This is a genomic window from Burkholderia sp. LA-2-3-30-S1-D2, from assembly GCF_001523915.2.
GTDB classification, from domain to species: domain Bacteria; phylum Pseudomonadota; class Gammaproteobacteria; order Burkholderiales; family Burkholderiaceae; genus Burkholderia; species Burkholderia diffusa.
In genome coordinates this window covers 461,374-917,711 of record NZ_CP013384.1, presented here as the reverse complement: position 1 = coordinate 917,711, position 456,338 = coordinate 461,374, and the positions used below count along the sequence as shown (strand labels likewise).

Annotated in this window: 422 protein-coding genes, 3 tRNA genes, 1 other RNA gene, 3 pseudogenes and 2 riboswitches (1 of these 431 running past the window's edge); of the genes and pseudogenes, 194 read left to right on the top strand and 235 right to left on the bottom strand. The window is 67.2% G+C overall.

Features of this window, described 5'->3' with window-relative positions; translation table 11 throughout:
• The first annotated feature begins 13 nt into the window (after window positions 1-13).
• Together panC and panD are read left to right on the top strand one after the other, a co-directional pair.
• The gene (gene panC / locus WS66_RS16920; protein WP_059603768.1) at window positions 14-853 is read left to right on the top strand and encodes a pantoate--beta-alanine ligase; all 840 of its coding nucleotides are present in this window, start codon (window positions 14-16) and stop codon (window positions 851-853) included.
• Window positions 854-894: 41 nt separating this feature from the next.
• Window positions 895-1,281 (top strand): aspartate 1-decarboxylase, encoded by a 387-nt coding sequence (gene panD, locus WS66_RS16915; RefSeq protein WP_006484038.1) that lies wholly within the window; start codon window positions 895-897, stop codon window positions 1,279-1,281.
• 155 nt (window positions 1,282-1,436) lie between these two features.
• On the opposite strand, the gene WS66_RS16910 is transcribed toward panD, so the two are convergent.
• The 4 genes from WS66_RS16910 to WS66_RS16900 form a co-directional block, all read right to left on the bottom strand.
• The gene (locus WS66_RS16910) at window positions 1,437-2,096 is read right to left on the bottom strand and encodes a ParA family protein (RefSeq protein ID WP_059603772.1); all 660 of its coding nucleotides are present in this window, start codon (window positions 2,094-2,096) and stop codon (window positions 1,437-1,439) included.
• Between the two features lie 127 nt (window positions 2,097-2,223).
• Window positions 2,224-2,637 (bottom strand): DoxX family protein, encoded by a 414-nt coding sequence (locus WS66_RS16905; RefSeq protein ID WP_059604000.1) that lies wholly within the window; start codon window positions 2,635-2,637, stop codon window positions 2,224-2,226.
• 163 nt (window positions 2,638-2,800) lie between these two features.
• Window positions 2,801-2,941 carry a hypothetical protein gene (locus tag WS66_RS34095; RefSeq protein WP_170296487.1) on the bottom strand — a complete coding sequence of 47 codons (141 nt, stop codon included), beginning with the start codon at window positions 2,939-2,941 and terminating at the stop codon, window positions 2,801-2,803.
• Between the two features lie 81 nt (window positions 2,942-3,022).
• A complete protein-coding gene (locus WS66_RS16900; RefSeq protein ID WP_059603775.1) occupies window positions 3,023-4,528 on the bottom strand; it encodes a cobyric acid synthase in 1,506 nt (501 codons plus the stop codon).
• A 75-nt stretch (window positions 4,529-4,603) separates the two neighbouring features.
• Here WS66_RS16900 and cobU point away from each other — a divergent pair, with 75 nt between their 5' ends.
• From cobU to WS66_RS16880, 4 genes are read left to right on the top strand one after another with little or no spacing between them, the layout of a single operon-like run.
• Window positions 4,604-5,164: a bifunctional adenosylcobinamide kinase/adenosylcobinamide-phosphate guanylyltransferase gene (cobU, locus tag WS66_RS16895; protein WP_059604003.1), complete on the top strand. Its 561-nt coding sequence runs from the start codon at window positions 4,604-4,606 to the stop codon at window positions 5,162-5,164.
• Window positions 5,158-6,102, top strand: coding sequence for an adenosylcobinamide-phosphate synthase CbiB (cbiB, locus tag WS66_RS16890; RefSeq protein WP_059603777.1), 945 nt, complete (start codon window positions 5,158-5,160; stop codon window positions 6,100-6,102). Before cobU ends, cbiB begins: the two co-directional genes overlap by 7 nt.
• On the top strand, window positions 6,095-7,114 hold the full coding sequence (cobD, locus tag WS66_RS16885) for a threonine-phosphate decarboxylase CobD (protein ID WP_059603779.1): 1,020 nt from the start codon (window positions 6,095-6,097) through the stop codon (window positions 7,112-7,114). The genes cbiB and cobD overlap by 8 nt, the downstream gene beginning before the upstream one ends.
• Window positions 7,111-8,028 carry a cobalamin-binding protein gene (locus WS66_RS16880; protein WP_059603782.1) on the top strand — a complete coding sequence of 306 codons (918 nt, stop codon included), beginning with the start codon at window positions 7,111-7,113 and terminating at the stop codon, window positions 8,026-8,028. Before cobD ends, WS66_RS16880 begins: the two co-directional genes overlap by 4 nt.
• Window positions 8,029-8,075: 47 nt before the next feature.
• Here the strand turns inward: WS66_RS16880 and cobC are convergent, their stop codons facing one another.
• From cobC to WS66_RS16855, 5 genes are read right to left on the bottom strand one after another with little or no spacing between them, the layout of a single operon-like run.
• Window positions 8,076-8,660: an alpha-ribazole phosphatase gene (gene cobC / locus WS66_RS16875; protein ID WP_059603785.1), complete on the bottom strand. Its 585-nt coding sequence runs from the start codon at window positions 8,658-8,660 to the stop codon at window positions 8,076-8,078.
• Complete coding sequence (locus WS66_RS16870; protein ID WP_059603788.1) at window positions 8,645-9,421, bottom strand: adenosylcobinamide-GDP ribazoletransferase; 777 nt, start codon at window positions 9,419-9,421, stop codon at window positions 8,645-8,647. The genes cobC and WS66_RS16870 overlap by 16 nt, the downstream gene beginning before the upstream one ends.
• Entirely contained in the window at window positions 9,411-10,466 is a 1,056-nt protein-coding gene (gene cobT, locus WS66_RS16865) for a nicotinate-nucleotide--dimethylbenzimidazole phosphoribosyltransferase (protein WP_059603791.1), read from the bottom strand. Before cobT ends, WS66_RS16870 begins: the two co-directional genes overlap by 11 nt.
• 52 nt (window positions 10,467-10,518) lie before the next feature.
• A complete protein-coding gene (locus tag WS66_RS16860; protein ID WP_059603794.1) occupies window positions 10,519-11,331 on the bottom strand; it encodes an ABC transporter ATP-binding protein in 813 nt (270 codons plus the stop codon).
• Window positions 11,328-12,326 (bottom strand): FecCD family ABC transporter permease, encoded by a 999-nt coding sequence (locus WS66_RS16855; protein WP_059604006.1) that lies wholly within the window; start codon window positions 12,324-12,326, stop codon window positions 11,328-11,330. The genes WS66_RS16860 and WS66_RS16855 overlap by 4 nt, the downstream gene beginning before the upstream one ends.
• 696 nt (window positions 12,327-13,022) lie before the next feature.
• Window positions 13,023-13,275: riboswitch (cobalamin riboswitch) on the bottom strand.
• A 165-nt stretch (window positions 13,276-13,440) separates the two neighbouring features.
• On the opposite strand from WS66_RS16855, the gene WS66_RS16850 reads away from it, so the two are divergent.
• The 5 genes from WS66_RS16850 (at window position 13,441) to WS66_RS16830 (ending at window position 15,844) form a co-directional block, all read left to right on the top strand.
• A complete protein-coding gene (locus tag WS66_RS16850; RefSeq protein WP_059603797.1) occupies window positions 13,441-13,791 on the top strand; it encodes a hypothetical protein in 351 nt (116 codons plus the stop codon).
• A complete protein-coding gene (locus tag WS66_RS16845; RefSeq protein ID WP_011885730.1) occupies window positions 13,788-14,102 on the top strand; it encodes a cell division protein ZapA in 315 nt (104 codons plus the stop codon). Before WS66_RS16850 ends, WS66_RS16845 begins: the two co-directional genes overlap by 4 nt.
• 80 nt (window positions 14,103-14,182) lie before the next feature.
• Window positions 14,183-14,364, top strand: a non-coding RNA gene (ssrS, locus tag WS66_RS16840) — 6S RNA.
• 69 nt (window positions 14,365-14,433) lie between these two features.
• Window positions 14,434-14,895: an EVE domain-containing protein gene (locus WS66_RS16835; protein WP_059603800.1), complete on the top strand. Its 462-nt coding sequence runs from the start codon at window positions 14,434-14,436 to the stop codon at window positions 14,893-14,895.
• 208 nt (window positions 14,896-15,103) lie between these two features.
• Window positions 15,104-15,844 (top strand): SIMPL domain-containing protein, encoded by a 741-nt coding sequence (locus WS66_RS16830; protein WP_059603803.1) that lies wholly within the window; start codon window positions 15,104-15,106, stop codon window positions 15,842-15,844.
• A gap of 174 nt (window positions 15,845-16,018) precedes the next feature.
• Here WS66_RS16830 and lgt read toward each other — a convergent pair whose 3' ends face one another.
• Window positions 16,019-16,909, bottom strand: a complete 891-nt coding sequence (lgt, locus tag WS66_RS16825; RefSeq protein WP_059603806.1) for a prolipoprotein diacylglyceryl transferase — start codon at window positions 16,907-16,909, stop codon at window positions 16,019-16,021.
• 89 nt (window positions 16,910-16,998) lie between these two features.
• Complete coding sequence (locus tag WS66_RS16820; RefSeq protein ID WP_059603809.1) at window positions 16,999-17,916, bottom strand: LysR substrate-binding domain-containing protein; 918 nt, start codon at window positions 17,914-17,916, stop codon at window positions 16,999-17,001.
• 135 nt (window positions 17,917-18,051) lie between these two features.
• Between WS66_RS16820 and ilvD the strand changes: the two genes are divergently transcribed.
• Together ilvD and WS66_RS16810 are read left to right on the top strand one after the other, a co-directional pair.
• Window positions 18,052-19,725 carry a dihydroxy-acid dehydratase gene (gene ilvD / locus WS66_RS16815; RefSeq protein WP_059603812.1) on the top strand — a complete coding sequence of 558 codons (1,674 nt, stop codon included), beginning with the start codon at window positions 18,052-18,054 and terminating at the stop codon, window positions 19,723-19,725.
• A gap of 125 nt (window positions 19,726-19,850) precedes the next feature.
• A complete protein-coding gene (locus tag WS66_RS16810; protein WP_059603815.1) occupies window positions 19,851-20,180 on the top strand; it encodes a c-type cytochrome in 330 nt (109 codons plus the stop codon).
• 143 nt (window positions 20,181-20,323) lie between these two features.
• Here the strand turns inward: WS66_RS16810 and WS66_RS16805 are convergent, their stop codons facing one another.
• Genes WS66_RS16805 through WS66_RS16795 form a run of 3 tightly spaced genes read right to left on the bottom strand, consistent with a single transcriptional unit; the run spans window position 20,324 to window position 23,001 of the window.
• Window positions 20,324-21,013, bottom strand: a complete 690-nt coding sequence (locus WS66_RS16805; protein ID WP_059603818.1) for a DUF2486 family protein — start codon at window positions 21,011-21,013, stop codon at window positions 20,324-20,326.
• Between the two features lie 25 nt (window positions 21,014-21,038).
• A complete protein-coding gene (locus WS66_RS16800; RefSeq protein WP_059603821.1) occupies window positions 21,039-21,455 on the bottom strand; it encodes a DNA polymerase III subunit chi in 417 nt (138 codons plus the stop codon).
• Between the two features lie 34 nt (window positions 21,456-21,489).
• Entirely contained in the window at window positions 21,490-23,001 is a 1,512-nt protein-coding gene (locus tag WS66_RS16795) for a leucyl aminopeptidase (protein ID WP_059603825.1), read from the bottom strand.
• A gap of 122 nt (window positions 23,002-23,123) precedes the next feature.
• On the opposite strand from WS66_RS16795, the gene lptF reads away from it, so the two are divergent.
• Genes lptF through WS66_RS16780 form a run of 3 tightly spaced genes read left to right on the top strand, consistent with a single transcriptional unit; the run spans window position 23,124 to window position 25,776 of the window.
• Window positions 23,124-24,215, top strand: coding sequence for an LPS export ABC transporter permease LptF (gene lptF / locus WS66_RS16790; protein ID WP_059603829.1), 1,092 nt, complete (start codon window positions 23,124-23,126; stop codon window positions 24,213-24,215).
• A gap of 3 nt (window positions 24,216-24,218) precedes the next feature.
• Window positions 24,219-25,367: an LPS export ABC transporter permease LptG gene (gene lptG, locus WS66_RS16785; RefSeq protein WP_059603833.1), complete on the top strand. Its 1,149-nt coding sequence runs from the start codon at window positions 24,219-24,221 to the stop codon at window positions 25,365-25,367.
• 25 nt (window positions 25,368-25,392) lie between these two features.
• Window positions 25,393-25,776, top strand: coding sequence for a sirohydrochlorin chelatase (locus WS66_RS16780; RefSeq protein WP_059603835.1), 384 nt, complete (start codon window positions 25,393-25,395; stop codon window positions 25,774-25,776).
• 79 nt (window positions 25,777-25,855) lie between these two features.
• On the opposite strand, the gene cobA is transcribed toward WS66_RS16780, so the two are convergent.
• The 6 genes from cobA to WS66_RS16750 form a co-directional block, all read right to left on the bottom strand.
• Window positions 25,856-26,605: a uroporphyrinogen-III C-methyltransferase gene (cobA, locus tag WS66_RS16775; protein WP_059603840.1), complete on the bottom strand. Its 750-nt coding sequence runs from the start codon at window positions 26,603-26,605 to the stop codon at window positions 25,856-25,858.
• A gap of 75 nt (window positions 26,606-26,680) precedes the next feature.
• On the bottom strand, window positions 26,681-27,997 hold the full coding sequence (locus WS66_RS16770; protein ID WP_059603843.1) for a sulfate adenylyltransferase subunit 1: 1,317 nt from the start codon (window positions 27,995-27,997) through the stop codon (window positions 26,681-26,683).
• A gap of 22 nt (window positions 27,998-28,019) precedes the next feature.
• Window positions 28,020-28,982: a sulfate adenylyltransferase subunit CysD gene (gene cysD, locus WS66_RS16765; RefSeq protein ID WP_059603846.1), complete on the bottom strand. Its 963-nt coding sequence runs from the start codon at window positions 28,980-28,982 to the stop codon at window positions 28,020-28,022.
• A gap of 75 nt (window positions 28,983-29,057) precedes the next feature.
• Window positions 29,058-29,801, bottom strand: a complete 744-nt coding sequence (locus WS66_RS16760) for a phosphoadenylyl-sulfate reductase (protein ID WP_059603849.1) — start codon at window positions 29,799-29,801, stop codon at window positions 29,058-29,060.
• Window positions 29,798-30,340 carry a DUF934 domain-containing protein gene (locus WS66_RS16755; RefSeq protein ID WP_059603852.1) on the bottom strand — a complete coding sequence of 181 codons (543 nt, stop codon included), beginning with the start codon at window positions 30,338-30,340 and terminating at the stop codon, window positions 29,798-29,800. The genes WS66_RS16760 and WS66_RS16755 overlap by 4 nt, the downstream gene beginning before the upstream one ends.
• A gap of 25 nt (window positions 30,341-30,365) precedes the next feature.
• Window positions 30,366-32,045 (bottom strand): nitrite/sulfite reductase, encoded by a 1,680-nt coding sequence (locus WS66_RS16750; RefSeq protein ID WP_059603855.1) that lies wholly within the window; start codon window positions 32,043-32,045, stop codon window positions 30,366-30,368.
• A gap of 214 nt (window positions 32,046-32,259) precedes the next feature.
• Between WS66_RS16750 and WS66_RS16745 the strand changes: the two genes are divergently transcribed.
• From WS66_RS16745 to WS66_RS16725, 4 genes are all read left to right on the top strand, one after another.
• Window positions 32,260-33,201, top strand: a complete 942-nt coding sequence (locus WS66_RS16745; RefSeq protein WP_009689198.1) for a CysB family HTH-type transcriptional regulator — start codon at window positions 32,260-32,262, stop codon at window positions 33,199-33,201.
• Between the two features lie 64 nt (window positions 33,202-33,265).
• Entirely contained in the window at window positions 33,266-34,423 is a 1,158-nt protein-coding gene (locus tag WS66_RS16740; protein WP_059603858.1) for an ABC transporter substrate-binding protein, read from the top strand.
• Window positions 34,424-34,515: 92 nt separating this feature from the next.
• Window positions 34,516-34,600, top strand: a tRNA-Leu gene (locus tag WS66_RS16735).
• Between the two features lie 172 nt (window positions 34,601-34,772).
• Window positions 34,773-35,987, top strand: coding sequence for a tyrosine-type recombinase/integrase (locus WS66_RS16725; RefSeq protein ID WP_059603861.1), 1,215 nt, complete (start codon window positions 34,773-34,775; stop codon window positions 35,985-35,987).
• Window positions 35,988-36,595: 608 nt separating this feature from the next.
• On the opposite strand, the gene WS66_RS16720 is transcribed toward WS66_RS16725, so the two are convergent.
• From WS66_RS16720 to WS66_RS16665, 11 genes are all read right to left on the bottom strand, one after another.
• Entirely contained in the window at window positions 36,596-39,457 is a 2,862-nt protein-coding gene (locus WS66_RS16720) for a DUF927 domain-containing protein (RefSeq protein WP_059603864.1), read from the bottom strand.
• 127 nt (window positions 39,458-39,584) lie between these two features.
• The gene (locus tag WS66_RS16715) at window positions 39,585-39,911 is read right to left on the bottom strand and encodes a hypothetical protein (RefSeq protein WP_059603868.1); all 327 of its coding nucleotides are present in this window, start codon (window positions 39,909-39,911) and stop codon (window positions 39,585-39,587) included.
• Window positions 39,912-39,921: 10 nt separating this feature from the next.
• Entirely contained in the window at window positions 39,922-40,269 is a 348-nt protein-coding gene (locus tag WS66_RS16710; RefSeq protein ID WP_059603871.1) for a hypothetical protein, read from the bottom strand.
• Window positions 40,262-40,474 (bottom strand): hypothetical protein, encoded by a 213-nt coding sequence (locus tag WS66_RS16705; protein ID WP_059603875.1) that lies wholly within the window; start codon window positions 40,472-40,474, stop codon window positions 40,262-40,264. Before WS66_RS16705 ends, WS66_RS16710 begins: the two co-directional genes overlap by 8 nt.
• Window positions 40,467-40,769: a hypothetical protein gene (locus WS66_RS16700; protein ID WP_059603878.1), complete on the bottom strand. Its 303-nt coding sequence runs from the start codon at window positions 40,767-40,769 to the stop codon at window positions 40,467-40,469. The genes WS66_RS16705 and WS66_RS16700 overlap by 8 nt, the downstream gene beginning before the upstream one ends.
• A complete protein-coding gene (locus WS66_RS34090; RefSeq protein WP_017432173.1) occupies window positions 40,762-40,938 on the bottom strand; it encodes a hypothetical protein in 177 nt (58 codons plus the stop codon). The genes WS66_RS16700 and WS66_RS34090 overlap by 8 nt, the downstream gene beginning before the upstream one ends.
• Window positions 40,939-41,265: 327 nt before the next feature.
• Window positions 41,266-41,790, bottom strand: coding sequence for a hypothetical protein (locus WS66_RS16685; protein ID WP_059603881.1), 525 nt, complete (start codon window positions 41,788-41,790; stop codon window positions 41,266-41,268).
• Complete coding sequence (locus WS66_RS34425; protein WP_236872971.1) at window positions 41,787-42,098, bottom strand: helix-turn-helix transcriptional regulator; 312 nt, start codon at window positions 42,096-42,098, stop codon at window positions 41,787-41,789. Before WS66_RS34425 ends, WS66_RS16685 begins: the two co-directional genes overlap by 4 nt.
• Window positions 42,099-42,615: 517 nt before the next feature.
• Entirely contained in the window at window positions 42,616-43,533 is a 918-nt protein-coding gene (locus WS66_RS16675) for a hypothetical protein (RefSeq protein WP_159086555.1), read from the bottom strand.
• Window positions 43,534-43,741: 208 nt separating this feature from the next.
• Window positions 43,742-44,308 carry a hypothetical protein gene (locus WS66_RS16670; protein WP_059603887.1) on the bottom strand — a complete coding sequence of 189 codons (567 nt, stop codon included), beginning with the start codon at window positions 44,306-44,308 and terminating at the stop codon, window positions 43,742-43,744.
• On the bottom strand, window positions 44,308-45,339 hold the full coding sequence (locus WS66_RS16665; protein WP_059603890.1) for a PIN domain-containing protein: 1,032 nt from the start codon (window positions 45,337-45,339) through the stop codon (window positions 44,308-44,310). The genes WS66_RS16670 and WS66_RS16665 overlap by 1 nt, the downstream gene beginning before the upstream one ends.
• 397 nt (window positions 45,340-45,736) lie before the next feature.
• On the opposite strand from WS66_RS16665, the gene WS66_RS33705 reads away from it, so the two are divergent.
• On the top strand, window positions 45,737-47,254 hold the full coding sequence (locus WS66_RS33705) for a HEPN domain-containing protein (RefSeq protein ID WP_159086554.1): 1,518 nt from the start codon (window positions 45,737-45,739) through the stop codon (window positions 47,252-47,254).
• 372 nt (window positions 47,255-47,626) lie between these two features.
• On the opposite strand, the gene WS66_RS16655 is transcribed toward WS66_RS33705, so the two are convergent.
• Complete coding sequence (locus WS66_RS16655; RefSeq protein WP_059603897.1) at window positions 47,627-49,072, bottom strand: IS1182 family transposase; 1,446 nt, start codon at window positions 49,070-49,072, stop codon at window positions 47,627-47,629.
• Window positions 49,073-49,339: 267 nt separating this feature from the next.
• Between WS66_RS16655 and WS66_RS16650 the strand changes: the two genes are divergently transcribed.
• Entirely contained in the window at window positions 49,340-49,915 is a 576-nt protein-coding gene (locus WS66_RS16650; protein WP_059603900.1) for a recombinase family protein, read from the top strand.
• Between the two features lie 271 nt (window positions 49,916-50,186).
• Here the strand turns inward: WS66_RS16650 and WS66_RS16645 are convergent, their stop codons facing one another.
• Complete coding sequence (locus WS66_RS16645; protein WP_082728980.1) at window positions 50,187-55,364, bottom strand: phosphorylase family protein; 5,178 nt, start codon at window positions 55,362-55,364, stop codon at window positions 50,187-50,189.
• 1,715 nt (window positions 55,365-57,079) lie between these two features.
• Between WS66_RS16645 and WS66_RS34085 the strand changes: the two genes are divergently transcribed.
• Window positions 57,080-57,250: a hypothetical protein gene (locus WS66_RS34085; protein WP_179955272.1), complete on the top strand. Its 171-nt coding sequence runs from the start codon at window positions 57,080-57,082 to the stop codon at window positions 57,248-57,250.
• A gap of 250 nt (window positions 57,251-57,500) precedes the next feature.
• On the opposite strand, the gene WS66_RS16635 is transcribed toward WS66_RS34085, so the two are convergent.
• Window positions 57,501-58,430 carry a LysR family transcriptional regulator gene (locus tag WS66_RS16635; RefSeq protein WP_059603910.1) on the bottom strand — a complete coding sequence of 310 codons (930 nt, stop codon included), beginning with the start codon at window positions 58,428-58,430 and terminating at the stop codon, window positions 57,501-57,503.
• Window positions 58,431-58,609: 179 nt separating this feature from the next.
• Window positions 58,610-59,383 (bottom strand): SDR family oxidoreductase, encoded by a 774-nt coding sequence (locus WS66_RS16630; RefSeq protein ID WP_059603913.1) that lies wholly within the window; start codon window positions 59,381-59,383, stop codon window positions 58,610-58,612.
• A gap of 192 nt (window positions 59,384-59,575) precedes the next feature.
• Here WS66_RS16630 and WS66_RS16625 point away from each other — a divergent pair, with 192 nt between their 5' ends.
• Together WS66_RS16625 and WS66_RS16620 are read left to right on the top strand one after the other, a co-directional pair.
• Complete coding sequence (locus WS66_RS16625; RefSeq protein WP_059603916.1) at window positions 59,576-60,292, top strand: pseudouridine synthase; 717 nt, start codon at window positions 59,576-59,578, stop codon at window positions 60,290-60,292.
• A 105-nt stretch (window positions 60,293-60,397) separates the two neighbouring features.
• Window positions 60,398-60,586, top strand: coding sequence for a hypothetical protein (locus WS66_RS16620; RefSeq protein WP_059603919.1), 189 nt, complete (start codon window positions 60,398-60,400; stop codon window positions 60,584-60,586).
• On the opposite strand, the gene WS66_RS16615 is transcribed toward WS66_RS16620, so the two are convergent.
• The gene (locus WS66_RS16615) at window positions 60,569-61,606 is read right to left on the bottom strand and encodes an NAD-dependent epimerase/dehydratase family protein (RefSeq protein ID WP_059603922.1); all 1,038 of its coding nucleotides are present in this window, start codon (window positions 61,604-61,606) and stop codon (window positions 60,569-60,571) included. The two genes, WS66_RS16620 and WS66_RS16615, sit on opposite strands and share 18 nt — an antisense overlap.
• A gap of 105 nt (window positions 61,607-61,711) precedes the next feature.
• On the opposite strand from WS66_RS16615, the gene WS66_RS16610 reads away from it, so the two are divergent.
• The 3 genes from WS66_RS16610 to WS66_RS16600 all read left to right on the top strand — a co-directional run bounded on the left by WS66_RS16610 (window position 61,712) and on the right by WS66_RS16600 (window position 64,691).
• The gene (locus WS66_RS16610; protein ID WP_059603925.1) at window positions 61,712-62,743 is read left to right on the top strand and encodes a CDP-6-deoxy-delta-3,4-glucoseen reductase; all 1,032 of its coding nucleotides are present in this window, start codon (window positions 61,712-61,714) and stop codon (window positions 62,741-62,743) included.
• Window positions 62,744-63,037: 294 nt separating this feature from the next.
• Complete coding sequence (locus WS66_RS16605; protein WP_059603928.1) at window positions 63,038-64,222, top strand: acetylornithine transaminase; 1,185 nt, start codon at window positions 63,038-63,040, stop codon at window positions 64,220-64,222.
• A gap of 13 nt (window positions 64,223-64,235) precedes the next feature.
• Window positions 64,236-64,691: a GNAT family acetyltransferase gene (locus WS66_RS16600; RefSeq protein WP_059603932.1), complete on the top strand. Its 456-nt coding sequence runs from the start codon at window positions 64,236-64,238 to the stop codon at window positions 64,689-64,691.
• A gap of 18 nt (window positions 64,692-64,709) precedes the next feature.
• On the opposite strand, the gene WS66_RS16595 is transcribed toward WS66_RS16600, so the two are convergent.
• From WS66_RS16595 to WS66_RS16560, 8 genes and pseudogenes are all read right to left on the bottom strand, one after another.
• The gene (locus WS66_RS16595) at window positions 64,710-65,381 is read right to left on the bottom strand and encodes a DUF2278 family protein (protein ID WP_059603934.1); all 672 of its coding nucleotides are present in this window, start codon (window positions 65,379-65,381) and stop codon (window positions 64,710-64,712) included.
• Between the two features lie 291 nt (window positions 65,382-65,672).
• Entirely contained in the window at window positions 65,673-66,389 is a 717-nt protein-coding gene (locus tag WS66_RS16590) for an ABC transporter ATP-binding protein (RefSeq protein ID WP_059603937.1), read from the bottom strand.
• A complete protein-coding gene (locus WS66_RS16585; RefSeq protein ID WP_011352945.1) occupies window positions 66,389-67,165 on the bottom strand; it encodes an ABC transporter ATP-binding protein in 777 nt (258 codons plus the stop codon). Before WS66_RS16585 ends, WS66_RS16590 begins: the two co-directional genes overlap by 1 nt.
• A 24-nt stretch (window positions 67,166-67,189) precedes the next feature.
• Window positions 67,190-68,359 (bottom strand): ABC transporter permease subunit, encoded by a 1,170-nt coding sequence (locus WS66_RS16580; RefSeq protein WP_059603940.1) that lies wholly within the window; start codon window positions 68,357-68,359, stop codon window positions 67,190-67,192.
• Between the two features lie 19 nt (window positions 68,360-68,378).
• Entirely contained in the window at window positions 68,379-69,329 is a 951-nt protein-coding gene (locus WS66_RS16575; RefSeq protein ID WP_059603945.1) for a branched-chain amino acid ABC transporter permease, read from the bottom strand.
• 210 nt (window positions 69,330-69,539) lie between these two features.
• Window positions 69,540-70,378 (bottom strand): annotated as a pseudogene (locus WS66_RS16570) (branched-chain amino acid ABC transporter).
• 270 nt (window positions 70,379-70,648) lie between these two features.
• Entirely contained in the window at window positions 70,649-71,629 is a 981-nt protein-coding gene (gene ispH / locus WS66_RS16565; RefSeq protein ID WP_059603948.1) for a 4-hydroxy-3-methylbut-2-enyl diphosphate reductase, read from the bottom strand.
• Window positions 71,630-71,631: 2 nt separating this feature from the next.
• Window positions 71,632-72,087 (bottom strand): FKBP-type peptidyl-prolyl cis-trans isomerase, encoded by a 456-nt coding sequence (locus WS66_RS16560; RefSeq protein WP_059468284.1) that lies wholly within the window; start codon window positions 72,085-72,087, stop codon window positions 71,632-71,634.
• A gap of 135 nt (window positions 72,088-72,222) precedes the next feature.
• On the opposite strand from WS66_RS16560, the gene radC reads away from it, so the two are divergent.
• The 4 genes from radC (at window position 72,223) to nadB (ending at window position 75,426) form a co-directional block, all read left to right on the top strand.
• Complete coding sequence (gene radC, locus WS66_RS16550) at window positions 72,223-73,002, top strand: RadC family protein (protein ID WP_059603951.1); 780 nt, start codon at window positions 72,223-72,225, stop codon at window positions 73,000-73,002.
• A 238-nt stretch (window positions 73,003-73,240) separates the two neighbouring features.
• The gene (rpmB, locus tag WS66_RS16545; protein ID WP_004186391.1) at window positions 73,241-73,474 is read left to right on the top strand and encodes a 50S ribosomal protein L28; all 234 of its coding nucleotides are present in this window, start codon (window positions 73,241-73,243) and stop codon (window positions 73,472-73,474) included.
• A gap of 17 nt (window positions 73,475-73,491) precedes the next feature.
• On the top strand, window positions 73,492-73,659 hold the full coding sequence (rpmG, locus tag WS66_RS16540; protein ID WP_006478046.1) for a 50S ribosomal protein L33: 168 nt from the start codon (window positions 73,492-73,494) through the stop codon (window positions 73,657-73,659).
• Window positions 73,660-73,839: 180 nt separating this feature from the next.
• Complete coding sequence (gene nadB, locus WS66_RS16535) at window positions 73,840-75,426, top strand: L-aspartate oxidase (RefSeq protein WP_059603954.1); 1,587 nt, start codon at window positions 73,840-73,842, stop codon at window positions 75,424-75,426.
• Between the two features lie 91 nt (window positions 75,427-75,517).
• On the opposite strand, the gene nadC is transcribed toward nadB, so the two are convergent.
• From nadC to purN, 6 genes are all read right to left on the bottom strand, one after another.
• Entirely contained in the window at window positions 75,518-76,399 is an 882-nt protein-coding gene (gene nadC / locus WS66_RS16530) for a carboxylating nicotinate-nucleotide diphosphorylase (protein WP_059603955.1), read from the bottom strand.
• Window positions 76,396-77,532 (bottom strand): quinolinate synthase NadA, encoded by a 1,137-nt coding sequence (gene nadA, locus WS66_RS16525; RefSeq protein ID WP_059511738.1) that lies wholly within the window; start codon window positions 77,530-77,532, stop codon window positions 76,396-76,398. Before nadA ends, nadC begins: the two co-directional genes overlap by 4 nt.
• Window positions 77,533-77,790: 258 nt before the next feature.
• A complete protein-coding gene (locus WS66_RS16520) occupies window positions 77,791-78,987 on the bottom strand; it encodes a DesA family fatty acid desaturase (RefSeq protein WP_059603957.1) in 1,197 nt (398 codons plus the stop codon).
• Window positions 78,988-79,197: 210 nt separating this feature from the next.
• Window positions 79,198-80,577, bottom strand: a complete 1,380-nt coding sequence (locus WS66_RS16515) for a mechanosensitive ion channel family protein (RefSeq protein ID WP_059603959.1) — start codon at window positions 80,575-80,577, stop codon at window positions 79,198-79,200.
• A 15-nt stretch (window positions 80,578-80,592) separates the two neighbouring features.
• Window positions 80,593-81,855, bottom strand: a complete 1,263-nt coding sequence (locus tag WS66_RS16510) for an RsmB/NOP family class I SAM-dependent RNA methyltransferase (protein WP_059603963.1) — start codon at window positions 81,853-81,855, stop codon at window positions 80,593-80,595.
• Entirely contained in the window at window positions 81,852-82,514 is a 663-nt protein-coding gene (gene purN, locus WS66_RS16505; protein WP_059603964.1) for a phosphoribosylglycinamide formyltransferase, read from the bottom strand. Before purN ends, WS66_RS16510 begins: the two co-directional genes overlap by 4 nt.
• 123 nt (window positions 82,515-82,637) lie before the next feature.
• On the opposite strand from purN, the gene WS66_RS16500 reads away from it, so the two are divergent.
• The 5 genes from WS66_RS16500 to dut all read left to right on the top strand — a co-directional run bounded on the left by WS66_RS16500 (window position 82,638) and on the right by dut (window position 88,854).
• Window positions 82,638-83,630: a bifunctional riboflavin kinase/FAD synthetase gene (locus tag WS66_RS16500; RefSeq protein ID WP_059603965.1), complete on the top strand. Its 993-nt coding sequence runs from the start codon at window positions 82,638-82,640 to the stop codon at window positions 83,628-83,630.
• Window positions 83,631-83,732: 102 nt separating this feature from the next.
• A complete protein-coding gene (gene ileS, locus WS66_RS16495; RefSeq protein ID WP_059603966.1) occupies window positions 83,733-86,570 on the top strand; it encodes an isoleucine--tRNA ligase in 2,838 nt (945 codons plus the stop codon).
• A gap of 2 nt (window positions 86,571-86,572) precedes the next feature.
• The gene (lspA, locus tag WS66_RS16490) at window positions 86,573-87,073 is read left to right on the top strand and encodes a signal peptidase II (protein WP_059603968.1); all 501 of its coding nucleotides are present in this window, start codon (window positions 86,573-86,575) and stop codon (window positions 87,071-87,073) included.
• Window positions 87,074-87,140: 67 nt separating this feature from the next.
• Window positions 87,141-88,352, top strand: coding sequence for a bifunctional phosphopantothenoylcysteine decarboxylase/phosphopantothenate--cysteine ligase CoaBC (coaBC, locus tag WS66_RS16485; protein WP_059603971.1), 1,212 nt, complete (start codon window positions 87,141-87,143; stop codon window positions 88,350-88,352).
• 55 nt (window positions 88,353-88,407) lie between these two features.
• Complete coding sequence (dut, locus tag WS66_RS16480) at window positions 88,408-88,854, top strand: dUTP diphosphatase (RefSeq protein WP_057926079.1); 447 nt, start codon at window positions 88,408-88,410, stop codon at window positions 88,852-88,854.
• A 54-nt stretch (window positions 88,855-88,908) separates the two neighbouring features.
• Here the strand turns inward: dut and WS66_RS16475 are convergent, their stop codons facing one another.
• The 4 genes from WS66_RS16475 to clpS all read right to left on the bottom strand — a co-directional run bounded on the left by WS66_RS16475 (window position 88,909) and on the right by clpS (window position 93,931).
• Window positions 88,909-89,679: a COG4705 family protein gene (locus WS66_RS16475; protein WP_059603974.1), complete on the bottom strand. Its 771-nt coding sequence runs from the start codon at window positions 89,677-89,679 to the stop codon at window positions 88,909-88,911.
• Between the two features lie 157 nt (window positions 89,680-89,836).
• Entirely contained in the window at window positions 89,837-91,216 is a 1,380-nt protein-coding gene (locus WS66_RS16470) for an amino acid permease (RefSeq protein WP_059604009.1), read from the bottom strand.
• A 103-nt stretch (window positions 91,217-91,319) separates the two neighbouring features.
• A complete protein-coding gene (gene clpA, locus WS66_RS16465; protein WP_059527738.1) occupies window positions 91,320-93,620 on the bottom strand; it encodes an ATP-dependent Clp protease ATP-binding subunit ClpA in 2,301 nt (766 codons plus the stop codon).
• Window positions 93,617-93,931 (bottom strand): ATP-dependent Clp protease adapter ClpS, encoded by a 315-nt coding sequence (gene clpS, locus WS66_RS16460; RefSeq protein WP_006398529.1) that lies wholly within the window; start codon window positions 93,929-93,931, stop codon window positions 93,617-93,619. The genes clpA and clpS overlap by 4 nt, the downstream gene beginning before the upstream one ends.
• A gap of 547 nt (window positions 93,932-94,478) precedes the next feature.
• Here clpS and WS66_RS16450 point away from each other — a divergent pair.
• Window positions 94,479-94,682 (top strand): cold-shock protein, encoded by a 204-nt coding sequence (locus WS66_RS16450; protein ID WP_004196460.1) that lies wholly within the window; start codon window positions 94,479-94,481, stop codon window positions 94,680-94,682.
• Window positions 94,683-94,861: 179 nt separating this feature from the next.
• Here WS66_RS16450 and WS66_RS16445 read toward each other — a convergent pair whose 3' ends face one another.
• Entirely contained in the window at window positions 94,862-96,460 is a 1,599-nt protein-coding gene (locus WS66_RS16445; RefSeq protein WP_059604012.1) for a multicopper oxidase family protein, read from the bottom strand.
• Between the two features lie 697 nt (window positions 96,461-97,157).
• Here WS66_RS16445 and WS66_RS16440 point away from each other — a divergent pair.
• A complete protein-coding gene (locus WS66_RS16440) occupies window positions 97,158-97,382 on the top strand; it encodes a hypothetical protein (protein ID WP_006490888.1) in 225 nt (74 codons plus the stop codon).
• Between the two features lie 117 nt (window positions 97,383-97,499).
• Here WS66_RS16440 and WS66_RS16435 read toward each other — a convergent pair whose 3' ends face one another.
• Both WS66_RS16435 and icd read right to left on the bottom strand, forming a co-directional pair.
• Window positions 97,500-99,728 (bottom strand): NADP-dependent isocitrate dehydrogenase, encoded by a 2,229-nt coding sequence (locus tag WS66_RS16435; protein WP_059603977.1) that lies wholly within the window; start codon window positions 99,726-99,728, stop codon window positions 97,500-97,502.
• Window positions 99,729-100,008: 280 nt separating this feature from the next.
• Window positions 100,009-101,265: an NADP-dependent isocitrate dehydrogenase gene (icd, locus tag WS66_RS16430; RefSeq protein WP_059603980.1), complete on the bottom strand. Its 1,257-nt coding sequence runs from the start codon at window positions 101,263-101,265 to the stop codon at window positions 100,009-100,011.
• A gap of 274 nt (window positions 101,266-101,539) precedes the next feature.
• On the opposite strand from icd, the gene WS66_RS16420 reads away from it, so the two are divergent.
• The 5 genes from WS66_RS16420 to WS66_RS16400 all read left to right on the top strand — a co-directional run bounded on the left by WS66_RS16420 (window position 101,540) and on the right by WS66_RS16400 (window position 106,802).
• Window positions 101,540-102,118, top strand: a complete 579-nt coding sequence (locus WS66_RS16420; RefSeq protein ID WP_059527744.1) for a pseudouridine synthase — start codon at window positions 101,540-101,542, stop codon at window positions 102,116-102,118.
• A gap of 281 nt (window positions 102,119-102,399) precedes the next feature.
• Window positions 102,400-102,612 carry a hypothetical protein gene (locus WS66_RS16415; RefSeq protein ID WP_072465376.1) on the top strand — a complete coding sequence of 71 codons (213 nt, stop codon included), beginning with the start codon at window positions 102,400-102,402 and terminating at the stop codon, window positions 102,610-102,612.
• Window positions 102,613-102,768: 156 nt separating this feature from the next.
• Entirely contained in the window at window positions 102,769-103,269 is a 501-nt protein-coding gene (locus WS66_RS16410) for a DUF192 domain-containing protein (protein ID WP_059465624.1), read from the top strand.
• Window positions 103,270-103,496: 227 nt separating this feature from the next.
• The gene (gene fusA, locus WS66_RS16405; RefSeq protein ID WP_059603982.1) at window positions 103,497-105,608 is read left to right on the top strand and encodes an elongation factor G; all 2,112 of its coding nucleotides are present in this window, start codon (window positions 103,497-103,499) and stop codon (window positions 105,606-105,608) included.
• 183 nt (window positions 105,609-105,791) lie between these two features.
• On the top strand, window positions 105,792-106,802 hold the full coding sequence (locus WS66_RS16400) for a HoxN/HupN/NixA family nickel/cobalt transporter (protein ID WP_059603987.1): 1,011 nt from the start codon (window positions 105,792-105,794) through the stop codon (window positions 106,800-106,802).
• 686 nt (window positions 106,803-107,488) lie between these two features.
• Here WS66_RS16400 and WS66_RS34880 read toward each other — a convergent pair.
• Both WS66_RS34880 and WS66_RS16380 read right to left on the bottom strand, forming a co-directional pair.
• Window positions 107,489-108,538: a hypothetical protein gene (locus tag WS66_RS34880; protein WP_179955258.1), complete on the bottom strand. Its 1,050-nt coding sequence runs from the start codon at window positions 108,536-108,538 to the stop codon at window positions 107,489-107,491.
• Between the two features lie 35 nt (window positions 108,539-108,573).
• Window positions 108,574-109,419: an aldo/keto reductase gene (locus WS66_RS16380; protein ID WP_059608012.1), complete on the bottom strand. Its 846-nt coding sequence runs from the start codon at window positions 109,417-109,419 to the stop codon at window positions 108,574-108,576.
• A gap of 168 nt (window positions 109,420-109,587) precedes the next feature.
• On the opposite strand from WS66_RS16380, the gene WS66_RS16375 reads away from it, so the two are divergent.
• On the top strand, window positions 109,588-110,334 hold the full coding sequence (locus WS66_RS16375) for a GntR family transcriptional regulator (protein WP_059528318.1): 747 nt from the start codon (window positions 109,588-109,590) through the stop codon (window positions 110,332-110,334).
• A gap of 21 nt (window positions 110,335-110,355) precedes the next feature.
• Here WS66_RS16375 and WS66_RS16370 read toward each other — a convergent pair whose 3' ends face one another.
• The gene (locus WS66_RS16370; RefSeq protein ID WP_059608011.1) at window positions 110,356-111,747 is read right to left on the bottom strand and encodes a CoA transferase; all 1,392 of its coding nucleotides are present in this window, start codon (window positions 111,745-111,747) and stop codon (window positions 110,356-110,358) included.
• A gap of 139 nt (window positions 111,748-111,886) precedes the next feature.
• Here WS66_RS16370 and WS66_RS16365 point away from each other — a divergent pair, with 139 nt between their 5' ends.
• Entirely contained in the window at window positions 111,887-113,119 is a 1,233-nt protein-coding gene (locus WS66_RS16365) for a citrate/2-methylcitrate synthase (protein ID WP_059608010.1), read from the top strand.
• On the opposite strand, the gene WS66_RS16360 is transcribed toward WS66_RS16365, so the two are convergent.
• Window positions 113,092-113,415, bottom strand: a complete 324-nt coding sequence (locus tag WS66_RS16360) for a DUF2917 domain-containing protein (RefSeq protein WP_059608009.1) — start codon at window positions 113,413-113,415, stop codon at window positions 113,092-113,094. The two genes, WS66_RS16365 and WS66_RS16360, sit on opposite strands and share 28 nt — an antisense overlap.
• Before the next feature lie 200 nt (window positions 113,416-113,615).
• Here WS66_RS16360 and mdtD point away from each other — a divergent pair, with 200 nt between their 5' ends.
• Window positions 113,616-115,055 carry a multidrug transporter subunit MdtD gene (mdtD, locus tag WS66_RS16350; protein WP_059608008.1) on the top strand — a complete coding sequence of 480 codons (1,440 nt, stop codon included), beginning with the start codon at window positions 113,616-113,618 and terminating at the stop codon, window positions 115,053-115,055.
• Between the two features lie 183 nt (window positions 115,056-115,238).
• On the top strand, window positions 115,239-116,513 hold the full coding sequence (locus tag WS66_RS16345) for an EAL domain-containing protein (protein WP_059608007.1): 1,275 nt from the start codon (window positions 115,239-115,241) through the stop codon (window positions 116,511-116,513).
• Between the two features lie 15 nt (window positions 116,514-116,528).
• Here the strand turns inward: WS66_RS16345 and WS66_RS16340 are convergent, their stop codons facing one another.
• The 3 genes from WS66_RS16340 to WS66_RS16330 form a co-directional block, all read right to left on the bottom strand.
• On the bottom strand, window positions 116,529-117,143 hold the full coding sequence (locus WS66_RS16340) for a methyltransferase domain-containing protein (protein ID WP_059608006.1): 615 nt from the start codon (window positions 117,141-117,143) through the stop codon (window positions 116,529-116,531).
• 83 nt (window positions 117,144-117,226) lie between these two features.
• Window positions 117,227-118,282, bottom strand: a complete 1,056-nt coding sequence (locus WS66_RS16335) for a 2-dehydropantoate 2-reductase (RefSeq protein ID WP_059608005.1) — start codon at window positions 118,280-118,282, stop codon at window positions 117,227-117,229.
• Window positions 118,275-118,799 carry an Mpo1 family 2-hydroxy fatty acid dioxygenase gene (locus WS66_RS16330; RefSeq protein WP_059608004.1) on the bottom strand — a complete coding sequence of 175 codons (525 nt, stop codon included), beginning with the start codon at window positions 118,797-118,799 and terminating at the stop codon, window positions 118,275-118,277. The genes WS66_RS16335 and WS66_RS16330 overlap by 8 nt, the downstream gene beginning before the upstream one ends.
• Window positions 118,800-118,880: 81 nt before the next feature.
• Between WS66_RS16330 and WS66_RS16325 the strand changes: the two genes are divergently transcribed.
• Complete coding sequence (locus WS66_RS16325; protein ID WP_059608003.1) at window positions 118,881-119,588, top strand: Crp/Fnr family transcriptional regulator; 708 nt, start codon at window positions 118,881-118,883, stop codon at window positions 119,586-119,588.
• A 100-nt stretch (window positions 119,589-119,688) separates the two neighbouring features.
• Entirely contained in the window at window positions 119,689-120,900 is a 1,212-nt protein-coding gene (chrA, locus tag WS66_RS16320; RefSeq protein ID WP_059608002.1) for a chromate efflux transporter, read from the top strand.
• Window positions 120,901-121,010: 110 nt separating this feature from the next.
• On the opposite strand, the gene sodB is transcribed toward chrA, so the two are convergent.
• From sodB to WS66_RS33965, 3 genes are all read right to left on the bottom strand, one after another.
• Window positions 121,011-121,589, bottom strand: coding sequence for a superoxide dismutase [Fe] (gene sodB, locus WS66_RS16315; RefSeq protein ID WP_044848579.1), 579 nt, complete (start codon window positions 121,587-121,589; stop codon window positions 121,011-121,013).
• 240 nt (window positions 121,590-121,829) lie between these two features.
• Window positions 121,830-123,212, bottom strand: a complete 1,383-nt coding sequence (xseA, locus tag WS66_RS16310; protein ID WP_059608001.1) for an exodeoxyribonuclease VII large subunit — start codon at window positions 123,210-123,212, stop codon at window positions 121,830-121,832.
• Window positions 123,136-123,378: a hypothetical protein gene (locus WS66_RS33965; RefSeq protein ID WP_162499694.1), complete on the bottom strand. Its 243-nt coding sequence runs from the start codon at window positions 123,376-123,378 to the stop codon at window positions 123,136-123,138. The genes xseA and WS66_RS33965 overlap by 77 nt, the downstream gene beginning before the upstream one ends.
• 284 nt (window positions 123,379-123,662) lie before the next feature.
• Between WS66_RS33965 and lpxK the strand changes: the two genes are divergently transcribed.
• The 5 genes from lpxK (at window position 123,663) to WS66_RS16285 (ending at window position 127,624) form a co-directional block, all read left to right on the top strand.
• Window positions 123,663-124,691, top strand: coding sequence for a tetraacyldisaccharide 4'-kinase (lpxK, locus tag WS66_RS16305; protein WP_059608000.1), 1,029 nt, complete (start codon window positions 123,663-123,665; stop codon window positions 124,689-124,691).
• Window positions 124,672-124,875, top strand: coding sequence for a Trm112 family protein (locus WS66_RS16300; RefSeq protein WP_006750935.1), 204 nt, complete (start codon window positions 124,672-124,674; stop codon window positions 124,873-124,875). Before lpxK ends, WS66_RS16300 begins: the two co-directional genes overlap by 20 nt.
• A gap of 118 nt (window positions 124,876-124,993) precedes the next feature.
• Complete coding sequence (gene kdsB / locus WS66_RS16295) at window positions 124,994-125,785, top strand: 3-deoxy-manno-octulosonate cytidylyltransferase (protein ID WP_059527793.1); 792 nt, start codon at window positions 124,994-124,996, stop codon at window positions 125,783-125,785.
• A gap of 208 nt (window positions 125,786-125,993) precedes the next feature.
• Window positions 125,994-126,656: an adenylate kinase gene (gene adk / locus WS66_RS16290; protein ID WP_059607999.1), complete on the top strand. Its 663-nt coding sequence runs from the start codon at window positions 125,994-125,996 to the stop codon at window positions 126,654-126,656.
• 209 nt (window positions 126,657-126,865) lie between these two features.
• Window positions 126,866-127,624, top strand: coding sequence for a 3-hydroxyacyl-CoA dehydrogenase (locus WS66_RS16285; protein ID WP_059607998.1), 759 nt, complete (start codon window positions 126,866-126,868; stop codon window positions 127,622-127,624).
• Between the two features lie 77 nt (window positions 127,625-127,701).
• Here the strand turns inward: WS66_RS16285 and WS66_RS16280 are convergent, their stop codons facing one another.
• Together WS66_RS16280 and murJ are read right to left on the bottom strand one after the other, a co-directional pair.
• Complete coding sequence (locus WS66_RS16280; protein ID WP_059608018.1) at window positions 127,702-128,544, bottom strand: SirB1 family protein; 843 nt, start codon at window positions 128,542-128,544, stop codon at window positions 127,702-127,704.
• An 8-nt stretch (window positions 128,545-128,552) separates the two neighbouring features.
• Window positions 128,553-130,148, bottom strand: coding sequence for a murein biosynthesis integral membrane protein MurJ (gene murJ, locus WS66_RS16275; protein ID WP_442859300.1), 1,596 nt, complete (start codon window positions 130,146-130,148; stop codon window positions 128,553-128,555).
• A gap of 259 nt (window positions 130,149-130,407) precedes the next feature.
• On the opposite strand from murJ, the gene rpsT reads away from it, so the two are divergent.
• Window positions 130,408-130,680: a 30S ribosomal protein S20 gene (rpsT, locus tag WS66_RS16270; RefSeq protein ID WP_006482211.1), complete on the top strand. Its 273-nt coding sequence runs from the start codon at window positions 130,408-130,410 to the stop codon at window positions 130,678-130,680.
• A gap of 149 nt (window positions 130,681-130,829) precedes the next feature.
• Here rpsT and WS66_RS16265 read toward each other — a convergent pair whose 3' ends face one another.
• Window positions 130,830-131,150 (bottom strand): DUF3579 domain-containing protein, encoded by a 321-nt coding sequence (locus WS66_RS16265; protein ID WP_006762342.1) that lies wholly within the window; start codon window positions 131,148-131,150, stop codon window positions 130,830-130,832.
• 413 nt (window positions 131,151-131,563) lie between these two features.
• On the opposite strand from WS66_RS16265, the gene argF reads away from it, so the two are divergent.
• Window positions 131,564-132,493: an ornithine carbamoyltransferase gene (gene argF, locus WS66_RS16255; RefSeq protein ID WP_059607996.1), complete on the top strand. Its 930-nt coding sequence runs from the start codon at window positions 131,564-131,566 to the stop codon at window positions 132,491-132,493.
• Window positions 132,494-132,623: 130 nt separating this feature from the next.
• Here argF and murB read toward each other — a convergent pair whose 3' ends face one another.
• Window positions 132,624-133,673: a UDP-N-acetylmuramate dehydrogenase gene (gene murB, locus WS66_RS16250; protein WP_059607995.1), complete on the bottom strand. Its 1,050-nt coding sequence runs from the start codon at window positions 133,671-133,673 to the stop codon at window positions 132,624-132,626.
• 136 nt (window positions 133,674-133,809) lie between these two features.
• Between murB and WS66_RS16245 the strand changes: the two genes are divergently transcribed.
• Window positions 133,810-134,295, top strand: a complete 486-nt coding sequence (locus WS66_RS16245) for a YajQ family cyclic di-GMP-binding protein (RefSeq protein ID WP_006762345.1) — start codon at window positions 133,810-133,812, stop codon at window positions 134,293-134,295.
• Between the two features lie 94 nt (window positions 134,296-134,389).
• On the opposite strand, the gene plsY is transcribed toward WS66_RS16245, so the two are convergent.
• Together plsY and ybaK are read right to left on the bottom strand one after the other, a co-directional pair.
• A complete protein-coding gene (gene plsY, locus WS66_RS16240; protein WP_059607994.1) occupies window positions 134,390-135,028 on the bottom strand; it encodes a glycerol-3-phosphate 1-O-acyltransferase PlsY in 639 nt (212 codons plus the stop codon).
• A gap of 182 nt (window positions 135,029-135,210) precedes the next feature.
• Window positions 135,211-135,702, bottom strand: coding sequence for a Cys-tRNA(Pro) deacylase (ybaK, locus tag WS66_RS16235; protein ID WP_059607993.1), 492 nt, complete (start codon window positions 135,700-135,702; stop codon window positions 135,211-135,213).
• A gap of 295 nt (window positions 135,703-135,997) precedes the next feature.
• Between ybaK and WS66_RS16230 the strand changes: the two genes are divergently transcribed.
• A complete protein-coding gene (locus WS66_RS16230; protein WP_059607992.1) occupies window positions 135,998-137,560 on the top strand; it encodes a class I adenylate-forming enzyme family protein in 1,563 nt (520 codons plus the stop codon).
• 46 nt (window positions 137,561-137,606) lie between these two features.
• Here WS66_RS16230 and xerD read toward each other — a convergent pair whose 3' ends face one another.
• The 3 genes from xerD to queG form a co-directional block, all read right to left on the bottom strand.
• Window positions 137,607-138,569, bottom strand: a complete 963-nt coding sequence (gene xerD / locus WS66_RS16225) for a site-specific tyrosine recombinase XerD (protein WP_059607991.1) — start codon at window positions 138,567-138,569, stop codon at window positions 137,607-137,609.
• Window positions 138,569-139,036, bottom strand: coding sequence for a methylated-DNA--[protein]-cysteine S-methyltransferase (locus WS66_RS16220; protein WP_059608017.1), 468 nt, complete (start codon window positions 139,034-139,036; stop codon window positions 138,569-138,571). The genes xerD and WS66_RS16220 overlap by 1 nt, the downstream gene beginning before the upstream one ends.
• 63 nt (window positions 139,037-139,099) lie before the next feature.
• Window positions 139,100-140,335, bottom strand: coding sequence for a tRNA epoxyqueuosine(34) reductase QueG (gene queG, locus WS66_RS16215; RefSeq protein ID WP_059607990.1), 1,236 nt, complete (start codon window positions 140,333-140,335; stop codon window positions 139,100-139,102).
• 17 nt (window positions 140,336-140,352) lie between these two features.
• On the opposite strand from queG, the gene tsaE reads away from it, so the two are divergent.
• On the top strand, window positions 140,353-140,904 hold the full coding sequence (tsaE, locus tag WS66_RS16210; protein ID WP_059607989.1) for a tRNA (adenosine(37)-N6)-threonylcarbamoyltransferase complex ATPase subunit type 1 TsaE: 552 nt from the start codon (window positions 140,353-140,355) through the stop codon (window positions 140,902-140,904).
• Window positions 140,886-142,412: an N-acetylmuramoyl-L-alanine amidase gene (locus WS66_RS16205; protein WP_059607988.1), complete on the top strand. Its 1,527-nt coding sequence runs from the start codon at window positions 140,886-140,888 to the stop codon at window positions 142,410-142,412. The genes tsaE and WS66_RS16205 overlap by 19 nt, the downstream gene beginning before the upstream one ends.
• Before the next feature lie 45 nt (window positions 142,413-142,457).
• Here WS66_RS16205 and WS66_RS16200 read toward each other — a convergent pair whose 3' ends face one another.
• Window positions 142,458-143,336, bottom strand: a complete 879-nt coding sequence (locus WS66_RS16200; RefSeq protein WP_174906360.1) for an EamA family transporter — start codon at window positions 143,334-143,336, stop codon at window positions 142,458-142,460.
• A gap of 248 nt (window positions 143,337-143,584) precedes the next feature.
• Between WS66_RS16200 and WS66_RS16195 the strand changes: the two genes are divergently transcribed.
• On the top strand, window positions 143,585-144,466 hold the full coding sequence (locus WS66_RS16195) for a pirin family protein (RefSeq protein WP_059607986.1): 882 nt from the start codon (window positions 143,585-143,587) through the stop codon (window positions 144,464-144,466).
• 52 nt (window positions 144,467-144,518) lie between these two features.
• Window positions 144,519-145,367 (top strand): thioredoxin, encoded by an 849-nt coding sequence (gene trxA / locus WS66_RS16190; protein ID WP_059607985.1) that lies wholly within the window; start codon window positions 144,519-144,521, stop codon window positions 145,365-145,367.
• A gap of 102 nt (window positions 145,368-145,469) precedes the next feature.
• Here the strand turns inward: trxA and tcdA are convergent, their stop codons facing one another.
• A complete protein-coding gene (gene tcdA, locus WS66_RS16185) occupies window positions 145,470-146,327 on the bottom strand; it encodes a tRNA cyclic N6-threonylcarbamoyladenosine(37) synthase TcdA (RefSeq protein WP_059607984.1) in 858 nt (285 codons plus the stop codon).
• Between the two features lie 128 nt (window positions 146,328-146,455).
• Between tcdA and pdxH the strand changes: the two genes are divergently transcribed.
• From pdxH to WS66_RS16170, 3 genes are all read left to right on the top strand, one after another.
• Window positions 146,456-147,100, top strand: a complete 645-nt coding sequence (gene pdxH / locus WS66_RS16180; RefSeq protein WP_059607983.1) for a pyridoxamine 5'-phosphate oxidase — start codon at window positions 146,456-146,458, stop codon at window positions 147,098-147,100.
• Window positions 147,101-147,230: 130 nt separating this feature from the next.
• Window positions 147,231-148,451, top strand: coding sequence for an SAM-dependent methyltransferase (locus WS66_RS16175; RefSeq protein ID WP_059607982.1), 1,221 nt, complete (start codon window positions 147,231-147,233; stop codon window positions 148,449-148,451).
• A 23-nt stretch (window positions 148,452-148,474) separates the two neighbouring features.
• Window positions 148,475-149,794 (top strand): DUF72 domain-containing protein, encoded by a 1,320-nt coding sequence (locus tag WS66_RS16170; RefSeq protein ID WP_059607981.1) that lies wholly within the window; start codon window positions 148,475-148,477, stop codon window positions 149,792-149,794.
• A gap of 40 nt (window positions 149,795-149,834) precedes the next feature.
• Here WS66_RS16170 and msrA read toward each other — a convergent pair whose 3' ends face one another.
• Window positions 149,835-150,395: a peptide-methionine (S)-S-oxide reductase MsrA gene (gene msrA / locus WS66_RS16165; RefSeq protein WP_059607980.1), complete on the bottom strand. Its 561-nt coding sequence runs from the start codon at window positions 150,393-150,395 to the stop codon at window positions 149,835-149,837.
• 545 nt (window positions 150,396-150,940) lie between these two features.
• Here msrA and WS66_RS16160 point away from each other — a divergent pair.
• From WS66_RS16160 to WS66_RS16150, 3 genes are all read left to right on the top strand, one after another.
• Window positions 150,941-152,347, top strand: a complete 1,407-nt coding sequence (locus WS66_RS16160; RefSeq protein ID WP_059607979.1) for a selenium-binding protein SBP56-related protein — start codon at window positions 150,941-150,943, stop codon at window positions 152,345-152,347.
• Complete coding sequence (locus WS66_RS16155; RefSeq protein WP_059607978.1) at window positions 152,344-153,009, top strand: hypothetical protein; 666 nt, start codon at window positions 152,344-152,346, stop codon at window positions 153,007-153,009. Before WS66_RS16160 ends, WS66_RS16155 begins: the two co-directional genes overlap by 4 nt.
• Before the next feature lie 274 nt (window positions 153,010-153,283).
• Window positions 153,284-153,793, top strand: a complete 510-nt coding sequence (locus WS66_RS16150) for a flavin reductase family protein (RefSeq protein WP_059608016.1) — start codon at window positions 153,284-153,286, stop codon at window positions 153,791-153,793.
• On the opposite strand, the gene WS66_RS16145 is transcribed toward WS66_RS16150, so the two are convergent.
• Window positions 153,780-154,280 carry an Lrp/AsnC family transcriptional regulator gene (locus tag WS66_RS16145; protein WP_059607977.1) on the bottom strand — a complete coding sequence of 167 codons (501 nt, stop codon included), beginning with the start codon at window positions 154,278-154,280 and terminating at the stop codon, window positions 153,780-153,782. The genes WS66_RS16150 and WS66_RS16145 overlap by 14 nt on opposite strands.
• 130 nt (window positions 154,281-154,410) lie before the next feature.
• Here WS66_RS16145 and kynB point away from each other — a divergent pair, with 130 nt between their 5' ends.
• The 3 genes from kynB (at window position 154,411) to kynA (ending at window position 157,367) form a co-directional block, all read left to right on the top strand.
• A complete protein-coding gene (gene kynB / locus WS66_RS16140; RefSeq protein ID WP_059607976.1) occupies window positions 154,411-155,052 on the top strand; it encodes an arylformamidase in 642 nt (213 codons plus the stop codon).
• A 40-nt stretch (window positions 155,053-155,092) separates the two neighbouring features.
• Window positions 155,093-156,346, top strand: coding sequence for a kynureninase (kynU, locus tag WS66_RS16135; protein ID WP_059607975.1), 1,254 nt, complete (start codon window positions 155,093-155,095; stop codon window positions 156,344-156,346).
• Between the two features lie 94 nt (window positions 156,347-156,440).
• Complete coding sequence (gene kynA, locus WS66_RS16130) at window positions 156,441-157,367, top strand: tryptophan 2,3-dioxygenase (protein ID WP_059607974.1); 927 nt, start codon at window positions 156,441-156,443, stop codon at window positions 157,365-157,367.
• Between the two features lie 27 nt (window positions 157,368-157,394).
• Here kynA and WS66_RS16125 read toward each other — a convergent pair whose 3' ends face one another.
• The 4 genes from WS66_RS16125 to mdlC all read right to left on the bottom strand — a co-directional run bounded on the left by WS66_RS16125 (window position 157,395) and on the right by mdlC (window position 163,110).
• Window positions 157,395-158,792 carry an MFS transporter gene (locus WS66_RS16125; protein WP_059608015.1) on the bottom strand — a complete coding sequence of 466 codons (1,398 nt, stop codon included), beginning with the start codon at window positions 158,790-158,792 and terminating at the stop codon, window positions 157,395-157,397.
• Between the two features lie 262 nt (window positions 158,793-159,054).
• A complete protein-coding gene (locus tag WS66_RS16120) occupies window positions 159,055-159,999 on the bottom strand; it encodes a ketopantoate reductase family protein (protein ID WP_059607973.1) in 945 nt (314 codons plus the stop codon).
• A gap of 13 nt (window positions 160,000-160,012) precedes the next feature.
• Window positions 160,013-161,464, bottom strand: a complete 1,452-nt coding sequence (locus WS66_RS16115; RefSeq protein ID WP_059607972.1) for an aldehyde dehydrogenase family protein — start codon at window positions 161,462-161,464, stop codon at window positions 160,013-160,015.
• A gap of 29 nt (window positions 161,465-161,493) precedes the next feature.
• Complete coding sequence (gene mdlC / locus WS66_RS16110) at window positions 161,494-163,110, bottom strand: benzoylformate decarboxylase (RefSeq protein WP_059607971.1); 1,617 nt, start codon at window positions 163,108-163,110, stop codon at window positions 161,494-161,496.
• A gap of 99 nt (window positions 163,111-163,209) precedes the next feature.
• Here mdlC and WS66_RS16105 point away from each other — a divergent pair, with 99 nt between their 5' ends.
• The 4 genes from WS66_RS16105 to WS66_RS16090 all read left to right on the top strand — a co-directional run bounded on the left by WS66_RS16105 (window position 163,210) and on the right by WS66_RS16090 (window position 168,317).
• Window positions 163,210-164,121, top strand: coding sequence for a LysR family transcriptional regulator (locus WS66_RS16105; RefSeq protein ID WP_059607970.1), 912 nt, complete (start codon window positions 163,210-163,212; stop codon window positions 164,119-164,121).
• 158 nt (window positions 164,122-164,279) lie between these two features.
• On the top strand, window positions 164,280-165,674 hold the full coding sequence (gene dalD, locus WS66_RS16100; protein WP_059607969.1) for a D-arabinitol 4-dehydrogenase: 1,395 nt from the start codon (window positions 164,280-164,282) through the stop codon (window positions 165,672-165,674).
• A 101-nt stretch (window positions 165,675-165,775) separates the two neighbouring features.
• A complete protein-coding gene (gene xylB, locus WS66_RS16095; RefSeq protein ID WP_059607968.1) occupies window positions 165,776-167,257 on the top strand; it encodes a xylulokinase in 1,482 nt (493 codons plus the stop codon).
• A 103-nt stretch (window positions 167,258-167,360) separates the two neighbouring features.
• Window positions 167,361-168,317: a sugar-binding transcriptional regulator gene (locus WS66_RS16090; protein ID WP_059607967.1), complete on the top strand. Its 957-nt coding sequence runs from the start codon at window positions 167,361-167,363 to the stop codon at window positions 168,315-168,317.
• Window positions 168,318-168,333: 16 nt separating this feature from the next.
• Here the strand turns inward: WS66_RS16090 and WS66_RS16085 are convergent, their stop codons facing one another.
• Both WS66_RS16085 and WS66_RS16080 read right to left on the bottom strand, forming a co-directional pair.
• Window positions 168,334-169,551 (bottom strand): MFS transporter, encoded by a 1,218-nt coding sequence (locus WS66_RS16085; protein ID WP_059607966.1) that lies wholly within the window; start codon window positions 169,549-169,551, stop codon window positions 168,334-168,336.
• Entirely contained in the window at window positions 169,548-170,744 is a 1,197-nt protein-coding gene (locus WS66_RS16080; RefSeq protein ID WP_059607965.1) for a serine hydrolase domain-containing protein, read from the bottom strand. The genes WS66_RS16085 and WS66_RS16080 overlap by 4 nt, the downstream gene beginning before the upstream one ends.
• Before the next feature lie 114 nt (window positions 170,745-170,858).
• Between WS66_RS16080 and WS66_RS16075 the strand changes: the two genes are divergently transcribed.
• The gene (locus tag WS66_RS16075) at window positions 170,859-171,743 is read left to right on the top strand and encodes a LysR family transcriptional regulator (protein WP_059607964.1); all 885 of its coding nucleotides are present in this window, start codon (window positions 170,859-170,861) and stop codon (window positions 171,741-171,743) included.
• A gap of 13 nt (window positions 171,744-171,756) precedes the next feature.
• Here WS66_RS16075 and WS66_RS16070 read toward each other — a convergent pair whose 3' ends face one another.
• The 8 genes from WS66_RS16070 to WS66_RS16035 all read right to left on the bottom strand — a co-directional run bounded on the left by WS66_RS16070 (window position 171,757) and on the right by WS66_RS16035 (window position 180,109).
• Complete coding sequence (locus WS66_RS16070) at window positions 171,757-172,866, bottom strand: ABC transporter ATP-binding protein (RefSeq protein ID WP_059607963.1); 1,110 nt, start codon at window positions 172,864-172,866, stop codon at window positions 171,757-171,759.
• A 59-nt stretch (window positions 172,867-172,925) separates the two neighbouring features.
• The gene (locus tag WS66_RS16065; RefSeq protein ID WP_059607962.1) at window positions 172,926-173,654 is read right to left on the bottom strand and encodes an HAD family hydrolase; all 729 of its coding nucleotides are present in this window, start codon (window positions 173,652-173,654) and stop codon (window positions 172,926-172,928) included.
• Window positions 173,651-174,502 carry a carbohydrate ABC transporter permease gene (locus WS66_RS16060; protein WP_059607961.1) on the bottom strand — a complete coding sequence of 284 codons (852 nt, stop codon included), beginning with the start codon at window positions 174,500-174,502 and terminating at the stop codon, window positions 173,651-173,653. Before WS66_RS16060 ends, WS66_RS16065 begins: the two co-directional genes overlap by 4 nt.
• The gene (locus WS66_RS16055) at window positions 174,499-175,446 is read right to left on the bottom strand and encodes a carbohydrate ABC transporter permease (RefSeq protein WP_059607960.1); all 948 of its coding nucleotides are present in this window, start codon (window positions 175,444-175,446) and stop codon (window positions 174,499-174,501) included. The genes WS66_RS16060 and WS66_RS16055 overlap by 4 nt, the downstream gene beginning before the upstream one ends.
• A 102-nt stretch (window positions 175,447-175,548) precedes the next feature.
• The gene (locus tag WS66_RS16050; protein WP_059607959.1) at window positions 175,549-176,874 is read right to left on the bottom strand and encodes an ABC transporter substrate-binding protein; all 1,326 of its coding nucleotides are present in this window, start codon (window positions 176,872-176,874) and stop codon (window positions 175,549-175,551) included.
• A gap of 89 nt (window positions 176,875-176,963) precedes the next feature.
• Window positions 176,964-178,316, bottom strand: a complete 1,353-nt coding sequence (locus tag WS66_RS16045; RefSeq protein WP_059607958.1) for a D-tagatose-bisphosphate aldolase, class II, non-catalytic subunit — start codon at window positions 178,314-178,316, stop codon at window positions 176,964-176,966.
• The gene (locus WS66_RS16040) at window positions 178,304-179,260 is read right to left on the bottom strand and encodes a sugar kinase (protein ID WP_059608014.1); all 957 of its coding nucleotides are present in this window, start codon (window positions 179,258-179,260) and stop codon (window positions 178,304-178,306) included. The genes WS66_RS16045 and WS66_RS16040 overlap by 13 nt, the downstream gene beginning before the upstream one ends.
• 72 nt (window positions 179,261-179,332) lie before the next feature.
• A complete protein-coding gene (locus WS66_RS16035) occupies window positions 179,333-180,109 on the bottom strand; it encodes an L-iditol 2-dehydrogenase (RefSeq protein WP_059607957.1) in 777 nt (258 codons plus the stop codon).
• Here WS66_RS16035 and WS66_RS33700 point away from each other — a divergent pair.
• The 5 genes and pseudogenes from WS66_RS33700 to WS66_RS16015 all read left to right on the top strand — a co-directional run bounded on the left by WS66_RS33700 (window position 180,093) and on the right by WS66_RS16015 (window position 183,550).
• A complete protein-coding gene (locus WS66_RS33700; protein ID WP_159086553.1) occupies window positions 180,093-180,329 on the top strand; it encodes a hypothetical protein in 237 nt (78 codons plus the stop codon). The two genes, WS66_RS16035 and WS66_RS33700, sit on opposite strands and share 17 nt — an antisense overlap.
• A 108-nt stretch (window positions 180,330-180,437) precedes the next feature.
• Window positions 180,438-180,899 carry a Fur family transcriptional regulator gene (locus WS66_RS16030; protein WP_059607956.1) on the top strand — a complete coding sequence of 154 codons (462 nt, stop codon included), beginning with the start codon at window positions 180,438-180,440 and terminating at the stop codon, window positions 180,897-180,899.
• A 48-nt stretch (window positions 180,900-180,947) separates the two neighbouring features.
• Window positions 180,948-181,871 carry a metal ABC transporter solute-binding protein, Zn/Mn family gene (locus tag WS66_RS16025; RefSeq protein WP_059607955.1) on the top strand — a complete coding sequence of 308 codons (924 nt, stop codon included), beginning with the start codon at window positions 180,948-180,950 and terminating at the stop codon, window positions 181,869-181,871.
• A gap of 13 nt (window positions 181,872-181,884) precedes the next feature.
• Window positions 181,885-182,400 (top strand): annotated as a pseudogene (locus WS66_RS34875) (ATP-binding cassette domain-containing protein); the annotation flags it as partial.
• Between the two features lie 367 nt (window positions 182,401-182,767).
• Window positions 182,768-183,550 carry a metal ABC transporter permease gene (locus WS66_RS16015; protein ID WP_059607953.1) on the top strand — a complete coding sequence of 261 codons (783 nt, stop codon included), beginning with the start codon at window positions 182,768-182,770 and terminating at the stop codon, window positions 183,548-183,550.
• 110 nt (window positions 183,551-183,660) lie between these two features.
• Here the strand turns inward: WS66_RS16015 and fghA are convergent, their stop codons facing one another.
• Complete coding sequence (fghA, locus tag WS66_RS16010) at window positions 183,661-184,509, bottom strand: S-formylglutathione hydrolase (protein ID WP_059607952.1); 849 nt, start codon at window positions 184,507-184,509, stop codon at window positions 183,661-183,663.
• A 247-nt stretch (window positions 184,510-184,756) separates the two neighbouring features.
• Window positions 184,757-186,193 carry a xylulokinase gene (locus WS66_RS16000; protein ID WP_059607950.1) on the bottom strand — a complete coding sequence of 479 codons (1,437 nt, stop codon included), beginning with the start codon at window positions 186,191-186,193 and terminating at the stop codon, window positions 184,757-184,759.
• Window positions 186,194-186,643: 450 nt separating this feature from the next.
• Here WS66_RS16000 and WS66_RS15995 point away from each other — a divergent pair, with 450 nt between their 5' ends.
• Window positions 186,644-188,020 (top strand): nucleobase:cation symporter-2 family protein, encoded by a 1,377-nt coding sequence (locus WS66_RS15995; protein ID WP_059607949.1) that lies wholly within the window; start codon window positions 186,644-186,646, stop codon window positions 188,018-188,020.
• A 264-nt stretch (window positions 188,021-188,284) separates the two neighbouring features.
• Here the strand turns inward: WS66_RS15995 and WS66_RS15990 are convergent, their stop codons facing one another.
• The 3 genes from WS66_RS15990 to WS66_RS15980 are packed head-to-tail and all read right to left on the bottom strand — an operon-like array spanning window position 188,285 to window position 194,301.
• Window positions 188,285-189,808, bottom strand: a complete 1,524-nt coding sequence (locus WS66_RS15990) for an efflux transporter outer membrane subunit (protein ID WP_059607948.1) — start codon at window positions 189,806-189,808, stop codon at window positions 188,285-188,287.
• A complete protein-coding gene (bpeB, locus tag WS66_RS15985) occupies window positions 189,808-193,008 on the bottom strand; it encodes an efflux RND transporter permease BpeB (protein ID WP_059607947.1) in 3,201 nt (1,066 codons plus the stop codon). Before bpeB ends, WS66_RS15990 begins: the two co-directional genes overlap by 1 nt.
• A gap of 15 nt (window positions 193,009-193,023) precedes the next feature.
• Window positions 193,024-194,301: an efflux RND transporter periplasmic adaptor subunit gene (locus WS66_RS15980; RefSeq protein WP_059607946.1), complete on the bottom strand. Its 1,278-nt coding sequence runs from the start codon at window positions 194,299-194,301 to the stop codon at window positions 193,024-193,026.
• Between the two features lie 398 nt (window positions 194,302-194,699).
• Between WS66_RS15980 and WS66_RS15975 the strand changes: the two genes are divergently transcribed.
• Window positions 194,700-195,341, top strand: a complete 642-nt coding sequence (locus tag WS66_RS15975; RefSeq protein ID WP_059607945.1) for a TetR family transcriptional regulator — start codon at window positions 194,700-194,702, stop codon at window positions 195,339-195,341.
• A gap of 118 nt (window positions 195,342-195,459) precedes the next feature.
• On the opposite strand, the gene WS66_RS15970 is transcribed toward WS66_RS15975, so the two are convergent.
• A complete protein-coding gene (locus tag WS66_RS15970) occupies window positions 195,460-196,113 on the bottom strand; it encodes a cysteine hydrolase family protein (RefSeq protein WP_059608013.1) in 654 nt (217 codons plus the stop codon).
• 152 nt (window positions 196,114-196,265) lie between these two features.
• On the opposite strand from WS66_RS15970, the gene WS66_RS15965 reads away from it, so the two are divergent.
• On the top strand, window positions 196,266-197,267 hold the full coding sequence (locus WS66_RS15965) for a helix-turn-helix domain-containing protein (RefSeq protein WP_059607944.1): 1,002 nt from the start codon (window positions 196,266-196,268) through the stop codon (window positions 197,265-197,267).
• A 53-nt stretch (window positions 197,268-197,320) separates the two neighbouring features.
• On the opposite strand, the gene WS66_RS15960 is transcribed toward WS66_RS15965, so the two are convergent.
• From WS66_RS15960 to WS66_RS15935, 6 genes are all read right to left on the bottom strand, one after another.
• Window positions 197,321-198,031 carry a CoxG family protein gene (locus WS66_RS15960; protein WP_059607943.1) on the bottom strand — a complete coding sequence of 237 codons (711 nt, stop codon included), beginning with the start codon at window positions 198,029-198,031 and terminating at the stop codon, window positions 197,321-197,323.
• Window positions 198,032-198,059: 28 nt separating this feature from the next.
• The gene (locus WS66_RS15955) at window positions 198,060-198,419 is read right to left on the bottom strand and encodes a DUF427 domain-containing protein (RefSeq protein WP_059607942.1); all 360 of its coding nucleotides are present in this window, start codon (window positions 198,417-198,419) and stop codon (window positions 198,060-198,062) included.
• 137 nt (window positions 198,420-198,556) lie between these two features.
• The gene (locus tag WS66_RS15950; protein WP_059607941.1) at window positions 198,557-198,994 is read right to left on the bottom strand and encodes a carboxypeptidase-like regulatory domain-containing protein; all 438 of its coding nucleotides are present in this window, start codon (window positions 198,992-198,994) and stop codon (window positions 198,557-198,559) included.
• Window positions 198,995-199,087: 93 nt separating this feature from the next.
• On the bottom strand, window positions 199,088-200,572 hold the full coding sequence (locus WS66_RS15945; protein ID WP_059607940.1) for a DegQ family serine endoprotease: 1,485 nt from the start codon (window positions 200,570-200,572) through the stop codon (window positions 199,088-199,090).
• A 100-nt stretch (window positions 200,573-200,672) separates the two neighbouring features.
• Entirely contained in the window at window positions 200,673-202,019 is a 1,347-nt protein-coding gene (locus tag WS66_RS15940; protein ID WP_059607939.1) for an ATP-binding protein, read from the bottom strand.
• Between the two features lie 3 nt (window positions 202,020-202,022).
• Window positions 202,023-202,685 (bottom strand): response regulator, encoded by a 663-nt coding sequence (locus WS66_RS15935; RefSeq protein WP_059506787.1) that lies wholly within the window; start codon window positions 202,683-202,685, stop codon window positions 202,023-202,025.
• Between the two features lie 183 nt (window positions 202,686-202,868).
• Between WS66_RS15935 and dacB the strand changes: the two genes are divergently transcribed.
• The 3 genes from dacB (at window position 202,869) to WS66_RS15920 (ending at window position 206,907) form a co-directional block, all read left to right on the top strand.
• The gene (gene dacB, locus WS66_RS15930; RefSeq protein ID WP_059607938.1) at window positions 202,869-204,401 is read left to right on the top strand and encodes a D-alanyl-D-alanine carboxypeptidase/D-alanyl-D-alanine endopeptidase; all 1,533 of its coding nucleotides are present in this window, start codon (window positions 202,869-202,871) and stop codon (window positions 204,399-204,401) included.
• A gap of 354 nt (window positions 204,402-204,755) precedes the next feature.
• Window positions 204,756-205,670 (top strand): sterol desaturase family protein, encoded by a 915-nt coding sequence (locus tag WS66_RS15925; RefSeq protein ID WP_059607937.1) that lies wholly within the window; start codon window positions 204,756-204,758, stop codon window positions 205,668-205,670.
• A gap of 94 nt (window positions 205,671-205,764) precedes the next feature.
• Window positions 205,765-206,907 carry an SGNH/GDSL hydrolase family protein gene (locus WS66_RS15920; RefSeq protein ID WP_059607936.1) on the top strand — a complete coding sequence of 381 codons (1,143 nt, stop codon included), beginning with the start codon at window positions 205,765-205,767 and terminating at the stop codon, window positions 206,905-206,907.
• Window positions 206,908-206,994: 87 nt separating this feature from the next.
• On the opposite strand, the gene WS66_RS15915 is transcribed toward WS66_RS15920, so the two are convergent.
• From WS66_RS15915 to pyk, 6 genes are all read right to left on the bottom strand, one after another.
• Complete coding sequence (locus WS66_RS15915) at window positions 206,995-208,023, bottom strand: L-threonylcarbamoyladenylate synthase (RefSeq protein ID WP_059607935.1); 1,029 nt, start codon at window positions 208,021-208,023, stop codon at window positions 206,995-206,997.
• Between the two features lie 11 nt (window positions 208,024-208,034).
• Entirely contained in the window at window positions 208,035-209,231 is a 1,197-nt protein-coding gene (locus WS66_RS15910) for a 5-(carboxyamino)imidazole ribonucleotide synthase (RefSeq protein ID WP_059607934.1), read from the bottom strand.
• Window positions 209,232-209,319: 88 nt separating this feature from the next.
• Window positions 209,320-209,841 carry a 5-(carboxyamino)imidazole ribonucleotide mutase gene (gene purE / locus WS66_RS15905; protein ID WP_012364611.1) on the bottom strand — a complete coding sequence of 174 codons (522 nt, stop codon included), beginning with the start codon at window positions 209,839-209,841 and terminating at the stop codon, window positions 209,320-209,322.
• 17 nt (window positions 209,842-209,858) lie between these two features.
• On the bottom strand, window positions 209,859-210,749 hold the full coding sequence (locus WS66_RS15900) for a phosphoribosylaminoimidazolesuccinocarboxamide synthase (RefSeq protein WP_059607933.1): 891 nt from the start codon (window positions 210,747-210,749) through the stop codon (window positions 209,859-209,861).
• 219 nt (window positions 210,750-210,968) lie between these two features.
• Window positions 210,969-212,033 carry a class II fructose-bisphosphate aldolase gene (gene fba, locus WS66_RS15895; protein ID WP_014896168.1) on the bottom strand — a complete coding sequence of 355 codons (1,065 nt, stop codon included), beginning with the start codon at window positions 212,031-212,033 and terminating at the stop codon, window positions 210,969-210,971.
• Window positions 212,034-212,352: 319 nt separating this feature from the next.
• Entirely contained in the window at window positions 212,353-213,789 is a 1,437-nt protein-coding gene (gene pyk, locus WS66_RS15890; RefSeq protein ID WP_059607932.1) for a pyruvate kinase, read from the bottom strand.
• On the opposite strand from pyk, the gene WS66_RS34675 reads away from it, so the two are divergent.
• Window positions 213,788-213,916, top strand: coding sequence for a hypothetical protein (locus tag WS66_RS34675; protein WP_256097633.1), 129 nt, complete (start codon window positions 213,788-213,790; stop codon window positions 213,914-213,916). The two genes, pyk and WS66_RS34675, sit on opposite strands and share 2 nt — an antisense overlap.
• A 157-nt stretch (window positions 213,917-214,073) precedes the next feature.
• Here the strand turns inward: WS66_RS34675 and WS66_RS15885 are convergent, their stop codons facing one another.
• The 3 genes from WS66_RS15885 to WS66_RS15875 form a co-directional block, all read right to left on the bottom strand.
• Window positions 214,074-215,270 (bottom strand): phosphoglycerate kinase, encoded by a 1,197-nt coding sequence (locus WS66_RS15885; RefSeq protein ID WP_006481732.1) that lies wholly within the window; start codon window positions 215,268-215,270, stop codon window positions 214,074-214,076.
• A gap of 280 nt (window positions 215,271-215,550) precedes the next feature.
• Window positions 215,551-215,874, bottom strand: a complete 324-nt coding sequence (locus WS66_RS15880; protein ID WP_014896165.1) for an AzlD domain-containing protein — start codon at window positions 215,872-215,874, stop codon at window positions 215,551-215,553.
• Window positions 215,871-216,626 (bottom strand): AzlC family ABC transporter permease, encoded by a 756-nt coding sequence (locus tag WS66_RS15875; protein WP_059607931.1) that lies wholly within the window; start codon window positions 216,624-216,626, stop codon window positions 215,871-215,873. The genes WS66_RS15880 and WS66_RS15875 overlap by 4 nt, the downstream gene beginning before the upstream one ends.
• 205 nt (window positions 216,627-216,831) lie before the next feature.
• Here WS66_RS15875 and WS66_RS15870 point away from each other — a divergent pair, with 205 nt between their 5' ends.
• The 6 genes from WS66_RS15870 to WS66_RS15845 all read left to right on the top strand — a co-directional run bounded on the left by WS66_RS15870 (window position 216,832) and on the right by WS66_RS15845 (window position 221,421).
• Window positions 216,832-217,755, top strand: a complete 924-nt coding sequence (locus tag WS66_RS15870) for a branched-chain amino acid transaminase (protein WP_059447778.1) — start codon at window positions 216,832-216,834, stop codon at window positions 217,753-217,755.
• A gap of 50 nt (window positions 217,756-217,805) precedes the next feature.
• Window positions 217,806-218,000: a zinc-finger domain-containing protein gene (locus WS66_RS15865; protein ID WP_006749970.1), complete on the top strand. Its 195-nt coding sequence runs from the start codon at window positions 217,806-217,808 to the stop codon at window positions 217,998-218,000.
• Between the two features lie 140 nt (window positions 218,001-218,140).
• Window positions 218,141-219,178, top strand: coding sequence for a lipopolysaccharide heptosyltransferase II (waaF, locus tag WS66_RS15860; RefSeq protein WP_059607930.1), 1,038 nt, complete (start codon window positions 218,141-218,143; stop codon window positions 219,176-219,178).
• Window positions 219,179-219,293: 115 nt separating this feature from the next.
• The gene (locus tag WS66_RS15855; RefSeq protein WP_006749968.1) at window positions 219,294-219,740 is read left to right on the top strand and encodes a nuclear transport factor 2 family protein; all 447 of its coding nucleotides are present in this window, start codon (window positions 219,294-219,296) and stop codon (window positions 219,738-219,740) included.
• Between the two features lie 33 nt (window positions 219,741-219,773).
• Complete coding sequence (locus tag WS66_RS15850; RefSeq protein WP_059607929.1) at window positions 219,774-220,811, top strand: hydrolase; 1,038 nt, start codon at window positions 219,774-219,776, stop codon at window positions 220,809-220,811.
• On the top strand, window positions 220,804-221,421 hold the full coding sequence (locus tag WS66_RS15845; RefSeq protein ID WP_059607928.1) for a DUF2946 family protein: 618 nt from the start codon (window positions 220,804-220,806) through the stop codon (window positions 221,419-221,421). Before WS66_RS15850 ends, WS66_RS15845 begins: the two co-directional genes overlap by 8 nt.
• A 30-nt stretch (window positions 221,422-221,451) precedes the next feature.
• Here the strand turns inward: WS66_RS15845 and WS66_RS15840 are convergent, their stop codons facing one another.
• The gene (locus tag WS66_RS15840; RefSeq protein ID WP_059607927.1) at window positions 221,452-223,146 is read right to left on the bottom strand and encodes a M48 family metalloprotease; all 1,695 of its coding nucleotides are present in this window, start codon (window positions 223,144-223,146) and stop codon (window positions 221,452-221,454) included.
• A 241-nt stretch (window positions 223,147-223,387) separates the two neighbouring features.
• On the opposite strand from WS66_RS15840, the gene moaC reads away from it, so the two are divergent.
• The 6 genes and pseudogenes from moaC (at window position 223,388) to WS66_RS15810 (ending at window position 231,386) form a co-directional block, all read left to right on the top strand.
• A complete protein-coding gene (moaC, locus tag WS66_RS15835; protein WP_011657821.1) occupies window positions 223,388-223,876 on the top strand; it encodes a cyclic pyranopterin monophosphate synthase MoaC in 489 nt (162 codons plus the stop codon).
• A 115-nt stretch (window positions 223,877-223,991) separates the two neighbouring features.
• Window positions 223,992-226,678: pseudogene (locus tag WS66_RS15830) on the top strand (type VI secretion system Vgr family protein).
• The gene (locus WS66_RS15825) at window positions 226,671-227,537 is read left to right on the top strand and encodes a hypothetical protein (RefSeq protein ID WP_059607926.1); all 867 of its coding nucleotides are present in this window, start codon (window positions 226,671-226,673) and stop codon (window positions 227,535-227,537) included. Before WS66_RS15830 ends, WS66_RS15825 begins: the two are co-directional and overlap by 8 nt.
• Window positions 227,538-227,616: 79 nt before the next feature.
• On the top strand, window positions 227,617-228,768 hold the full coding sequence (locus tag WS66_RS15820) for a hypothetical protein (protein WP_059607925.1): 1,152 nt from the start codon (window positions 227,617-227,619) through the stop codon (window positions 228,766-228,768).
• 100 nt (window positions 228,769-228,868) lie between these two features.
• Window positions 228,869-230,146, top strand: a complete 1,278-nt coding sequence (locus tag WS66_RS15815; protein ID WP_059607924.1) for a WD40/YVTN/BNR-like repeat-containing protein — start codon at window positions 228,869-228,871, stop codon at window positions 230,144-230,146.
• 31 nt (window positions 230,147-230,177) lie between these two features.
• Window positions 230,178-231,386, top strand: coding sequence for a hypothetical protein (locus WS66_RS15810; protein WP_059607923.1), 1,209 nt, complete (start codon window positions 230,178-230,180; stop codon window positions 231,384-231,386).
• Window positions 231,387-231,461: 75 nt separating this feature from the next.
• Here WS66_RS15810 and WS66_RS15805 read toward each other — a convergent pair whose 3' ends face one another.
• From WS66_RS15805 to recA, 10 genes are all read right to left on the bottom strand, one after another.
• Window positions 231,462-231,812, bottom strand: a complete 351-nt coding sequence (locus tag WS66_RS15805; protein WP_006749941.1) for a TonB family protein — start codon at window positions 231,810-231,812, stop codon at window positions 231,462-231,464.
• A gap of 415 nt (window positions 231,813-232,227) precedes the next feature.
• The gene (locus WS66_RS15800; RefSeq protein WP_059607922.1) at window positions 232,228-234,006 is read right to left on the bottom strand and encodes a PglL family O-oligosaccharyltransferase; all 1,779 of its coding nucleotides are present in this window, start codon (window positions 234,004-234,006) and stop codon (window positions 232,228-232,230) included.
• A gap of 156 nt (window positions 234,007-234,162) precedes the next feature.
• Window positions 234,163-234,759, bottom strand: a complete 597-nt coding sequence (locus WS66_RS15795; protein WP_059607921.1) for a pilin — start codon at window positions 234,757-234,759, stop codon at window positions 234,163-234,165.
• A gap of 97 nt (window positions 234,760-234,856) precedes the next feature.
• The gene (locus WS66_RS15790; RefSeq protein WP_059607920.1) at window positions 234,857-235,558 is read right to left on the bottom strand and encodes a TerC family protein; all 702 of its coding nucleotides are present in this window, start codon (window positions 235,556-235,558) and stop codon (window positions 234,857-234,859) included.
• 137 nt (window positions 235,559-235,695) lie between these two features.
• A complete protein-coding gene (locus tag WS66_RS15785) occupies window positions 235,696-237,018 on the bottom strand; it encodes an IS4 family transposase (RefSeq protein WP_108064747.1) in 1,323 nt (440 codons plus the stop codon).
• A 133-nt stretch (window positions 237,019-237,151) separates the two neighbouring features.
• Window positions 237,152-238,033, bottom strand: coding sequence for a succinate--CoA ligase subunit alpha (gene sucD / locus WS66_RS15780; protein WP_010090788.1), 882 nt, complete (start codon window positions 238,031-238,033; stop codon window positions 237,152-237,154).
• A gap of 64 nt (window positions 238,034-238,097) precedes the next feature.
• Window positions 238,098-239,264 (bottom strand): ADP-forming succinate--CoA ligase subunit beta, encoded by a 1,167-nt coding sequence (gene sucC / locus WS66_RS15775; protein WP_059528034.1) that lies wholly within the window; start codon window positions 239,262-239,264, stop codon window positions 238,098-238,100.
• A 68-nt stretch (window positions 239,265-239,332) separates the two neighbouring features.
• Complete coding sequence (locus WS66_RS15770; RefSeq protein WP_059528036.1) at window positions 239,333-239,941, bottom strand: DUF2889 domain-containing protein; 609 nt, start codon at window positions 239,939-239,941, stop codon at window positions 239,333-239,335.
• Between the two features lie 146 nt (window positions 239,942-240,087).
• On the bottom strand, window positions 240,088-240,957 hold the full coding sequence (gene recX, locus WS66_RS15765; RefSeq protein WP_059607553.1) for a recombination regulator RecX: 870 nt from the start codon (window positions 240,955-240,957) through the stop codon (window positions 240,088-240,090).
• Window positions 240,957-242,030 (bottom strand): recombinase RecA, encoded by a 1,074-nt coding sequence (gene recA / locus WS66_RS15760; RefSeq protein ID WP_059607555.1) that lies wholly within the window; start codon window positions 242,028-242,030, stop codon window positions 240,957-240,959. The genes recX and recA overlap by 1 nt, the downstream gene beginning before the upstream one ends.
• Before the next feature lie 190 nt (window positions 242,031-242,220).
• Here recA and WS66_RS15755 point away from each other — a divergent pair, with 190 nt between their 5' ends.
• From WS66_RS15755 to WS66_RS15740, 4 genes are all read left to right on the top strand, one after another.
• The gene (locus tag WS66_RS15755; protein ID WP_059607556.1) at window positions 242,221-242,949 is read left to right on the top strand and encodes a response regulator transcription factor; all 729 of its coding nucleotides are present in this window, start codon (window positions 242,221-242,223) and stop codon (window positions 242,947-242,949) included.
• 17 nt (window positions 242,950-242,966) lie between these two features.
• Entirely contained in the window at window positions 242,967-244,520 is a 1,554-nt protein-coding gene (locus WS66_RS15750) for a sensor histidine kinase (protein WP_059607557.1), read from the top strand.
• A gap of 222 nt (window positions 244,521-244,742) precedes the next feature.
• Window positions 244,743-246,401, top strand: a complete 1,659-nt coding sequence (locus WS66_RS15745; protein ID WP_059607559.1) for an MFS transporter — start codon at window positions 244,743-244,745, stop codon at window positions 246,399-246,401.
• 126 nt (window positions 246,402-246,527) lie between these two features.
• Window positions 246,528-246,604 (top strand) — tRNA-Met (locus WS66_RS15740).
• 109 nt (window positions 246,605-246,713) lie between these two features.
• Here WS66_RS15740 and WS66_RS15735 read toward each other — a convergent pair.
• Together WS66_RS15735 and WS66_RS15730 are read right to left on the bottom strand one after the other, a co-directional pair.
• Window positions 246,714-247,685 carry a LysR family transcriptional regulator gene (locus WS66_RS15735; protein WP_059607561.1) on the bottom strand — a complete coding sequence of 324 codons (972 nt, stop codon included), beginning with the start codon at window positions 247,683-247,685 and terminating at the stop codon, window positions 246,714-246,716.
• Window positions 247,686-247,909: 224 nt separating this feature from the next.
• Complete coding sequence (locus tag WS66_RS15730; RefSeq protein ID WP_059607563.1) at window positions 247,910-248,878, bottom strand: GlxA family transcriptional regulator; 969 nt, start codon at window positions 248,876-248,878, stop codon at window positions 247,910-247,912.
• A 116-nt stretch (window positions 248,879-248,994) separates the two neighbouring features.
• On the opposite strand from WS66_RS15730, the gene WS66_RS15725 reads away from it, so the two are divergent.
• Both WS66_RS15725 and WS66_RS15720 read left to right on the top strand, forming a co-directional pair.
• Window positions 248,995-249,678, top strand: a complete 684-nt coding sequence (locus tag WS66_RS15725; RefSeq protein WP_059607566.1) for a DJ-1/PfpI family protein — start codon at window positions 248,995-248,997, stop codon at window positions 249,676-249,678.
• 91 nt (window positions 249,679-249,769) lie between these two features.
• Window positions 249,770-250,081 (top strand): cupin, encoded by a 312-nt coding sequence (locus tag WS66_RS15720; protein WP_059607568.1) that lies wholly within the window; start codon window positions 249,770-249,772, stop codon window positions 250,079-250,081.
• Between the two features lie 9 nt (window positions 250,082-250,090).
• Here the strand turns inward: WS66_RS15720 and WS66_RS15715 are convergent, their stop codons facing one another.
• A complete protein-coding gene (locus WS66_RS15715; RefSeq protein ID WP_059607570.1) occupies window positions 250,091-250,375 on the bottom strand; it encodes a PAAR domain-containing protein in 285 nt (94 codons plus the stop codon).
• Between the two features lie 192 nt (window positions 250,376-250,567).
• Here WS66_RS15715 and WS66_RS15710 point away from each other — a divergent pair, with 192 nt between their 5' ends.
• Window positions 250,568-250,750, top strand: coding sequence for a hypothetical protein (locus WS66_RS15710; RefSeq protein ID WP_059607573.1), 183 nt, complete (start codon window positions 250,568-250,570; stop codon window positions 250,748-250,750).
• An 8-nt stretch (window positions 250,751-250,758) separates the two neighbouring features.
• Here the strand turns inward: WS66_RS15710 and WS66_RS15705 are convergent, their stop codons facing one another.
• Complete coding sequence (locus WS66_RS15705; protein WP_059607575.1) at window positions 250,759-251,151, bottom strand: MAPEG family protein; 393 nt, start codon at window positions 251,149-251,151, stop codon at window positions 250,759-250,761.
• Between the two features lie 395 nt (window positions 251,152-251,546).
• Between WS66_RS15705 and WS66_RS15700 the strand changes: the two genes are divergently transcribed.
• Together WS66_RS15700 and WS66_RS15695 are read left to right on the top strand one after the other, a co-directional pair.
• Window positions 251,547-254,636, top strand: coding sequence for a biosynthetic peptidoglycan transglycosylase (locus WS66_RS15700; RefSeq protein ID WP_059607577.1), 3,090 nt, complete (start codon window positions 251,547-251,549; stop codon window positions 254,634-254,636).
• 139 nt (window positions 254,637-254,775) lie between these two features.
• A complete protein-coding gene (locus WS66_RS15695; RefSeq protein ID WP_059607579.1) occupies window positions 254,776-255,021 on the top strand; it encodes a DUF1272 domain-containing protein in 246 nt (81 codons plus the stop codon).
• A 21-nt stretch (window positions 255,022-255,042) separates the two neighbouring features.
• On the opposite strand, the gene WS66_RS15690 is transcribed toward WS66_RS15695, so the two are convergent.
• Window positions 255,043-255,726 (bottom strand): FadR/GntR family transcriptional regulator, encoded by a 684-nt coding sequence (locus tag WS66_RS15690; protein ID WP_059607581.1) that lies wholly within the window; start codon window positions 255,724-255,726, stop codon window positions 255,043-255,045.
• A gap of 156 nt (window positions 255,727-255,882) precedes the next feature.
• Between WS66_RS15690 and dgoD the strand changes: the two genes are divergently transcribed.
• Window positions 255,883-257,031: a galactonate dehydratase gene (gene dgoD, locus WS66_RS15685; protein ID WP_040144789.1), complete on the top strand. Its 1,149-nt coding sequence runs from the start codon at window positions 255,883-255,885 to the stop codon at window positions 257,029-257,031.
• 139 nt (window positions 257,032-257,170) lie between these two features.
• Here dgoD and WS66_RS15680 read toward each other — a convergent pair whose 3' ends face one another.
• Complete coding sequence (locus WS66_RS15680; RefSeq protein ID WP_059607583.1) at window positions 257,171-258,103, bottom strand: CopD family protein; 933 nt, start codon at window positions 258,101-258,103, stop codon at window positions 257,171-257,173.
• 376 nt (window positions 258,104-258,479) lie between these two features.
• Here WS66_RS15680 and WS66_RS15675 point away from each other — a divergent pair, with 376 nt between their 5' ends.
• The 3 genes from WS66_RS15675 to WS66_RS15665 all read left to right on the top strand — a co-directional run bounded on the left by WS66_RS15675 (window position 258,480) and on the right by WS66_RS15665 (window position 262,132).
• Window positions 258,480-259,244 (top strand): c-type cytochrome, encoded by a 765-nt coding sequence (locus WS66_RS15675; protein WP_059607585.1) that lies wholly within the window; start codon window positions 258,480-258,482, stop codon window positions 259,242-259,244.
• Between the two features lie 19 nt (window positions 259,245-259,263).
• Entirely contained in the window at window positions 259,264-260,562 is a 1,299-nt protein-coding gene (locus WS66_RS15670) for a c-type cytochrome (RefSeq protein ID WP_059607587.1), read from the top strand.
• A 127-nt stretch (window positions 260,563-260,689) separates the two neighbouring features.
• Window positions 260,690-262,132: a DEAD/DEAH box helicase gene (locus tag WS66_RS15665; protein ID WP_059607589.1), complete on the top strand. Its 1,443-nt coding sequence runs from the start codon at window positions 260,690-260,692 to the stop codon at window positions 262,130-262,132.
• Here the strand turns inward: WS66_RS15665 and WS66_RS15660 are convergent.
• The 3 genes from WS66_RS15660 to WS66_RS15650 form a co-directional block, all read right to left on the bottom strand.
• Window positions 262,126-262,635, bottom strand: coding sequence for a hypothetical protein (locus WS66_RS15660; RefSeq protein ID WP_059607591.1), 510 nt, complete (start codon window positions 262,633-262,635; stop codon window positions 262,126-262,128). The genes WS66_RS15665 and WS66_RS15660 overlap by 7 nt on opposite strands.
• 71 nt (window positions 262,636-262,706) lie before the next feature.
• Window positions 262,707-263,534, bottom strand: coding sequence for a ferritin-like domain-containing protein (locus WS66_RS15655; protein ID WP_059607742.1), 828 nt, complete (start codon window positions 263,532-263,534; stop codon window positions 262,707-262,709).
• A 313-nt stretch (window positions 263,535-263,847) separates the two neighbouring features.
• Window positions 263,848-265,488 (bottom strand): gamma-glutamyltransferase family protein, encoded by a 1,641-nt coding sequence (locus tag WS66_RS15650; protein WP_059607593.1) that lies wholly within the window; start codon window positions 265,486-265,488, stop codon window positions 263,848-263,850.
• 221 nt (window positions 265,489-265,709) lie between these two features.
• Between WS66_RS15650 and WS66_RS15645 the strand changes: the two genes are divergently transcribed.
• Together WS66_RS15645 and WS66_RS15635 are read left to right on the top strand one after the other, a co-directional pair.
• The gene (locus WS66_RS15645; RefSeq protein ID WP_040141834.1) at window positions 265,710-266,489 is read left to right on the top strand and encodes a DeoR/GlpR family DNA-binding transcription regulator; all 780 of its coding nucleotides are present in this window, start codon (window positions 265,710-265,712) and stop codon (window positions 266,487-266,489) included.
• 302 nt (window positions 266,490-266,791) lie between these two features.
• Window positions 266,792-266,989 carry a hypothetical protein gene (locus WS66_RS15635; RefSeq protein ID WP_059607743.1) on the top strand — a complete coding sequence of 66 codons (198 nt, stop codon included), beginning with the start codon at window positions 266,792-266,794 and terminating at the stop codon, window positions 266,987-266,989.
• Window positions 266,990-267,078: 89 nt separating this feature from the next.
• Here the strand turns inward: WS66_RS15635 and WS66_RS15630 are convergent, their stop codons facing one another.
• Window positions 267,079-267,447, bottom strand: coding sequence for a hypothetical protein (locus tag WS66_RS15630; protein ID WP_059607595.1), 369 nt, complete (start codon window positions 267,445-267,447; stop codon window positions 267,079-267,081).
• 162 nt (window positions 267,448-267,609) lie between these two features.
• On the opposite strand from WS66_RS15630, the gene glpD reads away from it, so the two are divergent.
• The 4 genes from glpD (at window position 267,610) to WS66_RS15610 (ending at window position 272,496) form a co-directional block, all read left to right on the top strand.
• Window positions 267,610-269,133: a glycerol-3-phosphate dehydrogenase gene (gene glpD, locus WS66_RS15625; RefSeq protein WP_059607596.1), complete on the top strand. Its 1,524-nt coding sequence runs from the start codon at window positions 267,610-267,612 to the stop codon at window positions 269,131-269,133.
• 105 nt (window positions 269,134-269,238) lie between these two features.
• Window positions 269,239-270,741, top strand: coding sequence for a glycerol kinase GlpK (gene glpK, locus WS66_RS15620; protein WP_059607599.1), 1,503 nt, complete (start codon window positions 269,239-269,241; stop codon window positions 270,739-270,741).
• A 90-nt stretch (window positions 270,742-270,831) separates the two neighbouring features.
• Entirely contained in the window at window positions 270,832-271,548 is a 717-nt protein-coding gene (locus WS66_RS15615) for an MIP/aquaporin family protein (protein ID WP_059607602.1), read from the top strand.
• Between the two features lie 261 nt (window positions 271,549-271,809).
• A complete protein-coding gene (locus WS66_RS15610; protein ID WP_059607745.1) occupies window positions 271,810-272,496 on the top strand; it encodes an HAD family hydrolase in 687 nt (228 codons plus the stop codon).
• A 90-nt stretch (window positions 272,497-272,586) separates the two neighbouring features.
• On the opposite strand, the gene ribB is transcribed toward WS66_RS15610, so the two are convergent.
• The 3 genes from ribB to WS66_RS15595 form a co-directional block, all read right to left on the bottom strand.
• Complete coding sequence (ribB, locus tag WS66_RS15605) at window positions 272,587-273,297, bottom strand: 3,4-dihydroxy-2-butanone-4-phosphate synthase (protein ID WP_059607604.1); 711 nt, start codon at window positions 273,295-273,297, stop codon at window positions 272,587-272,589.
• Between the two features lie 118 nt (window positions 273,298-273,415).
• Window positions 273,416-273,564: riboswitch (FMN riboswitch) on the bottom strand.
• A gap of 184 nt (window positions 273,565-273,748) precedes the next feature.
• Complete coding sequence (locus WS66_RS15600; protein ID WP_059607606.1) at window positions 273,749-274,432, bottom strand: helix-turn-helix domain-containing protein; 684 nt, start codon at window positions 274,430-274,432, stop codon at window positions 273,749-273,751.
• A 212-nt stretch (window positions 274,433-274,644) separates the two neighbouring features.
• Window positions 274,645-275,820: an MFS transporter gene (locus WS66_RS15595; RefSeq protein WP_059607608.1), complete on the bottom strand. Its 1,176-nt coding sequence runs from the start codon at window positions 275,818-275,820 to the stop codon at window positions 274,645-274,647.
• A gap of 147 nt (window positions 275,821-275,967) precedes the next feature.
• On the opposite strand from WS66_RS15595, the gene WS66_RS15590 reads away from it, so the two are divergent.
• From WS66_RS15590 to lnt, 8 genes are all read left to right on the top strand, one after another.
• The gene (locus tag WS66_RS15590) at window positions 275,968-276,900 is read left to right on the top strand and encodes a LysR family transcriptional regulator (RefSeq protein WP_059607610.1); all 933 of its coding nucleotides are present in this window, start codon (window positions 275,968-275,970) and stop codon (window positions 276,898-276,900) included.
• Window positions 276,901-277,157: 257 nt separating this feature from the next.
• Window positions 277,158-278,531: a tRNA (N6-isopentenyl adenosine(37)-C2)-methylthiotransferase MiaB gene (miaB, locus tag WS66_RS15585; protein ID WP_059607612.1), complete on the top strand. Its 1,374-nt coding sequence runs from the start codon at window positions 277,158-277,160 to the stop codon at window positions 278,529-278,531.
• A 38-nt stretch (window positions 278,532-278,569) separates the two neighbouring features.
• Complete coding sequence (locus WS66_RS15580; protein WP_059607614.1) at window positions 278,570-279,616, top strand: PhoH family protein; 1,047 nt, start codon at window positions 278,570-278,572, stop codon at window positions 279,614-279,616.
• A gap of 149 nt (window positions 279,617-279,765) precedes the next feature.
• Window positions 279,766-280,551: an rRNA maturation RNase YbeY gene (gene ybeY / locus WS66_RS15575; RefSeq protein WP_059607616.1), complete on the top strand. Its 786-nt coding sequence runs from the start codon at window positions 279,766-279,768 to the stop codon at window positions 280,549-280,551.
• Window positions 280,552-280,564: 13 nt separating this feature from the next.
• Window positions 280,565-281,197 carry a gamma-glutamylcyclotransferase gene (locus tag WS66_RS15570; protein WP_059607618.1) on the top strand — a complete coding sequence of 211 codons (633 nt, stop codon included), beginning with the start codon at window positions 280,565-280,567 and terminating at the stop codon, window positions 281,195-281,197.
• Between the two features lie 53 nt (window positions 281,198-281,250).
• Window positions 281,251-281,400, top strand: a complete 150-nt coding sequence (locus WS66_RS34075) for a hypothetical protein (RefSeq protein ID WP_170296422.1) — start codon at window positions 281,251-281,253, stop codon at window positions 281,398-281,400.
• A gap of 287 nt (window positions 281,401-281,687) precedes the next feature.
• Complete coding sequence (locus tag WS66_RS15560) at window positions 281,688-282,575, top strand: HlyC/CorC family transporter (RefSeq protein ID WP_059607622.1); 888 nt, start codon at window positions 281,688-281,690, stop codon at window positions 282,573-282,575.
• Between the two features lie 52 nt (window positions 282,576-282,627).
• Window positions 282,628-284,325, top strand: coding sequence for an apolipoprotein N-acyltransferase (gene lnt / locus WS66_RS15555; protein ID WP_059607624.1), 1,698 nt, complete (start codon window positions 282,628-282,630; stop codon window positions 284,323-284,325).
• A gap of 37 nt (window positions 284,326-284,362) precedes the next feature.
• Here the strand turns inward: lnt and WS66_RS15550 are convergent, their stop codons facing one another.
• Window positions 284,363-286,000 (bottom strand): hypothetical protein, encoded by a 1,638-nt coding sequence (locus tag WS66_RS15550; RefSeq protein WP_059607626.1) that lies wholly within the window; start codon window positions 285,998-286,000, stop codon window positions 284,363-284,365.
• Between the two features lie 345 nt (window positions 286,001-286,345).
• Between WS66_RS15550 and glyQ the strand changes: the two genes are divergently transcribed.
• From glyQ to WS66_RS15525, 5 genes are read left to right on the top strand one after another with little or no spacing between them, the layout of a single operon-like run.
• Window positions 286,346-287,350 (top strand): glycine--tRNA ligase subunit alpha, encoded by a 1,005-nt coding sequence (glyQ, locus tag WS66_RS15545; RefSeq protein WP_082729061.1) that lies wholly within the window; start codon window positions 286,346-286,348, stop codon window positions 287,348-287,350.
• A 22-nt stretch (window positions 287,351-287,372) separates the two neighbouring features.
• Complete coding sequence (gene glyS, locus WS66_RS15540; protein ID WP_059607628.1) at window positions 287,373-289,472, top strand: glycine--tRNA ligase subunit beta; 2,100 nt, start codon at window positions 287,373-287,375, stop codon at window positions 289,470-289,472.
• A 10-nt stretch (window positions 289,473-289,482) separates the two neighbouring features.
• A complete protein-coding gene (gmhB, locus tag WS66_RS15535; protein WP_059528142.1) occupies window positions 289,483-290,046 on the top strand; it encodes a D-glycero-beta-D-manno-heptose 1,7-bisphosphate 7-phosphatase in 564 nt (187 codons plus the stop codon).
• Window positions 290,047-290,089: 43 nt separating this feature from the next.
• Entirely contained in the window at window positions 290,090-290,854 is a 765-nt protein-coding gene (locus WS66_RS15530) for a lysophospholipid acyltransferase family protein (RefSeq protein ID WP_059607630.1), read from the top strand.
• 46 nt (window positions 290,855-290,900) lie between these two features.
• Complete coding sequence (locus tag WS66_RS15525; RefSeq protein WP_059607747.1) at window positions 290,901-291,809, top strand: M48 family metallopeptidase; 909 nt, start codon at window positions 290,901-290,903, stop codon at window positions 291,807-291,809.
• Between the two features lie 108 nt (window positions 291,810-291,917).
• Here the strand turns inward: WS66_RS15525 and gloA are convergent, their stop codons facing one another.
• On the bottom strand, window positions 291,918-292,307 hold the full coding sequence (gene gloA, locus WS66_RS15520) for a lactoylglutathione lyase (RefSeq protein WP_011657880.1): 390 nt from the start codon (window positions 292,305-292,307) through the stop codon (window positions 291,918-291,920).
• Window positions 292,308-292,673: 366 nt separating this feature from the next.
• Here gloA and WS66_RS15515 point away from each other — a divergent pair, with 366 nt between their 5' ends.
• Window positions 292,674-293,609, top strand: coding sequence for a DMT family transporter (locus tag WS66_RS15515; RefSeq protein WP_059607631.1), 936 nt, complete (start codon window positions 292,674-292,676; stop codon window positions 293,607-293,609).
• 122 nt (window positions 293,610-293,731) lie between these two features.
• Here the strand turns inward: WS66_RS15515 and rsmA are convergent, their stop codons facing one another.
• The 4 genes from rsmA to WS66_RS15495 are packed head-to-tail and all read right to left on the bottom strand — an operon-like array spanning window position 293,732 to window position 299,389.
• Window positions 293,732-294,562, bottom strand: a complete 831-nt coding sequence (gene rsmA, locus WS66_RS15510; RefSeq protein ID WP_059607632.1) for a 16S rRNA (adenine(1518)-N(6)/adenine(1519)-N(6))-dimethyltransferase RsmA — start codon at window positions 294,560-294,562, stop codon at window positions 293,732-293,734.
• A 55-nt stretch (window positions 294,563-294,617) separates the two neighbouring features.
• Complete coding sequence (pdxA, locus tag WS66_RS15505; protein ID WP_059607634.1) at window positions 294,618-295,607, bottom strand: 4-hydroxythreonine-4-phosphate dehydrogenase PdxA; 990 nt, start codon at window positions 295,605-295,607, stop codon at window positions 294,618-294,620.
• A gap of 11 nt (window positions 295,608-295,618) precedes the next feature.
• On the bottom strand, window positions 295,619-296,977 hold the full coding sequence (locus WS66_RS15500) for a peptidylprolyl isomerase (protein ID WP_059607636.1): 1,359 nt from the start codon (window positions 296,975-296,977) through the stop codon (window positions 295,619-295,621).
• 51 nt (window positions 296,978-297,028) lie between these two features.
• Window positions 297,029-299,389, bottom strand: a complete 2,361-nt coding sequence (locus WS66_RS15495; RefSeq protein WP_059607638.1) for an LPS-assembly protein LptD — start codon at window positions 299,387-299,389, stop codon at window positions 297,029-297,031.
• Window positions 299,390-299,612: 223 nt separating this feature from the next.
• Between WS66_RS15495 and WS66_RS15490 the strand changes: the two genes are divergently transcribed.
• Window positions 299,613-300,662, top strand: coding sequence for an aminoglycoside phosphotransferase family protein (locus tag WS66_RS15490; protein WP_059607640.1), 1,050 nt, complete (start codon window positions 299,613-299,615; stop codon window positions 300,660-300,662).
• 22 nt (window positions 300,663-300,684) lie between these two features.
• On the top strand, window positions 300,685-301,407 hold the full coding sequence (gene murU, locus WS66_RS15485; protein ID WP_059607642.1) for an N-acetylmuramate alpha-1-phosphate uridylyltransferase MurU: 723 nt from the start codon (window positions 300,685-300,687) through the stop codon (window positions 301,405-301,407).
• Window positions 301,408-301,609: 202 nt separating this feature from the next.
• Here murU and WS66_RS15480 read toward each other — a convergent pair whose 3' ends face one another.
• Window positions 301,610-303,481 (bottom strand): ABCB family ABC transporter ATP-binding protein/permease, encoded by a 1,872-nt coding sequence (locus WS66_RS15480; RefSeq protein WP_059607644.1) that lies wholly within the window; start codon window positions 303,479-303,481, stop codon window positions 301,610-301,612.
• A gap of 175 nt (window positions 303,482-303,656) precedes the next feature.
• On the opposite strand from WS66_RS15480, the gene WS66_RS15470 reads away from it, so the two are divergent.
• The gene (locus WS66_RS15470; RefSeq protein WP_059607646.1) at window positions 303,657-304,052 is read left to right on the top strand and encodes an acyl-CoA thioesterase; all 396 of its coding nucleotides are present in this window, start codon (window positions 303,657-303,659) and stop codon (window positions 304,050-304,052) included.
• 46 nt (window positions 304,053-304,098) lie between these two features.
• Here the strand turns inward: WS66_RS15470 and WS66_RS15465 are convergent, their stop codons facing one another.
• On the bottom strand, window positions 304,099-304,581 hold the full coding sequence (locus WS66_RS15465; RefSeq protein ID WP_059528173.1) for a nitrate reductase associated protein: 483 nt from the start codon (window positions 304,579-304,581) through the stop codon (window positions 304,099-304,101).
• A 113-nt stretch (window positions 304,582-304,694) separates the two neighbouring features.
• Here WS66_RS15465 and fdhD point away from each other — a divergent pair, with 113 nt between their 5' ends.
• Window positions 304,695-305,525 (top strand): formate dehydrogenase accessory sulfurtransferase FdhD, encoded by an 831-nt coding sequence (gene fdhD, locus WS66_RS15460; RefSeq protein WP_108064683.1) that lies wholly within the window; start codon window positions 304,695-304,697, stop codon window positions 305,523-305,525.
• A gap of 18 nt (window positions 305,526-305,543) precedes the next feature.
• Here the strand turns inward: fdhD and WS66_RS15455 are convergent, their stop codons facing one another.
• The 18 genes from WS66_RS15455 to WS66_RS15370 form a co-directional block, all read right to left on the bottom strand.
• Entirely contained in the window at window positions 305,544-306,311 is a 768-nt protein-coding gene (locus WS66_RS15455) for an enoyl-CoA hydratase (RefSeq protein ID WP_059607648.1), read from the bottom strand.
• Between the two features lie 91 nt (window positions 306,312-306,402).
• Window positions 306,403-307,602 (bottom strand): acetyl-CoA C-acyltransferase, encoded by a 1,200-nt coding sequence (locus tag WS66_RS15450; RefSeq protein WP_059607650.1) that lies wholly within the window; start codon window positions 307,600-307,602, stop codon window positions 306,403-306,405.
• Between the two features lie 26 nt (window positions 307,603-307,628).
• The gene (locus tag WS66_RS15445) at window positions 307,629-310,064 is read right to left on the bottom strand and encodes a 3-hydroxyacyl-CoA dehydrogenase/enoyl-CoA hydratase family protein (protein WP_059607652.1); all 2,436 of its coding nucleotides are present in this window, start codon (window positions 310,062-310,064) and stop codon (window positions 307,629-307,631) included.
• A gap of 113 nt (window positions 310,065-310,177) precedes the next feature.
• Window positions 310,178-311,965, bottom strand: coding sequence for an acyl-CoA dehydrogenase C-terminal domain-containing protein (locus WS66_RS15440; RefSeq protein ID WP_059607654.1), 1,788 nt, complete (start codon window positions 311,963-311,965; stop codon window positions 310,178-310,180).
• Window positions 311,966-312,023: 58 nt separating this feature from the next.
• On the bottom strand, window positions 312,024-312,623 hold the full coding sequence (locus WS66_RS15435) for a TetR/AcrR family transcriptional regulator (RefSeq protein WP_006751498.1): 600 nt from the start codon (window positions 312,621-312,623) through the stop codon (window positions 312,024-312,026).
• 199 nt (window positions 312,624-312,822) lie between these two features.
• Window positions 312,823-314,097 carry a cardiolipin synthase ClsB gene (gene clsB / locus WS66_RS15430; RefSeq protein WP_059607656.1) on the bottom strand — a complete coding sequence of 425 codons (1,275 nt, stop codon included), beginning with the start codon at window positions 314,095-314,097 and terminating at the stop codon, window positions 312,823-312,825.
• Window positions 314,094-314,588, bottom strand: coding sequence for a dihydroneopterin triphosphate diphosphatase (gene nudB, locus WS66_RS15425; protein WP_059607751.1), 495 nt, complete (start codon window positions 314,586-314,588; stop codon window positions 314,094-314,096). Before nudB ends, clsB begins: the two co-directional genes overlap by 4 nt.
• Window positions 314,589-314,744: 156 nt before the next feature.
• Window positions 314,745-316,547, bottom strand: coding sequence for an aspartate--tRNA ligase (aspS, locus tag WS66_RS15420; RefSeq protein WP_059607657.1), 1,803 nt, complete (start codon window positions 316,545-316,547; stop codon window positions 314,745-314,747).
• Window positions 316,548-316,614: 67 nt separating this feature from the next.
• Complete coding sequence (locus tag WS66_RS15415) at window positions 316,615-317,265, bottom strand: DUF502 domain-containing protein (protein WP_059607659.1); 651 nt, start codon at window positions 317,263-317,265, stop codon at window positions 316,615-316,617.
• A gap of 61 nt (window positions 317,266-317,326) precedes the next feature.
• Window positions 317,327-317,668 carry an FmdB family zinc ribbon protein gene (locus tag WS66_RS15410; RefSeq protein ID WP_059607660.1) on the bottom strand — a complete coding sequence of 114 codons (342 nt, stop codon included), beginning with the start codon at window positions 317,666-317,668 and terminating at the stop codon, window positions 317,327-317,329.
• A gap of 95 nt (window positions 317,669-317,763) precedes the next feature.
• Window positions 317,764-318,390, bottom strand: coding sequence for an SAM-dependent methyltransferase (locus WS66_RS15405; protein ID WP_059607753.1), 627 nt, complete (start codon window positions 318,388-318,390; stop codon window positions 317,764-317,766).
• Window positions 318,391-318,407: 17 nt separating this feature from the next.
• Complete coding sequence (gene ubiB, locus WS66_RS15400) at window positions 318,408-319,985, bottom strand: ubiquinone biosynthesis regulatory protein kinase UbiB (protein WP_059607662.1); 1,578 nt, start codon at window positions 319,983-319,985, stop codon at window positions 318,408-318,410.
• A gap of 12 nt (window positions 319,986-319,997) precedes the next feature.
• Complete coding sequence (locus WS66_RS15395) at window positions 319,998-320,624, bottom strand: ubiquinone biosynthesis accessory factor UbiJ (RefSeq protein WP_059607665.1); 627 nt, start codon at window positions 320,622-320,624, stop codon at window positions 319,998-320,000.
• Window positions 320,625-320,788: 164 nt separating this feature from the next.
• On the bottom strand, window positions 320,789-321,823 hold the full coding sequence (locus WS66_RS15390) for a Tim44 domain-containing protein (protein ID WP_059607667.1): 1,035 nt from the start codon (window positions 321,821-321,823) through the stop codon (window positions 320,789-320,791).
• Window positions 321,824-321,864: 41 nt separating this feature from the next.
• The gene (gene ubiE, locus WS66_RS15385; RefSeq protein WP_059607669.1) at window positions 321,865-322,596 is read right to left on the bottom strand and encodes a bifunctional demethylmenaquinone methyltransferase/2-methoxy-6-polyprenyl-1,4-benzoquinol methylase UbiE; all 732 of its coding nucleotides are present in this window, start codon (window positions 322,594-322,596) and stop codon (window positions 321,865-321,867) included.
• Between the two features lie 52 nt (window positions 322,597-322,648).
• Window positions 322,649-323,062 (bottom strand): gamma-butyrobetaine hydroxylase-like domain-containing protein, encoded by a 414-nt coding sequence (locus WS66_RS15380; protein WP_011886002.1) that lies wholly within the window; start codon window positions 323,060-323,062, stop codon window positions 322,649-322,651.
• A complete protein-coding gene (locus WS66_RS15375) occupies window positions 323,059-323,502 on the bottom strand; it encodes an HIT family protein (protein WP_059607671.1) in 444 nt (147 codons plus the stop codon). The genes WS66_RS15380 and WS66_RS15375 overlap by 4 nt, the downstream gene beginning before the upstream one ends.
• 87 nt (window positions 323,503-323,589) lie before the next feature.
• Complete coding sequence (locus WS66_RS15370) at window positions 323,590-327,615, bottom strand: DUF3683 domain-containing protein (RefSeq protein ID WP_059607673.1); 4,026 nt, start codon at window positions 327,613-327,615, stop codon at window positions 323,590-323,592.
• Window positions 327,616-328,190: 575 nt separating this feature from the next.
• On the opposite strand from WS66_RS15370, the gene ilvA reads away from it, so the two are divergent.
• Both ilvA and queF read left to right on the top strand, forming a co-directional pair.
• Complete coding sequence (gene ilvA, locus WS66_RS15360; RefSeq protein ID WP_059607674.1) at window positions 328,191-329,714, top strand: threonine ammonia-lyase, biosynthetic; 1,524 nt, start codon at window positions 328,191-328,193, stop codon at window positions 329,712-329,714.
• Between the two features lie 12 nt (window positions 329,715-329,726).
• On the top strand, window positions 329,727-330,551 hold the full coding sequence (gene queF, locus WS66_RS15355; protein ID WP_059607677.1) for an NADPH-dependent 7-cyano-7-deazaguanine reductase QueF: 825 nt from the start codon (window positions 329,727-329,729) through the stop codon (window positions 330,549-330,551).
• A gap of 84 nt (window positions 330,552-330,635) precedes the next feature.
• Here the strand turns inward: queF and WS66_RS15350 are convergent, their stop codons facing one another.
• The 3 genes from WS66_RS15350 to WS66_RS15340 all read right to left on the bottom strand — a co-directional run bounded on the left by WS66_RS15350 (window position 330,636) and on the right by WS66_RS15340 (window position 333,566).
• Window positions 330,636-331,022 (bottom strand): RidA family protein, encoded by a 387-nt coding sequence (locus tag WS66_RS15350; RefSeq protein ID WP_006751946.1) that lies wholly within the window; start codon window positions 331,020-331,022, stop codon window positions 330,636-330,638.
• A 124-nt stretch (window positions 331,023-331,146) separates the two neighbouring features.
• Window positions 331,147-332,628: an N-acyl-D-amino-acid deacylase family protein gene (locus WS66_RS15345; RefSeq protein WP_059607679.1), complete on the bottom strand. Its 1,482-nt coding sequence runs from the start codon at window positions 332,626-332,628 to the stop codon at window positions 331,147-331,149.
• 2 nt (window positions 332,629-332,630) lie between these two features.
• Window positions 332,631-333,566, bottom strand: coding sequence for a MurR/RpiR family transcriptional regulator (locus WS66_RS15340; RefSeq protein WP_059607681.1), 936 nt, complete (start codon window positions 333,564-333,566; stop codon window positions 332,631-332,633).
• Between the two features lie 119 nt (window positions 333,567-333,685).
• On the opposite strand from WS66_RS15340, the gene WS66_RS15335 reads away from it, so the two are divergent.
• On the top strand, window positions 333,686-334,966 hold the full coding sequence (locus tag WS66_RS15335) for an amino acid deaminase (RefSeq protein WP_059607683.1): 1,281 nt from the start codon (window positions 333,686-333,688) through the stop codon (window positions 334,964-334,966).
• Window positions 334,967-335,129: 163 nt separating this feature from the next.
• Window positions 335,130-335,711, top strand: a complete 582-nt coding sequence (locus WS66_RS15330; RefSeq protein ID WP_059607685.1) for a DJ-1/PfpI family protein — start codon at window positions 335,130-335,132, stop codon at window positions 335,709-335,711.
• A 120-nt stretch (window positions 335,712-335,831) separates the two neighbouring features.
• Here the strand turns inward: WS66_RS15330 and WS66_RS15325 are convergent, their stop codons facing one another.
• Window positions 335,832-336,278, bottom strand: coding sequence for a MarR family winged helix-turn-helix transcriptional regulator (locus tag WS66_RS15325; RefSeq protein ID WP_059607688.1), 447 nt, complete (start codon window positions 336,276-336,278; stop codon window positions 335,832-335,834).
• 34 nt (window positions 336,279-336,312) lie between these two features.
• On the bottom strand, window positions 336,313-337,908 hold the full coding sequence (locus tag WS66_RS15320) for an MDR family MFS transporter (RefSeq protein WP_059607690.1): 1,596 nt from the start codon (window positions 337,906-337,908) through the stop codon (window positions 336,313-336,315).
• 107 nt (window positions 337,909-338,015) lie between these two features.
• On the opposite strand from WS66_RS15320, the gene WS66_RS15315 reads away from it, so the two are divergent.
• Complete coding sequence (locus tag WS66_RS15315) at window positions 338,016-338,858, top strand: EcsC family protein (RefSeq protein WP_059607692.1); 843 nt, start codon at window positions 338,016-338,018, stop codon at window positions 338,856-338,858.
• Here the strand turns inward: WS66_RS15315 and WS66_RS15310 are convergent.
• The 5 genes from WS66_RS15310 to WS66_RS15290 form a co-directional block, all read right to left on the bottom strand.
• Window positions 338,828-339,790 carry an alpha/beta hydrolase gene (locus tag WS66_RS15310; protein WP_059607694.1) on the bottom strand — a complete coding sequence of 321 codons (963 nt, stop codon included), beginning with the start codon at window positions 339,788-339,790 and terminating at the stop codon, window positions 338,828-338,830. The genes WS66_RS15315 and WS66_RS15310 overlap by 31 nt on opposite strands.
• Before the next feature lie 90 nt (window positions 339,791-339,880).
• Window positions 339,881-340,315 (bottom strand): CHRD domain-containing protein, encoded by a 435-nt coding sequence (locus WS66_RS15305; RefSeq protein WP_059607696.1) that lies wholly within the window; start codon window positions 340,313-340,315, stop codon window positions 339,881-339,883.
• A gap of 358 nt (window positions 340,316-340,673) precedes the next feature.
• Window positions 340,674-341,447, bottom strand: a complete 774-nt coding sequence (locus WS66_RS15300; protein ID WP_059607698.1) for a class II aldolase/adducin family protein — start codon at window positions 341,445-341,447, stop codon at window positions 340,674-340,676.
• Window positions 341,448-341,696: 249 nt separating this feature from the next.
• Window positions 341,697-343,322 (bottom strand): phospholipase D family protein, encoded by a 1,626-nt coding sequence (locus WS66_RS15295; protein WP_059607699.1) that lies wholly within the window; start codon window positions 343,320-343,322, stop codon window positions 341,697-341,699.
• 226 nt (window positions 343,323-343,548) lie between these two features.
• Window positions 343,549-344,265 carry a FadR/GntR family transcriptional regulator gene (locus tag WS66_RS15290; RefSeq protein WP_059607701.1) on the bottom strand — a complete coding sequence of 239 codons (717 nt, stop codon included), beginning with the start codon at window positions 344,263-344,265 and terminating at the stop codon, window positions 343,549-343,551.
• A 133-nt stretch (window positions 344,266-344,398) separates the two neighbouring features.
• Between WS66_RS15290 and WS66_RS15285 the strand changes: the two genes are divergently transcribed.
• From WS66_RS15285 to WS66_RS15270, 4 genes are read left to right on the top strand one after another with little or no spacing between them, the layout of a single operon-like run.
• Entirely contained in the window at window positions 344,399-345,199 is an 801-nt protein-coding gene (locus WS66_RS15285; RefSeq protein ID WP_059607703.1) for a (Fe-S)-binding protein, read from the top strand.
• Window positions 345,196-345,909: a LutC/YkgG family protein gene (locus WS66_RS15280; RefSeq protein WP_059607705.1), complete on the top strand. Its 714-nt coding sequence runs from the start codon at window positions 345,196-345,198 to the stop codon at window positions 345,907-345,909. The genes WS66_RS15285 and WS66_RS15280 overlap by 4 nt, the downstream gene beginning before the upstream one ends.
• Window positions 345,906-347,351 (top strand): LutB/LldF family L-lactate oxidation iron-sulfur protein, encoded by a 1,446-nt coding sequence (locus WS66_RS15275; RefSeq protein ID WP_059607707.1) that lies wholly within the window; start codon window positions 345,906-345,908, stop codon window positions 347,349-347,351. The genes WS66_RS15280 and WS66_RS15275 overlap by 4 nt, the downstream gene beginning before the upstream one ends.
• A gap of 51 nt (window positions 347,352-347,402) precedes the next feature.
• Complete coding sequence (locus tag WS66_RS15270) at window positions 347,403-349,112, top strand: lactate permease LctP family transporter (RefSeq protein ID WP_059607709.1); 1,710 nt, start codon at window positions 347,403-347,405, stop codon at window positions 349,110-349,112.
• Window positions 349,113-349,225: 113 nt separating this feature from the next.
• On the opposite strand, the gene WS66_RS15265 is transcribed toward WS66_RS15270, so the two are convergent.
• The 5 genes from WS66_RS15265 to WS66_RS15245 all read right to left on the bottom strand — a co-directional run bounded on the left by WS66_RS15265 (window position 349,226) and on the right by WS66_RS15245 (window position 353,558).
• Complete coding sequence (locus WS66_RS15265) at window positions 349,226-349,987, bottom strand: M48 family metalloprotease (protein ID WP_059607712.1); 762 nt, start codon at window positions 349,985-349,987, stop codon at window positions 349,226-349,228.
• Between the two features lie 150 nt (window positions 349,988-350,137).
• Window positions 350,138-350,944, bottom strand: a complete 807-nt coding sequence (locus tag WS66_RS15260; RefSeq protein WP_059607714.1) for a glycosyltransferase family 2 protein — start codon at window positions 350,942-350,944, stop codon at window positions 350,138-350,140.
• 110 nt (window positions 350,945-351,054) lie between these two features.
• Window positions 351,055-352,344 (bottom strand): chorismate transformation enzyme, FkbO/Hyg5 family, encoded by a 1,290-nt coding sequence (locus tag WS66_RS15255; protein WP_059607716.1) that lies wholly within the window; start codon window positions 352,342-352,344, stop codon window positions 351,055-351,057.
• Window positions 352,345-352,441: 97 nt separating this feature from the next.
• Complete coding sequence (gene fabG, locus WS66_RS15250) at window positions 352,442-353,158, bottom strand: 3-oxoacyl-ACP reductase FabG (protein ID WP_059607718.1); 717 nt, start codon at window positions 353,156-353,158, stop codon at window positions 352,442-352,444.
• Between the two features lie 115 nt (window positions 353,159-353,273).
• Window positions 353,274-353,558 (bottom strand): phosphopantetheine-binding protein, encoded by a 285-nt coding sequence (locus WS66_RS15245; protein WP_082722004.1) that lies wholly within the window; start codon window positions 353,556-353,558, stop codon window positions 353,274-353,276.
• Window positions 353,559-354,122: 564 nt separating this feature from the next.
• Here WS66_RS15245 and WS66_RS15240 point away from each other — a divergent pair.
• The 10 genes from WS66_RS15240 to WS66_RS15195 all read left to right on the top strand — a co-directional run bounded on the left by WS66_RS15240 (window position 354,123) and on the right by WS66_RS15195 (window position 364,505).
• Entirely contained in the window at window positions 354,123-354,767 is a 645-nt protein-coding gene (locus tag WS66_RS15240; RefSeq protein WP_059607755.1) for a hypothetical protein, read from the top strand.
• A 65-nt stretch (window positions 354,768-354,832) separates the two neighbouring features.
• Complete coding sequence (locus WS66_RS15235) at window positions 354,833-356,593, top strand: AMP-binding protein (protein WP_059607720.1); 1,761 nt, start codon at window positions 354,833-354,835, stop codon at window positions 356,591-356,593.
• Window positions 356,590-357,564 carry an LpxL/LpxP family acyltransferase gene (locus WS66_RS15230; protein ID WP_059607722.1) on the top strand — a complete coding sequence of 325 codons (975 nt, stop codon included), beginning with the start codon at window positions 356,590-356,592 and terminating at the stop codon, window positions 357,562-357,564. Before WS66_RS15235 ends, WS66_RS15230 begins: the two co-directional genes overlap by 4 nt.
• Window positions 357,561-358,205: a LolA-related protein gene (locus WS66_RS15225; RefSeq protein ID WP_059607724.1), complete on the top strand. Its 645-nt coding sequence runs from the start codon at window positions 357,561-357,563 to the stop codon at window positions 358,203-358,205. The genes WS66_RS15230 and WS66_RS15225 overlap by 4 nt, the downstream gene beginning before the upstream one ends.
• Window positions 358,205-360,685 carry an MMPL family transporter gene (locus WS66_RS15220; protein WP_059607726.1) on the top strand — a complete coding sequence of 827 codons (2,481 nt, stop codon included), beginning with the start codon at window positions 358,205-358,207 and terminating at the stop codon, window positions 360,683-360,685. The genes WS66_RS15225 and WS66_RS15220 overlap by 1 nt, the downstream gene beginning before the upstream one ends.
• Window positions 360,682-361,566, top strand: coding sequence for a polysaccharide deacetylase family protein (locus WS66_RS15215; RefSeq protein WP_059607728.1), 885 nt, complete (start codon window positions 360,682-360,684; stop codon window positions 361,564-361,566). Before WS66_RS15220 ends, WS66_RS15215 begins: the two co-directional genes overlap by 4 nt.
• A gap of 63 nt (window positions 361,567-361,629) precedes the next feature.
• A complete protein-coding gene (locus WS66_RS15210) occupies window positions 361,630-362,853 on the top strand; it encodes a beta-ketoacyl-[acyl-carrier-protein] synthase family protein (protein ID WP_059607730.1) in 1,224 nt (407 codons plus the stop codon).
• Window positions 362,850-363,668 carry a beta-ketoacyl synthase chain length factor gene (locus WS66_RS15205; protein WP_059607732.1) on the top strand — a complete coding sequence of 273 codons (819 nt, stop codon included), beginning with the start codon at window positions 362,850-362,852 and terminating at the stop codon, window positions 363,666-363,668. The genes WS66_RS15210 and WS66_RS15205 overlap by 4 nt, the downstream gene beginning before the upstream one ends.
• On the top strand, window positions 363,665-364,189 hold the full coding sequence (locus WS66_RS15200) for a hotdog family protein (RefSeq protein ID WP_059607734.1): 525 nt from the start codon (window positions 363,665-363,667) through the stop codon (window positions 364,187-364,189). The genes WS66_RS15205 and WS66_RS15200 overlap by 4 nt, the downstream gene beginning before the upstream one ends.
• A 22-nt stretch (window positions 364,190-364,211) precedes the next feature.
• On the top strand, window positions 364,212-364,505 hold the full coding sequence (locus WS66_RS15195; RefSeq protein ID WP_059607735.1) for a hypothetical protein: 294 nt from the start codon (window positions 364,212-364,214) through the stop codon (window positions 364,503-364,505).
• 80 nt (window positions 364,506-364,585) lie between these two features.
• Here the strand turns inward: WS66_RS15195 and WS66_RS15190 are convergent, their stop codons facing one another.
• From WS66_RS15190 to WS66_RS15150, 9 genes are all read right to left on the bottom strand, one after another.
• On the bottom strand, window positions 364,586-364,786 hold the full coding sequence (locus WS66_RS15190) for a hypothetical protein (protein ID WP_059607737.1): 201 nt from the start codon (window positions 364,784-364,786) through the stop codon (window positions 364,586-364,588).
• 113 nt (window positions 364,787-364,899) lie between these two features.
• The gene (gene phbB, locus WS66_RS15185) at window positions 364,900-365,643 is read right to left on the bottom strand and encodes an acetoacetyl-CoA reductase (RefSeq protein WP_059607740.1); all 744 of its coding nucleotides are present in this window, start codon (window positions 365,641-365,643) and stop codon (window positions 364,900-364,902) included.
• A gap of 214 nt (window positions 365,644-365,857) precedes the next feature.
• Window positions 365,858-367,039, bottom strand: a complete 1,182-nt coding sequence (locus tag WS66_RS15180; protein WP_108064745.1) for an acetyl-CoA C-acetyltransferase — start codon at window positions 367,037-367,039, stop codon at window positions 365,858-365,860.
• 256 nt (window positions 367,040-367,295) lie between these two features.
• Window positions 367,296-367,877, bottom strand: coding sequence for a TIGR01841 family phasin (phaP, locus tag WS66_RS15175; RefSeq protein ID WP_059603023.1), 582 nt, complete (start codon window positions 367,875-367,877; stop codon window positions 367,296-367,298).
• Window positions 367,878-368,338: 461 nt separating this feature from the next.
• The gene (locus WS66_RS15170) at window positions 368,339-369,103 is read right to left on the bottom strand and encodes a ParA family protein (RefSeq protein ID WP_059603020.1); all 765 of its coding nucleotides are present in this window, start codon (window positions 369,101-369,103) and stop codon (window positions 368,339-368,341) included.
• 71 nt (window positions 369,104-369,174) lie between these two features.
• Window positions 369,175-369,798: a DNA-3-methyladenine glycosylase gene (locus WS66_RS15165; RefSeq protein ID WP_059603017.1), complete on the bottom strand. Its 624-nt coding sequence runs from the start codon at window positions 369,796-369,798 to the stop codon at window positions 369,175-369,177.
• Window positions 369,785-370,336: a G/U mismatch-specific DNA glycosylase gene (gene mug, locus WS66_RS15160; RefSeq protein ID WP_059603015.1), complete on the bottom strand. Its 552-nt coding sequence runs from the start codon at window positions 370,334-370,336 to the stop codon at window positions 369,785-369,787. Before mug ends, WS66_RS15165 begins: the two co-directional genes overlap by 14 nt.
• A 113-nt stretch (window positions 370,337-370,449) precedes the next feature.
• Window positions 370,450-371,001, bottom strand: a complete 552-nt coding sequence (locus tag WS66_RS15155) for a single-stranded DNA-binding protein (protein ID WP_059603013.1) — start codon at window positions 370,999-371,001, stop codon at window positions 370,450-370,452.
• Between the two features lie 103 nt (window positions 371,002-371,104).
• On the bottom strand, window positions 371,105-372,292 hold the full coding sequence (locus WS66_RS15150; protein WP_108064682.1) for an MFS transporter: 1,188 nt from the start codon (window positions 372,290-372,292) through the stop codon (window positions 371,105-371,107).
• Between the two features lie 267 nt (window positions 372,293-372,559).
• Here WS66_RS15150 and uvrA point away from each other — a divergent pair, with 267 nt between their 5' ends.
• Both uvrA and WS66_RS15135 read left to right on the top strand, forming a co-directional pair.
• Entirely contained in the window at window positions 372,560-375,445 is a 2,886-nt protein-coding gene (gene uvrA, locus WS66_RS15140; RefSeq protein ID WP_059598825.1) for an excinuclease ABC subunit UvrA, read from the top strand.
• Between the two features lie 255 nt (window positions 375,446-375,700).
• Window positions 375,701-376,783: an AI-2E family transporter gene (locus WS66_RS15135; RefSeq protein ID WP_059598826.1), complete on the top strand. Its 1,083-nt coding sequence runs from the start codon at window positions 375,701-375,703 to the stop codon at window positions 376,781-376,783.
• A 119-nt stretch (window positions 376,784-376,902) separates the two neighbouring features.
• Here WS66_RS15135 and purU read toward each other — a convergent pair whose 3' ends face one another.
• From purU to WS66_RS15110, 5 genes are all read right to left on the bottom strand, one after another.
• Window positions 376,903-377,787, bottom strand: a complete 885-nt coding sequence (purU, locus tag WS66_RS15130; protein ID WP_059598827.1) for a formyltetrahydrofolate deformylase — start codon at window positions 377,785-377,787, stop codon at window positions 376,903-376,905.
• 76 nt (window positions 377,788-377,863) lie between these two features.
• Window positions 377,864-378,721 (bottom strand): NUDIX hydrolase, encoded by an 858-nt coding sequence (locus WS66_RS15125; RefSeq protein WP_059598828.1) that lies wholly within the window; start codon window positions 378,719-378,721, stop codon window positions 377,864-377,866.
• A gap of 5 nt (window positions 378,722-378,726) precedes the next feature.
• The gene (locus WS66_RS15120; protein ID WP_059598829.1) at window positions 378,727-379,341 is read right to left on the bottom strand and encodes a LysE family translocator; all 615 of its coding nucleotides are present in this window, start codon (window positions 379,339-379,341) and stop codon (window positions 378,727-378,729) included.
• Between the two features lie 34 nt (window positions 379,342-379,375).
• Window positions 379,376-379,942, bottom strand: a complete 567-nt coding sequence (locus WS66_RS15115) for an adenine phosphoribosyltransferase (RefSeq protein ID WP_059526281.1) — start codon at window positions 379,940-379,942, stop codon at window positions 379,376-379,378.
• Window positions 379,943-380,020: 78 nt separating this feature from the next.
• On the bottom strand, window positions 380,021-382,027 hold the full coding sequence (locus WS66_RS15110) for a monovalent cation:proton antiporter family protein (protein WP_059598853.1): 2,007 nt from the start codon (window positions 382,025-382,027) through the stop codon (window positions 380,021-380,023).
• A gap of 125 nt (window positions 382,028-382,152) precedes the next feature.
• On the opposite strand from WS66_RS15110, the gene kdsD reads away from it, so the two are divergent.
• The 11 genes from kdsD to WS66_RS15055 all read left to right on the top strand — a co-directional run bounded on the left by kdsD (window position 382,153) and on the right by WS66_RS15055 (window position 391,352).
• The gene (gene kdsD / locus WS66_RS15105; RefSeq protein ID WP_059598830.1) at window positions 382,153-383,136 is read left to right on the top strand and encodes an arabinose 5-phosphate isomerase KdsD; all 984 of its coding nucleotides are present in this window, start codon (window positions 382,153-382,155) and stop codon (window positions 383,134-383,136) included.
• Window positions 383,136-383,672 carry a KdsC family phosphatase gene (locus WS66_RS15100; protein ID WP_059598831.1) on the top strand — a complete coding sequence of 179 codons (537 nt, stop codon included), beginning with the start codon at window positions 383,136-383,138 and terminating at the stop codon, window positions 383,670-383,672. The genes kdsD and WS66_RS15100 overlap by 1 nt, the downstream gene beginning before the upstream one ends.
• A 3-nt stretch (window positions 383,673-383,675) precedes the next feature.
• A complete protein-coding gene (gene lptC / locus WS66_RS15095) occupies window positions 383,676-384,290 on the top strand; it encodes an LPS export ABC transporter periplasmic protein LptC (protein WP_059451451.1) in 615 nt (204 codons plus the stop codon).
• 20 nt (window positions 384,291-384,310) lie between these two features.
• A complete protein-coding gene (gene lptA / locus WS66_RS15090; RefSeq protein ID WP_059464489.1) occupies window positions 384,311-384,976 on the top strand; it encodes a lipopolysaccharide transport periplasmic protein LptA in 666 nt (221 codons plus the stop codon).
• Window positions 384,973-385,749, top strand: a complete 777-nt coding sequence (gene lptB / locus WS66_RS15085; protein WP_059598832.1) for an LPS export ABC transporter ATP-binding protein — start codon at window positions 384,973-384,975, stop codon at window positions 385,747-385,749. The genes lptA and lptB overlap by 4 nt, the downstream gene beginning before the upstream one ends.
• A gap of 134 nt (window positions 385,750-385,883) precedes the next feature.
• Window positions 385,884-387,389, top strand: coding sequence for an RNA polymerase factor sigma-54 (locus tag WS66_RS15080; protein WP_059598833.1), 1,506 nt, complete (start codon window positions 385,884-385,886; stop codon window positions 387,387-387,389).
• Between the two features lie 159 nt (window positions 387,390-387,548).
• Window positions 387,549-387,908: a ribosome hibernation-promoting factor, HPF/YfiA family gene (gene hpf / locus WS66_RS15075; protein WP_006477786.1), complete on the top strand. Its 360-nt coding sequence runs from the start codon at window positions 387,549-387,551 to the stop codon at window positions 387,906-387,908.
• Window positions 387,909-388,077: 169 nt separating this feature from the next.
• Window positions 388,078-388,617 carry a PTS sugar transporter subunit IIA gene (locus tag WS66_RS15070; protein ID WP_059598834.1) on the top strand — a complete coding sequence of 180 codons (540 nt, stop codon included), beginning with the start codon at window positions 388,078-388,080 and terminating at the stop codon, window positions 388,615-388,617.
• 119 nt (window positions 388,618-388,736) lie between these two features.
• Window positions 388,737-389,705 (top strand): HPr(Ser) kinase/phosphatase, encoded by a 969-nt coding sequence (hprK, locus tag WS66_RS15065; RefSeq protein WP_010090664.1) that lies wholly within the window; start codon window positions 388,737-388,739, stop codon window positions 389,703-389,705.
• Window positions 389,706-389,781: 76 nt separating this feature from the next.
• Complete coding sequence (rapZ, locus tag WS66_RS15060; protein ID WP_059526093.1) at window positions 389,782-390,690, top strand: RNase adapter RapZ; 909 nt, start codon at window positions 389,782-389,784, stop codon at window positions 390,688-390,690.
• A gap of 26 nt (window positions 390,691-390,716) precedes the next feature.
• On the top strand, window positions 390,717-391,352 hold the full coding sequence (locus WS66_RS15055; protein WP_059598835.1) for an LON peptidase substrate-binding domain-containing protein: 636 nt from the start codon (window positions 390,717-390,719) through the stop codon (window positions 391,350-391,352).
• 112 nt (window positions 391,353-391,464) lie between these two features.
• On the opposite strand, the gene mutY is transcribed toward WS66_RS15055, so the two are convergent.
• Both mutY and mutM read right to left on the bottom strand, forming a co-directional pair.
• A complete protein-coding gene (gene mutY, locus WS66_RS15050; RefSeq protein ID WP_059598836.1) occupies window positions 391,465-392,571 on the bottom strand; it encodes an A/G-specific adenine glycosylase in 1,107 nt (368 codons plus the stop codon).
• A gap of 37 nt (window positions 392,572-392,608) precedes the next feature.
• Window positions 392,609-393,436, bottom strand: a complete 828-nt coding sequence (gene mutM, locus WS66_RS15045; RefSeq protein WP_059598837.1) for a bifunctional DNA-formamidopyrimidine glycosylase/DNA-(apurinic or apyrimidinic site) lyase — start codon at window positions 393,434-393,436, stop codon at window positions 392,609-392,611.
• Window positions 393,437-393,522: 86 nt separating this feature from the next.
• Between mutM and WS66_RS15040 the strand changes: the two genes are divergently transcribed.
• The 8 genes from WS66_RS15040 to hisC all read left to right on the top strand — a co-directional run bounded on the left by WS66_RS15040 (window position 393,523) and on the right by hisC (window position 400,692).
• On the top strand, window positions 393,523-395,346 hold the full coding sequence (locus tag WS66_RS15040; RefSeq protein WP_059598838.1) for a tetratricopeptide repeat protein: 1,824 nt from the start codon (window positions 393,523-393,525) through the stop codon (window positions 395,344-395,346).
• Window positions 395,346-395,957, top strand: a complete 612-nt coding sequence (lolB, locus tag WS66_RS15035; RefSeq protein WP_059598839.1) for a lipoprotein insertase outer membrane protein LolB — start codon at window positions 395,346-395,348, stop codon at window positions 395,955-395,957. Before WS66_RS15040 ends, lolB begins: the two co-directional genes overlap by 1 nt.
• A 27-nt stretch (window positions 395,958-395,984) precedes the next feature.
• Entirely contained in the window at window positions 395,985-396,866 is an 882-nt protein-coding gene (gene ispE / locus WS66_RS15030; RefSeq protein ID WP_059598840.1) for a 4-(cytidine 5'-diphospho)-2-C-methyl-D-erythritol kinase, read from the top strand.
• A 53-nt stretch (window positions 396,867-396,919) separates the two neighbouring features.
• Window positions 396,920-396,996: transfer RNA gene (locus tag WS66_RS15025), tRNA-Gln, on the top strand.
• A gap of 44 nt (window positions 396,997-397,040) precedes the next feature.
• Complete coding sequence (locus WS66_RS15020; protein ID WP_006483739.1) at window positions 397,041-398,003, top strand: ribose-phosphate pyrophosphokinase; 963 nt, start codon at window positions 397,041-397,043, stop codon at window positions 398,001-398,003.
• A 162-nt stretch (window positions 398,004-398,165) separates the two neighbouring features.
• Entirely contained in the window at window positions 398,166-398,774 is a 609-nt protein-coding gene (locus WS66_RS15015; protein ID WP_059598854.1) for a 50S ribosomal protein L25/general stress protein Ctc, read from the top strand.
• A gap of 120 nt (window positions 398,775-398,894) precedes the next feature.
• Window positions 398,895-399,494, top strand: coding sequence for an aminoacyl-tRNA hydrolase (gene pth / locus WS66_RS15010; protein ID WP_059451462.1), 600 nt, complete (start codon window positions 398,895-398,897; stop codon window positions 399,492-399,494).
• A gap of 130 nt (window positions 399,495-399,624) precedes the next feature.
• On the top strand, window positions 399,625-400,692 hold the full coding sequence (gene hisC, locus WS66_RS15005) for a histidinol-phosphate transaminase (RefSeq protein WP_059598841.1): 1,068 nt from the start codon (window positions 399,625-399,627) through the stop codon (window positions 400,690-400,692).
• 81 nt (window positions 400,693-400,773) lie between these two features.
• On the opposite strand, the gene WS66_RS15000 is transcribed toward hisC, so the two are convergent.
• The 3 genes from WS66_RS15000 to rsmD form a co-directional block, all read right to left on the bottom strand.
• Window positions 400,774-401,040 carry a YfhL family 4Fe-4S dicluster ferredoxin gene (locus tag WS66_RS15000; protein ID WP_059598842.1) on the bottom strand — a complete coding sequence of 89 codons (267 nt, stop codon included), beginning with the start codon at window positions 401,038-401,040 and terminating at the stop codon, window positions 400,774-400,776.
• A gap of 59 nt (window positions 401,041-401,099) precedes the next feature.
• Window positions 401,100-401,597 (bottom strand): pantetheine-phosphate adenylyltransferase, encoded by a 498-nt coding sequence (gene coaD, locus WS66_RS14995; RefSeq protein WP_006398238.1) that lies wholly within the window; start codon window positions 401,595-401,597, stop codon window positions 401,100-401,102.
• A 111-nt stretch (window positions 401,598-401,708) separates the two neighbouring features.
• Window positions 401,709-402,323 carry a 16S rRNA (guanine(966)-N(2))-methyltransferase RsmD gene (gene rsmD / locus WS66_RS14990; protein ID WP_059598843.1) on the bottom strand — a complete coding sequence of 205 codons (615 nt, stop codon included), beginning with the start codon at window positions 402,321-402,323 and terminating at the stop codon, window positions 401,709-401,711.
• Window positions 402,324-402,525: 202 nt separating this feature from the next.
• Between rsmD and ftsY the strand changes: the two genes are divergently transcribed.
• Window positions 402,526-403,671: a signal recognition particle-docking protein FtsY gene (ftsY, locus tag WS66_RS14985; protein WP_059598844.1), complete on the top strand. Its 1,146-nt coding sequence runs from the start codon at window positions 402,526-402,528 to the stop codon at window positions 403,669-403,671.
• Window positions 403,672-403,765: 94 nt separating this feature from the next.
• Here the strand turns inward: ftsY and maiA are convergent, their stop codons facing one another.
• The gene (gene maiA, locus WS66_RS14980) at window positions 403,766-404,410 is read right to left on the bottom strand and encodes a maleylacetoacetate isomerase (RefSeq protein WP_059598845.1); all 645 of its coding nucleotides are present in this window, start codon (window positions 404,408-404,410) and stop codon (window positions 403,766-403,768) included.
• A 181-nt stretch (window positions 404,411-404,591) separates the two neighbouring features.
• On the opposite strand from maiA, the gene ybiB reads away from it, so the two are divergent.
• Both ybiB and leuA read left to right on the top strand, forming a co-directional pair.
• Window positions 404,592-405,584, top strand: a complete 993-nt coding sequence (ybiB, locus tag WS66_RS14975) for a DNA-binding protein YbiB (protein ID WP_059598846.1) — start codon at window positions 404,592-404,594, stop codon at window positions 405,582-405,584.
• Window positions 405,585-405,978: 394 nt separating this feature from the next.
• Window positions 405,979-407,625, top strand: a complete 1,647-nt coding sequence (gene leuA, locus WS66_RS14970) for a 2-isopropylmalate synthase (protein WP_059598847.1) — start codon at window positions 405,979-405,981, stop codon at window positions 407,623-407,625.
• 145 nt (window positions 407,626-407,770) lie between these two features.
• On the opposite strand, the gene WS66_RS14965 is transcribed toward leuA, so the two are convergent.
• Window positions 407,771-408,154, bottom strand: a complete 384-nt coding sequence (locus WS66_RS14965; RefSeq protein WP_059464474.1) for a nuclear transport factor 2 family protein — start codon at window positions 408,152-408,154, stop codon at window positions 407,771-407,773.
• 45 nt (window positions 408,155-408,199) lie between these two features.
• Window positions 408,200-408,769: an acyloxyacyl hydrolase gene (locus WS66_RS14960; RefSeq protein WP_059598848.1), complete on the bottom strand. Its 570-nt coding sequence runs from the start codon at window positions 408,767-408,769 to the stop codon at window positions 408,200-408,202.
• A gap of 361 nt (window positions 408,770-409,130) precedes the next feature.
• Here WS66_RS14960 and rpoH point away from each other — a divergent pair, with 361 nt between their 5' ends.
• The 5 genes from rpoH to cydX all read left to right on the top strand — a co-directional run bounded on the left by rpoH (window position 409,131) and on the right by cydX (window position 413,587).
• Window positions 409,131-410,066, top strand: coding sequence for an RNA polymerase sigma factor RpoH (rpoH, locus tag WS66_RS14955; RefSeq protein ID WP_059541288.1), 936 nt, complete (start codon window positions 409,131-409,133; stop codon window positions 410,064-410,066).
• Between the two features lie 327 nt (window positions 410,067-410,393).
• Window positions 410,394-410,675: a cytochrome oxidase putative small subunit CydP gene (gene cydP / locus WS66_RS14950; RefSeq protein WP_059598849.1), complete on the top strand. Its 282-nt coding sequence runs from the start codon at window positions 410,394-410,396 to the stop codon at window positions 410,673-410,675.
• Window positions 410,662-412,242 (top strand): cytochrome ubiquinol oxidase subunit I, encoded by a 1,581-nt coding sequence (locus tag WS66_RS14945; protein WP_059598850.1) that lies wholly within the window; start codon window positions 410,662-410,664, stop codon window positions 412,240-412,242. The genes cydP and WS66_RS14945 overlap by 14 nt, the downstream gene beginning before the upstream one ends.
• Window positions 412,243-412,273: 31 nt before the next feature.
• Window positions 412,274-413,410 carry a cytochrome d ubiquinol oxidase subunit II gene (cydB, locus tag WS66_RS14940; protein ID WP_059598851.1) on the top strand — a complete coding sequence of 379 codons (1,137 nt, stop codon included), beginning with the start codon at window positions 412,274-412,276 and terminating at the stop codon, window positions 413,408-413,410.
• Window positions 413,411-413,464: 54 nt separating this feature from the next.
• Entirely contained in the window at window positions 413,465-413,587 is a 123-nt protein-coding gene (gene cydX, locus WS66_RS14935) for a cytochrome bd-I oxidase subunit CydX (protein ID WP_059598852.1), read from the top strand.
• Window positions 413,588-413,694: 107 nt separating this feature from the next.
• On the opposite strand, the gene WS66_RS33695 is transcribed toward cydX, so the two are convergent.
• Both WS66_RS33695 and WS66_RS14930 read right to left on the bottom strand, forming a co-directional pair.
• Window positions 413,695-413,946: a hypothetical protein gene (locus WS66_RS33695; protein WP_159086552.1), complete on the bottom strand. Its 252-nt coding sequence runs from the start codon at window positions 413,944-413,946 to the stop codon at window positions 413,695-413,697.
• A gap of 77 nt (window positions 413,947-414,023) precedes the next feature.
• Window positions 414,024-415,144 (bottom strand): IS3-like element IS407 family transposase gene (locus tag WS66_RS14930; RefSeq protein WP_108064606.1). Its coding sequence is split into 2 segments (ribosomal slippage): window positions 414,024-414,886 and window positions 414,886-415,144, totalling 1,122 coding nucleotides; the frame shifts between segments, so codons are not numbered across the junction.
• A 236-nt stretch (window positions 415,145-415,380) separates the two neighbouring features.
• On the opposite strand from WS66_RS14930, the gene WS66_RS14925 reads away from it, so the two are divergent.
• Window positions 415,381-417,867 (top strand): family 20 glycosylhydrolase, encoded by a 2,487-nt coding sequence (locus tag WS66_RS14925; RefSeq protein ID WP_059599889.1) that lies wholly within the window; start codon window positions 415,381-415,383, stop codon window positions 417,865-417,867.
• Window positions 417,868-418,057: 190 nt separating this feature from the next.
• On the opposite strand, the gene nagE is transcribed toward WS66_RS14925, so the two are convergent.
• From nagE to WS66_RS14870, 11 genes are all read right to left on the bottom strand, one after another.
• Window positions 418,058-419,818, bottom strand: a complete 1,761-nt coding sequence (gene nagE, locus WS66_RS14920; RefSeq protein ID WP_059599888.1) for an N-acetylglucosamine-specific PTS transporter subunit IIBC — start codon at window positions 419,816-419,818, stop codon at window positions 418,058-418,060.
• Between the two features lie 86 nt (window positions 419,819-419,904).
• The gene (ptsP, locus tag WS66_RS14915; protein ID WP_059599887.1) at window positions 419,905-422,487 is read right to left on the bottom strand and encodes a phosphoenolpyruvate--protein phosphotransferase; all 2,583 of its coding nucleotides are present in this window, start codon (window positions 422,485-422,487) and stop codon (window positions 419,905-419,907) included.
• A 15-nt stretch (window positions 422,488-422,502) separates the two neighbouring features.
• Window positions 422,503-423,510 (bottom strand): SIS domain-containing protein, encoded by a 1,008-nt coding sequence (locus WS66_RS14910; protein ID WP_059599886.1) that lies wholly within the window; start codon window positions 423,508-423,510, stop codon window positions 422,503-422,505.
• Window positions 423,503-424,606, bottom strand: coding sequence for an N-acetylglucosamine-6-phosphate deacetylase (gene nagA, locus WS66_RS14905; RefSeq protein WP_059599885.1), 1,104 nt, complete (start codon window positions 424,604-424,606; stop codon window positions 423,503-423,505). The genes WS66_RS14910 and nagA overlap by 8 nt, the downstream gene beginning before the upstream one ends.
• A gap of 102 nt (window positions 424,607-424,708) precedes the next feature.
• Window positions 424,709-425,443, bottom strand: a complete 735-nt coding sequence (locus WS66_RS14900; RefSeq protein WP_059599884.1) for a GntR family transcriptional regulator — start codon at window positions 425,441-425,443, stop codon at window positions 424,709-424,711.
• A 320-nt stretch (window positions 425,444-425,763) separates the two neighbouring features.
• Window positions 425,764-428,982 (bottom strand): error-prone DNA polymerase, encoded by a 3,219-nt coding sequence (locus WS66_RS14895; RefSeq protein ID WP_059599883.1) that lies wholly within the window; start codon window positions 428,980-428,982, stop codon window positions 425,764-425,766.
• A 6-nt stretch (window positions 428,983-428,988) separates the two neighbouring features.
• Window positions 428,989-430,476, bottom strand: coding sequence for a Y-family DNA polymerase (locus WS66_RS14890; RefSeq protein ID WP_059599882.1), 1,488 nt, complete (start codon window positions 430,474-430,476; stop codon window positions 428,989-428,991).
• Window positions 430,409-431,116, bottom strand: coding sequence for a translesion DNA synthesis-associated protein ImuA (gene imuA, locus WS66_RS14885; RefSeq protein WP_059599881.1), 708 nt, complete (start codon window positions 431,114-431,116; stop codon window positions 430,409-430,411). The genes WS66_RS14890 and imuA overlap by 68 nt, the downstream gene beginning before the upstream one ends.
• Window positions 431,117-431,412: 296 nt before the next feature.
• Window positions 431,413-432,207 carry an ABC transporter ATP-binding protein gene (locus WS66_RS14880; protein WP_059599880.1) on the bottom strand — a complete coding sequence of 265 codons (795 nt, stop codon included), beginning with the start codon at window positions 432,205-432,207 and terminating at the stop codon, window positions 431,413-431,415.
• Between the two features lies 1 nt (window position 432,208).
• The gene (locus WS66_RS14875) at window positions 432,209-433,105 is read right to left on the bottom strand and encodes an ABC transporter permease (protein WP_059599879.1); all 897 of its coding nucleotides are present in this window, start codon (window positions 433,103-433,105) and stop codon (window positions 432,209-432,211) included.
• A gap of 139 nt (window positions 433,106-433,244) precedes the next feature.
• Window positions 433,245-434,210, bottom strand: coding sequence for an ABC transporter substrate-binding protein (locus WS66_RS14870; protein ID WP_059464458.1), 966 nt, complete (start codon window positions 434,208-434,210; stop codon window positions 433,245-433,247).
• A gap of 346 nt (window positions 434,211-434,556) precedes the next feature.
• Between WS66_RS14870 and WS66_RS14865 the strand changes: the two genes are divergently transcribed.
• On the top strand, window positions 434,557-434,865 hold the full coding sequence (locus WS66_RS14865) for a VF_A0006 family four-cysteine protein (RefSeq protein WP_059599878.1): 309 nt from the start codon (window positions 434,557-434,559) through the stop codon (window positions 434,863-434,865).
• Window positions 434,866-434,974: 109 nt separating this feature from the next.
• Here WS66_RS14865 and WS66_RS14860 read toward each other — a convergent pair whose 3' ends face one another.
• On the bottom strand, window positions 434,975-435,790 hold the full coding sequence (locus WS66_RS14860; protein WP_059599877.1) for a MetQ/NlpA family ABC transporter substrate-binding protein: 816 nt from the start codon (window positions 435,788-435,790) through the stop codon (window positions 434,975-434,977).
• A gap of 196 nt (window positions 435,791-435,986) precedes the next feature.
• Entirely contained in the window at window positions 435,987-437,555 is a 1,569-nt protein-coding gene (locus WS66_RS14855) for a methyl-accepting chemotaxis protein (RefSeq protein ID WP_059599876.1), read from the bottom strand.
• Between the two features lie 200 nt (window positions 437,556-437,755).
• Here WS66_RS14855 and WS66_RS14850 point away from each other — a divergent pair, with 200 nt between their 5' ends.
• Complete coding sequence (locus WS66_RS14850; RefSeq protein ID WP_044848209.1) at window positions 437,756-438,046, top strand: YciI family protein; 291 nt, start codon at window positions 437,756-437,758, stop codon at window positions 438,044-438,046.
• Window positions 438,047-438,197: 151 nt separating this feature from the next.
• Here the strand turns inward: WS66_RS14850 and WS66_RS14845 are convergent, their stop codons facing one another.
• The 5 genes from WS66_RS14845 to WS66_RS14825 are packed head-to-tail and all read right to left on the bottom strand — an operon-like array spanning window position 438,198 to window position 442,280.
• On the bottom strand, window positions 438,198-438,815 hold the full coding sequence (locus tag WS66_RS14845; RefSeq protein WP_059599875.1) for an SCO family protein: 618 nt from the start codon (window positions 438,813-438,815) through the stop codon (window positions 438,198-438,200).
• Between the two features lie 18 nt (window positions 438,816-438,833).
• A complete protein-coding gene (gene cyoE / locus WS66_RS14840) occupies window positions 438,834-439,736 on the bottom strand; it encodes a heme o synthase (RefSeq protein ID WP_006477738.1) in 903 nt (300 codons plus the stop codon).
• Window positions 439,737-439,744: 8 nt separating this feature from the next.
• Entirely contained in the window at window positions 439,745-440,857 is a 1,113-nt protein-coding gene (locus WS66_RS14835) for a COX15/CtaA family protein (RefSeq protein WP_059599874.1), read from the bottom strand.
• Between the two features lie 25 nt (window positions 440,858-440,882).
• A complete protein-coding gene (locus tag WS66_RS14830; protein WP_059599873.1) occupies window positions 440,883-441,509 on the bottom strand; it encodes an SCO family protein in 627 nt (208 codons plus the stop codon).
• Window positions 441,510-441,569: 60 nt separating this feature from the next.
• Complete coding sequence (locus WS66_RS14825) at window positions 441,570-442,280, bottom strand: SURF1 family protein (protein ID WP_059599899.1); 711 nt, start codon at window positions 442,278-442,280, stop codon at window positions 441,570-441,572.
• A gap of 84 nt (window positions 442,281-442,364) precedes the next feature.
• On the opposite strand from WS66_RS14825, the gene WS66_RS14820 reads away from it, so the two are divergent.
• Window positions 442,365-442,574, top strand: coding sequence for a twin transmembrane helix small protein (locus WS66_RS14820; RefSeq protein WP_059599872.1), 210 nt, complete (start codon window positions 442,365-442,367; stop codon window positions 442,572-442,574).
• 195 nt (window positions 442,575-442,769) lie between these two features.
• Here WS66_RS14820 and WS66_RS14815 read toward each other — a convergent pair whose 3' ends face one another.
• The 8 genes from WS66_RS14815 to WS66_RS14785 all read right to left on the bottom strand — a co-directional run bounded on the left by WS66_RS14815 (window position 442,770) and on the right by WS66_RS14785 (window position 449,826).
• Window positions 442,770-443,627, bottom strand: a complete 858-nt coding sequence (locus WS66_RS14815; protein WP_059599871.1) for a cytochrome c oxidase subunit 3 — start codon at window positions 443,625-443,627, stop codon at window positions 442,770-442,772.
• 139 nt (window positions 443,628-443,766) lie between these two features.
• Complete coding sequence (locus WS66_RS14810; protein WP_059599870.1) at window positions 443,767-443,967, bottom strand: DUF2970 domain-containing protein; 201 nt, start codon at window positions 443,965-443,967, stop codon at window positions 443,767-443,769.
• Between the two features lie 16 nt (window positions 443,968-443,983).
• Window positions 443,984-444,592: a cytochrome c oxidase assembly protein gene (locus tag WS66_RS14805; protein ID WP_059511915.1), complete on the bottom strand. Its 609-nt coding sequence runs from the start codon at window positions 444,590-444,592 to the stop codon at window positions 443,984-443,986.
• A gap of 35 nt (window positions 444,593-444,627) precedes the next feature.
• Entirely contained in the window at window positions 444,628-444,768 is a 141-nt protein-coding gene (locus WS66_RS34070; RefSeq protein WP_006760728.1) for a cytochrome oxidase small assembly protein, read from the bottom strand.
• 80 nt (window positions 444,769-444,848) lie between these two features.
• On the bottom strand, window positions 444,849-446,456 hold the full coding sequence (gene ctaD, locus WS66_RS14800) for a cytochrome c oxidase subunit I (protein ID WP_059599869.1): 1,608 nt from the start codon (window positions 446,454-446,456) through the stop codon (window positions 444,849-444,851).
• 43 nt (window positions 446,457-446,499) lie between these two features.
• Window positions 446,500-448,083, bottom strand: coding sequence for a cytochrome c oxidase subunit II (gene coxB, locus WS66_RS14795; protein ID WP_059599868.1), 1,584 nt, complete (start codon window positions 448,081-448,083; stop codon window positions 446,500-446,502).
• Between the two features lie 57 nt (window positions 448,084-448,140).
• On the bottom strand, window positions 448,141-448,665 hold the full coding sequence (locus WS66_RS14790; protein WP_059599867.1) for a DUF2244 domain-containing protein: 525 nt from the start codon (window positions 448,663-448,665) through the stop codon (window positions 448,141-448,143).
• A gap of 195 nt (window positions 448,666-448,860) precedes the next feature.
• Window positions 448,861-449,826: a methyltransferase domain-containing protein gene (locus WS66_RS14785; RefSeq protein WP_059599866.1), complete on the bottom strand. Its 966-nt coding sequence runs from the start codon at window positions 449,824-449,826 to the stop codon at window positions 448,861-448,863.
• A gap of 84 nt (window positions 449,827-449,910) precedes the next feature.
• Between WS66_RS14785 and WS66_RS14780 the strand changes: the two genes are divergently transcribed.
• Both WS66_RS14780 and trmL read left to right on the top strand, forming a co-directional pair.
• Window positions 449,911-450,723, top strand: a complete 813-nt coding sequence (locus WS66_RS14780; protein WP_059599865.1) for an amidophosphoribosyltransferase — start codon at window positions 449,911-449,913, stop codon at window positions 450,721-450,723.
• A gap of 107 nt (window positions 450,724-450,830) precedes the next feature.
• Complete coding sequence (gene trmL, locus WS66_RS14775; protein ID WP_059599864.1) at window positions 450,831-451,301, top strand: tRNA (uridine(34)/cytosine(34)/5-carboxymethylaminomethyluridine(34)-2'-O)-methyltransferase TrmL; 471 nt, start codon at window positions 450,831-450,833, stop codon at window positions 451,299-451,301.
• Between the two features lie 60 nt (window positions 451,302-451,361).
• Here the strand turns inward: trmL and WS66_RS14770 are convergent, their stop codons facing one another.
• From WS66_RS14770 to WS66_RS14750, 5 genes are all read right to left on the bottom strand, one after another.
• A complete protein-coding gene (locus WS66_RS14770) occupies window positions 451,362-451,886 on the bottom strand; it encodes an O-acetyl-ADP-ribose deacetylase (RefSeq protein ID WP_059599863.1) in 525 nt (174 codons plus the stop codon).
• A 105-nt stretch (window positions 451,887-451,991) separates the two neighbouring features.
• Complete coding sequence (locus WS66_RS14765) at window positions 451,992-452,990, bottom strand: NAD(P)H-dependent glycerol-3-phosphate dehydrogenase (protein ID WP_059599862.1); 999 nt, start codon at window positions 452,988-452,990, stop codon at window positions 451,992-451,994.
• A gap of 26 nt (window positions 452,991-453,016) precedes the next feature.
• Window positions 453,017-453,496 carry a protein-export chaperone SecB gene (gene secB, locus WS66_RS14760; RefSeq protein ID WP_011658008.1) on the bottom strand — a complete coding sequence of 160 codons (480 nt, stop codon included), beginning with the start codon at window positions 453,494-453,496 and terminating at the stop codon, window positions 453,017-453,019.
• Between the two features lie 107 nt (window positions 453,497-453,603).
• Window positions 453,604-453,864: a glutaredoxin 3 gene (gene grxC / locus WS66_RS14755; protein WP_012364773.1), complete on the bottom strand. Its 261-nt coding sequence runs from the start codon at window positions 453,862-453,864 to the stop codon at window positions 453,604-453,606.
• Window positions 453,861-454,283 (bottom strand): rhodanese-like domain-containing protein, encoded by a 423-nt coding sequence (locus WS66_RS14750; protein ID WP_059599861.1) that lies wholly within the window; start codon window positions 454,281-454,283, stop codon window positions 453,861-453,863. Before WS66_RS14750 ends, grxC begins: the two co-directional genes overlap by 4 nt.
• Window positions 454,284-454,417: 134 nt before the next feature.
• Between WS66_RS14750 and gpmA the strand changes: the two genes are divergently transcribed.
• On the top strand, window positions 454,418-455,164 hold the full coding sequence (gene gpmA / locus WS66_RS14745; protein ID WP_059599860.1) for a 2,3-diphosphoglycerate-dependent phosphoglycerate mutase: 747 nt from the start codon (window positions 454,418-454,420) through the stop codon (window positions 455,162-455,164).
• A gap of 250 nt (window positions 455,165-455,414) precedes the next feature.
• A protein-coding gene (locus WS66_RS14740) for a S41 family peptidase (RefSeq protein ID WP_059599859.1) crosses the window boundary here: on the top strand, window positions 455,415-456,338 show its 5' portion. The gene runs 618 nt beyond the window's last position; 924 of the gene's 1,542 nt are visible here — the first part of the coding sequence; it begins with the start codon at window positions 455,415-455,417; its stop codon lies off the right edge, out of view.

Below are 456,338 nucleotides of genomic sequence, written 5' to 3'. Positions count from 1 at the left end.
CCGCTACCCGATCATGAAAGTCATCAGCTCGATCCAGGAACTGCGCGACCAGTTGCGCGGACAGAACCGCACGGCGTTCGTGCCGACGATGGGCAACCTGCACGACGGTCACCTGTCGCTGATGCGCCTCGCGCGCCAGCACGGCGACCCGGTCGTGGCGAGCATCTTCGTCAACCGGCTGCAGTTCGGCCCGAACGAGGATTTCGACAAATATCCGCGCACGCTCCAGGACGACATCGAGAAGCTGCAGAAGGAAAACGTCTACGTGCTGTTCGCGCCGACCGAGCGCGACATGTATCCGGAGCCGCAGGAGTACCGCGTGCTGCCGCCCGACGATCTCGGCGGGATTCTCGAGGGCGAGTTTCGCCCGGGCTTCTTTGCCGGCGTGTGCACGGTCGTCACGAAGCTGATGTCGTGCGTGCAGCCGCGCGTCGCCGTGTTCGGCAAGAAGGACTACCAGCAGCTGATGATCGTGCGCCGGATGTGCCAGCAGCTTGCGCTGCCGGTCGACATCGTCGCGGCCGAGACCGTGCGTGACGAGGACGGCCTCGCGCTGTCGTCGCGCAACCGCTACCTGACGACCGACGAGCGCAAGGAAGCGCCCGAACTCGCGAAGACGCTGCAGCGCGTGCGCGACAGCGTGCTCGGCGGCGAACGCGACCTCGGCAGGCTCGAGCAGACCGCGCGCGCGCACCTGGCCGAGCGCGGCTGGGCGCCCGACTACATCTCGATCCGCCGCCGCGCGAACCTGATCGCGCCGAGCGCCGCCGAACTCGAAGCCGGCGAGCCGCTCGTCGTGCTCGCGGCCGCGAAACTCGGCGCGACGCGCCTGATCGACAACCTGGAAATCTGACGGGCCGCCCGCCCTCGCCTCTCACGCATCACGGAGATACCATGCAGCGCCATATGCTCAAATCGAAGATCCACCGCGCGGCCGTCACGCACTGCGAGCTGCATTACGAAGGCTCGTGCGCGATCGACGAAGACCTGCTCGAAGCGGCGGGCCTCATCGAAAACGAACGGATCGACATCTGGAACATCAACAACGGCGAGCGCTTCTCGACGTACGCGATCAAGGGCGAGCGCGGCAGCGGGATGATTTCGCTGAACGGCTCGGCCGCTCGCCGCGCGCAACTCGGCGACCTCGTGATCATCGCGGCGTTCGCGATGGTCGATGAAGCCGAGCTGCAGGCCGGCTGGAAGCCGAAGCTCGTGTTCATCGACGAAGGCAACAAGATCAAGGGCCACCGCGATCACGTGCCGACGCAGAACTGGACCTGATCCACGCCGCGGCCGGCGTGTCGCGACGCGCCGGATCGCTGCCGCGCAGTCGCATATGCAGGAAGAGGAAGGGCCTGATCCGTCACGATGCCGGATCAGGCCCTTCTTCATTCATCCTGCCGCATCTGGCCTCGCCGGTATTCGGCCATCGGCGATCAAGACGCCTTGGCGACCTTCTCCGCTTTCGGCGCGCGACGCTCGGCCCATTCGACGATCGGCCGCCACTGTTCGAGATCCTTCTCGACGCGGCTTTTCGCGACGTCCCACAGCGTCAGGCCGTGCGCGGCGATCTGCACGTAGTTCTGCGTGTCGCGCACGTAGCCGAGCACCGGCAGCCCGAGCCCTTCGACGAAACGGTGCAATTGGTCGGACGAGCGCGTGCGCGCGTCCACCCGCATCCCGACGATCCCGACCTCGACGCTGCCCTTGCGCACGGCCTTTTCGCCGGCGAGGCGCTCCAGAAACTGCTGGGTCGCGAGAATATCGAACATCGACGGCTGCAACGGCACGATCACCTTGTCGGCGAGCTGCAGCGCGACGTTGAGCCGGTTGCCGTGCAGGCCGGCCGGCGTGTCGATCACCGCATATTCGAGGCCGCGCGGCGGCTTCGACGGCGCGTCCGGATCGAGACTCCACGCCTCGATCGCCGGCAGGCCGGCCGGCCGCAGGTCGAGCCACGCATGCGCGGACTGCTGCCGATCCAGATCGGCGAGCGCGACCCATGCGCCCTGCGCCGCGAAATAGCCGGCAAGATTGGTGGACAGCGTGCTTTTCCCCACGCCGCCCTTCGGATTTGCCACCACGATGACCGTCATGAATTCCCCCGAAAAAGCCGCGCGGCACCTGCCGCCTGGCAGGCGCCGCTCGATTGCGGATACAGGGAGCGATGATATCGGCAAACGGGGTGTCACCGGAACGGGTTGCGCCGATGCGCGCCCCCTTTCAAGCGGTTCGCGCCGCGGCGCGCGGTGCGCCGAGCGCGAATGCGCCGCCGCCCAGCAGCGCCTGCACGGCCAGCGTGACGGCCCAGAACGCCGGATATTCCCAGCCGCCGTTCGGCGACGCGAAGCTCCAGCCGTTGGGCAGATGCGCGGACACCGCGCCGAGCATGAACGGCAGCAGCACCAGCGCGGCGATACGCACGCGGAAGCCCGCGAGCAGCGCAAGGCCGCCGGCCAGTTCGACGAACGTCGTCACATACGCGAGCCAGCCCGGCAGGCCGATCGACGCGAAGAACTGCGCGGTGCCGGGCAGCGTGAAGACGAACACCTTCTGCGCGACGTGCGCGAGGTACAGCACACCGAGTGCGACGCGCAGCAGCGTCGCGCCGAGATCGTTCAGGCGATGCGGGGTCATGGCGAATTCCTTCATGAGTGGATGAGAATGGATCGCACTCTATTCGAATCAATTCGGCCAATAAACACGCGATACGGCTTTAACTGATTCCCCGCAGGAACGAATGGCGGCGTAAAAAGGGGCATGACCGATCATGCCCCGCCGCCCGTACTGGCTATGAACGTCAGCCGCCGCTTTTGCCTTGCGCGGCGTCACCCGAACCGGCCGGGCCGCCGCCCGGCGCGTACGAGTCGCACGCATGCGCCACCGCCGACGCGCCCAGCAGCGCCGCGAGCAGCATGCCCAACCACCATCGAGCCTTCATCGTCGCGCTCCTTCGGCGGACCTCCGCCCATCTGAGTTGTACACGCTCCGCCGCAAAATGCCAGGCCAGGCACGCCCTGCGTCAGCGAAACTCCGCGTACAGCGCGCGCAGGTCGAGATGCTCGGCGAACGAATCGGCCAGCCGCTCCAGCGACGCCTCGCGCAGCGCCGGGTAGTCGATGCGCGCCGCCCCGTCGAGCCCCGCCCACGCGAGGAGTGCCGCACACGCGTCGGGCGCGTCGAACAGCCCGTGCACGTAGGTCGCGAGGATCTGCCCGTCGGCCGACCGTGCGCCGTCCGTGCGCACGCCGCCCGGTGCGTCGCCCGCCGCCAGTTCCAGCGCGGGCGACGCGAGCGCAGGGCCGCGCGTGTCGCCCATATGGATCTCATAGCCGTGCACGGCGGCCGCGCCGGGCAGCGCGAGATGCCCGGTCACGTTCTTCAGCGTCTTGTCCGGCTGCAGCGTCGTGTCGAAGTCGAGCAGCCCGAGCCCCGGCATGCTGCCGGGCGCGCCTTCGAGGCCGAGCGGATCGTCCAGTGTGCGGCCGAGCATCTGCATGCCGCCGCAGATGCCGATCACCTTGCCGCCATAGCGCAGGTGCCGGCGGATCAGCGCGTCCCAGCCCGCGTCGCGCAACCACGCGAGATCGCGCTGCACGCTTTTCGAGCCGGGCAGGATCAGCAGGTCGGCATCGGGCACCGGGCCGCTCTTCCAGTACGTGAACTCGACCTGCGGATGCGCGCGCAGCGGATCGAAATCGGTATGGTTGCTGATCCGCGGCAGCGCGGGCACCACCACGCGCAGCACGCCGGCGTCGCCGCGCAAGGCGGCGGCGCTGCGCGCCTGCGATGGCAGCATGTCTTCCGCGTCGAGCATCAACCCGTGCAGGTACGGGAGCACGCCGAACACCGGCTTGCCCGTCTGCGCGCGCAGCCAGTCGAGGCCCGGTTCGAGCAGCTTGATGTCGCCGCGAAAGCGGTTGATCACGAAGCCGCGCACGCGCGCGCGCTCGCTGTCCGACAGGCACGCGAGCGTGCCGACCAGGTGCGCGAACACGCCGCCGCGGTCGATGTCGGCCACCAGCACGACCGGGCAGTCCACGCGTTCGGCGAAGCCCATGTTCGCGATATCGCCTTCGCGCAGGTTGATTTCGGCCGGGCTGCCCGCGCCTTCGACGAGCACCGTGTCGTAGCCGGCACGCAGCCGCGCGTACGACTCGAGCACCGCATCGAACGCAACCGGCTTGTAGTCATGGTACGCACGCGCATCGAGGTTCATGCGCGCCTTGCCGTGGATGATCACCTGCGCGCCGCGATCGCTCGTCGGCTTCAGCAGCACCGGGTTGAAATCGGTATGTGGCAAGACACCCGCGGCAAGTGCCTGCAACGCCTGCGCGCGGCCGATCTCGCCGCCATCGGCCGTCACCGCGCTGTTCAGCGCCATGTTCTGCGGCTTGAACGGCGCGACGCGCGCGCCCGCGCGACGCGCGAGGCGGCACAGGCCCGCGACGAGCGTGCTCTTGCCCGCGTCGGACGTCGTGCCCTGGATCATCAACGTGCCGCGCGGCTGCGGTTCGGGTGCGTTCATCGTATGCAAGGTCGTGGCGAAGCGAAGGCCGCATTATCGCCCGCGCCGCCACGCGTGCGCCGTTACAATCACGCGATGATTCCGCACGACCTCACCTTCGTCCTCGGCGGCGCGCGCTCGGGCAAGAGCGCGCACGCCGAGCGGCTCGCCGCCGACAGCGGCCGCCCCGTCACCTATATCGCGACCGCGGCCGCGACGGCCGCCGATGCCGAATTCGAACGGCGCATCGCGCATCACCGCGCGCGCCGGCCGGCCGACTGGGGCTTCGCCGACGCGCCCGTCGACCTCGCCGGCACGCTCGCGCGGCTCGACGATCCGCGCGCGTGCCTGCTCGTCGACTGTCTGACGCTTTGGCTCACGAACCTGCTGTGCCCGCTCGACGGCGAACCGCTCGACGATGCGCAGTATGCGGCGCAGGTCGAGCGGCTCGAGCACGCGTTGTGCGGGGCGCGCGCGAAGGTGATTGTCGTCAGCAACGAAATCGGGCTCGGCGTCGTGCCGCTCGGGTCGGTTACGCGCCGCTACGTCGACGAACTCGGGCGCCTGAACCAGCGCATCGCCGCGCTCGCGACGCGCGTGACGCTGCTGGTCGCCGGGCTGCCGCTCGAACTCAAGGCCGGAGCGCCGTCATGCTGATGCTGTCGCTGCCGGTCGTCGCGATGCTCGCGGTCGCGGCCGCGATCGTCGATCGCATCGTCGGCGAACCGGCCGGCTGGCATCCGCTCGTCGCGTTCGGCCGGCTCGCCGCGCGTATCGAAGGCGCGCTGAACACGGGCCGGCGCGGCCGCATGGTCGGCGTCGCCGCATGGCTCGCGGCGGTGGTGCCGCCGGTGGCCGTCGCCGCGTGGCTCGCGGCCGTGCTGCCCTGGCCGCTCGCGGCCGCGCTGCACGTCGCGCTGCTGTGGTTCGCGCTCGGCGCGAAAAGCCTCGCCGACCATGTCGCACCGATCGCCGCCGCGCTGCTGCGGCACGACCTCGACGCCGCGCGCGCGCTGACCGCACGCATCGTCTCGCGCGACACGAGCGAAGCCGACGAAGGCGCACTATCGCGCGCGGCCGTCGAATCGGCGCTCGAGAACGGCAACGACGCGATCTTCGGCGCACTCTTCTGGTTCGTCGTCGCGGGCGGCCCCGGCGCGCTGCTGTTCCGGCTCGCGAACACGCTCGACGCGATGTGGGGCTACCGCACACCGCGCTTCCTGACGTTCGGCTGGGCCGCCGCGCGCCTCGACGACGCGCTCAACTGGGTTCCCGCACGCCTCACCGCCGCGAGCTACGCGCTGCTCGGCGACACGGCCGCCGCGTGGCGCTGCTGGCGCACGCAGGCGCGCCACTGGGACAGCCCGAACGCAGGCCCCGTGATGGCTGCCGGCGCCGGCAGCCTGAACGTGCAGCTCGGCGGCCCGGCCGTCTATCATGGCGAAATCGAAGACCGTCCCGCGCTCGGCACCGGCGCGCCGGCGACGGCCGTGCACGTCGTCGCCGCGCTGTCGCTCGTCACGCGCACGCTCGCGCTGTGGCTCGCGCTGCTCGTCGCGAGCGGCGCACTCATTCTCGCTACCCATCATGTCTGACGCACGCATCCCGCACGGCGGCAACCTGCACGAAGCCGTGCGCCGCCACGGCACTCCATACGACGCCTGGCTCGACCTGTCGACCGGCATCAATCCGGTCGGCTATCCGGTGCCGCCGGTCCCGGCCGACGCATGGCGCCGGCTGCCCGACGACGGCGATACGCTCGCCGCATGCGCGGCCGGCTACTACGGCGCACCCGATGCCGCGCACGTGCTGCCGGTCGCCGGCAGCCAGGCCGCGATCCGCGCGTTGCCCGCGCTGCTGCCGACTGGCGACGCCGGCGTCGCTGCGCTCGCGTACGGCGAATACGCACCTGCATTCGCGCGCCACGGCCATCGCGTCGTCCCGCTCGACATCGACGCGGACGTGCTGCCCGCAACGCTACGCCACGCCATCGTCGGGAATCCGAATAATCCGACCGCCGAATGCGTTCCGGCCGAACGGTTGCTCGGCTGGCATGCTCAGCTGTCGGCACGCGGCGGCACGTTGATCGTCGACGAGGCATTCGCGGATACGGGCGCCACGCCATCGCTCGCGCAGTTCACCGATCGTCCGGACCTCGTCGTGCTGCGCTCGGTCGGCAAGTTCTTCGGACTCGCCGGCATTCGAGCCGGCTTCGTGCTCGCCTGTCCCGAGCGGGTCGCCGCGCTGCGCGACATGCTCGGCGCATGGACCGTGAGCGGCCCCGCGCGTCACGCGGTCGCCGCCGCGTTCGCCGATCGCGCATGGCAGGCCGCCGCGCGCGCGCGGCTCGCGGCCGACGGCCAGCGCCTCGCCGCGCTGCTGCGCACGCACGGCTTCGCGGTGCACGCGACGCCGCTGTTCAGCTGGACCGACGATCCGCGCGCGGCCGCGCTGCACGCGGCGCTCGCCGCACACGGGATCTGGACGCGGTACTTTGCACGACCGTCGAGCGTGCGCGTCGGCTTGCCGGGCAGCGAAGCCGAATGGCGGCGCGTCGCCGACGCACTCTCGCAGTGCGTCCCGACGGTGTCCCAGGCATCCGCATGAACGCCTGCCTGTTCCGCCGGTTGCCGGCCCTCGCGTCGCTGGTCGCGCTCGCGCACGCGCCCTTCGCTCACGCGGACGTGACGACCCGCGACGATGCCGGTAATACGGTCGCGCTGCCCGCGCCGGCGCAACGCGTGATCAGCCTCGCGCCGCATGCGACCGAGCTGGTCTACGCGGCCGGCGGCGGTACGAAACTGGTCGGCACGGTCACGTACAGCGACTACCCGCCCGCCGCGCAGGCCGTGCCGCGTGTCGGCGACAACAAGGCGCTCGACCTCGAACGAATCGCCGCGCTGAAGCCCGACCTGATCGTCGTCTGGCGACACGGCAACGCCGAACGGCAAACCGACGCGCTGCGTGCACTGCACATTCCGCTGTTCTTCAGTGAACCGAAACATCTCGACGACGTGGCCACGTCGCTGCGCCGGCTCGGCACGCTGCTCGGCACGGAACCGGTCGCCGACGCGGCCGCGGCATCGTTCTCGCATGATATCGCCGCGCTGCGCGCGCGTTACGCGGCGCGCCCGCCCGTCACGATGTTCTTCCAGGTTTGGGATCGCCCGTTGACGACGCTCAACGGCGCGCATCTGTTCAACGAAGTCATCACGCTGTGCGGTGGTCGCAACGTGTTCGCGGCGCTGAAGCCGCTCGCGCCGACCGTCACCGACGAGGCCGTGCTTGCGGCGAATCCGGAAGCGATCGTGACGACGAGTGCCGGCGCGACACGTTCGGACGCACCGCTGCCGAGCCTCGCGCGCTGGCGTGCGTGGCCCGCGCTGACGGCCGTGGCGCGCAACAACCTGTTCGCGATCGACGGCGATTTGCTGACCCGGCCGTCGCCGCGCATCGCGCAAGGCGCGGCCGCGCTGTGCGAGGATCTCGACGCCGCACGGGCGCGGCGGCCGGCGCGCTGACGTCGGGCCTCGATGCCCTTGCGCGCGTCAGACGAGCAAGCGCTAGCCTATTCGTCCCAGTGGACGACTTCCCATGTGCGCGCAGCATCCTCCGTCCGCAACCAGACGACGCCGCCCGTCGGCACCGGTCGCGACAGCAGCGTATCGAGCGGCACGCGCAACGCATGCGACGCGAATGCGCGAATCACGCCCGCATGCGTGAGCGCCCATTGCGGCGCGTCGGTCCGCGCGACCGCGTCCGCGATCCGTGCGACGCGCGCGGCGAACCGTGCGACGCTTTCGCCGCCATGCGCGCAGGCATGCATCAGGTCGGCCGCCCATGCATCGAGCGCCGCGCGGTCGATATCGTCCCAGCGCCGCAGCTCCCACGCGCCGAAGTCCATTTCCTGCCAGCCGGCATCGCGCCGCAGCGGCACGTCGAACGTCTGTGCGAGCCGCTCGGCGACCGACGTGCACCGTGTCAGCGGGCTCGTCCATACCTGCTCGGGCAACGGCGCCCCGAGCGCCGCCAGACGCTCGCGCACGGCCCGCGCCCCCGCCTCGGCCGAGGCGGCGAGCGGCACGTCGCTGCGTCCGTAGCAAACGCCCGGTTCGACATCGACGGCCGGATGGCGAATCAGTACGAGATCCATCCGAGCACCACGAGATAAATCGCCAGCTCGCTCAACTGCTGCGCGAAGCCGAGGCAGTCGCCCGTATAACCGCCGATCCGCTTCACGAAATAGCGGGCCGCCCATGCGCGCACGAGCACGAGCGAGACGAGAGCCGCGAGACCCGCGCGCCAGTCCGGCCAGAACAGCCACGGCAGCCCGAATGCGGCCGCGATCCAGGCCGCGCGCGCGCCCATGCGTTGCGCGACCGGTTTCGCCTTGCCTTCCGGCCGGACATAGTCGAGCGACATCAGCAGGCTCACGGCCCCCGCGCGGCTCGCCGCATGCGCGGCGATCATCGTCCACGCGGCGCGCAGCGGCGGCATGGCCGCGAGCGCCTGCCATTTCAGGCCTAGCGCGATCACGAGCGCGACCGCGCCGAACGTGCCGATGCGCGAATCGTGCATGATGCGCAGCACGTCGTCTCGCGCGTAGCCGCCGCCGAACGCATCGCAGCTGTCGGCCAGGCCATCCTCGTGGAACGCGCCGGTCGCGAGCAGCGTCGCGGCCATCGACAGGCCGACCGCGATCGACGCGGGCAACACGCGCAGTGTCGCGAGATAAACGAGCGCGCCCCACGCGCCGACGCACGCGCCGACCAACGGAAAGTAACGTGCGGCCTGATCGAGATCGCCGGCTGCGTAGCCGATCGCGCGCGGCACCGGCACGCGCGTGAAATAGCCGAGCGCGACAAAGAAATAGCGCAGTTCGGCGCGTACACCGCTCGCGCGCTCAGGCGTCACGATTGTCTACGCCGGCGGATTCGAAGCTCGCCATCTCGGTGAGGAACGCGACCGCCGCGCGCACCAGCGGCAGCGCGAGCGCGGCGCCCGTGCCTTCGCCGAGGCGCAGGTCGAGCGCGAGCAGCGGCTTCGCGCCGAAATGCTCGAGCATGCGCCGGTGCCCGGCCTCGTGCGACGCGTGCGAGAACACGCAGTAGTCGCGCACGCCGGGCGCGATGCGCTCGGCGACCAGCAGCGCGGCCGTCGCGATGAAGCCGTCGACGAGGATCGTCATCCGCTCGCTCGCGGCCGCGAGATACGCGCCCGTCATCATCGCGATCTCGAAACCGCCGAACGTCGCGAGCACATCGAGCGGCGCGATCGCGTGCGAATGCCGGACGAGCGCGCGGCCGAGCACCGCGCGCTTGTGCGCGAGCCCCTGGTCGTCGAGGCCCGTGCCGCGCCCGACGCACGCGTCGATCGGCACATCGAGCAGACGGCTCATCAGGCACGCGGCCGACGACGTGTTCGCGATCCCCATTTCGCCGAAGCCGATCACGTTCGTGCCTAGCGAGGCGTGCAGGCGCACGCGCGCCGCACCGGCGGCGAGCGCCGTCTTCGCTTCGTCGGGCGTCATCGCCGGTTCAACCGCGAAGTTGCGCGTGCCGCGCGCGACGGGCAGCGACACGAGCCGGTCGGACACCGGCAGCGGCGACGCGACGCCCGCATCGACGATCTCGAGCACGCTCTGCGCGACGCCCGAGAACGCATTGATCGCCGCGCCGCCGCCCAGGAAGTTCGCGACCATCTGCGCGGTGACCGCCTGCGGATACGGGCTCACGCCCTCGGCCGCGATCCCGTGGTCGCCGGCGAACACGATCGTCACCGGACGCTGTACGTGCGGCTTCTCGGTGCGCTGGATCAGGCCGATCTGCAGCGCGAGAGCCTCGAGCTGGCCGAGGCTGCCGGGCGGCTTGGTCTTGTGATCGATCACATGCTGCAGGCGCTTTCGCAGCGTGTCGTCGAGCGGCGCGATTGCGGGCGGGAAGTCGGTCGGATTCGTCATCGGAAGGTTGCCTTGTTGGCGCGGCCGGTGCCGCGCATCGAAAGAATGAAGTTCATCGTCGCTCGGGCCACGCAGGCAGCAGCGCGTCGCGGCCGTTCTCGCGGATCAGCACGAGCGGGTAGCCGAACGCGTCGCTCGCGCGCGCCGGCGTCAGGACATCGTGCACGGGGCCCGCCCACGCATGGCCGCGACCGTCGAGCAACAGCGCGTGCGTCGCGAAACGCCGCGCGAGATTCAGGTCGTGGCATGAGAACAGTACCGTGCGCGGGCCCCCGTCGAGCCATGCGCTCAGCGCGGTCAGGCCGTCGATCTGGTGATGCAGGTCAAGATGGGCGAGCGGTTCGTCGAGCAGCATCAGCGGCGCGTCCTGGCACAGCGTCGCGGCCAGCGCGACGCGCTGCCGCTCGCCGCCCGACAGCGACAGCACGTCGCGCGACGCGAGTGCGGTCAGCCCGAACGTCGCGAGCGCGTCGCGCGCGGCCGCGCGGTCGCCGTCGCGCTCCCATCCCCAGCCGCCGAGATACGGGAAGCGGTTGAGCAGCACCGTGTCGAATACCGTCGCGCTGAACGCATCGTGCAATTGCTGCGGCATCAGCGCGCGGCGCCGTGCGAGCTGTTCGGGCGGCCATGCGGCGAGCGGCCGGCCGTCGATCTCGACGTGGCCGCCGGCCGGTCGCTGCAGGCCCGCGAGTGTCGCGAGCAGCGTCGTCTTGCCCGCGCCGTTCGGCCCCGCGACGCACCAGATCTCGCCGGAACGGAACGCCTGCGTGAAGCCGTCGAGCAGCGTCCGTTCGCCGGCCTTCAGCGTGAGATCGATCGCTGCGTAGGTCATGTCGCCGGCAGTGTGCGGTGCGGCGTGCGTCATCGCATCGGTCTCCTCAGCAACATCCACAGGAACACCGGCACGCCGATCAACGCGGTCATCACGCCGACCGGCAATTGCGCGGGTGCGATCGCCGTGCGCGCGAGCAGGTCGGCAGCCATCACGCCGCCGCCGCCCGCGAGCATCGCGGCGGGCAGCAGCATGCGCTGGTCGTTTCCGAATGCGAGCCGCAACGCATGCGGCACGACGAGGCCGACGAAGCCGATCGTGCCGGCCGTCGTCACCGCGGCCGCGGCGGCCAGCGACGCGACGAGGTAGATCCGCACGCGAACTCGCTCGACCGGCACACCGAGCGCGAGTGCGGTCGCGTCGCCGCGCAGCAGCACGTTGAGCTGCGGCGCGGCCGGCAGCGCGACGCATGCGGCCACCAGCAGCGCGCCCCATGCGAACCACGGCGCCGTCACGCCGTTCAGGTCGCCCGTCAGCCAGAAGATGATGCCGCGCAGTCGCGCATCGGGCGCGAGCGACAGCAGCAGCGTGACGAGCGCGCCCCACCCGGCCGCGATCACGACACCCGTGAGCAGCAGCCGCGGCGACGCATCGCGCGAGTCGCCGCGCCACAGCTCGCGGCGAGCAAGCCCGAGCACGAGCGCGACGGAAACGAGCGCGCCGGCGAACGCGGACGCATCGACGAGCCACCACGCGCCGCCCGCGATCATCGTGACGAGCGCGAAGCCGGCCGCGCCGCCGGACACGCCGAGCACATACGGCTCTGCGAGCGGATTGCGCAGCAGCACCTGCAGCAGCGCACCGGCCAGCGCAAGCAGCGCGCCGCACGCGAACCCCGCGAGCGCACGCGGCAGCCGGAGCGTGCGCACGATGTCGGCGAACAGTGCGTCGCCGCCGTGCGGCACGAGCGACGCGAGCGCCTGCCACGGTGACATCGGCACGCTGCCGATCGACAGCGATGCGACGAACAGCAACGCGACCACGGCCGCGAGCGCTAGCCAGATCGCGGTGGCACGCGCGGCGCTCATGCGCCGCACGGCATCGCGCACGACGCGCGATGCTTCCGCTGACCATCGTTGCCGGCCGGGCGCGGCAGCCGCGTCGCGCTATGGCGTGTTGCAGGCTTACGCAAGCTCGTCATCCTCGTCGAACAGGTTGTTGATGCGTGCACGGACGACCAGCGACCCGGTGATGTCATCGCGCGCGCGGCTCGGATGCCATGCCCATGTGCGGCAAAGCGAGTGACGTACGGCCGGGGGCGCACTAGAGCGCGCACCACGATCGGTACCCCGATTCCCGCGTTTGGCCGATCGCGTCCCGCAAGCGTTCGGCCAGCCGAACGTCGGTCGCACCGGCGTGACACGGCCACGATCCATCGAGCCGCACCTGCGTGCGGCCGACATTCTGCGCAATATAGTGGAAGCCGCCGCATCGGGTCGATCGGCATCGCGATTGCGTCGCCGTCAGGCATATTCGGCGCGGCGACCGCGACTTCCGGCGGCGACGGCGCGGCGGCGCGCGGCGCGACAGGTGCCGGCATCGCAACGGCCTGCGTCGCCGCCGATCCGGGCGAACCAGCCGCCGCCGCAGTGTGCGCGACGGCGAGATGCGGCGCGCCGCGGCGTGCGCCGGAGGCCGTGCGGACGATTGGGGTCAGCATCGAAGACAAGTCCCGTGAAGCACTGCGCGCCCCGCGTCCCCGCAGGCCGCGCGTCATGAAGCCGTACAGGCTCCCCGCCTCGGCCGGTATCCGGGCTGGCGGCGTACCGGCTCGCCTTCCCGCGCGTATCACGCGCAGTGGCCCGCGCCCGCGTGCGACCTGCACGCGAAACGCGCCCGAGCCGGCCTGCGTCGTCCGACGCGGCCGCTTACCGTTGCGGGGGCAGCGCAGGTTGGCGATCTCCATGCGGAGCACGCGCCCTGCTTCCCGTTTAACCGCGCGACACGCGCGCGAGCACCGAGGCGGCGCCAGTTTAGGAGCGGGTCGCGCAAGCGTCAAGAAAACGGCCGGACGTATGCCGGGAGCACGCCGGAGCCGCGTATTCGCGGCAAGAAGCCGGGGTGTTACGACTGGAAACGTTACAGATGTCGGAATGCGCGTTATTCCGCGCTAAAATGCTGGGTCTTTAGAGGACGCAGCAAATGCTCAACGAACTCGAAACCTTATCTCAAAATATTGGCCGTCTGATCTCGCTGAACAAGCGCTATCACGCGGAACGGCTCGCGCTCGAGGAGCAAGTCGCGCAAATGCGCGCGGAAGCGGACACGGTCCGCGCGGAACTCGCGCAACTGCGCGACGAACGCAATGCGCTCGCGGCCGAGCGCGACACGCTGTCGGCAAAGATCGACGACGCTCAGGTCAAACTGAACGCGATTCTCGAAAAGCTGCCGCGCACGAAGAACGCAGAGCAAGCCGACAACCAGCTCGACCTGCTGGATGCGCAGGCGCGCACGGATGGCGACGACGCGGCCAGCCACGGAGAACATGCATGAGCACCAAGCAGATCGAAGTCTCGATTCTCGGCCAGCCCTATCGGCTCGCCTGTTCGGCCGAGACCGAAGCGGCGCTGCTCGAGGCCGTCGCACGCGTCGACGCTGAAATGTCGAAGATCCGCGCGAACAGTTCGGTGCGCGGCACCGACCGTATCGCGGTGATGGCGGCACTGTCGCTCGCATCCGAATTGCTGCGACTGCAAACGAGCGTGCGTCACGGTGAAGCATTTCCGGCGGAAGAAATCCGTCGTACAATGCATCAGATGAACGAACAGCTCGGCGCGGTGCTCGCACAGCACGAGACGCAGTAACGTTTGATCGATGCGTCGATTCCCCTTGATCTCGGCGATCAACGGTGGTCAAATTGGCGCAACGAAACACAGTTCAGTCAGCTTCCCTGCCTGGTTCGCCAAGGTCATATATTCCTTGAACCAATGCCATGTGCACGGTTGCGGAAATTTGTAGCACGGGCGCGCGCGTCACTCTGTCTGATGTACCCGAAGTGCTGCTAACTGCGACCAATTCTGAACCCCAGGTTCAGGATGCCGGCCTAGCGGCCAAGGCGGGGGCCTATCCAACGGCATCGGGGATCCCCGATGCCGTTTCCTTTTGTAGCAGCCCTTTCTGCGTCGATTACGATCCATGCAATACTGGCTGATGAAGTCCGAACCGGACGAAGCAAGCATCGACGATCTCGCGCACGCACCGCAGCACTCGCTGCCATGGACCGGCGTGCGCAACTATCAGGCGCGCAATTTCATGCGCGACACGATGAAGATCGGCGACGGCGTGCTGTTCTATCACTCGAGCTGCCCTGAGCCGGGCATCGCGGGCCTCGCCGAAGTCTCGTCGACGCCCTACCCCGACCCCACCCAGTTCGATCCGAAAAGCCCGTATTACGATCCGAAGTCGACGCAGGAAGCACCGCGCTGGCTGCTCGTCGACGTGCGCTTCGTGAAGAAGTCGCCGCTCGTGCCGCTCGCCGCATTGCGCGAGCATGACGAACTCGCCGACATGCGCGTGCTCGCACGCGGCAATCGGCTGTCGATCACGCCCGTCACGCGCGCCGAGTGGCGCTTCATCACCGAAAGGCTGATGAAGTAGGCACACGCAGTCGCGGCACGCACAACAAACACACGGCAAAGGTCAAATCCCGTCAAGACGCGCCGCCGCCACGGAACTCGCGACGCGTTCGTGCGGCCTAAGCAACCGCTGTCGCCCGATCGGGACGACGGCCGTTTTTTCGTCGCGCGGTACGCCCGCGTCGCGCACGCGTGACCCGCATGCGCGCCCTCGCACAAGGAGTCCAACAATGACCAAGAAATCCGCACTCGCGCTGTCGCTCGCCCTCGCCGCCGCCGTGCCCGTCGCGCTGACGCTCGCGTCACCAGCCGCGCACGCGCAGACCGCGAACCCGCACTTTCCGGAACCGGCGGGCGTACTGTCGCTGTCGTCGCAGGCCAGCGCCGACGTGCCGCAGGACATCATCCACATCACGCTGTTCTACGAACAGCAGGCGAAGGACCCGGGCAGCCTGACGTCCGCGCTCAACCAGCGGGCCGACGCGGCGCTCGCGCAGGCGAAGGGCGTATCGGGCGTCACCGCGCACACCGGTGCGTTCTCCGTGTATCCGAGCACCGATCGCGACGGCAAGATCTCCGCATGGCGCGGCCGTACCGAAGTCGTGCTCGAATCGCGCGATTTCGCGGCGGCGTCCAAGCTCGCGGGCCAGCTGTCGAACCAGATGCAGGTCGCGAACGTCGAGTTCTCGCTGTCGCCCGAAGCACAGCGCACGGCCGAGCAGAAGCTCACGACCGAAGCGATCAAGTCGTTCCGCGCGCGCGCGGACGAAGCCGCGAAGGCCTTCGGCTACAACAGCTACTCGATCCGCGACGTGAACGTCGGCGGCAGCCGCAACGTGCAGCCGTACCCGCGCATGCTGGCGATGGCCGCGGCACCGACGGACAGCGCGAAGATGAGCGCGCCGATCTCGGTCGAAGGCGGCAAGGCGACCGTATCGGTCACGGTCAACGGCTCGGTGCAGATGAAGTAACGCAAGTCGCGCAACGCACGGCAGATGCGAAAACGCCGGCCTTCGGGCCGGCGTTTTTCGTTCGAGAGCCTGCGATCGATGCGCACGCCGATCGTGCGCATCCGCATCGCATCACGCATCACGCGTCATGCGTCACACAGCCCGCGCGTGACGCAACCGCATGACGCGGCAACATCACGCCGCCACGCTCGCCGCGCGGCGACGGTACGCCCACACCAGCAGCGCGATGCCCGCGAGAATCATCGGCAGCGACAGCCACTGCCCCATCGACAGGCCGAGGGCAAGCAGGCCGAGGAAGTCGTCCGGTTCACGCGCGAATTCAACCGTGAAGCGCGCGAGCCCGTAGCCGATCAGGAATAGCGCGGATATCGCGCCCATCGGCCGCGGCTTGCGCGAGAAGAAGAAGAGCACGAAGAACAGCGCAATGCCTTCGAGTGCGATTTCGTAGAGCTGCGAAGGATGGCGCGGCAACATCTGGTACTGCATGAACACGTCGGCGAGATGCCACTTCTCGACGAGCGCCGGATGCCTCGGCAGCCACGCCGCGTCGTCACGCATCGCACCCGGGAACAGCATCGCCCACGGCGCGCTCGGATCGGTCACGCGGCCCCACAGCTCGCCGTTGATGAAGTTGCCGAGCCGCCCGGCCGCGAGCCCCGTCGGCACCATCGGCGCGACGAAATCGGTGACCTGCAGCCAGTGACGCTTGCGCTGCCACGCGAACAGGGCCATCGCGAGCGTCACGCCGAGGAAGCCGCCGTGGAAGGACATTCCGCCTTCCCACACCTTGAACACGTCGAGTGGATGCGAGAAGTAGAAGTCGGCCTTGTAGAACAGCACGTAGCCGAGCCGGCCACCGAGCACGGTGCCGAGCACGCCGTAGAACATCATGTCGTCGATGTCCTTGGCGGTCCAGCCCTGCGCGGCGACGTACGGCAGCTTCAGGCGGATCCGGCCGACGACGATCGCCGCGATGAAGCCGACGAGATACATGAGGCCGTACCAGCGCACGGCCAGCGGCCCGAGATGGATCGCTACGGGGTCGAAATTCGGGTGAATGATCATGGGTTAGCGATGAAGTTTTCGAATGCGGTACGGCGCTCGCACAGGCGCCGCACCGCGCATTGGACGGCGCTGGCGCGCCATCGTTCGCATCATGCGGCAAGACCGTGCGCGCGCACGACGTCGATGAAGCCGGCGAGCACCGGGCTGACATCGCCCGTGCGCCACACGAGGCCAGTCTCGACGACCGGTGCGTCGCCGGCGAGCGGCCGATAGACCACGCCGGTGCGCCGCAGGTTACGCAACGACTGCGGCACCAGTGCGACGCCCATGCCGGCCGATACGAGGCTGACGATCGTCTGCATCTGGATTGCCTCCTGGCCGATGCGCGGGGTTTCCCCCGCCGCGCCGTAGCAGCCCGTAATGATGTCATAAAAGCCGGGCGCCAAACGACGCGGGAAGATGACGAGCGGCAGCGCGGACAGCTCGGCCAGATGCACGGGTTCGTCTTCGGGCACGCCGGGGGCCCCGGCCGCCGGCATCGCGACCACCAGCGGCTCGCGCACGACCGGCAGGTACGACAGCCCCGCCGCGTGGCGCGGCGGCACCGGCGGAATCACGAGCCCCGCGTCGATGCGGCCGGCGACGAGTTCGTCGATCTGCACGTCGCTCGTCGCTTCAGCGAGCTGCAGCCGCACGTGCGGATAGCGCGCGCCGAACGCGCGCAGCAGCGACGGCAGCAGCCCGTAATCGGCGGTCGACACGAACGCGAGCGACAACGAACCGGCTTCGCCGCGCGCGAGACGCCTCGCGAGCGGCGGCAGCGCGTCAGCCGACGCGAGCAGCCGGCGGACGTCGGGCAGCAGCGCCGCGCCGACCGCCGTCAGCGCGACCGAGCGCTTGGTACGCGCGAACAGCGCGACGCCGAGCGCCTCCTCCAGCGCCCGGATCGCCTGCGACAGCGGCGGCTGCGTCATCGACAGGCGCTCGGCCGCGCGGCCGAAATGGCGCTCGTCGGCAACGGTCACGAAATAGCGCCACTGGCGCAGATCGGGCGTCGGGTCGGCCATGTCTCACTCATTCGCAAAACGACTTAATAATCGACAAATAATATATTGGACATTCCAAACTGGAAACTCCATTCTTGATTGATCCGAACCGGCGCGCCGTTCGCGGGAGTCGCCAATACAACGATGGAGTCCCCCATGCCGTACAACCGTCGCTCGAAGCACATCACGCAAGGCGTGGCCCGTTCGCCGAATCGCTCGATGTATTACGCCCTCGGCTACCAGAAGGACGATTTCGACAAGCCGATGATCGGCATCGCGAACGGCCACTCGACGATCACGCCGTGCAACTCGGGCCTGCAGCGGCTGTCGGACGCGGCCGTCGCGGCCGTGAAGGCGGCCGATGCGAACCCGCAGATCTTCGGCACGCCGACGATCTCGGACGGCATGTCGATGGGCACCGAGGGCATGAAGTATTCGCTCGTGTCGCGCGAAGTGATCGCCGACTGCATCGAGACCTGCGTGCAGGGCCAGTGGATGGACGGCGTGGTGGTGGTCGGCGGCTGCGACAAGAACATGCCGGGCGGGATGATCGCGCTCGCGCGCCTGAACGTGCCGGGCATCTACGTGTACGGCGGCACGATCCGGCCCGGCCACTGGAAGGGCCGCGACCTGACGATCGTGTCGTCGTTCGAGGCGGTCGGCGAGTTCACCGCGGGCCGGATGTCGCAGGAAGATTTCGAGGGTGTCGAGCAGAACGCGTGTCCGACGTCGGGGTCGTGCGGCGGGATGTACACCGCGAACACGATGAGCTCGTCGTTCGAGGCGCTCGGCATGTCGCTGATGTATTCGTCGACGATGGCGAACCCCGATCAGGAGAAGGTCGACTCGGCCGCCGAATCGGCACGCGTGCTGGTCGAGGCCGTGAAGCGCGACCTGAAGCCGCGCGACATCATCACGAAGGCGTCGATCGAGAACGCGGTGTCGCTGATCATGGCGACCGGCGGCTCGACCAACGCGGTGCTGCACTATCTGGCGATCGCGCACGCGGCCGAGATCGACTGGACGATCGACGACTTCGAGCGCATCCGCAAGCGCGTGCCGGTGATCTGCGACCTGAAGCCGTCGGGCCAGTACGTGGCGACCGACCTGCACCAGGCCGGCGGCATCCCGCAGGTGCTGCGGATCCTGCTCGATGCGGGGTTGCTGCACGGCGACTGCATGACGATCACCGGCCGCACGATCGCCGAGGAGCTGAAGGACGTGCCGGGCGTACCGCGCGCGGACCAGAAGGTGATCTTCCCGATCGACCGCGCGCTATACAAGGAAGGGCATCTCGCGATCCTGAAGGGCAACCTCGCGCAAGACGGTGCGGTCGCGAAGATCACCGGCCTGAAGAACCCGGTGATCACGGGCCCGGCGCGCGTGTTCGACGACGAGCAAAGCGCGATGGACGCGATCCTCGGCGACCGGATCCGCGCAGGCGACGTGCTGGTGCTGCGCTATCTCGGTCCACAGGGCGGCCCCGGCATGCCGGAAATGCTCGCGCCGACGTCGGCGATCATCGGCAAGGGGCTCGGCGAATCGGTCGGCTTCATCACCGACGGCCGCTTCTCGGGCGGCACCTGGGGGATGGTGGTCGGGCACGTCGCGCCCGAGGCCTTCGTCGGCGGCACGATCGCGCTCGTGCAGGAAGGCGACTCGATCACGATCGATGCGCACCGGCTCGTGCTGCAGCTGAACGTCGACGACGCCGAGCTCGCGCGCCGGCGCGCCGCGTGGAAGCAGCCGGCGCCGCGCTATACGCGCGGCGTGCTCGCCAAGTACGCGGCCCTCGCCCGCCCGGCGAACAAGGGTGCCGTCACCGGCTGATGCGGCACGCAGGTCATGCGACCCCATTGCAGACGGACGCCGGGGAAACGCGCAAAACGCGCATTCCCTTTGCTTTTATAATGCGCGGACCGTGAAGCCGGCCGTTCCCGCCGGCGGAGAACCGCATGAAACAGACGATATCGCGCGCGCTGCTCGTGGCGCTGCTGACCGGCGGCGCGGCGGCGGCACACGCCGACCAGGCCAGCGACGGACTGGTGCTCGCGCAGCGCAAGAACTGCATGGCCTGCCATGCGGTCGGCAAGCCGTTGATGGGCCCGTCGTTCCACGACATCGCGGGCAAGTACGCGGCACGCGCCGACGCCGTCGATTACCTCGCGCAATCAATCGTGAAGGGCAGCGTCGGGGTGTGGGGCGGCGTGCCGATGCCCGCCAATACGCAGCTGACGAGCGTCGAGGCGCACACGCTCGCGCAGTGGGTGCTGTCGCTCCACTGAGTTGGATGACCGGGCGCGTGCACGCGCGCCGCGCCTGGCACCCGGCACGATTCCATGCCTCTCGTTGCAACCGGATCGGCGATCGTCAGCGACGACGATCGGAGCCGCGCCCGCGGCGCCAGCGCACGACACTCGCCGTGCGCTCAGCCTGAACGCCCCGTCCGGCGGCGAGCGATCTCTTCGTCGACCGCGTCGCGAACCCATTCCATCACTTCGGTTTCGAGCGCCAGCGCCACTTCGCGCGTGATCTGGCCGACCAGCCAGGCCGTATGGTCGTGCAGCGCGTCGCGGCAGCGTGCCTCGATGGCCTCGCGCCCTTCCCCGGTCAGATAATTCGTCAGCCGATTGCGCAGACGCTCGGCGATATGGTGCGCGTCCTCCGGTGTCAGCGCGGCGGCCGCACGCGACTCCGGGAGCGCTGCGCGAGCAGGATGATCGGTGGCCAGCCCGTCGGCAGCCGGTGCGCCCGCGTGGGACGGCATCGCTTCACCGGGCTCGCGCGGCGTCGCGGCAACGCCGGCCTGCTGCCCCTCGTCATCGGCCAGCGCGGAGCGCAACGGCGCCTGCGCCGCAGCCGATTCCTCGGCGACGACGTGTCCGGCGGCACCGGGTTGCGCCGGCGCATCGCTGTCGCCCGGCAGTTCGACGGTCGGGACGTCCGGCGTCGGCACCGGCTCGACCACGACGAATTCGGGGTCGGTTCCCGTGCGCTCCGGCGCGGCGGCATCGTCGCGCGGCGGCACATCGGTCGCGGGCGAACGCGCCGGCACCGGCTTGCCCGGCACCAGCACGTCGGTCAGCGTCGGGATCGAAGAGGATTCGGCTTGTGTCACGGGGACGCTCCGTCGACGGTTTCGGCTAGCTGCCTTGCTTGTAGTTGTTCAGCGCGTATCCGCGATCGCGGTAGAAGCGGTAGCGGTCGCGGCCCGCGGCCAGTTCGTCCGGCGCATTGCCGACCACCTCGAGCAGGCGTTCGAAGCGCGCGAACTGCGCGGGCACGGCCGCGCCGAGGTTCAGCAGCACGTGGTGATGCGGCGCCTGGTCGAGATCAGCGGTCAGCACGATCGGCGTGCCGGCCGCATGCGCGCTGTCGACGCCGCAGTGCGGAATGAAATCGAGCGGCGAGAACGTCCAGAGCTGCTCGTCGAGCGCGCGCAGGCGCGCGGGTTCCGCGAGCACGACGACCGGCTGCCCGGCCTGGTAGGCCTTGCGCAGCAGCCGGCACGCGTACGCGAGCGAATCGCCGACGTTCGAATGGAAATCGATTCGCGTCATTGCCCGCGCACCCGCATCGTCGTGAGACCTGCCATCACTGGCCGGCGCGGTCGATCAGGAACTGCGCGAGCAGCGGCACCGGACGGCCGGTCGCACCCTTCGCCGCGCCGCCCTTCCACGCCGTGCCGGCGATGTCCAGGTGCGCCCAAGGATAGCTGTCGGTGAAGCGCGACAGGAAGCACGCCGCAGTCACGGCGCCGGCCGGACGCCCGCCGATGTTCGCGATGTCCGCGAAATTCGACTTCAGCTGATCCTGGTATTCGTCGTCGAGCGGCATGCGCCACGCCGGGTCGTTCGCTTCGCGCGAGGCGTCGAGCAGCTCGCCCGCGAGTGCATCGTCCTTCGAGAACAGGCCGCTGTTGTGCCCGCCGAGCGCGATCACGCAAGCGCCCGTCAGCGTCGCCACGTCGATCACCGCCGCGGGCTTGAAGCGTTCCGCATAAGTGAGCGCGTCGCACAGGATCAGGCGGCCCTCGGCGTCGGTGTTGAGCACCTCGATCGTCAGCCCCTTCATGCTGGTGACGATGTCGCCCGGCTTCGTCGCGTTGCCGCCCGGCATGTTCTCGCAGGTCGGCACGATCGCGACGACGTTGATCTTCAGGCCCATTTCGGCGACTGCACGCATCGTGCCGAGCACCGAGCCCGCGCCGCACATGTCGTACTTCATCTCGTCCATGCCCTCGCCCGGCTTCAGCGAGATGCCGCCCGTGTCGAACGTGATGCCCTTGCCGACCAGCACGACCGGCGCGGCCTTCGCGGCGGCGCCCTGGTAATGCAGCACGATGAACTGCGGCGGCTCGACCGACGCGCGCGCGACCGACAGGAACGAGCCCATCTTGAGCGCCTGGATCTGCTTCAGGCCGAGCACCTCGACCTTCAGACCCCAATCCTTCGCGATCTTCTTCGCGGTATCGCCGAGATAGGTCGGCGTGCACACGTTGCCGGGCAGGTTGCCGAGGTCGCGCGTGAGGTCCATCCCGTTCGCCAGCGCGACGGCCTGCTTGGCTGCCAGCTTCGCGACCTTTTCATCGGCCGGATTGACGCTGAACACGACGCGCTTGAGCGCATGCGACGCCGGTTCCGGCTTGCTCTTCATCTGCGTGAAGCGGTAGGTCTCGTTGCGCAGCGCGAGAATCGCCGCACGCACGCCCCAGTCGGAGCCGCGCTCGTCGACCGGCAGTTGCGCGAGCGTGAACGTGACCTGCACGACCTTGGTCGCCAGCAGCGCGCGCCATGCGGCCGTCGCCGCGTCGTTGTAGGCTTTCTGATTGAAAGCATCCTGCTTGCCGAGGCCGACGAGCAGCACGCGCGACGCACCGATGCCCGATACCTCGTGCAGGAACAGCGTCTTGCCGCGCTTGCCGTCCATGTCGCCGGCCTTCACCACGCGCGAGATCAGCCCCTTGGTGGCCGTGTCGATGTCGAGCGCCGCGCCCGAGAGAGTCTGCGCCTCGAAGATGCCGAGCACGATGCAGTCGGACTTCCCGGTCAGGAACCCCTTGGCCTCGCCTTTGCTCCAATCACAGCCTTTTATGCTAAAGTCCATCGCGCTTGTCCTCGGATAAAATCTGGGCTAAGGATGAAAGCCGCAATTATCCGCTATTTTTCCCGTGGCGGCGCGAGCGCTCCACCACGCGTGCGCAGCCTCCCGCCCTCTTCTCATCAAGAATGATCTTCGAACGCTCCCTCCAGCGCGAGCTTGCGTATACGGCTGGCGCCGTGTTCATGGTGCTGCTCACGATCATGCTCACGACGATGATGATCCGCATCGTCGGCTATGCCGCGTCCGGCGAAATCGATCCGCGCGACGTGCTCGTGCTGATCGGCCTGACCGTGATCGGCTATCTCGCCGTGATGCTCGTCGTCACGCTGTTCGTGTCGATCCTGTTCGTGCTGACCCGGTGGTACCGGGACTCCGAAATGGTCGTCTGGCTCGCGTCGGGCGTGAGCCTCACGCGCCTGATCAAGCCGATCGGCGTGTTCGCCACGCCGATCGTCCTGCTGATCGCGTTCTTCGCGTTCGTCGGCTGGCCGTGGTCGAACCAGCAGAGCAAGATGATCAAGGCGCGCTTCCAGCAGCGCGACGAGATCTCGCTACTCGCGCCAGGCCAGTTCCGCGAATCGGCGTCGAACCATCGCGTGTTCTTCATCGAGAAGATGTCGCCGGACCAGAGCAAGGTGCAGAACGTGTTCGTCACGTCGACCGAGAACGGCAAGGTCAACGTCGTGGTATCGCACACGGGCCACACGGAAACGAAGGACGGCGATCGCTTCGTCGTACTGGAGGACGGCCGCCGCTACGACGGCACACCCGGCCAGCCGAACTTCAAGATCATGGAGTTCCAGCGCTACGGCGTGAAGATCACGAGCACGCCGGTCACCAACGTACCGACCACCAACAGCACGCCGACGCCCGACCTGCTGCGCAACCCGACGCGCGACAACCTCGCGGAATTCGCGTGGCGCGCGGGGCTGCCGCTGATCGCGATCAACCTGATGGTGCTCGGCATTCCGCTGTCGTACCAGAACCCGCGCCGCAGCCGCACGATCAACCTCGTGATGGCCGTGCTGATCTACCTCACGTACTCGAACCTGCTGAACGTCGTGCAGTCGCAGATCGAGCAGGGCAAGATGTCGTTCGGCGTCGGCCTCGTCGGGCTGCACCTGGTCGTCGCGGCGATCGTCGCGTTCATCTTCTGGTTGCGCGTGCGCAATCGTCCGCTGTTTACACGCGCGCTGTTCGGCCGCTCGGGAGCATGATCGATGCGGCTCTATGAAAAATACTTCGCGCGGCAGATCTACGTCACGTTCGTCTTCATCCTGTTCGCGTTCTCGGGCCTGTTCTTCTTCTTCGACCTGATCAGCGAACTGAACTCGGTCGGGCACGGCAACTACAAGTTCGGCTACGCGGTGCTGCGCGTCGCGCTGCAGACCCCGTCGCGCTTCTACGAGATCATTCCGGTCGCCGCGCTGATCAGCGCGATCTACGTGTTCGCGCAAATGGCGGCGAACTCGGAATTCACGATCTTTCGCGTGTCGGGCCTCGCGACCAACCAGGCGCTGCGCTCGCTGCTGAAGATCGGCATTCCGCTCGTGATCATCACCTACCTGATCGGCGAATTCGTCGGCCCGTACGCCGACCAGCTGTCCGAACGCGTGCGACTGCAGGCGCTCGGTGCGTCGGTGTCGTCGAACTTCCAGTCGGGCGTGTGGGTGAAGGACACGCTCGCGGCCCGCGAGAACGGCGAGCAGGTCACGCGCTTCGTCAACGTCGGCAGCCTGTCGCCCGATTCGACGATCAGCAACGTGCGCATCTACGAATTCGACTCGAAATTCCAGCTGCAGAACGTGCGGATCGCGCAGACCGGCCGCTACGAGCCGCCCGGCCACTGGCTGCTCAAGGGCGTGACGGAAACCGAACTGACGCCGATCAAGCCGATCAGCGGCGAACCGGCCGACGCGCTGAACCCCGTATACCGGTCGCAGCAGGTGATGCTGCCCGAATACCGGCTGCGCTCGGACCTGACGCCGCAGATCCTGTCGGTGCTGCTCGTGTCGCCGGAACGGATGTCGCTCATCAACCTGTTCCGCTACATCCAGCACTTGCGCGAAAACCAGCAGGACACGCAGCGCTACGACATCGCACTGTGGCGCAAGCTGCTCTACCCGTTCGCGGTGTTCGTGATGCTCGTGCTGTCGCTGCCGTTCGCGTACCTGCATACGCGAGCCGGCGTGGTCGGCGTGAAGGTGTTCGGCGGCATCATGCTCGGCATGAGCTTCCAGCTGCTCAACACACTGTTCTCGCACATCGGCACGCTGAACACGTGGCCCGCGCCGCTGACCGCGGCGACACCGGGCCTCATCTATCTCGCGCTCGGCCTGTTCGCGCTCAAGTGGGTCGACCGGCACTGAGCGCCGTCACGACGGAGGCTTCGACATGAGTTCGCACGGTATCGTCCTGTTCGGCCACGGCGCACGCGATCCGCGCTGGGCCGAGCCGTTCGAGCGGCTCGCCGCACGGCTGCGCGCGGCCGGCTCCCCTGCCCCGCACGTGTCGCTCGCGTTTCTCGAACTGATGACGCCGTCGCTCGATACGGCCGTTGCCGCGCAGGTCGCGGCCGGCTGCACGCGCATCACCGTGGTGCCCGTGTTCTTCGGCCAGGGCGGCCATGTGCGCCGCGACCTGCCGCAGCTCGTCGACGCGTGCCGTGCCGCGCATCCGGGCATCGAGATCCATTGCGCGACGGCCGTCGGGGAAGACGACGGCGTGCTCGATGCGATCGCACGCTACTGCATCGACCAGCTCGGCCGCGACGCATAAGCGAATCGTCGGCCCAAACAAAAAAGCGCTGGCTTCCGAAGCCAGCGCTTTTTTTGTGCCTGCAAACCACGCGTTCGACTCAAGCGGCGTCCTGCAGCGCATCGCCCTCTTTCACGCGCCGCACGCGTTCGGCGAACGCATCGCCGATCATCAGCAGGCTCGGTTCCGCAGGGTCGAGCCACGCCTGCGCGTCGCCCGCCGCCATCTGCGCAAGCGTGAGCGTCAGCGTGCGCTCGCGCACGGTGCTGCAGGCCTCGACGATCGCCACCGGCGTCGCGGGCGCACGGCCCGCGTCGATCAGTTCGCGGGCGATGCCCGGCGCGCTGTCGCGGCCCATGTAGTAGACGATCGAATCGGCGCGCGCGGCCTCGCGAATCTCGTCGCTGCCCGGTGCGCGGCTGTGCGTCGCGAACGCGACGCTGCGCGACACGCCGCGCAACGTCAGCGAGCGCTTCAGCGTCGCCGCGCCGGCCAGCGCCGCGGTGATGCCCGGCACGACCTCGTAATCGATGCCGGCCGCCTCGAGCGCGCGCATTTCTTCTTCGGCGCGACCGAACAGCATCGGATCGCCGCCCTTCAGGCGGACGACGCACGCATGCTCGCGCGCCGCGTCGACGATCTGCTTGTTGATGAAGTGCTGCGCCGTCGAACGCTGCCCGCAGCGCTTGCCGACCGCGATTTTCCGCGCGTTCGGCGCATGGTCGAGCATCGCCGGCTCGACGAGCGCGTCGTGCAGCACGACGTCGGCTTGCTCGAGCAGCCGCGCGCCGCGCACCGTGATGAGGTCCGCAGCGCCCGGCCCTGCTCCGATCAGATACACCTTGCCCATGTTTGTCGCTTCGCTTGTCCTGCTCGTGGACGGCAACCGGCGCGCGCCGCCCGCACGGGCGGCGCTCAACGCCGGTTATGCCGAGAACGCCCGGATCATGCCGGCGGCGACCGTATGATGCGTCGCCTCGTCGATCAGCACGAACGCGCCCGTGCCCGGGTGCGCGTCGTACGTGTCGCACACGATCGGCTTCTGCAGCGTCAGCGCCACGCGGCCGATGTCGTTCATCTTCAGTTCCTGGCGGTCGGTCGCGTGCGACAGCGTATGCACGTCGAGCACTTCCTTGACCGCGCCGATCTTCGCGAACACCGTGCTCGTGGTCTGCTTCAGCAGATACTTGCGGTGCGGCGACAGCGGCGTCTCGTCGAACCAGCACAGGTCCGCCTCGAGCTTCTTCGCCGGCGCGACCGTCTCGGCGGTCGTGACGAACATGTCGCCGCGCGACACGTCGACGTCCTGTTCAAGGCGAATCGTCACCGTCTGGCCCGCGAACGCGTGCGCAACCGACGCGGTGCCGCCCGGCACCGGCGCGACGATCTCCGCGATCGTCGCGGTGCGGTTCGACGGCAGCACGACGATTTCGTCGCCGACCTTCACCTCGCCCGACTCGATCCGGCCCATGTAGCCGCGGAAATCGTCGGCCGAGCTGCCGTCCTGGCGTGCGACCCACTGCACCGGGAAGCGCAGCGCGTCATGGGCCTGCGTCTCGACCGGCAGCGATTCGAGCACGTCGAGCAGCGGCTCGCCCGCATACCACGGCATGCGCTCGCTCGCGCCGACGATGTTGTCGCCCTTCAGCGCCGACACCGGCACGAAACGCACGTCTTTCAGGCCGAGCTGCTTCGCGAGCGCAACGTACGCATCGCGGATCTCGTTGAAGCGCGCTTCGCTGTAGTCGACGAGGTCCATCTTGTTGATCGCGACGATCACGTGCTGCAGCGCGAGCAGCTTCACGATCGCGCTGTGGCGCTTCGTTTGCGGCAGCAGCTCCGCAACGCCGTTCTCGACCGTCACGCGCGTCGCGTCGACCAGGATGATCGCCGCATGCGCGGTCGATGCGCCCGTCACCATGTTGCGCGTGTACTGCTCGTGGCCCGGCGTGTCGGCGATGATGAACTTGCGCTTCGCGGTCGCGAAGTAGCGGTATGCGACGTCGATCGTGATGCCCTGCTCGCGCTCGGCTTCGAGCCCGTCCGTCAGCAGCGCGAGGTCGATCTCGTCACCGACCGTGCGCTTGTTCTTCGCGCGCGACAGCGCGGACAGCTGGTCGGACAGCACGGCCTTGCTGTCGTACAGCAGGCGGCCGATCAGCGTGCTCTTGCCATCGTCGACGCTGCCCGCGGTGATGAAGCGCAACACGCCGAGGTCTTCGGTGTTCTCGATGATGCTCATGATGTGAATGTCCTCGTGTGCTTCAGAAATAACCTTGCTTCTTGCGCTGTTCCATCGCGGCTTCGGATGCCTGGTCGTCCATCCGGGTCGCGCCGCGTTCGGTGATCTCGGTCACCGCCGTCTCGGCGATGATCTTCTCGACGTCGTCCGCATCGCTCTCGACCGGGCACGTGCAGCTGATGTCGCCGACCGTGCGGAAGCGCACCTGCGCCAGTTCGCTCGTCTCGCCGTCACGCATCGGCGTGAGCGGCGTGACCGGCACGAGCAGACCGTTGCGGCGCACGATCTCGCGCTGGTGCGCGTAGTAGATCGACGGCAGTTCGAGGTTCTCGCGCGCGATGTATTGCCACACGTCGAGCTCGGTCCAGTTCGAGATCGGGAACACGCGCAGGTGCTCGCCCTTGTGCAGGCGTGCGTTGAACAGGCTCCACAGTTCCGGGCGCTGCGCCTTCGGATCCCACTGGCCGAATTCGTCGCGGAACGAGAAGATCCGCTCCTTCGCGCGCGCCTTCTCTTCGTCGCGGCGCGCACCGCCGATCAGCGCCGTATAGCCGTGCTGCTCGATCGTCTCGAGCAGCGTGACGGCCTGCGCGGCGTTGCGCGAATCGGTTTCGCGGCGCAGCACGACCGTGCCGCGCCGGATCGAATCCTCGACGTGACCGACCACCAGCTCGGCGCCCAGCTCTTGCGCACGGCGGTCGCGGAAGTCGATCACTTCCTCGTAGTTGTGGCCCGTGTCGATGTGCACGAGCGGGAACGGCAGCGTCGTCTTGCGGTTCGCGCCGAGGCCGAACGCCTTCAGCGCGAGGTGCAGCACGACGACCGAGTCCTTGCCGCCCGAGAACAACAGCGCCGGCTTGCTGCATTCGGCAACGAGTTCGCGCAGGATGTGGATCGACTCGGCTTCGAGCCAGTCGAGGTGGCCCATGCGGTCGTCGGCACCGGTGGGCGGGGCAAAGGCGGATTGCTCGAGCGTCGTGCTCATGATTTCAGTCCTTCTCTTCTGGGTTCGTGCCGCCCGCTGTCGCAGGCGGCGCAATATTCGGTTTCTTGTCGGCTTTCAGTGCGCGGCGCCGGCTTCGGCATTCGCGGGAATCGGCGTGATCGTGATGTGCAGCCCGCATTCCTTCGTGTCGCGCGACTCCCACCACCAGCGGCCCGCCCGGCTGTCCTCGCCGGGGCGGATCGCGCGCGTACACGGCTCGCAGCCGATGCTCGGGTAACCGCGCGCATGCAGCGGGTTGACCGGCACGTCGAACGCCTTCAGGTACGCCCATACGTCGGCTTCCGTCCAGTCGGCGAGCGGGTTGTACTTCGCGATCCCGCGCGCTTCGTCCTGCTCTTCCTCGTGCAGCTCGGCACGCGTGACCGACTGCTCGCGGCGCTGGCCCGTGACCCATGCGCCGACGTCGGCCAGCGCGCGGTTCAGCGGCTCGACCTTGCGGATGTGGCAGCACGACTTGCGCAGCTCGACGCTTTCGTACAACGCGTTCAGGCCGTGCTCGGCGACGTACTGGTCGACCGCGTCCTGGCGCGGGTGAAACTGCTCGATCTCGTAGCCGTAGCGCTCGCGCACGCGGTCGATCATGCCCACGGTTTCCGCGTGCAGGCGGCCGGTGTTCAGCGAGAAGATGCCGATCGACACCCCCTTCGACAGGATCGCGTGCGTGAGCAGCATGTCTTCCGCGGCGAGGCTGCTCGCGAACTTCACCTTCTCGTGGCGCGCGCCGATCTGCGCAAGCAGTGCGTCGAGGCGCTCGACCTTCGCGGCGAGTTCCGGCGTCAGTGCGGTCGCGGTGCTCATGCGCTCACCTTGGCGTCGGCCGCGGCGGCGCGGCGGCGGAACAGCGGTGCCGGCTCGTCGAACGCGCCCTGGTAACGCTGCGTGAATTCCGTGAACGCATTCAGCGCGTCGCGGATGTCCTTGTCGGCACGCACCGCGAATGCGTCGAAGCCGCAACGCGACATGTACAGCAACTGGTCACGCAGCACGTCACCGATCGCGCGCAGCTCGCCGGTCCAGCCGTGGCGCTCGCGCAGCAGGCGCGCGATGCTGTAGCCGCGGCCGTCCGCGAAGCGCGGGAAATCGACGGCGATCAGCGAGATCGCACCGAAGTCGGCCACGAGATCGGCCGGCTCGCTGTCCGGCGCGAGCCACACGCCGAGTTCGTCCTTCGTCTTCGCGGCGACGAGCGCCGCGCGCTCGGCCTGCCACAGGGCGAACGGCACCAGCACCTTGCCGGCCGGCAACGCGTCGACCGCGGGCAGCGCACCGTCTTCCGCCGCGCGCACGACCTGCCATGCGTCGTCGATCACTGCGCGGTTCTTGATAATCGAAGCCATCTGCAAATTCCTTCTAGCCGGTTGGTTACGCGTTCACTGCCTGGCGCGCTGCATACACGCGCTCCTTGAACGGTGCGATGCCGATGCGGTCGTACGTGTCGATGAAGCGCTCGCCGTCGATGCGTGCCTCGACGAACGTGTCGATCAGCTTCGCGATCACGTCCGGCACTTCCTCCGCGGAGAACGACGGCCCGATCACGCGGCCGAGGCGCGCGCCGTTGCGGCCCGTGCCCTGCTCGCCGCCAAGCGACACCTGGTACCACTCGGCACCGTCCTTGTCGACGCCGAGGATGCCGATGTTGCCGACGTGGTGGTGACCACACGAGTTCATGCAACCGGAAATGTTCAGCGACAGGTCGCCGAGGTCGTACACGTAGTCCAGATCGTCGAAACGTTGCTGGATCGCCAGCGCGATCGGGATCGACTTCGCGTTCGCGAGCGAGCAGAAATCGCCGCCCGGGCACGCGATGATGTCGGTCAGCAGGCCGACGTTCGGCGTCGCGAAACCGGCCGCCTTCGCCTTTTCCCACAGCGCGAACAGGTCGCGCTTCTTCACGTTGGCGAGGATCAGGTTCTGCTCGTGCGACACGCGCAGTTCGCCGAACGAGTACGCGTCGGCCCAGTCGGCCACCAGCTCCATCTGCGCGTCGGTCGCGTCGCCCGGGGCCACGCGGTGATCCTTCAGCGACAGCGTGACGGCGGCATAGCCCGGCACCTTGTGCGGCGCGACGTTGCGCTCGACCCAGCGCGCGAACGCCTTGTTCTCGAGCAGGTGCTGTTCGAACGACGCGTCGGTGTCGGCGAGTTTCTCGTAGACGGGAGGCTTGAAGTATTGCGACACGCGGTCGAGTTCGGCCTGCGTGAGCGTCGACGGGCCGTCCTTCAGGTGCTGCCACTCTTCCTCGACCTGCTGCGCGAACTTCGCGGGCGACAGCGCCTTCACGAGGATCTTGATACGCGCCTTGTACAGGTTGTCACGGCGACCGTAGCGGTTGTATACGCGCAGCACGGCTTCGCAGTAGGTCAGCAGGTGCTGCCACGGCAAGTCTTCCTTGATCACCGCGCCGACGATCGGCGTGCGGCCGAGACCGCCGCCCGCGAGGATGCTCGCGACCACTTCGCCCTGTGCGTTCTTCTTCAGGTACACGCCGAGGTCGTGGATCTGCACGGCCGCGCGATCGTCCTTCGAACCGGACACCGCGATCTTGAACTTGCGCGGCAGCCATGCGAATTCGGGATGGAACGTCGACCACTGGCGCAGGATTTCCGACCACGGACGCGGATCGATCTCCTCGTCCTGAGCGACGCCGGCGAACTGGTCGGCCGTGATGTTACGGATGCAGTTGCCCGACGTCTGGATCGCGTGCATCTGCACCGACGCGAGCTTCGCGAGGATCTCGGGCGTTTCCTCGAGCTGGACCCAGTTGAACTGGATGTTCGAGCGGGTCGAGAAGTGGCCGTAACCGCGGTCGTGTTCGCGGGCGATGCGCGCCAGCATGCGGAGTTGCTCGCTGCGCAGGTTGCCGTACGGAATCGCGATGCGGTGCATGTACGCGTGGCGCTGCATGTACAGGCCGTTCTGCAGGCGCAGCGGACGGAACTCGTCTTCGCTCAACTCGCCCGACAGGCGGCGGCGCACCTGATCGCGGTACTGCGCGACTCGCTCGTCGACGATCGTCTGGTCGTACTGGTCGTACTGATACATTCGGGGACCCCAGGGTTTTCGTGGTGACCGCGCGACGTCCTAGCCACGTCGCGCCCGAATCTCCGTTCCGCCGTCACCGCCACCACCCGCTGCCGGGTGGATTGCTAATGACGAAAACAGATATCCATATTTGAAAAACTCCGGTGAATCGTAATAAACTCGCCTTATATTTCAAACGACTAAAAAATTCTGTTGATATGCGGAAGGGTTATAAATGAACCTGCACCAATTTCGCTTCGTGCGCGAGGCCGTCCGGCAGAATTTCAACCTCACCGAGGCCGCCAAGGCGCTCTACACGTCGCAACCGGGGGTATCGAAGGCGATCATCGAGCTCGAGGACGAGCTGGGCGTGGAGATCTTCACGCGGCACGGCAAGCGCGTGCGCTCGCTCACCGAGCCGGGCAGGATCATCCTCGCGTCGGTCGAGCGGATTCTTCAGGAGGTTGAAAGCCTCAAAAGGGTCGGGAAGGATTATGCGGCACAGGATCAGGGCAACCTGACCATCGCGGCGACCCACACGCAGGCCCGCTACTCGCTGCCCGCCGCGATCGCCGAATTCAAGAAGCGCTTCCCGAAGGTGCACCTGTCGATCCTGCAGGGCAGCCCGACGCAGGTGGCCGAGATGGTGATCCACGACCAGGCCGATCTCGCGATCGCGACCGAGGCGATCGCCGACTACAAGGAACTCGTGTCGCTGCCCTGCTTCCAGTGGCACCACGCGGCCGTCGTGCCGGCCGACCATCCGCTGCTGGAGCGCAAGCCGGTCACGCTGGACGATCTGGCGCAGTATCCGCTGATTACGTACGACGACGCGTTCGCGGGCCGCAAGAAGATCAATCACGCTTTCGCGCTGCGCGGGCTGTCGCCGGACATCGTGCTCGAGGCGATCGACGCCGACGTGATCAAGACCTACGTCGAACTCGGCCTCGGCGTCGGGATCATGGCCGACATCGCGTTCAATCCCGAGCGCGACCGCAACCTGCGGCTGATCCCGGTCGGCCACCTGTTCGGCAGCAACGTGACGCGCGTCGCGCTCAAGCAGGGCGCCTACCTGCGCAGCTATGTGTATACGCTCGTCGAGCTGCTGTCGCCGACGCTGAACCGCAAGCTGATCGAACAGGCGCTCAAGGGCGAATCCGAATCGTACGAACTCTGAGCGGCGTGTATAACCACGGGGGCGCATATCGCGCCCCTTTTTGCTGTCCGACGGAGAATCCCGCATGACGCTTCCCGCCCTGTTGCGCCGCGCCGCCGGCGCCGCCCTCGTGCTCGCCTGCGCGGCCGCGCATGCCGACCTGAAGGTCGGCGTCGACCTGTCGTCGACCGGCCCGGCCGCCGCGATCGGCATCACCAGCAAGAACGCGATCCTGATGTGGCCCAAGACGATCGCCGGGCAGCCGCTGCAGGTGACGGTGCTCGACGACGCGTCCGACCCGGGCGCCGCCGTGCGCAACATCCGCAAGCTGGTCGACGAGGATCAAGTCGACGTCGTGGTCGGGCCGAACATCACGCCGGCTGCGCTCGCGGCGCTCGACGCGGTGGCGGCCGCGCAGACGCCGATGATCACGCTGGTCGGCTCCGGCGCGATCGTCGAGCCGCAGGAAGGCGCGCGGACCTGGGCATTCAAGATGGCGCAGAGCGATAGCGCGATGGCCGACGTGATGACGCGCTACATGGCCAACCACGGCGTGAAGACGGTCGGCTTCATTGGCTTCGCGGACAGCTACGGCGACAGCTGGCTGAATGAATTCACACGCTTCGCCGAAGTCCGCAAGATCCGCGTGATCGCGACGGAGCGCTTCAACCGCACCGACGCAAGCGTCACCGGCCAGGCGCTGAAGCTGATCGCGGCGAAGCCGGACGCGATCCTGATCGCGGGCTCGGGCACGCCGGCCGTGCTGCCGCAGCGCACGCTGATCGAGCGCGGCTACAAGGGCGCGATCTACCAGACGCACGGGATCGCGACGCCGGAATTCATCAAGCTCGGCGGCAAGGACGTCGACGGGACGCTGTTTCCGACCCAGCCGGTCGTCGTCGCGCGCACGCTGCCGGCAGACCATCCGGCCCGCAGGGCCGCGCTCGCGTTCGTCGATGCATATGAAGCGAAATACGGCGCCGGCACCGTCACGCAGTTCGCTGGCGACGCGGCGGGCGTGTACCCGCGCCTCGTCGACGCAGTCGGCCGCGCGCTCAAGGCCGCGCAGCCCGGCACACCGGCCTTCCGCGCGGCGCTGCGGCGCGAGCTCGAACGCGCGCACGAGCTCGTCGTGCCGAACGGCGTCGTCAACACCAGCAACAAGGATCATGTGGGGCTCGACCAACGCGCGAGCGTGATGGGGATCGTGAAGCACGGCCAGTTCGTCTATCTGAGCCAGTAACACGGCGGCGGCCGGAAAGCTTGCCCGGTGCCCCGTTTTCCGCCATAATTTGCGTTTCGCCGCGCACAATCGCATGCGCGGCCAGGATCAAAGCCCAGGTGGTGAAATTGGTAGACGCAGGGGACTCAAAATCCCCCGCCGCAAGGCGTGCCGGTTCGATTCCGGCCCTGGGCACCATGACATAGTTCCGGGAAGTTTCCGGAAGTCCCAAAACCCGCGACAGCACAAGGCTTCGCGGGTTTTTTCATTCCGGCAAAGTGCCGTGTCGTGCGTAGACAGCCGGGGGCAAGCGGGGGCAACATTGGGGGCAACACACCCGAAATTGCCTTACCCGTCAGGAGTTGCCCCCGTGCCATTAACCGATACAGCCATCCGGAACGCCAAGCCTGCCGACAAGCCCGTGCGCCTGTTCGACGGAGGCGGCCTCTATCTAGAAATCGCCCCGAGCGGGGGCAAGTGGTGGCGCCTCAAATACCGGTTTGGGGGCAAGGAAAAGCGCTACTCGCTCGGCGTCTACCCGGACGTTACATTGGCGACCGCACGGAAGAAGCGCGACGAAGCCCGTGAAAAGCTCGCTGCCGGCATCGATCCGGGTGAAGCGAAGAAGGCCGAAAAGAGAGCCAGCCTGCTCGCGGCCGCCCATTCGTTTGAGGTTGTCGCTCGCGGCTGGATGGACGAGCGCAAGACGACTGTAGAGCCAGCGCAGCATGACAAGACGCTCGCCCGCATGGAGAACGATGTTTTCCCATGGCTCGGCAAGCGCCCTATCGCTGAAATCGACGCTCCGGAGATACTGGTCGTGCTGAAGCGCGTAGACGGGCGTGGAGCCAGATTTACCGCCCATCGCATCCGCAGCGAGATTAGCCGGGTATTCCGCTACGGCATCAAAGAGGGGCACTGCAAGGCCGATCCGGCCCGCGATCTGGTAGATGCAATCCCGCCCGCGCAGACAACACACTTTGCCTCAATCACTGAGCCGGAGAAAGTGGGCGAGATGCTTCGCGCGTTCGACGGCTTCACAGGCACGTTCCCGGTTCTCTGCGCGCTCAAGCTAGCCCCCATGCTGTTCGTTAGGCCGGGCGAGTTGCGGAAGGCAGAATGGGCGCAATTCGACCTCGACAAAGGCGAATGGCGCTATTTCGTCAACAAAACGAAAACGGATCACCTTGTTCCGCTGGCCGCGCAGGCTGTCACGATTTTGCGCGAGCTTCACGCCCTGACTGGCGAAGGCGTCTACGTGTTCCCCGGTGCTCGCGACCGAAATCGGCCGATGAGCGAGGCCGCTATCAATGCAGCCCTTCGTCGGCTCGGCTACGACACTCGCACCGAGATTACCGGTCACGGCTTCCGGGCAATGGCACGGACGATCCTGCATGAAGAGTTGGAGGAAAAGCCCGAAGTGATCGAGCACCAACTAGCGCATACGGTCCCTGACAGCCTTGGGCGGGCGTACAACCGAACAAAGTTCATCAAGGCACGACGTTCGATGATGCAACAGTGGGCGGACTACCTCGACAAGCTCAAAGCCGGGGCGGAAATCATCCCGATCGCGGCGGCAAGATAGACCCATGCTGCGACGTGTATGACCCCCTTGCCGCGCACCTCCCACCGATTTTTCAGAGTTGGCACTGCACTACGGGCTCCCTGCATTTCCGTATGAATATGACCCCCCTTGGCGTGTCGGGGATAGAGAAAAGACACGGGTGTGAGCCCCCGCATATTGACTCCGCTACAGGGTCCCTTGCTCGCCCTCGACACTTGCGGCCAACGTAACAATGCCCGATTGGTGTGCATCGCGGACACCCCCCTCGAAAACACGGTTTCGACGCCCTTCGAATCCCGGAGAGCCGCGCCCCGTATAGCTTCGCGGTCGACGCAGACGGTCGACGCCTGTCCGCTCAGTGCAAAACGAGTTGGAGATTTGGAGATAAACGCCTGAATCGGTCGCAAAGCCTTATGGGGTAAGGCTCCGCGTGTCTCCAAACGATTTGGAGAACGCTGGAGATACTGGAGATAAACCGGGCTGGATTGTTACGGCTACGGCAAGATTCGCGGCAGCCGCCCGCCCGGTTCCATCTGGAGCGGATCGCTCAAAGTAACTTTGACGCACGGGCAAAAAATGCCGCGCAAAGGAATGCCCGCCACCGCCCTCCCGGACGGCGGCGGCGTCTTTCACAGTTCAAGCGTGAAGATGGACGGTAGCACGCGGTAGACCATGAATTTCCCGTGGCCGGGGATGTACTCCTGCCGGTACGGATAGCCGTCACTACGCGGCATCAGCACACCCCGCTTCATCAGTGCCTTGGCGACGATCTTGTGATCGAAGCCGGCGCACACGTCCTTGCGGAACACGGCCGCTTCGATCAGGTACTCCGTCTCGACGCTTTCGGCATCGTCGGCGCTCATCTTGCCGCCGAACTCGGCGTAATACTCGCGATCGGAGGCGATGGGCGTGCGGCGCTCGTCGCGCTTCACATGCTGCTTGAAGCCCGCTCGATGCGGCACGTTCGGCCGATGGTCGTCCTGCGCACGGTTCATCCACACGAAACGGTTGTCGCCGTGTGCGGCGAGGAAATGCTGTACCTGCCGCACAGCTTCGGCCTCGTCTGAATTGCCCGTGCCGCCGCGCAGTTCGAGCCAGCCCTCGAAGCAGCGACGCGCGGCCTCGACCGCTTCGCCTTGCGGCCAGCCGGTCAGCCCGTGCGCCGTCGCCAGCTCGCCGGCCACCGCAACGAGGCAGAACCGCTTAGCGACGCGCGCGACCTGCGAATGCGAACCGTCCGGCACCCATTGCCCGACCAGCTCATCGACGCGCATGCGCAGATGCTCGGCCAGCTCGCCGGCCTGAGACGACGCCCACTCGATGAACGCGGGGCCTGCCGTGCCGTAGTGCATGCCGGCGTGCCGTTCTAGGTGCTCGATCAGCGCGGCCGGCGTCGGGAAGCCGTGCAGCTTCTCGACGACGCCCATTTCGCCGACCTCGGCCGGGATCGCGGGCAAGCGCACCTCGATACCGCCTTTCATGGGCTTGTTGCCCTCGGCCATCAGCGCGGACACGCTCTTTTCGCCGTTCGACAGGAACAGCAGCCGCCACGTGAGAACCGGCTTTGCCGAGCCGCTACGCGACGCGCGGGCCTTGCCCGACTCGTTCGCAAGCATGTAGATCACATCGCCGACCAAGCGCGGCTCGACCTGTCCGATTTCATCGAGGATCAGCAGCGCGTCGCTATGCTGCGTGGCGACGGCTTCGAGTGCGTTGTCGGTCGCCTTCCAACTCCGCACGTAGTCCGGCGAGCCGAACACGGACGCGGCGATGACGCCGCCCGTCGACTTGCCCTTGGACGTCGTGCCGAGCAGGTGAAAGCCGCCCGACTGAAGCCCGGAGAAGTGCAGCAACGGACCAGCGAAGGCGGTAGCGACGCAGAACAGCAGCCGGCTATTGCCTACGCAGTAGGCCGCGACCTCGCGTCGCCAGTCCTCCAGCGTGCCGCGCTCCTTGAACTGGCTCTGGATCGGCGTATCGGCCTGATAGATCAGCGCCTCTTTACCGGTGCCAATCACGCGATCGGGCAGCACGAACGCGCCGTGATGCCAGCCGACGCGCGGCACGCAGCGCACGCGCTCGTCCGGCTGCGCCATCTGGACATAGTTGGCGATCTGCGTGCGGGCGATCTGCGTCACGCCGAGCTTCACGCCCATATCGAGCAGCATGCGCCGCAGCTCCGTACCGTCGCCGGCAAAGAGGCCGGCCGGCACCGCCCATCGTTTCAGGATGCCGTCGCGATCGGTGAATTCGAGCAGGTAGCCCCACTCGCTGTTCATCTCGTTTCGCGTCTCCGCAATCACGTCTATCCGCGTGCTGACCCAATGCGGCGGCAGCGGATCGCCCTGATTGTTGAAGCCGTGAAACCACACGCCCTTGTCGTCGACGACGAACCGCGACTTGCCGTCCTGCGCACGGGCCGTTTTCGGGCGCTTGGCGGGCTTCGCGGCGGGCAGTGCTGCCTTCGCCTTGCCGGCATCCGCCGAGCCGGCCGGCGCGAGCGCAGCACGCACGGCGGCGGCCACCGCATCCAGGCCGAGGTGCGCAGCCAGGTCGTTGAAGTCGGTCCCGGCCGCTGGGCGGTTCGGACCGAAGTCGGGCACGGCGACGATGCCGGCGACGGCCTCGGCCGCCGCGCGGGCCTTTGTCACGCCCGGATTGCCCTTCGTCGTGTGGTCGTCATCCGCACACACGACGATGCGGGCGTCCGGATACTGGCCGCGTAGCGCCGTCGCCACGGCGTGCAGGTTGCCGGCGTCGAACGCGACGGCGGCCGGATAGCCGGTCGCGGCCGCGAGCGTCGCGCACGTGGCGTAACCCTCGCCAATCAGTAGCGTGGACGGCGCGGAAGACAGCGGACCGCCGATCAACGAGAAGCAGCCCGCCTTGCGGCCGTTCGGCAGATAGCGTTTCTGGCCGTCCGTCAGGACGAACTCCAGCGTCCACAGCTTGCCGTCCGCGTCGCGCGCCGGGATGACGAGGGCGCCGTCGCATGCGGCCGTACCGATGCACAAGCCGCCGCGATAGACGCGCAGCGCGTCGACCGGGATGCGCTTGCGAACGAGATACGGGTGATCGGCCGGCGCAGGCTCGGCCGCCGACCAGATGGATTCAGCGAGCGCCGACGCGGTTTGCTGCTTCTCGGTCAGTTCGGCCAGCTCGGCCGCTTCACGGGCCGCGCGCTCGGCTTTCTGCCGCTCGCGCTCCGCTGGATCGACCGGCTTGGCTCGATGCGCACGCGGATCGAAGCCGCCAAGCTTGGCGAGGTGAAACAGCGTGTTGATGGTGATCTTGCCGCCCTTGAACGACTTCCACACATCGCGCGCGTCCTTGCCGTTGTAGTTCTGCGCGCCTTGGCTCCATTCGTTCCAGAGAGCGAAGCCCTCCTCGTCAAACTCGGCCTTGAGCGCCATCCCCACCTGACTCCACGTATCGCGGTCGTCGGGCGGAACATAGCCGAGCGCGACTCTCGCCCGCTCGAATTCGGACATGGGTGCGTTACTCATAGGTTCCCACTTGACGCGCGTCGGTCGGCTTCCGATTAGTAGTCCATATCGGGCAAGCAGCTACCCGACGCGCGAAGAATTGAATGATGCGACGATGCCTAGCGGCGGAGCGTTAGCCGGCCGCGCGAGGCACCGACAGAACCGCACCGCCGGCCGTGACGTCGTTGCTGTAGACGTAGCGGCCGAGCCGCGACTCGCCGAGTGCGTCGTTCGCCGCCTCCAGCGCCGCGCCGATCGACGGCAGGGATGCGCGGAACAGGCTCAGCACAAGCCAGTAGTCGTCATCCGACATGGCCTTGTCGGTCGCCCAATGCAGGCTGTCCAGCAGCTCCATCGCATCGCTGATCCGCGTGCCGATGCGGTTGCGGTCAGGCCGGTTCACCTCGGCCACGAAGTGCGACGCGAGCGGTTGCACGGCGTTCTTGTTCGTCTTTGCCATGGCCGCTCCGTCAGTGCGTCGTGCGCGGTTCGCGCGTGACGAGGCCGAGCGCCGCGAACAGGTGCTGTTGCACGCGCCCCATCAGGCCGGCCGCGAACGCTTGGCGGCTGATCGTCACGCGGTGCGCGTCGACGTCGCCCGCGTCCTGCATGGCGGCTTCGATACCGCGTGCGAACGCAGCGGCCTGATGTGCCGCGTAGTCGTGCAGACGCACGTCGCCCTTCAGATCGAGCCATGCGTCGGCGCAGATCGCGCCAAGGTCGACGGCGAATTGCAGCTCGATCGGAGCGCCGGTATCGAGCGGCGGCGCATTGTCGAATCCGTCGACAACCGCGGTTCGGATGCGTTGATCAATCATGGCACACCTCCGGCTGCGCAGCGCGGCGCATTTCGGCCGAATACCGGCTCGCGACGCTTTGCCCCATGTCGACAAGCGCTCGCTCGTAGGTGCCCTCCGCAAGATGCGAACGGACAGCATCGAACAGCGCTTCGAGGTGGGCGAACTGATGGGCCGCACACATGGCGATCATTGTGACTTCGTTCGGCAGGCGGAATTCAGACATGGCGCACCTCCAGAATCGACGCGAGGAGTTGCCCGACATCGATCGGGCAATCCAGCTTCGCTTCGCCGCGAATCGGCGTGAGGTTCCAGTCGTGGACGGCTGCATGCGTGAACTCGCCGAATCGGCGGTCGTAGACGCTGCGCCCCGTGACAGGGCCGCCCAAGATCCGCACGCGCCAATCGTGATCGGGCGTCGGACGAGCCGATGCCACCTCAACAAGCATGCCGATGCGTGAACGTGCATCGCATTGCGTGACGATCGCCAGATCGCCAATCTTGCAGCGCAGCTCAGCCATGACGCACCTCCGCACGGACAAGCGCTGCGATTGCGGCAAGTGCCGCGCCGGTCGCGTCGAGCGCGTCTTGATACGTGCTGGCGGTTGCTGCGTCGCGCAGTGCTGCGCGGACGATGGATTGAATGAGGTGGGATTGCTGCCCGGTACGGGCGTGCGTGGACTGGCGCATTGAATGCGACCTCCTTGGACGGGTTGACGAACCCGGCCCCATCGCCAAATGGGGTGGCCGGGCACAAGGCAGGGTTGGCGAACCGGCGTCCAAGGGAACCGGCGTGCGCGAACGCACCCCCACCAAGGCCCGACCATAGAAGGCGCAAGGTGTACGGACGTAAAAAAACCGCGCGAAGGCGGTTGTCCGCCTTGGAGCATCTCCGGTCGCCAAACCGGGTCACTGTTGTCTCAGCGACGCGCACAGAATACCGCGCGATGCTGGCCGGCGCAAATCGCGACGCCCCTCGCCGTGTATTGCCTAGTGCAAAGCGACTTTGGGGGAGCATCAGGCGGTCTCCCCCTTGAGCACGGCAGTCGCCAGCTTTAGCTGTTCGATATCCAGTCGCGAGCTGCCCTGCGCCAGTGATTGGCCGAGCGCGACGCCCCGCAGCAGGGCGCTAGCTTCCAAGCGGCGCGTCCCGTCCGTGCACTGCGCATCGATGTCGTTGTAAAGCGCACGATAGGCTTTCCGCAGCTGTCGGTACTGTCGACGACGATAGTTCGCCGAATCCTGTTCAGCAGCGGCGATCGCCTGGACGAACTTCTCGCAGGCGGTGCCAAGTTGCTTTGTCGTCAGACGCGGGGCTTCGAGCGCGAGCGTCGAGGCAAGCGTGACGGCGATCGCTACGAGCTTCCCGGCGTCGTCGCCACGGTTCCAGAAGCAGCCCTCGATGTCATCGAGGATTCCTGCGAGCTTGCGGAGTCGGGCGTCGCGGCAACGCACGAACGCGGCGTCGCGGGCCGTGACGGCCGCGCCCATCGCCCGACCATACGGGCCGCCGCGATCGATCATAAGGGAGGGCGCGCTCATGCCTGCCCCCGTGTGGACTGACGGGATTCGAGCCACTGCTGGACGTCGGTCGCGCGCCAGCCGACGCTCCTGGCCCCTAACTGGACCGGTGCTGGAAACTTGCCTTCGCGAATCCAGCGATACAGCGTTGTTTTCTTGACGCCGACGCAATCCAGCACACCAATAAGTCGAAGAATCTTAAGAGCCATTTTCTGTTCAGAAATGGCCTGTTCCGCAAGAAGGAGGAAAGCGGCGGCAATAAACCGCGCCGTACTATCAAAGTACGGGCGCAATGAAGCTTGCGAAAGACGCACAAAGTAACTTTGCAAAGTTACTTTGCACGGCGCGCCGCGCGCGGTATCATTCGTCCTAACAAGAGCTATGCGTTTCCTAGGCGCGGTGGCTCTTGTCGTTCCTCCAGTTATGGAACAGGCAGCCAAGCCAAAAAATCGCCGGTGGGATGTGTTGGTAGCACACCCCCGGCACCCTCTCGTCAGCGCGACGAAATATGCTCAACGATTGAGCATTCCCCGCCTTTTTCCTTGCATCGCCCACAGATTCCTAGAGCCGTGTTCGATTAGGTGCCAACAAGTACCGCAATTATATCGAAAGGTCTGCCCCCATAAAAGACTTGTCTCGGATTATCTAAGGCCGCAATACGTGGCGTCACTGTTCGGCTACTTCCAGCCGATTACCACCACGCTAGCGCAGACATTCAAACGTCGGCACCACATTGGAAGCTATCCGCGAAAGCGTGATCGAATTCATTCGCCTAGTGGCGCAAGGCCAGTCGCGCCGCTTCCATCTTAGCTCCGTATTTGTCGGATCGATGGGACTTGATAAGGCCTATCCTGCAACCTCCCGTTTTTGTGCTGCGCTGCGATAGGCGTGGGACAAGCGAAGCGTTGCCTGGTCCTGAATAATGAAACAGGCGTCTTCAATACCGACCAACCTGACAACGTTGATAGCTCGCCAGTTTTGCGATGGCGAGACGCTGTGCGGGAAGAATTCATAGAAACGACGGCGAACGTCCACTTCCAAGTTGCGCAGTTCTGCGTGCAACGCCCAATACCATCCATAGATCTCAATCGGCACGCCGGTCGCCGTGACACCGACCGTGGGTAGAACGGTGCGGCCATTAACCTGAATGGCGAAATTTGCATGATTTGATCGAAGGTTTTTGACTTGCTGCGGCGTGAATGCCTCGCCAGTGATTGACTGCGTCGAGAAGTGAAGTTCGGGCCAGTTCCGGTCCACCACCTCTAACAATCGTGGATTGTCAAAGAGGTCTGGTTCGTGATGGGAAACAATGTCTATTAAATAGGCCGTCTTTTCCTTGATGCGCAGTAACAATAGCTCGGACGAGCCTCGATTGCGGGCGACAAAGCCGCGCTTGTCGAGCGTATCAATGGTGTTGAGGTGCAAATGGTGAATACCCCAAGTCAACAGAAGCATGTCCTGAAATTCAGCACGAACCGCTGACGTTGAAAGATAAGGACGGACGCTTTGACCGTTCCGCAGTCGCGACACTATTTCGCCAAGAGCCTTGCTGTGCGTCCTGTACTTCGGATTCTGTCGAATCTCGTCCGAAAGACGCACTTCGTAAAGCACTGGTGGAATAATACGTTCCGCGCGCGTGTACAGAGCGGCGAATCGGTCCAACGCAGTTTCGCGCGGCTTCGGCTTATACCCTATGCCGGCTAGAAGCTGAATGGCTCGTGAGTCCGCGTCAGCGACGAAATCCATCGCTACAAGTAATGGCATGCGGGGTCCATTCCAGTGGGAGTCACAGGATTGTAACCGCCTAGCTAGCGCTTTCATTCCGACCCGCTACACCGATCACCCGGGTGGGTTGTTTTGTTGTTGTCATCGGAGCGCAGCAGCGGTTCGATCCGTTCTCCTCGTAGCATCCACCCTCGCAGCACCCACGCGCGCCGCTTTTGGCGCATTCAGGCGCGCACCGCCTACACCGTCACGGTTCGAATTTCATCGTCGCCTGCGCAGCCGCGCCGGCCACGTTGAGCAACTGCGCGCGATAGTCCGCAGCGTATGCTTTCATGTCCCCAGGGTATCGGGTGTTCGGATGATCGGTCGCCCACGTTGGGTACAGGAAGTTGCCGTAGTAGTAATACGAGGCCTCGAGCGCGGAATCGAAGGAGGGATAATGCGTCGGCTGGGCATCGAGGTCGTGATGTGCAGCCAGTTGATCCCGATAGTCCTTCATCGCCGAGTGATACTCCTCCCACTCCGTGGCACTCTTCCCTACCGCTGCAAGCAGGCCATCACGAAACTCGCCATGCCGATCGTCGGGCACGAGCTTGGTCCAATGTGTGTCATCTGATCGATTGCCGAAGATCTTGCACCACTCGATCAGGCCATAGTCGAGCGACGCGCCTTGCATTACTCGCCAAAGATCCACATGCGTATTGGGTAGCAACTCGTAGAGCACCCGTTGGAGTAGAACAAGCCGGACGGATGACCAGACGATCTGAATGTGCATTTCAACTGGATGCGGTTTCTGCATAATCGCCTCCCTCATCAGGTATCCAGCATGTCCCACTCGTCGCCGAGAATCCATCGGAGTGCGGACAACTTGCCGTTGATCATTCCCCACTCAAAGTCGGTCCACGGGCCGAGGTTTTCTATGCCAACCTCATCTTCGGTTCGCTTGGCTGCGGCGAGCGCGCCGGCCCACACGCTATCCAGTATCTGGTCTGGGCGGTAGGGGCTTCTGCTGTACTGTTCCTCGGGCACAACCTTGACCTTTCCTTCTTCAATTTCGACGCGGCTGTTCCAGCGCCGGTTGTACCAGACCTGACGGAACAGCAGACGCTCGGCGTCGAGGATTTCAGATAGCCGTCGAGCGTCCTGCGAATAGTTAAACTCGAAGTCGTGGTCGCCAAGCATATCCGGGCTGTAGTCCTTCAGGAACTCGGCCATCGACGTCCAGTAGGCAGATCGCGGTGCTTCGAACAGGTGCGCAAGGTCCAAGTGCGGTCGCCGGAAGTCGCCTTCCGGGTCGCTGAAATCCTTGGTGTTGTGAGTGACAAATGCAGACGGCGTTTCGGCAGTCGCCGTCGAAGCTACTTCGGTATAGATCTCCACAAGGATGGCGTCACCAACGCTATTTTTCGATCGATGGTAGGGAGCCTGCTTCGCGAGTGCGCGTTCGGTGACACGCTGTTTCACAGCGTCACTGGTAGCGAGAGCTGGTACCCCGTTAAGCAGCGTGTTGATGCGCTCGATCGATTCGCCAACCGCATCACCATCGACCCAAATCCGGTGATCGACCTCGTTTAGTCCAGCGAGCAGATCAGCTTTGCGAGCATCCTCACCGAAGCGATTGACTGCTTGCCTGACCATCCGGAAGTGGGATTGGAGCCCGCGCCTCGCATCCTCGATGATGCGGCCCTTGTTACGGTCGAACTCGTCTAGTACCTGCTGTGGGACGACTAGTTCGACCTCCCCGCTGTTGACTAGATCTTCAAGCGCGCCAATGACGGGCTGCTCACGAAAGTCTTTCGCGAGGTCCAGCCAAACGCAAGTGTCAACGAAAAGCCGGATTGCCATGCCGTTTCCCTGTAGTGAGAATTCGAGAATTCTAAGGGACGTCCAGCGTCATGTAGACGCGCCTGCGTCGAAATCTCCGTGCTGGTTGCCCGAGTTTACCAGCGGGCCGCACGGGACCGCTGAAGTTCACCGTTCGGCCAGTTGCCGGAGAACACGACCGGCAGCTGCCGGCCGAGGCTGTGTAAAAACGTGTACCGCGGCCGGCCAACCGAGAAGGCGACCCGCCAGAATGCTCGGCACCGGTTTCGTGGCGCTTCGGAAGGGATAAAGCGACACCCGAAAACCGAGGAATTTCGCGTTTTGACACACCCTCGGCCACAATCGGCCGCTCGACAACCACATGTGAATCAGCAACAATCGATTCCAGTTATCTACAATCGAATTTTGATATTCCCATATGCAAACACATGAACAATACAACGGTGTTTTCCTTTCAAGCGACGGTCAATTCACCGGGCTCCTGAATATTTCAGGGGCGGAGAGCATCCTTAAAATCGTAGGGAAAAAAAGCTTTTTTGGACACCCTGGAACCGAATGCGCCGACATTCACGGCCTTCTAAATGATGGGAAAAAAGTATCGCTTTTGGATTGTGTGCTTCATGGCAAAACACAGTACCGCTCCGATGAAAATACACAATTCGAAGACATTTTTTTCCCAAACTATGTCGTCGTCGGGGAACAGTTTATTCGTTCTGGTGAACCGGCCATCAAGGCGATTCGATATCATTTCGAGAATGTCAGTTGCCTCCTAAGCCAACATGAGACCTTTCAGTCATTAATGCCAGATGCGAATGAAGTGCATCGAATTCTGGAGGCGGACCACAATCGACAAGAAAAGATCGCTGAAGAGTATGGTTGGCCGAAGCGCCCCTTCAAACCTCAAATCGGCGAGCATCCACACCTGCTGTATTTTAGCGGCTTATGGGAAATCATGGCTTGTGAGTCGAAGATAGGGAAAGTCTCATTGACGAACCGTACTTCCCACAACATTGGAAGTGCGAGGGGGATCGGCATTAGCAACCAGGTCACCGCTAATATTGAATTCTCGGAACCCAAGACGCTGAGCGCCGCAATTCGTAGTCTTTACACTCTACACGGTTTGTTTGAACTGAGTCTTGGACAGCGCCAGCGCTATCATTGGATTGAATTGGAGCTGATTCATCGCTCAAAGGCGTCCGATCACGATATACCTCAGATCGCAAGGCTCTACTGGAGCCTGTGTAACGAACGCGTTGAGAGCGACTCAAAAATGAGGCTGGGCGATGTTCTATTGGCCGCGGATCGACGCCCCGAAGAATTCGCCAAGGTAGTGACAGGCTGGATGAATAGTTCTGAGGCCATGGGGGATCCAAGGGAACGGTTTGCGACCGCATTCTTCGGAAGCTATGACATCAACCGCATAGTCGGCGCTGCTAACATGTTTGATTTGCTACCCGAGAGTCATGCACCTAAAGTGAAGGAAGCTGATGCGGTACTGAAGGAGGCGACAATGCAATGCCGCAATATATTCAAAGACCTACCGGATAGTTTTTCCAAACAGTCAGTACTCTCTGCGTTGGGCCGCATTGGTAAGGCCAGTCTGCGCGACAAGGTATATCATCGTGCCGACAAAGTGATCGCGGCAGCTGCCGGCAAGTTCCCGGAATTACATCTGCCATGTAATCATGCTGTTTTGTCACGAAATCACTATGTGCACGGCAGTAAAGGTACATTTGACTACCAAGAGCATTTCACGGAATTCGCGTTTATAACCGACACACTGGAATTCATTTTCGCCGTCTCAGACTTACTTGATCTCGGTTGGGATTTTAAGGGATGGATGGATGAAGGCTTGTCCATGATGCATCCGTTTGGATCCTATGTTGTTAACTATCCGCAAAACATTAGCCGTTTGAAATCTCTCGTTGGCAAGTAAATCTTATAACGACTTTATTCGAATGGCGCACACAAGATAATCTGTGACGCAATAGTCACGCCATCTTAGAGCCGCCCTCCAGTTGGGGTCATGCCTGCATGGTCGAATAGACAATCAGTTAAGCTTTTGCAACGAATAGAAGGTGAGAGAAAAAGGAAGCGCTGCTTCGACTTTTATGTTCAAGAACGGCTGCTTTCGGGGAACCCGTAGGTCTGCTCCGGGTCGAGGCTGTGTGGAAACCCGTAACTCAGCGTCGGCGGGCGCAGATCCCGTGCCGCATTTTCGCAGCCTTCAGGTGAACGAGGAATGTCGCCATAGCTTCAGTGCCGAGTTGCTGTCGTCCCTCGGCATGTAAGCGCACCCTGGAGTGCTTCACGCACCCACCAGCCGCATCGCCTTCATGGTTTTCGAGAACCCGAGTATCGCTATGACGCGTTTGAGGTTGTATGCCAGCACATGCAAACTCATTTCGGTGCTCACGTTGGCAAACCGGCGAGTCAGAAAGTGCGTGTAGCCCATCCAGTGTTTGAACGTCCCGAACACATGCTCAACTGTCCGCCTTCGCACCGTCATCGCATTCGGCATTCGGTCCAGTCTTCGCTGCGCAGCTTCCAGCACTGATTCGTGCTCCCAGCGCGTGATCCGCCGGTAATTGCTTGGCGTGCATTGTGGTTTTATGGCGCAGCCGATACAGGCGCTACTCCAGTAACGACGAAGATACATGCCATGTTCCAGACCAGTAAAGCGGTAGATCGCACGTTGCCCGGCCGGGCATAGATATTCGTCATCCCGGGCAATATAAATAAAGTCGGCCCGATCGAAGCGACCATCAGCCTTCGCGCTGGATGTCGTGACCTTGGGCAGAATGGCGGCAATGCCTGCGTCCTCGCAAGCCTTTATCTGTGGGCCACTGTAATACCCTCGATCAGCGATAGCCTTCAATTTGGTTCTACCCATGGCATCCCGAGCAGCTTGCGCCATTTGACTTAGCTGCGCGCGGTCACTACCCGCGTTCGTAACTTCATGCGCAACGATAAGATGGTGCTTGGCATCTACGGCGATCTGCACGTTGTAGCCGACCATCCCAGAACCACGGCCACTGGTCGCCATGGAACGTGCATCAGGATCCGTCAGCGAGATCTGTCCGTCGGGCAGCGTCTTCAACTCCTCTTTGATCTGCTCAAGGTGACGCATTTGCCCCTGCAATTGCGCAATCTTCTCTTTGAGTCGAGTCGTTTTGGCTTCCACCTCGGGCGGCTGCGTTCGATCGGCCGTTTCTAATGCGCTCAGGTAACGGTGGATGCTTTCCTCGATCTGCTGCTGCCGCTTATCGATCTTGCCCGTCGTAAAGTTTCGGTCGCGTGTATTGGAGGCCTTGAACTTACTTCCATCGATGGCGACAATGGTCTGGGAGAACAGCTTGAGATCGCGGCACAACACGACAAACCGACTACAGACGTTGCGAATACCTGCGCCGTTGTTGCGTCGAAAGTCAGCTATCGTTTTGAAGTCTGGCACCAGGCGGCCAGTCAGCCACATCAACTCGATATTGCGCTGACATTCGCGCTCCAGGCGTCGGCTTGATTGAATCCGGTTTAGGTAGCCGTAGATGTATATTTTCAGCAGCACTGCCGGATGGTAGGAGGGGCGGCCTGTCGCCGAAGGCGTAACACTGGTGAATCCAAGTGTGTGCAGATCAAGCTCTTCGACAAAGGCCTCGACGATCCTGACCGGGTTATCCTCGGCAACGAAATCGTCCAGGCATTCGGGCAATAGCGCTACCTGCTTGCGGTCATCGCCTTCAACGAATCGCTTCATGGGCAACCTATCCTGAATGCGTTGATTCAGTCTAGGCGATCAACGCGTTTTCACACAGCCTCGGTCGGTTGTTGTCGTTCGAATTTTGGCACCTTCCTGTCTGTCCCAGCGACCGAGCAGAAGGCAATCGGCCTCCCATCAAATGCGCCTGTCCAAAACCGATCCCTTTCGGACAGGGAGTTTTAATCTGTCCGAAAATAAGGGTTGAAGTGTTTTGGACAGTAGCTTATATTCGAACATCCATTTCGTACGGATTGAGTGCCCGATATGTCCCGAACCTTTGCCTACGCCCGCGTCAGTACGTCGGACCAGACCACCACGAACCAGTTACGAGAGATCGTGGCGGCCGGCTTCTCGGTCGACAAGCGCCGCGTTGTGTCGGAAAGCATTTCGGGGAGCGTAAGCGCCAGTCAGCGGCCGGGGTTTGCGCAGTTGCTCGTCAAGATGGAAGAAGGCGACGTGTTGATCGTGACGAAGCTCGACCGGCTCGGCCGCAATGCGATGGACGTACGGGCCACGGTCGAGGGATTGGCCGAACGCGGTATCCGGGTTCATTGTCTCGCCCTGGGCGGCGTCGATCTTACGAGCGCGGCCGGCCGGATGACGATGCAGGTGTTGAACGCGGTGGCCGAGTTCGAGCGGGATCTGTTGATTGAGCGCACGCACGCTGGTATCGCTCGCGCGAAGGCGGAAGGCAAAGCGATGGGGCGGCCGTCCGCCCTGTCGGACGAGCAGCGGGCGGACGTGCTGCGCGAGTTGGACGCGGGGGCGAGCGTGGCCGCTCTTGCTCGGCGATTCGGTACGAGCCGCCAGACGATCATGCGGGTACGCGACGCAGTCTAAGCGGCGCACGCCGTTCAACTCACGTGTATAAGGCTGGACTAGACCAAACAGGCAGCGTCAGATCGTCTGGCCCAGTTCGGCCACAACCTGCCGTTCAGCAAGCATAGAGACGCGCCCTTGGAGCGGCTGCTTCGCTTCCCGAAGCGGACGACGGGCGGACTACGTCCACAATTCGGCTAAAGCGCTCATTCGCACAGCGACCTGAGATCGCGGGAACGGCTGCTTTGGGGAAGGCTGAACCGCGTGTTGCGAGTAGCCGAGCAACGGGGCACTAGGATGTTCCTCGACGTTGACCAAGAGGTCTGTGTTTCCGCACAAGTCGCCGCCGTGCCGCTGCCTGACGCGAGCCGAAACGCCCATCAATTTCGGCTAGAGTCTCCCGTGCGCCATATGCATCGATTTCGACCATCGCTTCGAAGAGCACGACTCCGGACTGACGCGAGGAACCACCAAGCCGATGAAGTGTAATTGCGAGGTCGGCAAGTTGCGGAGCGGCCGTGGCCGTTCCAGTTCGCATGTCGGCAAGTTCGCTTCTCCAAGCATCCACGAGCTTCTGAGCGATGATGGCGATAAGCCCCGCCTCATTCGGGAGTAATGCTTGGAGACGCTCCACCACGAAGTGAGAGGGTGCAGCCGACATATCCACGCTGGGGTCTGCTAAGGCACGTAGCAATTCGAGAGTTGACGGTTCGGCCGCAAGTTCGTCGATCACCCGAAAGATATCCATCACCGCAGCCACTACGCCTTTACTTGCCCCCCTTAGCAAGTTGACTAAGATTTGACACGCACGTGACCGTAACCGCTCTTCAGACCACATATTGACAGCGGCGTACGCCAGGCCGATCCTCGTTTCGTCAGAACCGGAGGCGATGATCTCATCCCGCGCTTGTGCCCAGCCATCCTTCGCGCTCACGGTGGCGACCAAGCCAACAAGTTCACCGTACGCCCGTTGCAAGAACGCTCGGTTCGAGGTTCTCCAACCGCTGATGAGGCCAAACACAAGCTGGTCGTCCCAACGTTGAGCATGGGCGAGAAAGACTACCGCTTCATGGGTTGTTAGGATCTCAGGGAAGCGATCAAAAAGCTTGCGAAGAAAATTCGACACGACCTGAGGCGTCGAACCACCGGCATTGGCAAACCTATAGAGGAGGGCCTTCCAAACGTCCGGATTGCGTTCACGCGAAACGTGATTGTCGAGGATCGCGAAATAACGATCTCGACCGGCCTCCTTCCTCTTTAGAAGGACCGACGCAAGCGCTGAGAGTACATTGAAGTTACCGCCTGGAAGGGCCGAGGCGCCGCCAAGTCCCCAAAGGATACTTCCTCCTTTAAGCTCATCCTCCTTCAATTTCGAGGGAACTTCTGTTTTCTCGTCCTCGGTCGCTTCATCTAGCGTGGCAGGAGTTCGGCCAAGCCATTCGACTAGGATATCGACTACCTCGTCGCTGACGTCGGACCTGCTCGCAATCTTTTCGATTGAACGCGCTGCCGAAGCCACAAATTCGTCAGCCTTAAATCCACGAGCATGCAGATCGAGGAGAGCCCCGATTACACAATCGTCGTTCAGCGCATCCTCAGCGATCGCATCAAGCGCATAACCGGCGGCACGCTCTTGCTGCCGCGGGGCGAATTGTTCCATGAGACGAATCGCTCGCTCGGGATCAGTTCGAGCAAATTCAGCGAACGCGCGGGACAATTGGATATTGCCGCCCCGCAGCCAATGCGAGGGATGACTCCAGTCCGAGCTGTCTGGAATCTCGCGAAAGATTTTGAGGATGTCGCGATCTTTGGCCTTGGACATCGAAGCGGCATCCATGGGCGATCCAATAAACCCGCCCTCAACATTGCCCACCGAGCGGTCAAAGCGATCTCCCAGCGCGCGCTGTTCGGTACGCACCAATTCTTGGTTCTCAGGCGCGAGGCGTTCGACGCCTACGGCTTGAAGAAGGTCCTTTTTGGTTGCTCGAACCACATCTCCGAATAGCTTGCGCTGCTCAGGTTCTTGTAGGTGATCTGGTACTTGGGGACGGTAGCCGAGCACTACCGCCTCAAAGCGCCTGACGTCCTCGTCCGACCAATGCGGTGCAGAGGTTCGCACGAGATCGATCGTGGTACGCCGAAGGCCGTGGCGATCGCCTAACTGAAAACGACGCTGATCGAAAAAAAGCCATTCGAGAGCCTTGGACGCCAACCGATCCGCGGCGACTTCGTATCCGCCAGCGATTAGCTGTTGGACAGCGAGCATCTCAAGACCCGAGTTCTCCTCTGCCCACTTCAAAAATTCTTCCGGCGACTTCTCTGCCAAATCCTCGATGGCGATTTGAAGGGCGCTCATCACCGGCTTTTCCCGAGACGTTGTTCGAGCCTCGGAAGGGGACGTTTCAAGCTCGAGCACATATCTTCCAGGGAACACATACCCGCCGTCATTGCCCCCGCTGTGGGCGAGAATTTCCGAAAAGACTGCGATGTACCAAGGCCAAAGATACTGGAGGAACGCACTCGGAGCAGCTTCTGCGAGCGATGGGAGATCGTTCCACTCCATAGCGTCGAGCAAGCCCTCAAAATCCTTCGTGCGACGATGGCCAACATACCACGCGAGCTGCTCGCCCTGCGTGCCATCCGAAGGAAACAGCGGTGGCTCTGGCTTGCCTTTTGCCTCTGCAAGAACAAAATCGAGCTTAGTTCGAACCAAGCGCAATGCGACGTCAGGCTGCTCCACTGCAAGAGTTACCGCAATATGGTTCACGTGCCATATCGCGATAGGGCTACGCTTGAGAACAGTCGTCGCAATCGCCTCCACTGCATCGGTCCAAAAAGCGCATCCGCTTACGGCCATCCACGAATAGCTGTCTCGGTCCGGATGAGGTAGCCAACCCTCCTGGATGAGCCGAGCGACGCGTTCGCCATCGGTCTTCCAATTTAGCGCGAGTATCCGACACGCTTGATCCGCTTCGATGTCCGGACCTGACATTGCGTTTCGAATGGCCGTCGACGCAAAATGAGCAAACCATCCTGAACTACTTCCAATCGCTTTGAGCCCAAACATCCGGAGCTCGCGCGAATTCAACACCTCGGCCAAACATGTTTTCTCGAATTCAAGCGGCTGCCCTACTTGACCAAGAAATTCGATCAGAAGGAGGCGGAGATGCCGCCGAAGGTCGTTCGTCTTCCAAATCTCAAGAAACTCGCGCTCATAGGAGCTGACCTCCGCCTCGCGGAGATAATTCAGGGCAGACCAGACCTTTGCTCGGACGAACAACGAGTCTTGGCGTTCCAAAACGTACTTCGAGAGCAGCCCCGCATCCCTGACGAAGGTCCTGGCAAGGACGTAATCGAAGACCGTCTGGTGGCTAAAAGCAACGCTGAGATTGTTTTCCGACCGAACAACGAACCCTAGTGCTTCTAAACGCCTGAGGGCATTCAAACGGTCGTCGAAACGCGAGGCCGCGAGCCAGAGAGCTTCCTCCTCTGCCATCTGTCCGGCGAGGTCTGACGCGAGAGCGACGAGGCTCTCACTATCGTCAGCTGACGAAATCCGGTCCTGCCAGAGCTGCTCGAGCATCGCCTGGTAAGTGCCGAATGGCTCAGTTCGCCCGGAACTCACAAGGGCGATGAAAGTCTTTAACGCCTGCGGAATACGGACGACGTCTCGCGCCTTCCCAGGCCAATCGTCAGGATCGATACCAAACTCAGCTAGCTGTTCCTTCACCTGGTGCCAAGGTGGAAGAGCCAGCATCACGGCTTCAGCTTCTATCGCACGTAACCGCACATCGTGGTTGAATTCAAAGGTACGTGCAGAAAGCAGAAGATGAACATTGGGTACGTCACCTATGCGTCGGACCAAGTTGAGTAGGACGTTCAATCGGCCACTTCGGAGGTCCAGTTGGTTTGCAAGTGCGTCCAGTTGGTCAATGACAACATAGACTGGCTGTAGCGCCGCAAGTTGGAGGACGAGATCGCTTGGCGGAGCCGGTAACTGCAGCTCGCGCTGAAGGTCACCTTCGGTTCGGACCTCTGTCGAAAGGAAGTCCGCCTTCATCGCGAACACGGTGCACCCTTGATCTAGTAGATCAGAAGCGATCTTCGAAAGAAGGGCGGACTTACCCGAGCCCGGTTCCCCGAGAAGTACCGTTGAACTTGTGTCAAGCTGAAAGCGAGCTTCGATATTTTCGCGCTCGGGCCTATCCATCCACCGGCCGTTCGGAAGCGTCTTTTCCCACATAAGCAGATCAACGGAAGCGGTAGCCAAGGCTTCCTTGGCTTTCTCCGCTTGGCCGACCAATTCCAACGACACTGCGCCAAGGAGCGTTACGCCGCTTTCCGACGCGGCTTCCCGAAGCTTCGTCAGATTCAGACTTGCGATATCACTCTCGCGGACACTCATCACGAGCCGAACGGACCCGACGTCGATACGGAGCAGTGTAAGCTTGTCGTCTCCAATTGCCTGTTTGAGACGCTCGACGACGCTCTCAACCTTCTCATCGGACCATTCGTCCTTCGAGCCTTCAAAATTGAACACGAACCCAACGCGACGCTCCCCTGCGGACGGAGCCTCAGCGGCCTGCGCGACCACCGAGTTCTTTGTTTCGTTATCCAGCACGGAACCGCCCGACGTCGGCACATTGCTTCGAAACGAAAGAATGCTGAACGCGAACGCCGCCGCATGCGCAGCCGCGATCGGTTGATGCAACTTGTCCTTCGCGTGATCCTTTCCGGCGCACATATCCGAAATGCCGCGGACGATGATAGCCGGCGCGTTCTCATGATGCGCCGCGTTCATTACGCCCCAACCTTCCATCTCGACAGCGCCAGCGTCGTTAAAGTGGGCGCGAAGCCAAGCGTAGCGGGCCGACTTTTCACCAGCAACAACTTCTTCGCCTGAAACGATGCCTTTAATGAAGGCTTCTGGTGGAAAAACACACGGATAATTTGCCTTGTGTGGAAGCTCCATCTTTGCCGGCGCACGGATTAGATCTATCCACTCCCCCCCGTAAATGAGTGCCTGAGCAGCTGTCAGAAGCTCTCGTGCAGGGGGCATTCCGTGGGGCCTGCCTAGCGTTTCCGTGTCGCTTACCTTCGCGGAGTGGCCGTTGTATACGTAGTCGCCAATAACAACACTGCCGATCAGAATATCTTCCTTTAGAGATCCGGCCACGCCTACAAACATGTGTGCGTGGAATCTTCCGAACTCCTGAGATGCTTTGCTCACGACAAGGCCTGCGTCGCTATTCCCTTGGGACGTGATGGCATGGACAACAAGCCAATCCCCGGCGGGATCGGAAAAGCGGCCATATTCGTAGAACGTCCCTTTCTCGCCGATCAATCGTTCCGGTTCAGTAAGGTGAGCTTGCACTGCACGGCTTTCGCAAACGACAGTCGTGAGAATAAGCGCACGCCGAGGATGGGCGCGGAATTCTTCCTTCACGTCGGCTGGAGTACGATAGGCCATATGCTTACGAATTTAATTTACTTGAACGCCGTGTCCCGACTGCCGCCTCTGAACCGGCGCAGGATTTCCCCCGCACGGATTTTCCAGGCAACCACGGTTGGTTCTCGCCAATGTGGCCTTCACGGGACTCTCAAAGTCGACTATGTTAGTCCTTTTTCGTGGCCGATTTGCGATTTCGGCGTTGCTCGACTAGTCCTCGATGGTAGCGGCGCGCAGTATGGGACTATACGCCTGCGCGGCGACGCCATCTTCCATTGATGGCGAAAAACGGCGGTTCAACACGCCTGCGAGTGAGCGATCGTTTAAGCTCGCGGAGCCGATTGCTCTGGGCCAAATTGCCGAAGTTCGCCTCGGCTGAATCGTTGCACCCTAGCAGCCGGCGCGGATGACTGACTCCCTCTGTTAGTTGCCTTTTGATGCTCAACCGCGCGACCGGCGGGTACGGGTCGATCACGGCCCTTGATGGAGTGACGGCGAAGCAATGTCTGACCTGATCTGACGCTGACTGAGAGATCAGGCCTTGACTTACGCAACTCACGACCTACTAGAGCCCTGCTCGCTGGGTGGTGGAGCGAGCAGCTTAAAGGCGCGAGGCGGCGCATGCACGGTTCCAGGTTGGATATCGGTCCGCATTGCCCAAATGGCAGCACTCAAAAGTGCGTCATGCCTCTCGTCGCTTCGCTCAGTGTTGCGGTAGGAGATCTCGCGCTGAAACGCTTGGACAGCATCCAAGACAGTCGGAGATGCGACCAATGTCAAAGCATTCACCGCGTCGGCGTAGCGCTCCTGCGCAGCGGGTGTTGATCGGCTTGAGACAATCGCAGACAGCGCCGCAATGTATTCCTAGTACCGATCTATCTTCACTTGCCGCCAATCGGATGCGTGTTCGCGCTTTTGAGCAAGTGTCGACGTAATTACCACGCCAACCAAGGCGAATAAGCCGGATGCGAACGCGGCAAGCATTGCCGATAGCACTGCGGCGTTTGTCATGGCCAGTCCCCGAAGCACCAATCTTGTCGCGATTATGCCGCTCTTGCTCGTGCCAATCGCCGACGCGACGCGGCGGTTGCAAAGTAACTTTCTAGCATGACGGCGGCCCGGGGGAGATGGGGGCGCGGGGCGTTCTTTGCGCGCAGCGTTCCAGAAGGCGGGGCAACTCTCAACGTCGTCATGCGAACGCCACAGCTCAGCAGCCTGTCTCCAACTTTATCTCCAAGAAATTGTGTACTTTGGAGATAGACTTGGAGATAACCACATCCTTACCAGACAAGGCTTACAGGTCGATACAACCGACTATCTCCAAATCTCCAAATATTTTTGCTTCCGGAGGCACAGCAACGTTCCGCACGGCCGTGCCCTTCGACTGATCGAGCGTACGCCGATACACCTGTTGGAACCGTCTGAACAACCTCGCCCGAACGGCACACGCAGCAGAACGATATGAATTCTGCGGCTGCCAGAAGCGCGGGGGGCAACTCTGGGGGCAACTCAGCAACGCTCCACAAGCAACACCCTTACACCACGTGCCTCACATAGAATTATTTCATTCCGGCCCTGGCACCAGTATTTCGCAGCGTCATGCGCTGCACCTGTCGAAACCCGCGCAAGCTCACCGCTTCGCGGGTTTTTTGTTTTTTCCCGCGCGCATCGCACACTGCAACGCGCGCCCTCCCTCGGCAGTCCAAGTATCAGGACACGCAAGCACGGAGGCCCCCATGTCCACGCGCGTCCTCTTTTCGAGCCGGATTGCCCGAGGCATGCTCGTCGCGCTGCTGTCGATCATGCTGGGCGGATGCGACCTGCTCCGCCAGCCACCCGTGCCCGAATGGCCCGGGCCGCATGCGCCCTACCCGTTCCCGGACAACATTCCCCACCGCACCGAGTGACCGGCTCGACCGACCTCGCCCCCACGCGCGCGCCGCGCGTTCAGCCCTGCTCGCAGAACCGCGGGTCGCGCATGCGGGTCGGCGCGAAGCCGCGCAACGCCGGGCGAGCACGCGGTAGCCGCGCGCGGCCAGCGTTTCGACCACGGCTTCCCAGCCGACCGGGCTGAAGGCGCGCGCCGGCCGCAATACCGCAATACCTGTCGAATGCCGCCGTCGATCGCAGTCGGCGCGGGCGGGCGCGGCGCCCTTTTCAGTCGCCGGTCGCGGTCGCGCCCTTGTCGTTCAACGCATCCGCCATCAACTCCGCGAACCATTCGATGAACGCGTTGAGCCGTCTCGACCGGTGCCGGCGATGCGGATAGACGGCCGACACGTCCATCGGCGCGGCCCGATGGCCGGGCATCACCTCGACCAATGCCCCGCTGTCGAGCAGATGCACGACGTCGAAGCGCGGAATCTGGATCAGCCCCATCCCGGCAATGCAGCTCGCGATATAGGTTTCGGCGTTGTTGACCGTCACGCGGCTCGGCAGCGCCAGTGTGTGGTGGCCGCCGTCCGCGCAGTATTCCCAGCGGAGCTCGCGGCCGGTCGTCGGTGACGCATAGCCGATCGCCCAGTGCCCGTGCGCGAGCGCATCGGGGTGCTCGGGCACGCCGCATTCGCGCAGGTAGTCGGGGCTCGCGCAGTTGATCAGCGCGAACTGCCCGAGCGGCCGCACGACGAGGCTGCTGTCCGCGAGCCGCCCGACCCGGATTGCGCAGTCGACGCCCTCCTGCACGAGATCGATCGAGCGGTCCGTCGAGCCGAGCGACAGTTGCAGCTTCGGGTAGCGGCGAAACAGCGACGGCAGCGCGGGCGCGATCACGCGGCGCGCGATCCGGCTCGGCACATCGACGTTCAGCCGCCCGATCACGTCGCGATCGCGGCGCCGGAACAGCCGGTCGAGCTCGTCGGCTTCCGCGAGCAGGCGTCGGCCGCGCTCCAGCAGCAGCGCGCCGTCGGCTGTCAGCTGCACCTGCCGCGTCGTACGGTGCAACAAGCGCGTGCCGAGCGCGGCCTCGAGCTGCTGGACAGCGGCCGACACCGTTGCGCGCGGCACGTCGAGCGCATGCGCAGCCTTGATGAAGCTGCCCATCTCGGCAACCTGAAGGAAGATTCTGACCTGGTCCAGCTTGTCCATCGGCGGGCGGAAAACGTGGGTTCGGACGACCGTCACCGGCAAGCGCCGCGCGTCGCGGCCGATCCCGGCGACACAGAAAGGACGGGCGCGCGGCCTTGTGCCCGCGCGCCCGCCCATTGTCCATGCAAACGGGCCATTGCGGATCGCCGCGCGCACGCGACGACCGCCGGCACGGCCCGTTACTTGGTCGTATAGCCGCCGTTGATCAGGATCGTCTGGCCGGTGATCCACCAGCCGTCGGTCACGAGATGGCGGATGAACGGCACGACGTCCTCGATATCGGTGAGGCCCGTCTTGCTGAACGGCGACAGCGCAGCCGCCGTCTTGTGATACGCGACCGCATCGGCGCCTTCGGCCGGGTAGAAGAACGGCGTGTCCATCGGGCCCGGCCCGACCGCCGTCACCGAGATGCCGCGCGCGCCGTATTCTTTCGACGCCGCGCGCGTGAAGTGCTCGACGGGTGCCTTCGATCCTTCGTAGGCCGCGTAGAACGGCGTGAAAGCGCCGAGCAGCGACGTCACGAGCGTGACGAGCTTGCCGTGATCCTCGAGATGCCGCCCCGCTTCCTTGATGAAGAAGAATGCGGACTTGCTGTTTACCGCGAACATCTCGTCGTATTCGGCCTCGGAGATTTCGGTGATCGGCTTCTTCAGCACCTTGCCGACGGTATTGATCGCGATGTCGATCTTGCCGAAGCGCTGCTTCGCGTCGCCGAACAGCTTCTCGACCGCGGCGGCCGTCGTCAGGTCGGCCTGGAACGTCGCGGCTTGCGCGCCGGCCGCGCGCACGGCGGCGGCCGTCTCTTCGGCCTGCGCCTGCGACGCCGCGCTGTTGTAGTGAATCGCCACCGCCTTCGCGCCGTGGCCGGCCAGATCCCGGGCGATCAAGCCGCCGAGATTCTTGGCGCCACCGGCGATCAGGACGACCTTGTCTGCGAGCGTGTGAGTAGCCACGGTTGACTCCTTTTTGCGTTGAATGAAGCTAGGAGTGTAGGCACGCGCGACGTGCCGGTCAGCCGGGCACGGCTGGATGGATTATCCAGAAAAACGATCCAATCAGGCATCCGGAATGGTGGGCTGCCCCACCGACAGGGGCGGCGAAATTCGTGCCGACGCCGGCGCGCCGCTTGATAGAATGCGCGCGCTATGGATCTCGAAAGCATTCTCTACACGCAGGGCTTCGGCTCGCGCCGCCAGTGCTGCGGACTGATCGAAACGGGCCGCGTCACCGTCGCGGGCGCGAGCGCGACCGACCCCGACGCGTCGTTCGACACCGACGGCCTCGTATTCACGGTCGACGATACCGCCTGGCCGTTCCACGCCCGCGCGTATATCGCGCTCAACAAGCCGGCCGGCTACGAGTGCTCGCGCGAGCCGCAACACCATGCGAGCGTGTTCAGCCTGCTGCCCGCGCCGCTCGTCGCACGCGGCGTGCAGTGCGTCGGCCGCCTCGACCAGGACACGACGGGCCTGCTGCTGCTGTCCGACGACGGCCAGTTCGTACACGCGTACACGTCGCCGAAGCGCAAGGTGCCGAAGACCTACGTCGCGACCGTGCGCCACCCGCTCGACGACGCCCAACTGGACGCGCTGCGCGCCGGCGTGCAGCTCCACGGCGAGCCGAAGCCGATCGCGGCGGTCGCCGCCGACGCGCGCGACACGCACGCGCTCGCGCTGACCGTCCTCGAAGGCAAATATCATCAAGTGAAACGCATGGTCGCCGCGGCCAGCAATCGCGTCGAGGCGCTGCACCGCGAAAGCATCGGCGGCTTCACGCTGCCGGACGACCTGGCGCCCGGCGCGTGGCGCTGGCTCGGGGAAGACGACCTTTCAGCACTGCGCCATTCCGTCAAAACCCTGTAAGGGAAAATCCGCACGACCGTTCGGTGTCCGGCCGCGTCGCGGCCGCACGATCCCCCGCTATACTGAAATCACAAGCTGTACGAGCAGCGATGCAGGGGAGACATCATGAACATCAACCATTCTTTCGAACTGTCGTACGTGACGATCGCGTTCGCGATCGTGGGTGCCATCGTGATCGGCGGGCTGCTGGCCACGATGCACATGAGGCACAAGTATCATCCGAACCTGATCGGCGCGCTGATCGGTGCGTTGCTGTGCTTCCTGCTGATCGAGGCGTTACCGGCGCTGACCTGACGCGCCGCGTGGCGCGACCGTTTGAAGGAATTCGTCTACGGTCGGATAGCGCAACGTCACGCACAATTCGGCTTTGAGCCGCGCATTGGACAGGCGCCGCGACTCGCGCATGAACGACAGGAGCGTCGGCTCGAGCCGATGCTCGGCGTCCGCGCGACTGATCCGCGGCGGCAGCGGCAGGCCGAACGCCTGCGCGACCCGGTCGAAATACTCTCCCATCCGCAGTTCGCTGTCGTCCGACGCGTGCACGGCGCGCGCCGGCTTGCCGCGCACGGCGGCGCGCCGCAGGATCGCCGCGAGATCGTCCGCGTGGATATGGTTCGTGTAGACGTCGTCGGCCGCGTCGAGCGCCGGTGTGCCGCGCTCGAGCCGCGCGAGCGGCAGCCGGTTCGCCGCATAGATGCCGGGAATGCGCACGATGCGCGCGGACAGCACGCCGCGCACCGTCGCCGCCCGCAACTGACGCTCGGCCGACACGCGCCGGAACGCGCGCGGATTCGCGGGGCGCAGCGGCTGCGTTTCGTCGATTCGCGCCCCGCCGCAATCGCCGTATACGCCCGTCGTGCTGGCGTAGACGAGCGTCGGCGCGCGAAGGGCGTCGGGTACAATACGCGCTGCCCGCACCGGCGTGCCGGCCTGTCGGGTCGCGGCACGCAGCGTGCGGAGCCGGCCGACGGACGACACCGGCGGTGCGGATGGCCGCCGTGCAGGGACGGACAATGCGGCGATCAGCGCGCGGGTGCGGCGATCGTCGCGGCCGTCGGATTGCGGCGGCGCGAGATGCAGGATCGTGCGGGCGAGCCCCGCGAGACGTCCGAGCGTCGCCCGGCGATCGAGGTCGCCGACGATCGGCGTCGCGCCTGCCGCGCGCAATTCGTCGCAGCGGCCCGGATGGCTCGTCAGCGCGACAATGCGCAGGTTGCGGCGCGCGTCGCGCCATTGCGCGACGCAGCGCAGGCCGACGTCGCCGCAGCCGACGATCAGTACGCGCGGCCGGCGCAGGATTCGAGTCGCGATCATGTTGGTTGCGAAATCAGTAGCCACCGTTGCGCGGCGCGCAACGGGTTTGCATTGTAGCTGCCGTGCCGACACGCACGGTCCCCACATTTTGTTCTATTTGGTTCTATGGCATTCAACGTTACTCTCAAGCAAAGCGGCCGGCAGTTCCAGGTCGAGTCGGACGAAACCGTGCTGGCGGCGGCGCTGCGCCAGAACGTCCATCTGCCGTACGGATGCAAGAACGGCGCGTGCGGCTCCTGCAAGGGCCAGATCGTGTCGGGCCAGATCGAACAGGGCCCGCACGCCGCGTCGGCACTGTCCAACGACGAACGCACGCGCGGCCTCGCACTGCTCTGCTGTTCGAAGGCGCAATGCGACCTCGAGATCGACGTGCGCGAAATCGCCGGCGTCGACGGCGTGCAGGTGAAGAAGCTGCCGTGCCGGATCGCGGCGCTCGAGCGCCGCGCCGACGACGTGATGATCGTGAAGCTGCAGTTGCCCGCCAACGAGCGCCTGCAATACCTCGCGGGCCAGTACGTCGAGTTCATCCTGAAGGACGGCTCGCGCCGCAGCTACTCGATGGCGAATGCGCCGCACGAGGAAGGCCCGATCGAGCTGCACATCCGCCACATGCCGGGCGGCAAGTTCACCGACCACGTGTTCGGCGCGATGAAGGAGCGCGACATCCTGCGCTTCGAAGGCCCGCTCGGCACGTTCTTCCTGCGCGAGGATTCCGACAAGCCGATCGTGCTGCTCGCGTCCGGCACCGGCTTCGCGCCGATCAAGGCGATCATCGAGCACGTCAGGCATTCGGGCATCACGCGCCCGATGACGCTCTATTGGGGCGCACGCCGCAAGAAGGACATCTACCTCGGCGAGCTCGCCGAGCAATGGGCGCGCGAGATCCCGAACTTCAAGTACGTGCCGGTGCTGTCCGAGCCGGACGACGCCGATCAGTGGACCGGCCGCACCGGCTTCGTCCACCGCGCGGTGATCGATGACCTGCCCGATCTGTCGGGCCACCAGGTGTACGCATGCGGCGCGCCGGTGATGGTCGAATCCGCGCAGCGCGACTTCACCCAGCACCACGCGCTGCCGGCCGACGAGTTCTACGCGGACTCGTTCACGAGCGCCGCCGATCTCGCGCATCCGGTCTGAGCACCGGGCGCGCCCGCGTCCCCTCCTGCGCGCCGCCGTGACACATTCGTGGCATCGCGGCGGTTTACAGTGGGGCGCGGGATGCCTTATGCTTGCGCACATGAACCGCTTCCTGTCCGCTCTCCGACGTCGCCGCTCGCCGCTCCGCCCGGATGCCGCCGGCTCGTCACGGACTCGCGCGTAACCCTCCTCCGCTTCACCGGTTACGCACAAGCTGTTCGACCTACCAGCCACGGCCTCCCGTGGCTTTTTTATTGCCCGTTTCCTTTTCAACGTCCGCTGGAGTCTGCTGTCATGCCCCTGAACGATTACCCGATCGACTCGCTGATGTACATCACGAACCGCCCCGACATCGTGTTTACGCACGGCAAGGGTTCGTGGCTCTACGATCACACGGGCAAGCGCTATCTGGACTTCATTCAGGGCTGGGCCGTCAACAGCCTCGGCCACTGCAACGACGGCATCGTCGAAGCGCTGAAGACGCAGGCGGAGAAGCTGCTGAACCCGTCGCCCGCGTTCTACAACGAGCCGATGGCGAAGCTCGCGGGGCTGCTGACGCAGCACAGCGTGTTCGACAAGGTGTTCTTCACGAACAGCGGCGCGGAAGCCAACGAAGGCGCGATCAAGCTCGCGCGCAAGTGGGGCCGCAAGTTCAAGAACGGCGCGTACGAGATCATCACGTTCGACCACAGCTTCCACGGCCGCACGCTCGCGACGATGTCGGCCAGCGGCAAGCCGGGCTGGGACACGATCTACGCACCGCAGGTGCCGGGATTCCCGAAGGCCGAGCTGAACGACATCAACTCGGTCGAGAAGCTGATCACCGACAAGACCGTCGCGGTGATGCTCGAGCCGATTCAGGGCGAAGGCGGCGTGATTCCGGCGACGCGTGAATTCATGCAGGCGCTGCGCGCGCTGACGAAGCAGCACGACCTGCTGCTGATCGTCGACGAAGTGCAGAGCGGCTGCGGCCGCGCGGGCACGCTGTTCGCGTACGAGCTGTCCGGCATCGAGCCGGACATCATGACGCTCGCGAAGGGCATCGGCGGCGGCGCACCGCTCGGCGCGCTGCTGTCGAAGGCCGACGTCGCGGTGTTCGAGGCCGGCGACCAGGGCGGCACCTACAACGGCAACCCGCTGATGACGGCGGTCGGCTATTCGGTGATCTCGCAGCTCGTCGCGCCCGGTTTCCTCGAAGGCGTGCGCGCGCGCAGCGAATACCTGAAGCGCAAGCTGCTCGAGCTGTCGGAGGAGCGCGGTTTCGAAGGCGAACGCGGCGAAGGCCTGCTGCGCGCGCTGCTGCTCGGCAAGGACATCGGCCCGCAGATCGTCGAGAAGGCGCGCGACATGCAGCCCGATGGCCTGCTGCTGAACGCGGCGCGCCCGAACCTGCTGCGCTTCATGCCCGCGCTGAACGTCACGACCGAGGAAATCGACCAGATGATGGCGATGCTGCGGTCGATCCTCGACACGCTCTGAGGAGACCGCCGCGATGGATGCCGCCGCCGAGGCTGTTGCTATCCGCCCGTTCGAACGCGCCGACACCGGTGCCGTGCTCGCGGTTTGGCGCGACGCGTTCCCGCACTACGACGAAGCCGACGCGCCGCCGCACCGCGATCCGCTGCGATCGATCGAGCTGAAGCTCGCGACGCAGCCGGAACTGTTCTTCGTCGCGACCAGCGGCGCGCGGATCGTCGGCACGCTGATGGCGGGTTTCGACGGTCATCGCGGCTGGCTGTACTCGTTCGGCGTGTCGAACGATGCTCGGCGACTCGGCATCGGCCGCGCGCTGATCGCGCATGCGGAACGCGCGCTCGCCGCGCGCGGCTGCCTCAAGATCAATCTGCAGGTACTGCCTGGCAACGACGATGCGTGCCGCTTCTATGCGGCGCTCGGCTATCGCGTCGAGGAACGCATCTCGTTCGGCAAGACGCTGCCGGCCGCCTGACGCCGCCAGCAGCCCCCATCAGCGCGTGATCGGCCCCGCGTCCGGCAGCGGATTGCCGAGCGCGTCGGTCGGCACGGCCTGCTGCTCGAACGCCGCGAAATACGCGGCCCATTGCGTCTCGCTCACGCGCACGATCAGTGCGCCGTCCTGCCACACGTCGTTGTGATCGTTGTGGTCGTCGCCCGCGCGGTGCAGGTAGTTCGAGCCCGTCGAACCCTGGTTCATGTGCGTGTCGTGGATGCCGTTGCCTTCCGAATACGTGCGGCCGAACACGACGACGTCGAGCCCCTGCGACTGCGCGGCGTTGACGAGCCGCAGCAGAGACGGGATCGGCTCCGCGTTCTCGGTGCCGTCCATCACGGCGCTGGCGCGCCATGCCCCGGTCTCGTTCAGGATGTCGCTGCGCAGATAGTCGAGCGCCGGCAGCGCGGTTTGCCCGGTGAGATCGTTGTAGCCTTCGGCCGCGGCCGCGAGCGTCGCCGTGACCGGATGATGGAAATCGTAGACGAGCTTGTAGTTCAGCAGGTCGTCCGAGTCGTTGGTGCCGACGTTGATCGCGACGTCCCAGTCGCCGGTCGGCAATGCGAGCGTCAGGTGGATGTGATACTGGATCTCGCCGCCGTGCGGCGAGCCCTTCAGCTGCGCCACCGACGTCACCTTCGCCTTCACGAAACCGTAGTCCAGACTCATGCGTGCTCTCCGTGTCCCGATGGATCGCCCATGCTACGCAGCCCGCGTGTCGGTTTGCGGACGGCCGGTTGCGGACGGCCGGTCGCGGACGGCCGGTCGCGGACGGCCTGCTACCGAGTCGCGCACCGCATGGGCGGCGTCACCGCCGAATAAATGGAGTCGCCTCCGCACGCACAGTTCGTCGCCGGGCGCGCCGCACGAAAAAAAAAGCTGTCACGGCATCCCGTGACAGCCTTTCGAAAGCCCTTGTGCGGCGCGCCGGCATCCGCCGCCGCGCCACACCGGGCCCGCTCATTCACCCAGATACGCGGCCCGCACCTTCGGATCGTCGAGCATCTGCTTCGCATCGCCTTCCATCGTGACCACACCCGAGTCCATCACATAACCGCGGTCGGCCGCCTGCAGCGCGAGGCGTGCGTTCTGCTCGACCAGCAGCACCGTGATGCCCTCCTTCGAGATCTCGCGAACCACTTCGAAGATCTTCTCGACCATGATCGGCGACAGCCCCATCGACGGCTCGTCGAGCAGCAGCAGCTTCGGCTTGCTCAGGATCGCGCGCGACATCGCCAGCATCTGCTGCTCGCCGCCCGACAGCGTGCCCGCGAGCTGCGTCGCACGCTCCTTGAGACGCGGGAAGAAGCCGAACATCCGGTCGACGTCCTTCTTGATCTGCTCCTTGTCGTTGCGCAGGTACGCGCCCATCTGCATGTTCTCGATGATCGACATCCGCGCGAAGATCCCGCGGCCTTCCGGCACCATCGCGAGCCCGCGTTTGAGCAGCTCGTGCGACGGCACGCCCTTGATCGACTTGCCGTCGTACTCGATGTCACCCGCCGAATACGGCTTGAGACCCGTGATCGCCTTCATCGTCGTGGTCTTGCCGGCACCGTTCGCGCCAATCAGCGTCACGAGTTCGCCCTGGCGGACTTCCATGTCAACGCCCTTGACGGCCTGGATGCCGCCGTAGTTGACCTGCAAGCCCTTGATTTTCAACATTGCCGCTGCCATCAGTGCACCCCTGCGCCGAGATATGCCTCAATCACCTTCGGATTCTTCTGCACGTCCTGCGGCAGACCCTCGGCGATCACCTTGCCGTAATCGAGCACCGTCATCCGGTTGCACAGCCCCATCACGAGCTTCACGTCGTGCTCGATCAGGAGAATCGTGCGGCCGTCCGAGCGGATCTTGTCGAGCAGGCGCGTGAGTTCGACCTTCTCGGTCGCGTTCATCCCGGCCGCCGGCTCGTCGAGCGCGAGCAGCTTCGGGTCGGTCGCCAGCGCGCGTGCGATTTCCAGCCGGCGCTGGTGGCCGTACGACAGGTTGCGCGACGTGTAGTCCGCGTACTGCAGCACGCCCACGTACTCGAGCAGCTCGATCGCGCGCTCCTTGATCTCACGCTCTTCCTGGCGTTCCGCCGGCGTCTGGAACACCGCGCCGAGCAGCCCGTGCTTGGTCCGCACGTGGCGGCCCACCATCACGTTCTCGAGCGCGGTCATCCCGCCGAACAGTCGAATGTTCTGGAACGTGCGCGCGATGCCCGTCTTCGCGACCTGGTGCACCGCGGTCGGTTTGTATTCCGTGCCGTCGAGCTTGAACTCGCCGGAGTCCGGCGTGTAAAGGCCCGTGATCACGTTGAAGAACGTCGTCTTGCCGGCGCCGTTAGGGCCGATCAGGCCGTAGATCTCGCCTTCCTTGATCTCGAGGCCGACGTCGGACAGTGCCTGCAAGCCGCCGAAGCGCTTGTTCACGCCTTTGACGGACAGTCGGATTTGCTTGTCGCTCATGTGTGATATCCCCTTGTCCGTTGGTTAAGCGCGCACCGGCTTCTTGCTGTTGCGCTTCGCCAGTTTCGCGATCTTGTCCTCATGCTTCGGTGCCGGCCACAGGCCTTCCGAGCGGTACAGCATGATGATGACCATCGCGAGGCCGTACAGCGCCTGACGGATCACTTCGGTATCGACGATGTCGTGACCGAAGATCGCATGCTGCAGCGGGCTCATCGTCGAGCGCAGGAATTCCGGGAAGATCGCGAGCAGCACCGCGCCCAGGATCACGCCCGGGATGTGGCCCATGCCGCCGAGCACCACGCAGGCGAGCACGACGATCGATTCCCAGAACGTGAACGACTCGGGCGACACGAAGCCCTGGAACGCGCCGAACATCGAGCCCGACAGGCCGCCGAACGACGCGCCCATCGCGAACGCGAGCAGCTTCACGTTACGGGTGTTGATGCCCATCGCCTTCGCCGCGATTTCGTCCTCGCGGATCGCGGCCCAAGCGCGGCCGATACGCGAGTGCTGCAGGCGCGTACACACCCAGATCACCAGCAGCGAGCACAGCACGAACAGGTAGTAGTACATGTACACGGACGGCAGCTGGAAGCCGAACAGCGAGTGCGTCTGCGACAGGTTGAAGCCGCCGATGTGCACCGGATCGATGCCCGTGATCCCCTTCGGGCCGTTGGTGATGTTCACCGGACGGTCGAGGTTGTTCATGAAGATCCGGACGATTTCACCGAAGCCGAGCGTGACGATCGCCAGGTAGTCGCCGCGCAGGCGCAGCGTCGGCGCGCCGAGCAGGATCCCGAAGGTCGCCGCCAGCGCCATCGCGATCGGCACGATGATCAGGAACGGGATGTGCAGGCCGTTCGGCGCGATCGCCGCGATCCACTCGAACTGCGAGGTCAGGTGCGGCGAGCTCAGCAGTGCCGCCGTATACGCGCCCACCGCGTAGAACGCGATGTAGCCGAGGTCGAGCAGGCCGGCGAAGCCGACCACCACGTTCAGCCCCAGCGCGAGCATCACGTACAGCATCGCGAAGTCGAGCACGCGGACCCAGTAATTGCCGCCTGCCGAGCCGATGATGATCGGCGCCGCGATCACGAAGGCCGCGGTCAGGATGCCGATGATGACGGTCTTGGCCGTGTTGCGTTCTTCGACGAGCGACGTCGAGGATTCGATCGGTTGAATGGATGTCATGTTGTTTGCTCCCCTTCCGTTACGCGCGGTCCGCGACACGTTCGCCCAGCAGGCCCGACGGACGGAACACCAGCACGATGATCAGCACGACGAATGCGAACACGTCCTGGTAGTTACTGCCGAATACGCCGCCCGTGAGGTCGCCGATGTAGCCCGCGCCGAGCTGCTCGATCAGGCCGAGCACCACGCCGCCGACCATCGCGCCGCCGAGGTTGCCGATCCCGCCGAGCACCGCCGCCGTGAACGCCTTCATGCCGGGGATGAAGCCCATGTAGAAGTGCACGTTGCCGTATTCGGACGCGATCATCACGCCGGCCAGCGCGGCGAGCGCGGAGCCGATCATGAACGTCGCCGAGATCACGAAGTTCGGGTTCACGCCCATCAGGCTCGCGGTGTTCGGGCTTTCGGCGATCGCACGCATCGCGCGGCCGAGCTTGGTCTTGTGCACGAGCAGCAGGAGACCTGCCATCACGATGAACGCCACCGCGATGATCACGATTTCAGTCACCGAGATCACGGCGCCGGGCGTCGTGTCGGTCGCCTTGATCACGTTGATCGGATCGGTCGGCAGCAATTGCGGGAACGGCAGCGGGTTGCGCGACCAGATGATCATCGCGGCCGTCTGCAGCAGGATCGACACGCCGATCGCGGTGATCAGCGGGGCGAGACGCGGCGCGCGGCGCAGCGGCCGGTACGCGACACGCTCGATCGTGTAGCCCACGCATGCGCAGACGACCGCGGCGATGCCAAGGCCGATCGTCAGCGTCGCGACGTTGCCGAGTCCAGGGAAGTGGTTCTGCAGCACGGTGATCGCCGACAGGGCGACCATCGCGCCGATCATCAGCACGTCGCCGTGCGCGAAGTTGATGATGCCGAGAATGCCGTACACCATCGTGTAGCCCAACGCGATGATGGCGTAGACACTGCCGAGCACCAGCCCGTTGAGGATCTGCTGGATGAAAATATCCATTTAAAGCTCCTTGGCCCATGCTGCCGGAGGACGTTGCGCCCCGCGGGTAAGCGAGGAATCGCGCCTTCTCGGCGACACTGCGGGTACTAGTCGATACCGGTAAGGGTGGATCGTCCCGGCGCGCGCCGCCCGGCCTGTACGGCCGGACCTGCCGCCGGAGCGGATACAGAACGGCACCGCACTGTTTCGGTGCCATCATGAGTCCCGTCGCTAAATCGTCACGACATCGAGGACGGTGTACTTGGCCTCCTTGAAGTCGTAAGGCACGTGCCGCAACGGCCGGTGTCCGGTTTCCCGAACGCCATGCCTTTTTCCGTCCGGGCCGGGACGAACCCTGCATCCGGACAGATCAGGTTGCGCGCCGCGTCGCCCGCGGGCTCGACCACCTTGGCGACGCACATGCCGTTGTCGCCAAGGGTTTGCGCTCCGATGCCGGACGCCGTCGCCTGCGCTGCAAGCGGGCCGTCCGCCGCCACCCCCGCGGCGCCCGAACCGGCATCGCGAAGGTGGCGCCCGACTCTCGTCAGGACTGCGTCGGAATCCGTGAAACGAAGCAGACCGCCCGCCGCGACGCGATGGGTCGCGGCGACACGCTGTTTCGTCGAATCGAAATGAAAGGGGGCCCGTGACATTTGCACGTCGCCTGCGTTGCCCCGAAACCCGGGCGTCCGTCGTTCGACGCGCCCTGCCGTTGCCGCATCGCGGTCCGCGGCTCGTTGTCGGACAATCTGCAGGCCCGTCGCCCGGTCGATGGCGGCGGCGCCGGCGCGTGCTGCCTGCCGTACCGAATGCATGCCGATCTTCGAGCCCTGCGCGTTGATTTCCTCGATCGCCAAACGTGCCCCGTAGTCCTTGTCACTGTCCGATTGCGCAATGCGGCACACCAACGGCACCGCACGACCGGTTCCGGCAGCGCGCACGTCGCTGGCTGCCAGTGCTGCGCGTGCCGCAGCGTCCCTGCCCGCCTCGTCGTCGCTCTTTTTGCTGCAGCCGGCAGTCATTGCAACCGGTGCGGCGACGGACATGGCGTAAGCCAACTTCACATGCATCGAGTAGGTCTCCCGCGCCTTGCCAAAACCCGATTTCAAAGCCATTCCGGCCTGAAAACGGGCGCATTGTAACTCCATTTATAGGACGCCAATAATCCTGATTCGATGGGGTTTTCCTGCATTGCAACCAATTTTGAGAGGCGGTTCGGCGCGGCGATAGCAACCGGGTTGCACCATTGATGTGAATAATGGTTGCGATCTCGTTTTCGCAACGCAAAAAAAAGCGCGCCAAACGGCGCGCTTCGGGGTATCGCGGGTGCGATGCGGCAATCAGGCGGCAGGCGGCAGGTTCAGCCCGCGCGGCAGCGGAAACGACACGTTTTCCTCGATGCCTTCGAGTGCGCGGACGTTGCGCACACCCAGCTCGCGCAGCCGCGCGATCACGGCCTGGGCGAGCACTTCCGGCGCCGATGCCCCGGCCGTCACGCCGATGCGGCGCTTGCCGGCGACCCATGCCGGATCGATCTGGTCCGGTGCGTCGACCATGTACGCGGCCACGCCACGCTTCTCGGCCACTTCACGCAGCCGGCTCGAATTCGAGCTGTTCGGGCTGCCGACGACGATCACGACGTCGCACTGCGGCGCCATGAACTTCACCGCATCCTGGCGGTTCTGCGTCGCGTAGCAGATGTCCTGTTTCTTCGGTTCGCGAATCTTCGGATACTTCGCCTTCAGCGCGCCGATGATCTCGGCGGCGTCGTCGACGGACAGTGTCGTCTGCGTGACGAGTGCGATGCGCTCGGGATCGGCGAGCTCGAGCTTCTGCACGTCCTCGACGCTTTCGACGAGATGCATGCCGCGCTCGACCTGCCCCATCGTGCCCTCGACTTCCGGGTGGCCCTTGTGGCCGATCATCACGATGTCGACACCGTCCTGGCGCATCTTCGCCACTTCGACGTGCACCTTCGTGACGAGCGGGCACGTTGCGTCGTAAATGCGCAACCCGCGCACGTCCGCCTCGTCGCGCACGGCCTTCGACACGCCGTGCGCGCTGAAGATCACGGTGTTGCCGGCCGGCACTTCCTCGAGTTCCTCGACGAAGATCGCGCCTTTCTTCTTCAGATCCTCGACCACGTACTTGTTGTGGACGATCTCGTGACGGACGTAGATCGGCGCACCGTGCATCGCGATCGCGCGCTCGACGATCTCGATCGCACGATCGACGCCCGCGCAGAAGCCCCGCGGCTGGGCCAGCAGGATTTCGGCATCGGCGGCGACGGTCTGCCCGGACAGCGTATCGGTGGTGCTCATGATTACAGGATTCCGATGATTTTCACTTCGAACGTGAGCGCTTGGCCCGCGAGCGGATGATTGAAGTCGAACAGCGCCGAGGTTTCGCTGACTTCCTTCAGCACCCCTGCATAGCGGCCGCCGTCCGGCGCGTTGAACTCGATCAGGTCGCCCGGCGTGAAATCGTCGCCGACCATCCCGTTCTCGCGCAGCGTCGACAGCGTCACGCGCTGGAGCATGTCGGGATTGCGGGGACCGAACCCCTGCTCGGGCGTTAGCTGATAAGTCGAATGGTCGCCCACCCTGAGCCCGATCAGAATCTGTTCCAGCGAGGGCGCCAGTTGCCCCGCGCCGAGCAGCAGCGTGGCGGGCTTGTCGGAGAAGGTGTTGACGATGTCGGCGCCGTCGGCCAACGCAAGCCGGTAATGCAGCGTGACATGGGAACCGGGCTTCACTTCGGATAGGTCGATGATGCTCATGAATGACTCGTGTTCGTCGGCGCCCGAACTGGCCGAAAGGCCCGGCGCAAAGCCAATATTGTAAGTCACCTGAGCGCGCAAGGCTGAAAGTGCGACGACATCGCGCCCGCGCACGCCGCCAATGGAGTCTGGATCATGCCGTCACCCTGTCTCGCCGCCCCGGCGACCGAATGTCGCGACATCGCCGATGCGCCCGTCGCTCCGGCCCGCCGCATCGACGCAGCCACGCCGCCGCGCACGCGCCGCCCGCGAAACTGGAAACCCCATCTGCCGCGCGAGCGTTTGCTGGAACGCGGGCCGGCCGCGCTGACCGACGCGGAGCTGATCGCGCTGCTGCTCGGCACGGGCGGCGGCGGCCACGACGTGTTCGCCAGCGCCCGCGCGCTGCTCGCACGTTTCGGCGACTCGCTGCGCAACATGCTCGACGCGGAGCCCGGCGCGTTCGCCATGCACCCCGGCATCGGCCCCGCTCGCTCGGCGGTACTGATCGCGGTGACCGAGATCGTTCAGCGCGCGCTGGCCGAGAAAGCCCGCGAGCGGATGCAGATCGGCTCGCCAGGCGCGGTCGAGGACTATCTGCGGCTCAGGATCGGCACGCGTCCGCACGAAGTATTCATCACGCTGTACCTGGACGCCCGTCATGGCCTCATCGACGTTGAAGAGAGCGCCCGCGGCTCGCTGACGCGGATGGTCGTCTATCCGCGCGAGATCGTGCGGCGCGCGCTCATGCTGAATGCCGCTGCGCTGATCATCGCGCACAATCACCCGTCCGGCGCGGTGCAGCCCAGCGCGGAAGATCGTCGCCTGACGCGCATGCTGCACGAAGCGCTCACGCTCGTCGACGCGAAGCTGCTCGATCACGTCGTCGTCGGCACCGACGATACATTTTCGTTCGCACGCGCCGGTTGGCTGTAGACTGTGGCCCGGCGACCCGCCCCGGGGTCTCCGCAACGACGAAGCGAAATTGGGTTTGATTTTTCTGAACTTTTTCTGCTAGAATCGTCGTCTGTCTTTTTTCCAACCAGTTCTAGCCATCGAAGGGCCTTGTCTGTAAAGGCTTCGGCGTTCTGAGTGCAGCCATGGATCACGTGGCGGTACGATGGAACCTTCATCGGCGATCGAACCCCGAATTTAGCGTATTAGGAGTGCTCTCATGGCACGCGTATGCCAAGTAACTGGGAAAGCGCCGATGAGCGGCAACAACGTTTCCCACGCCAACAACAAGACGAAGCGCCGCTTCCTCCCGAACCTGCAAAACCGCCGGTTCTGGGTGGAGAGCGAAAACCGCTGGGTGCGCCTGCGCGTTTCGAACGCCGGCCTGCGCCTGATCGACAAGAACGGCATCGATTCCGTGCTCGCTGACCTGCGCGCACGCGGCGAAGCCTAAGCCCAAGGAGCACAATCATGGCAAAAGGCGCACGCGACAAGATCAAGCTGGAGTCGACCGCTGGTACGGGTCACTTCTACACGACCACGAAGAACAAGCGCAACATGCCGGAAAAGATGGCGATCAAGAAGTTCGATCCCGTCGTCCGCAAGCATGTGGAATACAAAGAAACCAAGATCAAGTAATCTCCGGTTTCTGCCAGCCTGACGGCGACCAAAAAGCCCCGCACATGCGGGGCTTTTTGTTTTGCGCGCACGCGTGGGGTTTTGCGCGCACGCGCGAGCCCGACGCGGTATGCTCTCCTCTTTCCCCGGCCACGGCCGGCGGAACGCACAAGAGCTAAAGCGTAACGATGGAGATGCAGCATGAAATTCGACGTGGCGATCGTCGGCAGCGGCCTGGCAGGGCTGTCGGTCGCACTCAACCTGGCCAGCACGCGACGTGTCGCGCTGATCGCTAAACGTTCGATGATGGAGGGGGCAAGCGATCACGCGCAAGGCGGCATTGCGGCCGTCCTCGATTCGGCGGACAGCATCGAGAACCACGTCGACGACACGCTGGTCGCCGGCGGCGGGCTGTGCGACGAAGGCGCGACGCGCTACATCGTCGAGCACGGCCGCGAAGCGATCGAATGGCTGATTTCGCAGGGCGTGCCGTTCACGAAGGACGATGCGGCCGAACTCGGTTTCCATCTGACGCGCGAAGGCGGCCATAGCCACCGCCGAATCATCCACGCGGCCGACGCAACCGGCCATGCGGTGCTCGCGACGCTGTCCGACCGCGCGCGCCAGCATCCGAACATCACGTTCTTCGAAAACCACCATGCGATCGACCTGATCACGTCGGACCGGCTCGGGCTGCCCGGCCGCCGCTGTCACGGGCTGTATGCGCTCGACGTCGACAACGATCGCACGATCACGATCGAGGCGCCGCACACGGTACTCGCGACCGGCGGCGCCGGCAAGGTCTACCTGTACACGACGAACCCCGACACCGCGACCGGCGACGGCATCGCGATGGCGTGGCGCGCGGGCTGCCGCGTGTCGAACATGGAATTCATCCAGTTCCACCCGACCTGCCTGTTCCATCCGTACGCGAAATCGTTCCTGATTTCGGAAGCCGTGCGCGGCGAAGGCGGCCTGCTGAAACTGCCGGATGGCACGCGCTTCATGCCCGCGCACGATCCGCGCGCGGAACTCGCGCCGCGCGACATCGTCGCGCGCGCGATCGACTTCGAGATCAAGAAGCGCGGGATCGACTGCGTGTATCTCGACATCAGCCATCAGCCCGAAGCATTCCTGCGCGAACACTTCCCGACGATCCACGCGCGCTGCCTCGAATTCGGCATCGACATCGCGAAGCAGCCGATTCCGGTCGTGCCGGCCGCGCACTACACGTGCGGCGGCGTCGTCACCGACCTCGCGGGACGCACCGATCTCGCGGGCCTGTATGCGGTCGGCGAGACGTCGTACACAGGGCTGCACGGCGCGAACCGGCTCGCGAGCAATTCGCTGCTCGAATGCCTTGTGATCGGCCGCGCGGCGGCCGAGGCGATCGAGGCCGCCGGCTTCGACGCCGAAACGCCGGGCACGCTGCCCGCATGGGACGAAAGCCGCGTGTCGGATGCGGACGAGGAAGTCGTCGTCGCGCACAACTGGGACGAACTGCGCCGGCTGATGTGGAACTACGTCGGCATCGTACGCACCGACAAGCGTCTCGAGCGTGCGAAGCATCGTTTGTCGCTGCTGCGCGACGAGATCCACGAGTACTACGCAAACTTTCGCGTGACGCGCGACCTGCTCGAACTGCGCAATCTCGTCGACGTCGCGACACTGATCGTGAAGAGCGCGTACTCGCGCCGCGAAAGCCGCGGGCTGCACTACAGCCGCGACTGGCCGCACACGCTGCCGAAGGCGCTGCCGAGCGTGCTCACGCCCCGCTCGCGCCGCTGAGCGGCAGGCCCTTCCCGGCTTGAGGCCCACAAAAAAGCCGCTGGCGTTTGCGCGCCAGCGGCTTTTTTTCGTCAGACGGACTATCGCGCGGTCAGTCGACGATCCGCATCGAATAGTCGGTCGCGCGCACGTCCTTCGTCAGCGCGCCGATCGAGATGCGGTCGACGCCCGTCTCCGCGAACGTGCGCACCGTGTCGAAATTGACACCGCCCGACACTTCGAGCACGGCCTTGCCGGTCGCGACACGCACCGCTTCGCGCATCATGTCGAGCGTGAAGTTGTCGAGCAGCACCGATTGCGCGCCGTGCGCAAGCGCCGTGTCGAGCTGCGCGAGCGTCTCGACCTCGACCTGCACCGGCACGCCTGAATCAAGGGCGAACGCCGCATCGAGCGCTTCGCCGACGCCGCCGGCTGCCGCAATGTGGTTTTCCTTGATCAGGATGCCGTCGTACAGCGCGAGACGCTGGTTCTCGCCGCCACCGACCCGCACCGCGTACTTCTGCGCGAGCCGCAGGCCCGGCAGCGTCTTGCGCGTATCGAGAATCTTCGCGCGCGTGCCTTCGACGCGATCGACGTAACGACGCGTTGCGGTCGCGACGCCCGACAGCAGTTGCAGGAAGTTCAGCCCGTTGCGCTCGGCCGTCAACAGCGCGCGCGCCGGTCCTTCGAGTTCGCAGACCGTCGAATCCGGCGTCATCCGGTCGCCTTCGCGATACCGCCACTGCACGACGATCGACGGATCGATGCGCGAGATGACGGCCTCAAACCACGGCACGCCACACAACACCGCTTCCTCACGCACGATGATGCGCGCACGGCGCCGCTCCCCGGCCGGCACGAGTCGCCCGGTCTGGTCACCGGTGCCGACGTCTTCGGCGATCGCATCGGCGACGTTGCGTGCGATCGCTTCGTCGAATGCCGCGCCGTATTGTGCGCGCACGGCTTCGAACAGTGGAGAAACTGCGCCGATCATGCAGCCCCCACGTTCGCGAACAGTTGCTGATCGCGCTGCAGATCGCCGCTCGCCTGCACGCGCTTCTTGTGCGCCGCTGCGAAATCGAGCATCCGGTCGATCGGCAGTCGCGCGCGCGCGCCGATCGCGGGATCGACGAAGATCTCGTTGTGACCGCGCTCGAGCACGTCGGCGAGGTTCGCGAGGCCGTTCATCGCCATCCACGGGCAATGGGCGCAGCTCTTGCAGGTCGCGCTGTTGCCGGCCGTCGGCGCGGCGATGAAGGTCTTGCCGGGCGCCGCGAGCTGCATTTTGTGCAGGATGCCGAGGTCGGTCGCGACGATGAAGTGCGTCGCGTCGAACTTCACGGCTGCGTCGATCAGTTGCGTCGTCGAGCCGACGACGTCCGCCTGCGCGACGACGTTTTCCGGCGACTCGGGATGCACGAGCACCTTCGCGTCCGGATACTCGGCGCGCAGCAGGTCGAGCTCGATGCCCTTGAATTCGTCGTGGACGAGGCACGAACCTTGCCACAACAGCATGTCCGCGCCGGTTTTCTTCTGGATGTAGCTGCCGAGATGGCGATCGGGTGCCCAGATGATCTTCTCGCCCCGTGCGTGCAGATCAGCGACGATCTCGAGGCCGATCGACGACGTGACCATCCAGTCGGCGCGCGCCTTCACGGCGGCGCTGGTGTTTGCGTAGACGACGACGGTGCGATCGGGATGCGCATCGCAGAACGCGGAGAATTCGTCGACCGGGCAACCGAGATCGAGCGAGCAGGTCGCGTCGAGATCGGGCATCAGTACGCGTTTCCCGGGGCTCAGGATCTTGGCGGTTTCGCCCATGAAGCGCACGCCGGCGACGACGAGCGTCTGTGCGTCGTGGTCGCGGCCGAAGCGGGCCATTTCAAGCGAATCGGCGACGCAGCCGCCGGTTTCGTCGGCCAGTTCCTGCAGCTCGGCATCCACGTAGTAGTGAGCGACGAGCACGGCCTTTTCACGTGCGAGCAGCGCCTTGATGCGCGCCTTCAGGGCGGCGCGTTCTTCGGCCGACGGTGCATCGGGCACCTTGGCCCACGCTTGCCCGACGCCACAGACGGTTCCTGCCGAGACCGGCCGGTCGTACTCGACGGATTTGATCGTCGATTGCATCTCCATATCTCCTGTCGGCCCGAGTTAGTGCTTTAGCACTTACTCGGGCCCCATGCTTCGCGGTCGGCCCGAGTCAGCGTTTCAGCGCGCACTCCAGCCCCATCCTCTACGCTATCACCCGGGGCACCACGTCGCCGTGCCCCCAAGCCTCATACGAATTCCGGCGCTTCCGGTCGCCCTTCGAAAACCAGCCGCCCAAATGAAAAAACCCCGCCAACGCGGGGTTTGTGACGTCCTGAGATTCTAATCGATTTCGAATCAGGCGTAGCGACGCAGGCGCGTCGCGAATTCCTGCAGCGCCTTGATGCCGCTTTGTTCCGCGCGATGGCACCAATCCTGCAATTGCGCGAGCAGCTGTTCGCGCGAGGCGGTCGAACGATCCCAGATCGCGGCCAGATCCTGGCGCAGCTGGAAGTACGTATGCAGCTTCTGGCTGCTCGCGAAAATCTCCGGCAGCAGCTTCTTCTGCGGCTCGTCGAGGCCGTCGGCATCCTTGTGGAACCACTTGCGCGCGCCGCGCATCAGCTGGTACTTCTCGCTCGAACCGAGTTCCTTCAGGTGCGCGAGCTCCTGGCGGTACGCACGCTTCACGGCCTTGCCGTAGCGCGCCATCACTTCGTAGCGGTTCGACAGCACGGCCTGCAGCGTTTCCTGGTCGAGCACCGTCTTCGGCTTGTTCAGACGCGGGGTCGGGGCGACCTTCTTCACCTTCGCGAGACCGAATGCCGACATGATGCGGATATACATCCAGCCGATATCGAACTCGTACCACTTGTTCGACAGCTTCGCCGACGTCGCGAACGTGTGGTGGTTGTTGTGCAGTTCTTCGCCGCCGATCACGATGCCCCACGGGAACAGGTTCGTGCTCGCGTCGGCCGAGTTGAAGTTGCGGTAGCCCCAGAAGTGGCCGAACCCGTTCACGACACCCGCGGCCCAGAACGGAATCCAGACCATCTGCACGGCCCACACGGTCAGGCCGAGCACGCCGAACAGCGCGACGTCGATCACCATCATCAGGCTCACGCCAAGGATCGGGTATTTCGAGTACAGATTGCGCTCGATCCAGTCATTCGGCGTGCCGTGGCTGAACTTGCGCATCGTTTCTTCGTTCTTCGCCTCCGCGCGATACAGCTCGGCGCCTTCGAGGAACACCTTCCAGATGCCACGCGTCTGCGGGCTGTGCGGATCTTCCTCGGTTTCGCATTTCGCATGGTGCTTGCGATGGATCGCGGCCCACTGGCCCGTCAGCATGCCCGTCGTCATCCACAGCCAGACACGGAAGAAGTGGCTCGCGATCGGGTGCAGCTCCAGCGCGCGGTGCGCCTGGCAGCGGTGCAGGTAGACCGTCACGCCAATGATCGTGACGTGCGTGACGGCGAGCGCGAACAGCGCGACCTGCCACCACGAAAAGCGCAGGAGCCCGTGGGAAAGAAAATCGAGCAGGGAATTCAACAAGGCAGTTACCTGTGGTGAGAGCGACGCCGGCGCAGGCCGACGTCATAAAAATGAAAGCATACCGCGTGTAGACCGGAATTTTACTTCAACCGTTCCAAGTCTTTGTAAAAAATGAATATTTTCTTGTCTTGACGCAACGCGGACAGTCCATCGGCGGACCGGGAAAGCCCCGCGCTCCGGTTCTGACCGCCCGATTTGCCTGATTCGCGCCTAGGCAGCCGACGCCTGCCCGTCCCCCGCGCCGTTGACCGCCGCCGCGGACACGCCCTCGGCCACCATGCCGGTCGCGGCAAACCCGTCGGGCAGGCCGACCACGCGCACTTCGCGCTGCGGAAACGGAATCGAGATTCCGTGCTCGCCGAAAAGCCGCCAGATGTTGCGGTTCACGGACGAACGCACGCCCGACGTGCCTTTCGCCGAATCCTCGATCCAGAAACCGAGCTCCAGATCGATCCCGTCCGCGCCGAAGCTGACCAGGTACGCGGTCGGCGCCGGCTCCGCGAGCACGCGCGGCACGCCGTTTGCGGCTTCCGCGAGCACCGAGAGCGCCTGCTCGACGTCGCTGGTATAGGCGACCTGCACGGCGACCTTCGCATAGCCGCGCGTCAGGTACGACGACTGGTTCTGCACGACGTCGGTGATCAGTTTCTCGTTCGGGATCAGCGTCTCGTTGCCGTCGAGGCCGCGCACGACCGTATAACGCGTGCGAATCTGCGTGACGACGCCCTGCAGCCCGCCGACGCTGATCGCGTCGCCGAGCCGCAACGAGCGGTCGAGCAGGATGATGAAGCCCGACACGTAATTGCTGGCGATCTTCTGCAGCCCGAAGCCGAGGCCGACGCCCACCGCACCGCCGAACACGCCGAGCACCGTCACGTCGATGCCGACGAGCGACAGCCCGATCAGGATCGCCGCGAACACGAGCAGCGCGCGGCCGACCCGTGACAGCACGACCTTCAGGTTCGCGTCGAGCGTGGCGGCGCGCGCGAGACGCTCCTCGAACACGGAGCCGAGCCACATCGCGACCATCAGCGTCACGCACACCCACAGCGCGCCGGATATCACCGACAGCAGCGTCAGGTGCGCATTCGCGACGCGGAACTGCACACTGTCGAGCCACGCGATCACGTCGCGCTGGATCCCCAGCACCGTGAGCACCATCGCCGCCCACACGATCACCGACACGATCTTCTCGACGATCGACAGCCACGCATGCGTGTGGCCGTCACGGGCAAACACGCGCCGCGCGAAGAAGAACAGTACGTAGATCAACCCGATGCCGAACAGCGGCACGAGCGCGAGCGACAGCAGCGACGTCGACATGAACGGGTCGAACCCAAGCTGCGCGGCCAGCACGAACAGGCCGCCGAACAGCGGGAACAGCGCGCGCTTCAGGCTTTGCGCACCGGCACCCGGCGTCCGGCCGGCCGCGCGCCGGCGCGCGTCGATGCGGCCGTGCACGAAGCGCGCGGCGACCCACGCGAAACACAGCGCGCCGACGAGGATCGCTGCCTGCCAGATCATCACGGGCTGGTTGAAGTCGCGGATCACCGACGCGAGCCGGTGCGACAGCAGGCGGTTCTGCATCATCCGCGGGTCCTGCCGTTACTGCGCGCGCCGTTCGAGCACCGCGGCGAAGAAGCCGTCGGTCGCATGGCGGTGCGGCCACAGCGACAGGTAGTCGCCGGTCTCGAGCGCGATGCGCTGGTCGGCCAGCACCTTCTGCGCGGGCACCAGCACGAAGTCCGGATGATCGGCCAGGAACTGCTCGACGATCGCTTCGTTCTCCGCGTCGAGCACGCTGCAGGTCGCATATACGAGCCGGCCGCCCTTCTTCACGAGACGCGCGGCGCTCGCGAGGATCGACGCCTGCTTCGGCGTGAGTTCCTCGATCGACGTGCGCGTCTGGCGCCACTTGAGGTCGGGGTTGCGGCGCAGCGTGCCGAGACCGCTGCACGGCGCGTCGACCAGCACGCGGTCGATCTTGCCGGCGAGCCGCTTGATCTTCGCGTCGTGCTCGCTGTCGATCAGCACCGGATTCACGTTCGACAGCCCGCTGCGCGCGAGGCGCGGCTTCAGCTTCGTGAGGCGCTTTTCCGACACGTCGAACGCATACAGGCGCCCGGTCGAGCGCATCATCGCGCCGAGCGCGAGCGTCTTGCCGCCGGCGCCCGCGCAGAAATCGACGACCATCTCGCCGCGTCGCGGCGCGACCAGCGAGCACAGCAGCTGGCTGCCCTCGTCCTGCACCTCGATCTGACCTTCCTCGAACAGCTTCAGGCGCGTGAGCGCCGGCTTGCCGACGACGCGCACGCCGTGCGGCGCAAACGGCGTCTCGCCCGCGTCGATGCCGTTCGCGCGCAGCGCGTCGATCACCTGCTCGCGCGTCGCCTTCTGCGCGTTGGCGCGCAGGTCCAGCGGCGCCGGGTAGTTCAGCGCAGCGGCGAGCTGCGCGAGTTCCTCGGCATCGAAACGGGCCGACAGCGCCTGGTAGATCCAGTCCGGCAGGTTCGTGCGCACGCGCACCGGCAGGCTCGCCGGATCGATCTTCGACACGTGCTCGAGCCACGCGGCCTCGGTGTCGGACACGAACGGCTTCAGCGCATTGCGGCCGAGCGTCTGCATCAGGCCGAGCAGCGTCAGGCGCCGCGCGGGGCTGCCCGTGCCACTCTCGGCCAGGTGCGAAAACTCCATCTTCCGGCGCAGCACCGCGAACACCGCCTCGGCGATCACGCCGCGCTCGGCGTGGCCGAGCTTCGGGTGCGCGCGGAAGAACCGGCTCGTGGTCGCGTCGGCCGGGCCGGTGAACTTCAGCACCTCGGCCAGCAAGGTCTCGGTCTGGCCAATCAGGAATCCGTGCAGCTTCATACGCCCTCGCTCGTTTCGGTATGCGGTTGATCCGCGAAAATCCAGCGCGCCTCATCCGGCGGCACCACTGCCCGGCCGTTCTCGAGGCGCAGGCGCCCCTCGACGAACCAGCGCACGGCACGCGGATACAGCACGTGCTCGACCGTCAGCACGCGCTGCGCGAGCGCGGCCGCGTCGTCGCCCGCGCGCACGGGCACCGCGCCCTGCGCGACGATCGCGCCGCTGTCGAGCTCGGGAATCACGAAATGCACGCTCGCGCCATGCAGCGCGACGCCGGCATCCAGCGCCTGCTGGTGCGTGTGGATGCCCTTGAAGCTCGGCAGCAACGACGGATGGATGTTCAGCAGCCGGCCCTCGTATCGTCTGACGAAATCAGGCGTGAGGATGCGCATGAAGCCGGCGAGCACGACGAGATCGGGCGCGAAACGGTCGATCTCGGCGGCGAGCGCCGCGTCGAAGCTGTCGCGGCCGTCGAACGAGCGATGGTCGACCACCGCGGTCGCCACCCCGTGCGACGCGGCAAAAGCCAGGCCGGCCGCGTCGGGCCGGTTGGCGATCACGGCAGCGACCTCGGCCGGCCAGCGTTCCTGCGCGCACGCGCGGACGATGGCCTCCATGTTGCTGCCGCGACCGGAAATCAGGATCACGAGTTTTTTCATCCGCGAATTTTACCATTCGCCCCCGCGTTTCCCCCCTTCTCGGCCGCCGGGCCGCCCGAACGTTTATAATCTTCTGCTTTGCGGCATCCCACCGCCCATTCCCCGACCGCTGCATCCGCTATCGTGAAAGTCTTCCGCGGCCTGCCCAACGCCGAGAGCCGTGCCCCGTGCGCGCTGACGATCGGCAACTTCGACGGTGTCCATCGCGGCCACCAGGCCCTGCTCGCGCGCGTGCGCGCGGCAGCGGACGCGCGCGGCCTGCCCGTGTGCGTGATGACGTTCGAGCCGCACCCGCGCGAATTCTTCAATCCGGCCGGCGCGCCGCCGCGCATCGCGATGCTGCGCGACAAGCTCGAGGCGCTGCGCGATCACGGTGTCGACCGCGTCGTCGTCGAGCACTTCAACCACACCTTCGCGAGCCAGTCGCCGCAGGCGTTCGTCGAACGCACGCTGGTGAACGGGCTGCACACGCGCTGGATGATGGTCGGCGACGATTTCTGCTACGGCGCGAAGCGCGCGGGCACCTTCGACACGCTGAAGGCGGCCGGCGAACAGTACGGCTTCGAGGTCGAGCAGATGGGCACGGTCGCCGGCAGCGACGGCACGCGCATCTCGAGCTCGGGCGTGCGCGCCGCGCTCGCCGCGGGCGATCTCGGCGCGGCTGCGCAGGCGCTGGGCCACGGCTATGCGATCAGCGGCCACGTCGCGCACGGGCTGAAGCTCGGCCGCGACCTCGGTTTCCCGACGCTGAACCTGCCGATCGCGCACAAGCGGCCGGCGCTCGCGGGCATCTTCGTCGTGCAGGTGCACGGCCTCGGTCCCGACCCGCTGCCGGGCGTCGCGAGCCTCGGGCTGCGCCCGACCGTCGACGATTCCGGCCGCGTGCTGCTCGAAGTCCACCTGCTCGACTGGCACGGCGACGCGTACGGCAAGCTGATCCGCGTTGAATTCCTGAAGAAGCTGCGTGACGAGGCGAAGTACGACGATCTCGAGGCGCTGTCGCGCGCGATCGCACTGGACGTCGCGAACGCGCGCGCGTACTTCATCGAGCGCGACCGTGCGCCGGGCAGCCGCGCGACCGGCTTCTCGACGTCGGCAACCGACCGAATTAGCTGATCCGGACGGCGGCGCCTGGCGCCGCACCCTCGCGCCGCCCACTCGCGCGCATCCCCGATTCACGACGCCCGAGCGTCCCCCGATTTAGATAGCGATCCCATCATGAGCAACAAGAAAGCCGATTCGAAACCGCAGGCCAAGTATCCGGTCAACCTGCTCGACACGCCGTTCCCGATGCGCGGCGACCTGCCCAAGCGCGAGCCGCAGTGGGTCAAGGAATGGGAAGAGCGCGGCATCTACGAGAAAATCCGCGCGGCCAGCCAGGGCCGGCCGAAGTTCATCCTGCACGACGGCCCCCCGTATGCGAACGGCGACATCCACCTCGGTCACGCGGTCAACAAGATCCTGAAGGACATCGTCGTCAAGTCCCGCAACATGGCCGGCTTCGACGCACCGTACGTGCCGGGCTGGGATTGTCACGGGATGCCGATCGAAATCCAGATCGAAAAGCAGTTCGGCAAGTCGCTGCCGGCGGCCGAAGTGATGAGCAAGGCGCGCGCGTACGCGACCGAGCAGATCGAGAAGCAGAAGGTCGGCTTCAAGCGCCTCGGCGTGCTCGGCGACTGGGCGAATCCGTACAAGACGATGAACTTCGTCAACGAGGCGGAAGAGATCCGCGCGCTCGGCAAGATCATCGAGAAGGGCTATGTGTATCGCGGGCTGAAGCCGGTGAACTGGTGCTTCGACTGCGGCTCGGCACTCGCCGAGGCGGAGGTCGAGTACAAGGACCGCACCGACCCGACGATCGACGTGATGTTCGCATTCGCGGAACCGGAAAAGACCGCGCAGGCGTTCGGCCTGCCGGCGCTGCCGCGCGCCGAGGGCGGCATCGTGATCTGGACCACCACGCCGTGGACGATCCCCGCCAACCAGGCGCTGAACCTCCATCCGGAAATCGTCTATGCGCTGGTCGACACCGAGCGCGGGCTGCTGATCATCGCGCAAGAACGCGTCGAAGCCTGCATGACCGAGTTCAAGCTGACCGGCCGCGTCGTCGCGACCACCCCCGGCGTGAAGCTCGCGAACCTGCGCTTCCACCACCCGCTCGCATCGGCCCACCCCGGCTACAAGCGCACCGCGCCCGTCTACCTCGGCGACTACGTGACGACCGATACGGGTACCGGCGTCGTGCACTCGTCGCCCGCGTACGGCATCGAGGACTTCCAGTCGTGCAAGGCGCACGGGATGACCGACTCGGACATCATCAACCCGGTGATGGGCGACGGCCGCTACATCGAATCGCTGCCGCTGTTCGGCGGCCTGTCGATCTGGGACGCGAACCCGAAGATCGTCGATGCGCTGAACGCGGCCGGCTCGCTGCTGCGCAGCGAGAAGTACACGCACAGCTACATGCACTGCTGGCGCCACAAGACGCCGATCATCTACCGCGCGACATCGCAGTGGTTCGCCGGCATGGACGTCACCCCGCGCGACGACGGCAAGACGCTGCGCGAAACCGCGCTCGAGGGCATCGAGGCGACCGCGTTCTACCCGTCGTGGGGCAAGCAGCGCCTGTTCAGCATGATCGCGAACCGTCCCGACTGGACACTGTCGCGCCAGCGCCAGTGGGGCGTGCCGATGGCGTTCTTCGTGCACAAGGAAACCGGCGAGCTGCACCCGCGCACGCTGGAGCTGCTCGAGGAAGTCGCGAAACGTGTCGAGCAGTCGGGCATCGAGGCGTGGCAGACGCTCGACCCGCGCGAGCTGATCGGCGACGACGCGAACCTGTACGAAAAGAACCGCGACACGCTCGACGTGTGGTTCGATTCGGGCACGACGCACTGGCACGTGCTGCGCGGCTCGCACAAGGATCAGCTGCAGTTCCCGGCCGACCTGTACCTCGAAGGCTCCGACCAGCACCGCGGCTGGTTCCACTCGTCGCTGCTGACCGCGTCGATGATCGACGGCCGCGCGCCGTACAAGGGCCTGCTCACGCACGGCTTCACGGTCGACGGCGAAGGCCGCAAGATGAGCAAGTCGCTCGGCAACGGCATCGACCCGCATGAGGTCGCGAACCGTCTCGGCGCGGAAATCATCCGCCTGTGGATCGCGTCGACCGACTATTCGGGCGAGCTCGCGATCTCCGAGGAAATCCTGAAGCGCGTGACGGAAGGCTATCGCCGCATCCGCAACACGCTGCGCTTCCTGCTCGCGAACCTGTCGGACTTCGACTATGCGCAGCACGCGGTGCCGGTCGACGAATGGCTCGAGATCGACCGCTACGCGGTCGCGTTCTCCGCGCAACTGCAGACGGAACTGCTCGGCCACTACGAGAAGTACGAGTTCCACCCGGTCGTCGCGAAGCTGCAGACGTACTGCTCGGAAGACCTCGGCGGCTTCTACCTCGACGTGCTGAAGGACCGCCTGTACACGAGCGCGGCCGATTCGCGCGCACGCCGCTCCGCGCAGACCGCGCTGTACCACCTCACGCACGGCCTGCTGCGCGTGCTCGCGCCGTTCCTGTCGTTCACGGCGGAAGAAGCGTGGAAGGTGTTCCAGCCGGCCAGCGACACCGTATTCACGGAAACCTACTACGCGTATCCGGAAGTTGCCGGCGCGGCCGCGCTGATCGAGAAGTGGGCGCTGCTGCGCGACGTACGCGGCAACGTGACGAAGGCGCTCGAGGAGGCACGCACCGCGAACCGCATCGGTTCGTCGCTGCAGGCGGAAGTGGCCGTGCATGCGAGCGGCGCGCGCTACGACGCACTCGCGAGCCTCGGCGAAGACCTGAAGTTCGTGCTGATCACGTCGGCGGCAACGGTCGTGAAGGTCGACGACGAAGCGCAGGAAAGCGTCGACGTTGCGGCGTCGAAGTACCAGAAGTGCGAACGCTGCTGGCACTATCGCGAGGACGTCGGCGCGCACGCCGATCATCCGACGCTGTGCGGCCGCTGCTTCTCGAACCTGTTTGAAAACGGCGAAACCCGGAGCGCTGCTTGAATATGGCGAAGACTGTGTCGAAACCGGCCAGCGGCGCGCTCGCGCCCTGGCTCGGCATTTCGCTGATCGTGATCCTGTTCGATCAGCTGTCGAAGATCGCGATCCTGAAAACGTTCGCGTACGGCGCGCAGCATGCGCTAACGTCGTTCTTCAACCTCGTGCTGGTGTACAACCGCGGCGCCGCGTTCGGCTTCCTGTCGACCGCGAGCGGCTGGCAGCGCTGGGCGTTCACCGCGCTCGGCATCGGCGCCACGCTCGTGATCTGCTTCCTGCTGCGCCGTCACGGCCAGCAGCGGCTGTTCAGCCTGTCGCTCGCGCTGATCCTCGGCGGCGCGCTCGGCAACGTGATCGACCGGCTGATCTACGGCCACGTGATCGACTTTCTCGATTTCCACGTCGGCGCCTGGCACTTCCCGGCGTTCAACCTCGCCGATTCCGCAATCACGATCGGTGCGGTGCTGCTGATCTACGACGAACTGCGTCGCGTGCGCGGCTCGCGCTGAGCGCGCATACTCGGTGTCGACGGCCGGCTTCGCGCCGGCCGTTCCGTTTGACCCTTGGAGGCCTGAGTTGGCACACGCAGAACTCGCAGGAAAACACCTCGTTCTCGGCCTGACGGGCGGCATCGCCTGCTACAAGATCGCCGAGCTCACCCGGCTGCTGACGAAGGCAGGCGCGACCGTGCAGGTCGCGATGACCGAAGCCGCGACGCAGTTCATCACGCCCGTCACGATGCAGGCGCTGTCCGGCCGGCCCGTCTACACGAGCCAGTGGGACGCACGCATCGACAACAACATGGCGCACATCGACCTGTCGCGCGAAGCCGACGCGATCGTGATCGCGCCCGCGTCGACGGATTTCCTCGCGAAGCTCGCGCACGGGTTCGCGGACGACCTGCTGTCGACGCTGTGCGTCGCGCGCGACTGCCCGCTGCTCGTCGTGCCCGCGATGAACCGCCAGATGTGGCAGAACCCGGCCACGCAGCGCAACGTCGCGCAGCTGCGCGCCGACGGCGTGTCGGTGCTCGGCCCCGATTCGGGCGCCCAGGCCTGCGGCGAAGTCGGCGACGGCCGCATGCTCGAACCCGAGGCGATTTACGAAGCGATCGTCGCGCACTTCGCGCCGAAGGTGCTCGCGCACCGGCGCGTGCTGATCACGGCCGGCCCGACGTTCGAGCCGCTCGATCCGGTGCGCGGCCTCACGAACCGCTCGAGCGGCAAGATGGGCTTCGCGCTCGCGCGCGCCGCGCAGCAGGCCGGCGCCGATGTGCATCTCGTCGCGGGGCCGGTCGCGCTCGACACGCCGTGGGGGGTGACCCGCCAGGACGTGCAGACGGCACAGCAGATGTACGAAGCAGTGATGCAAACGGTGTCCGACGCCGACATCTTCATCGCGGTGGCCGCAGTCGCCGACTGGCGCGTCGATCATCCGGCAGAGCACAAGATGAAGAAGACGGCCGACCGCAAGATGCCGGCGCTCGCGTTCGTCGAGAACCCGGACATCCTCGCGTCGGTCGCGGCGCTGCCCGATCCGCCGTATTGCGTCGGGTTCGCGGCCGAAAGCGGCGACCTCGACGTGCACGGCGACGAGAAGCGCAAGCGCAAGAACGTGCCGCTCCTGGTCGGCAATCTCGGCCCGCTGACGTTCGGCCGCGACGACAACGAAGTCGTGCTGTTCGAGGCGGCCGGCCTTACGCGCCTGCCGCGCGCACCGAAGGACGAACTCGCGCACGTGCTCGTCGCGGAAATCGCGAAGCGCCTGCCGGACAACCGCCTGATCTGATCACCCGCGCGGCGGCCCGCACCGCCGCGCCCTTCCCGACCGATTCGACGACCGCATGAAACTCGATCTGAAGATTCTCGACGCGCGCATGCGCGATTACCTGCCCGCCTACGCCACCACCGGCAGCGCGGGCCTCGACCTGCGCGCGTGTCTCGACGCACCCGTCACGCTGCAGCCGGGCGAAACGACGCTCGTGCCGACCGGCCTCGCGATTCACCTCGCGGATCCCGGCTACGCGGCGCTGATCCTGCCGCGCTCGGGCCTCGGCCACAAGCACGGTATCGTGCTCGGCAACCTCGTCGGCCTGATCGATTCCGACTACCAGGGCCAGTTGATGGTCTCGACGTGGAATCGCGGCCAGACCGAATTCGTGCTGAACCCGTTCGAGCGGCTCGCGCAGCTCGTGATCGTGCCGGTCGTGCAGGCGCAGTTCAACATCGTCGACGACTTCGCGCAAAGCGATCGCGGCGAAGGCGGCTTCGGCAGCACCGGCCGACACTGAACGACACCACGCAAAAAAGGGGCCTCGCGGCCCCTTTCCTTTTTCCGTTACCGCTCACCGATCGGCCGTCTGCGCGACCCGTGCGGGCACAAGCTCGCGTCGCCGCGCCTGCGCGATGCTTGCATAGATCACCATCGCGACGAGCACGCCGAGCAGCACCGCCGACGATCCGACCGTACCGAGCGCGAGTCCGCCCTTGGCAACCGGTTTCGTCAACAGGTCGCCTACCGTGGCCCCAAACGGCCGCGTGAGTACGAATGCGGCCCAGAACAGCAGCACGCCTGAAATGCGCGTGAAATAGTGGGCCAGAACGATCAGCGTGAGCAGCCCGCCGATCAGCAGCGCGCCGCCGCCGAAGCCGAGGCCCGAACTGTCCGCGAGAAAATCGCCGAGCGCCGTGCCGAGCGTGTTCGAGAACAGGATCGCGATCCAGTACAGCAGTTCGACCTTGCGCGTGCGGATCAGATCGACCGACAGCGATTCGCCGCTCAGGCGCCACACCGCGAAGATTGCCAGCAGGATCGCGACGAGAATCGACGAGCCGGCCGCATAGCCGAGGCCGAGTGTCCGATCCATGAAATCGGACATCGTCGTGCCGGCGGTGCTCGTCGCGACGATCACGGCCCAGTAGATCGCCGGGCGATACTGCGTCGTTCTGAGCTGTGCGCCCAGCGTCGCGAGAAAGAAACCGAACAGCAGGATCGAGCTCACCGCATAGCCGACGTTCAGCGTCATCGACAGCAAGTCGCCGCCGGTCTCGCCAAGCGTCGTCGCGCAGATCTTCATGATCCAGAACGCGAGCGTGATTTCAGGAAGTTTGTTCATTCGAACCCCTTTTTGCAGGAAAGCGGCGAGCCGGCGCGTGCCGGCCCGCGTTGCAGACAGGATCGAATGCTAGTCTCCGCCGGCTTAACGAAACCTTAGCGAACGCGAAGAACGGTATGGCCGGCGAGCGCGGCCGTGGGCGGCCGCGCGGGCACCGTCAGCGTGCGTGTTCGTGCCGGTAGTGCAGCGCATACGCGAGCGTCAGCAGCACGACGAACACGACGCCGACCACCATCGTCATCCGGAATTCGCGCGTGAACGCGGTCGTCAGCAGGATCGCGCCGACGAGCCCGGCGCCGAGCAGGCTGCCGAACGGGTGCCCCCACATCCGGAACGGGAGCGTCGGGCCGCGATATTGCGCGCGAAAACGCAGGTGCGTGACGAAGATCATCAGCCACGTGAACAGCGCGCCGAACATCGCGATCGCCATCATCACGGTAAACGCGGTATCCGGCGACAGCGCGACCAGCACGGCCGCGACCACGACGCCGCTGGTCGAGATCCACAGCGCCGCACGCGGCACGCCGTTGTTGCCGAGCCGGCCGAACACGGCCGGCGCGAGCCGCGCGCGCGACAGGCTGAACATCATCCGCGTCGTCACGTAGAGCTGGCTGTTCATCGCCGACAGCGCCGCGATCAGCAGCACGAAGTTGATTACGCCGGCCGCATACGGCACGTGCGTCGCGGCCATCACCTTCACGAACGGGCTCTCGTCGGTGCCGGCCTGCGTCCATGGCACGATCGCGAGCATCAGCGCGAGCGTGAGCAGGTAGAACAGCACGAGGCGGAATACCGTCGAGCGGAACGCGCGCGTGACCGCGTGCTGCGGATCGCGCGCCTCGCCGGCCGCGATCGCGACCGCCTCGATGCTCATGTAGCTGAAGATCGCGACGATCACCGCGACCCAGGTGCCCCACGGCCCCTTCGGCATGAAGCCGCCGTGCGCGGTGTAGTTCGCGAAGCCGATGCCCGATGCGGTCGGCGCCGACCACACGAAATAAGCGCCGAGCACGATGAACACGACGATCGCCGCGATCTTCAGCAGCGAGAACGCATATTCGACCGAGCCGTACAGCGTGACGCTCGCGAGATTCACCGCGATCAGCAGCGCGGAGAAGCCGATCACCCAGTACCAGCCGGGCACGGCCGGGAACCAGTACTTCATGAAGACGGCGATCGCGCTGATTTCGGTGCCGATCGCGAACACGACCGCGAACCAGTACGCATAGCGCACGAGAAAGCCCGCGAGCGGGCCGACGTAGTGCTCGGCGTACGCGCCGAACGAGCCGGCCGTCGGATGCGCGACCGTCATTTCCGCGAGCGCGCCCATCAACAGCAGCGCGATCAGCGCGCCGATCGCGTACGAAACCAGCACGCTCGGGCCCGCGAGCCCGATCGCGAACCCGCTGCCGAGGAACAGCCCCGTGCCGATCGCGCCGCCGATCGCGATCATCGCCATCTGCCCCGACGTCAGCGCATGGCGCAACCCTTGTTCGCGCGCGACGATGTTGTCGAACGACCGTTGTTGTTGTGTCACCGCGTTACCACTCCCCTGCACCACCATCGCGCCGTCGGCGCCAGATAAAACGAAACGGCGCGGAAAACTTCCCGCGCCGTTCGCATGAACAACGAATTATCGCTTACTCGACTTCGACCGTCTCTTCGTTCGGCTTGTGCGGCGGATTCGCCAGCTTGTCGAACGACAGCTGCACCTTGTCGTTTTCGTCGACGTCGACCGTCACGTGACCGCCATTGACGAGCTTGCCGAACAGCAGTTCATCGGCCAGCGCACGACGGATCGTGTCCTGGATCAGCCGCTGCATCGGCCGCGCGCCCATCAGCGGGTCGAAGCCGTGCTTCGCGAGATGCTTGCGCAACGCATCGGTGAAGAGCGCGTCGACCTTCTTCTCGTGCAGCTGCTCCTCGAGCTGGATCAGGAACTTGTCGACCACGCGCATGATGATTTCCTCATCGAGCGAGCGGAAGCTGATGATCGCATCCAGCCGGTTGCGGAACTCCGGCGTGAACAGGCGCTTGATGTCGGTCATCTCGTCGCCCGTTTCACGGCGCGTCGTGAAGCCGATCGTCGCCTTCTGCATCGACTCGGCGCCCGCGTTCGTCGTCATGATGATGATGACGTTGCGGAAATCCGCCTTGCGGCCGTTGTTGTCCGTCAGCGTGCCGTGGTCCATCACCTGCAGCAGCACGTTGAAGATGTCCGGATGCGCCTTCTCGATCTCGTCGAGCAGCAGCACGCAGTGCGGCTTCTTCGTGACGGCTTCGGTCAACAGGCCACCCTGGTCGAACCCGACGTAGCCCGGCGGCGCGCCGATCAGGCGGCTCACCGCGTGACGCTCCATGTATTCCGACATGTCGAAGCGGATCAGCTCGATGCCGAGCGTGAACGCAAGCTGGCGCGCCACTTCGGTCTTGCCGACGCCCGTCGGGCCGGAGAACAGGAACGCGCCGATCGGCTTGTCCATCTTGCCGAGACCGGCTCGCGCCATCTTGATCGACGCCGCGAGCGCGTCGATCGCCGGATCCTGGCCGAACACGACGCTCTTCAGGTCGCGATCGAGCGTCTGCAGCTTGCTGCGATCGTCCTGCGACACGCTCTGCGCCGGCACGCGCGCGATCTTCGAGATGATTTCCTCGATCTCGCTCTTGCCAATCGTCTTCTTCTGCTTCGACTTCGGCAGGATGCGCTGCGCGGCGCCCGCTTCGTCGATCACGTCGATCGCCTTGTCCGGCAGGTGACGGTCGGTGATGAAGCGTGCCGACAGCTCGGCCGCGGCCGACAGTGCACCCGACGAATACTTGACGCCGTGATGCTCCTCGAAGCGCGACTTCAGCCCGCGCAGGATCGCGACCGTCTGCTCGACGGTCGGCTCCGTCACGTCGACCTTCTGGAAGCGCCGCGACAGCGCCGCATCCTTTTCGAAGATGCCGCGATATTCGGTGAACGTGGTCGCGCCGATGCACTTGAGCGTGCCCGACGACAGCGCAGGCTTCAGCAGGTTCGATGCGTCGAGCGTGCCGCCCGAAGCGGCGCCCGCGCCGATCAGCGTGTGAATTTCGTCGATGAACAGGATCGCGTGCGGCCGTTCCTTCAGCTCCTTCAGCACCGTCTTCAGACGCTGCTCGAAGTCGCCGCGATACTTGGTGCCCGCGAGCAGTGCGCCCATGTCGAGCGAATACACCTGCGCGTTCGCGAGGATGTCCGGCACTTCACCGCGCGTGATGCGGTAAGCGAGCCCTTCGGCGATCGCGGTCTTGCCGACGCCGGCTTCGCCGACGAGCAGCGGATTGTTCTTGCGGCGACGGCACAGCACCTGCACGACGCGCTCGACCTCCGGCTCGCGGCCGATCAGCGGATCGATGCGGCCGTCCTTCGCCATCTGGTTCAGGTTCTGCGTGAACTGCGCGAGCGGGGTTTCCTTCTGCGCGTTCGCGTCTTCGCTTTCCGCGTTCGCGTCGGCCGACTTCGCGGCTTCGCCGCCGTTCGTCTTCGCGATGCCGTGCGAAATGAAGTTCACGACGTCCAGGCGCGTGACGCCCTGCTGCTGCAGGTAATAGACGGCGTGCGAGTCCTTCTCGCCGAAGATCGCGACCAGCACGTTCGCGCCGGTGACTTCCTTCTTGCCATTCGACGTCGACTGGACGTGCATGATCGCGCGCTGGATCACGCGCTGGAAACCGAGCGTCGGCTGGGTATCGACATCGTCGGTGCCCGGGACGGTAGGTGTGTTGTCGTGGATGAAATTGCGCAGGTTCTGACGCAAGTCCTCGATGTTGGCCGCACACGCGCGCAACACCTCGGCTGCCGTCGGATTATCCAGCAGGGCCAGCAACAGATGCTCGACCGTAATGAACTCATGGCGCGCCTGGCGTGCTTCCATGAACGCCATGTGCAGGCTGACTTCCAATTCCTGGGCAATCATGCTTCCTCCATCACGCACTGCAGCGGATGCCCGGCCTGCCGCGCATGGGTAACGACTTGCTCAACCTTGGTCGACGCGATGTCCCGCGTATAGACCCCACATACCCCTCGCCCTTCACGATGGACCTTCAGCATGATCTGCGTGGCCGTCTCGCGATCCTTCTTGAAATACTCCTGTACGACCATCACGACGAACTCCATCGGCGTGAAGTCGTCGTTCAGCAGCACCACCTTGTACATCGAAGGCGGCTTGAGCTTCTGCTGCTTGCGTTCCAGGACGGTGCTGTCCTGCTTGTCCGGGATAATCGCCATACACCCATTCTAAACAACTCGGACAGGCCCGCAATCCTGCCATTACCCGACCGACCGGCCGGCGCCCTCCCTGGTTCCCGACGACTCGCGATCGTCTTCGCACCATACGAAAGCCGGCTGCGGTGCCGGCTTTCACGCGTGGCGCGGAACACGAACCGTCAGGGGGAAACCGCACCGGACGTCGCATCCGCATCCAGTATCCCACAAGCCGGGACGACTCGATCGCGTGTCACTCGAGCCTGGTATATGAGCCGATTATGCGACTTTTCAAGTCCGCGCGCTCGGCGGCATGCTGCAAAGCAAAGCCGGAAAAACCCTGAAAATGGGTTCTTTACAACGGCCCTCTAACCGTCTAAAAATTCCGCTTGACACTCAAATAAAGAGCGCCAACAATCAAGCTGGCACTTTTTTCAACTCGTCGGTTGGCGAAATGAAAGAGGCCGAAGGTGAGCTTGTGAGGGGGGAACGGCTGTATTTTCCGGTCGTTTAGCTTTTCGAGCGTGCTCGTGGTAAGTAGCAGCGACTGTGTGACAGGGGAAGTAGGAAAATGGCAACTGGTATCGTTAAGTGGTTCAACGACGCGAAGGGCTTCGGTTTCATCACTCCCGACGAGGGCGGTGAAGATCTGTTTGCGCACTTCTCGGCCATCAACATGCAGGGCTTCAAGACCCTGAAGGAAGGCCAGAAGGTGAGCTTCGAGGTCGTTCAAGGGCCGAAGGGCAAGCAAGCGTCGAACATCCAGGCCGCGTAAAGGCACCGGATATCAGACGAAGAAACCCGGCATTGCGCCGGGTTTCTTTTTTTTCAGACCAGCCACGCGTTAATTCGATTGGCAGGCCTTTTCGTTCAATCCCGATAATTGAACATGCATTGTCTTGTTTCACGCGCAAATCGAATGCCGACATACGCGTGAAACATATTCAATACTCGTTACACGACCTTCAGCGTGCCCATCATGCCGAGATCCTCGTGTTCGAGAATATGGCAGTGAAACATACGCTCGCCGGGCATGTCCTGCATGACGAGTATCGTCACGGTCTCGCCGCTGCGCACGTTCAGGGTGTCGCGCCACGCGCGGAACGGTTCGGTCGTGCGCGTGCCGCCCGATGCGCGCTCGATCACCTGGAATTGCGTGCCGTGCAAATGGAACGGGTGATCCATGTCGGTGGCGTTGCGAATCGCCCAGCGTTCGACGTCGCCTCGGCGGCTCGTCAGCGTCGCACGGTGCGGCGCGTAGGTCGCGCCGTTGATCGTGAAGCGCATCCCGGCCGGACGACCATGCGCCGTGCTGTTCATCATCGCGTCCATGTCCATCTCTTCGCCGAACGCGACTTCCTTGTGCGCGACCGGTTCGCCGAGGGCGGGCACCGCGCGCAGCGTGGCCGGCAGCGCACGGGCGGCGGCCGGTGCGAACGTGACGTCGGCGAGCGGCAGCGCCGGATCGGGCGGCAGGCTGCCATGGCCGCCGTCGTGCGACATCGCCATCTTGCGGCGGTCGTATTCGGCCGCCTGCAGCACCGCGCGTGACGCGCGATCGCCGGCGCGCACCAGCAGTTCCGCGCGCTCGCCCGGCGCGAGCAGCAGCGACGTCACGCGGCGCGGCGCATCGAACAGCCCGCCGTCGGTGCCGACCTGCTCGAACGCGCGACCGTCGTCGAACGCAATGCGCAGATAGCGCGCGCTGCACGCGTTCCACACGCGCCAGCGCTCGTCGCCCGAGACGTCGATCCGCGGCCGGCGCGCACCGTTGACCAGCACGAACTGGCCTTCGCGGCCGTTCATCCAGTCCATCCTGTCGTTCGGCGGGATCGTGCCGTCGCGCGCGAGTTTCAGGTCGGACACAAACAGGTTGCGCTCGGGCCAGCCGGCGAGCGGATCGTCGGCGGCACGCACGACGAACGGGCCGGCCAGCCCGCGGAACACCTGCTCGGCGGTCATCATGTGCGGATGCGGGTGATACCAGTATGTGCCGGCGCTCCCCTTCGGCAGCGTGAAGCGATACACGCGCGACGCGCCCGGCGCGACGGGATCGGACGGGTTGCCGTCCTGGTCGGGCGGCACCGGCAGGCCGTGCCAGTGGATCGTCGACGGCTGCGGCAGCTTGTTCACGAAGCGGATTTCGACCGTGTCGCCCTCGCGCACGTCGATCAGCGAGCCGACCACCGGCCCTTGCGTGCCCGCGCCGAACTGCCAGAACGTCGTCGGACGCGCACCGTGCAGCATCGGACGCGCGACCGGCTGGGCGACCAGCGTCGCGCGGAACGTGCCCGGCTCGCGGCTTTCGTTCGCAAGCGTGCGCAGCGACGCGAGCGGCGCGCCGGCCGGCAGCGCATCGGCCGCCGCGAGCGCAGCCGGCGCCGGTTTCGCATGCTGCGCGTGGTCTGCCGTCCCTGACATGCCCGGCATGTCGTCCATCTGATCCATGCCTGCCATGCCCGTATGACCGGCATGCTGCGCCCAGGCGGTGCGCGCAAACAGCGATGCCGCCGCGACGCCGATGGCGTGCGACAGGAAGGTTCTCCGTATCATCAATCGCTCCTCGTTATTCATGCTGCGTCGCGCCGCCGTCGCGACACTCGCGCCGGCGGGCACGGAGAAGCGCTCGTGCGCGACGCGAATCCTGATGCCCGCGTCATCATAACCGCAGCCCCCGGCTGAGGCACGGCAGCAGCGGACGAGCGTCGATACGACACAGGGCGGCCGGTCGGACGAACAGGCCGGCTTGCGATCATCGAGCGTTTTCGAGCGTCGCCGGGTGCTGCGGCACCTCGCCGCATTCATCGCAATTGGAGCCGACCGCCGGCCTTCGCCGACCGCTTTCGCCACGCCCGGTCGAGACAGTTCGCCCCTGCCGCTCATCCCGCGATCGGCATGCCGCGCGCCACCCACGCATGAACCCGCCAATTTTTCACGATGCGGAACAAGTCACTGCGTTATAAAAATTCGTGGTGCATGGCACAAATTCGCTGTTTCGCGATGCCAAAAACCGTTCCACAATCCAAAATGAACGCAATAAGCCACTGTTTTTGCGAGAGATTTTTTGTTTCGAGAAGGCGCTCTACGCGCACCATCGGGCGCCGCCCCGGACGTAGACTTTGTTCCATGCACTGACGCTTCGCCACGACGGTCGATATGGACCCCGGCGCAAGCAGCCAGTCGGGCCACAGCCGGACGAGCCGGCGGGCGGCACAACAGAATCGCTTGTGATCAGAAAGGGAGAACGGAAATGAAGGGATTTCGCTTTGGTTCAGCGCTCGGGTCGTTCTATATCCTGCCGGGTAACGGCGGCTGGGAAGCGACGTTCGGCAACGCCCTGCTCGGCGCGTTCTCGTGCCCGGAAGTGGCGGCCGACCACATCTCCCGCGGCGACTGCGAGCAACTGTCCGAACTGGATACGGCCACGCTCGAAGTGCCGCACGAAATCGCCGAGTGGGAAATCGTTCACGTCTGAATGGCACGCCGGCAACGAAAAACGCCCCGGGTGACCGGGGCGTTTTCGTGTTCGGCGGAACGGCGAGCCGCATCGGCCGCTGCCGTTGCCGTGGCGCGCGCGGGAGCGCGGCCTGCGTCAGGCGACTGCGTCGACGATGCCGTTCAGCGTTGCGCTCGGGCGCATCGCCCGGCTCGTCAGCTCGACGTTCGGACGGTAGTAGCCGCCGATCGCCTGCGCGGTGCCCTGCGCGGCCGACAGTTCTTCCAGGATGCGCGCTTCGCTGTCGGACAGCGACTTCGCGACGCCTTCGAACTGCGCCTTCAGCGCGGCATCCTCGGTCTGCTCGGCCAGCGCCTGCGCCCAGTAAAGGCACAGATAGAAGTGGCTGCCGCGGTTGTCGAGGCCGCCGACCTTGCGCGCCGGCGATTTGTTCTCGTCCAGGAACTTGCCGGTCGCCTGGTCGAGCGTCTTCGCGAGCACGAGCGCCTTCGGGTTCTGGTACGCGTTGCCGAGGTGTTCGAGCGACGCGGCCAGCGCGAGGAATTCGCCGAGCGAATCCCAGCGCAGGAAGCCTTCCTCGACGAACTGCTGCACGTGCTTCGGTGCCGAGCCGCCCGCGCCCGTTTCGAACATCCCGCCGCCGGCCATCAACGGCACGATGGACAGCATCTTCGCGCTGGTGCCGAGTTCCATGATCGGGAACAGGTCGGTCAGGTAGTCGCGCAGCACGTTGCCCGTGACCGAGATCGTGTCCTTGCCCGCGCGGATGCGCTCGAGCGAGAAACGCGTCGCGTCTTCCGGCGTCATGATGCGGATGTCGAGGCCGTTCGTGTCGTGATCCTTCAGGTAGCGTTCGACCTTCGCGATGATCTGCGCGTCGTGCGCACGTGCCGGATCGAGCCAGAATACGGCCGGCACGCCGGTCGCGCGGGCGCGGTTCACCGCGAGCTTGACCCAGTCCTGCACCGGAGCGTCCTTCGTCTGGCACATGCGCCAGATGTCGCCCGACTCGACCGCGTGCTCGAGCAGCACGTTGCCGGCTTCGTCCGTGACGCGCACGACGCCGTCGGCCGGGATCTGGAACGTCTTGTCATGCGAACCGTATTCCTCGGCCGCCTGCGCCATCAGGCCGACGTTCGGCACGCTGCCCATCGTGACCGGGTCGAATGCGCCGTGCTGCTTGCAGTCCTCGATCACGGCCTGATAGACACCCGCGTAGCAGCGGTCCGGAATCACGGCCTTCGCGTCGTACAGTTCGCCGTCCGGGCCCCACATGCAGCCCGACTCGCGGATCATCGCCGGCATCGATGCATCGACGATCACGTCGCTCGGCACGTGCAGGTTCGTGATGCCCTTGTCCGAGTTGACCATCGCGAGGCGCGGACGCACTGCGTATTCGGCCTTGACGTCGGCTTCGATCGCTTCGCGCGTGTCGGCCGGCAGGTCCTTCAGGCGCGCGTACAGGTCGCCGATGCCGTTGTTCGGGTTGAAGCCGACCTGCGCCAGCACCTCCGCGTGCTTCGCGAGCACGTCGCGGTAGAACACCGACACGAAGTGACCGAACAGGACCGGGTCCGAGACCTTCATCATGGTCGCCTTCAGGTGCACCGAAAACAGCACGTCCTGCGCCTTCGCGTCGGCGATCTGCGCTTCGATGAAGCTGCGCAGCGCCTTGCGGCTCATCACCGATGCATCGATGACTTCACCGGCCTTCACGACCGTCTTTTCCTTCAGCACCTTCTTCACGCCGTCGGCCGTCGTGAGTTCGATCTTCACGCTGCCGGCATCGGCGATCAGCGCCGACTTCTCGCTGCCGTAGAAGTCGCCTTCGCTCATGTGCGCGACGTGCGCCTTCGACGTGGCCTTCCATGCGCCCATCTTGTGCGGGTGCTTGCGTGCGTAGTTCTTGACCGACAGCGGCGCGCGACGGTCGGAGTTGCCTTCGCGCAGCACCGGGTTCACCGCGCTGCCCTTGATCTTGTCGTAGCGGGCCTTGACGGCCTTCTCTTCGTCGGTCGACGGCTCTTCCGGGTACGCCGGCAGCTTGTAGCCCTGCGCCTGCAGTTCGGCGATCGCGGCCTTGAGCTGCGGCACCGATGCGCTGATGTTCGGCAGCTTGATGATGTTCGCTTCCGGCTTCAGCGTGAGCTGGCCCAGTTCGGCCAGATCGTCGGAACCCTTCTGCTCCGGCGGCAGGACGTCGGCGAATGCCGCGATGATGCGACCGGCGAGCGAGATGTCGCGCGTTTCGACGGCGACGCCCGACGAGCGCGTGAAGGCCTTGACGATCGGCAGCAGCGAATAGGTCGCGAGCGCCGGCGCTTCGTCGGTGAGGGTGTAGATGATCTTGGGCGAAGTGGACATGGTCGATGCGTTGCTACGTGAAAATTTGGGACTGAGGGGCGCCGACGGTAATCGGCGGGGAGCGACCGGGTCGATCGCGAAAGGGGCGTGCCGGCTAGCCGGGCGGTGGTGTTGCGAGGGCCGTCATGTTCTACCTTGCAGGGCATGCGGGCCGCATCGCGGTGCCGCGGCCCGCATGCCGGACCGCCCTGCCAACAAACCTGCCGTTCATGAAACGCCCCGGCGCCGGCAGTAGGCGCCGGGGCTGCCGGCGGTCCGCCGGCCTGCCCCGGAAGGGGACTTACATGTTCTCGATCAGCACTTCGCCGAAGCCGGAGCACGACACCTGCGTCGCGCCTTCCATCAGGCGCGCGAAGTCGTACGTGACGCGCTTCTGCAGGATCGACTTCTCCATCGCGGCGATGATCGTGTCGGCCGCTTCCGTCCAGCCGAGGTGGCGCAGCATCATTTCCGCCGACAGGATCTCGGAACCGGGGTTCACGTAATCCTTGCCCGCGTACTTCGGCGCCGTGCCGTGGGTCGCCTCGAACATCGCGACCGAATCAGACAGGTTCGCGCCCGGCGCGATCCCGATGCCGCCGACCTGAGCGGCCAGCGCGTCGGAGATGTAGTCGCCGTTCAGGTTCAGCGTCGCGATCACGTCGTATTCGGCCGGACGCAGCAGGATCTGCTGCAGGAACGCGTCGGCGATCGAATCCTTGATGACGATCTCGTTGCCCGTCTTCGGATTCTTCACGCGCATCCACGGGCCGCCGTCGATCAGCTCGCCGCCGAACTCCTTCTGCGCGAGCGCATAGCCGGCGTCACGGAACAAGCCTTCCGTGAACTTCATGATGTTGCCCTTGTGCACCAGCGTGACCGACTTGCGATCGTTGTCGATCGCATACTGGATCGCCTTGCGCACGAGACGCTCGGTGCCTTCGGTCGACACGGGCTTGACGCCGATCCCCGAGGTTTCCGGGAAGCGGATCTTCTTCACGCCCATTTCTTCCTGCAGGAACTTGATGACCTTCTTCGCCTGCTCGGAGCCCGCGGCCCATTCGATGCCCGCGTAGATGTCTTCCGAGTTCTCGCGGAAGATCACCATGTCGATCTTTTGCGGCTCGCGCACCGGCGACGGCACGCCCTTGAAATACTGGACCGGGCGCAGGCACACGTAGAGGTCGAGTTCCTGGCGCAGCGCGACGTTCAGCGAACGGATGCCGCCGCCGACCGGGGTCGTCAGCGGCCCCTTGATCGACACCACGTATTCCTTCAGCACCTGCAGCGTTTCGTCCGGCAGCCACACGTCCGGACCGTACACCTTCGTCGCCTTCTCGCCCGCGAAGATCTCCATCCAGTGGATCTTGCGCTTGCTCTTGTAGGCATGCGCGATCGCCGCATTGACGACCTTGATCATCACCGGCGTGATATCGAAGCCCGTACCGTCGCCTTCGATATAGGGAATGATCGGCTGATCGGAAACATTGAGCGAGAAGTCCTTGTTGACGGTGATCTTGTCACCGCCCTCCGGAACCTTGATGTGCTGATACGGCATGATCGACTCCAGTGACGTGGCTGAGCAGGTGATGCTGGTCGAAACTGCGCGCGCGGCGAGGTGGCCCTGCCACCCTCGTGACGGCAACAGCGAGCGCTATTCTAGCGCCCCAACCGGGGCCGGCGGCACGAAGCGCGACGCTGCGTATCAAGTCTTCCCTTATGTCTTATATAAGACAGAGGACTTGCCGTTCCGTATTATGCATTAAGATTCCGCCATTTGCCATAGACCGCCCGTCCCGCTTCCGCCGCGGCACGCCGGGCGGACGCCCGCCATGACCCTGATCGCCCTCAACAAGCCGTTCGGCACGATTTGCCAGTTCTCCGCGCACGAGACGCGGCCGTCGCTCGGCGACTGGGTAAAAGCACCCGGCGTCTACCCGGCCGGCCGGCTCGACGCGGACAGCGAGGGCCTGCTGCTGCTCACCGACGACGGCGCGCTGCAGGCGCGCATCGCCGAACCACGCCACAAGCTCGTCAAGCGTTACTGGGCGCAGGTCGACGGTGCGCCGGGCCCGGCCGACCTGAAGGCGCTCGCGCGCGGCGTCGATCTCGGCGACTACGTGACGCGCCCGTGCCGCGCCGAATTCATCGAACCGCCGGACACGCTGTGGCCGCGCAATCCGCCGATCCGCTATCGCGCCGCGATCCCGACCACGTGGATCGAACTTGCGATCACCGAAGGCAAGAATCGGCAGGTGCGGCGGATGACTGCCGCTATCGGCTTCCCGACGTTGCGTCTCGTGCGCGTCGGCATCGGCGCGCTCGACATATTCGCGCTCGGCATTGCACCGGGCGAAACAATCGCGCTCCCACCGCGTGCCCCGTGGGACGGTTTCGCACGCGCCGAATGACACATTCCGGACGCGCGAATTTTTCGTCATCTTTTTCGTCAACCGCCTGCGAAGATCGCGCGTTAAACCACGCAGATGCCAACCTTAGCTATCCGGCATTGGCAGCCGAACCCGTGTTTGCGTCACGAAAGCGACGTTTTTATCGAATACGATTCGGCGCCCGCAGCGCAATGAGAAATTTCTCGAAGCGTCTGTCAACCGAAAGGTGGATGGCACCGTTAGACGACATGACTCCTATTGCCGGGTCATTTGGTTAATTAACTAAAGCTGAGGAACACAACATGAACAAACTGATCGCCGCTCTGGTCGCTGGCCTCTTCGCAACGGCTGCTTTCGCACAAGCTTCGGCTCCGGAAGCTGCTTCGGCTGCTGCCCCGGCAGCTGCTTCGGCACCGGCAAAGCACGCTGCCAAGAAGCACCACGCAAAGAAGAAGCACCACGCAGCTAAGAAGGCAGCTAGCGAAGCCGAAGCACCGGCAGCTGCTTCGAACTAAGCAAGCTGTAATAACGCAGTCAAGAACACGCAGTCTTGCCGTTCTTACGGCGTTGAAAGGCAGATCACCGCGAGGCGATCTGCCTTTTTCTTTTTTGTGCCCGCCGGCGCGCTTCGCGTACCATGCGGGTCTCGTTTTCCCGATAGGAGCCCTGCTGTGCGATTCTCCCTGCGCTCGTCGCTCGGCCGCCTTGCGCGCGCCGCCGTGTTTCCCGCCGCGCTCGCCGTCCTCGCGCTCGGCATGCAGACCGCCCACGCGCAGATGCCGCCCGGCGCCAAGCAGCCGAGCGAGTTCCCGCGCGCGAAGCTGCGCGCCGGCATGTACGTGATCGACGCGGCCGTCGCCGCGAACGACGCCGACCGCGAACAGGGGCTGATGTACCGGTCGCAGCTCGCACCGAACGAAGGCATGCTGTTCGTGTTCAACGAGAACGCCGTGCACTGCTTCTGGATGAAGAACACGCTGATCCCGCTGTCGATCGCGTTCATCCGCGCGGACGGCACGATCACCGACATCGACGAAATGAAGGCCGAGACGACCGACAACCACTGCCCGCGCAACAACGGCGTCTATGCGCTCGAAATGAGCAAGGGCTGGTTCGCGGCGAAGGGCATCAAGCCGGGCATGAAGCTCGAAGGCCTGCCCAAGGCCCAGTAACGGCCATTGCCGCGGCGCCGCCGCACGTCGACCGAAGCCGGCCGCCCATCATTCGTTGTTGGGCGCCGGTTTTTTTTCGCCGGCCGCTGGCGACGCGCGCCTTGATTCGGCCAATGCTGCCCGCATCTGCAAAAGCCTCGGACAAGCGCTATGCTTTAAATCTCGCTTGTTTCAGCCCGGGCCGGTGCAGCCGGCCCGCTTACGATCCGAACCACCAGGAGGTTCACGTGCCCCGCAAAACCCCCATCGAGCGCTATCGCAATATCGGGATCAGCGCTCACATCGATGCCGGCAAGACCACGACGACCGAGCGCATCCTGTTTTACACCGGCGTGAGCCACAAGATCGGCGAAGTGCACGACGGCGCGGCCACGATGGACTGGATGGAGCAGGAGCAGGAACGCGGCATCACGATCACGTCGGCCGCGACCACGGCCTTCTGGAAGGGCATGGCCGGCAACTATCCGGAGCACCGGATCAACATCATCGACACCCCCGGGCACGTCGACTTCACGATCGAGGTCGAGCGCTCGATGCGCGTGCTCGACGGTGCGTGCATGGTCTACGACTCGGTCGGCGGCGTGCAGCCGCAATCCGAAACCGTGTGGCGCCAGGCGAACAAGTACAAGGTGCCGCGCATCGCGTTCGTCAACAAGATGGACCGCGTCGGCGCGGACTTCTTCCGCGTGCAGCGCCAGATCGGCGAGCGCCTGAAGGGCGTCGCCGTGCCGATCCAGATTCCGATCGGCGCGGAAGATCATTTCCAGGGTGTCGTCGATCTCGTGAAGATGAAGGCGATCGTATGGGACGACGAAAGCCAGGGCGTGAAGTTCACGTACGAGGAGATCCCGGCGAATCTCGTCGAGCTCGCGCACGAATGGCGCGAGAAGATGGTCGAAGCCGCCGCGGAAGCCAGCGAGGAACTGCTCGAGAAGTACCTGCACGACCATAAATCGCTGACCGAGGATGAGATCAAGGCCGCGCTGCGCCAGCGCACGATCGCGAACGAGATCGTGCCGATGCTGTGCGGCAGCGCGTTCAAGAACAAGGGCGTGCAGGCGATGCTCGATGCGGTGATCGACTACCTGCCGTCGCCGGTCGACGTGCCCGCGATCCTCGGTCACGACTTCCACGATCCCGAGAAGCCGGCGGAACGTCACCCGAGCGACGACGAGCCGTTCTCGTCGCTCGCGTTCAAGATCATGACCGACCCGTTCGTCGGCCAGTTGATCTTCTTCCGTGTGTATTCGGGCGTCGTCGAATCGGGCGACACGGTGCTGAACGCGACGAAGGACAAGAAGGAGCGGCTCGGCCGGATCCTGCAGATGCACGCGAACGAGCGCAAGGAAATCAAGGAAGTGCGCGCGGGCGACATCGCGGCGGCGGTCGGCCTGAAGGAAGCGACGACGGGCGACACGCTGTGCGATCCGGCCAAGCCGATCATCCTCGAGAAGATGGAATTCCCGGAGCCGGTGATCTCGCAGGCCGTCGAGCCGAAGACGAAGGCCGACCAGGAAAAGATGGGCCTCGCGCTGAACCGTCTCGCGCAGGAAGATCCGTCGTTCCGCGTGCAGACCGACGAGGAATCCGGCCAGACGATCATCTCGGGGATGGGTGAGCTGCACCTCGAAATCCTGGTCGACCGGATGAAGCGCGAGTTCGGCGTCGAGGCGACGGTCGGCAAGCCGCAGGTCGCGTATCGCGAAACGGTGCGCACGACGGCTTCCGATGTCGAAGGCAAGTTCGTCAAGCAGTCGGGCGGGCGCGGCCAGTACGGGCATGCGGTGATCACGCTGGAGCCGAACCCCGGCAAGGGCTACGAGTTCCTCGACGAGATCAAGGGCGGCGTGATTCCGCGCGAATTCATCCCGGCCGTGGACAAGGGCATCATCGAAACGCTCAAGAGCGGCGTGCTCGCGGGCTACCCGGTCGTCGACGTGAAGGTGCACCTGACGTTCGGCTCGTACCACGACGTCGACTCGAACGAAAACGCGTTCCGGATGGCCGGTTCGATGGCGTTCAAGGAAGCGATGCGTCGCGCGAAGCCGGTGCTGCTCGAGCCGATGATGGCGGTCGAGGTCGAGACGCCGGAGGATTTCATGGGCAACGTGATGGGCGACCTGTCGAGCCGGCGCGGCATCGTGCAGGGGATGGAGGACATCGCGGGCGGCGGCGGCAAGCTGGTGCGCGCCGAAGTGCCGCTCGCCGAGATGTTCGGCTATTCGACGTCGCTGCGCTCGGCGACGCAAGGTCGTGCGACGTACACGATGGAGTTCAAGCATTACGCTGAAACGCCGGCGAACGTGTCGGAAGGCGTGATCAACGCGAAAGTGAAGTAAGCGCGGGGTGCGCGCCCAGCTGCGCGCAGACCTCAGGCCCGTCCGGTTCCGGACGGGCTTTTTTTCATCCGTCCAGCGCAGCACGGCGGATGGCCGACGCCCCGACGCCGCTTTTGATCGGCACGCCAGGCCATTTTTGCGCATGCCACAATACATCGCGATTCGTCCGATGGAACCACCCCGATGCCGCCCACCCCTGCCCTGCGCCGCCTGTTGATGCTGTATGCCGGCCTGATCGCCGCGAACGTCGCCGTCTGGCTGTGGGCGCTCGCGGTGCTGCACGACCGTCCGCTGCTGCTCGGCACCGCGGCGATCGCGTACGGGCTCGGGCTGCGTCATGCGGTCGACGCCGATCACATCGCCGCGATCGACGTCGCGACGCGCAAGCTGATGCAGGACGGCCAGCGTCCGGTGACGGTCGGCCTGTTCTTCTCGCTCGGCCACTCGACGATCGTGGTCGTCGCGACGCTCGGCATCGCGCTGAGCGCGTTCGCGCTGCGCGACCGCTTCGACGCATTCCGCGAAATCGGAGGCACGATCGGCACGGCGGTATCAGCAACCTTCCTGCTCGTGCTCGCGTGCATGAACCTCGTGATCCTGCGCGACGTGTGGCGGCGCTATCGCGGCGCGCCGGACGCGGCTCACGGTGCCGCGCACGCGCATCGCGCGGGCGGCCTCGTGTCGCGGCTGCTGCGCCCGCTGTTCCGGTTCGTGTCGAAAAGCTGGCACATGTATCCGGTCGGCGTGCTGTTCGGCCTGGGTTTCGATACTGCAACAGAAATCGCGTTGCTCGCGATCACTGCCGCGCAGGCAAGCCACGCGCTACCGATCCATTCGGTCATGCTGTTTCCCGCGCTGTTCGCGGCCGGCATGACGCTGATCGACTCTACCGATAACGTGCTGATGATTCATGCGTACGGCTGGGCGATGGACGACCCGCGGCGCAAGCTGCTCTATAACGCGAGCATCACGCTGCTCTCGGCGGCCGTCGCACTGGCGGTCGGCGGGATCGAGGCCGCAGGCCTGCTCGCCGACAAGCTGTCGCTGACGGGCCCGGTCCGCGAGGCGCTCGACGCACTTGGCGCGCGCTTCGGCGCGATCGGTTACGGCATCGTCGCGCTGTTTCTCGTCGCCTGGATCGCGTCGATCCTTTGCCATCGCTGGCCGCGTGCTGCCGACACGACGGCGCGATAGGCGTAGTCAGACGTTTCATTTCGGAAACAAAACGCTCACGACGGCGTATCACACGCTGTCGCGCGATACGTGCGCGCCTCGCGCCACGGGCACGGCCGGTCGGTGGCACGAATCTCGCAGTTAGGGATTCGCACGGCGGGCCCGCGTGCCGATTCGTGTTCCCGGCTGGCTTCTGACGCCGGTCCGACACGCATCGGCCGCCGATACGACAATGCATCGTTGCTGGTCCCCTGCATCACACGTTGATGGTCGCGCGTGACGAGGCATCGCGCGCATCGGGGAGATCAATAATGAGCAGAACGAATCAACTGTCCCGTACGGCGGGATGGTGCTATCGCACGACCCTGCTGGCCGCAGCCGCGTTTGCATGCTGCTGTTCTTACGCGATTGCCCAGGATTCGATGCCCGACGTCGCGTCCGACCCGACCGCCAGCGCAGACCCCGTCATGATGCTCGCCGACGACACGGCGTCCTGTGCCGCCAGTCCGGCTGCTTGCGCGGTCCACATATATGCCGGCCGAGGCGCTGTGGGCAGCGGCGCCGGAAGCACCTCTGGCGGTAGCAGCCCAGGTAGCAGCGGCAATGGTGGAAGCGGTGGAAGCGGCACCGTCGGGCCTGCTGGCGTCGGTGGATCGACCGGGGCGACATCCGGTGGTACGAGCGGAACAGGTCGTAGCGGCGGTGCATCAGGCAACGAGGGTACCGGTGGTGGTACTTCGGGTGGCGGCACCTCGGGTGGCGGTACCTCGGGTGGCGGTACCTCGGGTGGCGGTACCTCGGGTGGCGGTACCTCGGGTGGTCATGGTGGCCACGGCGGCGGTGGCAACGGCGGTGGCAACGGCGGCGGCAACGGCGGCGGTAACGGCGGCGGTAACGGCGGCGGTAACGGCGGCGGTAACGGCGGCGGTAACGGCGGCGGTAACGGCGGCGGCAACGGCGGTCACGGTAATGGTAACGGTGGCGGCAACGGCGGTGGCAATGGCGGTGGCAATGGCGGCGGCAACGGCGGCGGCAACGGCGGTCACGGTAACGGTGGCGGCAACGGCGGTGGCAATGGCGGTCACGGTAACGGTGGCGGCAACGGCGGTGGCAACGGCGGTGGCAATGGCGGTGGCAATGGCGGCGGCAATGGCGGCGGCAATGGCGGTGGCAATGGCGGCGGCAACGGCGGCGGCAACGGCGGCGGCAACGGCGGCGGCAACGGCGGCGGCAACGGCGGCGGCAACGGCGGCGGCAACGGCGGCGGCAACGGCGGCGGCAACGGCGGTCACGGTAACGGCGGTCACGGTAACGGCGGTGGCAATGGCGGTCACGGTAACGGCGGTGGCAATGGCGGTCACGGTAACGGCGGTGGCAATGGCGGCGGCGGCGGCGGCGGCGGCAACGGCGGTCACGGTAACGGCGGTCACGGTAACGGCGGTGGCAATGGCGGTGGCAATGGCGGTCACGGTAACGGCGGTGGCAATGGCGGCGGCAACGGCGGCGGCGGCGGCAACGGCAACGGCGGTCACGGTAACGGCGGTGGCAATGGCGGCGGCAATGGCGGCGGTAACGGCGGCGGTAACGGCGGCGGTGGCAACGGCGGCAGCGGTGGCAACGGTGGCCACGGCAATGGCGGCGGCAACGGCAATGGCAACGGGAGTGGTGGCGCCGGCAACGGCGGTGCCAACGGTGTCGGCAACGGTGTCGGCAACGGAAACGGCAATGGCGGCAACGGTGGATCGGCCGGTGGCCATGGCCACTGACCGATGCATCGCCTGACCCGGCAAGGTCAGAGCATTTCGAGCGCGCGCTTGCTGCGCGGCGGACGGAAGTAGCCGTCGAGTTGCGCGCGCTCGTCATCGCTCAACTCGAGATCGAGCGCCGCGCGATTGTCGCGGACGTGTTCGATCCGCGACGCCTTCGGGATCGCGAACACACCCGGCCGAGAGAGCACCCAGGCAAGCGCGACGCGCATCACCGATACACCGCGTTGCCGCGCGATCTCGTCGAGCGGCGAACGCTTCGGCAGCCGCCCGTGATCGACCGGGCTGTAGGCCATCGCCGGCATCCGGTGCTTGGCGAGCCATGGCAGCAGGTCGAATTCCGGGCCGCGCCGCGCGATGTTGTAGAGGATCTGGTTGGTCGCGCACGCGCTGCCGCCCGCCTCGTCGACGAGTTCCGCCATGTCGGCCGTGTCGAAGTTGCTGACACCCCAATGGCGGATCTTGCCCGCGCGCCGCAGCGCCTCGAATCCCTCGACCGTCTCCTCGAGCGGCACCGAACCACGCCAGTGCAGCAGGTACAGGTCGAGACGGTCGGTACGCAAACGCTTGAGGCTCGCGTCGCACGCGGCGACGACGCCACGCCTGCTCGCATGATGCGGATACACCTTGCTGACAAGGAACACGCCGTCGCGCAGTCCGGTCAGCGCCTCGCCGACGAGCGCCTCGGTCGCGCCGTCCCCGTACATCTCGGCGGTGTCGACCAGCGTCATCCCGAGCGCGATACCCTCACGCAATGCGGCGATCTCGTCCGCGCGACGCGCGGGCCGCTCGCCCATTTCCCAAGTGCCCAGGCCGAGCTTCGGAATCGTCTCGCCGTCCGGCAGGACGACCGTGGCGATCGTGTCTGTCATGCGCTCCTCGCTGCGGATTGGTGGCCGCGCACCCGCGGCCGTAGCATCGAATACGACGCATCAGTGTAGTCAATCGGCGCGGCGTCCACCTGCTGCACGGCAAAAACCGGATATAACGGCGCCGCATGATGACTTAGAATGGCCGGCAATCTGATCGATACCCATTCCATGAAGGCACCCACGGACGACCGCTGGCAAGACCTGCGCCCCGACCCCGAGAACGATACGCCGCTCTACCTGCAGCTCGCCCGCAAGCTCGGCGACGCGATCCACGACAATCGCTGGGCGGCCGGCGAGGCGCTGCCGTCCGAACGCGTGCTGTCCGAAGCGCTCGGCGTGTCGCGCATCACCGCGCGCAAGGCGATCGCGCTGCTCGTCGAGCAGGGCTTGATCCGCCGCACGCAAGGCGCCGGCAACTTCATCCAGCCGCGCTACGAGGATCCGCTGTCGCGGCTGTCGAGCTTCAGCGAGATGCTCGAGCGCCGTGGCTTCAAGCCGAGCTCGCAGTGGCTCGAACGCGAGATTCAGCCGGCGAACCGGGACGAAGTCATCCAGCTCGGCCTGTCGCCGGCCGCATCGGTTACACGGCTGAAACGCCTGCGCCTCGCCGACGGCATCGTGATGGCCGTCGAGAACTCGACGTTCCCCGCCACGCTGATTCCCGATCCGCAGGCGATCGGCGGTTCGCTGTACAGCTATCTCGAAGCACGCGGCACGCCCATCGTGCGCGCGCTGCAGCATTTCCGCGCGGTCAACGCGACCGACGAGATCGCGCAGCAGATGGGCATCGCGCCGCACGACGCGCTGCTGCTGATCACGCGAATCGGCTATACGGCCGACCAGCGCGCGATCGAGCTCACCGATACCTACTGCCGCAACGACTACTACGACTTCGTCGTCGAGCTGCGCAAGTAATGCGCACGGTGCCGCCGGCGCTCATTGCCAGCGCGCTTCGTCCGTGCCGAGCGGCACGGGCGGCCGCGTGAATCGCGGCGAGGTCGTCGACAGACGTTCGGCCGGACGCACGGCATCGATCATGCCGAACGGCGAAGCGGTCCGGTCGATCCGGTCGCGCACGTCGTCGAACGTGAAATCCGGCGCATGCAGGCCGTCCGGCACCGTGCCGAACGATTGCAGCCAGCGTCCCGTCTGCGCGAGCGACAGCCGCACGTGCCAGCTCCCCCCTTCCGTTGCACGGCGCGCGAGCGCGATCATCGCGCCGAACGCCGCGAGATAACCGGTCGCATGATCGAGCGCCTGGCACGGCAGATGACGCGGGCCGTCCGCGTGCGCGGCATGCTGCTCGCGCCAGGCGATACCGCTCGCCGACTGCACGAGGCTGTCAAAGCCGCGCCGCATCGACCACGGCCCCGCATGCCCGTATGCGGACACCGACACGCACACGATGCCGGGCCGCAATTCCGCCAGCGCCTGCGGCGAGAACCCGCGCGCCGCGAGCGCGCCGGGGCGATAGGCCTGCAGGAATACATCGGCGTCGCGTGCAAGCTCGCGCAGCGTGGCAACGCCGGCCGCCTCGCACAGGTCGATCCACGTCGAGCGCTTGCCGCGCCCGTTGTCGATCACGAGCGATGCGATGTTCGGCAGGTGCGGACCGTTGACGAGCAGCGTCTGTGCACCGTGCGATGCCAGCGTGCGGCCCGCGACCGGCCCCGCGATGATGCGCGTGAGATCGAGCACGCGCACGCCCGCGAGCGGCTGGTCGGGCTCGCCGCGGCCGATCGCCTCGACGGGCGCGTCGCCGATCCGCTCGATCTCGAACAACGGCAGCGACGCGAGTGCGCATGCCTGGTCGTGCGACGCCCATTCGTCAGGGGTTCTGATCAATGCCGCGCACAGGCCGGCCTCGGCCAGCGCGGTATCCAGCGCCGCGCCGTCCCACGTGCGGATCGCCGCCGCAACGTCGTCACGCTGCGGGCCGCAGCCGAGCACGTCGAGAATCCCGTGCAGGTGATGCGGAAAGTTCGCATGCAGCTGGATCCAGCGTCCGTCGCGCGTGTCGTAGAAACCCGTTACCGGATGGCGCGGCTCGGGCGGCAGACCGTCGTCCACGCGCAGGTAGCGTTCGCTGCGAAATGCGACGAGCGCGTCGCGCATCGACACGTCGACGCGCTGCGCCACGCCCGTGCGCAGCCGGTGGCATTCCGCCGCCGCGAGCCCGGCTGCCGCGATCGTCGCCGCGGCGAGCGTGCCGACGTGGAACGTCGACGGCAGCGTGGGGTCCTGCCCCGTCACGGCCGCGCGGGCCAGCGCGCCGGGTTCGCCGCGTGCAAGTTGCCACAAGCGGGACAATGCGAGTTCGGGTGTCATGGTGAAAGCGAGCCGTTGAGGAGACGGATTCGAGTCTAGAATTCGCGACGGGCGCGATCAATCTTGATTGCGCGAATCAATACATAACGAATAGTTGTAGCCGGGCCGCGCTACATGCGCCCCGACAGGAGCGATCGGCATGACGTCCCTCAGCGCGCCGGAAGCCGCCGGCATCCTTGGTGTCAGCGTGAGCACCCTTTACGCGTATGTGAGCCGCGGCCTGCTGCGCTCGCTGCCGGACGGCGCGAGCAAGCGCCGCCGCTACGACGCGGACGAGGTGCGCCTGCTCGCGCGCCGCCGCGCCGATGCAAAACGCGCGGGCGGCGTCGCCGAACGCTCGCTCGACTGGGGCGTGCCCGTGCTCGAATCACGGATCACGCAGATCGCCGGCGGCCGCCTGCACTATCGCGGCGCCGATGCGATCGCGCTCGCGAACGACGCGACACTCGAGGAAACGGCCGCACGACTGTGGGATTGTCCGCCCGCGCGGCTCGGCGCGGCATCGCTTGCGTCGACCGGTTTCGACGCCACGCAGTGGGACGACTGGGCTCGCCGCTGGGCACATCTCGCGCCGCTCGAGCGCACGCTGGTGCTGCTCCCCGCCGCAGCCGCCTCGCTGCCGCGCCTGTGGGCGCAAGGGCGCGACGCGCAGCTCGACTCGGCCACGCTGCTGCTGCGCGTGACGACGGCCGCGCTGGCCGGCATCGCGCCGAGCGACGCGCCCGTGCATCGGCAGCTCGCCGCAGCATGGCGGCTCCGGCGACGCGACGAAGCCGACCTGCTGCGCCGCGCCCTCGTGCTGTGCGCCGATCATGAACTGAACCCGTCGACCTTTGCGGTGCGCTGCATCGCGTCGACCGGCACCCACCTGTTCGGTGCGATCGCGGGCGGGCTCGCAGCGCTGTCGGGCCCGCGCCACGGCGGCGAGACGTTCCGCGCGGGCGCGCTGCTCGACGAAGCGGCGCGTGCCGCCGACCTCGACCGCTACCTCGCGCTGCGCGTCGCGCACGACGAACGGGCAGACGGTGCGCGCACCGCGCTGTCCGGTTTCGCGCACCCGCTCTATCCCGACGGCGATCCGCGCGCCCGCGCGTTGCTCGACGCGCTGCACGCGATGCTGCCCGACCGGACGCCGCTACGCATGGCCCGTGGGCTCGCCGCGCGCGTCGAGGCGGCGACCGGCCTGCGACCGGCGATCGATTTCGCGCTCGCGGTGCTGGAACGCTCGCTTGCGCTACCCGAGGGCGCCGCGTTCACGCTGTTCGCGGCCGGCCGCACCGCGGGCTGGATCGCACACGCGCTCGAACAATATGCGGACGGCAAGCTGATCCGGCCCCGCGCGCGCTACGTCGGCAGCGACGCGGCTGCCTGACCACGGCCGCCGCGCCATGCGGCGAACCGTCGCCACGCGATCGGCGCGGCCTGCAGGTCCGGCGCCGCCTTCGGGCCGAACGCGAACACCGCACCGCCCGCCGCCGCGCTGATCCATACGCGCATACCGGGCAGCAGCGCCAGCGTCTCGCCGGCGCGCAGCCAGTGATCGTCGGGCCGGCCCTCGATCGTCACCCACAGGTCGCCGTCCGCGACCTGCAGCGCGGTGCGATCGACGATGCGCCACCGCCCGGCCGGCTCGTCGCCGTCCATCTCGTAGAGTCGCAGTTCTCGCATGGCCGCCTCCGGGTCGCGTGGGTTCGAGGACACCAGTATTTCGGACAGCGTCGCCCCCCGGACAGATACGCCCGCAGACACTTTCGGCTGAACTGTACCGGTCGGCTGACGGACGGGCGTCCGGCGCACCCGCGCCGATCCTGCGCGCCACGGCGGCTTTGCCTACAATGGCGGCTGTCCCGCGCCACTGGTCCGCCCCCATGTTCCAACGCCCGCCCGCCGCCGCTCCCGGCGAAAAGAACCTCACCGTGATGCTCTGGCTCGTTGCGACGGGCTTCTTCATGCAGACGCTCGATGCGACGATCGTCAACACGGCGCTGCCGTCGATGGCCGCGAGCCTCGGCGAATCGCCGTTGCGGATGCAGTCGGTCGTGATCGCATACTCGCTGACGATGGCGGTGATGATCCCCGTCTCGGGCTGGCTCGCCGACACGTTCGGCACGCGGCGCGTGTTCTTCAGCGCAATCCTGGTGTTCTCGCTCGGTTCGTTGCTGTGCGCGAACGCGCATACGCTGTCGCAGCTCGTCGTGTTCCGCGTCGTGCAGGGGGTGGGCGGCGCGATGCTGTTGCCGGTCGGGCGGCTCGCCGTGCTGCGCACGTTCCCGGCCGAGCGCTACCTGGCCGCGCTGTCGTTCGTCGCGGTCCCCGGGCTGATCGGTCCGCTGATCGGGCCGACGCTTGGCGGCTGGCTCGTGAAGATCGCGTCGTGGCACTGGATCTTCCTGATCAACGTGCCGGTCGGCATCGCCGGCTGCGTCGCGACCTTCTACTCGATGCCCGACTCGCGCAACCCGGCCGTCGGCCGCTTCGACCTGAAGGGCTATCTGCTGCTGACGATCGGGATGGTCGCGATCTCGCTGTCGCTCGACGGGCTCGCCGATCTCGGCATGCAGCACGCGGCCGTGCTCGTGCTGCTGATCCTGAGCCTTGCGTGCTTCGTCGCGTACGGGCTGTACGCGGTGCGCGCGCCGCAGCCGATCTTCTCGCTCGAACTGTTCAAGATCCACACGTTCAGCGTGGGCCTGCTCGGCAACCTGTTCGCGCGGATCGGCAGCGGCGCGATGCCGTACCTGATTCCGCTGCTGCTGCAGGTGAGTCTCGGTTATTCGGCATTCGAGGCCGGGCTGATGATGTTGCCGGTCGCGGCGGCCGGGATGTTCTCGAAGCGGATCATCACGCGTCTGATCACGCAGCACGGCTACCGCAAGGTACTGCTCGCGAACACGATCATGGTCGGCGTGATGATGGCAAGCTTCGCGCTGATGCGCGACTCGGTGCCCGTCTGGGTGAAGGTCATCCATCTCGCGCTGTTCGGCGGGTTCAACTCGATGCAGTTCACCGCGATGAACACGCTGACGCTGAAGGACCTCGGCACCGGCGGCGCGAGCAGCGGCAACAGCCTGTTCTCGCTCGTGCAGATGCTGTCGATGAGCCTCGGCGTCACGGTCGCGGGCGCGCTGCTGGCCACCTTCACCGGGATGCTGCGCACGGTGACGCCGAGCAACACGCTGCCCGCGTTCCATGCGACCTTCGTCTGCGTCGGGATCATCACGGCCGCGTCCGCATGGATCTTCGCGCAGCTCGCGCCCGAGATCCGCGGCCGCGCGCAGCACAAGACCGATCCGTCCGAGCGCGCGTGACGCACCGCGCGCGCCGTGCCGGGAAACCCCACGACGGCGCGCCGCGCACCATATCGGTGCAACATGGCTGCGCCGTGCGGCACCCGGCGACCGCGACGGGGCGTGGCACGGGGCCCGATGCCGTGCATGCTTCTTGCTGGCCTATTCTCTAGGTAAACTGGCAGTCTTCCTTCGGCCGACATCATGAGCATGATCGACATCGATCCACCCGGCTTTCAGCCGCCCCGCCCCGTCGCCGGCGACGACGGGAAGCGGCGCACCGTGCTGTACGGTGCGTACACCGTGTTTAGCGTGTTCCAGCCCGTTTTCTCGGTGTCGCACCGCCGCGCGATCGGTTACCACGCGTCGCTGCGCGCGCACGACGAGGACAGCCGCCAGGTCGCGTCGCACGAGGTGTTCACACAGGCGGCGCGGCGCGGCGACCTGCTCGAGCTCGGCCGGCTCGCCGAATCGCTGCATCTCGGCAACTTCCACGCGTTCGACAGTCACGACGAATGGCTCTTCCTGAGCCTGCACCCGGCAGCGCTGATGGACACCGTCTACGGCGACGCGCTGCTCGCGAACCTGAAGGCGCTCGGCCTGCCGCCGCATCGCGTGGTGCTCGAAGTGCCCGAGCAGGCAGGCGGCGAGACGCCGCGCTATGCGGCGATCGTCGACGGCCTGCGCAAGGCCGGCTTCCTGATCGCGCTCGGCGGCTTCGGTGCGAAACATTCGAACATCGACCGCGTGTGGCACCTGCATCCCGACATTGTCACGCTCGACCGCGGGATCCTCGCGCAGGCGAGCGAACACTCGCATCTCGAGCGCGTGCTGCCGGGGCTCGTGTCGCTGCTGCACGAATCCGGCCAGCTCGTGCTGATGGGCGGGCTCTCGACCGAGCGCGACGCGCTGATCGCGCTCGAATGTGACGTCGATTTCGTGCAAGGGCAATACTTCGCGGGGCCGAGCGTCGACCCCGTGCAACCGCAGGCCGCCGCCGGCTGCATGGATACGCTGTCGGCCGCGTTGCGGCTGCGCGTCGCGCAACGCGAGCGCACGCAGGCCGAACGCCTCGCGCCTTATGTCGCCGCGCTGGAGGAAGCGAGCCAGAAGCTCGTCGCGGGCGAACCGCTGATCGACGCCGCCGGCGCCGTGCTCGGGTTGCCGGAAACCGCGCGCTGCTTCCTGCTCGATGCATCGGGCCGCCAGATCGGCGACAACGTGCTCGCGCGCGGCAGCGTGTCGCAGCGGGCCAAACGCTTCCGGCCGCTGCTGCATTCGGAAGGCGCGAGCTGGGAGCGTCGCCCCTACTTCATCCATGCGATGCGCGCGCCGGGCCGCGTGCATCTGACGCCGCCGTACCTGTCGATCAACGAAGCGCACCTGTGCGTGACCGCATCGATCGCCGCGCCGGCCGCGACCGGCATGCAGGTGCTGTGCGTCGACATCAACTGGGAAGCGGCGCTCAACCGCGACTGAGTTCGCGCGCCGCGCTCATGCGGCGCCATCGACGTCGTCGTCCCGGCGCGCGATCAGCCGATGCACGCGCTTGCCGGATGACGCGCTGACCACCTCGTGCTCGTCGATCACGTGCATGCCGGGGCCGAGCGCCGCATGCATGCGCGCCGAATCGAGCGGTGTGTACAAGCGGCCGCGCTCGTCGCGCAACGCGCCGTTGCCGGCCACCCGCCAGCTCAGGTACAACGTGCCGCCTGGCATCAGCAGTGCAGCCAGCCGCGCGGCCGCCGCAGCGGCATCCGCCTGCTCGAGATGCATGACGACCGTCTCGCACAACACGTTTCGAAACGCGCCGGACGGCACGCCCGCGAGCGCCGGCAGCGCAGCCAGTTCGAACGTCAGCGACGGATGACGCAAGCGAGCCTCGGCGAGCAGCGCCGCGCTCGCATCGTAGCCGCGCACGTCGAATCCTTGCGACGCGAGCCACGCAGTGTCGCGCCCCGCGCCGCATCCGACGTCGGCGGTCGGCCCCGGCGAGAAATACTGCTCGAGCAGCGCATACATGTCGTCGGGGGCGGCCTGGTCGAGCCAGTCCTGCGCGTATTGCGCGGCATGGGCTTCGTAGGCGTCGAGAGTCGGGCGATCCACCATGGCGATTGCTCCGCATACGCGTCCTGTCGTGCGACGCACTCCGCATCTTAGCCGTTGCGCATCGCGCGTGGTGTAGCGCGGGGTTATGCCGCCCTCATGTCGCCCGCGCGATGCGCGTGCGCGGTCAGCTCGGCCCACAGCGCATCGCCGCGCCAGGCGGGCCGCGATGCCGAGGTTTCGGCGTCGTGAACGAGCGCGCACAGCTGCGCGTTGACCGGCGCCTGCGCACCGAAGCGCGCGGCCAGCCGGACGATCTCGCCGTTGATCCACTCGACTTCGGTCGCACGGCGCATGGCGAGATCGTCGGACATCGACGAACGCGCGAGCGGATCGATCGCGAGCATCCGGCCGCCCAGCGCGCGAAACACGGGATCGGGCGAGTCGAGCACGGCGGGAATCCAGGCAGCCGGCAACGGCGTGAGCCGCGCGGGCCGGATCGCGGCGCGCGCCAGCACGTGCAGCGCTTCGCGTTGCGCCAGCGCGACGCAGCGTCGATACGCGCGTTGCGAGAGTTCGTCGCGCAACGGCAGGTTCGCGAGCGCATTGACCGCGTTGTTCAGGTTCAGCAGCAGCTTCGCCCACTGCACGGCACGCATGTCGCGGTGCAGCGCGAGCGGTAGCCCGGCACGGGCGAACGCGCCGGCGAATGGCTGCAGCGCGGGTGACGCGTCGGCCGCGAGCACGCCGGCCGAGCCCTGGTGAAACGCGCCGTGCCCGCGTTCGATCACGTTGAACGGCACCATGCCGGCCAGCACGGTCGCTTGCGGCAGCGCATCGCGCAACACGTCGGCGTTGTAGAGACCGTTCTGGAAACTGACGACGATCGTGCCGGGCCGCAGCACGTCGGCCAGTTGCGCCGCAGTGTCCTGCGTCGCGGCCGACTTCACCGCGACAAGCACGAGCCGCGCGGCGGCCGCGGCGGCCGGATCGGTCGAGAATGCGACCTCGGACGGCGCGAGCGTCGCGCGATGGCCGCGCCGGTCTGTCAGGGTCAGCCCGTTTGCGCGAATCGCGTCGCCGATCCGTGCGCGGCCGACGAGCGTGACGGGCGTCCCCGCCGCCGCGAGCCGGCCGCCGAGATAGCAGCCGACCGCGCCCGCGCCGAACACGCAGACCGGCGCGGCCGACGTGTCAGACATGCGAGTGCACGCCGCCGTGGACCGGGCCCGCGCGCCGCTCGACTTCACGGCGCACGTCGCCGCGCAGGCCCACGAAGAACGCGACTTCGGCGACGACGAACAGCGGTCCGACCATCAGGCCGACCAGGTCGTCGACGAACGCGGGCTTGCGCCCTTCGAACCAGTGTCCGACGAACTGCACGATCCAGCCGACCACGAACGCGCCGACGCCGATCCCGAGCCACTGCGCGGTCGGCAGCAACGCGAGCGTCTGCGCAGCCCACAGGCCGAGTGCAAACAGCGCGGTCATCGCCAACCCGAAGCGCAGGTCGAGACGCAGGTAGAACGCCGCGAACGCCACGGCGAGCAGCAGCGCCGGCGACAGCGCGACGCCCGCCAGCACGCCGATCGCCGGCCGCGACAGCAGCACCTCGACCGCGAACACGATCATCGGAATGCCGACCAGATGCGTCGCAATGTTGCGCACGTCGCGATGGTAGGCCGCATACTGGGAAAGGTGATCCTCGAGCGTCTTCATGGTGTCTCCTGAACGATCATCGAGCGCTATGATGCGCGTCACGCCCGACAACCTCTGTCAGCTATCCGACATCGCGTGCCCATGCCCTCGCCGCTCGCCCCGTACCTGCCGCAGATCGAAGCGCACCCGTGGTTCGCCGCGCTGCCGCCCGCGTTGCGCGAGGCGCTGCTCGCCCGCGCCGCGTTGCGGCACCTGCCTGCCGGCCAGGCGCTGTTCCGCCGCGGCGACCCGCCGTGCGGGTTGTATGCGGTGCTGGCCGGTTCCCTCACCATAGGCGCGGTCGATCCGCAGGGCAAGGAAGCGCTGCTGACGGTCGCCGACCCCGTCACGTGGTTCGGCGAGATCGCGCTGTTCGACGGCCAACCGCGCACGCACGATGCGATCGCGCTCGACGACACGCTGCTGCTGCACGTCCCGCAGGCCGCGCTCGTGGCGATGCTAGACGCGACACCGCAATACTGGCGGCAATTCGCGCTGTTGATGGCGCAAAAGCTCCGGCTGAGCTTCCTGACCGTCGAATCGATGAGCGTGATGCCGGCCGCGCAGCGGCTTGCCGCGCGACTGCTGATGATCGCCGACGGCTACGGCGGGATCAGCGCCGGCCGCACGCGCATCCGGATGTCGCAGGAAAAGCTCGCGGCAATGCTCTCGCTCACGCGGCAGACCACCAACCAGCTGCTGAAGGCGCTGCAGGCCGACGGCATCGTGCGGCTGCATGTCGGCGAAATCGAACTCGTCGACGTCGACGCGCTGCGCCGCGCGAGCGGCCTGCCCGGCGGTACGCCGTGACGGCGCCCTGACGCCGCCGCGAAATCGTCGCAACGCCGCATTCCCGCCGTCATAGCATTGCGCTATCGTGGCGGCTCGTTCGCCCTCCCCGCATCCGCTCTTGAACACGTCCACCGTCACTACCCCGTCCCGTCATGCGTGGCCCGTATTCGTCGCATTCCTGCGGCTCGGCCTCACGTCGTTCGGCGGCCCCGTCGCGCATCTCGGCTACTTCCGTGACGCGTTCGTCACGCGACGCGGCTGGCTGACCGAGCGCGCCTATGCGGATCTCGTCGGCCTGTGCCAGTTCCTGCCGGGGCCGGCGAGCAGCCAGGTCGGGATGGCGATCGGTCTGTCGCGCGCGGGCTATGCGGGGATGTTCGCCGCATGGCTCGGCTTCACGCTGCCGTCCGCGCTGCTGATGATGCTGTTCGCGCTCGGCGTCCACGCGACGGGCATGCCGGTCGCGGCAGGCGCCCTGCACGGGTTGCGCATCGTGTCGGTCGCGGTGATCGCGCAGGCGGTGTGGGGCATGGCGCGCACGCTTTGCCCGGATGCGCGCCGCGTCACGCTGATGGCGATCGCGACCTGCATCGCGCTGCTCGTCCCGGCCGCGTGGCTGCAGGTGGTCGTGATCGTCGCGGCAGGCGCCGCCGGTCTCATGCTGCTGCCGCAGCCCGAGCGCGGCGCCCACGAGCCGTTGCCGCTGCACGTGTCGCGCCGCGCGGGGCTGCTGTGGCTGGTACTGTTCGCCGCGCTGATCGTCGTGTTGCCGGTCGCGGCAAGCGCGCTCCACTCGAACACACTCGCCGTCGTCGATGCATTCTTCCGCACCGGCGCGCTGGTGTTCGGCGGCGGCCACGTGGTGCTGCCGCTGCTGCAAGCGGCCGTCGTCGCGCCGGGCTGGGTCGGCGACTCGGCATTCCTGGCCGGCTATGGTGTCGCGCAGGCCGTACCGGGGCCGCTCTTCACGTTCTCGGCCTTCCTCGGTGCGTTGCTGCGCGACGCGCCGAACGGCTGGCTCGGCGGGACGATCGCGCTGGTGTCGATCTTCGCGCCGTCGTTCCTGCTTGTCGCGGGCACTGCCCCGTTCTGGGAACGCCTGCGTCGCAGCACGCGTATGCAGGCCGCGCTCGCGGGCGTGAACGCGGCGGTCGTCGGGCTGCTGCTTGCCGCGCTCTATCATCCGGTGTGGAGCGACACGATCGTGTCGCCGCGCGACTTCGCTGCCGCGCTCGTCGCGTTCGTCGCGCTCGTGTTCTGGCGCGTGCCGCCGTGGGCCGTCGTGATCGTGAGCGCGGCGCTCGGCTGGTTGTCGGGGATGATCGTCTGATCGGGGGAATGCTGCGCGTCGATTCATGCCCGATCAAAACAAAAAAGCCCTCGTGACGAGGGCTTTTTTTGGGGGATGCCGCGCGCCGCAGAGGCGCGGGATGCCCGGACTTACGCGAAGTTCTTCGCTGCGAAGTCCCAGTTCACGATGTTCCAGAACGCTTCAACGAACTTCGGACGTGCGTTGCGGTAGTCGATGTAGTACGCGTGCTCCCACACGTCGATCGTCAGCAGCGGCTTGTCGGCCGTCGTCAGCGGCGTGGCGGCGTTGCTCGTCGAGACGATGTCGAGCGAACCGTCGGCCTTCTTCACGAGCCATGCCCAGCCCGAACCGAACGTGCCGACCGCGGCCTTCGTGAACGCTTCCTTGAATGCGTCGTACGAACCCCACTTCGCATTGATCGCGTCGCCGAGCGCGCCCGACGGTGCGCCGCCGCCGTTCGGCGACAGGCTGTTCCAGAAGAACGTGTGGTTCCAGATTTGCGCGGCGTTGTTGAAGATGCCGCCCGACGACTTCTTCACGATCTCTTCCAGCGACAGGTTTTCGAATTCCGTGCCCGGGATCAGATTGTTCAGGTTCGTCACATATGCCTGGTGATGCTTGCCGTAGTGGTACTCGATCGTCTCTTTCGAGATGGTCGGCGCGAGTGCGTCTTCAGCGTACGGGAGCGGCGGGAGCGTATGAGCCATGGCGATTCCTTCGTTGAGTATGTAGGGAGGCTGTGTTGAATGCTGCCGAGCGTCCGATTGTAGGCGAGTCCGAATATCCCCGCAAACTCACGGGCATTTATCCGCGGTATGCAGAAAATCGCCGCTGGCGCTTCATCCGGCAGGACGAGACGGCGATGCGCAGCATCCGTTCCCGCGCCCGGCGTTCGATACACCCGGAACGCCGGGCGCGCGACCTTCGTTTCGCTTACGCCGTCATCGTCAGATCGTGTCGGTCAGCCGCGGCTGCACGTCGGCGAGCGACACGTCAGCCGAGCCTTCCGCGAGATGCACGGTGAGTCGGCGCTGCGGCTTCAGCGCGCTCGGCGCCCGCACCGCGCGGCCGGTCTGCGCGTCGATCAGCGCCGCATAGCCGCGCTCGAGCGTGCGCTGCGGGCTCAGCACCTCGAGCCGCGCCGCGCAGGCCGACACGCGCGCGGTATCGCGCTCGTGTCGGCGCTGCATCGCCACCGCCAGACGTTGCGACAGTCCGGCGAGGGCCTGACGCGCCTGCGCCGGGTCGGGCCGCGCGCGCTGCCAGCGCAACTGCGCGAGCGCGAAACGCGCACGCGCGTCGCGCACCGGCCGCGACGCCGCCGATGCAAGCCGCACCGCCAGCTGTTCGACGTGGGTACGTTGCCGCTGCAGCCGTTCGGCCGGGCTGACGAGCCGGCGCGCGAGCCAGTCGAGCTGCTGCGCACGCTGCTCGAGCCCGCGCTCCAGGCTGCGCGCGAGCGCGCGCTGCCGGTCGGCAACCTCGCGCAACAGCAACGCGCGCTGCGGACTCGCGAGCTCGGCCGCGCCGGTCGGCGTCGGCGCGCGCAGGTCGGCCGCGAAGTCCGCGATCGTGAAATCGGTTTCGTGGCCGACGCCGCTGACGACCGGCAGTTCGCTCGCCGCGATCGCACGTGCAAGCGCTTCGTCGTTGAACGACCACAGATCCTCGATCGACCCGCCGCCGCGGCACACGAGCAGCACGTCGACCTCGCGCCGCGCGTTCGCGGTCTGCACGGCCGCGACGAGCTTTTCGGCGGAACCGGCCCCCTGCACGGGCGCCGGATAGACGATCACCGGAATGTGCGGCGCGCGGCGCGCGAGCGTGGTCAGCACGTCGCGCAGCGCGGCGGCCTGCAGCGACGTGACGATGCCGATCGCGCGCGGGTGCGCCGGCAGTGGCCGCTTGCGCTCGGCTGCGAACAGCCCTTCGGCCTCGAGCTGCGCCTTCAGCCGCAGGAATGCCTCGTAAAGACGCCCCTGGCCCGTGCGCCGCACGGCTTCGACGTTGAGCTGCACTTCGCCGCGCGGCTCGTACATCGTGACGACCGCGCGCACCTCGATCCGGTCGCCTTCGCGCGGCGTGAATTCCGCGTACTGCGCTCGACCGCGAAACATCACGCAGCGCATCTGCGCCTGCTGGTCCTTGATCGAGAAATACCAGTGGCCGCTGGCGGCGCGCGTGAAATTCGACACTTCGCCCGAGATCCACAGCAGCGGGAACGAGCGCTCGAGCATCGTCGAAATCGCGCGATTAAGCGCCGAAACGGGAATCACTTCGTCGCCGCCGCGAGTCGCGCCGGGAGCAGAAAAAGGAGAGTCGGAAAGCATGGGCGGTCGGATGAATGCTGGCGGCGACACGATAGTCCGACACGCGCGCGACGTCCAGCACCGCCCGCCCGCAATGCAACACGCCGAAGGTGTCCACACTCTGGTAATCGTCCGCCAAAAACACTTGAAAACCTCGGAAAAAACCAGACAATTCCGCATAACGCATTGATTTTTATATATTTTTAAACCTTGCAGTTTGATTCGACGCCGATTCGATGTCCATCCGACGGGCGTTTGACGCGAACGGGCGGGGAGTTTTTCACAGAGTTATCCACAACCCGCTCCGATCCGCACCCATCGGATGCGTCGCCCGGCCGCGCTTGCCGCGCCCGCGTGCGGCGCGCTAGAGTGCCGCCTTCCGAAGACCTTGCGGCATGCGCCGCCCAACGGAGAATCCGTCTTGATGAATCCGTCCCACGCCGCGGCGCACGACGCGCCGCGTCCGGCCCGATGAGCGCGCCCGGCGGCCCGCTCGCGCGGCTCGAAGCACGCCTCACGCGCGAATGGCAGCGACGCGGCGCCCTCGCCTGGGCGCTCACGCCGTTCGCCTGCGTGTTCGGCCTGTGCGCGGCGCTGCGCCGCACGGCCTACGCGCAGGGCTGGAAGCAACCGGTCGACGTCGGCGTGCCCGTCGTCGTGGTCGGCAACGTGACCGTCGGCGGCACCGGCAAGACGCCGACCGTGATCGCGCTCGTCGACGCGCTGCGCGCGGCCGGGTTCACGCCGGGCGTCGTGTCGCGCGGCTACGGCGCGAACGTGAAGGCACCCATCGCGGTCACGCCCGCATCGCGCGCGAGCGCGGCCGGCGACGAACCGCTCCTGATCGCGCGCCGCACCGGCGCGCCCGTGTGGGTATGCCCCGACCGCGTCGCGGCCGCGCAGGCGCTGCGCGCCGCGCACCCGAACGTCGACGTGATCGTCAGCGACGACGGCCTCCAGCACTACCGTCTCGCACGGACGGTCGAGCTCGTCGTGTTCGACCACCGCCTCGGCGGCAACGGCTTTCTGCTGCCGGCCGGGCCGCTGCGCGAGCCGCTGTCGCGCCACCGCGACGCGACGCTCGTCAACGATCCGTACAGCGGCGCGCTGCCGCCGTGGCCCGACACCTATGCGCTCGCGCTCACGCCGGGCGCCGCGTGGCACCTCGACCAGCCGGCGCTGCGCCGTCCGCTGTCGCAGTTCGCGAACGAGCGCGTGCTCGCCGCGGCCGGCATCGGCGCGCCGGAACGCTTCTTCGCGACGCTGCGCGCGGCCGGCCTCGCGCCGGCGACGCGTGCGCTGCCCGACCACTACGCGTTCCCCGACAATCCGTTCGTCGACGACGCGGTCGATGCGATCCTGATCACCGAGAAGGATGCAGTAAAATTGGGCGCTTCCTGGCGCGACGCTCGGCTGTGGGTCGTCCCCGTCGAAGCCGCGCTCGATCCTCGCCTCATTGCCCTCGTTGTGGAGAAACTCCGTGGACGCTCGCCTGCTTGAAATCCTTGTGTGCCCTATCTGCAAAGGCCCGCTCCACTATGACCGCGCCGCGCAGGAGCTGATCTGCAACGCGGACAAGCTCGCCTACCCGATCCGCGACGGCATCCCCGTGATGCTCGTCGACGAAGCACGCCAGACCGTCGAAGGCACGCCGGTCGACCCCGCCGGCCCGGCCGGCAGCTGACGCCGCACCGCTACGCCGGCGCCTGGCCGCGGTTCGCTGCGGCCGCGTGCCGGCCCCTGCCCCGGGCGGCCTGCCTTCGACGCGCCGCCCGCCCCGCCCTCCTCACCGCCCAGCCCCGATGACTCATCCGCAGCCCTTCATCGCCGTCATTCCTGCCCGGCTCGCGTCGACGCGCCTGCCGAACAAGCCGCTCGCCGATCTCGGCGGCAAGCCGATGGTCGTGCGCGTCGCCGAGCGCGCGCGCGAAGCGGGCGCGCAGCAGGTGCTCGTCGCGTCCGATGCACAGAGCGTGCTCGACGCGGCCCGCGAGCACGGTTTCGAAGCCGTGCTGACGCGTGCCGATCATCCGTCCGGCACCGACCGGCTCGCGGAAGTCGCCGCGACGTTCGGGTGGAGCGACGACACCGTCGTCGTCAACGTGCAGGGCGACGAACCGCTGATCGACCCGGCGCTCGTGCGCGACGTAGCGTCGCACCTCGCCGCGCATCCGGACTGCGCGATCGCGACCGCGGCGCACCCGATCCACGCCGCCGCCGATGTGTTCAACCCGAACATCGTGAAGGTCGCGCTCGACGCGCGCAACGTCGCGATGTACTTCTCGCGCGCGCCGATTCCGTGGAGCCGCGATGCGTACCAGCCGCACTGGCCCGACGTCGCGGCCATGCCGGCGCCGGCCTTTCCGGTCCATCGTCACATCGGCCTGTACGCGTATCGTGCGCGTTTTCTGCGCACCTATCCGTCGCTCGCGCAGGCGCCGATCGAGCAGGCCGAGCAGCTCGAACAGCTGCGCGCGATGTGGCACGGCGAGCGCATCGCAGTGCTGATCACCGAGCATGCGCCCGAAGCCGGCATCGACACGCCGGCCGATCTCGCACGCGTGCAGGCCCTTTTTCGGCCGGGTTCAAAATAACCCGTGGCATAATCAGGCGATTGTGCGAGCCGTCCGCGACCCGCGCGTCCTCGCTTGACCCCGCCACGGCCCGCCCCGGCAGCCGCGCGTCGCTTTTCGCCGACGCGCCGCATCAGACCGGTCCGCCGCGCGCAAGGCAAGCCCCGCGTACGTTGTCGCCGACGCTTTTGCGTCTCGCCACACGAATCTACATACTGGAGATATCACCATGCGTTTGATCCTGTTGGGCGCGCCCGGCGCGGGAAAGGGCACCCAGGCAAACTTCATCAAGGAAAAGTTCGGCATCCCGCAAATCTCGACGGGTGACATGCTGCGCGCGGCCGTCAAGGCCGGCACGCCGCTCGGCATCGAGGCGAAGCGCTTCATGGACGAAGGCAAGCTCGTGACGGACGACCTGATCATCGGTCTCGTGAAGGAGCGCCTGAAGGAAGCCGATTGCGCGAACGGCTATCTGTTCGATGGCTTCCCGCGCACGATCGCGCAGGCTGACGCAATGAAGGAAGCCGGCGTCGCGATCGATTACGTGCTCGAAATCGACGTCCCGTTCTCGGAGATCGTCGAGCGCATGAGCGGCCGCCGCACGCACCCGGCGTCGGGCCGCACGTACCACGTCAAGTTCAACCCGCCGAAGGTCGAGGGTGTGGACGACGTGACGGGCGAACCGCTGATCCAGCGCGACGACGACAAGGAAGAAACCGTCAAGAAGCGTCTCGAAGTGTACGAAGCGCAGACCAAGCCGCTGATCAAGTATTACGGCGACTGGGCGCAGCGCGGCGAGGAAAACGGCCTGAAAGCCCCGCAGTATCGCAAGATCTCGGGCCTCGGCAGCGTCGATGAAATCCGCGAGCGTGCGTTCGACGCACTGAAGTAAGCACCGCGTCGTGCACCGCAAGCCGCCCTTCCGGGCGGCTTTTTTTCGTCTGCCGCGACCGTTTCGTCTGACCTGGATTCGCACGACCGTGCCGCACTGGCCGGCGTGCGACGGCGCCCCGTACAATCGATCGAACGCGTGCGCCGCGTGGACCGGCGCACCGCCTTTCCTCCGATCGACCGGCATCGGACCCAACCAAGGAGACAGTGATGGAGATTCGCGGCAACGTCTTTCTGATCACGGGCGGCGCATCGGGCCTCGGCGCCGCGACGGCCCGCATGCTCGCGCAGGCCGGCGGCAAGGTCGTGCTCGCCGACCTGAACGAGGCGGCCGGCACGGCGCTCGCGAGCGAGCTGGGCGGCGTGTTCGTGCGCTGCGACGTGTCGAGCGAGGCCGATGCGCAGGCGGCCGTCGACACCGCGACGCGCGCGGGCACGCTGCGCGGCCTCGTGAACTGCGCGGGCATCGCGCCCGCCGCGAAGACCGTCGGCAAGGACGGCGCGCATCCGCTCGACGTATTCGCGAAAGCGATCAACGTGAACCTGGTCGGCACCTTCAACATGATCCGGCTCGCGGCCGCTGCGATGGCTGCGACCGCGCCGAACGACGGCGGCGAGCGCGGCGTGATCGTCAGCACCGCGTCGGTCGCCGCCTACGACGGCCAGATCGGCCAGGCCGCATACGCGGCGTCGAAGGCCGGCGTCGCGGGCATGACGCTGCCGATCGCACGCGATCTGTCGCGCCACGGCATCCGCGTGATGACGATCGCGCCCGGGCTGTTCGAGACGCCGATGCTGCTCGGCATGCCGAAGGACGTGCAGGACGCGCTCGGCGCGATGGTGCCGTTCCCGCCGCGGCTCGGCAAACCGGACGAGTACGCGATGCTGGTGCGCCAGATCGTCGAGAATCCGATGCTCAACGGCGAAGTGATCCGCCTCGACGGCGCGATCCGGATGCAGCCGAAGTAAGGGCCACGCAATTGCAAATGAAAAACGCCCGCGATGCGGGCGTTTTTACGTTCGGGGCTCCGGGGAGACGTGACGGCTCAGTCCTCGCCGTCGCGCTGCATCCGCTGCCGCAACTCGGTCACCTGCGATTCGACGACGGTCGCGTCGTCCGCATCGGGCCGCTCGCCGAGATACTGCTCGAGATCCTCGAGCGCTGGGCGCAGATAGTCGAGCCGCGCATAGGCGAAGCCGCGGTCGCGCACCTCGTCGAGTTGTTCCGGCAGCAGGATCACGAGCCGCTGCTGCACGGCAAGCAGCCGCTGCCAGCGTTCCGTCTGCAGGTAGATCGTCTTCAGGTTGCGCAGCATCCGCGCGATGATCTCGCGGCTCGTGGCCGGCTGCAGCAGCGCGCGCAACGCGCTGTCGACCGCGCCCGCAGCACGCGCGACGTACGGCTCGAGCATCTCGACCATTTCGGCTTCGGACAGCGAATGGCCGTTGGTCGGATCGATGATCAGGTCGCCATCCGGCAGCGTCACGCGCAGCAGGAAGTGGCCGGGGAACGACACGCCGCGCGCCGGCACGCCGATCTGCTCGGCGAGCTCCAGGTACAGCACCGACAGCGAGATCGGGATCCCGCGCCGCCGTTTGAGCACGGCGTTCAGGTGGCTGTTATCGGGGTCGTAGTAATCGTTGTGATTGCACGCGAAGCCGAGCTCGCGGAAGAAGAAGTCGTTCAGCGCGGCGACGCGGCCCTTCAGGTCCGCATCGTCGGCGAGCCGCCGGCGCAGCCGCGCCGCCAGCATGTCGAGTTCGGCCAGCGTGCCCTGCAGGTCGAGGTCGGGATACGCGTCCTGCGCCAGCGACAGCGCGGCTTCCGTGACGGGCAGACTGTCGTCGTCCGCCACGAGCGTGCTGAAGTAGTCGAGGACGCGGGTCATTGCGGTCGTCACTTGGCGCGCCTTCTGAAGTAAGCGTATTTGAAGCCCATCACCCACAACATACCGAAATATAGTGCAGCGAACAGCACGAGGCACGCCGCCATCAGCGCGATGCGATCGAGCGGCTGCGCGCGCATGCCGGTCCAGTCGAAGCTGATCGCGCACCAGTGCATCAGGCCCGCGAGCACGAGCGCCGCGCCGATCAGTTGCACGAAGAAGCGCAGCCAGCCCGGCGACGGCTGGTAGATGCCGCGCTTGCGCAGCCCGAGGAACAGCAGCAGCGAGTTCAGGCATGCGCCGACGCCGATGCTCAGCGTGAGGCCCGCAGCGCCGATCAGCGGCACGAACACGTAGTTCGAGATCTGCGTGACGATCAGCACGCCGATCGCGATCTTCACGGGCGTCTTGATGTCCTGCTTCGCGTAGAAGCCCGGCGCGAGGATCTTGATCAGGATGATGCCGACGAGGCCGATCCCGTAGGTCGCGAGCGCGCGTGCGACCATCGTGACCGTGTGCGCGTCGAACTTGCCGTAGTTGAACAGCGTCGCGGTGAGCGGCGTCGCGAAGAAGAACAGTGCGAGCGCGCTCGGCGCCGCGAGCAGGAACGTGACGCGCAGCCCCCAGTCGAGCAACGCCGAATATTCGGTCGAATCGGCGTCGACGTGCGCCTTCGACAGGCTCGGCAGCAGGATCGTGCCGAGCGCGACGCCGAGCAGCGCGGTCGGGAATTCCATCAGGCGGTCGGCGTAGTTGATCCACGACACGGCACCCTGCCCGAGCCGCGACGCGATGTTGGTGTTGATGATCAGCGACAGTTGCGCGACCGACACCGCGAACGTCGCGGGCACCATCTTCGCGAGCACGCGCTTCACGCCGGGATGACGCAGCGCGCGCACCGGATTGAGGCCGATCAGCGGCACCATGTCGATCTTCTTCAGCCCCGGCAGCTGCACGATGAACTGCAGCACGCCGCCCACGATGACGGCCCATGCGAGCGCATAGACCGGCACCTTCAGGTGCGGCGCGACGAACACGGCCGCGGCGATGAACGCGACGTTGAGCAGCACCGGCGCGAACGCCGGCAGCGAGAAGCTTTTGTAGGTATTCAGCACGCCGGATGCGAGCGTCGTCAGCGAGATGAACACGATGTACGGGAACATGATCCGCGTCATCGTGACCGCGAGCGGGAACGCCTGCCCGTCGGTACGCAGGCCGGACGCGACCGCGAACACGACCCACGACGCGCCGGCGATCCCGAGGACCGACAGCACGGCGAGCGCCCAGGCGAGCACGGTCGACATCGCGTCGACGAGCGCCTTGGTCGCATCGTGCCCCTGCTGGTTCTTGAATTCGGCCAGGATCGGCACGAACGCCTGCGAGAACGCGCCTTCGGCGGACAGGCGGCGCAGCAGGTTCGGGATGCGGAAAGCGACGTAGAATGCGTCGGTGTATTGACTGGCGCCGAACGCACGGGCGATCAGCGTCTCGCGGGCCAGTCCGGTCACGCGCGACAGCAGCGTGAAGCCGCTGACCGTCAGCAGGGCTCGGAATAGATTCATGGGGCGCTTATTATACGGACGTTGCGTGCCCCGGCACGGACGGATGCCGAAAAGGGCCCATGTCGCCGGCGCCCCCGTCCGTCCGACGTCACGTTGACCTTGCCACGCGCTTGATTTTGTTGCTATAATCGCCGGTTTCTGAGCCTGTTACATGCACGGCGCCTGTCGTTTTCATGTCTCGGCCTCGGTTAAAATCACCGTTTTTTATGCGCCCCTGGGCAATCGCTCTCAGGGGACGGATCGAAAAGCAGCGCTTGGCCGTCAGGCTCCAAGCTCTGGAAACAGGACAGGATAAGGAACCGTCATGGCTAACTCCGCACAAGCACGCAAGCGCGCCCGCCAAGCCGCGAAGGCAAATTCGCACAACTCGGCGCTGCGCTCGAAATTCCGTACCGCGATCAAGTCGGTTCGCAAGGCTGTTGAAGCCGGCGACCAGGCAAAGGCTGCCGAGCTGTTCAAGGCTGCCGTGAAGACGATCGACACGATCGCCGACAAGAAGATCGTTCACAAGAACAAGGCCGCTCGCAGCAAGAGCCGCCTCGCCGCAGCCGTCAAGGGCCTGCAGGCAGCAGCGTAAATCCGGCGCGCCCGCTCTCGCGGGCGTTCCTGTTTCCTGCGATCACGAAAAAGCCCGCCTAGGCGGGCTTTTTTGTTGCGCGTCGCCTGCGCATCGCGCCGGGCGACCGTCAGGCGCGGGCGCGGGATGCCCCCCCTCGCCCGCCGAATTCACTTCTTCTCGTTGTAGTCCGGCAACTCGCACGCCTCGGTGACGACGAGGTTGTTGTCCTTCGCGAAGTTCAGCACGAAATCGAACGCCATCGGCTCGATGTCGCGCAGCCGGGAATCGAGGATCACGCATTTCAGGTCGCCGAGCATCGTCGGGCGCACGTACAGCGAATATTTCAGGCGCGCGTTCGGCCCGCTCGCACCCGGCCCGAAACAGGCCATCACGCCGGCCAGACGCTCCGACCAGTCGCTCGGGCGAAACTTTTTCCCGTCTTTCGTGATGCCCTGGATGAAGAATTCGGTCGGAGGGGTTTCAGCCATGTGGTTACCCAAGTGACGGCCCGGCGATGTCCAGGCGACGGCGCCTGGATACGCGAACACAAAGCTGGAGTGGACGACGACAGACGCGCTCCGATATCCCGAAAACAGGCCGTCGCTGCGTGCCGCCGACGCGCCGCACCGGATTTGTGCAGCGCATGGCTTGTGTCCGGCAGAGCGCGAAGAGCCTTGCCTGCCGGGCTGGAGAAAACTTTTGAATTATACCGCAGCGCGACATCGCGCGTCGTCTCGCGCCCCCTCTTCCGGCATCCTCCAGTGTGCGCCGCGATCGCGCCCCGGTATTCGGCGCGGCTCGTCAAAGCACAGAAAATCCTTTATGCTGCTTTGAGTTATCCACACCCGACGGCGGCACCGTCCGGCTCCGCTGCCGGTTCAGACCCGCCGTATTTCGTTTCATGACCGCCAAAACCATTCGTCACTACCTGCAGTTCAAGGATTTCTCGCTGGAAGACTACGAGTACGTGCTCGAACGCACGGGTATCCTGAAGCGCAAGTTCAAGAACTACGAGACCTATCACCCGCTGCACGACCGCACGCTCGCGATGATCTTCGAGAAGAGCTCGACGCGCACGCGCCTGTCGTTCGAAGCCGGCATCTTCCAGCTCGGCGGCCACGCGGTGTTCATGAGCACGCGCGACACGCAGCTCGGCCGCGGCGAGCCGGTCGAGGATTCCGCGCAGGTCATCTCGCGGATGGTCGACATCATCATGATCCGCACGTTCGAGCAGGAGGTCATCAAGCGCTTCGCGGAGAACTCCCGCGTGCCGGTGATCAACGGCCTGACCAACGAATACCACCCGTGCCAGGTGCTCGCCGACATCTTCACGTACTACGAGCACCGCGGCCCGATCGCCGGCAAGACGGTCGCGTGGGTCGGCGACGCGAACAACATGCTCTATACGTGGATCGAAGCCGCGCAGATCCTCGGCTTCAAGCTGCGCCTGTCGACGCCGCCGGGCTATGCGCTCGACATGAAGCTCGTGTCGCCGGACAGCGCGCCGTTCTACGAGGTGTTCGACGATCCGAACGAAGCGTGCAAGGGTGCCGATCTCGTGACGACCGACGTGTGGACGAGCATGGGCTTCGAAGCCGAGAACGAAGCGCGCAAGCAGGCATTTGCCGACTGGTGCGTCGACGAGGAAATGATGGGCCATGCGAACGCGGACGCGCTCTTCATGCACTGCCTGCCCGCGCACCGCGGCGAGGAAGTGACGGCCGGCGTGATCGACGGCCCGCAGAGCGTCGTGTGGGACGAGGCGGAAAACCGCCTGCACGTGCAGAAGGCGCTGATGGAGTTCCTGCTGCTCGGTCGGCTCAAGCACTGATCGCAGCACCCCGCAGCGCCCGAGCGCCGCCGGCATCCGGCGGCATGCAAAAAAAGCGCCGATCGTCGATCGGCGCTTTTTTGTTTGTACGCGGCGGAAGCGAATGAAATGCGCGGTACGAAAGACCGCGTTACAGGCACACCGGCTCGGGTTCGAGCTCGACACCGAACCGCTCGCGCACGTCGTCCTGGATCGCGCGCGCCAGCGCGAGGACCTCGACACCCGTCGCGCCGCCGCGATTCACCAGCACGAGCGCCTGCCGGTCGTGCACGGCCGCCGCCCCCAGCGCGCGCCCTTTCCAGCCGCAGCGGTCGATCAGCCAGCCGGCCGCGAGCTTCACCTGCCCGTCCGGCTGCGGATACGACACCACGTCCGGCACGCGCGCGCGCAGCGCGTCGAACTGCGCGGCGTCGATCACCGGATTCTTGAAGAAACTGCCCGCGTTGCCGAGCACGAGCGGATCGGGCAGCTTCGCGCGGCGGATCGCGACGACTGCATCGAACACGTCGCGCGGCGTTGCCGCGTCCGGCGCGATGCCGCGCGCATCGAGCTCGCGCGTGACGTCCGCGTAGCCGAGCCGCGGCGTCCAGCGCTTGGGCAGCCGGAACGTCACCGATACGATCGCGAACCGGCCGCGCCCTTCCCGCTTGAAGAAGCTGTCGCGATAGCCGAACGCGCAGCGCGCGGCGTCGAAGCGCTCGCTGCGCCCCGTCGCGAGCTCGACGGCGACCAGCGAGTCGAAACAGGTCTTCATCTCGAGGCCGTACGCGCCGATGTTCTGGATCGGCGCGGCGCCGACGGTGCCCGGAATCAGCGCAAGGTTCTCCATGCCCGGCATCCCGTGCTCGAGCGTCCACGCGACGAACGCGTGCCAGGTCTCGCCGCCGCCGGCCTCGACGTACCACGCGTCGTCGTCCTCGCGCAGGACGCGGCGGCCGGCGATCTCGTCGAGCAGCACGACGCCGTCGAAATCGCGCGTGAACACGACGTTGCTGCCGCCGCCGAGCACGAGCTGCGGCAGCGACGCGACGCGCTGGTCTCGGTGCAGCGCCTCGAACTGCGCCGCCTGCGTGATGCGCGCGGCAAAGCGCGCCTTCGCGGCGATGCCGAACGTATTGTGCGCGGCAAGCGGATGGTCGGGAAGCAGCGACAGGGCGGAATCGTCAGGAGGCATCGGCATTCGCGGTCACGTCCGCCGGGCGGCCTTACGGCCGGCCTTGGGCAAACGGAAGGGCATCGGTAAAATGGCAAACAGTCCGCAATTATAGCGAGTGCCCGCGCGCGAGCCGGGCGCACGCATCTCAAGGGAGAATGCCATGCCATCGTTCGACGTCGTTTCCGAAGCGAACATGATCGAAGTGAAGAACGCCATCGAGCAGTCGAACAAGGAAATTTCGACGCGCTTCGACTTCAAGGGCTCCGACGCGCGCGTCGAGCAGAAGGAGCGCGAGCTGACGCTGTTCGCCGACGACGATTTCAAGCTCGGCCAGGTCAAGGACGTGCTGATCAACAAGCTCGCGAAGCGCAACGTCGATGTGCGCTTCCTCGACTATGGCAAGGTCGAGAAGATCGGTGGCGACAAGGTCAAGCAGATCGTCACCGTGAAGAAGGGCGTGACGGGCGACCTCGCGAAGAAGATCGTCAGGCTCGTGAAAGACAGCAAGATCAAGGTACAGGCGAGCATTCAGGGCGACGCGGTGCGCGTGGCCGGCACGAAGCGCGACGACCTGCAGAGCGTGATCGCGATGCTGCGCAAGGACGTGACCGACACCCCGCTCGACTTCAACAACTTCCGCGACTGATCGACGCCATCGACCGCAGCGTCGCCGGTCACGCCGCGCCGCCGGGCCCCGCATGCCGGGCGCCCCTGCGGGCGGCGGCAGTCACCCCCCTTCCTCAGGCCTTCCCGCCGTCCTGCGCGCCGCCGTCGGACGCGGCCTTCTTCTTGTCGCCGATCCGGCTTTCCTGCCCCGCCAGCAGCTTCGAGATGTTGCCGCGGTGACGCCACACGAGCAGCACGCTCATCGCGAGCACGGCCCACGCGACCGGGTTGTGGCCGGTGCCGAACAGGAACACGTCGAACACCGGTGCGAACACGGCCGCCACCAGCGCCGCGAGCGACGAATAGCGGAAGAAGAACGCGACGATCAGCCAGGTCAGCGCGGTCGCCAGGCCGAGCACCGGATGCACGGCGAGCAGCACGCCGGCCGCGGTCGCCACGCCCTTGCCGCCCTGGAAGCGGAAGAACACCGGATACAGGTGGCCGAGGAACACGGCGATCGCGACCCACGCAACGGCGACGTCAGGCAACCCGAAGTGCCGCGCGAGCCAGACGGCGAGCCAGCCCTTGAATGCGTCGCCGACGAGTGTCAGGATCGCGGCCTTCTTGTTGCCGCTGCGCAGCACGTTGGTCGCGCCGGGATTCTTCGACCCGTACGAACGGGGATCGGCCAGGCCCATCGCGGCGCTGACGACGACGGCGAACGACACCGAACCGATCAGGTAGGCAACAAGTGCGGCGAGCAGGATCTGCATGCGGAGAACTCTTCTTTCAACGTATCGGTGAATTGGCGGCCGGACGCGGCATGCCGGCCGGTTGCGGCGGGCGCCGTCGCGGCGAACCGCCGGGAGGCCGTTTCGGCCGGTCGTGCGGTCCGACCGGCCGAAACGGCGCCCATTCTACCGAACGAGCACGGCCTGCCACGAAGGTGAAACCCTCAGTCGACGCTTGCGCACTGCACGGGCGTCGCGCCGAGCAGCGTCGTGAGCACCGCCGGCGCGAGGCTGACGAGATAACCGCGACGGCCGCCGTTCAGGTAGATCGTCGGCAATTCGAGGATGGTCGACTCGACGTACACGGGCATCGTCTTGCGCGTGCCGAACGGCGACGTGCCGCCGACCAGATAGCCGGAATGGCGGTTCGCGACGTCGGGCTTGCACGGCTCGACGCGCTTCGCGCCGATCTGCCGCGCGAGGTTCTTGGTCGACACCGTGCGGTCGCCGTGCATCAGCACGATCAGCGGCTTCGCGTGCTCGTCCTCCATCACCAGCGTCTTCACGACGCAGTGCTCGTCGACGCCGAGCTGGCGCGCCGACTCGCCGGTGCCACCATGCTCGACGTAATCGTACGGATGCTCGCCGAAGGCGACGCCGTGGCGGCGCAGCAGCTGGGTCGCGGGTGTCTCGGACACGTGTCTGGATTTGCTCATGGCGGCATTTTAATGGCGAACGACCGGCGGGCGGGCGTCAACCCACGATCGCCCTGTCTCGTCTTCGCGGCTGCGTGCCGCGCACCGGCGGTATACTCGCGGCCCTTTTGCACCGGTATCCGTGGCGAGCACCCGTCGCCGCGGCGCACCTGTCCGTCAGTCAGTCCGCCCGTCATCATTGCGGACATCGCGAAGCGCTATTGCCCGATTGACCGATTGTGGCGCGCCCGCCGTCATGGCACGATCGTTCGCAAAACTGGCCGCGCCGCCGCCCGGCCCTTCTTCTGGAGACGCCATGTCCTCGCCTGTCCGTTCATCCGCGCCGCTCGACGTCCCGGCGTTGCTCGCCGCCTTGCCCGACCGCATCGCCGACGTGCCCGCCCGCTGGGCCGCGCAAGCGCCCGCGCATCCGGCGCTGATCGAGGACGCGCGCCGCCTGTCGTACGGCGAGCTGTCGCGAGCGGTCGATGCGGCCGCCGAGCGGCTCGCGCGCCTTGGCGTGCACGGCGGCGATCGCGTGATGATCGTCGCGGAAAACAGCGTCGCGCAGATCGTGCTGCTGTTCGCGGCCGCGCGCGTCGACGCATGGGCGCTCGTGTCGAACGCCCGGCTGTCGGCCGGCGAACTCGATGCGATCGCCGCGCACGCGCGGCCGAAGCTGATCGCATTCGCGACCGAGGCGTCGCCCGATGCGCGCGCACACGCGGCACGCCACGACGCGACGCCGGCCGACACGCTGCCGGTCGACATCGGCGCGTGGTCGTACCGCGTCGACACGCGCGCGCCCGACGAACCGGTGGTGGCCGATGGCGCCGCGCAATGCGCGGCGCTGATCTACACGACCGGCACGACGGGTGCGCCGAAAGGCGTGATGCTGTCGCACCGCAACCTGCTGTTCATCGCGGCGACGTCGAGCGCGCTGCGCCGCGTGTCGCCGGACGACGTCGTCTATACGGTGCTGCCGGTGTCGCACGTGTACGGGCTCGCGTCGGTCTGCCTCGGCAGCCTGTACGCGGGGGCGACGCTGCGGCTTGCACCGCGCTTCTCGCCGGAGGCCGTGCGCATCGCGCTCGCCGACGAAGGCGTGACGATCTTCCAGGGTGTACCCGCGATGCACGCGAAGCTCCTCGAGCACCTGCACACGCACGCGCACGCGTGGCACGCGCCGCGGCTGCGTTTCGCGTATTCGGGCGGCTCGCCGCTCGACGCCAACCTGAAGGCGCGCGTCGAGCGCATGTACGGCGTGCCGCTGCACAACGGCTACGGAATGACCGAGAGCAGCCCGACGATCACGCAGACGCCGCTCGACGCGCCGCGTGCCGACTGCTCGGTCGGCGTGCCGATCCCGGGCGTCGAGATGCGGATCGTCGCGCCGGACGGCACGGACGTGCCGCAGGGTGAAGTGGGTGAAATCCGCGTGCGCGGGCCGAACGTGATGCTCGGCTACTACCGCAACGCGGAGGCCACGCGCGCGGCCGTGTCTCCGGACGGCTGGCTGAGCACCGGCGATCTCGCGCGCCAGGAAGCCGACGGCTCGGTGACGATCGCGGGCCGCAGCAAGGAGCTGATCATCCGCTCGGGCTTCAACGTCTATCCGGTCGAAGTCGAACAGGTGCTGACCGCGCACCCGGACGTCGTGCAGGCAGCCGTCGTCGGCCGCGCGGTCGAGGGCAACGAGGAAGTGCTCGCGTTCGTCGAGCTGGTGCCGGGCGCGACCGCGACCGAGGACGCGCTGCAGGCATGGTGCGCACAACGGCTCGCGCCTTACAAGCGGCCCGCGCGCATCCGCGTGCTCGATGCGCTGCCCGCCGCATCGACGGGCAAGGTGCTGAAGCACAAGCTGCGCGAACTCGCGTGACGCGCGGGTGCGGGCCGCATCCCGCATGTGGCCGACGCGCGCCGCGCTAGCCGCGCGGGTGGTGCTGCGCGTGCAGCGTCTTCAGCCGCTCGCGCGCGACGTGCGTGTAGATCTGCGTGGTCGAGATGTCGCTGTGGCCGAGCAGCAGCTGCACGACGCGCAGGTCGGCGCCGTGGTTCAGCAGATGCGTCGCGAACGCGTGCCGCAGCGTATGCGGCGACAGGTGCGCGCGAACGTCGGCCTGCTGCGCGTGGCGCTTGATGATGTTCCAGAACTGCTGGCGCGTCATCCCGTCGCCGCGTCCGGTCACGAACAGCGCGTCGGCCGCGCGCGCGCCGAGCAGCACGGGCCGCGCGTCGCGCAGGTAACGCTCGATCCAGCCGTGCGCAACCTCGCCGAACGGCACGAGCCGTTCCTTCGAGCCCTTGCCCATCACGCACACGACACCCTCGTTGAGCCCGACCTCGACGGTCTTGAGCATGACGAGTTCGCTCACGCGCAGGCCGCTCGCGTACATCAGCTCCAGCATCGTGCGATCGCGCAGGCCGAGCGGCGTGCCGATATCGGGCGCGCCGAGCAGCGCTTCGACCTGCGCCTCGGACAGCGTCGATGGAAACCGTGCGGCCTGTTTCGCCGACGTGATGCGCAGCGTCGGGTCCGCGCTCGCGCGATGCTCGCGCACGGCCCAGCCGTAATAGCGACGGAACACCGACAACCGCCGGTTCGACGATGTCGCCTTGCCGTCGCTGCGCGCGGCGATGTAGCCGGTCACCATCGCTTCGTCGACCGAGTCGAGCGACGCGTCGTGCGTCGCGGCCAGCCATTGCGAAAACAGCGTCAGATCCCGCCGGTACGCATCGAGCGTGTTGCGCGCGAGCCCGTGCTCGAGCCACAGCGCGTCGCAGAACACGTCGATCGACGCGCGGCTCGCGAGCAGCGCGGGCGATGCCGCGGCCTCGTCGCTGTCGGCGCCGGGCGCGGGGTCGGGAGAAAGCAAGGGTTCACTCATCAGTACGGCACGCCTTCGTGCGCCAGCAGCCAGCGCTTCACTTTCTGGTAATAGCCATTGTCGTCGTGGTTCGCGAAGCCGCCGAGGCCGCCTGCCGCCACGACGCGATGACACGGAATCACGAGCGGGAAATAGTTCGCGCCGCACGCCTGGCCGACCGCGCGTGGCGCACTGCCGATCCGCTTCGCGACCTGCCCGTAGGTCAGCACCGCGCCCGGCGGAATGTCGCTGATCACGTTCCACACGCGATGCTGGAAGGCACTGCCGACGTCGGCGAGCGGCAGGTCGAAACGCGCCGACGCGCGCTCGAAATAACGTTCGATCTGCTCGACCGCACGTTTCGCGAGTGGCGAGTCCGGATCGACCGATCTGACCGACTCGGGCAGATAGACGATCTCGCGCACCACCGCGGCATCGGTGCGAATGCCGACCTTGCCGAACGGTGCGTCGATGACTGCGTTGAACATGAGCTTCTCCTCACCGGTGAAACGCGCGGCGCCGCCGCGCGCCGCCGACACTTTACGCCGCCTTCATGCGGCACGCAGCGCCCATTCGACATGCTCGCGCACGACCGGCGACGGATCGTCGGCCCGTGCACGCAACGCGGCGACGATCGCGTCGCGCGCATCGGGCGTGAGCCGGTCGGCCGGCGCGCGCAGCGCATTGCCGAGCCCGACCGCGAGATTGCGCAGCCAGCTTTCGTAACCGATGCGCCGGATCGCGCTCCCCTGCATCCGCGTGTCGAACGATTCCGCATCCCAGCCGAACAGCTCGACGAGCGTCGCGCGGTCGAGACCGTGCCGCACGTCGAAATCGGCGACGGGCGCGGCCTGCGCGAACTTGTTCCACGGGCACACGAGCTGGCAGTCGTCGCAGCCGTATACGCGGTTGCCGATCATCGGCCTCAGCGGCTCCGGAATGCTGCCTTTCAGTTCGATCGTCAGGTAGGAAATGCAACGGCGCGCGTCGACACGATACGGTTCGACGATCGCGCCGGTCGGGCACGCGCCGATGCAGCGCGTGCAACTGCCGCAGTGCGCGCCGGGTGTCTCGGGCGCGACGTCGGGCGCGGTTTGCGCGTCGGTCGGCAGCGGAACGTCGACATAGATCTCGCCGAGGAAGAACAGCGAACCCGCGTCGCGCTGCAGCAGCAGCGTGTGCTTGCCGCGCCAGCCGACGCCGGCCTTCTGCGCGAGCTCGACCTCGAGTACCGGCGCCGAATCGGTGAACACGCGGTAGCCGAACGCGCCGATCTCCTGCTCGATGCGCTCCGCGAGCGTCTGCAGCCGGTTGCGCAGCACCTTGTGATAGTCGCGGCCGCGTGCATAGATGGACACGACGGCCGCCTGCGGATCGTCGAGACGCGCACGCTCGCGTGCGCGCCAGTCGTGCGGCACGAGCGCGCCAGATGACGCATCGGGCGCGTCGGCGGCAAGCGTTTCGGCCGGCAGATAGGCGAGCCGCGCGGAGATCACGCGTCGCGTACCGGCCACAAGTTCGGCCGGCCGCGCGCGTTTCATCCCGTGTTTCGCCATATAATCCATTTCGCCGTGGTACCCGGCTTCCAGCCAGGCGGCGAGGCCTGCTTCGGCATCCGAGAGATCGGTATCGCTGATGCCGATCGCCCCGAAACCCAATTCGCGCCCCCACGCCCTGATGCGAGCGGCGAGCGCTGTCAACGTCGCATCATCGAGCGCGCACGGTGCCGCGCCTTCGGCATGTGTCGAAGGCCTGTCGGATGCGGCGAGTTCCGGTAATCGGTTCATCGCACTATTTTACGAGAATGCCAGCCACGTCCCATACGCCTCATGCCGACACGCTGCCCGTCCCGCTCGCGGAGCGCGTGATCGCACTCGCCGACGAAGCGGCGACCGAGGCCTTCGGCACCCGCTTCGCGCACGCGCTCGACGCGGCACGCAGCGAACTTGCCCATGCACACGCATTCGACGGGCTGCAAATCCAGCTGATCGGCGACCTCGGCGCGGGCAAAACGACCCTCGTGCGCGCGATCCTGCGCGGCCTCGGCCACCCGGGGCGCGTGCGCAGCCCGACCTACACGCTCGTCGAACCTTACGCATTCGCACGCGACGATGGGGAACTTGAGGTCTATCACTTCGATCTGTATCGATTCAACGATCCGGCCGAATGGTCCGACGCCGGCTTTCGCGAGTATTTCAATTCCAGCGCGATTTGCCTCGTCGAATGGCCACAACAGGCGGGCACCCTGCTCGGCGTGCCCGATCTGGTTTTCTCGCTCGACGTGGATGGCGACGGCCGCGCCCTCACCGTCCGGGCGTTCAGCGCTTCAGGAAAGGCATGTCTCGAAAGATGTTGATCAAACCGTTCCGCTCGATCGAATCGGCGGCCACCGCGACGCACAACTGGCGGCGCCGCCAGATCCTGCGCGCGGGTGCGTCGACGCTCGTGCTCGGTCTCGTCGCGCCGCGGCTCGCGCACGCATCGTCGGTGCTCGGCGTGCGCGTGTGGCCCGCGCGCGATTACACGCGCGTCACGATCGAATCCGACCAGCCGCTGCAGAATAGCCAACAACTGCTGCAGGGTCCCGACCGGCTCGTCGTCGACCTGAACGGGCTCGATCTCGACCAGGCGCTGCGCGACCTCGTGTCGAAGATCGCGCCGAACGATCCGCAGATCCAGTCGGTGCGCGTCGGCCAGTATCAGCCGCACGTCGTGCGGATGGTGTTCGACCTGAAAGGTTCGGTGAAGCCGCAGGTGTTCACGCTGCCGCCGGTCGGCACCTACAAGTACCGGCTCGTGTTCGACCTGTATCCGGCCGTCGCGCCCGATCCGCTGACCGACCTGATCGCGCAGACGGAGCGCAAGGAGCAAGCGCTCAACGATACGGCGCGCGCGCAGCAGATGCAGCCGCCGAGCGCGCTGAACGGGCCGGCGACGCCGCCCGTCGCGGGCAACGACAACAGCGACGCGTTCTTCCAGCGCTTCGCGCAGAACACGCCCGCCAAGCCGCGCACACCACCGGCCGCCGCGACACCTTCCTCGCCCGCGAAGCCGGCCATCAAGCCGCCGCCCGTCATCGCACGCCGCGACGACAGCGAAGACGACGGTGACACCTACAAGTTCACCGCGCCGAAATCGGGCAAGGGCGGCACCGTGCGCCTGCTGACGGTCGCGATCGATCCGGGCCACGGCGGCGAGGATCCGGGCGCGATCGGCGGCGGCGGCACGTACGAGAAACACATCGCGCTCGACATCGCGAAGAAGCTGCGCGCGAAGATCGACGGCGCGCCGAACATGCGCGCGATGATGACGCGCGACGCCGACTTCTTCGTGCCGCTGAACGTGCGCGTGCAGAAGGCGCGCCGCGTCGGCGCCGACCTGTTCGTGTCGATCCACGCGGATGCGTTCACGACGCCGTCCGCGCGCGGCTCGTCGGTGTTCGCGCTGTCCGACCACGGCGCGTCGAGCGCAGCGGCACGCTGGCTCGCGAACAAGGAGAACTCGTCCGACCTGATCGGCGGCATCAACATCAAGACACAGGACGCGGCCGTCAGCCGCGCGCTGTTCGACATGTCGACGACCGCGCAGATCCGCGATTCGCTGCGCTACGGCAATTACGTGCTGAAGGAAGTCGGCGGCATCAACAAGCTGCACAAGGGCTCGGTCGAGCAGGCCGGGTTCGCGGTGCTGAAGGCGCCCGACATTCCGTCGATCCTCGTCGAGACCGCGTTCATCAGCAACCCTGACGAAGAACGCAGGCTCAACGACGACAGCTATCGCGACGAGATGGCCGACGCGATCTTCCGCGGCATCAAACGCTACTTCGCCGCGAATCCGCCGCTCGCGAAGAACCGGATGGCCTGACCCGGCCGCCTTCCCCGCCGCCGGCACGCGCTGCGTGCCGGCGCGTCACGACGCCGCGAAGCGGCGCACCAGCTTTGCGCCGAACACGTTCACCGCGAGCCCGCCCATCACGAGCGCGGCGCCGATCAGTTGCGCGTGCGTCAGATGCTCGTCGAGCAGCAGCGCCGACGACGCCAGCCCGACGATCGGCACCAGCAGCGAGAACTGCGCGACCTGCGCGGCCGGATAGCGCGACATCAGGCGGCTCCACAAGCCGTAGCCGACGAGCGTCGCGACGAACGCGAGATAGACGACCGCGAAGATCGACGCGCCGTCGAGCCCGGCCAGCGCGGCCCCGATCCGCTGCGGCCCCTCGAACCAGAGCGACAGCAGGAAGAACGGCACGGGCGGCACGAGGCTCGCCCACACGACGAGCGACACCAGATTGGCCTTGCCGACTTTCTTCGTGACGATATTGCCGAACGCCCACATCGCGGCCGAGCAGATGGTCAGCAGGAAGCCCGCGAGCGTCATCGCGCGGCCGCCCTGCGCCGCGATCACGACGAGCCCGCCCGCGGCGATCGCGAGCCCGATCAGGTTCTGCACACGCAGCCGCTCGCCGAGGAACAGCATCGCGAACACGAGCGTGAAGAATGCCTGCGACTGCAGCACGAGCGACGCGAGGCCGGCCGGCATACCGACGTACATGCCGGTAAACAGGAACACGAACTGGCCGAGCTGGATCGTCGCGCCATACAGGATCAGCATCCGCCACGGAATCTGCGGCCGGCGCACGAAGAACACCGCGGGCACCGCCGCGAGCGTGAAGCGCAGCGCGCCGAGCAGCATCGGCGGCATGCCGTGCAGGCCGACCTTGATCACGACGAAGTTCACGCCCCATGCCACGATCACGACCAGCGCGAGCAGCAAGTCCTTCGTGGCCATCATCGGCGTCTCCTCAATTGTCGGATGGTTTCCTGAAGCCGACCAGTCTACCGAATTTCGCCGTGCGGCCCGATACCCGCGCGGCGCGCATGGAATCGGCGACGGGCACAACGACATGGCGCTCGCACGACTCGTGCCCGCACGTCCGCATCACGCGGGAATCATTTCGCACGCGCCCCCGACACGCGCGTCGCCGCCGCGCCGCCAGTACAATGACCGGCATTCCAGCCGTTGCCCACGAGGCCGCCATGACCGATTCGATCAAAGCCCTGCTCAAGCCGCACATCCGCGACATCGGCAACCTGCAGGTGCGCCGTACGCTGCCCGCGCTCGCCGCGCGCCTCGTCGGTCCGTTCATCTTCTTCGATCACATGGGGCCCGCGACGCTGCCGGCCGGCACCGGGCTCGACGTGCGCCCGCACCCGCACATCGGGCTCGCCACCGTCACCTACCTGTTCGACGGCGCGATCCTGCACCGCGACAGCCTCGGCTCGCTGCAGGAGATCGTGCCGGGCGACGTGAACTGGATGACGGCCGGTCGCGGCATCGTCCATTCGGAGCGCACGCCCGACGCTCAGCGCGCGAGCGGCCACACGGTGCACGGGATCCAGACCTGGGTCGCGCTGCCCGTCGCCCACGAGACCACCGAGCCGTCGTTCGAGCACCATGCGGCCGACACGCTGCCCAAGCGCGACGAGAACGGCGTGTCGCTGACGGTAATCGCCGGCGACGCGTTCGGCCTGCGCTCGCCCGTCAAAACGTTCTCGCGCACACTGTACGTGGCCGCCGAATTCGCGGCCGGCGGCCGCCTCGAACTCGACGCGTCGCACGAGGAGCGCGCGGTCTACGTGGTCGACGGCGACCTCTCGATTGACGGCACGCAGGTGCCGGCCGAACAGATGGCCGTGCTCGCGCCCGGCGCCACTGTCACGCTCGCGAGCGGCAGCGGCGCGCGCGCGATGCTGCTGGGCGGCGAGAAGATCGACGGCGAGCGCTTCATCGAATGGAACTTCGTCGCCAGCAGCCGCGACGCGATCGAGCGCGCGAAACGGGCGTGGACGAACCAGGAAATGGGCAAGGTGCCAGGCGAAACCGAGTGGATTCCGCTGCCCGAATCGAAACCGCGTTGAAAAAGGGGCACGCTGCCCCCATCCTGACGACATTCGAACGGAAGAGAACGACATGGACACCACGCTTGCCACTTTCGAGAAAGACGTCATCGAGGCGTCGCTGGACACGCCCGTGCTGGTCGACTTCTGGGCGCCGTGGTGCGGCCCCTGCAAGACGCTCGGTCCGTTGCTCGAAAAGCTCGAAGCCGACTACGAAGGCCGCTGGAAGCTCGTGAAGGTGAACGTCGACGAAAACCAGGAACTCGCCGCGCACTTCCAGACGCGCAGCATCCCGCACGTGATCGCGTTCGCCGACGGGCGTCCCGTCGACCAGTTCATCGGCGTGCTGCCGGAAGGCCAGTTGCGCGCGTTCCTCGACCGGCTGCTGCCGGCGCCCGACGAAGCCGAACGCCGCGCCGCGCAATATGCGATCGCCGAATCGCGCTACGACGATGCGCTCACCCACCTCGAAGCGGCGCTCGCGCTGAACCCCGGCTTCGACGACGCACGGCTCGACCTGATCGAACTGCTGCTCGCGAACAACCAGGTGGACACCGCGCGCGCCGAGGCCGAGCGCCTGTCGCCGCAGACGGTACAAAGCGCCGATCCGCGCTATCAGGCGATCAAGACCCGTTTCGATGCGCTCGACGCGACGGCCGACCTGCCGCCGACCGACGCGCTCGAAGCACGCATCGCGGCGAACCCCGCCGATCTCGAGGCACGCTTCGACCTCGCGCAGAGCCTGATCGCGCGACGCGCATACGAAGGTGCGCTCGAGCAGTTGCTGGAAATCGTGTTGCGCGACCGCGCGTATGGCGACGACCTCGGCCGCCGCACGATGATCTCGGTGTTCGAGCTGGCGGGCGATCGCCCCGAACTCGTCGCCGCATGGCGGCGAAAGCTGAGCATGGCGCTCAACTGACGAACGACCGGCCGGGCCGCGATGGCCTGGCCGAATCGCGTTGCCGCGCGCGGCAGGTCTGCCGCGCCGCGACATTGCCTTGCGCGTCGACCGGTTCCCCGATCAGCCCGCGGCCCGCGCCGCGATCGCGCGCAGCGCATGCGCGGCGGCCGCGAAGCCGAAGCTCGCGGTCACGCATACGCTCGAACCGAACCCCGCGCAGTTGAGCCCCGCGACATGCGCGGCGGCGGACGGCTCCGCGCCGTCCTCGATGTCGCACGCGGCCGCTTCCGGATAGATCAGCGGCTCGTCCGAATACACGGCGCTGACCTTGAAGCGCGCCTTCGGCCCGCGTGGAAAGCCGTGCTGCTTGCGCAGCTGCGCGCGCACCTTCGACAACAGCGGATCCTGGATCGTCAGCGCGAGATCGTCGATGCGGATGCGTGTCGGGTCGAGCTGCCCGCCCGCGCCGCCGACCGTGACGAGCGGCTGCCCTTTTGCGATGCACCACGCGATCAGCGCGACCTTCGTGCGCACGCTGTCGATCGCGTCGACCACGTAGTCGAAGCCGCCGCCGAGCACTGCGTCGAAGTTGTCGGGTTCCGCGAAATCCTCGATCCGGTTCACACGGCAAGCGGGATCGATCAGCGCGATCCGCTCGGCCATCGCGTCGACCTTCGGTTTGCCGTAATTGCCGTCGAGCGCGTGGATCTGCCTGTTCGTATTGCTTTCCGCGACGTTGTCGAGATCGATCAGCGTCAGCGTGCCGATCGCGCTGCGTGCGAGCGCCTCGGCCGTCCACGACCCGACGCCGCCGATGCCGATCACGGCGACGTGCGCGCGTTCGAACGCCGCGAGCGCGGGGGCGCCGTACAGGCGCGCGATGCCGCCGAAGCGGCGCTCGCGATCCACGTCAAGCTGGATTGTCGGGCTCGGGGTAAGATCAGAAGAACTGTGCGGGGCAGTGTCGGCAGCGGGCATGGCAGCAAGGAAAACGTAAGTCGTGCAGCCCTCTATTTTGCCTGAACTCCCCGCCGGCACGCGCCCCTGTGCACGCACGATTCTCGCGCGTTCGCTATACTGGCCCCAGATTGAAGCGTTTGCATAACATGACGACTCTCGCCGATCTCCGCATCAATTACTCGCGTGCTTCGCTCGACGAAGCCGACGCCGCCCCGAACCCCTTCGCCCAGTTCGATCGCTGGTTCAAGGAGGCGCTCGCCGCCAAGCTCCCCGAGCCCAACACGATGACGCTCGCCACCGTCGGCGACGACGGCCGGCCGTCGGCCCGAATCGTGCTGATCAAGGGTGTCGACGAACGCGGGTTCGTCTTCTTTACCAATTACGAAAGCCGCAAGGGCCGCGATCTCGCCGCCAATCCGCACGCGGCGCTGCTGTTCTACTGGATCGAGCTGGAGCGCCAGGTGCGCATCGAAGGCCGGATCGAGAAAACCAGCGCCGACGAAAGCGACCGCTATTTCGCGTCGCGCCCGCTCGGCTCGCGCATCGGCGCGTGGGCGTCCGATCAGAGCGCCGTGATCGACAGCCGCGCGACGCTCGAAGCGCGTGAAAAGGCCGTGACCGAACGCTACGGCGAGAACCCGCCGCGCCCGCCGCACTGGGGCGGTTACCGCGTCGTGCCCGACGCGATCGAGTTCTGGCAGGGCCGCCCGTCGCGGCTGCACGACCGCCTGCTCTATACGCGCGACGACGCGGCAGGGTCGGGCTGGACGATCTCGCGCCTGTCGCCGTAAGCGCGTCTGCCGTGGTGCCGGCGCGCGCCGGCCGTGTCTCGTGTTGCATCCGGGCGCCCGCCTCGCAAGGGGCGTGCGCCGGTCAAGATACTTGGCTGTATTCGATTCAACGAACAAACGGAGAATCCAAATGTTCTGGGAAAAGAAGCTGGCACAGTGGGCGGACGAAGTACGGGCGAAAGCGAACATACCGGCGCGACTCGTGCTGTGGAACGGCGATCAACTCGATTTCGGCACCTTCAGCGCGCCGCAGGTCACGCTCAAGGTCAACAGCGCGTCGGCATTGCCGCTTCTGCTCGAACCGAGCCTCGACAATCTCGGCGAGGCGTACGTGAAGGGCAAGATCGACATCGAGGGCAGGCTGTCGGACATCATCAACATCAGCTACTCGCTCGCGCGCAGCACGGTCACCAGTGCGAGCAAGCTCGCGCGCGTGAAGCGCTACTTCAATCACACGAAAAACACCGACAAGAAGGCGATCCAGTATCACTACGACGTCTCGAACGCGTTCTACCGGCTGTGGCTGGACGAAAACATGGTGTATTCGTGCGCGTACTTCGAGAACGGCGACGAGGATCTCGCGACCGCACAGATCAAGAAGATCGACCATATCCTGACCAAGATCCGGCTCGAGCCCGGCCAGCGCCTGCTCGACATCGGTTGCGGCTGGGGTGCGCTCGTGCTGCGCGCCGCGCAGAAGTTCGGCGCGACGTGCCTGGGCGTGACGCTGTCGCAGAACCAGTTCGATCTCGCGACCGCGCGCGTGAAAGCCGCCGGGCTCGAGGACAAGATCGAGATCCGCCTGCAGGACTACCGCGAGATCGAGGGACAGTTCGACCGCATCACGAGCGTCGGGATGTTCGAGCACGTCGGCCGCAAGAACCTGCCCCTCTATTTCTCGCGCGTGCGCGACCTGCTGACCGACGACGGCATCGCGATGAACCACGGGATCACGTCGACCGACGCGGAAAGCGGCGAAACGGCGCTCGGCGGCGGCGAATTCATCGACCGCTATGTGTTCCCGGACGGCGAGCTGCCGCACATCAGCCTCGCGCTCGAAGCGGCGCAGCGCGGCGGGCTCGAGGCGATTGACGTCGAAAGCCTGCGGCGGCACTATGCGCGCACGCTCGAAATCTGGACCGAGAACTTCGAGGCGAAGGCGGAAGAGGCGCGCACGCTCGTCGACGACGAAAAATTCCGCATCTGGCGCGTGTATCTCGCCGGTTGCGCGTATGCGTTCGAGCACGACGACGTGTCGATCTTTCAGATCGTGTGCCGCAAGGCCGGACGCAGCGCGAAAACGCTGCCGTGGTCGAGGCGCTACATGTACGAACACACGCTGCCGCGCTAGGCGGCACTTCACGCTGGGCATGCATGGGTGACGGCAGGACGCGGCGCAGCACGCCGCCGCAACGACAGCAGCGCGACGAAGCGGACGGGGCGCACGCCGAGGGGCAGTTCGACCTGTTCGGCGCGTCGCCCGACGACGCGCGCACGGCCGCGCCCCCGAACGACGACAACCCTGCGGGCGCCGGCCAACGCGCGACGCCGGACGAACACGACGCTGCGCGACCGGCAAAGTCACCCGCGCGCACCGGCCGCGCATCGCCCGGCGCTGGCGCCGACCAGGAACCGGAACCGTCCCCTGCTTCCGGCCTGCTTTGGGACGAACCGTCGCCGCCGACCGCGCCGCCGAAGAAGGCCCGGCGTCGGCGCGGCGTGCCGCCAGCACCGGTTTCCGCGGAAGTCGCCGACGCGGCGGCCGCGCTGCCGCCGAACGTGCGCCTCGGCACATCGTCGTGGTATTTCCCCGGCTGGGACGGCATCGTCTACGACGGCGATTTCGCGCAGACGAAGCTGTCTCGCGAGGGGCTCGAGGCGTACGGCGCGCATCCGCTGCTGAAGAGCGTGAGCCTTGACCGGTCGTTCTACGGGCCGCTGTCGGTGGCCGACTACCTGCGCTACGCACAACAGGTGCCGGACGATTTCCGCTTCGTCGTGAAGGCGCCGGCGTCCGTCACGGATGCGGTCGTGCGCGGCCGGCGCGGCGAGCCGTCGGGCCCGAACCCGACCTTTCTCGACGCGCAGCTCGCCACTCGCGAATTCGTGCAACCGTGCCTCGAAGGGCTCGGCAGGAAGGCCGGCGTGCTGGTGTTCCAGTTTTCTCCGATGCCCGATCAACTGCTCGCCGAACCGGCCGCACTGATCGACCGGCTGTCGGCATTCTTCGCGGCGCTGCCGACGCTGCCGCCGGACGCCGACGGCACGCGCTACGCGATCGAGATCCGCGACGCGAGCCTGCTCACGCCGCGCTTCATCCGCGCGCTCGCGACGCTCGGCGTGCGCTACTGCGTCGGCCTGCATGCGCGGATGCCCGACCCGCTGCGCCAGGCAGCCGCGCTCGCGCTGCTCGACGGCGATGCGCCGGGCCCGCTGATCGTGCGCTGGAGCCTGCATGGCGGCTTCAAGTACGAACAGGCAAAAGCGAAATACGAGCCGTTCGACAAGCTCGTCGACGAAGATCCGGCCACACGCTCGGCGCTCGCCGAACTGGCCGCGCGCTACGCGCTGGCCGGACAGCCCGTGATCATCACGATCAACAACAAGGCGGAAGGCTCCGCGCCGCTGTCGTGCCTCGCGCTCGCGCGCGAGATCGCCGCAGCGTGCACGCAGTGGCGCAGCGAGGCGGCGTAAGCATCGCTGCGCGGGCGCCGCTTGCGCATCGGCGAACCGGTTACGCGCCGCGCAGCGACTTCAGCCGGTGCGAGAACTTCTGGCGGAATTTCGCGAGCTTCGGCCCGATCACGACCGAGCAGTAGCCCTGCCCCGGATTGCGCGCGTAATAGTTCTGGTGATAGTCCTCGGCCGGCCAGTAGTTGCCGTCGAGCGGCACGACCTGCGTGACGATCGGCTGCCCGAACACCTGCTCGCGCTCCAGTTCGCGGATCACGTCGAGCGCGACGTCGCGCTGCGCGTCCGAATGCGTGAACACGACCGAACGGTATTGCGTGCCGACGTCGTTGCCCTGCCGGTTCAGCTGGGTCGGATCGTGCGTCGCGAAGAAGATCTCGAGGATCTCGCGATAACCGATGCGCGCCGGATCGAACGTCACGTTCACGACCTCCGCGTGACCGGTATCGCCGTCGCATACGTCGCGATAGCCGGGATTGCGCGTGTGGCCGCCTGCATAGCCCGACTGGACGGCCGTCACGCCGTCGACGTCGAGAAACACGGCCTCCGTGCACCAGAAGCACCCGCCGCCTAGAGTCGCGGTTTCAAGCATCTCGTTCACCATGAAATCATTACCTCGTTGATGACAACGGCCGGCACGCGGGCACGCGGCGGCGTCGCCGGTCCGTATCGCCGCGGCCCGGTTGCCCGGCGCGCAGCGGCAGCGTCCAAGTATCTCACTCGTGCGCAAATCCGGCAGAACCGCATGCGTGCCGCGCACCACCGGCCGCGCGTTTCTCGTCTACACTTAGGCACGCCTCGCCGCAACGGCACACCGTCCGGCTGCGCGCAGCGTCCGATGCATGCCCGTCCTGATGCCAACATCATCTGCCGGAACATCGATATGCACGCCTCAGCAGAAAGCGCCCGCATTGCGGGCCCGACCGCCGTCGCTTTCACCGCACCCTCGCGCCGCCGTGCGCCCGTTGCGCCGCATGCGCGGCGATCCGGCGCACCGCGTTTCCCTGCTTTCCCGACCTGATGCACCGCGCTGCGCGTCCTCCATCGCGCGGCCGCCGGAGCATTTCCGTCACGCAACCTGTTCGACCCGCACGTTCGCAGCGAACGTCCGTGCACCCGTGATCCGATACGACCGAGAGAGGCACCACGATGAGCATGCGGCCTGACCCGACATTTCACGCTTCGCCGGAACTTGCGATGCAGGCGCCGGCGGAGGAATTTGCCTATACGTTGTTGCTGAGCCCCGATTTTTCCAGACCCGACGCGCTCGCCGTGATCGACGTGAAACCCGGCTCGGCGACCTACGGCAAGATCGTGCACACGGTGACGATGCCGAACACCGGAGACGAATTCCACCACTTCGGCTGGAATGCGTGTTCGTCGTCGCTGTCGCCGCTGACCGGCCACGCATTTCTCGAACGCCGCTTCCTGATCATCCCGGGTCTGCGTTCGTCGCGGATCTACGTGATCGACACGAAGCCGCACCCGACTCAGGCGCGCATCCACAAGATCATCGAGCCCGACGAGGTGTTCGCCAAGACCGGCTATTCGCGACCGCATACGGTTCATTGCGGCCCCGAAGGCATCTACGTGAGCACGCTCGGCGGCGCGGGCAAGGACGGCACCGACGGCGCGCCCGGCATCTTCATCATGGACTGCGAGACCTTCGACGTGCTCGGCCGCTGGGAGATCGACCGCAGCTCGCAGGACAAGCATTACGACTTCTGGTGGAACCTGCCGCGCGACTACATGGTGTCGAGCGAATGGGCGCTGCCGCCGCAATTCGAGAACGGCATCGTGCCGGAGGACTTGCTCGCGAACAAGTACGGGCACCGGCTGCATTTCTGGGACCTGCGCGCGCGGCGCAACGTGCAGACGATCGATCTCGGCGCGCAGCACCAGATGGCGCTCGAGGTGCGGCCCGCGCACGATCCGGTGCGCGAATACGGGTTCGTCGGCGTCGTGGTCGACACGACCAATCTCGAAGGCTCGATCTGGACCTGGTGGCGCGAAGGCGGCCAGTTCCATGTGAAGAAGACCGCGACGATTCCGCCCGAGCCGGCCGCGGCCGACGAACTGCCGCCGCTGCTCCAGGGTTTCGGCGCGGTGCCCCCGCTCGTGACCGACATCGACCTGTCGCTCGACGACCGCTTTCTGTACGTGTCGTGCTGGGGCACCGGCGAGATGCGCCAGTACGACGTGTCGGATCCGCATCATCCGGTGCTCGCGGGGTCGGTGCGTATCGGCGGGATCGTGCGCCGCGCGCCGCACACGAACGGCCGCGCGTTCGCCGGCGGCCCGCAGATGGTGGAAATCAGCCGCGACGGCCGGCGCGTGTACTGGACCAACTCGCTTTACTCGACGTGGGACGACCAGTTCTATCCGGACGGCGTGCCGGCCGCGCAGGTGCTCGCGCATGCGGGGCCGGACGGCGGGCTGACGCTCGCCGACGACTACTGGGTCGACTTCCCCGACGGCTATCGCGCGCACCAGATCCGGCTCGAAGGCGGCGACTGCTCGACCGACTCGTTCTGCTATCCGTCGGTCAAGCGTTGAGCGCCGGCCTCTCCGCGCCGCTCGCGCTGTGGGCGGCCGTGCTCGCGAGCGGCGTCTATCACGGGCTCAATCCGGCAATGGGCTGGCCGCTCGCGGTGTCGAACGCGCTGATGACGCGCCGCGGCGGCGCGCTCGTCGCGGCGCTCGGCTATCTCGCGCTCGGCCATGCGCTCGCGGTATTCATGGTGATGCTGCCGTTCGGGCTGCTTGCCGCGCTGCTTGCGTGGCAGTCGGCGATCCGGATCGGCGCGAGCGCGCTCGTGATCGGCTTCGGCGTGGTGCTGCTGATCCGGCGGCGGCATCCGCGTGCGCTCGCGCGGATACCGCCCGCGCGGCTCGGACTATGGTCGTTCGCGGTTGCGCTCGCGCACGGCGCGGGGCTGATGCTGGTGCCGATCTACCTCGGGCTCTGCGGGTTCGACCGGGACGCCGGCCATCGCGCGGCGGCCACGCTCGTCGATGCGCATCTCGGGATGGCACTCGTCGTCGCGGCCGCGCACGCAGCCGCGATGTTCGGCGCGGGCGGCGCGCTCGCGTGGCTCGTGTACCGCTATCTCGGGCTGAAGTTCGTCGCGCGGAGCTGGTTCAATCTCGATGCGGTGTGGGCGTCCAGCCTGATCCTGACGGGCGCGCTGTCGCTCAGGCTGGCGGCGGCGCGATAGCGCCCGGCTCGCGGAGCGGCCTCGGACGGCGCGCAACGAAAGGCGCGAGAACGACCGTTCCAGCACGACGCCGGCGCCGCGCGACAGTGTTCGCTACCTCACGCTAGCCCCGCGATGCGCCGTCCGCACGGGTCCGGCGGTCGCGATTCCGCTAAAATCGGGCCATGCGCACCACTTCCCAATCGACCGCCCTGGCCTCATCGCCTTTCGTCCGCCGCGCCCGTTGCAGCCGCCGTGCGCCGCGCCCGTCCGTTTCGTTCCGGATGGCCGCCCGATGAACCACGCCACCCCGCCGGATTTCGACTCGGCCGCCTTTCGCCAGGCGCTCGGGCAGTTCGCGACCGGCGTCACGGTCATCACGACGCGTGCGCCGTCCGGGCAGCTGATCGGCATCACCGCGAGCTCGTTCAACTCGGTGTCGCTCGATCCGCCGCTCGTGCTGTGGAGCCTCGCGCACAAATCGGCGTCGACCCCGGTGTTCCGCAACAACAGCCATTACGTGGTGAACGTGCTCGCGGCGTCGCAGCTCGACCTGTGCAAGCGCTTCTCGACCTACAAGGGCGACCGCTTCGAAGGGATCGCGCACGCGGCCGGCAACTCGGGCATGCCGGTGCTCGACGGCGCGCTCGCGTGGTTCGAATGCCACAACCGCAGCCGCTACGACGAAGGCGACCATGTGATCTTCGTCGGCGAAGTGGAACGCTGCGGCGTGCGTGCCGCATCGGATGCCACGGCGCCGCTCGTGTTCCACGGCGGCGGCTTCCACGGCCTCACACCGCTTTGATCGACCCCATGCGCGCCAGCCCGACCGGCGCGCCCGCTTCGTCCTTCAGCGTCTGCAGCACGATGTTCGAACGGATGTCCATCACGCCCGGCGCCTTGTAGAGCCGGTTCAGCACGAAATCCGAATAGTGCTTGAGGTTGTGCGCGAGCACCCGGAGCAGATAGTGGCTCTCGCCCGTCACGACGAACGCGCCGACCACCTCCGGCCATTCGCGCAGCGCTTCCGCGAAGCGCTCGTGCCATTGATTCTCTTCGTTGCGCATCGACACCTGCACGAACGCCTCGAGCTCGAAGCCGAGCTTCTCGCGACTCAGGCACGCGCGATAGTGCTCGATCACGCCCTGCTCCTCGAGCAGGCGCATCCGGCGCAGACAGGCGGACGGCGAAAGCGAGATCCGTTCCGCCAGGTCGAGATTGCTGATTCTGCCCTCCTCCTGCAGTACCGCCAGAATCCGGCAGTCGGTGGCATCAAGCGTGATCGCGTGCATTTTTGGTCCCCGTTTTCCATCTGATTCGAATTATCTGCCAATCCGGCGGATTGTCCATGTTTATTTCGCAAGCACTTTCTGCGAGCGTCCGCCTATCATTCGAAGCATCGATTCACCGATTCGTCATGCCATGGACACACTCTGGGACATCTCGCCGCCCGTCGGCCCCTCCACCCCCGTATGGCCGGGCGACACGGCGGTTTCCGTCGAACGCGTCTGGCGGATGGAGGCCGGCTCGCCGGTCAACGTAGCGCGCCTGACGCTGTCGCCGCACACGGGCGCGCACTGCGACGCGCCGCTCCACTATGACGCCGACGGCGCGCCGATCGGCGCGGTGCCGCTCGACACCTATCTCGGTCCGTGCCGCGTGATCCACTGCATCGGCGCCTCGCCGGTCGTGCGCCCGGCCGACATCGAGGCCGCGCTGGACGGCGTGCCACCGCGCGTGCTGCTGCGCACCTATGCGCGTGCCAGCGTCGAACAATGGGATAGCGGCTTCTGCGCGGTCGCGCCCGAAACCGTCGACCTGCTCGCCGCGCGCGGCGTGAAGCTGATCGGCATCGACACGCCGTCGCTCGACCCGCAGGAATCGAAGACCATGGATGCGCATCACCGCGTGCGCGCGCACCGGATGGCGATCCTCGAAGGGATCGTGCTCGACGACGTGCCGCCCGGCGACTACGAACTGATCGCGCTGCCGCTGAAGTTCGCGACGCTCGACGCGAGCCCCGTGCGTGCGGTGCTGCGTGCGCTGCCCGGCCGATCCTCCTGATTCACCGAACCACTGACCCGAGAACCACTGACCCGACATCATGATCAAGACCCGTGAAGACGCGCTCGCCCTCGACCGCGACGACCCGCTCGCCCTGCTGCGCGACCAGTTCGCGCTGCCCGACGGCGTGATCTATCTCGACGGCAACTCGCTCGGCGCGCAGCCGCGCGCGTCGGCCGCCCGCGCGCAACAGGTGATCGGCGCCGAATGGGGCGAAGGTCTGATCCGCAGCTGGAACACCGCCGGCTGGTTCGCGCTGCCGCGCCGCCTCGGCGACAAGCTCGCGACGCTGATCGGCGGCGCCCCCGGCGAGACCGTCGTGACCGACACCATCTCGATCAACCTGTTCAAGCTGCTGTCGGCGATGCTGCGCCATCAGGCCGAGCGCGCGCCGGAACGCCGCGTGATCGTGTCGGAGCGCTCGAACTTCCCGACCGACCTGTACATCGCGCAAGGGCTGATCGAACAGCTCGGCGGCGGCTATGAGCTGCGCCTGATCGACGATCCGGCGGACCTGCCCGACGCGCTCGGCGCGGACACGGCCGTCGCGATGATCACGCACGTGAACTACCGCACCGGCTACATGCACGACATGCCGGCCGTCACGCAGCTCGCGCACGACGCGGGCGCGCTGATGCTGTGGGATCTCGCGCATTCGGCCGGCGCGGTGCCGGTCGACCTGAACGGCGCGCATGCGGACGGCGCGGTCGGCTGCACGTACAAGTACCTGAACGGCGGCCCCGGTTCGCCGGCGTTCGTGTGGGTGCCACACCGTCATCACGCGCACTTCTCGCAGCCGCTGTCGGGCTGGTGGGGCCACCGCGCGCCGTTCGCGATGCAGCCGGGCTTCGCGCCCGATCCGGGCATCGCGCGCTTCCTGTGCGGCACGCAGCCGATCGTGTCGATGTCGATGGTCGAATGCGGGCTCGACGTGTTCCTGCAGACCGACATGCACGCGATCCGCCGCAAGTCGCTCGCGCTGACCGATGCGTTCATCGCACTCGTCGAGGCACGCTGTGCGGGCCTGTCGCTGAAGCTCGTCACGCCGCGCGCGCATCACCAGCGCGGCTCGCAGGCGAGCTTCGAGCACCCGCACGGCTACGAGGTGATGCAGGCGCTGATCGCGCGCGGCGTGATCGGCGACTACCGCGAGCCGTACGTGCTGCGCTTCGGCTTCACGCCGCTCTATACGCGCTTCGTCGACGTGTGGGATGCCGTCGAGACGCTGCGCGACATCCTGGCCACCGATGCGTGGAAGGCACCCGAGTTCGCCGAGCGCGGCGCGGTGACCTGATCGGCTTTTTGCCCGGCGCGCACCGCGGTTCCATGCGGATTGCGCGCCGCGCCCCCGTCATTCAATTCTGGAGAGAGTCGTGAATTCTGGTCATATGCAGCCACCCGGCGACGATGCGCCGGCGGGCTGCCCGTTCTCGGGCGCGCGCACGGCCCAACCGGCACACGAAGCACCGCACGTGCCGGGCGATGCCTCGGGCGATGCCGGCTGGCACAACGCGCAGCTCGATTTCTCGAAGTCGATGAGCTACGGCGACTACCTGTCGCTGAATTCGATCCTCGACGCGCAGCATCCGCTGTCGCCCGATCACAACGAGATGCTGTTCATCATCCAGCATCAGACGAGCGAGCTGTGGATGAAGCTCGCGCTGTTCGAATTGCGCGGCGCGCTCGACGCGGTGCGTGGCGACGCGCTGCCGCCCGCATTCAAGATGCTCGCGCGCGTGTCGCGCATTCTCGAGCAACTCGTGCAGGCGTGGAACGTGCTGTCGACGATGACGCCGTCCGAGTATTCGGCGATGCGGCCGTACCTCGGCCAGTCGTCGGGCTTCCAGTCGTATCAGTACCGGCAGCTCGAATTCCTGCTCGGCAACAAGAACGTGCAGATGCTGCAGCCGCATGCGCACCGGCCCGACATCCTCGAACAGGTGCGCGCGACGCTTGAGGCGCCGTCGTTCTATGACGAGGTCGTGCGCCTGCTCGCGCGGCGCGGTTTCCCGATCGCACCCGAGCGGCTCGAGCGCGACTGGACGCAGCCGATGCGGCACGACGAGACCGTCGAGGCTGCGTGGCTCGAAGTCTACCGTCACCCGCAGCAGCACTGGGAGCTCTACGAGATGGCCGAGGAACTCGTCGATCTCGAGGACGCGTTCCGCCAGTGGCGCTTCCGTCACGTGACGACCGTCGAGCGCATCATCGGCTTCAAGCAGGGCACCGGCGGCACGAGCGGCGCGCCGTACCTGCGCAAGATGCTCGACGTCGTGCTGTTCCCCGAGCTCTGGCACGTACGCACCACGCTGTAACGTACGCGTGCGTCATGCGCCCGCGCGTCACGACGACGTGCGGGCCAGTTCCTCCCCTTCGCGCGGCAACGCGCGTTCGCGCGTGAGCCGCGGAATGTGCCGCCGCATCGCGAGCAGCGCGACGCACACCACACTCATCGCGGCGGCCAGCATCGTCAGGTACGCCGTCGCACCGCCCGCGGTGATGACTATCGCGCCCGCGAACGCGCTGAGGATCGCGCCAAGCCGGCCGAATGCGAGCGCGCTCGCGGTGCCGGTCGCGCGAACCGCCGTCGGGTAGATGTACGCGCACAGCGCATACATCGTCGACTGCACCGCGTTGACGAACAGCCCGTGCAGACCGAGCCCGACGATCAGCCAGCCCGTGTGGCGCCCCGCATCGACCCCCATCAGCCACACCGCGCTCGCCGCGCCGCCGATGCTGCAGAGCGCGAGCGGCCAGCGCGAACCCGCATGCGTGATCGCCCATGCGCACAGCAGCGCGCCGATCACGCCGCCAAGGTTGTACGCGGTGAGCCCGGAGCCCGCGACCGACACGCTCAGCCCGCTCGCGGCCAGCATCGTCGGCAGCCAGCTGAACGCCGCATACACGGCGAGCAGGCACATGAAGAACGCGCACCACAGCGCGATCGTGTCGCGCGCCTGGCCGGTGGCGAACAGCGCGCCGAACCCGCCTCGTGCGCCGGGCGCGCGTGCATCGCGCAGATCGGTGAACGTGGCGTCGGGCGCGACCGGCCGCTGCATGCGCGCGAGCAGCGCGCCGAGTTCCGGCCAGCGCGCGGGGCGGCGTGCCAGGAAGCGCGGCGATTCGGGCAACGCACGCACGAGCACGAAGCCGAGCACGAGCGGCAGCGCGCCGCCGGCGAAGAACAGCCCGCGCCAGCCATAGCGCGGCAGCACCTCGTGCGCGAACAGCCCGGCCAGCATGCCGCCGAGCGGCACGCAGACGATCGTCGCCGTCACCATCATCGTGCGGCGCCGCGCAGGCGTGTATTCGGCCGTCATCGTCGTGGCCGTCGGCAGCGCGCCGCCGATCCCGAGCCCCGCGCAGAAGCGCAACATCGCGATCGTCGCGACATCCGGCGCGAAGCCGATCGCGCAGGTCGCGATGCCGAACAGGAACACGCTGCCGATCACGGCCTGGCGGCGCCCGAAACGGTCCGCGACGAAGCCCGCGCACGCGCTGCCGATGCCCATCCCGATCAGCCCGGCGGCCACCGCCGGCGCGAACGCGCCGCGCGTGATCCCCCATTCGCGGATCAGTACCGGAATCGCGAAACCGATCAACTGCCCGTCGAAGCCGTCGAGCACGATCGCAAGCGCGGCGAGCAGCACCACGCAACGCTGCATCGTCGTGAACGGTCCGTCGTCAAGCGTCGCGCCGATGTCGACCGGGGGCGGTTCCAATCCGTCGCGCATGCTCATGCGACCTCCCGTGCGCCACGCGTCGGCGGCAAGGTGCGCGCACGGCGCGCGGCAAGGCAACGGCATTCGATGACTTTCATGGCGTCTCCAGTTGCCCGGGCTGGCGCTTGCGCGTGCCCGGATCTCGTGCTGCAGGGTCAGTCGGCGTCCGTGCATCGGCGCCGCCCCCGCGTCTTGTCCAATCCAACCCGATCCGGCGACATCGGCTGCATGCGGCGCGGCCGTATCGTCGTGCGGCGCAAGCCCGCCGCCGGCGTGATGCTCAGTCGCGCCGCGCGTCGATCAGCCTGACGAGTGCGAGCAGCGTATCGGTATGCGGCACCGCGATACCCGTCTCGCGCGCGGCCGCGACGATCTTGCCGCTGATCGCGTCGATCTCGGTGCGGCGGCCCGCGAGCACGTCCTGCAGCATCGACGGTCGATGGCCGCGATGCGCGTGGATCGCATGCTCGACGTTGCGCGCGATGCGTTCGCCGTCCACCGCGATGCCTTTCGCGCGCGCGACGGCGGCCGTCTCCGCCGCGATCGCGAGCGCGAGCCGTGGGCCGTCAGGTTCACGTCCGAGCTGGTCGACCGTGCAGCCCGTCGCCGCACACAGCGTGTTGAGCGCCGCGTTGAACGCGACCTTCTCCCAGATCGCGGCCCACACGTCGGCGTCGAGCGAACACGCGAGCCCGGCACGCGACAGCGCGTCGGCCACAGCCGCCGCGAACGGGCGCGCCGCACCGTCGGCCGTCATCATGCGGATCGCGCCGGCACCGTGCGAGCGGACGTGTCCGGCGCCGGCGAAGTCGGCCGGCCACGTCGTGACGCCGACCAGAATCCGTTCGAGCGGCACGAACGCGTTCAGCGTCTCGACATTGCCGAGGCCGTTCTGCAGCGTCAGCACGTACGTACGTGAGGTCAGCAATGCGCGCACGCCTTCGAGCGCCGCACGCGTGTGCAGCGATTTCGTGAAAACGATCAGCAGATCGAACGGTATGTCGGGCGATGCACTTGCCTGCGCATTCGCCGTTTCTGGCCGGACGGCCTGCAGCGCGCGGATGTGGCGTTCGCCGCGATCGTCGTCGATGCGCAGCCCGTCGCGACGGATCGCATCGAGATGCGCATCGTTCACGTCGATCAGCGTGACGGCCTCGCCGTGCTCCGCCAGCAGCGCCCCGAACAGCGAGCCCATCGCACCGGCACCGAGAATCGCAATCTTCATCGTCTGCGGCCTCTTAGAATGGATACTGGCGCGGCGCGGTCTGCACGGTCATCCAGCGCAGGTCCGTGAACGCGGCGATGCCGGCCTTGCCGCCGAAGTGGCCGAAGCCGCTGTCCTTCACGCCGCCGAACGGCATTTGCGCCTCGTCGTGCACGGTCGGGCCGTTCACGTGGCAGATGCCCGATTCGATGCGCGCCGCGACCCGCATCGCGCGGGCGACGTCGCGGCTGAACACGGCCGAAGCCAGCCCGAACGCGTTGTCGTTCGCGCAGCGGACCGCGGCCGCCTCGCCGTCGACCCGGACGATGCCCTTCACCGGCCCGAACGACTCCTCCGCGTAGATCCGCATCGCGGGCGTCACGTGATCGAGCAGCGTCGCCGGGAACAGCGTGCTGTCCGACTTGCCGCCGCACAGCAGCGTCGCGCCGTGCGCGAGCGCGTCGTCGATCAGCGCGTTGCAGCGCTCGACGGCCTTCATGTCGATCAGCGAACCGAGCACGACCGGCCCTTGGCGCGGATCGCCGAGCGGCAGCGACGCGGCCTTGGCGGCGAGCTTCGCGACGAATGCGTCGGCGATCGACGCATCGACGACGATCCGCTCGGTCGACATGCAGATCTGTCCGGAATTCGCGAATGCGCCGAATGCGGCCGCCGCGACCGCCGCATCGAGATCCGCATCGTCGAGCACGACGAACGGCGCCTTGCCGCCGAGTTCGAGCACCGACGGTTTCAGATGACGCGCGCACACTTCGGCGACGATTCGCCCGACGCGCGTCGAGCCGGTGAAATTCACGCGGCGCACGGCCGGATGTGCGATCAGCGCATCGACGACGGCACCCGCGTCTTCAGGCGCGTTCGTCACGAAGTTGACGACGCCCGGCGGCAGCCCGGCCTCCTGCAGCGCCTCGACGATCAGCCCGTGCGTGACGGGGCACAGCTCGGAGCCCTTCAGCACGACCGTGTTGCCGCAAGCGAGCGGCAGCGCGAGCGCACGCGCTGCGAGGATCACCGGCGCGTTCCACGGTGCGATGCCGAGCACCACGCCGGCCGGCTGTCGCACGCCCATCGCCAGCGAGCCGGGCACGTCGGACGGGATCAGCTCGCCGCCGGTCTGCGTGGTCAGCGACGCGGCCTCGACGAGCCCGCTCGCGGCGAGGTGCACGTTGAAGCCTGCCCACAGCGCCGACGCGCCGGTTTCGGCCGCCATCGCGGCGACGAACTGCTCGTGCTTCGCCTCGAGCGCGGCGGCAGCCTTCAGCAGCAGCGCGCGGCGCGCGCCGGGGCCGAGCGCGGCCCATTCAGGAAACGCGCGAGCGGCCGCGTCGGCCGCCGCGCGGGCATCGTCGACCGTGCCCGCGGGCGCGACCGACGCGACTTCGCCGTCGAGCGGGTTACGGCGCACGAAGGTCGCGCCGCTGGACGACTGGCGGCGTTCGCCGCCGATCAGCATCGATACGGTTTGCATGGATTCTCCGGAAGGACGCGCAACGCGCGTCAGGCAACTTCGACGTCGACGACGACCGGCGTATCGGCCCGCAGCGCGTCGGTCAGCGTTTCGTGCAGGCGAGCGGCATCGGCGACGCGGATGCCGCGGCACCCCATCCCTTGCGCGAGCGCGACGAAATCCAGGTCGGGCAGATCGGTGCCCTGCACCGGATCGTCAGGACCGAAGCCGAACACCGGCGCGAAATCCTGCAGCGCCGCATAGCGCCGATTATTCAGGATCACGAACGTGATCGGCAGCTTCAGCTGCGCGGCGCTCCACAATGCCTGGATCGAATAGAGGCTCGACCCGTCGCCGATCAGCCCGATCACGCGCCGTCCCGGCCGCGCGAGCGCGACGCCAACCGCGGCCGGCATCCCGTAACCGAGCCCGCCGCTATCCATCGTGTAGAACGTGCCGCTGCGCGTGAACGGCAGGTGCGCCTGCATCACCGGCCGCGCGCTCGGCGCTTCCTCGACGACGATGTCGTGCGCGTCGCGCACGTCGTCGAGCGTCTGCAGCGCGAATGCCACCGACATCCGTTCGCCGGCGGCCGGCGCTTCGGCGCGCGGGCGCATCGGCCGCGGCGCGGGCATCGGCCGCTCGCGCGGCGCCGGCCGGGCCAGCAGATCGCGTGCCGCGAGCCGCAGGTTGCCGACGACCGCGTCGCCCGACGGCGTCCATGCGGCGATGCCGGGATCGTCGACGAGCTGCACGAGCTTGGCGCCGGGCGGCACGTGCGGGCCGCAGCCCTCGATGTGATAGGTGAACGCGGGCGCGCCGAACGCGAACACGAGGTCGTGCCCGTCGAGCCGCGCGACGATCTTCTCGCGGATCGCGGGCAGGAAGCCGGCGAACAGCGGATGATCCTCGGGAAAGCTGCAGCGCCCCGACATCGGCGCGACGTACACGCTGACCCGGTGCCGCTCGGCGAGCCGCACGACGTCGTCCCACGCACCGGCCCGATCGACGGCCGCGCCGACCACCAGCGCGGGACGCCGCGCGGCATCGAGCGCGTCGCCGAGCCGCGCGAGCGCATCGGGATCGGGCCGCACGACGCTGCTCACGTCACGGCGCGGCAGCAGCTCGGCCGGTTGGTCCCAGTCGTCGACCGGGATCGACACGAACACCGGCCCGCGCGGCTCCTGCATCGCGATCCGGTACGCCCGCGCGATCGCGGCCGGCACGTCCTGCGCACGCGCGGGCTCGATGCTCCATTTCACGTACGGCTTCGGCAGCTCGGCGGCCTGCGTCGCGCCGAGAAACGGATCGAACGGCAGGATCGCGCGTGCCTGCTGGCCTGCCGTGACGATCAGCGGCGTGCGGTTCCTGAACGCGGTGAACAGGTTGCCCATCGCGTTGCCGACGCCGGCCGCCGAATGCAGGTTGACGACCGCCGCGTTGCCTGTGGCCTGCGCATGACCGTCCGCCATTCCGACCACGACGGCCTCCTGCAGGCCGAGCACGTAGCGGAAATCGGCGGGGAAATCGCGGAACATCGGCAGCTCGGTCGAGCCAGGATTGCCGAACACGCAATCGATGCCGAACTGGCGAAACAGGTCGATGACGGCATCGCGGACGGTGATCGGGGCGGACGGTGTGGCGGAATGGGACGGGGTGCCGGACATGCTCGGGCGTCTCCTCGGTGGCTTGGCGGTTTCCACAGTATCGAAGCGCGAGCCATTCACGGATACTGTATTTTTTGCGAAAAGCCATTACGGTTCGGCATGACTTTCGATCTCCGGCAATTGCGGGCATTCACGACCATCGTCGCGTGCGGCAGCCTCGGCCGCGCGGCCGACGCGCTGCACGTGACCCAGCCGGCGCTGAGCCGGATCCTGAAGCGGCTCGAGGACCAGGTCGGCGCGCCCCTGTTCGAGCGCCATTCGAAAGGCGTGCAGCTGACGGCGTTCGGCGAGGCGCTGCTGCCGCACGCGACGCTGCTGCAGCACGAGGCCGAGCATGCGCGCGAGGAGCTCGACGCGATGCGCGGCTTCGCGAAGGGCACGATCAAGGTCGGCGCGGTGGGCAGCATCGCGAGCCTCGTGCTGCCGGTCGCGGTCGGCCGCGTGCTCGACCGCTGGCCGAACCTGCGTGTCGAGATTCTCGAAGGCGTGTGGGATCGGCTCGCGGAAGGGCTGAACAAGCATGAGATCGATCTCGCGCTGTCCGCGCACGGGCCCGACACCGACGAGATCGTCGCGATTCCGGAGTGCCGCTGGGAAGATCGCAGCCATATCGTTGCGGCGCCGCACCATCCGCTGCGCGCGCTCGGTCGCGCGCCGACGCTCGCCGACACGCTGCACGCGCGCTGGGCGATTCCGCCGCGCGGCACCGCGCCGTTCGACCACATGCGCGCGACCTTCGACGCGCACGGGCTTGCCCTTCCCGACATCGCGGTCGAGACACGCTCGGTCACGACGCTGAAGAGCCTCGTCGCGCATGCGGGCTTCCTGAGCTGGATGGCCGAACCGATGTACGGCGCGGAACAGCGCGCCGGCACGATCGACACGCTGCCGGTGCGCGAGGTCGTCGCGGTGCGCACGCTCACCGCATTCCGGCGCCGCCACGGGATCCTGCCGGGGCCGGCCGGCAAGCTGCTCGACGAACTCGTCGCGCTCACACGCGAAGGCCGCTGATACCGCTCCCCCTTTCGCGCCGCGCGCGCCGCCGCAGCGCACCATCGAAATGCCGTGTCCCGCCTTGACTTTCGCTCGCCCGAATACGATCATTCGCTCACACAAAGAGCAAATGATCGTATTCAACAGGAAAGACTGGCACGAACAGGAGACACCGGATGAGCGAATCGTCCTCCGCCCGCGCGCCCGTGCTGCTGCACATTGGCGCGGGCTCTTTCCACCGCGCGCACCAGGCGTGGTATCTGCATCGCGTGAACGCGGCCGTGCCGGCCGACGAACGCTGGTCGCTGACCGTCGGCAACATCCGCGACGACATGCGCGCGACGATGGACGCGCTCGCCGCGCAGCACGGCGAATACACGCTCGAGACCGTCACGCCGCAGGGCGAGCGCGCATACGAGACGGTCCGCGCGATCTCGCGCGTGCTGCCGTGGTCGATCGACCTCGCCGCGCTGATCGACGCCGGCGCCGACCCGGCATGCCGGATCGTGTCGTTCACCGTGACCGAAGGCGGCTACTACCTCGACGAACACAACCGGCTCGACCTCGCGAACGCCGATCTGGCGGCCGACCTGCAGGGCGCGCGCACGACGCTGTACGGCGCGCTCGCGGCGCTGCTTGCCGAGCGCGTGAAGCGCGGCGCGGGCCCGCTCACGCTGCAGAGCTGCGACAACCTGCGCAACAACGGCGCGCGCTTTCGTGCGGGCATGCGCGAATTCCTCGAACGGCGCGGCGAGGACGGCCTGCTCGCGTGGTTCGATGCGCACGTCGCGACGCCGAGCGCGATGGTCGACCGCATCACGCCGCGCCCGACCGCCGACGTGCGCGAGCGCGTGCGCGCGGCCACCGGCGTCGACGACGCATGCCCGGTGATGGGCGAATCGTTCATCCAGTGGGTGATCGAGGACCGCTTCGCGGCCGGCCGGCCGCGCTGGGAGCTGGCCGGCGCGGAGCTGGTGGACGACGTGCACCCGTACGAGGAAGCGAAGATCCGCATCCTTAACGCGACGCACAGTTGCATCGCGTGGGCCGGCACGCTCGCGGGCTACACGTACATCCACGAGGGCACGCACGACGCGGCGATCCGCCGGTTCGCGCACGACTACGTGACGCAGGACGTGATCCCGTGTCTCAGCCCGAGCCCGCTCGATCTCGAACGCTACCGCGACGTCGTGCTCGAACGCTTCGGCAACCCGTACGTGCTCGACACGAACCAGCGCGTCGCGGCCGACGGCTTCTCGAAGATTCCCGGCTTCATCGCGCCGACGTTCGTCGAATCGCTCGCACGCGGCGCGGCGCCGGTCGCCACCGCCGTGTTGCCGGCGCTGTTCCTGCGCTTTCTCGAACGCTGGGCGCGAGGCTTGCTGCCGTATGCGTACCAGGACGGCGTGATGGACGACGGCGCCGCGCGCGCGATCGTCGAAGCCGACGACCCGGTCGTCGCGCTGTGCGCAAGCCGCGCGCTGTGGGGCTCGCTCGCCGGCAACGCGGCGCTGTTCGAAGCGCTGCGCGCCGGGCTCGCCCGCGTCGACGCATGGCTCGCGCAGCGCTGAAGCGGGACGGCCCGCGGCCGCGCATCCGGGCGAACCTGCGTTGGCAGGTGCGCATGCGTGCGGCTAAAGTAGCGGCTCCCCACTGACGGAACGTATCGCTCATGTATCTCGGCATCGACCTCGGCACTTCGGAAGTGAAGGTGCTGCTGCTTGCCCCGGACGGTACGGTGGTCGGCACCGCGGGCACGCCGTTCAGCGTGTCGCGGCCGCACCCGCGCTGGGCGGAACAGCATCCGGAGGACTGGTGGCGAGGCACGCTCGCCGCGCTCGCGGCGCTGCGCGAACGGCATCCGCAGGCATTCGCGCAGGTGCGCGGGATCGGCCTGTCGGGCCAGATGCACGGCGCGGTGCTGCTCGGCCGCGACGACCGCGTGCTGCGCCCTGCGATCCTGTGGAACGACATGCGCAGCGCCGACGAATGCGCGCTGCTCACCGAACGCGCCCCCGATCTGCATGCACTGGCCGGCAACCTGGCGATGCCCGGCTTCACCGCGCCGAAACTGCTGTGGGTCGCGAAGCACGAGCCCGACGTGTTCGCGGCGACCGCGTGCGTGCTGATGCCGAAGGACTACCTGCGTTTCCGTCTGACCGGCGCGAAGGTGTCCGACCCGTCCGACGCGGCCGGCACGCTGTGGCTCGACGTCGCGCGCCGCGACTGGTCCGACACGCTGCTCGCCGCGTGCGACATGACGCGCGGGCAGATGCCGCGCATCGTGGAAGGCAACGCGCCGTCCGGCACGCTGCGCGCGGATCTCGCGCGCGAGCTTGGGCTGTCGGAGGCCGTCGTGGTGGCAGGCGGCGGCGGCGACAACGCGACCAGCGCGCTCGGCATCGGCGCGATCCACGCGGGCGACGGCTTCGTGTCGCTCGGCACGTCGGGCGTGCTGAGCGTGGTCGGCGACCGCTTCATGCCGAACTCCGCATCGGCCGTGCATGCGTTCTGCCACGCGATTCCCGATCGCTGGCAGCTGATGAGCGTCGTGCTGTCGGCCGCGAGCTGCCTGCGCTGGGTCTGCAAGCTGACGGGCACGGACGAGCCGGCGCTGCTCGCCGAAATCGAGGCGCTCGACGCGGACGCGCTCGCGACGGCGCCGCTGTTCCTGCCCTACCTGTCCGGCGAACGCACGCCGCACAACGATCCTTATGCGCAGGGCGTATTCTTCGGGATGACGCATGCAACCGAACGCGCGCACCTCGGTTACGCGGTGCTCGAAGGCGTGACGCTCGGCCTCGCGGACGGCCTCGACGCGCTGCATGCGGCAGGCGTCGAAACCGACCGTCTGTCGCTGATCGGCGGCGGCGCGCGCAGCGCGTTCTGGGCGCAGCTGATCGCCGATGCACTGAACGTACGCACGTGCCAGCATGGTGGCGGTGAAACCGGTGCGGCGCTCGGCGCCGCACGCCTGGGCTGGCTCGCCGTCGGCGGCGATCCGCATGCCGTGCTGACCAAGCCGCCGGTGCGCGCCGAATACGCGCCCGATGCCGGCCGTCATACGCTGCTGCGCGAGCGCCTCGACTCGTTCCGCGCGCTGTATCGCCACGTGCGCCCGCTTTACGAACCGTCGCGCGCGCGGCTCGCGTAAGCGGCGACGCGCAGCGGCCGTCGGCCGCTCACCCGGCATGCGTTACAGTGGATGCCCGTTGCGCCGCCCGACGGCCGGCCCAGATCCGAACCGAACCGCTATCGTGTCCAAGTCCTCAGAAAAACTCGATCTCGCCACGCGTGCCGCGTGGCTCTACTACGTCGCGGGCGACACGCAGAACGAAATCGCCGAGAAGCTGCAGGTGTCGCGCCCGGTCGCGCAGCGCCTCGTCGCGTTCGCGGTCGAGAAGAATCTGATCCGCGTGCGCGTCGATCATCAGCTCGCCGACTGTCTCGACCTCGGCGCGCAGCTGTCGAAGCGCTACGGGCTCGCGATGTGCGAAGTCGTGCCCGTCGATGCCGACGCGCCGGAAGCGATCGACCGCAAGCTCGCGGTCGCCGGCGCGCAGGTGATGGAGCGCTACCTGAACGAGACGCGACCGATGGTGATCGCCGTCAGCAGCGGCCGGACGCTGAAGGCCGTGGTCGCGCAGATCGCGCAGATCGAGCGGCCGCAGCACCGGCTCGTGTCGATGGTCGGCGCGATCGCGGCCGACGGTTCGTCGAACCGCTACGACGTCGCGCAGTACATTTCCGAAAAAACCGGCGGCAAGCACTTCCTGCTGCCAGCACCGCTGTTCGCCGACAGCGACGCCGAGCGGGCGCAATGGTGCAATCACCGGCTGTACCGGATCGTCGACGCGCTGTCGGCGCAGGCCGACGTCGCGTTCGTCGGAATCGGCAACATCGGCCCGCACTGCCCGCTCTACGAGGACGGCTTCATCACCGAACAGGAACGCGACGAGATGACCGCGCGCGGCGCGGTGGCCGAACTGCTCGGCGTGCCGATCGATGCGCAGGGCAAGCTGGTCGACGTGTCGACCAGCGCGCGCGTCACGAGCGTCGCGCTCGACACGCCGCCGAAGCGCCCGACGATCGCGTTCGCCGGCGGCCCGAAGAAGCGCGACGCCGTGATCGCCGCGTTGCGTGGCGGCTGGCTGTCGGGGCTCGTCACCGACGAGACCTGCGCGCGCGCCGCGCTCGACGCGAAGGCGGACTGACGCCGCGGTCGAACGTTCAGGCCGCGCGCGGCGCCGGAAACGCATGCCGGCGCGCGCGCCACGCCCCGATCCACGCGGCCGCCAGCAGCGCAACGAGCACCCACGGAATCGCGCCGGCGCCCGCTGCGCCGAGCAGCATCCCGCCCGCGATGCCGCCACCCGCGATCGCGAGATTCCACACCGTCACGAGCATCGATTGCACGACGTCGGCCGACTCCCCGGCCGCATTCGCGGCAGCGGTCTGGAACAGCGTCGGCGCGCCGCCGAACGCGAGCCCCCACAGCGACACGCCCGCATAGACGATCGCCATCCCCGATCCGGCGCCGAGCATCGCCGCCGCGAGCGCGAACAGCGCGATGCTGGCGAGCGTAAGACGCCGTTGCGCGGCGCCGATCCATGCGCCCGTCAGCGCGATGCCGACCAGCGACGCGATGCCGAACACCAGCAGCACCACATCGACCTGCGCACCCATGCGCACACCCGCGAGAAACGGCGCGACGTACGTGTACAGCATGTTGTGCGCGAGGACGTACGCGAACATCACGGTCAGCACCGGCCGCACGCCTGGCAGCGTCATCACGCCGAGCACCGGTTCGCGCGCGCCGGCCCGCTGCCCCGGGTAATCGGGCACGCGCAAGCGGATCCAGCCGATCAGCGCGAGCGCCGCGAGCGTGATCGACGCGAACGCGACGCGCCAGCCGAGCGCCGCGCCCAGCGCGGTGCCGGCCGGAATGCCGATCGACATCGCCACCGGCGCGCCGAGCATTGCGACCGCGATCGCACGGCCGCGCAGCGACGCGTCGACCATCCGGCTCGCGTAACCGGCCAGCAACGCCCACAGCAGCCCGGCCGACATGCCCGCGACGAAGCGCGCGGCGAGCGTGAGCGCGTAGTACGGTGACGCGGCGGTCAGCGCATTCGACACGACGAAGCCGGCCAGCGCCGCGAGCAGCAGGCGGCGCCGGCGCATCGCGCGCGTCGCGGCGACGAGCGGAATCGCCGCGACGATCGAGCCGAGCGCATAGACGGTCACCAGTTGGCCGATCAGCGCGTCGGGCACGCGCAGGTCGACGCTCATCATCGGTAACAGGCCGGCCGGCAACGCCTCGGTGAGGATCGTGATGAAGGCGGCTGTCGCGAGTGCCAGCAGGTTCGCGACCGGCAGGCGCTCGCGCACCTGCGCCGGCCCGACGGAACCCTCACCGTCAATCTCGATCGACGTGCAGTCGCTCATGACGCGCTCCCGGTATCGACGCCGTAGACCGCATCGCGCACGTCGGTCACGGTCTGGCCGTGCATGCCCTCGTACAGCGTGTTGGTCAGCGCGACGACCGTCAGGCCGGCCGCGCGGTCGACGAACCATGCATGTCCGTATGCGCCGCCCCAGCGCCAGGTGCCGACCGATTCAGGCGACCGCGCGGCCGCCGGATCGCGCAGCACCGAAAAGCCGAGCCCGAAGCTGAAACCCGGCGCATCCTGCAATTCGCGCGCGCCCGGCTGGATACGCGTCATCTCGTCGATCCACTCGGGTTCGAGCCAGCCGTCGCAGCCGGTGCGCAGCGCGTCGAGCAGCGTCACGCAATCGCGCGCGGTGCCGACCATCCCCGCGCCGCCCGACGGCCACGCGTCACGATCGAACACGCGGGCCGGTTCGAAGCGGATGCCGATCGTGCCGTCGTACACCGGCACGAGATCGATATCGGCCATCCGGCGCGGGGTGCCCGGCATGCTCACGTAAGGTGTCGCGACGCGCGCGAAGTCGTGCGCGACGAACGCGGTGTCGGTCATCCCGAGCGGCACCGTGACGAGCGCGGCTACCGCATCGGCGAGCGGCCGGCTGTCGACCGCCTCGATCAGCGCGCCGACCACGTCGGTCGCGAGCGAATAGCCCCACGATGTGCCGGGGGCGAACTGCAGCGGCACGCTTGCGATGCGCCGCACGTTCTCGGCGAGCGAAATGCCCACGCGGTCCATCCCGTCTGACACGCCGGCACGTGCATATGGGCCGTCGCCGTCAGCTTCGAGGAAGCGGTAACCGAGGCCGGCCGTATGCGACAGCAGATGACGCAACGTGATCGCAGCGGGTGCACCGTCGGGCAGCGCCGGGCGGAATTCGGGCAACCAGCGCGCGACGGGTTCGTCGAGCGCGATGCGCCCCGCCGCGACCAGCCGCATCGCGGCAGCCGTCACGACCGGCTTCGTGACCGACGCGAGCCGGAACAGCGCGTCTTCCCGCATCGGCGTACCGGCTTCGCGATCGGCAAGCCCGGCGGCGCGCGCATAGCGCAGCTCGCCGTCGCGCGCGACCAGCACGACCGCGCCAACGATGCGCTCGTCGGCGAGCGCGCGATCGAGCGCGGCGTCGAGCCGGCGGCGCAGCGCGGCGTCCGGTTCGGCACGGGAAACGGTGACAGGCAGGGATGACATGGCTTGACCTCTCAACAATGAACGAACGTTCATCGTAGGGAGCCGACGCAATAAGAAAAACCGGGTTAGAGTTCCGGACAATCCGGACGCTGGCGTCCGCAATCGGAAACTTGCATGGAAAATCTCGGCGGGTTCGTCGTGTTCGTTCAGGTCGCCGAAACGCGCAGTTTCGTCGCGGCCGGCCGCGCGCTCGGGCTGTCGGCGTCGGCGGTGGGCAAGCGCATCGCGCGGCTCGAGGCGCGCCTGAACGTGCGGCTATTTCATCGCAGCACGCGCAGCGTCACGCTGACGGCCGAAGGCACGCGCTTTCTCGCGCGCTGCAGGCGCGTGATCGCCGAGATAGACGCAGCCGAACGGGAACTGATGCACAGCGCCGAAGCGCCGCGCGGGCGTTTGCGCGTGAGCCTGCCGACGATCGGCACGCTGCTGCTGCCGGTGCTCGCGGATTTCATCGCCGCGTATCCGGAAATCGAACTCGATATCGATTTCAGCGACCGGCTCGTCGACGTCGTCGAGGAAGGTTTCGACGCGGTGCTGCGCACCGGCCGGCCGTCGGATTCGCGGTTGTCGTCGCGGCTGCTCGGCCATTTCCGCCAGCACCTCGTCGCGTCGCCCGACTATCTCGACCGGCACGGCACGCCGCGCACGCCGGCCGATCTCGCGCGGCACCGTTGCCTGCATTACCGCTTCCCAAGCAGCGGCAAGCTCGAAACCTGGCCGCTGCGCATGCCGCGCTCGGGCACGCCGCCGGACGTGCCGGTATCGATGGTCAGCAACAACGCGGAAACGCGCCTGTGCTTCGCGCTGCGCGGGCTCGGCATCGCGTGCCTGCCCGAATTCTTCGTGCGCGGCGCACTCGACGACGGCGCGCTGCGCGCGGTGCTCGACGAACACGTCGCGAGCCGCACGCCGTTCTACGCGCTGTGGCCGTCAGGCCGCCATCCGACGCCGAAGCTGCGCGCATTCGTCGATTACATGGCCGCGCACCTGCACCTCTGACCGAAGTCGACCGTCACGCCGCCTTCGCGTGCGCGCTCAGCCGGCGCAACGCCTGCCCGTGCTCGTCGAACAGATGGCAGTGCTCGGCCTGCGCGTGCACGTGCAGCGCCTCGCCGGTGCGATACGTGTCGAGCGGCGGAATCCGCGCGATCAGGCCGTCGGGCGCGACCGCCGACTCCGCATACAGATACGCGGCATCGCCGAGCGACTCGACGGCCATCGTCCGCGCGGCAACGCCCGCGGCCGCCGTGTCCACCAGAAGGTGCTCGGGCCGCACGCCGACCGTCACTGCCGCACCGCGCTGCAACCCGGCCGCCTCGACCGCGACGCGCTGCGTCTCGCCGCTGTCGAAACGCACGAGCACGCCAGTCGCATCGACCGACTCGACGGTGCCCTTCAGGAAGTTCATCTTCGGCGAGCCGATGAAGCCTGCGACGAACAGGTTCGCCGGCGCGTGGTACAGCGCGTTCGGCGTGCCGACCTGCTGCACCGCGCCGCCCGACAGCACGACGATCTTGTCGGCGAGCGTCATCGCCTCGACCTGGTCGTGCGTCACGTAGATCATCGTCGTCTTCAGCTCGTCGTGCAGCCGCGCGAATTCCAGCCGCATCTTCACGCGCAGCGCCGCGTCGAGGTTCGACAACGGCTCGTCGAACAGGAACACCTTCGGCTTGCGCGTGATCGCGCGGCCGATCGCGACGCGCTGTCGCTGGCCGCCCGACAGCTGCTTCGGCTTGCGGTCGAGCAGGTGATCGATGTGCAGGATCTTCGCGGCCTGCTTCACCGCCTGGTCGATCTCGGGCTTCTTCGCGCCGGCGAGCTTCAGGCCGAACGCCATGTTGTCGTACAGCGTCATGTGCGGGTACAGCGCATACGACTGGAACACCATCGCGATGCCGCGCTTCGCGCTCGGCACGTCGTTGACCTTCGCGCCGTCGATCAGCAGATCGCCGCTCGAGATGTCCTCGAGGCCGGCGATCATCCGCATCAGCGTGGATTTGCCGCAGCCGCTCGGCCCGACGAACACGACGAATTCGCCATCGGCGATGTCGAGGTTCACGTTGCGCAGCACTTCGGTGTCGTCGTAGCGCTTCGCGATGTTGCGCAGGAGCACGCTTGCCATGATCTGTCTCCGTTCGTTCGTGATGCGCCGCGTTAGACGCGGCGCGCAATCTTGCCAGGTTAGTTCGGCAGCACGGCACCCGTCGCCTGCCAGCGCGCGACGTAGCCGGGCAGCTCGTGCATGTCGTCGAATACGTGACGCGCGCCGATCCCGCGCAGGGCGTCGATCTGCGCGGCCGACGCATGCCCGCCGCCGATGAAGCCGAGCACGGTCATGCCGGCCGCGGCGGCCGCGGTGATGCCGGTCACGCTGTCCTCGACGACGAGGCATTGCGCGGGCACCGCGCCGAGCGCGTGTGCGGCCGCGAGATACACGTCGGGCGCGGGCTTCGGCCTGGCGACGGCGTCCGCGCAGAACAGCCGGTCGCCGAAGAAGCGCGCGAGGCCGGTGCGGGTGAGCGCCGCCTCGACGTATGCGCGGTAGCTGTTGCTCGCGCATGCCGTCGTCAGACCGATCGCGGCGAGTGCCGCATCGATGCCGTCGACCATCGGCGCGTTGACGGCCGCCGCCTCGACCGCGCGGCGGATCGCGTCGACGTCGCCCGCCGTCAGCATGCGGCCGACCGCCTCGCTCGCGCCGGCCAGCACGCGCTCGATGCGCAGCCCGAGCAGCGGCATCACCGCCGGCCGCGCGTCGACGCCCGGCCAGCGCGCGTCCAGCTCGCGCACGATCACGTCGGCGGCGACGGCCTCGCTGTCGATCAGCACGCCGTCGCAATCGCAGATCAGCACGTTCATCCCGTGGCCGACCCCGCCTTTTCCGCCCATGCCTTCGCCGGCCGCGCTCATTTGACCGCCCCGAACGTGAGCCCGCGCACGAGCTGCTTCTGCGACAGCCAGCCGACGATCAGGATCGGCGCGACGGCCAGCAACGAAGCTGCGGACAGCTTCGCCCAGAACAGCCCCTCCGGACTCGAATACGACGCGATGAACACGGTCAGCGGCGCGGCGTTCGAGCTCGACAGGTTGATGCTCCAGAACGCCTCGTTCCACGACAGGATCACGAGCAGGAGCGAGGTGGACGCGAGACCCGGCAGCGCCATCGGCATCAGCAGGTAGACGATCTCCTGCCACGTCGACGCGCCGTCGATGCGCCCCGCTTCGAGGATGTCCTTGGGGATTTCGTTGAAGTACGTGAAGGTCATCCACACCGCGATCGGCAGGTTGATCAGCGTGTAGACGATCACCAGGCCCGACACGGTATCGAGCAGCCCCGCGTTCTTCCACAGCAGGTAGATCGGCACGAGCACGCCGACCGACGGCATCATCTTCGTCGACAGCATCCACATCAGCACCTTCTGCGTGCGGTGGTTCGGAAAGAACGCCATCGCGTAGGCCGCCGGCACCGCGAACAGCAGCGAGATCACCGTGACACCCGCCGAAATCAGCACCGAATTCCACGCGAACGCGAAGTAGTTGCTGCGCGCGAACACCTCGCGGAAGCTGTCGAGCGTCGGCACGAAGAACAACGTCGACGCGTACGCCTGCTGCTCGGTCTTGAATGCGGTGATCGCCATCCAGAAGATCGGGAAGAACAGCAGCAGCGCGAGCAGCCACGCGAGCGTGCCGGGCAGCGCGCGCCGAACGCGGTCGAACGGGGCCGGCGCGCGCCGGCCTTCGAAGGTCAGGTCGCTCATTTCTCGTACTCTCCCTTCAGGTTGCGCGCGAGCATCCGCACCAGGAAGAACGACACGACGTTCGCAACCACGACGGCGATGATCCCGCCCGCGGATGCGAGGCCGACGTCGAACTGCTGCAGGCCAAGCGCATAGATCAGGTACGACAGGTTGGTCGTCGCGTTGCCGGGGCCGCCGCCCGTCGTCGTGTAGATCTCCGCGAAGATCGACAGCAGGAAGATCGTCTCCATCATCACGACCACGGCGATCGCGCGCTTCAGGTGCGGCAGCGTGATGTAGAAGAACATCGCGATCGGGCCCGCGCCGTCGATGCGCGCGGCTTCCTTCTGCTCCTGGTCGAGCGACTGGATCGCGGTGAACAGGATCAGGAACGCGAACGGCAGCCACTGCCAGGCGACGATGATGATCACGGCGGTGAGCGGGTAGTCGGCGAACCAGTCGATCGGCGTCATCCCGAACGCACGCATCGCGTTCGCGACGAGCCCGTACACCGGATGAAGGATCATGTTCTTCCAGATCAGCGCGGCGACCGTTGGCATCACGAAGAACGGCGCGATCACGAGCAGGCGCGCCACGCCCTGCCCGTAGAACTTGCGGTCGAACAGCACGGCCATCAGCACGCCGCCGACCACGGTGATCGCGAGCACAGCGCCGATCAGCACGAGCGTGTGCCAGATCGCGGGCAGGAACGACGGATCGGTCGCGAGGAAGCGGTAGTTGTCGAACCCGGCGAAGCCCTTCACGTCCGGGTTCAGCAGGTTGTAGCGCGAGAACGAATACCAGATCGTCATCGCGAGCGGGATCGACATCCACAGCAGCAGCACCGCGACGGACGGTGACACCAGCCAGCTGGCGCCGCCGCGCGCGCGGCGCGGCGCGCCGGGCGGCGACGACGCATCGCCGACCGACGGCGCGTGGCTCAGGGGAAGACGCAAATGACGCATGATCGGAGTCCCTCCGGTTGAGGTGCGGGCGCGAATGGCCGCCCGCCCTGTCTGCTTCGGCGACGTGCACCGTGCGCGGCAGCGCGCACGGCGGGGGCCGCGTTACTTCTTGTAGCCGGCCTGGCGCACCGCGCGATCGGCGGCGGCCTGCCCGGCGGCGAGCGCCTGGTCGACCGTCATCTGGCCGGCCACCGCACCCGCGATCGCCTGCCCGACCACCGTGCCGAACGACTGGAATTCAGGAATCCCGACGTACTGCACGCCCGTGTATGGCACCTTCTTCAGCGACGGATCGTTCGGGTCGGCCGTCTCGATCGCCTTCAGCACGAAGTCCGAGAACGGTGCGGCGGCCTTGTACTCGGGGCGCTGGTAGGTCGACGCGCGCGTACCCGGCGGCACCGACGCCCAGCCTTCGTCCTTGCCGACCATCTCGATGTACTGCTTCGACGTCGCCCACGCGATGAACTTGCGCGCGGCACCTTGCTGCTTCGACGTCTTCGGCACGGCCAGTGCCCACGCCCACAGCCAGTGCGAGCCCTTCGGCGTGGCGGCGACCGGTGCAGCCGCGAAGCCGACCTTGTCGGCGACCTGCGACTGCTGTTTGTTATAGAGCATCCCGGCCGCGACCGTCGCGTCGATCCACATCGCGCACTTGCCCGATGCGGTCAGGGTCAGGTTCTCGTTGAAGCCGTTCGAGCTCGCTCCCGGCGGGCCGTCCTTCTTCAGCAGGTTCACGTAGAAATTGATCGCCCTCTTCCATTCCGGCGACGTCAGCTGCGCGTTCCAGTTCTCGTCGAACCAGCGCCCGCCGAACGTGTTCACGACCGTCGACACGTATGCCATGTTCTCGCCCCACCCGGCCTTGCCGCGCAGGCAGATGCCGTAGGTGCCCTTCGACTTGTCGGTGAGCTTGTCCGCGAATTCGGCGATCTGGTCGTAGGTCGGCTGGTCGGGCATCTTCAGCCCCTTCGCCGCGAACAGGTCCTTGCGGTAGAACGTCATCGAGCTTTCGACGTAGAACGGCAGCGCATACAGCTGGCCGTTGTACGACAGGCTGTCGCGCGCGGTCTTCACGATGTCGTTCAGGTCGTAGTCGGCGGGTAGCCCGGTCATCGGCGCGAGCCAGCCGCGCTTGCCCCACTGCGGCGTTTCATACGTGCCGATCGCCATCACGTCGAACTGGCCGCTGCCGGTCGTGATGTCGGTGGTCGCGCGCTGGCGCAGCACGTTTTCCTCGAGGATCACCCAGTTCAGCTTGATGTCCGGGTTCGCCTTCTCGAACGCCGGCGACAGCTTCTTCAACTCGATCATGTCCGGGTTGTTCAGCGTCGCGATCGTCAGCGTGCCGGCCGACGCCGCGCACGCAGCCGTCGCGAGCGCGGCTCCGGCGAAGCAGCGTGCGGCGGCATCGAGCATCTTTCGTTGCATGGCATGTCTCCTGTGATTGTTCGAACTGTCGTCGGTGTTGCGTATTGCGTGTTGCTTGTTTCGTGTTGCCGTGTTTCCTTCGCGACCCGTCACGACGGCCGCTGCATCCCGCACGCGCGCGCATAGTGCGCGATCACGTCGCGTATCCGGTGGCGCACCCATGCGCGCGGCTCTCTCGCGAGGCCGCCCGCGCGGCAAGCCGCGTACACGTCCGGCAGCCACTGCGCGACGAGCGTCTCGGGCACGGGCTGCCGCGCAAGGTTGTCGAACAACTGCTCGACCGCCGCCGCGACGGCCGGCTGCAGCCAGTAGTAGCGGATCCGGTCGCTGTAGCTGAACTGGCGCGCGAGCCGCTGCTCGGTTTCGTCGCCGCGGTAATACGGCGCCCAGTGCTCGGGTTGCGCGCGCATCGCGGCGTCGACCACGTCGCGCAACCGCGAGCGCTGCGCGACGTCGACGATCAGCGCGTCCTCGATGAAGGTGAGCGCGAACAGCGCCTCGCGCAACGCGAAGGTCAGCGCGGGCCCAACCTTCAGCACCGCGAAGTGGTCGCGCACGAGCGCGGCGAGTGCGCCTTCGGTTTGGTAGTCGGTCGAATGCGCTTCGAACACGAGGCGCGGCGTGCGCAGGATGCTCGCACCAAGCGACGCGGCCTTCGCGCTGTCGTAGTCGAGCACGTGGCGATCGTCGAAATCGACGCCCGGCTGCGCGACAATCGCGACCACGCGCGTCCATGCGTCGTCGAGCCCCGCCGCCGCGAATGCGGCGCGATGCGCGTCCAGCGTCGCGGCGATGCTGTCGCTGCGCGTGACCGCGATCCGCGCGATCCCATCGCCGCCCGTGTCGCCGGCCACTTCGCCGCCCGGCGTCGGCACCTCGGTGCCGATCACGTAGACGGGCGCAAGGCCGGCGCGCGCCGCCGCGTCTTCGGCCGCGCGGCACAGCTCGGCCGCGCGGGCGGCAATCGTCCGGTCGTCGAGCCGCTCCGGATCGTCCGCGCACGCCATGCTCGCGTCCAGGTGGATCTTCTCGAACCCGGCTTCGACATACGCGGCGACCATCGCGGCCGCTTCGCGCATCGCATCGGCCGCGCGACGGTGCCGCCACGGGTTCGGGCCCAGATGGTCGCCGCCGAGCACGAGCGCCGACGGCGCGAGCCCGCAGCGCTGCGCGATCGCATCGACGTCGCGCCGGAAATCGGCGGGCGTCATGCCCGTGTAGCCGCCGAGATGGTTCACCTGGTTGCAGGTCGCCTCGATCAGAAGCGGCGAGCCGTCCGCACGCGCGGCCTCGCACGCGGCCTCCAGCACGAGCCGGTGCGCGCTGCAGATCGAATAGATGCCGCGCTGCGCATCCGCGCGGTTCGCATCGAAGATCATCCGCAGCACGGCGTCGGCGTGCGCGTTGCGCGGGCGCTCGGCGACGGGGGTCAGGCCGGACATGCGATACCTCGTTCGGTCAGGAAGCGGTCGATTTCAGTCGCGCTGCTGTTGCCCTCCATCGGGCCGCGCCGCGTGACCGCGATCGCGCCGGCCGCGTTCGCGCGGCGCAGCGCGACGTCGATCGGCAGGCCGGCGACGAGGCTCGCGACCAACGTACCGCCGAAGCAGTCGCCGGCACCGGTCGGATCGAGTTCGTCGACCGGCCAGGCCGGCACGTCCACACGGCTCGCACGGTCGAACGCGGCGCTGCCGGCCGCGCCACGCTTGAGCACGACGCGCTCGAGCAGCGGATGCGTCGCGAGCAGCCCGGCGATCGCGCGCTCGGCCGGCTGCGGCCCGCAGAAGAACGGCAGGTCGGCCTCGCTCGGCAGAAACAGATGGCAAGCGGCGAGCATCGTGTCGAGCGCCGCGCGCATCGGACGGAAGCTCAGCATCTCGGGCCGCATGTTCGGGTCGAACGACACCTTCGCGCCGACGCGCGCCGCTTCGATCACGCCGCGCTGGACGGCCGCGATCGCCGATTCGCTCGTCAGCGACGAGCCCATCACATGGAAGTAGCGGCAACCGTCGAACATCGCGGTGTCGACGTCGGATGCGTCGACGCACGCGGCCGCGCTGGTCGACAGGCTGAACACGAAGCTGCGCGAACCGTCGTCGCGATACGCGACGAACGCGGTGCCGGTCGGACGCGCGACACGACGAATGCGCGCAACGTCGACGCCGTCGCGCTCGAGCCGCGCGACGATCGCGTCGCCGAATGCGTCGCGGCCGACGCAGCCCGCATACGCGACGCGCGCGCCGAGCCGCGCGGCCTGGTCGGCGAAGATCGCCGCCGCACCGCTCGGAAACGGGCCCGCAAACAGGCCCGGCGTGTCGAAACCCTGGCCACGCTCGGCGGCGACGAATTCGGCCAGCAGTTCGCCGGCGACGACGATCTCGGCCATCATGCGTGCCCTCGTGCGGCGGCGGCCGCACGCGGCGCGGACGCCCGGGTTGCGCGTGCGAGCGGCGTCATGTCAGCTCATCCAGTTGCCGCCGTCGACGTTCAGCGTCTGGGCGGTGATGTAGTCGGCGTCGGCCGACGCGAGGAACAGCGCGGCGCCCGTCAGGTCGCCCGGCACGCCCATCCGGCCGAGCGGCACGGCTTCGCCAACGAGCCGCTTCTTCTCGCCGAGCGGCCGGTTCTCATAGCGCGCGAACAGCGCATCGACCTGCTCCCACATCGGCGTGTCGACCACGCCCGGCGCGATGCCGTTCACGTTGATCCGGTGCGGCGCGAGCGCGAGCGCGGCCGACTGCGTGTAGCTGATCACCGCGGCCTTGGTCGCGCAGTAGTGCGAAACGAGCGCCTCGCCGCGACGCCCGGCCTGCGACGACATGTTGACGATCTTGCCGCCGCGCCCCTGCTCGACCATCCGCTGCGCGACGGCCTGCATCAGGAAGAACAGCCCTTTCACGTTGACCGCGAACAGCCGGTCGAACACGTCCCAGGATTCGTCGAGGATCGGGCGCATGTCGAACAGCGCCGCGTTGTTGAACAGGATGTCGACGCCGCCGAACCGCTCGACGGCGGTGGCGACGATCCGCGCGATATCGTCGCGTCGCGTGACGTCCGCGGTGACGGCCACCGCGCGGCCGGGGTTCGCCTCGATCAGCCGTGCGAGCGAACCGCCCGCGGGCTTCACGTCGACCAGCACGCAGCGCGCGCCCTCGTCCAGATAGCGTTGCGCGACCGCTTCGCCGATGCCGCTGGCCGCACCCGTCAGGATCGCGACCTTGTCTTCCAGTCTCACTGGTTGTCTCCGGTTCGTTCTGCTGTACGAAGGCCGCGAGGTGAGCGAACGCTCGCCGACCGATCAATTGCTCTCTTGTTGGTCGAATGATCGGATACGCGATTCACGCTGTCAAGGCGACACGGCGGCTTTCGATGATGCGCTGCGGCACGACCGCGCCGAGCGGCGCGCGGAGAACCGTGCCCGGCAAGGCGCGGCGCGCTGGGTGCGGCGCGGCTGAAACGGCGATGAAGGGGACACAGCCGGTGCGCGGGGCAGAATTCGGGCTGCACGATGAGAAGATACGTTATATCATCGCGATACTTCGTCTCATTGCCAGCTCCACGCCATGGCCACCTCATCGCACATCGACGCCCGGCTGTCCCGGGCCGACGCATTCGCCGCCGAGCACGGGCTCGCGTGGACGCCGCTGCGCCGCCAGGTCTACGAACGCGTGCTGGCCGCGCAGCGCCCGATCGGCGCGTACGACCTGCTCGCCGAGCTCGAGCCGCAGCGCGGCCGCGTGCCGCCGACGACCGTCTATCGCGCGCTGGATTTCCTCGTCGAGCACGGCTTCATCCACCGGATCGAATCGAAGAACGCGTTCTTCGCGTGCTGCGAGATCGGCGTGCCGCACGAAGGCCAGTTCCTGATCTGCGACTCGTGCGGCGAGACCGTCGAGATTCCGGGCAGCGACCTCGCGAAACAGCTGTCCGCGAGCGCGCCCGCGCACGGGTTCGAAGTCCACCACCAGGTCGTCGAGCTGAACGGCCTGTGCGGGCACTGCAAGGGCAAGCCCGCGCAACGCTGACACCGCACACGCGCGGCGCACGCGCCGCCCCTTCCAACGAGGAGTTTCATGTCCATTGCCCTGAAGCGCGCGCCGCGGCGTGCCCTGCCGCTTGCTCGTCTGTTCGCCGCCGCGGCCGCCGCGGCCGCTGCGCTGTCGATCGCCTCACCCGCCTTCGCGCAGGCCGCGACCGTCAATGTGGTCGCCGCCGAGAATTTCTATGGCGACGTCGCATCGCAGATCGGCGGCCGCCATGTCGCGGTGACCAGCATCCTCAGCAATCCCGACCAGGATCCGCACCTGTTCGAAGCGAGCCCGAAGACCGCACGCGCGCTGCAGCACGCGCAGGTCGTGATCTACAACGGCGCGGACTACGATCCGTGGATGGGCAAACTGCTCGGCGCATCGAAGCAGGCGAAGCGCGCGACGATCGTCGTGGCGGATCTCGTCGGCAAGAAGGCCGGCGACAACCCGCACCTGTGGTACGACCCGGCGACCATGCCGGCCGCCGCGCGCGCGATCGCGGCCGAGCTCGGCCGTGCCGATCCGGCGAACAAGGCCGACTACGACGCGAACCTGCAGAAGTTCGTCGCGTCGCTGAAGCCCGTCGACGACAAGGTCGCCGCGCTGCGCGCGCAATACAAGGGCGTGCCGGTGACGGCCACCGAGCCTGTGTTCGGCTACATGTCCGACGCGATCGGCCTCGACATGCGCAACCAGCGCTTCCAGCTTGCGACGATGAACGACACCGAAGCCAGCGCGCAGGACGTCGCCGCGTTCGAGAACGACCTGCGCAAGAAACAGGTGCGCGTGCTGATCTACAACAGCCAGGCCGAAGCGCCGATGACCAAGCGCCTGCTGAAGATCGCGCGCGACAGCGGTGTGCCGGGCGTGAGCGTCACCGAGACGCAGCCGGCCGGCAAGACCTTCCAGCAATGGATGGCCGGCCAGCTCGACGCGCTCGCGGCCGCGCTTTCCGCCAGCAAGAAGTGACCCAGTCAACACCATGACCGACACTCCCCACGCACTCGCACTCGATCGCGTCACGCTCGAACTGGGCGGACGCACGATCCTTCGCGACGTGAGTTTCTCGATCGAGCCCGGCGAATTCGTCGGCGTGCTCGGGCCGAACGGCGCGGGCAAGACGACGCTGATGCGCGCGGTGCTCGGTCTCGTGCCCGTCACGGGCGGCACGCTGTCGGTCGGCGGCGTGCCGGTCGCGCGCGGCAACGCGTCGATCGGCTACATGCCGCAGATCAGAAGCGGCCTCGCGAATCGCCGGATGCGCGGCTACGACTTCGTCGCGATGGCCGCCGACGGCCACCGCTGGGGGCTGCCGCACACGAACGCCGCGACGCGGCGCGACGTCGACCGCGTGCTCGACCTCGTCGGCGGCCAGACGCTCGCGCGCCGGCCGCTGTCGGAGCTGTCGGGCGGCGAGCGGCAGCGCCTGCTGCTCGCGCAATGCCTGCTCGGCAATCCGCAGCTGCTGCTGCTCGACGAACCGCTGATCAGCCTCGACCCGAACCACCAGCGCGGCGTCGTCGAACTCGTGCGCAACGTGCAGCGCGAGCTCGGCATCACCGTGCTGTTCTCCGCGCACGAACTGAATCCGCTGCTGAACGCGCTCGACCGCGTGCTGTATCTCGGCAACGGCGTCGCGGCGCTCGGCACCGTCGACGAGGTCATCACCAGGCCGGTGCTGTCGCGGCTCTACGGCTCGCCGATCGACGTGATGCGCGTGAACGGCAAGATCTTCGTGATGTCGGGCGACGTCGAGATCGAGAAGCACGACCACGAACACGAGGACGACGACGGCCACTCGCACGGCGGTGGCGGCGGACACGGCCACCACCACCACGGACACGCTCATCCCGGGCATTCGCACGATGTTTGAATACGACTTCATGATCAACGCGTTCGCCGCGTCGGGAATCGTCGCGGTGCTCGCGGGCATCGTCGGCTACTTCCTGGTGCTGCGCGGACAAACCTTCGCCGGCCATGCGCTGTCGCACGTCGGCTTTACCGGCGCGACGGGCGCGGTGCTGCTCGGCATCTCGCCGATCTGGGGGATGGTCGGCTTCACGCTCGCGGCCGGGATCGGCATGGGCGCGCTCGGCGAAAAACTCGCGGGCCGCGACGTCGCGATCGGCGTGATCCTGTCCGGCGCGCTCGGCTTCGGTTTGTTGTTCCTGCACTTCTATACGTCGTTCGCGACGCAGGTCACCGCATTGCTGTTCGGCAACGTGCTCGCGGTCAGCCGCGACACGCTCGCGGTGCTGGCCGGCATCGGCGCGGTGAGCCTCGTCGCGCTCGCGCTGATCGCGCGGCCGCTGCTGTTCGCGTCGCTGCAGCCTGAGCTGGCCGAAGCCAAAGGCGTGTCGCTGCGCACGGTGTCGGTGCTGTTCCTCGCGGTGTGCGCGCTCGCGGTGGCGGCGGCAACGCAGATCGTCGGCGTGCTGCTCGTGTTCACGCTGCTGGTCGGGCCGGCCGCGGCCGCGCAAAACGTGTCGACGCGGCTGTCGACCGGCGTGCTGCTCGCCGCGCTGTTCGCGCTGTTCGAAGCGTGGGCCGGGATCGCGCTCGCGTATCACACCGACTGGCCGACGAGCTTCTGGATCACCGCGCTGTCCGCGCTCGTGTATGGCGCGAGCCTGTTGCGGCGCCACTGATCGTCGAGCGACGAAAACCAAAACGCCGGCGTAGCCGAAAGGCCGCCGGCGTTTTTGCATGCGCGCGCGACGTGCGGCGCGCACCGCGGGTCACGCGTGCCGCGCCCCGCTCACAGTACGAGCACGCGTGCGTGATGCGCGATGTGATCGGCGATGAACGTCGAGATGAAGTAGTAACCGTGGTCGTAGCCTGCATGGCGGCGCAGCGTCAGCGGCTGGCCGGCCTTCGCGCACGCGGCTTCGAATACGTCCGGGCTCAGCTGGTTCGCGAGGAATTGATCGGCGAGGCCCTGGTCGACGAGGATGCCGTCCGCGAACTTCGGCGCATCCGCGCGCATGACGAGTTCGCTCGCGTCGTGCTGCTTCCACGCGTCGCGATCGTCGCCGAGGTAGCCCGAGAACGCCTTCTCGCCCCACGGGCAACGCGTCGGCGCGGCAATCGGCGCGAACGCCGACACCGATCGGTACAGGTCGGGGTGACGCAGCGCGAGCGTCAGCGCGCCGTGCCCGCCCATCGAGTGGCCGAAGATACCGAGCCGCGCGCCGTCGATCGGCAACTCGGCGGCGACAAGCTCGCGCAACTCGCCCGTCACGTACGATTCCATCCGGTAATGCGTCGACCACGGAGCTTGCGTCGCGTCGACATAGAAACCCGCGCCGACGCCGAAATCCCATGCATCGGTCTCGCCCGGCACGCCCGCGCCGCGCGGGCTCGTATCGGGCATCACGAGCGCGAGGCCGTGCTGCGCCGCGTACTGCTGCGCGCCGCCCTTGATCGCAAACGTCTCCTCGGTGCACGTGAGCCCCGCGAGATAGAACAGCGCCGGCACGCGACCGTGCGCGGCCTGCGGCGGCAGGTACACCGAGAACTTCATCGGCAGGCCGATCGCCTTCGAATCGTGGCGATAGAAGCGTTGCTCGCCACCGTGGCAAGCATGCGAAGTAACGAGTTCGAGCATGGAGTTCCCTTCCGTTCAATACAGCACGATCGGGCGAATCGATTCGCCCGTCTTCATCGGGTCGGCGCCGCCGGGGAGCGTCTCGAGCGGCAGCGCGTGTGTGATCAGGTCGAGCCGTGCCGCGCGACACGGCGATACCGGAGTGTGCCCGTCATGATCCCCGATCCCGCCGCCCGTCGCGTGCGGGAAACAGCCGCCGGCTTGCCGCGACGCGTCACCGCTGTCGCGACAGGACAAGTGCCCGAGTTTAGACGCCGGTCGTGAACCACGCATCCGTTCGCGCATACAGATCGACGAAACGCGCATGGCGTGCGGCCAGCGCGCGATCGTCGTGCGGTGCGGCGACTGGCGACGCGGTCGGCGCCAGCGTGTGCAGCGCATCTTCGCGCCAGTGTCCGATCGCGACGCCCGCGAGCAGCGCGGCGCCGCGCGTCGCGGCGTTCGGGCAATCGACCGCGTCGAGCGACGCGCCGAGCGCATCCGCGAGCAACTGACGCCAGCGCGGATCGACCGAGCCACCACCGGCGAGGCGCAGCGTCGTCACCGGATCGACCCGGTTCGCATCGCGAATCGCATCGAGCCCCGCGCGCAACGCGAATGCGACGCCCTCGAACGCGGCGCGCATCATTGCGCCGCGCGTGTCGCCGAGCCCGAGACCGAGCCAGCCGCCGCGCGCGTCGGGATTCATCCACGGCGAACGCTCGCCCGTCAGGTACGGCAGGAAGCAGAGCCGCTCCGATGCCGGCCCGGCGAACGCGTCGTCGTACGCATCCGGCCAGCCCGGATAGCCGAGCCAGCCGCGCACGGCTTCGAGCGCGAGCCCGACGTTCTGCATCGCGGCCATCGTGTAATAGCCGCCGCCCGCCGCCGTGCGATAACGATGCAGCCCGCGCCGTGCGGGCGGCAACCTGTCCGCGAGCACGACGATCTGGCCACCGCTGCCGGTGGTCAGCAGCGCGTCGCCGGCCGCGACGAGCCCGCTGCCGAGCGCCGCGCACGCGGTATCGGCCGCCCCCGTCGCGAGCGGCACGCCGGCCGGCAGCCCGAGTGCCGCCGCCGCCTTCGCATCGAGCACGCCGCAGCGCGCACCCGACGCCCGGTCGGGTGCGAACCGGTCGACGGGCAAGCCCAGCGCGTCGATCAGCGCCGTATCCCACGCGCCGTCCGGCGTCGCGAGCGCCGTCGCGCATGCATCGCTCGGATCGGCCGCGACCTCGCCGCCCAGCGCGACGCGCAGCCAGTCCTTCGGCTGCACGGCCCAGCGTGCATCCCGCAACGCGTGCGGTTCGTGTGCGGCCAGCCAGCGCAACAGGGGGCCCGCCATGCCGGGCGCGACGGGATTCGGCGCGTCCGGCCAGTCGGCCGCGTCCGCTTCGCGCACCGCGCGCGTGTCGGGCCACAACAGCGCGGGCCGCACCGGCTGCCCGGCCGCGTCGATCAGCACGACGCCATGCATCTGGCCGGAGAAGCCGATCGCCGCGACCTGCGCGCGCTCACCGGCCGGCAGCCGCGCAGCGGCGCGCACGAGCGCCTGCCACCACACGTCGGGGGCAATTTCGGTCCAGCCTGGCTGCGGCGACGACAACGCATAGGGTTGGCTCGCAACCGCGCGCTCGACGCCATCGGCATCGAGCGTGACGAGTTTGACGGAGCCGGTACCGAGGTCGATTCCGAGCAGGCGCATGACGGGTTGGCGTATTCGAGTGAACGGATATCGATGATAGCGGGATCGCGACATGCGGCCCGAATTGCTCGGCGCTTTTGACACCCTGGCGACGTGAAAAACGCAGCCGCGCACCATCGGTTTCACCCGGCCACGCGTTACGCGCCAGAACGGCCGCCAGCGGGTTAACCCGGCGCGATTTTCCACCGGTCGTTTTTTCCACTATGCCACGGTCGCGATACACACCATAAAGCCGCCGATATTTGACATGGCGGCATGCACTATTTTGAAGGGCTATAAAACCGGGGAACCTCACTCCAGCGGCAGTTTCCCGATGATCGACACCCTGTTTCATGCCGAAATGGCATATCGAACCAGCAAAGAACGGAATAGAACCCAGTGCTCTTGTTGCGACGTTCCATTCCGCATAACTTCGTATCACCCCGAAAACAAGATCATGGAGTGAGACAGATGCAATCGAACACGGTCCATCCGTGCGATGAGGTGCTGCCGACCGGCAAGCTTGTAACGCTTGGTCTGCAGCACGTCCTCGTCATGTACGCCGGCGCCGTAGCCGTGCCGCTTATCGTCGGCGGCGCGCTGAAGCTGCCGAAAGACCAGATCGCGTTCCTGATCAGCGCCGATCTATTTTCGTGCGGTATCGCCACGCTGATCCAGACGCTCGGCCTGTGGATCTTCGGGATCCGCCTGCCCGTCATCATGGGCTGCACGTTCGCGGCCGTCGGCCCGATGATCGCGATCGGCACCAACCCCGGCCTCGGCATTCTCGACATCTTCGGCTCGACCATTGCCGCCGGCATCATCGGCATCGTGCTCGCGCCGATGATCGGCAAGCTGTTGCGATTCTTTCCGCCGGTCGTCGTCGGCACCGTGATCGCGGTGATCGGGCTGTCGCTGATGGAAGTCGGGATCAACTGGGCAGCGGGCGGCGTCGGCAACCCCGAATACGGCAGCCCCGTCTACCTCGGCCTGTCGCTGCTCGTGCTCACGCTGATCCTGCTGATCAACAAGTTCGGCCGCGGCTTCATCGCGAACATCTCGGTGCTGCTCGGCATCGTCGCCGGCTTCGTGATCGCGTTCGCGATCGGTCGCGTGAATACCGACGGCGTCGCGCACGCACCGTGGGTTGGTTTCGTGATGCCGTTCCACTTCGGCCTGCCGCACTTCGACCCGCTGTCGATCGCGACGATGGTCACGGTGATGTTCGTCACGTTCATCGAATCGACCGGCATGTTCCTCGCGGTCGGCGACATGGTCGATCGCCCGGTCAACCAGGAGCGCCTCGTGCGCGGCCTGCGCGTCGACGGCCTCGGCACGCTGATCGGCGGCATCTTCAACTCGTTTCCGCATACGTCGTTCTCGCAGAACGTCGGCCTGATCGGCGTGACGGGCGTGAAGAGCCGGTTCGTCTGCGCGACGGGCGGCGTGATCCTGGTGCTGCTCGGCCTGTTCCCGAAGATGGCGCAGGTCGTCGCATCGGTGCCGCCGTTCGTGCTCGGCGGCGCGGGTATCGTGATGTTCGGGATGGTGGCCGCGAACGGCATCAAGGTTCTGTCGAAGGTCGACTTCGTAGACAACTCGCACAACCTGTTCATCGTCGCCGTCAGCGTCGGGATGGGCCTCGTGCCGGTCGTGTCGCCGCACTTCTTCTCGAAGCTGCCGCCCGCGCTCGCACCGATCCTGCACAGCGGCATCCTGCTCGCGTCCGCCACTGCCGTGATCCTGAACATCGTGTTCAACGGCGTGAAGGCAGAGAAGGACGCACGTTGCGAGATTCGCCGCGCAGGGCACGACTTCGACGGACGCCCGGCCGACGTGCATCACTGATCGATCCGCCCCGGATGCGCCGGAGCATGGCGCGATACGGTAGAGGAAAAGCGCCACGGCTTGCCGTGGCGTTTTGCTTTGTGGCGAGTGGTTGGGCGGCGATAGCGGTGGTGCCGGCGGTGCCGGTGATGACGATCCGCGGTCGCCGCAAACCAAACTGGCCGCAAAAAAACGCCACGGACTTTCGTCCGTGGCGTTGTCGTATCCCGGGAACCGCGACCTCGGCGAACCGGAGCGGTCGCCCGCCCCTGCCCGCCTTCGTGCTTACCCGTTCGTCGCCGCTGCCGACGCAGGCGCCGGTGCGGCCGCCTTGTCGTAGTCGACCGTTTCGTCCGGTGCGCGCGGCGTCTCGCCGGCGCGCTGGATCCAGCCGCCGCCCAATGCGCGGTAAAGCGTGACCAGGTTCGTCCAGCGTGCCAGACGCGCGCTGATCAGCGACTGCTGCGCCGAGTACAGGTCGGTCTGCGCAGTCAGCACCGACAGGTAGCTGTCGACACCATTCTTGTAGCGCAGGTCCGACAGGTCGAAGCGACGCTGCTGCGCGTGCTCGTTTCGCTCGAGCGCGGCGATCTGCTGATCGTACGTGCCGCGTGCAGCCAGCCCGTCCGACACTTCGCGGAACGCCGACTGGATCGCCTTCTCGTAGTTGGCGATCTCGATACGCTTCTGCACGTTCGCGAGGTTCAGGTTCGCGATGTTCTGCCCGCCCTCGAAGATCGGCATCGTGATCTGCGGCGCGAACGACCACGCCGCCGTGCCGGCCTTGAACAGGCCACCGAGCGTCGGGCTGCCGGTGCCGAACGCGCCCGTCAGCGAGATACGCGGGAAGAACGCCGCGCGTGCCGCGCCGATGTTCGCGTTCGCGGCCAGGAGCGTCTGCTCGGCCTGCATCACGTCAGGACGACGCGTCAGCAGGTCGGACGGCAGACCGGCCGGCACGTCCGTCAGCAGGTTCTGCGCATCGAGTGGCATGCCCGCCGGCAGATCGTCCGGCAGCGGCTCGCCGATCAGCAGCACCAGCGCGTTCAGCGCCTGCGCACGCGCACGCGCCTGCGCCTGCTGGTTCGCGAGCGCCGTCTCGACGACCGTCTGCGCCTGACGCAGCTCGAGCTCGGAGCCCGTGCCGTTGTCGAACTGCAGCTTCGTCAGGTCGTACGACGCCTGTGCCGTCTTCAGCGTGTTCTCCGTGACCTGCAGCAGGTCATCGGTGGACAGCAGCGTCAGGTACTGGTCCGCGACCTGCGACACGAGCGAGATCTCGGCAGCCTGCCGCGCATACGACGTCGACAGGTACTGCGCGAGCGCCTGGTCCTTCAGGCTCTGCACGCGGCCGAACAGGTCGAGTTCCCACGACGCCGAAACGCCGACGTTGTAGGCGCGCGAGATATACGGCGCACCCGTCTGCGACAGGCCCTGCGGCACGCGCTGGATGCTGCCCGTGCCCGTGCCGTCGAGCGTCGGGAACAGGCCCGCGCGCGTAATCTGGTACTGCGCGCGCGCCGCCTCGATGTTCAGCACCGACACGCGCAGGTCGCGGTTGTTCTTCAGCGCGATCTCGATCAGCCGCTGCAGGCGCGGATCGACGAAGAATTCGCGCCAGCCGATGGCGGTCGCCGCCTGGCCGTTCGCGCTGCGCGCGCCGGCAGCGCCCGGCTGCGTCGCATAGACGCCGCCGGCCGGGTACGCCTGTGCGACGGGCGCGTCGGGCCGCTTGTAATGCGGCGCCATCGTGCAGCCCGTGGCAAAGAGCGCGACCGCGATTGCAGTCAAAGCGTGTTTTTGCATCATCACTGTCCCTTGTTGCCTTCGTCGCCGTTGCCCGGCTTCTCTTCGTGGTGCGAGTGCTCCTGAGCGAGGCGCAGCGCCTGATCGACGTCTTCCTTCTCGCCGCTGAAGATCGCGCGGATCTTCACGAAGAACATCGGGATCATGAAGATCGCGAGGAACGTCGCCGTGATCATCCCGCCGATCACGCCCGTGCCGATCGCGTGCTGACTCGCCGAACCCGCGCCGTTGCTGATCGCGAGCGGCATCACGCCGAGAATGAACGCGAGCGACGTCATCAGGATCGGACGCAGCCGCAGGCGCGCTGCTTCCAGCGCGGCCTCGATCGGCCCCATCTTCTCCGTCATCTGCAGTTCGCGCGCGAATTCCACGATCAGGATCGCGTTCTTCGCGGACAAGCCCACGGTGGTCAGCAGGCCGACCTGGAAGAACACGTCGTTCTCGAGGCCGCGCATCGTCGCCGCGAGCAGTGCCCCGATCACGCCGAGCGGCACCACCATGATCACCGAGAACGGGATCGACCAGCTTTCATACAGCGCCGCGAGACACAGGAACACGACGAGGATCGAGATTGCGTACAGAATCGGCGCCTGCGAACCCGACTGGATTTCCTGGAACGACAGACCGGTCCACGAATAGCCGATACCGACCGGCAGCTTCTTCGCGAGCCCTTCCATCGCGGCCATCGCCTGGCCGGTCGACTTGCCCGGCGCGGCCTGACCCTGGATTTCCATCGCCGACACGCCGTTGTAGCGCTCGAGCTTCGGCGAACCGTACGTCCAGTGACCGGTCGCGAACGCGCTGAACGGCACCATCCCGCCCGACCCGTTGCGCACGTACCAGATGTTCATGTCCTCCGGCGTCATCCGGAACGGCGCGTCGGCCTGCACGTACACCTTCTTGATCCGGCCGTCGGTGTCGAGGAAGTTGTTCACGTACTTCGACGCCCACGCGATCGAGAACGTCTGGTCGATCGCATCCGCCGTCACGCCGAGCGCATTCGCCTTCTCGCGGTCGATGTCGACCTTGTACTGCGGCGTGTCGTTCAGACCGTTCGGGCGCACGCCCTGCAGCGTCGGATCCTTCGAGGCCATCCCGAGCAGCTGGTTACGCGCGGCCATCAGCGCGTCGTGGCCAAGACCGGCGTTGTCCGTCAGCTCGAAGTCGAAACCCGCGGCCGTGCCGAGTTCGGGAATCGACGGCGGGTTGAACGGGATCACGATCGCGTCCTTGTAGCCCGCGTAGCGCCCGAACATCCGGCCGATCAGCGCCTGCACCTTCTGGTTCGCATGCTGACGCTGCGAGTAGTCCTTCAGTCGCACGAACACGAGACCCGAGTTCTGGCCGCGACCCGCGAAGCTGAAGCCGTTGACCGTGAACGCCGATTCGACGATTTCCTTCTCGTCCTTCAGCAGGTAGTCGGAAATGTTCGCGAGCGTCTTCGCGGTCGTTTCCTGCGTCGAGCCCGACGGCGTCTGCACGATCACGAACATCAGGCCCTGGTCTTCATCCGGCAGGAACGACTTCGGCAGGCGCACGAACAGCAGGCCGACCGCGACGATCACGACCAGGTAGATGATGAGCCAGCGGCCCGAACGCTTGATCACGTGGTGCACGCCGACGTGGTACTTGTCGCGGCTGTTGTTGAACGTGCGGTTGAACCAGCCGAAGAAGCCCTTCTTCTCTTCGTGATGCCCTTGCGGGATCGGCTTCAGGATCGTCGCGCACAGTGCGGGCGTCAGAATCAACGCGACCAGCACCGACAGCACCATCGCCGACACGATCGTCAGCGAGAACTGACGATAGATCGCGCCGACCGAACCGCCGGAGAACGCGACCGGCACGAACACCGCCGACAGCACCAGCGCCACGCCGACGAGTGCGCCGGTGATCTGGCCCATCGCCTTGCGGGTCGCCTCCTTCGGTGACAGGCCCTCTTCCGCCATCACGCGCTCGACGTTCTCGACCACCACGATTGCATCGTCCACCAGCAGGCCGATCGCGAGCACGAGGCCGAACATCGACAGCGTGTTGATCGAGAAGCCCACGAGCGACATGATCGCGAACGTGCCGAGCAGCACCACCGGCACCGCAATCGTCGGGATGATCGTCGCCCGCAGGTTCTGCAGGAACAGATACATCACGAGGAACACGAGCACGATACCTTCGAGCAGCGTCTTGACCACTTCCTCGATCGACAGCTTCACGAACGGCGTCGTGTCGTACGGATACTTCACGACGAGGCCGTGCGGGAAGAACGGTGCGAGCTCGTCGATCTTCGCGCGCACGGCCTTCGCGGTCGCGAGCGCGTTCGCGTTGGTCGCGAGCTGGATACCGAGTGCCGCGGTCGGCTGACCGTTGTACTTCGTGTCGAAGTTGTAGTTTTCGCCGCCGAGATCGATCTTCGAGACGTCCTTCAGGCGAACCTGCGAGCCGTCCTGGTTGACCTTCAGCAGGATGTTGCCGAACTGCTCGGGCGTCTGCAGCAGCGTCGATTCGGTGATCGTCGCCTGCAGCATGGTGCCCGGCTTGGCCGGCGTGCCGCCGATCTGGCCGCCCGCGATCTGCACGTTCTGCGCGGTGATCGCCGAGCTCACGTCGACCGGCGTGAGGCCGTAGTTCGTCAGGCGGGTCGGGTCGAGCCAGATCCGCATCGCGTACTGCGAGCCGAACAGCGTGACGGTGCCGACGCCGTTCAGCCGGCTGATCGGATCCTTCACGTGCGACGCCACGAAGTTCGCGAGGTCGTACTTGTTCATGCTGCCGTCTTCGGAGTTGAAGGCGAGCACCAGCAGGAAGCTGCTGCTCGACTTCGTCACCGACAGGCCGAGCTGCTGCACGACCTGGGGCAGAACCGGCGTCGCGAGCGACAGCTTGTTCTGCACCTGGACCTGCGCGATGTCGGCGTTGGTGCCCGGCGCGAACGTCAGCGTGATCGTCGCGTTGCCCGAGTCGTCACTGGTCGACGACATGTACAGGAAGTTGTCGAGACCGCTCATCTGCTGCTCGATCACCTGCGTCACCGTGTCTTCCACCGTCTTCGCGGAAGCGCCCGGGTAGTTCGCGGTGATCTGGATCGATGGCGGCGCGATCGTCGGATACTGCGAGATCGGCAGCGTGAAGATCGCCGCGACCCCGGCCAGCATCAGGATGATGGCGATCACCCACGCGAAGATCGGGCGATCGATAAAAAACTTTGCCATGAAACAGGCTCCCTGTTATTGCGCGCTCGAAGCAGCGGCGGCACTCGCCGGCGCGGCGCCCGATGCGGCGGCACCGGACGCGGCGGCGGCGCCGGAACCGGCGGCAGCCGGCGCGGCGGTGGCAGCGGCGACACCCGATGCGGCACCGGCCGCCGGGGCGAGTTGTGCCGCCACCGACTTCACGGTCGCGCCCGGACGCACCTTCTCGCCGCCCTGCACGATCACGTGGTCGCCCGCCTGCAGACCGCCTTCGACGATCCAGTCCTGGCCGCGCATGCCCGACGTCTTCAGCGTACGCGGCTCGACCTTGTTGCTCGCGTTCACCACCATCGCGATCGCCTGGCCCTTCTGGTCATGCGTGACGCCGATCTGCGGCACCAGGAACGCGTTCTCGTTCACGCCTTCCTCGATACGCGCACGCACGAACATCCCCGGCAGCAGCACGCGGCCCGGGTTCGGGAAGACCGCGCGGATCGTCACCGAGCCGGTTGCCTGGTCGACCGTCACGTCGGAAAACTGCAGCTTGCCGACTTCCGAATACGTCTTGCCGTCCTCGAGGATCAGCGACACCTTCGCCGCGCCCGGGCCACTCGTCTTCAGGCGGCCGCTCTGCACGTCCTGGCGCAGCTTCAGGCCCTCGAGGCTCGATTGCGTGAGGTCCACGTACACGGGGTCGAGTTGCTGCACCGTCGACATCAGCGTCGCCTGGCTCGCCTGCACGTAGGCGCCCGGCGTCACTTGCGAAATGCCGACGCGGCCCGTGATCGGCGAGACCACGTCCGTGTAGCCGAGGTTGATCTGTGCGGTATCGACCGCCGCCTTGCCGGCCGCGACGTCCGCCGCGGCCTGCCCCTGGGTGGCCACCGCGTTGTCGTAGTCCTGCTTGCTGACCGCGTTCGCGGCCACGAGCACCTTGTAGCGCGCAACCAGCGCGTTCTGCGTGACGAGGTTCGCCTGCGCCTTCGCGAGCGTCGCCTTCGCGCTGTTCAATGCCGCGATGTACGGCGCCGGATCGATCTTGTACAGACGCTGGCCAGCCTTGACGTCGGTGCCTTCGGTGAACTCACGACGCAGCACGATGCCGTCGACCCGCGCGCGGACCTGCGCGACGAGGAATGCGCTGGTACGGCCCGGCAGTTCGCTGAAGACCGGCACGGCTTGCGGCTGGACGGTGACGACGCCGACTTCCGGCGTTTGCTGCGGCGGTGCCGATTCTTTTTTTCCGCATGCAGCCAGAAAAACCGCGGCTGCCGCGACAGTGATCAAGCGGTATGGAACCCGTTCGACGCGCATGGAGCGACCTCTGTGTATAACCAATGGAATAAGTGCAGCACCCGACGGGAGCGCAACACGGATGCGCCTCGCGGCGCAGATCGAACACCTGAATTACTGGACTACTGGATACAGCAAGTCGGCACGAGACCTCCATGCCGACGAGATGCCGCGAACTGCGGACTGGTACTTTGGCGGGAATCAGCAGAGTGGGATATTAACTGATTGCCACTTTGGTCATTCGATCGTAGGGTGGTATTGTATATACATTCACGAATGTATGTAAAAAGCCCGCTCGCCCGTCGCCAACCGCTAGGTCTTACGAATTATTACCAGTCGCAAGCATAGCCCGTCCGCACAGCGACGACGAGGGTTGCCGACCCTATATTCACCTACGATCGATCCATTCAGGCCTGCACATGGTCAGACGCACCAAGGAGGAGGCGCTCGAGACGCGCAACCGCATTCTCGACGCCGCCGAACACGTGTTCTTCGAGAAGGGCGTGTCGCACACGTCGCTCGCCGACATCGCCCAGCACGCCGGCGTGACGCGCGGCGCGATCTACTGGCATTTCGCGAACAAGAGTGAGCTGTTCGACGCGATGTTCGACCGCGTGTTCCTGCCGATCGACGAGCTCAAGCGGATGCCGCTCGACGCGCCCGGCGGCAATCCGCTGGAGAAAATCCGCAAGATCCTGATCTGGTGCCTGCTCGGTGTACAGCGCGACTCGCAGTTGCGGCGCGTGTTCAGCATCCTGTTCATGAAGTGCGAGTACGTCGCGGACATGGAGCCGCTGCTGCAGCGCAACCGTGCGGGGATGAGCGAGGCGCTGCACGCGATCGATGCCGATCTCGCGGGCGCCGTGCGGCTCAAGCTGCTGCCCGAGCGGCTCGACACATGGCGCGCGACGCTGATGCTGCACACGCTCGTCAGCGGTTTCGTGCGTGACATGCTGATGCTGCCCGACGAGATCGATGCCGAGCAGCATGCGGAACAGCTCGTCGACGGCTGCTTCGACATGATGCGTTACAGCCCGGCGATGCTGAAGACGAGCGACTGACCGACGGCCCCTCCGCCGGCGCGCCGCAGGCCGTGTCATCGCGACCGGCCGGTCGATCCGGCCACGCGCAGACGGCGGCGCCGCTCCGCCCGGTCGCCCCCTGCCCTCCCCGATTCGCTCAGGCGGCCTTCGCGCGTTGCGCGCGGGCCCGCCGGTTCGACGCGGCCACCGAATCGCGCGCCGGCATCGCCGCGCCGCCGAGCCCCGCGATCCACTCATCGGTCGACATCACGGCCGCGAAATTCGACTGAAACACCACCGTGTACGCGCGGTGAATCTCTTCGGCACTCGCCGCACCCGCGCCATTCACGTACGGCAACGCGCCGGTCGCGTCCGCCAGATACTCGACGACGAGCCCCGCGTGCGCCGCGTGATAGACGGTCGACGCATTGCAGTTGTGCGTCATGTAGCCGGCGACCGCGAGCGTGTCGATGCCGTGCGTGTCGAGCCATGCGGCGAGATCGGTGCCGGCGAACGAACTGGCCCGCGCCTTCACGATCAGGTGCGCATACGGCCGGTCGGCGACGACCGGATGCAGCGCGACGCCGTCCGTGCCCGGCGCGAAGATCGGCGCACCCGCCGGCGCGACGTGCTGGACGACGATCACGGGCACCCCGGCCGCGTGCGCGGCGTCGATCGCACGGCCGATGTTCGCCAGCGATGCGTCGACGGGCGGATATTCGATCGGCAGGTTGCCCGTTACGTATTCGTTCTGGACATCGATCACGATCAGCGCGCGGCGGGAAGCGGAAGGCAATATGGCATTCGACATGGCAGGCTCCGGTTTCGGCAGCGCCGCCCCGCTCCGGAACGGGGCGGCCAGCAGCGCGATGCGATGCATTGTCGGATCGCATCGCGCAGACGGACAGTGGCCCGATAGCCATTCTTCGATAGAATCGGGCCATCGCCATTCCGGAGCCCGTCATGCGCGCCGCCGCGTCGTCCGTTGCCCCTGCCCCGACCGTCGTCGCCGTGATCGCGTACGACGGCATCAGCCCGTTCCACCTGTCGGTGCCGTCCGTCGTGTTCGGCAAGGAACGCGATGCGGCCGCGATGCCCGCGTTCGAGTTTCGCGTGTGCTCGGCCGAGCGCGGCCCGCTGTCGACGACGGGCGGCTTCACGATCACCGCACCGTACGGGCTCGATGCGCTCGACGACGCGGACATCGTCATCGTGCCGGCATGGCGCGATCCCGACGAAGCACCGCCTGACGTGCTGGTCGATGCAGTGCGCGCGTCCGCCGCGCGCGGCGCGCAGGTCGTCGGCCTGTGCCTCGGCGCGTACGTGCTCGCCGCGGCCGGGCTGCTCGACGGACGCCCGGCCACGACGCACTGGGCGTGGGCCGACGACTTCGCGCAGCGCTTTCCGCGGGTGAAGCTCGACCCCGACGTGCTGTACGTCGACGACGGCAACCTGATGACGTCGGCCGGCACGGCCGCGGGGCTCGACTGCTGCCTGCACGTCGTGCGGCGGCGCTTCGGCTCGGACGCCGCGAACCGGATCGCGCGCCGCCTCGTGATCCCGCCGCACCGCCAGGGCGGGCAGGCGCAATACGTGCCGCAGCCGGTTGCCGCGCACCCGCGCGATGCGCGGCTCGCGGGCCTGCTCGACTGGGTGCGCGCGCATCTGGACATCGCGCACAGTGTGGATTCGCTCGCCGAACGCGTGCTGATGAGCCGGCGCACGTTCACGCGCCACTTCCGCCAGGCGACGGGCACGACCGTCACCGCGTGGCTGCAGGCCGAGCGGCTCACGCGCGCGCAGCATCTGCTGGAAACCACGGGACAATCGATCGACGCGATCGCACAGGCGGCCGGCTACGGCTCGAGCGTATCGCTGCGCCAGCATTTCGCGGGCTCGCTCGGCACGTCGCCATCGGCCTATCGGAGGGAATTTCGCGGCGCCGGGCCCGATGCGCGGCGCTAATGGCCGCCGCGCCGCCGGCGTCCGGCCGGGTAACGCGGTGGCACGCCGGCCGCTCAGACGCCGTTGATCCAGCGCGCCGCATACAGCAGCAGCGCGACGAACACGACGATCGCCGCCCACGCCCAGACGGGCAGCGGGCCGGATTCGCGATGATGCACGGCGCTCGCGACGCGGCCGCTCAGCGCGCCGCCGAGATGAGGCGGCAGCGGACGCTTCGCCGCGGCCATCAGCGACGCGGGCCGCAGGAATACATGCTGGCGACGCTGCGGGCGCGAACGCGCGCGGTTCGGCACGAGACCGTGCTTCGCCTGCACGACCGCGCAGAATTCGCGGAAGAAATCGTCGGTCCACGCGAACAGCGCATTCTCGATCTGCCGCGCCGGCAGTTCGGCAAGCGGGCCGCTCGCCGTCGCCCACACCACGTATTCGATGCGTGTCGCGGCCGCGTCGTCATCGTCCGGCCGCAGCACCAGCTCGACCTGCCCGCGCACCGCGCCGAGGCCGTCGGCCCGCGCCTTGAAGTTGAGCACGCGGCGCGGCTGGCCTTCCGCGTCGCCCTGCTCGCTCGCCAGATGCGCACGCACGTCGTAGCGGGCACGCAGCGGGCCGAGCGGCACCGTGATGGTCAGCGCGAACTCGCCGTGCGCGTGCTTCACGAACGATTCGCAATAGTCGAAGCTCGCCCGCAGCAACGCGAGATCCTCGAGTGCCTCCCGCACGACGGTCGGCGCGAGCGGTACGCGCAACGTGTCGTTCAGTTCCATGATGCCTCCCCGATGAACACGCGCCGCATCAGGACGTCTCGATGAGACTGTCGACCCGAGCGACATCGAAGGCGACGTAGTGCGCAAGCGCGGACGCGGTCTCCCCCGGTTCCTCGTAACTCCATGCGGCGTTCTCGATCACGCCGTCTTCCGTCTGCAGGTTGAAATACACGGCACGGCCCCTCAGCGGACAATCCGTCGTGACGCTCGACATCACGAGCCTGTGCATGTTGACGTCGCCGCGCGGCAGGTAATGGATGTCCGGCAGGCCCGTTTCGCGCACGGTCAGCGCGCCGTGTGAATCGGCATACGTGATGCCGCGATGGATCACGCGCACGCGATGGCGGTTCGGTACGATTTCCAGGCGAGGGTCGGTAGCATCGGACATCGTTTCTCCTCCGGACGGCGGCCCCGGCGGGCAAGCCGGGCGCAGGAAACGAAAAGCCACGGCACAGGTGCCGTGGCTCTCATTATGGGCGAAACCGCCTCCGATTGCGCGGCCTGACCGCGCCCGCGCGCGATGCGCTACTGCGCACTCCACTGGAACGCGGCCTTCGCCCCGCCCTTCGCACCGACCGTGACCGCGCGCGATTCGTCGCTGCCCTGGTACGACGCATGCACGGTGTAGCGCCCAGGCGGCAGCTTGACGAGCATGTACGGCCCGCGCGCGTCCGTCGTCAGCAGCTCGGTGCCCTTGCTGTCGACGATCCGCACATGGACGTCGGCCAGGTATTCGCCGCCCTTGCCGGTGAAGCGCAGTGCGAGCGGCCACGCCGCCTCGTTCTGCTCGAATGCCGTCGATTGATCCTTGCCGATGCCGCCTGACACGTAGCTGACATCGCCCTGCTGGCTCGCCGCGGGCAAGCCGTCCGATTGTGCGTACGCGCCGGACGCGGCGACGGCGCAGCCGGCGGCCAGCGCCGCGGCGGCGGCAAATCGGGACACGTTGCGTAGATATTGCATGGCTCCCTCCTTTCGGGTCGGAACACAGCACCACGGGTCGAACGCCGGCGGCGCCCGCCAAGGCCGGCGCGGCCGGCCCGCAGCGGCCGCCGGTCAGCTCAGGTCGACCGGCACGAAGATCTGTGCATTATCGCGCTGGATCAGGAGAGCAAGACTGTTGCCCGCTCCCTTGACCGCGTCGCGCAACTGCTCGGGGCTCGTGACCGGGCGGCCGTTCACCGCGAGGATCACGTCGCCGGGCTGGATGCCCGCGCTGGCTGCCGGGCCGCCGGCCTGCTGCACGATCAGCCCGTGCGACAAGTTGGTTGCGCTGCGCTCCTGCGGCGTGAGCGGACGCACCGCGACGCCGAGGCGCCCCTGCTCGACGGGGCCGCCGTCGTTCGAGGCCAGCTTCGCGTCGGTCATCGCGCCGAGCGTCACGCTGATCGACTTCCTCGACTTGTCGCGCCACACCTGCAGATCGGCCTTCGAGCCCGGCTTCAGGTTCGCGATCTGCGCGGGCAGCGACGTGGAGTCGGCGACCGGCGAGCCGTTGACCGCGAGGATCACGTCGCCCGGCTGCAAGCCCGCCTTCGCGGCCGGGCCGTTCGGGTCGACCGAACTGACGAGCGCGCCGTCCGGCTTCTGCAATCCGAACGAGCTCGCGAGCGTCTGGTTCAGCCCCTGCACGGCGACCCCGAGGCGGCCGCGGCTCACGCGCCCCGTCTTCACGAGCTCGTCCTTGACCTTGATCGCCTCGTTGATCGGAATCGCGAACGACAGGCCCTGGAAGCCGCCCGTCTGCGAGTAGATCATCGAGTTGATGCCGATCACCTCGCCCTGCAGGTTGAACAGCGGGCCGCCCGAGTTGCCGGGGTTCACCGGCACGTCGGTCTGGATGAACGGCGTGTAGTTCTCGTCGGGCAGCGAGCGCGATTTCGCGCTGATGATGCCGGACGTGACCGTGTTGTCGAAGCCGTACGGCGAACCGATCGCGACGACCCACTGGCCGACCTTGCTCTGCGCCGGGTCGCCGATCTTCACGGTCGGCAGGCCGCTCGCGTCGATCTTCAGCACCGCGACGTCGGATTGCTTGTCGGCGCCGACGACCTTCGCCTTGTACTCGCGCTTGTCGGTCAGCTTGACCGTGACGACGTTCGCGCCGTCGATCACGTGCGCGTTGGTGAGGATGTATCCGTCCGCGCTGACGATGAATCCCGAACCGAGGCTCGCGCTCGGCTGGTCGTCCGGCTGCGTGTCGCCGCCCATGCCCGGCACCTGGCCGTAGAAGTGCTTGAAGAACTGGTAGAACGGATCGCTCGGATCGATCGGCAGCTGCGGCTGTGGCACACGCCGCGACACCTGCTTCACGACGTGCTTCGCGCTGATGTTCACGACGGCCGGGCCGTAAGTTTCGACCAGCCCGGAGAAATCGGGAATGCCGGTCTTCGCCGCGGCCTCGGCCGGCATGAGCGCGGCGGCCTGCGCGGGCGTGATGATCTGCGGATCGGCGCGGCGGGTGCCTGCGACATAGCCGGCAGATAGGGCAGTCGCCACGGCGACCGCGACGGCGCCGCGCGCAAGGAATCGGGTGTTCATCGTAGGACCTCCTCGTTGTTAGGACGCAGCGTAACGACCCTGACTTAAAGGAGGCTTAATCGACCTTAAACGGGGCTTAGGCCGCCACCCGCGCGGTTCGTCATACGGATTCGGACGCCTGCGGCGCCTGCGCCGGCATCTCGGCGTCTCGGAACACGACGCTCACGAGCAGGCCGCCCGCGGCCGCGTCGCCGAGCGTCACCGTCGCGCCCTGCTGCGCCGCGACGCGCTTGACGATCGCCAGCCCGAGCCCGCTGCCCGACACGTCGGCGCGCGCCCGCGCGGAGCTGTCCCGGTAGAAGCGGTCGAACACGCGCTCGCGCTCGTCCGCCGGGATGCCGGGGCCGCTGTCGCCGATCTGCACGCATACGCGGCCGGCCGCGTCGCGGGTCAGCGACACGTCGATGCGGCCGCCGTCCGGCGTGTACTTCACCGCGTTGTCGAGCAGGTTGCCGAACATCACGCGCAGCGCGCCGACATCCGCGACGACGGTCGCCGCGCAGCTCTCCTCGAAGCCGAGATCGATGCTGTGCCGTTGCGCGAGCGGTGCATGCGCGGCCACGCATTCGACGAGCAGCGCCTGCAGGTCGACCGGCTCGCGCATCGTGGCGCCGTCCGGTTCGGCACGTGCCAGCGCGAGCAACTGCTCGGCGAGGCGCGTCGCGCGCGTGACGCCATCCTGCAGATCGGCGACCGCCTCGCGGCGCGACGTATCGTCCTTCGCGCGCGCGACGAGCTGCGCCTGGATCTGCACGGCCGCGAGTGGCGTGCGCAGTTCGTGCGCGGCATCGGCGACGAAGGCCTTCTGCGTATCGAGCGCCGCCGACAGCCGCGCAAGCAGCCCGTTCAGCGCACGCACGAGCGGCTGCACCTCGAGCGGCAGGCGCGCATCGGGTAGCGGATCGAGCGCTTCGGGCCGGCGCGTCTCGACCGCGCGCGTCACGCGGCCGAGCGGCGCGAGCCCGCGCCCGACGATCACCCAGACCGCCGCGCCGAGGAACGGCAGCAGCACGATCAGCGGCCACAGCGTGCGCAGCGCCACGTTCGCCGCGAGCCGATTGCGCACCGACAGCGGCTGCGCGAGCTGCACGACGTTGTCGCCGACGATCGCGCCGTACACGCGCCATTCGCCGCGATCGGTGCGCTCGGTCGAGAAGCCGAGCTCCGCGCGCGGCGCGATCGGCGCACGTGGATGCGAGAAGTACATCAGCACGCCGTTGCGGTTCCAGATCTGGATCACGATGCCTTCGTCGCCGTTGGTGCGCGAACCGAACACCTGCGAGAACGGCTCGGACGGCAGCGCCGCGGCGATTTCCTGCAGCTGGTAGTCGAACAATTCGTTCGCCTCGGCGAGCGCCTGCCGGTAGATGAGCCAGCCCGCGGCGCCCACACCCGCGACGACGATCGCGAGCAGCCAGATCAGCAATTGATGACGAATCGACCTCACGCGTCAGCTTTCCTTGACGACCATGTAGCCGAGCCCGCGCACGTTGCGGATCAGGTCCGAGCCGAGCTTCTTGCGCAGCGCGTGGATGTAGACCTCGACCGTGTTGCTGCCGATCTCCTCGCCCCAGCCGTACATCTTTTCCTCGAGCTGACTCTTCGACAGCACCGCACCGGGCCGCGCGAGCAGCGCCTCGAGCAGCGCGAACTCGCGCGCGGACAGCGCGACGGGCGCGCCGTCGAGCGTCACCTGGTGCGCCGCGGGATCGAGCGTCAGCGCGCCGTGACGGATCAGCGACTCGCTGCGCCCTGCCTGGCGGCGGATCAGCGCGCGCATCCGCGCGCCCAGTTCGTCGAGGTCGAACGGCTTGACGAGGTAGTCGTCGGCGCCCGCGTCGAGCCCCTTCACGCGATCGGCCACCGCATCGCGCGCGGTGACGATCAGCACCGGCAGCGACAGCCCGCGCGCGCGCAGCGTGCGCAGCACGTCGATGCCGTCGCGCTTCGGCAGGCCGAGGTCGAGCAGCAGCAGGTCGTACGTCTCGCCGCCGAGCGCCGTGAGCGCGGCGTCGCCGTCCTGTACCCAGTCGACTGCGAAGCCGTCGGCGCGCAACGCCTTGCGTACGCCCTCGGCAATCATTCGATCGTCTTCAACAAGCAGAATCCGCATCGGAGCTTGAACCCATCGGGCGAGTGAAACATGGCGACCATTGTAGCGCCGCGAATCGCGTGCGCCCCGTGCAATGCAACAGAAAGGCGGATCGCCGGGAGCGTGTCCGCACTTGTCTCTACAATGTGCGCTCCAGCGCCGCGCGCGCTCTGCCCGAATCCCGTGCTTTTCCCGTATTCGCCCATGCCGATTTCCGATCTTTCCGCCCGGTTCGCCCCCCGCGCCCGCCCCTTCCTGCGCGCGGCCGCCGTCGTCGCCACCTGCACGGCCCTTGCGTTCGCACCGTCCGCGCAGGCCCGCAAGAAGTCCCACAAGGAGGCGCGCAAGACCACCGTCGTGTCGCCCGCCGCGCGGGCGGCCGGCCTGCCGGCGTCCGTGCTCGTCGCGCTGCAGCGCGCGAAGGTGCCGGCCTCGGCGATGAGCGTTGTGGTCGAGCGCGTCGGCGATCCCGAGCCGCTGATCGCATGGAATGCGAACCGGCCGATGATGCCGGCGTCGACGATGAAGCTCGTCACGACCTTCTCGGGCCTGTCGATCCTCGGCCCCGACTACCGCTGGCGCACCACCGCGTACGCGGACGGCCCGGTCGATCCGGACGGTACGCTGCAGGGCAACCTGTACATCAAGGGCACCGGCGATCCGAAGCTCGTACCGGAGGAACTGATCGACCTCGTCGACAAGATCCGCAAGGCCGGCATCAAGCGCGTGGCCGGCGGCCTCGTGCTCGACAAGAGCTATTTCGCCGCGTCGACGCGCGACCTGCCGTCGTTCGACGACGACGCCAGCGCACCGTACAACGTCGGCCCCGATCCGCTGCTGTACGCGTTCAAGGCCGTGTCGTTCACGGTCACGCCGGGCGACGACGGCAAGGTCGCCGTCGACGTGCTGCCACCGCTCGCGAACCTGTCGATCGACAACCAGCTGGTCGAAGGCAACGGGTCGTGCGGTGCGGCGGCGGCCGCCGCGCGTCCGACGCTGTCGGCAGGCGGCGGGATCATGACCGCGTCGTTCGCCGGCGACTATCCGCTGCGCTGCGGCGCGCACACGACCAACCTCGCGATCCTCGATCACACGACGTTCTTCGCGCGCGGCTTCCTCGCGCTGTGGCAGCAGGACGGCGGCACGATCGCGGGCCCCGTCAGCGAAGGCAAGGTGCCGACCACCGCGCGCCCGCTCGCCGTCCATCACAGCCCCGTGCTCGGCAGCATCGTCTACGACATCAACAAGTTCAGCAACAACGTGATGGCGCGCAACCTGTTCCTGACGATCGGCGCGGTCGCCGGCAAGCCGCCCGCGAGCCCCGAGCAGTCAAGCCGCGCGATTCACGCGTTCCTGCAGAAGAGCGGAATCGCGATGCCCGACCTCGAGCTCGAGAACGGCTCGGGCCTCTCGCGCGAGGAGCACGTCAGCGCGCAGTCGCTCGCTGCGCTGCTGCAGGCCGCGAACGCGAGCCCCGTCGCACAGGCGTTCATCGATTCGCTGCCGATCGCCGGCATCGACGGCACGATGAAGAACCGCCTGACCAACGCCGGCGTGCTCGGCAACGCGCACATCAAGACCGGCACGCTGCGCGACGTGCGCGCGATCGCGGGCTACGTCGCGGGCGCCGACGGCCAGAGCTACATCGTCGTCAGTTTCATCAACGACGATCACGCGGAAGCCGCGCGCGCCGCGCACGACACGCTGCTCGAATGGATCTACGCGGGCGCGCACTGACGACGCACTCGCCGCGGCGCGGCGCACGCATGCCCCGCTGTCGGCTTCCGTTGATCGCGGGGAGACACCGTGCATCGGGCCCCCGCCCTCGGGGGTTTCGCCCTTGTGCGGTTTGAAACGGCCTCGGCCGCCGGCGCGCTGCGCACGGCCCGCCGGATGTGCCCGCAAAACGGGGCCGCACCGCGAGGCCCCGTTCCGCATGACTTCCGTAGAAACCCTGTCCTCAGAGGGAACCCTCTACGCTGCCCCCTCGCCTAGCGCGTGGCGATTGCGTAGGCTGTTGGCCTGACCGATATCTACAACGGGCCGTACGCCCGGCCTCACGGCTTGCAGGGGAAAGGAGGAGACACGTCCATGCGATTCGACGTCGAATTGCTTCTGCTCGCGCTGGCGCCCGTCTTCCTGCTCTGCATCGCGTGGGAAGCCTGGCACCTCGCCCGCACGCGTGCGCAGGACCATGTCTATGCGTGGCGCGACACGCTGTGCAACGCGGCGCTCGCACTGATGCACCAGGGCGCCGACAAGCTCGCGTGGCTGTTCGTGATCCCCGTTTATGCGTACTGCTACGCACATTTCCGGCTGTTCACGTGGCACGACGGCTGGCTGTCGTTCGCGGTGCTGTTCGTCGGCCAGGACTTCCTCTACTACGTGTTCCATCGCGCGAGCCATCGCGTACGCTGGCTGTGGGCCGCGCACGTCGTGCATCACTCGTCCGAGCGGATGAATTTCTCGACCGCGTTCCGGCAGAGCCTGATGTATCCCGTCGCAGGCATGTGGGCGTTCTGGCTGCCGCTCGCGTTCGTCGGCTTTCCGCCGCAGCAGATCGTCGGCATCGTGCTGATCAACCTCGCGTTCCAGTTCTTCGTGCACACGCAGGCGATCGGCAAGCTCGGCTGGCTCGAATACGTGCTCAACACGCCGTCGATCCATCGCGCGCACCATGCACGCAACCCCCGCTACATCGACCGCAATTACGCAGGTGTGCTCGTGATCTGGGACCGCCTGTTCGGCAGCTACGTCGAGGAGTCGCCCGACGATCCGCCGCAATACGGGATCGTCGAGCCGCTCGGCTCGAACAACCCGCTCGTCGCGACGTTTCACGAGTGGGTGTCGATGGCGGCCGACGCGTTGCGCGTCCACGGATGGCGCAACAAGCTGCGCGCGATTTTCGGCCCGCCCGAATGGGCGAGCGCTTATCATGCGCAGATTGCCGAGGCCGCAAACCACGATCCGCGCACAGTGCCGCTTGCGGCCGTGCGCGACCAATAACCGTTTCAGCCAACGGCCGCCGCGCAGCCCGGATCCGAGCAGGCGCGCGGCAGATGAGAAACACATCGGGCCATATCTACGAGGAGATCGAACGATGCAGTCACAACAACAATTCCCGTCGCGCAACCGTCAACGCCTGCTGCGCACCGTGCAGGTCGCGATCGCGGGCGCCGCGCTCGCCCTGCTCGCCGCGTGCGGCGGCGGTGACGACAACAACAGCAGCGCGTCGAACACGCCGCCGTCCGGCGTGAAGATGCAGGTCGTGTCGTTCGGCGACAGCCTGTCGGACGCCGGCACCTACTCGCAGATCAAGCTCGGCTTCGGCGGCGGCCGCTTCACGACCAACCCCGGCCAGGTGTGGACGCAGGACGTCGCGCAGTATTACGGCGACACGCTGCAGCCCGCGAACCAGGGCGGCTTCGGCATTCCGCTGCAGGCCACGGGCGGCCTCGGCTACGCGCAGGGCGGCTCGCGCGTGACGCTGCAACCGGGTCTCGGCCACGCGGACTCGAGCGTGCCGAACGCCGACTACGCACAGGCCACGACGACGCCGATCGCCGACCAGGTCAAGCAATACCTGACGCAGCACGGCAGCTTCAACGCGGGCCAGATCGTGCTGGTCAACGGCGGCGCCAACGACATCTTCTATCAGGCACAGGTCGCGCAGGCGCAAGGCAACACGCCGGCCGCGCAGCTCGCGGCCGCGCAGGCGATCGGCCTCGCCGCGCAGCAGCTCGGCGGCATCGTCCAGCAGATCGTCGCGGCGGGCGCGTCGCACGTGTTCGTCGCGACGGTGCCGGACATCGGCGGCACGCCGCTCGCGCTGCAGGGCGGCGCGCAGACGCAGGCCGCATTCACGCAACTGTCGGGGCTGTTCAACCAGACGCTGGTCGGCACGCTCGCCGCGCTGAAGGTCGACACGACGAAGTACGCCGTGGTCGACGCGTTCAAGTGGCAGGACGGCATCGCGGCCAACTACCAGGCGAACGGCTTCAGCGTGTCGAACACCGACACCGCATGCAACCTGAAGGCGATGGTCGCGGCGGCGACCCAGTACGGCGTCGCGGACGCAACCGCCTTCGGCTCGTCGCTGTTCTGCTCGCCGCAGACCTACACGACCGCCAACGCGGACCAGACTTACATGTTCGCCGACTTGGTCCACCCGACGACGCGCTTGCACGCGCTGTTCGCGCAGTACGTCGAGCAGCAGATCGCGGCCTCGGGCGTCGGCAAGTAAGCCGAGCGCCACGCGCACAAACGAAAACGCCCGACCGGTTCGCCGGTCGGGCGTTTTTCATTTCACGAGCGGATGCGAACGGCTGCGTCAGTCGCGCGCTTCGAACGCGGCGGCCGCACGACCGAGGCGATCGTTGACCGCGATCCATTCGACGGTCTCGGGCAGTTTCTCGACGAGGATACGTGCGACCTGCGCGCGGTCGAGCGCGCGCAGCATGCCGTACAGGTCGCGCGCATACGCCTGCGGATCTTCCGGCGCCGCGACGAAATGCACGCCGTCGGCGTGCGCCCAGCGTCCCGCGCGCGACGCGCGCGCGACGAGCGCGACACGTTCGCCGTCGGTCTGCGCGGCCGCGAGCAGCAGCTCGAGTGCATCGAACGGCAGCAGCGCGAGCGGCGTGCGCGGCGCGTAATGCGCCTTCAGCGTGCCCGACGCGCGCGGCGCGGTCGCGTCGCTGCCGTCGGGCAGGCGCGGCGCGCGGCCGAGCACGTCGGCAATCTGCTGCGGCGTCACGTGGCCCGGGCGCAGCAGCGCCGGGAAGCCGCGCGACAGGTCGAGGATCGTCGATTCGATGCCGACTTCCGACGGGCCGCCATCGAGTACGTGCACGGTGTCGCCGAATTCGTCGCGCACGTGTTGAGCGGTGGTCGGGCTCACGTGGCCGAAGCGGTTCGCGGACGGTGCGGCGACGCCGCCGTGGCCGCCGCGCCGCGCGCTGAACGCGGCCAGCAGCGCCTGCGCGACCGGATGCGACGGACAGCGCAGGCCGACCGAATCCTGGCCGCCGCTCACGGCGTCCGGAATGCGCGCATGGCGCTTCAGGATCAGCGTCAGCGGGCCCGGCCAGAATGCATCGATCAGCGCCTGCGCATCGGCCGGCAGGTTTTCGGCCCAGTAACCGGGATCGCCGCCGGGCGGCAGGTGCACGATCACCGGATGGTTCGCCGGGCGCCCCTTCGCCGCGTAGATGCGCGCGACGGCCTCGGGATTCGCCGCGTCGCCGCCGAGCCCGTACACGGTTTCGGTCGGGAATGCGACGAGTTGCCCCGCGTCGAGCAGCGCGGCAGCCGCGTCGATCTGCGCGGGCGTCACGGAGGTCGGGAGATCGATGGACATCGGCTGGCGCCTCAGTCGAGCGGCACGCGCAGCAGCTGCGCGCACGCGGTGGCGGCAGCGACGGCTTCGTCGCGCGTCTCGGCCGTGAAGTTCACGTGGCCCATCTTGCGCCCGACGCGCGCTTCTTCCTTGCCGTACAGGTGCAGGTGCGCGGCCGGCATGGCGGCGACCGTGTCCCACGGCGGCGTGACGGCGTCGGCTGCGGCACCGTTCGGGAACCACACGTCGCCGAGGATGTTCAGCATCGCGGCCGGCGAATGCTGGCGCGGGTTGCCGAGCGGCATGCGCGTCATCGCGCGCACCTGCTGCTCGAACTGGCTCGTTGCGCACGCATCGACCGTGTAGTGGCCGGAGTTGTGCGGGCGTGGCGCCATTTCGTTCGCGACGAACGAGCCGTCTTCCAGCACGAAGAATTCGACGCAGAGCACGCCGACGTAGCCGAGCGTATCGGCGATCCGGACGGCTGCCTGCTGCGCCTCCTCGACGCGTGCGGCATCGGCGGCCGGGGCCGGCACGACGGTCAGCGCGAGGATGCCGTTGTGATGCACGTTCTGCGCGAGCGGGAATGCGGCCGAGCGGCCGTCCGCGCCGCGCGCGATCAGCGCGGACACTTCGTATTTCAGCGGCAGGCGCTTTTCGAGCACGCACGGCACGCCGCCGAGCGACGCATGCGCGTCGCGCGCTTCCCGCGCGGTGCTCACGCGCACCTGGCCCTTGCCGTCGTAACCGAGACGCGCCGTCTTCAGGATGCCCGGCAGCACCGCGTCGAGCGCGGCATCGTCGAGTGCGGCGAGCGCCGCCGCCGATTCGATCACGACGTGCGGTGCGACCGGCACGCCCGACGCCTCGATGAAACGCTTCTCCGCGATCCGGTCCTGCGCGACCGCGACGCAGCGGCCGGCCGGCGCAACGAACGTCGTGCGCGCGAGGAAATCGAGGCTCGCGGCCGGCACGTTCTCGAATTCCGTCGACACGGCCGCGCACAGCGCGGCCAGTTCGGCGAGCGCCGCTTCGTCGTCGTAGGCCGCGCGCAGGTGACGGTCGGCGACCGCGCCGGCGGGGCTCGTCGGATCGGGATCGAGCACGGCGACGCGATAGCCCATCGACTGGGCGGCAAAGCAGAACATGCGGCCGAGCTGGCCACCGCCGACCATGCCCAGCCACGCGCCGGGCAGGATCGGGGAAACGGAATCAGGAGTTGCGGTCATGTCAGTGTTCGGTCGCGGCGGGCGCCGCCCGCCGCAGTGATGAGGATCAGGCGGCCGCGGGAACGGCAGTGCGGCCGCCGGTGCGCCGTCATGCGAGCGGCGGCAGCACCATCGCGTGCGCGGCTTCGTTCTGTCGCACGCGGAACGCGGCGAGCCGGTTCGCGTAGTCGACCGACGTGCCGGACAGGATCGACACCGCGAACAGAGCGGCATTCGCAGCGCCGGCCTCGCCGATCGCGAACGTCGCGACCGGCACGCCCTTCGGCATCTGCACGATCGAGTGCAGCGAATCGACGCCCTTCAGGTACTTGCTCGCGACCGGTACGCCGAGCACCGGCACCGTGGTTTTCGCGGCCAGCATGCCGGGCAGGTGCGCGGCACCGCCGGCGCCCGCGATGATCGCGCGCAGTCCGCGCTCGCGCGCCTTCTCCGCATAGTCGAACATCTCGTCGGGCATCCGGTGCGCGGACACGACCTTCGCTTCGTACGGCACGCCGAATTCCTGCAGGATCGCGACCGCATTCTTCATCACGTCCCAGTCGGAACTCGAACCCATCAGCACGCCGACGAGCGGCGCGCTGTGCGTGTGGGCAGTCTGGACTTCACTCATTTCGTGCGTTCCTTCCTTCAGGCGAGCGGCTGGCCCGTGATGCGCTCGAGCGCTTCCTGGTACTTCGCGGCCGTCTTCTCGACGACGTCGGCCGGCAGTGCCGGTGCCGGCGCGGTCTTGCCCCACGGCTGCGCCTCGAGCCAGTCGCGCACGAACTGCTTGTCGAACGACGGCGGGTTGGTGCCGACCTGGTACTGGTCGGCCGGCCAGAAGCGCGACGAATCGGCCGTCAGCACCTCGTCCATCAGGTACAGCTTGCCGTGATTGTCGAGGCCGAATTCGAACTTCGTGTCGGCGATGATGATGCCGCGCGTCGCCGCGTAATCGGCCGCTTCCTTGTACAGGCGGATCGAGATGTCGCGGATCGTCGCGGCCAGCTCGGTGCCGATGCGGCGCTCGGTTTCCTCGAACGTGATGTTCTCGTCGTGCTCGCCCATCTCGGCCTTCGCGGCCGGCGTGAAGATCGGCTCGGGCAGCTTCTGCGCGTTCTGCAGGCCTTCCGGCAGCTTCACGCCGCACACGGCGCCCGACGCCTGGTATTCCTTCCAGCCGCTGCCCGCCAGGTAGCCGCGCACGACCGCTTCGATCATGATCGGCTCGAGGCGCTTGACGACCACGCCGCGCCCCTTGACCTGCTCGACCTCGTCCGCCGAGACGACCGCTTCCGGCGCGTCGCCCGTCAGGTGGTTCGGCACGATGTGCGCGAGCTTGTCGAACCAGAAGTTCGCCATCTGGTTCAACACGCGACCCTTGTTCGGAATCGGCTCCCCCATGATCACGTCGAATGCCGACAGGCGATCCGTCGTGACGATCAGGAGCTTGTCGTTGCCGACCGCGTAGTTATCGCGGACCTTGCCGCGACCGAGGAGCGGCAGCGAGCGGAGCGTGGATTCGTAAAGGGTAGACATCGTCTTTTCGCAGATAAGGAGCCAAACAAAAAGGGAAACGCCGTTCCCCGCGGCAGGCGGGAACGGCGGTCTTGCAATGCGTCGGCGAACCGGCGGGCGACAGCGCCCGGGCGGTTGCCGGCCGGCCCTCGTTCGGCCGGACGGAGCGGCTGCGGGGCCGGATCAAATCCGGCCGGACAGCCTTGCCTCAGCCTTTCGGCGCGGCAATCGTACTACATCTCAGCGCACGACCTGCGCGAGCGCGCCGGACTTGTACTGCTCGGCGATCTTGTCGAGCGACACCGGCTTGATCTTCGCGGCCTGGCCTTCGCAGCCGAACGCGAGGTAGCGGTCGACACACACCTGCTTCGCCGCTTCACGCGCGGGCTTCAGGTAGTCGCGCGGATCGAACTTGCCCGGGTTCTCGAACAGGTAGCGGCGGATCGCGCCGGTGATCGCGAGACGCAGGTCGGTGTCGATGTTGATCTTGCGCACGCCGTGCTTGATGCCTTCCTGGATTTCCTCGACCGGCACGCCGTAGGTTTCCTTCATGTCGCCGCCGAATTCGCGGATCTCGGCCAGCAGTTCCTGCGGCACCGACGACGAACCGTGCATCACCAGATGCGTGTTCGGGATGCGTGCGTGAATTTCCTTGATGCGCTGGATCGACAGGATGTCGCCCGTCGGCTTCTTCGAGAACTTGTACGCGCCGTGCGACGTGCCGATCGCGATCGCGAGCGCGTCGCACTGCGTGAGCTTCACGAAGTCGGCGGCCTGCTCCGGATCGGTCAGCAGTTGCTCGCGGGTCATCGTGCCTTCCGCGCCATGGCCGTCTTCCTTGTCGCCCTTCATCGTCTCGAGCGAGCCGAGCACGCCGAGTTCGGCTTCGACCGTCACGCCGATCGAGTGCGCCATCTCGACGACCTTGCGCGACACGTCGACGTTGTATTCGTACGAGGCGACCGTCTTGCCGTCGGCTTCGAGCGAACCGTCCATCATCACGCTGGTGAAGCCGCTGCGGATCGCGCCCATGCACACGGCCGGCGACTGGCCGTGGTCCTGGTGCATCACGACCGGGATGTGCGGGTACGACTCGACCGCTGCTTCGATCAGGTGGCGCAGGAACGGCTCGCCCGCGTACTTACGCGCGCCGGCCGATGCCTGCATGATCACGGGCGCGCCGACCTGATCCGCCGCCGCCATGATCGCCTGGACCTGCTCCAGGTTGTTCACGTTGAAGGCCGGCAGGCCGTAACCGTGCTCTGCCGCGTGGTCCAGCAATTGACGCATTGATACGAGAGGCATTGTGGAACTCCTTGGAATGAAAACCGGTGCGCCCTGACGCCGGCGCGGCGCTCGCCCCCGTCGAAACCAGGGCGGCACGGCGCGGCTGAGCGTCGAATAGCCGCATTTTATCGCGAAGCGCCTCCGATTCCGACCGGCCGGTGGCGCGTACTCGCAATTTGTTACCTTCGCACGGCACAATCCGGGCAAAAAACAGAAAAAAAGCCGCGCGGGGCATCGGACCCCGCGCGGCTTTCGTCAAAAAATGGTGCCCGATCGGCTCGGGCGGGAGGTGGACCGGCCAACGGACCGAACAGACCGGCCCGATGCATGCCGGCGCTCAATAGTGCTCGCCGACCCGCACGATCTTCAGCGTGTTGGTGCCGCCCGCCTGCCCCATCGGCTCGCCGACGGTCAGCACGACCATGTCGCCGTGCTGCACGTAGCCCTGCTTGACGACGAGCTCCAGCGCCGCCTGCAGCGCCGAATCGCGATCGCTGTTGAAGTCGACGTGCAGCGGCGTCACGTTGCGGTACAGCGCCATCGTGCGCTCGCTGCCGACGCGCGGCGTCAGCGCGAAGATCGGCACGTGCGTGTAGTGGCGCGACATCCACAGCGCGGTCGCGCCCGATTCGGTCAGCGCGATGATCGCCTTCGCGCCCAGGTGATACGCGGTGAACAGCGCGCCCATCGCGATCGACTGGTCGATCCGCGTGAACGTGCGGTCGAGGAAATCCTTGTCCAGCTCGACGTGTTCCGACTTTTCCGCCTCGACGCACACGGCCGCCATCGTCTCGATCGTGACGACCGGGTACTTGCCGGCGGCCGTCTCGGCCGACAGCATCACCGCGTCGGTGCCGTCGAGCACCGCGTTCGCGACGTCCGACACTTCCGCGCGGGTCGGCACCGGCGCGTGGATCATCGACTCCATCATTTGCGTCGCGGTGATCACGAGCTTGTTCGACTCGCGCGCCATCCGGATCATCCGCTTCTGCAGCGCCGGCACGGCCGCGTTGCCGACTTCCACCGCGAGGTCGCCGCGCGCGACCATGATGCCGTCGGACGCGTCGAGAATGCTCTGCAGCGCCGGAATCGCCTCCGCGCGCTCGATCTTAGCGATCATCTTCGGCTTGATGCCGTACGGCGCGCCCGCGATGTTCGCGAGCTGGCGCGCCATTTCCATGTCGGTGGCGTTCTTCGGGAACGACACCGCGACCAGATCCGCGCCGAGCGACATCGCCGTGCGGATGTCCTCCATGTCCTTCGCGGTCAGCGCGGGCGCCGACAGGCCGCCGCCCTGGCGGTTGATCCCCTTGTTGTTCGACAGCTCGCCGCCCACCTTGACGATCGTGTGGATCTCTTCGCCGAGCACGCGCTCGACGGTCAGCACGATCAGGCCGTCGTTCAGCAGCAGCAGGTCGCCCGGCTTCAGGTCGCGCGGCAGTTCCTTGTAGTCGAGGCCGACGCGCTCGTCGTTGCCGAGTTCACAGCCCGCGTCGAGGATGAAGGCCTGGCCCGGCACGAGGGTCGTCTTGCCGTTCTCGAACTTGCCGACGCGGATCTTCGGACCCTGGAGGTCGGCCATGATCGCGATCTCGCGGCCGACCTTGCGGGCGGCCTCGCGCACCATCTCGGCGCGCTGGCGGTGATCGTCGGCCGTGCCGTGCGAAAAGTTGAGCCGCACGACGTCGAGGCCCGCCTGCATCATCTGCAGCAGAATCTCCGGCGAACTGGAAGCCGGGCCGATCGTGGCGACTATCTTGGTGGCGCGCTGCATGAAACTCCTCATCTGGATCAAGGTGGATGCGCTGGGTGAAACGCTGCGAGAGCCGGAATCGGCGGGCCCAGCGGCGGCCGTTCCGGGGGGCGTGCCGGTGCTTGCGCCCGGCATCGCTTTGTTCTGAATTTCGTGGTGCTGCACGACCGCGTCGCCGGCGGCCGCCGGTGCGCGCGGGGTCGAGTTCGCCCGCGCGGGCGCGCGTTTGCGCTTGCCCGCGCCGGCCGGCTGCTCCGCTTTCGCGGAGCGCGCGGCCCTCGTCACCCCTGCGCGCGCCGCCACGCTCAGGCCGCCCGCGTTTCCAGCACTTCCACCGCCGGCAGCTTCTTCCCCTCGAGGAACTCGAGGAAGGCGCCGCCGCCCGTCGAGATGTAGCTGACCTGGTCATGGATGCCGTACTTCGCGATGGCCGCGAGCGTGTCGCCGCCGCCCGCGATCGAGAACGCGGACGATTTCGCGATCGCTTCCGCGAGCGTCTTGGTGCCGTTGCCGAACTGGTCGAACTCGAACACGCCGACCGGGCCGTTCCACACGATCGTGCCGGCCTTCTCGAGCTGGCTCGCGAGCGCCTTGGCCGTATCCGGGCCGATGTCGAGGATCATGTCGTCCGCCTCGATGTCGGCGACCTGCTTCACCGTGGCCGCGGCCGTCGGCGAGAACTCCTTGGCCGTCACGACGTCGGTCGGGATCGGCACCGACGCGCCGCGCTCGCGCGCTTCGTCGATGATCGCCTTCGCCTCGGCGACGAGATCGGCTTCCGCGAGCGACTTGCCGATCGACAGGCCGGCCGCGAGCATGAACGTGTTCGCGATGCCGCCACCGACGATCAGCTGGTCGACCTTGCCGGCCAGCGACTTGAGAATCGTCAGCTTGGTCGACACCTTCGAACCGGCGACGATCGCCACCAGCGGGCGAGCCGGGTTGCCGAGCGCCTTGCCCAGTGCGTCGAGTTCGGCGGCCAGCAGCGGGCCCGCGCACGCGACCGGCGCGTACTTCGCGATGCCGTGGGTGGTCGCTTCCGCGCGGTGCGCGGTGCCGAACGCGTCGTTCACGTAGACGTCGCAGAGCTTCGCCATCTTTTGCGCGAGCTCGTCCGAATTCTTCTTCTCGCCCTTGTTCACGCGGCAGTTCTCGAGCAGCACGACCTGGCCCGGCGCGACGTTCACGCCGTTCTCGACCCAGTTCGAGACGAGCGGCACGTCGCGGCCGAGCAGTTCGGCAAGACGCTTCGCGACCGGCGCGAGCGAGTCTTCCGGCTTGAATTCGCCTTCGGTCGGACGACCGAGGTGCGACGTGACCATCACGGCCGCGCCGGCGTCGAGCGCGGCCTGGATGGCCGGCACGGACGCGCGCACGCGCGTGTCTTCGGTGATGTTGCCGTGATCGTCCTGCGGGACGTTCAGGTCGGCGCGGATGAACACCCGCTTGCCGGCGAGCTGGCCGGCGGCGATCAGGTCGGTAAGACGCTTGACTTGGCTCATGTTGAACAGATTGAAGTAGTGGATGGGGAAAGGGGGTTCACGCTGGACGTGCGCGGGCTGCCGCGAAAGGGCGCCGGATGCGGCCGTGGCTGGCGGTTCGCATGACGCGCACGGGTAAAAAATCTCGAACGGGCATTCTAGCCGATCCACCCGGCAGACTGACCCGTGCGGCGGCGAATTCCGCCTATTTGGGATCGCGCACGGCCGTCAACACGTTTCCGCAACGCAACAATAGGTGCTCGCCAGCGGCCGGCACCCGGTGGGCGGGCACGGCGATTCGTCAGAAGATCAGCCGCAGCACGGTGAAGACGAGCATACCGACGATGATCGTGCCGAGCATGCTGCGCCGCCACAAAAACCAGCCGAGACCCGCGAGCGCGGCGTAGAACGGATGGTTGGACAGCGCGAACGACAGCCCGGCGGGCGTTTCGAGCACGTCGGGCAGCACGACCGCGACGAGCGCGGCGGCCGGCGCGTAGCGCAGCGCGCGCTGCGCGCGCTCGGGCAGCACGGTGCGTTCGCCGCCGATCAGGAACAGCGCGCGCGTGACGGCCGTGACGATCGTCATCCCGACGATCACGATCCAGATTTCCGTCGCGCTCATTCGATTTCCTTTTCGTGCACGGTTTCGGTACGGATGCGGCGCCAGTCGGCGCGCTCGACGAAGAAATCGGCCGTGCACCCGGCCGCGAGCGCGGCCAGCACCGCGATCGGCAGCGCGAGCCGGTACGGCAGGTCGAACGCGATCAGCGACACGATGCCCGCCACCACGACGGCCGCGAGCGTCGAGCGGTTCGCGACCGCCGACACCATGATCGGGAGCAGCGCGAGCGTGCCGGCCAGCTCCAGCCCCCAGCTCGCGGGAAAGAAGCTCGCGAGCAGGATGCCGGCGAGCGACGACACCTGCCACGACGCCCAGCTGGCGAACGCCATCCCCCAGAAATAGGCTTCCTTGCCCGGCACGTGGCCGTACGCGAAGCCCTGTTTCTGGAACAGCAGGTAGATCACGTCGCCGTTGAAATAGCCGATCGCGAGGCGCCGCCACAGCGGCAGGTAGGAAAAATGGGGCGCAAGCCCGGCGCTGAAGATCACGAAGCGCATGTTGACCATCGTGGCCGTGAGCAGGATCGTCCAGATCGGCAGCTTCGCGACGAGAAGCGGCAGCACCGCGAGCTGCGACGAGCCCGCATAGACGAAGATCGACATCGCGCTCGCCTGCCCGAGCGTCATCACCGACTTGCTCATCGCGACCCCGGTGACGAGCCCCCAGGACAGGATCGCCATCAGTGTCGGGGAATAGTCGCGCGCGCCCTGGATCAGCGCGAAGCGGTCGGTGGCGGAGAATCGAGCGAGCATGGGAAACGGGCCGCGGCGGGCGGTTCGTCGGGCCGCCGGCGCCTCCTGCCGGTACGACCCGTCGTTATTGGAATCGGTACCGGGCGATTATAGCGCCGGCCCTGTGCCGACCGACCGGATCGCCTTCAAATGACGCTAAAATAAGCGTCTTTCCGGCTCAATGCTGCACACAACCCGCTGTACAACCGCTTCCCAGGAGAATCCTATGTCAATGGCCGACCGCGACGGCAAGATCTGGATGGACGGCAAGCTGATCGACTGGCGCGACGCCAAGATCCACGTCCTGACCCATACGCTGCACTACGGCATGGGCGTCTTCGAGGGCGTGCGTGCGTACAAGACGGCCGACGGCAGCACCGCGATCTTCCGTCTGCGCGAGCACACCAAACGTCTGCTGAATTCGGCGAAGATCTTCCAGATGGACGTGCCGTTCGACCGCGAAACGCTCGAAGCCGCGCAGCTCGAAGTCGTGCGCGAGAACAAGCTCGAGTCGTGCTACCTGCGCCCGATCATCTGGGTCGGCTCGGAAAAGCTCGGCGTGTCGGCGAAGGGCAACACGATCCACGTCGCGATCGCCGCATGGCCGTGGGGCGCATACCTCGGCGAGGACGGCCTCGCGAAGGGTATCCGCGTGAAGACCTCGTCGTTTACGCGCCATCACGTGAACGTGTCCATGGTGCGCGCGAAGGCGTCGGGCTGGTACGTGAACTCGATCCTCGCGAACCAGGAAGCGACCGCCGACGGCTACGACGAGGCGCTGCTGCTCGACGTCGACGGCTACGTGTCGGAAGGCTCCGGCGAGAACTTCTTCCTGGTGAACAACGGCAAGCTGTACACGCCCGACCTGTCGTCGTGCCTCGACGGCATCACGCGCGACACGATCATCACGCTCGCGAAGGACGCCGGCATCGAGGTGATCGAGAAGCGCATCACGCGCGACGAGGTCTACACGGCCGACGAAGCGTTCTTCACGGGCACGGCCGCCGAAGTCACGCCGATCCGCGAGCTCGACAACCGCACGATCGGCAGCGGCGCCCGCGGCCCGGTCACGGAAAAGCTCCAGTCGGCATTTTTCGATATCGTGTCGGGCAAGAACGCGAAGTACGCGCACTGGCTGACGAAAGTCTGAGCGCGCCGCGCCACCGACCGCCCCACAAAAGAGTGATAAGAGAAAGTCTCATGAGTGAAATCAAGGAAATGCCGCTGGTCGAGCTGACGGCCAAGGATCTCCCCGCCTACTGCCCGAACCCGGCCATGGCGCGCTGGAGTGCGCACCCGCGCGTCTTCATCGACGTGTCGCACGGCGAGGCACGCTGCCCGTACTGCGGCACGCGCTACAAGCTGCGCGACGGCGAGGTGGTCAAGGGCCACTGAGCCCCGGCCGGCCGGGCCCGCGGGCCCGCCGCACGCGAGGCGGCGCAGCCGGAACCCGGCGCGCCGCCCTTTTGCTGTTCTGACAACCCGAACGCGGCGCATGCGCGCCGTGCTTCATTACGACATCGGAAGTCGACCTGATGCGTCGAGCGCTGGTTATCGCACCGAATTGGATCGGTGACGCATTGATGGCGCAGCCGCTTTTTGCGCTGCTGAAAAAGCTCCATCCCCGCATCGCGATCGATGCCGTCGCGCCCACCTGGGTCGCGCCCGTGCTCGAGCGGATGCCCGAGATCCACGATGTCTACGCGACCGACCTCGCGCACGGCAAGCTGCAGCTGCTGCGCCGCTGGCAGCTCGCGACCGACCTGCGTGACGTCGGCTACGACGCGGCGTACGTGCTGCCGAATTCGCTGAAGTCCGCGGTGATCCCGTGGCTCGCGAACATCCCGCTGCGGATCGGCTACACGGGCGAGCATCGCTACGGCCTGCTGAACGTGCGGCACGCGAACCCCGACAAGTCGGCCGAGCGTCCGCCGATGACGACCCACTACGCGGCGCTCGCGTATGCGCCGGGCGCGAAGCTGCCCGAGTCGATGAAGACGCTGCCCGCCCCGCGCCTCGACGCCGACCTGAACGAGACGGCGCGCGTGTCCGCACGTTTCAATCTCGATACGCGCAAGCCGCTCGTCGTGTTCTGCCCCGGCGCGGAATACGGCCCGGCCAAGCGCTGGCCGCCCGAGCACTTCGCGACGCTCGCGACGATCGTTCACCAGTCGTTCCCGTACACGCAGATCGTCGCGCTCGGCTCGCAGAAGGACGCCGCCGCCGCGCAGGCGATCGCCGACCACGCGCCGAACGTGCGTAACCTGTGCGGGCAGACGTCGCTGTCCGAGGCGTGCGCGCTGATCGCGCGCGCGAACGCGGTCGTGACCAACGATTCGGGGCTGATGCACGTCGCGGCCGCCCTGCGCCGGCCGCTCGTCGCGCTGTACGGCTCGACGGATCCGCGCCACACCCCTCCGCTGTCGGAGCTGGCGAAGGTACAATGGTTGCATCTCGAATGCAGTCCCTGCTTCGAACGCGAGTGCCCGCTCGGTCATCTGAACTGCCTGCGCGAACTCGGTCCCGAGCAGGTATTCGGCGATTTGCGCGGCATGCTCGTCGGGCAGCGCTGACCCTGACCGGCAGCGTCGCACGACGCGCCGGGCAATCCGATTCACCGGTGTACGGCGGCTCCATCCGGGCCGCCGTGCTGAATACGGCGCGCGACGCGCGCGAGAGATAACCCCGATGCCACGTTTTGCCCGCCTTTTCGAAGCCGCTGCCGATACGCTGAACGCTTACTACCAGGCCGTCGCCGATGCCAATCTCGACGCGCTGCTGGGGTTGTGGATCGACGAGGACTTCGCCAGCTGCGTCTGGGCCGACGGTGAGCATCTGCACGGCCTCGACCAGATCCGCAGCGGGCTGGCGAACCGCCTCGCGACGCGTCCCGTGACGATCGAACCGCTCGACATCCGCGTATACGACAGTCTCGGCACCGTCGTCTACACGATCGCCGAAGCGCATCAGCAGGCCGACCTGACGGCCGAACCGGACATGGTTTTCGCCACGTACGTGATGATTCACGAACGCGGCGAGTGGCGCATCGCGCATATTCACGCGAGCCCGATTCCCGAACAAGCGGCCGGACAATTCGCCGCGAAGATCCGTCACGGGCAGGGTCCGCTGCACTGACGAAGAACGAAGCAACGCATTAGCGGGGCGATCATGAGTACGGCTTCTCCGCCCACCTCGCCGCTGACCGGGGCCCCGGCCCCCGACGACGATTCATTGCGCTATCGCGCACCGCGCTGGCTGCCGAACAGCCATGCCCAAACCATCGTGCCCGCGCTGTTCGCACGGCGTCCGGCGGTCGCGTACCGACGAGAGCGATGGGAAACCCCCGACCACGACTTCATCGATCTCGACTGGGTCGCGCATCTCGACAGTGCCGCGCCGCCGCCCGACGCACCGCTTTTCGTGCTGTTCCACGGCCTCGAAGGCAGTTCCGGCTCGCATTACGCGCTGGCGATGATGGCCGCCGCGCGCGCGAAGGGCTGGCACGCGGTCGTCCCGCACTTTCGCAGTTGCAGCGGCGAGCTCAACCGGCAGCCGCGCTTCTACCATCTCGCCGACAGCGCCGAGGTCGACTGGATCCTGCGCCGGCTCGCCGCGCAGCATCGCGGGCCGGTCGTCGCGGCCGGCGTGTCGCTCGGCGGCAACGTGCTGCTGCGCTGGCTCGGCGAGCACCGCAGCGACACGTCGATCGTGCACGCGGCCGCCGCGATCTCGACGCCGATCGACGTGCATGCGGGCGGCCGCGCGCTGTCGCAGGGCTTCGCGATGGTCTATACGCGCAGTTTCCTGAAGACGCTGAAGCGCAAGGCGCTCGCGAAGCTCGACCAATATCCGGGGCTGTTCGACCGCGACGCAATGCTCCGTGCCGTGACGATGCGCGACTTCGACGAAGTCGTGACCGCGCCGCTGCACGGCTTCGCCGACGCCGACGACTACTGGACCCAGGCCACGACGCGCCCGCTGCTGCCCGCGATCGACGTGCCGACGCTGATCCTCAACGCCCGCAACGATCCGTTCCTGCCCGAATCCGCGCTGCCCAGCGCCGCCGACGTGTCGCCGGCCGTCGAGCTCGACCAGCCCGCGGACGGCGGCCACGCGGGATTCATGACCGGGCCGTTCCCCGGCCGCCTCGACTGGCTGTCGGCGCGGGTGTTCGGCTATTGCTCGAAATTCGTCGACCATGGATGACATCGTCAGGCAGGCCCTCGCCAAATGGCCGAACGTGCCGCACTGCACCGGCTGGCTGCTGCTCGACCGGCGCGGCGAGTGGCGGCTGCGCGACGAGGCCGCGCAGGCCGCGGGCGAACTCGGCTCGCCGGTCCGGCATGCGGCGCTGAACGCGTTCATCGGGCGCAACTACGACTGCGACGCGCACGGCCAGTGGTTCTTCCAGAACGGGCCGCAGCGCGTGTACGTCGAGCTCGCCTATACGCCGTGGGTCGTTCGCCTGACCGAGCGCGACGGGCAACTCGCGCTGGCCGACCAGACCGGCGCGCCGTTCGAACCGGACGCCGCGTGGCTCGACGACGCCGGCGGCGTGCTGTTTCGCGCAGCCGGCTCGCCGCCGCGCGTCGCGGCACTGCACGACCACGACCTGGGCCTGTTCGCCGATCACGCGGACTTCGACGCGACGCCACCCGCGCTGCGCTGGCGCGACGGGCGCACGCTGGCGCTCGGCAACCTGGCGTGTGCCGATGTGCCGGCAACGTTCGGCTTCGTCGCGAGTCCCGCGCAGCGTGCGCGGCACGACACGTCGGATGGTGGCAACGGCAACGGCAACGACAGCGCCGCAAGCTGAAGCGCCGCCGCCCTGCCCGCCTCGCGGCCGTTATCCGCGGCCGTTCTTCTCGTCCTCGCGCTCTTCCTTGTAGCGCGCCTCGAATTCCAGCAGCCGCGCGCCGATGATCGACTGGTCGTAGAACGACACGTCCTTCGCGTCGCGCGCCTCCTTCAGCTGGCGAATCGCAGACGGCCACGCGCCGTCGAGCGCCAGCTTCTCCGCGAGCGCACGGCGCCGCGCGAGCACGTCGCCCTTGCCGTCGCTCGCCTTCGCGAGGTAGTCCCACCAGTCCGGCTGCTCCGGGTCCGCTTTCGCCTGCGTGCGTGCGAGCGTCTGCGCTTCGTCGAAGCGGCGCGCGGCGATCAGCGCCTGCAGGTGCGCGACGATCGCCGCGTGCGACGCCGGCCAGCGCCGCTGCGCGAGCGCCGCGAGCCGCACCGCGTCGTCGGTCCGGCCCGCGCGGTGGGCGAGGTCGGCGGCGAGCACGTCGAGGCTCGGCGAACTCGTCTGCGGATCGTCCGCGCGCCGCTCGCGCGCGTCGAAGGCGGCGCGGGCCGACGCGAGCGCCTTGTCGGCCGCGTCGTACTGGCCGAGCAGCGTGTTCGCGAGCGCGATCCCGTACTCGTTCGCCGCGACGTTCGGCGCCGTGCGATCGTCGATCTCGAGCTGCATCCGGCGCGCCTCGGCCGCGATGTCGTTCGGCGCACGGTTCTGCAGAATGCGCAGCCGCGCGCGCACGAAGCCGTATTCGGCCGACTGGCGCGGCTGCCGGTACGGCGCGCGGCGCGCGCGATCCTCCATGTCGGCGATCCGTTCACCCGTCAGCGGGTGCGTGCGCGCATAGGCCGGCACGCCCGCGTCGCCCATCGACGCGCGCTCGAGCCGCTCGAAGAAGCCCGGCATCCCGTACGGGTCGTAGCCGGCGCCGGCGAGCAGCTGGAACCCGACGCGATCGGCCTCGCGCTCCGCCGACCGCGAGAAACGCAGCTGGTTGTCGACCGCGTACGCTTGCCCGCCCATCGCGATCGCGCTGCCGAGATCGCCGCTTCGCGCGAGCACGCCCGCCAGCACGCCGAGCAGCATCGTCGCGAGGGCCGTGTAGCCGGTCTTCTCGTTCGCGCCGATCATCCGCGCGATGTGCCGCTGCAGCACGTGGCCCATCTCGTGGCCGATCACCGATGCGAGTTCGGATTCCGTCTGCGTCGTGACGACCAGCCCGCTGTTGATGCCGATGAAGCCGCCCGGCATCGAGAACGCGTTGATCTGCGGATCTCGCACCGGGAACAGTTCGAAGTCCGGCATGTAGCCGCCGATGTAGCGCGCCGCCGCCGCGGCCGCGAGCCGCTTCGCGATCGCGTTCAGGTAGTCGCGCGCGAGCCAGTCGTCGAGATAGTCCGGGTCGCGCCGCACCTCGCGCATCACGCGCTCGCCGAGACGGCGTTCGGCCTGCGGCGTGAGCGACCCGCCGGAGCCGTCGCCGAGGTCGGGCAGCTCCAGCGCGCGCAGCGGTGCGCGCAGGTTCGCGACGGGCGCGGACGCGCCGTCGGCGCCGGAAAACCGGCTCTCCGCGCCGCCGTAGGTGCCGAATACGCCGGTTGCGATTCCGGATGGCACCGTGGAAATCGACGGCGAGGGGCCTGCCGCCGGCTCGAGCGGCAGAGCGGACGTACGCTGTGCATGGCCGCTCGGCGGCAGCACGAGCGCCGTCGACAGCAACACGGCAAGCAACTGTTTGACACGCATGGCAGGATGAAAGCGACGCCGTCCCGCGCGCCGGGCGCGCATCGCGGCGTTTGGTCTGAAGATCCTGGTCATTGTACCGGCGGGATCGCGACTGTTCGCTGCGGCGGATGCGCCGTCTGCACGCCCGGCGTCGTGCAGGCCGCTGCTATGATAGGCGCCCGTTGAAACGTTGCAGATGGTTGCGGCACGGTGCCCGACGCGGTGGATCGACCGGCCGCGACACAAGAGATCGGAGCAGGACATGTCAGGACTTACCCATTTCGACGCCGCCGGCCACGCGCACATGGTCGACGTCGGCGGCAAGCAGGAAACGCAACGCATCGCGATCGCGCGCGGCACGATCCGGATGCTGCCGGCGACGTTCGCGCTGATCCGCGACGGCAAGGCGAAGAAAGGCGACGTGCTCGGCGTCGCGCGCATCGCCGCGATCCAGGGTGCCAAGCGCACCGCCGACCTCATTCCGCTGTGTCATCCGCTCGCGCTGACGCGCGTGGCCGTCGACTTCGAACTCGACGACGCGCTGCCGGGCGTGCACTGCGTCGCGCAGGTCGAGACGTTCGGGCGCACCGGTGTCGAGATGGAAGCGCTGACCGCCGTGCAGGTCGGGCTGCTGACCGTGTACGACATGTGCAAGGCGGTCGACCGGGGGATGGTGATCACCGAGGTGAGCGTGAGAGAAAAGCGTGGCGGGAAGTCGGGGGACTGGAAGGCGGAGGACACCGCCGGCTGACCGCTCGGAACCCTGTCGGCCGGTAAATTCGGGATACCGCCCGTTTATCTCATACAATTACCGGATTCCGCACGGGAGAGCGTGCGACCCAGCACAAAAAAAGCGAGCACGGGTGATGAATTCGCAAGCGCTAAGAAGCGCATTGCTGGCCGGACCGGTTCAGCACGAGCGCCTTGTCAAACTGGATACGCCGCTGGGCCCCAACGTGCTGCTGCCGCATCGCGTCATCGGCCGATCGCGGCTCGGACGTCACTTCGAGTTCACGGTCGATACCGTGTCGGTGTCCGATAACCTCGAGCTGAAGAAGCTGATCGCGCAGCCGGTCACGCTATGGATCCTGCAGGCCGACCAGTCTTATGCGCCTCACCACGGCTACGTGCATTGCGCCCGCCGGCTCGGCTCGGACAGCGGCGTCACGCACTACCAGATCGTCTTCGCTTCGTTCCTGCACTTCCTGAAGTTCCGCCGCGACCAGCGAATCTGGCAGGACCAGTCCGCGGACGACATCATTGCCGACGTGCTGAACCAGCATCCGCAGGCCAAGGGTCGCTTCACCTTCAAGCTCCACCAGCCGCTGCCGCTCCGCTCGTTCTGCATGCAGTACGAGGATGACTGGAATTTCGTGCATCGCCTGATGGAATCGGAAGGCCTGTATGGCTTCTGGGAACAGGACCAGGACGGCAAGTCGCACCGGCTCGTCGTCGTCGACCGCGTCGACGCGTTGCCCGCGCTGTCGCCGCGAACGGTGCGCTTTCATCATGCGGGCACGGGTGACGAGGCCGACACGTTCGTCCAGTTCTCCGGCACGCGCACGCTGCGAAGTGTCGCCCGCGCCACACGCACGTTCGACTACAAGCAGCCGCCGAGCGCGGCGAATCCGAAGGCGACCCATACGCCGACGATCGCCAATCAGGGTGACCTGCCGCCGCAGCTCGAGGTCTACGAATACACCGGTGCGTACACGTACCTCGAACAGTCCCGTGGTGACCATCTGTCGAAGATATGGATGGAGGAACAGGAGTCGCGCGCGAAACGCTTTCATGGCGTCGGCGGCGTGCGGCGCATGGATGCCGGGCGGACCTTCGAGCTGGCGGATCACCCCGAACACGACAAGGACGATGCCGGGCAGCGCGAATTCGCCGTGATCGAGACGGCGTGGGTCATCGTCAACAATCTGCCCGTTGCCGACGAACAGGCGGTTTTCCCGCACAGCCTGCGCGCCGAGGTCGGCAGCATCGTGCAGGCAACCGATACGGCCCAGTCGCGCGTGCGTCATCCCGACGGCAGCGAAGGCTTCTTTCAGATCCGCGTCGAAGCCCAGCGCACGACCGTACCGTTCCGCAGCCCGTTCGAGCACGCGAAGCCGCCGATGCACCTGCAATCGGCGATCGTCGTCGCACCGAAAGGCGAGGAAATCCACACCGACGCGCTCAACCGGGTCAAGGTTCGCTTCCATTGGGACCGCCTGAACGACGGCGACGAAAAGGCGTCGTGCTGGCTGCGTGCCACCGCGTCGGATTCGGGCAAGGGTTATGGGGCCGTTCACCCGCACCGCAGCGGCGAGGAGGTGCTGGTCGATTTCCTCGGCGGCGACTGCGATCGCCCGATCATCGTCGGCAAGCTGTACAACGGCGCGACGAGCCCGTAGTGGCACAGCAACGGGATCCTGTCCGGATACCGGTCCAAGGAATATGCGGGCGCCGGCTACAACCAGCTCGTGCTCGACGACGCGACCTCGCAGAACCGCGTGCACCTCTACAGCAGCCAGACCAACGCGCACTTGCATCTCGGTTACCTGATCGACCATGCGGCAACAACCGCGGCAGCTATCTCGGCAGCGGCTTCGACCTGCGCTCGGACGCGTACGGCGCCGTACGCGCGAGCCGCGGGCTGTACGTCACGACGCACCCGAAGCAGCCGGCGAGCCAGCCGCTCGACGTTCAGGAAACGCAACAGCAGCTCGTCCGTGCAGAAGGCCTGATGGAGGCCATGTCGGAGGTCGGCGCGCAGCATCAGGCCGAACCGCTCGACCACGGCCACTCGGCGCTGAAGCAGTTCACCGACGCGACGCAGAACAGCGTGAGCGGCGGCACGTCGGGCGGCAGGACCGCGGGCGGCGGAACCGGCACGGCCAACGCGTTCAAGGAGCCGGTGATGCTGTTCGGCAGCCCGGCCGGTATCGGGATGTCCACGCAACAGTCCGTGCAGCTTGCCGCGGACCAGCACGTCAACCTCGTCAGCGGGCAAAGCACGCACGTGGCCGCCGGAAAGTCGCTGATCGCGAGCGTCCTCGACCGGATCAGCCTGTTCGCGCAGAACTCCGGGATCAAGCTATTCGCCGGCAAGGGCAAGGTCGAAGTGCAGGCGCACGCGGACAACATCGAGCTGACGGCCCAGAAGGCGCTGAAGCTGATGGCGGTAACCGAGTCGATCGAAGGCGCCGCGGCGAAGGAAATCCTGCTGACCTCCGGCGGCGCGTACATCCGCATCGCGAACGGCAACATCGAAGTGCACGCACCCGGCAAGATCGACATCAAGGGGGCGCAGCACGCGTTCAGCGGCCCCACGCACCTGTCGCAGACGATGCCGACCCTGCCGAACTCGACCGGCAACTACGATCAGGCGTTCATCGCGCACTGGGCCGGCACCGACATTCCGGTAGCGAACACGCGATACCAGATGTTCTCGAACGGCAAGCTGCTCTCGGAAGGCGTCACCAATGCGGCAGGTGAGACGGGGCTCACGCAGAGCCACGTGCCGCACGACGTCGTCGTCAAGTTTCTAGGGAAATCGAATGGCTGACGGACAACAGGACAACAACGTACTGGGCAGCGGCTCGGGGATGCTGACGCCGACGGGGTACAAGGATCGGCCGAAGGTGGCGATCAATATCTGCGACAAGCATGTGACGCCGGCACCGAAATGGATCGTCGGCACCTGTCCGTTCTACTATCGGCCGCTTCACGGGGCGTATATGGAGACGGTCGAGAAGGTCAGCATGTCGAGCATCTGGTCGACCATCAAGGGTTTCGCCCTATCGTGGGATCCGTGGACCGACTCGGACGTCGCGCACCGACTCCTGCACCGCCGTGAAGAATTGATCAAGATAGACAGCACGAATTCCGACTGGTCTCGTCATGGCAACTTCATGATGCGTCACATCGGGTGCGGACATAAGCCGCCCGATTACTACATCAGCTACGGCTACTACTGCTCCGACTATGGAGCGAATCTCTATCCGAGCCTCAGCCCCCAAGGGAAAGCGTGGCTGAACAAAGCGCGCAAGCTGCTCCAGGTCAACATGGAAGACGGGTTGAATCAGAACATGATGGGCAACACGATCCAGATGGCCAGCCCGACGCCGGGAAACGGTAGCGTCGATATGACGTGGCCACAGTTCGAGCTGGAAATAAACACCGAAAAGTTCAAGGAATTTGCATTCAAGACACACCCGATGGCCTACCTCGACGGAGGATTGGCCGACCTGCCGATCATGGATCTCGTCAGGATCGGGATGCGGCCGAACATTCAGGAATGGGGCGACGGAAGAACGTGGGGGCAGGCTTTCGATTCCGCCATCCCTGTTCTCCGGAAAAAAGCCGAGGAATCGGACGCCGACGATCCGGTCGGCAAGGCGCTCGGAAGGCTGCTGGCGAAGTGACATGCGAAAAGGCAAACGATGGCTTTGGGTCGCGGGATGCGTGCTTGTTCTCCCGATCGCTATTTACGGATATACGGAAATGACATCAGGGTGGGACACGGTATCGACCGAATTCATGCGCAACGACAAGCCGTACGGTGCGGGCGCATTTCGCGTGCAACGCAACGATTTCATGTCACTGAAGGTTGCGCGACCGGAACTCAAGTTCAAGCCGGAGAGCGAGCAGAAGAACCCTGACCTCGCGGAATTCACCGAACCTTGGATGGACGATTCGAACCAGCGGCTGAACCGGTCGACCGTCAGTTTCCTGCGCGGCACGCTGGACGGGAGCGCCGTGCGCCACTTCCAGCAACCGGGCCAGACCGCGTCATGGTGGTACTCGCCTGACTGGCAGATCCTGTACGTCAGTACGGGCTGGATGGATTACGCGGCGCCGCGCACCGTCGACGGTGCGTCCCCTCAGACAACCCGACTCTGGAAGTCGAGCGACGGTGGCCAGCACTGGGCCCAGCTCGAATGGCCGACGGAGCGCAACATCAACCGCTTGCTGTTCATTGATGCGCAACGGGGCTACGCCATCGGATGGGGACCCCGCGTGTGGCGAACGGCGGACGGCGGGCAATCGTGGCAGGAAATCAAGGAACCGCCGGGTGCCGCCCTTCAGGACAAGCCACGCCGGACTTTCGACGGGACCAACCTCGGTCCCGACGGTGTATTGCGCATTGCCTATCAGGTTGAAGACGCCGAGCATCCGCAACCGGCAACGGTGGTCTGGCGGCTCGATTGGAATCAGCAGGATTTCATCCGGGAAGCGGTGCTCCCCGGACAAGTCATCGTCAGCCTCGAATCGTCGCCGGCCCCCGTCCGGAATTACGCACTGTATGCGTTGTCGCGTACAAGCGGCGAATCCGGCAGCGGTCATGGTGCGGGCGTCATTTCGACCTGGACTAGCGAGCACCCCGAACACATCCAGGAACTGCATGCGTTTGACAGCCCGCTGACGCTCAACGGACTGAGCGCGGGTCGCAACGGCGTCCTGCTGGTCCACGCGACCGACCCGAACACCGCAAACGGCGGCGGCGCACCGATCGACCTGACGATCAGCAGCACCGACGGTGGAAAGACATGGCAGCAGACCGCCGACAAGGCTTCACAGGGCGGCTACTTCGATCCACAAACGAACACGCTCTATTCGGTGTTCGCCTATACGCTGCGGAAACGGCAATTCTGATCGGCGCCCGATGCGTTTGTCGCAGGCCGTGTCCGCGGAAACGAACGACGTCCGCGGCACGGCCAGCCACGAGATTCCTCTATCGACTTCAGCCAATCCCATGCGCCATCGATCTCGACTGAAGGGGCTGGCCGTCATCGCGATCGGCGGCATCGTATTGAATCTGTTTTACGAGAGCACCGGTCCTCACTGGAAGACCGTTTCGTCGCAGATCACATGGTCCGACCCGCCAGCAGGTGTGGGTGATTTCTACATCGCCGGCAACGAAATCATGTCGCTCACGTTTGCCGATCCTGTCGTGACGCTGAAGCCGGCCGGCGAGTGGAAGGTTCCGACGGTCGCCGAACCCACCGAAGCATGGATGAACAGTGCGGGAGAAACCCTCAATCGACGAACCGTGAATTTCTTCCGCGGCACGCTCGATCACGGACTGCAGCGCTTCTTGCAAGCGCCCGGCCAACACACCGCGTGGTGGCATTCGCGAGACGGTCAGGTCCACTTGATCAGCATCGGCTGGCTGGACTATACGTCGCAGCATTCCGCGGACGACCTCGTCTCGCGGCAAACCCGTGTCTGGAAATCGCTCGACGGCGGCCGCCACTGGTCGCAGATGGCATGGCCGGAGCACGAAGATATCGACGACCTGCTCTTCATCGACGCGCAGCACGGCTATGCGATTGGCCGCGGCCCCACCGTCCGGCGAACATCCGACGGCGGCGAGTCCTGGCAACTGATCGCACTACCGCCGGATGCAGTCGTCCCCAGTGGCCGTCGGCGCAACCTCAGAGCGGTGAATCTTGGTCCCGACGGCACCCTGCGAGTGGCTTACCATGTCGATCCGTCGGCAACGGGGCCCGCTCGCAGCGTCGTATACGGGCTTCCGCCAAATCAGCAGACGTTCGTTCCCGATATCGTTCTGCCGAACCAGACCGTCATCCGACTCGCTTCGACGCCGGCCACGACCAGCGGTTACGCGCTTTACGCACTGTCTCTCCTCGACGACGAGGGCGGCAAAGATACGGCACCGGATCGCGCACGCCGGGCCGGCGTGCTTTCGACGTGGACGGACACGCAACCCGCGCGCGTCCGGCAAGTGATGACGTTTGACATGAAGCTCATCGTGAACGGCCTCGACGTGGGCCGCGACGGCCTGTTACTCGTATATGCCACCGATCCCGGGCAAGCAATCGACGATCCACCAATCCCCCTGATGATCAGCAGCACTGACGCAGGCAGGACCTGGAAACAGAATGCCGACGGGATCGTCTATCACAACCGGTACTTCGACCAGGATACGAACACGCTCTACTCGCTGCTCGATGAAAGACTGAAGAAGCTGTCATTCCCCATCCGACATTCCCCCGCCTCACAAGACTGAATCCCCTCGCTACATCCGGAGACCCTATTCGATGAAAAAAGCGCTGCATCGCGCCGCATTCGTACTGTGCGCTGCCGCGGCGGCCACCGCCTCCGCCGCCAGCCCCTGCCCCGCCGCCGACACCGCCGCACGCGCGGCGCTCGACGCGCAGCACCGCGTACAGCAAGTCCGGAATCCGCAAGGCGACGGCGGCGGCACGGTCGACGTCTCGCCGCCTTTGCGCGACGCGCTTCGCGCGTACAAGCAGGCGCTCGTCGGCGCGATCGACGCGCGGCTTGCGTGCAGCGACGAACACGTCGAGCCGGCTGCGCTGAAACGCACGCTTGCGGCCGCACTCGGCGTACCCGCCCAATCCACCCAATCCGCCCAGCCGAAAAACGCCGAATCGGCATTCGGTCGCAACCCGGACGTCGACGTCCAACGCGACGGCACGTCCCGCCCGCTCCTCTTCGTGCGCGCCGGCTTCGACATCCCATGCGGCGACGACAACCTGCTCACTGCCTACGCATGGGAAAACGGCGGCTGGCGGCGGGTGCTGCGCTGGCAGGCCGACGACTACAAGGACATCGGCGGCGCCTACGGCGGCGGCTTCTGGTTCGGCGCATTGCCCGGCGGCCAGGTGGCGGTCGTCCACGGCACGCCGTGGTGCTCGTCGCGCTGGAGCCGGTTCGGCGCGGACGTGGTCGCGCCGGCAAGCGGCGCGGCCGCGCAACACACGCTGTTCCATACGGCTCACGGCTACGTGCTCGACGACGACGCGATCCGCTTCAAGGTGCGCCCCGACGGCTTCGAACTGCGCATGACGGTCGGCTCGCGCGACAGCGACGTGATGACACGGCCGGGCATCTTCCGCTATCGCGTCGACGGCGACACCGTGCAACGCGTGCAGCCGGTCGCGGTCAACGGTCGCGATTTCGTCGATGAATGGCTGGGCGTGGACGATACGCTCGCGCGCGCCTGGAGCGAACCCGCGGCCGCTGCGGCGGCGCTGCAAGCGCGACAGGCGTTCATTGCGGAAAGCAAGGCGCCCGATACCGGGTTCGCCTATGGACCGGTACGCGGCTGCGCGGACAGCAAGGATCTCTTCCAGGTCGAACTGGATCTGACGGGCAAGGACGGAAACACGGTTGCGCGACGCTACGCGCTGATCCGCCAGGAGCGCAACGGGTTCACGATGCTCGGGCTACGCAAGGCGGCCGAGCCGGCATGCCACGGCGCGAACCTGATGCCGCGGCACTGAACGTCGGCGGCACGGCGGCGCCTCACAGGAATCGACGGCAAGCGGCACGCGCGCCTCGGCGTGCCCGGCCGCCCATCATTGGGCGCGTCGCGGCTCGAACACGAACGGTTGCGTGAGCAGGAACGGATTCGCGGTGGCGCCCGTCTGCGCGCAGGTCGCGTGCGTCATCGCATCGACGGCCGCGCGGTCCGCCGCCGCATTGCGGCTGCTCGTCGTCACGGTGACGTTCTGCGCTTCGCCCGCGGTCGTCATCAGCGCGCGCACGAGCACGGTGACCGGACGCGTGAGCGGCTTCGCGCTATCCGGATAGACGGCGCGCGGAATGTGGCAGGTCAGCTTGCTTTCCTGCGACGACGACAGCATCGCGCAGCCGGAAACCAGCACGGCGACGGCAGGCAGGATCAGGAGGGTCGAGCGAAGGGCCATGGTCGAATATCGTTCTTCAGTACTGTTGCGGACGAACGCCGCGCCGGCGGACATCGCCCCGCGCCGCGGCCATCGGACCGGCGCGCCGTTACGGCCGCACGACCGGCGGCTGCCCGGTCGCGATCCTGCTTGTCGGGTTCCCGGAGATCCGGGGCGGCGTTCGCGGTAGCGGCCCGCAGCGGGCGGCCGCGCACGCGAACGCTTTGCCGCATTGTGCACGCGCCGCCTTGCGCGTGGCCGCGATTTGACAATGGTTGACGCGAATCACACCGGATTCGGCAGGCATCCATTCCGCGGGGGAAGCAATCGCCGCCCCCTTCGCCCCGCCATCGCCCACCCGCCTCACCGCAATGCGGCCAGCGCCGGGATTCCCCGCCCGGCGCCGCGCGGTGTCGGCACGGTGTTCAGCGTGGCGTCACTCGGAATCGTCGTCGGAGTCGTCCTCGTCCGCTTCGGCCGGGACTTCCCCGTACTTCGCGACGACGGCCGCCTTGAACGCTTTCAGCTCCGGCTGCTGGTCGCACAGCTTGTACAACGACGCGAGCTGCTGCGGCCAGTCCTTCAACTCCTTCGCAAACACATGCAGGCGCGCGACTGTATCGAGGGCGTCGGCTTCGCGACCGGCCAGCGCCTGCAGCACCGCATAGCGGCGCAGCACCGTCTCGCCGGGCAGCAGCGCGATCGCGCGCTCATGCGCGACGAGCTTGAGCGGCAGGTTGTCCGGCGAAATTGCCAGCAGCGTGGCCGCCCCGTAATCGCCCCACGCGCCGAACAACAGCGACGGCGCATCGCGGTACTGTGCGGCCGGATCGCTGCCGTAATACAGCACTTCCGCGCGCTGGTAGTCGCGCAGCACAGGCACCGCCGCCAGCACGCCGCCGAACGACAGCACCGCGAACAGCCCGAACGCCGCGCGCCCCGGCAGGATGCGCAACGGCTTCACCTCGAGCAGGCCGATCACGAACATCGCCGGCAGCAGGAAGAACATGTACTGCTGCGGATATTCGACGAGCGCATGCATCAACAGGATGCCGATCAGCGCGAGGCCGAACACGCGCGAGCTCGACTGCGGCGCGCGCACCGCGCGCACGAACCACGTCACGAGCGCGACGACGAGCACGCCGAGGCCGACGAGGCCGGACTTCGCGAGCAGGTCGATGAAGATGTCGTGCGAGTTGTTCGCGATCTCGACACCGCCGAGCGTGCGCACGAGCGCGAACTGGTGCGACGGAAACTCGCCCCAGCCGACGCCGAGCACCGGATGCTCGCGGAACATCGCGAGCCCGTACTTCCACAGCGCGAGGCGCGGCGCGATCTGCCCCGCGTCGCGCATCCGGTCGGCCGCCGACTCGGCGAGCCCCAGATGGAAATGCACGTTGGCCCAGCGCACCGCAACGTTCACCGCGACGAAGGCCACCGCGAGCGCGACCGGCATCACCCATGCGCGGCGGTTGCCCGGCGCGCGGCGCGATTCGAGCCACGCCATCCAGAAGCCCGCGACGACCAGCACCGCAACCTGCAGCCACGGGCCGCGCGACACCGTCAGCGCGAGTCCGGCCGACAGCACGATCGACAGCGCGAGCCACGCCCATACCGCGAGCCGGCGCGTCTGCACCAGATACAGCGCGCCCGCGAGCGCGAACGCGATGTAGGTCGCCAGGTGGTTCGCCTGTGCCATGTTGCCGTACGGACGGCGATCGACCGCGATGTTATACACCACGACGAACGGCGACACCGCGGATTCGAGATGGAACAACTGCACGACCTGGCTCGCGACCGCGAGCATCCCGCCGAGCAGCAGCGCGCCGGACATCATTTGCGCGGCGGCTTCGGCGAGCCCCTCGCGCGCGAGCGTGTAGCCGGCCTGCATCGCGACCAGCGCGGCGGCCAGGTAGCCGACCGCCAGCCAGTTCATCGACGGCACCTTGAGCGGCATGAGCGCGACCTGCGCGATCAGCACGGCCGCGAACCCGAGCGGCGCGACGAACGCGGCCGGCGCGGCGAACGGCTCGGCCGGGCGGCCCGTGCGTGCGAGCAGCACGACGGAGAGCCCCACCAGCAGATACAGCACCAGCGCGGCAAACTCGGAATAGAAGGTCGGGATCGGATACGTGTGATTCGTGATCGAGTACGGCACGATCAGGGCGACAGCCAGCGCAACGAGCGGCAACGAACGGGAAAAAGTAGAAGGCATGAGCGAACCGGATGTCAGCAACCGGCGCACTATACAAAACTTTCCCCCCTCTGTGCGGGCCCGTCGTGCCGTCCCCCACGCGCCGGGGCGGGCGCAGCCGGCCGGCGGGCGCCGCGCCGCGCACGCGGCCACGGACTTGCCGGCATGCCCCCGACACTACGCGCGGCACTCCGCGGGCGCATATTGCGCGGGCAAAGTCGCGGCCTCCGCCGGCAACGGGCCCGCGCCCGGCGCCGGAAGCGACGACGCAGACTTGCCGGCGGCAAAGCACTCCCACGCGATCGCACCCGCCTGCATCGCGCCCTTTTTCAGCGGCACGCGCGCGGTTGGCGTGTCGGCCTTGTCCGGGGCGGACGGCACCAGGACGAGCGTATTCGCGCCGGCCGCGGCGACTCGGGCGGTGAACGCCACCGTGATCTGGCCGGTGTCGCCGTCGATGGCGACGGATTCGACGTTGCGGGTAGCGGCCGGCGGGCTGTAGCCGCCGTCGAGGCCCGCGCCGCTCGCGGCGTTGTCGGCAACTGCGAGCCGTGCGGACGAAGCAAGCGCGAGCCCCTCGCCGACGCGCGACCGCGCGAGGTAATCCTGGTACGCGGGAATCGCATAGGCCGCGATCACGCCGACGATCGCGAGCACGATCATCAGCTCGATCAGCGTGAAGCCGGCCGGGCGGCAGCGCGGCAACGGCCGGCTCGCGCGCCGCAGATCGGCGGCGATGCGACGGAACAGGGAAACGGAAAAGGCTTCGAACATGACTGGCTCCGGAAACGAAAAACGCCTGCCGAATCAGGCAGGCGTTTCGATCGTAGCCAGCGGGCCGCGGCCCCGGCAGTCGGCCGGACGGCCAACGTCACGCGTGCGTGGCGCTGCGGCGTCGCCGGAGCGCGTAACCGGTGACGACGACGAACAGCGCGCCGGCGATGCTCGCGCCGTAGATCGCCGCCGGCGTATCGAGGACCGGCCAGCGGTCGCCGACCGGGTCGTGCACCATCAGCCCGCCGGCGATCCAGCCCAGCAGCCCGGCGCCGAGCGCCACGACGATCGGGAACCGATCGAGCAGCCTGAGCACCAGCGTGCTGCCCCACACGATGATCGGCACGCTGACGACGAGCCCGAAGATCACCAGCGCCAGCCGGTGCGACGGATCGGCCTGCTCGGCCGCGCCGGCGATCGCGATCACGTTGTCGAGGCTCATCACGGCGTCGGCGATCACGATCGTCTTCACCGCGTCCCACAGCCTGTCGGCCGGCTTCACGTTGTCGTGCGCGTCGGCGTCGGGCGCCATCAGCTTGACGCCGATCCACAACAGCAGCAGGCCGCCGCCGAACTTCAGGAACGGCACGTCGAGCAGCACGACCGCGAACGCGATCAGTGCGACCCGCAGCAGGATCGCGCCGGCCGTGCCCCACACGACGCCGCGCAGCCGCTGGTTGGCCGGCAGGTTGCGGCACGCGAGCGCGATCACGACCGCGTTGTCGCCGCCGAGGAGGATGTCGATGATGACGATCTGAAACACCGCGCCCCAGTGGAGCGAGGTCAGGAATTCAAGCATGAGCGGTATCGGGTGCGGGGTAACGGCTGTCGGACAGACGTGCCGGGTGAACGCCGGGACATGCATCGCGCATGCCGGGGGCTTACAAATTCATTGCGAGAGCATAACAAAAAACGCCGGCAAGGCCGTAATGCCGTTCAGTTAAGGTTCTTTCTGAGGAACCGGACAGCGTAACGAGCAGGACGGGACTTGACGGCCCGATCGCATTTGCGATCGGGGCGTTTTACGTTGATGAGCAACTTGAGGTGCTCGCGAAGTCGCTTGAGGACGGCTGGCAACTTGGCGAAGGCAGGCGTTCGCGCAGCCCACATCATCTCGTGCTGGATCAGATGGAACGAGCGAACGAAGCTCAGTTCGGTCGGCTCGCACTTGGCTTCGAAGGCGGCGCAGGCCATTTCTCGACGAATCAGGTTGTAGGCGATCAATGCGCCCCAGATCTCTTGATAGATGCCCTCGACGGTTCGGCTGCGTAGCGTCAGTTCGCTACCCAGCATGGACTGCTTCAGTTCACGGTAGCTGGTTTCGATCTGCCAGCGCCGCTCGTAGCAAGCCACCAGATCGGCCAACTTGAAGCGGCGCCGATCGGTCAAGGACGTCAGCAGTACTCGCTGCCGCCCCTGTGCATCCTGAATGCGCACCGCACGTGCCGTCCACCACTCCGGCAGATCGGGGCATTTCTGCCGAGCCTGAGGCGAGACGCGCATGCGCACTAGTGCATCGTCCGGTTTGCCGGACAGCACCTCCCAACGCGTATTGGACTTTGCCGGAATGAGGAAGTGGCGATTGCGTTCGCCCGAGCTCAGGCCGCACAGGATCTCGGCTGCCAGGAAGCCTTTGTCGAAGACCGTGAGCGAATGGTCGGGAATCTGCGCCAGCAGATCCTTGGCGTAGATCATCTCGTTGGTGTCGTAGCGGCCAAACGCGATGTTCGCCACGAGATGCGTCGGGATCGAGGTCAGCGTGACAGCCCGCACTTGTGGGTAGCTCGCCACCTTGCCGCTCGCGTAGCGTTGGGCCCCAAAATGTTCCCGATTCGCGGCACTATCCGGCGTGCGTAGCGTGGTGCCATCCATGGCCCATAGGCTGAGGCCTTTGAAGCCATGACGAACAGCGTCCTGCTTGCACCATGCCCGCGCGGTTTGCTCGAACAGCCAAGCTATCGGGGCTTGGCCCAAGCGTTGCCGGGCTTGGGTAACGGCGCTCTTGCTGACGAAGGTGGCCTCGTTGGGCAACACTAGCTCAAGGCTGTCCACCACTTCACTGATCGACCAATGACGATAGATCGCCAGCGCAATCACCAGCCAGACCACCTGTTCGGCGGGCAACCGACGGCGACGGATGCTCGCCGTGCCGGTCGCTTCGACGGCTTGCTCGATCCATGCATGCGGTAGATGCTCCGCCAACCGGCTCAGGTCGGTTGGTCCGGCATCCAGCATGAAGGTCAGGTGGTCGGTCAGCATCGCGCCAAAAGTTAACATCTCAGCGCAGCGTTTACAACCATTCCTTCCCCAAAACAAAAATGCCGTTCAGTCGCTTAACTGAACGGCATTACCGGCAAGGCCGGCGTTTTTTGCAGGACGAACCACGCGGAAATTACAGCGCCTTCTTCAGCAGGCGACCCATTTCCGACGGGTTGCGCGTGACGGTGATGCCGCACGCTTCCATGATTTCCAGCTTCGCTTCGGCCGTATCCGCACCGCCCGAGATCAGCGCGCCGGCGTGGCCCATGCGCTTGCCCGGAGGCGCCGTGACGCCAGCGATGAAGCCGACGACCGGCTTCTTCATGTTGTCCTTGATCCACTGAGCGGCGTTGGCTTCGTCCGGACCGCCGATCTCGCCGATCATCACGACCGCGTCCGTATCCGGATCGTCGTTGAACATCTTCATCACGTCGATGTGCTTCAGACCGTTGATCGGGTCGCCGCCGATGCCGACTGCCGACGACTGGCCGAGGCCCAGCGCCGTCAGCTGTGCAACGGCTTCATACGTCAGCGTGCCCGAACGCGACACGACGCCGATGCGGCCCTTGCGGTGGATGTGACCCGGCATGATGCCGATCTTCAGCTCGTCCGGCGTGATCGTGCCCGGGCAGTTCGGCCCGAGCAGCAGCGTCTTGCGGCCTTCACGACGCATGCGGTCCTTCACTTCGATCATGTCACGGACGGGAATGCCTTCCGTGATGCAGATCGCGAGATCGAGGTCGGCTTCGACCGCTTCCCAGATCGCAGCGGCTGCGCCTGCCGGCGGAACGTAGATGACCGAAACGGTCGCGCCGGTTTCTGCCTTCGCTTCCTTGACGCTCGCGTAGATCGGAATGCCTTCGAAGTCTTCGCCGGCCTTCTTCGGGTTCACGCCCGCGACGAATGCTTCGCGGCCGTTTGCATATTCACGGCAGGCGCGCGTATGGAACTGACCGGTTTTGCCGGTAATGCCCTGCGTGATGACCTTCGTGTCCTTGTTGATCAGAATCGACATGTATTTTGACCTCTGTTCGATTGGCGTCGCGTATCTGCCGCGCCGCCATGCGTATTCGATAGCGTTACTTGCCTTCGGCAGCCGCGACGACCTTCTGCGCAGCCTCTTCCATGCTGTCCGCCGAGATGATCGGCAGGCCCGAATCGGCCAGCATCTTCTTGCCGAGGTCCTCGTTCGTGCCCTTCATGCGCACGACGAGCGGCACGTTCAGGTTCACGGCCTTCGAACCGGCGATCACGCCTTCCGCGATCACGTCGCAGCGCATGATGCCGCCGAAGATGTTCACGAGGATCGCCTTCAGGTCCGGGTTCTTCAGCATCAGCTTGAACGCTTCGGTAACCTTCTCGGTCGTCGCGCCACCGCCGACGTCCAGGAAGTTCGCCGGCTCGCCGCCGAACAGCTTGATCGTGTCCATCGTCGCCATCGCGAGGCCTGCGCCGTTCACGAGACAGCCGATGTTGCCGTCGAGCGAGATGTATGCGAGGTCGAACTTCGACGCTTCGATTTCAGCCGGGTCTTCTTCGTCCAGGTCGCGGTACGCGACGATTTCCGGGTGGCGGAACAGCGCGTTCGAGTCGAAGTTGAACTTCGCGTCGAGTGCGATGACCTTGCCGTCGCCGGAGACGTTCAGCGGGTTGATTTCAGCCAGCGACGCGTCGGTTTCCCAGAATGCCTTGTACAGGCCTTGCAGGATGGCGCGCGCTTGCGGAATCGAAGCAGCCGGCACGCCGATCTTCGCGGCGAGGTCGTCGGCCTGCGCGTCGAGCAGGCCCGTCGACGGCTCGACGATGACCTTGTGGATCAGTTCCGGGTGCTTTTCGGCAACTTCTTCGATGTCCATGCCGCCTTCGCTCGAACCCATCAGAACGATCTTTTGCGACACGCGATCAACGACGAGGCTGACGTACAGTTCCTGCTTGATGTCGGCGCCTTCTTCGATCATCAGACGGTTGACCTTCTGGCCTTCCGGACCGGTCTGGTGCGTGACGAGCTGCATGCCGAGGATCTGGTTCGCGTATTCGCGAACCTGCTCGATCGACTTCGCCACCTTCACGCCACCGCCCTTGCCACGGCCACCCGCGTGAATCTGAGCCTTCACGACCCACACCGGGCCGCCCAGCTCTTCTGCCACCTTGACGGCCTCTTCAACCGAGAACGCCGGCTTGCCGCGCGGTACCGCGACTCCGAATTTCCGCAGGATTTCCTTACCCTGGTACTCGTGAATCTTCATGCGTGATTCCCTTCAGTCTGAGAGTTGGATGAAATGTCGCTTAAGACGCTTCTTCGAATGATTTCCGTTCATTCCTTCGTGCTGCCCTCACCGGGCAAATCCGGCCGGTTCGTGCCATACCAGCGCGGGTAGTACTGCCGCACGACCTCGCCGTCGAACCGCAACGCCCGGCAGCGACCGAGCTGGAAAGGCGGTTCGGCGTGCTCGCCGTCATGGTCCGGTCCTTCGCCTCCCTCCTCGCGCACGTTCCACACGTCACCGGCGAACGCCTGGATCGCTGCCGTCGGCAGCACGGCACACAGTTCGGTGAGATGGGAACAGCCAGCGACGCCGGCGAGCAGCCGGTTCGCGTTGCGGCGGAAATTGCGGAAGAGATTGAGCCCGATGAGGGCCCGATAGGCGGGAGGGGCGGATTGACAGTGACCGGGATAGGGAACCCACTCCGAAGACGCTTCGGCGTCGACGACGTTGAGGTCACGATCGATAGTCACGCGCAGCCAGAGTTCGTGGATCGGCAGGCCTTGGGGCCGGATGCCCGACGCAAGCGCGACATCGCGCGGCTTGTGGTCGGTCAGGCAGGCTTCGATGTCCCACAAGCCGTCGCCGCGCTCGTAGGCTTCCGCTCGGATTGCGCGTCGATGTCGCAACTGACGGGGCACGGGCTCGGATAGCGGCATGCTGGAGGTTGAGGCCGAAGAGGAAAACCCGTGGATTTTAGCATATCGGGTATTTGAGGCATCCGGCCGCGACGGCGGGTATTCCCGCCTGTCCGGAAACGGTTGCATTGCAGCAAAATCGCGCGCAGCGCGCGCGACCGGACCGGTCAGTCGTCGATCGAGAAATCGTCGCCGACCTTCAGCAACTTCACGATGGTCGAGCTCGAGAAGCCGCGCGCGGCAAGGAAGCGCGCCTGCTTCGCGCGCTCGGCGGGCGTTTGCGGCAGTGCACCGAATTTCTTGCGCCAGACGGCCTGCGCGCGTGCCCACTCGGTCTCGCGCAACTGTGCGTTCACTTCCTCGACGAGACTGTCGCCAACCGCATGACGCTTCAGTTCGCTGACGATGCGCGCGACGCCGACGCGCGATGCGCGGCGATGCACGAGGCTCTCGGCAAAGCGTGCGTCGGACAGCCAGCCTTCCTTTTCCAGTGCATCGAGCACCGGCTCGACGGATTCGTCCTCACCGACGTACGGCGCGAGCTTGCGCGCGAGTTCGGCCCGGCTGTACTCGCGCCGGGACAAATAGCCGAGCGCGCGGCCCTTCAGCGAACGCGGCGGTTTCGACGACTTGCGCTCGGTGGCACCGGATTCGTCGCCGGAAGCAGCGTCGGCTGAACCGCTGGACGCACGGCGCGTGCGACGCGGATGCTGGCTGCTGCGCGTATACACATCTTCCTTGACCGACGCAGACACATCAGCCGCGCGCTCGCCCGGAAAGTTGACACCGGACACGCGACGGCGCGACCGGTCGTGCGCGTCGAACGATTCGTCGTCGTCGAACGGATCGACCGGCACGGTCATCTCAAACGAAACGAGGGCATCCTCGGATGCCCTCGTCGCGGTGCGGCTCGCGGCATGACTGCCCGCGCTCCGCCGGTTGGCCCCCGAGGATTCGGCTTGCCGGCCGGAGCGACCCGCCGTGTCGGACGCGTCGCTCGGTTCCGGTTCGCCAGCCTGACCTCGGCGCCCGACCATCACTCTTCTTCGTCCATTGCCTCGGCTTCGTCGACCCTTGCACCATCGGGCATGGCGGCAACGCCGAGCGATTCGCGAATGCGGTTTTCGATCTCGCGCGCGATTTCCGGATTCTCGCGCAGGAATTCACGCGCGTTGTCCTTGCCCTGGCCGATCTTCTCGCCGTTGTAGCTGTACCAGGCACCCGCCTTGTCGACGATCTTCGCCTGCACGCCGAGATCGATGATCTCGCCCTGACGCGAAATGCCTTCGCCGTACAGGATGTCGAAGATCGCTTCGCGGAACGGCGGCGACACCTTGTTCTTGACGACCTTCACGCGGGTTTCGTTGCCGATCACCTCGTCGTTCTTCTTGATCGAACCGATGCGGCGGATATCCAGACGCACCGACGAATAGAACTTGAGCGCGTTGCCGCCCGTCGTGGTTTCCGGGTTGCCGAACATCACGCCGATCTTCATCCGGATCTGGTTGATGAAGATCACGAGGCAGTTCGTGCGCTTGATCGTGCCCGTCAGCTTGCGCAGTGCCTGCGACATCAGGCGAGCCTGCAGGCCCGGCAGCGAATCGCCCATCTCGCCTTCGATTTCGGCCTTCGGCACGAGCGCCGCGACCGAGTCGATGACGATCATGTCGATCGAGCCCGAGCGCACCAGCGCGTCGGTGATTTCAAGCGCCTGCTCGCCGGTGTCCGGCTGCGAGATCAGCAGCTCCGGCACGTTCACGCCGAGCTTCGCTGCATATTGAACGTCGAGCGCGTGCTCGGCGTCGATGAAGGCTGCCGTGCCGCCCAGCTTCTGCAGTTCGGCGATGACCTGCAGCGTAAGCGTGGTCTTACCGGACGATTCCGGACCGTAGATCTCGACCACCCGGCCGCGCGGCAGACCGCCGACGCCGAGCGCGATATCGAGACCCAGCGAGCCCGTGGAGACGACCTGGATGTCTTCGGCCGCTTCGCCGTCGCCCATCCGCATGATCGACCCCTTGCCGAACTGCTTCTCGATCTGCGCGAGCGCGGCCGCCAGCGCCTTGCTCTTCTCGGCGGTCATCCCGGAGCCCTTCTTGCTATCTTCCATGAATCGTCCTTTGCTATGATGAGCAGCGTCTGTCAGAGGCGCGCCCGCTTTCAAGCGCTGCCCACGAATGCAGACACTGTATAAAAAAACAGTGTTTTATGCAAGCCCGCAATGCAGGCTGCGTTGTACACGGATAACTTCGGAGACAGCCGCGCCGGCGCGAACGCCCCGCCGGCCATCGGTCAGCAACATGCGAATTCTCATCGCCGAAGACGACAGCATACTCGCGGACGGCCTCACCCGGTCACTCCGCCAATCGGGCTATGCCGTCGACCACGTGAAGAGCGGCGTCGAGGCCGATACCGCGCTGTCGATGCAGTCCTTCGACCTGCTGATCCTCGATCTCGGGCTGCCCAAGATGTCCGGGCTCGACGTGCTCAAGCGCCTGCGCGCGCGCAATTCCAATCTCCCCGTGCTGATCCTGACCGCCGCCGACAGCGTCGACGAGCGCGTGAAGGGGCTCGACCTCGGCGCGGACGACTACATGGCCAAGCCGTTCGCGCTCAACGAGCTCGAGGCGCGCGTGCGCGCGCTGACCCGGCGCGGCGCGGGCGGCGGCCCGACCGTCGTGCGCCACGGCTCGCTCGCGTTCGACCAGGTCGGCCGCATCGCCTATGCGAACGACCGCGTGCTCGATCTGTCCGCGCGCGAGCTCGGGCTGCTCGAAGTGCTGCTGCAGCGCATCGGCCGGCTCGTGTCGAAGGAGCAGCTCGTCGACCATCTGTGCGAATGGGGCGAGGAAGTCAGCAACAACGCGATCGAAGTGTACGTGCACCGGCTGCGCAAGAAGATCGAGCCGAGCGGTGTGCGGATTTCCACCGTGCGCGGCCTCGGCTACTGCCTCGAGAAAGTCGCGCCCGCGGCGCCGGCCGACTCGGCCGCGCCCCAGTCCGCGGCGGCCGGCACGCCGCTGCGCTGACCCCGGCCGTCGCCGCGATGGCCACGCCGGCCCATTCCCGCCATCCGACCGGCGATCAGCCGTCCGCCGCCGACGTCGCCCGCGACGCGCGCTACGAGAACCCGTTCGCGCCGCCCGACGAAACCGACACGTCCGAGGCCGCGCGTCCGCGCTCGCTGTTCGGCGAAATCCTCGACTGGATGCTCGCGCCGCTCCTGCTGCTGTGGCCGATGAGCATCGCCGTCACCTATCTCGTCGCGAAGACGATCGCGAACGGCCCGTTCGACCGCGCGCTCGAGACCAACGCGTACGTGCTCGCGCGGCAGATCCATCCGGTCAATGGCGTCGCCGAGCTGACGCTGCCGCAGCAGACGCGCGACTTCCTGCGCGCGGACAACGTCGACAGCGTTTACTTCCAGGTGCTGGGCACGCGCGGCGAGCTGGTCGCGGGCGAGGCCGACATGCCGCTGCCGCGCGACGAGGACCGTCCGCCGCCGGGCGTCGTCGTATTTCGCGACGACCTGCTACGCGGCAACGACGTGCGCGTCGCGTATACGACCGTCGCGCTGCCCGAGTCGAACAGCGCGCAGCCCGTGCTCGTGCAGGTCGGCGAGACGCTCGACAAGCGCAACGCGCTCGCGAACGACATCATCAAGGGCGTGATCCTGCCGCAGTTCGTGATCCTGCCGCTCGCGATCCTGCTCGTCTGGTTCGGGCTGTCGCGAGGGCTCGCGCCGCTCAACGCGCTGCAGGCGCAGATCCGTGCACGGCGGCCCGACGACCTGTCGCCCGTCGAGGCGCAGCGCGCGCCGCCCGAGATCGAGCCGCTCGTCACGTCGTTCAACGACCTGCTCGCGCGTCTCGAACAGAGCATGGCGCTGCAGAAGCGCTTCATCGCCGACGCCGCGCACCAGATGAAGACGCCGCTCGCGGGGCTGCGCACCCAAGCAGAGTTCGCGTTGCGCCACCCCGTGCCGCCCGACGTGCAGCGTTCGCTCGAACAGATCGCGACGAGCTCCGAGCAGGCCGGGCGACTCGTCACGCAACTGCTCGCGCTCGCGCGCGCCGAGAACCGCGCGAGCGGGCTGACGTTCGAGCCGGTCGAGATCGCCGCGCTGGCACGCCGCACGGTGCGCGACTGGGTGCAGGCCGCGCTCGCGAAGCGCATGGACCTCGGCTACGAAGGTCCGGAGGACGACGCGCCGCTCGAGGTCGACGGCAATCCCGTGATGCTGCGCGAGATGCTCGGCAACCTGGTCGACAACGCAATCCGCTACACGCCCGAAGGCGGCCGCATCACCGTGCGCGTGCGGGCCGAGCGTGCGGCGCGACGCGTGCATCTCGAAGTCGAGGACACCGGGCCCGGCATCCCGGCCACGGAACGCGACCGCGTGGTCGAACGCTTCTACCGGATCCTCGGCCGCGAAGGCGACGGCAGCGGGCTCGGACTTGCGATCGTGCGCGAGATCGCCGCCCAGCACGGCGGCACGCTGACGCTCGACGATCACGTATACCAAAACGCACCTCGCCTCGCGGGCACGCTCGTGCGCATCAGCCTGCCGCTGTCGGACACCGCGCCGGACCAATCCTGATACGCGTGAGTCCGTACCGCGCCGCGATCGCGTCGAAACCCGCGCTTTACCACCCGATTGCGACGCGATCGGAACGCGAAACGACCGATTCGGCGCGGGTTAACGCGCAGTCGATTTGTGCACGCGAGTCAGTGCGCCGTAAGTTTCCGTGCCAATAATCGTCGACAGGCCCGCCCACCCAAGGCGGCCGCATATCTATATCAAGAGACTTGGAGACGATTCATGGCAACGTTAGGCGAGCAAATTTCGCACTCGCCGATGACGGGCGAAGAGAAGAAGGTGATCTTCGCGTCGTCGCTCGGCACCGTGTTCGAGTGGTACGACTTTTACCTGGCCGGATCACTCGCGGCCTACATCAGCAAGAGCTTCTTCTCCGGGGTCAATCCGACCGCCGCATTCATCTTCACGCTGCTCGGCTTCGCGGCGGGCTTCGCCGTGCGTCCGTTCGGCGCGATCGTGTTCGGCCGACTCGGCGACCTCGTCGGCCGCAAGCACACGTTCCTCGTGACGATCGTGATCATGGGCATCTCGACCTTCGTGGTCGGCTTCCTGCCCGGCTACACATCGATCGGCATCGCGGCGCCCGTGATCTTCATCGCGATGCGGCTGCTGCAGGGCCTCGCGCTCGGCGGCGAGTACGGCGGCGCGGCGACCTACGTCGCCGAGCATGCGCCGGCGAACCGTCGCGGCTTCTATACCGCGTGGATCCAGACGACCGCGACCCTCGGCCTGTTCCTGTCGCTGCTCGTGATCCTCGGCGTGCGCACGTTCATCGGCGAGGAAGCGTTCGGCAGCTGGGGCTGGCGCGTGCCGTTCGTCGCGTCGATCCTGCTGCTCGCGGTATCGGTGTGGATCCGGATGCAGCTGAACGAATCGCCGGTGTTCCTGCGCATCAAGGCGGAAGGCAAGACGTCGAAGGCGCCGCTGACCGAAGCGTTCGGCCAGTGGAAGAACCTGAAGATCGTGATCCTCGCGCTCATCGGCCTGACGGCCGGCCAGGCCGTCGTGTGGTACACCGGCCAGTTCTACGCACTGTTCTTCCTCACGCAGACGCTGAAGGTCGACGGTGCCAGCGCGAACATCCTGATCGCGATCGCACTCCTGATCGGCACACCGTTCTTCCTGTTCTTCGGTTCGCTGTCGGACAAGATCGGCCGCAAGCCCATCATCCTCGCGGGCTGCCTGATCGCGGCGCTCACCTACTTCCCGCTGTTCAAGGCGCTCACGCACTACGCGAACCCGCAGCTCGAACTCGCGACGCAGAAGGCGCCGATCACGGTCGTCGCCGATCCGGCCACCTGCTCGTTCCAGTTCAACCCGGTGGGCACGTCGAAGTTCACGAGCTCGTGCGACATCGCGAAGAGCGCGCTCGCCAAGGCCGGCCTGAACTACGAGAACGTCGCGGCTCCGGCCGGTACGCTGGCCGAAATCAAGGTCGGCGATACGGTGATCCAGACCTACGACGGCAAGGCGGCCGACACGAAGGCGCAGGGCGCGGCGTTCGACAAGACGCTCGCGTCAACGCTGAAGGCGGCCGGCTACCCGGCGAAGGCCGACCCGGCGCAGCTCAACTGGCCGATGACGATCGTGATCCTGACCATCCTCGTGATCTACGTGACGATGGTCTACGGCCCGATCGCCGCGATGCTGGTCGAGATGTTCCCGACGCGGATCCGCTACACGTCGATGTCGCTGCCCTATCACATCGGCAACGGCTGGTTCGGCGGCTTCCTGCCGGCGACCGCGTTCGCGATCGTCGCGGCGAAGGGCGACATCTACTCGGGGCTCTGGTATCCGATCGTGATCGCGCTGGCCACGTTCGTGATCGGCCTGCTGTTCGTCAAGGAGACGAAGGACTCGAACATCTACGCGCAGGATTGAGGTAGGTCGGGCGCGGGCGGCATCCCCGCCCGCAATCGGTGCCGGCGCCGGCCCCGGCACTTTTTTTCAGGAAAGTGAAAAAAGGTGTTGACAGCCCGGCGGTACATCTACATAATTCAAGTCTTCGGCGAATTAGCTCAGTCGGTTAGAGCGACGGAATCATAATCCGCAGGTCCGGGGTTCGAGTCCCTGATTCGCCACCAAATGCGAAAAGCCGCTGTTCCGAAAGGATCAGCGGCTTTTTTCATTGCATCATCCGGGCGTACGCGGATTCGCGCGTCGCCTGTCCGTCAGGCGCGCGCGTTCCACTCGTTACGCCACCACCGACCCGCGCTCCTCCATCGCCTCCGCCCCCACCCGCCCCCGCCAGTTCTCCCCGCCCTCCAGCGCCGGCGTCGACTCGAACAGCTCCGCGATCCAGTCCGCGAACACGCGCACCTTCTGCGACAGATGCCGGTTGTGCGGATACACGATCGAGATCGGCTTGGGCTTCGGATTGCAGTCGGGCAGCACCTCGACCAGCGAGCCGTCGCGCAGGTGCGGCAGCACCATGAACAGCGTCGGCTGGATCATCCCGAACCCTTCGAGCCCGCACGTCACGTACGCATCCGAATCGTTGACGGTGACGCTGCCGTTCATCCGCACCTCGACCGGCTTGCCCTCGATCATGAACACCCACGGAATCGCCCGTGCACCGTGGCTCGCGCGGAAATTCACCGCATGATGGTCGGCCAGGTCGGCGATCTCCTGAGGCTCGCCGCGACGCGCCAGATAGTCGGGCGACGCGCAGGTCACGCGCTTGAGCATCCCGATCCGCCGCGCGACCATCGACGAATCCTCGAGCGGCCCGACCCGGATCATGCAGTCGATGCCCTCCTCGACCGGATCCACGTAGCGGTCCGACAAGCCTAGGTCGAGCGTGATGTCCGGATAACGCTGCCGGAAGACCGACAGCGCCGGCAACACGACGCGCCGCCCGAGCGAACTCGGCATGTGGACGCGCAGCACGCCGCTCGGCTTGCGGTTGCCGGTCTGGAAACTCGCGTCGGCTTCCGCGATCTCCGAGATGATCTTCATGCAATGCTCGTAATACGCGGCGCCCTCCGGCGTCAGCGACAGCCGGCGCGTCGTCCGGTGCATCAGACGCACACCGAGCAGCGCTTCGAGATTCTGGATGATGGTCGTCACCGACGCGCGCGGCATCGCGAGCGTGTCGGCCGCGCGCGTGAAGCTGTTCGCGTCGACCACGCGGGTGAAAACTTCCATTGCCTGAATGCGGTCCATGCTGCGCCCCCTTCGAATCACCAACGGAACAGAATAGAGCGCGCAACCCGCGCGGCACAAGCCCCCGTCTATTGTTTGCCGCCTCCGAATAGTTACAGCGCTTCGGACTGGAAAGTGATACGGATTCGTGCAGTTCCAGACGTGGCGGCTCGGTCCCCGGTCGCCATGCGCGGCGCGTTCGCCGTTCGCCGTTCGCCGTTCGCCGTTCGCCGTTCGCCGGCACGTTACCGCACGAACCGCTCGCGATAGCCCTGCGGCGACACGCCGAGCACGCGCACGAAACTGCGCCGCAGCGTCTCTTCCGAGCCGAATCCGCACCGAGTGGCGATCCGCTTGACGGGCCACGCGGTTTCGCCGAGCAAACGCTGCGCGGCCTCGACGCGAATCTGCTCGACCGCGCGCGCGGGCGTGCGGCCGGTTTCCGCACGATAGTGACGCACGAAGCTGCGCTCGCTCATGCTGACGCGCCCGGCGAGCGCCGGCACCGACAGGTCGGCCGTCAGGTGCTCGGCGATCCATGCATGGAGTTCACCGAAGCGGTCGTCGGTACGCTGCATCGATAACATCGTGCTGAACTGCGCCTGTCCGCCCGGCCGCTTCAGGAACACGACGAGCTCGCGCGCGGCGTCGAGCGCGACCGCCCGCCCGAGATCCTCCTCGACCAGCGCGAGCGCGAGATCGATGCCGGCCGTCACGCCGGCCGACGTCCACAGCGCGCCTTCGCGGATGAAGATCGGATCGGGCTCGACACGCACGTTCGGATAGCGCGCCGAGAATTCGTCGCAGCGCGCCCAGTGCGTGACCGCGCGCCGCCCGTCGAGCAGGCCGGCCTCGGCGAGCAGGAACGCGCCGGTGCAGACCGATGCCACGCGTCGCGCGCGCTGCGCCTGCTGCCGGACCCACCGCACCATCCGCGCATCCTGCGAAGCGGCGTGCACGCCCTTGCCGCCGGCCACGATCAGCGTATCGGGCCGCCCGGCCGAGCGCAGCGAGTCGGCCATCACCACGAGGCCGGAAGACGTCTCGACCGGCCCCGCCTCCGCGGCGACGACACGTGGCGCGTACGGTGCGGGCCGCCCGCGCTCCTGCGCGAGTTCGTTGACGGATGCGAACACCTGCAGCGGCCCGGACACATCGAGCAACTGCGCTCGGGGGAACGCGAGGACGAGGATCGAGCGCGGAGCGGCAGGCATGGCGATTGGCTGAAAACGTGGGCGATATGGCAATTTCGCCAAACACTACGCGCCTAGAATCGATCTGTCCATCGTGCGCCGACCGTGGCGCATCCCCTTCCCTTCGGAGCGTTCGCATGACCCTGCATATCGGCCTTCTCGTGTTTCCGGGTGTCCAGCAACTCGATCTCACCGGCCCGCACGACGTGTTCGCGTCGTTGCCCGACGTGACAGTCCATCTGGTCTGGAAATCGCGCGACACCGTCGCGTCGAGCAGCGGCCTCGCGCTCGCGCCGACCTGCACGTTCGACGATTGCCCGCCGCTCGACGTGATCTGCGTGCCCGGCGGGATCGGCATCAACGACCTGCTGCTCGATGCCGAAACGATCGCGTTCGTGCAGCAGCGCGCGGCCGCCGCGCGCTACGTGACGTCGGTCTGCACGGGTGCGCTGCTGCTCGGCGTGGCCAGCCTGCTGCGCGGCCGCCGCGCGACGACGCACTGGGCATTTCATTCGCTGCTCGCGCCGCTCGGGGCGGTGCCCGTGCGCGAGCGCGTGGTGCGCGACGGCAACCTGATCACCGGCGGCGGCGTGACGGCCGGCATCGACTTCGCGTTGACGATCGCCGCCGAACTCGTCGGCGACGAAGAGGCGCAGTCGATCCAGCTGGCGCTCGAATACGCGCCCGCGGCGCCGTTCGATGCGGGCTCGCCGGATACCGCGCCGGCGTCGGTGCTGAAGCGCGTGACCGAGCGCTCGGCGGCAGGGCTGGAGAAGCGCAGGCAGACGATCGACGCGGCGTTGCGCGCGATGTCGCGCTGAAGACGGGCACACGAAAACCGAAGGGTGGGCGAGCCGCACGGCCACGCAGCCTGCCCGACCTCCGTAGCGCATTGACGGACCGGCCCTACCGATGAACATCATCCGCAGCACCACATTCACCGCGCAATGCCCGTGGGGCGCGCTGGACATCGCGAACCTGAACGGCATCACGGTCCGCCTGCACTGGACCGATCGGCCATACCATTGGCATGTGAACGACGGCGAGGAAGTTTTCGCGGTGCTCGACGGCCGCGTCGAGATGCGCTACCGCTCAGCAGGTATCGAGCACGCGACGGTGCTCGAAACGGGAGACGTATTTCACGCGACGATCGGCACCGAACACGTCGCACACCCGCTCGGCGAAGCGCGCATCCTCGTGATCGAGACCGAGGGCAGCGACTGACGGCGGGCCTCAGCCCGCGATGGTGCCCGTCCCCTGCGACGGGATCAGCTTCGGCTGCGGCGTGCACAGGCACTGGCACAGGTCGTGTTCGAGCGCGACGACCTTGCCCATCACGGTCATCGTCCGCTCGCCGCCGTCGGACACGATCACGCCCTGGGTCTTGCACGCGGCGCAGAACACCGGCGCGCCGAGATAGGCGAGTTCGCGGCCGTCGAACGACGAATTGGCGATTCCGTCGAGCACGACACCGCCATGGTCGGTCGTGTCGCCCTTCAGGATGAATTTGCGGCTCATGCTTCGGCTCTCCCTCGGAAACGCCGCGCAGCGCGGCGTCGGGCCGCGCGCGGGCAGTCGGTATCCGCCCGTCGGTCGCGGGCGTTTCGCGAGGATATCACCGCGCAGCCGATCGTCGAATGCACGTCGTTCAGCGCGGCGTTCGCACTGTCGCTATGCACCGACACCGTGTCGTGCGCGCCGAAGCACTTCATGGAAATCGACTGGATGCGCGAGCGGATGGTCACGATCGACGTGAAGGAGTCGATCCCGGCCTTGTCGGCCGGCGTGCTCACGCGGCGCAATGCGCCGAACACGATCGCGTGCGACTACCGGATTCACCGCTTCGTCGAAGCCGTGCGCCGGCACGATCGCACGAAGCGGCCATGGCGATAGCGACGCGCTCAAACGAACAACGCGACGCAAAGCGCGGCGCCGCACAGATACGTGCCGAGCGCGCCGATGAAACGCAGGGGGTTCGGCTTGCCCATCGTCGGCCACGCAAGCAGTCCGATCACGAGCAGACAGCGGCACGCGGTTGCCGCGACGATCAACGAGACGATCGCGCGCGACGGGTCGTGTGCGCCGAAATAGAGAAACAGCACCGCGAGAAACGGCGCGTATTCGGCCGTGTTGCCGTGCGCGCGCACGATCTTGTGCAACCCGTCGGTCGGGTCGGACGCACACCCGGAACCGGTGGTGTGCCGGAAGCGCGTAACGGACACGGTCAGGCCGAGCCCGAACAGCAGCAATCCCAGGATCGTCGTGCAAACGAGCGCGACGGGATGGATCGACATGCCCCCCCGGTGAGAGCGGTCACGCGCCGCACATCCGGCGATCGTACCTGCAACCGGTGCACCCGGCTATCGCGGAAACCCGTACCGTCTTCACGCACCGGCCACGGAGAGGATCGGACCCGAATTGCGATCGATACGGCGGCAATGCACAAACCCGGTGCGTGAACGGCCGGCGCGGCCTGCCGCCGTCGCGCGTGGCGTGCCAGCGGTGCGCGCAAACGTTACTCCACGGCGACACATGCCACCGCAACGCAACGCCGATGCCGCATGTCACGGGCATGTGCGTTGCGTCGACGCATCTCGGTATTGAACCGCCCTTGGCAGCCCGCTGCGGAGGACTACACTAATCCTTAATGAGGTGCGGCCGGAGCCTGCGCCTTCAGGGAGACGCCGCCATGAATCGGCCGCTGAATCATCGCATCCTGCCGCGTGTGACCGGGAGTGCCTCGGTCTGGACGTGGATCAAGTGGTCCTTGCTGGCCGCGCTGGTGATCGCGATCGCGATCACCGCGCGACTCGTGATGACCGAGATCGAGACGTCGCGCCTGCAGGCGCACTACCTGTCCGAGCTCACCCGAGACGTCGGCTACACCGTCGAGGCCGGCGCAAGCGACCACATCCGCTTCCCCGCCAACGGGCCGTACGACCAGCGCCTCGGCTACTCGATGATTCCCGCGTTCCAGCAGCACCTGCTCGCGCGCGGCTTCGTCGTCGGCAAGCAGGCGCGCGATTCGCAACGCATGCTGTCGCTCGCCGATCACGGCCTGTTCCTGCCTTACGAAGAGAAAGACCAGGCCGGGCTGACGCTGTTCGATTCGACCGGCGCGCCGCTGTTCGCGACCGTGTTCCCGCAGCGCGTCTACGCCGACTTCGACACGGTGCCGCGCGTGATCGCGGATTCGCTGCTGTTCATCGAGGATCGCTACCTGCTCGACGCGAACCAGCCGAACCGCAACCCGGCGATCGACTGGGGACGCTTCAGCCGCGCGCTCGCCGACCAGGCGATGCATGTCGTCAACCATCACCAGGCGCGTCCGGGCGGCAGCACGCTCGCGACGCAGATCGAGAAGTTCCGCCATTCGCCCGACGGCCGCACTGCGACGCCGCCGGAGAAGCTGCGACAGATCGCGTCCGCGTCGGTCCTCGCGTACCTGAACGGTCCGCAGACGATGCTCGCGCGGCGCGCGATCCTGGTGCGCTACCTGAACTCGGTGCCGCTCGCCGCGCGGCCGCACGTCGGTGAAATCACCGGCATCGGCGACGGTCTCGCCGCGTGGTACGGCCGCGATTTCAACGACGTGAACCGGATTCTGTCCGCGCCGACGAGCGGCGACAACGTCGACGAACAGGGCAAGACGTTCCGCGAGGTGCTGTCGCTGATCATCGCGCAGCGCGCGCCATCGTACTTCCTGAATCGCGGCTATCCGGCGCTGCAGAAGCTGACCGACAGCTATCTGCGGCTCCTGTCGAACGGCGGCGTGATCTCGCCCGCGCTGCGCGATGCGGCGCTCGCCGCGCAGATCGAGCGCAGCGCGCCGCCGGCCGCCGCGCACGTGCAGTCGTTCGTGTCGCGCAAGGCCATCTCGTCCGCGCGCGCGTCGCTGCTGTCGGCACTGGGGATCAGCGACCTGTACCAGCTCGACCAGCTCGACCTCGAAGCAACCAGCACGCTCGACAACGGCGTGCAGCAGGCGGTCGCCGAACGGCTCGCGCAGGCGTCGACCCGCGACGGCGCGCAGGCCGCCGGCCTGTACGGCTTCGAGATGCTCGCCCCGAAGGACGACCCGTCGCACCTCACGTACAGCTTCACGCTGTACGAGCACCGCAACGGCGCGAACATGCTGCGCGTGCAGACCGATAGCGTGAACCAGCCGTTCGACGTGAACCGCGGCGGCCGCATCAACCTCGGCTCGACCGCGAAGCTGCGCACGCTGATCACCTACCTGCAGATCGTCTCCGACCTGCATGCGCGCTACGGCGACCTGTCGAACGCGCAACTCGCGAAGGTGAAGCCCGACCCGATCGACGGGCTGTCGCGCTGGGTGCTCGATTACCTGTCGCATACGCGCGATCGCTCGCTGCAGGCGATGCTCGACGCGGCGGTCGAGCGCAAGTACTCGGCGAGCCCCGACGTGTTCTACACGGGAGGCGGCGCGCAGGTGTTCTCGAACTTCGAGAAGTCGGACAACGGCCGCATCCTGACGCTGCATGCTGCGTTCGAACACTCGGTCAACCTCGTGTTCGTGCGGCTGATGCGCGACATCGTCCATTACGAGATGCTGCAGGCAGCCGGCCCGTCGTCGTCGTGGCTCGGCGATCCGGAGCAGCGCAAGCATTACCTCGAGCAGTTCGTCGACGCCGAAAGCAAGGTCTACGTGAAGCGCTACTACACGCGCTATGCGGGCAAGGCGCCCGACGACGCGCTCGCGCTGATGCTGCAGGACGTGCGCAAGTCGCCGCCGAAGATCGCGACGGTGCTGCGCAGCGTCGCGCCGAACGAATCGCTCGCGTGGTTCAGCGCGCAGATGCGCGCGCATCTGAAGGGCACGCCGGCCGCGACGCTTTCGGACGACGATCTCGCCGCGCTCTACGCGAAGTACGCGATCGAGCGGTTCAACCTCAACGATCGCGGCTATATCGCGAGCGTCCACCCGCTCGCGCTGTGGACGCTCAACTATCTGCGCGCGCACCCGAACGCGCCGCTCGGCGAAGTTCAGCGCGAAAGCCGCGATGCGCGCTTCTACACGTACTCGTGGCTGTACAAGACGCGCTACCACGCGACCCAGGACCGGCGCATTCGCCACATGGTCGAGCTGCGCGCGTACGGGGAGATCACGAAAGCGTGGCGTGCGCTCGGCTACCCGTTCGCGGAAGTCACGCCGTCATACGCGGCCGCGATCGGGGCATCGGGCGACCAGCCCGACGCGCTCGCGAAACTGATCGGCCTGATCGCGAACGGCGGCCAGAAAGCGCCGACCGAGACGATCACGCGCCTCGACTTCGCGAAGGGCACGCCGTACGAAACGCGCTTCGTGCGCGCGGCCGCGCAGCCGCAGCCGATGCTGTCACCGGAGATCGTCAACGTGGCGCGCACGCTGCTGCGCGACGTCGTGCTCAACGGCACCGCGCGGCGTCTGGCGGGCGGCTTCACGCTGCCCGACGGCAAGACGCTCCAGGTGTACGGCAAGACCGGGACGGGCGATCAGCGCTTCAACGTCTACGCGCGCGGCGCGCGGCTGATCGAGTCGCGCAAGGTCAATCGCAGCGGCACGTTCGTGTTCATGCTCGGCGACCGCTTCTTCGGTGTGCTGACGGCGACCGCGCACGAGCCGTACGCTGCACGCTACGACTTCACGAGCGCAATGGCCGTGCAGTTGCTGAAGTCGATGGCGCCGGCGCTCGCGCCGCTGATCGAGCGTCCTGTCACGGCCGGCACGCGCACGACGGGCCCGGCGCCGCAGGCCGCGCCGGTCGAGCCGTCCTGACGGCGGCGCGCGCGTCGGCAACGTCCTGACCGGAGACCATTGGCGGGGCCGATTCAAGCGCGTACAGTAGCGCGCACCGCGTCGCGCGCATTGTGCGACAGCGCCCGCCCCACCCACGCCGACCACGAGGAAAACCGCCATGCTCGAACTGCGCCCCGGCTGCGAATGCTGCGACAAGGACCTGCCGCCCGATTCGCCGGACGCACGCATTTGCACCTTCGAATGCACGTTCTGCGCGACCTGCGCGGACGACGTGCTGAAGGGCTGCTGCCCGAACTGCGGCGGCGATCTGGTGGTGCGGCCGCGCCGCCCGGCGAGCCTGCTCGCGAAATATCCGGCGTCGACGCAACGCGTGCTGAAACCTGGCGGCTGCGCGAACCACTGAAGGCCCGCACCGCCCTCCCCGTCAAGACATCTCGATCCGCGCGCGCGTCACCGCGAGCAGCGACGCCATCGCGCGGCGCGCGCCGTCCTCGTCGCGCACGCGAATCGCGTCGCTGACGGCCACGTGCTCCGCGAGCGACGCGTTGAACACATGCGCCCGGCGCGCGTTCAGATGCAGCTGTGCCTCGAGCGTCCGATCGATCAGTGCGCCGAGCGGCACCAGCAGCTCGTTGCCGCCGGCCTCCAGCACGCTCAGGTGAAAGCGCAGGTCCGCGCGCACCCATTCGTCTATGTTGCGGGCGGCGGCCATCGCGCGCACCGCGTCCTCGATCGCGTCAAAGGCGCCCGGCCCGTGCGCGCGCGCGGCCAGCGCGGCCGCGTGCGGCTCGATCATCTCGCGCATCTCCTGCAGCTTCAGCGCGAACGCGAGCGGCGGCGCGACGCGCGCGTACCAGTCGAGCAAGTCGGCGTCGAGCAGGTTCCATGCGCGGCGCGGCCGCACGCGCGTGCCGACCTTCGGCCGCGATTCGACCAGCCCCTTCGACGTCAGCGTGCGCAGCGCCTCGCGCATCACCGTACGGCTTACACCGAACATCTCCATCAGGTCCGGCTCCCGCGGCAGCAGCGACTCGGGCGGATAGTCGCCGCGCAGGATCGCCGTCGCCAGCCGGAAGGCCGTCTGTCCATGCAGGTCGCGTTGAATGATCGTTCTCCGGTGGCCAGGTGCGCGGGCGGCAGCCCACTATCTGCACAATAGTGCTATTAATACTATTTTTTATCGGGCTACGCTAGGATAACCGTCACGCATTCGACCGGCGCCGCATCCGCATGTCCGCGCCGGTCAACCCTGGAGACTCGCGACATGAAAATCACCCGCCTCGAAACCTTCGTCGTCCCGCCGCGCTGGCTGTTCCTCAAGATCGAAACCGACGAAGGGATCGTCGGCTGGGGCGAACCGGTCGTCGAGGGCCGCGCGCACACGGTCGAAGCCGCCGTGCACGAACTCGCCGACTATCTGGTCGGCAAGGATCCGCTGCTGATCGAGGATCACTGGCAGGTGATGTACCGCGCCGGCTTCTACCGCGGCGGCCCGATCACGATGAGCGCGATCGCGGGTGTCGACCAGGCGTTGTGGGACATCAAGGGCAAGCATCACGGCGTGCCCGTGCACGCGCTGCTCGGCGGCCAGGTGCGCGACCGCATCAAGGTGTATTCGTGGATCGGCGGCGACCGACCGAGCGACGTCGCGAACAACGCGCGCGCGGTGGTCGAGCGCGGCTTCAAGGCCGTGAAGATGAACGGCTCCGAGGAGTTGCAGATTGTCGACACGTACGACAAGGTCGAGCAGGTGATCGCGAACGTCGCGGCGGTGCGCGACGCGGTCGGCCCGCACGTCGGGATCGGCGTCGACTTCCACGGCCGCGTGCACAAGCCGATGGCGAAGGTGCTGGCGAAGGAGCTCGATCCGTACAAGCTGATGTTCATCGAGGAGCCGGTGCTGTCGGAAAACGCCGAGGCGCTGCGCGACATCGTCAACCAGACCAACACGCCTATCGCGCTCGGCGAGCGGCTCTACTCGCGCTGGGATTTCAAGCACATCCTCGCGGGCGGCTACGTCGACATCATCCAGCCCGATGCCTCGCACGCGGGTGGCATCACCGAGTGCCGCAAGATCGCGACGCTCGCGGAAAGCTACGACGTCGCGCTCGCGCTGCACTGCCCGCTCGGCCCGATCGCGCTGGCCGCGTGCCTGCAGCTCGATGCAGTCAGCTACAACGCGTTCATCCAGGAACAGAGCCTCGGCATCCACTACAACCAGGGCAACGACCTGCTCGACTACCTGCGCAACCCCGAGGTATTCCGCTACGAAGACGGCTTCGTCGCGATCCCGCAGGGCCCGGGGCTCGGCATCGACGTCAATGAGGAGAAAGTGCGCGAGATGGCGAAGACGGGACATCGCTGGCGCAACCCGGTGTGGCGTCACGCGGACGGCAGCGTCGCCGAGTGGTGATGAGGGCGTGAGATGAGGTGCGTTGCGCGGCGCGCATGCCGCGCACGGCTTCGAGACGGCCGCCCGACAGGCGGCCGTTTGTGCATCTAAAGCACGGCGACGCGCGGGCATTCGGCCCGGCACCGCGCCGCCCCGGCCGTCAGCCGAGCGCCGCGAACCCCGGCACGCTGAACGACAGCACGGCGGCCGCGACGAATACGCCGACCATCGTCAGCGCCTCGAGATGCAGGATGTTGCGGAACGTGTGCGCGTCTTCGGTCGACGCGGTACGGCGCAGGCGCGGCAGCGCGGAGAAGCGGTTCAACCCGCCGAGCACGAGCGCGAGCGCGACGAGCAGCAGCTTGAGCAACAGCACGCGCCCCCACGTGCTGCCGTCGAGCGGCGCGAGCGAGCCGCCGAGCCCGCGCAGCGCGTTGAGCACGCCCGTGCCGAGCACGAACACGACCGCGATCGCCGACGTGCGCGACAGTTGCTGGCCGATCCGGATCAGCGCGCCGCGCGCGACCGACGAGCCGAGCACCGGCAGCACCGCGAGCCCACCCGCGAGCACGAGGCCGCCCCACACCGCGGTGGCGAGCAGGTGCAGCGTCTGCACGCCGACCGCCGCGGACAGCGGGCCGGTATCGGCCGCATGGCCGAGCGACGCCTTGCCTGCCGCGACCACGATCACCGCGAACCACAGCACCGCGTGCGCGACCGGGCCCTCCGGCTTCGCCAGCGCGACGATCGCGAGCACGACGGCGCCGGCGAACGCGACGCTCCATGCGAAGCCCGTGTGCGTCTGCGCGAGCATGACGGGAATCGCGGCGAACGCGCCGCCGAGCCCCGCGCCGCTCATCGACGCGGCTTCGTACACCAGCCAGCCGAGATCGGCGAGCACGAGCGCCAGCGCCGCCGCGACCAGCGAATGTTGCGCGCGCAGCCACGCGGGATGCGACGGCGCGACGACCGGGCGCGCGCCGTCCTTGCCGAGCCACGCCTTGAGCAGCGCCGAGCCGACGGCCATCGCGAACGTCGCGTCCATCAATGCCGCCAACGCGACCTGCCCGATCCACAAGCTGTCGATCCTCATCGCGCACGCCCTCCCGGGAACGGCCGGCCTGCGGTGCGGCGGCAAATGGAACGACAGCGGGAAGACGGCAACGGCATGGTAGGGAACGTCATCGATGAATCCGGAAACGGGAGAAATGACTGGGTCTGCGGCGAAGGCGGCGCCGCGCGACCCGCGAGTGTAGGTCTTCGATGGTCAAAGCGCACGCCGGTTCACACAACCCGCGCACAAAGCGCGTCAAATTGTCGCAAGTCGCAATCAGGCAGGAACCGATGTCCTTTTGCCAAATAGCCGTCATTACCCATCGATGATAGAATGCCGCGTCGCAGCAGCCCGGCTGTCCTGCCGTCCATGCGCCGAGCCGATCGTAGCCCGGACAGGTCCCCGACGAATAAACATGGAGTCTCGTGTGTCTTCAAGACGCCTCTTCCGTCCGTTGCTTGCCGTTCTCCTGATCGGTGGCGCGGGCCTTACGAGCGCTGCTCAAGCGCAGACCAAGCCCACGGAGCAAGCGCACGCCCAGCAGGCGCCGCTCAAGGCACCCGATACCATGGCCGAGCGTGTGCGCGGCTGTACCGCATGCCATGGCGTTCACGGCCAGGGTACGGACAACGACTATTTCCCGCGGCTTGCCGGCAAGCCGGCGGAGTACCTGTACAACCAGCTCGTCAACTTCCGTGATGGCCGGCGCAAGTACCCGCCGATGAACTATCTGCTGACGTACCTGAACGACGATTACCTGAAAGAAATCGCCGAGCACTTCTCGGCCGAGCGCCCGCCGTACCCGGCGCCGGCCAAGCCGACGCTGCCGGCTGCCACGCTCGCGCGCGGCAAACAGCTCGTCACGCAAGGCGATCCGTCGCGCAAGCTGCCGGCCTGCGTGGCCTGCCACGGCGCGGGCCTGACCGGCATGCGGCCGGCGATCCCGGGCCTCGTCGGCCTGCACGCCGATTACCTGAGCGCACAGCTCGGCGCATGGCGCTCGGGCAACCGCCACGCGAAGGCACCGGATTGCATGCACGAAATCGCGTCGAAGCTGTCGGACGAAGACGTGACGGCCGTGACCGCATGGCTCGCCGCGCAACCAGCGCCCGCCAACCCCGTGCCGGCCCCGGCGCGTTCGATGAAGACTCCGCTCGCCTGCGGCAGCGAACCGCAATAAGGCAAGGGAGACAGACACAATGAAACGCAAGTCCCTGTTTGCACTCTCGGCCGTCGCGATCGTCGCGGCTGCCGCCCTCGTGCCGGCCCTGTGGCCGGGCAACGACACGCTGCACGGCAACGCTGCCGTCGCGGCCACGCCGGCCGACCAGGCCGCGCTGATCAAGAAGGGCGAATACCTCGCGCGCGTCGGCGACTGTATCGCGTGCCACACCGTGCGCGGCGGCAAGTCGTTCGCGGGCGGCCTGCCGATGGCGACGCCGTTCGGCACGATGTACACGCCGAACATCACGCCGGACGACAAGGACGGTATCGGCAAGTGGACGTCGGACGACTTCTACCGCGCGATGCACACCGGCCGTTCGAAGGACGGCAGCCTGCTCTACCCGGGCTTCCCGTTCGCGAGCTACACGAAGGTCACGCGCGCCGACTCGGACGCGATCTACGCGTACCTGCGCTCGGTCCCGCCGGTCTCGGTGCCGAGCCGTCCGCATGAACTGAAGTTCCCGTTCAACAACCGCAACCTGCTGATCGGCTGGCGCACGCTGTTCTTCAAGGAAGGCGAATACAAGCCGGATCCGACCAAGTCGGTCGAATGGAACCGCGGCGCGTACCTCGTCGAAGGCCTCGGCCACTGCTCGATGTGCCACACGTCGATCAACATGATGGGCGGCCCGGTGAGCTCGGCGGCCTTCGCGGGCGGTCTGATCCCGCTGCAGAACTGGTATGCGCCGTCGCTGACCAACGACAAGGAACTCGGCCTCGGCGACTGGCACGTGCAGGAGCTGTCGGACCTGCTGCAGGCCGGCGTGTCGAACAAGGGCGCGGTGTTCGGCCCGATGGCCGACGTCGTTCACAACAGCCTGCAGTACATGAGCGACGAAGATACGCGCGCGATGTCGACGTACCTGAAGTCGATCCCGCAGAAGGCTGAAGCGCCGAAGAACATGCAGTACGAGCCGTCGAAGCAATTCGGCAACGCGCTGTTCGACCAGGGCAAGAAGATCTACGCGGACAACTGCGCGACCTGCCACGCCGAAACCGGTGCGGGCAAGCCGCCGGCGTATCCGCCGCTCGCGGGCAACCATTCGATCGTGATGGAATCGGCAGTCAACCCGATCCGCATGGTGCTGAATGGCGGCTATCCGCCGAGCACGTTCAAGAATCCGCGTCCGTACGGCATGCCGCCGTTCGCGCAGTCGCTGTCGAACCAGGAAGTCGCAGCCGTTGTAACGTATATCCGGATGTCCTGGGGCAACAACGGTACGCCGATCTCGCCGCAACAGGTGAGTGACCTGCGTTCCGCGCCGCTTGACTAAATAACGCGTGACGCAAACGGGGCGCGGCTGCGGGAAACCGCAGCCGCGCCCCTTTGCTTTTTGCGACGCCAGTCCCCGCGCGGGCCGCGCGAGGCGTCGCCGATCATAAAACTCAAGAGTGGTATCTATGTCTTTCGAATCTCTCGGCCTGGCCGAACCGCTCGTCAGGGCAGTCAACGAGCTCGGCTACACGTCGCCGACTCCCATCCAGCAGCAGGCGATCCCGGCCGTCCTCGGCGGCGGCGACCTGCTCGCCGGCGCACAGACCGGCACAGGCAAGACCGCCGGTTTCACGCTGCCGATCCTGCAGCGCCTGCACACGTTCTACGCCGAGCATCGCGGCGCGAAGCGCGCGGTGCGTGCGCTGATCCTCACACCGACGCGCGAACTCGCCGCCCAGGTCGAGGAAAGCGTGCGCGCGTACAGCAAGTACCTGAAGCTGCGCTCGACCGTGATGTTCGGCGGCGTCAGCATCAATCCTCAGATCGATGCGCTCAAGCGCGGCGTCGACATCGTCGTCGCGACGCCGGGCCGTCTGCTCGACCACATGCAGCAGAAGACGATCGACCTGTCGGATCTCGACATCCTCGTGCTCGACGAAGCCGACCGGATGCTCGACATGGGCTTCATCCACGACATCAAGCGCGTGCTCGCGAAGCTGCCGCCGCAACGCCAGAACCTGCTGTTCTCGGCCACCTTCTCCGACGAGATCAAGTCGCTCGCCGACAGCCTGCTCGATTCGCCGGCACTGATCGAGGTCGCGCGCCGCAATACCACCGCCGAAAGCATCGCGCAGAAGATCCACCCGGTCGACCGCGATCGCAAGCGCGAGTTGCTCACGCACCTGATCCGCGAACACAACTGGTTCCAGGTGCTCGTGTTCACGCGCACCAAGCATGGTGCGAACCGGCTCGCGGAACAGCTGACGAAGGACGGCATCAGCGCGATGGCGATCCACGGCAACAAGAGCCAGTCGGCCCGCACGCGCGCGCTTGCGGAATTCAAGAACAGCACGCTGCAGGTGCTGGTCGCGACCGACATCGCCGCACGCGGGATCGACATCGACCAGCTGCCGCACGTCGTCAACTTCGACCTGCCGAACGTGCCGGAAGATTACGTGCACCGGATCGGCCGCACGGGCCGCGCGGGCGCGACGGGCGAAGCCGTGTCGCTCGTATGCGTCGACGAGAAGCAGCTGCTGCGCGACATCGAGCGGCTGATCAAGCGCGAGATTCCGCAGGAGGTGATCGCGGGCTTCGAACCCGATCCGAACGTGAAGCCGGAGCCGATCCAGCAACGCCGCGGACAGCAGCAGCCGCGCGGCGGTGGTGGTGGCGGCGGCAATCGCCAGCCGCGTGCAGGCGGCTCCGGCCAGCCGGCCGCGAAGCGCGAAGGCAATGCGCAGCCGAAGGCCGCGAAGGCGGCCAAGCCGCGCACGGCCGGCAGCGCGAGCGGCAACGCCGGCGCCGGCGGTCGCCCGTCAGGCGGCAACGGCGCGCGTCCGGCGACCGGCAATGCCGCGCACGCGAACCGCAACCGTTCGTCGCGCAGCGGCCAGCGCGGTCACTGAAGCCGCGCGGCCGCGCGCCGCAGGTGCTCGACCTGGCGCTGCCAGCGCGCGAGCACCTCGGCGCGCGCCTCCCCTTCCAGCGCGAACGTGATACCCGTCGCGAGACGCGCATAGCCGACCCGCTGCGCATCGCCATGCGCGATCGTCGCGGCGAACCCGGCCAGCCCGCCGAAGTCTCCTTCGAGCGGCTCGATCCTCAGTTGTGCCTGAAAGAATGCGCCGTCCGCGACGAGCGTCAACGCGGCCGCGCGCCGTTGCGCCAGCGCGTGCGCCGCGCGCGATTGCGGCCATAGCGCAAGCAGCAGCGTGCGCGCGTCGCGTGCATGAATCTCGCCGACGCTGAGCAGCGTCGTGCGCAACTGGCCATCGTCGGTCGCGACGATCAGCGATGCGGCGAAGTCGGCATGGCGTTCGAGCGCGGTGCCGTCGAACAGCGCAACGACGGCCGGCGGCCACGCGTCGAACGTCCATTGTTCGAGCGCGTGGCGATGGGTATCGGTCATGATGGCGGCCCCGGTGAGAAGCAGACGATGATGCCGAAGCATACGCGCGCCGCCGGACCGCGCGGTGACACTCAGCGCATGAACACGTGCCGCGTGATCTTCGTCAGCGGATAGTGGACACTCGGCTGGATCCTCGCGGGCAGGTCGAGCGGCTTGAGCAGCATCTTCACGCACATGTCGGCCGACAGGTTGCGACGCACGAGCGAGCTGATGCGCGCAACGCGCTCGCGGTTGTATTGATTGTCGCCGACACGATCCGGGTAGCGGATCGCGAATACGTGGCGCAGCGCGATCTCGGAATCCTCGTTCTTGATTTCCATCACACGGCGCATCAGCGCGCCGAGCACCGCGAGCCGGCCGTTGCCTTCGAGCTTGTTGTACTTCTTGAAGAACTTGAAGAAGTGCTTGTAGTGACGCACTTCGTCCGTGCGGATGTTGTCGGTGATTTCCTTCAGCACCGGCTCGTCCGAGCATTCGTTGATCGCGCGATAGAGCGTGGCCGTGCCCGTCTCGACAACGCAGCGCGCGACCATCTCGAGCGCACGGGTCTTCTCGAACGCGTCGACCGAGCAGGTCTTCGAATACTCGGCGAAGAAATTCGCGAAAGCGGTATCCCAGTCGAACTCGGGCCACACGTGCGCGATGTACGCCTTCAGCGCGCGCCCGTGCTGCAGTTCCTCGTGCTCCCACGCATCGTTGAGCCACGCGGACACTTCCGGATCGTCGTTGAAGAACTCGCTCAGGTTGCTCGTGTAGAGATCCGAGCCGCTTTCGATGAACGACGACGCGCACAGCAACAGCAGCAGATCCTCATTCGCGGCGGCGCGCTGACGATCGATCCGGTTCAGGTCGATGTCCTCGATACGCCACGGCATGACATGCGTCGTTTCAGTAGGCATGGTGGTGCGCTCCCAGTCGTCGCGCGGCCGGCCGGCCCCGATCTTCGGCACAGGCCCGGCGCGCCCGCAGGCGACGTTTTGCTTGCATTTTTAGTGAGTTGGTCCGGCCGAACCATCCTGGCATCTTAGCCGGACTTTTATGTTCGTGCTTCAAAGCACTGACCATACCCGACGGGCGCAGTTCCGCCGCGCATGCTGCGGTTCGTTAGATGAGTTGTTCGAACCGGGTGCGCGCGTTCGATGCGATGCGCTGCGTCAAGCAAAACGGGCGGCCATCCGGCCGCCCGTCGAGCGCAAGACCGGAAGCGTTCCGTCAGAAACCGGCCGCGAGACCGTCGCGGCGGCTGTCGCTCGCGGCCACGTAGCCGCGCTCGGGATCGTCGCGATCGAGCCGCCACACGAACTGCCCCGAGCCGAAATCCATGTAAGGATCGTCGATCGACTTGATTGTATGACCGCGCGCGGCGAGCGCATCGACCGTCTCGCGATTCATCGTCGACTCGACGTCGAGCGTGAAGTCGCGATTGACCTTCCAGCGCGGCGCGTCGCAGGCGGCCTGCGGCTGCTGCCCGTAGCCGAGCATCCGCACGACGGTCTGCAGATGGCCTTGCGGCTGCATGTCGCCGCCCATCACGCCGAAACTCATCGCCGCCTCGGTGCGGCCATCGACTTCCTCGGTGACGAACGCCGGGATGATCGTATGAAACGGCCGCTTGCCGCCCGCGACCACGTTCGGCGACGCCGGGTCCATCGAAAAGCCATGCCCGCGGTTCTGCAACGCAATGCCGGTACCCGGCACGACGAGCCCCGAACCGAAACCCATGTAGTTCGACTGAATGAAGCTCACCATCATCCCGCGCTCGTCCGCCGCCGACAGATAGATCGTGCCGCCCGAATGCGGCCGGCCGGCAGCGAAGTGCGTCGCGCGCGCGCGATCGATCAGCTTCGCGCGTTCCGCGAGATACGCGTCGTCGAGCATCTGCGCGGGCGTCACGTCCATCGCGCGCGGATCGGCGACGTAGCGATAAACGTCCGCGAACGCGAGCTTCATCGCCTCGATCTGCAGGTGCTGCGAGTCGGCCGAATCGACCGGCCATTCGGCCACGCCCGCATGTTCGGCGATCCCGAGCGCGATCAGCGCCGCGATGCCCTGCCCGTTCGGCGGAATCTCGTGAATCGTGTGGCGGCCGAAGCGCTTGCCGATCGGCTCGACCCATTCCGGCCGGTACGCACGCAGGTCGGCTTCGGTCAGCGCGCCGCCACCTTCGCGCGCGAATGCCGCGATCTGCCCGGCGAGCGCGCCCTCGTAGAACGCGCGCGGACCGTCCTTCGCGAGGGTGCGCAGCGTCCGCGCGTGGCCCGGCAGGCACATGCGCTCGCCGACGAGCGGCGCGCGCCCGCGCGGCATGAAGGTATCGGCGAAGCCCGGCAGCGCCTGCAGTTCGGGCACCGCGGCCGCCCACTTGTGCGCGACGATCGGCGACACCGAATAGCCGCGCTCGGCGATCTCGATCGCCGGCTCGAGCAGGTCCGCGAACGGCAGCGAACCGAACTTCGCGTGCAGCGCTTCCCAGCCCGCGATCACGCCCGGCACCGTGACGGTATCCCAGCCGCGCGTCGGCTTGTTCGCGACGCCGCGTGCGTCCTCGCCGTGGCGCTGGCGGAAGTATTCGGGGTTCCACGCGGCCGGCGCGACGCCCGACGCATTCAACCCCGACAGCCGCTCGCCGTCCCACACGAGCGCGAACGCATCGCCTCCGAGCCCGCACGACACGGGCTCGACCACCGTGATCGCGGCCGCCGCGGCCAGCGCCGCATCCACGGCATTGCCGCCCTTCCACAGCATTCGCAGACCGGCCTGCGCCGCGAGCGGGTGCGACGTCGACACGACGTTGCGCGCGAACACCGGAATGCGGGTCGTCGGATACGGGTTGTGCCAGTTGAAGCCAGTCATCGGTTGCACCTCGTCGAAAGCTGAATGAACGCGCCGGACGCACGACCGGTGCGCGCGGACAGTCCGCCATTGCAGCGCGATCCGCGCGATCGCACAAATTCATTTGTCACATGAATACATGTGCTTTACGCATGAATTCCGCACAGTGATATGCCGGAGGCCGGTCGAACGCGCTTCCCGCCCTTACAATACCCGCTCCGCCTCACGATGACCGCCGAGCCATGACCCGAGATCCCCGCCTCACCCTCAACGCGCGCCAGCAGGAACTGCTCGAATGGGTGCAGCGTGACGGCTTCGTGACCGTCGACGATCTCGCCGCGCACTTCGCGGTCACGCCGCAGACGATCCGCCGCGACGTGAACTGGCTCGCCGACCTGAACCTGCTGCGCCGCTACCACGGCGGCGCGAGCCTGCCGACCAGCTCGGAGAACGTGTCGTACACCGCGCGCCAGCGGATGTTCCACGACGAGAAGCGGCGCATCGCGGCGCTCGCCGCGTCGCACATACCCGACCAGGCATCGCTGTTCATCAACCTCGGCACCACGACCGAGGAAGTTGCGCGCGCGCTGAACCGCCACCATGGGCTGCACGTGATCACGAACAACCTGAACGTTGCGTCGATGATGAGCGGCTACCCCGACTGCGAGGTGCTGATCACGGGCGGCATCGTGCGGCCGTGGGACAAGGGGATCGTCGGCGAACTCGCGATCGACTTCATCCGCCAGTTCAAGGTCGACTACGCGATCATCGGCACGTCGGCGATCGAGGCCGACGGCACGCTGCGCGACTTCGACACGCGCGAGGTGCGCGTGGCCGAGGCGATCATGCAGCATGCGCGCACGGTCTACCTCGTGGCCGACCATTCGAAGGTCGGCCGCCCCGCGCTGGTGCGCCAGGGCCATCTGAGCCAGGTGCACGCGCTCTTCACCGACAAGCCGCTGCCCCCCGAGATGGCCGATACGGTGGCGGCCGCCGGCACCCAGGTGTACGTCGCGGAATGACCGCACCGATGCTGCACCGCACCCGAAACTTCAAGTGAAATCAAGAAGTTGGCGTCGCAAGCAAACCGCTTGCGCGCGGCCCGGCTGTCAAAGGGAAAATTAACGGGGCACGATTTGTCGTTGCCCGCGCGCTCGACTAGACTCCAGTTCCCCGGCCCGTTCGACCGTTCCGCCTGTGCCAGGGCGCGGACGAATGACATGGCCGGCGAATACAGCTTTCCCCCCAAGCCATATCCCGATGGGTATCGCGCGTCGGTTTTTACGCCGGCCGCGCGGGCTGACTGGTCGCCATGGAGAGAACGATGCTGAGTCCGCATGAATTCGCCACGCTATTGCTTGTGAAAGACGCCCCCGATCAAACCAACATGGATCGGGACGAGATCGACGCACTGCTCGAACAGCAGCTCGTTCGCCTGGAAGCACTCGGATCGGGGCGCAAATACTGCGTGACCGAAACCGGCGACGCCGCGCTGCGATCCATCAAATACCGATATTCGTAAAACCACACCGTTCCTGACCTGACCGCGCGGCCCGGATTCCGGGCCGCGCGGCCGTTCCCGCACCCGCCGCCAGCGCGCCGCGGCCTGCTTCAGCCGCCGCGCAACGTCGGATCGACCGCCGCCCGCCAGCTGATGGCCTGCGCACGCGCGCCGTTGAAATACGCGATCCAGCCGGCCCGCGCCGCCGCATCAGGCGCCGCATAGTGCGTCGAAAGTTCGTTTACGAACGCACAATAGTTCGCTTCGGTCAGCCCGCGATACCGTTTCGCCACATACGCGTCGTACAGCGTCGCGTAGACCGGCTGCGCGTCCGCGCCCCAGTCGCGCGCCGTGCCGCCGCACGACGTCTGCAGGTCGACGAACGACGGCGTTCGCCAGTTGCCGACGAGCGGCGGCATGCCGGCGCCGCACCCCGCCAGAAGCACGGCGCACACGCCGGCCCACATCCCAATACGCATGATTCACCTCGCGAAACGGTCGATTCCGCCAGTATCGTCCGGGATCGTGTCGCGCGCTACTGGCCCCGCTTTTTCGAACTTTACTTTTTCGATTTCGTTCGTTAAATTTCGAATTCGAACATTTTCTGTTCACCCATTTCCCTCAGACGATAAGGACAGCAGGTGACCCAACCGAATCGCTACGATCTGCTCGTCGTCGGCGGCGGCATCAATGGCGCTGGCATCGCGCGCGATGCGGCCGGCCGCGGCCTGTCGGTCATGCTCTGCGAGCAGGACGATCTCGCGTCGCACACGTCGTCGTCCAGCACGAAGCTGATTCACGGCGGCCTGCGCTACCTCGAGTACAACGAGTTCGGGCTCGTGCGCAAGGCGCTGCAGGAGCGCGAGACGCTGCTGCGCGCGGCGCCGCACATCATGTGGCCGCTGCGCTTCGTGATGCCGCACATGCCGAACCTGCGTCCGGCCTGGCTGATCCGCATCGGCCTGTTCCTTTACGATCACCTCGCGAAACGCGAACTGCTGCCCGGCTCGCGCGGCATCGACATGCGCCGCCATGCGGCGGGCGCACCGCTGATCGATTCGATCAAGCGCGGCTTCGTCTATTCGGACGGCTGGGTCGACGACGCGCGCCTCGTCGTGCTGAACGCGATGGATGCGAAGGAGCGCGGCGCCGAGATCCTGACGCGCACGAAGCTGGTGTCCGCCGAACGCCGCGGCGACGAATGGGAAGCGCGGCTGCAGCACGCCGACGGGTCGATCCGCGTCGTGCATGCGCGCGCGATCGCGAACGCGGCCGGCCCGTGGGTCGGCGAAGTGCTGCACGGCGCGCTCGGCCGCGGCGCGCACCACAGCGTGCGGCTCGTGAAGGGCAGCCACATCATCACGCGCCGCCTGTTCGATCACGACCACGCGTACATCTTCCAGAACCCGGACAAGCGGATCATCTTCGCGATTCCGTACGAGCACGACTTCACGCTGATCGGCACGACCGACGTCGAATACACGAACGATCCCGCGAAGGTCGCGATCGATCGCGACGAGACGCAGTACCTGTGCGACTCGATCAACCGCTACTTCAAGCGCAAGATCTCGCCGGCCGACGTGCACTGGACCTACTCGGGCGTGCGCCCGCTGCTGGAAGACGAGAACGCCGCGAACGCATCGGCCGTCACGCGCGACTACCGTCTCGAGCTGGACGACGGCGCGGGCGCCCCGCTGCTGTCCGTGTTCGGCGGCAAGATCACGACGTTCCGCAAGCTCGCGGAAGAAGCCGGCGACATGCTGTGCCGCGCGCTCGGCCGCGACGCGAAGACCTGGACGGCCGGCGTCGCGCTGCCGGGCGGCGACATCGCCGATGCGAAGTTCGACGCGTTCGCCGCGCAGTTCGCGAAGCGCCATCCGTGGCTGCCCGCCGCACTCGCACGCCGCTACGCGCGCGCGTACGGCACGCGCGCGGAACGCGTGGTCGACGGCGCGACGTCGCTCGCCGACCTCGGCGCCGAGATCGCGCCGGGCATCCACGATGCCGAACTGCGCTACCTGCGCGACGCCGAATGGGCGACCTGCGCGCAGGACGTGCTGTGGCGCCGCTCCAAGCTCGGCCTGCACGTCGCGCCGGGCACGCTCGACGCCGTGACGGCCGCGGTCGACGCGTGGTTCGCCGCCGTACATGCGCCGCACGCATGATTCGTTTGCAGTTGCATTTGCCTGACCGATGTTGATTCACCGACGCGCCGCGTAACATGCGGCGCGCATCACAACTACGCCAATCCACGGATGGAGATGAGAGACATGCAGGATCAGTACATCCTCGCGCTTGACCAGGGCACGACGAGCTCCCGCGCGATGCTGTTCGATCGCCAGGGCAACATCGTATCGATCGCCCAGAAGGAATTCGAACAGATCTACCCGCAACCCGGCTGGGTCGAGCACGACCCGCAGGAAATCTGGTCGACGCAAGCGGGCGTCGCCGCCGAAGCGGTCACGCGCACGGGCCTGAACGGCACGTCGATCGCCGCGATCGGGATCACCAACCAGCGCGAGACGACGATCGTCTGGGATCGCGAGACGGGCCAGCCCGTCTACAACGCGATCGTGTGGCAGGACCGCCGCACCGCCGACTTCTGCGATGCGCTGAAGAAGCAGGGCCTCGAAGCCAAGGTGCGCGCGAAGACCGGCCTGCCCATCGACTCGTACTTCTCCGCGACCAAGATCCGCTGGATCCTCGACAACGTGCCGGGTGCGCGCGACAAGGCGCGCCAGGGCAAGCTCGCGTTCGGCACCGTCGACAGCTGGCTCGTGTGGAACTTCACGAAGCACGAACTGCACGTGACCGACGTGACCAACGCATCGCGCACGATGCTGTTCAACATCCACACGCGCGAGTGGGACAGCGAGCTGCTGGAACTGCTCGACATCCCGCGCAGCATGCTGCCGGAAGTGAAGGCGTCATCGGAAATCTACGGCCATACGAAAACCACGGTGTTCGCGTCGAAGATCCCGCTCGCGGGCATCGCCGGCGACCAGCACGCGGCGCTGTTCGGCCAGATGTGCACGACGTCGGGCATGGTGAAGAACACCTACGGCACCGGCTGCTTCCTGATGATGAACACCGGCGACAAGCCGATCGAATCGAAGAACAACCTCGTCACGACGATCGCCTGGCAGATCGGCGACGACGTGCAGTACGCGCTCGAAGGCAGCATCTTCATCGCGGGCGCGGTCGTGCAGTGGCTGCGCGACGGCGTCGGCATCATCAAGTCGGCCGCCGAGATCGAAGCGCTCGCCGCGAGCGTGCCGCATACCGACGGCGTCTATCTCGTGCCGGCGTTCGCGGGCCTCGGCGCGCCGCACTGGAACGCACGGGCGCGCGGTTCGGTGTTCGGCGTCACGCGCGGCACGACGTCCGCGCACCTCGCGCGCGCGGCGCTCGACGCGATCGCTTACCAGTCGCTCGACGTGCTGGCCGCGATGGAAGCCGACTCCGGCATCAGCATCGGCGAACTGCGCGTCGACGGCGGTGCGAGCGCGAACAATCTGCTGATGCAGTTCCAGGCCGACCTGCTCGGCGTCGACGCGGTGCGACCGCAGATCACCGAGACGACCGCGCTCGGCGCGGCCTACCTCGCGGGCCTCGCGATCGGCTACTGGAAGAACCTCGACGAAGTTCGCAGCCAGTGGCAGCTCGATCGCCGCTTCTCCCCGTCGATGCCGAAGGATCAGGTCGAGCGCTGCATGGCCGGCTGGCAACGCGCGGTGCGCGCCGCCAAGGCGTGGGCCGACGACACGCAGTAACCCGCGGCAACCAGAAGCAATCCGAACGAATTAAAACAACACCGGCGGACCGCGCGACGCGCGAGTCCGCCGTCATCTACGAGAGACAACATGTCACCTTATATTGCGGAATTCATCGGCACGGCGATCCTCGTGCTGCTCGGCAACGGCGCGGTCGCAAACGTGCTGCTCGCGAAGACCAAGGGCAAAGGCGCGGACCTCATCGTGATCGTCATGGGCTGGGCGATGGCGGTGTTCGTCGCCGTCTACGTGACCGCGTCGTTCAGCGGCGCGCACCTGAACCCGATCGTCACGATCAGCCTCGCGCTCGCGGGCAAGTTCGCATGGTCGAAGGTCGGCGGCTACATCCTCGCGCAGATGCTCGGCGGGATGGCCGGCGCGCTGCTCGTGTGGCTCGCGTATCGCCAGCACTTCGCGAAGGAGGTCGATGCGGACCTGAAGCTCGCGGTGTTCTGCACGGCGCCCGCCATCCGCAGCACCACGCACAATGTGCTGACCGAAGCCATCTGCACGTTCGTGCTGATCCTCGGCGTGCTGTACCTCGCGTCGCCGCAGGTCGGTCTCGGCGCGCTCGACGCACTGCCCGTCGGCCTGCTCGTGCTCGGCATCGGCATCTCGCTCGGCGGCCCGACCGGCTATGCGATGAGCCCGGCGCGCGACCTGTCGCCGCGCATCATGCACGCGCTGCTGCCGATTCCCGGCAAGCGCGACAGCGACTGGCGCTATGCGTGGGTGCCGGTGATCGGCCCGCTGCTCGGCGGCGCCGCGGCGGCCGGCCTGTATCTGCACCTGCACGCGATGGCCTGATCGCGGGTTCGATCGAGCTCGATCCCGAGCACGCGGCAGCAACTGCCGCGTGCTTCCGCCTCCCCCTTCCGCCCTGCTTTCGTCACACGATCGACAACGCGCCCGCCTCGCTCTCGCCGGGCAACGCCGCGGTGACGCCTCGGCCTGACGGAGTGCGTAGTCGGGACGGGACGCAGGCGCCGAACGGCTCGCGGTGCGACTTCGAAAGCACGTATCATGGCGGGATGCTCGGCGTCGCCGACACCCCGCTTCTTCACCATCATGCTCGATCACCTTATCTGCGACTGCGACGGCGTCCTCGTCGACAGCGAAGTCATCGCCGACCGCGTGCTGTTCGAAACGCTGTCCGCCACCTTCCCTCACCTCGATTTCGAAGACGCCGCGAAGTCCGCCTTCGGCCAGCAGACATCGCGCTTTCTCGCCGGGCTCGAAGCGCGTTTCGGCATCCGGATGCCCGACGACTTCATCGAGACCGTCGAGCGCAACATCGAGACCGGTCTCGCACAATCGCTCGCGCCGATCAGCGGCGTGCGCGACGCGCTGCTGAAGGTCAGCCTGCCGGCCGCGGTGGTATCGAACAGCCGGCTCGTGCGCGTGCGCAGCTCGCTGAAGCGCGCATCGCTCACCGAAATCTTCGGCGATCGCGTGTTCAGCTCCGAGCAGGTCGCACGGCCGAAACCCTATCCCGACGTCTACCTGCACGCGGCGCAGACGCTCGGCGTCGCGCCGACGCGCTGCATCGTCGTCGAGGACAGCGTGTCGGGGTTGAATGCCGCGCGTGCGGCGGGGATGAAGACGATCGCGTTCGTCGGCGCGAGCCACATCCCCGACAACTACGCGGATGCGCTGCGCGCGATGGGTATCACGCGGATCATGCGCAGGATGAATGAACTGCCGGCGCTCGTCGAAGCCGGCCTGCGCGGCGAATTTGGCGACGTGCAGTCCTGACGGACGGTCGCGCCGGAGCCACATGACCGGCGTGCGGCTCGATGCGCACGCCGTCCCGCGGGCGCATCGGCGCGCCCGCTACACCGATCGTCAGGCCGGCTCGCAGCAGCGCTCGCGCGCGGCCGCCAGCGCCTCGCGGAATTCGACGAGTTCCGCGATCGTCAGCATCGGCAACCCGTGCTGCTGCGCGAAACGCTCGACGTCCTCGCCGCGCGTCATCGTGCCGTCCGGATTCATCAGCTCGCACAGCACGCCCGCCGGCTTCAGGCCAGCGAGGATCGACAGATCGACCGTCCCTTCGGTGTGACCGCGGCGCGCAAGCACGCCGCCCGGTTGCGCACGCAGCGGAAACACGTGGCCGGGACGCACGATGTCATACGGCTTCGCATCGTCGGCGATCGCCGCGCGGATCGTCGTCACGCGATCGGCCGCAGACACGCCGGTATGCACGCCTTCGCGCGCCTCGATCGACACGGTGAACGCGGTGCCGTTGCGGCTCTCGTTGGTCTGCACCATCGGCGGCAGCTCGAGCGCGCGGACCTTGTCGTCGGTCAGGCACAGGCACACGATGCCGCTGCACTCGCGGATCAGGAGCGCCATCGTCTCGGGCGTGATGCGCTCGGCGGCGACGATCAGGTCGGCCTCGTTTTCACGGTCGTGATCGTCCTGCAACACGACCGCGCGGCCCGCGCGCAACGCGTCGAGCGCGGCGGCGATGCGCGACGGCACCGGTTCGGAATCGAGCAACGGGAGATCGGCAAAGGCGTCGGCGGGTGCCGACGAAACGGACATGAAGGACATGTGAAACGCTCCTCGCAATTACGATTTGGGCGAAAAACGTTTCAGGGCATTGCAAACAGACAGAACGACAACCCGCTTCACACGCATGGCAAAGCGGCCCTGACGGACATGACTATCTACACATCTTCTCTCATCCGGACTGTGACCGTCGGCTCTGGTATTCGACCAGATCTGCTGACCCCGCGCGGATGCGCGGGCGCTCGCGGGCTCGCCGGCTAACGCCAGCCTACCGCCGGTGGGGAATTTCGCCCCGCCCTGAAGACGCACTGATTACCGGCCGGGGTCTACCCCAAAACCGGCGGGCCAAGCATACATCAGCTGCGCACGCGGCGCAGCGAACCACACTTAAAACCTTACTGACGACTCCGTCCAACGGCATCGTCCGAACGGCCGACACCGGGCCTGCACGCCGTCCTGAACGGAACCGGCGCCGGCCCTGCGAGCCGCGCGTTCAGCCGGCCGCGTGCGGGGCGTCGGGCACGAGCCAGCGCGGCGGCACCTCGAGGCTCACCGTCACGCGGAACGCGCGCGCCTCGCTGTCGCCCGGATTGCGCAGGCTGTACGGCTGGTCGGCGTCGAACACGATCGCGTCGCCGGTCGCGAGCAGCTGGCGCCGATCGTGCACGCCGACTTCGAGCGTGCCTTCGCTGACGACCAGGTTGACCGTCGTGCCGGGCGCGCGGCGCGCGCCGGGTTCCGTGTGCAGCGGCGCGATCCGCAGCTCGTGGAATTCGGCCGCGGCAGGCTCGCCTTCCGGATACAGCGCGCGCGCCGAGAAGCGGCCGTTCGAGCTGACGACGCGCGCCGCGCGCTCGGCCGCCAGATGCTCGAAGCCGTTCACCGCATGACGGCGCAGGAACGCGGCGACCGATACCTTCAGCGCCGCGGCGATCTTGCAGAGCACCTTGATCGACGGCACGCTGCGCGCGGATTCGATCTGCGCGAGCATCGCGCGCGACACGCCGGACAGCCGCGCGAGCGCATCGAGCGACAGCTGCCGCTCGGCGCGCAAGCGCGCGAGATTCACGCCGACGACCTGCTCGAGGACGTCGAGCGACGCGGACGTCCGCGCGTCGGCGGCATTGCCGGACTCGAAGGAAGACACGTCGCGCACCAGCGCCAGGGGTGAAGACATAACATGGCCTCCGGGCCGCCGCGCGGCCCTGCGAATGGGGTTAGCCGGAATCGGGTTGCGCCACGAACGGCGCGTATCGAGACGCTATCACCCGGCCCCGACCCGGCAAACGAAGTTATCTTCACACCGTTATCAGCATCGCGGAGGAAAGCGTTTCTCGCGAACCTTTTCCTGTCGCCATAGCGCCGGCACACCGCCGCCCGGTGCACCGCTCAATGCGCGGCCGGTGCCGCGCAGCGCGCCGGTGCGCGGGCATCGAGCCGCATCGCGAGCCACGTGACGACGAGCGCCGCGAACGTCACCGCGACGGCGACCCACGGCAACGCATCGAGCGCAAAGCCGTGTCCCAGCGCGAGACCGCCGAGCCACGCGCCGCCCGCGTTGCCGACGTTGAACGCGCCGATGTTCAGTGTCGACGCGAGATGCGGCGCGCTCGCGGCCTTTTCGACCACGCGGGCCTGCAGCGGCGGCACCGTCGCGAACGCGGCGATCCCCCAGACGAATACGGTCACCGCGGCCGCGACCGGCAGGTGGCTCGTCTTCGCGAATACGGCCATCACGGCCATCAGCGCGACCAGGATCGCGATCAGCGACGGCATCAGCGCGCGGTCGGCGAGCCTGCCGCCGAGCGTGTTGCCGACCGTCAGCCCCGCGCCGAACAGCACGAGGATCAACGCGACCGCACGCGGCGAATAACCGGTGACGGTTTCGAGGATCGGCGCGATGTACGTGAACACGACGAACACGCCGCCGAAGCCGAGCACGGTCATCAGGAGCGCGAGCCAGACTTGCGGCTCCTTCAGCACCCGCACTTCGTGGCCGAGGCCGACGGGCCCGCTGTCGTGGCGGTTCGGCACCAGCAGGGCGACGCCGCCGAGCGACAGCACGCCGAGCGCGGCGACGATCCAGAACGACGCACGCCAGCCGAGCAACTGGCCGACGAACGTGCCGAACGGCACGCCGAGCACGTTCGACAGCGTGAGGCCCGTGAACATCAGCGCGATCGCGCTCGCGCGCTTGTCGGCCGGCACGAGCGACGCGGCCACCACCGCGCCGATCCCGAAGAACGAGCCGTGCGCGAACGACGTGACGACGCGCGCGACCATCAGCATCGCGTAGCCGGACGCGGTCGCGCACAACACGTTGCCGACGATGAAGATCGCCATCAGCAGCTGCAGCGCGGCCTTGCGCGGCATGCGGCTCGTCAGCACCGCGAGCAGCGGCGCGCCGACCGCGACGCCGAGCGCGTAGCCCGTGACCAGCAGGCCGGCCGACGGCAGCGACACGGCGAGGTCGTGCGCGACTTCGGGCAGGAGTCCCATGATGATGAATTCGGTGGTGCCGATGGCGAAGGCGCTGATCGCGAGCGCCAGTAACGGTATGGGCATGACGTTCTCCGAAAGAGCGGCGGACGCGGCATCCGGTCGGTACCGCACCGCACAAAAAGCGGGATGTGCGCGCATTGTCCCGAATACGCCTATCTTTGATAATTGGCGCGGCATTTGAACCATTTTCAAAAGATTGTGGAAAATCCGATGGATCGACTAGGCGACATCCGGCTGTTTGTCGAGGCGGCGGAACTGGGCAGCCTGTCCGCGGCAGGGCGCAAGCTGAACCTCACGCCGGCCGCCGCGAGCGCGCGCCTCGCGAAGCTCGAGGCGAAGGTCGCGACGCGGCTGTTCGAGCGCTCGACGCGGCAGCTGCGCCTCACCGACGAAGGCCGGCTCTACCTGAACTGCTGCCGGCAGGCGCTGCAGGCGCTCGACGACGCACACGCGCTACTGCAGGAAGGCCGCAACGTGGTGGCCGGCAAGGTGCGGCTGTCATCGACGTCCGATTTCGGCCGCAATCAGCTGCTCGACTGGCTCGACGAATTCACCACGCTGCATCCGGGCGTCACGTTCTCGCTGACGGCGTCCGATTCGTCGTCGAACCTGTGGCAGGACGAGATCGACCTCGCGATCCGCTTCGCCGCCCCGCCCGACGGCGCGCTGATCGCACGCCGGCTCGCCGCGAACCGGCGCGTGCTGTGCGCGGCGCCGTCGTTCGTCGAGCGCCACGGCGTGCCGGCCGATCCGCACGATCTGGCCCGCTTTCCCTGCAACGTGATCACGATCGCGTCGGGCCCGATGAACACGTGGCGCTTCACGCGCGGCGACGAGGTACAAACCCACACGGTGCCGGTGTCGACGGCTTTCGAGACCAACGACGGCGGCCTCACCCGCGAATGGACGCTGCGCGGCCACGGCATCGCGCTGAAGTCGCTGTGGGACATCGCCGACGACGTGCGCGCCGGCCGGCTGCGCGTGCTACTGCCCGACTGGCGACACCAGGACGCGCCGCTGCACGCGCTCTATCACGGCAAGCGCTACATGGCGCCGCGCGTGCGCGTGCTGCTCGACTTCCTCGCCGAACGCTTCGCGCGCGAGGAAGCGGCGCTCGACGACCTGCTGAACGCGTGCCGCTGAAGGTTGCCGCGCCGCCATATCGGGGTCGGAGTTCAATGAAAGGCGTCGCGCGGCAGCAACCTGCCGCCCGCCCGGAGCAGCGCGTAAAGCTATAATGGAAAGCTTTCCCGACGGCTTTTCATGCATGCGCGAGTATTCGCGACATGCTCGCTCGACGCGCACCGCGCGCCCCGGTCCGCCACGTTGCCCCGGCAGCAGCCGTCCCGATTCACCCTTGACGACGCCCCCAGGTCAACCACTGCGAACGGCGAATCCCCATGACCAAGAAAGTTTACGTAAAGACCTTCGGCTGCCAGATGAACGAGTACGACTCGGACAAGATGGTGGACGTGCTCAATGCCGCCGAAGGCCTCGAAAAGACCGATACCCCGGAAGACGCGGACATCATCCTGTTCAACACGTGCTCGGTGCGTGAGAAGGCGCAGGAAAAGGTGTTCTCCGACCTCGGCCGCGTGCGCGAGCTGAAGGAAGCGAAGCCGGGCCTGCTGATCGGCGTCGGCGGCTGCGTCGCCAGCCAGGAAGGCGCGTCGATCGTGTCGCGCGCGCCGTACGTCGACCTCGTGTTCGGCCCGCAGACGTTGCACCGCCTGCCGCAGATGATCGATGCGCGCCGCGAAAGCGGCCGCGCGCAGGTCGACATCACGTTCCCCGAGATCGAGAAGTTCGACCACCTGCCGCCCGCGCGCGTCGAGGGGCCGAGCGCGTTCGTGTCGATCATGGAAGGCTGCTCGAAGTACTGCAGCTACTGCGTCGTGCCGTACACGCGCGGCGACGAAGTGTCGCGTCCGCTCGACGACGTGCTGACCGAAGTGGCCGGCCTCGCCGACCAGGGCGTGCGCGAAGTCACGCTGCTCGGCCAGAACGTGAACGCGTATCGCGGCGCGCTGACGGCCGGTTCGACCGAGATCGCCGATTTCGCGACGCTGATCGAATACGTCGCCGACATCCCCGGCATCGAGCGAATCCGCTACACGACGTCGCATCCGAAGGAATTCACGCAGCGCCTGATCGACACCTATGCGAAGGTGCCGAAGCTCGTGAGCCACCTGCACCTGCCGGTCCAGCACGGCTCCGACCGCATCCTGATGGCGATGAAGCGCGGCTACACCGTGCTCGAATACAAGTCGGTGATCCGCAAGCTGCGCGCGATCCGCCCGGACCTGTCGCTGTCGACCGACATGATCGTCGGCTTCCCCGGCGAGACCGAGGAAGATTTCGACAAGATGATGGCGCTCGTGCACGAGATGAGCTACGACACCAGCTTCTCGTTCATCTACAGCCCGCGCCCCGGCACGCCGGCCGCGAACCTGCACGACGACACGCCGCGCGAGGTCAAGCTCAAACGCCTGCAACATCTGCAGGCGACCATCGAGGAAAACGTCGCGCGCATCAGCCAGTCGATGGTCGGGAAGGTCGAGCGGATCCTCGTCGAGGGCCCGTCGCGCAAGGACCCGAACGAACTGTCGGGCCGCACCGAGAACAACCGGGTCGTGAACTTCCCGGCGCCGCTCGCGTCGCACCCGCGCCTGATCGGCCAGATGATCGACGTGAAGATCAACCATGCGTACCCGCACTCGCTGCGCGGCGAGCTCCTGCTCGTCAGCGACGACGCGAGCGCGCCCACCCACTGACCTGACCGACTGACGTTCAACAGGAGCCCGACGCTACTTTGAAGACCGTCCAAGCACTGGAATTCACCGCGCCGCGCGACGACAACGCGCGCCTCGCCAACCTCTGCGGCCCGCTCGACGAGAACCTGCGGCAGATCGAACAGGCGCTCGACGTCACGCTCGCGCGGCGCGGCCACCGGATCACGATCCGCGGGCGCGGCGCGAAGCTCGCGCTCGCGGCGCTCGAGAACTTCTACAACCGCGCGCGCGATCCGCTGTCGGTCGACGATATCCAGCTCGCGCTGGTCGAAGTGCGCCACACGTCCGGCAACGGCCGCCAGGACACGATCGACGTGCGCTTTCGCGGCGACCCCGACCATCCGTTCGACGAGCCCGTCGTGCAGCTCGACGCGGACACGCCGGACGAAGAGCCCGCGCCGAAGCTCTATACGCGGCGCGCCGACCTGCGCGGTCGCACGCCCGCGCAGCGCGAATACCTGAAGCAGATCCTGTCGCACGACGTGACGTTCGGCATCGGGCCGGCCGGCACCGGCAAGACCTACCTCGCGGTCGCATGCGCGGTCGACGCACTGGAGCGCGACCAGGTCAAGCGGATCGTGCTGACGCGCCCGGCCGTCGAGGCCGGCGAGCGGCTTGGCTTCCTGCCGGGCGATCTCGCGCAGAAGGTCGACCCGTACCTGCGGCCGCTGTACGACGCACTGTACGACCTGCTCGGCTTCGACAAGACCGCGAAGATGTTCGAGCGCCAGATGATCGAGATCGCGCCGCTCGCCTATATGCGCGGCCGCACGCTGAACCACGCGTTCATCATCCTCGACGAGGCGCAGAACACGACGCCCGAGCAGATGAAGATGTTCCTCACGCGGATCGGCTTCGGCTCGAAGGCCGTCGTCACCGGCGACACGAGCCAGGTCGACCTGCCGCGCGGGCACAAGAGCGGCCTCGTCGAGGCGCAGCAGGTGCTCGGCGGCGTGCGCGGCATCGCGCTCACGCGCTTCACGAGCGCGGACGTCGTGCGCCATCCGCTCGTCGCGCGCATCGTCGAGGCGTACGACGAGTTCCACGCGCAGCATCAGGACGGCTGACCGGCGGCGCGCACGCGCTGCCCCGGCCTGCCGGCCCGGCCCGCCCGACGGCGCGCCGGGCTTTTTTTCACCCGCGCGCGGCCGTTTCGAATTCGGGAGCGATCGGCCGTTTGGTGTATCCTCAACGCGTTCCAATCGCCGCACCCGTCATGAAATCTTCCCGTTCCCGCAAGTCCGGGCGCGACCAGTCCGCCGCGCCCGATTTCCCCCGTCTCTCGCTGTTCGATGCGAAGGGCAAGGCCCGGACCGTCAGCGCGCAAGGGCTTCGAATCGACTTCCCCGACGGCCGCAGCCTGATGTTCGACCTGTCGGGCAGTTCGGGCGAGGCGGCCGTTGCGATCGTTGCGCAGCACCACGATCCGGCGATGCGCGCGAAGCTCGCGCTGCAGCCCGAGCACTACGACAGCGTGACGCTGCACGTGGGTGCCGAACCCGCGCCGCGCGACGAGGAAATCGCGGAAATGGCGAACGAGGTACGCGAGCTGGAGCTCGACCTGTCCGTGCAGTACGGTGACGAAATCACCGGCGACATCCGCAAGACGCTTCCCAAGCGCAAGCTGATCGCCGAATGGATCGAGCCGGCGCTGTTCGCGAGCGCGCAGCTCACCGTGCGCTTCGTCGGCGAGGAGGAAGGCCGCACGCTGAACGCCGGCTACCGCCACAAGGACTACCCGACCAACGTGCTGACCTTCGCGTACGACCCGGCGCCAGACGGCACCGTGATCGGCGACCTCGTGCTGTGCTGCCCGGTCGTCGAGAAGGAAGCGCACGACCAGGGCAAGCCGCTCGCCGCCCACTACGCGCACCTGCTGGTGCATGGCGCGCTGCACGCGCAGGGCTACGATCACGAGACGAGCGACGAGGACGCCGCCGAAATGGAAGCGCTCGAAGTCGACATCCTCGCGAAACTGGGCTTTCCGAACCCGTACCAGTAAAGCCGTCCGCACCATGCACCACGCCGCGCTGCTGCCGCCCGCCTACCCGCCGTCGATCGGCGAGGGACGGCTGCTCACGGACGATGAGCTCGCCGCGTCGCTCGCGCACACGATGCGCGACTGGGATGGCCGGCAGGATCTCTGGCTGTTCGGCTATGGCTCGCTGATCTGGAACCCCGGGCTGCCGACCGTCTCCGCCGTGCGCGGCAAGGTGCACGGCTATCATCGTGGGCTCTACCTGTGGTCGCGCGTGAACCGCGGCACGCCCGAACGTCCGGGCCTCGTGCTCGCGCTCGATCGCGGCGGCTCGTGCTCGGGCATCGCATTCCGGCTCGCGGGCCCGACCGCGCAGCCGCATCTCGAGACGCTGTGGAAACGCGAAATGCCGATGGGGTCATACCGGCCCGCGTGGCTGCCGTGCTCGCTCGAAACCGGCGAACGCGTGCGCGCACTCGCATTCGTGATGCGCCGCGACGTGCCCACTTACACCGGCAAGCTTACCGACCCCGTCGTCAAGGAAGTGTTCAGCTGCGCGGCCGGCCGCTACGGCACGACGCTCGACTACGTGAGCCGCACCGTGGACGCGCTGCGTGCGAGCGGCATCCCCGATCGCGCGCTGGAAGGGCTGCTCGCGCGATGCCGGTGACGCTCGACAGGGCCGGCCGCACCGCCCGTGCACGCGAAGGCGGCACGACGCCCATGAAACCGGCACGCAAATCGCGCATGACGCTGGCCGCGCTGCTCGTCGCTGCGAGCGTCGCGCTGTCCGGCTGCGGCATCCTCGGCTGCGGCGGCGCCGCGACCAACGGCGCGGCTGCCGGCGGCTGCTCTGCCGGCATGCGCTTCTGAGGGCCCGAACGTCGGCTCGGCTTGTCGCGCTCGCGACGAAATGCCGCTGACACCGACTGACCGGCCGGTCGCCCCCGCTTTTTTGCCGCCGCTGCCCCGCCGCCCCTTTCTGAGATAGGATGGAGACGAAGGACGGCGCCGCGCCCGGCGCGGCTGTTCCCGAGCGGGGCTCGCGCGCGCCGCATGCCCTTGGCCGGACGGCCGGGGCGACACGGCCGCGCCATGTCCTTGGTGTATCCTTGCCTACTCCGTGACCGCGCGCTCCGGCATGACCCGGGCGCACCACCATGAACGATTCGTATCCCAGTCGTAAGCTCACCGACAAACCGCAAGAAAAGCGCTCGCTGCTCGAGCGCCTGACCGACTTCATCTCGCCCGAGCCGGAATCCCGGACCGAGTTGCTGGAAATTCTCCAGGACGCCCACGAACGCAACCTGATCGACGCCGATTCGCTGTCGATGATCGAAGGCGTGTTCCAGGTGTCCGACCTGTGCGCCCGCGACATCATGGTGCCGCGCGCGCAGATGGACGCGATCAACATCGCCGACAAGCCCGAAGACTTCATCCCGTTCGTCCTCGAGAAGGCGCACTCGCGCTACCCCGTGTTCGAGGAGAACCGCGACAACGTGATCGGCGTGCTGCTCGCGAAGGACCTGCTGCGCTTTTATGCCGAAGATGAATTCGACGTGCGCGGGATGCTGCGCCCCGCCGTGTTCATTCCCGAATCGAAGCGCCTGAACGTGCTGCTGCACGACTTCCGCGTGAACCGCAACCACCTCGCGATCGTCGTCGACGAATACGGCGGCGTCGCTGGCCTCATCACGATCGAGGACGTGCTCGAACAGATCGTCGGCGACATCGAGGACGAATACGACTTCGACGAGGAAGCCGGCAACATCATCTCGGGGCCGGACGGCCGCTACCGCGTGCGCGCGCTCACCGAGATCCAACAGTTCAACGAGACGTTCGGCACCGACTTCCCCGACGACGAGGTCGATACGATCGGCGGGCTGATCACCCATCACTTCGGCCGCGTGCCGCACCGCGGCGAGAAGCTGCAACTCGGCAACCTCGTGTTCGAGATCCAGCGCGGCGATGCGCGCCAGGTCCACGTGCTGCTGGTGCGCCGCAACCCGCTCGCGAGCCGCCGCGCCGAAACCTCGCACGAGGACTGACCGTCTCGCGCCGGCCGCGTCTCCTTCAACCGCTCGCCCTCTTTCGCTTCACATGGACGATCCGATCCCGTCTCGCCCGGCTGGCGGCCTTTGCGCGCCGGCCCCCGGCCGCACGCTGCCGCGCTGGCACTATCCGGCCGCACTGCTCGCCGGTGCGGCCAATACGCTCAGCTTCGCACCGACCCCGCACGGCGGCTGGCTGCAGCTCGCCGTATTCGTCTGGTTTTTCGCGCAGTTGACGCGCACGTCGAGCTGGCGCGGCGCCGCGCTCACCGGCGGCGCGTTCGGCTTCGGCAACTTCATCAGCGGCATCTGGTGGCTGTACATCAGCATGCACGTGTACGGCGAGATGGCCGCGCCGCTCGCGGGCGGTGCGCTGGTGCTGTTCTCGCTCTACCTGTCGCTGTACCCGGCGTTCTCGGCGGGGCTCTGGTCGTTCTGCGCGGGCCATGCGTGGCATCGCCGCGCACCCGATCCGCGGCCGTTCTCGCCGAGCTGGCACGGCGCGTTCGCCTTCGCGAGCGCATGGGCGCTCGGCGAATGGCTGCGCGGCACCGTGTTCACAGGCTTTCCGTGGCTCGCGAGCGGCTATCCGCAGGTCGACGGCCCGTTCGCGGGCTTCGCGCCGGTCGTCGGTGTGTACGGGGTCGCCTGGGTGCTCGCGCTGTTCGCCGCGCTGGTCGTGCAGGCGCTCGTCGCCGGCCGCCGGTCGCCCGAATTCGAATCGGAATCCGGCGGCGCCGGCAACGCGCGCGTGCGCGTCGTCGCGCCGGCCGGCATCGCCGTCGCGCTCGTCGCGGCCGGCCTCGGGCTGTCGCAGGCCACGTGGACCGTGCCCGCGAACGCGCCGCTCACGGTGCGGCTGCTGCAGGGCAACGTGAAGCAGGACATCAAGTTCGAGCAGGAAGGCATCGACGCGGCGATCAAGATGTACACGCAGATGATCGTCGAGAAGCCCGCCGACCTGATCGTCACGCCGGAGACCGCGATCGCGGTGATGATCCAGGAGCTGCCCGAACCGTTCGCCGTCGCGATCCGCAAGTTCAGCGACACGACGGGCTCGGCCGTGCTGTTCGGCGCGGTCGGCGCGTCGGTGACGCCGGACGGTCATTACGTCGATTACACGAACAGCCTGTACGGCGTGACGCCGCATTCGCGCGCCATCTATCACTACGACAAGCACCATCTCGTGCCCTTCGGCGAATTCATCCCGTGGGGCTTCCGGTGGTTCGTCGACCTGATGAAGATGCCGCTCGGCGACTTCGCGCGCGGCGCACCGGTGCAGAAGCCGTTCCTCGTGCACAACCAGCCGGTGATGGCCGACATCTGCTACGAGGACTTGTTCGGCGAGGAAATCGCCGCGACGATCCGCGACAACCCGCAGCCGCCCGGTGTGCTCGTCAACGTGACGAACCTCGCGTGGTTCGGCGACACGATCGCGCTCGACCAGCATCTGCAGATCGCGCGGATGCGCGCGCTCGAAACGGGCCGGCCGATGCTGCGCTCGACCAACACGGGGATGACGGCCGCGATCGACGCGCACGGCCGCGTGATCGGCCAGCTCAAGCCGTTCACGATCGGCTCGCTCGACGTGCGCATCGAAGGCACGAGCGGCTTCACGCCTTACGTGACGAGCGGCAACAACATCGTGCTCGCTGTGTCGCTGGTGCTGCTCGCGTTCGGCTTCACGTTCGGGCCGGGCCTGCGCCGCCGCAACGGCGCGAAGGCCGGCGACGACCGGAACGCCTGACGCATCGGGCGGCCGTCGCACGCGGTGCGGCGGCCGCTCAGCCCCTGCGCTTCGCGTCCGCGGCCAGGGCGCGGAGATCCCGCCCGAGTGTCTCCATCACCGGCGCCCATGCGCCGAACGTCGGCTGCCGGTACAGCGTCGCGGTCGGATACCACGGGCTGTCGGTGCGCTCGAGCAGCCACGGCCAGTGCGGATTCACGTCGAGCAACACCCAGGTGCGCGCGCCGAGCGCGCCCGACAGGTGCGCGACCGACGTGCACACCGTGATCACCAGATCCAGCGCGCCGATGAAGGCGGCCGTATCGTCGAAACTCTTCAGTTCGGCGGTAAAGTCCTCGATCGCGAAACCGGCTGCGCGCGCCGCGGCGACATCCGCTTCCGCACCCGGCTGCAGCGAGTGGAACGCGACGCCGTCGATGCCGCGAAACGCATCGGCATAGCGCACGAGCCCGACGCGCCGGAACGGATTGCGCTGGTGCCCCGCGCTGCCCGTCCACACGAGCCCGACCTTCAGCCGGCCGTCGCCCGCGAGCCGCGCCCGCCATGCGTCGCGCGCGTGCGGATCGGCATGCAGGTACGGCACTGACGCGCCGAGCGTCGACGTCTCCATCCCGAGCATCAGCGGCAGGCCGATGAGCGGCACTTCATAGTCGAAGGCAGGCAGCGCGTCGACGCCCCCGCCCGCGCTGAACGCGTCCGCATGTGCGCCGAGGCTGCGCCGCATCAGCGTGCCCACCTGCGGAAACGTGTTCCACGCGAGCCGGCCGCCCTCGCGGTGCACGCGCTCGGCGAGCGGCGCGACGAAGCGCGCGAACTGCAGCACGTCGCCGAGCCCCTGCTCGCCCCAGACGAGCAGCGTCTTGCCCGCGAGCGGCTCGCCCTGCCAGCGCGGGCCGGGCAGCACCGGCCGCTGGCCGCGCAGCTCGCCGGCGCCGTCCCAGCGTGCTTCGTGGCCGCGCCAGCCCGCCGCGTAATTGCCGCGCACGAGCTGGATGATCGCGAGGTTGAAACGGAACGACGCGTCGTCGGGCGCCAGCTCGCACGCGCGCGCCGCGTAGCGCTCCGCGTCGTCCCAGCGCTGCGCCTCCTTCATCGCCATCGCGATGTTGTTCGACGCGAGCGCATTGTCCGGCGCGATCTCCGCAAGCCGTGCCGCACAGGCGAGCGCGCCGTCGAGGTCGAGCGTCGCGAGCCGCGCGACGATCAGGTTGATCCACGCCTGCACGTCGTGCGGGTCGGCTTCCACGGCCGCGTCGAGCAGCGCGATTTCCTCGCGGCGGTCGCCGCCCGACAGCCGCAGCGCGATCGCCAGGTTGTTGCGCAGCGACGGCCAGCGTGGATCGAGCGCATAGGCGGCGCGGTACGGCGCGACGGCATCCGCGTGACGACCGAGCATCTGCAGGGCGTAGCCATGATTGAAATGGCCACCGGCGTCCGGATGAATGCGCGCCGCGCACTCGGCCAGCGCGAGCGCGTCGGCCGTGCGCTGTCGCGCCACGAGCGTCACGGTGAGCTGCGAGAGCGCTGCCATGTCGACTGCGTGCAGATGGCCGGCGGCGGCGAGCCAGCGTGCGTATGCGTCGTGCTCGCCGCGCGCTTGCGCGTCGGCGGCCTGCCCGAGCAGCGCGAGCAGCGGCGGCATCAGTGGAATGAGGAGATCGTTCGAATCGTCCATGCGGTCCGGAGTGGAAAATCGGTCGCGCGACAGGCGTCGCACGCACCGCGATACGCGCATCTTAACGCCCGCGCAAAGCGGCGCGGCACGCGATGCAACAAGCGCATCGCGACGCCGCACGCGCGAGCGCACCACGCACACGTGCGAGCCGCGCACAGGCTGCGCACGGCTCGCCGGAACGCCGCCGGCGGCACCTTCGTCCGCGTTCCAGCCGCATCCGCCCGCCGATCCGGTAAAATTGCACGTTTCAGCACACTAACAAGCCGCGCCGCCGCGCGAGCCGACCCTCCGGGCCCCGCCCGGAGCGCCGCCCGCAACGGAGCGCCAGCGCCACGAAGGCTCTTCATGCTTACGTTTCAGCAAATCATCCTGACGCTGCAGTCCTACTGGGACAAGCAGGGTTGCGCCCTGCTCCAGCCCATCGACATGGAAGTCGGCGCGGGCACGTCGCACGTTCACACGTTCCTGCGCGCGGTCGGCCCCGAGCCGTGGCGCGCCGCCTACGTGCAGCCGTCGCGCCGCCCGAAGGACGGCCGCTATGGCGAGAACCCGAACCGCCTGCAGCATTACTACCAGTACCAGGTCGTGCTCAAGCCGGCGCCGGAAAACATCCTCGACCTGTACCTCGGCTCGCTGGAAGCGCTCGGCTTCGACCTGCAGCAGAACGACGTGCGCTTCGTCGAGGACGACTGGGAGAACCCGACGCTCGGCGCGTGGGGCCTCGGCTGGGAAGTGTGGCTGAACGGGATGGAAGTCACGCAGTTCACGTATTTCCAGCAGGTCGGCGGCCTCGACTGCAAGCCGGTGCTCGGCGAGATCACCTACGGCCTCGAGCGCCTCGCGATGTACCTGCAGAAGGTCGAGAACGTGTACGACCTCGTGTGGACCGAGTGGGAAGAGCACGGCCCGAACGGCCCCGAGCTGCGCCGCCTGTCGTACGGCGACGTCTACCACCAGAACGAGGTCGAGCAGTCGACCTACAACTTCGAGCACGCGAACGTCGACCTGCTGTTCACGTTCTTCAACAGCTACGAAGCGGAAGCGAAGAAGATGATCGACGCGCAGCTCGCGCTGCCCGCGTACGAACTCGTGCTGAAGGCCGGCCACACGTTCAACCTGCTCGATGCGCGCGGCGCGATCTCGGTCACCGAGCGCGCGGCGTACATCGGCCGCATCCGCGCGCTGTCGCGTCTCGTCGCGCAGGCTTACTACGACTCGCGCGAGAAGCTCGGCTTCCCGATGCTCGGCAACCCGCCGGGCGTGCCGGGCCTCACCACCGACGCCCAGGACGCCGCCCAGCCGGCATGGGCGCCGCCGCTCAAGGTCGAACGCAAGATCGATCAGGACTGACGAGACGAGATTTATTCCAGACATGACGCACAATCATCCCGCCCCCCTGCTCGTCGAACTGCTGACCGAAGAGCTGCCGCCGAAGGCCCTCGCGCGCCTCGGCGACGCATTCGCCGAAGGTCTCGCGCAACGCCTCGCGGCGCGCGACCTCGTCGAAGGCGAACTCGTATTCGAACGCTACGCCACGCCCCGCCGCCTCGCGGTCGTCGTGCAGAACGTGCGCGCCGTCGCGCCTGAAAAGCAGGTCCGCGAAAAGGTCCTGCCCGTGTCGGTCGCGCTCGACGCCGAAGGCAAGTCGACCGCCCCGCTCGCGAAGAAGCTCGCGGCGCTCGGCCATCCGAACCTGTCGATCGCCGATCTCGAGCGCGCGCAGGACGGCAAGGCCGAAGCGTTCTTCGTCAACTACTCGGCCGCCGGCGCGACGCTCGCCGACGGGCTGCAGGCCGCGCTCGACGAAACGCTCGAGAAGCTGCCGATCCCGAAGGTCATGACCTATCAGCGCCCGGACGGCTCCGACGTGAAGTTCGTGCGCCCGGTGCATCGCCTGACCGTCCTGCACGACGATCGGATCGTGCCCGTCACCGCGTTCGGCGTCGACGCCGGCGACACCACGCTCGGCCACCGCTTCCTGTCCGACGGCCTCGTCGCGATCCAGCATGCGCGCGCCTACGCCGACACGCTGCGCGACAAGGGCCGCGTGATCGCGCACTTCGCCGATCGCCGCGAAACGATCCGCACGCAGCTGAACGAGCACGCGAACGGCGACACCGTCGTGATGCCCGAATCGCTGCTCGACGAAGTGACGTCGCTGGTCGAATGGCCGGTCGTCTACCCGTGCCGCTTCGAGGACGAATTCCTGCAGGTTCCGCAGGAATGCCTGATCCTCACGATGCAGACGAACCAGAAGTATTTCGCGCTCACCGACATCGCCGGCAAGCTGCGCTCGCGCTTCCTGATCGTGTCGAACATCGAGACGAACACGCCGGGCGAGATCGTCGAAGGCAACGAGCGCGTCGTGCGCCCGCGCCTCGCCGACGCGAAATTCTTCTTCGAGCAGGACAAAAAGAAGCCGCTCGCCGAGCGCGTGCCGCTACTCGCGAACGTCGTCTATCACAACAAGCTCGGTTCGGCGCTCGCGCGCGTCGAGCGCCTCGAAGTGCTGGCCGGCGAGATCGCGCCCGCGATCGGTGCCGACGCCACGCACGCGAAGCGCGCCGCGCGCCTCGCGAAGGCCGACCTGCTGACCGACATGGTCGGCGAGTTCCCGGAACTGCAGGGCACGATGGGCACGTACTACGCGCGCCACGACGGTGAGCCGGACGACGTCGCGCTCGCCTGCGCCGAGCACTACCAGCCGCGCTTCTCCGGCGACGCGCTGCCGACCACGCCGGTGTCCACCGCCGTCGCGCTGGCCGACAAGCTCGAGACGATCGTCGGCATCTGGGGCATCGGCCTCGCGCCGACCGGCGAGAAGGATCCGTTCGCGCTGCGCCGTCACGCGCTCGGCGTGCTGCGCCTGCTGGTCGAGAAGCAACTGCCGCTCGATCTCGTCTCGCTGCTGCGCACGGCGCACGCACGCTTCGAAGGCGTGCCGGGCGTCGCCGAATCGACCGATGCGATCTTCGCGTTCTTCATGGACCGCCTGCGCGGCCTGCTGCGCGAACGCGGCTACTCGGCAGGCGAAGTCGACGCGGTGCTGAGCCTGAACCCGACGCGCGTCGACGATCTCGTCGCGCGCCTCGACGCGGTGCGCGAATTCACGCGCCTCGCGGAAGCCGAAGCGCTCGCGGCCGCGAACAAGCGGATCTCGAACATCCTGAAGAAGTCGGAAGGCGGCGCGAACGGTGCTGTGCAGCCGACGCTGCTCGTCGAGGCCGCCGAAAAGGCGCTGCACGAACAGCTCGCGGCCGTGACGCCGCGCGTGCAGTCGCAGCTCGAGGCGCGTGAGTACACGGGCGCGCTGTCGGCGCTCGCGGCGCTGCGCGCGCCGGTCGACACGTTCTTCAACGACGTGATGGTCAACGCCGAGGATCCCGCGCTGCGCGCGAACCGTCTCGCGCTGCTGTCCGCGCTGCATCAGCAGATGAACTGCGTCGCCGACATCTCGAAGCTCGCCGCATAAGGGCCGAACGATGCCGACCAGCCCCAACCGCAAGCTCGTCGTCCTTGACCGGGACGGCGTGATCAACGTCGATTCGGACGCGTTCATCAAGACGCCCGACGAGTGGATCGCGCTGCCCGGCAGCCTCGAGGCGATCGCACGACTCAACCACGCAGGCTATCGCGTGGTCGTCGCGACCAACCAGTCCGGCATCGGCCGCGGGCTGTTCGACATGGCCGCGCTCAACGCGATGCACCTGAAGATGCATCGCGCGGCGGCCGCCGTCGGCGCGCGCATCGACGCGGTGTTCTTCTGCCCGCACGTGTCGGAAGACCACTGCGACTGCCGCAAGCCAAAGCCCGGCATGATGCAGATGATCGCGGAGCGCTTCGAGGTCGACCCCGGTCACACGCCGGCCGTCGGCGATTCCCTGCGCGACCTGCAGGCCGGCGTCGCGGTCGGCTTCAAGCCGCACCTCGTGCTGACCGGCAAGGGCAAGAAGACGCTCGCCGCGGGGAATCTGCCGGACGGCACGAAGGTCCACGACGACCTGCGCGCATTCGCGCTCGACTTCCTTTCACACGAACACGAGTGATGCGGCCGCCGCGCGCATCCTCCCTACTGTCAGACCCACGCCGATGCGCTTCGTCCGCTCCCTGCTGCTGCTGATCTACTTCATCGTGTACACGGTGCCTTACGCCACCGCGTGCTTCATCGCGTTCCCGTTCATGCGTCCCGACGCACGCTACTGGATGGCGGCCGGCTGGTGCAAATCGACGCTGTGGGTCGTGCGCTGGCTGAACGGCATCCGCTACCGGATCGAAGGGATGGAAAACCTGCCCGACGGCCCGGCCGTGCTGCTGTCGAAGCACCAGTCCGCGTGGGAGACGCTCGCGTTTCCGGCGCTGATGCCGAGGCCGCTCTGCTATGTGTTCAAGCGCGAACTGCTGTACGTGCCGTTCTTCGGCTGGGCGCTCGGGCTGCTGCACATGGTCAACATCAACCGCAAGGAAGGCAAGAACGCGTTCACGTCGGTGATCCGCCAGGGCAAGAAGCGCCTGTCGGAAGGCGCCTGGATGATCATGTTTCCGGAAGGCACGCGCACGCCGGTCGGCAAGCAGGGCAAGTACAAGACGGGCGGCGCGCGCTTCGCGATCGAAACCGGCACGCCGGTCGTGCCGATCGCGCACAATGCAGGTCGCGTGTGGCCGCGCAATTCGTTCACGAAATTCCCGGGCGTCGTCACCGTGTCGATCGGCAAGCCGATTCCCGTCGACGGCAAGACGCCCGACGTATTGAACTCGCAGGTCGAAGCATGGATCGAAGCGGAAATGCGCCGCATCGATCCCGAAGCCTATCGCCAGTCGGGCAGTGCCGGCGCGCGCGATGCCGCGCGCGTCTGAATCACCCGGATTGCAGCCGTTGCGAACGACGAAACGAAGCGAACTGATGAAAAAGCGTCCGCGGCCACGGCCTGCCGTCGTGGCCCTCGATCATCGCCAGATGGACCTGCCGCTCTTCGACGGGCCGGCGGCCTCGCCGGCACCGTCGGCGCCCGCCGCACCACCCTCGTCGCCTGAAGCGGCTGCGGCGCCCGCGGTGCCCACGGCGCCGCTCGATCCGGGCCCCGCGCCCGATCGCTCCCGCGTCCGCACATTCGCACTCGACAGCCGTGTGCTCGAATATCGGCTGAAACGCTCCGCGCGCCGCACGATCGGCTTCACGATCGACGGCAGCGGGCTGTCGATCACCGCGCCGCGCTGGGTCACGCTCGCCGACATCGAAGCCGCCATCGCCGAGAAGCAGCGCTGGATCTTCGCGAAGCTCGCGGAGTGGAAAACCCGCACCGAGCAGCGCGCGCTGCCGCAGATCGACTGGCGCGACGGCGCGCAACTCCCGTATCTCGGCAAGACGATCACGATCGCGCTCGGCGCCGGTGCGGCCGCATTCGATGCCGATGCGCAGCGGCTGTCGCTGCCGCTGCCCGCACAAGCCGACATGCAGCAGATCAAGGATCGCGTGCAGGGCTGGCTGCAGGGCGAAGCGAAGCGAATCTTCGGCGAACGCCTCGTCGTCTATGCGGAAAAGCTCGGCGTCACATATTCGATGTACGCGCTGTCGTCGGCCGCGACGCGCTGGGGCAGTTGCTCGAGCGACGGCAAGATCCGGCTGAACTGGCGGCTGATCCACTTCCCGATGTCGATCATCGACTACGTCGTCGCGCACGAGCTGTCGCACCTGCGCGAAATGAACCACAGCCCGGCCTTCTGGCACACCGTCGAATCGATCTTCCCGGAATTCCGCGAAGCGCGGCACACGCTCAAGCATCACCCGCCCGAGCTGCTGCCGTCGCTGTAACGCGATCGGCCGCACCGAAAATACGAACGGGCGATGCGGATCCCTCCGCATCGCCCGTCTTCCTTGCCCGCCACGCCCATCGTGCGTCGCGCGCCGCTCATCCCGCGCTCAGTGCGCCTTCTTCTGGATGAACTCGATCTTGTAGCCGTCCGGATCCTCGACGAATGCGATCACGGTCGTGCCGTGCTTCATCGGGCCCGCTTCGCGAGTCACCTTGCCGCCTTGCGCCTTGATCTTGTCGCAGGCCGCGTACGCATCGTCGACTTCCACCGCCAGGTGGCCAAAGCCGTTGCCGAGATCGTAGGACGGCGTATCCCAGTTATGGGTCAGCTCGATCACGGTGCCCGTGCTTTCGGCTTCATAGCCGACGAACGCGAGCGTGAACTTGCCTTCCGGATAATCCTCGCGACGCAGCAGCTTCATGCCGAGCAATTCGGTGTAGAACTTGATCGAGCGGTCGAGATCGCCGACTCGCAGCATCGTATGCAGCAAACGCATGTGTTGTACTCCTGTGGGGACTTTCCAGAAGCGGAAATTCTACCGGAGTCGGGTGAATCCCGCCGCCGCCGGCCCCGTCCGCCCTCGGCCGATACCGGGCTTCCGGACGGCGAGCCCGATGCCCGTGCGGCGGCAGTGATCACCGGATCCGACAGCCCCCGGCAAGTCCACCGATCGGGTAACATCCTCTCACCTCGCACCAAAAGCGGGCATGCCGTCCGCCGCTTGAACGCGACCACCCCCTCATTCAGCCATACAGCCTGCCGTGCGAAACCGCCGAATCGAGCGCGCCGGACGCGACATCCGTCCGCCGCTGCCCATGCCCATGCCCATGCCCCCTTCCCGCCGCATCGGCGAGGTCCGCCGATGACCGCGCTCGCCGGCACGCACGCGCGCCGCGCGCTCGATACGCGCGCCATCGGTGTGATGCTGCTGCTGTGCGCGATCTGGGGCTTCCAGCAGGTCGCGATCAAGAGCACGAACGCTGCGATCCCGCCGATGTTCCAGGCCGGGCTGCGCTCGGTGATCGCCGCGCTCCTGCTGTGGGGCTGGGCCCGCTCGCGCGGCACGCCGCTGTTCCGCGCGGACGGCACGCTCGGCGCGGGCATCGCGGCCGGTGCGCTGTTCGCCGGCGAGTTCGTCTGCGTTTTCCTGGGGCTGACGCTGACGAGCGCGTCGCACATGGCGATCTTCCTTTACACGGCACCGTGCTTCACGGCGCTCGGCCTGCACCTGTTCGCGCCGGGCGAGCGGCTGCAGCGCGTCCAGTGGGCCGGTGTCGGCCTCGCGTTCGCCGGCATCGCGCTCGCGTTCGCGGACGGCTTCCTCAAGCCGCGCGCGCCCGGCGCATCGGTGCTGGCAGGGCTGGCCGGTGACGCGCTCGGCATCCTCGGCGGCGCGATGTGGGCCGCCACGACGGTCGTCGTGCGCTCGACGTCGCTCGCGCGGACCAGCGCGAGCAAGACGCTGTTCTACCAGCTCGCGGTGTCGGCCGTCGTGCTGATCGCGCTCGCCGCGCTGCTCGGCCAGACGTCGTTCGCTCAGGTCACGCCGATCGCGCTCGCAAGCCTCGCGTATCAGTCGGTGATCGTCGCGTTCGTCAGCTATTTGTCGTGGTTCTGGCTGCTGACGCGCTACAGCGCGTCGCGGCTGTCGGTGTTCACGTTCCTGTCGCCATTGTTCGGCGTCGCGTTCGGCGTGCTGCTGCTCGGCGAGTCGGTCGGCTGGCGCTTCATGTCCGCGGCCGCGCTGGTGCTGACCGGGATCGCGCTCGTCAACGCGCCGCCGCGCGGGCGCGCGTAACGCCGCCCGGGCGCGGTCCGGCCTCGACGAGAGCGGCGCGGAAAAACAAAAAGGCCGCCCGTCAGGGCAGCCTCATGAATCTCGAGCCGGCGGGCACCACGCGCGTTGCCCGCGTGATCCTGCTACTCCGCGGCCTTGCGCACCTTCGCAAGCGCCTGCGCGACGCCGACATATTCGGCCACGCTCACATCCTCCGCGCGTCGCGCGAGGTCGAAGCCGAGCCCGTCGAAATCGATCGTCTCGCGGTAGTCGCCGAGCGTGTTGCGCAGCATCTTCCGACGCTGCGAGAACGCAGCCGTAACCACTTCGCCGAGCAGCACGGGATCGACGTCCGGCAGTTCGTGCGGCTCGTACGGAATCATCCGGACGATCGCCGAATCGACCTTCGGCGGCGGCTGGAACGACTCCGGCGGCACGTCGAGCATCTTCTCCATCACGTAGCGGTACTGCAGCATCACCGACAGCCGCGAGAACGCCTTCGTGCCCGGCTCCGCGACCATCCGTTCGACGACCTCGTTCTGCAGCATGAAATGCTGGTCGATGACCACACCGGCAAACGTCATCAGGTGAAACAGCAGCGGGCTGGAAATGTTGTACGGCAGGTTGCCGACGATCCGCAGCGACGGCTTGTCGCCGGGTGCCGCGAGCGAGCCGAAGTCGAACGCGAGCGCATCGCCCGCGTGCAGCTCCAGCAGCGCACCGAAGCGCTGCTGCAGACGACCGATCAGGTCGCGGTCGAGCTCGACCGCATGCAGCGGCGACTCGGGCGTCGCGAGACGCGCGATCAGGGGCTCGGTCAGCGCACCGAGGCCGGGGCCGATCTCGACCATTCGCTGGCCGCGCGCGGGACCGATCGTCGCGACGATCGAGTCGATCACGCCGTGATCGACGAGGAAGTTCTGCCCGAAGCGCTTGCGCGCGAAGTGGCCTTGGTGCTGTCTGCTGTTCGACATCGACTGAGAAAAACGAAAAATACGACGAATGAAGTGAGGCCTGGGGCCGTTCGCGTCAGGCCGCGCGGCGATGGCGCGCCATCGTGACGGCCGTGTCGAGCGCGGCGACCATGCTGCCCGGATCCGCGCGGCCCGTGCCGGCCAGATCCAGCGCGGTGCCGTGATCGACCGACGTGCGGATGATCGGCAGCCCGAGCGTGACGTTGATGCCCTCGCCGAAGGTCGCATACTTCAGCACGGGCAAGCCCTGATCGTGGAACATCGCGAGCACGCAATCGGCATCCTCGAGATGGCGCGGCTGGAACAGCGTGTCGGCCGGATACGGGCCGCGCGCGTCGATGCCCCGCGCTTGCGCGCGCGCGAGCGCCGGCGAGATCACGTCGATCTCCTCGCGCCCGAGATAGCCGTTCTCGCCCGCGTGCGGGTTCAGCCCCGTCACAAGGATGCGCGGCGCCGCGAGGCCGAAGTCACGCCGCAGGTCGCGATCGACGATCGCCAGCGTCTCGACGAGCCCGTCGATCGTCAGCGCGGCCGACACGTCCTTCAGCGGCAGGTGCGTGGTCGCGAGCGCGACGCGCAGCGGCCGCTCGCCCGTGCCCGCCAGCATCATCACGACGCGTGGCGTGTGCGTGCGTTCCGCAAGGTATTCGGTATGGCCGGTGAACGGCACGCCGGCATCGTTGATCGTGCTCTTCTGCAGCGGCGCGGTGACGATCGCGTCGAACCGGCCCGCCATCGCGCCGTCGATCGCGGCATCGAGCAGCGCGAGCACGTAGCGGCCGTTGGCTGCATCGAGCTTGCCGGCCTGCGCTGGCACGGCGAGCGGATGATGCTCGACCGACACCGGACCGCCGCCGGCGAGCAGCGCACGGTCGGCATTGACCGCCGCCGCGCGCGCGTCGAGCAGCGCGGCATCGCCGAGCACGGTGAAATGCGCGCCCGGCCAGCGCCGCGCGGCATCCTGCAACGCCTGCACGGTCAGCTCCGGGCCGACACCCGCGGGTTCGCCGGTCGTGATCGCGATCTGCAGCGCGGATGCCGTCATGTGAAGCTCGCTCAGTTCGCCGGTCCGACGCCGCCGATCTTATACTGCACGTACGACGAATCGCGCAGTTCGCGCAGCCAGTCGGCGTACGCCTGCTCGGCCTTGCGCTGGCCGATCGCCTGGCGCGCGATATCCATCTGCTGCTGCACCGAGCCTTCCGCCTCGCGGCGCCCGATCACCTGGATCAGGTGGTAGCCGTATTCGGTACGAATCGGCTGGCTGATCTGGCCGTCCTGCAGATTGTTCATCGCGCGCTCGAATTCCGGCACGGTCTCGCCCGGGCTGATCCAGCCGAGATCGCCGCCTTGCGACGCCGAACCGTCCTGCGAGTAAGTGCGTGCGAACTTCGCGAAATCGCCGCCCGCCTCGACCTGGCGGCGGATGTCCTGCAGCTGCTGGCGCGCCTGGCCTTCCGACTTGCCTTCGCCGACGCGCAACAGGATGTGGCGCACGTGCGTCTGGACGATCTTCGGTGCCGCGGCGGTCGCGCCCTGGCTCTGGCGGCGGTCGACGAGGCGCACGATCTCGAAGCCGTCCGGCACGCGGATCAGCGTCGGGTTGACCTGGCCCGGGCGCAGCTTCGATGCGGCTTCGACGACGTCGGCCGGCAGCGCGCCCGGCGCCTTGAAGCCGAGGTCGCCGCCCTTCTTCGCGTCATTCGCTTCCGAATTGTTCTTCGCGAGCTTCTCGAAATCGGCGCCCGACACGGCCTGCTGCAGCAGCGCCTCAGCCTTCTTCTGTGCGACTTCGATGTCGGCCTGCGGCGCGTTGGTCGGTGCCTTGATGAAGATGTGCTGGAAGCGCAGGTCCTGCTGCTGCGATGCGTTCGGCCCGCGCTGGCTCGCGATGTAGTTCGCGACCTCGGCGTCCGACACGGTGATCTTGCCGTCGACCTCGCGCTCGCGCAGCTTCGACAGCATCAGCTCGGTGCGGGCATCGCTCGTGAACACGCTCCAGGGCACGCCTTGCGCCACGATCCGCGCGCGGTACTGCTCGAGCGTCATCCCGTTCGCCTGCGCGAGGCGCTGCAACGTGGACTGCACGGTCGCGTCGTCGATGCGGATCCCGTCGTCCTTGGCCTTCTGCACCTGAATGCGTTCGAGCACCATCTGGTTCAGCACCTGCGCGCGCAGCTGGTCGGCCGGCGGCACGGGCGCGTTCTGCTGCTGCAGCCGGCGCGAGATCAGGCCGACGCGCTGGTCGAGTTCGCGGCCCGTGATCACGTCGTTGTTGACGACCGCGACGACTTCGTCGGCGAGCTGCGCACCTTGCGAACCGAGCGCCTGCGCCGCGGCCGGCGCGGCGGCGAGCAGCGCGGCGGACGCGGCGAGGCTGGACACGACTGCCGCGAAACGAAGGGTTTTCTTCATTGCCACTGATACTCCATTGAAATCGTGCTGACCGGTGCAGACAAGCCGGCGTTACTCGTAGTTGCTGAAGCGGGACATCGGCGGCGGCGTGGACGGCAGCGGCGTGTAGCCCGGCACCCCGGCGCGGAATGCGGCCACGAGACCGTTGTCGACGCTCGAGAGCCCCTTCAACGTCAGCTGCATCATGACTCGCGTCGACGAATTCTGCTGCCCCGATGTGTTCACGCCGTTTGCGTACCGCTGGACACCGACCCCGAGCGCCCAGCAATCCGCGTCGTATTGTAAGCCGAGCAGACCGTCGACGATCCGGTCGGCGGCCAGGTCGTAGTTGAAGCGGCCGATCGCATACAGACGTCGCGTGAGCGGCCATTGCGCGGACACCAGGAACTGGTTGATCGGCTGGTTGTCGAGCGTCGTGTTCGCGCGCGTATAGCGGTAGCCGACGTTGATCACGCGGCGCTCGCCCGGGCTGAAACCGAAACCGACGCTCGACTTCACGAGCTGGTTGTTGTTCTGGTTGTACTGGAACGCCGTCTCCGACATGAAGCCGGAGCCGAGTTTCAGCGCGGCGCCGACGATCAAGTCCGAGTGGCGCGCCAGCACGGCGCTCTGGCCGGAGTTCAGCGTGACGCGCTGGTCGGCGAAATAGTACTGCTGCGCGACCACGAAGCGCGCGCGTTCGTCACCGGTGCGCGGATCGATGAAGCGCGACGTCAGGCCGGCCGTGATCCGGTTCGCGTCCGCGATCCGGTCGTTGCCGACGAACGTGTTCGGCTGGTAGATCTCCGCGAGGCCGAAGTCCGATTCCGCCGTGTCGAACAGCGGCGCGTTCGACTGGTCGCGATACGGCGTGTACACGTAGTACAGGCGCGGCTCGAGGGTCTGGATGAAGTCCTGGCCGAACAGGCGCACCGAGCGGTCGAAGATCAGGCCCGTGTCGAAGCTCACGGTCGGGATCGACTCGGTGAAGCGCTTCGGGTTGTTCGGCGTGCTCGACGACAGGTAGTTCAGGTCGTACGACGCGAAGTGATACTGGACCTTCGGCACGACGAAGTAGCCGGGGCCGTACACGCCGTACGCGATGTACGGGTTGAAGACGATCCGGTCGCCTTCGGTCGCATCGGCGGTCGTGATGCGGAACCGCGAATAGTCGGCTTCCGCGCCGAAGTCGAAGCCGCCGACGTTGTACTTCGTGTACTTCACGTTCAACTGCGGTTCGCGGCTGTACGGCGCGATCGACGGCGGCAGCGTCTGCCAGTGCTGGTAGCGCGCGAGCACCGACCACGGGCCGTTGTTGTATGTGAGCCCGGCTTCCTGCTGGTACAGCGTCTGCGTCCCGTTGATGAACTGGTTCATCGACCCAAGGTCTTCGGGATACGTGTTGTCCGAGACCTTGTTGAAGTAGACGTAGCCGCCGAAACCGCCGCCGAAGTTCTGCTGGTGCTGCCAGTAGATCGCGTAGCGGTCGCGGTGAGCGAGCCGGTCATCCGGCAGGTAATTGGCCGTAAACGTGCCCGAATACGTCGGCGACAGATAGCGGAACGTCGCTTCGGTCTGCACGCCGCGCCGCGAAATGATGCGCGGCGTGAGCGTGAGGTCGCGGTTCGGCGCGATGTTGAAGTAGTACGGCAGCGTCAGCTCGAACCCGTTGTTCGAGTTCATCGAGAACGTCGGCGGCAAGAGGCCGCTGCGCCGCTCGCCCGACAGCGGGAACGTCATCCACGGGCTCGCGAAGATCGGCACGCCCTGGAAGAACAGCACGCCGTTGCGCGCGGTGCCTTCGTCGGCACCCGTGTCGAAGTCGAAACGGCTGCCCTTGATGTACCACGCGGGGTTCGTCGAGCACTGGCACGCGGTGTAGGTGCCGTTGACGAACACCGAGCGCTCGCTGTCGAGCAGGTCGACGCGCTCCGCGCTGCCGGACCCGCCCGTCACGTTGAAGTGGTACTTCGGCGCCGTCATGAAGCCCTGGTTCGCCTCGACCTTCAGATGCGCCTCGGGGCCCGCGAACGACGTGCCGCCGTTGATCACCTTGACCTGGCCGTACGCATCGGCCATGTCGGTATCCTGATCGTAGTGGATCGCGTCGGCCTTCACGACCGCGTCGCCGCGGCGCAGCTCGGCCGAACCCTTCGCGGCGAGGTCCTGTTCGGCCGTGCCACTCGTATGGTCGGCAATCACGAAGGTGGCCGGCTTCGCGCCGTCCTTCAGCGGATGATCCTCGAGCTGCGGGGCGAGACGCAGGTCCCACGGCGAGTCGAGCGGCTGCGGCTGCGCGGCCGCACCCGACAGCTGCGCGTACGACACGGCCGGCACGAGGCCGGGCACGGCCAGGAGCGCGAGCGCGAGCCGCCTTTTGCGCGGCGCCCCGTCACCGGGGAAGACATTCGGGAATAGCGGTTTGGGCGGCATCTATCGTTTGGCGAATCGCCCCTTGTCAACCGCACCTGCACGGCACATTCGCGCACGGCGGGCCGCGCCGTCGCACCGCGACTGCGGCTGAGCGCAAACCGGGGAGGCGAGCGGGCGGACGGCGCGACAGGCGGCGGGCCTGCACGGCGGAAGCTGACGCGGGGCGCGTCAAAAAAGTCGTGGGGTATTATATGGCAAGACGTTCCCCCCTCCGCCGAGTTTCATGACACCCCCATCCGCCGCATCCCAGCCCGACGCCCGTCTCGACGCACTGACCGCGTGGCTGCGCCCGCTCGCCGAGCGCTTCGCCCTCGACCTGTCGACCCTCGCACCCGCGTCGTCGGACGCCAGTTTCCGCCGCTATTTCCGCGTCGCGTCGGCCACGAGCCCCGGCGGCTCGCTGGTCGCGGTCGACGCGCCGCCGCCCGAGAAGTGTCGCGAATTCGTTCAGGTCGCGCGGTTGCTCGCCGCGGCCGGCGACCACGTGCCGGACGTGCTGGCCCACGATTTCGACGCGGGCTTCATGCTCGTGACCGACCTCGGCCGCACGTCGTACATCTCGGTGCTCGATCCGGCCGACCCGGTCGCGGCGCGCCCGCTGATGCGCGACGCGCTCGACGCACTGATCCGCTTCCAGCTGAGCTCGAAGCCCGACGTGCTGCCGCCGTTCGACGAGGCATTCCTGCGCCGCGAGATGGAGCTGCTGCCCGAATGGTTCGTCGGCCGGCACCTCGGCAAGCCCGTCACCGACGCGATGCGCGGCACGCTCGACCGCACCTTCGCGCTGCTGGTCGCGAGCGCCCATGCGCAGCCACAGGGCTTCATGCTGCGCGATTTCATGCCGCGCAACCTGATGGTCTGCGAGCCGAACCCCGGCGTGCTCGACTTCCAGGACGCCGTGTACGGGCCGCTGACGTACGACGTCGTGTCGCTGCTGCGCGACGCGTTCATCAGCTGGGACGAGGAGTTCGAGCTCGACTGCTTCGCGTATTACTGGGAAAAGGCGAAGAAGGCCGGCCTGCCGGTCGAACCGGACTTCGGCGAGTTCTACCGCCAGCTCGAGTGGATGGGGCTGCAGCGCCATATCAAGATCCTCGGCCTGTTCGCACGGATCAACTACCGCGACGGCAAGCCGCATTACCTGAACGACCTGCCGCGCTTCCTCGCGTACGCGCGCAAGGTCGCGCTGCGCTACCGCCCGCTCGTGCCGTTCGCGAAGCTGCTCGACGAGCTCGAGGGCAAGGGCGCGGCCGACGTCGGCTATACGTTCTGACCGCCCTCACATTCAGCCGAACATGAGCACTACCCTGACCACGGCGATGATCTTCGCCGCCGGGCGCGGCGAACGGATGCGCCCGCTGACCGACACCCGCCCGAAGCCGCTGCTCGAAGTCGGCGGCAAGCCGCTGATCGTCTGGCAGATCGAGGCGCTCGCGCGCGCGGGCATCGAGACGATCGTGATCAACCACGCGTGGCTCGGCGAACAGCTCGAGGCAACGCTCGGCGACGGCTCGCGCTGGGGCGTGCGGCTCGCGTATTCGGCCGAAGGCGACGCGCTGGAAACCGCCGGCGGCATCGCCCAGGCGCTGCCGCTGCTCGAGCGCGACGGCCGGCCGACGGTGTTCGCGGCGGTCGCGGGCGACGTGTACTGCGCATTCGACTACCGGACGCTCGCCGCCCGCGCCGCGAGGATGGCCGAGCTCGACGCGCCCGCGATGCATCTCGTGATGGTGCCGAACCCGCCGTTCCATCCGGACGGCGATTTCGTGCTCCGCGACGACGGCCGGCTGGCGCTCGCCGGCGCGCCGCGTGTCACGTTCGGCAGCATCGGCGTGTACGACACGCGGATGTTCCGCGACATCGTGCCCGGCACGCACCGGCCGCTGACGCCGTACTTCAAGGCGACCATCGAGGCCGGCCGCGCGAGCGGCGAATTGTATGAAGGTATCTGGGAGAACGTCGGCACGCCCGCGCAGCTCGGCGAACTGGATGCGCGGCTGCGTGCCGCCGCGGGCTGAGCTGATTCGCGGCTGACCGTCGGGCCACCCGGCGCGGCGGCCAAGGGCCCGAAAGGCCGATGACGGCCCGATCGATCGCCGGCAGGCCGCGCCTGAATCAAACGCCGCGAACGCAGCGCCGGGCCGTGACGGCGCAACGCCGCCCGATGCCGAACGGCCGGCGAACGGACCGTTCCCGCACCGCCCGGCGCAACATCCACGCTCACGCGGCCTCGGCCGCTTCCCCGCCCGCCGCCGCTCGCTGCTGCTGCAGCGCCCACATCTGCGCATACAGCCCGTCCGCGCGCACGAGTTCGTCGTGCGTGCCGCGCTCGACGATCCGCCCGTGGTCCATCACGAGAATCTGCTGCGCATGCACGACCGTCGACAGCCGGTGCGCGATCACGAGCGTCGTGCGGTGCCGCGCGATCTGGTCGAGTTCGTGCTGGATCGCACGCTCCGAGCGCGAATCGAGCGCCGACGTCGCCTCGTCGAACAGCAGCACCGGCGGATTCTTCAGCAGCGTGCGCGCGATCGCGACGCGCTGCTTCTCGCCGCCCGACAGCTTCAGCCCGCGCTCGCCGACCGGCGTGTCATAGCCCTTCGGCAAGCTCTCGATGAAGTCGTGGATGTGCGCGGCGCGCGCGGCCGCGATCACTTCGTCTCGGCTCGCGGTCGGCCGGCCATAGGCGATGTTGTAGTAGATCGAGTCGTTGAACAGCACGGTGTCCTGCGGCACGATCCCGATCGATGCACGCAGCGAGTCCTGCGTGACGTCGCGAATGTCCTGGCCGTCGATCCGGATCGCACCGCCCGCCTGCCGGTCGAGATCGTAGAAGCGGAACAGCAGCCGCGACAGCGTCGACTTCCCGGAGCCGCTGTGGCCGACCACCGCGGTCGTCGTGCCCGCGTCGATCGTAAACGTCACGTCGTGCAGGATCTGCCGAGCCGGCTCGTATGCGAAGTTCACGTGCTCGAAACGCACCTGCGCGCCGGCCACCGCGAGCGGCCGCGCATCGGGCAGGTCGGCCACTTCCTTCGCGGCCGACAGCAGCCCGAACATGCGATCCATGTCGGTGAGGCTCTGCTTCAGCTCGCGATAGACGACGCCGAGAAAGTTCAGCGGGATGTACAGCTGCAGCATGAACGTGTTGATCAGTACCAGATCGCCGAGCGTCAGCTTGCCCGCGAGCACGCCCTGCGTCGCGCGCCACAGGATGAACACGAGCCCCGTGCCGATGATCGCCTGCTGGCCGAAGTTCAGCACCGACAGCGAATTCTGCGAACGAATCGCGGCCTTGCGGTAGCGCTTCAGGTTCTCGTCGTAGCGCTGCGCTTCCCACTCCTCGTTGCCGAAATACTTCACCGTCTCGTAGTTGATCAGCGAATCGATCGCCCGCGAGTTGGCGCGCGAATCGAGTTCGTTCATCGTGCGGCGGAAATGCGTGCGCCAGTTGGTGACCTTCACCGTGAACACGATGTAGGTGACCAGCGCCGCGAACGTCACGTAGGCGTAATAGGCCTCGTACTTGACCACGAAGAACCCGAGCACGAGCCCGACCTCGACGAGCGTCGGCAGGATGCTGTACAGCGAATACGAAATCAGCTGCTGGATGCCGCGCGTGCCGCGCTCGATGTCGCGCGACATGCCGCCCGTCTGGCGCTCGAGATGGAAGCGCAGCGACAGCCCGTGCAGATGCCGGAACACCTGCAGCGCGAGCTGGCGCACCGCGCTCTCGGTGACCTTCGAGAACAGGATCTCACGCAGCTCGGTGAACAGCGACGTCGACAGCCGCACGAGCGCATACGCGACGACCAGCAGCCCCACGCCGCCCGCGAGCACGATGCCGGCCGACTGTTCGGCGCGGCCGAGCGCGGTGATCTGCTGGACGTAGGACAGGTGGTCGACGATGCGCTTCATCACGACCGGCACGCCGAGGTTGGCGACCTTCGCACCGATCAGGCAGCCGAGCGCGAGCGCGACGCGCCATTTGTAGGTGGTCAGGTACGGCAGCAACGACCGGATGGTCTGCCAGTCGTTGCGGGGCCCGGTCGAAGCCGGCGCGGGCTCGCCGGAAGCAGGAAATCGGCGCATGGGGGGAAGGATCGGCGGCGGCGCCGGGCGCGTGCATCGGCGGCCGGCTTGGTCACTTTCTCGTACAATTTGCGAACGTTGTATTGTCGCAGAAGCCGCTTCGCGCCGCTGCCGGCGCCCTCGCCGGCCGGCCTGCGCGCGGCGGCATGTTTATTACAGGATGAAAGCCCCCGCCATGACCGATTCGACCCTCGAACTCCCGCAAAAGCAACCCGCGCTGCGCGTCGTCCCGCAACCGCACGACGCGAACGTCCACGGCGACGTGTTCGGCGGCTGGATCATGTCGCAGGTCGACATCGCCGGCTCGATCCCCGCGAGCCAGCGCGCGAACGGTCGCGTCGCAACGGTCGCGGTCAACTCGTTCGTGTTCAAGCAGCCGGTGTTCGTCGGCGATCTGCTGAGCTTCTACGCGACCATCATGCGCACCGGCAACACGTCGATCACGGTCGACGTCGAGGTGTACGCGCAGCGCATGCGCCTGATGGGTGAAATCGTGAAGGTCACCGAAGCAACCCTCACCTACGTCGCGACCGGCACTGACCGCAAGCCGCGCCAACTGCCGCCGCTCTGACGGGCGAGCGCCGCGCGACGGCGCCCTCCACCGGCCCGCGGCCGCCTCAGTGCGTGGCCGTCAGCCCGAACTCCCGCATCGCGGGCAGGAAATCGTGGTTCAGCTTCGGCTTGCGCGACAGCTTCATCAGCACGTAGCGCTGGAACGGCGCGAGCCGCTGCCACTGCGCGAGCGCGGGCGCCGGCAGCCCGGCCAGCGCGCTCTGCTGCACAAGCGCGTCCGGCACCGAATCGGTCGCGCGCCAGCTCGGCTGCTCGTCCGGCTGGAACCACGACGGTTCGAGGTCGGCGTGCGTGCGCAGCATTTCGAACAGCGCGTGATCGAAATTGGGCTCGATCGCGGTGTCGTCGTCGGCCGGAAAGCGCGCGAGCAGCTTGCGGTCCTCGAGCGGCAACAATTGCCACTGCTCCAGCGAAATCCGCAGACCGAAACGGTCGAGATTGAAACGCACGATCATCGGGATGTACGTCAGGTTTTCCGACGAATCGTGTTCGAAATTGAATAGCAGCGGAGCGTCGCTGAGTCCCATGGTCGTTACCTGAGTGGCGGATGCCGGCGCGGCCGGCCTGCCTGAGGTATTTTAGAACCTCTGCGCGCGAGCGGCGGACACGATCGTCGCCGCCCTGCCTCGTATCAACGGGAGTGCTCGTGAATCCGACTGAAACAGAAGAACCGCGCGGCGCGATCGAGCTGTCCGTGCGCCGCACGCGCGGCGGCGCCGTCGAAACCGCGCACGACTACGTCGGCCAGGAATGGCCGGTCGCACTGGTCTTCAACGGCATCTCGCACGCGGTGATGATGTGCACGCCGCGCGACCTCGAGGCGTTCGCGGTCGGCTTCGCGATCTCGGAAGGGATCGTCGAACGCGGCAGCGACATCAAGGACATCGAGGTGATCCTCCACGCCGACGCGTCGCTGCCGCACGCGGAGGTGCATCTGGAGGTCGTCCAGCAGGCGTTCGCCGCGCTGAAGGACCGCCGCCGCGCGCTCGCGGGGCGCACCGGCTGCGGCGTGTGCGGGATCGAGAGCATCGACCTGCTCGACCTCGCGCCCGAACGGGTGCCCGATACCGGCTTTCTCGCGCGCCTCGCGCCCGACGCGCTCGCGCGCGCGGCCCACGCGCTGCCGGCGCATCAGGCGCTCACGAGACTCACCGGTGGCCTGCATGCGGCCGCGTGGTGCGACGCAACAGGCGCGATCCGGATGGCGTTCGAGGATGTCGGACGCCACAACGCGCTCGACAAGCTGATCGGCTCGCTCGTCCTGTCGCGCGCGGACGCGACCGACGGCTTCGTGTTCCTGTCGAGCCGCGCGAGCTACGAGCTCGTGCGCAAGTCGGCGCGGGTCGGGATCCCGATGGTCGCGACGATCTCAGCGCCGTCGTCGCTCGCGATCGAGATCGCGAAGGCGGCCGGCCTTCGGCTGCTCTGTTTCTGCCGCGAAACCGGCCACGTCGATTACGGCACGGCCTGATGCCGTCGGGCCGTGCCGTCAGTCGAACTGACGGAAATCCGGCTTGCGCTTCTCGAAGAACGCCGTCATCGCCTCGCGTGCCTCCGGCGCGCGCAGCATCGCGGAGAAGTGGCCGGCTTCCTCGCTCATCCGCGCGGCAACAGCCACGCCTCCCGTCTCCTTCAACAGCGCCTTCGTCACGCGCAGCGACGACGCCGGCAGCGCCGCGAGTTTCGCGGCCTGCTTCGCCGCGAATGCATCGAGCTCCGCGGCCGGCAGCACGCGATTGACGATGCCGATGCGGTGCGCTTCCAGCGCGTCGAAGGCTTCGCCGAGCAGCAGCTTTTCAGCGGCGACCTGATGGCCGGCCAGGCGCGGCAGCAGCACGCTCGATGCGGCTTCCGGGCACAGCCCGAGCTGCGCGAACGGCAGCGAGAACGCCGCGGTGTCGGCCGCGTAGACGAGATCGCAGTGCAGCAGCATCGTCACGCCGACGCCAACGGCGATGCCCGGCACCGCCGCGACGATCGGCTTGGTCGCGCTGCTGATCCGCGCGAGAAACTGGAATACCGACGCGTTTTCGTCCTTCGGCGGCGCCTTCAGGAAATCCTCGAGATCGTTCCCCGCGCTGAAGTTGCCGTCGCTGCCGCGCAGCAGGATCACGCGGACCGCCTTGTCCTCCTGCGCGTCGGCAAGCGCATCGGCCATCGTCTGGTACATCGCCGCCGTCAGCGCGTTCTTCTTCGCCGGGCGCGCGATCGTGATCGTCATCACGCCGTCGGCGCGTTCCACTTGAATTTCGGCCACAACCGTCTCCTTTGACTTTCCTCTATCGGAATGAAAAAACGGTGCGCGAGCTCGTGGCCCGCGCACCGTCGTCGCTCTTGTCCCGCCCCGCTTACAGGCGTTCGATGATGCCCGCGGCGCCCATGCCGGTGCCGACGCACATCGTGACCATCCCGTACTTCAGGTTACGGCGGCGCAGGCCATGCACGACGGTCGCCGCGCGGATCGCGCCGGTCGCACCGAGCGGGTGGCCGAGTGCGATCGCACCGCCCATCGGGTTGACCTTCGACGGGTCGAGGCCGAGATCGCGCATCACCGCCAGCGATTGCGCGGCGAACGCTTCGTTCAGCTCGATCCAGTCGAGATCGTCCTGCTTCAGGCCGGCGGCCTTCAGCGCGGCCGGAATCGCTTCCTTCGGACCGATGCCCATGATTTCCGGCGGCACGCCACGCACCGCGAAACTCACGAAGCGCGCGAGCGGCGTCAGGTTGAACTCCTTGAGCACCTTCTCCGACACGACCAGCAGCGCGCCCGCGCCATCCGACGTCTGCGAGCTGTTGCCGGCCGTGACCGAGCCCTTGTTCGCGAACACCGTGCGCAGCTTCGCGAGGCCTTCGATCGACGTATCCGCACGCGGACCTTCGTCGAGCTTGATCTCGCGCGTCTTCACGTCGACTTCGCCCGTCGCCAGGTTCGGGAAACGCTCGGTGATCGTGTACGCGGCGATTTCGTCGCCGAACTCGCCGGCCTGCTGGGCGGCGAGCGCCTTGCGGTGCGATTCGACCGAGAACGCGTCCTGGTCTTCGCGGCTCACCTTCCACTGCTCGGCGACGCGCTCGGCGGTCAGGCCCATCCCGTATGCAATGCCGAAATCCTCGCTGCGATCGAAGATGTGCGGCGACATCGACGGCTTGTTGCCCATCATCGGCACCATGCTCATCGATTCGCAGCCGCCCGCGAGCAGCGCGTCCGATTCGCCGACGCGGATGCGGTCCGCCGCCATCGCCAGCGCCGTGATGCCCGACGCGCAGAAGCGGTTGACCGTCACGCCGCCGACCGTCTGCGGCAGCCCCGCGAGCAGCGCGCCCATGCGGGCCACGTTCAGGCCCTGCTCGGCTTCCGGAATCGCGCAGCCGATGATCGCGTCCTCGATCACCTTCGTGTCGAGGCCGGGCACCTGCGCGACCGCCGACTTGATCGCGTGAACCAGCAGCTCGTCGGGGCGCGTGTTCTTGAAGACACCGCGCGGAGCCTTGCCGATCGGGGTGCGGCTTGCGGCGACGATGTATGCGTCTTGCAGTTGTTTGCTCATTTCAGACTCCTTGCCTTGTCGCTCGCTCAGTTACGCACCGGCTTGCCGGTCTGCAACATGCCCATGATCCGTTCCTGCGTCTTCTGCGTGCCGAGCAGCTCGACGAACGCGCGGCGCTCGAGTGCGAGCAGCCACTGCTCGTCGACGAGGCTGCCGGCTTCGACGTCGCCGCCACACACGGCTTCGGCGATACGGCTCGCGATCAGGTAGTCGTGGTCGCTGATGAAGCGGCCGTCACGCATGTTGACGAGCGATGCCTTGATCGTCGCGATCGCCGAGCGGCCTGCGACCGGCACGTCCTTCGCGCGCAGCGGCGCACGGTAGCCGACGGCCGCCAGCGCGCGTGCTTCCTTCTTCGCGGTATCGAGCAGCTCGAACACGTTGAAGATGATCGTGTCGGACGGCTTCAGGTAGCCCATCGCGCGTGCATCGTGCGCCGACGACGAAACCTTGGCCATCGCCGCGTTCTCGAACGACTTCGTGACGAACTTCAGGATGTCGGTGGTCGCGTTCGCGGCCGTTGCCGCATCCGCCGCGCGCAGCGCCGCTTCCTTCAGGCCGCCGCCCGCCGGCACGAGGCCGACGCCCACTTCGACGAGACCGATGTAGCTCTCGACGTGCACGACGCGCTTCGCGCTGTGCAGCATCAGTTCGCACCCGCCGCCGAGCGCAATGCCCGACACGGCCGCAACGACCGGCACGTTCGCGTACTTCACGCGCAGCATGCCTTCCTGGAACTTCTTCACGAACGGCTCGATGCCCTTCGCGCCGCCCATCATGAACGCGGGCATCGCCTCTTCGAGGTTCGCACCGGCCGAGAACGGGCCACCCGGCGTGCCGAGCTTCAGCGACGTCGGCTGCCAGATCACCACGCCCTTGTAGTCCTTCTCCGCGAGCTCGATCGCCTGCACGAGGCCGTCGATCACGCTCGGCCCGATCGTGTTCATCTTCGACTTGAACGACACGATCACGACGTCGTCCTCGCCCGCACGGTCGTCGACCCATGCACGCACCGCGTCGGTTTCGAACAGCGTCTTGCCGTACGTCTTCGGATCGACGCCGGCTTCGCCGACGAGCGGCGCGCGGAACACCTGCTTGCCGTAGACGGCGAGGTCGGAACGCGGCACGAAGCGCTTCGAAGCAGGCGCCCACGAGCCTTCGGCCGTGTGCACGCCGCCCTTCTCGGCAACCGCGCCTTCGAGCACCCACGACGGCAGCGGCACGTTCGCGAGCGCCTTGCCGGCCGCGATGTCTTCCTGCACCCACTCGGCAACCTGCTTCCAGCCGGCGGCCTGCCAGCCTTCGAACGGGCCTTCGTTCCAGCCGAAGCCCCAGCGGATCGCGAGGTCGACGTCGCGCGCGTTGTCGGCGATCGACTCGAGATGCACGCCGATGTAGTGGAACACGTCGCGGAAGATCGACCACAGGAACTGCGCGTGCGGATGGTCCGTCTCGCGCAGCAGCTTCAGGCGTTCCGCCGGCGGGCGCTTCAGGATGCGGCCGACGGTTTCATCCGCCTTCGCACCCGAATCGACGTAAGTGCCCGTCTTCGCGTCGAGCACCTTGATCGCCCTGCCTTCCTTCTTGTAGAAGCCGCCGCCCGTCTTCTGGCCGAGCGCGCCCTGCTTCACCAGTTCGGCGAGCACGGCAGGCGTCTGGTAGACCGGGAAGAACGGATCGTCGGCGAGGTTGTCCTGCATCGTCTTGATCACGTGCGCCATCGTGTCGAGGCCGACCACGTCCGCGGTGCGGAACGTCGCCGACTTCGCGCGGCCGAGGCGGCTGCCCGTCAGGTCGTCGACTTCATCGAAGCGCAGGCCGAATTTCGCGGCCTCGGTGATCACCGCGAGGATCGAGAAGATGCCGACACGGTTCGCGATGAAGTTCGGCGTGTCCTTCGCGCGCACGACGCCCTTGCCGACGATGCTCGTCAGGAAGGTTTCGAGCTGGTCGAGAATCTCCGGGCGCGTATGCGCGGTCGGGATCAGCTCGACGAGGTGCATGTAGCGCGGCGGGTTGAAGAAGTGCACGCCGCAGAAGCGCGACTTGAGCTCGTCCGAGAAACCTTCGGACAGCTTCGTGATCGACAGGCCCGACGTGTTGGTCGCGAAAATCGCGTTCGGTGCGATGTGCGGCGCGACCTTCTTGTACAGGTCGTGCTTCCAGTCCATCCGCTCGGCGATCGCCTCGATCACGACGTCGCATTCGGCGAGCTTCGCGATGTCGTCTTCATAGTTCGCGGCTTCGAGATATTTCGCATCGTCCTTCACGCCGAACGGCGCGGGCGACAGCTTCTTCAGGTTCTCGATCGCCTTCAGCGCGATCGCGTTTTTCGGGCCTTCCTTGGCCGGCAGGTCGAACAGCAGCACCGGCACGCGCGCGTTGACGAGATGCGCGGCGATCTGCGCGCCCATCACGCCGGCGCCCAGCACGGCGACCTTGCGAATCAGGAAATTGCTCACGGGATGTCTCCGGATAGTGTCGTGCAGCGCGGGTTGTGAGGGCTGCACGGCGAATTGAGTACCAGGAACCGTTGCGTTCGGGCGGCGCGCGGCGCGCACCGCCCGGACTCGCGTCAGAACAGCGATTCGTCGACTTCCATCAGCGTCTTCGAACCGGCGCGCGCGGCGCGGATCGTCGCCGCCGTTTCGGGCAGCAGGCGCGCGAAGTAGAAGCGTGCGGTCGCGAGCTTCGACTTGTAGAACGGGTCGCCCGACGCTTCCTTGTCGAGGGCGAGGCGCGCCATGCGCGCCCAGAAGTACGAGAACACCAGGTGGCCCACGGTGCGCAGGTACGGCACGGCGGCGGCGCCGACTTCGTCCGGGTTCTGCATCGCCTTCATGCCGATTTCCATCGTCAGCTTCTGCACCTTGTCGCCGATGTCCGCGAGCGGGTTGATGAACTCGGCCATTTCCGGCTTCACGCCTTCGGCTTCCGCGAATTCCGTGACGAGCTTGCCGAATTTCTTCAGCTTCGCGCCCATGTCGCCGAGCACCTTGCGGCCCAGCAGGTCGAGCGACTGGATCGAGTTCGTGCCTTCGTAGATCATGTTGATCCGCGCGTCGCGCACGTACTGCTCCATGCCCCACTCGGAGATGAAGCCGTGGCCGCCGTAGATCTGCATCGCGTGGTTGGTCGACTCGAATGCGTTGTCGGTCAGGAACGCCTTGATGATCGGCGTGAGCAGCGCGACGAGATCGGCCGCTTCCTTGCGCACCGCTTCGTCAGCGTGCGACAGTTCCTTGTCGATCTGCAGCGCGGACCAGTACGTGAACGCGCGCGCGCCTTCTGCGTAGGCCTTCTGCGTGAGCAGCATGCGGCGCACGTCCGGGTGCACGATGATCGGGTCGGCCGGCTTGTCCGGTGCCTTCGGGCCCGTCAGCGAGCGCATCTGCAGGCGCTCCTTCGCGTACGTCAGCGAGTTCTGGTACGCGACTTCCGTGAGACCCAGACCCTGCATGCCGACGCCCAGACGCGCGGCGTTCATCATCACGAACATCGCGTTGAGGCCCTTGTTCGGCTCGCCGACCATCCAGCCCTTCGCGTTGTCGAGGTTCATCACGCACGTCGAGTTGCCGTGGATGCCCATCTTGTGTTCGATCGAGCCGCACTTGATGCCGTTGCGCTCGCCCGGCTCGCCCGCGGCGTCCGGAATGAACTTCGGCACGATGAACAGCGAGATCCCCTTGGTGCCCTGCGGTGCGTCCGGCAGGCGTGCGAGCACGAGGTGGACGATGTTCTTCGACATGTCGTGCTCGCCGCTCGAGATGAAGATCTTCGTGCCGCTGATCGAGTACGAGCCGTCGCCGTTCGGTTCGGCCTTGGTGCGCAGGATGCCGAGGTCGGTGCCGCAGTGCGGCTCGGTCAGGCACATCGTGCCCGTCCATTCGCCCGACACGAGCTTCGGCAGATACTGCTTCTGGAGTTCCGGCGCGCCGTGCGCATGCAGGCATTCGTAGGCGCCGTGCGACAGGCCCGGATACATCGTCCATGCCTGGTTCGCCGAGTTCAGCATTTCATAGAGCGCGTTGTTCACGAACGCGGGCAGGCCCTGGCCGCCGTAGTCCGGATCGCAGCCGAGTGCCGGCCAGCCGGCCTCGACGTACTGCTGGTACGCTTCCTTGAAGCCGGTCGGGGTCTTCACGACGCCGTCGCCTTCATACGTGCAGCCTTCACGGTCGCCGACCTGGTTCAGCGGGAACAGTACCTCGGAGCAGAACTTGCCCGCCTCCTCGAGGACCTGGTTGATCGTGTCGGCGTCGAGGTCCGCATGCCGCGGCATTTGCTTGACCTCGGCTTCGACGTTCAGAAGCTCGTGCAACACGAATTGCATGTCGCGCAGCGGCGCGGCGTACTGTCCCATGACTCTCTCCAAAGGTGGGCAAAACGGCTCGAGCTCCTGGCGGGCGGATCACGCGCCGCTAACGGCTCTCGCTCTGATACGAAACGATCGTCTTTTCCAGCGCGGCCCACGTGAGGCGCACGGCATCCGGCGAATGCAGGAATCGTGCGTCGTGATGCAGGCCGAGCGTGAAGCTGTACAACTCGAAGAGCATCAGGTCCGGATCCGTATCCGCACGCAGATGGCCTTCTTCCTTCGCCTGCGAAATGGCACGCAGCATCGCGGCACGCCAGGCCGTCACGCTCGCGATCAACTGCTCGCGCACGGGGCTGTCGGGCCGGTCGTCGTACTCGACGGCGCCGCTGATGTAGATGCATCCGGTCGTCACTTCCTGGATGCGCTTCTCCGTCCAGCGGGCCAGCATCGCCCGTAGGCGCGGCAAGCCTCGCGGCTCACGCAGGCTCGGAAAGAACACCTCGTTTTCGAAACGATGGTGATACTCGCGGACGACCTCGACCTGCAGGTCCTCGCGCGATCCGAAGTGCGCGAACACACCACTCTTGCTCATCTGCATGCGCTCGGCCAACAGGCCGATCGTCAGCCCCTCCAGCCCGTCACGGCTGGCGAGGTCCAAAGCAGCTTCGAGTATCGCGGCACGCGTCTGTTCGCCTTTTCGCATAGCTATTTCTGTAACCGTTCGGGGGTTCGAATAAAATCGAACGGCCGTACTATTATTGAGTGCGGCCGCTCGCGAAACAAGGAAATTATTAGAAACCGGTGTCTAACCGAGCCGCTATTTTGCGCGATTCCGGCGGGACCGGAGCGGCTTTTCCGCACGAACGTGCGGACAGATTTTTGAAGCGAACGCTTAGTCTTCGTCAGTCGTAACCACCGACCGTCAGCGCCTTCATCACGATGCGGTACGTGTTGTATGCGAGCCAGTTCAGCATACGCTCGATGCGCGGCCGTGCGGCATACCGGGCGGCATCGATTTCACGGCCTTCGGTGAAGGCGGCCGCGATTGCGTCGCGCAGTTCGTTGGTGATCTCATCGTAGCGCACCAGCACGACGTTCGCCTCATTGTTCAGCATCAGGCTCAGCGCGTCGAGGTTCGACGAGCCGACGGTCGCCCAGTTGTCGTCGATCACCGCCACTTTGCCGTGCAGGATCGTCTTGTCGTATTCCGCCACGCGCACGCCCGCGCGCAGCAGCGCGTGATACAGGAACGGCACGGCCGTATCGAGCGCCGTGAACTCGTTACGGCCGATCAGGATCCGCACGTCGACGCCGCGGCGAGCCGCGCCCGTCAGCGCGCGGCGCAGCTTGCGGCCCGGCATGAAATACGGATTCGCGAGCAGGATCCGCTGGCGCGCCTGGCCGATCGCGGCGAGATACGCCTTCTCGATCGCGCGGCGGTTCACGACATTGTCGCGCGCGACGAACGCGACGCTCGGCTCCGTCACGACGCGCAGCGCACCGGCCTTGATCCACCGGTGGCTGCGCATCCAGCGCCGGAACATGTCCGGGAACGCCTCGCCGCCGTGCAGCCCCGCCGCGTACTGCGCATAAGGCTTGTGGCCGAACTGGATTCGGTGCCACTGCAGCTCGAACGCGGCGCGCACGTCCGACACCGCCGGCCCGGCCATCTCGACCGCGAAATCCCAGCGCGGGAACGGCAGCGTCGCGCTGCCCTGGGTGTAGTCGTCGACGATGTTGATGCCGCCGCAGAACGCGACCGCATGATCGATCACCGCGAGCTTGCGGTGCGTGCGCGAGAAGCCGAAGCGGCCGAACAGGAAGCGGTTGTAGATGCAGTGCTCGACACCGGCCTCGGCCCACGTATCGAACAACGGCAGGCGCGCGGTGCCGACGCCGTCGGTGATCACGCGCACGCGCACGCCGCGCTGCGCCGCGCGAATCAGCGCATCCGACACCGGGCGGCCGGCCGCGTCGTCGCAGAAGATGTAGGTTTCGAGCATCACCTGCTCGCGCGCCGCATCGATCCGTTCGATCAGCGCGTGGAAGAATTCGTTGCCGGTCTCGCAAAGGCGCACCGTGTTGCCCGCCGTGAACGCGAGCCGCGACGCGGAGCCGCGCTCCTGCAGGAACATCTGCCGCAACTGCGCGAAGCGCTTGCGGGTTTCCGCATTCATGCGGAAGAGCCGTGCGGCGATTGCGCGAGCGACATGCGCACGGGCAGTTGCAGGATCGCTTCGGCATTCGATGGCGAAAAGCAGCGCGCGGCCGCTTCGCGGAACGGCAGCCACGCGAAGTCGACATGCTCGCGCGGCGACAGCGTCACGTCGACGCGGCGCGGCACGCACAGGCCGAACCAGTGCTCGATATTGCGCGTGACGCCCGGCGCATAGCGATGCAGGTATTGCGGATAGATGCTGTATTCGATCCGGTGGTGCCAGTCGATCAGCGCGGTGGCCGGCACGTCGGGCGACCCGACCGAGATGCCGGTTTCCTCGGCGACTTCGCGCGCGGCCGTGAGCGCGAGCGGCTCGTCGAGCGCGTCCTTCGATCCGGTCACCGATTGCCAGAAATCGGGCTGGTCGGCACGCTTGATCACCAGTACGTCGAGTTCGGGCGTGTAGATCACGACGAGAACGGATTCGGGGATTTTCGGCGGCTTCGTCATCTTTGTTTCATGCGGCACAGGGCCGTGCGCCGGGCCTGGGCCCGAACGTGCGGCAAGTGCTGCGACTGTACCGCAAAAAGCGAAAAAGGCGCACAACGGCGCCTTTTTCGTTGGGCGTCGTGCGCGCGTCGCCGCGCACACGACCTGTGACAAGCGTTACGCCTTCGGCTGTTCCGGCTGACGCAGACGGATGTGCAGCTCGCGCAACTGACGCTCGTCGACCGGGCTCGGCGCCTGCGTGAGCAGATCCTGCGCACGCTGCGTCTTCGGGAACGCGATCACGTCGCGGATCGAGTCGGCGCCGGCCATCATCGTGACGATGCGATCGAGACCGAACGCGATACCGCCGTGCGGCGGCGCGCCGTACTGCAGCGCGTCCAGCAGGAAGCCGAACTTCGCCTGCGCTTCTTCCGCACCGATCTTCAGCGCGCGGAACACTTTGCTCTGCACCTCCTCGCGGTGGATACGCACCGAGCCGCCGCCGATTTCCCAGCCGTTCAGCACCATGTCGTACGCCTTCGCGAGGCAACGGCCCGGATCCGTCTCGAGGTACTCGAGGTGCTCGTCCTTCGGGCTGGTGAACGGGTGGTGCGCGGCGACGTAGCGCGCGTCTTCGTCGTCGTATTCGAACATCGGGAAGTCGACGACCCACAGCGGCTTCCAGCCGGCCTGGACGAGGCCGTTCGCCTTGCCGAATTCCGAATGGCCGATCTTCAGGCGCAGTGCGCCGAGGCTGTCGTTGACGACCTTCGCGCGGTCGGCCGCGAAGAAGATGATGTCGCCGTCTTCAGCGCCGGTGCGCTCGAGGATCGCCGCGATCGATGCGTCGTGCAGGTTCTTGACGATCGGGCTTTGCAGGCCGTCGCGGCCCTTCGCCTTCTCGTTGACCTTGATCCATGCGAGGCCCTTCGCGCCGTAGATGCGCACGAATTCCGTGTAACCGTCGATGTCGCCGCGCGACAGCTCGCCGCCCTTCGGCACGCGCAGCGCCGCGACACGGCCGTCCTTCGCGTTGGCCGGCGTGCTGAACACCTTGAAGTCGACGTCCTTCATCGCGTCGGTCAGCTCGGTGAATTCGAGTTGCACACGCAGGTCCGGCTTGTCCGAACCGAAACGCGCCATCGCTTCCGAGTACGGCATCACCGGGAATTTCGCGTCGAGTTCGACGTCGATCGTCGTCTTGAAGATGTGACGGATCATGTCTTCGAACAGGTCGCGGATTTCCTGCTCGCCGAGGAACGACGTCTCGCAGTCGATCTGCGTGAATTCCGGCTGACGGTCGGCACGGAGGTCCTCGTCGCGGAAGCACTTGGTGATCTGGTAGTAACGGTCGAAGTTCGCGACCATCAGCAGCTGCTTGAACAGCTGCGGCGACTGCGGCAGCGCGAAGAACTGGCCCGCGTTCACGCGCGACGGCACGAGGTAGTCGCGCGCGCCTTCCGGCGTGCTCTTCGTCAGCATCGGCGTTTCGATGTCGATGAAGCCCTGCTCGTCGAGGTACTTGCGCGCTTCGATCGCGACGCGGTAGCGCAGGCGCAGGTTGTGCTGCATCTGCGGACGGCGCAGGTCGAGCACGCGGTGCGTGAGACGCGTCGTTTCCGACAGGTTGTCGTCGTCGAGCTGGAACGGCGGCGTGACCGACGCGTTCAGCACGATCAGCTCGTGGCACAGCACTTCGATCTTGCCGCTCTTCAGGCCGGCGTTGACCGTGCCTTCCGGACGGTTGCGCACGAGACCCTTGATCTGCACGCAGAACTCGTTGCGCACGCCTTCGGCGGTCGCGAACATCTCCGCGCGATCCGGATCGCACACCACCTGCACGAGGCCTTCACGATCGCGCAGGTCGATGAAGATCACACCGCCGTGATCGCGGCGGCGCTGCACCCAGCCGCACAGCGACACGGTTTGGCCCAGCAGGTGTTCGGTCACGAGACCGCAGTATTCAGTACGCATCGACATGATGTTTGCTTTCGTTCGGTTTGATCAACGGGTGCCGCAACGCGCGGCCCGGGCGATGATTCTTTACTTACAGCGGCGGCTCGACGGGACGACGGGCGGGCGCCGGAGCCGGCGCCGAAGGCGCCACGACGCCCATCGAGACGATGTACTTGAGCGCGGCATCGACCGACATGTCGAGTTCGATGACTTCGCTCTTCGGCAGCATCAGGAAGAAGCCCGACGTCGGGTTCGGCGTCGTGGGCACGTACACGCTCACGTACTCTTCCGTCAGATGGTTGACCACGTCGCCGCCGGGCGTGCCGGTCAGAAACGCAATCGTATACGAGCCGCGACGCGGGTATTCGATCAGCAGCGCCTTGCGGAAAGCGTTGCCGCTGCTCGACAGCAGCGTGTCCGACACCTGCTTGACGCTCGTGTAGATCGGCCCGACGACCGGGATGTGACGCACGACCGCGTTCCACCACTTGACGAGCTTCTGGCCGATGAAGTTCTGCGTGGCCAGCCCGACGACGAAGATGAACGCGAGCGTCAGCACCGCGCCGATCCCCGGCAGGTGGAAGCCGAGCATCCGCTCCGGCTGCCACGATTCGGGCAACAGCAGCAGCGTCTGGTCCATCGTGCCGATGATGAGGCCGAGCACCCACAGCGTGATCGCGAGCGGGACGAGAACCAGCAGGCCGGTCAGGAACACCGTTTTCAGGGTCGTCTTTTTCATCATCTGCCGTCAATGAACCGCGCCGGAAGCGCGGGTTGGTCGCGGCCCGGCCGGGCCGCGACAGTCAACTGCTGGCGGCGGGCGCTGCAGCCGGGGCGGGCGCGGCGCTCGTCGTCGTACTTTCGGAGCTCGCGGCAGCGGGCGCGGCTGCCGCAGGCGCCGCGGCGGCCGGTGTTGCCGCCGTGTCGCCGGACGCCGTCGCCGGCGCGCTGGTGCCGCTCGAGCCACCACGGAAATCGGTGACATACCAGCCGGAGCCCTTCAGCTGGAAGCCGGCGGCGGTGACCTGCTTGCGAAAAGCATCCTTCCCGCATTCGGGGCATTGCGACAGCGGCGCGTCGCTCATCTTCTGGAGCACGTCCTTCGCGAAACCGCACGCTTCGCATCGATAGGCGTAGATCGGCATGATATTTTTCCCGCAGAAACTGGAAACGGCTTGCAAAACCTTGAATTATAGCTGAAACCCCGGCGCGCTCCGGCAACGGCCGCGACGCCCGAGCTTCAGCGACGGCGCCACGTGAGCCAGCGCTCGTGCCCATCGAACACGGCCAGCGAATCAGTCACCGGCAGATCCTCGATCAGTTCGAAGTGCGGCGCGAGCAGCGCATCGAGTTCCGCGCGCTCGATGCCGAACGGCGGCCCCTTTGGTTTCGCCGTCACGAAGAAATAACCGGCCAGCAGCGCACCGGCGGGCAGCAGTTCGGCCATCCGCGCCGCATAGCCGGCGCGCAGGCTCGGCGGCAACGCGCACAGGAACGCGCGCTCGTACACCCACTGCACATCGAACGGTGGTCGGTACGCGAAGAAATCGGCCTGCTCCACGACGTCCGCATGCGCGCCGAGCTGCGCCTTCGCCGCCGCCACCGCCTGTGCCGAGAAATCGATCGCGCGCACGGGCCAGCCGGCCCGCGCGAGCCAGCCGGCCTCCTGCGCACTGCCGCAGCCCGGAATCAGCACCGCACAAGGCTCGAGGCGCTGGGCAAACGCGCGAAACCCGTTCGGCACGCCACCGAACTCCCACGGCGTCACGCCGCGCGCGAAACGCTCGTCCCAGAACGCGGCGTTGCCGGGGTCGCGCGTCTCGAAATCGGCGGTGCTCGGTGCGGGCGGTCGTTTCGGTTCGGACATCGCGCGGCTCCCTTCGGTCATGCGCCGTACGCGAGCGCGAGCAGCACGCGCGCGACGAGCGCCCCGACGCCGACGGCAAGACCGAAGATCAGCAATGCCTGCAGCAGCCGGTTGGTACGTTTCTGCTCGACGAGGATCTGACGCATCAGGTCCTCGCTCGCCGCGCGCGGTGCGTCGTGGTGCGCCGCCATCGCGTGGTGGATCAGGCGCGGCAGTTGCGGCAGCGTCTTGCTCCACTGCGGCGCTTCGACCTTGAAGCGCTCGTACCAGCCGCGCAGGCCGATCTGCTCGGTCATCCAGCGCTCGAGATACGGCTTCGCCGTCTTCCACAGGTCGAGTTCAGGATCGAGGGAACGGCCGAGCCCCTCGACGTTCAGCATCGTCTTCTGCAGCAGCACGAGCTGCGGCTGGATCTCGACGTTGAAGCGGCGCGACGTCGAGAACAGACGCATCAGCACCTGACCGAGCGAGATGTCCTTCAGTGCGCGGTCGAAATACGGCTCGCACACCGCACGGATCGCGCTTTCGAGCTCCTCGACGCGTGTCTCGGGCGGCACCCAGCCCGATTCGAGGTGCAGCGTCGCGACGCGGTGGTAGTCGCGCTTGAAGAAGGCGAGGAAGTTCTGCGCGAGGTAGTTCTTGTCGAAATCCGACAACGCGCCGACGATCCCGAAATCGAGTGCGATATAGCGGCCGAACGTGTTCGGATCGAGGCTCACCTGGATGTTGCCCGGGTGCATGTCCGCATGAAAGAAACCGTCGCGGAACACCTGCGTGAAGAAGATCTCGACACCTTCGCGCGCGAGCTTCTTGATATCGACGCCGGCCGAGCGCAGCGTCTCGACCTGGCTGATCGGCACGCCGGTCATGCGCTCCATCACGAGCACCTGCGACGTCGAGAAATCCCAGAACATCTCGGGCACGAGCAGCAGGTCGAGGCCCGCGAAGTTGCGGCGCAGCTGGCTGCCGTTCGCGGCCTCGCGCATCAGGTCCAGCTCGTCGTGCAGATACTTGTCGAATTCGGCGACGACTTCGCGCGGCTTCAGGCGCCGGCCGTCTGCCCACATGCGCTCCGTCCACGTCGCGATATCGCGCATCAGCGCGAGGTCCGAATCGATCACCGGCAGCATGTTCGGGCGCAGCACCTTGACCGCGACGGCCTTGCCCGTGTGTACGCCCTGCTTGAGCTTCGCGAAGTGCACCTGCGCGATCGACGCGCTCGCGACCGGCTCGCGCTCGAATTCGTCGAACAGCTCGTCGACCGGCGCGCCGAGCGACTTCTCGATGATCGCGATCGCGACCGCCGAATCGAACGGCGGCACCTGGTCCTGCAGCTTCGCGAGTTCGTTCGCGAAATCGACCGACAGCAGGTCGCGGCGTGTCGACAGCACCTGGCCGAACTTCACGAAGATCGGGCCGAGGCTTTCGAGCGCGTGACGCAGCCGCACGGCGGGCGGATCGGAATAGCGGCGGCCGATCGTCGTGATCCGCAACAGCAGCTTCACACGCCGGTCGTCGATCCGGGACAGCATCACTTCGTCGAGGCCAAAGCGGATGACGGTGTAGACAATCTTGATGAAACGGAAAATGCGCATGCCCTGCGGCCCTCAGTGCGCGCCGCGCGGGCCGGAGCCCGTGCGCGCGCCGATTTTTTGTTCGAGTCGCTCGACCCGTTTCTCGACCCGCGCGAGCGCATCGCGCGCACGCGCCAGTTCGGCGTCGAAACCGCCGAGCACCGTGCGCCGGACGACTTGGGGGTTCTCGTCGAGCCAGTATTCGGCGACGGAATCGAGCACGTTGCGGCCGGTGCGGCGCGCGCGCGCGCCGGCGTCGCGCACGACCGTCGCGATCCGGTGCGCCGCCGCGTCGCCGACCAGCTTCGCGAGATCTTCCTCAGGTTCCCAGCGCAGGTGCTCGGCCAGCTTCGCGATCTGCGTCGCGAACTCCGCGTCCCCCTCGATCTTCACGTGCTTCATCACGGCCGCCTGGCCGCCCTGCAGGAATGCGGCGACGGTGTCGCCCGCGAGTGCGATCGACACGTCGACGTGTTTCGCATCGTGCGCTTCCACAGCGGACAGATAGCCGTCGGGCTGCACGAGCAGCGTGAGCGTGACGGGCGGCACGTCGAGCCGGGCGGTCTTGCCCGCGTAGGGGATCAGGCGGTCGCGCGCCCACGATTCGCGCGCGAGCAGGTGATTGACAGCAGCAGCAAAAGGCTTGGCGGCAAAGGTCATCGGGCTGGGAAAGAAAAAACCCGCGCGGGCCGGGCGCCCACGCGGGTTTCTATTGTAACGTCGGATCGTCGGTAGACCGCGGCCAACCGCACACCCGGGCGGCAAGCGGTCGCAGTGCGGCAGCCGTCGACCAGGCATCCGGCGGCGCGGGCCGCCGGTCACGCTCAATGCGTGTTGAGTTGCTGGATGCCCGCGAGCAGCCAGCCCTGACTGCCCGACTTCGACAGGTTCCACACCTCGTCGAACGGTGCGGCCGACGCATTCGCCGATTCGCGGATGAGCCCGTGGAAGCGCACGCTCGCCGACTGCTCGATGCCGCGATCCTCGATCGCGACCAGTTCCGCGTCGAGCTGCACGACGTCGGTCTGGTTCGACTCGTTGCCGCGCGAATCGAGGTCGATCTTGATCTCGGCGAACATTTCGGGCGTCGTGAACTCGCGGATGTCGGCCAGGTTGCCCTGGTCCCACGCGGCCTGCAGGCGCACGAAATAGACCTTCGCGCTGCGCAGGAACGCTTCGGTGTCGAAGCCCGCCGGCACCTGCAGCGGCGCGGCCGCCATCGCGCCCGCCGCGCCGGCGGCGGCTGCGCCGCCGCCGAACACGCCTTGCGCTTCGTTCGCATAGCTGCTGCCGCTGCCGGCATAGTTGTTACCGGTGCTGCCCTGCTGGAACGACGGGCTCTGCGAGTAGCCGCCCGACGACGATGCCGAACCGCCCACCGAGTACGCCGGTTCGTGCGGGCGGCGACGGTTCATGAACTTGCGGATCAGCCAGATGCCGACCATCGCGAGCAATGCGATCACGATGACGTTCGCCATCATGCTCGCGAACGCGCCGCCCAGGCCGAAGTGCGACAGCAGCGCCGCGATGCCGAGGCCGGCCGCGAGACCGGCGATCGGCCCGAGCCAGCGCGAGCGGTTCGGCTGCGCGGCCGGAGCCGGTGCGGCCGGGTTCGCGCGCTGCGCCTGCGCCGGCGCGGCCTGCTGCATCGGCTGCTGCGCAGGCGGCGTGGCCTGGCGCTGCGTGACGGTGGAGTTTTGACGGCCGATGCTGCGCCCGCCGCCCATGCGCTTGGCTTCGGCATCGAGCGATGCGAACGTGCCGGCCGTGAGCAGGCCGACCATCAGCAGCGTGCCGACCCGTCGAGCCCACGGCTTCGACGGCTTGCTACGGTTGAACAACGAACGCGATTCGGACATCACTTTCTCCAAATGTAAGGCGAATGTATGGAAAGAACCCCTTAGTACTTGGTTCCCATGTGTAAAGCTACCACGCCACCTGACAAATTGTAATATTTGACGGCGTCGAGGCCCGCTTGTTCCATCATCGTCTTCAGCGTGTCCTGATCGGGGTGCATCCGGATAGATTCAGCAAGATACCTGTAACTTTCAGCATCTTTCGCGAACTTGTCACCAAGCCACGGTAATACTTTGAAAGAATACAAATCGTACGCTTTTTTCAGCGGATCCCAGACTTTCGAGAATTCCAGCACCATCACGCGGCCGCCGGGCTTCGTCACGCGGCGCATCTCGGCGAGCGCGGCGTCCTTGTGCGTCATGTTGCGCAGCCCGAACGCGACCGTGACCACATCGAAGTAGTTGTCCGGAAAGGGGGTTTTCTCGGCGTCGCACAGCAGCGACGGCGTCACGATGCCCTTGTCGAGCAGCCGGTCGCGGCCGACGCGCAGCATCGATTCGTTGATGTCGGTGTGCCAGACCTCGCCCGTCGGGCCCGCCGCCTTCGCGAACGCCTTGGTCAGGTCGCCCGTGCCAGCCGCGATGTCGAGCACCTTGAAGCCGGGGCGCACGTTCGCCTGCGCGATCGTGAACGCCTTCCACGCGCGGTGCATGCCCGCCGACATCAGGTCGTTCATCAGATCGTAGTTGCTCGCGACCGAATGGAACACACCCGCCACTTTCTTCGCTTTTTCGGTTTCCTCGACGCTTTCGAAGCCGAAGTGGGTTTTGCTCATCGCGTTGATCCTCAGTTAATGGCAAGACGGCGCCGATCGGGCGCCGTCGATTTCAGTGGCAGTGGCCGTGCGGCGCGGGGGCCGCCTGCATCGGCGCGTCGCGCTCGACGCCCGCCGCCTTCAGTTTGTCGAAATAGTCGCGCCACAGCGCGTCCTGCTGCGTCGCCAGTTCGTACAGCAGATCCCACGAGTAGATGCCGGTCGAATGGCCGTCCGAGAACGTCGGCTGCAGCGCGTAGTTGCCCACGCCCTCGAGCGCGGTGATCGTGACTTCGCGCTTGCCCGTCTGCAGCGTCTCCTGGCCTGGCCCGTGGCCGCGCACCTCGGCCGACGGCGAATAAACGCGCATCAGCTCGAACGGAATCCGGTAGCTCTCGCCGTTCGGGTACTGCAATTCAAGCACGCGCGACACCGCGTGCACGACGACGCCGGACGGAATCGGCGTCGTGGAAGTCAAACCGCTCATGGCTGCCTCGAATCTGTCATGCGTTGAATTTCCTCGCGCACCGCATTGTGCAGCAGCGAGGCCTGCGCCGCGCGCGCGCGCAGCAGCGCCTCCGACACGCTGCGCTGGCGCGGCGCCCAGACGGGCTGCGGGAAATGGGCGTCGTTGGAGAAGCGCGGGATCACGTGCCAGTGCACGTGCGGCACCATGTTGCCGAGGCTCGCGAGATTCACCTTGTTCGGCTGCATCACGCGGCGCACTGCCCGTTCGACCGCGTAGACCACGCGCATCAGGTGTGCCCGCTCGGGCTCGCCGAGATCGGAGAACTCGGCCACGTGCGCGCCCCAGATCACCCGGCAGAAACCCGGGTAGTCGTGCTCGCCCGTCGCCAGCACGACGCGCAGCGCATCGTCCTGCCAGAGCACCTCGCCGCCGTCTTCACGGCAAAACACGCATTCCATCGTCGCTCCCATGTGGACGGGCGCCGGCGCTTCAGCGCAGGCGCCCGCTCTCATCCTTGGCCCGGCCGGGCGGTCGTCATGCCCGCATTAGACCAGCACGCGCTCGATCCCGCCATTGTTCGCGTGTGCGACATAGTCGGCCATCCAGTTCTCGCCGAGCACCTGGCGCGCGATCTCGACCACGATGTAGTCGGCCTCGATGTTCGCATCCTCGTTGTAGCGCGACAGCCCCTGCAGGCACGACGGGCAGCTCGTCAGGATCTTCACGTCCGGGCCGCCGTTCGCGGCCGGCGCCGGTGCGCTCGCGCCGTCGGCGACGACCGGGATGCTGCGCAACTTCGCGGCGCCCTTGCGGATTTCCTCTTCCTTGCGGAAGCGGACCTGCGTCGACACGTCCGGGCGCGTGACCGCGAGCGTGCCCGATTCGCCGCAGCAACGGTCGTTCTTCTCGATCTTGTAGCCGTCCTTCTCCGTGCCCATCAGCTCGTTGACGAGCTTGACCGGGTCCATCGTCTTGATCGGCGTGTGGCACGGGTCGTGATACATGTAGCGCGTGCCCGTCACGCCGTCGAGCTTCATCCCCTTCTCGAGCAGGAACTCGTGGATGTCGATGATCCGGCAGCCCGGGAAGATCTTGTCGAATTCGTAGCCCGCGAGCTGGTCGTAGCAGGTGCCGCACGACACGACCACCGTCTTGATGTCGAGGTAGTTCAGCGTGTTCGCGACCCGGTGGAACAGCACGCGGTTGTCGGTGACGATCTTCTCGGCCTTGTCGTACTGGCCCGAGCCGCGCTGCGGATAGCCGCAGCACAGGTAGCCCGGCGGCAGCACGGTCTGCACGCCCGCCTCCCACAGCATCGCCTGCGTAGCCAGCCCGACCTGCGAGAACAGGCGCTCGGAGCCGCAGCCCGGGAAGTAGAACACCGCTTCCGAATCGACGGTCGTCGACTTCGGGTTGCGGATGATCGGCACGATCTTGTTGTCCTCGATGTCGAGCAGCGCGCGCGCCGTCTTCTTCGGCAGGTTGCCCGGCATCTTCTTGTTGACGAAGTGGATCACCTGCTCGACCACGGGCGGCTTGCCGACCGTCGCCGGCGGGTGCTGCGTCTGCTTCGTCACGACCTTCTTCAGCATGTCGTTCGCGAAGCGCTGCACCTTGTAGCCGACGCCCATCATCACGCTGCGCGCGGCGTTGATCGTCTGCGGATTGGTCGCGTTCAGGAAGAACATGCCCGCCGCATTGCCGGCGTTGAATTTCTTCTTGCCCATCTTGCGCAACAGGTTGCGCATGTTCATCGTGACGTCGCCGAAGTCGATCTTCACCGGGCACGGCGTCGCGCACTTGTGGCACACCGTGCAGTGGTCGGCCACGTCGTTGAACTCGTCCCAGTGCTTGATCGACACGCCGCGGCGCGTCTGTTCTTCATACAGGAACGCCTCGACCAGCAGCGAGGTCGCGAGAATCTTGTTGCGCGGGCTGTACAGCAGGTTCGCGCGCGGCACGTGCGTCGCGCACACCGGCTTGCACTTGCCGCAGCGCAGGCAGTCCTTCACCGAATCGGCGATCGCGCCGATGTCGGACTGCTGCATGATCAGCGACTCGTAGCCCATCAGCCCGAAGCTCGGCGTATAAGCGTTGCGCAGGTCGGCGCCTTCGAGCAGCTTGCCCTTGTTGAAGCGGCCGTTCGGGTCGACGCGCTGCTTGTACGCGCGGAACTCGGCGATCTCGTCGTCGGTCAGGAACTCGAGCTTCGTGATGCCGATGCCGTGTTCGCCGGAGATCACGCCGTCGAGCGAACGCGCGAGCGTCATGATGCGCGCGACCGCCGCGTGGGCGTCCTGCAGCATCTCGTAGTTGTCGGAGTTGACCGGCAGGTTCGTGTGAACGTTGCCGTCGCCCGCGTGCATGTGCAGCGCGACGAACACGCGCCCGCGCAGCACCTGCTTGTGGATCGCTTGCGCCTCGTCGAGGATCTGCTTGAACGCGCCGCCGTTGAAGATCGCGCGCAGCTCCGCGCGGATCTCCTGCTTCCACGAGATGCGCACCGTGCGGTCCTGCGTGACGTGGAACACGGTCGCGCCCGGCTGATCGTCCGCCCGATCGGCGAACTTCTCGGCGAGCGCCTCGTAGCCGAGCTGCACGAGATAGTGCTGCGCCTCGCGCAGCGGCTGGTCGAGCCGGTCGCGCACGAATTCCCAGCGCGCACGCACGCGCTTGAGCAGCTCCAGCGCCTGTTGCACGCGATCCTCGAGCAGTTCGGCGCTCGGGATTTCATTCGCGTCGTCGGTCTTGCCGAGCGGCAGGTTGCCGGCGCGGAAGAACGCTTCGAGCGCGTCGACCAGCTGCAGCTTGTTCTTCAGCGACAGCTCGATGTTGATCCGCTCGATGCCGTCGGTGTACTCGCCCATCCGGTTCAGCGGGATGACGACGTCCTCGTTGATCTTGAACGCGTTCGTGTGCTTCGCGATCGCGGCCGTGCGGCTGCGGTCGAGCCAGAAGCGCTTGCGCGCCTCCGCGCTGATCGCGACGAAGCCTTCGCCGCTCTTGCCGTTCGCCATCCGGATCACTTCAGACGTCGCGTGCGCGACCGCATCGGCGTCATCGCCGACGATGTCGCCGATCAGCACCATCTTGGGGAATGCGTTGCGCTTGCTCTTGGTCGCGTAGCCGACCGCGCGCAGGTAGCGCTCGTCGAGGTGCTCGAGGCCCGCGAGAATCGCGCCGCCCTGCTTCGACGTCTCGAACAGGTAGTCCTTGATCTCGACGATGCTCGGGATCGCCTCGCGCGCCTGGCCGAAGAATTCGAGACAGACGGTGCGCGTGTGCGCGGGCATCTTGTGCAGCACCCAGCGCGCGGACGTGATCAGCCCGTCGCAGCCTTCCTTCTGCACGCCCGGCAGGCCGGCGAGGAACTTGTCGGTGACGTCCTTGCCGAGGCCTTCCTTGCGGAACCGGCGGCCTTCGATTTCGAGCATCTCGCTCTTCAGCAGCTTCTCGCCCGGCGCGTACGCGCCGTCGAACCACTTCAGCTCGAAACGCGCGACCGCGATGTCGTGGATCTTGCCCTGGTTGTGCTCGTGGCGCGTGACTTCGAGCCAGTTGCCGTCCGGGTCGACCATCCGCCACCAGGCCAGGTTGTCGAGCGCGGTGCCCCACAGCACGGCCTTCTTGCCGCCGGCGTTCATCGCGACGTTGCCGCCGATGCACGATGCGTCGAGCGAGGTCGGATCGACCGCGAACACGTAGCCGGCCGCCTCGGCCGCCTCGGTCACGCGGCGCGTGACGACGCCCGCGCCGGAGAAGATCGTCGGCACCTTGTGCGCGACGCCCGGCAGCTCGGTCAGCTCGACCGCGCCGAGCTGTTCGAGCTTCTCGGTATTGATCACCGCGGAGAACGGCGTGAGCGGCACCGCGCCGCCCGTGTAGCCGGTGCCGCCGCCACGCGGGATCACGGTGAGGCCGAGCTCGAAGCAGGCCTTGATGAGGCCGGCGATCTCGGCTTCGGTATCGGGGGTCAGCACGACGAACGGGTATTCGACGCGCCAGTCGGTCGCGTCGGTGACGTGCGACACGCGCGACAGCCCGTCGAAGCGGATGTTGTCCTTCTGCGTGCAGCGGCCGAGCGCCTTGGTCGCGCGGCGGCGCAGGTCGGCCATTTTCTCGAATTCGTCGGCGAACTCGTTGACCGCGCGCTGCGCGGCGGCTTCGAGCATCTCGACGCGTCCCGCACGTTCGCGGCCCGCGTCGTCGCGGTGCTCGGTCAGGTCGGCGCGACGGCGCTTGCCGATCTCGGTCAGGCGGTGATTCAGCGCCTCGATCAGCAGCGCGCGGCGCTTCGGGTTGTCGAGCAGGTCATCCTGCAGGTACGGGTTGCGGCGCACGACCCAGATATCGCCGAGCACTTCGTACAGCATCCGTGCCGAGCGGCCCGTGCGGCGTTCGGCACGCAGCTCGTCGAGCACCGACCACGCCTCCTCGCCGAGCAGACGGATCACGATCTCGCGGTCGGAGAAGGACGTGTAGTTGTAGGGAATCTCGCGCAGACGGGGCGCGGGGTCGGCGGCGACGGCGGCGGCCGCGCCATTCGGATCGAAAACTTGTGGTGCGTTCATGTTCGGACGACTCGGAGGGCCGATACCCCGTGCACGGGCGTCGGCAAGCGCGTGGGCGCAATCTTGGGGAAATCTGTTCTGGTGCCAGGCGCGCGACTATCTCGCATGGGGCCGGAGCGGGTCTGAACTCACCGTTCCGGGCCGGCGGGGCCTGGCGGCACTCGGCGCCATCAGCACGATCGCGCGCGGCGCGCATGCCGCTCCGCCGCGGGGCTGGCTGCGCGCGGCGTCGGCTTCAACGGGGCGATCCGAGGGTGCCTCTGCATCTTCCGATCCTTGATTCAAAACGGAATTCTAACCCATGATCGGCCCGCCCGTGAGACGCCGGACAGCGCGTGGGGCTTTCGCCGCAACCCGCGCCGGGCCTGCTTCGGCGCGATTTCGCGCCCGCATTCGCCGTCCGTCCGGTCGGTAACCATGCGGTTAAACCGGTAAAAAAGAACACTCCGAGCGGCAAACATGCCCGCCGGCGCGGTTCCGCGACCGTACGCCCGGCATGCCGCTTGCGTGCGGACGGACCCTTGGCGCTATCATTGATCCTTTACCGTCTGCTTCCGCACTGCACGCGAGCGCCCATGGCATCCCACGATTACCTGAAGAAAATCCTTACCGCGCGCGTCTACGACGTCGCGCTCGAGACGGAACTCGAATCCGCCCGCAACCTGTCGGCCCGACTGCGCAACCCCGTCTACCTGAAGCGCGAGGACAACCAGCCGGTGTTCTCGTTCAAGCTGCGCGGCGCGTACAACAAGATGGCGCACATTCCGGCCGACGCGCTCGCGCGCGGCGTGATTACCGCGTCGGCCGGCAACCACGCACAGGGCGTCGCGTTCTCGGCGGCACGGATGGGCGTCAAGGCGGTGATCGTCGTGCCCATCACGACACCGCAGGTGAAAGTGGACGCGGTGCGCGCGCACGGCGGCCCGAGCGTCGAGGTGATCCAGGCGGGCGAGTCGTACAGCGATGCCTACGCGCACGCGGTCAAGGTGCAGGCGGAGCGCGACCTCACGTTCGTCCACCCGTTCGACGATCCGTACGTGATCGCAGGCCAGGGCACGATCGCGATGGAAATCCTGCGTCAGCACCAGGGGCCGATTCACGCGATCTTCGTGCCGATCGGCGGCGGCGGGCTCGCGGCCGGCGTGGCGGCCTACGTCAAGGCGGTGCGGCCGGAAATCAAGGTGTTCGGCGTGCAGGCCGAGGATTCGTGCGCAATGGCGCAGTCGCTGCAGAAGGGCGAGCGCGTCGAGCTGAGCGAGGTCGGCCTGTTCGCGGACGGCACCGCGGTGAAGCTCGTCGGCGAGGAAACCTTCCGGCTCTGCCGCGAATTCCTCGACGGCGTGCTGACGGTCGATACCGACGCGCTGTGCGCGGCGATCAAGGACGTGTTCCAGGATACGCGCAGCGTGCTCGAACCGTCCGGCGCGCTCGCGGTCGCGGGCGCGAAACGCTACGCGGAGCGCGAAGGCATCGAGAACCAGACGCTCGTCGCGGTCACGTCCGGCGCGAACATGAACTTCGACCGGATGCGCTTCGTTGCCGAACGCGCGGAAGTCGGCGAGGCGCGCGAAGCCGTGTTCGCCGTCACGATCCCCGAGGAGCGCGGCAGCTTCAAGCGCTTCTGCTCGCTCGTGGGCGACCGCAACGTGACCGAGTTCAACTACCGGATCGCCGATGCGCAATCCGCGCACATCTTCGTCGGCGTGCAGATCAAGCGGCGTGACGAATCGGCCGAGATCGCCGCGAACTTCGAGTCGCACGGCTTCAAGACCGTCGACCTGACGCACGACGAGTTGTCGAAGGAACACATCCGCTACATGGTGGGCGGCCGCTCGCCGCTTGCGCTCGACGAACGCCTGTTCCGCTTCGAATTCCCGGAGCGGCCGGGCGCGTTGATGAAGTTCCTGTCGTCGATGGCGCCGGACTGGAACATCAGCCTGTTCCACTACCGCAACCAGGGCGCGGACTACAGCTCGATCCTCGTCGGGCTGCAGGTGCCGCAGGCCGATCGCGCCGAATTCGAACGCTTCCTCGCGGCGCTCGGCTATCCATATGTCGAAGAGAGCGCCAATCCGGCTTACCGCCTCTTCCTGTCGTAAAGGCTTCGCGCAATGAATCCCGAACACTCCCCGCTCGGCAAGGCCACCGTCTACGCAGCCCAGTACGACGCGTCGCTGCTGTTCCCGATCCCGCGCGCGGGCGCGCGCGAGCAGCTCGGCATCACGGCCGCGCTGCCGTTCTTCGGCACCGACATCTGGAACGCCTACGAGCTGTCGTGGCTCAATGCGCGCGGCAAGCCGCAAGTCGCGGTCGCGACCTTCTACGTGCCGGCCGAATCGCCGAACATCGTCGAATCGAAGTCGTTCAAGCTGTATCTCGGCTCGTTCGCGCAGTCGAAGTTCGACTCGATCGACGCGGTGCGCGACACGCTCAAGCGCGACGTCTCGGCCGCATGCGGCGCGAGCGTCTCGGTGCAGCTCGTGTCGGCGCACGATTTCGGCAAGCTCGAGATGGAAGAGCTCGACGGGCTGTCGCTCGACCGGCTCGACCTCGACACCGACGTGTACGAACCCGATCCGTCGCTGCTGTCGGCGGCCGAGGACGAAGCGCCGGTCGAGGAAACGCTCGTGTCCGATCTGCTGCGCTCGAACTGCCCGGTCACCGGCCAGCCCGACTGGGGCAGCGTGCAAATTCACTACGTCGGGCCGCAGATCGATCACGCGGGGCTGCTGCGCTACATCATCTCGTTCCGCAACCACACGGGCTTTCACGAGCAGTGCGTCGAGCGGATCTTCCTCGACATCCTGCATGCGTGCAAACCGGTGAAGCTCGCCGTCTATGCGCGCTATACGCGCCGCGGCGGGCTCGACATCAATCCGTTCCGCACCAACTACAACCAGCCGATGCCGGACAACGCGCGGACCGCGCGGCAGTAACACCGGCCCGCCCGAAACGAAACAGCCCCGCCGGCTCGCGTCGACGGGGCTGTTTCACTGTGCGCAGGGGATTGCGCGGGTGCGTTACTTCGCCGGCGCCTTGTAAGCGATGCAGTCGACTTCGACCTTGCAGTCGATGACCATGCTCGACTGCACGCATGCGCGTGCCGGCGGATGCTCGCCGAAGTACGACACGAACACCTTGTTGAACGATGCGAAATCGCGCGCGTCGTCGAGCCACACGCCGCAGCGCACGACGTGCTCGAGGCCGTAGCCGGCTTCCTTCAGGATCGCGATCACATTCTCGATCGTCTGCTTCGACTGCGTGACGATGCCGCCTTCGACGACCTCGCCGTTCACCATCGGCGTCTGGCCCGACACGTACAGCCAGCCATCGGCCTCGACCGCACGTGCAAACGGCATCACCTGGCCGCCCGTGCCCTTCGCTTCGCCCACGCCATATCGCTTCATCGTTTCACTCCTTGTATGTCGACCGCAGCCCGCGCGTCAGCGCTGGCTCCGGCCCATGCAACGCACGGTTGCGGATGCGCGCACCGACGACGGCACGCGCGGCAGATCGGAACGACGACCGCGCTCAGAACGCGGCGTCGGCACTCGCCGGCACGCGCTCGCCGCGCGCGACGAAGCCGCCGGCGCGCTCGCCGGTCGGCTGGCCGTTTTCATACGTGAGCACGCCGTTCACCCACACCGCGTCGATCCCGTGCGCGGGCTGCTGCGGCTTCTCGAACGTCGCGGCATCGATCACACGCGCCGGATCGAACAGCACGAGATCCGCGTGGTAGCCGACATGCACTTCGCCGCGCCGCGCGATCCCGTAGCGGCGCGCGGACAGCGACGTCATCTTGCGGATCGCCTCCTCGAGCGGCAGCAGGTTCGTGTCGCGCACGTAGTGGCCGAGCACGCGCGGGAACGCGCCCCACAGCCGCGGGTGCGGCAGCGGATCGTTCGGCAGGCCGTCGGAGCCGACCATCGTCGCCGGATGCGACAGGATCCGCCGCACGTCGTCCTCGGACATGTTGTGGTACACGGCGCCCGCCGGGCGGATGCGTTGCGCGGCTTCCTGCTCGGTCACGCCCCAGTCGGCCGCGATCGCCTTCAGCAGCTTGCCCGCCACCTCCGGGTGCGGCTCCGACCACGTGATCGTGATGTCGATGTCGCCCGTCACCTGCTTCAGGTCGAGCGTCGACGAACTGCGGCTGTACGGATAGCAGTCGCAGCCGACCGGCTGGTAGCGGCGCGCGCCTTCGAGCGACGCGAGCACTTCCGTGCTGCGCCCCCAGTTCGACGGGCCCGCGCACTTCAGGTGCGAAATCACGACCGGCACGCGCGCATGGCGGCCGACCTGGTACGCCTCTTCCATCGCGTCGAGGATCGCGTCGAACTCGGTGCGCATGTGCGTCGTGTAAAGCGCGCCCGCGTTCGCGAGCGGCTCGGCGAGCGCCATCACCTCTTCGGTCGGCGCCGCGAACGCGGAGCCGTACGCGAGGCCCGACGACAGCCCGAGCGCGCCGTTCGCGAGCGCCTCCTCGAGCTGCGCGCGCATGCCGGCGATTTCGCCGTCGGTCGCCGCGCGATCGAGGCGGTCCATCTGGTTGTTGCGCAGCGCGGTGTGACCGACGAGCGCCGCGACGTTCACGGCCGGACGCGCGTCGTTCACGGCCGCGACATAGGCGGCGAAGGTCGGGTACTGGAACGCGCCACGCTCGCCGAGCAGGTTCATCGGGTCGGGCGGATCGCCCGCCAGCGTCACCGGCGACGCGCTGATCCCGCAGTTGCCGACGATCACCGTCGTCACACCCTGCGAGATCTTCGGCAGCATCTCCGGCGCGCGGATCACGTGCGTGTCGTCGTGCGTGTGCACGTCGACGAAGCCCGGCGCGAGCGCGCGGCCGTTCGCATCGACGACGGTCTCGGCAAGCCAGTTCGACAGATTGCCGATCGCCGCGATCACGCCGTTGCGGATCGCGACGTCGCGCGTGACGGGCGGCGCGCCGGTGCCGTCGTACAGCTGCGCGCCGACGATCAGCGTATCGGCGGCTTCGGGATGCGAATGCATGGTCAGTCTCCTACCGGTTGACGGTCTCCGCCGCCGCGGTGCGCATCGAGCGCATGCTTGATGCGGCGCAGCGATTCTCGGCCCGCATCGCCGAGCCGCAATGCGACGCCGGTGACGAGCACGTCGATCGCCATCATCATCGCGTAGCGCGATGTCGAAGGCTTGTAAATGAAATCGGTTTCGAACGCGACGACCGGGATCAGGTGGTCGGCGAGCTTCGCGAGCGGCGAAGCCGGCGCGGTGATCGCGATCAGCTTCGCGCCGTAGCGCTTCGCGAGACGGCAGCTCTCGAGCAGCTCGGGCACGCGCCCGCTCACCGACAGCGCGACGACCACGGCGTCGCGCGACAGCGTTGCCGACACCATCCGCTGCAGCAGGCTGTCCTGGTAGGTCGCGACCGGCCGGCCGAAGCGCACGAGCCGAAAGCGCAATTCGTCGGCGAGCGCGGTCGAGCCGCCGCCCTGCCCGTACACGTAGATCATCTTCGCGCCGGCGAGCAGGTCGGCCGCCGCGTCGAACGACGTGTTGCGCAGCAACTGGTGGTTGTGCGCGAGTGCCACGCGGATTTCGTCGTAGACGACCGATGCGGGGCTCGCGTCTTCTTCCGGATGCTCATCGGCCGGCACGAGAAAGCGCTGGCCGACGGCCGCCGCCTGCGCAACGAGCACCTTCAGTTCGCGCACGTCGCGGCAGCCCACCGCCTTCGCGAAACGCGTGACCGTCGCGACACTGACTTCCGCGTCGCGCGCGAGCGCGCCGATGCTCGCATGCGCGGCGCGCGCGAGATCGGCGAGGATGAATGCGGCAACCTTGCGTTCGGCCTCGCGCAGCTCGGGCGCGCATTCGGCAATCCGCGCGACGATATCGAGGACCGGCTGGGCGACCGAAGCCGGTGGCTCGGCTGCGAACGGAGCGGACGGGGTAGCGTGCGAATTCATCGGCTGAAAAGTGTGTGGCGCCTCATGTTACTAAATAACATCACCGCGCCGATGCTACTTTCTGTACCATCTGCGTGTCAACTTCAGTGCAATGCATAGTGATGATGGAGCGGGATGACATGAAAGTTACAAACTATCAGGAACCGACAATCAATCCGTTGGGCAAGGGCCTCGGCAACCTGCCGAGCGCGAGCGTGCCGCTCGACGACGCGGGCCGCCTCGAGTGGAACCTGCTTGCGGAAGACGTCAGCCTGCCGGCCGCCGTGCTGTACGCGGATCGCATCGAACACAATCTGAACTGGATGCAGGCGTTCGTCCAGCAGTACGGCGTGAAGTTCGCGCCGCACGGCAAGACGACGATGGCGCCGCAACTGTTCCGCCGCCAGCTCGACGCCGGCGCATGGGGCATCACGCTCGCGACCGCGCACCAGACGCAGGCCGCGTATCACGGCGGCGTACGGCGCGTGCTGCTCGCGAACCAGCTGGTCGGCCGCCAGAACATGACGATCATCGCTCAGCTGCTGTCCGATCCCGAGTTCGAATTCTTCTGCCTCGTCGATTCGGCCGACGGCGTCGACCAGCTCGGCCGTTTCTTCGGCGACGCGAAGAAGACGCTGAACGTCCTGCTCGAGCTCGGCGTGCCAGGCGGCCGCGCGGGTGTGCGCGACGCCGCGCAACGCCAGGCCGTGCTCGACGCAATCGCGCGCTATCCGGACACGCTGAAGCTGGCCGGCATCGAACTCTACGAAGGCGTGCTGAAGGAGGAAGGCGAGATCCGCACGTTCCTGCAGGACGCGGTCGCGCTCACGCGAGAGCTGGCCGAAGCCGGCCGTTTCGCGCGCACGCCGGCGATCCTCTCGGGCGCCGGGTCGGCGTGGTACGACGTGGTCGCGGAGGAATTCGCGAAGGCATCCGACGCCGGTTTCGCGGAAGTCGTGCTGCGTCCGGGCTGCTACCTGACGCACGACGTCGGCATCTACAAGAAGGCGCAGACCGACGTGTTCGCGCGCAACCCGATCGCCCGCAGGATGGGCGAAGGACTGCTGCCGGCGCTGCAGCTGTGGGCGTACGTGCAGTCGGTGCCCGAGCAGGATCGCGCAATCATCGCGCTCGGCAAGCGCGACGCGGCGTTCGACGCGGGCCTGCCCGAGCCGGCGCGCCACTTCCGCCCGGGCCGCGACAGCGCGCCGCGCGATGTCGCCGCGAGCGAAGGCTGGGCCGTCACCGGGATGATGGACCAGCACGCGTACCTGCAGATCCCGCCGGGCGCGGACGTGAAGGTCGGCGACATGGTCGCGTTCGACATCTCGCACCCGTGCCTGACGTTCGACAAGTGGCGCCAGCTGCTCGTCCTCGATCCGCAGTTCCGCGTGACGGAAGTCGTCGAAACCTTCTTCTGAAGCTCCGCGCACACGGCCCTGCCGCCGCGCGGGGCGGCCGTCACGCGCGCTTCAAGCGGCCGGAGTACACTGCGCTTTCGTCCTCGGGGCCGCTTCGCCGCCGCAGCGCCGTCTGCCGTATGCGGCGCGAACGGGCCCTCAACGCTGTTGAATGGAGAAAGCCATGGCCGCGAAGAAGATCCTGTTCCTGACCGGCGATTTCGCCGAAGACTACGAAACGATGGTGCCGTTCCAGGCGCTGCAGGCCGTCGGCCATCACGTCGATGCGGTCTGCCCGGGCAAGCGCGCGGGCGACAAGGTCAAGACCGCGATCCACGATTTCGAGGGCGACCAGACCTACACCGAAAAGCCCGGCCACAACTTCACGCTGAACGCGACGTTCGACGATGTCGATGCGTCGGCCTACGACGCGCTCGCGATCGCGGGTGGCCGCGCGCCCGAGTACCTGCGTCTCGATGCGAAGGTGATCGCGCTGGTGCGCGCGTTCGCCGAAGCCGGCAAGCCGATCGCCGCGATCTGCCATGCGGCGCAGCTGCTCGCGGCCGCCGACGTGATCCGCGGCAAGCGCATCTCGGCCTACCCGGCCTGCGCGCCGGAAGTGAAGCTCGCGGGCGGCGAGTACGCGGACATCCCGGTCGATGCGGCCGTGACCGACGCGCCGTTCGTCACCGCACCCGCGTGGCCCGCGCATCCGGCATGGCTCGCGCAGTTCCTCACGTTGCTGGGCACGCGCATCGAGCTGTAGACGAAGCTGAATGAAATGAAGTGAAACGCCGGCCAGCGGCGGGTTCGCGCGACCCGCATGCCGTGCCGGTCAGGATCGGACGACGGGGCGCGCCCCGTCGTGCCGCTTCCGCCCGGCCGTTCAGTGCTGCGCCGGCGTCGAGCCGACTTCCGCAATCCGCGACTCCAGCATCGCCAGCGCACCCGACAGCGCGGTCAGCACGTCATCCGGCAGTTGCGCCATCGTCTGGTCGAGAAACGCCTTGCGGCGCGGCAGGCACGCGTCGAACGCGGCGCGGCCGTCTTCGGTCAGCGTGACGTTGGTCACGCGGTTGTCGCGGGCGTCGGACGCGCGCTCGATCCAGCCGAGCGCGTCGAGCGATTTCAGCTGGCGCGTGAGCGCGCCCGGATCGATGCGCAACACCTCGACGAGCTTCTTCTGCGACGAATGCCCGCCCATCGTGTGCAGCGCGACCATGATGCGCCAGCGCGGCATCGGCTGCCCGACGTGCGTTTCGAACGCGCTCATGAATGCGCGATACGTGCGTCCGAATTGCTGCAAGATCGCGACGCGGTCCTGTTCTTCCATGCGCTGATGTCTACTCGTTCAATCGGTGAATCGTTCAATCGGCCGCGACATGCGGTTCGATCTTGCGCCGCAGCGCGATCGGCGGCACGCGGCGACACTGCCACACCGACACCACGGCGACGACGGCCGCCATCGCGACCCCCAGGTGAATCGCGCCGACCAGCGATTCGCGGGCCGCTTCCAGCAGCAGCGCGCCATTATGCCCGGCGCGGGTCAGTTCCGCGACGAGACCACCCTGCGCGGCGCGGTCGATCAGGATCTGCGGATCGGCGAGTTGCGCGTGCCACTGCAGCGCGTGGTCGCCCGACAACGCATCGCGCACGCCGCTCGAATACATCTGGTTGACCAGCGTGCCCGTCAGCGCGGTGCCGATCATCCCGCCGACCATGCGCAGCGACTGCAGCAGCGCCGTCGCGATGCCGAGGTGCTCGCGGCCGGCCGTCTGCTGCGCGAACACGGTGAGGTTCGGCAGCACGAAGCCGAGGCCGATGCCGCCGGCGACCATCAGCGCCATCAGCACCCAGGTCGGCGTCGTGTGCGTCGACACGACGATGCCCGCGCACGCGATCGCGAACAGCACGAAACCGACGTGCAGCATCGTATTCGGATTGCGGATGCGCGTGACGACGCGGCCGTTCATGATGCTGCCGATCGTGATGAACACGACGAGCGGCGTGATCACGAGCCCCGCCTCCTTCGGCGACATCCCGAAGCCGCCCTGGAACAGCAGCGGCGCGTAGAACAGCAGCGAGAACATCGAGAAGCCGGCAAGGATCGCGAGCACGAACAGCGCCGACAGCGCGCGGTTGCCGAACATGTCGAACGGCAGAATCGGCTGCGTGCAGCGCTTTTCCCAATGCCACAGGCCGACGCCGGCGCCGACCGCGACGACCAGCAGCAGCGACGCCCAGCTCATGACGCCATACTTCGGCAGCCATTCGACGAACAGCTGGAGCGCGCCGAGCGACAGCGCGATCAGCAGCGCGCCGGGCCAGTCGAGCTGCATCTTGCGGTCGTGCTCGACATGGCGCAGATGCGGCAGGTAGCGCCACACGAAGAACAGCGACAGCAGGCCGACCGGCAGGTTGACGTAGAACACCGAGCGCCAGCCGAACGACTGGGTCAGAATCCCGCCGAGCGACGGCCCGACCGCGTTCGCAATGCCGAACGCGGAGCTCATCAATACCTGCCAGCGCAGCCGCACGACGGAATCGGGAAACAGGTCCGGAATGCACGCGAACGCGGTGCCGACCAGCATCCCGCCGCCGATCCCCTGCAGGCCGCGCGCCAGCACCAGGAACAGCATGTCGTTGGCCATCCCGCATAGCACCGACGCGCCGGTGAACACGACGATCGACACGATCACGAACGGCTTGCGGCCGTAATAGTCGCCGAGCCGGCCGAAGATCGGCACGGTGATCACGGAACTGAGCAGATACGAGGTCGCAACCCACGCATACAGGTCGAACCCCTTGAGCTCGGCGACGATGGTCGGCAACGCGGTGCCGACGACCGTCTGGTCGAGCGCGACGAGCATGGTGACGAACGAAATCCCGATCATCGCCAGCAGCGATTCACGGAACGGCAGGACTTGCCCGCTCGAATGGTGGGCGGCAGTATGGACGGCCATTTTTTGTTGATGCAACTTTTGACGAGTCAAACAATCTCAAAATTCTAGCACGCCGGAGTAATCTAGGCTGGCGACGGATTTGGGGCCTACGGCCGCCAGGGAGAAAGATGGAACCGATTTCAATCACGCCTGCCGCGACGCTGTCGCCGGACGACCAGGACGCCTTGCGGCGCGCGAAACAGGTGCTGGAAAGCCCGTCGCTGACGATGAAGCTGACGGGCGTGTTGGGCGCGCCAGTCGAGAAGATGATCGCACGGCTGCCCGACTTCGCGACCGGCAAGATCAACGACGCGACGCAGCTTGCCCTGCGCAAGTGCCTGAACATCGCGCTGCGCACGCTCGGCAAGCCGCAGACGCCCGATGCCGAGCCGGACAAGCCGAGCAACCTGCTGCACAAGCTCGCGGTCGCGACGACCGGCGCGGCGGGCGGCGCGTTCGGTTTCCTCGCGCTGCCGGTCGAGCTGCCGGTGACGACCACGCTGATCTTCCGCTCGGTGTGCGACATCGCGCGCAGCGAGGGCGAGGACCTGGGCTCGGTGGACACGCAGTTGCAGTGCCTGGCCGTGCTCGGCATGGGCGGCAATGCGGACAAGCGGGAAGAGGACGCCGATCTCGGCTATTTCGTGCTGCGCGGCGCGCTCGCGCAGGCGATTTCGAAGGCGTCGTCCGACATCACGACGAAAGGGATCGCCGCGCACAGCTCGGCGGCGGTGTTCAAGCTCGTGCAGACAGTGGCATCACGCTTTTCGGTACAGGTCACCGAGCAGATGGCCGCGAAGTCGATCCCGGCGATCGGCGCGGTGCTCGGCGCGACCGTCAACACGCTGTTCATCGACCACTTCCAGCAGATGGCGCACGGCCACTTCACCGTGCGCCGGCTCGAGCGCAAGTACGGCCCGGTCGCCGTGCAGGCCGCGTATCAGGCGATCGACGGCTCGCCCACGCGCTGAACCGCCCGCTCGACCGCGACGCGGCGCAGGAACGCGGCCGCACGATCGAGCGCGTCGCGCGACTCCGGCACCATCGGCGTGTACAGCTGCCACACGTGCGGCATGTCGGGCCACACCTCGATCTCCACCGGCACGCCGGCCGCCTTCGCGTTGTCGGCGACACGGCGTGAATCGTCGAGGAGCACCTCGGTGCTGCCGGCCTGGATGAAGAGCGGCGGCAGCCCCGTGAAGTCCGCATAGAGCGGCGACGCGTACGGATGCGTCGCCGATTCGTCTCCGAGATACAGCTTCGCTGCCTTCGGCAGCGCCGCAGCCGCGAACATCGGGTCGAGGCCGTCGTTGCTGCGCATCGTGTCGCCGGTGCCGGCCAGGTCGGTCCACGGCGAGAACAGGATCGCGCCGGCCGGCAACGGCTCGCGGCGATCGCGCAGCGCGACGAGCGTCGCGAGCGCGAGGCCCCCGCCCGCCGAATCGCCGCCGAACACGATCGACTCGGGCGGCGTGCCGAGCGCGAGCAATTGCCGGTAAGCGGCCAGCGCGTCGTCGAGCGCGGCCGGGAAGCGGTTCTCGGGCGCGAGCCGGTAGTCGAGCGAGAACGAGCGCACGCCCGCGCGCTTCGTGAGGCCGAACACGAGCGGTCGATGGGTCTTCGTCGAACAGAAGTAGTAGCCGCCGCCGTGGAAGTACAGCAGCGTGCGGCCGGGCCCGCGAGCGGCGACCGCATCGGTGCGTTCGAGCCATTCGCCGCGCAGCGGCGCGTCGCCGGGACCGTAGCATTCGCGCAGCCGGTAGCCCGACGGCGCGCGACGCGGCACGATCATTCTCAGGTCGGTAAAGCGCCGCGCGCGGGCAGGATCGAGCACCGGGCGCGTGGTCTCGGGACGAAACTGCCAGCGCAGCAGCCAGCACGCGAACTTGCTTTGCCAACTCATCGAACACCCACTCCGTCGTCGCAGTGTGACGATGGTACGTGCGATCGTCGCCGCGCTGCTCGACGGGAGCCTCTATATCAAACGCCGGCCTCAGTTCGCCGGCATCATCTGGCCGCGGATCTCGCCGGACGGATGCTCCTTCGTGTGCACGTTGAAGTACCACTTGCCGCCCATCAGGTCGGTCACTTGCGAGTCGGTGAGCTCCTTCGAACCCTTGATCGGGCTCGCGAGCGCGTCCTTCGGGATCGGCACCTGCACGCCGGCGTTCTGGCCGACCGGCGCGGGCCCGTGGAAATGCGCGGCGGTGGCCGGCCCCGTGAGGTGTTCGTAAGTCACCGTCCACTGCAGCATGTGGGTGGCCGTGTCGTAGGTCGCATCGACGGCGCCGGCGCCCTTGGTCGCGGTGGGCGGCACTTCGCTCGACGGCTGCAGGCTGGCGGACAGGCGCACCGTTTCGGCGGCGGCACTGCCGGCGGCCAGGACGCCCGCGAGCAACGCCACCTGGAGCAAACGCAGCTTCGGCATGAATCCTCCTTGTACGACGGGGTACGCCACCCGGACGGGGACGTTCCATGATGGTAGTCGATCGCCGCCGATCCGGCACCGCTGCGTCGCTCGCCAGCCTGACGGAACCTGGAAGAGACCTTTGCAGCGGGAGCCCTGAATCCGCACGCGGCCTTTCGCTACACTTCGTCTCACAGTTGCTTGTTTCCTTCGTCCGAAGGAGTCTGCGAGTATTCACGCGGCCATCCGGCCGCGTTTTTTTTGCCCGTGCCCGGGTGGCGTGCACGCATCGTCGGGCACGTTCCGCTTCGCCGGCCGTCAAGCATCACGAATCAATTGTCGCCGCGGCGATCGAGTCCGACGTCGCAGACACCACACCTCACGCGCGATAGCCCGGATCGATCCGATCGACGATGCGCTGCAACGCGTCGAATGCGTCCTGCCCCGCGCCGTGCTTCGGATCGAAGTTAAGCGAATCGCGCACGCAGCCCTCGAGCACCGGCGGCGCGATCGGCAGTGCGTCGCCGATCGCGTGGGTCGCGACCTGCACCTCGCACGCGCGATTGAGCAGCCACATCAACGAGAAGGTCTGCGCAAGCGTCGCGCCGATCGTCACGGGCCCATGGTTGCGCAGCAGCAGCACGGGCCGCCCACCGGCGCTCTCGACGATGCGCCGCCCCTCCTCCAGATGCACGGTGATGCCCTCGAAGTCGTGATACGCGATCTTCCCGTACAACTGCGCCGAATAGAAGTTCGAGAACGACAGCCCGTCGCGCGAGCAGCACACGGCCATCGTCGGCGTCGTGTGCACGTGCATCACGCAGTGCGCGTCGGGCAGCGCCGCATGGATCGCGCTGTGGAACGTGAAGCCGGCCGGATTGATCGGCCAGTCGGAATGGCCGGTCACGTTGCCGTCGATGTCGATCTTCACGAGGTTCGACGCGCATACCTCGCGGTAATGGAGCCCGAACGGATTGATCAGGAAATGGCCGTCCTCACCCGGCACGCGCAGCGAGATATGGTTGTAGATCAGCTCGGTCCAGCCGAGATGGTCGAAGATCCGGTAGGCGGCCGCGAGCTGCACGCGCGCCTGCCATTCGGCTTCGGAAAAGCGGGCGGGACGCGTGAACGGCTGGTTCGGTACACGTTGCATCGGGCACTCCGGTTGCGGGCGCGGCGGCCGCGCGGGCGGCTCGCGCAACGTCCCTCGTCTCCTGGCGGCGCACGCGGCGCGCCGGTGCGTCAAGCGCGCGCGTGCTGTGCGTCGTTCGGCACCGCCGCGGCCCGCATTGCACGAGCCGTCCGGCGGCACCCGTCACGATACGCATATCGTTGCGCGCACAACCATATCACCTTTCCTCGCGCACCGGTATCGCGGGTTTGGCCCGAGCCGTTCCGGCCCTTACAACTGGTCGTCGAACGGCAGCAGCATGAAGAGGCCGGTCATCAGGTTGCGCATCAGCCCGGCATGCGGATCGACGTGATAGGTGGCCGGCTCGTCGTTGTCGGTGCCGGTCCACACGAGTTCGGGCGTGCCTCCGCCCGCCGGCGTCGCGAGGCTCACGCGGTAGCTTTCGTCGGGCTGCGTCACGCGCGCGAAGATCGTCGCGGCCTGCTGCGCGATCGTCGGGCTGTGGATCACGAGCGCGAGTTCCGTATTCAGGTGCGCGGAACGCGGATCGAGGTTCAACGAGCCGATCACGAGGATCTTGCGGTCGATCACATACGCCTTCGCATGCAGGCTCGCGCGCGAGCGTGAGCCGAACAGGCCCGCACGCGGCGCGTTCGGCCGCGCCTTGAATTCGTACAGTTCGACACCGTGAAGCAGCAGCGGCACGCGGTACGGCGCGTAGCCGGCCTGTACGGCGACCGCGTCGGTCGCGGCGAGCGAATTGGTCAGGATCGCGACGCGCACGCCGCGCGCGGTCGTGTCGCCGAGGATCTTCACGCCCGCGTCGTGCGGCACGAAATACGGCGAAAACGCGAGAAATTCCTGCTGCGCGCCGCGCGTCAGTTCGACGAGGCGCTGCATCGGCGGGCTCACGTACGCGTCGGTCGGCCGCATGACCTTGTCCGGTGCGTCGACCTTGAATTCGGCGGGCGCCCACACGAGCTCGAGCTCGTCGCGCGCGATCTGCTGCGCGAGCGGCGTCGCGTTCAGCGGCTTCGCGTTGTACGGATCTGCGTTCTTGCGCCAGTGGTCGCGCAGCTCGTCGCGCATCGCGTCGAGATCCTTCGGATCGAACGTCTGATGATTCAGCACCCGCAGCGGATAGCTGCTCGCGCTTGCCCAGAAGTCGTCGAAGCTCGTCGAGATGTCGTTCGTCACGGGGCCGGCCGCGAGCACGTCGAGATCGCGGAACTGCAGCGTCGGGCTCGCGCTGAAGTATTCGTCGCCGAGATTGCGGCCGCCGACGATCGCGATCTGGTTGTCCGCGATCATCGCCTTGTTGTGCATCCGCCGCGTAAACCTGTCGATTCGCGTCAGGGAGTCGGCCGTGCGCTCGATCATTCCGTACCGCGACGCGCCGAACGGGTTGAACACGCGAATCTCGATCTTCGGGTGCGTATTCAGCGCGGCCATGACGCGGTCGATGTCGCGGAAATTCAGGTCGTCGACCAGCATGCGCACACGCACGCCGCGATCGGCCGCATATAGCGCCGCGCCGAGCAGCAGTTTGCCGGTCGTGTCCTCGGTCGCGATGTAGTACTGCATGTCGAGCGTCTTCGTCGCCGCGCGCGCGAGCGCGATGCGCATCTGCAGCGCGGTCGCGCCGTCGGGCAACAGCCGGAAGCCCGATTGCCCCGGATGCGCCGCTTCCGGCGCGGCCAGCGCGTTGCGCAGCGGCGTCGCGGTATCGGTCGGCAACGCGTGCGAGACGGGGCGATCGAGCGTGGTGGCGGGCGGATGCGTCGCGCAGGCGGCGACCAGCGACAGCAGCGCGCAGACGGCGAGCGCACGGGCCGGGCGGCAGGCGGCGCGCCACGACAGCGCGGCCGGCGCGCGCCGGATCAAAGACGTAAGCACGGAAACTTCCTCGACAGGCGGATCAACGGGTCCGCAGACGCCACAGCGTGCGGCTGACGGGTGGCTCCGATCGATTCTAGTGGGCGCCCGATGAACCGGTCAATCGCGCGGCTCGCGCATGCGGCGCCGTGCAACCGCTACGCGCGCCGCCGGCGAGGGCATCCAGGAACGGCAGCCCGCGGCTCGGCCGCCGGACAGGCCTGCGGCACCCATGGTCCAACCAATCTCAGGGTGTATCGCCGCTTCGCTCGAAGTGGCTGCGCACGTAGTCGATATGGGTCTGCATCGCGGTGCGCGCCTCCTCGGGCCGGTGCGCGCAGATCGCCTCGCACACCACCCGGTGCTGCAGCAACAGCAGCTCGGACGCCTGCTCGTCGTGCGTCGTCATCCCCGCGACGTTGATCGAAATGTGCTCGCGCAGCATCCCGATCACGCTCGTGTGCAGGTGCAGGAACATCGTGTTGTGCGACGCCAGCGCGATCGCCTCGTGCAGCTTCGCGTCGGTCGATGCCTCGACGGCCGCGTCGTCGTTCGCGTGCGCGGTCTCGAGCTCGCGCAGCAGCGTACGGATCCGGCGCCGGTCGTTCGCATCCGCGCGCAGCGCGGCGAAATACGCGGTCGCGCCTTCGAGCACGCGACGGAATTCGAGTATGTCGTCGCGCAGCGCCGGGTGGTCGGCGACCAGTTGGCCCCACGGCGACGCGATGCCCGCGCGCAACTGGTCCGTCACGTACACGCCCGCGCCACGCCGGCTCTGCAGCAGCCCGCGCGCGACGAGCCGCTGGGTCGCCTCGCGCACCGTATTGCGCGCCACGCCGTACTGCTGCGCGAGCACGCGCTCGGCCGGCAGCCGCGCACCGGCCGGCCAGGTGCCGTCGAGCAGCGCCGTCTCGATCTTGCGCATCACCACTTCGGTCCGGCCCCGTGCCGTCATCGCCGCCATCGCCGTCTCTCCATCGGAATACCCGCCGTGCCGATTGGCCCAACCAATTTGAGCTACGGCGCCGTCGCGGGAATTATGCAGCGAAATCGTCGTCCCGCATTCACCTGCCGGGCCGGCCCCCCTGGAGCGAGACATGAACGAAAGGCACTACCCCGCCGCCGCCCCCGCGCACGTCTATCTGTTCGCGACCTGCCTGGTCGACCTGTTCGTCCCCGAAGCCGGGCTCGACGCGGTCCGCCTGCTGGAACGCGAAGGCCTGACCGTCCACTATCCGCGCGGCCAGAGCTGCTGCGGGCAGCCGGCCTATAGCAGCGGCAATCCCGACGAGGCGCACGGCGTCGCGGCCGCACAGCTCGATCTGTTCGCCGAGCCGTGGCCCGTGATCGTGCCGTCCGGCTCGTGCGCGGGCATGATCCGGCACCATTGGCCGGCCCTGTTCGCCGACGACCCCGTGCACGGCCCCAAGGCGCGCGCGATCGCGGAGCGCACCTACGAACTCGCCGAATTCCTCGTCCACGTGCTCGACGTGCGGCTCGACGGCATCGACACGAACGCCGGCCCGGACGAGCGCGTGGTGCTGCACACGTCGTGCGCGGCCCGCCGTGAAATGGGCACGCGCGTGCACGGCGTCGCGCTCGTCGACGCGCTGCCGGGCGTCACGCGCATCGAACACGAACGCGAATCGGAATGCTGCGGCTTTGGCGGCACGTTCTCATTGAAGCACCCCGACATCTCCGGCGCGATGGTGCACGACAAGGTCGCATCGGCCTGCGCGACGGGCTGCGACCGACTCGTGTCGGCGGACTGCGGCTGCCTGCTGAACATCGGCCACGCAGCGGCCAAGGCCGGCGCGACGCTGCCCGTCGAGCATCTCGCGAGCTTCCTGTGGCGCCGCACGGCAGGCGCCGGCTCGCTGCGCGGAGACGCGCAATGAGCGCGCGCGACACGATCCTCGCACGCCTGCGCGCCGCCGCGCCCGGCGTCGCAGCGAACGCCGCCCCCGCCCTCGATGCGCGCATCGACTCGCATTACGCGGCGCGCCGCGCACCGGTCGCCCCCGATTCCCATGCGCTCGCGCAGACGATGCAGGCCGCACTCGCCGCGTCGCATGCCGACGTCTGGTGCGCCACCGCCGATGCGTGGCCCGCGCAGCTTGCCGCGCGGCTCGCCGACGCCGGCGTGCGTCGCCTGCTGCTCGACCCGGCCCGGGCCGAATCCGCTGCCCTCGCGCGCGTGCTGCCCGACGCGGTCGCGCCGGTGCCGTTCGACCGGCCGATCGACGTGTGGAAAGCCGAACTGTTCGACACGATCGACGCCGGCTTCACCGTCGCGCGCTCGGGCATCGCGGCAACCGGCACCATCGTGCTCGCGCCCGATGCCGCCACGCCGCGCACGGTGTCGCTGGTGCCGCCGCTGCACGTCGCGCTCGTCCATGCGAACACGCTGCACGCGGACCTCCACGCGGCCGTGCACGCGGAGCGCTGGCACGCCGGCATGCCGACCAACGTCGTGCTGGTGTCGGGCCCGTCGAAGACCTCCGACATCCAGCAGACCCTCGCGTATGGCGCACACGGGCCGCGCAACCTATGGGTCGTGATCGTCACCGAACCGACCGCAACCGCCTGCCAGGACCTGCCGCGATGAGCGACCAACCGCTGCAATTCGTCGCCCCCGGCGACTTCAAGGCCCGCGCGCGCGCCGCGCTCGACGATCCCGCACTGCGCCGGAGCTTTCGCGGCGCGATGGACTTCCTGCAGGGCAAGCGCGCGACCCAGTTCCCCGACGACACCGAGCTGCAGCAACTGCGCGATCTCGGCGAAGCCGTGCGGCAGCACGCGCTCGCGCAACTGCCCGCGCTGCTCGAGCGGCTGGAGGCGAAGCTCACGGCAGCCGGCGTGCACGTGCACTGGGCCGAGACGGCCGCCGACGCGAACGCGATCGTGCTCGGCATCGCGCAGGCGAAGAAGGCGCGCCGCGTGATCAAGGGCAAGTCGATGGCGAGCGAGGAAATCGAGCTCAACCATTACCTCGCGGATCACGGCGTCGACTGCATCGAGTCCGACATGGGCGAGTTCATCGTGCAGCTCGCGGGCGAGAAGCCGTCGCATATCGTGATGCCGGCGATCCACAAGACGCGCGGCGACATCGCCGGATTGTTCGAGAAACACATCCCCGGCACCCGCTACACGGAGGACGTCGACGAACTGATCCAGACCGGCCGGCGCGCGCTGCGCCGCGCATTCGCGGAAGCCGACATCGGCCTGTCGGGCGTGAACTTCGCGGCGGCCGACACGGGCACGCTGTGGCTCGTCGAGAACGAAGGCAACGGCCGCCTGTCGACGACGATGCCCGACACGCACGTCGCGATCATGGGCATCGAGAAGGTCGTCGAGAAACTCGAGCACATCGTGCCGCTGTCGAGCCTGCTCACGCGCTCGGCCACCGGCCAGGCGATCACGACCTACTTCAACCTGATCTCGGGCCCGCGCCGCGACGGCGAACGCGACGGCCCGCGCGAACTGCATCTCGTGCTGCTCGACAACGGGCGCACGCAGGCCTACGCGGACGAACAACTGCGCGCGACGCTGCAGTGCATCCGCTGCGGCGCGTGCATGAACCACTGCCCCGTCTACACGCGCATCGGCGGCCACGCGTACGGGACGACCTACCCGGGGCCGATCGGCAAGATCATCTCGCCGCACCTGCTCGGCCTCGACGCGACGGCCGACCTGCCGACCGCGTCGACGCTGTGCGGCGCATGCGGCGAGGTGTGCCCGGTCCGGATCCCGATCCCGCAACTGCTCGTGCGGCTGCGCACCGAGGCGAACCGCAAGCCCGACGAACCCGTCGCGCATCCGCTGCGCGGCCAGGGCGCGAACTACAACCGCGCGGAAGACCTCGTGTGGCGCTTCTGGTCCGGCGCATTCGCGCATCCGCGCGCGTACCGCGCGTTCCGCTGGACGGCGACACGCCTGCGCGCGCTGACGCCCGCGAAGCAGATGGGCTGGACGCAGCACCGCACGCCGCTCGAACCGGCGCCGCGGAGCCTGTCCGACCTGCTGCGCGCACGCGGCCAGCCCGAATAGACCACCTCGCTTTCAAACCCGTACCGATAGAAATCCATGGAGGAGACAACCATGCAGGTTTGGCATCAGATCTACACCCCGCTCGGCAGCCTCGGGCTGTCGGCGTTCGTCGCCGCGATCCCGATCATCTTCTTTTTCGTCGCGCTCGCCGCGTTGCGGATGAAGGGCCACGTCGCGGCCGCGATCACGCTGCTGCTGGCGCTCGGCGTCGCGATCCTCGCTTACGGCATGCCCGTGCCGCAGGCACTCGCGGCCGCCGGCTTCGGCTTCGCGTACGGCCTGTGGCCGATCGCGTGGATCATCGTCGCGGCCGTGTTCCTGTACAAGATCGTCGTGAAGACCGGCCAGTTCGACATCATCCGCGCGTCCGTGCTGTCGATCACCGACGACCAGCGCCTGCAGATGCTGCTGATCGGCTTCTCGTTCGGCGCATTCCTCGAAGGCGCGGCAGGCTTCGGCGCGCCCGTCGCGATCACGGCCGCGCTGCTCGTCGGCCTCGGCTTTAAGCCGCTGCATGCGGCCGGACTGTGTCTGATTGCAAACACCGCGCCGGTCGCGTTCGGCGCGATGGGCATCCCGATCATCGTCGCCGGGCAGGTGACGGGCATCGACCCGTTCCACATCGGCGCGATGGCCGGCCGCCAGCTGCCGCTGCTGTCGCTCGCGGTGCCGTTCTGGCTCGTGTTCATGATGGACGGGCTGCGCGGCGTGCGGCAGACCTGGCCGGCCGCGCTCGTCGCAGGCGGCAGCTTCGCGCTCACGCAGTACTTCACGTCGAACCACATCGGGCCCGAGCTGCCGGACATCACGTCGTCGCTGGTCAGCCTCGTCACGCTCGCGGCGTTCCTGAAGGTATGGCAGCCGCGCAGCACAAAGCAACCGGCCGGCGGCATCGTCGCGTCCGGCGGCGGCGCGGCGCTGGCCGGGTTCGGCGCGGGCAGGTTCGGCGCTAGCGGCACCGGCACGAGCCGGCAGGCGTCGCCGTACACGCTCGTACAGACCGTGCGCGCGTGGTCGCCGTTCCTGATCCTGACGGCCGTCGTCACGGTGTGGAGCATCGCGCCGTTCAAGGCGCTGTTCGCCGCGCACGGCGCGCTCGCGTCGACCGTGCTGAAGTTCCATGTGGCAGGGCTCGACCAGCTCGTCGTGAAGACCGCGCCGATCGCCGCGACGCCGAAGGCGCTCGACGCCGTGCTGAAGATCGATCTGGTGTCGGCGGTGGGCAGCGCAATCCTCGTGACCGCGCTGATCTCGATGGCGCTGTTGCGGATGAAGCCGCGCGACGCGCTCGTCACGTTCGGCGAGACGCTGAAGGAACTCACGCGTCCGATCCTGTCGATCGGCCTCGTGCTCGCGTTCGCATTCGTCGCGAATTACTCGGGGATGTCGTCGACGCTCGCGCTGATGCTGGCCGCGACCGGCGCCGCGTTCCCGTTCTTCTCGCCGTTCCTCGGCTGGCTCGGCGTGTTCCTGACCGGCTCGGACACGTCGTCGAACGCCCTCTTCTGCTCGCTGCAGCAAGCCACGGCCCATCAGCTCGGCGTGCCCGAGACGCTCGCGGTCGCCGCGAACACCACGGGCGGCGTGACCGCGAAGATGATCTCGCCGCAGTCGATCGCGGTGGCATGCGCGGCGACCGGCCTCGTCGGCAAGGAATCGGAGCTGTTCCGCTTCACGGTGCGCCACAGCCTGTTGTTCGCGGTGATCGTCGGCCTGATCACGCTCGCGCAGGCCTACGTGCTGCCGGGGATGGTACCGTAAGCAAGAGGCGCGGCCCTGTTCCGGTTCCCCGAAAAACAAAAACCCCACGCCCTCAAGAGCGTGGGGTTTCGTTCATCCCGGGCGCCGAACGCGGCCGGCGCCCCGGGCGGCGATCAGCTGCCCTTCGCGATGCGATCCTGGATGTGCTGCGCACGGCTAGCCGACGACGGGTGCGAGCTCATCATCGAGCTCTTGCCGCCATCGAGCTGCGCAAGCTTCTGGAACGCGGTGACGAGGCCCTTCTGGTTCATGTTCTTCTGCTTCATCAGGTCGAACGAGTAGTCGTCGGCCGCGCTTTCCTGCGTTTGCGAGAATTGCGCGTTGATGAACTTCTCGGTGATGTCGCCGAGCTGCGAGCTCGTCAGGGCCGCGACGCCCGGCGATGCCGCACCGGCCGCGGTGCGTGCCGCGCTGACCGCGTAGGCGGTCTGCATCGCCTTCTTCGAGTGACCCAGCGCGACGTGGCCCATTTCATGACCGATCACACCGCGCAGTTCGTCGTCGTTCATCATGTCCATCAGGCCGCTGTACACGCGCACGCAGCCGTTGCCCATCGCCCACGCGTTGACGTCCTTGGTCACGTAGACCTTGTAGTTGATTTTCTGGCCGTTCAGCGTCATGTCGCCGAAGCCCTTCATCACCTTCGTCAGGCGCTTCGAGTACGCGCTGTTCGGCGCGGCGATCTTCGATTCGGCGTCGCTCGCCTTGCACGAGTCGTTCGACAGCGCCGCGATGTCGGTGTCCGACAGCGTCGCCGCCTTGAACAGGCTGGTCCCCGCCGACGTCAGGCTGTTCGCGTCGAGATTCTGCACGCCGCCGCATGCGCTCAACAGGAACGCCATGCCACACGCTGCCGCCGCTTTCTTGATATGCATCCCGGATCCCTCGGTAGTTGTATTTGGAAGCGGGGATTTTGCATAATCCGGCAGAAAATTACCAGACGTTTACATCAAATGACAGCTTGATTACTCAGCGATTCGAAACGAACGGCGCGATTGCCCAGTCATTTGATAGCAATCAGGTCATCAATCGCCGTGACCGGATGACCGGCTGAACGTCGAACGCGACCGGCGCGTGAGCCGCCGCGCGACCAGCATCGGCAGCCGCACCACAAAACCGGCGAAGAGCCGCAGGTGCATCCACGCGAGCAGCGCGTTGTCGCGGCCATAGTGGAAATGCGACACGCCGCCCTCGTGCGCGCCGAAGTAGCGCACCGGCGCTTCGATGCGGATCGGTCGAACCCCGGCCCAGCACAGCCGCACGGCGGCTTCCGGATCGAAGTCGAAGCCGCGCATCCACGGCTGGCGATGCATGATCGCGGCGAGCGGTGCGACCGGGTACACGCGGAAGCCGTACAGCGAATCGCCGATCCCGGCCCATAGCGTCTCGAGGTCGGCCCATCCGTTCGACAGCCGCCGGCCCTGCACGCGCAACTGCGGCGCGCTCGCGTCGAACTTCGGCAGGCCCAGCACCATCGCATCCGGCGCCGCCTGCGACGCGGCCATGAATTCGGGAATCAGGTCGGCCGGATGCTGGCCGTCGGAGTCCATCGTCAGCACGTGCGTGAAGCCGCTTGCGGCCGCCGCGTCGAGCCCGGCCAGCACCGCGGCGCCCTTGCCGCGGTTCTCCGGCAGCACGATCACTCGCAGCCCGGGGTCGCGCTCGGCCATCGCCTGCAGCCGCTCGGCGCTGCCGTCGGTGCTGCCGTCGACGACGACCCACACCGGGTTCCACTGCGCGCGGGCGTTGCGCACGGTCGTGTCGACCTTGACGCCCGGGTTGTAGCTCGGAATCAGTACGAGATGGGTGGACGAGGCGTGCAGCTTGAACATGGGAACGGCCGATTGCGAAGACGAGGATCCTGACAAAAGTTTATGACCTGCAGGCGACTGCCGACAGGCTTCGTCGACGCCGCCTTCGCGCAGCGACAGGCCCGCGCGCTTCACGACAGGTGCTCCAGCGGATGGCCGGCGCTCGCTTCGATCTCGACCAGCAGATCGTCGCGGCACACGTCCGCGTGGACGAACAACGGCCGCACGCCGGAGCCCGCCGCATCGCGCAGCGCGCGTTCGATCGCGGCGAGCGCCACGGCATCGCCGGCGTCGCGCACGTAGACGCGGTAGTTCAGGTCGGCGAGCGCGAACGGGCCGTGCCCCTGTCGCGCGGCCTGCTCGAGCACGGCGGCCAGGTTCGCGATCGTCTCGCGTGTTTGCGCGACGACGTCGCCACGATGCACGGTGCGATGCCCGACGATGCTGGCGGTGCCCGACACGAACAGCAACGGCGCGGCATCGTCGCCCGGATACGCGGCCGCGCGCGCGAACGTCGGCGCACGCGGGCCGTACTCCGCCGGGTAGTGATACGCGCTGACCTGGCGCGGGTTCTCGACCGGATCGGCCGGCGTGCGGGTTGCGATGAAATGGATCGCGAGCGGCGCGGCCGGCGGCGTGTCGCCCGTGACGGGCACGACCGAGCCAAGCGCACAGGCCGCCGGCACGCTGCCCGTCAGCGCGCGACGGCACGCGTCGAACGCACGCTGCCTGCCGATATTGAACTGACGATAGCGCTCGATCCCGAACTGCAGCGCGTTGATCGCGGGCACGGTATTCCAGATTCGCAGCGGATGCGCAATGCCGAGCGCATCGAGCACGTCGAACAGCGCGCGGTATGCATCGTATGTCGCGCGCTCGAGCGGCGTGCCGCCGTCGCGATCCGCATCGGCCGCTTCCTGCTCTTCCTGCACGACGATGCTGCCGAACACGAGCCCCGCCGTTTCGCTGTAGCGATACTGCAGTGCGCCGCGTCGCTCGCTGCGCAGATCGGGCGCGTCGCACTGCCAGATTTCGCAGACCGCACCGGCGCGTGCGTGGCCGCCGGCGTCGAGCAGCGCCATCTGCACCGGTGCGCTCGGCAGGTCGGGCGCGGCGGCGGCAAGCATGCTGGCCATCGCGTCGGTCGGCGCGCCAGCCGCACCGATGCAGACCGCACCGAGCGCACCGGGAAACACGTGGTCGAATGCGTCGCCCCGCTGCCGCGCATCGTGCAGCAGCGCAGCCAGCCGCGCATGATCGATCTGGACGAGTCGCAGCGCACGGTTGCCGCCGTTCGCGGCGGGCGAGATGCCCGCTCGCGATGCGGCGGCTCCGCCTGTCATGTGTTCGCGCGCGACCGCGGTCGCGGCGGACGACGGGGAACATGCTCGCCGTTCGGCGTCGACTGGATACACTGACACTTCGATTTCCTCACTATGCGGTGCGGGCTCGCGGCGTCGTGGCCACGCGCCGCGTTGCGCGCCGTTGCTTCGCGTCAGGCCGACGCCGCGCGCGTCGTCATGCGAGCCCGCCGTTGACGGACAACACTTGTCCCGTCACATAAGCGGCCGCATCGGATACCAGATACGCGACCATCGCCGCGACTTCGTCGGGCCGGCCCGCGCGTTGCACCGGCACGAGCTGCTTGATCCGTTCGGCGGGAAATGCATGGTCGGCCATCGGCGATTCGATAATGCCGGGCGCGACCGCATTCACCGTGATGCCGCGCGACGCGAGCTCCAGCGACAGCGACTTCGTCGCGCCGATCAGCCCCGCCTTCGCGGCCGCGTAGTTGACCTGCCCGCGGTTGCCGGTCACGCCGGCGACCGACGCGATGTTGACGATCCGGCCGCGCCGCGTGCGGATCATCGGCAGCAGCAACGGCTGCGTCACGTTGAAAAAACCGTTGAGCGTCACGTCGATCACGCTATGCCACTGCCGGCGCGACATGCCGGCCATCGGTGCGTCGTCGTGAATGCCCGCGTTGTTGACGAGGATCTGCACCGGTGCGTCGTCGATGAACGGCGCGAGCGCGGCGAGCGTCGCATCGGCGTCGGTCACGTCGAATGCAATCGCATGCGCGGTGCCGCCGGCCGCGACGATCTGCTGCGCGACCGCCTCCGCCTGCGCGAGATTCCGGTTCGCGTGCACCCAGACTTCGTGGCCGGCCTGCGCGAGCGCCGCGCAGATCGCCTGCCCGAGTGCGCCGCTGCCACCCGTTACGAGCGCCCGCATCGCATTGCTCCGTTCATGGCGTTTCCTCTCGATCGACGCGGCCGTGGTTCGTCCGGCGACCGCCGCCGCGTGCCGTCATCGTCTGCGTGCCGCGTCGCGTTCGCGCGCGCCGCCGTCACTTGGTGCGATGCGCGGCGACGTACTCGGCGAGCGCGCCGAGCGTCGCGAAGATCTTCTGGTTGTCCGGATTGTCCGAGCGCAGCTCGAAGCCGTATTTCTTCGAGATCAGCAGCGCGATTTCCAGGATGTCGATGGAGTCGAGCCCGAAGCCCTCGCCATACAGCGGGGTCCCGGCCGTCACCGTTTCGAGCGGGACGTCTTCGAGATTCAGTTCGCCGATGATCAGCGTGGCGAGCTCTTGTTCCAGTGCGTTCATCATGCTTGCGGGCAGGCGGCCCATGGCAGCGGGAGGCACCCGGAAACGGCAATCGTCGTGCACGCCCGGCGCGTGCGAAGCGCGCGCGAATCTCCGTCCCTCCGGCGTCTGCCGGCTTCCCCGCCTGCGTTATTGGGGGTCGTTTGTAAAAGTTACGCGGATTCTAGACGATGGGTATCGGCACGTATACGGGGATTGGTTACAGACTGAAGGCCCCCGCCGCGGCCGGTTTCGGGCCCCGATCGCAGCAGACGCTTGAGCCGCTTCGGGCGGAAATGAATCGCCGCCGCGAAAGGTTCAGTGCGCTGCCATACATTCGGTTACAAAACCCGGCTGCGTCGACCTCGAACCGCCGCGCCGCGGCCCTAAAATGTGCGTGCACGATAGCCGGCCCGGACATGCGTCCCGGCCGCCATTCATATGATGTTTGACGGCCCGACGAATGCGTCCGGCCGCGATCCGTCCGATGTTTCCAGCAGCCATGCCGCGCCCGTCCATTCGTCTCGCCCCGGTTTGCCCGCCCGTCCGCCGCCGCGCCGCGACGGACGACAGCAATGCGCGCACGCGCCGCGCGCCCGGAGCGCCGCGATGACCTCGCCGCTCGGCATCGCACGCGGCGTCGGCGCGGCCGCCGCGGTGGCGGCGTACCAGATCGGCGCGCACTACGCGGCCGCGACTCCCGGCGCGCACGGCTTCGGCCTCGCGATGGCGCTCGTGCCGCCGCTGCTGCTCGCGCTCGGCGCGGCATTGCGCTCGCCGAGGCGTGGATGGCTGGTGCCCGCATGGCTGCTCGCCGCGGCCGCGCTGTGGGCCGCGCGCATTCCGCTCGCGCGCCATTTCGAATGGGGCCTGTATCTGGAGCACGCGAGCTTCAACCTCGCGCTGGCGCTGCTGTTCGGCCGCACGCTCGCGGCCGGCCAGGTGCCGCTGTGCACGCGCTTCGCGACCATGATCCACGGCACGATCACGCCGGCCGTCGCGATCTACACGCGGCGCATCACGTTCGCATGGACGCTGTTCTTCGTCGCGATCGCCGCCGTGTCGACGCTGCTGTTCGCGACCGCGCCGATCGTCGCATGGTCGACGTTCGCGAACTACCTGTCGCTGCCGCTCGTCGCGGTGATGTTCGCCGCCGAGCATGCGTGCCGGCGCTTCGCACTGCCGCACGACGCACGGCCGAGGATGATCGACGCGGTGCGCGCGTACCGCGCGTCGACGCAGCCGTCACGATGAATTCATGACCGGCGCGGCGCCGCATCGCGGCCGCGCCGGTGACCGTCTCCCGCTTTCGCCGATTTATGCCGACTTACCCGCTGGTGTTCCATTCCTCGCCGGACCAGGTGATTGCCTGGCGCGACGGCACGCCGGTCAGCGTGCGCGCGTTCGTCGCCGACGTCGCGCGCGTGGCCGCCGCGCTGCCCGCCGGCAGCCACGTGTTCAACGTGTGCCGCGATCGCTACCGCTTCGCCGTCAGCCTGTGCGCGGCGCTCGTCACCGGCAGGATCAGCCTGCTGCCGTCGACACACACGCCGGAGATGGTGCGCCAGCTCGCGTCGTTCGCACCGGACGCGTTCTGCCTGCACGACGCGCCGGACTGCACGATCGACCTGCCGCGCTTCGCCTATCCGGACGCCGCACCCGTCGACCTCCCCGACGACGCGCCGTGCGTAGTGCCGCAGATCGACGCGTCGCGAATCATGGCGTACGTGTTCACGTCGGGCTCGACCGGCGCGCCGGTACCGCATCGCAAGACCTGGGGCTTCCTGGTCGGCTGCGTGCGCGCGGCGGCCGACCGCCTCGGCCTGCTCGACGGCCGCGCAGCCACGCTGATCGGCACCGTGCCCGCGCAACACATGTACGGCTTCGAGTCGACGGTGCTGCTCGCACTGATCGGCGGCCTCGCGTTCAGCAACCGCCAGCCGTTCTACCCCGTCGACATTCGCGACGAACTCGCCGCGATCCCGCAGCCGCGCGTGCTCGTCACGTCGCCGATTCACCTGCGCGCACTGCTGTCGGCCGGCCATGCGCTGCCGCCGGCCGCGCTCGTGCTGTCCGCCACCGCGCCGCTGTCGGAAAAGCTCGCGTGCGAAGCCGAGGCCGCGCTCGATGCGCCGCTCGTCGAGATCTACGGCAGCACCGAGACCGGCCAGATCGCGACGCGCCGCACGTCGCAAGGCGCGACGTGGCAGCTGTTCCCGGGCATCCGCCTCGACGCACGCCCGGCACATGACGCGCCGGGCCGCGACACCGCAGGCGACGACAGCGGTCCGACCGTGTGGGCGTCGGGCGGACACGTCGAAACCCCCGTGCCGATGGGCGATGCGCTCGAACTGATCGGCGACGGCCGCTTCCTGCTGCACGGCCGCAAGGCAGACCTCGTCAACATCGCGGGCAAGCGCACGTCGCTCGCCTATCTGAATCACCAATTGAACGCGATCGCCGACGTCGTCGACGGCGTGTTCTTCATGCCGGACGACGCCACGCCGGCCGACGCCGATGCGACCCGAGAACCGGTCACGCGGCTCGTCGCGCTCGTGGTCGCGCCGACGCTCGCCGCGGCCGACCTGCAGCGCGCGCTGCGCGAACGGATCGATCCCGCGTTCATGCCGCGTCCGCTCGTGTTCGTCGACGCTTTGCCGCGCAACGAAACGGGCAAGCTGCCGCGCGACGTGCTCGCCGCGCTCGTCGCACGGCACACGCGGGCCGCAGCGGCCGAAGCGGACGAGCGCGCCGTGACGGCTGCGCCGCTCGCGTTCACGATTCCCGCCGATCACCCGGCGCTGCCCGGTCATTTCCCCGGTCATCCGATCGTGCCGGGCGTCGTGCTGCTCGATCACGCGATCGCCGCGCTCGGTGCGTCGCTGAACCGCCCGCTGCACACGTGGCGGCTGGCTTCCGCGAAATTCCTGAGCCCGGTCACGCCCGGCGAGCCGCTCGATCTCGCGTTCGATGCAGCGGCCGGCGGCGCGATCCGCTTCACGCTGCGCGCCGGCGCACGCGACGTCGCCACCGGCGTGCTGTCCGCACCGGCCGCCGCGCCGGAGGGCACACGGCCATGAAGCGCACCGCATGGGCCGAGCGCCAGGAACGCAGCAACGCGGCGTTGCTGCGCGCGATGACCTGGATCTCGCTGCGGTTCGGCCGGCGGCCGTCGCGTGTCGTGCTGCACGCCATCGCGACCTATTTCGTGCTGTTCTCGCCGGCCGCCTGCTCGGCGTCACGCGACTATCTGCGCCGCGTGCTCGGCCGTCCAGTGCGCTGGCGCGACGTGTACCGGCACGTGTTCACGTTCGCGGCGACGATCCACGACCGCATCTACCTGATGAACGGCCGCTTCGACCTGTTCGACATCCGGCTGCATGGCGAAACGCGGGTCGACGATGCGCTCGCCGGCGGGCGCGGCGCATTCCTGATGGGCGCGCACCTCGGCAGCTTCGAAGTCGTGCGCGCGATCGGCCGCACGCGTCCGGACCTGCGCGTCGTCGTCACGATGTTCGAAGAGAACGCGCGCAAGATCAACGCGACGCTCGCCGCCGTGAACCCGGCCGCGAAACCGGACGTGATTCCGCTCGGGCAGGTCGACTCGATGCTGAAGGTGCGCGAGCGTCTCGACGCGAACTGCATGGTCGGCATGCTCGCCGACCGCACGCTGCTCGACGATGCAGCAACCTCGATGCGGCGGCTGCCGCTGCTCGGCGCACCGGCCGCGTTCCCGCTCGGGCCGCTGTACATGGCCGCGATGCTGCGGCGCCCGGTGCTGTTCATGACGGGCCTCTATCGCGACGGCAACCGCTATGACGTGCACTTCGAGACGCTCGCCGATTTCTCCGACGTGCGCCGCGACGCGCGCGCGGCGGCCGTCGACGCGGCGCTCGCGCGCTACGTCGCGCTGCTCGACAGGTATTGCCGCGCGGCCCCGTACAACTGGTTCAACTATTTCGATTTCTGGCAGACCGGCACGGCCGCCGCGCGCCGCGACGATGCGCGCGCGTGCGCCAACCTGTCCGCCACGAGGGATTCCGACGCATGACCGCCGTTCTCCGCTTCCTGTCGCTGTTCCCGCTACCGTCCGCGCCCGCGCTGCGCCGCTCGGCGCGCACGTTCGCCATCACGGCCGCCGTCGCGCTCGCCCTGCCCGCGCACGCGGCCGACACCGGTGCGGCGTGGACCCTCGACCGGCTGATGTCGACGCTCGCGCAGCACAAGTCCGGACGCGCGACGTTCATCGAGACGAAGACGCTATCGATCGCCGCGCAACCGCTCGAATCGTCGGGCGAGCTCGTGTTCGTCGCGCCCGACCACCTCGAGAAGCACACGCTGAGCCCGAAGCCCGAACATCTCGTCGTCGACGGCGACATGCTCACCGTCGAGCGCAACAACCGCAAGTACACGCTCGCGCTCGCGCGCTATCCGGAACTCGGCGCGTTCATCGACAGCATCCGCGCGACGCTCGCCGGCAATCGTTACGCGCTCGAGCAGGTCTACAAGGTCGCACTCGCCGGTCGCGGCGACGACTGGACGCTGATGCTCACGCCGCTCGATTCGCGGATGCTGAAGGTCGTCAGCACGATCACGCTCGAGGGCTCGCGCGACGAGTTGCGCAGCGTCGCGATCCGGCAGGCCGACGGCGACCATTCGACGATGCGCCTGCAACCCGTCCCGGCGAAGTGATGGACGAGCGCACCCGGCCGACCGCCCCCGTCGCGCATCGCCCGTCCGCGTGGCGGCAGCGCGCCGTGCTCGTGTGGCTGGTTGCGCTCGTCGCATGCGGGATCGCGATCGCCCGTGCGAATTTCACGGCTGACCTGTCCGCATTCCTGCCGAGCGCGCCGAGCGCCGGGCAGCGCGTGCTCGTCGATCAACTGCGTGACGGCATCGTGTCGCGGCTGATCCTCGTCGCGATCGACGGCGGCGATGCGGCCACGCGCGCCGCGCTGTCGCGGCGCGTCGCCGGCACGCTGCGCGCCGACCGGCAATTCTCGGCGATCAACAACGGCGAAGCGGTCAACGACGTGCAAGACCGGCAGTTCGTGTTCGACCATCGTTATCTGCTGAGCCCGGCCGTCTCGCCGCAACGCTTCAGCGCGGGCGGCCTGCACCAGGCGCTCGGCGACAGCCTCGACCTGCTGAGCTCGTCGGCGGGCCTCGTCGCGAAGGCGATGTTGCCGCGCGACCCGACCGGCGAAGTGACCGCGCTCGTCGACCAGCTCGACAGCGGCGCGCAGCCCGCGATGCGCGATGGCGTGTGGACGTCGCGCGACGGCACGCGCGCGGTGCTGGTCGTGCAGACGGCCGCCGCCGGCTCCGACACCGACGCGCAGGCGCGCGCGATCGACGCGGTGCGCCACGCGTTCTCCGCCGCGACGCGGACGCTGTCGAACCGCGCCGCGTACACGCTCGCGATGACCGGCCCCGGCGTGTTCTCGGTCGACACGCGCGACACGATCCGGCACGACGTCGAGCGGCTGTCGACGGCGAGCGTCGTGCTGATCGTCGCGCTGCTGATGACGCTGTACCGCTCGCCGCGCACGCTCGCGCTGGGGCTGCTGCCGGTGCTGACAGGCATCGCGGCCGGCATCGCGGCGGTCAGCATCGTGTTCGGCACGGTCCACGGGCTGACGCTCGGCTTCGGCACGACACTGATCGGCGAAGCCGTCGACTATTCGATCTACCTGTTCGTGCAATCGGCTCAGGTCGGCGCGCGCGGCACCGCGCGGCCTGCCGACGCGACGCGCGCATGGGTCGCCACGTACTGGCCGACGATCAGGCTCGGCGTGCTGACGTCCGTGTGCGGCTTTGCGTCGATGCTGTTCTCCGGTTTTCCGGGCCTCGTGCAGCTCGGGCTGTACTCGATCGCCGGGTTGACGGCCGCCGCGCTCGTCACGCGCTTCGTGCTGCCTCACCTGCGCGGCGAGCACGTCGCGATTCGCGACGTGTCGCGCGTCGGCGCGGTGCTCGCGCGTGCGGCCGCCGCGGCGCCGCGGCTGCGCTGGCCGCTCGCCGTGCTCGTGCTCGCCGCGTGCGCGACGCTCGTGTTGCATCGCGACGGCCTGTGGAGCCGCGAGCTTGCAGCGCTGAGCCCCGTTCCCGCCCGCGCGCAGGCACTCGACGCACGCCTGCGCGCCGATGTCGGCGCGCCGGACGTGCGCTACCTCGTCATGATTTCCGCGCCGACCGAACAGGCCGCGCTCGAACGCGCGGAGCAGGTCGCCGCGCAATTGCAGCCGCTCGTCGATCGCGGCACGCTCGCGGGCTTCGAAAGTCCCGCGCGCTATCTGCCGAGCGAAGCCGCGCAGCGCGCGCGCCAGGCGAGCCTGCCGGACGCGGACGTGCTTGCCACGCGCATGCGTGCGGCCGTCGCGAACCAGCCGATCTCGGTCCGGCCCGAGCTGTTCGCACCGTTCATCGCCGATGTCGAGACCGCACGCCGCGCGCCGCCGATCACGCGCGCGGACCTGCGCGGCACGTCGATGGCGCTCGCCGTCGACGCGCTGCTCACCGAGCGCGCGGGCCGCTGGAGCGCGATGTTGCCGCTGCGCGCGCCTGATGCCGCACGTACCGCGTCGCCAGCCACGCCGGCGCTCGACGCCGCTTCGATCCGCGCGGCGGTCGCGCGCGCCGGCGTGCCGGATGCGCTGTTCGTCGACATGAAGGCCGAGGCCGACCGCCTGTACGTGAACTACGTGCACGAGGACATCCGGCTGTCGCTCGCCGGTTTCGCGGCGATCGCCGTGCTGCTGCTGATCGCGCTGCGCTCGCCGCGTCACGTCGTGCGCGCGCTCGCGCCGCTGGTCGCGGCCGTGCTGGTGGTGACGGCCGGCTTCGCGCTCGCCGGCGTGCCGCTGACCATCCTGCATCTCGTCGGGATGCTGCTGATCGTCGCGGTCGGCTCGAACTATGCGCTGTTCTTCAACAAGCGCGACGACGCACAACCGGTCACGCCGCATACGCTCGTGTCGCTGCTGATCGCGAACCTCGCGACGGTGGCCGGCTTCGGCCTGCTCGCGCTGTCGCGCGTGCCGCTGCTCGAAACCTTCGGGCTGACCGTCGGCCCTGGCGCGATGCTCGCGCTCGCGTTCGCCGCGATTCTCGCGCCACGCGCCGCAGCGACGAGCAGCGCTCGTCCCGACCTGACAGGAGCCCGCGCATGAATGCGCCGTCGTCCGTTCCACCGCGGCAGCCGGGCGATGCGCGCCGCTGGAAACCGACGCCGCTGATCGCGGGCACGGCGGCGCTGCACGCGGGCGCGCTCGCGGCCGTCGTCGCGCAGCCGGCTGCATGGCCGTGGGCAGCCGGCGGCGTGGTCGCGTCGCATCTCGCGCTGACTGCCGCCGGCCTGTGGCCGCGCAGCGCGCTGCTCGGACCGAACTGGACGCGCCTGCCGGCCGGCGCCGGCCGTCGGATCGCGTTGACGATCGACGACGGCCCGGACCCCGACGTCACGCCGCGTGTGCTCGACCTGCTCGATCGTCACGATGCGCGCGCGACGTTCTTCTGCATCGGCGATCTCGCGCGCCGCCATCCGCGGTGGATCGAAGCGATCGTCGCGCGCGGCCATGCGGTCGAGAACCACAGCCAGCGGCACCGGCATACGTTCTCGCTGTCGGGGCCCGCCGCGCTGCGGCGCGAGATCGCGGCCGCGCAGCAGACGCTGACCGAGATCGCCGGCACGCGCCCGCGCTTCTTCCGCGCACCGGCCGGCCTGCGCAATCCATTTCTCGAGCCGGTGCTGTGCGAGCTCGGCCTGCGGCTCGCCAGCTGGACGCGACGCGGCTTCGACACGCGCGCGAGCGACGCGGACATCGTCACGCGCCGCCTGCTCGACGGTCTGGCGCCGCGCGACATCCTGCTCGTGCACGACGGCCACGCGGCACGCGACGCGCGCGGCGAACCGGTCGTGCTCGACGTGCTGCCGGCGCTGCTGCGCGCGGCCGCCGATGCGCAGTTGCACTGGACCACGCTGCGCGCCGCGCTCGCGCCCGAATCGCCCGCCCAGCCCGGCACGCCGGCCCCCCCGTTTGATAAAATCTGACCCTGCCCGGCGCGCCCGCCAGCCCTGCTGCGGCGCCCGTTCCGGCCACCGGATACGACCCTCGTGAAACCTCTCCTGCTCTCGCACTTCACCGCCACCAGTTGCATCGGCAGCGGCCTCGATGCGACCGTCGACGCGCTGCGCAACGCACGCGGCGGGCTCACGCCGTGCGACTTCGAACGCGCCGATCTCGACACCTGGATCGGCGCGGTGGACGGCGTCGATGCGCATCCCGTGCGCACGGATCTGGCCGACTTCGACTGCCGCAACAACCGCCTCGCACAACTCGGCCTCGTCCAGGACGGCTTCGACGCACGCGTCGCGGCGGCCGTATCGCGCCATGGCGCCGCGCGCGTCGGCGTGTTCATCGGCACGAGCACGTCCGGCATCCTCGAGACCGAACGCGCGTACGCGCAACGCGATCCGGCGAGCGGCGCGCTGCCCGCAGGGTTCCGCTATGCGCACACGCACAACCCGTATTCGCCGGCCGCGTTCGTGCGCGCGTATTTCGCGCTCCGCGGACCGGCGATGGCAATCTCGTCAGCGTGTTCGTCCGGCGCGAAGGTATTCGGCTCCGCGCGCCGGATGATCGAAGCGGGGCTGATCGATGCGGCCGTCGTCGGCGGCGTCGATTCGCTGTGCCTGACGACGCTGTACGGCTTCAATTCGCTCGAACTGCTGTCGCGCAGGCCGTGCCGGCCGTTCGACGTCGCGCGCGACGGCATCTCGATCGGCGAAGCGGCTGCGTTCGCGCTGCTCGAACGCGTGCCGGATACACGCGCCGCGCTCGACGACGACGCGATCCTGCTGCTCGGCATCGGCGAATCGAGCGATGCGCATCACATGTCGTCGCCGCATCCGGAAGGGCTCGGCGCGCGCATCGCAATCGAACAGGCACTCGCGTCGGCCGGCCTCGCGGCAGGCGACATCGACTACGTGAACCTGCACGGCACCGCGACGCCCAGCAACGATGCCGCCGAAAGCCGCGCCGTCGGCGCGCTGCTCGCGCGCACGCCGTGCAGCTCGACGAAGGGGGCGACCGGGCACACGCTCGGTGCGGCCGGCGCGCTCGAAGCGGTCGTCGCCGCGATCGCGCTGCGCGAGCAGTTCGTGCCGGCCGGCGTCAACACGACGCAGCCCGACCCGGCGCTGGCCGCCGACTACGTGCTCGCGAGCCGCGCGGCGCGCGTGCGTGCGGTCCTGTCGAATTCGTTCGGGTTCGGCGGCACGAACTGCAGCATGATCCTCGGCCGCGCCGAGCATGCCCGCCGCCGGGAGCCGACATGACCCTCACCGCCTTCATCGAAAGTGTCGGCCTCGTCGGGCCGGGATTGAACGACTGGCCGCACGCGGCCGACGTGCTCGCGGGCCGCGCGGCCTATGCGAGCGCGCGCACCGTGCTGCCGCCGCCCGCCAGCCTGCCGCCGGCGGAACGCCGCCGCACCGGCCCCGTCGTGCGCGTCGCGCTTGCGGTCGGCCTCGAGGCGGCAGCCGCGAGCGGGCGCGATGCCGCCACGCTCGCGACCGTGTTCAGCGCGTCCGGCGGCGACGGTCAGAACTGCCACGCGATCTGCGAGACCCTCGCCGGCGACGATCGCCACCTGTCGCCCACCCGCTTTCACAACTCCGTGCACAACGCGCCGGCCGGCTACTGGAGCATCGCGACCCGCGCGATGGCGACGTCGAACGTGCTGTGCGCTCACGACGGCAGCTTTGCCGCGGGCTTGCTGGAGAGCCTGTGCCAGGTCGCGGTCGATCATGTGCCGAGCCTGCTGATCGCCTACGACACCGACTATCCGGAGCCGCTGCGTGCGGTGCGACCGATCGTCGACGCATTCGGCGTCGCGCTCGTGCTCGTGCCCGACGCGAGCGAACGCACGCTCGCGCGCATCGACGTGCAGCTCACCGACGCGCCGGCGACGACGCTCGCGAACCCCGAACTCGACGCGCTGCGCACCGGCAATCCGGCCGCGCGCGCACTGCCGCTGCTCGACGCGCTCGCGGCTCGGCACACGGCGAGCGTCGTGCTCGACTATCTGGACGATACGCGCGTGCGGGTCGATATCGCGCCGGCGCATCCCGCGGCGGAGCACGCGCAATGACGACGCCGACGCCTGCGCTGACGACGGCAACGCTCGATCGCGCATGGATCGCCGCGCACATTCCGCACGAAGGCGCGATGTGCTTGCTCGATCGCGTCGATGCATGGGATGCCGTGCGGATCCGCTGCAGCGCGACGAGCCATCGCGATCCGCACAACCCGCTTCGCTCGCACGGCCGGCTCGCATCGGTCTGCGGAATCGAATACGCGGCACAGGCGATGGCCGTGCACGGCGCGCTGGTCGGTACGCAACACGCGCTGACGGAACCTGCGCGGCCGCGCGCCGGCTATCTGGCGAGCGTGCGCAACGTCGACGCGTTCGTCGATCGGCTCGACACGTTCGAGCTGCCGCTGATCGTCGACGCCGAGCGCATCGGCGGCGACGACCGCTCCGTGCTGTACGGCTTCACGCTGCGCTGCGGCGAGCGCGTGCTGCTCGGCGGCCGCGCCGCGGTGATGCTCGATGCATCGGCGGCCGGCGTATTCGTTCCGCCGCCTGCCGGCCGCGCGGACCCTCGATGACTAGCCCCAAGGAAACCAGGTCGTGAAAGCACGTCAGTTCATTTGCACCGCGTTCGTTCTCGCGCTGATCAGCCCGATCGCGCACGCGGACATGTCGGAAGTGAAGCAGGACATCAAGCGCGATTCGAAAGAAGCTGCGCACAAGACCGGCGAGGCCGCGCGAAGCTTCGGCCACGCAACCGCGAGCGCCGCGAAGACGGTCGGCCACGGCATCGCGCACGCGTCGCGCGAGGGCTGGGATGCCACCAAGCGCACGACGAAGCGGATCTTCCACAAGAACGATTCGGGCGAAGGTGCGGCGAAAAGCAGCGATTGAGCGCGGGCGTCTCGCGTACCGCACACGAACGCGCGCGATGCGGCACGACGCGTGAACGCGCCGTTGCCGCACCGCCGCCGTCAGCGCGCGCCGCTACGCGTGCGACGCGCCGGCCCGCGCACGAGGCGCTTGCCATACGCGACGAGCCAGCAATCGAGAGGATCGAAGTTGCGCAGCAGCCGCGCACGGCGCTGCTCGAGCCAGTGAAGCGCGATCGCCATCGTCAGCGCGACGGCCAGTGCCGAGCCGCCGATCGCGAGTCCCATCCAGGTGTCACCCATGCCTCCTCCGGAATGCGAGGCCGGGGCGGCGCGCGTGCCGCGACGCCCCGGCGCTGGATACAGCGGGAGCACGGCCCGGGCGCGCGCGCGAACGCCGCCCGGGCCGCTGCGCGTCAGTGCATGTGCTGGCCGCCGTTGATCGCGATGTTGGAGCCCGTCACGAAGCCGGCCTCCTCCGAGCACAGATACGCGATCAGCGCCGCGACTTCCTCGGGTTGACCGAGCCGTCCCGCCGGAATCTGCGGAAGGATCTTCGTATCGAGGATGTCCTGCGGGATCGCCGTCACCATCTTCGTCGCGAGATAGCCCGGCGATACCGTATTCACCGTCACGCCCTTGCGCGCGATCTCGAGCGCGAGCGATTTTGTGAAGCCGTGCATGCCGGCCTTCGCGGCCGCGTAGTTGGTCTGGCCGATCGAGCCCTTCGAGCCGTTGACCGACGAGATGTTGACGATGCGTCCCCAGCCGCGCTCGACCATGCCATCGCAGACCGGCTTCGTCATGTTGAACACGGAATCGAGGTTGGTGCGGATCACCGCATCCCAGTTGACCTTGTCGAGCTTGCGCAGCGTCATGTCGCGCGTGATGCCCGCGTTGTTCACCAGGATGTCGACCGGGCCCACGTCCTGAACGATCTTGTCGATGCACTGCTGGCACGAATCGTGGTCGGCCACGTCCACCGGATACGCATGGAATTCGCGGCCGGCCGCATGCATTTCCGTCAGCCAGCGATCGGCGCCCGCGTTGTTCGGCGAATACGTGACGACGACCCGGTGGCCCGCATCGTTCAACCGGATGCTGATCGCTTCGCCGAGGCCGCCCATTCCACCAGTCACAACTGCAATTCGCTTAGTCATCCTATAAGTTACCGACAAAAAGGTAGTCAATGATGCGGAGCGACGGCATGGCACATGCTGCCGCCCCACCGCTGCGATGCGCTGGCACCCGCAAGGCGGGCACGGCGCACCGGTACATCACGCTTGTTGTTGGTTGCTTGTTCCGCGCGAAGGTTGCTGCGCACGCGGGCGGCACCGGCCGGCGCCGCCCGCGTGCAATATCGTCAGACCCTGCTCAACCGCGTTCGACCGCGAGCGCGACGCCCATCCCGCCGCCGATGCACAGCGACGCCAGCCCGCGCTTCGCATCCCGCTTGACCATCTCGTGCAGCAGCGTCACCAGAATCCGGCAGCCCGACGCGCCGATCGGGTGACCGATCGCGATCGCCCCGCCGTTCACGTTCACCTTCGACGTGTCCCAGCCCATCTGCTTGTGCACCGCCAGCGCCTGCGCCGCGAATGCCTCGTTGATTTCCATCAGGTCCAGGTCGCCAGGCGTCCAGCCCGCACGCTCCAGGCAGCGGCGCGAGGCCGGCACCGGACCCATGCCCATCACGCTCGGATCCACGCCCGCGTTCGCGTACGCCTTGATCCGCGCAAGCGGCGTCAGGCCCAGTGCTGCCGCCTTCTGCGCCGACATCACCAGCACCGCCGCCGCGCCATCATTCAGCCCCGACGCGTTCGCCGCCGTCACCGAGCCGTCCTTCGAGAACGCCGGCTTCAGCCCCGCCAGCGATTCCGCCGTCACGCCGTGACGCACGAACTCGTCGGTCGCGAACTGCAGCGGCTCGCCCTTGCGCTGCGGAATCGACACCGGCACGATCTCCGCATCGAAGCGCCCGGCCTTCTGCGCGGCTTCCGCCTTGTTCTGCGACAGCGCCGCGAACGCGTCCTGCTCCTCGCGCGTGATCCCGTATTCCTTCGCGACGTTCTCCGCCGTGATGCCCATGTGGTACTGGTTGTACACGTCCCACAGGCCGTCCACGATCATCGTGTCGACCAGCTTCGCGTCGCCCATCCGGAACCCGTCGCGCGAGCCCGGCAGCACGTGCGGCGCCGCGCTCATGTTTTCCTGGCCGCCCGCGATCACGATGTCCGCGTCGCCCGCCACGATCGCGTTCGCCGCCAGCATCACGGCCTTCAGGCCCGAGCCGCACACCTTGTTGATCGTCATGCCCGGCACCGCGGTCGGCAGGCCGGCCTTGATCAGCGATTGGCGCGCCGGGTTCTGCCCCGAGCCCGCCGCCAGCACCTGCCCCATGATCACTTCGCTCACCTGCTCGGGCTTCACGCCCGAACGCTCCAGCACCGCGCGAATCACCGTCGCCCCCAGCTCCGGTGCCGCGATCTTCGCGAGCGAACCGCCGAATTTGCCGACCGCGGTCCGCGCGGCCGATACGATCACTACGTCCGTCATGTTCTCTTCCTGCATTGAAATCAGTGGGTCGATCCATATTGCGTGCCGGTACCGCGCGGCGGCGGCGCGTGAGCGCCGTGCGGCCGGCGATGCGGCTGCACGTTCGCACGCTCACGCGTGCCGTGCATCCGCCCGCCCCGACCGTGTCCGGGCACGCTGCGGCGGCCGGACATACGCCGAACGCCACGCGGCACACGCGGCGGCCGGCGCCCGCCGGCGCCGCTCAATCAGTGTCGCGCCAGCGCGCGACATGCGCTCATGCAGCCGACTCGCGCGAAGCGGTTTCCTTGCGAGCGGCGGCGGCGGTCTGCTTGGCACCGCGGGCCGTCGTTTCGCTGACTGCGTCGAAACCGCTTTGCGCGGCTTCGATCGCCTGCCCCGTCGCTGCACGCACGGAGTCGGCTGCGGCCGTCGCCGCGGACAGCGCCGAATTCAGCGCGGCGACCACGGCGCCCGAACCCGCCGGCGCATGCTTCGTCAACTCGCCGACCACTTCCTTCACGCGCTGGTCGTTCTGTTCGTACTGAGCCTGGGCAACCTTCGCCCACTCGGCCTGCGTCGACACGGCAATATCGAACAGATGGCGACCGTATGCGACGGCCTTGCCGGCGGCTTCCTGCGGTGCGGCGACTTGCTGCGCGAAGCCTGCAGCCGGGTTGCTCGCGTTGAACGCGTTCTTCAGCTTGTCCTCGTATTCCTGGAGCGCCGTCTTGGCCGCTTGCAGGTTGAGTTCGACGACTGCCTCGAAACCATTGATTGCCGGACGGGCAATCGCGAACCAGGCGGCGATTCCGGACTGATAATCGGCGGCGAATTTTTCGGGGGCAAATACGGACATCGGGCACGCTCCTGTTGGCAATGCGAGAGACGACGTAAAGAAAATGGAAGTCAGATCGAGGGCCTGCTTCCTTATTCACAACCCTCAGGCACGATTGATTGTGACGAGTTGAGGATGGCCATTTTAGATGGATTAATTGTCAATTAAGTGGCATTAATACTAGGTGAAAACCCTTAAATGTCGAAGTGACCGCTTCACAACGGTGCTTGTTCATAATGGGGTCGCCTCGCAACGCCTTGCCTGACAATGACTTTTACTTTTTTACAGCATAACCCACCGTAGCCAGCCGCAACATTTACCCCGTCATTATTCCCGTTATTAGAAAAAGGGCGCGCATTGAAAACGGGACAGATGATTATGTAATCGTTTTTCCAGATTTATTTTGAAATCGTTTCCGGGATTATTAATGGCGAATTCAATGATCGTATATGAATTGCCGGGAGGGGGCTGCGGCGCCCCCCTCACCCGACCAGTTCGCGATGCAGCGCCCGAAACTCCTGCGCGAGCTTGTGCGCCGGCTCGAGATGGATCACCGGCGTCGACTGCTGATGCGACTCGCGGATCTTCACCGACGCCGACAGCCGCGACGCCAGCACCGGCAACCCTTCCTCGACGAGTTCGTCGACCAGCCGCTGCGGCAGGCTCGCGCGTGGCTGGAACTGGTTGATGACGATCCCTTCGACCTCGAGCGCCGCGTTGTGGTCCTGCTGGATTTCCTTCACGTTCTCGAGCAGCGTGTATAGGGCCCGACGCGAGAAGTCGTCGCAGTCGAACGGAATCAGGCAACGCTCGACCGCGATCAGCGCCGAGCGCGTGTAGAAGTTCAGCGCGGGCGGCGTGTCGATGTAGACGGCATCGTAGGTGTCGAGCTCGTTGAGCGCATCGCGCAGCTTGTAAATCTTGTAGCGCGATTCGAGCTTGCCGTGCAGCGCGTCGAGGTCCGGATGCGCGGGCATCACGTCGAGCCCGTCGAACGGCGTCGGATGGATGAACGAGGCGACGTCGACCGGCCGGAAGTTGAACGTCAGCGCGGTCTCGAAGAATTCGGCGACGCCGGGATGCGCGTCGGCCGCGCGGTCGCCGAGCAGGTAGCGCGTGGAATTCGCCTGCGCGTCGAGGTCGATGACGAGCGTGCGCAGCCCTTCGCTCGCGCTGATCGCCGCCAGGTTGCAGACGATCGTCGACTTGCCCACACCGCCCTTCTGGTTGAATACGACCCGCCGCATGGTGTCTCCTTCGATCGAAACGTCGAAAGGACGAGCTTAGCCGGTCAATCGTGGCGACCGCGTGACATATGTCAGATGCGCGGCAGCGGTCCCGACACATGACGGTTGCCGGGCACGCTCCATCGCCAGGGCAGCTCCTGGCCGACGCGAATGCCGACGCGCGGCCCGCCCGCCAGGTTCGCGGGCGGCGCCATGCCGTCATCCACGAGCGCGAAACCTTCAAGCGCGACGACCAGATCGACCCCGTCCTGCGCGCCGGCGATGCCGAGTGCCTGGGTCAGCCGCGCGGGCCCCCGGCACAGATCACGATCGCGCGTCAGCGGCGGCCGGGCCGCACGCATCCGTTCGAGCCCGTGCAGCGGCTCCAGCGCACGGATCAGCACGCCCGTCCCGGCGCCTTGCGGACCGCACACGCAGTTGCAGCACCAGTGCATGCCATAGGTGAAATAGACGTACATATGCCCGGGCGGCCCGAACATCGTCGCATTGCGCGGCGTTTTGCCGCGGTAGGTGTGCGCGGCCGGGTCGATCGCACCCGCATAGGCCTCCACTTCCACGATCCGGCCGGCACGGCCGTCCGCTGCCGCCAGGATCTTGTTCAGCAGTTGCGGTGCGACTTCGGTGGCCGCGCGATCGAAGAACGCGCGCGGCAACAGCGCACCCGGCCAGCACGACGCGGGCTTATTGCGCGGCATCCGACGTCCCCTGCTGCCGGCGGCCCGAAACGGCGTGCGCCGCTTCTCGTAGCTCGCGATACGCGTCGACCAGGTCGTCGATGCCGAATGCGCGGTTCCTGCCGCTCGGATTCGGCAGGATCCAGACGGTCGCGCGCTGCATGTGCTCGGCTTGCCGGCCCCACGTGATCTCGCGTCGTCCGGAAAGCGCGGCGTACGCGGCCTTGCCCAGGAACGCGACGAAGCGCGGCGCGTAATGCACGATCTTCTGCTCGAGGACAGCCGCCTCGGCGACGAATTCCGCGTGCGACAACTGATCGGCGCTCGCGGTCGGTCGCGGTACGACCGCGGTCAGCCCGCATCCGTACGCGAGGATCGTCCGGTCGTCCCTCGGCGCGATTTCGTCCGGCGTGAAGCCCGCGAGATGCAGCACGCGCCAGAAGCGGTTGTTCCTGCCCGCGAAGTGATGCCCTGTCGCGGCGGCGGTCATGCCGGGGTTGATCCCGCAGAACAGCACATCGAGCCGCGGGGCGATGAGGTCGGGGAGCGCGTCAGCCACTGGCGGTCTCCGGGGCGCGGGGCGTAAACGGAAAAAGACCCGAAGGTCCGTGCCAAGCGATTGGCTTGACTCGGACATTCGGGCCCATTCCGGTGCGGGATACCGACGTTCCGTCAGAACGGAATATCGTCGTCCATCTCGTCGAAACCGCCGCCTGCCGGCGCGCTCGGACGGCTCTGACCGCCGCCTGCACCGCCGCGCGGCGCACCGCCGGCACGACCGCCGCCACCGCCGCGTTCCATCTGTTCGCCGCCGCGACCGCCACCACCACCGCCGTAGCCGCCGCCGTAACCGCCTTCGTCACCGCCGCCACCGCCGCCGCCCGAACCGCCGCGGCCGCCAAGCATCTGCATCTGGTCGGCGACGATTTCGGTCGAATAGCGATCCTGGCCGTCCTGGCCCTGCCACTTGCGCGTGCGGATACGGCCTTCGATATAGACCGACGAACCCTTCTTCAGGTATTCGCTGACGATTTCAGCGAGACGGCCAAAAAACGCGACGCGGTGCCACTCGGTCATTTCCTTGAAATCGCCGCTTGCCTTGTCCTTGTAGCGATCGGTCGTCGCGAGACGGATGTTCGCAACCGCGTCGCCGCTCGGCAGGTAACGGACTTCAGGATCGGCGCCGAGATTGCCGACGAGGATGACCTTGTTGACGGATGCCATGTGTTTCTCCAGTAAATTCGATGCCGGGCCGCCCGCGAATATCGTCGGAGCGGCCCGCCGGGCAAGCCGGCGAGCGTCGCCGGTGCCTGCCCGAAAAGAGGGTTCAGGCCTTGCGCGGCGGCGCTTTCATGCTGGCCGCGATTATAAGCCACGCCGCCACGAGCCCCGAGCAGGCATAGAAGACAGTGTTCGCGCCGCCGTGCTTCAGCAGCCAGCCGCCCACGATGCCGCCGAGCGCGAGCCCGATCGATTGCGTGGTGTTGTAGACGCCCGTGGCCGCGCCCTTGCGCGAACCGGGCGCGAGCTTCGACACGAGCGACGGCTGCGACGCTTCCAGGATGTTGAAGCCCAGGAAGTACACGAACAGGATCGCCGCCACAATCAGGATGGTATGCGGTGCGCTGCCGAGCAACAATTGGCCGATCAGGATAGCCAGAATGCCGCCGAGCAGCACCGGTTTCATCTTGCCCCGTTTTTCCGCGACGATGATCGCCGGAACCATCATCACGAACGCGAGCCCCATCACCGGCAAGTAGACCTTCCAGTGCGCGGCGACCGGCAGCCCGCCGTCGACCAGCAGGCGCGGCACGACGAGGAACAGCGCCGTCTGCGTCGCGTGCAACACCAGCACGCCGAAGTTCAGGCGCAGCAGCTCGACGTTGTGCAGCACCTCGCCGAACGGCGCCGGCACGTGCACGGGCCTCGCCGCGTCGGGCACGATCCACACCACGACGCCGATCGCGAGGATCGACAGCACGCCGACGATCGCGAACAGCCCGCTCATCCCGACCCAGTGGAACACGATCGGCGCGCCGACGATCGCGACCGCGAACGACACGCCGATCGAGCCGCCGACCATCGCCATCGCCTTCGTGCGGTTCTGCTCGGAGGTCAGGTCGGCGATGAATGCGAGCACCGCGGACGACACGGCACCCATGCCCTGGATCACGCGGCCGACGATGATCCACGTGATGTCGTGCGCGAACGCGGCGACGAAGCTGCCGAGCGCGAAGATCAGGAGGCCGGTGGCGATCACGGGCTTGCGGCCGAACTTGTCGGACGCCCAGCCGTAGAAGATGTAGAACAGCGACTGCGTGACGCCGTAGGCACCGAGCGCGATACCGACGAGCAGCACGTTATCGCCGCCCGGGATGGTTTTCGCATAGACCGAGAACACCGGCATGATCATGAACAGGCCGAGCATGCGCAGCGCGAAGATCGCCGCGAGCGACGTGGTCGCGCGCAATTCGGGCGCGGTCATGCGGGAAGACGTGGCGGACGGATTGGACATCGGGAATGAATTTCGAATGATCGGAATGTCCGCCCGGCGGCGGGCGGCGGAAGATCAGGGCCACCGGCCCGGCAGGCGCTTTCCGGGACCGCTTTCCGGGAGGTCACGCAGGCTGCCTGCGGGCCGCCTCGAGCCGTGCGGCGCGGCCGCTTCCCCGGCGTGGACACCGCCTTGCTGCCAGCTGCTGCAAAGGCTGGGGACCCCCAACGACGGCCTCGAAAAGCCGTTATAGTAGCAGGTTTGGTTCCCTCCATTTTCGCCAGGTTCATGGAACAGATCCGTATCCGTGGGGCACGCACCCACAACCTGAAAAACGTCAATCTCGACCTGCCGCGCCACAAGCTGGTCGTGATTACCGGGTTGTCCGGGTCGGGCAAGTCGTCGCTCGCGTTCGACACCCTTTATGCCGAGGGCCAGCGCCGCTACGTCGAAAGCCTGTCCGCGTACGCCCGCCAGTTCCTGCAACTGATGGAGAAACCCGACGTCGACCTGATCGAGGGCCTGTCGCCCGCGATCTCGATCGAGCAGAAGGCGACGTCCCACAACCCGCGCTCGACCGTCGGCACGGTCACCGAGATCCACGACTACCTGCGACTTTTGTTCGCACGTGTCGGCACGCCGTATTGCCCCGACCACGACATCCCGCTCGAGGCGCAGAGCGTGTCGCAGATGGTCGACGCGGCGCTCGCGCTGCCGGAGGAAACCAAGCTGATGATCCTCGCGCCCGTGGTCGCGAACCGCAAGGGCGAGCACGTCGAGCTGTTCGAGGAGATGCAGGCGCAGGGCTTCGTGCGCTTTCGCGTGCGCTCGGGCGGCGGCACCGCGAACGAAGGCGTCGCGAAGATCTACGAGGTCGAGTCGCTGCCGAAGCTCAAGAAGAACGACAAGCACACGATCGACGTCGTCGTCGACCGCCTGAAGGTGCGCCCGGACATGAAGCAGCGCCTCGCGGAATCGTTCGAGACCGCGCTGCGCCTCGCCGACGGCCGTGCGATCGCGCTGGAAATGGACACCGACCGCGAACACTTGTTCAGCTCGAAGTTCGCCTGCCCGATCTGCTCGTACTCGCTGCAGGAGCTCGAGCCGCGCCTGTTCTCGTTCAACAACCCGATGGGCGCGTGCCCGGAATGCGACGGCCTCGGCCAGATCACGTTCTTCGATCCGAAGCGGGTCGTCGCGCACCCGTCGCTGTCGCTCGCCGCGGGCGCCGTGAAGGGCTGGGACCGCCGCAACCAGTTCTACTTCCAGATGCTGCAGAGCCTGGCGGCATTCTACGAATTCGACATCGACGCCGCGTTCGAGGACCTGCCGGAGAAGATCCGCAAGGTGCTGCTGTTCGGCTCGGGCAAGCAGACGATCCCGTTCTCGTACATCAATGAACGCGGCCGCACGACGATCCGCGAGCACGTGTTCGAAGGGATCATCCCGAACCTCGAGCGCCGCTACCGCGAAACCGATTCGGTCGCGGTGCGCGAAGAACTCGCGAAATACCAGAACAACCAGCCGTGCCCGTCGTGCGACGGCACGCGGCTGCGCCGCGAGGCGCGCCACGTGCGGGTCGGCACCGGCGACTACGCGCGTGGCATCTATGAAATCAGCGGCTGGCCGCTGCGCGACGCGCTCGGCTATTTCGACGGCCTGTCGCTCGACGGCGCGAAGCGCGAGATCGCCGACAAGGTGATCAAGGAAATCGTCGCGCGCCTGACCTTCCTGAACAACGTCGGCCTCGACTACCTGTCGCTCGAGCGCAGCGCCGAGACGCTGTCCGGCGGCGAGGCGCAGCGCATCCGCCTCGCGTCGCAGATCGGCTCGGGCCTGACGGGCGTGATGTACGTGCTCGACGAGCCGTCGATCGGCCTGCACCAGCGCGACAACGACCGCCTGATCTCGACGCTCAAGCACCTGCGCGACCTCGGCAACTCGGTGATCGTCGTCGAGCACGACGAGGACATGATCCGCACGGCCGACTACGTCGTCGACATGGGCCCCGGCGCGGGCGAGCATGGCGGCGTGGTGGTCGCCGAAGGCACGCCGAAGCAGGTGCAGTCGAACCCGCAGTCGCTGACGGGCCAGTATCTCGTCGGCAAGCGCACGATCGAGTATCCGGACGAGCGGATCGCGCCCGATCCGGAGCGGATGCTGCGCATCGTCGACGCGCACGGCAACAACCTGAAGCACGTCGATCTCGAGCTGCCGGTCGGCCTGTTGACCTGCATCACCGGCGTGTCGGGTTCCGGCAAGTCGACGCTGATCAACGACACGCTGTACCACGCGGTCGCGCGCCACCTGTACGGCTCGTCGGCCGAGCCGGCGCCGCACGAGGCGATCGAAGGCCTCGAGCACTTCGACAAGGTGATCAACGTCGACCAGTCGCCGATCGGCCGCACGCCGCGCTCGAACCCGGCCACCTACACGGGCCTGTTCACGCCGATCCGCGAGCTGTTCTCGGGCGTGCCGACCGCGAAGGAGCGCGGCTACGATCCGGGCCGCTTCTCGTTCAACGTGAAGGGTGGCCGCTGCGAGTCGTGCCAGGGCGACGGCGTGCTGAAGGTCGAGATGCACTTCCTGCCGGACGTCTACGTGCCGTGCGACGTGTGCCACGGCAAGCGCTACAACCGCGAAACGCTCGAAGTGCAGTACAAGGGCAAGAACATCAGCGAAGTACTCGACATGACGGTCGAGCACGCGTACGAATTCTTCAGCGCGGTGCCGGTCATCGCCCGCAAGCTGAAGACGCTGCTCGACGTCGGCCTGGGCTACATCCGCCTCGGCCAGTCGGCCACGACGCTGTCGGGCGGCGAGGCGCAGCGCGTGAAGCTGTCGCTGGAGCTGTCGAAGCGCGACACGGGCCGCACGCTGTATATCCTCGACGAGCCGACCACCGGCCTGCATTTCCACGACATCGCGCTGCTGCTCGAGGTGATCCACCGGCTGCGCGACCAGGGCAACACGGTCGTGATCATCGAGCACAACCTCGACGTGATCAAGACGGCTGACTGGGTGATCGACCTCGGCCCCGAAGGCGGCGCCGGCGGCGGCCAGATCATCGCGCAGGGCACGCCCGAGCAGGTCGCGAAGACGAAGGCGAGCTTCACCGGCAAGTACCTCGCGCCGCTGCTCAAGCGTCCGACCCGCAAGGCGGCGGCCGGCTGACAATTGCCGTTCCCGCGCGCGGCTGCCGGCCGCGCGCGCCCGGCGCCCGCGGCGGCGCCGGCGTCATCGTTTCCCCTTCCGCGGTTTTCCCCTCTGCGTTTACACCACGAGCCAAACAGCCCCGTGGCGGACCATAATGGCAGCTATACTTTACGGTCGTAAGGTTCGCCATCCGCACCAATCCGGTGCGGCGCCGGGCGACCGCCGTCCTGCCGCCCACCGCGCGGCATGACACACGAACGACAGGAATCCACGATGGAGAAGCAACAAGAGTCGCGCGACGCCCAGAGCCGGGAGCCGCACCTGCGCAGCGTGCGGCTGACGAGCGACTTCAGCCTGCCGAAGCTGTCTGCGATCGAGATCGGCAGCTATCTGTTCGCCCTCGTCGCGATGGTGCTCGTCATCGAGCTCAAGCTGCTGGGCGGGCTGCTGGCCGGCCTGCTGGTCTATCAGCTGATCCACACGATCGCGCCGGTCATCGAACGCCACACCACAAGCATGCGCGCCCGCTGGGTCGCCGTCGTGCTGCTGTCGATCGCGATCGTCGGCGGGCTCACCGGCCTGACGATCGGCATCATCGAGCACTTCGAGCACACGGTGCCGAACCTGCAGAGCCTGCTCGACCAGCTGATGCAGATCGTCGAGCAGACCCGCGCCCGCACGCCAGCCTGGATCGCGAACCTGCTGCCCGTCGACGTCGAACAGATGAAGACCAAGGCGGCGCTGCTGATGCACTCGCACATGGATCAGCTCCAGCAAGGCGGCAAGAGCGTCGCGCGCGGCTTCGGCCACGTGCTGTTCGGGATGATCATCGGCGCGATGATCGCGATCGGCGTCGAGCACGGCAAGGTGCGCCGGCCGCTGTCGACCGCGCTCGTCACGCGCGTGTCGCGCTTCGCCGAGTCGTTCCGCCGGATCGTGTTCGCGCAGATCAAGATCTCGGCGATCAACGCGGCATTCACGGCGGTCTACCTGCTCGTCGCGCTGCCGATCTTCCACCAGCAGCTGCCGCTGTCGAAGACGCTCGTGCTCGTCACGTTCATCGTCGGGCTGCTGCCGGTGATCGGCAACCTGATCTCCAACACGCTGATCGTCGCGGTGTCGCTGTCGGTCAGCATGGGCACCGCGATCGCGTCGCTCGCGTTCCTCGTCGTGATCCACAAGTTTGAATACTTCCTGAACGCGAAGATCATCGGCGGCCAGATCGAGTCGCGCGCGTGGGAACTGCTGCTCGCGATGCTGATCATGGAAGCCGCGTTCGGGCTGCCGGGCGTGATCGCCGCACCGATCTTCTATGCATACCTGAAGCGCGAGCTGTACATGCTGCGGCTGATCTGACGCAACGCTGCCCGGCGCGTCACGCGCGTCACGCGATAAAAAAACGCCGCGCCCCATCAAGGGCGCGGCGTTTTTGCATCCGGGCCAGCGGCCGGCCAATGGCCGCCCCGCACCGCCGATCAGCGGAACACGACCGTCTTCGTGCCGTTCAGCACGACCCGGTGCTCGACGTGCCACTTCACGGCGCGCGCGAGCGTCACGCACTCGACGTCGCGGCCGATCGCGGTGAGCTGGTCGGGCGTCATGCTGTGGTCGACGCGCTCGACTTCCTGCTCGATGATCGGGCCTTCGTCGAGATCGGTCGTCACGTAGTGCGCGGTCGCGCCGATCAGCTTCACGCCGCGGTCGAACGCCTGGTAGTACGGTTTCGCACCCTTGAAGCTCGGCAGGAACGAATGGTGGATGTTGATCGCCCGGCCGGCGAGCTGCTGGCACATATTCGGCGACAGGATCTGCATGTAGCGCGCGAGCACGACGAGATCGGCCTGGTGTTCATCGATCACTTCGAGCACACGCGCTTCCTGCGCGGCTTTCGCCGCATCGGACGAACCGCCGACGAGCGGGAAGTGATGGAACGGAATGTTGTAGCTCGCGGCGAGCTGGTAGAACTCCTTGTGGTTCGACACGATCGCCGGGATCTCGATCGGCAGCTGGCCGGTGCGGTAACGGAACAGCAGGTCGTTCAGGCAATGGCCGATCTTCGACACCATGATCACGACGCGCGGTTTCACGGCCGCGTCGTGCATCTCCCAGCGCATCGCGAACTGCTCGGCGAGCGGCGCGAATTCGTTGCGAAGCGTGTCGAGCGCCGACGCGGCATCCGCGCCCCCGCCGTCCTGCACGAAGTGCACGCGCATGAAGAACTCGCCGGTGCGGCTGTCGCCGAACTGCGCCGAATCGAGGATGTTGTTGGCGCGTTCGAACAGGAAGCCCGAGACTGCGTGGACGATGCCGTGCCGGTCGGGGCACGACAGTTTCAAGATAAAGCTGTGATCGGTCGGCATGACCGCTACTCCCTTCGTTTCGGTGTTCGTCAAATAGGCCATTCGTTCGGCCGCGCCCGGGCCGGCGTGCTGCGCATTACGCGGCCGGCGCGAACAGCGCGTCGATGCCCGCTGCGTCGGCCGCCGCGAGCCAGCGATGGCGCAGCATCGTGTCGAGCATCGCGAGGCTCGCATCCATCGTCGCGCGGCCTTCGCGCAGCCAGCCGACCACTTCGGATACACCGGCCAGCAGGTGCTCGGCCACTTCGCCATCCTGGTTGTGCGGCGCGAAGTCGCGCGGCAGCGGCAGGTCGTACACGAAGATCAGTTCGGACTGCGTGCCTTCCGGCAGCGAGCACAGCACCTGCACCGCCCGGCCCGCGATCGCGCGCGCCGCCAGTTCGGCCGGCATGCCGGCCTCTTCCCAGCATTCCTTCGTGAGCGTCTCGTGAACGCCCAGGCCCCAGCCGATGCCGCCCGCGACGACGTTGTCGAGCATGCCGGGATCGGTTGCCTTGGTCGCGCTGCGGCGGCCGAGCCACATCCGCGGCACGGCCGGCTCACCCGGCGCAACCGCATATTCTACGATGCCGTTCAGGTGCACTGCATAGGTCTGCGTGCCGAAGAAGCGCGACGCGGCGCGTTCGATATACGCGAGCGGTGGATCGTCGAAGCGGTTGCGGATCGCATAGATCTCGTCGCGCCAGCCCGGAATCGCGCCCTCGGCCGCCAGCGCACCGATCGCGCTCGCGAGCGCCATGCTGCGCGCGTCGACCGTGTCATAACGCGCCGACAGCACGACGCGCGTGTCGGTCAGCTCGAACACGTCGGGCCAGCGAGCGAGCTTGGCGATGTCCTGGCGACGCACCCAGCCGACCTGCTCGCCGGCGATCTCGAAACGCAGGTGCGCGGCCGGATCGAAGCGGCGCGCGGCCGCGATGCAAGGAAACGTCATCGGGCTCAGTCCTTCAGCGCGACGCGAATGCCGATCGCGATGAACGTCGCGCCGGCGATCCGGTCGAGCCATACGCCGGCCTTCGGGCGGCGCTTCAGCCATGTGCCGATCGCGCCCGCGCCGACGCCGAACAGCGAGAACACCACGGCCGTCTGCAGCATGAACAGCGCCCCGAGCTCGAACATCTGCAGCGTCACGCCCTGCACGCCATGCGGATCGACGAACTGCGGCAGGAACACGACGAAGAACAGCGTGACCTTCGGGTTCATCAGGTTACCGATCACGCTCTGCCGGAAGATCGCGCCAAGCGGCTGCGGCGGACGCGCGTGCGCGTTCGCGAGCCCCTGGCTGCGCAACGCCTTGATGCCGATCCACACGAGGTACGCGGCGCCCGCGAGCTTCAGTGTCTGGAACGCGACCGGCGACGAGCGCAGCACGGCCGCGACGCCGAGCGCCGCGAGCGTCGTATGGAACAGGATCCCGGCCGTGAAGCCGAGCGCGGCGACGAAGCCGGCCGCGCGGCCCTGCGAGATGCCGCGCGCGAGCACTTGCAGGTTGTCGGGACCCGGCGCGAACGTGATCGCGATCGACGTGGCGAGAAACAGCATGAAGTTGGGCATCGTGACCTCGCGGCGTGGGCCGGCGTCCAGTGGTTCAATGGCCGGCGAATTCGGTGACGGTATAGACGGGCAGCCCCGCGTTGCGCAGCAGCGTCGAGCCGCCGAGATCGGGCAGATCGATGATCGCCGCACCTTCGACGACGACCGCGCCGAGCCGCTGCAGCAGGTTGCGCCCCGCCATCATCGTGCCGCCGGTCGCGATCAGGTCGTCCATGATGATCACGCGGTCGCCGGCGCGGCACGCGTCTTCGTGGATCTCGACGGTCGCGCTGCCGTATTCGAGGTCATACGACTCCGAGCACGTCTTGTACGGCAGCTTGCCGACCTTGCGGATCGGCACGAAGCCGACGCTCAACTCGTACGCGACGATCGGCGCGATGATGAAGCCGCGCGCGTCAAGGCCCGCGACATAGTCGAGCTTCGCATCGACATAGCGCTCGACGAACAGGTCGACGAGGATGCGCAGCGCCTTCGGGCTCTGCAGCAGCGTCGTGATGTCACGGAACATCACGCCCGGCTGCGGCCAGTCGGGCACGGTGCGGATCTGGCTGTGGATGAAGGCGACCGGATCGAGCGGTGCGCCCGACGACGAATGCGGCATGAAACTCTCCGAAAAAAACGGTGCGCGAAGATCGGGCACCGTTTCGAGTAAATACGGGTCAGGTTATCGAATCGCGACTCACGCGACTGCGGCCGGCGGTTCGCGCCGATGCCGCGACAGCCGCTCCTCCGCGAGCGCGAGCGCCTCGGGCAGCCCGCGCAGCACGACGATGTCGCTCGCGCGCAGCTTGGTCTGCGGATCGGGTTCGACGCCGCGGATGCCGTGCCGGCGGATCGCCGTGACTTCCAGCCCGAGCGCATACAGCCCGAGTTCCTCCAGCGAGCGCCCGACCGCATCCGCGCGCGCGTCGACCGGCACCGATTGTAGCCGCACCTGCTCGTGATCGTCGTCGTCCGCATCGTCCGCGCCGCGGAAATAGCCGCGCAGCAGGCTGTAGCGCTCGTCGCGCATCTCCTCGACGCGCCGCACGACCTTGCGCATCGGCACGCCGACCAGCACCAGCGTGTGCGACGCGAGCATCAGGCTACCCTCGACGATCTCCGGAATCACCTCGGTCGCGCCGGCCGCGAGCAGCTTCTCGAGATCGGCGTCGTCGACCGTGCGCACGATCGCCGGCAGCGTCGGCTCGAGTTCGTGCACGTGATGCAGCACGCGCAGCGCGGACGGCGTGTTCGCATAAGTGATCGCGACGGCCGCCGCGCGATGGATACCGGCCGCGAGCAGCGACTCGCGACGCGCCGCGTCGCCGAACACGACCGATTCGCCGGCCGTCGCGGCCGCGCTCACGCGATCGGGGTCGAGGTCGAGCGCGACGTATGGAATGCCTTCCTGCTCGAGCATGCGCGCCAGGTTCTGCCCCGCGCGGCCGTAGCCGCAGATGATCACGTGGCCGCGCTGCTTGAGGCTTTGCGTCGCGATCCGCGTCATCTGCAGCGACTGCTGCATCCATTCCGTCGACGACAGCCGCATCACGATCCGGTCGGCGTTCTGGATCAGGAACGGCGCGGCGAGCATCGACAGCAGCATCGACGCGAGGATCGCCTGCAGCAGCGTCGAATCGACGAGATGCCGGTCGAGGATCAGGTTCAGCAGCACGAAGCCGAATTCGCCGGCCTGCGCGAGGCCGATGCCGGTGCGCATCGCAACGCCCGGCGTCGCGCCGAACAACCGCGCAAGTCCGGCGATCGTCGTCGCCTTGAACAGGATCTGCCCGACGAAGAAGCCGAACACGAGCACCGGATGCTCCCAGATCACGCGCGGATCGAGCAGCATCCCCGTCGTCACGAAGAACAGGCCGAGCAGCACGTCGCGGAACGGCTTGATGTCCTCCTCCACCTGATGGCGGAACGGCGTCTCGGAGATCAGCATCCCCGCGATGAACGCGCCGAGCGCGAGCGACAGGCCGAAGCGGTCGGTGACGAACGCGGCGCCGAGCGTGACGAGCAGCAGGTTCAGCACGAACAGCTCCTGCGAGCGGCGCCGCGCGACGACGTTCAGCCAGCGCGTCATGAAACGCTGCCCGATGACCAGCAGCAGCGTCAGCGCGATCACGATCTTGACCGCCGCGAAGCCGAGCGTGAGCGCGAGATCCTTCGACGACTCGGCGCCGAACGCGGCGATCACGATCAGCAGCGGCACCACGGCCAGATCCTGGAACAGCAGCACGCCGAAGATGTTGCGGCCGTGCGCGGTCTCGATCTCGAGCCGCTCGGCGAGCATCTTCGACACGATCGCCGTCGACGACATCGCGAGCGCGCCGCCGAGCGCGATGCAGCCCTGCCACGTGATGTGCACCCAGCGCTCGAACAGCAGGCCGAGCGCCAGCGCGAGCACGAGCGTCGCGACCACCTGCAGGAGACCCAGCCCGAACACGAGCCGCTGCATCGCCCGCAGCTTCGCGAGCGAGAATTCGAGGCCGATCGAAAACATCAGGAACACCACGCCGAATTCCGCGAGATGCTCGGCCCGCTCCAGATCCGCGGCGACGCCGAACGCGTGCGGCCCGACCAGGATGCCGACGGTCAGGTAGCCGAGCATCGGCGGCAGGTTCAGCGAGCGAAATACGACGACGCCCACCACCGAGGCCAGCAGCAGCAGCAGGGTCATTTCGAGCGGGGAAATCACGGGCGAAGCGTCCTCGTTCGTCGGGGCCACGGCAATGCGGGCGCGGGTGGTGGCGGTGGGCAAGCGGCATCGGACGAGTCCGAAGGCGCGGCGCGGCGAACAAACGCCTTTGCTATACTCCGCGCATGATAGCGAAAATCAATGATGATCGGGCGCTCGCGCTCGCCCGCGACGTGCTCGACATCGAGGCGGACGCCGTGCGCGCGCTGCGCGACCAGCTCGACGGCGACTTCGTCCAGGCCGTCGCGCTGCTGCTCGGCTGCCGCGGCCGCGTCGTCGTATCCGGTATCGGCAAATCCGGGCATATCGCCCGCAAGATCGCGGCCACGCTGGCGAGCACCGGCACGCCGGCCTTCTTCGTCCACCCGGCCGAGGCCAGCCACGGCGACCTCGGCATGGTCACGTCGGACGACGTGTTCATCGGCATCTCCTATTCCGGCGAGTCGGAAGAACTCGTCGCGATCCTGCCACTCGTGAAGCGGATCGGCGCGAAGCTGATCGCGATCACGGGCCGCGCGGAATCGAGCCTCGGCACGCTCGCCGACGTGAACCTGAACGCCGCGGTCTCGAAGGAAGCCTGCCCGCTGAACCTCGCCCCCACCGCGAGCACGACCGCCGCGCTCGCGCTCGGCGACGCGCTCGCCGTCGCGGTGCTCGACGCGCGCGGCTTCGGCTCCGAGGATTTCGCGCGCTCGCATCCGGGCGGCGCGCTCGGCCGGCGCCTGCTCACCCACGTGCGCGACGTGATGCGCTCGGGCGACGACATTCCGCGCGTCGGGCTCGACGCGACGCTGTCGGACGCACTGTTCCAGATCACCGCGAAGCGCCTGGGCATGACCGCCGTGGTCGACACCGACGGCCGCGTGGCCGGCATCTTCACCGACGGCGACCTGCGCCGCGTGCTGGCGCGCGACGGTGATTTCCGCACGCTGCCGATCGTCGACGTGATGACGCGCGAACCGCGCACGATCGGCCCCGACAATCTCGCGGTCGAGGCCGTGGAACTGATGGAGCGCCACCGGATCAACCAGATGCTGGTGGTCGATGCCGACGGTGCGCTGATCGGCGCGCTGAACATGCACGACCTGTTTTCGAAGAAGGTGATCTGATGAGCGCAGCGCTGACTGCGGCCGAACGCGCGAGCCGCGTGAAGCTGATGGTTTTCGACGTCGACGGCGTGCTGACCGACGGCGGCCTGCTGTTTACCGCGGCAGGCGACGCGATGAAGTCGTTCAATTCGCTCGACGGCCACGGCGTGAAGCTGCTCGGCGAGGCCGGCATCGCAACCGCGATCATCACCGGCCGCCGCTCGGACATCGTCGCGGCCCGCGCGAAGGAAATGAAGATCGCGCATCTGTTCCAGGGCGTCGAGAACAAGCTCGCCGTGTTCGGCGACCTGATCGCGTCGCTCGGCATCACCGCCGACGCCTGCGGCTATATGGGCGACGACTGGCCCGACCTGCCGGTGATGCTGCGCTGCGGCTTCGCGACGGCACCGGCCAACGCGCACCCCGAGGTGATCGCCCGCGCGCACTGGGTGGCCGAGGCCCGCGGCGGCCACGGCGCGGTGCGCGAAGTCTGCGACGCGATCCTGCGCGCGCAGCGCCGCTACGACGCGCTGCTCGCCGCTGCCTGCGGAGCCTGACGGATGAACACGCATTTCCGCTGGACCCAGTTGCTGCCGCTCGTCGCGGTCGCCGCGCTCGCGGGCATCACGTGGTGGCTGCTGCAGGCGACGCTGCCGCCGCCCGGCGAAGGCACCGTGCAGCCGAAGCGCCACACGCCCGACTATTTCGCGGACAACTTCTCGGTCACCGAGCTCGACCAGACGGGCACGACGCAGTACCGTCTGACGGCCGCGAAGCTGATTCATTACGAAGACACCGAAAACAGCGACCTGACCGATCCGGCCATGCGCGCATTCCAGCCCGGCAAGCCGGTCGTGACGACCACCGCGAAGCGCGGCACCGTCAACGGCGACGTGTCGATCGTCGACTTGTACGACGACGCGCGCATCCTGCGCGTGGCCGGCGGCGGCGACCCGCAGATGCAGGCCGATTCCCAGCATTTCCGGATCTTCGTCAATGACGATGTGATCCAGACCGAAAAGCCGGTTAAACTTCAGCGCGGCCTGTCGCTCGTCAACGCGACCGACGGCATGAAGTACAACAACGTCACCCGGGTCATCGAGCTTTACGGCAACGTGCGCGGCACGATCGCCGCGGCGGACACGTCCGGCGGCTCGAAAGGTCAATCCAGGTGACGCATCCCTCACGTGACTGCATGAACGAACCGTTCCCTCGACAGAATTCCGGCGGCGCTGCGCGCGCCGTCCGCGCCGCGCTCGCCGCGACGCTCGTGGCGCTCCCGCTCGTCGGGCTGGCGCCGCTCGCCCATGCCGAGAAGGCCGACCAGAACAAGCCGATCAACGTCGAGGCGGACAACCTGACCTATGACGACCTGAAGCAGGTGACGGTCGCGACCGGCAACGTCGTGATCACGAAAGGCACGATCATCATCAAGGGCGACCGCGTCGAAGTGCGCCAGGATCCCGAAGGCTATCAGTACGCGACATCGTTCGGCAGCGGCAAGAAGCACGCGACGTTCCGTCAGAAACGCGAAGGTCTCGACGAATACATCGACGGCGACGCCGAGCGTATCGACTACGATGGCAAGCAGGACCTGACGACGCTGACCACCGCCGCGACCGTGCGCCGCCTGCAGGGCACGTCGACGATCGCCGACACCGTGCACGGCAGCGTGATCACGTACGACGGCCAGCGCGACTTCTACACCGCGAAGGGCGGCAAGGACGTCGCGGCGCCGGGCAACCCGAACGGCCGCGTGCGCGCGATGCTGTCGCCGAAGAACGGTGGCCCCGGGCAGCTGAACGGCGCGCCGGCGAAGCTGTCGCCGTCGACCACGATCCAGGGAGCGCCGGGCCAATGAACGCGCTTTCGAACCGCCAGCCGGCCGGCACGACGAGCTCGCTCGTCGTCCGCAACCTGAAGAAACGCTACGGCTCGCGCACGGTCGTCAAGGACGTGTCGCTCGACGTGAAGAGCGGCGAAGTCGTCGGCCTGCTCGGCCCGAACGGCGCCGGCAAGACGACGTCGTTCTACATGATCGTCGGCCTCGTGCCGCTCGACGCGGGCGAGATCTCGCTGAACGGCAGCTCGATCAGCCTGCTGCCGATCCACAAGCGTGCGTCGCTCGGCCTGTCGTACCTGCCGCAGGAAGCGTCGGTGTTCCGCAAGCTGACCGTCGAGGAAAACATCCGCGCGGTGCTCGAACTGCAGCACGGCGACGACGGCAAGCGGCTGTCGAAGGACGCGATCGCGGCGCGCACCGAGGCGCTGCTCGACGAGCTGCAGATCGGCCACCTGCGCGAGAACCCGGCGCTGTCGCTGTCGGGCGGCGAACGCCGTCGCGTCGAAATCGCGCGCGCGCTGGCGACCAACCCGAACTTCATCCTGCTCGACGAACCGTTCGCCGGCGTCGACCCGATCGCAGTGCTCGAGATCCAGAAGATCGTCAAGTTCCTGAAACAGCGTAACATCGGCGTGTTGATTACCGATCACAACGTCCGCGAAACGCTCGGCATCTGCGACCACGCATACATCATCAGCGACGGTTCGGTGCTCGCCGCCGGCGCGCCGAGCGAAATCATCGAAAACGAAAGCGTGCGCCGCGTGTACCTCGGCGAACACTTCCGCATGTAACCTTCCCCGCGGCTGGCCGCCCCCTCCGGCGTCCGGCGGCTCCCGCCTGCGGCCGTGCGCCGCGCCGCGCGTAATCGCGGATGGCTCAAGGCACCTGGGTCGTGGCAAACTGCCGGTATGACTCCCTCTCTGCCATGAAAGCCAGCCTTCAACTCCGCCTGTCGCAACACCTGGCACTGACACCGCAACTGCAGCAGTCGATCCGGCTGCTGCAGTTGTCGACGCTCGAACTGCAGCAGGAAGTCGCGATGGCCGTCGCGCAGAATCCGCTGCTCGAGAACGATGACGAATGGATCGCGAGCCCGCTGCGCGTCGCGGCGGACGGATCGCTGATCGCGCAGACGCCTCCCAGCCAGAACACCGAGTCGGGCGCCGCGAACGGCAGCAGCCAGTCGAGCGATCGCGCCGAGCGCGACGAACCGGCCGCCGCCGACGAATACGACAGCTACGCATCGGGCGACGCCGGCGACGGCCCGCAGTGGAATCTCGACGAGTTCGGCCGCTCGAGCGGCGCATCGGACGACGACGACCTCCCGCCGCTGCAGGTGCAGGAAGCCGCGACGTCGTTGCGCGACCACCTGTCCGCGCAATTGCGCGTCACGCAGGCCAGCCCGCGCGATCGCGCGCTCGTGATGTTCCTGATCGAATCGCTCGACGACGACGGCTACCTGACCGCCTCCCTCGACGAAGTGCTCGCCGACCTGCCGCCGGAACTGGAAATCGACTGCGACGAACTGAATGCGGCGCTCGCGCTGCTGCACAGTTTCGACCCGGCCGGGGTCGGGGCCCGCTCGGCGTCCGAATGCCTGAAGCTGCAGTTGCTGCGCCTCGATCCGTCCCCGACACGCACGCTCGCGCTCGAGATCGTGTCGCAGCATCTCGAACTGCTCGCCGCCCGCGACTTCACGCGGCTGCGCAAGCACCTGAAGGCGAGCGACGACGCGCTGCGCGACGCGCACGCGCTGATCCGTTCGCTGGAGCCGTTCCCCGGCGCCGCGTACGGCAAGGCCGAGGCCGACTACGTCGTGCCCGACATCATCGTGAAGAAGGCCGGCCAGGGCTGGCTCGCGGAACTCAATCCGGAAGTGATGCCGCGCCTGCGAATCAACAACCTGTACGCGAACATCCTGCGCAACAGCCGCGGCGACCCGTCGGCCGGATCGTTGAAACAGCAGCTCCAGGAAGCACGCTGGCTGATCAAGAACATCCAGCAGCGATTCGACACGATCCTGCGTGTCGCGCAGGCTATTGTCGAACGTCAGAAGAATTTCTTTGCGCACGGTGAAATTGCCATGCGCCCCTTGGTTTTGCGGGAAATAGCTGATACGCTGGGCCTACACGAGTCGACTGTCAGCCGTGTGACAACTGGCAAGTACATGCTGACCCCGTTCGGGACGCTTGAATTTAAGTACTTCTTCGGATCACACGTTTCGACCGACACCGGAGGCGCCGCATCGTCGACCGCCATCCGAGCCCTGATCAAGCAACTGATAGGAGCTGAAGACCCAAAATCGCCACTTTCGGACAGCCGCATTGCCGAGCTGCTGGCAGAACAGGGATTCGTGGTCGCGCGCCGCACGGTTGCCAAGTATCGCGAAGCCCTCAAAATCCCGGCAGTGAATCTGCGCAAGTCTCTTTAAGCCTGCTGCCTGCCCGGCGGCAGGCGTGTTCCGGCCACCGCGCACACGGGGAACAGGCCGGGCGACTTGTCCGCGAATGTGCCGCTACCTGCGGCAGGGGCAAGTCGACCGGAGCGCCGCCTCGATGCGGCCGGGTGGTCACTCGCTTGGAGAAGCACTATGAACCTGAAGATCAGTGGACATCATCTCGAAGTCACGCCTGCAATTCGCGAATACGTGATCACCAAGCTGGACCGGGTGCTACGGCATAGCGATCAGGTAATCGATGGCACTGTGATCCTCTCGGTCGACAATCACAAGGAAAAGGACAAGCAGCAGCGCGCGGAAATCAATCTGCATCTGAAGGGCAAGGACATCTTCGTCGAAAGCGCGAACGGCAACCTGTACGCTGCGATCGATCTGCTGATCGACAAGCTGGATCGTCAGGTCGTCAAGCACATGGAGCGTCTGCAGACCCATGCGCACGACCCGATCAAGCTGCAGCCGTCGATCGACCAGATCGAACTGCCGCCGCAATAACGTTCACCGCAATACACACGCCGCCCGGTTCGCCGGGCGTTTTTTTTGTGTCCGAGCGGCAGTGGTGCGACCGGTCCGTCCATGCCGCGCCACGCACGCGGCTGTGCTCTATAATGTTCCGGTTATCGCCGGGGGGCGTTGGGTGCGGTAGCTGCCTTGCAGGTTTCCGATGCCGAACGCCTTGATATCGCCGAACATGGAAAATCAGTCTGCCGCCGCAAGGAGACCCCAGGCCGCCCAATCGCCTGCCAACATGAATCGCCTAGCCAAAATCCTGCCCATAGAGAACGTCGTCATCGACCTCTCCGTCACCAGCAAGAAACGCGTCTTCGAACAAGCCGGGTTGATCTTCGAGAATCAGAACGGCATCGCCCGCAGCACCGTCACGGATAACCTGTTCGCGCGCGAGCGCCTCGGTTCGACCGGGCTCGGCGAAGGCGTCGCGATTCCGCACGGGCGCATCAAGGGGCTCAAGCACCCGCTCGCCGCGTTCGTGCGGCTGGCCGACGCGATCCCGTTCGAAGCGCCCGACGGCCAGCCCGTCGGTCTCCTGATTTTCCTGCTCGTCCCCGAGCAAGCCACCCAGCAGCACCTCGAGATCCTGTCGGAAATCGCGCAACTGCTGTCCGATCGCGACGCGCGCGAGCGTCTGCACAACGAAACGGATATCGCCGAGTTGCATCGCCTGCTCACTCAGTGGCAACCTTGAGTTGATCCGGGCGGAATTTTTCCGGTACGAGGCGGCACCCGCCGTCGTCCAGGGCCGCCCGGCATGGCGACGTCCGTCGCCGCGCGCCTGCACACCGGCCCATTGGAGTGACGAGAGTCATGGATACGTCCAGCATCAACGCCCAGAGCATCTTCGACGACAACGCGGCCACGCTGAAGCTGAGCTGGCTGACGGGGCATGAAGGCTGGGAGCGCGGTTTTTCGGCCGACACCGTCGCCAACGCAACGTCGAGCGCCGACCTCGTCGGCCACCTGAACCTGATCCACCCGAACCGGATCCAGGTGCTCGGCGAAGCCGAAATCGACTACTACCAGCGGCAGACCGACGAAGACCGTTCGCGCCACATGGCCGAGCTGATCGCCCTCGAGCCACCGTTCCTCGTCGTCGCCGGCGGCGCCGCGGCGCCGCCCGAACTCGTGCTGCGCTGCACGCGCTCGTCCACGCCGCTGTTCACGACGCCGATGTCGGCCGCCGCGGTGATCGACAGCCTGCGGCTCTACATGTCGCGCATCCTCGCGCCGCGCGCGACACTGCACGGCGTGTTCCTCGACATCCTCGGGATGGGCGTGCTGCTCACCGGCGACTCCGGGCTCGGCAAGAGCGAACTGGGCCTCGAACTCATCAGTCGCGGCCACGGCCTCGTCGCCGACGATGCCGTCGACTTCGTCCGACTTGGCCCCGATTTCGTCGAAGGCCGCTGCCCGCCGCTGCTGCAGAACCTGCTCGAAGTGCGCGGCCTCGGCCTGCTCGACATCAAGACGATCTTCGGTGAAACGGCGGTCCGCCGGAAAATGAAGCTGAAGCTGATCGTCCAGCTCGTGCGCCGCCCGGACGGCGAATTCCAGCGGCTGCCGCTGGAAAGCCAGACGGTCGACGTGCTTGGCCTGCCGATCAGCAAGGTCACGATCCAGGTTGCGGCCGGCCGCAACCTCGCGGTGCTCGTCGAGGCGGCCGTGCGGAATACGATCCTGCAGTTGCGCGGAATCGACACGTTGCGCGATTTCATGGATCGGCAACGACTCGCGATGCAAGATCCCGACAGTCAGTTCCCCGGCAAGCTCGTGTAACGCTCCCCGCGCCGGCCTCGCAGCGCCGACGCGTCGAGCCGGTGCTATGATGAAACGTCAGGATTCTCTGCTTCCCATGCGCATCGTCCTTATCACCGGCATCTCCGGCTCAGGCAAGTCCGTCGCGCTGAACGCGCTCGAAGACGCAGGCTACTACTGCGTCGACAACCTGCCGCCGCACGTGCTTCCCGAACTCGCCCGCTACCTGGCCGACGGCGGCCAGCACCGGCTCGCGGTCGCGATCGACGCGCGTTCGAGCGCGTCGCTGGACGAAATGCCCGGTCTGATCCGCGCGCTGTCGCTCGAGCACGATGTCCGCGTGCTGTTCCTCAACGCGAGCACGCAGGCGCTGATCCAGCGCTTCTCCGAAACGCGCCGGCGCCACCCGCTGTCCGGCTCGCCGTCGCACGACGCGAACGTCGGGCTGCTGTCGTCGCTCGAGGAAGCGATCGAGCGCGAACGCGAGCTGGTCGCACCGCTCGCCGAATTCGGCCACCAGATCGATACCAGCACGCTGCGCGCGAACGTGCTGCGCACGTGGGTCAAGCGCTTCATCGAGCAGAAGAACAACGACCTGATGGTGATGTTCGAGTCGTTCGGCTTCAAGCGCGGCGTGCCGCTCGATGCCGACCTGATGTTCGACGTGCGCGCGCTGCCGAACCCGTACTACGACCATGAGCTGCGCCCGCTCACCGGGCTGGACCAGCCGGTCATCGCCTTTCTCGACGCACTGCCGATCGTCCACCAGATGATCGACGACATCCATGCGTTCCTGACGAAATGGCTCCCGCACTTTCGCGAAGACAACCGCAGCTACCTGACCGTCGCCATCGGCTGCACGGGCGGTCAGCATCGCTCGGTGTTCATCGCGGAAACGCTCGCCGCGCGCCTCGCGCACGATGCGAACGTGATCGTGCGGCATCGTGACGCGCCCGTGGATGTCGACGCGTCGTCGCGGCTCGTCGCCGAGGTCGAACGACCTTAGCGACACCGCCCTCTTGCCGGTGCGCCATGTCCACGCTATCGACCACCCTGATCGACCTGCCGCTGTTTCCGCTGCACACGGTGCTGTTCCCCGGTGGCTGGCTGCCGCTCAAGGTGTTCGAGGCGCGCTATCTCGACATGTCCCGCGCATGCCTGCGCGACGACGCGCCGTTCGGCGTGTGCCTGCTGAAGAGCGGGCCAGAAGTCGCGCAGGACGGCGCCGTGTCGGTGCCCGAGACGATCGGCTGCATGGCGCGCATCACCGAGTGCGATACCGGCGAATTCGGGATGCTGTACCTGCAGGCGATCGGCACGCAGCGATTCGAGCTGCTGTCGTATCGCGTCGAAGGCAACGGGTTGCTGGTCGGGATCGCGGAGCCGCTGCCCGACGACATCCCGCTCGAAGGTGAACAGGCGCTCGCGCAATTCGGCTCGTGTGCCGAGGTGCTGGAGCGCATCATCGAAGCGCTGAAGAAATCCGAACCGGACAAGATGCCGTTCGCCGAACCGTTTCGTCTCGACGACCCGAGCTGGGTATCGAACCGCCTCGCTGAACTGCTGCCGCTCGACCTGCGTGCGCGGCAGAAATTGATGGAATTTCCGGACGTCGGCGCGCGGATCGATGCCGTGCACCACGTGCTCGATCGGCACGGATGGCTGTAAGCCTCGGCTGGCCAAGCGCGTCGCAGCGGCGTCGCGAGCGAATCATCCTGGCGGGCAAAACACCCGCGGCGGCCCGGCGCTTCCGTGAGCGCGCCGCGCCCTTCCCCTTTCTTTACAGCAGCGGCCCGCTCAACGCATCGAGCAGCTTGCGCACGGGCGCCGGCACGCCGTACGCATCGAGCCCCGCCAACGGCACCCACGCCGTCTCGGCATCCTGCACGTGCGTGAGCGGCCGCCCGCCGTTCGCCACATCGCTCAGCCGCGGCTCGATCTCGAGCCGGAAATGCGTGAACGTGTGCGTGAACGGCGCGAGCGGCACCGGGCCGCCACCGCCGAAGCCGCGTGCGAGTTCCGCGAGTGCCACATCGCCGTCTGCCTGCGGCAGGCACCACAGGCCGCCCCAGATGCCGGCCGGCGGACGCCGCTCGAGTAGCACGGCGTCGCCGTCGCGCAGCACGAGCATCCAGGTCTTGCGCGTCGGCACCGCTTTCTTCGGCCGCGCGGCCGGAAGTTCGCGCTGCCGGCCCGTCGATTGCGCGACACAGTCGCCCGCGAACGGGCAGCGCGCGCAATCCGGCTTGCCGCGCACGCACAGCGTCGCGCCGAGATCCATCAGCCCCTGCGTATAGGCACTCACGTCGGCCGCGTTCGCGGCATCCGGCAGCAGCGATTCCGCAAGCGCCCACATGTCGTTCTCGACGCGCTTCTCGCCCGGAAAGCCTTCGACGCCGAACACCCGCGCCAGCACGCGCTTCACGTTGCCGTCGAGGATCGTCGCGCGCGCACCGTACGCGAACGACGCAATCGCCGCGGCCGTCGAACGGCCGATGCCCGGCAGTTCGGCGAGCGCTTCCGGCGTCGACGGGAATACGCCGCCATGCTCGGCGACGACGACCTGCGCGCAGCGATGCAGGTTGCGTGCGCGCGAGTAGTAGCCGAGCCCGGCCCACAGCGCCATCACGTCGTCGGACGGCGCGGCCGCGAGCGCGGCGACGTCGGGAAAGCGCTCGAGAAAGCGCGTGTAATACGGGACGACGGTCGAGACCTGCGTCTGCTGCAGCATGATTTCCGACAGCCAGATCCAGTAGGGATCGCGGGTGTTCTGCCACGGCAGGTCGTGGCGACCGTGCACGCGCTGCCAGGCGATCAGGCGCGTGGCAAACGTGCGATGCAGCGGTGTGACGGGGAACGGAGCGGGAGCAATGCGGGGCGGCTTCAAGTGTTCGAATCTTTGGAAAGAGGTTGCAACGCGCGACTCAACGCTGGCAGGTCGGGCAGAAATAGGTCGAGCGCTGCCCCTGCACGATCTGGCGGATCGGCGTGCCGCATGTGCGGCAAGGTAGCCCCGCCCGGTCGTAGACGAAGCAGTCGAGCTGGAAATAGCCGCTTTCGCCGTTGCTGCCGACGAAATCGCGCAGCGTGCTGCCGCCGCGCTCGATCGCGTCGGCGAGGGTCGCGCGCACCGCGTCGGCCAGCCGCTCGTAGCGCGGCAGCGACACCTTGCCGGCGGCGGTCGTCGGCCGGATGCCCGCGCGAAACAGGCTCTCCGACGCATAGATGTTGCCGACGCCGACGACCATGTTGCCCGCGAGCAGCGCCTGCTTGACCGACACCGTGCGGCCGCGCGTGCGCGCGTGCAGCAGCGCGCCGGTGAACGCCGGCGAGAACGGCTCGACGCCGAGGCTGGCGAGCAGCGGATGCGCATGCACGTCGCCTGCTTCGCGCGGGTGCCACAGCACCGCGCCGAAACGGCGCGGATCGCGGAACCGGAGCACGAATTCGTCGAAGATCCAGTCGATGTGGTCGTGTTTCGCGGCGACCGGCACGCCGGCCGCGGGCAGCACGCGCAGCGTGCCCGTCATCCCGAGATGAACGATGAACCAGCCCGCGTCGACCTCGAACAGCAGATACTTGCCGCGACGCTCGACGGCGAGCACCTCGCGCGCGCGCAATTGCTCGGCGAGCTCCGCCGGCACGGGCCAGCGCAGCATCGCGGTACGGACGTCGACACGCTCGACGCGGCGGCCCGCGACAAAGGGCTCGATGCCCCGGCGCGTGACTTCGACTTCTGGCAACTCTGGCATGTTTTGCGGGTCTGAGACTGGATTCACGATCGTGCGTGTATTGTAGCGAGCGCGTTACAATCGGTTGAAACATCGAACGGATTTCCATGACCCTGCCCTCGAAGCTGCTTCTGAAGCGCCCCGCCGCCGTGCGCGGCGCGCGCGCCTTCCCGGTCCGCCGTGCGCTCGGCGCCGCGCTGTTCGCCGCGTGGACCCTCACCGCCTTCCCGGCTCACGCGCAAAATCCGGCATCGGACGACGCGGCGCCGCAGGGCGCGTTCGAGCACGTAATGCCGGACGAGAAAAAGGATCTCCCGGGCGTCCCGCTGACGAGCCAGATCGTCTACCAGGTGCTGGCCGCCGAGGTCGCGCTCCAGCGCAACCAGCCCGCGCCGGCCTACCAGACCTACCTCGCGCTCGCCCGCGACACGCGCGACCCCCGCATGGCGCAGCGTGCGACCGAGATCGCGCTCGGCGCGCAAAGCCCGGCCGACGCGCTGTCCGCAGCCAATCTGTGGCGCCAGTACGCACCCGATTCGAACCGCGCATCGCAAGTCGACGCCGCGCTGCTCGTGCTCGCCGGCAAGCCGGCCGACGCGCAGCCGATGCTCGCGCGCGAACTGGCCCGCGCGACCGGCGAAACGCGCGGCCCCGCGATCCTCGCGCTGCAGGCACTGCTGGTGCGCGGCGCCGACCGCGTCGGCGGCCTCGCGGTGCTGAAGGACATGCTGAAGAACGACATGAACCGCCCCGAGGCGCAGCTCGCGATCGCGCGGCAGCAAATCGCGGTCGACGACAAGGAAGGCGCGGCGCAGTCGCTGAAGCAGGCGCTGCAGATCCGCCCCGACTATCTGCCGGCGGCGCTGATGCTGTCGCAGATGGGGCCCGCCGAGCGCGCGACCGGCATCGCGTCGTTCGAGAAATATGTTCAGCAGAATCCGAAGTCGCGCGATGCGCGCCTCGCTCTGTCGCAGCTCTATCTCTCCGACGACCGCCTCGACGACGCGCAGAAGCAGTTCGAGACGATGCGCAAGCTCGACTCGAAGGACCCGACGCCGCTGATGGCGCTCGCGCTGATCAAGATCCAGCAGAAGAAGCTCGACGACGCGAGCGCGTACCTGAAACAGTACGTGCAGCTCGGCGACAAGCAGCCGAACCTCGACGTCGGCCAGGGCTACATCTACCTCGCGCAGATCTCGATCGAACAGGGCAACGATGCGCAGGCGTCGCAATGGCTCGACAAGGTCGACCAGACGAGCCAGCACTACCTGCCCGCGCAGATCACGCGCGCGCAGCTGCTGCAGAAACAGGGCAAGACCGACGAGGCGCGCAAGGTGCTCGACGACCTGCCGATCAGCGATCCGCGCGATGCGGCCGTGGTCGCACGCACCGATGCGTCGATCCTGTTCACCGCGAAGCGCTATCCGGAAGCCGAGGCGCGACTCGCGCAGGCAGTCCAGGATTTCCCGGACGATCCCGACCTGCGCTACGACTACGCGATGGCGGCCGAGAAGACCGGTCACTACGTGGCGATGGAAAAGCAGCTGCGCGAGCTGATCCGCACGCAGCCCGACAACCCGCAGGCGTACAACGCGCTCGGCTATTCGCTTGCCGATCGCAACCAGCGCCTGCCCGAGGCCAGCAAGCTGATCGACAAGGCACTGTCGCTCGCGCCGAACGACGCGTACATCATGGACAGCCTCGGCTGGGTGAAGTACCGGATGGGCGACACGGCGGGCGCGACGAAGGTGCTGCGGCGCGCGTACGAGCTGCAGCCGAACGCCGAGATCGGCGCGCACCTCGGCGAAGTGCTGTGGAAGAGCGGCGCGCAGGACGACGCGCGCGTCGCGTGGCGTGCCGCGCAGAAGCTCGAACCCGACAACGACACGCTCGTGCAGACGCTCAAGCGCCTGCAGGTCAACGGCCTGTGATGCGGATGTTCCCGATGCTTTCCCCGTCTTCCCGCGCGCTTGCCGCGGCTGGCGCCGCGCTCGCGCTCGTCGGCTGCGCGAGCACGCCGCCGTCGGCAAATGCGCCGTCGGGCGCCGTGCTGCAGACGGCCGCGACACACGCGTACCACGGCCGCTTCGCGGTGCAGTACAGCGACCGCCTCGGCCGACCACAGAACGTGTACGGCAACTTCGACTGGCAGGAGCACGGCGACGACGTGTCGCTCGAACTGCGCAGCCCGCTCGGCCAGACGCTCGCGGTCGTGAAATCGACGCCGCAGGCCGCATCGCTCGAACTGCCGAACCGCCAGCCGCAATACGCGACGGACGTCGGCGAACTGATGCAGAACGCGCTCGGCTTCTCGCTGCCGCTGGCCGGTCTGCGCTATTGGCTGCTGCCGACGCCCGCGCCCGCGACGCCCGCGCAGACGGTGCGCGACCCGGCGGACACGACGCACGTCAAGCAGATCCGCCAGGACGGCTGGACGATCGACTATCTCGCCTACGCGGACGCACCGGCGACGGGCGTCAAACGCGTCAACCTCGTGCGCGCGACGCCGCCGCTCGACATCAAGCTCGTGCTCGACCAGTAAGCACGTGAACCTAGCCCCGACATACGCATGACCGATTCGACCCGCTCGCTGCGCAACTGCCTTGCGCCCGCGAAACTCAACCTGTTCCTGCACATCACCGGCCGTCGACCGAACGGCTATCACGATCTGCAGAGCGTGTTCCAGCTGCTGAACTGGGGCGATACGCTGCACTTCACGCTGCGCGACGACGGTCGCGTCGCACGCGTCACCGACGTGCCGGGCGTGCCCGAGGAAAGCGATCTCGTCGTGCGCGCGGCCAACCTGCTGAAAACGCACACGGGCACCACGGCCGGCGTCGACATCGAGATCGACAAGCGCCTGCCGATGGGTGCGGGCCTCGGCGGCGGCAGCTCCGACGCGGCGACGACGCTGCTCGCGCTGAACCGCCTGTGGCAACTCGATCTGCCGCGCACGGAACTGCAGTCGCTCGCGGTGAAACTCGGCGCGGACGTCCCGTTTTTTGTTTTTGGAAAAAATGCGTTCGCAGAGGGTATCGGAGAAGAATTAGCTGAGGTAGAATTGCCGACTCGCTGGTTCTTGGTTGTGACGCCACGAGTTCATGTCCCCACCGCTGAAATTTTTTCAGATGAGTTGTTGACAAGAGATACGAAGCGCGTCAAAATTACGGACTTTCTTGCACAGCAAAGCAGCGATGCGGGATGGCCAGACAGCTTCGGCCGGAACGACATGCAGCAAGTTGTGACGAGTAAGTACGCGGAAGTTGCGCAGGTGGTCAAATGGTTGTATGATGTGACCCCCGCGAGGATGACCGGCTCCGGAGCAAGCGTGTTTGCAGCGTTTCATAGCAGGCACGAGGCAGAAGCGGCGAAAGCCAAGCTGCCCACCAGTTGGAACGGTGCAGTTGCCGAGAGTCTGAACGAGCATCCGCTCTTCGCTTTCGCGTCATGAAGTTTTGCTTTATCGGATAGCCTACAAGTCCGGTGAAGTTATCAGTTGAGTGTAGGGGAGTCGCCAAGTTGGTCAAGGCACCGGATTTTGATTCCGGCATGCGAGGGTTCGAGTCCTTCCTCCCCTGCCAAAAATTTTCCCGCATTTCCCGCCTAAGCCTGAAGCAGGTGCACGATGAGTAGCCACAGCCATGATGGCTTGATGGTCTTTACTGGCAACGCGAATCCCGCGCTCGCCCAGGAAGTCGTCAATATCCTTGGAATCCCCCTCGGCAAAGCAATGGTCAGCCGTTTCTCCGACGGCGAGATCCAGGTCGAGATCCAGGAAAACGTGCGCGGCAAGGACGTCTTCGTCCTGCAATCCACGTGCGCGCCCACGAACGACAACCTGATGGAACTGATGATCATGGTCGACGCGCTCAAGCGTGCGTCCGCCGGCCGGATCACTGCCGCCATCCCCTACTTCGGCTATGCCCGCCAGGACCGTCGCCCGCGCTCGGCGCGCGTCGCGATCTCGGCGAAGGTCATCGCGAACATGCTGGAAATCGCCGGCGTCGAGCGGATCATCACGATGGATCTGCACGCCGATCAGATTCAAGGCTTCTTCGACATCCCGGTCGACAACATCTACGCAACGCCGATCCTGCTGGGCGACCTGCGCAAGCAGAACTACTCGGATCTGCTCGTCGTGTCGCCGGACGTCGGCGGCGTGGTCCGTGCCCGGGCACTCGCGAAGCAGCTCAACTGCGATCTCGCGATCATCGACAAGCGTCGTCCGAAGGCGAACGTCGCCGAAGTGATGAACATCATCGGTGAAGTCGAAGGCCGCACCTGCGTGATCATGGACGACATGGTCGATACGGCCGGCACGCTCTGCAAGGCAGCGCAAGTGCTGAAGGATCGCGGTGCGAAGCAGGTGTTCGCGTACGCGACGCACCCGGTTCTGTCGGGCGGCGCCGCCGACCGCATCGCCGCATCGGCACTCGACGAGCTGGTCGTCACCGATACGATCCCGCTGTCGGCCGAATCGCTGGCGTGCTCGAAGATCCGCTCGCTGACGAGCGCGAGCCTGCTGGCCGAAACGTTCTCGCGGATTCGCCGCGGCGACTCGGTGATGTCGCTGTTCGCGGAATCCTGATCGCGGAACGACACGACATAGCATGCGCGGAAAGCGAAGCGGCAACGCTTCGCTTTTTGCACAATCGGACGGGATAGACGAAGCCCCGTCCGTTTCATCGGGGGCCGCCATTTCGCCGGCCCCGTTTTACTGCCTGGTCGCGGGCAGCTAATGGAGAATCACATGAAAGTCGTCGCTTTCGAGCGCCAACAGCAAGGTACGGGTGCGAGCCGCCGCCTGCGCAACGCCGGTAAGACCACGGGTATCGTCTACGGTGGCGAAGCAGCCCCGCAAAAGATCGAACTCGATCACAACGCGCTGTGGCACGCACTGAAGAAGGAAGCCTTCCACTCGTCGATCCTCGACCTCGAAGTGGCTGGCCAGTCGCAACAGGTTCTGCTGCGCGACGTGCAATACCACCCGTTCAAGCAACTCGTGCTGCACGTGGACTTCCAGCGCGTCGACGCGAAGAAGAAGCTGCACACGAAGGTGCCGCTGCACTTCCTGAACGCTGAAGTCAGCCCGGCAGTGAAGCTGTCGAGCGCAATCGTCTCGCACGTCACGACGGAAATCGAAGTCGAGTGCCTGCCGTCGGCTCTGCCGGAATTCCTGGAAGTCGATCTGTCGAAGATCGAAGCAGGTCAGTCGCTGCACGCGAAGGACATCGCACTGCCGAAGGGCGTGACGCTGGTCGCGCACGTCGACGCGGAAAACCCGGTTGTCGCATCGGCGACGGTCCCGGCTGGTGCCGTGTCGGACGCAGCAGGCGAAGGCGAAACGCCGGCTGCCTAAACGGCCGCCTACGCGCCCGTTCGATCCGTTTCAAGAAACGGTCGACACAACCCGCCGCGGCTTGCCCGGCGGGTTTTTCTTTTTCTGCGCCCAGGCGGGCGCTGCCGCCTACGAAACGTCATGATCAAACTGATCGTCGGCCTCGGCAATCCCGGGGCAGAATATACTGCGACGCGCCACAACGCCGGCTTCTGGCTGATCGACCAGCTCGCCCGCGAAGCAGGCGCGACGCTGCGCGACGAGCGCCGCTTCCATGGCTTCTACGCGAAGGCGCGCCTGCACGGCGAGGAAGTCCACCTGCTCGAGCCGCAAACCTACATGAACCGCTCCGGCCAGTCGGTCGTCGCGCTCGCGAGTTTCTTCAAGATCCTGCCCGACCAGATCCTCGTCGCACACGACGAACTCGACCTGCCGCCCGGCACGGTGAAGCTGAAGCTCGGCGGCGGCAGCGGCGGTCACAACGGTCTGAAGGACATCACCGCGCATCTGTCGTCGCAGCAGTACTGGCGCCTGCGCATCGGCATCGGCCATCCGCGCGACCTGATCCCGGAAGGCGCGCGCGCCGGCGCGAAGCCCGACGTCGCGAACTTCGTGCTGAAGCCGCCGCGCCGCGAAGAGCAGGACGTGATCGACGCATCGATCGAGCGTGCGCTCGCCGTCATGCCAATGGTCGTCAAGGGCGAACTCGACCGCGCGACGATGCAGTTGCATCGCAACTGACTGCGCACCGCACCGGCAAGGTGCAACGTGCAGTCCGGCGCCGCCGGGCGGCGTCTCGGTCGTGCGCAATCGCGCACCGCCGCATCCACATGCGGTAATCTGGTTGTTTTTGCCCGTCAGGAGCCAAGCGGTGAGCCGTTACTGGAGCGACATCGTTCAGCAACTCGTGCCTTACGTGCCGGGCGAACAGCCCGCGCTCGCACACCCCGTCAAGCTGAACACCAACGAGAATCCCTATCCGCCTTCGCCGCGCGTCGTCGCGGCGATCGCACGCGAACTCGGCGACACCGGCGACACGCTGCGCCGCTATCCCGACCCGCTCGCGCGCGCACTGCGCGAGACGGTCGCGGCCCATCATCGCATCAAGCCCGAGCAGGTCTTCGTCGGCAACGGCTCCGACGAGGTGCTCGCGCACGCGTTCCAGGCACTGCTCAAGCATGACCGGCCGCTGCGCTTTCCCGATATTTCGTACAGCTTCTACCCGACCTACGCGCGCCTGTACGGTGTCGAGACCGCAATCGTGCCGCTCGCGGACGACTTCTCGATCCGTGTCGAAGACTATCTCGACGATGTGGGCGGCGTGCTGTTTCCGAACCCGAACGCGCCGACCGGGCGCGCGCTGCCGCTCGCGGACATTGAGCGGATTGCGGCCGCGAACCCGTCGTCGGTCGTGTTGATCGACGAGGCGTACGTCGATTTCGGCGCGCAATCCGCGGTCACGCTGATCGACCGCCATCCGAACCTGCTCGTCGTGCACACGACGTCAAAGGCGCGCTCGCTCGCGGGCATGCGCGTCGGCTTCGCGTTTGGCGATGCGGCGTTGATCGACGCACTGAATCGTGTGAAGGACAGCTTCAATTCCTATCCGCTCGACCGGCTCGCGCAGGTCGCCGCGCAGGCGGCATACGAGGACACCGACTACTTCGGTGTGACCTGCCGACGCGTGATCGACAGCCGCGCGCGGCTCACGCACGCGCTGGAGGCACTCGGTTTCGACGTCGTGCCGTCGAGCGCGAATTTCGTGTTCGCGCGCCATCGCGCGCACGATGCGGGCACGATCGCGGCAAAGCTGAAGGATCGGGAAATTCTTGTACGGCACTTCCGGGCGCCACGCATCGACCAGCATTTGCGCATCACCGTCGGCACCGACGCCGAATGCGACGCGCTCGTCGCGGCATTGCGCGACCTGATCGGCTGAAGCGAAGGGAGAAGTGGAACCGGCGCCGAACGGCGCCGGTCAGGGAATTCATGACGTTGCGACGCGCGCGTCACCGCACGGTCACTGCGCGTCGTCGCCCTTCGCGGCGGTCAACGCGTGATACTTCGCCATCAACTGCGCGTGCGATTCCTCATGCTGCGGATCGCGCGGAATGCATTCGACCGGACACACCTGCTGGCACTGCGGTTCGTCGAAATGGCCGACGCACTCGGTGCACTTGTTGGGGTCGATCACGTAGATATCCGGGCCCATCGAAATCGCGCCGTTCGGGCACTCTGGCTCGCACACGTCGCAATTGATGCACTCGTCGGTAATCATCAAAGACATACTGGTCTCACTTCTTCAGGCCGGCGGCCGGCTTCGCAACGAAACCGGCCGGCGCCGCGTCACGCGGCCGGGCCTCCCATCGCGGCGACTTTCTCGGTCAGCCACTTCTCGACGGACGGGAACACGAACTTGCTGACATCGCCGCCCAACTGCGCGATTTCGCGCACGATCGTCCCCGAGATGAACTGATACTGATCGGATGGCGTCATGAACATCGTCTCGACGTCGGGCAACAGATAGCGGTTCATCCCCGCCATCTGGAACTCATATTCGAAATCGGACACGGCACGCAGGCCGCGCACGATCACGCGCGCGTTGTTGGTGCGGACAAAGTCCTTCAATAGGCCCTTGAAACCCATCACCTTCACGTTCGGATAATGGCCGAGCACCTCGTTCGCAATCTTCAGACGTTCTTCCAGCGAGAAAAACGGCTTCTTCGCGCGGCTGTCGGCAACACCGACCACCAGCGTATCAAAAATGCTCGACGCACGCCGCACGAGGTCTTCGTGCCCGCGTGTCAGCGGATCGAACGTACCGGGATACACGGCGACTACCATGTCGCTCCTCCTGTCATCACGCAAACGGGGTGGCAGCCGTGCGACGCGCACGCCACTGCCGAGATGGGCATGCGTCGCCTTTGCGGCGCGCCGCCTCGTATGGAACGCGCATTATTCATCATTTTCGCGCCGCAGCAAATGATAGTGAACCGCACCGGCCTTGCCGTGCTTCACCACCTGCCAACCGGCCAGCGCTTCGTGGGCGGCCGGGTCGAGCTCCGCGCCCGTCTCGACGTACAGGGCGCCCTCCGGCGCGACGAGCGGCGCCACCAGCGCGATCGCGCGATCGAGTACGGCCGGCTCACCGAACGGCGGATCGAGGAACACGACGTCGAACGCACCCGGGGTCAGCCCGGCCGCGAGCCGCAGCGCGTCGGCTTCCGCGACCTCGACCGAGCGTGCGCCGAGCTTGTCCTTGATCGCGCGCAGTTGCTGCGCCGCGCGCGGGTGGCGCTCGACCATCACGACGCTCGTCGCGCCGCGCGACGCGGCCTCGAACCCGAGCGCACCGGTGCCCGCGAACAGGTCGAGGCAGCGCCGGCCTTCGAGATCCTGGCCGAGCCAGTTGAACAGCGTCTCGCGCACGCGATCGGGCGTCGGCCGCAGGCCGTCGAGATCGAGCACGGCGAGCGGCGTGCGTTTCCAGTCACCGCCGATGATGCGGATCGTGTGCGGCTTGCCGCGGCCAGGGGGGGCCGTCGGGCGGCCGGAAGAGGAACGGGACATACGGAATATCGACAACGGGGGGACCGGGTGCGCAGGAGGGCGCACCGCCAAACAGGCGCACGTTACCACAGCGGCGGCACCGGCTGACGCGAGTGCGCCGCCGCACTGATAAAATGCACGGTTTCGGCCGCCATGCGCACGCACGACGACCCGTCCGGCGCCGCGCCCTAGCGGCGCCCCGCCCTCTTCCCGACGTCAGACCATGTTCAGCTTCTTCAAACGATTCAAGAAAACGCAGGAGCCCGACTCCGCGGAATCGCAATCGATCGATGCGCCGCAACCGGACGAACCGTCCGACACGCGCCAGGCGATCGAAGCACCGCAAGCACCCGCGCAACCGCAGCAAGCCGCGCCGGCGGTCGTGATGACGGTCACGCCGACCAACGACGGCAGCGACGAAGTCGTCGAAGCGGTCGAGATCGTGCCGCCGCCGACGCAGGACGCCTCCGCGAAGAAATCGTGGCTCGCGCGCCTGAAGTCGGGCCTCGCAAAGACGGGCTCGAGCATCACCGGCGTATTCGTCAATACGAAGATCGACGAGGACCTGTACGAAGAGCTCGAGGCCGCACTGCTGATGTCCGACGCCGGCGTCGATGCGACCGAGTACCTGCTCGGCGCGCTGCGCGAGAAAGTGCGTGCTGGCCGGCTGACCGATCCGCAGCAGGTGAAGGGCGCGCTGCACGACCTGCTCGTCGAACTGCTGAAGCCGCTCGAGAAATCGCTGATGCTCGGCCGCGCGCAGCCGCTCGTGATGATGATCACGGGCGTGAACGGCGCAGGCAAGACCACCAGCATCGGCAAGCTCGCGAAGCACCTGCAGAGCTTCGACCAGTCGGTGCTGCTGGCTGCGGGCGACACGTTCCGCGCGGCCGCGCGCGAACAACTGGCGGTCTGGGGCGAGCGCAACAACGTGACGGTCGTCCAGCAGGAAAGCGGCGACCCGGCCGCCGTGATCTTCGACGCGGTCAGCGCGGCGCGCGCGCGCAGGATCGACGTGATGATGGCCGACACGGCCGGCCGCCTGCCGACGCAGCTGCACCTGATGGAAGAGCTGAAGAAGGTGAAGCGCGTGATCTCGAAGGCGCACGATGGCGCGCCGCACGAGGTGCTGCTCGTGATCGACGCGAACACGGGCCAGAACGCGCTCACGCAGGTGAAGGCATTCGACGATGCACTCGGCCTCACGGGCCTGATCGTCACGAAGCTCGACGGCACCGCGAAGGGCGGCATTCTCGCCGCGATCGCGCGGCAGCGCCCGGTGCCCGTCTACTTCATCGGCGTCGGCGAGAAAGTCGAGGACCTGCAGCCGTTCAGCGCAGTCGAATTCGCGGACGCGCTGCTCGACTGAACGCCGCCGGCCCGCACCGCACAGGGCGCCTTCGGGCGCCCTTTTTTCATGCACGTCCGGAAGCCGTCAGCCGGCGGCTGGCTGACCCACGGCGTCATTCGGCGTCGGGCTGCACGCCGGGCTCGGCGGCCTTGAACGCGTCGAGCGTCGACGCATGATCGGCGATCCGCTGGATCGTCGGAAAGCGCGTCGTGTCGATCGAGAAACGGTTCGCGTTGAACACCTGCGGCACGATGCAGATATCGGCGAGCGTCGGCGTGTCACCGAAGCACAGCTTGCCGGTGCGCGGATCGTTCGCGAGGCGCGTCTCCAGCGATGCGAAACCCGCCTCGATCCAGTGCCGGTACCAGTCGTTCTTCGCTTCCTCGGACACCTTCAGCGAGTGCTTCAGGTACTTGAGCACGCGCAGGTTGTTCAGCGGATGGATCTCGCACGCGACCTGCAGCGCAATCGCCCGCACATATGCGCGGTCGACCGGCTGCTTTGGCAACAGCGCCGGTTCGGGATGCGTTTCCTCGAGATATTCGATGATCGCGAGCGATTGCTGCAGCGTGGCATTGCCGTCGATCAGCGTCGGCACGACCGCATCCGGATTCACCGCGCGGTAGGCGTCCTTCAATTGCTCGCCGCCGTCGCGCAGCATGTGCACGGGAACCGTGTCGTACGGCAGCTGCTTCAGGTTCAGGGCGATCCGCACGCGGTACGACGCGGAACTGCGGAAATAGCTGTAGAGCTTCATGGGATGTCTCTCTGGTTCGTATTCGGCCGGCGACTGCGTCCGCGGCGCACGCGGCACCGCCGGGAACCCGAGTTTAGCGCGCCGCGCCGCGTCGGCGCGCGCGGCCGTGCCCGTGCGATACTCGGGGCATTCCTCACCGCTCACCGCGCGGCCCGATGCCGGCCGCCCGCCCCACGCCCCGATGACCGCTCCCCTCGACTCCGCAGCCTCGCCGTTTCCTTGCGCCCGCTTCATCAAGGAAATCGGCCGCGGCCCGCACGGCGCACGCGCGCTGTCCGCCGAAGACACGTTCGAGCTCTATCGCGCGATGCTCGATGCGCGCGTGTCGGACGTCGAACTCGGCGCGATCCTGATCGCCTATCGCCTGAAGGGCGAAAGCGCCGACGAACTGGCCGCGATGCTCGCCGCCGCGCAGGCGTCGTTCGAACCCGTGCACGTGCAGGACGCCGCGTTCCGCCCGGTGTCGATCCCGAGCTACAACGGCGCGCGCAAGCAGCCGAACCTGGTGCCGCTGCTCGCGCTGCTGCTCGCGCGCGAAGGCGTACCGGTGCTCGTACACGGTGTCGAGCGCGATCCGGGCCGCGTGACGAGCGCGGAGATCTTCTCTGCGCTGTCGATCCCGCCGTCGACATCGCACGACGCGATCGAGGACACGCTCGCGGAGCGCCGCGTCGCGTTCGCGCCCATTGACGCGCTGGCGCCGCGCATCGCGCGTCTGCTGTCGCTGCGCGGCGTGCTCGGCGTGCGCAACTCGACGCACACGCTCGTGAAGATCCTGCAGCCGTTCGCGCCGGCCGGGCTGCGGCTCGTCAACTACACGCATCCGCCGTACCGCGACAGCCTCGCGCAACTGTTCCGCGATCATCCGGACGCCGCACTGGGCGGCGCGCTGCTCGCGCGCGGCACCGAAGGCGAAGCGGTGGCCGACACGCGGCGCCAGGTGCAGGTCGACTGGCTGCACGACGGCGTGTGCGACACGCTGATCGAGCCAGAGCGCTCGTCGAGCGACGCGCCGCCTGTAGCGCTGCCCGAATCGCGCGACGCGGCCACCACGGCCGCGTGGACGGACGCCGTGCTGCGCGGCGAAATTCCGGTACCCGACACGCTTGCGCGGCAGGTCGAGACGATCGTGCGGATCGTACGAATCGAGCGGACAGCCCGGCTCGCACCGTGACCGGCGTCCCGGGCCGGCACGCCGTCGCGCCGGCGTTTCAACCGACTATTTGACACGCGCATGCATCCTGACATAGAGTTGTCGCCATGCGTTCCTTTCCGAACACCCTCCGAATTACCTCCGGCCGCCTAGCGCGGTCGCTATCGCTACGACTAGCCTAAGGCTGTCGTAGCGCCGTGTGCTGTCCGCACGGTCCCTCCCTGCAGTTCCTCGCAGCACCCTTCTCGCAGTTTTTACAACCCGAAGTCGTCAGCATTCGTCCGTCTATCCGTCGGCCGATTCGCGAAGATCATCCGCATCCGCAGCGCGTCTCCGGCGCCACGGTGCGAGGCAGCGCCACCCGTCGCCCATGCCGCCCGTCTTCGCTCGCGACTTGAGACCCGAGGTCCAGAAGATGAAGCGCAACCCGCAAGACAAGTACCGTCCGTTCGAACCCGTCCGCATCAATGGCCGCCGCTGGCCGACCCGCACCATCGAGCGTGCGCCGGTCTGGATGAGCACCGACCTGCGCGACGGCAACCAGTCGCTGATCGAGCCGATGAGCATCGAACAGAAGCTGGAATTCTTCGACATGCTGGTCGCGATCGGTTTCAAGGAGATCGAAGTCGGTTTTCCGTCGGCGTCGCAAACCGATTTCGATTTCGTCCGCAAGCTGATCGACGATAAGCGCATTCCCGACGACGTGACGATCGAAGTGCTCGTGCAGTCGCGTGAAGACCTGATCGCGCGCACCTTCGACGCGCTCGAAGGCGTGCCGCGCGCGATCGTGCACCTGTACAACGCGATCTGCCCGTCGTTCCGGCGCATCGTGTTCGGGATGTCGAAGGACGACGTGAAGGCGCTCGCGGTCGAGGGCACGCGACTCATCAAGGAACACGCGGCGGCCCGCCCGGACACGCACTGGACCTACCAGTACTCACCGGAAACCTTCAGCATGACCGAGCTGACGTTCGCGCGCGAGGTGTGCGACGCGGTCGCGCAGGCGTGGCGTCCGACCCGCGATCACAAGATGATCGTCAACCTGCCGGCGACCGTCGAAGCCGCGAGTCCGAACGTGTTCGCCGACCAGATCGAGTGGATGGACCGCAACCTCGCGTATCGCGACAGCATCGTGCTGTCCGTGCATCCGCACAACGATCGCGGCACCGCGGTTGCGGCCGCGGAACTCGCGCTGCTCGCGGGCGCCGACCGCATCGAGGGCTGCCTGTTCGGCAATGGGGAGCGCACCGGCAACGTCGATCTCGTCACGCTCGCGCTGAACCTCTATACGCAGGGCATCGATCCGGGCCTCGATTTCTCCGACATCGACGCGGTGCGCCGCGTGGTCGAGCGCTGCAACCAGATTCCGGTGCATCCGCGCCATCCGTACGCAGGCGACCTCGTATTCACCGCGTTCTCGGGCTCGCACCAGGATGCGATCCGCAAGGGCTTCGCGCAGCAGCGCCCCGACGCGGTGTGGGAGGTGCCTTACCTGCCGATCGACCCGGCCGATCTGGGCCGCAGCTATGACGCGGTCATTCGCGTGAACAGCCAGTCCGGCAAGGGCGGCGCGACGTTCCTGCTCGAACGCGGGATGGGCTTCACGCCGACGCGGCGCGTGCAGATCGAATTCAGCCACGCGGTGCAGACACTCGCCGATGTCTCCGGCGAGGAAGTGACCGGCGACGCGATCTGCGCGCTGTTCGCCCGCGAATTCTTCGAGACCGACGGTCCGGCCGCGCGCCACGGCGACGCCGCACGCTGGCAGAACCGCGACATCGCGGGCGCACCGCCGGCCGACGCGACACCGGAAGAAGTCGTGCAACGAATGGCCGCGGCCTTCGCGACGGCGGCCGGCGCGACGGTCGACGTCGCCTCGTGCGAACACGGGCGCACGACGGACGGACGAATCGCGGTATCGGTCGGCTGCCGGGTCGGCGATGCGCCGCTGCGGCACGGCGTCGGAGTGCATGCCGAAGCGACGAGCGCCGCGCTCGATGCGGTCGTCAGCGCGATCAACCGTTCGGCCTGGCAGTGCGCCGACCGCCGTGCGGCGGCCTGACCGTCGGGCTTTCGCTTCAGGGTTCAAACGTCAAGCGAGCGGTGCGTGACCGCCCGTGCTGCGCGCAATCCGCGCCGCACGGGCAATAAAAAGCGGCCCAGAAGGCCGCTTCGGTCGGGACACGAAAAAGGAGCGCCACGCGCGCTCATGTCTCGGTCGCGCACCGCGTCGCCTGCCACGCCAGCAGGCGCCACTGCCCCTGCTCATGGGTATGGACGGCGGTATAGGCGATCGGAAACACCAGCCCGCCGTTGTTCGTTTCCATCTCGATCAGAGCGCGCCCGGTGACGACGCAGGTTGCGTCACCGACGGGAAGCAGATCCTGCGACTGGATTTCGATCTGGCGATAGCGGCGGCGGCCGGCGACGATGGCGTCGATGAACTGCTGCTTGGTTTCGCGTTTGCCGTTGGTGTGCACGAAGAACACCTTGTCCGACAATTGCGCATCGAGCGCCTCGCCGTCCCCGTCGACCATCGCCCGGAACCGATCGCGCTCGAGTGCGCGAATCGCATCGACCACCTTCGCCATCGCCTGACTCCTCGGCAACGCGCCCGCCGTGCGCGGGCGTGCGGATCAGAAGTTGTACTGCACGTAGAACTGGTGGAAATTTATACCAGGATTCGGCTCTTTGATACCCGCGTTAGACACATGTTGAAAACGGTAGCCGAGCTGGTACTGTTGCCGTTCTCCGAACTGCGCGCCGACACCGGCGACGTCCACGAACTGGAACGACGTCGCCAGCGACAGTTTGTTGGAGACCGTCGGGGAAGTCAGGAAGCGGATGCCGGCGCCGGCCTCGATGAACGGACGTACCTGGCCCGCGCTCTTGATGAAGCGGAACATCGGCGTCGCGCCGAATTCACCGATGCTGCCATGAACATTGCCGCCCGTGTGCCAGTAGCCGGCGTGGCCTTCCATCACGAACGCGAAGTGCCAGCCGCCGATTTCCCACCAATTCCAGCCCGGATCCCACACGACGCCGAGATCAGCCTTGTCGATCCCGTGGCGATCGGAAAACCCGCCGCCCGCCTGGATTCCCCATCGATCCGCGAACGCCGCACCCGATCCGCCCAGCAGCGACGCCGCCAGCAGCGCATGCAGCGCAAGCCGGCTACGGGGCCGGCAATTCTTCTTATTGTTCATCAGACACTCCAACTTTGTGGATTGAATGGAGCCTTGCCGCAGCGGCCGGGCCCGAGCGAACTGAATGGTATGGTAAAGGACTTTTCGGATCGGCATCACGAAGCGAAATTGTTTGCTTCCAAAACTACAAAAATCGAAACCGTCTACTGATTACCATCAGAAACAACAACTTACGGAACTTCCTCCGGTCAGCCTTGTCGCAAATTAGACTATCGATTCGACAAGTTCGATAGAGAGTCGGGAACTTGGATGCCCCCGCCCCCTCTAAGGAATTAGCACTCAGATTACGGGAGTGCTAAGATGAGCCTCGGAATCTCATCCGAGACCAGGGGTTTGTCCCTGATTCCAAAGGAGTTTTTTAGTGAGCTACGCCCTGACCCTTCCGAACACCCTGAGCCCGACGCCGGCCAAGGCCGAATCGGCAGGCTCGCTGGCGCTCGCAACTCAATCGATGTTGCCGGGCCAGCTTGGCAACATCGACGCGTACATCCAGGCCGTCAACCGGATCCCGCTCCTGACCGCCGAAGAGGAACGCCAGTACGCGACCGAATTCCGCGAAGACAACAACCTCGACTCGGCACGCCGCCTCGTGCTGTCGCACCTGCGGCTTGTCGTGTCGATCGCGCGCAACTACCTCGGCTACGGCCTGCCGCACGGCGACCTGATCCAGGAAGGCAATATCGGCCTGATGAAGGCTGTGAAACGTTTCGACCCGGCGCAAAACGTGCGCCTGGTGTCGTATGCGATCCACTGGATCAAGGCCGAGATCCACGAGTACATCCTGCGCAACTGGCGGATGGTGAAGGTCGCGACGACGAAGGCGCAGCGCAAGCTGTTCTTCAACCTGCGCAGCCACAAGAAGAGCATGCAGGCGATGACGCCCGAGGAAATCGACGGCCTCGCGCAGGAGCTCAACGTCAAGCGCGAAGACGTGACCGAGATGGAAACGCGTCTGTCGGGCGGCGACATCGCGCTCGAGGGCCAAGTGGAGGACGGCGAGGAGTCGTACGCACCGATCGCCTACCTGGCCGATTCGCACAACGAGCCGACCGCCGTGCTCGCCGCGCGTCAGCGCGACATGCTGCAGACGGACGGCATCGCGCAGGCGCTCGAGGCGCTCGACGCGCGCAGCCGCCGGATCATCGAGGCGCGCTGGCTGAACGTCGACGACGACGGCTCGGGCGGCTCGACGCTGCACGATCTCGCGGCCGAGTTCGGTGTGTCGGCGGAACGCATCCGCCAGATCGAAGCGAGCGCCATGAAAAAGATGCGCACGGCACTCGCCGAATACGCCTGACTCCCGATTTAGAGCGCTTCACCCAAAACCGCTGCCCGCCCGGCAGCGGTTTTTTTTCGTCTGTTATTTCGCCTCGATCGCGCCGCGTTAATCGACCGTATTGATCAGGTATCGGGCAAATTCCGGCCCCTTCCGCATAACCTTGATCTGCCTCAAGTTTTGACATGCGCTTCGCGACGGTCTGCCGCAGCGCAGCACTCGGCATCGGAAAGCCGGCATTTTAAAATTGGCATGTCGGCTTAAAAGGATTAAAACAGCTTAACCGCCGTCATAAATCCGACGTAGAGTCGCCCCAAAACCCACGTAAATCGATTCAGGATAATCACCTTGATCTCGATCAATAAAGAGCCCGCGCCGCCTCCCCCGCAGGCCACCGGCACGCTCGGCTGGCGCGCGCGCATCGCCGCGTGGGCTCGCGGGCCAACCCTCGCCCGCGACATCACCCTGGTGTTGATCGTCAAGCTGATCCTTTTGATGTCGCTCAAATACGCATTCTTCAATCATCCGCAGGCAGAGCACATGTCGCTTCCGCCTGCCGCCGTCGCCGAGAAGTTGCTCTCGGTACCGGCGCCCGCACCTACCGAGGGAGACCACCATGATAAGCAGTGAAGTCGTCGATCTGTCACGTCTGCAGTTCGGCATCACGGCGCTCTACCACTTCCTGTTCGTGCCGCTGACGCTCGGCCTGTCCTGGCTGCTCGTCATCATGGAAGCCGTCTACGTGATGACCGGCAAACAGGTCTACAAGGACATGACCCAGTTCTGGGGCAAGTTGTTCGGGATCAACTTCGCGATGGGCGTGACGACCGGCATCACGCTCGAATTCCAGTTCGGCACGAACTGGTCGTACTACTCACACTACGTCGGCGACATCTTCGGCGTGCCGCTCGCGGTCGAAGGGCTGATGGCGTTCTTCCTCGAATCGACGTTCGTCGGCCTGTTCTTCTTCGGCTGGAACCGCCTGTCGAAGGTCAAGCACCTGATGGTCACGTTCCTCGTCGCGCTGGGCTCGAACCTGTCCGCGCTGTGGATCCTCGTCGCGAACGGCTGGATGAACAACCCGGTCGGCGCCGAGTTCAACTATCAGACGATGCGCATGGAGCTGACGAACCTGTTCGATGTGCTGTTCAACCCGGTCGCGCAGGTGAAATTCGTGCACACGGTGTCGGCCGGCTACGTGACGGCTGCGATGTTCGTGCTCGGCATCTCGTCGTGGTACCTGCTGAAAAAGCGCGACACCGATTTCGCGCTGCGCTCGTTCGCGGTCGCGGCCGGCTTCGGCCTCGCGTCGACGCTTTGCGTGATCGTGCTCGGCGACGAGTCGGGCTACACGACCGGCGAAGTGCAGAAGATGAAGCTCGCCGCGATCGAGTCCGAATGGGAAACGCAGCCGGCACCCGCATCGTTCACGCTGATCGGCCTTCCGAACCAGGAAGAACAGCGTACCGACTATGCAATCAAGATTCCGTACGCGCTCGGCCTGATCGCGACGCGCTCGGTCGACGAACCCGTGGTCGGCCTGCGCGAACTCGCGAAGCACAGCGAGGAGCACATCCAGAGCGGGATGGTCGCGTACGGCGCGCTGCAGAAGATGAAGGAGGGCGACACGAGCGCGGCCACGCGCGAACTGTTCGACCAGCACAAGCAGTATCTCGGCTACGGGCTGATGCTCAAGCAGTTCACGCCGAACGTGGTCGATGCGACGCCCGAGCAGATCAAAGCCGCCGCGAAGAAGACGATCCCGCCGGTCGCGCCCGTGTTCTTCTCGTTCCGGATCATGGTGTTCCTCGGTTTCCTGTTCCTCGCGACCTTCGTCGCCGCGTTCTGGTTCTGCGCGCGCCGCCAGCTGCTGCAGGACAACCGCCGCTGGTTCCTGCGCTATGCGGTGTGGGCGATTCCGCTGCCGTGGCTCGCCGCGGAATTCGGCTGGGTCGTCGCCGAGCTCGGCCGCCAGCCCTGGACGATCGCGGGCATCCTGCCGACGCATCTGTCCGCGTCGAGCCTCACGCCCTCGGACCTGTACCTGAGCCTCGCCGGTTTCATCGCGTTCTACACGGCGCTGTTCGTCATCGAGATCAAACTGATGTTCAAGTACGCACGCCTCGGCCCGTCGTCGCTGCATACCGGCCGCTATCACCACGAACTCGCCGCGGCCAGCGAGCGCGCTCCGGCCTGAGCACGCACCTGAAACGGAACAAGGAATCGCTATGGACTATGCAACTCTCAAGCTGATCTGGTGGCTGCTCGTCGGCGTGCTGCTGATCGGCTTCGCCGTCACCGACGGCTTCGACATGGGCGCGACCGCGCTGCTGCCGTTCCTCGGCAAGACCGACGAGGAGCGCCGCATCATCGTCAACACGGTCGGCGCGACGTGGGAAGGCAACCAGGTGTGGCTGATCACGGCCGGCGGCGCGATGTTCGCCGCCTGGCCGCTCGTCTATGCCGCGTCGTTCTCCGGCTTCTACTTCGCAATGCTGCTCGTGCTGTTCGCGCTGTTCTTCCGGCCGGTCGGCTTCGACTATCGCAGCAAGCGGCCCGACCCGCGCTGGCGCGCGGGCTGGGACTGGGGCCTGTTCGTCGGCGGCTTCGTGCCGGCGCTGGTGTTCGGCGTCGCGTTCGGCAACCTCCTGCAGGGCGTGCCGTTCAAGTTCGACAGCGACCTGCGCGTAACCTACTACGGCGGCTTCTGGGCGTTGCTGAACCCGTTCGCGCTGCTCTGCGGGCTCGTCAGCCTCACGATGCTGGTCGCGCACGGCGCCGCGTTCATCAAGATGAAGACCGACGGCGTGATCGCACGCCGCGCGTCGGTCGCGCTGCGCGTGTCGGCGCTCCTCGCGGTCGTGCTGTTCGTGCTGGCCGGCGTGCTGATCGCGTCGACCATCGGCGGCTTCCACATCACGCACGCCGCGCCGACCGACACGGTTGCGAACCCGCTGCTCAAGGACGTCGCCGCCGGCTCGGGCCTGTGGCTCGCGAATTACGGCGAGTATCCGTGGATGATCGCGGCACCCGTGGTCGGGATCGCGGGCGGCCTGCTCGCGCTGCTGCTCGCCGGCTCGAAGCAGGAAAAGACGGCGTTCTTCTGCACCGGCCTGATGATCGCCGGCGTGATCCTGACCGCAGGCTTCTCGATGTTCCCGTTCATCATGCCGTCGTCGCTCGACCCGCGCAGCAGCCTGACCGTGTGGGATTCGACGTCGAGCCACAGGACGCTGCAGGTGATGCTGTTCGCGGTGATCGTGTTCCTGCCGATCATCCTGCTCTACACGAGCTGGGTGTACCGCGTGATGCGCGGCAAGGTCACGCATCAGTCGCTCGAAGAGAACAAGCACTCGATGTATTGAACCCGGCCGGGGCGCCTGCGCGCCCTCGCCCACCGTTTCGCAAGGAGTCGGATCATGTGGTATTTCAGCTGGATTCTCGGTATCGGCGTCGCGCTGTCGTTCGGCATCGTCAACGCGATGTGGCTCGAAGTGCGGCAGAAGCCTCAGGAAGCGCCGGTGCGCGCACGTCGCGACTGACCGCGCGCGGGAGGCGCACCGCCCCTCCCGTCAGGAACGAACCTCGCGTCACGCGAGGTTTTTTTTCGTCCGTAGCATCGGCGCACCCGCGATTCCTCGATGCCAATTTAGCGCCAGATTGATACCACTTGAATACCAATCAAAGGTTTCATAAGATCTTTGAACACGGCCGCCGACAGGCCGAATCCATCGGGTGGGGGAGACATGCGAATCCCGTGTCTGGCGCGCGCCTGCGCGCCGAGTTGCCATGCGTATGCGGCGGCGTCCGCCGTTGCGATCATGCGCGGCCGGTCGATCGCGGCCTGCGGCGGCCGCATCGTTGCCGCGGCGTTTACCGTGCGCCGCCGATGAGCACGCATACGCCGCCCCGCCGATCCGATCGGCACGCGTGACCTGCCCCCTTCAATAGGGCCAATGGGCTTCTAGCAAAGTCCTGTTAAACCAGCTCCTGGAAAGCGGCAGGAGCATCCGCGGTTGCCCGGTGTTTCGCCGCAAACTCTGACGGCGCAAGGTAGTTCAGTGCGCTGTGCGGCCTTTGCTCGTTGTAGTCCTGACGCCATGCCGCGATGACAGCCCGAGCGTGCGCGAGCGTCGTGAACCAGTGCTCGTTAAGGCATTCGTCGCGGAACTTGCCGTTGAACGATTCGATGTACGCATTTTGCGTTGGCTTGCCCGCCTGAATCAACTTCAGCGTGACGCCGTTCGCATATGCCCACTGGTCAAGCGCGCGGCTCGTGAATTCGGGTCCCTGGTCTGTTCGCACCGCCTTGGGATAGCCACGGAAGCGAGCTGCACGGTCCAATGCCCGAGCGACATACAAGCCTGAGATGCCATGGTCGACGACGATGTCGACAGCCTCTTTCGTGAAGTCGTCGACGACGGTCAGGCACTTCACGCGACGGCCGTTGGAAAGCGCATCCATCACGAAATCGATTGACCACACCTCGTTGGGCGCGCCCGGCAATGCCAGTTGCTCGCGCTCAATCATGACGCCATGGCGCTTGCGACGGCGCCGCACAGCCAGCCCTGCCTCACGGTACAGGCGATAGATGCGCTTGTGATTGGCGTGCGTGCCTTCGCGCTCCACCAGGGCGTGCAGTCGACGGTAGCCGAATCGACGACGTTCGTGTGCCAATTCCACCAGACGCGCCGCTAGCAGCTCATTCTCGTGGTCTGGCTTCGCGTCGTAATGCAGCACGCTGCGAGAAAGCCCGACAAGCCGGCAGGCGCGGCGCTCGGAGATATTGACCTTCTCCCGAATCGCCGACACTGCTTCGCGTTTGGCTTGCGGGCTCAGGGCTTTCCCTTGACGACGACCTTCAACGCTTCCATATCGAGCATTGCTTCGGCCAGCAGCTTCTTCAGCCGGGCATTCTCCACCTCGAGGTCCTTGAGCCGGCGGGCTTCCGAGACTTCCATGCCGCCGAACTTCGCGCGCCAGGTGTAGAACGACGCGTCACTGAACCCGTACTTCCTGCACAGTTCCTTGACCGCCATACCGGCTTCGGCTTCCTTCAGAAACCCGATGATTTGCTGTTCCGTAAAGCGCTTCTTCATGTCCGTCTTCTTCTCCGAAAACGAACTTTACTAGACTCCGGCTGGCCCTGTTTGTAGGGGGCAGGTCACGCGTGCCCGCCTCCCGTTCCGTAACGCACGCCCCTGCGTGCCGAATGCGCGCGGTGCAGCCGCATCGCCCCGTGCGCGGGTATCTCCCGCAGCTCCATTGAAAGACCCCGATCGCAGCGACGTCGTCCCACGACGCCGCTACGCCTACTTTTTTCTCAGGAGTTCGAATGAAGCACACCTTGCCATCCTTCGTTGCCGGCCTGTTGATCGCAGCGCTGCCGCCTGTCGCGATCGGCGTGCAGCCGACACCGACCGCCGCCGCCGTCGCGACTGCCGGCATCGCACATCCAGCCGCGCAAGCGGCCAGTCTCGCGACGCTTCTGTCGAACGAACTCGCGCTGCGCGTCGCCGTCGACAACAACCACGCGGCGGCGGCCGGCGTGCCGTGCGCCGATCTCGGCGCCGACGGCGCGGCCTGCGCGACCGGCCGCCTGATCCTGCAGAACCGCGGCCACCAGACGATCGCCGACGGCGGCTGGAAGCTGTACCTGCACAGCATCCGACGCCTGCTGCGAATCGATCGTCCGGGCTTCGCGCTGCGGCGGCTCACCGGCGACCTGTACGAGCTGACGCCGCAGCCGGGCTCGGTGCGGCTTGCGCCCGGCGAACGGATCGAACTGCCGTTCGTCGCCGAATACTGGCTGCTGCGCTACAGCGACGTGATTCCGCGCCCGTACGTCGTCGTCGACGGCGCACCGCCCGCCGTGCTCCGCTACAACGACACCGACGACGAGCTCCGCTATGTCGAATCGCTGCCGGCCGACGCGCAAAACAATTCGACCGGCAACGCGCCGCCCGTGGCGGCACGCCCCGACGCGAGCCGCGCGCTGCCGAGCGTGAAGCGCGAACAGCGGCTGCCCGGCACGCTCGACCTGCGTGGCATCGAGCTCGCGCTGCCGGACCTGCCGGACGTGCAGGTCGCGGCGCTGCGCGAACGTGCGACGACACTCGGGCTCGACGGCGCGCGCGTGCCGGTCCGCGGTGCCGTCGCACCGCGCCGGCTGCCGGCCGACATTGCGGTGCCGGGCGGGTACCGGCTCGCGATCGGGCCGCGCGGCGTGCTGATCGAAGGCTACGATCGCGCGGGCCTCTACTACGGCGTGCAGACGCTCTACTCGCTCGCGCCCGCCGGCGGCGGCCCGATCCCGGCGATGCTCGTCGAGGATGCGCCGCGCTTCACGCATCGCGGGATGCACGTCGACCTCGCGCGCAACTTCAAGCACCCGGCGACGCTGCGCCGCCTGATCGACCAGATGAGCGCGTACAAGCTCAACCGCCTGCACCTGCATCTGTCCGACGACGAGGGTTGGCGTATCGAGATTCCCGGCCTGCCGGAGCTGACCGAAATCGGCTCACGCCGCTGTCACGACCCGAGCGAGACACGCTGCCTGCTGCCGCAACTCGGCTCGGGCCCCGACAACCGCTCGGGCGGCGGCTACCTGACGCGCGACGACTACGTGGCGCTCGTGCGCTACGCAGCTGCCCGCTTCGTCACGATCATCCCCGAGATCGACATGCCCGCGCATGCGCGTGCGGCCGTCGTGACGATGGAGGCGCGCTACCGCCGGCTGCATGCGGCCGGCCGCGAGCAGGAAGCGAATGCGTACCGGCTGCTCGATCCGCAGGACACGACGAACCTGACGACGGTGCAGTTCTACGACCGGCGCAGCGACCTGAACCCGTGCGTGCCGGGCGCGCTCAATTTCGCATCGAAGGTGATCCGCGAGATCGCGGCGATGCATGCGGACGCGCAGGCGCCGCTGCACACCTGGCACTACGGCGGCGACGAGGCGAAGAACATTTTCCTCGGCGCGGGCTTCCAGCCGCTGAACGGCACCGACCCGAACAAGGGGCGCATCGATGTCGCCGCGCAGGACAAACCGTGGGCGCGTTCGCCCGCGTGCACGGCGCTGCTCCAGCGCGGCGAGATCAAGTCGATCGACGAGTTGCCGACGCGTTTCGCGAAACAGGTGAGCGCGGCGGTCGACGCGAACGGAATCGACACGATGGCCGCGTGGCAAGACGGCATCAAGCATGCGAACGGGCCGCAGGACTTCAGCACGCGACACGTGATGGTGTCACTGTGGGACACGATCTTCTGGGGCGCATCGGACAGCGCGCGCGATCTGAGCGGCAAGGGCTACCTGACGGTGCTCGCGCTGCCCGACTACCTGTACTTCGACTTCCCGTACACGCTCAACCCGCGCGAGCGCGGCTACTACTGGGGCTCGCACGCGACGGACGAGTACAAGGTGTTCTCGTTCGCGCCCGAGAACCTGCCGCAGAACGCCGAAGTGATGGGCGATCGTGACGGCAACGCGTTCGAGGTGACGGGCTCGGGCCCCGCGCCGCGCATCGAAGGCATGCAGGGGCAGGCGTGGGGCGAGGTGATGCGCAACGACACCTTCCTCGAATACATGGCCTATCCGCGGCTGCTCGCGCTCGCCGAGCGCGCGTGGCACCGGGCCGACTGGGAGCTGCCGTATGCGGCCGGCGTGCGCTTCAAGCGCGGCGACACGCATCACGTCGACCTGGCCGCGCTGCAGCGCGACTGGGCCGGCTTCGCGACGCTGCTCACGCAGCGCGAATTGCCGAAGCTCGACCGGGCCGGCATCGGCTACCGGAAGCCGACCTTCACGCTGACGAATCCGTGAACGGTGAAGCGCTTGAGCAACTGAGCGGTTGCCGATCCACGCAAACGGTGCGCGGTGCGGACGAATGCATCGCGCACACGCCCCGCCAAGAAAAAACGGCTTGCGACGCATCGCAAGCCGTTTTCGTTTTACCGACCGGCGGCCCGAACCCGCCACGCGGACCGGGCCTGCCTCATCGCATCATGCCGGATCAGGCCGGTTGCGGGGCCGCCCCGCCGCCCGTCGACGTCAGGCGCGCGCCGAGCTGTTCCGCGTAGCGTGCCGCCGCGTTGCCGCAGACGATGTGGAACGTGTCCGGCGACACCCATGCGACATCGAGCGCGCCGAGTCGAGCGCGATCGACCGCCGATGCGTCACGCACGACGACGCGCAGGCGCGTGGTCGCGATCGCGTCGAGCGAAGCGACGTTGGTCGCACCGCCGAACACCGCGAGCCAGCGCAGCGGATCGGGATCGAGCGGACCGGCCGCCGCACCCGTGACCGGCTGAGCTGCAGGGGCCGTAGCCGTCGCCGCCGCGATGGTCGCGCCGCTGCTGATCGCCGAGCGCATCTCGTCGGCAATGATGTCGGCCTCGGGCCCGATGATCACCTGCACGCTGTTGCCGCCGCGCTTGAGCACGCCGCGCGCGCCGATCGACTTCAGTTCCGGCTCCGACACCTTCTCCGGATCGACGACGGTCAGGCGCAGGCGCGTCGTGCATGCGTCGACGACCGTCAGGTTGCCGGCGCCGCCGAGCGCGGCGATGTAGCGCTGCGCACGCGGTGCCGCCGCCGCGCCAGCTGCCGGCGCGACGAAGCCGCCCGATGCGTACGACTCGGCCGCAGCGTCGGCCGAGGCCGGCTCGCGGCCCGGCGTCGCCATGTTGAACTTGCGGATGAAGAAGCGGAACAGCCCGTAATACGCGACGCCGTATGCGATACCGAGCGGCACCGCGATCCAGCCCTTCGTCGACAGCCCATAGTTCAGCACGTAGTCGATCGCGCCGGCCGAGAACGTGAAGCCGAGCTTCACGCCGAGGATCTGGCAGATCGCGAGCGACAGCCCCGTGAGCACCGCGTGGATCACGTACAGCACCGGCGCGAGGAACATGAAGCTGAATTCGATCGGCTCGGTCACACCGGTCAGGAACGACGTGAGCGCCATCGAGAACAGCAGGCCGCCGACCATCGCACGGCGCTCCTTCGGTGCTTCGTGCAGCATCGCGAGACACGCGGCCGGCAGGCCGAACATCATGATCGGGAAGAAGCCGGCCATGAAGGTGCCCGCGGTCGGATCGCCCGCGAAGAAGCGGTGCAGGTCGCCGTGCACGAGCTCGCCGCCGGCCGGCGGCGTGAAGTTGCCGAACACGAACCACGCGAGCGAATTGATGATGTGGTGCAGGCCCGTGACGAGCAGCAGGCGGTTCAGGAAGCCGAACACGAACGCACCGATCGCGCCCGCCGTCGTCAGCCACTGGCCGGCCGCGTCGATCGCATGCTGGACCGGCTGCCACACATACCCGAACACGATGCCGAGTACCACGCAGACCAGCCCCGTGATGATCGGCACGAACCGTTTCCCGCCGAAGAACGCGAGGTAGTCGGGCAGCTTGATGTCCTTGTAGCGGTTGTACAGCAAGCCCGCGACCACGCCCGCGATGATCCCGGACAGCACGCCCATGTTCAGCTTGGGATCGATATCCTTCATGATCGCGGTTTCGATCAGGTAACCGATCGCACCCGCGAGTGCCGCCACGCCGTTGTTGTCCTTCGCGAAACCGACCGCCACGCCGATTGCGAACAGCAGCGGCAGGTTGTCGAAGATCGCGCCGCCGGCGTCGGCGATCATCTTGATGTTGAACACGTCCGGCTGTCCGAGCCGCAGCAGGATGCCGGCGACCGGCAACACCGCGATCGGCAGCATCAGCGCCCGGCCCAGGCCCTGTATCTTCAGAAACGGATTCCCGTCCATTCAGTCCTCCAATCCTTGTCTCGTCATTAATCGTCGTTGACCTAATTGCTTGCGTCGTGAAACGCTCGCGCGCCCGCCGTCGACGTTCAGTCGAGCGGCCAGACCTCGCGGCTTGCTGCCCTTACCGCCTGTGCCGAGTCGAGTGCGAGCAGATCCTGCGCACGCTGGCGACACAACTGGTAATCGAGACGGCGCACACGCGCCTTGATGCCCGGCACCGACACCGGGTCGACCGACAGTTCGGTCACGCCGAGGCCGACGAGGATCGGTACCGCGAGCGGATCGCCGCCGAGCGCGCCGCACACGCCGACCCACTTGCCGTGCTTCGCCGCGCCGCGCACCGCGATGTCGATCAGGCGCAGCACGGCCGGATGCAGGCCGTCGGACTGCGCGGCCAGATCGGCCTGGCAGCGGTCCATCGCGAGCGTGTACTGCGTCAGGTCGTTGGTGCCGATCGACAGGAAATCCGCATGCTGCGCGAGCTGGTCGGCGAGCAGCGCCGCCGACGGCACCTCGATCATCACGCCGACTTCGATCGGCTCGGTACGGCCCTGCGCACGCGCGAATTCGTCGATACGCTTGCGCAGCCGCACGAGCTCGCCCGCATCCGTCACCATCGGCAGCAGGATCCGCACCGCGCCGAACGGCTTCACCGCGAGCAGGCCCTGCAGCTGATCGTCGAGCAGATCGGGGCGCACCTGCGCGAGGCGAATGCCGCGCAGGCCGAGCGCCGGGTTCGGTTCGGGCGGCAGCGTCAGGTAGTCGACTTCCTTGTCGGCGCCGACGTCGAGCGTGCGGATGATCGCGGTGCGGCCCTGCAGCGCGTCGACGATCGACTGGTAGCTCTGCTGGTGCTCGACGACGCTCGGCGCGGCCTGGCGATGGATGAACATCAGTTCGGTGCGCAACAGGCCGACCGCATCCGCGCCGTTGTCCACCGCGGTGTTCGCGTCGTCGAGCGTCGCGATGTTCGCGGCGATCTCGATGGCGCGGCCGTCGACGGTCGCGGCGGCGGCGCCGGCCAGTTGCCGGTTCGCTTCGCGCACGCCGTCCAGGCGCTGGCGTTCGTGGCGCGCGCGTTCGACGTCGAGCGCGGTCGGCGCGTGTTCGAGACGGCCCGCGCTCGCATCGACGACGACCTGCGTGCCGTCCGGAATCGCGTACAGCGCGTCGCCGACCGCGACGAGCGCCGGAATGCCGAGCTGGCGCGCGATGATCGCCGCATGCGACGTCGCGCCGCCGCGTGCCATCACGAGCGCGGTCACGCGCTGGCGATCGAGCGACGACAGGTCCGACGGCGTGAATTCCTCGGCCGCGAGCACGGCCTCGTCGGGCAGCGTGCGCGTCGCTCCGCTCGTGTGGCCGAGCGCGCGCAGCACGCGCTTCTCGATGTCGCGGAGGTCCGCCGCACGCTCGGCGAGCAGTGCGTCGTCGAGCTTCGACAGCGTGTCGATCTGCGTGTTGATCGTCGCGCGCCACGCGAAGCCCGCGCTCTTGCCGAGGCTGATCTGGTCGCGCGCCGCGTCGACCAGCGTCGGGTCCTCGAGCAGCACGCGATGCACCGCGAAGATCCCCGCCTCGCCGACCGCGCCGCGCGCCGATGCGCTGCGCACCGTTTCGTCGAGTTCGGCGTCGACCGCCATCAGTGCCTGGTCGAGCCGGCGGCTTTCCGACGCGGGCGTGCCGGTCGCCTGCTCGGGCGGCACGATATCCGCATCGTCGAGACGCACCAGCGTGCCGACCGCAATGCCGGGCGCCGCGCACACGCCCGCGAGCGTGTTCGGATCGAGTGTTGCGCCGGTGTTGCGCACGATCGGCTGCGGTGCGGGCGACTTGAGCCGCGCCGGCCTTTCCTCGACCTCGCCGTGCGCTTCGCGCAGCAACTCATGCTCGACCGCTTCGACGGCTTGCTGCGCGTGCGCACCGCGGCCGACCAGCTCGATCGTCGCGCCCTCGCCGGCGCCGAGGCCGAGCAGGCCGACCACGCTTGCGATCGGCGCCTTGCGACCGTCGAAATGCACTTCGACATGTGCGTCGAGCCCGCGCGCGGCTTCGCGCGCCCGCGCGGCCGGACGCGCATGCAGGCCACCGGGCTGCGTCAGCACGACCTTGCGGCGCACTTCGTTCATCGCCGCCGCGCCGGCCTGCGCCGCCTGCGCGGCGGCCTCGCCCTTGCCGCGCAGCGTCAGCAGCGGCGTCTCGCCTGCCGTCGCGAAACCGCTCGCGCGCTCGACGACGTCGAACGCGTCGGAGTTCGCGATGGCGATCACGGAGACCAGCGAATGCGCGCTGCGCGCGACCGCGTCCTGGTCGAACTCGATCAGCAGGTCGCCCGCTTCGACGCGCACGCCGGCCTCGACATGCGCGGCGAAGCCCTGCCCGTTCAGCTCGACGGTGTCGATGCCGATGTGCAGCAGCACTTCCGCGCCTTCCGGCGTCGTGATCGTCACCGCGTGGCCCGTGCGCGCGAGATGCGACACGATGCCGGCGCACGGCGCGACGAGCTTGCCCGCGAGCGGGTCGATGCCGATGCCGTCGCCGAACATCCCGCCGGAGAACACCGGATCGGGCACGTCGGCCAGCGCGACGATCGGCCCGGTCAGCGGGGCAAGCAGGACGATCTGATCATGGGTGGAACTCTTCAACTGGGACTCCTCGGCGCGTCTCATCGGCTGTCTCGGCTATCAGTGCGTTTCGGTGACTTTGTTCAGGTGGCGCGGCGTGTCGGGATTGCGGCCGCGCGCGACGGCGAGATCCGCCGCCATCACGTAGAACGAAAGAATGGCGGCGATCGGGTCGAGCGCCGAATGGGCGGACTGCGCGAGCGGCAAGGTCGCGCCGGGCGTGCCGGCGGGCGCCGCGAGCAGCACGGCCGCGCCACGTGCGCGCATGTCCTGCGCGAGCTGCAGCAGCCCGGCCTGCTCCGGGCCCGGCGGCGCGAACACGAGCAGCGGATAGTCGCGGTCGATCAGCTCCATCGGGCCGTGACGGACTTCGGCGCTCGAGAATGCCTCGGCCTGGATGCCGGAGGTTTCCTTCAGTTTCAGCGCGGCTTCCTGAGCGATCGCAAGACCGAGGCCGCGGCCGATCACGATCATCCGCTCGATGCCCGCGAGCGCGGCAACGGCCGGCGACCAGTCGAGCCGGCCGGCCTGCGCGAGCACGTCGGGCAGGCCGCGCAATGCCGTCATCAGCGCGGCGTCGCGCTGCCAGTACGCGACGATCTGCGCGGACAGCGACAGCATCGCGATGTAACTCTTGGTCGCGGCGACCGACAGTTCGGGGCCGGCAAGCAGCGGCAGCTGGTGCTCGCATGCGTCGGCGAGCGGCGACGGCAGGACGTTGACGGCGGCGACGGTGCGCGCGCCGGCTTCGCGCAGCGCGGCCATGGTGTTGACGAGGTCGGGGCTCTTGCCCGACTGGGAAAATGCGATCGCGAGTTGATCCTGCACCTTCAGCGGCGCCTGCTGCAGCGTCGCGACCGACATCGGCAGCGACGCGACGGGCACGCCGAGGCGGCTCATCGTCAGGCTCGCGAAATAGCTGGCGGCGTGATCCGAGCTGCCGCGCGCGACCGTCAGCGCGACGGCCGGCGGGTGATCGAGGAGTTGGCCCGCGAGCGCTTCGACGCGCGTCGTGTCGGCGAGTTGCGCGGCGACGACCTGGGCGGACTCGCGCGCTTCCTTAAGCATATTCGACAATCGATTCTCCTTCGACGTAGGTCGCGGTGAGGTTCAGGTCGCGATCGAACACGGCGAGGTCGGCCCATACGCCTCGCTCGAGGCGGCCGCGATCGGTGACGCCGAGGTAGTCGGCCGCATAGCGCGACATCCGGTTCGACACGTCGGCAATCGGCAGGCCGAGCGACACGAGGTTGCGCAGCGCCTGGTCCATCGTCAGCGTGCTGCCGGCGAGCGTGCCGTCGGCGAGCCGCACGCCGCCGAGGCACTTCGTCACGTGCTGGCTGCCGAGCCGGTATTCGCCGTCGGGCATGCCGGTGGCGGACGTGCTGTCGGTCACGACGTACAGGCGCGGGATCGCGCGCAGCGCCGCACGAATCGCGCCCGGGTGCACGTGCAACAGATCGGGGATGATTTCCGCGTATTCGGCATGCGCGAGTGCGGCGCCGACGAGGCCCGGGTTGCGGTGATGCAGCGGCGACATCGCGTTGAACAGGTGCGTGAAGCCGCATGCGCCGTGCTTGAGCGCGGCGACGGCGTCGTCGTAGGTCGCGAGCGAGTGGCCGAGCTGCACGCGCACGCCGCGCGCGGCCATCTCGCCGATGATCTCGATGTGACCGGCGATTTCCGGCGCAAGCGTGACGACCCGGATCGGCGCGATCGACAGATACTTCAGCACTTCGTCGAGCACGGCCGACACGGCCGCGTCCGGCTGCGCGCCGAGCTTGCCGGGGTTGATGTACGGCCCTTCGAGATGCACGCCGAGCACGCGCGCGCCGCCCGGCGTGCGGGTGCGCGCGACGGTGCCGAGATTCGCGACGACCTGCATGAGTTCGTCGCGCGGCGCGGTCATCGTCGTCGCGAGCAGGCTCGTCGTGCCGAACTGCGCGTGTGTGCGTGCGATCGTCTCGATCGCGTCGCCGCCTTCCATCACGTCGGCGCCGCCGCCGCCGTGCACGTGCAGGTCGATGAAGCCGGGCAGGATGTACGGCGCATCGTTCTTCGCGGGATCGGCGGGCGTGCCGTCGAGCGTGGTGATGCGGCCGTTCTCGCTGTCGAGCGAGCCGAGAATCCAGCCGTCGGGGGTAAGGATGTTGCCAGTCAGCATGACGTTTCTCTTGATGATCTGGTGACGCGGACATCCGCGTCGCGATTTGCAAATCCGTTGTACTTCGTTGCGCCGCGCGTGGCGCGCGGGCAGTCTCGCGCGTCAGCGTTTCAGTTCGGCGACGAAGTCGTAATAGTCGTCGCGGCAATACGTTTCGGACACTTCGATCGCGCGCTGGTCGGCACCGTAGCCGATGCGCGTGATCACGAGCAGGGCCGAGCCTGGCTTCACTGACATCCACTTCGCGATCTCGTGCGTCGCGTTCGCCGCGCGAAAGTGCTGCAGCGCGCGCACGACGGTCATCCCGCGCGCGTCGAGGTATTCGTACAGCGACGCGCCAAGCGCCTGAGGATCCGGCACCACCGCGGCCGGCAGCGTCGAATGCTCGACGGCCATCACGATGCCGTCGGCGCGGCGCAGCCGCTCGAGCCGCGCGACCGTCGCGCCCGGCGCGAGGCCGAGACGCGTGATCTCGTCGCGGCTCGCGGTGCGCAGCGTTCGCGACAGCCACACCGAATCGGGCACGAAACCGCGCTGCCGCATCTTCGCGGTGAAGCCGACGAGACGCGACAGCGGATCGGCAACGCGCGGCGTGATGAAGCTGCCCGCCCCGCGCGCCCGCTTGATCAGCCCCTGCTCGACCAGCAGCGCGAGCGCACGGCGGGCCGTGATCCGCGACACGCCGACCGTTCCCGACAGCAGCCGCTCCGACGGCAGCGCCTCGCCGGCCCGCCACGCGCCGGCGTGAATCGCGCTCGCCAGGTTGCGGGCGAGCTGCAGATAGAGCGGCGTGTCGTCGAGGGGATCGGGCGCCAGTTCGGACCAGCCGGTTTCCATGTGCCTCCGGGTGTCGGACGACGACCTCGGGCCGTCGAAAGTGAACGCATTATATAACCACAATAATACCAGTCAACAAACTGGTATTAGTGACGCGAAAATCGCCGAAAGCCTTGCCCGGCAAGCGTTTTAGTTGCCATAAAGCCTTTGTTTACAAAGCGATGCAGGATAGGGATTTACCCGGATTGGTATGCAAGGGGACAGTTCCCGGGCCAGATTTCCCAGGCTTGGGAAGCTGGAAACGATACCGGAATAGAACCAGTTGGGCCGACTGGTATGCATGCGGCGGCAGCGCGCGGGCGGCGTGCCGGCGCGCCGTGTCAGTGGAACTCGCGGCTCGACGTGCGCAGCCCGCCGAGCAGCGGCGTCAGATCCTCGAAATGCTGCGCGACGAGGTGCCTCACGTCGCTGACGACCTGCCATACGCCCGATGCCGCGAGCAGTCGCGAATCGAGCGTTTCGCGGCGCTGCCGCGCGAGCAGCTCGGGCCGCACGATCACGTTCACGCAGCCCGTCTCGTCCTCGAGCGTCATGAACATCACGCCCTTCGCGGTGCCTGGCATCTGCCGTGCGGTCACGAGCCCGCACGCGCGCGCGAGCCGGCCATCGGGACGGTCGCGCAACTCGGCCGCGGACGACAGCCGCTGCGCGCGCAACGCGGGCCGCAGCAGCGCGACCGGGTGGCGGTTCAGCGTGAGGCCGGTGGTGTGATAGTCGGCAAGGATGTCGTCGGCTTCCGACGGCGCGCCGAGCACGGGCTGCTCCGTTTCGTCGATCGGCGCGGCGGCGAGCAGGTCGCGCTCCGGTGCCGCGGCGACGGCCTGCCACAGTGCATCGCGGCGATGGCCGGCGAGCGTCGCGAGCGCGTTCGCGGCGGCGAGCGCTTCGAGATCGCGTCGTTCGAGCTGCGCGCGGCGCGCGAGCGCGTCGACGTTCTCGAACGGGCCGGCCGCGCGCGCGGCCTCGATGCGCCGCGCGGCAGCCTCGCCGAGGCCGCGCACGAGCGACAGGCCGAGCCGCACCGCGGGCTGACCATGCGGCGGCGGCTGGCCGGGCAGCGCTTCGAGCGAGGCTTCCCAGTTGCTTTGCGTCACGTCGATCGGCAGCACCTTCACGCGATGACGCTTCGCGTCCTGCACGAGTTGCGACGGCGGATAGAAACCCATCGGCTGGCTGTTCAGCAGCGCGGCGAGGAAGATCGCCGGTTCGTGGCATTTGAGCCAACTGCTCGCATAGGCGAGTTTCGCGAAACTGGCCGCATGGCTCTCGGGGAAACCGTATTCGCCGAAGCCCTTGATCTGCTCGAAGATCTGCTCCGCGAATTCGCGTGTGTAGTTGCGTTCGAGCATCCCGTCGACGATCTTGTCGTAATACTTCTCGAGGTTGCCCTTGCGTTTCCACGCGGCCATTGCCCGGCGCAACTCGTCGGCCTCGCCAGGCGTGAAGCCTGCCGCGACGATCGCGATCTGCATCACCTGTTCCTGGAAAATCGGCACGCCGAGCGTGCGTTCGAGCACTTCCTTGAGCGCATCGCTCGGATACGTGACCTCACCCTCCTCTTCGCCGGCCATGATCCTGCGCCGCTTCAGATACGGATGCACCGCGCCGCCTTGAATCGGACCGGGCCGCACGATCGACACCTGGACGACGAGATCGTAGTAGTTGCGCGGTCTCAACCGCGGCAGCATCGACATCTGCGCACGCGATTCGATCTGGAACACGCCGACCGTATCGGCGCGGCAGATCATGTCGTAGGTTGGTTCGTCGTCCTGCGGAATATGCTTCAGCGTAAACGGCTCACCACCCGGCTCCGGCGGCCCGCGCCATGCGGTGCGCATGTCGAACGCGCGATGCAGCGCCGACAGCATGCCGAGCGCGAGCACGTCGACCTTCATCAGCCCGAGCGCCTCGAGATCGTCCTTGTCCCATTGAATCACGCGCCGCCCGTCCATCGCCGCGTTCTCGACCGGCACGAGCCGCGTGAGCTTGCCGCTGCTGATCACGAAGCCGCCCGAATGCTGCGACAGGTGGCGCGGAAAGTTGAGCAAGCGCCCCGCGAGTTCGGCCCATGCGCGAATGATCGGCGTAGCCGGGTCGAGGCCGGTCGTCGCGAATTGCTGCAGCAGGTCGCGGCTGCCGTCGAACCAGCGATGCCCTTTCGCGACGCGATCGATCAGCATCGGATCGACACCGAGCGCCTTGCCGGTTTCGCGCAGCACGCCGCGCGGGCGATACGTCGAGACCGCCGCCGCGAGTGCTGCGCGATCCTTGCCGTATTTTTCGTAGATATGCTGAATGACCTCTTCCCGGCGCTGATGCTCGAAGTCGACGTCGATATCCGGCGGCTCGCCGCGCTCCTCGCTGATGAAGCGCTCGAACAGCATCGTGCTCTGGTCGGGATCGACCTCGGTGATGCCGAGGCAGTAGCAGACGACCGAGTTTGCCGCCGAGCCCCGGCCCTGGCACAGGATGTTCTGGCTGCGCGCGTATTTGACGATGTCGTAGACGGTCAGGAAGAACGGTTCGTAGCTCAACCTCGCGATCAGGTCGAGTTCATGGCGGATCTGCTTCTCGACCTTCTCCGGAATGCCTTGCGGATAACGCCCCGCTGCCCCCGCGAAGGTTTCCTGTTCCAGATAGCGCGTCGGCGTCAGCCCCTTCGGCACGATCTCGTCGGGATACTCGTAGCGCAGCGAATCGAGTTCGAAAAGACAAGCATCGAGAATCGCGCACGTCTCCGCGATCTCCTCCGGCGAGTACAGTTGCCCGATCCGCTGTCGCGAACGCAGATGCTGTTCCGCATTCGGCGCGAGCGCATAGCCGCACTCTGAAACCGGCATCCCGACGCGGATCGCCGTCATCACGTCCTGCAGCGGCTTGCATGAACGCCGGTGCATCGTCACATCGCCAAGCGCGACGATACGCACGCCGCGCCGCGCGCCGGCCGCACGAATCTCCTCGCGCTGCGCACCGTCCAGCGCGCGCTGCAACTGCACGAGCCCGAGCCGCGCCCGTTCGCCGAACGTCGCGCGAAACCACGCGACCTGCGCATCGAGTACATCAGCACGCACCGGATACGTGGGCACGAGAATCGCGAAGCAGTCGGGCATGCCGCGCAAGTGGGCAAACTCGGCAGGCGGCGCCGACAGCATCCGCGACGTCAGCTTGTAAGTGCCCTTCGGCGCTGCCATCCGCCGCCACGAGATCAGCTCGGAAAGATTGCCGTAACCCTCGCGGTTCTGCGCAAGCAACACGAGCCCGAACGCGCCGGGGCCCGGGTCGTGGCCGGGCGCGACTTCACCCGGCGTGACTTCGAAATACGAACCGATGACGAGCGGCAGCCCTTTCGCCTTCGCCGCGACATGCATGCGCGGCGCACCTGCGAGCGAGCATTCGTCGGTGATCGCGATCCCGCGATAGCCGAGTTCGGCCGCGCGCTCGACCAGCTCGTCCGCATGCGACGCGCCATGCAGGAACGAAAAGTTCGATCGGCAGAACAACTCCGCGTAATCGGGCAGCCAGCTGAATTCTGCAATCATGACGGCTCACCCGAACAGGCCGTGCAGGAACCAGCGCGGCTCGGACTCGCTCCCCGCCCGTTCCTTGAATACCCAGTAGCACGCACCGACCTCGTCTTGCGCGACGTAGTAATCGCGTGCGGCCAGTTGCCCGTCGAACCACCCGGCTTCGATCCGCTCGGCCGACGACATCATCCTGAGCGGCGTATGGAACACCGGCCGGTTCTCGCGCATCAGGAGCGGCTGCGGCTCGGCCAGCAGCCATGCGGGGCGCGGCGGCACGGCCGGCGGACCAGCGGCCGGCTTGCCTGCTTGCGCATCGAGCGGCAGCCAGCGGTTCGCGGCCTCGGGCCGGTGATCGGCAACCGGCGCCGCGCGCAGCACGTTCTCCGCGCCGAGCCGTGCGATCAGCAGTTCGAACAGCCGCGCGCGCGTCTCGCGCGTGCCGCCCGGCTCGGGAAAGAGATCGTCGGCCGGCGGCGCGACCGATTCGACGCGCGTGGCCTTCAGCCGCACCGCGATCACCGCGGCCGGCAATTCGACGCGCGCGAGCCGCTCGCCGAGCAGCCGCATGAAGTGCGTCTCGTCGCGCACGGGCGCGGCGAACGCGAGTTCGAGCGGTGTCGGCGGCACGGCCTGACGGCCGCGCTCGTGCTCGAGATCGAACGTCATCGCGGCCAGCGACAGCTGCCGCGCGGCCAGCCACCCGCAGAGCTGCACGACGAGCCGCCGCGCGGCGAACAGCACGGCTTCCGCGTATTCGACGCGCTCCGGCAATTCGAGCCGCACGTCGAACACGGGCGGCACCGCCATCCACGCAAGCGGCTCGACCGCATCGCCGTACGCGCGATCGAGTGCGGCGAGCAGCGCCGGGCCGCAGCGGCGCTGCAACCCCGCGCGCGGCAAGCCGCGCAGATCGGCGAGGGTGCGGCAACCGAGGCCGTCGAACCAGCCCGCATACGGGCGCGCGTCGGGCAGCAACGCGCACGGCAGCCCATCGAGCGCGCGAACCAGCGACGCAGGGGCGGCCAACCGGCGCCGGATCCGCGCGCGGGCCGAGACACGCGCGAGCAGCCACGCACCGCGCCCGGTCGGCGCGGCGGACAGGCGCGCCGCATAATCGAGCGCCGCGAGCGTCGCGCGCACCTGGCGGCACAGCGACGGCAAGCCGCCGAACAGGCGCAGGCTCGGACCGACGTCGACGATCAGCGTCGCTTCGTCGTCGAGCGCGACGCACGGCGAGAAGCGCAGCAATGCGAGCGCGACCGCGCGCAGCGCATCGGCCTCGCGCGCGGGATCGCGTTCGACGAGTTGCGTCTCGGGCGCGAGCGTCAGCACGCCGCCGCGCTTCATGCCCGCGCGCACGCCTTGCCGGCGCGCGGCTGCATCGGCGATCAACACGACGCCTTGCTCGAGCACCGCGCAGCCGACGCCGCCGGCCGCTGCGTCAGACGGCTGCGGGGCGCACACGTCGAGCGGCAGGCGCGGCAGATGGATGCCGAGCAAGACGCGCATAGCGGCTCTCCACGATGGGCGACGGCAGGTCGAGCACGAGCGGCTCGCCGCTCGCAGGCCCGCGACGCTTGACGATGTCGAGCGACACGCCGCCCGGCACGGGATACAGCGCGACGCGCAGCACGGCCGGCGACGGCTGCCGCGCGGCCGACAGCGGGCGCAGCATCACGAACAGCGTGTCGCCCGTGCGCGCGGCCGCGAGATGCAGGCGCCGCAGTGCATCGGGCCGCGCGTCCTGCCAGAGCAGCAGCGCGCCGCAACAGCCGGTCTTGAGCGCCTGTTCGGCGGCCCATAACGCATCCGTGCGGCTGCCGGCGCGCAGCCACAGCAACGCGTCGGCCGGCACGCCGAGACTGGCGAGCGCGGTCGCATGCGGCGCTTGCGGCGGCGCGACGAGCGCGAGCGGACGCCGCGCGCTGACGGTGCGCGCGAGCGCGGGTGCAAGCAGCCGCATCTCGCCGCAGCCCGGCTGCGCGGCCAGCAACTCGACGAGCCCGCCGACCGGCCAGCCGCCGCCCGGCAGCTCGGCGGACAGCTGCGCAAAGCCGGTGTCGATCGTGCGCAGACCGCCGCGCGCGAGCTGCGAGCCACGCCAGAGCGATGGATGAAGGGATTCGGGAGAAATGGAGGATGCGAGCATGACGCCACCCACAACTGTATGGATATACAGTATATGGCAATGCGCTCGCATCGCACAGCGCCGGTGCGAAACCGGCTTTTGTCGGAGCAAAAAACGGGGAGAAAGCCGGCGCGCCCCGTCATGCTACGGCGCGCCGGATCGGGCGTGGCCGGATCGCGCCGCCCGAACGCCCGCCCCAACCATCCGGCCCGATGCGGCGCACGCGCGCCGAATCGCCCGGCCGGATCGGCATGCCAACCCTCACGCAAACCGGCACGATGCAGCACCTCGCACCGCGCCGGCCCGCCCGCCGCGCGTCAGCCGAGCAGCAACGCGTCGTCGTCGAGCTGCTCGTGCCGCACCTTCTCGAACATCTGCAGCAGGTCCGGCACGTCGAGCCCGCGGCGCTGGTCGCCCGACACGTCGAGCACGACCTGCCCCTGGTGCAGCATCACCGTGCGGTCGCCGTAGTCGAGCGCCTGCCGCATGCTGTGCGTGACCATCATCGTCGTCAGCTTGCTTTCGGCGACGATGCGCGCGGTCAGTTCCAGCACGAACGCGGCCGTCTTGGGGTCGAGCGCGGCCGTGTGCTCGTCGAGCAGCAGGATCCGCGACGGCCGCAGCGACGCCATCAACAGGCTCACCGCCTGCCGCTGGCCGCCCGACAGCAGCCCGATCCGGTCGGTCAGCCGGTTCTCGAGACCGAGGTTCAGCAGACGCAGCTTGTCGCGGAACAGCTCGCGCGACGGACGGTCGAGCGCGGCCCGGAAGCCGCGCCGCACGCCGCGCGCCGTCGCGAGCGCCATGTTCTCCTCGATCGTCAGCGCCTCGCAGGTGCCGGCCATCGGATCCTGGAACACGCGCGCGACGAGGTGCGCGCGGTCCCACGCGGGCTGGCGCGTGACATCCGTGCCGTCGATCGCGATGCGTCCCGAATCGACGCGCTGGTCGCCGCTGACCGCATTGAGGAAGGTCGACTTGCCGGCGCCGTTCGAGCCGATCACCGCGACGAACTGGCCGTCGGGAATCTCGAGCGACAGCCCGCGCAGCGCACGCGTCTCGATCGGCGTGCCGGGATTGAACGTGAGTTTCAGGTCTTGTGCGGACAACATGTCAGGCCCCTCCGTTCTTGCGCGCGAACAGCTTCTTGCGCGTCGCCGGCAGCACCAGCGCGATCGTGACGAGCGCAGCCGTCACGAGGTTCAGGTCCTGCGCTTTCAGGCCGATGAATTCGCTGTTCAGCGCGAGCGCGATGAAGAAGCGATAGACGATCGCACCGAGCACGACCGCGAGCGTCGTCAGCACGAGCCGGCGCGCGGGCAGCAGCGTCTCGCCGATGATCACCGCGGCCAGCCCGATCACGATCGTGCCGATCCCCATCGAGATGTCGGCGCCGCCCTGCGTCTGCGCGAACAGCGCACCGGCGAGCGCGACGAGCGCGTTCGACAGCGCCATCCCGGCGAGCGTCGCGCGGCCCGTCGCGATGCCCTGTGCGCGCGCCATCCGCGGGTTCGCGCCGGTCGCGCGCATCGCGAGGCCGAGCTGCGACGAGAAGAACCAGTCGAGGCCGAGCTTCGCGACCACGACGACGATCGCGAGCAGCGCCGGGCGCAGCACGTAGTCGGGCATCCAGTCGGGCTGCAGCACGGTGAAGATCGTCGGCTCGGTGATGAGCGGCACGTTCGGCCGGCCCATGATCCGCAGGTTCACCGAATAGAGCGCGATCATCATCAGGATGCTGGCGAGCAGGTCCATGATCTTCAGACGCACGTTGAGCCAGCCGGTGACGAAGCCGGCCAGCGCGCCCGCGACGATCGCGAGCACCGTCGACGTGAACGGGTCGTGGCCGGCGGAGATCAGCGTCGCGGCGACGGCGCCGCCGAGCGGAAAGCTGCCGTCGACGGTCAGGTCGGGGAAGTTGAGGATGCGAAACGAGATCAGCACCCCGAGGGCGACGAGACTGAAGATCAGGCCGATCTCCAGCGCGCCCAGAAACGAGAACAGAGACATGATGGGGAAATCCTGTTGCTTCCCGGCCTCACGTGTACGGCCGGGCGAAGCGGATGGGCGGCCCCGGGTGGGAGCCGCCCGTCCGGCGGTTTCGTTCGGGCCCGGATCGGGCCCGCAAGCGCGGCGGTCGGGCCGCGGCTTACTTGATGACCGTCTTCGCTTCCTTGAGCAGATCCGGCGACAGTGTCACGCCCTGCTTCGCGGCCGCGCCCGTGTTCGCGAATAGCTCGAGGTTGCTGCTCGTTTCCGACGCGATCGCGCCCGGCTTCTCGCCCTTCAGGATGCGCGCGACGACCTTGCCGGTCTGCCGGCCGAGGTCGCCGTAGTTGATGCCAAGCGCCGCGATGCCGCCGCGCTTCACACTGTCGGTGTCGCCGGCGACGAGCGGGATCTTCGCTTCGTTCGCGACCTTCACGAGCGCTTCGTATGCGGACACGACGTTGTTGTCGGTGTTCGTGTAGATCACGTCGACCTTGCCGATCAGGCTCTTCGCGGCCGGGCCGATGTCGACGGTGCGCGGCGCGGCCGCTTCCTTCAACGTCATCCCCTGCTTCGCGAGGATCTCCTTGAGCTCCTTCACGACCACGACCGAGTTCGCCTCGCCCGGGTTGTAGACCATGCCGACCGTCTTCGCCTTCGGCACGACGCGCTTGATCAGCGCGACCTGACGGTCGAGCGGCAGCTTGTCGGAGACGCCCGTCACGTTGGTGCCCGACGGGCCCCAGCCCTTCACGAGCTGGGCTGCGACCGGATCGGTCACCCCCGAATAGACGACCGGCACGCTCTTCGTCGATGCAACCACCGCCTGCGCGGCCGGCGTCGCGATCGCGACGATCACGTCGGGCTGGTCGCCGACGAACTTGCGCGCGATCTGCGCGGCCGTGCCCGTGTTGCCTTGCGCGCTCTGGTATTCCCACTTGAGCTTGTCGTCGCCGTAGCCTTGCGCCTTCAGTTCGGCGCGCACGCCGTCGCGGATCGCATCGAGTGCCGGGTGGTCGACGATCGACAGCACCTTGACCGTCTGTGCGTGCGCGGCGCCCGCGAGCGCGAATGCGGCGACGCCGGCCGTGATCGAACGGATCGCGAAAATCTTGAAACGCTTCATGGGTGAGTCTCCCCCGTATTTGTGTCGGTTCTGGATGATGGATTCCCGCCGCCGTCATGCAGGTGCCGAGCACGCGCAACCGGGTGACGGTGTGGGCGGCAGCGGCCCCGCGCGGGCCCCGGGAAGGCGCGCGGCGGCGAACGCCCGAGGATACCATTTCCGCAGACCACCACCTGACTTCGCGCTTTCGGGCGTCCGGCCGGCACACGCGGCCGCCGAGCCGCTGCGAAACGCTCGGGAAGCCCGGCCGGCGGCGCTTGGCGCCGGCCCCGGCGCAACACGTCAGCCGCGTTCACAGCTTTACGTTATGCTGTCCGCGGACCCAATCCACACCAACGGAGCGTGCATGAAACGGGGAATCCGTGCGATCGCGTGCGCGGTCGTCGCGCTGGCGCTGCCGGGTGCGGCATTCGCGCTGACCGACGGCTATGCGCAATACGACGACTGCATGCTGGGTGCGCTGCGCGAGAGCCGCAACGGCGCGGCCGCGCAACTGATCCAGCGCTCGTGCGACGCGCTGTACCGCAACAACGCGATGCTGCTGCCGCGCGAGCGGCGCTTTCACGAGTGTGTCGTGCAGTCGCTGCCGGGCGTGCGCGACAACTACGCGATCCAGCAGATCATGGCGATCTGCTCGCGGCGCGGCGAGATGTGAGCCAGCGCTGAACGCCGGGCGCCGCGCAATGATCTGCGGCCGCGCCAATGAAAAAGGGCCCGCGCGAGGCAGGCCCTTTCGTTTCAGCTGTCCGACCGGTGTGCGGCGTTCAGAACGACGCGACCATCGAGCCCTTGAACTGCTTCTTGATGAATTCCCGCACTTCCGGCGACTGGTACGCCTTGACCAGCTTCTTCACCCACGGCTGATCCTTGTCCTTCGCGCGCACGGCGATCAGGTTCGCATACGGGCTCGTCAGCGATTCGAGCGCGATCGCGTCCTTGGTCGGCTGCAGGTTCGCGGCGAGCGCGTAGTTCGTGTTGATCACGGCGGCGTCGACATCCGACAGCACGCGCGGCAGTTGCGCGGCGTCGAGCTCGGAGATCTTCAGCTTCTTCGGATTCTCGGCGATGTCGAGCACCGTCGCGTTGTTGCCGCCCGTGCCGGCGCCGGCCTTCAGCTTGATCACGCCTTGCGTCTGCAGCAGCAGCAGCGCGCGGTTCTCGTTCGACGGATCGTTCGGCACCGCGAGCTTCGCGCCTTGCGGCAGGTCCTTCAGCGCCTTGAACTTCTTCGAGTACACGCCGATCGGCGAGATGTAGGTCAGGCCCGCGCTGACGATCTTGTAGCCGCGCTGCTTCACCTGGCTGTCGAGGTAGGGCTGGTGCTGGAAGCTGTTCGCGTCGAGGTCGCCCGCATCGAGCGCCGCGTTCGGCTGCACGTAGTCGTTGAACTCGATGACCTTCACGTTCAGGCCTTCCTTCTCCTTCGCGACCTTCTGCACGACCTGCCACACTTCCGCATCCGGGCCGGCGACCGTGCCGACCTTGATGACCTTGTCTTCGGCGTGCGCGCCCGCCGACAGCGTCAGCGCGGCACCGGTGGCCAGCACGGAAAATACCTTCAGGAGACTGCGACGCTTCATCTGTTTCTCGCTTTCTTGCTAACTGAAAATGGGGCGCGATACGGGTATCCCCGAACTCGCAGGAAGGGGCAAATGGTGTCACAGGATCGGCCGGAAGTGAAATACATCCCGCTCATATGGGTATGCACCGCAGCGGTGCTGGCGAACGATGCGCGACCAGGCCGCTACCACGCCGCCATCAGGCCGTTAGCTGCGCTCAATGCACGCGGCCACCGGCATCGGCGACCCGGAACGCGCTGATCGCGTCGCGCAGCCGGCCGGCCTGCTCCTGCAGCGACGCCGCGGCCGCGCTGGCCTCCTCGACGAGCGCCGCGTTCTGCTGCGTGACCTGATCCATCTGTGTGACCGCGCGCCCAACCTGCGTGATGCCGCTCGCCTGCTCTTCGGACGCCGCCGCGATCTCGCCCATGATGTCGGTCACGCGCGCGACCGCCTGCAGGATCTCGCCCATCGTCGTGCCGGCCTGGCCGACCAGCGTCGAGCCGTTACGCACGCGCTCGACCGAATCGACGATCAGTTCGCGGATCTCCTTCGCGGCCGTCGCGCTGCGCTGCGCGAGCGAACGCACCTCGCCCGCGACCACCGCGAAGCCGCGCCCCTGCTCGCCGGCCCGCGCTGCCTCGACCGCCGCGTTCAGCGCGAGGATGTTGGTCTGGAACGCAATGCCCTCGATCACGCCGATGATGTCGGCGATCTTGCGCGAGCTGTCGTCGATCTCGCCCATCGTTCCGATCACGCGACTGACGACGTCGTTGCCCGCCCGCGCGATCTCCGATGCGTTGTTCGCGAGCCCGCTCGCCTGCCGCGCGTTGTCGGCGTTCTGCTTCACCGTCGCGGTCAGCTGCTCCATGCTCGCGGCCGTTTCCTCGAGCGACGCGGCCTGCTCCTCCGTGCGCTGCGACAGGTCGTCGTTGCCGGACGCGATCTCGCGGCTCGCCGACGCAATCGACTCGGCCGACTGGCGGATTCCGCCGATCGTCGCCTGCAGGCGCGCCTGCATGTCGCGCATCGCCGCCATCATGCTCGTGTCGTCGCCTGCGCGCACCGGCACCGGCCGCGTGAGGTCGCCCTGCGCGATGCGGGTCGCCAGCGCGGCCGCTTCGTCCGGCTCGCCGCCAAGGCTGCCGCGCACGTTGCGGATGATCACGAGCATCGCCGCGCTGATCGCGAAGCCGATCGCGAACACGACCGCGAGGTGGCCGAACAGCGTCCGGTAGTAGACGGTATCGATGTCCTTGAGGAACACGCCGCTCGAGATGTTCCAGTCCCACGGCGCGAAGTGCGTGACGTAGCTGATCTTCGGCACCGCGGTCTCGCTGTGCGGCAGCCGCCCGCGATACTCGGCGAAGCCGCTGCCGGTCGCCTTCGCGGCGTTCAGGATCGTGACGAACAGCGGCTTGCCGTCCGGGTCGAGATAGTCGCCGACCTGCGTGCCGACAAGTTTCGGCAGCGTCGGGTGCATCAGCACGACGGGTTTCGAATCCATCACGAACACATAGCCCGACTCGCCGTAGCGCATCGCGGCCACGCTCGCGAGCGCGTCGCGCTTCGCGTCGGCCTCGGACAGCGTGCCGCTCTGCGCGAGCGCGTGATATGCGCTGACGATGCCGGCCGCCGAGTCGACCAGGTTGGCGATGCCTGCCTTGCGTTCGGCGAGCATCGTCGCGCGCGTCTCGTATGCGCTCCATGCGCCGACGCCGAGCAAGCCGATCCATACCAGCGCAAGCGCGAGCCACAGCTTGCGATTCAAACTCATTCTGCTCATCAGCGTGCCTTGTTGTCGAAGTCGATGCCCGCGATACGCGCGAACGGCCGGTCGCGCGCAAACGGTTGCCTCCGTATTTACGGCAACGAGACTTACAACTTGAATACACGCACGACGGCCGGCACGACACGGGACAGCCGCTGTGCTAAAAAGACCGGCTGACCGGCACACGACGCGCCGGCGACATTCCAGGGCCATCCATGTACGTCATCGACATCCACTACAACGCGTCGCTCGAGCGCATCGACGATGCGCTCGAACGCCATCGTGCGTATCTGCAGCCGCTGTTCGAGCGCGGCATCTTCATCGCAGCGGGGCCGAAGGTGCCGCGCGAAGGCGGCGTGATCCTCGCGGCCCGCATCGACCGCGACGAACTGGACGCGATCCTCGAGACCGATCCGTTCGTGACCGAAGGGCTCGCGACGTATCGCGTGACGGAATTCCGGATCACGCGTGCCGCGCAGGGCTTCAACGTGCCGGCACTGCCGTAACGCGCGCCGGCGCGCGAATGCGCGCACGCACGCCGCCTCGCGAGGCGGCGCATGCAGATCGAGGGGAAACAGGAAGAATGCGTGACGGCGCATCGCGGCCGTCACGCGTTTCGCCGGGCGAACGCCCGGGCGAACATGCGGCGCGCGCCGCTCAGTCGACCAGCAGCTTCAGGTCGTGAACCCACGGGCCGGGGCCCTGGCCGTCGCGCACGAACAGGCGCAGCTTGCCGTCGCGGTCGAACACGTAGCTCGCGGCGGTGTGATCCATCGTGTAGCTGCCGGGCGTCTTGCCGGGCACCTTCGCGTAGTACACGCGGAAATCCTTCGTGACCTTCTTGAGCGCCGCTTCATCGGCCGGCCGCAGGCCGATGAACGACGGATCGAACGCGGGCACGTACTGGCCGAGCAGCGCCGGTGTGTCGCGCTCCGGATCGACGGTGACGAACAGCACCTGTACGCGCTTCGCGGCGTCGGGCCCGAGCTGCTTCAGTGCTTCAGACAGTTCGGCCATCGTCGTCGGGCACACGTCCGGGCAGTGCGTATATCCGAAGAACATCACGACCGCACGGCCCTTGAAGTCGGCGAGCGTGCGCACCTTGCCCGTCGTGTCGGGCAGCGAGAAATCGCTGCCGAACTGCGTGTTGCCGGTGATGTCGAGATTCTGGAACTTCGGCGCGTTGTCGCAGCCGGCGAGCAGCGTGGCTGCCGCGAATGCGCACGCGAGCATCCAGCCTTGGCGCGCGCGGCGCCCGAACCATGAATGGAGCATTGCGTTCAAACCGTGCGGTTACACGCCGAGCAGCGGGCGTGCATAGTGATCGACGAGCAGCGCGGCGAACAGCAGCGACAGATAGACGATCGAGTAGCGGAAAGCCTTGCGGGCGAGTTCATCCGAATAGTCGCGGTGGATCTTCCAGGCATACGCGAGGAACACCGCGCCGAGCAGCACCGCGCTCGTCAGGTAGACGGCCCCGCTCATCCCCGAGATGAACGGCATCAGCGTGACCGCGAACAGGATCACCGTGTACAGCAGGATGTGCAGCCGCGTGAATTTCTCGCCGTGCGTGACGGGCAGCATCGGCAGGCCCGCGTTTTCATAATCCTTGCGGCGATACAGCGCGAGCACCCAAAAATGCGGCGGCGTCCACACGAAGATGATCAGCACGAGGATCCAAGCATCGCCGGGCACCGCGCCGGTGACCGCGGCCCAGCCGAGCGCCGGCGGCATCGCGCCCGATGCGCCGCCGATCACGATGTTCTGCGGCGTCATCGGCTTGAGCAGCAGCGTGTAGATCACCGCATAGCCGACGAAGGTGGCGATCGTCAGCCACATCGTCAGCGGGTTCGTGAACGTATAGAGCGTCCATGCGCCGACACTGCCGAGCACGGCCGAGAACAGCAGGATCTGCGGGGTCGTGATCTCGCCGCGCGCGGACGGACGCCATGCGGTGCGCCGCATCATCGCGTCGATCTTCTGTTCGACGAGGCAGTTGATCGCGAACGCCGCGCCGGCCAGCAGCCAGATGCCGACGGTGCCGCCGATCAGCACATGCCACGGCACCATGCCCGGCGTCGCGAGAAACATGCCGATCACCGCACAGAACACCGCAAGCTGCGTGACACGCGGCTTCGTCAGCGCCATGTACTGAGAAAACCGGCTACCGGGCGATTGGGAAAGGGTGCTTTGCATGGGGGCGGTCACGCCGGGGCGGCGTCGCGCGCGGGCTGCGCGACACGGCCGGGGCGGCTTGAAAGGATGCGAAAGTTTAACATGACGACGAGCAGCAGCAGGATCGCGGCGCCGCCGTTGTGCGCGACGGCGACCGGCAGCGGCCACTGCAGCACGATGTTGGTCAGGCCCGTCAGGAACTGCAGCAGGACCACCAGCAGCACGCCGTTCGCGGGCCGGCGCAGCGACTCGAAGCGGCGCATCTTCAGCGCGAACGCGACCAGGAACGCGACCACGACGAACGCGAACGTGCGGTGCGTCCAGTGGATCGCGACCAGCGCGTCCTGCGTGATCGCGTCGCCATCCTTCGTCATGCCGAGCGCGCGCCACAGATGGAAGCCCTGCTCGAAATTCATCGGCGGAATCCACTGACCGTTGCAGGTGGGGAAGTCGGTACACGCGAGCACCGCGTAGTTGGTGCTCACCCAGCCGCCGAGCGCGATCTGCACGACCAGCAGCACCAGCGCCGCGAGCGCGGCCGCGCGGTAGCGGCCGGCCTTCGGGTCATGCGACGGCAGCGGCGTCTGCCGCGCCGCGAGCCAGCCGAGCGTGCCGAGCAGCGTGAGGCCGAGCAGCAGGTGCGTCGTAACGATCACCGGCTGCAGCTTCATCGTGACCGTCCACGCGCCGAACACGCCCTGCACGACGATCAGCAGCAAGAGGCTCGTCGGCCACCACGGCGACACGTGCAGCGGGCGGCGGCGCAACCGCGCGGACCACGCAATCACGACCTGGGCGATGATCAGCACGCCGATCGCCATCGCGAAATAACGGTGGATCATCTCGATCCACGCCTTCGTCATGCTGACGGGGCCGGTCGGCATCGCCTGGTGCGCGGCCGTGATCGCGGCGTGCGCGATGAACGGCGACGACGTGCCGTAGCAGCCGGGCCAGTCCGGGCAGCCGAGGCCCGAATCGGTCAGCCGCGTGAAGCCGCCGAACATCACGAGATCGAGGGTCAGGAACGTGGTGATCCACACCAGCTTGCGGAACTTGTCGTCGTCGGCCTTGACCCACACGTACGACAGCGGCAGCAGCGCGATGCAGAGGCCGATCAGGCCGAGTTGCAGTAGATACGACATTGAATGGTTGCCTCGTCGTCTCGCCTTAGCCGATGCTCGACCACTTCAGCAGCTTCGTGACGTCCGCCTTGATCTTGCTGGGGTTCGGGTCCTTCGGGAAACGCATCATCAGGTTGCCGTTCGGATCGACCATGTAGATGTGGTCGCTGTCCTTGGTGCCGGCTTCCGCCGGCAGCCACGCGGCGACCGCGGCCGGATCGGCGACCAGCCGGCGCGTGTCCGGATAGGCCTCCAGCACCTTCGGCGGTACCGCGCCCGCATCGCTGCGCAGCCATACCATCGTGATCCGGTGCCGCTCGCCCGCCTGCGTGACGCGGACCTGGCGCATGAAGTAGAGCTTTTGCGCGCAGGCGTCATCGCACGCGCTGCGGTCGGTCATCACGAACAGCCACACGCCGCGCAGCGACGACAGCGGCACCGTCTTGCCGGCTTCGTCGGTCACCTGCAGGTCGGCCGGGATCGGCCGCTGCGGCTCGATCAGCGTGCCGTAGTTGGTCGAGCCGCCCTTCGGCTTGATCACGTAATAGGTGAAGTACGACGCGATGATCGGTGCTGCGCACACGAGACCCAGCAGCACGAGCATCCAGCGGCCGCGCTTGCGGGCCGCGGGCGAAATCGGCGCTGAGGCCGGACCCCGACGGGAAGATTGCATGGACAAATCAGACCTCTCGAAACGAACCCGCGGCGCGTGCGCCGCGTCCTGTCATGGCGCTCACGCGCCGGCCGATTTCTTCGCCGCACGCCGCGCGGCGTACAGGCCGAAACCGAGCGCGGCAGCCGCCATGGCCCACCACTGAAACATGTAACCGTAATTGCGCTCGACGCCGGTCGTCGCCGCCGGCCAGTCGCGCACGAGCTTGTCGCCATCGTCGCTCGTCTGCTGGATCACGAACGGCTGCAGCGGCAGCCCCGTTTCCTTCGCATACGCGGCGACGTCCAGGTTCTGCCGGATCTTCTGGTGCGCGGCCGAGCCGCCTTCGCCAAGCTCGAACGCGCGCGACGCATCGGCCCGCGCGATGCCTTCGATCTCGATGTCGCCATCCGGCGTCGAAAACGGCTCGATCGCCGTGCGATCGGCGATGTTGCGCGGCAGCCAGCCGCGGTTCACCAGCACGACGCCGCCGCCCGAGAGTTTAAACGGCATCACGACGTAAAAACCCGGCTGGTCGTTATACGGTCGATTGTCGAGGAACACCGCTTGCTCCGGCAGGAAGCGACCCCTGGCCCGCACGCGATGGAACTCGATCGACGCGAGCGGAATCGGCTGCGCACCGACGTCGACGGGCACCGCGTGCTCGTAGCGCACGATGCTCGCCTGCAGCGCCTCCTTCTGATGCGCACGGTCGCGCTGCCAGAACCCGAGGCGAATCGTGACCGCGACGATGGCGAGTATCAGCAGCGCAGGCAGCCAGCGGATCCTCATCGGGCCACCCGCGAGACGCATTCGCGAAAGCGAAGTGCGATAATTATCCTCTTCCTTTCGAATTGCCGTCGTCCGGTTCGCGTCATGCACATCCTCGTTCCCATCGCCTTCGTCCTCATCGTCGCCAGCATGGGCTCGGCGCTCTACTTCATGATGCAAGACCGCGGCCACACGAAACGCATGGTGTGGTCGCTTGCCACCCGCGTCGGGCTGTCGGTCTCGCTGTTCCTGTTCATCCTGTTCGCGAACTGGATGGGCTGGATCCATTCGACCGGCCTGCCGATCGGGCGTTGATGCATTCGTGCCGGCGGTCACCGTGACCGCCGCGACCGCTGTGACATTTCGCCGCACAACGGCGCCACCAAGCAAAAGCGCCGCCTGACGAAGTCGCGGCGGCGCCGGGTTGGCGTTGAGCGCAGGCAACCAGCCGCTGCCCCGTCCCCGCCAATGAAAACGGCCCGCGCATCGCTGCGCGGGCCGTTCCTGCATTTACAGCCAGTAGACGACGACGTACAGGCCGAGCCAGACGACGTCGACGAAGTGCCAGTACCATGCGGCGCCTTCGAATGCGAAGTGGTGATCGGGCTTGAAGTGGCCGCGGATCATCCGCACCAGCACCACCGCGAGCATCGTGCCGCCGAGGAACACGTGGAAGCCGTGGAAGCCCGTCAGCAGGAAGAAGGTCGAGCCGTACACGCCCGAGTTCAGCGTCAGGTTCAGTTCGTTGTACGCGTGGTAGTACTCGAAGCCCTGCATGAACAGGAAGCAGACACCGAGCACGAGCGTCGCGGCCAGCCAGGCGATCGCCTTGTTGCGGTGATCGTCGCGCAGCGCGTGGTGCGACACCGTCAGCGTCGCACCCGACGTCAGCAGGAATGCGGTGTTCAGCGTCGGGATCGGCCACGGGCCCATCGTCTTGAAATGACCGGCGAGGGCAGCGGGGCCTTCGTTCGGCCACACGGCGGAAAAGTCCGGCCAGATCAGCTTGTAGTCGAGGCTGCCGAGCTGGTGCAGCGCGATTTCACGCGCATAGAACAGCGCGCCGAAGAATGCGCCGAAGAACATGACTTCCGAGAAAATGAACCAGCTCATGCTCCAGCGGTAAGACTTGTCGACGTTCTTGCCGTAATGACCGCCTTCCGACTCGGCGATCGCGTCGCCGAACCAGTGATACAGCGTGAAGAGCAACCACAGCAGGCCAAGCAGCGCCGTGTACGGAGCCCAGTCGTGACCGTTGATCCACAGCGCCACCGACGCGAGCATGACCAGCAGGCCGATGGCCGCGCTGATCGGATGCTGCGACGGATGCGGCACGAAATAGTACGGGGTCTGGTTTTGACCGCTCATGCTTGATTCTCCACTTCAGTCCAATTTGTGTACCGGAAACCGCTCCGGCTTTATTTCTTGCACGGCGCGTGCCGCCGCCGCTCTTTCCCGCACGCAGCGCCCGGGCGCCACGCACTGCATTCTTTCGTGGCCGCGGGCCTCAACCCACGACCGCGCGCACGATCAGGATCAGCACGCCGATGAACACACCGGCCGCGATCAACGCGACGATCAGCACGTGCAGCGGATTGAGCTGCGTCGCGTCGGCCTCCAGGTCGCGCCGCTTGCGCACCCCGAAGAACGACCACAGCACCGCTTTCACCGCCTGGCCGAACGACCCGCTCCGCTTGGTCTCTGTCACCGCCCCGTCTCCGTCGTCATGCGTCCGGCTTCGCCGCGCCCTGCGCCGCCGTCTTGCGCGGTGCCGGCGCCGGCGCGGCCGGCGTGTTCAGCTCGAAGAACGTGTACGACAGCGTGATCGTCTTCACGTCCTTCGGCAGCTTCGGATCGATCACGAACACCACCGGCATCTTGCGCGACTCGTTCGCGGCCAGCGTCTGTTGCGTGAAGCAAAAACACTCGATCTTCTTGAAGAATTCCGTTGCCTGCTTCGGCGCGTAGCTCGGAATCGCCTGCGCCACCATCGGCCGGCCCTGCCCGTTGGTGACGTCGTACACGATCGTCGTCAGCTCGCCCGGATGCACGTCGAGGCTGTTGTGCTCCGGCTTGAACCCGAGCGGGCCGCGCGCATTCGCATCGAACTCGACCGACACCGTGCGGCTGTAGTCGACCTGCGAGTTCTTCGCCTCGCGTTCGCTGACATCGCGCTGCACCAGGTTGTTGATGCCGGTGATCTGGCAAATCGCGCGATACATCGGAATCAGCGCGAAGCCGAAGCCGAACATCAGTCCGGCCACGACGAAGAGCTTCATCAGCATCGAACGATTGAACGCGCGATCGACGGCGCCCTCTTCCGGCTTCGACATACGACTACTTCCTCGCTACTGCGTCAGTTGCTGCATCAGTGAGTGGACAGCCACCACTGCTTGATCACGACACCCACAAAAAAAACGGCGGCGATGACGAGCAGGATGAGGCCGAGCCGCTTGTTGCCCGCGCGAATCTGCTCGGGCGTTCGTCTTTCTTGTGGATTCCGGTTCATCTGAAACTTCGCTGAAACTTCGATTCGGCGCCCGCCGCGCCTGCCTGCACGGCAGGCAGCGACGGAACGCCAAGTGAAACTTATTCGACGTGCGGCGGTTGCTCGAACGTGTGGAAGGGAGCCGGGCTCGGCACCGTCCACTCGAGGCCCGTCGCGCCATCCCACGGCTTGTCCGACGCCTTTTCCAGCTCGCCGCCGCCACGGTAGGCCGGCAGCGCGACCGCGAACAGGAAGTACACCTGCGCGAGGCCGAAGCCGAATGCACCGATCGTCGCTACCTGGTTGAAGTCCGTGAACTGCGCCGGGTAGTCCGCATAGCGGCGCGGCATGCCCGCGAGACCGACGAAGTGCATTGGGAAGAACGTCAGGTTGAAGAAGATCATCGACGCCCAGAAGTGGATCTTGCCGCGCGTCTCGTTGTACATCCAGCCCGTCCACTTCGGCGCCCAGTAGTACCAACCCGCGAACAGCGCGAATAGCGAACCGGCCACCAGCACGTAGTGGAAGTGCGCCACCACGAAGTAGGTGCCGTGATACTGGATGTCGAGCGGCGCCATCGCCAGCATCAGGCCCGTCAGACCACCGAACGTGAACACGAACAGGAAGCCGATCGCGAACAGCATCGGGGTTTCGAACGTCATCGAGCCGCGCCACATCGTCGCGAGCCAGTTGAACACCTTCACACCCGTCGGCACGGCGATCAGCATCGTCGCGTACATGAAGAACAGCTGGCCGGTGACCGGCATGCCCGTTGCGAACATGTGGTGCGCCCAGACCATGAACGACAGGATCGCGATCGAAGCCGTCGCGTACACCATCGAGCTATAGCCGAACAGCGTCTTGCGTGCGAACGCCGGGATCACCTGCGACACGATCCCGAACGCCGGCAGAATCATGATGTACACCTCGGGGTGGCCGAAGAACCAGAAGATGTGCTGGTACATCACCGGGTCGCCGCCGCCTGCCGCGTTGAAGAACGACGTGCCGAAGTGGCGGTCGAACAGCACCATCGTGATCGCGCCTGCCAGAACCGGCATCACGGCGATCAGCAGGTACGCGGTGATCAGCCAGGTCCATGCGAACATCGGCATCTTCATCAGCGTCATGCCCGGTGCGCGCATGTTCAGGATCGTCACGACGATGTTGATCCCGCCCATGATCGACGAAGCACCCATGATGTGGACCGCGAAGATCGCGAAGTCCATGCCCGGGCCCATCTGCGTCGACAGCGGTGCGTACAGCGTCCAGCCGGCGGCCGTCGCGCCGCCCGGCGCGAAGAACGAACCGACCAGCAGCACGGCCGCGACCGGCAGCAGCCAGAAGCTGAAGTTGTTCATCCGCGCGAACGCCATGTCGGACGCGCCGATCTGCAGCGGAATCATCCAGTTCGCGAAGCCGACGAACGCCGGCATGATCGCGCCGAACACCATGATCAGGCCGTGCATCGTCGTGAGTTCGTTGAAGAACTCCGGACGCATGATCTGCAGGCCCGGCTCGAACAGCTCGGCACGGATGGCGAGCGCCATCACGCCGCCCGACAGGAACATGATGAACGAGAACAGCAGGTACAGCGTACCGATGTCCTTGTGGTTGGTGGCGAACAGCCAGCGCCGCCAGCCGTGCGGGGCTTCGTGCGCGTGGTCGTCGTGCGCGTGGTCCGCGGCTACGTCGTGCCCGATGCTAGACATGAGAATCTCCTAATGCGAATACGTCGACTAACTCAGCGACACGTCAAGCCGCCGGCCCGATCTCGACACGCCGGGCTTCCTTGGCGTCAGCCCCGCCCGTGATCGTTTCCGGCTTTTTGAGAATAATGTGGTCTTCCGCCACGCCTGCTGCCTTCAGCGCGTCGCGCACGGCCTGTGCACGATGCTTGGCGAGTTCGGCATTCGCGTCGGCCGAGCCCGTCTTGTCGGTGAAACCCGACAGCGCGAGCTTCGCGTCCGGATGTGCCTTCGCATAGTCGGCCGCTGCAGCGATCGCCGCTTTCGCGTCGGCCGGCAGCACGCTCTTGCCCGTCTCGAAGTAGATCGTCGACAGCGCAGCCGATGCCGACGCTGCCTCCGCGCCCGACGCGGCTTGCGCCGGTGCCGAGGCCGCTTCGGCCGGGGCCGCCGCGCCTGCCGCGTCTTCCGGCATCTTGCCGTTGCGCGCGTCAGCCACTTGCTTCGGCTGCAGCAGGTCGTTCTTGTGATTGCCCCACGAATTGCGCTCGTACGTGATGACCGATGCGATGTCGAGGTCCGACAGCGATGCCCACGACGGCATTGCACCCTTGCCGTGCAGCACGCGCTCGACGTGACCTGCGATCGGGCCGTTCACGATCTGGCTGCCGTCCATCGCCGGGAAGGCGCCGAGGCCCTTGCCGTTCACCTGGTGGCAGGCCGCGCAGTTCGCCTTGTAGACTTCCTCGCCGTGCGCGACGAGTTCGGCCATCGTGTAGACCTTGTTCGGATCGACCGAAGCATTGGCCAGCTTGGCCTTCTGCGCGGTCACCCACTTCGCGTAGTCGTCGTCCGACAGCACCACGACCACGACCGGCATGAACGCGTGTTCCTTGCCGCACAGTTCGGTACAGAAGCCGCGGAACGTGCCGACCTTGTCGGCCTTGAACCACGTGTCGCGCACGAAGCCGGGGATCGCATCCTGCTTCACGCCGAACGCGGGCACGTACCACGAGTGAACGACGTCGTTCGCGGTCGTGATGATGCGGATCTTCTTGTTGACCGGCACGACGAGCGGGTTGTCGACTTCCTGCAGGTACGTCTCGGTGATCGGCTTCTTGCCCATCACTTCGTCACGCGGGGTGCTGAGCGTCGACAGGAAGCTGATGCCCTCGCCCGGGCCCTTCACGTAGTCGTAGCCCCACTTCCACTGGTAGCCGGTGACCTTGATCGTGAGATCGGCGTTGGTCGTGTCCTTCATCGCGACGACGGCCTTCGTGGCCGGCAGCGCCATCAGCACGACGATGATGAACGGCACGATCGTCCAGATGATTTCGACGGTCGTGCTTTCATGGAAATTGGCGGCCTTGTGGCCTTTGGATTTGCGATGCGCGAAGATCGAATAGAACATCACGCCGAACACGCCGACGAAGATCACCGTACACAGGATCAGCATCATCGTGTGGAGATCGTAGAGCTCCTCGGCGATCTTCGTGACAGGCGGCTGAAAATTGATTTCGTTGACGCGGGGGCCGCCCGGGCTATCACCGACCGCCAGAGCAGCGCCGGCAAAGAGCAATCCGCTGCATGCCAGCACGCCCGTGAGGGCTCGCTTGATTGTTTTCATAGCATCCTTACCCAAAATTTCCATTCAAACCCCTCCCCCGTCGCAAGCCGCCGGCCCGTTCCGGCCGATGCCCGCGCCTCGTCAGCCGCAGCGCCTGAGCGACACGCGCAGTTCATCGGCGAACTGCGCCCGCTTGTGCTGCGCGAGATGCTGCCCAATTACGACGGTCTGCCCGCGCGATACGAGTCGAATCGGATCGCGTGGCGTCGCCCCCGGCTCGACCCGCACCCAGCGCGGGTTGAATTCGATCTGCGTGAACCGCTCCGCATCCATCCGCTCGATCACGAGCCGGTGCGGAAACAGCCTGATGCGCTCGTAATCGACCGCATGACGGGCGTAGACCGCAAACGCGACGCCTACCGCCAGCAATTCGATTCCGGTGAAGGGCATGACGAGCCAGGCCCCCCGCCACATCAGCAATGCCGCGATCACCAGCGAGAAGCCCGCGAGCGACGCGTAAAACAGCACGAACTGGCGCGGCGACACCGAACAGTTACGTTTCATGAGCCAGTCTTCGAGGACCGGCTCACCGTTCGTCGTCTCCGCCAAAACCCTCGCTGCTTCCATCGCCGCCTCACGCGAATGGCATGCGATGCATGCCTGCATCGGACTCGTCGGCCCGTATTGCGGGGACCCCGGGACGACAAGCTGACGCATTATAGGCGGGTTCAATGGCATCCACAAGCAAGCGGCTATCGGCCCGCGAGCCAAGCGCCACAAGCTTCCCGGCCGTTTTTCACGTCAATTCGACCCCGCTTTGCGCCGCTAATTTCGGGCATAACAAAACCCCTCTTTACCGCTTTACCGATTCTTCGGACGCCCCTTTCCGATATCTTCGATGCGCACGATCCCGTGCCCCTCGGCGGTCGTGCGCGGCACGGCCTTCCACGCGTGGCCGTAAATCACTTCGAACGTCAGGGCAATCGTGCCGTCCGCGCGCCGGCGCGCTTCCAGCGCATCGCCGAGCGCCGCGCGAAAGCGCCGCGCCGCGCGCTGCGGCACCGCGCGGTCGAACGGATAGGCGCCCCAGCGGCGCACGTCGGCCAGCAGGGAATCGGGCGTCTTGTACGTCACGGTCAGCACTTCCTGGTCCATCACCGGAATCTCGAAGCCGCTTTCGACGAGCATGTCGCCGAGGTCATGCATGTCGACGAAATCGACGACGCGCGCGGCGGGCGGCGCGATGCCGAGCGCCGCTTCGGCGTCCGCGCAGGCCGCGCGCAGTTCGCGCAGCGTGTCGGGGCCGAGCGTGCTGAACATCAGCAGGCCGTTCACCCGCAGCACGCGCTGCCATTCAGGAAATACCGCATCGGGACGCGAATGCCAGTGCAGCGCGAGATTCGACCAGATCAGGTCGAACGCGCCGGCCGCGAACGGCAGCATCGAGAAGTCGGCCTGCGCGACGCGCGGGCCGCGCTGGCCCAGCGCCCGGCCGAGCGACGCGGGCAGCCAGCGGCGCCAGCTCGTCTGCTCGACCTCGCGGTGGCCCGCCCGCGCGAGCATCGCGCCGGACAGGTCGACACCGAACACCGGCGCTTCGGGAAAGCGCGCGCGCAGCGCCGGCAGGTCGTCGCCCGGACCGCAGCCCGCGTCGAGCACGGCCGCGGGGCTCACCTTGATGTATTCGAGACGCTCGTTCATCCGCTGCGCGATCTCGCGCGGCAGGAACGCGACCGCGTCGAACGCGGCGGCGCGGCGATCGAAGATCCGCCGCAAACGCCGGGCGTCATTGGCCGGACGGCCGGTTGAAGTCGAAGCTGGGGACATGTCAGGCACACTGGCGAAGAGCCCGAAGTATACTCGCTCGCCTCGCGGCCTTCAGCGAGACGGGGGCCGCCAGGAGTGTTCGCAATGGATCGCCGTTTCGCCCCGCGCCCGATGCGCGTCGTTTTGTCGCAGGTTCGTGCGCTAGCCGTGCGCGTCGTCGCGCTCGCGTTGCCGAATCGGTGCGCACTGTGCGGCAATTTGTCACATACGGTGATTTGCGGCGCCTGCGACGCAGCGTACTGGAACGAAGCGCGGCTGCGCTGCGACGTCTGCGCGGTGCCGCTGGGCGTCGGGCAGCCGCGGCTGCGCGAAGCGCGCGGCCGGCACGGTGGTGCCGCTTCCGCATCCGCGTACCGGTGCGACGCATGCTGCGCGACGCCGCCGCCGTTCGATGCAACGCTCGCGCTCGCCGATTACCGCGCGCCACTCAACGGGCTCGCGCGCGGCCTGAAGTTTCATGCGCGGCTCGCGCTGGGTGCGGAATTCGCGGCCCGGCTCGCGGAGCGGATCGAAGACACGGACGCGATGCGCGCCGCCGGCGGCTTCGACGTGATCGCACCGGTGCCCCTGTCGCGCGGACGGCTCGTCGCGCGCGGCTACAACCAGGCGTGGGCGATCGCGCGGCCGCTCGCGCGCCGGCTCGGCGTGCGCGCCGACACGGCGCTGCTTGCACGCGTGACCGAAACCGCGCCGCAGTCGCGGCTCGACCGGCGTGCGCGGCGCGACAACGTGCAGGCAGCGTTCGCAGCGTCGGGCGACCTCACCGGCCGCCACGTGGCGCTCGTTGACGACGTGATGACGTCCGGTGCGACGCTCGCGGCAGCCGCGCGTGCATTGAAGGCGGCGGGTGCCGCGCGCGTGACGAATCTGGTTGCGCTGCGCACCGCCAGGGATTAATTAGTTAGAGAGGCCGGCCGCCCGCATGCGGCGACGGTCGTCATGAACCGGCCGGCCGGGACGGAATGCACGCTGCTCCGCCCCGGCCGGCCCAGCCAGACCCAACCATGTTCAACGTCGTCCTCGTCGCCCCCGAAATTCCGCCGAACACCGGCAACGTGATCCGCCTGTGCGCCAATACCGGCGCGCGTCTGCATCTGATCGAGCCGCTCGGCTTTCCGCTCGACGACGCGAAGATGCGTCGCGCGGGCCTCGACTATCACGAGTACGCGGAAATGCGCGTGCACCGCGACTGGGACGCGTTCGTCGCCACCGAAGCGCCCGATACCGCGCGAATGTTCGCGTTCACGACCCGCGGCTCGGGCCGCTTCCACGACCATGCGTTCGTGCCCGGCGACTGGTTCGTGTTCGGCTCCGAGACGCGCGGCCTGCCGGCCGAATTGCTGGAACGCTTCCCGAACGAACAGCGCGTACGCCTGCCAATGCGGCCGGGCAACCGCAGCCTGAACCTGTCGAACACGGTGGCCGTGGTTGTGTTCGAGGCGTGGCGCCAGGCCGGTTTCGAAGGCGGCGCCTGACGCGCGCCCGGCCCGGCCCGGCCCGAACCACACCGCGCCGCGCCGCGCGGCCGGGCAGCGCTAGCTGCGCGCGAGCCGCGCGCGATACAGGTCGTAGATGTCGGATGAAAAACACGCGAATATCACGCGTGCGAGGTTCGGCGCCTGCGGCAGCATTTCGGCGACCGTGCCGACGGCGATCTCGACGGCCTCCCCGGCCGGATAGCGGTACACGCCGCAGCTGATCGCCGGGAAGGCGATCGAGGTCGCCGCCACCTCCTCGGCCAGCTCTATCACGCGCCGGTAGCATGCCGCGAGCAGCTCGGGCTCGCCGCGCCCGCCGCCGTGCCACACCGGGCCGACTGCATGAATCACATATTTCGCCGGCAACCCGTGGCCACGCGTGAGCTTCGCGTCGCCGGTGTCACAGCCGCCGAGTGTGCGGCACTCGGCCAGGAGGCCCGGGCCGGCCGCGCGATGGATCGCGCCGTCGACCCCGCCACCGCCGAGCAGCGAACCGTTCGCGGCGTTGACGATCGCGTCGACGTCGAGCGTCGTGATGTCGACGAGTTGCGCGTCGAACGTGGTGGAACCGATCTGCAGCATGACACCCTCCCGAAACGCCGGAGACAGTTCAAGCGTAGTGCGCTTTGGCGCGGCCCGCTTTGCGCGAGCGCGCCCGGCCGCAATAATCGGTGCGATTCGTCCGTGCTATTCGGCGCGCGCGTCGCGCCGCAGCAGGCCGCTGACCGCATCGCGCGGTGCGACGCCGTCGAACAGCACGCCGCACACGGCTTCGGTGATCGGCATTTCGATCGCTTGCGCGCGCGCGAGCGCGAGCACGGCCTGCGCGCAGCGCACGCCTTCGGCCACATGGCCGAGCGCGCCGAGGATGTCGTTCAGCGAGCGGCCAGCCGCCAGTTGCAGGCCGACCGTGCGATTGCGCGACAGGTCGCCCGTCGCGGTGAGGATCAGGTCGCCGAGGCCCGTGAGGCCCGTGAAGGTTTCAGCACGGCCGCCGAGCGCGACGCCGAGCCGCGACATTTCGGCGAGGCCGCGCGTGATCAGCGCGGCGCGCGCGTTCAGCCCGAGCCCGAGGCCGTCGGAGATGCCGGTCGCGATCGCCAGCACGTTCTTCACCGCGCCGCCGACCTCGACGCCGACCACGTCGTCACCCGTGTAGATCCGCATCGCGCCGTGATGGAACGCGGCGAGCGTGCGCTCGCGGCATTCGGCGGAGGTGCTTGCGACCGTCAGCGCGACGGGCAGCGCGAGCCCGACCTCGCGTGCGAAGCTCGGCCCCGACAGCACGCCGTTGCTGTGCTGCTCCGGCAGCTCGGCCGCGATCACCTGATGCGGCAGCAGGTGCGTGTCGGCCTCGAAGCCCTTGCAGACCCACACGATGTGCGCAGGCACGCAGCCTGCGTCGCGCATCGCGCCGAACAGCGTGCGCAGCCCGGCCACGGGCGCGGCGATCACGCACAGCGCGTCGTCCGCGGCGCCGTGCGCGAGCGCGGCGCCGAGATCGGCGTCGTAGCGCAGCGCATCGGGCAGCGCGATGCCGTCCAGATAGCGGGAATTTTCGTGCCGGGCCTGCAGCCCGGCGATCAGCGCAGCGTCGCGCGCCCAGAGAAGCGTATCGTGCCGCGCGGCCAGATGGCCCGCGAGCGCGGTGCCCCAGGCACCGGCGCCGAGAACGGCTACTTTCATACCCAGCACCGGTCCGGAGTGAAACGTCAGTTCAGCGTCGTGCCGTTCGGCGCGCCTGCCGCACCGGCCTGCTGCTGAAGCTGCGCGAGACGCTGCTCGTACAGCGCCTGGAAGTTGATTTCCGCCAGGTGGATCGGCGGGAAGCCCGCACGCGTGATCGCGTCGGCGATGTTCGAGCGCAGGTACGGGAACAGGATCGTCGGGCACGCGATGCCGACGAGCGGGTCGAGCTGTTCGTCCGGAATGTTGCGAATGTCGAAAATGCCGGCCTGCTTCGCTTCGATCAGGAACGCGACCTTGTCCTTCACCTTCGCGGTGACGGTACCCGACACGACGACCTCGAACACGCTTTCCGCGAGGCGTTCGGCCTTGACGTCGACTTCGACTTCAACCGACGGCATGTCCTGCTCGAGGAAGATCGCCGGCGAATTCGGCTGCTCGAGCGACATATCCTTCAGGTAGACGCGCTGGATGTTGAAGAACGGTTGGTTTTCGACGTCGGACATGGTGTTTCCCTAAAAGTGGTGACGGGGCGGCCCGGCTTCACGCCGGCCGCCTCGGTTGAATCCTGCGCGCTCGAGCCGCGGCGCGACCGGCGGCCATTCTGCCCTAATCAGGCCGCTTGCAGAAGCGGCAAGAGCCCGCCTTCGCGGTCGAGCTTCGACAGATCGTCGTAACCGCCGACATGCGTGTCGCCGATGTAGATCTGCGGCACCGTGCGACGGCCCGTGCGCGTCATCATTTCCTCACGGCGGGCCGGGTCACGGTCGATCAGCACCTTCTCGATCTGCTCGACGCCGCGCAGCTTCAGCAGGCGCTCGGCCTGAATGCAATACGGACACACCTGCGTGCTGTACATCAAAACCTTGCTCACTTCGCCACTCCTTGTTTGACGACCGGCATCCCGGCCTGCTGCCAGGCGGCGACGCCGCCCTCGAGCACGTGCACCTCGGCATAGCCCGCCGCCTCGACCTCGCGCGCCGCCTTCTGCGACTGCTGGCCGTTCTGGCAGACGAGCAGCACGGGGGTGCTCTTGTTTTTCGCGACCTGCGCGATCTTCGCGCCGATCTCGCCGGCGGCGACCTGGCGCGCCGACGGCAGATGGCCGGCGGCGAAGTCGGACGCGGTACGCAGGTCGATCACGACCGCGTTGCGGCGATTGATGAGCTGCGTCGCCTCCGCGGCCGACAGGCCGCCGCGGCCGCGGCGCAGGGCCGGCCATGCGAGCAGGCCGCCGGAAACCACCAGGATCGCGATAAGGGCCAGGTTTGTGTAATTGGTAAAGAACGTCACGGAATGCCGCCGGAAAAAGAGAAATCGGAAAAGGACAATCTCGCCATTATAAAATAACCGTCTTGCGCGATGGCGGACCCGGACCGGGTACCGCGCGACGCGCCCCGCTTCCTTCACTACCGACCGCAAGATCCATGTACAAACTCGTTCTCATCCGCCACGGCGAATCGACGTGGAACAAGGAAAACCGCTTCACCGGCTGGGTCGACGTCGACCTGACCGAACAGGGTCGCAACGAGGCCTACCAGGCCGGCGAATTGCTCAAGGAGGCCGGCTACACGTTCGACATCGCGTACACGTCGGTGCTCAAGCGCGCGATCCGCACGCTGTGGCACGTGCAGGACAAGATGGACCTGATGTATCTGCCGGTCGTTCACTCGTGGCGCCTGAACGAGCGCCACTACGGCGCGCTGTCGGGCCTGAACAAGGCGGAAACGGCCGCCAAGTTCGGCGACGACCAGGTGCTCGTGTGGCGCCGCAGCTACGACACGCCGCCGCCGGCGCTCGAGCCGACCGACGAGCGCGCGCCGTTCGACGACCCGCGCTACGCGAAGGTGCCGCGCGAGCAACTGCCGCTCACCGAGTGCCTGAAGGACACGGTCGCGCGCGTGCTGCCGCTGTGGAACGAATCGATCGCGCCGGCCGTCCGTGCGGGCAAGCAGGTGCTGATCGCCGCGCACGGCAACTCGCTGCGCGCGCTGATCAAGTACCTCGACGGCATCTCGGACAGCGATATCGTCGGCCTGAACATCCCGAACGGCGTGCCGCTCGTGTATGAACTCGACGAGAACCTGAAGCCGATCCAGCACTACTACCTGGGCGACCAGGACGCGATCGCGAAGGCGCAGGCCGCCGTCGCGAAGCAGGGCAAGGCGGGCTGATACCCGCGATGCCGGGCATGCCGCCGCGCGCGCGGCCTGCCCGGCGCACCCCGGCGTGCGGCGCGAACCTTCGCGGCCCCGGTGCTGTCGAAACCGCTTTCGAATCCGCTGCGCGTGGGGCGGCGCCCCGCCGGGAACCAGGGCTACGGGGCCATTTCGCACCGTTGCACTGAGCAATCGGACGAACAGTTATACTTGTCCGCTACATCCCCGCTACCGCCACGCGCTTCCCGACCGCACCAGACTCTCTATGCGAATGAAATTGAAGAACATCGGCCTGATTGCCGCGGGCCTCGCCACGGGCGTATTCGCCACGCTGCAGGTTTCGGCGTCGGCCGAGCAGACCGCCACGGCGCCGCTTCCCCTCGACCAGCTCCGCCTGTTCGCGGAAGTGTTCGGCCAGATCAAGCGCGAGTACGTCGAACCGGTCGACGACAAGAAGCTGCTGACGGCAGCGATCAAGGGCATGGTGTCGAGCCTCGACCCGCATTCGTCGTTCCTCGACAAGACCGACTATGACGAACTGCAGGAGCAGACCAAGGGTCGCTTCGCGGGTCTCGGCATCGAGATCTCGCAGGAAGACGGCCTCGTCAAGGTGATCTCCCCGATCGAAGATACCCCCGCGTTCCGCGCCGGCATCCGTCCGGGCGACCTGATCACCCGCATCAACGACAAGCCCGTGCGCGGCATGACGCTCGACAAGGCCGTCAAGCAGATGCGCGGCGAGCCGGGCACCAAGGTCACGCTGACGATCTTCCGCAAGAGCGACGACCGCACGTTCCCGATCACGGTCACGCGCGCGATCATCAAGGTCCAGAGCGTGAAGATGAAGCTGCTCGACCCGGGCTACGCATACATCCGGATCACGAGCTTCCAGGAGCGCACGACGCCCGATCTCGCCGCGAAGCTGCAGGACATCGCACGCCAGCAGCCGAATCTGAAGGGCCTGATCCTCGACCTGCGCAACAACGGCGGCGGCCTCCTGCAAAGCGCGGTCGGCGTCGCCGGCGCGTTCCTGCCGCCCGACTCCGTCGTCGTGTCGACCAACGGCCAGATTCCGGATTCGAAGCAGGTCTACCGCGATACCTACGACAACTATCGCTTGCCTTCCTTCGACAGCGATCCGCTGAAGAACCTGCCGCCGGTCTTCAAGACCGTGCCGATGGTCGTGCTG

Bases quoted from the DNA above. Each gene is read 5' to 3' on its own strand.
- panC (WP_059603768.1), top strand. From the start codon at position 14: ATGAAAGTCATCAGCTCGATCCAGGAACTGCGCGACCAGTTGCGCGGA.
- panD (WP_006484038.1), top strand. From the start codon at position 895: ATGCAGCGCCATATGCTCAAATCGAAGATCCACCGCGCGGCCGTCACG.
- WS66_RS16910 (WP_059603772.1), bottom strand. From the start codon at position 2,096: ATGACGGTCATCGTGGTGGCAAATCCGAAGGGCGGCGTGGGGAAAAGC.
- WS66_RS16905 (WP_059604000.1), bottom strand. From the start codon at position 2,637: ATGACCCCGCATCGCCTGAACGATCTCGGCGCGACGCTGCTGCGCGTC.
- WS66_RS34095 (WP_170296487.1), bottom strand. From the start codon at position 2,941: ATGAAGGCTCGATGGTGGTTGGGCATGCTGCTCGCGGCGCTGCTGGGC.
- WS66_RS16900 (WP_059603775.1), bottom strand. From the start codon at position 4,528: ATGAACGCACCCGAACCGCAGCCGCGCGGCACGTTGATGATCCAGGGC.
- cobU (WP_059604003.1), top strand. From the start codon at position 4,604: ATGATTCCGCACGACCTCACCTTCGTCCTCGGCGGCGCGCGCTCGGGC.
- cbiB (WP_059603777.1), top strand. From the start codon at position 5,158: ATGCTGATGCTGTCGCTGCCGGTCGTCGCGATGCTCGCGGTCGCGGCC.
- cobD (WP_059603779.1), top strand. From the start codon at position 6,095: ATGTCTGACGCACGCATCCCGCACGGCGGCAACCTGCACGAAGCCGTG.
- WS66_RS16880 (WP_059603782.1), top strand. From the start codon at position 7,111: ATGAACGCCTGCCTGTTCCGCCGGTTGCCGGCCCTCGCGTCGCTGGTC.
- cobC (WP_059603785.1), bottom strand. From the start codon at position 8,660: ATGGATCTCGTACTGATTCGCCATCCGGCCGTCGATGTCGAACCGGGC.
- cobT (WP_059603791.1), bottom strand. From the start codon at position 10,466: ATGACGAATCCGACCGACTTCCCGCCCGCAATCGCGCCGCTCGACGAC.
- WS66_RS16860 (WP_059603794.1), bottom strand. From the start codon at position 11,331: ATGACGCACGCCGCACCGCACACTGCCGGCGACATGACCTACGCAGCG.
- WS66_RS16855 (WP_059604006.1), bottom strand. From the start codon at position 12,326: ATGAGCGCCGCGCGTGCCACCGCGATCTGGCTAGCGCTCGCGGCCGTG.
- WS66_RS16850 (WP_059603797.1), top strand. From the start codon at position 13,441: ATGCTCAACGAACTCGAAACCTTATCTCAAAATATTGGCCGTCTGATC.
- WS66_RS16845 (WP_011885730.1), top strand. From the start codon at position 13,788: ATGAGCACCAAGCAGATCGAAGTCTCGATTCTCGGCCAGCCCTATCGG.
- WS66_RS16835 (WP_059603800.1), top strand. From the start codon at position 14,434: ATGCAATACTGGCTGATGAAGTCCGAACCGGACGAAGCAAGCATCGAC.
- WS66_RS16830 (WP_059603803.1), top strand. From the start codon at position 15,104: ATGACCAAGAAATCCGCACTCGCGCTGTCGCTCGCCCTCGCCGCCGCC.
- lgt (WP_059603806.1), bottom strand. From the start codon at position 16,909: ATGATCATTCACCCGAATTTCGACCCCGTAGCGATCCATCTCGGGCCG.
- WS66_RS16820 (WP_059603809.1), bottom strand. From the start codon at position 17,916: ATGGCCGACCCGACGCCCGATCTGCGCCAGTGGCGCTATTTCGTGACC.
- ilvD (WP_059603812.1), top strand. From the start codon at position 18,052: ATGCCGTACAACCGTCGCTCGAAGCACATCACGCAAGGCGTGGCCCGT.
- WS66_RS16810 (WP_059603815.1), top strand. From the start codon at position 19,851: ATGAAACAGACGATATCGCGCGCGCTGCTCGTGGCGCTGCTGACCGGC.
- WS66_RS16800 (WP_059603821.1), bottom strand. From the start codon at position 21,455: ATGACGCGAATCGATTTCCATTCGAACGTCGGCGATTCGCTCGCGTAC.
- WS66_RS16795 (WP_059603825.1), bottom strand. From the start codon at position 23,001: ATGGACTTTAGCATAAAAGGCTGTGATTGGAGCAAAGGCGAGGCCAAG.
- lptF (WP_059603829.1), top strand. From the start codon at position 23,124: ATGATCTTCGAACGCTCCCTCCAGCGCGAGCTTGCGTATACGGCTGGC.
- lptG (WP_059603833.1), top strand. From the start codon at position 24,219: ATGCGGCTCTATGAAAAATACTTCGCGCGGCAGATCTACGTCACGTTC.
- WS66_RS16780 (WP_059603835.1), top strand. From the start codon at position 25,393: ATGAGTTCGCACGGTATCGTCCTGTTCGGCCACGGCGCACGCGATCCG.
- cobA (WP_059603840.1), bottom strand. From the start codon at position 26,605: ATGGGCAAGGTGTATCTGATCGGAGCAGGGCCGGGCGCTGCGGACCTC.
- WS66_RS16770 (WP_059603843.1), bottom strand. From the start codon at position 27,997: ATGAGCATCATCGAGAACACCGAAGACCTCGGCGTGTTGCGCTTCATC.
- cysD (WP_059603846.1), bottom strand. From the start codon at position 28,982: ATGAGCACGACGCTCGAGCAATCCGCCTTTGCCCCGCCCACCGGTGCC.
- WS66_RS16760 (WP_059603849.1), bottom strand. From the start codon at position 29,801: ATGAGCACCGCGACCGCACTGACGCCGGAACTCGCCGCGAAGGTCGAG.
- WS66_RS16755 (WP_059603852.1), bottom strand. From the start codon at position 30,340: ATGGCTTCGATTATCAAGAACCGCGCAGTGATCGACGACGCATGGCAG.
- WS66_RS16750 (WP_059603855.1), bottom strand. From the start codon at position 32,045: ATGTATCAGTACGACCAGTACGACCAGACGATCGTCGACGAGCGAGTC.
- WS66_RS16745 (WP_009689198.1), top strand. From the start codon at position 32,260: ATGAACCTGCACCAATTTCGCTTCGTGCGCGAGGCCGTCCGGCAGAAT.
- WS66_RS16740 (WP_059603858.1), top strand. From the start codon at position 33,266: ATGACGCTTCCCGCCCTGTTGCGCCGCGCCGCCGGCGCCGCCCTCGTG.
- WS66_RS16720 (WP_059603864.1), bottom strand. From the start codon at position 39,457: ATGTCCGAATTCGAGCGGGCGAGAGTCGCGCTCGGCTATGTTCCGCCC.
- WS66_RS16715 (WP_059603868.1), bottom strand. From the start codon at position 39,911: ATGGCAAAGACGAACAAGAACGCCGTGCAACCGCTCGCGTCGCACTTC.
- WS66_RS16710 (WP_059603871.1), bottom strand. From the start codon at position 40,269: ATGATTGATCAACGCATCCGAACCGCGGTTGTCGACGGATTCGACAAT.
- WS66_RS16705 (WP_059603875.1), bottom strand. From the start codon at position 40,474: ATGTCTGAATTCCGCCTGCCGAACGAAGTCACAATGATCGCCATGTGT.
- WS66_RS16700 (WP_059603878.1), bottom strand. From the start codon at position 40,769: ATGGCTGAGCTGCGCTGCAAGATTGGCGATCTGGCGATCGTCACGCAA.
- WS66_RS34090 (WP_017432173.1), bottom strand. From the start codon at position 40,938: ATGCGCCAGTCCACGCACGCCCGTACCGGGCAGCAATCCCACCTCATT.
- WS66_RS16685 (WP_059603881.1), bottom strand. From the start codon at position 41,790: ATGAGCGCGCCCTCCCTTATGATCGATCGCGGCGGCCCGTATGGTCGG.
- WS66_RS16675 (WP_159086555.1), bottom strand. From the start codon at position 43,533: ATGCCATTACTTGTAGCGATGGATTTCGTCGCTGACGCGGACTCACGA.
- WS66_RS16670 (WP_059603887.1), bottom strand. From the start codon at position 44,308: ATGAGGGAGGCGATTATGCAGAAACCGCATCCAGTTGAAATGCACATT.
- WS66_RS16665 (WP_059603890.1), bottom strand. From the start codon at position 45,339: ATGGCAATCCGGCTTTTCGTTGACACTTGCGTTTGGCTGGACCTCGCG.
- WS66_RS33705 (WP_159086554.1), top strand. From the start codon at position 45,737: ATGCAAACACATGAACAATACAACGGTGTTTTCCTTTCAAGCGACGGT.
- WS66_RS16655 (WP_059603897.1), bottom strand. From the start codon at position 49,072: ATGAAGCGATTCGTTGAAGGCGATGACCGCAAGCAGGTAGCGCTATTG.
- WS66_RS16650 (WP_059603900.1), top strand. From the start codon at position 49,340: ATGTCCCGAACCTTTGCCTACGCCCGCGTCAGTACGTCGGACCAGACC.
- WS66_RS16645 (WP_082728980.1), bottom strand. From the start codon at position 55,364: ATGGCCTATCGTACTCCAGCCGACGTGAAGGAAGAATTCCGCGCCCAT.
- WS66_RS34085 (WP_179955272.1), top strand. From the start codon at position 57,080: ATGTCCACGCGCGTCCTCTTTTCGAGCCGGATTGCCCGAGGCATGCTC.
- WS66_RS16635 (WP_059603910.1), bottom strand. From the start codon at position 58,430: ATGGACAAGCTGGACCAGGTCAGAATCTTCCTTCAGGTTGCCGAGATG.
- WS66_RS16625 (WP_059603916.1), top strand. From the start codon at position 59,576: ATGGATCTCGAAAGCATTCTCTACACGCAGGGCTTCGGCTCGCGCCGC.
- WS66_RS16620 (WP_059603919.1), top strand. From the start codon at position 60,398: ATGAACATCAACCATTCTTTCGAACTGTCGTACGTGACGATCGCGTTC.
- WS66_RS16615 (WP_059603922.1), bottom strand. From the start codon at position 61,606: ATGATCGCGACTCGAATCCTGCGCCGGCCGCGCGTACTGATCGTCGGC.
- WS66_RS16610 (WP_059603925.1), top strand. From the start codon at position 61,712: ATGGCATTCAACGTTACTCTCAAGCAAAGCGGCCGGCAGTTCCAGGTC.
- WS66_RS16605 (WP_059603928.1), top strand. From the start codon at position 63,038: ATGCCCCTGAACGATTACCCGATCGACTCGCTGATGTACATCACGAAC.
- WS66_RS16600 (WP_059603932.1), top strand. From the start codon at position 64,236: ATGGATGCCGCCGCCGAGGCTGTTGCTATCCGCCCGTTCGAACGCGCC.
- WS66_RS16595 (WP_059603934.1), bottom strand. From the start codon at position 65,381: ATGAGTCTGGACTACGGTTTCGTGAAGGCGAAGGTGACGTCGGTGGCG.
- WS66_RS16590 (WP_059603937.1), bottom strand. From the start codon at position 66,389: ATGGCAGCGGCAATGTTGAAAATCAAGGGCTTGCAGGTCAACTACGGC.
- WS66_RS16585 (WP_011352945.1), bottom strand. From the start codon at position 67,165: ATGAGCGACAAGCAAATCCGACTGTCCGTCAAAGGCGTGAACAAGCGC.
- WS66_RS16580 (WP_059603940.1), bottom strand. From the start codon at position 68,359: ATGACATCCATTCAACCGATCGAATCCTCGACGTCGCTCGTCGAAGAA.
- WS66_RS16575 (WP_059603945.1), bottom strand. From the start codon at position 69,329: ATGGATATTTTCATCCAGCAGATCCTCAACGGGCTGGTGCTCGGCAGT.
- ispH (WP_059603948.1), bottom strand. From the start codon at position 71,629: ATGAGCACCACCGATACGCTGTCCGGGCAGACCGTCGCCGCCGATGCC.
- WS66_RS16560 (WP_059468284.1), bottom strand. From the start codon at position 72,087: ATGAGCATCATCGACCTATCCGAAGTGAAGCCCGGTTCCCATGTCACG.
- radC (WP_059603951.1), top strand. From the start codon at position 72,223: ATGCCGTCACCCTGTCTCGCCGCCCCGGCGACCGAATGTCGCGACATC.
- rpmB (WP_004186391.1), top strand. From the start codon at position 73,241: ATGGCACGCGTATGCCAAGTAACTGGGAAAGCGCCGATGAGCGGCAAC.
- rpmG (WP_006478046.1), top strand. From the start codon at position 73,492: ATGGCAAAAGGCGCACGCGACAAGATCAAGCTGGAGTCGACCGCTGGT.
- nadB (WP_059603954.1), top strand. From the start codon at position 73,840: ATGAAATTCGACGTGGCGATCGTCGGCAGCGGCCTGGCAGGGCTGTCG.
- nadC (WP_059603955.1), bottom strand. From the start codon at position 76,399: ATGATCGGCGCAGTTTCTCCACTGTTCGAAGCCGTGCGCGCACAATAC.
- nadA (WP_059511738.1), bottom strand. From the start codon at position 77,532: ATGCAATCGACGATCAAATCCGTCGAGTACGACCGGCCGGTCTCGGCA.
- WS66_RS16515 (WP_059603959.1), bottom strand. From the start codon at position 80,577: ATGATGCAGAACCGCCTGCTGTCGCACCGGCTCGCGTCGGTGATCCGC.
- WS66_RS16510 (WP_059603963.1), bottom strand. From the start codon at position 81,855: ATGAAGCTGCACGGATTCCTGATTGGCCAGACCGAGACCTTGCTGGCC.
- purN (WP_059603964.1), bottom strand. From the start codon at position 82,514: ATGAAAAAACTCGTGATCCTGATTTCCGGTCGCGGCAGCAACATGGAG.
- ileS (WP_059603966.1), top strand. From the start codon at position 83,733: ATGAGCAACAAGAAAGCCGATTCGAAACCGCAGGCCAAGTATCCGGTC.
- lspA (WP_059603968.1), top strand. From the start codon at position 86,573: ATGGCGAAGACTGTGTCGAAACCGGCCAGCGGCGCGCTCGCGCCCTGG.
- dut (WP_057926079.1), top strand. From the start codon at position 88,408: ATGAAACTCGATCTGAAGATTCTCGACGCGCGCATGCGCGATTACCTG.
- WS66_RS16475 (WP_059603974.1), bottom strand. From the start codon at position 89,679: ATGAACAAACTTCCTGAAATCACGCTCGCGTTCTGGATCATGAAGATC.
- clpA (WP_059527738.1), bottom strand. From the start codon at position 93,620: ATGATTGCCCAGGAATTGGAAGTCAGCCTGCACATGGCGTTCATGGAA.
- clpS (WP_006398529.1), bottom strand. From the start codon at position 93,931: ATGGCGATTATCCCGGACAAGCAGGACAGCACCGTCCTGGAACGCAAG.
- WS66_RS16450 (WP_004196460.1), top strand. From the start codon at position 94,479: ATGGCAACTGGTATCGTTAAGTGGTTCAACGACGCGAAGGGCTTCGGT.
- WS66_RS16445 (WP_059604012.1), bottom strand. From the start codon at position 96,460: ATGATACGGAGAACCTTCCTGTCGCACGCCATCGGCGTCGCGGCGGCA.
- WS66_RS16440 (WP_006490888.1), top strand. From the start codon at position 97,158: ATGAAGGGATTTCGCTTTGGTTCAGCGCTCGGGTCGTTCTATATCCTG.
- WS66_RS16435 (WP_059603977.1), bottom strand. From the start codon at position 99,728: ATGTCCACTTCGCCCAAGATCATCTACACCCTCACCGACGAAGCGCCG.
- icd (WP_059603980.1), bottom strand. From the start codon at position 101,265: ATGCCGTATCAGCACATCAAGGTTCCGGAGGGCGGTGACAAGATCACC.
- WS66_RS16420 (WP_059527744.1), top strand. From the start codon at position 101,540: ATGACCCTGATCGCCCTCAACAAGCCGTTCGGCACGATTTGCCAGTTC.
- WS66_RS16415 (WP_072465376.1), top strand. From the start codon at position 102,400: ATGAACAAACTGATCGCCGCTCTGGTCGCTGGCCTCTTCGCAACGGCT.
- WS66_RS16400 (WP_059603987.1), top strand. From the start codon at position 105,792: ATGCCGCCCACCCCTGCCCTGCGCCGCCTGTTGATGCTGTATGCCGGC.
- WS66_RS34880 (WP_179955258.1), bottom strand. From the start codon at position 108,538: ATGGCCACCGGCCGATCCACCGTTGCCGCCATTGCCGTTTCCGTTGCC.
- WS66_RS16380 (WP_059608012.1), bottom strand. From the start codon at position 109,419: ATGACAGACACGATCGCCACGGTCGTCCTGCCGGACGGCGAGACGATT.
- WS66_RS16375 (WP_059528318.1), top strand. From the start codon at position 109,588: ATGAAGGCACCCACGGACGACCGCTGGCAAGACCTGCGCCCCGACCCC.
- WS66_RS16370 (WP_059608011.1), bottom strand. From the start codon at position 111,747: ATGACACCCGAACTCGCATTGTCCCGCTTGTGGCAACTTGCACGCGGC.
- WS66_RS16365 (WP_059608010.1), top strand. From the start codon at position 111,887: ATGACGTCCCTCAGCGCGCCGGAAGCCGCCGGCATCCTTGGTGTCAGC.
- WS66_RS16360 (WP_059608009.1), bottom strand. From the start codon at position 113,415: ATGCGAGAACTGCGACTCTACGAGATGGACGGCGACGAGCCGGCCGGG.
- mdtD (WP_059608008.1), top strand. From the start codon at position 113,616: ATGTTCCAACGCCCGCCCGCCGCCGCTCCCGGCGAAAAGAACCTCACC.
- WS66_RS16345 (WP_059608007.1), top strand. From the start codon at position 115,239: ATGAGCATGATCGACATCGATCCACCCGGCTTTCAGCCGCCCCGCCCC.
- WS66_RS16340 (WP_059608006.1), bottom strand. From the start codon at position 117,143: ATGGTGGATCGCCCGACTCTCGACGCCTACGAAGCCCATGCCGCGCAA.
- WS66_RS16335 (WP_059608005.1), bottom strand. From the start codon at position 118,282: ATGTCTGACACGTCGGCCGCGCCGGTCTGCGTGTTCGGCGCGGGCGCG.
- WS66_RS16330 (WP_059608004.1), bottom strand. From the start codon at position 118,799: ATGAAGACGCTCGAGGATCACCTTTCCCAGTATGCGGCCTACCATCGC.
- WS66_RS16325 (WP_059608003.1), top strand. From the start codon at position 118,881: ATGCCCTCGCCGCTCGCCCCGTACCTGCCGCAGATCGAAGCGCACCCG.
- sodB (WP_044848579.1), bottom strand. From the start codon at position 121,589: ATGGCTCATACGCTCCCGCCGCTCCCGTACGCTGAAGACGCACTCGCG.
- xseA (WP_059608001.1), bottom strand. From the start codon at position 123,212: ATGCTTTCCGACTCTCCTTTTTCTGCTCCCGGCGCGACTCGCGGCGGC.
- WS66_RS33965 (WP_162499694.1), bottom strand. From the start codon at position 123,378: ATGCGTTATGCGGAATTGTCTGGTTTTTTCCGAGGTTTTCAAGTGTTT.
- lpxK (WP_059608000.1), top strand. From the start codon at position 123,663: ATGAGCGCGCCCGGCGGCCCGCTCGCGCGGCTCGAAGCACGCCTCACG.
- kdsB (WP_059527793.1), top strand. From the start codon at position 124,994: ATGACTCATCCGCAGCCCTTCATCGCCGTCATTCCTGCCCGGCTCGCG.
- adk (WP_059607999.1), top strand. From the start codon at position 125,994: ATGCGTTTGATCCTGTTGGGCGCGCCCGGCGCGGGAAAGGGCACCCAG.
- WS66_RS16285 (WP_059607998.1), top strand. From the start codon at position 126,866: ATGGAGATTCGCGGCAACGTCTTTCTGATCACGGGCGGCGCATCGGGC.
- WS66_RS16280 (WP_059608018.1), bottom strand. From the start codon at position 128,544: ATGACCCGCGTCCTCGACTACTTCAGCACGCTCGTGGCGGACGACGAC.
- rpsT (WP_006482211.1), top strand. From the start codon at position 130,408: ATGGCTAACTCCGCACAAGCACGCAAGCGCGCCCGCCAAGCCGCGAAG.
- WS66_RS16265 (WP_006762342.1), bottom strand. From the start codon at position 131,150: ATGGCTGAAACCCCTCCGACCGAATTCTTCATCCAGGGCATCACGAAA.
- argF (WP_059607996.1), top strand. From the start codon at position 131,564: ATGACCGCCAAAACCATTCGTCACTACCTGCAGTTCAAGGATTTCTCG.
- murB (WP_059607995.1), bottom strand. From the start codon at position 133,673: ATGCCGATGCCTCCTGACGATTCCGCCCTGTCGCTGCTTCCCGACCAT.
- WS66_RS16245 (WP_006762345.1), top strand. From the start codon at position 133,810: ATGCCATCGTTCGACGTCGTTTCCGAAGCGAACATGATCGAAGTGAAG.
- plsY (WP_059607994.1), bottom strand. From the start codon at position 135,028: ATGCAGATCCTGCTCGCCGCACTTGTTGCCTACCTGATCGGTTCGGTG.
- ybaK (WP_059607993.1), bottom strand. From the start codon at position 135,702: ATGAGCAAATCCAGACACGTGTCCGAGACACCCGCGACCCAGCTGCTG.
- WS66_RS16230 (WP_059607992.1), top strand. From the start codon at position 135,998: ATGTCCTCGCCTGTCCGTTCATCCGCGCCGCTCGACGTCCCGGCGTTG.
- xerD (WP_059607991.1), bottom strand. From the start codon at position 138,569: ATGAGTGAACCCTTGCTTTCTCCCGACCCCGCGCCCGGCGCCGACAGC.
- WS66_RS16220 (WP_059608017.1), bottom strand. From the start codon at position 139,036: ATGTTCAACGCAGTCATCGACGCACCGTTCGGCAAGGTCGGCATTCGC.
- queG (WP_059607990.1), bottom strand. From the start codon at position 140,335: ATGAACCGATTACCGGAACTCGCCGCATCCGACAGGCCTTCGACACAT.
- tsaE (WP_059607989.1), top strand. From the start codon at position 140,353: ATGCCAGCCACGTCCCATACGCCTCATGCCGACACGCTGCCCGTCCCG.
- WS66_RS16205 (WP_059607988.1), top strand. From the start codon at position 140,886: ATGTCTCGAAAGATGTTGATCAAACCGTTCCGCTCGATCGAATCGGCG.
- WS66_RS16200 (WP_174906360.1), bottom strand. From the start codon at position 143,336: ATGGCCACGAAGGACTTGCTGCTCGCGCTGGTCGTGATCGTGGCATGG.
- WS66_RS16195 (WP_059607986.1), top strand. From the start codon at position 143,585: ATGACCGATTCGATCAAAGCCCTGCTCAAGCCGCACATCCGCGACATC.
- trxA (WP_059607985.1), top strand. From the start codon at position 144,519: ATGGACACCACGCTTGCCACTTTCGAGAAAGACGTCATCGAGGCGTCG.
- tcdA (WP_059607984.1), bottom strand. From the start codon at position 146,327: ATGCCCGCTGCCGACACTGCCCCGCACAGTTCTTCTGATCTTACCCCG.
- pdxH (WP_059607983.1), top strand. From the start codon at position 146,456: ATGACGACTCTCGCCGATCTCCGCATCAATTACTCGCGTGCTTCGCTC.
- WS66_RS16175 (WP_059607982.1), top strand. From the start codon at position 147,231: ATGTTCTGGGAAAAGAAGCTGGCACAGTGGGCGGACGAAGTACGGGCG.
- WS66_RS16170 (WP_059607981.1), top strand. From the start codon at position 148,475: ATGGGTGACGGCAGGACGCGGCGCAGCACGCCGCCGCAACGACAGCAG.
- msrA (WP_059607980.1), bottom strand. From the start codon at position 150,395: ATGGTGAACGAGATGCTTGAAACCGCGACTCTAGGCGGCGGGTGCTTC.
- WS66_RS16160 (WP_059607979.1), top strand. From the start codon at position 150,941: ATGAGCATGCGGCCTGACCCGACATTTCACGCTTCGCCGGAACTTGCG.
- WS66_RS16150 (WP_059608016.1), top strand. From the start codon at position 153,284: ATGAACCACGCCACCCCGCCGGATTTCGACTCGGCCGCCTTTCGCCAG.
- WS66_RS16145 (WP_059607977.1), bottom strand. From the start codon at position 154,280: ATGCACGCGATCACGCTTGATGCCACCGACTGCCGGATTCTGGCGGTA.
- kynB (WP_059607976.1), top strand. From the start codon at position 154,411: ATGGACACACTCTGGGACATCTCGCCGCCCGTCGGCCCCTCCACCCCC.
- kynU (WP_059607975.1), top strand. From the start codon at position 155,093: ATGATCAAGACCCGTGAAGACGCGCTCGCCCTCGACCGCGACGACCCG.
- kynA (WP_059607974.1), top strand. From the start codon at position 156,441: ATGCAGCCACCCGGCGACGATGCGCCGGCGGGCTGCCCGTTCTCGGGC.
- WS66_RS16125 (WP_059608015.1), bottom strand. From the start codon at position 158,792: ATGAGCATGCGCGACGGATTGGAACCGCCCCCGGTCGACATCGGCGCG.
- WS66_RS16120 (WP_059607973.1), bottom strand. From the start codon at position 159,999: ATGAAGATTGCGATTCTCGGTGCCGGTGCGATGGGCTCGCTGTTCGGG.
- WS66_RS16115 (WP_059607972.1), bottom strand. From the start codon at position 161,464: ATGCAAACCGTATCGATGCTGATCGGCGGCGAACGCCGCCAGTCGTCC.
- mdlC (WP_059607971.1), bottom strand. From the start codon at position 163,110: ATGTCCGGCACCCCGTCCCATTCCGCCACACCGTCCGCCCCGATCACC.
- WS66_RS16105 (WP_059607970.1), top strand. From the start codon at position 163,210: ATGACTTTCGATCTCCGGCAATTGCGGGCATTCACGACCATCGTCGCG.
- dalD (WP_059607969.1), top strand. From the start codon at position 164,280: ATGAGCGAATCGTCCTCCGCCCGCGCGCCCGTGCTGCTGCACATTGGC.
- xylB (WP_059607968.1), top strand. From the start codon at position 165,776: ATGTATCTCGGCATCGACCTCGGCACTTCGGAAGTGAAGGTGCTGCTG.
- WS66_RS16085 (WP_059607966.1), bottom strand. From the start codon at position 169,551: ATGAGCGACTGCACGTCGATCGAGATTGACGGTGAGGGTTCCGTCGGG.
- WS66_RS16080 (WP_059607965.1), bottom strand. From the start codon at position 170,744: ATGTCATCCCTGCCTGTCACCGTTTCCCGTGCCGAACCGGACGCCGCG.
- WS66_RS16075 (WP_059607964.1), top strand. From the start codon at position 170,859: ATGGAAAATCTCGGCGGGTTCGTCGTGTTCGTTCAGGTCGCCGAAACG.
- WS66_RS16070 (WP_059607963.1), bottom strand. From the start codon at position 172,866: ATGGCAAGCGTGCTCCTGCGCAACATCGCGAAGCGCTACGACGACACC.
- WS66_RS16065 (WP_059607962.1), bottom strand. From the start codon at position 173,654: ATGAGCGCGGCCGGCGAAGGCATGGGCGGAAAAGGCGGGGTCGGCCAC.
- WS66_RS16060 (WP_059607961.1), bottom strand. From the start codon at position 174,502: ATGAGCGACCTGACCTTCGAAGGCCGGCGCGCGCCGGCCCCGTTCGAC.
- WS66_RS16055 (WP_059607960.1), bottom strand. From the start codon at position 175,446: ATGCGTCATTTGCGTCTTCCCCTGAGCCACGCGCCGTCGGTCGGCGAT.
- WS66_RS16050 (WP_059607959.1), bottom strand. From the start codon at position 176,874: ATGCAACGAAAGATGCTCGATGCCGCCGCACGCTGCTTCGCCGGAGCC.
- WS66_RS16045 (WP_059607958.1), bottom strand. From the start codon at position 178,316: ATGTCCGGCCTGACCCCCGTCGCCGAGCGCCCGCGCAACGCGCACGCC.
- WS66_RS16040 (WP_059608014.1), bottom strand. From the start codon at position 179,260: ATGGCCGAGATCGTCGTCGCCGGCGAACTGCTGGCCGAATTCGTCGCC.
- WS66_RS16030 (WP_059607956.1), top strand. From the start codon at position 180,438: ATGGCCACCTCATCGCACATCGACGCCCGGCTGTCCCGGGCCGACGCA.
- WS66_RS16025 (WP_059607955.1), top strand. From the start codon at position 180,948: ATGTCCATTGCCCTGAAGCGCGCGCCGCGGCGTGCCCTGCCGCTTGCT.
- WS66_RS16015 (WP_059607953.1), top strand. From the start codon at position 182,768: ATGTTTGAATACGACTTCATGATCAACGCGTTCGCCGCGTCGGGAATC.
- fghA (WP_059607952.1), bottom strand. From the start codon at position 184,509: ATGCTCGAACTCGTTACTTCGCATGCTTGCCACGGTGGCGAGCAACGC.
- WS66_RS16000 (WP_059607950.1), bottom strand. From the start codon at position 186,193: ATGCGCCTGCTCGGAATCGACCTCGGTACCGGCTCCGTCAAACTCGTC.
- WS66_RS15995 (WP_059607949.1), top strand. From the start codon at position 186,644: ATGCAATCGAACACGGTCCATCCGTGCGATGAGGTGCTGCCGACCGGC.
- WS66_RS15990 (WP_059607948.1), bottom strand. From the start codon at position 189,808: ATGATGCAAAAACACGCTTTGACTGCAATCGCGGTCGCGCTCTTTGCC.
- bpeB (WP_059607947.1), bottom strand. From the start codon at position 193,008: ATGGCAAAGTTTTTTATCGATCGCCCGATCTTCGCGTGGGTGATCGCC.
- WS66_RS15980 (WP_059607946.1), bottom strand. From the start codon at position 194,301: ATGCGCGTCGAACGGGTTCCATACCGCTTGATCACTGTCGCGGCAGCC.
- WS66_RS15975 (WP_059607945.1), top strand. From the start codon at position 194,700: ATGGTCAGACGCACCAAGGAGGAGGCGCTCGAGACGCGCAACCGCATT.
- WS66_RS15970 (WP_059608013.1), bottom strand. From the start codon at position 196,113: ATGTCGAATGCCATATTGCCTTCCGCTTCCCGCCGCGCGCTGATCGTG.
- WS66_RS15965 (WP_059607944.1), top strand. From the start codon at position 196,266: ATGCGCGCCGCCGCGTCGTCCGTTGCCCCTGCCCCGACCGTCGTCGCC.
- WS66_RS15960 (WP_059607943.1), bottom strand. From the start codon at position 198,031: ATGGAACTGAACGACACGTTGCGCGTACCGCTCGCGCCGACCGTCGTG.
- WS66_RS15955 (WP_059607942.1), bottom strand. From the start codon at position 198,419: ATGTCCGATGCTACCGACCCTCGCCTGGAAATCGTACCGAACCGCCAT.
- WS66_RS15950 (WP_059607941.1), bottom strand. From the start codon at position 198,994: ATGCAATATCTACGCAACGTGTCCCGATTTGCCGCCGCCGCGGCGCTG.
- WS66_RS15945 (WP_059607940.1), bottom strand. From the start codon at position 200,572: ATGAACACCCGATTCCTTGCGCGCGGCGCCGTCGCGGTCGCCGTGGCG.
- WS66_RS15935 (WP_059506787.1), bottom strand. From the start codon at position 202,685: ATGCGGATTCTGCTTGTTGAAGACGATCGAATGATTGCCGAGGGCGTA.
- dacB (WP_059607938.1), top strand. From the start codon at position 202,869: ATGCCGATTTCCGATCTTTCCGCCCGGTTCGCCCCCCGCGCCCGCCCC.
- WS66_RS15925 (WP_059607937.1), top strand. From the start codon at position 204,756: ATGCGATTCGACGTCGAATTGCTTCTGCTCGCGCTGGCGCCCGTCTTC.
- WS66_RS15920 (WP_059607936.1), top strand. From the start codon at position 205,765: ATGCAGTCACAACAACAATTCCCGTCGCGCAACCGTCAACGCCTGCTG.
- WS66_RS15915 (WP_059607935.1), bottom strand. From the start codon at position 208,023: ATGTCCATCGATCTCCCGACCTCCGTGACGCCCGCGCAGATCGACGCG.
- WS66_RS15910 (WP_059607934.1), bottom strand. From the start codon at position 209,231: ATGACCGCAACTCCTGATTCCGTTTCCCCGATCCTGCCCGGCGCGTGG.
- purE (WP_012364611.1), bottom strand. From the start codon at position 209,841: ATGAGTGAAGTCCAGACTGCCCACACGCACAGCGCGCCGCTCGTCGGC.
- WS66_RS15900 (WP_059607933.1), bottom strand. From the start codon at position 210,749: ATGTCTACCCTTTACGAATCCACGCTCCGCTCGCTGCCGCTCCTCGGT.
- fba (WP_014896168.1), bottom strand. From the start codon at position 212,033: ATGCCTCTCGTATCAATGCGTCAATTGCTGGACCACGCGGCAGAGCAC.
- WS66_RS34675 (WP_256097633.1), top strand. From the start codon at position 213,788: ATGAAACTCCTCATCTGGATCAAGGTGGATGCGCTGGGTGAAACGCTG.
- pyk (WP_059607932.1), bottom strand. From the start codon at position 213,789: ATGCAGCGCGCCACCAAGATAGTCGCCACGATCGGCCCGGCTTCCAGT.
- WS66_RS15885 (WP_006481732.1), bottom strand. From the start codon at position 215,270: ATGAGCCAAGTCAAGCGTCTTACCGACCTGATCGCCGCCGGCCAGCTC.
- WS66_RS15880 (WP_014896165.1), bottom strand. From the start codon at position 215,874: ATGAGCGCGACGGAAATCTGGATCGTGATCGTCGGGATGACGATCGTC.
- WS66_RS15875 (WP_059607931.1), bottom strand. From the start codon at position 216,626: ATGCTCGCTCGATTCTCCGCCACCGACCGCTTCGCGCTGATCCAGGGC.
- WS66_RS15870 (WP_059447778.1), top strand. From the start codon at position 216,832: ATGTCAATGGCCGACCGCGACGGCAAGATCTGGATGGACGGCAAGCTG.
- WS66_RS15865 (WP_006749970.1), top strand. From the start codon at position 217,806: ATGAGTGAAATCAAGGAAATGCCGCTGGTCGAGCTGACGGCCAAGGAT.
- waaF (WP_059607930.1), top strand. From the start codon at position 218,141: ATGCGTCGAGCGCTGGTTATCGCACCGAATTGGATCGGTGACGCATTG.
- WS66_RS15855 (WP_006749968.1), top strand. From the start codon at position 219,294: ATGCCACGTTTTGCCCGCCTTTTCGAAGCCGCTGCCGATACGCTGAAC.
- WS66_RS15850 (WP_059607929.1), top strand. From the start codon at position 219,774: ATGAGTACGGCTTCTCCGCCCACCTCGCCGCTGACCGGGGCCCCGGCC.
- WS66_RS15845 (WP_059607928.1), top strand. From the start codon at position 220,804: ATGGATGACATCGTCAGGCAGGCCCTCGCCAAATGGCCGAACGTGCCG.
- WS66_RS15840 (WP_059607927.1), bottom strand. From the start codon at position 223,146: ATGCGTGTCAAACAGTTGCTTGCCGTGTTGCTGTCGACGGCGCTCGTG.
- moaC (WP_011657821.1), top strand. From the start codon at position 223,388: ATGTCAGGACTTACCCATTTCGACGCCGCCGGCCACGCGCACATGGTC.
- WS66_RS15825 (WP_059607926.1), top strand. From the start codon at position 226,671: ATGGCTGACGGACAACAGGACAACAACGTACTGGGCAGCGGCTCGGGG.
- WS66_RS15820 (WP_059607925.1), top strand. From the start codon at position 227,617: ATGACATCAGGGTGGGACACGGTATCGACCGAATTCATGCGCAACGAC.
- WS66_RS15815 (WP_059607924.1), top strand. From the start codon at position 228,869: ATGCGCCATCGATCTCGACTGAAGGGGCTGGCCGTCATCGCGATCGGC.
- WS66_RS15810 (WP_059607923.1), top strand. From the start codon at position 230,178: ATGAAAAAAGCGCTGCATCGCGCCGCATTCGTACTGTGCGCTGCCGCG.
- WS66_RS15805 (WP_006749941.1), bottom strand. From the start codon at position 231,812: ATGGCCCTTCGCTCGACCCTCCTGATCCTGCCTGCCGTCGCCGTGCTG.
- WS66_RS15800 (WP_059607922.1), bottom strand. From the start codon at position 234,006: ATGCCTTCTACTTTTTCCCGTTCGTTGCCGCTCGTTGCGCTGGCTGTC.
- WS66_RS15795 (WP_059607921.1), bottom strand. From the start codon at position 234,759: ATGTTCGAAGCCTTTTCCGTTTCCCTGTTCCGTCGCATCGCCGCCGAT.
- WS66_RS15790 (WP_059607920.1), bottom strand. From the start codon at position 235,558: ATGCTTGAATTCCTGACCTCGCTCCACTGGGGCGCGGTGTTTCAGATC.
- WS66_RS15785 (WP_108064747.1), bottom strand. From the start codon at position 237,018: ATGCTGACCGACCACCTGACCTTCATGCTGGATGCCGGACCAACCGAC.
- sucD (WP_010090788.1), bottom strand. From the start codon at position 238,033: ATGTCGATTCTGATCAACAAGGACACGAAGGTCATCACGCAGGGCATT.
- sucC (WP_059528034.1), bottom strand. From the start codon at position 239,264: ATGAAGATTCACGAGTACCAGGGTAAGGAAATCCTGCGGAAATTCGGA.
- WS66_RS15770 (WP_059528036.1), bottom strand. From the start codon at position 239,941: ATGCCGCTATCCGAGCCCGTGCCCCGTCAGTTGCGACATCGACGCGCA.
- recX (WP_059607553.1), bottom strand. From the start codon at position 240,957: ATGGTCGGGCGCCGAGGTCAGGCTGGCGAACCGGAACCGAGCGACGCG.
- recA (WP_059607555.1), bottom strand. From the start codon at position 242,030: ATGGAAGATAGCAAGAAGGGCTCCGGGATGACCGCCGAGAAGAGCAAG.
- WS66_RS15755 (WP_059607556.1), top strand. From the start codon at position 242,221: ATGCGAATTCTCATCGCCGAAGACGACAGCATACTCGCGGACGGCCTC.
- WS66_RS15750 (WP_059607557.1), top strand. From the start codon at position 242,967: ATGGCCACGCCGGCCCATTCCCGCCATCCGACCGGCGATCAGCCGTCC.
- WS66_RS15745 (WP_059607559.1), top strand. From the start codon at position 244,743: ATGGCAACGTTAGGCGAGCAAATTTCGCACTCGCCGATGACGGGCGAA.
- WS66_RS15735 (WP_059607561.1), bottom strand. From the start codon at position 247,685: ATGGACCGCATTCAGGCAATGGAAGTTTTCACCCGCGTGGTCGACGCG.
- WS66_RS15730 (WP_059607563.1), bottom strand. From the start codon at position 248,878: ATGCCTGCCGCTCCGCGCTCGATCCTCGTCCTCGCGTTCCCCCGAGCG.
- WS66_RS15725 (WP_059607566.1), top strand. From the start codon at position 248,995: ATGACCCTGCATATCGGCCTTCTCGTGTTTCCGGGTGTCCAGCAACTC.
- WS66_RS15720 (WP_059607568.1), top strand. From the start codon at position 249,770: ATGAACATCATCCGCAGCACCACATTCACCGCGCAATGCCCGTGGGGC.
- WS66_RS15715 (WP_059607570.1), bottom strand. From the start codon at position 250,375: ATGAGCCGCAAATTCATCCTGAAGGGCGACACGACCGACCATGGCGGT.
- WS66_RS15710 (WP_059607573.1), top strand. From the start codon at position 250,568: ATGGAAATCGACTGGATGCGCGAGCGGATGGTCACGATCGACGTGAAG.
- WS66_RS15705 (WP_059607575.1), bottom strand. From the start codon at position 251,151: ATGTCGATCCATCCCGTCGCGCTCGTTTGCACGACGATCCTGGGATTG.
- WS66_RS15700 (WP_059607577.1), top strand. From the start codon at position 251,547: ATGAATCGGCCGCTGAATCATCGCATCCTGCCGCGTGTGACCGGGAGT.
- WS66_RS15695 (WP_059607579.1), top strand. From the start codon at position 254,776: ATGCTCGAACTGCGCCCCGGCTGCGAATGCTGCGACAAGGACCTGCCG.
- dgoD (WP_040144789.1), top strand. From the start codon at position 255,883: ATGAAAATCACCCGCCTCGAAACCTTCGTCGTCCCGCCGCGCTGGCTG.
- WS66_RS15680 (WP_059607583.1), bottom strand. From the start codon at position 258,103: ATGAGGATCGACAGCTTGTGGATCGGGCAGGTCGCGTTGGCGGCATTG.
- WS66_RS15675 (WP_059607585.1), top strand. From the start codon at position 258,480: ATGGAGTCTCGTGTGTCTTCAAGACGCCTCTTCCGTCCGTTGCTTGCC.
- WS66_RS15670 (WP_059607587.1), top strand. From the start codon at position 259,264: ATGAAACGCAAGTCCCTGTTTGCACTCTCGGCCGTCGCGATCGTCGCG.
- WS66_RS15665 (WP_059607589.1), top strand. From the start codon at position 260,690: ATGTCTTTCGAATCTCTCGGCCTGGCCGAACCGCTCGTCAGGGCAGTC.
- WS66_RS15660 (WP_059607591.1), bottom strand. From the start codon at position 262,635: ATGACCGATACCCATCGCCACGCGCTCGAACAATGGACGTTCGACGCG.
- WS66_RS15655 (WP_059607742.1), bottom strand. From the start codon at position 263,534: ATGCCTACTGAAACGACGCATGTCATGCCGTGGCGTATCGAGGACATC.
- WS66_RS15650 (WP_059607593.1), bottom strand. From the start codon at position 265,488: ATGACTGGCTTCAACTGGCACAACCCGTATCCGACGACCCGCATTCCG.
- WS66_RS15645 (WP_040141834.1), top strand. From the start codon at position 265,710: ATGACCCGAGATCCCCGCCTCACCCTCAACGCGCGCCAGCAGGAACTG.
- WS66_RS15635 (WP_059607743.1), top strand. From the start codon at position 266,792: ATGCTGAGTCCGCATGAATTCGCCACGCTATTGCTTGTGAAAGACGCC.
- WS66_RS15630 (WP_059607595.1), bottom strand. From the start codon at position 267,447: ATGCGTATTGGGATGTGGGCCGGCGTGTGCGCCGTGCTTCTGGCGGGG.
- glpK (WP_059607599.1), top strand. From the start codon at position 269,239: ATGCAGGATCAGTACATCCTCGCGCTTGACCAGGGCACGACGAGCTCC.
- WS66_RS15615 (WP_059607602.1), top strand. From the start codon at position 270,832: ATGTCACCTTATATTGCGGAATTCATCGGCACGGCGATCCTCGTGCTG.
- WS66_RS15610 (WP_059607745.1), top strand. From the start codon at position 271,810: ATGCTCGATCACCTTATCTGCGACTGCGACGGCGTCCTCGTCGACAGC.
- ribB (WP_059607604.1), bottom strand. From the start codon at position 273,297: ATGTCCTTCATGTCCGTTTCGTCGGCACCCGCCGACGCCTTTGCCGAT.
- WS66_RS15600 (WP_059607606.1), bottom strand. From the start codon at position 274,432: ATGTCTTCACCCCTGGCGCTGGTGCGCGACGTGTCTTCCTTCGAGTCC.
- WS66_RS15595 (WP_059607608.1), bottom strand. From the start codon at position 275,820: ATGCCCATACCGTTACTGGCGCTCGCGATCAGCGCCTTCGCCATCGGC.
- WS66_RS15590 (WP_059607610.1), top strand. From the start codon at position 275,968: ATGGATCGACTAGGCGACATCCGGCTGTTTGTCGAGGCGGCGGAACTG.
- miaB (WP_059607612.1), top strand. From the start codon at position 277,158: ATGACCAAGAAAGTTTACGTAAAGACCTTCGGCTGCCAGATGAACGAG.
- ybeY (WP_059607616.1), top strand. From the start codon at position 279,766: ATGAAATCTTCCCGTTCCCGCAAGTCCGGGCGCGACCAGTCCGCCGCG.
- WS66_RS15570 (WP_059607618.1), top strand. From the start codon at position 280,565: ATGCACCACGCCGCGCTGCTGCCGCCCGCCTACCCGCCGTCGATCGGC.
- WS66_RS34075 (WP_170296422.1), top strand. From the start codon at position 281,251: ATGAAACCGGCACGCAAATCGCGCATGACGCTGGCCGCGCTGCTCGTC.
- WS66_RS15560 (WP_059607622.1), top strand. From the start codon at position 281,688: ATGAACGATTCGTATCCCAGTCGTAAGCTCACCGACAAACCGCAAGAA.
- lnt (WP_059607624.1), top strand. From the start codon at position 282,628: ATGGACGATCCGATCCCGTCTCGCCCGGCTGGCGGCCTTTGCGCGCCG.
- WS66_RS15550 (WP_059607626.1), bottom strand. From the start codon at position 286,000: ATGGACGATTCGAACGATCTCCTCATTCCACTGATGCCGCCGCTGCTC.
- glyQ (WP_082729061.1), top strand. From the start codon at position 286,346: ATGCTTACGTTTCAGCAAATCATCCTGACGCTGCAGTCCTACTGGGAC.
- glyS (WP_059607628.1), top strand. From the start codon at position 287,373: ATGACGCACAATCATCCCGCCCCCCTGCTCGTCGAACTGCTGACCGAA.
- gmhB (WP_059528142.1), top strand. From the start codon at position 289,483: ATGCCGACCAGCCCCAACCGCAAGCTCGTCGTCCTTGACCGGGACGGC.
- WS66_RS15530 (WP_059607630.1), top strand. From the start codon at position 290,090: ATGCGCTTCGTCCGCTCCCTGCTGCTGCTGATCTACTTCATCGTGTAC.
- WS66_RS15525 (WP_059607747.1), top strand. From the start codon at position 290,901: ATGAAAAAGCGTCCGCGGCCACGGCCTGCCGTCGTGGCCCTCGATCAT.
- gloA (WP_011657880.1), bottom strand. From the start codon at position 292,307: ATGCGTTTGCTGCATACGATGCTGCGAGTCGGCGATCTCGACCGCTCG.
- WS66_RS15515 (WP_059607631.1), top strand. From the start codon at position 292,674: ATGACCGCGCTCGCCGGCACGCACGCGCGCCGCGCGCTCGATACGCGC.
- rsmA (WP_059607632.1), bottom strand. From the start codon at position 294,562: ATGTCGAACAGCAGACAGCACCAAGGCCACTTCGCGCGCAAGCGCTTC.
- pdxA (WP_059607634.1), bottom strand. From the start codon at position 295,607: ATGACGGCATCCGCGCTGCAGATCGCGATCACGACCGGCGAACCCGCG.
- WS66_RS15500 (WP_059607636.1), bottom strand. From the start codon at position 296,977: ATGAAGAAAACCCTTCGTTTCGCGGCAGTCGTGTCCAGCCTCGCCGCG.
- WS66_RS15495 (WP_059607638.1), bottom strand. From the start codon at position 299,389: ATGCCGCCCAAACCGCTATTCCCGAATGTCTTCCCCGGTGACGGGGCG.
- WS66_RS15490 (WP_059607640.1), top strand. From the start codon at position 299,613: ATGACACCCCCATCCGCCGCATCCCAGCCCGACGCCCGTCTCGACGCA.
- murU (WP_059607642.1), top strand. From the start codon at position 300,685: ATGAGCACTACCCTGACCACGGCGATGATCTTCGCCGCCGGGCGCGGC.
- WS66_RS15480 (WP_059607644.1), bottom strand. From the start codon at position 303,481: ATGCGCCGATTTCCTGCTTCCGGCGAGCCCGCGCCGGCTTCGACCGGG.
- WS66_RS15470 (WP_059607646.1), top strand. From the start codon at position 303,657: ATGACCGATTCGACCCTCGAACTCCCGCAAAAGCAACCCGCGCTGCGC.
- WS66_RS15465 (WP_059528173.1), bottom strand. From the start codon at position 304,581: ATGGGACTCAGCGACGCTCCGCTGCTATTCAATTTCGAACACGATTCG.
- WS66_RS15450 (WP_059607650.1), bottom strand. From the start codon at position 307,602: ATGAGCAAACAACTGCAAGACGCATACATCGTCGCCGCAAGCCGCACC.
- WS66_RS15440 (WP_059607654.1), bottom strand. From the start codon at position 311,965: ATGGGACAGTACGCCGCGCCGCTGCGCGACATGCAATTCGTGTTGCAC.
- WS66_RS15435 (WP_006751498.1), bottom strand. From the start codon at position 312,623: ATGCGAAAAGGCGAACAGACGCGTGCCGCGATACTCGAAGCTGCTTTG.
- clsB (WP_059607656.1), bottom strand. From the start codon at position 314,097: ATGAATGCGGAAACCCGCAAGCGCTTCGCGCAGTTGCGGCAGATGTTC.
- nudB (WP_059607751.1), bottom strand. From the start codon at position 314,588: ATGACGAAGCCGCCGAAAATCCCCGAATCCGTTCTCGTCGTGATCTAC.
- aspS (WP_059607657.1), bottom strand. From the start codon at position 316,547: ATGTCGATGCGTACTGAATACTGCGGTCTCGTGACCGAACACCTGCTG.
- WS66_RS15415 (WP_059607659.1), bottom strand. From the start codon at position 317,265: ATGATGAAAAAGACGACCCTGAAAACGGTGTTCCTGACCGGCCTGCTG.
- WS66_RS15410 (WP_059607660.1), bottom strand. From the start codon at position 317,668: ATGCCGATCTACGCCTATCGATGCGAAGCGTGCGGTTTCGCGAAGGAC.
- WS66_RS15405 (WP_059607753.1), bottom strand. From the start codon at position 318,390: ATGTCCGAACCGAAACGACCGCCCGCACCGAGCACCGCCGATTTCGAG.
- ubiB (WP_059607662.1), bottom strand. From the start codon at position 319,985: ATGCGCATTTTCCGTTTCATCAAGATTGTCTACACCGTCATCCGCTTT.
- WS66_RS15395 (WP_059607665.1), bottom strand. From the start codon at position 320,624: ATGACCTTTGCCGCCAAGCCTTTTGCTGCTGCTGTCAATCACCTGCTC.
- WS66_RS15390 (WP_059607667.1), bottom strand. From the start codon at position 321,823: ATGTCCGAATCGCGTTCGTTGTTCAACCGTAGCAAGCCGTCGAAGCCG.
- ubiE (WP_059607669.1), bottom strand. From the start codon at position 322,596: ATGAGCAAAACCCACTTCGGCTTCGAAAGCGTCGAGGAAACCGAAAAA.
- WS66_RS15380 (WP_011886002.1), bottom strand. From the start codon at position 323,062: ATGAGCGGTTTGACTTCCACGACGCCGATTCCGTCCGGCGTCGTCGTG.
- WS66_RS15375 (WP_059607671.1), bottom strand. From the start codon at position 323,502: ATGGAATGCGTGTTTTGCCGTGAAGACGGCGGCGAGGTGCTCTGGCAG.
- WS66_RS15370 (WP_059607673.1), bottom strand. From the start codon at position 327,615: ATGAACGCACCACAAGTTTTCGATCCGAATGGCGCGGCCGCCGCCGTC.
- ilvA (WP_059607674.1), top strand. From the start codon at position 328,191: ATGGCATCCCACGATTACCTGAAGAAAATCCTTACCGCGCGCGTCTAC.
- queF (WP_059607677.1), top strand. From the start codon at position 329,727: ATGAATCCCGAACACTCCCCGCTCGGCAAGGCCACCGTCTACGCAGCC.
- WS66_RS15350 (WP_006751946.1), bottom strand. From the start codon at position 331,022: ATGAAGCGATATGGCGTGGGCGAAGCGAAGGGCACGGGCGGCCAGGTG.
- WS66_RS15345 (WP_059607679.1), bottom strand. From the start codon at position 332,628: ATGCATTCGCATCCCGAAGCCGCCGATACGCTGATCGTCGGCGCGCAG.
- WS66_RS15340 (WP_059607681.1), bottom strand. From the start codon at position 333,566: ATGAATTCGCACGCTACCCCGTCCGCTCCGTTCGCAGCCGAGCCACCG.
- WS66_RS15335 (WP_059607683.1), top strand. From the start codon at position 333,686: ATGAAAGTTACAAACTATCAGGAACCGACAATCAATCCGTTGGGCAAG.
- WS66_RS15330 (WP_059607685.1), top strand. From the start codon at position 335,130: ATGGCCGCGAAGAAGATCCTGTTCCTGACCGGCGATTTCGCCGAAGAC.
- WS66_RS15325 (WP_059607688.1), bottom strand. From the start codon at position 336,278: ATGGAAGAACAGGACCGCGTCGCGATCTTGCAGCAATTCGGACGCACG.
- WS66_RS15320 (WP_059607690.1), bottom strand. From the start codon at position 337,908: ATGGCCGTCCATACTGCCGCCCACCATTCGAGCGGGCAAGTCCTGCCG.
- WS66_RS15315 (WP_059607692.1), top strand. From the start codon at position 338,016: ATGGAACCGATTTCAATCACGCCTGCCGCGACGCTGTCGCCGGACGAC.
- WS66_RS15310 (WP_059607694.1), bottom strand. From the start codon at position 339,790: ATGAGTTGGCAAAGCAAGTTCGCGTGCTGGCTGCTGCGCTGGCAGTTT.
- WS66_RS15305 (WP_059607696.1), bottom strand. From the start codon at position 340,315: ATGCCGAAGCTGCGTTTGCTCCAGGTGGCGTTGCTCGCGGGCGTCCTG.
- WS66_RS15300 (WP_059607698.1), bottom strand. From the start codon at position 341,447: ATGCAACGTGTACCGAACCAGCCGTTCACGCGTCCCGCCCGCTTTTCC.
- WS66_RS15290 (WP_059607701.1), bottom strand. From the start codon at position 344,265: ATGGCGGCGATGACGGCACGGGGCCGGACCGAAGTGGTGATGCGCAAG.
- WS66_RS15285 (WP_059607703.1), top strand. From the start codon at position 344,399: ATGAACGAAAGGCACTACCCCGCCGCCGCCCCCGCGCACGTCTATCTG.
- WS66_RS15280 (WP_059607705.1), top strand. From the start codon at position 345,196: ATGAGCGCGCGCGACACGATCCTCGCACGCCTGCGCGCCGCCGCGCCC.
- WS66_RS15275 (WP_059607707.1), top strand. From the start codon at position 345,906: ATGAGCGACCAACCGCTGCAATTCGTCGCCCCCGGCGACTTCAAGGCC.
- WS66_RS15270 (WP_059607709.1), top strand. From the start codon at position 347,403: ATGCAGGTTTGGCATCAGATCTACACCCCGCTCGGCAGCCTCGGGCTG.
- WS66_RS15265 (WP_059607712.1), bottom strand. From the start codon at position 349,987: ATGCATATCAAGAAAGCGGCGGCAGCGTGTGGCATGGCGTTCCTGTTG.
- WS66_RS15260 (WP_059607714.1), bottom strand. From the start codon at position 350,944: ATGTTCAAGCTGCACGCCTCGTCCACCCATCTCGTACTGATTCCGAGC.
- fabG (WP_059607718.1), bottom strand. From the start codon at position 353,158: ATGCGGGCGCTCGTAACGGGTGGCAGCGGCGCACTCGGGCAGGCGATC.
- WS66_RS15245 (WP_082722004.1), bottom strand. From the start codon at position 353,558: ATGGGCCGCCTGCCCGCAAGCATGATGAACGCACTGGAACAAGAGCTC.
- WS66_RS15240 (WP_059607755.1), top strand. From the start codon at position 354,123: ATGACCTCGCCGCTCGGCATCGCACGCGGCGTCGGCGCGGCCGCCGCG.
- WS66_RS15235 (WP_059607720.1), top strand. From the start codon at position 354,833: ATGCCGACTTACCCGCTGGTGTTCCATTCCTCGCCGGACCAGGTGATT.
- WS66_RS15230 (WP_059607722.1), top strand. From the start codon at position 356,590: ATGAAGCGCACCGCATGGGCCGAGCGCCAGGAACGCAGCAACGCGGCG.
- WS66_RS15225 (WP_059607724.1), top strand. From the start codon at position 357,561: ATGACCGCCGTTCTCCGCTTCCTGTCGCTGTTCCCGCTACCGTCCGCG.
- WS66_RS15220 (WP_059607726.1), top strand. From the start codon at position 358,205: ATGGACGAGCGCACCCGGCCGACCGCCCCCGTCGCGCATCGCCCGTCC.
- WS66_RS15215 (WP_059607728.1), top strand. From the start codon at position 360,682: ATGAATGCGCCGTCGTCCGTTCCACCGCGGCAGCCGGGCGATGCGCGC.
- WS66_RS15205 (WP_059607732.1), top strand. From the start codon at position 362,850: ATGACCCTCACCGCCTTCATCGAAAGTGTCGGCCTCGTCGGGCCGGGA.
- WS66_RS15200 (WP_059607734.1), top strand. From the start codon at position 363,665: ATGACGACGCCGACGCCTGCGCTGACGACGGCAACGCTCGATCGCGCA.
- WS66_RS15190 (WP_059607737.1), bottom strand. From the start codon at position 364,786: ATGGGTGACACCTGGATGGGACTCGCGATCGGCGGCTCGGCACTGGCC.
- phbB (WP_059607740.1), bottom strand. From the start codon at position 365,643: ATGACTAAGCGAATTGCAGTTGTGACTGGTGGAATGGGCGGCCTCGGC.
- WS66_RS15180 (WP_108064745.1), bottom strand. From the start codon at position 367,039: ATGACGGACGTAGTGATCGTATCGGCCGCGCGGACCGCGGTCGGCAAA.
- phaP (WP_059603023.1), bottom strand. From the start codon at position 367,877: ATGTCCGTATTTGCCCCCGAAAAATTCGCCGCCGATTATCAGTCCGGA.
- WS66_RS15170 (WP_059603020.1), bottom strand. From the start codon at position 369,103: ATGCGGCGGGTCGTATTCAACCAGAAGGGCGGTGTGGGCAAGTCGACG.
- WS66_RS15165 (WP_059603017.1), bottom strand. From the start codon at position 369,798: ATGCCGCGCAATAAGCCCGCGTCGTGCTGGCCGGGTGCGCTGTTGCCG.
- WS66_RS15155 (WP_059603013.1), bottom strand. From the start codon at position 371,001: ATGGCATCCGTCAACAAGGTCATCCTCGTCGGCAATCTCGGCGCCGAT.
- WS66_RS15150 (WP_108064682.1), bottom strand. From the start codon at position 372,292: ATGTCCAATCCGTCCGCCACGTCTTCCCGCATGACCGCGCCCGAATTG.
- uvrA (WP_059598825.1), top strand. From the start codon at position 372,560: ATGGAACAGATCCGTATCCGTGGGGCACGCACCCACAACCTGAAAAAC.
- WS66_RS15135 (WP_059598826.1), top strand. From the start codon at position 375,701: ATGGAGAAGCAACAAGAGTCGCGCGACGCCCAGAGCCGGGAGCCGCAC.
- purU (WP_059598827.1), bottom strand. From the start codon at position 377,787: ATGCCGACCGATCACAGCTTTATCTTGAAACTGTCGTGCCCCGACCGG.
- WS66_RS15125 (WP_059598828.1), bottom strand. From the start codon at position 378,721: ATGACGTTTCCTTGCATCGCGGCCGCGCGCCGCTTCGATCCGGCCGCG.
- WS66_RS15120 (WP_059598829.1), bottom strand. From the start codon at position 379,341: ATGCCCAACTTCATGCTGTTTCTCGCCACGTCGATCGCGATCACGTTC.
- WS66_RS15115 (WP_059526281.1), bottom strand. From the start codon at position 379,942: ATGCCGCATTCGTCGTCGGGCGCACCGCTCGATCCGGTCGCCTTCATC.
- kdsD (WP_059598830.1), top strand. From the start codon at position 382,153: ATGATAGCGAAAATCAATGATGATCGGGCGCTCGCGCTCGCCCGCGAC.
- WS66_RS15100 (WP_059598831.1), top strand. From the start codon at position 383,136: ATGAGCGCAGCGCTGACTGCGGCCGAACGCGCGAGCCGCGTGAAGCTG.
- lptC (WP_059451451.1), top strand. From the start codon at position 383,676: ATGAACACGCATTTCCGCTGGACCCAGTTGCTGCCGCTCGTCGCGGTC.
- lptA (WP_059464489.1), top strand. From the start codon at position 384,311: ATGAACGAACCGTTCCCTCGACAGAATTCCGGCGGCGCTGCGCGCGCC.
- lptB (WP_059598832.1), top strand. From the start codon at position 384,973: ATGAACGCGCTTTCGAACCGCCAGCCGGCCGGCACGACGAGCTCGCTC.
- WS66_RS15080 (WP_059598833.1), top strand. From the start codon at position 385,884: ATGAAAGCCAGCCTTCAACTCCGCCTGTCGCAACACCTGGCACTGACA.
- hpf (WP_006477786.1), top strand. From the start codon at position 387,549: ATGAACCTGAAGATCAGTGGACATCATCTCGAAGTCACGCCTGCAATT.
- WS66_RS15070 (WP_059598834.1), top strand. From the start codon at position 388,078: ATGCCGAACGCCTTGATATCGCCGAACATGGAAAATCAGTCTGCCGCC.
- hprK (WP_010090664.1), top strand. From the start codon at position 388,737: ATGGATACGTCCAGCATCAACGCCCAGAGCATCTTCGACGACAACGCG.
- rapZ (WP_059526093.1), top strand. From the start codon at position 389,782: ATGCGCATCGTCCTTATCACCGGCATCTCCGGCTCAGGCAAGTCCGTC.
- WS66_RS15055 (WP_059598835.1), top strand. From the start codon at position 390,717: ATGTCCACGCTATCGACCACCCTGATCGACCTGCCGCTGTTTCCGCTG.
- mutM (WP_059598837.1), bottom strand. From the start codon at position 393,436: ATGCCAGAGTTGCCAGAAGTCGAAGTCACGCGCCGGGGCATCGAGCCC.
- WS66_RS15040 (WP_059598838.1), top strand. From the start codon at position 393,523: ATGACCCTGCCCTCGAAGCTGCTTCTGAAGCGCCCCGCCGCCGTGCGC.
- lolB (WP_059598839.1), top strand. From the start codon at position 395,346: ATGCGGATGTTCCCGATGCTTTCCCCGTCTTCCCGCGCGCTTGCCGCG.
- ispE (WP_059598840.1), top strand. From the start codon at position 395,985: ATGACCGATTCGACCCGCTCGCTGCGCAACTGCCTTGCGCCCGCGAAA.
- WS66_RS15020 (WP_006483739.1), top strand. From the start codon at position 397,041: ATGAGTAGCCACAGCCATGATGGCTTGATGGTCTTTACTGGCAACGCG.
- WS66_RS15015 (WP_059598854.1), top strand. From the start codon at position 398,166: ATGAAAGTCGTCGCTTTCGAGCGCCAACAGCAAGGTACGGGTGCGAGC.
- pth (WP_059451462.1), top strand. From the start codon at position 398,895: ATGATCAAACTGATCGTCGGCCTCGGCAATCCCGGGGCAGAATATACT.
- WS66_RS15000 (WP_059598842.1), bottom strand. From the start codon at position 401,040: ATGTCTTTGATGATTACCGACGAGTGCATCAATTGCGACGTGTGCGAG.
- coaD (WP_006398238.1), bottom strand. From the start codon at position 401,597: ATGGTAGTCGCCGTGTATCCCGGTACGTTCGATCCGCTGACACGCGGG.
- rsmD (WP_059598843.1), bottom strand. From the start codon at position 402,323: ATGTCCCGTTCCTCTTCCGGCCGCCCGACGGCCCCCCCTGGCCGCGGC.
- ftsY (WP_059598844.1), top strand. From the start codon at position 402,526: ATGTTCAGCTTCTTCAAACGATTCAAGAAAACGCAGGAGCCCGACTCC.
- maiA (WP_059598845.1), bottom strand. From the start codon at position 404,410: ATGAAGCTCTACAGCTATTTCCGCAGTTCCGCGTCGTACCGCGTGCGG.
- ybiB (WP_059598846.1), top strand. From the start codon at position 404,592: ATGACCGCTCCCCTCGACTCCGCAGCCTCGCCGTTTCCTTGCGCCCGC.
- leuA (WP_059598847.1), top strand. From the start codon at position 405,979: ATGAAGCGCAACCCGCAAGACAAGTACCGTCCGTTCGAACCCGTCCGC.
- WS66_RS14965 (WP_059464474.1), bottom strand. From the start codon at position 408,154: ATGGCGAAGGTGGTCGATGCGATTCGCGCACTCGAGCGCGATCGGTTC.
- WS66_RS14960 (WP_059598848.1), bottom strand. From the start codon at position 408,769: ATGAACAATAAGAAGAATTGCCGGCCCCGTAGCCGGCTTGCGCTGCAT.
- WS66_RS14945 (WP_059598850.1), top strand. From the start codon at position 410,662: ATGATAAGCAGTGAAGTCGTCGATCTGTCACGTCTGCAGTTCGGCATC.
- cydB (WP_059598851.1), top strand. From the start codon at position 412,274: ATGGACTATGCAACTCTCAAGCTGATCTGGTGGCTGCTCGTCGGCGTG.
- cydX (WP_059598852.1), top strand. From the start codon at position 413,465: ATGTGGTATTTCAGCTGGATTCTCGGTATCGGCGTCGCGCTGTCGTTC.
- WS66_RS33695 (WP_159086552.1), bottom strand. From the start codon at position 413,946: ATGCGTGCTCATCGGCGGCGCACGGTAAACGCCGCGGCAACGATGCGG.
- WS66_RS14925 (WP_059599889.1), top strand. From the start codon at position 415,381: ATGAAGCACACCTTGCCATCCTTCGTTGCCGGCCTGTTGATCGCAGCG.
- nagE (WP_059599888.1), bottom strand. From the start codon at position 419,818: ATGGACGGGAATCCGTTTCTGAAGATACAGGGCCTGGGCCGGGCGCTG.
- ptsP (WP_059599887.1), bottom strand. From the start codon at position 422,487: ATGAGACGCGCCGAGGAGTCCCAGTTGAAGAGTTCCACCCATGATCAG.
- WS66_RS14910 (WP_059599886.1), bottom strand. From the start codon at position 423,510: ATGCTTAAGGAAGCGCGCGAGTCCGCCCAGGTCGTCGCCGCGCAACTC.
- nagA (WP_059599885.1), bottom strand. From the start codon at position 424,606: ATGCTGACTGGCAACATCCTTACCCCCGACGGCTGGATTCTCGGCTCG.
- WS66_RS14900 (WP_059599884.1), bottom strand. From the start codon at position 425,443: ATGGAAACCGGCTGGTCCGAACTGGCGCCCGATCCCCTCGACGACACG.
- WS66_RS14895 (WP_059599883.1), bottom strand. From the start codon at position 428,982: ATGATTGCAGAATTCAGCTGGCTGCCCGATTACGCGGAGTTGTTCTGC.
- WS66_RS14890 (WP_059599882.1), bottom strand. From the start codon at position 430,476: ATGCGCGTCTTGCTCGGCATCCATCTGCCGCGCCTGCCGCTCGACGTG.
- imuA (WP_059599881.1), bottom strand. From the start codon at position 431,116: ATGCTCGCATCCTCCATTTCTCCCGAATCCCTTCATCCATCGCTCTGG.
- WS66_RS14880 (WP_059599880.1), bottom strand. From the start codon at position 432,207: ATGTTGTCCGCACAAGACCTGAAACTCACGTTCAATCCCGGCACGCCG.
- WS66_RS14875 (WP_059599879.1), bottom strand. From the start codon at position 433,105: ATGTCTCTGTTCTCGTTTCTGGGCGCGCTGGAGATCGGCCTGATCTTC.
- WS66_RS14870 (WP_059464458.1), bottom strand. From the start codon at position 434,210: ATGAAGCGTTTCAAGATTTTCGCGATCCGTTCGATCACGGCCGGCGTC.
- WS66_RS14865 (WP_059599878.1), top strand. From the start codon at position 434,557: ATGAAACGGGGAATCCGTGCGATCGCGTGCGCGGTCGTCGCGCTGGCG.
- WS66_RS14860 (WP_059599877.1), bottom strand. From the start codon at position 435,790: ATGAAGCGTCGCAGTCTCCTGAAGGTATTTTCCGTGCTGGCCACCGGT.
- WS66_RS14855 (WP_059599876.1), bottom strand. From the start codon at position 437,555: ATGAGCAGAATGAGTTTGAATCGCAAGCTGTGGCTCGCGCTTGCGCTG.
- WS66_RS14850 (WP_044848209.1), top strand. From the start codon at position 437,756: ATGTACGTCATCGACATCCACTACAACGCGTCGCTCGAGCGCATCGAC.
- WS66_RS14845 (WP_059599875.1), bottom strand. From the start codon at position 438,815: ATGCTCCATTCATGGTTCGGGCGCCGCGCGCGCCAAGGCTGGATGCTC.
- cyoE (WP_006477738.1), bottom strand. From the start codon at position 439,736: ATGCAAAGCACCCTTTCCCAATCGCCCGGTAGCCGGTTTTCTCAGTAC.
- WS66_RS14835 (WP_059599874.1), bottom strand. From the start codon at position 440,857: ATGTCGTATCTACTGCAACTCGGCCTGATCGGCCTCTGCATCGCGCTG.
- WS66_RS14830 (WP_059599873.1), bottom strand. From the start codon at position 441,509: ATGCAATCTTCCCGTCGGGGTCCGGCCTCAGCGCCGATTTCGCCCGCG.
- WS66_RS14825 (WP_059599899.1), bottom strand. From the start codon at position 442,280: ATGAGGATCCGCTGGCTGCCTGCGCTGCTGATACTCGCCATCGTCGCG.
- WS66_RS14820 (WP_059599872.1), top strand. From the start codon at position 442,365: ATGCACATCCTCGTTCCCATCGCCTTCGTCCTCATCGTCGCCAGCATG.
- WS66_RS14815 (WP_059599871.1), bottom strand. From the start codon at position 443,627: ATGAGCGGTCAAAACCAGACCCCGTACTATTTCGTGCCGCATCCGTCG.
- WS66_RS14805 (WP_059511915.1), bottom strand. From the start codon at position 444,592: ATGTCGAAGCCGGAAGAGGGCGCCGTCGATCGCGCGTTCAATCGTTCG.
- WS66_RS34070 (WP_006760728.1), bottom strand. From the start codon at position 444,768: ATGAACCGGAATCCACAAGAAAGACGAACGCCCGAGCAGATTCGCGCG.
- ctaD (WP_059599869.1), bottom strand. From the start codon at position 446,456: ATGTCTAGCATCGGGCACGACGTAGCCGCGGACCACGCGCACGACGAC.
- coxB (WP_059599868.1), bottom strand. From the start codon at position 448,083: ATGGAAATTTTGGGTAAGGATGCTATGAAAACAATCAAGCGAGCCCTC.
- WS66_RS14790 (WP_059599867.1), bottom strand. From the start codon at position 448,665: ATGCAGGCATGCATCGCATGCCATTCGCGTGAGGCGGCGATGGAAGCA.
- WS66_RS14785 (WP_059599866.1), bottom strand. From the start codon at position 449,826: ATGTCCCCAGCTTCGACTTCAACCGGCCGTCCGGCCAATGACGCCCGG.
- WS66_RS14780 (WP_059599865.1), top strand. From the start codon at position 449,911: ATGGATCGCCGTTTCGCCCCGCGCCCGATGCGCGTCGTTTTGTCGCAG.
- trmL (WP_059599864.1), top strand. From the start codon at position 450,831: ATGTTCAACGTCGTCCTCGTCGCCCCCGAAATTCCGCCGAACACCGGC.
- WS66_RS14770 (WP_059599863.1), bottom strand. From the start codon at position 451,886: ATGCTGCAGATCGGTTCCACCACGTTCGACGCGCAACTCGTCGACATC.
- WS66_RS14765 (WP_059599862.1), bottom strand. From the start codon at position 452,990: ATGAAAGTAGCCGTTCTCGGCGCCGGTGCCTGGGGCACCGCGCTCGCG.
- secB (WP_011658008.1), bottom strand. From the start codon at position 453,496: ATGTCCGACGTCGAAAACCAACCGTTCTTCAACATCCAGCGCGTCTAC.
- gpmA (WP_059599860.1), top strand. From the start codon at position 454,418: ATGTACAAACTCGTTCTCATCCGCCACGGCGAATCGACGTGGAACAAG.